At 43.2% G+C, this 351,039-nt stretch carries 307 protein-coding genes, 1 tRNA gene and 1 pseudogene; 146 read left to right on the top strand and 163 right to left on the bottom strand.

The window, feature by feature from the left end:
• The first annotated feature begins 336 nt into the window (after nt 1–336).
• On the top strand, nt 337–1,116 hold the full coding sequence (locus RM556_RS10650; protein WP_311374569.1) for a hypothetical protein: 780 nt from the start codon (nt 337–339) through the stop codon (nt 1,114–1,116).
• Nucleotides 1,117–1,188: 72 nt separating this feature from the next.
• Here the strand turns inward: RM556_RS10650 and RM556_RS10645 are convergent, their stop codons facing one another.
• The 23 genes from RM556_RS10645 to RM556_RS10535 all read right to left on the bottom strand — a co-directional run bounded on the left by RM556_RS10645 (nt 1,189) and on the right by RM556_RS10535 (nt 15,571).
• Nucleotides 1,189–1,602, bottom strand: a complete 414-nt coding sequence (locus RM556_RS10645) for a hypothetical protein (RefSeq protein WP_311361329.1) — start codon at nt 1,600–1,602, stop codon at nt 1,189–1,191.
• A gap of 148 nt (nt 1,603–1,750) precedes the next feature.
• Complete coding sequence (gene rplQ, locus RM556_RS10640) at nt 1,751–2,149, bottom strand: 50S ribosomal protein L17 (RefSeq protein WP_311361328.1); 399 nt, start codon at nt 2,147–2,149, stop codon at nt 1,751–1,753.
• A gap of 41 nt (nt 2,150–2,190) precedes the next feature.
• Complete coding sequence (locus tag RM556_RS10635; protein WP_311361366.1) at nt 2,191–3,180, bottom strand: DNA-directed RNA polymerase subunit alpha; 990 nt, start codon at nt 3,178–3,180, stop codon at nt 2,191–2,193.
• Nucleotides 3,181–3,200: 20 nt separating this feature from the next.
• Entirely contained in the window at nt 3,201–3,821 is a 621-nt protein-coding gene (gene rpsD, locus RM556_RS10630; RefSeq protein ID WP_311374568.1) for a 30S ribosomal protein S4, read from the bottom strand.
• Nucleotides 3,822–3,845: 24 nt separating this feature from the next.
• The gene (gene rpsK / locus RM556_RS10625; RefSeq protein WP_311361326.1) at nt 3,846–4,235 is read right to left on the bottom strand and encodes a 30S ribosomal protein S11; all 390 of its coding nucleotides are present in this window, start codon (nt 4,233–4,235) and stop codon (nt 3,846–3,848) included.
• 12 nt (nt 4,236–4,247) lie between these two features.
• Entirely contained in the window at nt 4,248–4,604 is a 357-nt protein-coding gene (rpsM, locus tag RM556_RS10620; RefSeq protein WP_195733731.1) for a 30S ribosomal protein S13, read from the bottom strand.
• 156 nt (nt 4,605–4,760) lie between these two features.
• Entirely contained in the window at nt 4,761–4,874 is a 114-nt protein-coding gene (rpmJ, locus tag RM556_RS10615) for a 50S ribosomal protein L36 (RefSeq protein WP_075607266.1), read from the bottom strand.
• Nucleotides 4,875–4,906: 32 nt separating this feature from the next.
• Nucleotides 4,907–6,217 carry a preprotein translocase subunit SecY gene (secY, locus tag RM556_RS10610; RefSeq protein ID WP_311374567.1) on the bottom strand — a complete coding sequence of 437 codons (1,311 nt, stop codon included), beginning with the start codon at nt 6,215–6,217 and terminating at the stop codon, nt 4,907–4,909.
• Between the two features lie 5 nt (nt 6,218–6,222).
• Nucleotides 6,223–6,657: a 50S ribosomal protein L15 gene (gene rplO / locus RM556_RS10605; protein WP_311361324.1), complete on the bottom strand. Its 435-nt coding sequence runs from the start codon at nt 6,655–6,657 to the stop codon at nt 6,223–6,225.
• 3 nt (nt 6,658–6,660) lie between these two features.
• On the bottom strand, nt 6,661–6,843 hold the full coding sequence (gene rpmD / locus RM556_RS10600) for a 50S ribosomal protein L30 (protein ID WP_014107681.1): 183 nt from the start codon (nt 6,841–6,843) through the stop codon (nt 6,661–6,663).
• A gap of 6 nt (nt 6,844–6,849) precedes the next feature.
• Nucleotides 6,850–7,353 carry a 30S ribosomal protein S5 gene (gene rpsE, locus RM556_RS10595; protein ID WP_110428000.1) on the bottom strand — a complete coding sequence of 168 codons (504 nt, stop codon included), beginning with the start codon at nt 7,351–7,353 and terminating at the stop codon, nt 6,850–6,852.
• Nucleotides 7,354–7,362: 9 nt separating this feature from the next.
• Nucleotides 7,363–7,716 (bottom strand): 50S ribosomal protein L18, encoded by a 354-nt coding sequence (gene rplR / locus RM556_RS10590; protein WP_311361323.1) that lies wholly within the window; start codon nt 7,714–7,716, stop codon nt 7,363–7,365.
• A gap of 12 nt (nt 7,717–7,728) precedes the next feature.
• Nucleotides 7,729–8,262, bottom strand: coding sequence for a 50S ribosomal protein L6 (rplF, locus tag RM556_RS10585; RefSeq protein WP_311361322.1), 534 nt, complete (start codon nt 8,260–8,262; stop codon nt 7,729–7,731).
• Nucleotides 8,263–8,275: 13 nt separating this feature from the next.
• Nucleotides 8,276–8,668 carry a 30S ribosomal protein S8 gene (rpsH, locus tag RM556_RS10580; protein ID WP_311361321.1) on the bottom strand — a complete coding sequence of 131 codons (393 nt, stop codon included), beginning with the start codon at nt 8,666–8,668 and terminating at the stop codon, nt 8,276–8,278.
• Nucleotides 8,669–8,680: 12 nt separating this feature from the next.
• Nucleotides 8,681–8,986: a 30S ribosomal protein S14 gene (gene rpsN / locus RM556_RS10575; RefSeq protein WP_311361320.1), complete on the bottom strand. Its 306-nt coding sequence runs from the start codon at nt 8,984–8,986 to the stop codon at nt 8,681–8,683.
• A 12-nt stretch (nt 8,987–8,998) separates the two neighbouring features.
• A complete protein-coding gene (rplE, locus tag RM556_RS10570; RefSeq protein WP_195733722.1) occupies nt 8,999–9,538 on the bottom strand; it encodes a 50S ribosomal protein L5 in 540 nt (179 codons plus the stop codon).
• Nucleotides 9,539–9,553: 15 nt separating this feature from the next.
• On the bottom strand, nt 9,554–9,868 hold the full coding sequence (gene rplX, locus RM556_RS10565) for a 50S ribosomal protein L24 (RefSeq protein WP_311361319.1): 315 nt from the start codon (nt 9,866–9,868) through the stop codon (nt 9,554–9,556).
• 12 nt (nt 9,869–9,880) lie between these two features.
• Nucleotides 9,881–10,249, bottom strand: a complete 369-nt coding sequence (gene rplN, locus RM556_RS10560) for a 50S ribosomal protein L14 (RefSeq protein ID WP_008846203.1) — start codon at nt 10,247–10,249, stop codon at nt 9,881–9,883.
• Nucleotides 10,250–10,516: 267 nt separating this feature from the next.
• Nucleotides 10,517–11,257, bottom strand: coding sequence for a 23S rRNA (guanosine(2251)-2'-O)-methyltransferase RlmB (gene rlmB / locus RM556_RS10555; protein WP_311361318.1), 741 nt, complete (start codon nt 11,255–11,257; stop codon nt 10,517–10,519).
• Between the two features lie 3 nt (nt 11,258–11,260).
• Complete coding sequence (gene rnr / locus RM556_RS10550; RefSeq protein ID WP_311374566.1) at nt 11,261–13,675, bottom strand: ribonuclease R; 2,415 nt, start codon at nt 13,673–13,675, stop codon at nt 11,261–11,263.
• Nucleotides 13,676–13,755: 80 nt separating this feature from the next.
• Nucleotides 13,756–14,412, bottom strand: coding sequence for a LiaF domain-containing protein (locus RM556_RS10545; protein ID WP_311361316.1), 657 nt, complete (start codon nt 14,410–14,412; stop codon nt 13,756–13,758).
• Between the two features lie 62 nt (nt 14,413–14,474).
• Nucleotides 14,475–14,675, bottom strand: a complete 201-nt coding sequence (locus tag RM556_RS10540) for a PLDc N-terminal domain-containing protein (protein ID WP_311361315.1) — start codon at nt 14,673–14,675, stop codon at nt 14,475–14,477.
• Nucleotides 14,676–14,989: 314 nt separating this feature from the next.
• On the bottom strand, nt 14,990–15,571 hold the full coding sequence (locus RM556_RS10535; protein ID WP_311361365.1) for a tetratricopeptide repeat protein: 582 nt from the start codon (nt 15,569–15,571) through the stop codon (nt 14,990–14,992).
• 492 nt (nt 15,572–16,063) lie between these two features.
• Between RM556_RS10535 and ubiD the strand changes: the two genes are divergently transcribed.
• The 4 genes from ubiD to RM556_RS10515 all read left to right on the top strand — a co-directional run bounded on the left by ubiD (nt 16,064) and on the right by RM556_RS10515 (nt 20,697).
• Entirely contained in the window at nt 16,064–17,536 is a 1,473-nt protein-coding gene (ubiD, locus tag RM556_RS10530) for a 4-hydroxy-3-polyprenylbenzoate decarboxylase (RefSeq protein WP_311361314.1), read from the top strand.
• A 92-nt stretch (nt 17,537–17,628) separates the two neighbouring features.
• Nucleotides 17,629–18,324, top strand: coding sequence for an NAD(P)H-flavin reductase (gene fre, locus RM556_RS10525; RefSeq protein WP_311361313.1), 696 nt, complete (start codon nt 17,629–17,631; stop codon nt 18,322–18,324).
• Nucleotides 18,325–18,442: 118 nt separating this feature from the next.
• On the top strand, nt 18,443–19,792 hold the full coding sequence (locus tag RM556_RS10520; RefSeq protein ID WP_311374573.1) for a M28 family metallopeptidase: 1,350 nt from the start codon (nt 18,443–18,445) through the stop codon (nt 19,790–19,792).
• Between the two features lie 56 nt (nt 19,793–19,848).
• Nucleotides 19,849–20,697 (top strand): transporter substrate-binding domain-containing protein, encoded by an 849-nt coding sequence (locus RM556_RS10515; protein WP_311361312.1) that lies wholly within the window; start codon nt 19,849–19,851, stop codon nt 20,695–20,697.
• Nucleotides 20,698–20,720: 23 nt separating this feature from the next.
• On the opposite strand, the gene RM556_RS10510 is transcribed toward RM556_RS10515, so the two are convergent.
• The 3 genes from RM556_RS10510 to alr all read right to left on the bottom strand — a co-directional run bounded on the left by RM556_RS10510 (nt 20,721) and on the right by alr (nt 23,951).
• Complete coding sequence (locus tag RM556_RS10510) at nt 20,721–21,890, bottom strand: acyl-CoA dehydrogenase (RefSeq protein WP_311361311.1); 1,170 nt, start codon at nt 21,888–21,890, stop codon at nt 20,721–20,723.
• 99 nt (nt 21,891–21,989) lie between these two features.
• The gene (locus tag RM556_RS10505; RefSeq protein ID WP_311374565.1) at nt 21,990–22,862 is read right to left on the bottom strand and encodes a BadF/BadG/BcrA/BcrD ATPase family protein; all 873 of its coding nucleotides are present in this window, start codon (nt 22,860–22,862) and stop codon (nt 21,990–21,992) included.
• Nucleotides 22,863–22,871: 9 nt separating this feature from the next.
• A complete protein-coding gene (alr, locus tag RM556_RS10500) occupies nt 22,872–23,951 on the bottom strand; it encodes an alanine racemase (RefSeq protein WP_311374564.1) in 1,080 nt (359 codons plus the stop codon).
• 311 nt (nt 23,952–24,262) lie between these two features.
• Here alr and RM556_RS10495 point away from each other — a divergent pair, with 311 nt between their 5' ends.
• The 5 genes from RM556_RS10495 (at nt 24,263) to RM556_RS10475 (ending at nt 32,886) form a co-directional block, all read left to right on the top strand.
• Entirely contained in the window at nt 24,263–25,861 is a 1,599-nt protein-coding gene (locus RM556_RS10495) for a sodium:solute symporter (RefSeq protein WP_311374563.1), read from the top strand.
• Between the two features lie 2 nt (nt 25,862–25,863).
• The gene (murQ, locus tag RM556_RS10490; protein WP_311374562.1) at nt 25,864–26,778 is read left to right on the top strand and encodes an N-acetylmuramic acid 6-phosphate etherase; all 915 of its coding nucleotides are present in this window, start codon (nt 25,864–25,866) and stop codon (nt 26,776–26,778) included.
• A 701-nt stretch (nt 26,779–27,479) separates the two neighbouring features.
• Nucleotides 27,480–28,856, top strand: coding sequence for a M14 family zinc carboxypeptidase (locus RM556_RS10485; protein ID WP_311374561.1), 1,377 nt, complete (start codon nt 27,480–27,482; stop codon nt 28,854–28,856).
• 133 nt (nt 28,857–28,989) lie between these two features.
• Complete coding sequence (gene pbp4b / locus RM556_RS10480; protein ID WP_311374560.1) at nt 28,990–31,488, top strand: penicillin binding protein PBP4B; 2,499 nt, start codon at nt 28,990–28,992, stop codon at nt 31,486–31,488.
• 24 nt (nt 31,489–31,512) lie between these two features.
• Entirely contained in the window at nt 31,513–32,886 is a 1,374-nt protein-coding gene (locus RM556_RS10475) for a Na+/H+ antiporter NhaC family protein (RefSeq protein ID WP_311374559.1), read from the top strand.
• Between the two features lie 44 nt (nt 32,887–32,930).
• On the opposite strand, the gene RM556_RS10470 is transcribed toward RM556_RS10475, so the two are convergent.
• The 5 genes from RM556_RS10470 to RM556_RS10450 form a co-directional block, all read right to left on the bottom strand.
• Nucleotides 32,931–33,362, bottom strand: a complete 432-nt coding sequence (locus RM556_RS10470) for a VOC family protein (protein WP_311361303.1) — start codon at nt 33,360–33,362, stop codon at nt 32,931–32,933.
• A 35-nt stretch (nt 33,363–33,397) separates the two neighbouring features.
• On the bottom strand, nt 33,398–34,801 hold the full coding sequence (locus RM556_RS10465; protein WP_311374558.1) for an aldehyde dehydrogenase family protein: 1,404 nt from the start codon (nt 34,799–34,801) through the stop codon (nt 33,398–33,400).
• A 135-nt stretch (nt 34,802–34,936) separates the two neighbouring features.
• Nucleotides 34,937–36,235, bottom strand: a complete 1,299-nt coding sequence (locus RM556_RS10460) for an adenylosuccinate synthase (protein WP_311361363.1) — start codon at nt 36,233–36,235, stop codon at nt 34,937–34,939.
• A 76-nt stretch (nt 36,236–36,311) separates the two neighbouring features.
• Nucleotides 36,312–36,506 carry a DUF2065 domain-containing protein gene (locus RM556_RS10455; protein WP_311374557.1) on the bottom strand — a complete coding sequence of 65 codons (195 nt, stop codon included), beginning with the start codon at nt 36,504–36,506 and terminating at the stop codon, nt 36,312–36,314.
• Nucleotides 36,506–37,366, bottom strand: coding sequence for a co-chaperone YbbN (locus RM556_RS10450; protein ID WP_311361300.1), 861 nt, complete (start codon nt 37,364–37,366; stop codon nt 36,506–36,508). The genes RM556_RS10455 and RM556_RS10450 overlap by 1 nt, the downstream gene beginning before the upstream one ends.
• Before the next feature lie 179 nt (nt 37,367–37,545).
• On the opposite strand from RM556_RS10450, the gene RM556_RS10445 reads away from it, so the two are divergent.
• A complete protein-coding gene (locus tag RM556_RS10445) occupies nt 37,546–37,857 on the top strand; it encodes a DUF962 domain-containing protein (RefSeq protein WP_311361299.1) in 312 nt (103 codons plus the stop codon).
• Nucleotides 37,832–39,469: a bifunctional metallophosphatase/5'-nucleotidase gene (locus RM556_RS10440; protein WP_311374556.1), complete on the top strand. Its 1,638-nt coding sequence runs from the start codon at nt 37,832–37,834 to the stop codon at nt 39,467–39,469. Before RM556_RS10445 ends, RM556_RS10440 begins: the two co-directional genes overlap by 26 nt.
• Before the next feature lie 63 nt (nt 39,470–39,532).
• On the opposite strand, the gene RM556_RS10435 is transcribed toward RM556_RS10440, so the two are convergent.
• The 3 genes from RM556_RS10435 to RM556_RS10425 form a co-directional block, all read right to left on the bottom strand.
• Complete coding sequence (locus RM556_RS10435) at nt 39,533–40,618, bottom strand: PQQ-dependent sugar dehydrogenase (RefSeq protein ID WP_311361297.1); 1,086 nt, start codon at nt 40,616–40,618, stop codon at nt 39,533–39,535.
• Between the two features lie 78 nt (nt 40,619–40,696).
• Complete coding sequence (locus RM556_RS10430) at nt 40,697–41,164, bottom strand: Dps family protein (RefSeq protein ID WP_311361296.1); 468 nt, start codon at nt 41,162–41,164, stop codon at nt 40,697–40,699.
• A gap of 19 nt (nt 41,165–41,183) precedes the next feature.
• Nucleotides 41,184–41,654 (bottom strand): copper chaperone PCu(A)C, encoded by a 471-nt coding sequence (locus RM556_RS10425; RefSeq protein ID WP_311361295.1) that lies wholly within the window; start codon nt 41,652–41,654, stop codon nt 41,184–41,186.
• 181 nt (nt 41,655–41,835) lie between these two features.
• Between RM556_RS10425 and RM556_RS10420 the strand changes: the two genes are divergently transcribed.
• From RM556_RS10420 to RM556_RS10405, 4 genes are all read left to right on the top strand, one after another.
• Nucleotides 41,836–43,155: a mechanosensitive ion channel domain-containing protein gene (locus RM556_RS10420; protein ID WP_311374572.1), complete on the top strand. Its 1,320-nt coding sequence runs from the start codon at nt 41,836–41,838 to the stop codon at nt 43,153–43,155.
• Nucleotides 43,156–43,350: 195 nt separating this feature from the next.
• On the top strand, nt 43,351–44,292 hold the full coding sequence (locus RM556_RS10415; protein WP_311361294.1) for a paraslipin: 942 nt from the start codon (nt 43,351–43,353) through the stop codon (nt 44,290–44,292).
• 1 nt (nt 44,293) lies between these two features.
• Nucleotides 44,294–44,764 carry an NfeD family protein gene (locus tag RM556_RS10410; protein WP_311374555.1) on the top strand — a complete coding sequence of 157 codons (471 nt, stop codon included), beginning with the start codon at nt 44,294–44,296 and terminating at the stop codon, nt 44,762–44,764.
• Between the two features lie 203 nt (nt 44,765–44,967).
• Complete coding sequence (locus RM556_RS10405; RefSeq protein WP_311374554.1) at nt 44,968–45,585, top strand: hypothetical protein; 618 nt, start codon at nt 44,968–44,970, stop codon at nt 45,583–45,585.
• 79 nt (nt 45,586–45,664) lie between these two features.
• On the opposite strand, the gene RM556_RS10400 is transcribed toward RM556_RS10405, so the two are convergent.
• Nucleotides 45,665–47,224, bottom strand: a complete 1,560-nt coding sequence (locus RM556_RS10400; protein WP_311374553.1) for a leucyl aminopeptidase family protein — start codon at nt 47,222–47,224, stop codon at nt 45,665–45,667.
• A gap of 245 nt (nt 47,225–47,469) precedes the next feature.
• Here RM556_RS10400 and RM556_RS10395 point away from each other — a divergent pair, with 245 nt between their 5' ends.
• Nucleotides 47,470–49,938 carry a patatin-like phospholipase family protein gene (locus tag RM556_RS10395; RefSeq protein WP_311374552.1) on the top strand — a complete coding sequence of 823 codons (2,469 nt, stop codon included), beginning with the start codon at nt 47,470–47,472 and terminating at the stop codon, nt 49,936–49,938.
• 33 nt (nt 49,939–49,971) lie between these two features.
• On the opposite strand, the gene rhlP is transcribed toward RM556_RS10395, so the two are convergent.
• The 5 genes from rhlP to RM556_RS10370 form a co-directional block, all read right to left on the bottom strand.
• Nucleotides 49,972–50,826 carry a rhombotarget lipoprotein gene (gene rhlP, locus RM556_RS10390; protein WP_311361289.1) on the bottom strand — a complete coding sequence of 285 codons (855 nt, stop codon included), beginning with the start codon at nt 50,824–50,826 and terminating at the stop codon, nt 49,972–49,974.
• 185 nt (nt 50,827–51,011) lie between these two features.
• A tRNA-Thr gene (locus tag RM556_RS10385) sits at nt 51,012–51,087 on the bottom strand.
• A gap of 76 nt (nt 51,088–51,163) precedes the next feature.
• Nucleotides 51,164–52,309 (bottom strand): 5-(carboxyamino)imidazole ribonucleotide synthase, encoded by a 1,146-nt coding sequence (locus tag RM556_RS10380; protein WP_311361288.1) that lies wholly within the window; start codon nt 52,307–52,309, stop codon nt 51,164–51,166.
• Nucleotides 52,306–52,797 carry a 5-(carboxyamino)imidazole ribonucleotide mutase gene (purE, locus tag RM556_RS10375; RefSeq protein ID WP_311361287.1) on the bottom strand — a complete coding sequence of 164 codons (492 nt, stop codon included), beginning with the start codon at nt 52,795–52,797 and terminating at the stop codon, nt 52,306–52,308. The genes RM556_RS10380 and purE overlap by 4 nt, the downstream gene beginning before the upstream one ends.
• A gap of 119 nt (nt 52,798–52,916) precedes the next feature.
• A complete protein-coding gene (locus tag RM556_RS10370; RefSeq protein ID WP_409220080.1) occupies nt 52,917–54,134 on the bottom strand; it encodes a M20 family metallopeptidase in 1,218 nt (405 codons plus the stop codon).
• A 309-nt stretch (nt 54,135–54,443) separates the two neighbouring features.
• Here RM556_RS10370 and RM556_RS10365 point away from each other — a divergent pair, with 309 nt between their 5' ends.
• Entirely contained in the window at nt 54,444–55,280 is an 837-nt protein-coding gene (locus RM556_RS10365; protein ID WP_311361361.1) for a phytanoyl-CoA dioxygenase family protein, read from the top strand.
• Here RM556_RS10365 and RM556_RS10360 read toward each other — a convergent pair.
• The 4 genes from RM556_RS10360 to trxA form a co-directional block, all read right to left on the bottom strand.
• On the bottom strand, nt 55,271–55,807 hold the full coding sequence (locus tag RM556_RS10360) for a GNAT family N-acetyltransferase (RefSeq protein WP_311374550.1): 537 nt from the start codon (nt 55,805–55,807) through the stop codon (nt 55,271–55,273). The two genes, RM556_RS10365 and RM556_RS10360, sit on opposite strands and share 10 nt — an antisense overlap.
• A 22-nt stretch (nt 55,808–55,829) precedes the next feature.
• Nucleotides 55,830–56,756, bottom strand: a complete 927-nt coding sequence (locus RM556_RS10355; RefSeq protein ID WP_311361284.1) for a prenyltransferase — start codon at nt 56,754–56,756, stop codon at nt 55,830–55,832.
• 158 nt (nt 56,757–56,914) lie between these two features.
• Nucleotides 56,915–58,180, bottom strand: coding sequence for a transcription termination factor Rho (gene rho, locus RM556_RS10350; RefSeq protein ID WP_311361283.1), 1,266 nt, complete (start codon nt 58,178–58,180; stop codon nt 56,915–56,917).
• Between the two features lie 347 nt (nt 58,181–58,527).
• Nucleotides 58,528–58,854, bottom strand: a complete 327-nt coding sequence (trxA, locus tag RM556_RS10345; protein ID WP_311361282.1) for a thioredoxin TrxA — start codon at nt 58,852–58,854, stop codon at nt 58,528–58,530.
• Between the two features lie 99 nt (nt 58,855–58,953).
• On the opposite strand from trxA, the gene rhlB reads away from it, so the two are divergent.
• The 3 genes from rhlB to RM556_RS10330 are packed head-to-tail and all read left to right on the top strand — an operon-like array spanning nt 58,954 to nt 62,190.
• Nucleotides 58,954–60,258: an ATP-dependent RNA helicase RhlB gene (rhlB, locus tag RM556_RS10340; RefSeq protein WP_311374549.1), complete on the top strand. Its 1,305-nt coding sequence runs from the start codon at nt 58,954–58,956 to the stop codon at nt 60,256–60,258.
• Between the two features lie 12 nt (nt 60,259–60,270).
• Complete coding sequence (locus RM556_RS10335; protein ID WP_311374548.1) at nt 60,271–61,779, top strand: guanosine-5'-triphosphate,3'-diphosphate pyrophosphatase; 1,509 nt, start codon at nt 60,271–60,273, stop codon at nt 61,777–61,779.
• Nucleotides 61,780–61,797: 18 nt separating this feature from the next.
• Nucleotides 61,798–62,190 carry a hypothetical protein gene (locus RM556_RS10330; RefSeq protein WP_311361279.1) on the top strand — a complete coding sequence of 131 codons (393 nt, stop codon included), beginning with the start codon at nt 61,798–61,800 and terminating at the stop codon, nt 62,188–62,190.
• 12 nt (nt 62,191–62,202) lie between these two features.
• Here the strand turns inward: RM556_RS10330 and RM556_RS10325 are convergent, their stop codons facing one another.
• A complete protein-coding gene (locus RM556_RS10325; protein ID WP_311374547.1) occupies nt 62,203–63,186 on the bottom strand; it encodes a catalase family peroxidase in 984 nt (327 codons plus the stop codon).
• A gap of 159 nt (nt 63,187–63,345) precedes the next feature.
• Here RM556_RS10325 and RM556_RS10320 point away from each other — a divergent pair, with 159 nt between their 5' ends.
• Nucleotides 63,346–63,822, top strand: a complete 477-nt coding sequence (locus RM556_RS10320; RefSeq protein ID WP_311361277.1) for an LEA type 2 family protein — start codon at nt 63,346–63,348, stop codon at nt 63,820–63,822.
• A gap of 4 nt (nt 63,823–63,826) precedes the next feature.
• Here RM556_RS10320 and ubiB read toward each other — a convergent pair whose 3' ends face one another.
• The 7 genes from ubiB to prlC all read right to left on the bottom strand — a co-directional run bounded on the left by ubiB (nt 63,827) and on the right by prlC (nt 71,519).
• Complete coding sequence (gene ubiB / locus RM556_RS10315) at nt 63,827–65,458, bottom strand: ubiquinone biosynthesis regulatory protein kinase UbiB (RefSeq protein ID WP_311374546.1); 1,632 nt, start codon at nt 65,456–65,458, stop codon at nt 63,827–63,829.
• Between the two features lie 20 nt (nt 65,459–65,478).
• A complete protein-coding gene (locus RM556_RS10310; RefSeq protein ID WP_311374545.1) occupies nt 65,479–66,147 on the bottom strand; it encodes an SCP2 sterol-binding domain-containing protein in 669 nt (222 codons plus the stop codon).
• Nucleotides 66,148–66,165: 18 nt separating this feature from the next.
• Nucleotides 66,166–67,029: a bifunctional demethylmenaquinone methyltransferase/2-methoxy-6-polyprenyl-1,4-benzoquinol methylase UbiE gene (ubiE, locus tag RM556_RS10305; RefSeq protein ID WP_409220079.1), complete on the bottom strand. Its 864-nt coding sequence runs from the start codon at nt 67,027–67,029 to the stop codon at nt 66,166–66,168.
• A gap of 135 nt (nt 67,030–67,164) precedes the next feature.
• Nucleotides 67,165–68,010, bottom strand: a complete 846-nt coding sequence (locus RM556_RS10300) for a hypothetical protein (RefSeq protein ID WP_311374543.1) — start codon at nt 68,008–68,010, stop codon at nt 67,165–67,167.
• A 35-nt stretch (nt 68,011–68,045) separates the two neighbouring features.
• Nucleotides 68,046–68,714 carry an ATP-binding cassette domain-containing protein gene (locus tag RM556_RS10295; RefSeq protein ID WP_311374542.1) on the bottom strand — a complete coding sequence of 223 codons (669 nt, stop codon included), beginning with the start codon at nt 68,712–68,714 and terminating at the stop codon, nt 68,046–68,048.
• 49 nt (nt 68,715–68,763) lie between these two features.
• Nucleotides 68,764–69,492, bottom strand: a complete 729-nt coding sequence (locus tag RM556_RS10290; protein ID WP_311361271.1) for a DNA-3-methyladenine glycosylase I — start codon at nt 69,490–69,492, stop codon at nt 68,764–68,766.
• The gene (gene prlC / locus RM556_RS10285; protein ID WP_311374541.1) at nt 69,489–71,519 is read right to left on the bottom strand and encodes an oligopeptidase A; all 2,031 of its coding nucleotides are present in this window, start codon (nt 71,517–71,519) and stop codon (nt 69,489–69,491) included. The genes RM556_RS10290 and prlC overlap by 4 nt, the downstream gene beginning before the upstream one ends.
• A gap of 196 nt (nt 71,520–71,715) precedes the next feature.
• On the opposite strand from prlC, the gene gorA reads away from it, so the two are divergent.
• The 6 genes from gorA to RM556_RS10255 all read left to right on the top strand — a co-directional run bounded on the left by gorA (nt 71,716) and on the right by RM556_RS10255 (nt 82,657).
• Nucleotides 71,716–73,065: a glutathione-disulfide reductase gene (gene gorA, locus RM556_RS10280; RefSeq protein WP_311374540.1), complete on the top strand. Its 1,350-nt coding sequence runs from the start codon at nt 71,716–71,718 to the stop codon at nt 73,063–73,065.
• Nucleotides 73,066–73,138: 73 nt separating this feature from the next.
• Nucleotides 73,139–73,618, top strand: coding sequence for an acyl-CoA thioesterase (locus RM556_RS10275; RefSeq protein WP_311361268.1), 480 nt, complete (start codon nt 73,139–73,141; stop codon nt 73,616–73,618).
• Nucleotides 73,619–73,757: 139 nt separating this feature from the next.
• Nucleotides 73,758–74,840, top strand: coding sequence for an efflux RND transporter periplasmic adaptor subunit (locus RM556_RS10270; RefSeq protein WP_311361267.1), 1,083 nt, complete (start codon nt 73,758–73,760; stop codon nt 74,838–74,840).
• 37 nt (nt 74,841–74,877) lie between these two features.
• Complete coding sequence (locus tag RM556_RS10265) at nt 74,878–78,207, top strand: efflux RND transporter permease subunit (protein ID WP_311374539.1); 3,330 nt, start codon at nt 74,878–74,880, stop codon at nt 78,205–78,207.
• Nucleotides 78,204–81,320: an efflux RND transporter permease subunit gene (locus RM556_RS10260; RefSeq protein ID WP_311374538.1), complete on the top strand. Its 3,117-nt coding sequence runs from the start codon at nt 78,204–78,206 to the stop codon at nt 81,318–81,320. Before RM556_RS10265 ends, RM556_RS10260 begins: the two co-directional genes overlap by 4 nt.
• A gap of 128 nt (nt 81,321–81,448) precedes the next feature.
• Nucleotides 81,449–82,657 (top strand): DUF418 domain-containing protein, encoded by a 1,209-nt coding sequence (locus RM556_RS10255; protein ID WP_311374537.1) that lies wholly within the window; start codon nt 81,449–81,451, stop codon nt 82,655–82,657.
• A 21-nt stretch (nt 82,658–82,678) separates the two neighbouring features.
• Here RM556_RS10255 and RM556_RS10250 read toward each other — a convergent pair whose 3' ends face one another.
• Nucleotides 82,679–83,305, bottom strand: coding sequence for a hypothetical protein (locus tag RM556_RS10250; protein ID WP_311361263.1), 627 nt, complete (start codon nt 83,303–83,305; stop codon nt 82,679–82,681).
• A gap of 159 nt (nt 83,306–83,464) precedes the next feature.
• Nucleotides 83,465–84,031 (bottom strand): DUF6942 family protein, encoded by a 567-nt coding sequence (locus RM556_RS10245; protein ID WP_311374536.1) that lies wholly within the window; start codon nt 84,029–84,031, stop codon nt 83,465–83,467.
• Nucleotides 84,032–84,141: 110 nt separating this feature from the next.
• Between RM556_RS10245 and RM556_RS10240 the strand changes: the two genes are divergently transcribed.
• The gene (locus RM556_RS10240) at nt 84,142–84,684 is read left to right on the top strand and encodes a YaeQ family protein (RefSeq protein ID WP_311361261.1); all 543 of its coding nucleotides are present in this window, start codon (nt 84,142–84,144) and stop codon (nt 84,682–84,684) included.
• Between the two features lie 21 nt (nt 84,685–84,705).
• Here the strand turns inward: RM556_RS10240 and RM556_RS10235 are convergent, their stop codons facing one another.
• From RM556_RS10235 to RM556_RS10225, 3 genes are all read right to left on the bottom strand, one after another.
• The gene (locus RM556_RS10235; protein ID WP_311374535.1) at nt 84,706–85,764 is read right to left on the bottom strand and encodes a 2-dehydropantoate 2-reductase; all 1,059 of its coding nucleotides are present in this window, start codon (nt 85,762–85,764) and stop codon (nt 84,706–84,708) included.
• Nucleotides 85,765–85,821: 57 nt separating this feature from the next.
• A complete protein-coding gene (locus tag RM556_RS10230; RefSeq protein ID WP_311374534.1) occupies nt 85,822–86,934 on the bottom strand; it encodes a DUF2855 family protein in 1,113 nt (370 codons plus the stop codon).
• Between the two features lie 62 nt (nt 86,935–86,996).
• Entirely contained in the window at nt 86,997–88,445 is a 1,449-nt protein-coding gene (locus RM556_RS10225; protein WP_311374533.1) for an FAD/NAD(P)-binding protein, read from the bottom strand.
• A gap of 157 nt (nt 88,446–88,602) precedes the next feature.
• Between RM556_RS10225 and RM556_RS10220 the strand changes: the two genes are divergently transcribed.
• The 3 genes from RM556_RS10220 to zapE all read left to right on the top strand — a co-directional run bounded on the left by RM556_RS10220 (nt 88,603) and on the right by zapE (nt 91,083).
• Complete coding sequence (locus RM556_RS10220) at nt 88,603–89,244, top strand: TetR family transcriptional regulator (protein ID WP_311374532.1); 642 nt, start codon at nt 88,603–88,605, stop codon at nt 89,242–89,244.
• Nucleotides 89,245–89,350: 106 nt separating this feature from the next.
• On the top strand, nt 89,351–89,521 hold the full coding sequence (locus RM556_RS10215; RefSeq protein WP_311374531.1) for a hypothetical protein: 171 nt from the start codon (nt 89,351–89,353) through the stop codon (nt 89,519–89,521).
• A gap of 71 nt (nt 89,522–89,592) precedes the next feature.
• Entirely contained in the window at nt 89,593–91,083 is a 1,491-nt protein-coding gene (zapE, locus tag RM556_RS10210; protein ID WP_311374530.1) for a cell division protein ZapE, read from the top strand.
• Nucleotides 91,084–91,094: 11 nt separating this feature from the next.
• Here zapE and RM556_RS17350 read toward each other — a convergent pair.
• Both RM556_RS17350 and RM556_RS10205 read right to left on the bottom strand, forming a co-directional pair.
• Nucleotides 91,095–91,235: pseudogene (locus RM556_RS17350) on the bottom strand (integrase); the annotation flags it as partial.
• 210 nt (nt 91,236–91,445) lie between these two features.
• The gene (locus tag RM556_RS10205) at nt 91,446–92,060 is read right to left on the bottom strand and encodes a TetR/AcrR family transcriptional regulator (protein ID WP_311374529.1); all 615 of its coding nucleotides are present in this window, start codon (nt 92,058–92,060) and stop codon (nt 91,446–91,448) included.
• 154 nt (nt 92,061–92,214) lie between these two features.
• Here RM556_RS10205 and RM556_RS10200 point away from each other — a divergent pair, with 154 nt between their 5' ends.
• On the top strand, nt 92,215–93,282 hold the full coding sequence (locus tag RM556_RS10200) for an efflux RND transporter periplasmic adaptor subunit (protein WP_311361251.1): 1,068 nt from the start codon (nt 92,215–92,217) through the stop codon (nt 93,280–93,282).
• 5 nt (nt 93,283–93,287) lie between these two features.
• Nucleotides 93,288–96,326, top strand: a complete 3,039-nt coding sequence (locus RM556_RS10195; RefSeq protein ID WP_311374528.1) for an efflux RND transporter permease subunit — start codon at nt 93,288–93,290, stop codon at nt 96,324–96,326.
• Between the two features lie 168 nt (nt 96,327–96,494).
• Here the strand turns inward: RM556_RS10195 and RM556_RS10190 are convergent, their stop codons facing one another.
• The 5 genes from RM556_RS10190 to RM556_RS10170 all read right to left on the bottom strand — a co-directional run bounded on the left by RM556_RS10190 (nt 96,495) and on the right by RM556_RS10170 (nt 100,969).
• Entirely contained in the window at nt 96,495–97,073 is a 579-nt protein-coding gene (locus RM556_RS10190; RefSeq protein WP_311374527.1) for an ABC-type transport auxiliary lipoprotein family protein, read from the bottom strand.
• Nucleotides 97,073–98,734 (bottom strand): intermembrane transport protein PqiB, encoded by a 1,662-nt coding sequence (gene pqiB / locus RM556_RS10185; RefSeq protein ID WP_311374526.1) that lies wholly within the window; start codon nt 98,732–98,734, stop codon nt 97,073–97,075. Before pqiB ends, RM556_RS10190 begins: the two co-directional genes overlap by 1 nt.
• On the bottom strand, nt 98,734–99,363 hold the full coding sequence (locus tag RM556_RS10180) for a paraquat-inducible protein A (protein ID WP_311374525.1): 630 nt from the start codon (nt 99,361–99,363) through the stop codon (nt 98,734–98,736). Before RM556_RS10180 ends, pqiB begins: the two co-directional genes overlap by 1 nt.
• The gene (locus RM556_RS10175) at nt 99,353–99,964 is read right to left on the bottom strand and encodes a paraquat-inducible protein A (protein WP_311361246.1); all 612 of its coding nucleotides are present in this window, start codon (nt 99,962–99,964) and stop codon (nt 99,353–99,355) included. The genes RM556_RS10180 and RM556_RS10175 overlap by 11 nt, the downstream gene beginning before the upstream one ends.
• Before the next feature lie 105 nt (nt 99,965–100,069).
• On the bottom strand, nt 100,070–100,969 hold the full coding sequence (locus RM556_RS10170) for a putative porin (RefSeq protein WP_311361245.1): 900 nt from the start codon (nt 100,967–100,969) through the stop codon (nt 100,070–100,072).
• 180 nt (nt 100,970–101,149) lie between these two features.
• On the opposite strand from RM556_RS10170, the gene RM556_RS10165 reads away from it, so the two are divergent.
• Genes RM556_RS10165 through RM556_RS10155 form a run of 3 tightly spaced genes read left to right on the top strand, consistent with a single transcriptional unit; the run spans nt 101,150 to nt 102,802 of the window.
• Nucleotides 101,150–101,845: a rhomboid family intramembrane serine protease gene (locus RM556_RS10165; RefSeq protein ID WP_311361244.1), complete on the top strand. Its 696-nt coding sequence runs from the start codon at nt 101,150–101,152 to the stop codon at nt 101,843–101,845.
• Nucleotides 101,845–102,306, top strand: a complete 462-nt coding sequence (locus tag RM556_RS10160) for a thioesterase family protein (protein WP_311361243.1) — start codon at nt 101,845–101,847, stop codon at nt 102,304–102,306. Before RM556_RS10165 ends, RM556_RS10160 begins: the two co-directional genes overlap by 1 nt.
• A gap of 31 nt (nt 102,307–102,337) precedes the next feature.
• Complete coding sequence (locus RM556_RS10155) at nt 102,338–102,802, top strand: hypothetical protein (protein WP_311361242.1); 465 nt, start codon at nt 102,338–102,340, stop codon at nt 102,800–102,802.
• A 72-nt stretch (nt 102,803–102,874) separates the two neighbouring features.
• Here the strand turns inward: RM556_RS10155 and RM556_RS10150 are convergent, their stop codons facing one another.
• Nucleotides 102,875–103,558 (bottom strand): YafY family protein, encoded by a 684-nt coding sequence (locus RM556_RS10150; RefSeq protein WP_311374524.1) that lies wholly within the window; start codon nt 103,556–103,558, stop codon nt 102,875–102,877.
• A gap of 115 nt (nt 103,559–103,673) precedes the next feature.
• Here RM556_RS10150 and RM556_RS10145 point away from each other — a divergent pair, with 115 nt between their 5' ends.
• Nucleotides 103,674–104,066 (top strand): VOC family protein, encoded by a 393-nt coding sequence (locus tag RM556_RS10145; RefSeq protein ID WP_311361240.1) that lies wholly within the window; start codon nt 103,674–103,676, stop codon nt 104,064–104,066.
• A 305-nt stretch (nt 104,067–104,371) separates the two neighbouring features.
• On the opposite strand, the gene RM556_RS10140 is transcribed toward RM556_RS10145, so the two are convergent.
• The 3 genes from RM556_RS10140 to RM556_RS10130 form a co-directional block, all read right to left on the bottom strand.
• Entirely contained in the window at nt 104,372–104,797 is a 426-nt protein-coding gene (locus tag RM556_RS10140; protein WP_311374523.1) for a hypothetical protein, read from the bottom strand.
• Nucleotides 104,798–104,806: 9 nt separating this feature from the next.
• Entirely contained in the window at nt 104,807–105,307 is a 501-nt protein-coding gene (locus RM556_RS10135; protein ID WP_311374522.1) for a zf-TFIIB domain-containing protein, read from the bottom strand.
• 225 nt (nt 105,308–105,532) lie between these two features.
• Nucleotides 105,533–105,955: a hypothetical protein gene (locus tag RM556_RS10130; RefSeq protein ID WP_311374521.1), complete on the bottom strand. Its 423-nt coding sequence runs from the start codon at nt 105,953–105,955 to the stop codon at nt 105,533–105,535.
• 241 nt (nt 105,956–106,196) lie between these two features.
• On the opposite strand from RM556_RS10130, the gene RM556_RS10125 reads away from it, so the two are divergent.
• Together RM556_RS10125 and RM556_RS10120 are read left to right on the top strand one after the other, a co-directional pair.
• Entirely contained in the window at nt 106,197–106,910 is a 714-nt protein-coding gene (locus RM556_RS10125) for an SOS response-associated peptidase family protein (protein WP_311374520.1), read from the top strand.
• 183 nt (nt 106,911–107,093) lie between these two features.
• Complete coding sequence (locus RM556_RS10120) at nt 107,094–108,605, top strand: polysaccharide lyase family 7 protein (RefSeq protein WP_311374519.1); 1,512 nt, start codon at nt 107,094–107,096, stop codon at nt 108,603–108,605.
• 25 nt (nt 108,606–108,630) lie between these two features.
• Here RM556_RS10120 and RM556_RS10115 read toward each other — a convergent pair whose 3' ends face one another.
• Complete coding sequence (locus RM556_RS10115) at nt 108,631–109,302, bottom strand: nitroreductase (protein WP_311361234.1); 672 nt, start codon at nt 109,300–109,302, stop codon at nt 108,631–108,633.
• 213 nt (nt 109,303–109,515) lie between these two features.
• On the opposite strand from RM556_RS10115, the gene rlmF reads away from it, so the two are divergent.
• Nucleotides 109,516–110,439 carry a 23S rRNA (adenine(1618)-N(6))-methyltransferase RlmF gene (gene rlmF, locus RM556_RS10110; RefSeq protein ID WP_311374518.1) on the top strand — a complete coding sequence of 308 codons (924 nt, stop codon included), beginning with the start codon at nt 109,516–109,518 and terminating at the stop codon, nt 110,437–110,439.
• A gap of 36 nt (nt 110,440–110,475) precedes the next feature.
• On the top strand, nt 110,476–111,711 hold the full coding sequence (locus tag RM556_RS10105; RefSeq protein ID WP_311374517.1) for an RDD family protein: 1,236 nt from the start codon (nt 110,476–110,478) through the stop codon (nt 111,709–111,711).
• 7 nt (nt 111,712–111,718) lie between these two features.
• On the opposite strand, the gene RM556_RS10100 is transcribed toward RM556_RS10105, so the two are convergent.
• The gene (locus RM556_RS10100; RefSeq protein WP_311361231.1) at nt 111,719–112,882 is read right to left on the bottom strand and encodes a DNA-binding transcriptional regulator; all 1,164 of its coding nucleotides are present in this window, start codon (nt 112,880–112,882) and stop codon (nt 111,719–111,721) included.
• A gap of 277 nt (nt 112,883–113,159) precedes the next feature.
• Between RM556_RS10100 and xylB the strand changes: the two genes are divergently transcribed.
• The 3 genes from xylB to RM556_RS10085 all read left to right on the top strand — a co-directional run bounded on the left by xylB (nt 113,160) and on the right by RM556_RS10085 (nt 116,706).
• A complete protein-coding gene (gene xylB, locus RM556_RS10095; RefSeq protein ID WP_311374516.1) occupies nt 113,160–114,671 on the top strand; it encodes a xylulokinase in 1,512 nt (503 codons plus the stop codon).
• On the top strand, nt 114,668–116,002 hold the full coding sequence (gene xylA / locus RM556_RS10090) for a xylose isomerase (RefSeq protein ID WP_311374515.1): 1,335 nt from the start codon (nt 114,668–114,670) through the stop codon (nt 116,000–116,002). Before xylB ends, xylA begins: the two co-directional genes overlap by 4 nt.
• A gap of 101 nt (nt 116,003–116,103) precedes the next feature.
• Complete coding sequence (locus tag RM556_RS10085) at nt 116,104–116,706, top strand: LysE/ArgO family amino acid transporter (RefSeq protein ID WP_311361228.1); 603 nt, start codon at nt 116,104–116,106, stop codon at nt 116,704–116,706.
• 20 nt (nt 116,707–116,726) lie between these two features.
• On the opposite strand, the gene RM556_RS10080 is transcribed toward RM556_RS10085, so the two are convergent.
• The 5 genes from RM556_RS10080 to glnA form a co-directional block, all read right to left on the bottom strand.
• Nucleotides 116,727–117,344 (bottom strand): prepilin-type N-terminal cleavage/methylation domain-containing protein, encoded by a 618-nt coding sequence (locus RM556_RS10080; RefSeq protein WP_311374514.1) that lies wholly within the window; start codon nt 117,342–117,344, stop codon nt 116,727–116,729.
• A 174-nt stretch (nt 117,345–117,518) separates the two neighbouring features.
• The gene (glnG, locus tag RM556_RS10075; protein WP_311361226.1) at nt 117,519–118,928 is read right to left on the bottom strand and encodes a nitrogen regulation protein NR(I); all 1,410 of its coding nucleotides are present in this window, start codon (nt 118,926–118,928) and stop codon (nt 117,519–117,521) included.
• The gene (gene glnL, locus RM556_RS10070; protein WP_311361225.1) at nt 118,921–120,018 is read right to left on the bottom strand and encodes a nitrogen regulation protein NR(II); all 1,098 of its coding nucleotides are present in this window, start codon (nt 120,016–120,018) and stop codon (nt 118,921–118,923) included. Before glnL ends, glnG begins: the two co-directional genes overlap by 8 nt.
• Before the next feature lie 125 nt (nt 120,019–120,143).
• Complete coding sequence (locus RM556_RS10065) at nt 120,144–120,689, bottom strand: DUF4124 domain-containing protein (protein ID WP_311361224.1); 546 nt, start codon at nt 120,687–120,689, stop codon at nt 120,144–120,146.
• Between the two features lie 145 nt (nt 120,690–120,834).
• On the bottom strand, nt 120,835–122,244 hold the full coding sequence (glnA, locus tag RM556_RS10060) for a glutamate--ammonia ligase (protein WP_311361223.1): 1,410 nt from the start codon (nt 122,242–122,244) through the stop codon (nt 120,835–120,837).
• 156 nt (nt 122,245–122,400) lie between these two features.
• Between glnA and RM556_RS10055 the strand changes: the two genes are divergently transcribed.
• From RM556_RS10055 to RM556_RS10015, 9 genes are all read left to right on the top strand, one after another.
• The gene (locus tag RM556_RS10055) at nt 122,401–122,565 is read left to right on the top strand and encodes a hypothetical protein (RefSeq protein ID WP_311374513.1); all 165 of its coding nucleotides are present in this window, start codon (nt 122,401–122,403) and stop codon (nt 122,563–122,565) included.
• Between the two features lie 162 nt (nt 122,566–122,727).
• Nucleotides 122,728–123,360: a YceI family protein gene (locus tag RM556_RS10050; RefSeq protein ID WP_311374512.1), complete on the top strand. Its 633-nt coding sequence runs from the start codon at nt 122,728–122,730 to the stop codon at nt 123,358–123,360.
• Nucleotides 123,361–123,370: 10 nt separating this feature from the next.
• A complete protein-coding gene (locus RM556_RS10045) occupies nt 123,371–123,970 on the top strand; it encodes a cytochrome b (protein WP_311361220.1) in 600 nt (199 codons plus the stop codon).
• Nucleotides 123,963–124,523: a YceI family protein gene (locus tag RM556_RS10040; RefSeq protein WP_311374511.1), complete on the top strand. Its 561-nt coding sequence runs from the start codon at nt 123,963–123,965 to the stop codon at nt 124,521–124,523. Before RM556_RS10045 ends, RM556_RS10040 begins: the two co-directional genes overlap by 8 nt.
• A 152-nt stretch (nt 124,524–124,675) precedes the next feature.
• The gene (gene typA, locus RM556_RS10035; protein WP_311361218.1) at nt 124,676–126,505 is read left to right on the top strand and encodes a translational GTPase TypA; all 1,830 of its coding nucleotides are present in this window, start codon (nt 124,676–124,678) and stop codon (nt 126,503–126,505) included.
• 135 nt (nt 126,506–126,640) lie between these two features.
• Nucleotides 126,641–127,789: a beta-aspartyl-peptidase gene (gene iadA, locus RM556_RS10030; protein WP_311361217.1), complete on the top strand. Its 1,149-nt coding sequence runs from the start codon at nt 126,641–126,643 to the stop codon at nt 127,787–127,789.
• 5 nt (nt 127,790–127,794) lie between these two features.
• Nucleotides 127,795–128,613: a cyanophycinase gene (locus RM556_RS10025; RefSeq protein ID WP_311374510.1), complete on the top strand. Its 819-nt coding sequence runs from the start codon at nt 127,795–127,797 to the stop codon at nt 128,611–128,613.
• A 162-nt stretch (nt 128,614–128,775) separates the two neighbouring features.
• Nucleotides 128,776–131,595, top strand: a complete 2,820-nt coding sequence (gene cphA, locus RM556_RS10020) for a cyanophycin synthetase (RefSeq protein ID WP_311374509.1) — start codon at nt 128,776–128,778, stop codon at nt 131,593–131,595.
• Between the two features lie 41 nt (nt 131,596–131,636).
• Nucleotides 131,637–133,382 (top strand): Mur ligase family protein, encoded by a 1,746-nt coding sequence (locus RM556_RS10015; protein WP_311374508.1) that lies wholly within the window; start codon nt 131,637–131,639, stop codon nt 133,380–133,382.
• Here RM556_RS10015 and RM556_RS10010 read toward each other — a convergent pair.
• Together RM556_RS10010 and RM556_RS10005 are read right to left on the bottom strand one after the other, a co-directional pair.
• Complete coding sequence (locus RM556_RS10010; RefSeq protein WP_311374507.1) at nt 133,379–135,538, bottom strand: TonB-dependent receptor domain-containing protein; 2,160 nt, start codon at nt 135,536–135,538, stop codon at nt 133,379–133,381. The genes RM556_RS10015 and RM556_RS10010 overlap by 4 nt on opposite strands.
• Nucleotides 135,539–135,620: 82 nt before the next feature.
• Nucleotides 135,621–136,061: a hypothetical protein gene (locus RM556_RS10005; RefSeq protein ID WP_311361212.1), complete on the bottom strand. Its 441-nt coding sequence runs from the start codon at nt 136,059–136,061 to the stop codon at nt 135,621–135,623.
• Nucleotides 136,062–136,280: 219 nt separating this feature from the next.
• On the opposite strand from RM556_RS10005, the gene RM556_RS10000 reads away from it, so the two are divergent.
• The 3 genes from RM556_RS10000 (at nt 136,281) to RM556_RS09990 (ending at nt 141,940) form a co-directional block, all read left to right on the top strand.
• Nucleotides 136,281–137,372 carry an efflux RND transporter periplasmic adaptor subunit gene (locus RM556_RS10000; RefSeq protein ID WP_311374506.1) on the top strand — a complete coding sequence of 364 codons (1,092 nt, stop codon included), beginning with the start codon at nt 136,281–136,283 and terminating at the stop codon, nt 137,370–137,372.
• Entirely contained in the window at nt 137,369–140,494 is a 3,126-nt protein-coding gene (locus RM556_RS09995; RefSeq protein ID WP_311374505.1) for an efflux RND transporter permease subunit, read from the top strand. Before RM556_RS10000 ends, RM556_RS09995 begins: the two co-directional genes overlap by 4 nt.
• Nucleotides 140,495–140,812: 318 nt before the next feature.
• A complete protein-coding gene (locus RM556_RS09990; RefSeq protein WP_311374504.1) occupies nt 140,813–141,940 on the top strand; it encodes a PatB family C-S lyase in 1,128 nt (375 codons plus the stop codon).
• A 7-nt stretch (nt 141,941–141,947) separates the two neighbouring features.
• On the opposite strand, the gene RM556_RS09985 is transcribed toward RM556_RS09990, so the two are convergent.
• The 4 genes from RM556_RS09985 to RM556_RS09970 form a co-directional block, all read right to left on the bottom strand.
• Nucleotides 141,948–142,469, bottom strand: a complete 522-nt coding sequence (locus tag RM556_RS09985; RefSeq protein WP_311361208.1) for a DUF4920 domain-containing protein — start codon at nt 142,467–142,469, stop codon at nt 141,948–141,950.
• A 15-nt stretch (nt 142,470–142,484) separates the two neighbouring features.
• Nucleotides 142,485–143,696, bottom strand: coding sequence for a saccharopine dehydrogenase NADP-binding domain-containing protein (locus tag RM556_RS09980; protein ID WP_311374503.1), 1,212 nt, complete (start codon nt 143,694–143,696; stop codon nt 142,485–142,487).
• A 48-nt stretch (nt 143,697–143,744) separates the two neighbouring features.
• A complete protein-coding gene (locus RM556_RS09975; protein WP_311374502.1) occupies nt 143,745–145,292 on the bottom strand; it encodes an alpha/beta hydrolase-fold protein in 1,548 nt (515 codons plus the stop codon).
• Between the two features lie 130 nt (nt 145,293–145,422).
• Nucleotides 145,423–148,290 (bottom strand): pitrilysin family protein, encoded by a 2,868-nt coding sequence (locus tag RM556_RS09970; RefSeq protein ID WP_311374501.1) that lies wholly within the window; start codon nt 148,288–148,290, stop codon nt 145,423–145,425.
• A gap of 176 nt (nt 148,291–148,466) precedes the next feature.
• Between RM556_RS09970 and RM556_RS09965 the strand changes: the two genes are divergently transcribed.
• Complete coding sequence (locus tag RM556_RS09965) at nt 148,467–149,321, top strand: crotonase/enoyl-CoA hydratase family protein (protein ID WP_311361204.1); 855 nt, start codon at nt 148,467–148,469, stop codon at nt 149,319–149,321.
• On the opposite strand, the gene RM556_RS09960 is transcribed toward RM556_RS09965, so the two are convergent.
• The 5 genes from RM556_RS09960 to RM556_RS09940 form a co-directional block, all read right to left on the bottom strand.
• Nucleotides 149,318–150,730 (bottom strand): sugar porter family MFS transporter, encoded by a 1,413-nt coding sequence (locus tag RM556_RS09960; RefSeq protein WP_311374500.1) that lies wholly within the window; start codon nt 150,728–150,730, stop codon nt 149,318–149,320. The genes RM556_RS09965 and RM556_RS09960 overlap by 4 nt on opposite strands.
• 170 nt (nt 150,731–150,900) lie before the next feature.
• Nucleotides 150,901–151,398 (bottom strand): DUF255 domain-containing protein, encoded by a 498-nt coding sequence (locus tag RM556_RS09955; protein WP_311374499.1) that lies wholly within the window; start codon nt 151,396–151,398, stop codon nt 150,901–150,903.
• A 171-nt stretch (nt 151,399–151,569) separates the two neighbouring features.
• Nucleotides 151,570–154,101, bottom strand: coding sequence for a TonB-dependent receptor (locus tag RM556_RS09950; RefSeq protein ID WP_311374498.1), 2,532 nt, complete (start codon nt 154,099–154,101; stop codon nt 151,570–151,572).
• Between the two features lie 198 nt (nt 154,102–154,299).
• On the bottom strand, nt 154,300–155,232 hold the full coding sequence (locus RM556_RS09945) for a diguanylate cyclase (RefSeq protein ID WP_311374497.1): 933 nt from the start codon (nt 155,230–155,232) through the stop codon (nt 154,300–154,302).
• A gap of 194 nt (nt 155,233–155,426) precedes the next feature.
• Nucleotides 155,427–156,884 (bottom strand): PhoH family protein, encoded by a 1,458-nt coding sequence (locus RM556_RS09940; protein ID WP_311361200.1) that lies wholly within the window; start codon nt 156,882–156,884, stop codon nt 155,427–155,429.
• Nucleotides 156,885–157,158: 274 nt separating this feature from the next.
• Between RM556_RS09940 and rapA the strand changes: the two genes are divergently transcribed.
• The 4 genes from rapA to RM556_RS09920 all read left to right on the top strand — a co-directional run bounded on the left by rapA (nt 157,159) and on the right by RM556_RS09920 (nt 162,351).
• Entirely contained in the window at nt 157,159–159,984 is a 2,826-nt protein-coding gene (gene rapA, locus RM556_RS09935; RefSeq protein ID WP_311374496.1) for an RNA polymerase-associated protein RapA, read from the top strand.
• A 31-nt stretch (nt 159,985–160,015) separates the two neighbouring features.
• Nucleotides 160,016–160,684: a bifunctional tRNA pseudouridine(32) synthase/23S rRNA pseudouridine(746) synthase RluA gene (gene rluA, locus RM556_RS09930; protein ID WP_311374495.1), complete on the top strand. Its 669-nt coding sequence runs from the start codon at nt 160,016–160,018 to the stop codon at nt 160,682–160,684.
• Between the two features lie 172 nt (nt 160,685–160,856).
• Nucleotides 160,857–161,864 (top strand): DUF3530 family protein, encoded by a 1,008-nt coding sequence (locus RM556_RS09925; RefSeq protein ID WP_311374494.1) that lies wholly within the window; start codon nt 160,857–160,859, stop codon nt 161,862–161,864.
• Nucleotides 161,865–161,991: 127 nt separating this feature from the next.
• Nucleotides 161,992–162,351: a hypothetical protein gene (locus RM556_RS09920; RefSeq protein ID WP_311374493.1), complete on the top strand. Its 360-nt coding sequence runs from the start codon at nt 161,992–161,994 to the stop codon at nt 162,349–162,351.
• A gap of 42 nt (nt 162,352–162,393) precedes the next feature.
• Here the strand turns inward: RM556_RS09920 and RM556_RS09915 are convergent, their stop codons facing one another.
• The 7 genes from RM556_RS09915 to rppH form a co-directional block, all read right to left on the bottom strand.
• Nucleotides 162,394–163,365, bottom strand: coding sequence for a sensor domain-containing diguanylate cyclase (locus RM556_RS09915; protein WP_311361195.1), 972 nt, complete (start codon nt 163,363–163,365; stop codon nt 162,394–162,396).
• A gap of 1 nt (nt 163,366) precedes the next feature.
• Nucleotides 163,367–164,386 carry a response regulator gene (locus tag RM556_RS09910; RefSeq protein WP_311361194.1) on the bottom strand — a complete coding sequence of 340 codons (1,020 nt, stop codon included), beginning with the start codon at nt 164,384–164,386 and terminating at the stop codon, nt 163,367–163,369.
• Nucleotides 164,387–164,597: 211 nt separating this feature from the next.
• Nucleotides 164,598–165,449 (bottom strand): thymidylate synthase, encoded by an 852-nt coding sequence (locus RM556_RS09905; protein ID WP_311374492.1) that lies wholly within the window; start codon nt 165,447–165,449, stop codon nt 164,598–164,600.
• Nucleotides 165,449–166,258 carry a prolipoprotein diacylglyceryl transferase gene (gene lgt, locus RM556_RS09900; RefSeq protein ID WP_311361192.1) on the bottom strand — a complete coding sequence of 270 codons (810 nt, stop codon included), beginning with the start codon at nt 166,256–166,258 and terminating at the stop codon, nt 165,449–165,451. The genes RM556_RS09905 and lgt overlap by 1 nt, the downstream gene beginning before the upstream one ends.
• 3 nt (nt 166,259–166,261) lie before the next feature.
• Complete coding sequence (locus RM556_RS09895) at nt 166,262–167,068, bottom strand: sulfite exporter TauE/SafE family protein (RefSeq protein WP_311361191.1); 807 nt, start codon at nt 167,066–167,068, stop codon at nt 166,262–166,264.
• A 37-nt stretch (nt 167,069–167,105) separates the two neighbouring features.
• A complete protein-coding gene (gene ptsP / locus RM556_RS09890) occupies nt 167,106–169,394 on the bottom strand; it encodes a phosphoenolpyruvate--protein phosphotransferase (RefSeq protein WP_311361190.1) in 2,289 nt (762 codons plus the stop codon).
• 65 nt (nt 169,395–169,459) lie between these two features.
• On the bottom strand, nt 169,460–169,996 hold the full coding sequence (rppH, locus tag RM556_RS09885; RefSeq protein WP_311361189.1) for an RNA pyrophosphohydrolase: 537 nt from the start codon (nt 169,994–169,996) through the stop codon (nt 169,460–169,462).
• A gap of 106 nt (nt 169,997–170,102) precedes the next feature.
• Between rppH and mutH the strand changes: the two genes are divergently transcribed.
• Both mutH and RM556_RS09875 read left to right on the top strand, forming a co-directional pair.
• The gene (mutH, locus tag RM556_RS09880; protein ID WP_311361188.1) at nt 170,103–170,783 is read left to right on the top strand and encodes a DNA mismatch repair endonuclease MutH; all 681 of its coding nucleotides are present in this window, start codon (nt 170,103–170,105) and stop codon (nt 170,781–170,783) included.
• 112 nt (nt 170,784–170,895) lie between these two features.
• Complete coding sequence (locus RM556_RS09875) at nt 170,896–171,141, top strand: YfhL family 4Fe-4S dicluster ferredoxin (protein WP_311361187.1); 246 nt, start codon at nt 170,896–170,898, stop codon at nt 171,139–171,141.
• 6 nt (nt 171,142–171,147) lie between these two features.
• Here RM556_RS09875 and RM556_RS09870 read toward each other — a convergent pair whose 3' ends face one another.
• Together RM556_RS09870 and RM556_RS09865 are read right to left on the bottom strand one after the other, a co-directional pair.
• Nucleotides 171,148–172,794, bottom strand: a complete 1,647-nt coding sequence (locus RM556_RS09870; RefSeq protein ID WP_311361186.1) for an FMN-binding glutamate synthase family protein — start codon at nt 172,792–172,794, stop codon at nt 171,148–171,150.
• Nucleotides 172,795–173,002: 208 nt separating this feature from the next.
• On the bottom strand, nt 173,003–174,277 hold the full coding sequence (locus RM556_RS09865; RefSeq protein ID WP_349254655.1) for a sugar MFS transporter: 1,275 nt from the start codon (nt 174,275–174,277) through the stop codon (nt 173,003–173,005).
• Between the two features lie 348 nt (nt 174,278–174,625).
• Between RM556_RS09865 and RM556_RS09860 the strand changes: the two genes are divergently transcribed.
• Nucleotides 174,626–175,642, top strand: coding sequence for a LacI family DNA-binding transcriptional regulator (locus RM556_RS09860; protein WP_311361185.1), 1,017 nt, complete (start codon nt 174,626–174,628; stop codon nt 175,640–175,642).
• Between the two features lie 81 nt (nt 175,643–175,723).
• On the opposite strand, the gene RM556_RS09855 is transcribed toward RM556_RS09860, so the two are convergent.
• From RM556_RS09855 to RM556_RS09835, 5 genes are all read right to left on the bottom strand, one after another.
• The gene (locus tag RM556_RS09855; protein ID WP_311361184.1) at nt 175,724–176,668 is read right to left on the bottom strand and encodes an alpha/beta hydrolase; all 945 of its coding nucleotides are present in this window, start codon (nt 176,666–176,668) and stop codon (nt 175,724–175,726) included.
• A gap of 43 nt (nt 176,669–176,711) precedes the next feature.
• Nucleotides 176,712–177,878, bottom strand: a complete 1,167-nt coding sequence (locus RM556_RS09850) for a hydroxymethylglutaryl-CoA reductase (RefSeq protein WP_311361183.1) — start codon at nt 177,876–177,878, stop codon at nt 176,712–176,714.
• A gap of 532 nt (nt 177,879–178,410) precedes the next feature.
• Nucleotides 178,411–179,499: a glycoside hydrolase family 5 protein gene (locus RM556_RS09845; protein WP_311374491.1), complete on the bottom strand. Its 1,089-nt coding sequence runs from the start codon at nt 179,497–179,499 to the stop codon at nt 178,411–178,413.
• Between the two features lie 12 nt (nt 179,500–179,511).
• The gene (locus RM556_RS09840; RefSeq protein WP_311374490.1) at nt 179,512–181,968 is read right to left on the bottom strand and encodes a GH36-type glycosyl hydrolase domain-containing protein; all 2,457 of its coding nucleotides are present in this window, start codon (nt 181,966–181,968) and stop codon (nt 179,512–179,514) included.
• The gene (locus tag RM556_RS09835) at nt 181,965–183,827 is read right to left on the bottom strand and encodes a sodium:solute symporter family protein (protein WP_311374489.1); all 1,863 of its coding nucleotides are present in this window, start codon (nt 183,825–183,827) and stop codon (nt 181,965–181,967) included. The genes RM556_RS09840 and RM556_RS09835 overlap by 4 nt, the downstream gene beginning before the upstream one ends.
• A 708-nt stretch (nt 183,828–184,535) precedes the next feature.
• Here RM556_RS09835 and RM556_RS09830 point away from each other — a divergent pair.
• The 4 genes from RM556_RS09830 (at nt 184,536) to RM556_RS09815 (ending at nt 192,391) form a co-directional block, all read left to right on the top strand.
• Nucleotides 184,536–187,586: a TonB-dependent receptor gene (locus RM556_RS09830; protein ID WP_311374488.1), complete on the top strand. Its 3,051-nt coding sequence runs from the start codon at nt 184,536–184,538 to the stop codon at nt 187,584–187,586.
• 199 nt (nt 187,587–187,785) lie between these two features.
• The gene (locus RM556_RS09825; protein ID WP_409220078.1) at nt 187,786–189,285 is read left to right on the top strand and encodes a tryptophan halogenase family protein; all 1,500 of its coding nucleotides are present in this window, start codon (nt 187,786–187,788) and stop codon (nt 189,283–189,285) included.
• Nucleotides 189,282–190,856: a tryptophan 7-halogenase gene (locus tag RM556_RS09820; RefSeq protein WP_311361177.1), complete on the top strand. Its 1,575-nt coding sequence runs from the start codon at nt 189,282–189,284 to the stop codon at nt 190,854–190,856. The genes RM556_RS09825 and RM556_RS09820 overlap by 4 nt, the downstream gene beginning before the upstream one ends.
• Nucleotides 190,857–190,873: 17 nt before the next feature.
• A complete protein-coding gene (locus RM556_RS09815; protein WP_311361176.1) occupies nt 190,874–192,391 on the top strand; it encodes a tryptophan halogenase family protein in 1,518 nt (505 codons plus the stop codon).
• 8 nt (nt 192,392–192,399) lie between these two features.
• Here the strand turns inward: RM556_RS09815 and RM556_RS09810 are convergent, their stop codons facing one another.
• Nucleotides 192,400–193,089: a crotonase/enoyl-CoA hydratase family protein gene (locus RM556_RS09810; RefSeq protein WP_311361175.1), complete on the bottom strand. Its 690-nt coding sequence runs from the start codon at nt 193,087–193,089 to the stop codon at nt 192,400–192,402.
• 82 nt (nt 193,090–193,171) lie between these two features.
• Nucleotides 193,172–193,315: a hypothetical protein gene (locus RM556_RS09805; protein ID WP_311361174.1), complete on the bottom strand. Its 144-nt coding sequence runs from the start codon at nt 193,313–193,315 to the stop codon at nt 193,172–193,174.
• Between the two features lie 297 nt (nt 193,316–193,612).
• On the opposite strand from RM556_RS09805, the gene RM556_RS09800 reads away from it, so the two are divergent.
• On the top strand, nt 193,613–195,262 hold the full coding sequence (locus RM556_RS09800) for a hypothetical protein (protein ID WP_311361173.1): 1,650 nt from the start codon (nt 193,613–193,615) through the stop codon (nt 195,260–195,262).
• Nucleotides 195,263–195,359: 97 nt separating this feature from the next.
• Nucleotides 195,360–196,775: a hypothetical protein gene (locus RM556_RS09795; RefSeq protein ID WP_311374486.1), complete on the top strand. Its 1,416-nt coding sequence runs from the start codon at nt 195,360–195,362 to the stop codon at nt 196,773–196,775.
• A 12-nt stretch (nt 196,776–196,787) separates the two neighbouring features.
• Here RM556_RS09795 and RM556_RS09790 read toward each other — a convergent pair whose 3' ends face one another.
• Both RM556_RS09790 and metF read right to left on the bottom strand, forming a co-directional pair.
• Nucleotides 196,788–197,753 carry a virulence factor BrkB family protein gene (locus RM556_RS09790; RefSeq protein WP_409220077.1) on the bottom strand — a complete coding sequence of 322 codons (966 nt, stop codon included), beginning with the start codon at nt 197,751–197,753 and terminating at the stop codon, nt 196,788–196,790.
• Nucleotides 197,754–197,873: 120 nt separating this feature from the next.
• Nucleotides 197,874–198,764, bottom strand: a complete 891-nt coding sequence (metF, locus tag RM556_RS09785) for a methylenetetrahydrofolate reductase (protein ID WP_311374485.1) — start codon at nt 198,762–198,764, stop codon at nt 197,874–197,876.
• Nucleotides 198,765–198,903: 139 nt separating this feature from the next.
• On the opposite strand from metF, the gene metJ reads away from it, so the two are divergent.
• Nucleotides 198,904–199,224 carry a met regulon transcriptional regulator MetJ gene (gene metJ, locus RM556_RS09780; RefSeq protein ID WP_311361170.1) on the top strand — a complete coding sequence of 107 codons (321 nt, stop codon included), beginning with the start codon at nt 198,904–198,906 and terminating at the stop codon, nt 199,222–199,224.
• 7 nt (nt 199,225–199,231) lie between these two features.
• On the opposite strand, the gene RM556_RS09775 is transcribed toward metJ, so the two are convergent.
• The gene (locus RM556_RS09775; RefSeq protein WP_311374484.1) at nt 199,232–199,885 is read right to left on the bottom strand and encodes a DUF2959 domain-containing protein; all 654 of its coding nucleotides are present in this window, start codon (nt 199,883–199,885) and stop codon (nt 199,232–199,234) included.
• A 217-nt stretch (nt 199,886–200,102) separates the two neighbouring features.
• On the opposite strand from RM556_RS09775, the gene pip reads away from it, so the two are divergent.
• The 3 genes from pip to RM556_RS09760 are packed head-to-tail and all read left to right on the top strand — an operon-like array spanning nt 200,103 to nt 202,444.
• A complete protein-coding gene (pip, locus tag RM556_RS09770; RefSeq protein WP_311361168.1) occupies nt 200,103–201,068 on the top strand; it encodes a prolyl aminopeptidase in 966 nt (321 codons plus the stop codon).
• Nucleotides 201,065–201,502, top strand: a complete 438-nt coding sequence (gene dtd / locus RM556_RS09765) for a D-aminoacyl-tRNA deacylase (protein ID WP_311361167.1) — start codon at nt 201,065–201,067, stop codon at nt 201,500–201,502. The genes pip and dtd overlap by 4 nt, the downstream gene beginning before the upstream one ends.
• Nucleotides 201,503–201,541: 39 nt before the next feature.
• Nucleotides 201,542–202,444, top strand: coding sequence for a bifunctional GNAT family N-acetyltransferase/thioesterase (locus RM556_RS09760; RefSeq protein ID WP_311374483.1), 903 nt, complete (start codon nt 201,542–201,544; stop codon nt 202,442–202,444).
• Between the two features lie 30 nt (nt 202,445–202,474).
• Here RM556_RS09760 and RM556_RS09755 read toward each other — a convergent pair whose 3' ends face one another.
• From RM556_RS09755 to RM556_RS09745, 3 genes are all read right to left on the bottom strand, one after another.
• Nucleotides 202,475–203,068 carry a DUF4136 domain-containing protein gene (locus tag RM556_RS09755; RefSeq protein ID WP_311374482.1) on the bottom strand — a complete coding sequence of 198 codons (594 nt, stop codon included), beginning with the start codon at nt 203,066–203,068 and terminating at the stop codon, nt 202,475–202,477.
• A 107-nt stretch (nt 203,069–203,175) separates the two neighbouring features.
• The gene (locus RM556_RS09750) at nt 203,176–203,649 is read right to left on the bottom strand and encodes a MarR family transcriptional regulator (protein ID WP_311361164.1); all 474 of its coding nucleotides are present in this window, start codon (nt 203,647–203,649) and stop codon (nt 203,176–203,178) included.
• A 20-nt stretch (nt 203,650–203,669) separates the two neighbouring features.
• Nucleotides 203,670–205,634 carry a choline BCCT transporter BetT gene (locus RM556_RS09745; protein ID WP_311374481.1) on the bottom strand — a complete coding sequence of 655 codons (1,965 nt, stop codon included), beginning with the start codon at nt 205,632–205,634 and terminating at the stop codon, nt 203,670–203,672.
• Between the two features lie 272 nt (nt 205,635–205,906).
• Here RM556_RS09745 and RM556_RS09740 point away from each other — a divergent pair, with 272 nt between their 5' ends.
• Nucleotides 205,907–208,558 (top strand): TonB-dependent receptor, encoded by a 2,652-nt coding sequence (locus RM556_RS09740; protein ID WP_311361162.1) that lies wholly within the window; start codon nt 205,907–205,909, stop codon nt 208,556–208,558.
• A gap of 99 nt (nt 208,559–208,657) precedes the next feature.
• On the top strand, nt 208,658–210,646 hold the full coding sequence (locus RM556_RS09735) for a sulfotransferase (protein WP_311374480.1): 1,989 nt from the start codon (nt 208,658–208,660) through the stop codon (nt 210,644–210,646).
• 66 nt (nt 210,647–210,712) lie between these two features.
• Here RM556_RS09735 and rpoH read toward each other — a convergent pair whose 3' ends face one another.
• On the bottom strand, nt 210,713–211,564 hold the full coding sequence (gene rpoH / locus RM556_RS09730; protein WP_311361160.1) for an RNA polymerase sigma factor RpoH: 852 nt from the start codon (nt 211,562–211,564) through the stop codon (nt 210,713–210,715).
• A gap of 365 nt (nt 211,565–211,929) precedes the next feature.
• On the opposite strand from rpoH, the gene RM556_RS09725 reads away from it, so the two are divergent.
• Nucleotides 211,930–213,159, top strand: a complete 1,230-nt coding sequence (locus tag RM556_RS09725; protein ID WP_311361159.1) for an EAL domain-containing protein — start codon at nt 211,930–211,932, stop codon at nt 213,157–213,159.
• Between the two features lie 21 nt (nt 213,160–213,180).
• The gene (locus RM556_RS09720; protein WP_311361158.1) at nt 213,181–214,428 is read left to right on the top strand and encodes an HDOD domain-containing protein; all 1,248 of its coding nucleotides are present in this window, start codon (nt 213,181–213,183) and stop codon (nt 214,426–214,428) included.
• A gap of 91 nt (nt 214,429–214,519) precedes the next feature.
• Here the strand turns inward: RM556_RS09720 and ftsX are convergent, their stop codons facing one another.
• From ftsX to ftsY, 3 genes are read right to left on the bottom strand one after another with little or no spacing between them, the layout of a single operon-like run.
• Complete coding sequence (ftsX, locus tag RM556_RS09715) at nt 214,520–215,500, bottom strand: permease-like cell division protein FtsX (protein ID WP_311361157.1); 981 nt, start codon at nt 215,498–215,500, stop codon at nt 214,520–214,522.
• A complete protein-coding gene (gene ftsE, locus RM556_RS09710; RefSeq protein WP_311374479.1) occupies nt 215,497–216,189 on the bottom strand; it encodes a cell division ATP-binding protein FtsE in 693 nt (230 codons plus the stop codon). Before ftsE ends, ftsX begins: the two co-directional genes overlap by 4 nt.
• 42 nt (nt 216,190–216,231) lie before the next feature.
• Nucleotides 216,232–217,500: a signal recognition particle-docking protein FtsY gene (gene ftsY / locus RM556_RS09705; RefSeq protein ID WP_311361155.1), complete on the bottom strand. Its 1,269-nt coding sequence runs from the start codon at nt 217,498–217,500 to the stop codon at nt 216,232–216,234.
• Between the two features lie 82 nt (nt 217,501–217,582).
• Between ftsY and rsmD the strand changes: the two genes are divergently transcribed.
• Nucleotides 217,583–218,170 (top strand): 16S rRNA (guanine(966)-N(2))-methyltransferase RsmD, encoded by a 588-nt coding sequence (gene rsmD / locus RM556_RS09700; RefSeq protein WP_311374478.1) that lies wholly within the window; start codon nt 217,583–217,585, stop codon nt 218,168–218,170.
• Here rsmD and RM556_RS09695 read toward each other — a convergent pair.
• Nucleotides 218,167–218,739: a YjaG family protein gene (locus RM556_RS09695; RefSeq protein ID WP_311361153.1), complete on the bottom strand. Its 573-nt coding sequence runs from the start codon at nt 218,737–218,739 to the stop codon at nt 218,167–218,169. The two genes, rsmD and RM556_RS09695, sit on opposite strands and share 4 nt — an antisense overlap.
• Nucleotides 218,740–218,772: 33 nt before the next feature.
• Complete coding sequence (locus tag RM556_RS09690; RefSeq protein WP_311361358.1) at nt 218,773–219,378, bottom strand: YhgN family NAAT transporter; 606 nt, start codon at nt 219,376–219,378, stop codon at nt 218,773–218,775.
• Nucleotides 219,379–219,635: 257 nt separating this feature from the next.
• Here RM556_RS09690 and RM556_RS09685 point away from each other — a divergent pair, with 257 nt between their 5' ends.
• Nucleotides 219,636–219,818, top strand: a complete 183-nt coding sequence (locus tag RM556_RS09685) for a helix-turn-helix domain-containing protein (RefSeq protein ID WP_311361152.1) — start codon at nt 219,636–219,638, stop codon at nt 219,816–219,818.
• Between the two features lie 77 nt (nt 219,819–219,895).
• On the opposite strand, the gene pepB is transcribed toward RM556_RS09685, so the two are convergent.
• Entirely contained in the window at nt 219,896–221,176 is a 1,281-nt protein-coding gene (gene pepB / locus RM556_RS09680; protein ID WP_311374477.1) for an aminopeptidase PepB, read from the bottom strand.
• A gap of 134 nt (nt 221,177–221,310) precedes the next feature.
• Between pepB and sfsA the strand changes: the two genes are divergently transcribed.
• The 7 genes from sfsA (at nt 221,311) to panC (ending at nt 227,248) form a co-directional block, all read left to right on the top strand.
• Nucleotides 221,311–222,012, top strand: coding sequence for a DNA/RNA nuclease SfsA (gene sfsA / locus RM556_RS09675; RefSeq protein WP_311361357.1), 702 nt, complete (start codon nt 221,311–221,313; stop codon nt 222,010–222,012).
• Between the two features lie 189 nt (nt 222,013–222,201).
• On the top strand, nt 222,202–222,642 hold the full coding sequence (gene dksA, locus RM556_RS09670) for an RNA polymerase-binding protein DksA (RefSeq protein ID WP_311361150.1): 441 nt from the start codon (nt 222,202–222,204) through the stop codon (nt 222,640–222,642).
• Between the two features lie 82 nt (nt 222,643–222,724).
• Nucleotides 222,725–223,621, top strand: coding sequence for a tRNA glutamyl-Q(34) synthetase GluQRS (gene gluQRS / locus RM556_RS09665; protein WP_311374476.1), 897 nt, complete (start codon nt 222,725–222,727; stop codon nt 223,619–223,621).
• Between the two features lie 63 nt (nt 223,622–223,684).
• On the top strand, nt 223,685–225,079 hold the full coding sequence (pcnB, locus tag RM556_RS09660; protein ID WP_409220076.1) for a polynucleotide adenylyltransferase PcnB: 1,395 nt from the start codon (nt 223,685–223,687) through the stop codon (nt 225,077–225,079).
• A gap of 2 nt (nt 225,080–225,081) precedes the next feature.
• On the top strand, nt 225,082–225,594 hold the full coding sequence (gene folK / locus RM556_RS09655; RefSeq protein ID WP_311361148.1) for a 2-amino-4-hydroxy-6-hydroxymethyldihydropteridine diphosphokinase: 513 nt from the start codon (nt 225,082–225,084) through the stop codon (nt 225,592–225,594).
• A 5-nt stretch (nt 225,595–225,599) separates the two neighbouring features.
• Nucleotides 225,600–226,394, top strand: a complete 795-nt coding sequence (panB, locus tag RM556_RS09650; RefSeq protein ID WP_311374475.1) for a 3-methyl-2-oxobutanoate hydroxymethyltransferase — start codon at nt 225,600–225,602, stop codon at nt 226,392–226,394.
• A 5-nt stretch (nt 226,395–226,399) separates the two neighbouring features.
• A complete protein-coding gene (panC, locus tag RM556_RS09645; RefSeq protein ID WP_311374474.1) occupies nt 226,400–227,248 on the top strand; it encodes a pantoate--beta-alanine ligase in 849 nt (282 codons plus the stop codon).
• A 26-nt stretch (nt 227,249–227,274) separates the two neighbouring features.
• Here the strand turns inward: panC and hemB are convergent, their stop codons facing one another.
• From hemB to tatA, 8 genes are read right to left on the bottom strand one after another with little or no spacing between them, the layout of a single operon-like run.
• Nucleotides 227,275–228,273: a porphobilinogen synthase gene (hemB, locus tag RM556_RS09640; RefSeq protein WP_311361145.1), complete on the bottom strand. Its 999-nt coding sequence runs from the start codon at nt 228,271–228,273 to the stop codon at nt 227,275–227,277.
• A 21-nt stretch (nt 228,274–228,294) separates the two neighbouring features.
• On the bottom strand, nt 228,295–230,244 hold the full coding sequence (locus tag RM556_RS09635) for a diguanylate cyclase (protein WP_311374473.1): 1,950 nt from the start codon (nt 230,242–230,244) through the stop codon (nt 228,295–228,297).
• On the bottom strand, nt 230,244–232,136 hold the full coding sequence (locus RM556_RS09630; RefSeq protein ID WP_311374472.1) for a diguanylate cyclase: 1,893 nt from the start codon (nt 232,134–232,136) through the stop codon (nt 230,244–230,246). Before RM556_RS09630 ends, RM556_RS09635 begins: the two co-directional genes overlap by 1 nt.
• Before the next feature lie 6 nt (nt 232,137–232,142).
• Entirely contained in the window at nt 232,143–232,928 is a 786-nt protein-coding gene (locus tag RM556_RS09625; protein ID WP_311374471.1) for a TatD family hydrolase, read from the bottom strand.
• Nucleotides 232,928–233,419, bottom strand: coding sequence for a hypothetical protein (locus RM556_RS09620; protein ID WP_311374470.1), 492 nt, complete (start codon nt 233,417–233,419; stop codon nt 232,928–232,930). The genes RM556_RS09625 and RM556_RS09620 overlap by 1 nt, the downstream gene beginning before the upstream one ends.
• The gene (gene tatC / locus RM556_RS09615; RefSeq protein ID WP_311374469.1) at nt 233,416–234,171 is read right to left on the bottom strand and encodes a twin-arginine translocase subunit TatC; all 756 of its coding nucleotides are present in this window, start codon (nt 234,169–234,171) and stop codon (nt 233,416–233,418) included. The genes RM556_RS09620 and tatC overlap by 4 nt, the downstream gene beginning before the upstream one ends.
• Entirely contained in the window at nt 234,155–234,475 is a 321-nt protein-coding gene (tatB, locus tag RM556_RS09610) for a Sec-independent protein translocase protein TatB (protein ID WP_311361139.1), read from the bottom strand. Before tatB ends, tatC begins: the two co-directional genes overlap by 17 nt.
• Nucleotides 234,476–234,478: 3 nt before the next feature.
• Nucleotides 234,479–234,730 (bottom strand): twin-arginine translocase TatA/TatE family subunit, encoded by a 252-nt coding sequence (tatA, locus tag RM556_RS09605; protein WP_311361138.1) that lies wholly within the window; start codon nt 234,728–234,730, stop codon nt 234,479–234,481.
• Nucleotides 234,731–235,100: 370 nt separating this feature from the next.
• On the opposite strand from tatA, the gene RM556_RS09600 reads away from it, so the two are divergent.
• A complete protein-coding gene (locus RM556_RS09600; protein WP_311374468.1) occupies nt 235,101–236,054 on the top strand; it encodes a hypothetical protein in 954 nt (317 codons plus the stop codon).
• A 27-nt stretch (nt 236,055–236,081) separates the two neighbouring features.
• Here the strand turns inward: RM556_RS09600 and RM556_RS09595 are convergent, their stop codons facing one another.
• The 3 genes from RM556_RS09595 to RM556_RS09585 form a co-directional block, all read right to left on the bottom strand.
• Nucleotides 236,082–236,654, bottom strand: a complete 573-nt coding sequence (locus RM556_RS09595) for a glutathione S-transferase family protein (RefSeq protein WP_311374467.1) — start codon at nt 236,652–236,654, stop codon at nt 236,082–236,084.
• 22 nt (nt 236,655–236,676) lie between these two features.
• Nucleotides 236,677–237,021: an iron-sulfur cluster insertion protein ErpA gene (gene erpA, locus RM556_RS09590; RefSeq protein WP_311361135.1), complete on the bottom strand. Its 345-nt coding sequence runs from the start codon at nt 237,019–237,021 to the stop codon at nt 236,677–236,679.
• A 110-nt stretch (nt 237,022–237,131) separates the two neighbouring features.
• Nucleotides 237,132–237,842, bottom strand: coding sequence for a DUF6776 family protein (locus RM556_RS09585; RefSeq protein WP_311361134.1), 711 nt, complete (start codon nt 237,840–237,842; stop codon nt 237,132–237,134).
• Nucleotides 237,843–237,967: 125 nt separating this feature from the next.
• On the opposite strand from RM556_RS09585, the gene RM556_RS09580 reads away from it, so the two are divergent.
• Together RM556_RS09580 and hemJ are read left to right on the top strand one after the other, a co-directional pair.
• The gene (locus RM556_RS09580) at nt 237,968–239,674 is read left to right on the top strand and encodes a chloride channel protein (protein ID WP_311361133.1); all 1,707 of its coding nucleotides are present in this window, start codon (nt 237,968–237,970) and stop codon (nt 239,672–239,674) included.
• A 22-nt stretch (nt 239,675–239,696) separates the two neighbouring features.
• Entirely contained in the window at nt 239,697–240,125 is a 429-nt protein-coding gene (hemJ, locus tag RM556_RS09575) for a protoporphyrinogen oxidase HemJ (RefSeq protein ID WP_311361132.1), read from the top strand.
• A 27-nt stretch (nt 240,126–240,152) separates the two neighbouring features.
• Here hemJ and RM556_RS09570 read toward each other — a convergent pair whose 3' ends face one another.
• Nucleotides 240,153–240,797, bottom strand: a complete 645-nt coding sequence (locus tag RM556_RS09570) for a UPF0149 family protein (protein WP_311361131.1) — start codon at nt 240,795–240,797, stop codon at nt 240,153–240,155.
• 114 nt (nt 240,798–240,911) lie between these two features.
• Here RM556_RS09570 and RM556_RS09565 point away from each other — a divergent pair, with 114 nt between their 5' ends.
• Entirely contained in the window at nt 240,912–242,114 is a 1,203-nt protein-coding gene (locus tag RM556_RS09565) for an Nramp family divalent metal transporter (protein ID WP_311374466.1), read from the top strand.
• Here the strand turns inward: RM556_RS09565 and RM556_RS09560 are convergent.
• Nucleotides 242,107–243,279 (bottom strand): peptidoglycan DD-metalloendopeptidase family protein, encoded by a 1,173-nt coding sequence (locus RM556_RS09560; protein ID WP_311374465.1) that lies wholly within the window; start codon nt 243,277–243,279, stop codon nt 242,107–242,109. The two genes, RM556_RS09565 and RM556_RS09560, sit on opposite strands and share 8 nt — an antisense overlap.
• Before the next feature lie 108 nt (nt 243,280–243,387).
• Nucleotides 243,388–244,920, bottom strand: coding sequence for a 2,3-bisphosphoglycerate-independent phosphoglycerate mutase (gpmI, locus tag RM556_RS09555; protein ID WP_311361128.1), 1,533 nt, complete (start codon nt 244,918–244,920; stop codon nt 243,388–243,390).
• 278 nt (nt 244,921–245,198) lie between these two features.
• Here gpmI and RM556_RS09550 point away from each other — a divergent pair, with 278 nt between their 5' ends.
• The 5 genes from RM556_RS09550 (at nt 245,199) to RM556_RS09530 (ending at nt 248,092) form a co-directional block, all read left to right on the top strand.
• A complete protein-coding gene (locus RM556_RS09550; RefSeq protein ID WP_311361127.1) occupies nt 245,199–245,633 on the top strand; it encodes a rhodanese-like domain-containing protein in 435 nt (144 codons plus the stop codon).
• A gap of 10 nt (nt 245,634–245,643) precedes the next feature.
• Nucleotides 245,644–245,904 (top strand): glutaredoxin 3, encoded by a 261-nt coding sequence (gene grxC, locus RM556_RS09545; protein WP_311361126.1) that lies wholly within the window; start codon nt 245,644–245,646, stop codon nt 245,902–245,904.
• 137 nt (nt 245,905–246,041) lie between these two features.
• Nucleotides 246,042–246,542: a protein-export chaperone SecB gene (gene secB, locus RM556_RS09540; protein ID WP_311361125.1), complete on the top strand. Its 501-nt coding sequence runs from the start codon at nt 246,042–246,044 to the stop codon at nt 246,540–246,542.
• 8 nt (nt 246,543–246,550) lie between these two features.
• On the top strand, nt 246,551–247,561 hold the full coding sequence (gene gpsA / locus RM556_RS09535; protein ID WP_311374464.1) for an NAD(P)H-dependent glycerol-3-phosphate dehydrogenase: 1,011 nt from the start codon (nt 246,551–246,553) through the stop codon (nt 247,559–247,561).
• Nucleotides 247,562–247,633: 72 nt separating this feature from the next.
• A complete protein-coding gene (locus RM556_RS09530) occupies nt 247,634–248,092 on the top strand; it encodes a tRNA (cytidine(34)-2'-O)-methyltransferase (protein WP_311361123.1) in 459 nt (152 codons plus the stop codon).
• Nucleotides 248,093–248,157: 65 nt separating this feature from the next.
• Here the strand turns inward: RM556_RS09530 and RM556_RS09525 are convergent, their stop codons facing one another.
• The gene (locus tag RM556_RS09525) at nt 248,158–248,286 is read right to left on the bottom strand and encodes a hypothetical protein (protein WP_311374463.1); all 129 of its coding nucleotides are present in this window, start codon (nt 248,284–248,286) and stop codon (nt 248,158–248,160) included.
• Nucleotides 248,287–248,591: 305 nt separating this feature from the next.
• On the opposite strand from RM556_RS09525, the gene RM556_RS09520 reads away from it, so the two are divergent.
• On the top strand, nt 248,592–249,113 hold the full coding sequence (locus tag RM556_RS09520) for a hypothetical protein (RefSeq protein WP_311374462.1): 522 nt from the start codon (nt 248,592–248,594) through the stop codon (nt 249,111–249,113).
• A gap of 13 nt (nt 249,114–249,126) precedes the next feature.
• Here the strand turns inward: RM556_RS09520 and RM556_RS09515 are convergent, their stop codons facing one another.
• Genes RM556_RS09515 through RM556_RS09505 form a run of 3 tightly spaced genes read right to left on the bottom strand, consistent with a single transcriptional unit; the run spans nt 249,127 to nt 252,253 of the window.
• Nucleotides 249,127–250,125, bottom strand: coding sequence for an alpha/beta fold hydrolase (locus RM556_RS09515; protein WP_311374461.1), 999 nt, complete (start codon nt 250,123–250,125; stop codon nt 249,127–249,129).
• A 14-nt stretch (nt 250,126–250,139) separates the two neighbouring features.
• A complete protein-coding gene (locus RM556_RS09510) occupies nt 250,140–251,567 on the bottom strand; it encodes an ATP-binding protein (RefSeq protein ID WP_311374460.1) in 1,428 nt (475 codons plus the stop codon).
• Entirely contained in the window at nt 251,567–252,253 is a 687-nt protein-coding gene (locus RM556_RS09505) for a response regulator transcription factor (protein WP_311374459.1), read from the bottom strand. Before RM556_RS09505 ends, RM556_RS09510 begins: the two co-directional genes overlap by 1 nt.
• 199 nt (nt 252,254–252,452) lie before the next feature.
• Here RM556_RS09505 and RM556_RS09500 point away from each other — a divergent pair, with 199 nt between their 5' ends.
• Together RM556_RS09500 and RM556_RS09495 are read left to right on the top strand one after the other, a co-directional pair.
• Nucleotides 252,453–253,268, top strand: a complete 816-nt coding sequence (locus RM556_RS09500) for a Spy/CpxP family protein refolding chaperone (protein ID WP_311374458.1) — start codon at nt 252,453–252,455, stop codon at nt 253,266–253,268.
• Between the two features lie 460 nt (nt 253,269–253,728).
• Nucleotides 253,729–256,050, top strand: coding sequence for a diguanylate cyclase (locus tag RM556_RS09495; RefSeq protein ID WP_311374457.1), 2,322 nt, complete (start codon nt 253,729–253,731; stop codon nt 256,048–256,050).
• 48 nt (nt 256,051–256,098) lie between these two features.
• On the opposite strand, the gene RM556_RS09490 is transcribed toward RM556_RS09495, so the two are convergent.
• The 3 genes from RM556_RS09490 to RM556_RS09480 all read right to left on the bottom strand — a co-directional run bounded on the left by RM556_RS09490 (nt 256,099) and on the right by RM556_RS09480 (nt 258,732).
• Nucleotides 256,099–256,668 carry a DUF6436 domain-containing protein gene (locus tag RM556_RS09490; protein WP_311374456.1) on the bottom strand — a complete coding sequence of 190 codons (570 nt, stop codon included), beginning with the start codon at nt 256,666–256,668 and terminating at the stop codon, nt 256,099–256,101.
• 3 nt (nt 256,669–256,671) lie between these two features.
• Nucleotides 256,672–258,165 (bottom strand): methyl-accepting chemotaxis protein, encoded by a 1,494-nt coding sequence (locus tag RM556_RS09485; RefSeq protein ID WP_311374455.1) that lies wholly within the window; start codon nt 258,163–258,165, stop codon nt 256,672–256,674.
• 156 nt (nt 258,166–258,321) lie between these two features.
• Nucleotides 258,322–258,732 (bottom strand): methylglyoxal synthase, encoded by a 411-nt coding sequence (locus RM556_RS09480; RefSeq protein ID WP_311374454.1) that lies wholly within the window; start codon nt 258,730–258,732, stop codon nt 258,322–258,324.
• 410 nt (nt 258,733–259,142) lie between these two features.
• Here RM556_RS09480 and argC point away from each other — a divergent pair, with 410 nt between their 5' ends.
• From argC to RM556_RS09445, 7 genes are all read left to right on the top strand, one after another.
• Nucleotides 259,143–260,183: an N-acetyl-gamma-glutamyl-phosphate reductase gene (gene argC, locus RM556_RS09475; protein ID WP_311374453.1), complete on the top strand. Its 1,041-nt coding sequence runs from the start codon at nt 259,143–259,145 to the stop codon at nt 260,181–260,183.
• Nucleotides 260,174–261,001 carry an acetylglutamate kinase gene (argB, locus tag RM556_RS09470; RefSeq protein WP_311361112.1) on the top strand — a complete coding sequence of 276 codons (828 nt, stop codon included), beginning with the start codon at nt 260,174–260,176 and terminating at the stop codon, nt 260,999–261,001. The genes argC and argB overlap by 10 nt, the downstream gene beginning before the upstream one ends.
• Entirely contained in the window at nt 261,001–261,936 is a 936-nt protein-coding gene (locus tag RM556_RS09465; RefSeq protein ID WP_311361111.1) for an ornithine carbamoyltransferase, read from the top strand. The genes argB and RM556_RS09465 overlap by 1 nt, the downstream gene beginning before the upstream one ends.
• 67 nt (nt 261,937–262,003) lie before the next feature.
• On the top strand, nt 262,004–263,227 hold the full coding sequence (locus tag RM556_RS09460) for an argininosuccinate synthase (RefSeq protein ID WP_311361110.1): 1,224 nt from the start codon (nt 262,004–262,006) through the stop codon (nt 263,225–263,227).
• A gap of 12 nt (nt 263,228–263,239) precedes the next feature.
• Nucleotides 263,240–264,625 carry an argininosuccinate lyase gene (gene argH, locus RM556_RS09455; protein WP_311374452.1) on the top strand — a complete coding sequence of 462 codons (1,386 nt, stop codon included), beginning with the start codon at nt 263,240–263,242 and terminating at the stop codon, nt 264,623–264,625.
• 2 nt (nt 264,626–264,627) lie between these two features.
• Nucleotides 264,628–265,947, top strand: coding sequence for an amino-acid N-acetyltransferase (argA, locus tag RM556_RS09450; protein WP_311361108.1), 1,320 nt, complete (start codon nt 264,628–264,630; stop codon nt 265,945–265,947).
• Complete coding sequence (locus RM556_RS09445; RefSeq protein ID WP_311374451.1) at nt 265,948–266,529, top strand: sugar O-acetyltransferase; 582 nt, start codon at nt 265,948–265,950, stop codon at nt 266,527–266,529. It begins immediately after the preceding gene.
• A gap of 43 nt (nt 266,530–266,572) precedes the next feature.
• Here RM556_RS09445 and RM556_RS09440 read toward each other — a convergent pair whose 3' ends face one another.
• Together RM556_RS09440 and RM556_RS09435 are read right to left on the bottom strand one after the other, a co-directional pair.
• On the bottom strand, nt 266,573–268,270 hold the full coding sequence (locus RM556_RS09440; RefSeq protein ID WP_311374450.1) for an NAD-dependent malic enzyme: 1,698 nt from the start codon (nt 268,268–268,270) through the stop codon (nt 266,573–266,575).
• Between the two features lie 72 nt (nt 268,271–268,342).
• The gene (locus RM556_RS09435) at nt 268,343–271,033 is read right to left on the bottom strand and encodes a PBP1A family penicillin-binding protein (protein WP_311374449.1); all 2,691 of its coding nucleotides are present in this window, start codon (nt 271,031–271,033) and stop codon (nt 268,343–268,345) included.
• Nucleotides 271,034–271,171: 138 nt separating this feature from the next.
• Here RM556_RS09435 and pilM point away from each other — a divergent pair, with 138 nt between their 5' ends.
• The 10 genes from pilM to RM556_RS09385 all read left to right on the top strand — a co-directional run bounded on the left by pilM (nt 271,172) and on the right by RM556_RS09385 (nt 282,529).
• On the top strand, nt 271,172–272,236 hold the full coding sequence (pilM, locus tag RM556_RS09430; protein WP_311361104.1) for a type IV pilus assembly protein PilM: 1,065 nt from the start codon (nt 271,172–271,174) through the stop codon (nt 272,234–272,236).
• Nucleotides 272,224–272,823, top strand: coding sequence for a PilN domain-containing protein (locus tag RM556_RS09425; RefSeq protein WP_311361103.1), 600 nt, complete (start codon nt 272,224–272,226; stop codon nt 272,821–272,823). Before pilM ends, RM556_RS09425 begins: the two co-directional genes overlap by 13 nt.
• Nucleotides 272,823–273,446 carry a type 4a pilus biogenesis protein PilO gene (locus RM556_RS09420; RefSeq protein ID WP_311361102.1) on the top strand — a complete coding sequence of 208 codons (624 nt, stop codon included), beginning with the start codon at nt 272,823–272,825 and terminating at the stop codon, nt 273,444–273,446. Before RM556_RS09425 ends, RM556_RS09420 begins: the two co-directional genes overlap by 1 nt.
• Nucleotides 273,443–273,985 carry a pilus assembly protein PilP gene (locus tag RM556_RS09415; RefSeq protein WP_311361101.1) on the top strand — a complete coding sequence of 181 codons (543 nt, stop codon included), beginning with the start codon at nt 273,443–273,445 and terminating at the stop codon, nt 273,983–273,985. Before RM556_RS09420 ends, RM556_RS09415 begins: the two co-directional genes overlap by 4 nt.
• Complete coding sequence (locus RM556_RS09410) at nt 273,978–275,741, top strand: type IV pilus secretin PilQ family protein (protein ID WP_311361100.1); 1,764 nt, start codon at nt 273,978–273,980, stop codon at nt 275,739–275,741. Before RM556_RS09415 ends, RM556_RS09410 begins: the two co-directional genes overlap by 8 nt.
• Before the next feature lie 290 nt (nt 275,742–276,031).
• Entirely contained in the window at nt 276,032–276,547 is a 516-nt protein-coding gene (gene aroK, locus RM556_RS09405) for a shikimate kinase AroK (RefSeq protein ID WP_311361099.1), read from the top strand.
• Nucleotides 276,548–276,587: 40 nt separating this feature from the next.
• Nucleotides 276,588–277,661 carry a 3-dehydroquinate synthase gene (gene aroB, locus RM556_RS09400; protein WP_311361098.1) on the top strand — a complete coding sequence of 358 codons (1,074 nt, stop codon included), beginning with the start codon at nt 276,588–276,590 and terminating at the stop codon, nt 277,659–277,661.
• Between the two features lie 31 nt (nt 277,662–277,692).
• The gene (locus RM556_RS09395; RefSeq protein ID WP_311374448.1) at nt 277,693–279,135 is read left to right on the top strand and encodes a DamX-like protein; all 1,443 of its coding nucleotides are present in this window, start codon (nt 277,693–277,695) and stop codon (nt 279,133–279,135) included.
• A gap of 62 nt (nt 279,136–279,197) precedes the next feature.
• Complete coding sequence (locus tag RM556_RS09390; RefSeq protein WP_311361096.1) at nt 279,198–280,025, top strand: Dam family site-specific DNA-(adenine-N6)-methyltransferase; 828 nt, start codon at nt 279,198–279,200, stop codon at nt 280,023–280,025.
• A gap of 101 nt (nt 280,026–280,126) precedes the next feature.
• Entirely contained in the window at nt 280,127–282,529 is a 2,403-nt protein-coding gene (locus RM556_RS09385; RefSeq protein ID WP_311374447.1) for a bifunctional diguanylate cyclase/phosphodiesterase, read from the top strand.
• A 23-nt stretch (nt 282,530–282,552) separates the two neighbouring features.
• Here the strand turns inward: RM556_RS09385 and RM556_RS09380 are convergent, their stop codons facing one another.
• The 3 genes from RM556_RS09380 to RM556_RS09370 all read right to left on the bottom strand — a co-directional run bounded on the left by RM556_RS09380 (nt 282,553) and on the right by RM556_RS09370 (nt 283,968).
• Entirely contained in the window at nt 282,553–282,723 is a 171-nt protein-coding gene (locus tag RM556_RS09380) for a DUF2970 domain-containing protein (protein ID WP_311361355.1), read from the bottom strand.
• Nucleotides 282,724–282,816: 93 nt separating this feature from the next.
• Entirely contained in the window at nt 282,817–283,131 is a 315-nt protein-coding gene (locus tag RM556_RS09375) for a hypothetical protein (RefSeq protein ID WP_311361094.1), read from the bottom strand.
• Nucleotides 283,132–283,326: 195 nt separating this feature from the next.
• Nucleotides 283,327–283,968: a TorF family putative porin gene (locus tag RM556_RS09370; RefSeq protein ID WP_311361093.1), complete on the bottom strand. Its 642-nt coding sequence runs from the start codon at nt 283,966–283,968 to the stop codon at nt 283,327–283,329.
• A gap of 322 nt (nt 283,969–284,290) precedes the next feature.
• Between RM556_RS09370 and rpe the strand changes: the two genes are divergently transcribed.
• The 8 genes from rpe (at nt 284,291) to RM556_RS09330 (ending at nt 292,901) form a co-directional block, all read left to right on the top strand.
• Nucleotides 284,291–284,968 carry a ribulose-phosphate 3-epimerase gene (gene rpe / locus RM556_RS09365; RefSeq protein ID WP_311361092.1) on the top strand — a complete coding sequence of 226 codons (678 nt, stop codon included), beginning with the start codon at nt 284,291–284,293 and terminating at the stop codon, nt 284,966–284,968.
• Between the two features lie 64 nt (nt 284,969–285,032).
• Nucleotides 285,033–286,040: a tryptophan--tRNA ligase gene (trpS, locus tag RM556_RS09360; RefSeq protein ID WP_311361091.1), complete on the top strand. Its 1,008-nt coding sequence runs from the start codon at nt 285,033–285,035 to the stop codon at nt 286,038–286,040.
• A 14-nt stretch (nt 286,041–286,054) separates the two neighbouring features.
• Nucleotides 286,055–286,657: an aminodeoxychorismate/anthranilate synthase component II gene (locus RM556_RS09355; protein WP_311374446.1), complete on the top strand. Its 603-nt coding sequence runs from the start codon at nt 286,055–286,057 to the stop codon at nt 286,655–286,657.
• 25 nt (nt 286,658–286,682) lie between these two features.
• Nucleotides 286,683–287,897, top strand: a complete 1,215-nt coding sequence (locus tag RM556_RS09350) for an HDOD domain-containing protein (RefSeq protein WP_311361089.1) — start codon at nt 286,683–286,685, stop codon at nt 287,895–287,897.
• A gap of 413 nt (nt 287,898–288,310) precedes the next feature.
• Nucleotides 288,311–289,516, top strand: a complete 1,206-nt coding sequence (locus RM556_RS09345; protein ID WP_311374445.1) for an aspartate aminotransferase family protein — start codon at nt 288,311–288,313, stop codon at nt 289,514–289,516.
• Nucleotides 289,517–289,555: 39 nt separating this feature from the next.
• Nucleotides 289,556–290,590 carry an arginine N-succinyltransferase gene (gene astA / locus RM556_RS09340; RefSeq protein ID WP_311361087.1) on the top strand — a complete coding sequence of 345 codons (1,035 nt, stop codon included), beginning with the start codon at nt 289,556–289,558 and terminating at the stop codon, nt 290,588–290,590.
• A 9-nt stretch (nt 290,591–290,599) separates the two neighbouring features.
• Nucleotides 290,600–292,072, top strand: coding sequence for a succinylglutamate-semialdehyde dehydrogenase (gene astD / locus RM556_RS09335; RefSeq protein WP_311374444.1), 1,473 nt, complete (start codon nt 290,600–290,602; stop codon nt 292,070–292,072).
• Nucleotides 292,073–292,082: 10 nt separating this feature from the next.
• Nucleotides 292,083–292,901 (top strand): DUF1338 domain-containing protein, encoded by an 819-nt coding sequence (locus RM556_RS09330; protein WP_311374443.1) that lies wholly within the window; start codon nt 292,083–292,085, stop codon nt 292,899–292,901.
• Here the strand turns inward: RM556_RS09330 and RM556_RS09325 are convergent.
• The 3 genes from RM556_RS09325 to rimK are packed head-to-tail and all read right to left on the bottom strand — an operon-like array spanning nt 292,898 to nt 295,311.
• Entirely contained in the window at nt 292,898–293,320 is a 423-nt protein-coding gene (locus RM556_RS09325; protein WP_311361084.1) for an ATP-dependent zinc protease, read from the bottom strand. The two genes, RM556_RS09330 and RM556_RS09325, sit on opposite strands and share 4 nt — an antisense overlap.
• 45 nt (nt 293,321–293,365) lie before the next feature.
• Nucleotides 293,366–294,403, bottom strand: coding sequence for a succinylglutamate desuccinylase/aspartoacylase family protein (locus RM556_RS09320; RefSeq protein WP_311374442.1), 1,038 nt, complete (start codon nt 294,401–294,403; stop codon nt 293,366–293,368).
• Between the two features lie 2 nt (nt 294,404–294,405).
• A complete protein-coding gene (gene rimK / locus RM556_RS09315; RefSeq protein ID WP_311361082.1) occupies nt 294,406–295,311 on the bottom strand; it encodes a 30S ribosomal protein S6--L-glutamate ligase in 906 nt (301 codons plus the stop codon).
• A gap of 310 nt (nt 295,312–295,621) precedes the next feature.
• Between rimK and RM556_RS09310 the strand changes: the two genes are divergently transcribed.
• Nucleotides 295,622–296,290, top strand: a complete 669-nt coding sequence (locus tag RM556_RS09310; RefSeq protein WP_311374441.1) for a mechanosensitive ion channel domain-containing protein — start codon at nt 295,622–295,624, stop codon at nt 296,288–296,290.
• 3 nt (nt 296,291–296,293) lie between these two features.
• Here the strand turns inward: RM556_RS09310 and parC are convergent, their stop codons facing one another.
• On the bottom strand, nt 296,294–298,618 hold the full coding sequence (parC, locus tag RM556_RS09305; RefSeq protein ID WP_311361080.1) for a DNA topoisomerase IV subunit A: 2,325 nt from the start codon (nt 298,616–298,618) through the stop codon (nt 296,294–296,296).
• A 177-nt stretch (nt 298,619–298,795) separates the two neighbouring features.
• On the opposite strand from parC, the gene RM556_RS09300 reads away from it, so the two are divergent.
• Nucleotides 298,796–301,942 carry a response regulator gene (locus tag RM556_RS09300; protein ID WP_311374440.1) on the top strand — a complete coding sequence of 1,049 codons (3,147 nt, stop codon included), beginning with the start codon at nt 298,796–298,798 and terminating at the stop codon, nt 301,940–301,942.
• Between the two features lie 2 nt (nt 301,943–301,944).
• Nucleotides 301,945–303,885, top strand: coding sequence for a GGDEF domain-containing protein (locus RM556_RS09295; protein WP_311374439.1), 1,941 nt, complete (start codon nt 301,945–301,947; stop codon nt 303,883–303,885).
• A gap of 44 nt (nt 303,886–303,929) precedes the next feature.
• Here RM556_RS09295 and RM556_RS09290 read toward each other — a convergent pair whose 3' ends face one another.
• The 3 genes from RM556_RS09290 to RM556_RS09280 all read right to left on the bottom strand — a co-directional run bounded on the left by RM556_RS09290 (nt 303,930) and on the right by RM556_RS09280 (nt 309,158).
• A complete protein-coding gene (locus tag RM556_RS09290) occupies nt 303,930–304,640 on the bottom strand; it encodes a DUF2982 domain-containing protein (protein ID WP_311361077.1) in 711 nt (236 codons plus the stop codon).
• A 154-nt stretch (nt 304,641–304,794) separates the two neighbouring features.
• On the bottom strand, nt 304,795–307,938 hold the full coding sequence (locus RM556_RS09285) for an efflux RND transporter permease subunit (RefSeq protein ID WP_311374438.1): 3,144 nt from the start codon (nt 307,936–307,938) through the stop codon (nt 304,795–304,797).
• A gap of 2 nt (nt 307,939–307,940) precedes the next feature.
• Nucleotides 307,941–309,158, bottom strand: coding sequence for an efflux RND transporter periplasmic adaptor subunit (locus tag RM556_RS09280; protein ID WP_311361075.1), 1,218 nt, complete (start codon nt 309,156–309,158; stop codon nt 307,941–307,943).
• 160 nt (nt 309,159–309,318) lie between these two features.
• Between RM556_RS09280 and RM556_RS09275 the strand changes: the two genes are divergently transcribed.
• The 5 genes from RM556_RS09275 to RM556_RS09255 all read left to right on the top strand — a co-directional run bounded on the left by RM556_RS09275 (nt 309,319) and on the right by RM556_RS09255 (nt 313,794).
• The gene (locus tag RM556_RS09275; RefSeq protein WP_311361074.1) at nt 309,319–309,957 is read left to right on the top strand and encodes a TetR/AcrR family transcriptional regulator; all 639 of its coding nucleotides are present in this window, start codon (nt 309,319–309,321) and stop codon (nt 309,955–309,957) included.
• Between the two features lie 149 nt (nt 309,958–310,106).
• Entirely contained in the window at nt 310,107–311,123 is a 1,017-nt protein-coding gene (locus RM556_RS09270) for an aspartate carbamoyltransferase (RefSeq protein WP_311361073.1), read from the top strand.
• A gap of 1 nt (nt 311,124) precedes the next feature.
• Nucleotides 311,125–312,417 carry a glutamate-1-semialdehyde 2,1-aminomutase gene (hemL, locus tag RM556_RS09265; RefSeq protein WP_311361072.1) on the top strand — a complete coding sequence of 431 codons (1,293 nt, stop codon included), beginning with the start codon at nt 311,125–311,127 and terminating at the stop codon, nt 312,415–312,417.
• Between the two features lie 15 nt (nt 312,418–312,432).
• Nucleotides 312,433–313,473, top strand: a complete 1,041-nt coding sequence (locus RM556_RS09260) for an adenylate/guanylate cyclase domain-containing protein (protein WP_311361071.1) — start codon at nt 312,433–312,435, stop codon at nt 313,471–313,473.
• Between the two features lie 27 nt (nt 313,474–313,500).
• Nucleotides 313,501–313,794 (top strand): hypothetical protein, encoded by a 294-nt coding sequence (locus RM556_RS09255; protein WP_311374437.1) that lies wholly within the window; start codon nt 313,501–313,503, stop codon nt 313,792–313,794.
• A 45-nt stretch (nt 313,795–313,839) separates the two neighbouring features.
• On the opposite strand, the gene RM556_RS09250 is transcribed toward RM556_RS09255, so the two are convergent.
• Entirely contained in the window at nt 313,840–314,769 is a 930-nt protein-coding gene (locus RM556_RS09250; protein ID WP_311374436.1) for a DMT family transporter, read from the bottom strand.
• A gap of 198 nt (nt 314,770–314,967) precedes the next feature.
• Here RM556_RS09250 and RM556_RS09245 point away from each other — a divergent pair, with 198 nt between their 5' ends.
• Nucleotides 314,968–315,426 (top strand): hypothetical protein, encoded by a 459-nt coding sequence (locus RM556_RS09245; protein WP_311374435.1) that lies wholly within the window; start codon nt 314,968–314,970, stop codon nt 315,424–315,426.
• A gap of 17 nt (nt 315,427–315,443) precedes the next feature.
• Here the strand turns inward: RM556_RS09245 and htpX are convergent, their stop codons facing one another.
• From htpX to ggt, 5 genes are all read right to left on the bottom strand, one after another.
• Nucleotides 315,444–316,316: a protease HtpX gene (gene htpX / locus RM556_RS09240; protein WP_311361067.1), complete on the bottom strand. Its 873-nt coding sequence runs from the start codon at nt 316,314–316,316 to the stop codon at nt 315,444–315,446.
• A gap of 93 nt (nt 316,317–316,409) precedes the next feature.
• Nucleotides 316,410–317,783: an FtsX-like permease family protein gene (locus RM556_RS09235; protein WP_311361066.1), complete on the bottom strand. Its 1,374-nt coding sequence runs from the start codon at nt 317,781–317,783 to the stop codon at nt 316,410–316,412.
• Entirely contained in the window at nt 317,784–318,470 is a 687-nt protein-coding gene (locus tag RM556_RS09230) for an ATP-binding cassette domain-containing protein (protein WP_311361065.1), read from the bottom strand.
• Nucleotides 318,470–319,411 carry a Dyp-type peroxidase gene (locus tag RM556_RS09225; protein ID WP_311361064.1) on the bottom strand — a complete coding sequence of 314 codons (942 nt, stop codon included), beginning with the start codon at nt 319,409–319,411 and terminating at the stop codon, nt 318,470–318,472. Before RM556_RS09225 ends, RM556_RS09230 begins: the two co-directional genes overlap by 1 nt.
• A gap of 4 nt (nt 319,412–319,415) precedes the next feature.
• A complete protein-coding gene (ggt, locus tag RM556_RS09220) occupies nt 319,416–321,110 on the bottom strand; it encodes a gamma-glutamyltransferase (protein WP_311374434.1) in 1,695 nt (564 codons plus the stop codon).
• Between the two features lie 222 nt (nt 321,111–321,332).
• Here ggt and RM556_RS09215 point away from each other — a divergent pair, with 222 nt between their 5' ends.
• Together RM556_RS09215 and RM556_RS09210 are read left to right on the top strand one after the other, a co-directional pair.
• A complete protein-coding gene (locus RM556_RS09215) occupies nt 321,333–322,838 on the top strand; it encodes a 5'-nucleotidase C-terminal domain-containing protein (protein ID WP_311374433.1) in 1,506 nt (501 codons plus the stop codon).
• Nucleotides 322,835–324,475 carry a GGDEF domain-containing protein gene (locus RM556_RS09210; protein WP_311374432.1) on the top strand — a complete coding sequence of 547 codons (1,641 nt, stop codon included), beginning with the start codon at nt 322,835–322,837 and terminating at the stop codon, nt 324,473–324,475. Before RM556_RS09215 ends, RM556_RS09210 begins: the two co-directional genes overlap by 4 nt.
• Before the next feature lie 7 nt (nt 324,476–324,482).
• On the opposite strand, the gene RM556_RS09205 is transcribed toward RM556_RS09210, so the two are convergent.
• From RM556_RS09205 to mrcB, 5 genes are all read right to left on the bottom strand, one after another.
• Entirely contained in the window at nt 324,483–325,649 is a 1,167-nt protein-coding gene (locus RM556_RS09205; protein ID WP_311374431.1) for a histidinol-phosphate transaminase, read from the bottom strand.
• Between the two features lie 30 nt (nt 325,650–325,679).
• Nucleotides 325,680–326,498, bottom strand: coding sequence for a sulfite exporter TauE/SafE family protein (locus tag RM556_RS09200; protein WP_311374571.1), 819 nt, complete (start codon nt 326,496–326,498; stop codon nt 325,680–325,682).
• Nucleotides 326,499–326,816: 318 nt separating this feature from the next.
• On the bottom strand, nt 326,817–328,133 hold the full coding sequence (gene amt, locus RM556_RS09195) for an ammonium transporter (protein WP_311374430.1): 1,317 nt from the start codon (nt 328,131–328,133) through the stop codon (nt 326,817–326,819).
• A gap of 31 nt (nt 328,134–328,164) precedes the next feature.
• Entirely contained in the window at nt 328,165–328,503 is a 339-nt protein-coding gene (gene glnK, locus RM556_RS09190; RefSeq protein ID WP_101182143.1) for a P-II family nitrogen regulator, read from the bottom strand.
• A gap of 183 nt (nt 328,504–328,686) precedes the next feature.
• Complete coding sequence (mrcB, locus tag RM556_RS09185; RefSeq protein ID WP_311374429.1) at nt 328,687–331,017, bottom strand: penicillin-binding protein 1B; 2,331 nt, start codon at nt 331,015–331,017, stop codon at nt 328,687–328,689.
• Nucleotides 331,018–331,192: 175 nt separating this feature from the next.
• Between mrcB and RM556_RS09180 the strand changes: the two genes are divergently transcribed.
• The 7 genes from RM556_RS09180 (at nt 331,193) to RM556_RS09150 (ending at nt 338,033) form a co-directional block, all read left to right on the top strand.
• Nucleotides 331,193–331,426 (top strand): hypothetical protein, encoded by a 234-nt coding sequence (locus RM556_RS09180; RefSeq protein WP_311374428.1) that lies wholly within the window; start codon nt 331,193–331,195, stop codon nt 331,424–331,426.
• A gap of 59 nt (nt 331,427–331,485) precedes the next feature.
• Nucleotides 331,486–333,273: a class I poly(R)-hydroxyalkanoic acid synthase gene (locus RM556_RS09175; protein WP_311374427.1), complete on the top strand. Its 1,788-nt coding sequence runs from the start codon at nt 331,486–331,488 to the stop codon at nt 333,271–333,273.
• An 85-nt stretch (nt 333,274–333,358) separates the two neighbouring features.
• The gene (phaR, locus tag RM556_RS09170) at nt 333,359–333,826 is read left to right on the top strand and encodes a polyhydroxyalkanoate synthesis repressor PhaR (RefSeq protein ID WP_311361055.1); all 468 of its coding nucleotides are present in this window, start codon (nt 333,359–333,361) and stop codon (nt 333,824–333,826) included.
• A gap of 173 nt (nt 333,827–333,999) precedes the next feature.
• Nucleotides 334,000–334,740, top strand: a complete 741-nt coding sequence (gene phaP, locus RM556_RS09165) for a TIGR01841 family phasin (RefSeq protein ID WP_311374426.1) — start codon at nt 334,000–334,002, stop codon at nt 334,738–334,740.
• Between the two features lie 51 nt (nt 334,741–334,791).
• Nucleotides 334,792–335,142 carry a phasin family protein gene (locus RM556_RS09160; RefSeq protein WP_311361053.1) on the top strand — a complete coding sequence of 117 codons (351 nt, stop codon included), beginning with the start codon at nt 334,792–334,794 and terminating at the stop codon, nt 335,140–335,142.
• Nucleotides 335,143–335,340: 198 nt separating this feature from the next.
• Nucleotides 335,341–336,558: a polyhydroxyalkanoate depolymerase gene (locus RM556_RS09155; protein ID WP_311374425.1), complete on the top strand. Its 1,218-nt coding sequence runs from the start codon at nt 335,341–335,343 to the stop codon at nt 336,556–336,558.
• A 233-nt stretch (nt 336,559–336,791) separates the two neighbouring features.
• Nucleotides 336,792–338,033 carry a lytic murein transglycosylase gene (locus tag RM556_RS09150; protein ID WP_311374424.1) on the top strand — a complete coding sequence of 414 codons (1,242 nt, stop codon included), beginning with the start codon at nt 336,792–336,794 and terminating at the stop codon, nt 338,031–338,033.
• A 92-nt stretch (nt 338,034–338,125) separates the two neighbouring features.
• On the opposite strand, the gene phbB is transcribed toward RM556_RS09150, so the two are convergent.
• A complete protein-coding gene (gene phbB, locus RM556_RS09145) occupies nt 338,126–338,848 on the bottom strand; it encodes an acetoacetyl-CoA reductase (RefSeq protein ID WP_311361050.1) in 723 nt (240 codons plus the stop codon).
• A 330-nt stretch (nt 338,849–339,178) separates the two neighbouring features.
• On the opposite strand from phbB, the gene purU reads away from it, so the two are divergent.
• Together purU and RM556_RS09135 are read left to right on the top strand one after the other, a co-directional pair.
• Complete coding sequence (purU, locus tag RM556_RS09140) at nt 339,179–340,027, top strand: formyltetrahydrofolate deformylase (RefSeq protein ID WP_311361049.1); 849 nt, start codon at nt 339,179–339,181, stop codon at nt 340,025–340,027.
• Nucleotides 340,028–340,152: 125 nt separating this feature from the next.
• A complete protein-coding gene (locus tag RM556_RS09135; protein ID WP_311374423.1) occupies nt 340,153–342,318 on the top strand; it encodes a M3 family metallopeptidase in 2,166 nt (721 codons plus the stop codon).
• Nucleotides 342,319–342,454: 136 nt separating this feature from the next.
• On the opposite strand, the gene RM556_RS09130 is transcribed toward RM556_RS09135, so the two are convergent.
• The 3 genes from RM556_RS09130 to moaA all read right to left on the bottom strand — a co-directional run bounded on the left by RM556_RS09130 (nt 342,455) and on the right by moaA (nt 347,557).
• Nucleotides 342,455–343,765 carry a 3-deoxy-D-manno-octulosonic acid transferase gene (locus RM556_RS09130; RefSeq protein WP_311361047.1) on the bottom strand — a complete coding sequence of 437 codons (1,311 nt, stop codon included), beginning with the start codon at nt 343,763–343,765 and terminating at the stop codon, nt 342,455–342,457.
• Nucleotides 343,762–346,479, bottom strand: coding sequence for a PAS domain S-box protein (locus RM556_RS09125; protein WP_311374422.1), 2,718 nt, complete (start codon nt 346,477–346,479; stop codon nt 343,762–343,764). The genes RM556_RS09130 and RM556_RS09125 overlap by 4 nt, the downstream gene beginning before the upstream one ends.
• Before the next feature lie 103 nt (nt 346,480–346,582).
• Nucleotides 346,583–347,557 (bottom strand): GTP 3',8-cyclase MoaA, encoded by a 975-nt coding sequence (gene moaA, locus RM556_RS09120; protein ID WP_311374570.1) that lies wholly within the window; start codon nt 347,555–347,557, stop codon nt 346,583–346,585.
• A 244-nt stretch (nt 347,558–347,801) separates the two neighbouring features.
• Here moaA and RM556_RS09115 point away from each other — a divergent pair, with 244 nt between their 5' ends.
• Nucleotides 347,802–350,909 carry a sigma 54-interacting transcriptional regulator gene (locus RM556_RS09115; protein ID WP_311374421.1) on the top strand — a complete coding sequence of 1,036 codons (3,108 nt, stop codon included), beginning with the start codon at nt 347,802–347,804 and terminating at the stop codon, nt 350,907–350,909.
• The last annotated feature ends 130 nt before the right edge of the window (nt 350,910–351,039 follow it).

The raw sequence follows: 351,039 nt of genomic DNA, 5'->3' as shown, positions 1-351,039 counted from the left end.
TGTGCCGTCTCAAGCGGGATGCGTATACTACCTACATCCAATTTATTGTCAAGACTAAAAATCAATTTATTTTAGATTTTTGCTTAACTGTATTTTAAGCTCTTATACTTGCTGATAAACAGTAATGTAATAATGAACTTAACAGCGTTAAAGCAGTCTTAACTTGCTAGACGGGAACTTAATCCCCTAAAGCGACGCGCATTGTAGTCATTTATACGAATAGGTCAACCCTAATACGCATAAAAGTTGATATTTTTCACCAAAGGCGTACCTTAACATTCCTGTTACAAAATCTTGTTGTGCCGATAAGAGTAAAACGGAAGAGGATTTATAGAGATGAAATTAGCTGCAGTTACCCTTAGTACTTTGTTATTAGTTAGCGCTCCATGCCTTGCACAGGAGACCGAAGACAAAGAATCTTTTGCTCAGTCTAGTCATTTCTTAAAGCAACAAGTTAGAAGCAGTAACTCCGTTGGTCGAGCAATCCGAACCGTTTTGGCTCGATACCCGGAAAACACCTACGAATTAGTGAATATTGCTTTAGATACATATCCAGAGAAATATAGACAGATTGTGTCGGCAGCAGTTTCAACACAACCAGCGTATGTTGACGATGTTATAAAACTCGCTCTAGAGAAAAAGCTAGCACCGGCAACGGAGTTAGTCACCCTAGCTATCAATGCAGAACCTAGCTATGCAGAGTATGCAACTGAAGCTGCGTGTAAGTTCTCACCTGATCAATTTACTGAAATTGTCCGCACAGCGGTAAATATGGAACCTGACTCTGCTGACCAAATTGCGAAAACGCTGGCGAAGTCTTACCCAAATAAAACGATTGACGTATTAGTCACCACGATTCAAGAGGTACCCTTAGTCGGTAAGTATGTTGTTGATGCTCTTTTGGCGTTATTTCCTGAAGATTCGACTGAATCTGAGTCAATGATTATCATTTCAGTGGAACAATTAGCTAAACATCCCGAAGCTGTTGAAAGGTTGGTGCAACTTGCAGAACAAAGAGGTATAAACCAAGACTTGGTGAGTGCGAGCGCTAAAAGAGGCGGGTTAAGCGATGTACAAGCTAGTGTTCTTGTAGGTAAGTATTATAAAAACCAATAAGCCAACACTGCTTTCAAACCAAGAGTAAAACCAGCATGCTTCAAATAGCAAACTGGCACATGATCAATGGCACTATCGTTTTATAGTAATTTTACACTGTACAACGTCAACATTATCAGCAGTAATGTTCTCGTAAGTCCTACTTAGCACATCTAGCGAATACAAATTCAAAGACCTTCTTGTATCTTCAATGAGTTCAGACATACATGATTGCATTGCGTTTAATTCATTATCCATGTTTTCTAGCGGATATGTGTTGATAAAGGTATTTTCTTCTTTATCCATTTCAGACGCGACCACAACAGAAGTATCAGCAGGCTCTTTTTTAGCTTCCTGTTCCGACTCACTGTTATTTTTACTCTTTTTTATATCTTGATAGACTTCTTTACCAGCTTTAATTGTGTCTGATATTAGATTATCAGGGCTTTCTATCGTGACACATGAGGGCAGGCACAAACACGCTACAATACCAAAAATACTTTTCATCTCTAGCTTCCTTTTCACTTTAACGCCCTTCCCTTAAATTTCAATAGAACTAACAGAACCCGATAAGTATCCTATTTTAAAGAAATCTCTGGACATAAAAAAACCCAGCGCTAAAAGCTGGGTTTTTATTTACAAACCAAAGGCTTGTTTATTCTTCAACTGCTTCAGCTACTTCTTCAGCTTCAACAACTGGACGGTCAACTAATTCAACGAAAGCCATTGGAGCGTTGTCACCTGCACGGAAACCACACTTCAAAATACGGCTGTAGCCGCCTGGACGAGCGTCGTAACGCGGGCCCAATTCGTTAAACAATTTACCTACCACTTCTTTATCACCAGTTCTTGCCATTGCAAGACGACGGTTTGCAACGCTGTCTTGCTTAGCTAAAGTGATTAGCGGTTCTATTACTCGACGCAGTTCTTTCGCTTTTGGCAACGTAGTTTTAATAACTTCGTGTTTAACCAACGAACTAGCCATGTTTTTAAACATTGCTTGTCTGTGGCTGCTGTTACGATTTAACTGTCTACCACTCTTACGATGGCGCATAGCTATATCCTTCTTTACAAATCAGTTTATCTAAAACCTGATTAATCTTTTTCAGCGATTGACTCTGGTGGCCAGTTTTCTAGGCGCATACCTAGAGACAGTCCACGAGATGCCAGTACATCTTTAATTTCTGTAAGCGACTTCTTACCTAAGTTAGGCGTTTTCAGAAGTTCTACTTCAGTACGCTGTACCAGGTCACCAATATATTGGATAGCTTCCGCTTTCAAACAGTTTGCAGAACGAACAGTCAGTTCTAAGTCGTCCACAGGACGAAGTAGAATTGGATCAAATTCTGGTTTCTCTTCTTTCTCAACTGGCTCAGAGATGTCACGTAATTCTACGAAAGCATCTAACTGCTCGGCTAAGATAGTAGCAGAACGACGAATGGCTTCTTCCGGATCTAGTGTTCCGTTAGTTTCCATATCGATGATTAACTTATCTAAATCTGTGCGTTGTTCAACACGAGCAGACTCAACAGAATAAGCAATACGCTCTACAGGGCTGTATGAAGCATCAACTAATAAACGACCAATTGGACGATCATCATCTTCAGAGGAACGACGAGTTGAAGCTGGAACATAACCTCGGCCCATTTCTACTTTAATGCGCATGCTTAATTCAGCTTCGCCAGTTAAAGTACAAATTACATGCTCTGGATTTACGATCTCAACGTCACCATCGTGCTGGATATCGCCGGCAACAACAGGGCCAGCACCAGACTTAACTAGTGTAAGCGTTGCTTCGGTTTTACCTTCAAGACGAACTGCTAGTCCTTTAAGGTTAAGCAAAATTTCGATTACGTCTTCTTGAACACCTTCTTTAGTGCTGTACTCATGTAATACACCATCGATTTCCACTTCAGTCACTGCACAACCTGGCATAGACGAAAGTAAGATACGGCGTAATGCATTACCTAGAGTATGGCCGAAGCCTCGCTCTAAAGGCTCAAGTGTTACTTTTGCACGAGTAGGTGAAACATTTTCAATTTCAACTAATCTTGGCTTTAGGAATTCGGTCACTGAACCCACAATGTATCCTCTTTAGTTAATCTTTACTTAGAGTAAAGTTCGACAATCAACTGTTCGTTAATGTCCGCAGACAAATCCGTTCTTTCTGGAACACGTTTAAAAACGCCTTCCATTTTCGTGTTGTCAACTTCCAACCAAGTTGGTTTCTCGCGTTGGTCTGCTAATTCTAGTGCAGAAACAATACGAGCCTGTTTTTTCGCCTTTTCACGAACAGCAACCACATCTTCAGCTTTTACGTTGAAAGATGGAATGTTCACTACTTTACCGTTCACTACGATAGCTTTGTGGCTAACTAGTTGGCGAGCTTCAGCACGAGTGCTTGCAAAACCCATACGGTAAACAACGTTATCTAAACGCTGTTCTAGAAGCTGCAACAAGTTTTCACCTGTGTTGCCTTTAAGGCGCGCTGCTTCTTTATAGTAGTTTCTAAACTGTTTTTCTAATACACCGTACATACGACGTACTTTTTGCTTTTCACGCAATTGAACGCCGTAATCAGACAAACGACCGCGACGGGCGCCGTGCTGACCTGGTGCTGTATCAATCTTACACTTGCTTTCAATTGCTCTTACGCCGCTCTTAAGGAACAAATCAGTTCCTTCACGACGACTTAGTTTGAGTTTTGGACCCAAATATCTAGCCATGATCTTTCTCCAACTGTCCGTCGATTAAACGCGACGTTTTTTCGGTGGACGACAACCGTTGTGAGGTATAGGTGTCACATCGGTAATATTTGTGATCTTGTAACCCGTTGCATTTAATGCACGGATTGCAGATTCACGACCTGGACCTGGGCCTTTAACGAACACTTCAATGTTCTTCAAGCCGTATTCCTGAGCAGCAACGCCAGCTCTTTCAGCAGCAACCTGTGCAGCAAAAGGAGTTGACTTACGTGAGCCACGGAAACCAGATCCACCAGAAGTTGCCCAAGATAGAGCGTTACCCTGACGGTCAGTGATAGTCACAATTGTGTTGTTGAAAGAAGCATGGATATGAGCCATACCATCAGCAACTTGACGTTTTACGCGCTTGCGGGCGCGAGTAGGAGCTTTAGCCATTGTAACCCTCGCTTACTTTTTAATAGGTTTACGAGGACCTTTACGGGTGCGCGCATTTGTTTTAGTGCGTTGACCACGTAGAGGTAAGCTACGACGGTGGCGAATACCACGGAAGCAACCTAGGTCCATCAAACGTTTAATACTCATTGATACTTCACGGCGAAGGTCACCTTCAACTGTGAATTTTGCAACTTCGTCACGAAGTTTATCAATAGTCGCCTCATCAAGATCTTTGATCTTGGTTGATTCTGATACACCAGCACCTGCGCAGATTACTTTCGCTCTCGTTGCGCCGATACCGAAGATCGCTTGGATAGCGATGACGGCATGTTTGTGATCAGGAATGTTAATGCCAGCGATACGGGCCATTAACAGCACTCCTCTAAATTATTGTTGCTAGCCTAAAAAGCCCGATAGGATACTTACCCAGCAACTAAATTGCAAATAAAGGTTTTAAGGCTCGGGCGCTAGTACAGCAACCCGATATTAAAAACCAACTGTTACTCTTATTTCTAAGAGTAGTGATTAACCTTGCCTTTGCTTATGCTTAGGCTCTACACAGATCACTCTAACAACGCCGTTACGTTTAATGATCTTGCAGTTACGGCAAATCTTTTTAACGGATGCACGAACTTTCATTACATCACTCCGTAATTGGCTAACTTAAAGGACTAGCCTTTAAGATTAGCTTTTTTAAGAACATCCCCGTATTGATGTGACATCAAATGGGTCTGCACCTGCGCCATAAAGTCCATTACCACAACACATATAATGAGTAGTGATGTACCACCGAAGTAAAACGGAACGTTAAACCACAATAGTAAGAACTCAGGCACCAAACAAACAAAAGTAATATAGAGAGCACCGGCTAGTGTTAAACGAGTCATCACCTTATCGATATAACGAGAGGTTTGCTCGCCTGGACGAATGCCAGGAACAAAAGCGCCAGATTTCTTCAAATTATCAGCTGTTTCGCGAGGATTAAAAACTAATGCTGTATAGAAGAAGCAGAAGAAAATAATCGTTGCAGCATAAAGCATTACATATAAAGGATTACCCGGAGACAACGCCAATGAGATGTCAGTCAAGAAAGAGAAAGACTCATTCTGGCCAACCATACCCGCTAACGTGCTCGGGAAAAGTATAATACTAGACGCAAAGATTGGTGGAATAACACCAGCCATGTTTACCTTAAGCGGTAAATGTGAACTTTGCGCTGCAAATACTTTACGTCCCTGCTGGCGCTTAGCGTAGTTTACAACGATGCGACGTTGCGCACGCTCTACGAAAACAACCAGATAGGTAAGTGCAATAATGATGGCACCGATAACACACAAGAACAGAAGGTTTATTTCACCCAACCTTGCTTGCTCTGCAGTTTGACCAATCGCTGTTGGTAAACCCGCTACGATACCAGCGAAAATAAGTATCGAAATACCATTTCCAATGCCGCGTTCTGTAATTTGCTCACCTAACCACATCAAAAACATGGTGCCGGTAACCAAACTCACGATAGCTGTAAAATAGAAACCTAGGCCAGGGTTAATCACTAAACCTTGCACTAAGTTTGGCAAACCAGTAGCAATACCCACTGACTGGAATATCGCTAATATTAAGGTTAGATACCTTGTATATTGACTAATCTTACGTCTACCCGCTTCACCTTCTTTTTTAAGCTCCATCAATGGAGGGTACATATGCGAAAGCAATTGCACAATAATAGAAGCTGTAATGTAAGGCATAATCCCTAAAGCAAGTACAGAAGCGCGCTCAAGAGCACCACCGGAGAACATATTCATCATTTCTACGATAGTGCCTTTCTGTTGCTCAAATAACTGAGCTAACACGTTTGCATCAATACCAGGGATAGGCACATACGAACCTAGCCTAAACACGATAATTGCTCCAAGAACAAACAACAAGCGAGACTTAAGTTCACTTAGTCCGCCACCTGCTCCTGAATTTAGTCCTGGTTTTGCCATTTAGCTTATTCCTCTACTTTACCGCCAGCCGCGTTAATCGCTTCAAGTGCGCCTTTGCTCACTCGGATCCCGCTTAAGGTAACAGCACGATTAATTTCGCCACTCTTCATCACTTTAACGAACATGATCTCTTTCTTGATGAGACCTGCTGCTTTTAAAGTATCAACAGTAACGATATCGCCTTCTACCTTAGCAATTTCACTAAGTGTAACTTGGTCAGACACAAACGATTTACGTGACGTAAAACCGAATTTCGGCAAACGGCGTTGAATAGGCATTTGACCGCCCTCAAAACCAGGTTTAACAGACCCGCCAGAGCGAGACTTTTGACCTTTATGACCACGACCACCAGTTTTGCCTAAGCCAGAACCGATACCGCGACCAACACGTTTACCTGAATGTTTAGCTCCTTCGGCAGGAGCAAGAGTATTAAGTCTCATAGATTACTCCTCAACTATCTCAACCATGTATTGAACACGGTTGATCATGCCACGAACTGACGGAGTATCTTCCAACTCACGTACTTGTCCGATTTTACGTAAACCTAAACCAACCAAAGTGGCTTTGTGCTTAGGAAGACGCCCGATAGAGCTTTTAGTTTGCTTTACTTTAATCATCTTAGACATGTTCGATTACCCCAAAATATCTTTGACTGACAAACCACGTTTTGCAGCAATCTTCTCTGGCGAATTCATTTCCACTAGAGCGTTGACTGTTGCGCGAACAACGTTAATTGGGTTTGTAGAACCGTAGCATTTTGAAAGTACGTTCTGAACACCAGCCACTTCAAGTACTGCACGCATCGCACCACCGGCAATAATACCGGTACCTTCAGATGCAGGCTGCATGTAAACTTTAGAGCCTGAATGACGACCTTTAATTGGGTGTTGTAATGTATTGCCGTTAAGGTCTACGTCGACTAAGTTACGACGTGCCTTTTCCATTGCTTTTTGGATAGCAGCAGGTACTTCACGTGCCTTACCGTAACCAAAACCAACGCGGCCATTGCCATCACCAACCACTGTCAAAGCTGTGAAACTAAAGATGCGACCACCTTTAACAACTTTTGATACGCGGTTTACGGCGATTAGCTTTTCTAACAAGTCACCCTGTTGTTGAACTTCTACTTTAGCCATTTTAAACTCCTAGAACTGAAGACCCGCTTCACGAGCGGCATCAGCCAGTGCTTTCACACGACCATGATATTTAAATCCACTTCTATCGAAGGCAACTTGCTTAATGCCTTTATCGATAGCACGTTCTGCGATCGCTTTACCTACTGCCGCTGCTGCCTCTGCGTTGCCTGTAGCTTTTAAAGAACCCTTAAGATCTTTTTCTACAGTAGAAGCTGCTGCCAATACTTCAGAACCACTTGGCGCGATTAACTGAGCATAGATGTGGCGAGGTGTACGGTTAATAACCAAGCGATGTGCACCTAACTCACTGATTTTCTTACGGGCGCGAGTGGCGCGACGTAAGCGAGCTGATTTCTTATCCATCGTATTACCTACCTACTTTTTCTTAGCTTCTTTACGACGCACAGTTTCATCTGCGTAACGAACACCCTTACCTTTATAAGGCTCTGGTGGACGATAGGCGCGGATGTTAGCTGCAACCTGACCTACAACCTGCTTATCGGTGCCTTTAACAACGATTTCAGTCTGTGTAGGGGTTTCTACGCTGATGCCTTGTGGCATTTCGTAGACGACAGGGTGTGAAAAGCCCAACGTAAGGTTAAGTTTGCTACCTTGTGCTTGTGCACGGTAACCAACACCATTAAGTTGAAGTTTCTTCTCAAAACCATCAGTAACACCAACTACCATCTGATCTAACAATGCGCGAGCGGTACCAGCTTGAGCCCAGTTGTTAGCGAAACCTTCACGAGGAAGTGCTTTTAACTGGCTCTCTTCTTGTACTACTTCAACAGCGTCGTTAAATACGCGAGTTAATGTACCTTTACTACCTTTTACTGTGACTTCTTGGCCGGCGATTTTAATTTCAACGCCAGATTTGATGTCGACAGGTGCTTTTGCTATACGTGACATAATTCTTCCCCTGTTACGCTACATAACCGATGATCTCACCACCCATGCCTGCATTACGCGCAGCACGGTCAGTCATCACACCTTTTGAGGTAGACACGATAGCAATCCCAAGTCCACCCATCACTTTTGGTAACTCATCTTTTTTCTTATAGATGCGTAAACCAGGACGGCTAACTCGTTCGATTGTATCAATTACTTTTTTACCTTCGAAATACTTCAAAGTAACTGTTAAAACAGGCTTAACACCTTCAGTTACCGAAGAACCTTCGATATAACCTTCAGCTTCTAGTACTTTTGCAATAGCAACACGTACTTTAGAAGAAGGCATAGAAACCGCAACTTTAGAAGCCAATTGGCCGTTACGAATTCGAGTAAACATATCTGCGATTGGATCTTGCATGCTCATAGTCTGCTCTCCTTACCAGCTAGCTTTTTTAAGGCCAGGGACTTCACCACGCATTGCAGCTTCACGAAGCTTAATACGAGAAAGACCAAATTTGCGAAGGAAACCATGTGGACGACCCGTTATACGACAGCGGTTGTGCTGACGTGACGGTGACGAATCACGTGGAAGTTTTTGCAGCTTAAGAACAGCATCCCAACGCTCTTCTTCAGAAGCGTTAACGTCACTGATCACCGCTTTAAGCGCTGAACGTTTCGCTGAATACTGTTTTACCAGCTTGGCACGTTTTGCTTCGCGTGCCTTCATTGATTCTTTTGCCATAACCCTTACACCCTATTTTCTAAACGGGAAGCTAAACGCACTCAAAAGAGCATGTGCTTCGTCGTTAGTATCTGCACTGGTAGTGATAGTGATATCCATACCGCGTACTTTATCCACTTTATCGAAATCGATTTCAGGGAAGATGATTTGTTCACGAACACCCATGCTGTAGTTGCCTCGACCGTCAAAAGATTTCGGGTTAAGACCACGGAAGTCACGGATACGAGGAATAGTAATTGAGATTAATCTCTCAAGGAATTCCCACATACGTTCGCCACGTAGGGTTACTTTACAGCCAATCGGATAACCTTCACGGATTTTAAAACCCGCAACAGATTTTCTAGCAACAGTAACAATAGGTTTTTGACCGGCAATCGCTGCCATATCAGCTTGCGCTGCTTCAAGAACTTTCTTGTCCGCTACTGCTTCACCTAAACCCATGTTTAAGGTGATTTTTTCAATCCGAGGGACTTGCATGACGCTTTTGTACCCGAACTGCTTTGCAAGTTCAGCTACTACTGTTTCTTTATAGAAATCATGCAGTTTCGCCATCGTACTCTCCAATAATTATACTAAGTCGCCGTTAGACTTAAAGAAACGAACTTTCTTCTCGTCTTCAACACGGAAACCAACGCGATCAGCTTTACCCGTTGCTGGGTTAACTAACGCTACATTAGACACATGAATGGTTGCTTCTTTCTCAATAATACCGCCAGGCTGCTCAATCTGTGGATTGGCTTTCTGGTGTTTCTTGATGATGTTCACACCTTCAACTACTAAACGGTCTTCAGACGCAAGTACTTTCAAGACTTTGCCTTGTTTTCCTTTGTCTTTACCCGCTAATACGACTACTTCATCATCACGACGAATTTTTCTAGCCATTATCGTGACTCCTTAAAGTACTTCTGGGGCCAATGAGATGATCTTCATGAATGAATCTCCACGAAGTTCTCTTGTGACCGGGCCAAAAATACGCGTACCAATTGGTTGCTTGTTTGCATTAAGCAAAACAGCTGCGTTGTTGTCGAAACGAATGGTTGAACCATCAGCGCGACGAACGCCTTTTCTAGTACGCACCACCACTGCATTCAGAACATCACCTTTCTTAACTTTACCGCGAGGAATTGCTTCCTTGACAGTAACTTTGATGATGTCACCGATATGTGCATAACGGCGATGCGAGCCACCAAGAACCTTAATACACTGAACCCTGCGAGCTCCCGAGTTATCGGCAACGTCCAGGTTAGTTTGCATTTGGATCATGTTTAGTGCTCCGCTGTTAAATATTATGACTCTCACGAGCCTCTAAGCTGCTATTTCGTCCTTGATTTCAAAGGAAATTTCAGAAAAAATAGACCACACCCCTACAAAAAGGGCGCGAAACTATAACAGAAAATAAGCATAAACGGTAGTTTAATTTTCAATTGAATTGAGTTTATTTACTTATATTTCGCGGCGTCCTCTGCTGCATGCATAAGTATATGGAGACCTTGAATAAAAACTCAAGTAGAGGGGGGGTTAGCAACGAGTCTATTCGCCTCGCTGCCTAACAATTTCATACAAACAAACACCGGTTGCCACCGATACATTGAGGCTAGATACAGAACCCGCCATAGGCAGTTTGATTAACTCGTCACAATTTTCTCTGGTTAAGCGGCGCATGCCCTTTCCTTCAGCGCCCATTACTAAGGCAGTTGGCCCCGTTAGCTTGCACTGGTATATAGATTGTTCAGCTTCACCTGCTGTCCCAACTACCCATACACCCGCATCTTGCAAACTTTTAATTGTTCTAGATAGGTTTGTGACCTGAATCAGAGGAATCACTTCCGCAGCTCCGCACGCAACCTTGCGCACGGTTGGAGAAAGCGCTGCGCTCTTATCTTTCGGCACAATCACCGCATGTACACCAGCAGCATCGGCTGTACGTAAACAAGCGCCTAAATTATGTGGGTCAGTAACACCGTCGAGCAATAGCAAAAATGGAGAGCTCTGATTCAACAGAATGGCGTCCAAGTCATGTTCGTCTAAGACTTTACCTGGCTTCGCACGTGCGATCACGCCCTGATGTTGCTCACCGCCAGCCTTATCATCTAGTGTCTTACGCTGGCAAAACTGAATACTGATCCCATGTCGACGACCTTGGTTAATGATATGTGTTAAGCGTTCATCATCTCGGCCTTTAAGCACAAACATTTCAATAATGCGCTCGGGCTCCCTATCAATCACGGCTGTCATGGCATGCAAACCATATATTAATTCTTGCTGTGCCATTACTTATCTCCGTTGTTTGTTCTTAGACGCTTTACCGCCTTTGGTCCTTGGACCTGATTTTTTACGCCCAGTGCGTTTTGGCTTTTTCGTTGATGGTGCTTTGGTATTCGCATCACCAGTGCTAGGTGTTTGAGTTTTATCTTTTGAGGCAGTTTCGTTCATGCTTGACTTAGCGCTGCCTTTTTTCGCACCGCCTTTAGAACGACTCCGCTTTCTTGGTGGTTTTACTGAAGCTCTCGCTTTCGTCGTGCCCTCAATCAACAAGTCAATTTTTCTCTCATCGAGATTGACACCTGCGACTTTGATTTTCACTTCATCGCCGAGATGGTAGACCATTCCTGAGCCTTCGCCGACTAAACACTGCTTTTGTTCATCAAAGTGGTAATAGTCACTTGGTAGCGACGTAATATGCACTAGGCCATCTATCTGAAATTCAGTAATACGCACGAACAATCCGAAGTTGGTAACGGAAGCTACTACACCTTCAAAAGCATCGCCAACATGGTCTTGCATAAACTCGCATTTAAGCCAGTCTGAAACATCACGTGTAGCATCGTCTGCTCTTCTTTCTGCCATGGAGCATTGCTCACCGAGCTGCTCAACCTCATCGACCGAATAGGCTTTACCACCCGTTTTAGACTTGCGGCCATTCTGCTTGTCGACAATTGCTTTTATCGCACGATGCACAACTAAGTCAGGATAGCGACGAATGGGCGATGTAAAGTGCGCATAGGCTTCAAGCGCCAAACCGAAATGACCCACATTGTCTGGCGCGTAAACAGCTTGCTTCATGGACCGAAGTAGCATGGTTTGGATTAATTCTTTATCTGGTCGATGCTGAATCTTCTTCATTACCGCAGTGAAATCTGCTGGTGATGGTGTTTCATTGACCGTAAATGGTATCCCAACTTCGGCCAAGTAGGTTTTAAATGTCGTTAAACGATCTTCGTCAGGTTTATCATGGATACGAAATAAAGCTTCAGCCTGATTTTTCTCGATGAACTGCGCAGCGCAAACATTCGCCATGATCATACACTCTTCAATCAGCATATGTGCTTCATTGCGTTCTATTGCAATAATATGGGAAATTTTGCGCTCAGCGTTGAACACGAATTTACTCTCGATCGTTTCAAATTCTATAGCACCACGCCCCTGACGAGCAGTCTTTAAGGACTTAAACAAACTGTAAAGATCGTTCAGGTAGGGTACATGCTGCTTGTAGCGTTCATTTAAGGTTTCATCACCTTGTAAAATGCCCCACACTTTGTTGTAAGTTAAGCGAGCATGCGAACGCATTACTGCTTCGTAGAATTGGTAATCGCTCAGTTTACCCTGCTTCGTAATAGTCATTTCACAGACCATACATAGGCGATCTACATCAGGATTTAGCGAGCAAAGACCATTTGAAAGTACTTCAGGCAGCATCGGAATGACCTTCTCAGGAAAATACACCGAAGTGGCTCTATTCTGTGCTTCACCATCTAGCGCAGTCCCTATTTTGACGTAGGAACTCACATCAGCAATGGCTACCCACAACTGCCAGCCACCATCTTCATTTGGCTGACAATAAACAGCGTCATCGAAATCGCGAGCGTCCTCGCCGTCAATAGTCACTAAAGGAAGTTGACGAAGATCAATACGACCTTGTTTTGCTTCTTCTGGCACTTCTGGCGTTAAGCTAGCAATTTGTTTGGTGACCGCTTTCGGCCAATTATGTGGAATATCGAAATTTCTCAGTGCCATTTCGATTTCCATGCCAGGCGCCATATGTTCGCCGAGTACTTCTATCACTTTACCAATGGCATTCACTTTGCGTCGTGGTCGTTGAGTAATTTCGACAATCACGACGTGGCCTTGTCTGGCGCTATTGCGAGCCTCTGGCGGTATGACAATTTCATGGCTAATGCGGTTATCATCAGGAATAACTATCGACACACCTTGTTCCATAAAGAAACGGCCAACGATAGGTTCTTTACGGGGCTCTATGACGCGATTAGGTCTGAACTCTATACGTCCACGGCGATCAACCCCGCTTTCTGTGCCCTCAACGATATCGTCATGCAGCAAGGTTTGCATTTGTGCGGCATGGATAAATAGATCTTTTTCAGTATCGGAGTGTTTCAAAAAACCAAAGCCATCACGATGGCCGATTACACGCCCACGGATTAACTCTGCGGCTTGTTGCACTTCGTATTTTTTGTCTCGGGTAAACTTAACCTGCCCTTCTCGCTCCATGGCGCGTAGGCGTCTTTGAACACCAATACGGCTGTCTTCGTCGCTTGCATTTACAAGCTGACAAATGTCTAGGAAGCTAAGGGGACTTTTTGATGAGGAAAGTATTTCTAGTAGGTATTCGCGGCTTGCAACCGGATTTTCGTATTTTTCTTTTTCTCTTGAGTAATGCGGATCTTCTGTCATTCATTCTTTTCTTTATTAAATTCGACGATAGTATACCAACGTTTTATGAACAAGTCTGTGACAAAATTATGAACAGGCGATTATCTGATTGAATCGCCTGTGAACATTGCTTTCATTTCGTTGGCGAATGCCATCAATTTCTCTTTAATTTTAGTTTTCACTTTAATTTCTAAGCTGCTCAGTATCATAACACCCTCTATCGTAATCGTAGGTGCTTGACGAGATGCTATTGATGGTGCTGCATTTTCGGAGCTACCAAGAACACAAACGGCTTTTGAAACCACATTCACGTTTTCTGGCACGTATATATTATCACCACCAAGCACGCTAAAAATTTTCACTACTGTATTCGGTGACGAAAATCGTGCATCAGTGAAATCTATTTTTGCACCACCAAGAAAAGTATAGACTCTTATTTCTTTTGGCGCAGTCCACTGACCAGTGCGGTCTGAACTTCCCAGCACATTGACTAAGGTTTCTGTATCTTCAGTGGGTTCATTCGCATAATTGACGCTGAAATGCTCTTCTTTCTGTTTTTGTAAGTCTGGATCGGGGCGCCCGTCGAGATCAGCAATTTGGTCCATCATTTGCTGATTCGTGGTTGCACTAATCACATTGTCTAACCTACGTTCAAAGGCTTCGTTTGAAATAATTGCATGACTGTAGTTATGTACCAATATATCGATAACTTCCTCTTTCACTTGCTCGATTGGTCTGTCTTCTAATATGACTGGCATTATCACTGTCCTCTAAGTTTATCTAGTAATACTGTTTTGAATTTCACAAGCGTGAAGTTAATTTAGGCTCGTGATCTGTTATCTTTAAGTGGTGCAAGGAGCAGATAAAATATAAAGGCGAACCAAGAAACAAATATCATCGCTAGGATCCAAGCGACTTTTTCACCACCACTTGTCCGTGAAGACACACAAATAGCAATTACGGGAATTGCCCAAAATATAACAAACAAGATAAAACCAAAAAATCCGAAAATCAATTCCATTACGTTCTCCTAAGTTAGAAAAGAGTTACTGGGCAAAAACACCTTAGACCAAATGACTCTTTTGCTTTATAAAGTAGGAGTAGCAACTAGAGTGCCACAAAATATCCCTTTAAAAATCATAAGCTTATAATTTATCGACGGGTTTGAGAATTAAATAAATGGTCAAAACGACAAAGAGTTAGTCGTTTTTACGAATTTGTTGGAAGTTAGAGATCGTGGCTATTCAATTTTATAAGCGGCATCACAAACGGAATGCTGAAACCATACTATTTCAGCGGCCTGTAATTTTGCATTAAGGTTTTTAATTGCGTGTACTAGTTAATCAGGGGCTTTCTTGCATTCCTCACAGCTCTTGGATGCATTAAAGACTCTAATTCACCCATGTACATCGCTATCCGTTGATGCGTGCGAGAATCGTCAGTTATTGCATTATACAGCCAATGATATAAGTCTTCGAAATCATAAGGACTACCGTATCCATCAATAAATAGCTCCGCAAGTTGAAGCTGGGCTCGTAGGTTGCCCAGCGCAGATGCTTCCCGTAAGTAAATCACAGCCCGTTTTTTGTCTTCTTGTACCAATTTTCCACTCGCATGATATCGCCCTAGCTGTTCTAGCGCTGCCGCTAAGCCCTGGGAGGCGGCTTCTCGCATATAATAAATACCGCGCTCAGGTTCTGCATCAACACAAACTCCCCAGGCCAACATGTCGCCCCAGAGAAATTGATAAGCTGGCACCATGAGTACTTCCGCTCTCGCCTCAATATCCTGAACTAGTTGGCAACGATCAGCGACAACTCTCTCCAAATGTTCATTATCGTTAATGAGTTTAATGAGTTCATCTTGACTATAAATTTGCACTGCTTCTAATTGCTGAGAATACGCTTTGGATGGCATCAGGCTGCATGCAAAAAGGGCTAGCGTAATTGCTTGGAGAGTATTTATTATTTTTTGCACTAATTTGCCTCGAATCTTGTTGCTAGTGATATAAGATTGCTATCGGCTAAAATAACAAAAAGTGAAAAATAATTTCATCATTAGGATTCATAAAACCGTATCAAAGCAAACTCTAATCAAGAGGATTTATTAACATGCTAGTGCCCTGAACGTCTTGCACTGGACAAGATATTTTTACTAGCGACTGGGGATCTTTGCTACACTTAAGGCTTCTAAGTAGTGTGGCTTGTTTGCGTAACTCATTTTTTTCCTGTCAGCTGTGATTTCCGCTGCATTTAATAGCCAAAGAAGTGAACGTTCATTCCCTGTTTTACGTAAGCTTGCTTACAATAAAAAAGTAATGAATAGTTGCCAGCGCAAACGCGACTCGATATCGAAAGAGATATGTAAGAAACCATTATTAAACTACAGTAGTTACAAACCGGAGAGTAAATGAAATACAAGGACCTCAGAGACTTTATCGCTCAACTTGAAAAAATGGGTGAATTAAAAAGAGTTTCAATGGAGATAGATACCGAGCTAGAGATGACGGAAATAGCAGACCGCACACTCAGAGCCGGCGGTCCCGCTATCTTATTCGAGAACCCAAAAGGTTCAAGTGTTCCAGTATTAGCTAACCTATTTGGTACTCCCAAGCGCGTCGCGCTCGGCATGGGTCAAGAATCAGTAGAAGCATTACGAGAGGTTGGTAAACTTCTGGCGTTTCTTAAAGAGCCGGATCCACCTAAAGGGTTAAAAGACCTGTGGAGCAAAATACCCGTGTTTAAGCAGGTGCTTAACATGCCCGCTAAAGAAGTTAAAAAAGCACCTTGCCAACAAAACATCATCAGCGGAGATGATGTCGATCTCGGCATGCTGCCAATACAACGGTGTTGGCCGGGTGACGCGGCTCCACTCATTACTTGGGGGCTGTCCGTCACCAGAGGCCCGCACAAAAAACGTCAGAACTTGGGCATATATCGCCAGCAAGTAATTGCCAAGAATAAGGTCATCATGCGTTGGTTATCGCATCGAGGTGGCGCTTTAGACTTTAAGGAATGGTGTCAGGAAAACCCGGGCGAAAACTATCCTGTCTCTGTGGCTTTAGGTGCTGATCCGGCAACCATTCTAGGCGCGGTGACGCCGGTACCAGACACCCTGTCCGAATATGCATTTGCAGGTTTGCTAAGAGGTGATAAAACCGAAGTTGTTAAAAGCATTTCTAACGATTTACAAGTGCCAGCAAGTGCGGAGATCGTATTAGAAGGTTACATTGCGCCCGGTGAAACGGCTCCAGAGGGGCCTTATGGTGATCACACCGGTTACTACAATGAAGTTGATGAGTTTCCCGTGTTCACGGTGACTCATATTACCCATCGTGATAATCCAATTTATCACAGCACTTACACTGGCAGACCGCCGGATGAACCGGCTATTCTTGGAGTTGCACTAAACGAAGTGTTTGTTCCTATTTTACAAAAGCAGTTTCCTGAAATTGTTGATTTCTATCTACCACCAGAAGGCTGTTCGTATCGAATGGCGATTGTCACCATGAAGAAACAATACCCAGGTCATGCTAAGCGAGTCATGATGGGGGTTTGGTCTTTCCTGCGCCAGTTCATGTACACAAAGTTCGTCATTGTCTGTGACGATGATGTTAACGCACGTGATTGGAATGATGTCATCTGGGCGATCACAACTAGGATGGATCCAGCCAGAGACACAACATTGGTAGAAAATACCCCGATTGACTATTTAGATTTCGCATCACCTGTATCAGGTTTAGGTTCAAAAATGGGAATGGATGCAACGAATAAGCTGCCGGGCGAAACCGATAGAGAGTGGGGTGAGCCAATTGTGATGGACGAAACTGTCAAACAAAAAGTCGATAGTATTTGGGACGAATTAAATCTGTTCGACAAATAAACTCCCGCTCAGGGCTTTTTTTAAGTCATAATGGGCAAATAACTATATAAGGCTCAATGCAGAGGGCCAACTAAAGCACGAAAAGGATATACATGAACGTAGTAAACTGCACAGTAGAGAGTATAGAAGCACTTACCTCAATTGTGTACAAAGTCATACTTAAGCCGGAAAACCCCATTGAATTTAAAGCTGGCCAATATTGTCAGGTGGTCATGGGCGAAAAAGACAAACGACCGTTTTCGATTGCCAATGCGCCACAAGACAGTAGCATCATTGAACTGCATATTGGTGCTGAGCCGAGCAATGCATATGCCTACGAAGTGCTTGAAAAGTGCCGTAATCTGGGTGAATTAAACGTTGAGGTTGCCCATGGTGACGCCTACCTTCGTGAGTCCACGTTACCGGCTATTGTGGTTGCCGGCGGAACTGGATATTCCTACGCTAAGTCGATAGTACTGGATTGTTTAGCTACTCAACCCGATCGTGAACTCGTATTGTACTGGGGTGCAAAGAACCCAGACGACCTTTATGAATCAAAAGAATTGAGTGCTTTAGCAGTAACACATCAAAATTTCAGCTTTAAACCTGTGGTAGAAAATCCAGACGAGAGCTGGCAAGAGCATGTCGGTTGGGTGCATAAAGCAGTATTAAACGATGTGCATAACTTTGCAGATTATCAAGTCTATACAGCAGGTCGCTTCGAAATGTCGGCAACAATTCGTGATGAATTTAGCGCCGCGGGCCTGTTAACTAATAATCTGTTCGGCGATGCATTTGCGTTTATTTAAATAAAAAATAAGAAAGGAGATTTCTGTGCAAACAATCAAAACAAGACAGCAAGGCAACAAGCGCTTACTGCAATTACTGCTTGGAGTTTTCGCATTCAGTGTGAGTGTGAGCACAGGAATGGTGAATGCACAGAGCCAAGAGAGCTCCTCAAGGTCCCAAGGCTTAAGCTACACCGATCAAGCACTACTCCATGAGATTGGGCGTTCTGCTTCTGCTCAACGCATCGAACAAGATATCCAAACCTTGGTCAGTTTTGGTACCAGACACACCTTATCTGAAACAGAATCTGAAACACGAGGCATTGGTGCGGCTAGACGCTGGATAAAAGAAGAGTTCGAAAAGATATCGGCTGATTGCGGTGGTTGTTTAGAGGTATTCTTTCAAAGTAGAGTCATTTCTGGCGAGCGCCGAATACCTAATGCAACAGAAGTAGTAAGCGTTATTGCGATTCAAAAAGGCATGAGTGACCCTAGTCGATACGTTCTAATGAGCGGCGATATCGATTCACGAGTCAGTGACGTGATGGACGCAACTTCAGACTCACCTGGCGCCAACGACAATGCATCGGGTGTGGCAGGAACACTCGAAGCGGCACGTCTACTCAGCAGGCATAAGTTCCACGGAAGTATCGTATATGCGGCATTATCTGGGGAAGAGCAAGGCTTATTCGGTGGACAGATTCTAGCTGAATACGCACAAGAGAAAAATTGGCGTTTAAAAGCTGTGTTGAATAACGACATGATCGGTAATATTGAAGGTATAAACGGCGTCATAAATAATACGACCGCTCGAATCTTCGCAGAAGGCACTCGCCAGACCGAAACGGCTGATGAGGCGCGCCTTAGACGGTTTACTGGTGGAGAAGTTGATAGCCCAAGCCGCAATCTAGCCAGATATATTGATTTAATGGCAGACCGTTATATCGAGAACTTAGACACAATGGTGATATACCGTTTAGACCGCTTTCGTCGCGGGGGCCATCATCGCCCATTCAACGATTTAGGTTACCCTGGTGTACGGATCATGGAAACCAATGAACACTATCAACGTCAGCATCAAGACTTACGTACAGAGAATGGTATTAAATATGGTGATACCATCGATGGCGTGAATTTTGATTACGCGGCCAAATTGACGGCGCTAAACGCGGTATCATTGGCAGGTATGGCGAATGCACCAACACCACCCGCTGAAGTCAGCATAGCCGGTGCGGTGCAACCTTCTACAACCTTAAGCTGGGCTGCTGCTGATCCTGAACAGAATCCACAACTTATGGGCTATAAGATCTATTGGCGTTTAACCGATGCCCCTCAGTGGCAATTTAGTAAGTACGTAGGAAACGTAACTACTGCAACACTAGAGAATGTTGTCATTGATAATTATTTCTTTGGTGTCGCCAGTGTAAGCAAAGATGGTTTTGAGAGCCCCGTGGTTTATCCAGGCGCAGCGGGCGCCTTTGGAGAATAAATCCAAAATGGGGCAATTAAGCGTATTGATAGTAACTTTGGTTTTTAGGTAAGAAAATGACCTTTCAGTATCCTGTAAATGTTCAACGTATCTCTTTGCTAGCAAAACTAAAATTAGCCGCTTGTGTAAAGTTAATTTGTGCCTGTTTTTTGCTGCTAAACGTTCAACTTAATGTGGCTAACGCCAATACCGTAAGTTTGGTTGGCAACAAAGTCGCCACCTACATTGACGAGCACGAGCTACCGGCCAGACAAATGGACTTAGTGAGAGCTGCATTAGCCAACCTACCGGAAGCACTCAAATTGACGGCAACGACTCAAGCTTGGAAAGGAAGCGGTTTGAAATCGGGCAAATTTATAGGATATTACGACCACTATTCACTCAACGATGTGAAAGACGACTATGTATATTCGGCGCCGTATATGAAAGTCAATTTGCATATCGTATCAAGGTACCAACGCGCTGAGAATATTATTCGTTTAGAGCAAATGTACCGTGAACGAGTCGGTATCGAAAACCGCTTCGCAAACACCGATGTATTGCGCGCTGAAAGAGACGTCAGCTGGGCAAGAGCGCCATCATTTTTCGATGTTATCAAACAATTAGCTGAAGATAGAGTTGATTTTCTACTTGTCGACAAGCGAATGATTGATGAAATGAACATCCTGCTCGCGAGTGTGGGTGAAAAACCCGTCTATATTTCGAAGCAAGCAATTGTGCAAGTCGATGTGTCCCTAGCGATACAAAAGGCAAATGCTGAGGCTAACAAGATCATATCAACGTTCGAAACAGGTATCAGTTCTCTTCGTAGCAATGGTGAATACGATAAACTGATGCAAACCAATTTGCAGCGCGACAGTTTACTGGACGATAGAATTTACACCGATATGTTGCGCAAGTGGTAACGTTAACGGCCTACCACCACTCACTAGAAAAACGCCTGTAGGCCAGTCTGTGCGCGGCCTAGAATTAAACCATGTACATCATATGTACCTTCGTAGGTATTAACGGTTTCTAGGTTTATCATGTGGCGAATCACATGGAATTCGTCACTAATGCCATTGCCTCCATGCATGTCTCTCGCATGCCGGGCTATATCTAATGCCTTCCCGCAGTTATTTCTTTTTACCATAGATATCATTGCTGGATCGAAGCGTTTACTATCTATCAACCTCCCGACCTGCAATGACGCTTGTAAGCCTAAGGAGATCTCGGTTTGCATATTGGCCAATTTGGTTTGAAAAAGCTGCGTTTGCGCTAAAGGTTTACCAAATTGTTTACGATCTAAACCGTACTGCCTTGCTGCATGCCAACAAAATTCAGCGGCACCTAAAACACCCCAGGAAATACCATATCTCGCCATGTTTAAACAGCTAAAGGGGCCTTTTAAACCCGATACTTTTGGCAATAGTTGAGATTCGGTGACAAATACATTATCCATCACAATCTCACCGGTAATTGACGCTTTTAGCGATTGCTTCCCTTCAATTTTTGGAGCACTTAGGCCTTCCATGCCCTTTTCTAAAATGAAGCCATAAATTTTACCGTCTTCTTGTTTCTTGGCCCACACAACAAATACATCTGCGATCGGTGAATTTGTAATCCACATCTTGTTGCCGCTTAGCAAATAACCGCCATCGACTGTCTTTGCTACACTTAACATACTCGCTGGATCCGAGCCAGCATCTGGTTCGGTTAGACCAAAACACCCTATCCATTCTCCACTTGCTAGCTTGGGCAAATACTTCTGTTTTTGTTGCTCACTACCAAAGGTATTAATGGGATGCATGACTAGCGAGCTTTGCACACTCATCGCGCTACGATAGCCGCTATCAACTCTTTCTATTTCGCGAGCAACTAAGCCATAGGAAACATAGTTAATGCCTGCACAACCATAACCTTCAATCGTTGAGCCAAGCAGACCAGCCTGCCCCATTCGACGCATAATTGTTGGATCAAAGGATTCATGTCGGTTAGCCATTAAAATACCAGGCATGAGTTCCGCTTGGGCGAACTCCCTTGCGCTAGTTTGGACTAGTTTTTCTTCTTCGCTGAGCTGGCTATCCAGCAATAGTAGATCGTCCCAATGGCTAAGCATGATGTATTTCTCTTAATCGTGAAAACAGTATTGCTATCATACTCGTTTGTCTTTGGCATGGTAAAGCTGGCGGGTTAAAATTTTTAATAGACAAGCAGACTACTTGTTTAACATCAACTTGGCATACAAAAATGCACCATATTCTGGGCTATGCTGTGGGCTGGCGATACATACTCCGAGAGCTGCTTCCAAGCCACCTTTGTACATGTCACTTAACCCGCCGAGCATGTATAAAGGCGCTTTAGTGTGTAATCCATTGCCAACAATCACATCTCGCAAATAATCGAGTCCGGCAGTAATCAAATCTTGCGCACTTTTGTTGCCTTCCTCTGCCAAACGCTGCACGACAGGTAGCAAAGCCGCATAATCAGCTGCAGGTCTACGTGTCCAATGCTCCACGATTTGTTTTGGTTTAGTACATGAGAGTGCCGTTAAGATCGCATCACTAAATGCTTTGTCATTATGTAAACCATCGAAATATCGAAGCGTTGATTTTATTGCTGACAGACCAATATAAGCACCACTTGCTTCATCGCCCAGAAACAAGCCATGTCCACCATACTGCTTTACTTGTTGGTTCTCAAAGGAAGCAAGCGATGAGCCCGTACCAACGATTACTAGTGAGCAATCACTACCAACATTTGCACCTATACATGCCGCATGTAAATCACTTATCAATGAGAACGAAGCGTAAGGATGAGATAATTCACCAAAGGACTGCTGCACACCTTCTACTTGAGCTCCTGCACTACCGACACAAATGTGCAGATCTGCTGTTTGAATATTTTTGTCTGTCAGCGCTAATACTCGATTAATTGACAGACGAATATTTGCAATAGCTGAATCAAAATCACTAAACACATTTGCTGGCCCGCTCATACTATTGCCGAGCTCGTTGCCTTCACTGTTGTATAGGCATGCGCGGCAATGAGTCCCTCCCGCGTCGATACCCACATAAAATTCTTCGTTCATATAATTCTTTTAGTCATATTTACGCGGCACGCGCGCCGACACCCTTGTCATTAACTCATATCCGATAGTGCCAATCTTTGCTGCCACCTCATTTATTGGTAAGTTTTCACCCCAAAGCTCCACTTCAGTACCAATATCAATATCATCTAACCCACTTACATCGAATGTAAGCATATCCATTGAAACGCGCCCGACTAAGAAAGCCTTTTTCCCGTTGAACAAAGCAGGAGTGCCTATAGGCGCATGGCGCGGATAGCCGTCAGCGTAGCCGATAGCAACTGTGGCAATAGTAGATGGTTTACTCGCTGTCCAAGTTGCACCATATCCCACTGACTCTCCAGCTGCGAGATCACGCAAAGCAATGACCTCACTTTTTAAGGTCATAACGGGTTTTAAATCTGGTGACACCTGCTCTTTTTCGAAAGGTGAACTGCCATATAACGAAATCCCCATACGGTTATACACCGCTGCTGCCGACGGCAGACAGATATTTGCCGCCGAATTCGCAATTGATAGGTTTTGATGTTTGTCTTGCATTGATAATAAAAAAGCGTTCACAACGTCTTGAGCATTCTCACACTCAGGCTCATCGGCCCGCGCAAGGTGAGTCGCAATGACCGCATCTTCAGTAAAAACATAGGGATAACTTTCAGCTAGATGATCATATTCACTGGGGTCCAGTCCGAGGCGGTGCATGCCCGTATCAAATTTCACCCAATGTTGGTTAGCTTTTATCTCTCTGTTTTCAATGCGTTTATTTATCCAATTTATTTGCCTCTCTAAATGTAGCATCCAAACTACATTGAGCACAGAGCTTAACTCACATTCTTGTTCTTGATGGGGCCCTTGTAGCACTAGAATAGGTGTCGTGATACCGGCTTCTCGAAGTTCATACACCTCATCTAAGAAAGCAACTGCGAACAAATCAACTTCACTCTGTAGACAACGCGCAACTTCAATAGCACCATTGCCATATGCATTTGCTTTAATTACCACCACTTGCTTACTCGCAGGAGCAAGCTCACTCATTGATGTAAAGTTGTATCGAAGTGCGTCTAGGTTGATTCGCGCGTGGGTGTATCTCGCCAACAATATTTTCCTCTAGTGTAGCCATAGTATTCTGTCCAACTCTACCGCCTAAAAAAGCGATGAACAGAGTAGAGACTGGATAAAAAACGACTCAAAATCATCATACTAGCTTATTCTACATCAATGAACGCAAAGGTAGTACACATTGTATTGCTGATTGCCACCTCAGTTTCCGAGGACAACTTGTGTTTGAACACAATAAATGGGTTAATAAGAAAAATGTGTCAATCAACTCTATGTTGAATATCACATTACGAGCATGCTGATGATTAAAGCAAAAATAATAATAAAAAGGCTGTAATAACAAAATTATGATTGATCAATTCTCTGCTATCGATTGGTTCGTATTTGCCACGTATGGACTCGTTCTGCTTGTTAGCGGTTGGTTCTACAATCGCAAGGCTGCAACTTCAACGGACTATTTCCTGGGTGGAAATACGATGCCTATGTGGGTAGTCGCGATTTCAGTTCTTGCAACATCTCAAAGCGCAGCCACTTTCTTAGGTGGGCCAGACCAAGGCTACCGGGGTGACTTAAGCTACTTAGCTACAAATATCGCGGGTTTTATCGCAGCATTTTTCGTGGCAACAGTTCTATTGCCAAGATTTTATCAGTTTAAGGTGTACACCGTATATGAATTGCTGGCGCAACGTTTTGGTGATAATGCAAAGTACCAAGCCGGTATGGTTTATCTTGTAGGCCGATTATTTGCGAGTGGTGCCCGCTTGTATATGGCGGCAATTGCCATTGCTATGATTTTATTCGGTGATATTGAAACGACCAGCGTATTGTTTTCTATTGGCCTAATCGCTGTGATTGGCCTTCTTTACACCGCTTATGGCGGTATCAGAACGGTCATTTATAGTGATGTGATTCAATGCATTGTTTATGTGGGCGCAGCGCTATTAGTACTCATTTATCTTCTATATAGTATTCCTGCAGACCTGACTAGCATTATTCATGCTTTGGAAAACCCAAGTGACGGCTCCCAATCCAAACTGACACTGATTGATTTTTCATTGGACTTTTCGCCCAGTGGCGTTTTCGGTTTTTGGTCGATAATCACCGGTTTTGTGTTACTTAATATAGCTGCATTTGGCATGGACCAAGATGTAACCCAACGTATGCTTACCTGCAAAAACGCAAAGGAGGCAACCAAAGCACTGACTTCGTCAATTATCATCGGCATTCCTATCGTACTGGTTTTCGTTATTATTGGCATGTTGTTATATGTCTATTATCAACGCCCAGACCTGATGAGTCAGGCCGTTTCCAACGGTGATGTGCCAACTCCCACTTTTGTGGGTCAAACAGTGACTATCTTCATGTACTACGTGCTCACTGATCTCCCAAATGGTATCAAAGCGATTGTGACTATTGGGATAGTTGCTGCAGCATTATCGACTCTGAATTCAGGCTTAAACTCTATGTCCTCTGTGGCTGTTCAAGATATATATCGTGGACTGATGGAGAATAGAGGCAAGCGTCTTAGTGAGCAACACATAGTAAAAGCTGGCAGAATCAGTATGGTTATTGTTGCCTTGTGCTTAAGCGGGATGGCGGCACTTTGTTATTACTGGCAGCAACATACAGACATGCCTTTACTCGCCTTTGCTCTGAGTGTAATGGTTTTTTCGTATAGTGGATTGCTTGGCGTGTATTTCACTGCCTTATTTAGCCGCAGAGGCTCACCAACATCCATTCTATTTTCATTGATTGTTGGTTTTAGTATCCCAGTTTTATTGCAACCCGGCGTGATGTCACTTTACCTTGATGAACAATATCAATTTAGCCTTGGGTTTTCTTGGCAACTAGTCATTGCGACTTTCATCGCGACATGTGTATGTCTACTAGGAAAAAGCAATGCAATGACGTCTGGCTCTATCAGTATTGAAAAAGAGAGAAGTTAAGCATGGACAAAACAGACAAAATCCGACAGGAAATCCAATCAATACCTTCTGAAACACGTCTGCGTGAAAGTATGGATATTGATAGCATGTCCACCATCGATGCGTTAAAAGTCATAAATGCTCAGGACAAAACGGTTCCATATGCTATTTCCAATTCATTAGATGACATAGCGGAAGCGGTTGATGCTAGCGCGCATGCCTTGTCTCAAGGAGGAAGGCTAATCTACATAGGTGCAGGTACAAGTGGGCGCTTAGGAATTCTTGATGCCGTTGAATGTCGACCCACGTTCAGTGTGCCTGATGACCTAGTTGTTGGCATTATTGCTGGCGGAGAGAAGGCATTAATTCATGCCGTCGAGGGTGCTGAAGATGATGCACTTAGCGGCAAACGAGATCTTATTAATATATCACTGAGCTCAAAAGACATCGTCATCGGTTTAGCCGCGAGTGGACGTACTCCCTATGTGTTAGGTGCTATAGAATATGCAAATTCGCTCTCCTGCGCCACAGCTTGTATTGTGTGCAACCCAGATGCCCCACTACTTAAGTTAGCTAATATTGGTATTGTTGCCAATGTTGGGCCTGAGGTACTAACGGGCTCAACGCGAATGAAGTCCGGCACGGCTCAGAAGCTTATCCTTAATATGATTAGCACGACAACGATGATAAAACTGGGTAAAACGTACTCAAATTTAATGGTCGATGTGAATGCCACGAACGAGAAACTTCTTGCCAGAGCAGTGCATATAGTTATGCAAGCGACTACCTGTTCAGCAGAGAAAGCCAAGGCCACACTGGCTGAATCTAACAATAACGCTAAACTCGCCATACTGATGATCTTAACTAATAGCGATGTAACTACATCCAAAGCAATGCTCGATAAGCATTCTGGATATCTAAATAAAGCGCTAAATTAGTTACTTTGACATTACAAATCGCCTTTACCACATCGTGTTCTTTTTAAATCAGGAATAAGCGGGATTTTAGAAGGCATAGCGGGTTCAAAATGTTGGGGATTACAATATCTAGGTCATAGTTTTTAGGCTAATTTCGAAACTAAAGAGCACTTATTTAATAGCATGATTAAGTTATAGATCTAGATCGAATATTTTTTCGCACCTTATATCTGACGCAAATTTGCGACAATCACGACACAAAAGGTCACGTCATGATCATTTGATTTAACCGTTCTACACATTCAACAACCAAGAAAAAACGCAACATTGATATTTGGTACTTGCAGCTCAAATATTTACATCAATTTTTCGTCTCGTACCCCACCTTCACAGTCAAGGAAAACCACCAAAAGTCCTAATATTTAAACAGTGCGTAATTAAAAAACTAGCCACTCAACCCTAACAAGACTCTTATGAAAACTGAAAAAATATAACTACAAACCTACATTTAATTACCACTTGAACAGGTAACTGTCACATTAAGATGAGCGCATTTTTTGGTATTAGGTTTGAGATACTAAACTGTTCACTATCAAATCGAGGTATTCTTGGGCATACCTATGTAGCCCCTATCTTGAATTCGTATTCAACTTTCAATAGTTGATTTTTTGAACAGTTTAGGACTATATTCAAAGTCCACATCGGGAAGTAAAGGAATGACGATGAAGTCCAATACAGCGAGTTTGTTTCAGGTATTGAATGAGTATCGAGTTAAAAATATCGATCACCTTCAACTAAAACTAGAACATATCCACAATGAGATAGAACGCTTGCGCGATCATGCTGAAGTGAAGCATCGGATAATTGGTACATCTTTTTTGAAGCAAGATCTTCACTGTTTCACACTCGGTCATGGACCAATAGTCATCACTATGTGGTCCCAAATGCATGGCGATGAATCTAGTGCAAGCGCTGCAGTATTGGACTTTATTAATGTTTTATTGAGCTCCAAACAAGCTTCCGAAACAAAATTGCATTCGTCTTCCGTGCTATTCCAAAATTGGGAAGACAAATTCACCATACATATTGCTCCTATGCTGAATCCTGATGGCGCAAAATTCAGCAAGAGATATAACGCGCAAGGTTTAGATATTAATCGAGATGCATTAGCCCTGCAGACACCTGAAGGGAATGTACTGAATGCCTTGATTGAAGAAACAAAACCGCAATACGCATTCAACTTACATGACCAAGACCCTTATTATCGCTGTGGAGCGCAGGCAAAGCCAGTTACCATAGCCTTCTTGGCACCAGCGTATAATCCTCAAAAAGAACTCAATCATGCCCGCCAAAACGCTATGACTCTGATAGCTGAAATATCAAAGTCATTGCAAGAAGAGCTCAATGGGCAAATCGCAAAGTATGATGACACATTTTCTGAACGTTCATTCGGGGACCAAATCGCAGCCAAAGGAATTAGCACGATTTTAATCGAATCCGGCTATTTCGTAGCTGATGAAACGAGACAAGTTGCCCGCTCCGCCAACCTTGTCGCTTTAGTGCGAAGCCTTTCAATACTTGCTGAACAATCTGCTCTGTTTGATGATAAAGGAGAGTACAGTGAACCACGTGTGTATGCTGATTTGCCTTTAAATATTGAAAACAAATGGTGTGATTTGTTGATTAAAAACCTTCATTTTAAAGAGCAGCATTACTCTGCAGATGTCGCTATACGGAAACCAGCGCGCTATTCAAATGAGTGGATAATCTATGACCTTGGTGATTTACGTGATTTTGCCGGTGAAATTGAATTTGATGCTGAACAATATGTGTATGAGGCTGGACAATCGTTTTTAGTAGACGACAAACTCGTCCTCGATGAAGAAAGCTACTTAACCATTCTGCGTGATGGTTATACACATTTTGTGGGTGAAGCGAGTTTAATAAACAACGTCTGCGGGCTACCCATCGTCAATAACCCTAAAATTTGGCATGACGATTTCAAACTTTCGAGAGGTACTGTCGCTGCGGGCTTCCTAGTCAGGAATGGCATACGGGAGTTTGCGATCATAAATGGGAGACTATTGAAACTGAGTTGAATTTGCCTTTATTATTAATTTGGCAGTTTATTCAGGTTGTTATATTCCGAGAGCCTTGTTAAATTTACGGAAAGCTGTAGCCGCTTTTCTCAGTGGGCTATTTAACCTTATTTCGGTTTTTTTGGATTCATCTATGCCAGATTGGAAGCGGCACCTAAACATTGGTCTTGTGTTAAGTTCGTTCTTACTCGTGAGCTGCGCCAGTGTATCTACAATCGAACAAATGCCATCAAAAAATCATAGCTTCAGAATAAAATCTTTAGTGATGCATTTTACTGCGGTAAATTATCAAGAATCCGTCGAGGCACTTGTTGACGAAGGCAATGTAAGCTCTCATTACCTTATTCCCAGCCTAGAAGACCCTACGTACCCACAAAAAGAACTTAAGGTTTTTCAACTGGTTAAGGAAAGCGATCGCGCTTGGCATGCTGGAGTTAGTTATTGGCAAGGGCGCTCAGGTTTGAACGATCATAGCATTGGAATTGAGATTGTTAATCAACCTGAATGCCAAGAAGATATTCCATTCGACGCTTCATTGGCCGCAGTTCCACCTCAAATAGAGGGTGCGGAAAAGAATCGCGATTTGTGTATATTCCCTGATTTTGAAGAAGCACAAATCAAAAAGTTAATCGCTTTGACAAAAGACATCTTGGCTCGTAATCCTGATATTGAACCTACAGCGGTTATTGGCCACTCTGATATTGCGCCGTCTCGCAAAAATGACCCCGGCCCAAAATTTCCATGGTTTCGACTTTATCAAGAAGGCATAGGTGCTTGGTACGATACGGAGACTCTCAACCAGCACTGGCTGGCGTTTAATCAAACACCTCCGAGTTTAGCCTTGGTGCAGCGGGCGCTAAGTGATTATGGTTATGGACTCATAGCAACCGGTCGGCTAGACCAACAGAGTATCGATACCTTATCTGCATTTCAGATGCATTTTTTGCCATGGCAAGTGACTGGCCAGTTGGACAACCAAACCGCGGCAGCAGTATTCGCCTTAGTTGAGAAGTATTTTCCTGACAAATTTCAAGATCTAAATCGTTTGTACCAATCTGAAGTACTCGCAGATCAAATTAAGCAACAGCAAGTTTTTGTTAACACTCAGCAATCACAAATCTCTCAAGACTTCAGAAATCAAAGCACAGACAAATTACCCAAGGTAACTAATCGGGCGAGATTTAAGGCATATAAAGGACGTGGTGAGCTATTAATTGAAACAGATGATGCTAGCTCAGCGGAGATTTATATTAATGAGCAACGATTAAGCTTAGACAACTTTGAGGCAGGTAATATCAATAGAGTGTCACTACACAAGCGCACAATCGACGGTCTGAACACTTTGCGAGTTGAAAATATACAACCTGCTGATGCAAGTATCCGTATCAGCATTCCATACCCAACACTTGCTTATGAAATTGCGCCCTACAAAGAGGATTTTGCAGAACTAGATAAGTTTATACGCAAGGGTATCAATGCAGGCTTTCCTGGCTTAAGTATCGCCGTTGTTCATAAAGGGAAGATTATAAAACGCACCAGTTATGGACATGCACGCAAGTATGATAATCGAGGTCAGTTACTAGAGGATTTTGAGCCTTTAACTAGCGACCATTTGTTTGATTTGGCATCAAATACGAAAACTTTTGCCACCAGCTTGGCCATTATGCACTTGGTCAATCGGGGAGACTTAGAGCTTGATAGACCAATCAATCACTACATTCCTGAATTCAGTGGTAACGGGCGTGAGGTTATATTGGTCAGGGATTTGTTGTCGCACAGCAGTGGATATGCGCCTGAATTGAAGTTTTATCGTCCCGATAATGTATGGGGGGAATACTTTTATTCTCAGAATAAAATAAAGACACAACGATTGCTGCTCACAGCACTCCCTTTTGACTCAGTTTATAGCGGTTCACAGACATACAGTGACAGTAACTTTATGATACTTGGCACATTGATAGAGCGCTTAACGAATATGCCATTGGACCAGTTTATGCGAGAAAGCATTTACCAGCCACTTGGCTTAGAAAACACGCTATTTACACCACTTAAGCACGGATTTGAAGCAAACCAATTTGCAGCCACGGAAATTCAAGGCAATACTCGAGCTGGCAATGTCGAGTTTCCAAACATCAGAGAATACGTATTACAAGGTGAGGTGCATGATGAAAAAGCATTTTACTCTATGCAAGGCGTCTCAGGTCATGCAGGCTTATTCTCGAGTATCGATGACTTATCAGTTTTAAGCCAAGTACTTCTCAATGGTGGTGGCTATGGCAATGTAAAACTATTCAATCATGCCATATTAGACCGTTTCACTAGTCCCTCTGGTAAACAGGATACCATTGGTCTGGCTTGGCAATTAGCGAGAGATAAGGAAAGAGAATGGCATTTTGGTCCCTATGCGAGTCAAAGTGCGTTTGGACATACCGGTTGGACTGGCACAGCCACCGTGATTGATCCTGAGCATGACTTAGCCGTTATTATCCTTACAAATTTACGCCACTCTCCTGTTATCTCAATAGAAGATAAGTTTGAGTTTGAGGCGGAATCATCTGAACTCGCCCGTTATGGCAATATTGTGAGCTTAGTTTATGAAACGTTGATTAAGCTCGAAACCGAAAAACAATAAGAAAAATACAATAGGAAACAATCTATGGATTGGCTAACCGTACTTCCGCCGCTTATCGCAATTGCAGTAGTTTTGTGGAAAAAAGAAGTGATATTAGCCTTACTCTTGGCTGTACTGTCGTCTGAATTACTGTTGGCTATGTCCAATGAAAGTGCGTGGTTACTTACACCCATTAATACGATAGAGCGAATTGTGAGTACTGCAGGCAGCGGCTCTACAACGCGGATTCTAATATTCAGTCTCTTAGTGGGCGCATTATTGGCTTTTATCCGCGACTCTGGCGGTGTCAAAGCCACGGTTAACAGACTCATTGGAAGTGGATTGATCAACTCTAGAAAGCGAGTTGGTGGCGTCACCATGTTTACTGGCATGGCGATATTTATCGAATCAAATTTGAGTGTCCTTACCGCAGGAATTTTTGCTCGTGGTTTGTTTGATAAATACAAAATGAGCCGAGCAAGACTGGCTTATATTATCGATTCAACTTGCGCGCCTATCTGTATCCTTATCCTGCTAAATGGTTGGGGCGCATATGTATTAGCCCTAATCAGCGCCTATGACCTAAACGAAACACCAATAGCCGTGTTATGGGGTACTCTTCCCTACAATGTTTATGCATGGCTTACCTTGCTAGTGGTCGCTTATACCATTTTCGCAGATAAAGTACACGGACCTATGAAGGAGGCTGAAATTAAGCTTGAATCGACAGATACCAAGCTCAATTCTAGTGAAGCGACAAAGTCACGTTTTATGTTAGTACCGCTAATAGTAATGATTGTAGGTATGTTTGGTTTTATGCTGCTAACAGGTGAAGGAGACATTACTAAAGGCAGCGGCAGTAAATCTGTTTTATACGCTACATTTTTAGCATGTATCGTCGCCTATCTTCAGTTATTGTGGCATAAACGATTCACGCATCAGCAGTCGCTTAAAATAGGGTTTAATGGTATGGGGGAGCTATTACCTCTAGTCACCATTGTCTTACTCTCCATCGCTCTGGGCAGCAGCCTGAAAGAGCTAGGTACGGGTGTTTTCGTTTCTGGTGTTGTTGGCGAACACCTCCCCTTAATTTTAGTCGTACCTATGCTGTTTTTAACTGGCGCTTTCATGTCGTTCACCACAGGCACATCATGGGGTACTTTCGCTATCTTAATTCCAATAGGCATGCCGTTGGTAGCTAGTTTAGGCTTACCGCCATCACTCGTTTTGGCAGCCATTTTGGGGGGTGGTATATTTGGAGACCATTGCTCTCCCATTTCAGATACCACTGCCGTTTCATCTTTAGCGGCTGGCTGCGACTTACTAACACACGTTAAAACGCAAATGCCATATGCGCTTTTCGTGGGCGGTTTAACTATCATTGCTTACTTATTGTTAAGCGTGCAGGTACTTTTCTGAGGGTGAATCAGCACTTGTAGCTACATAACAACCAAGGAATATTGTTATGTAGCGAATACTTGGGATTGATCTGCAAAACCCTTAAATTCGAGAGCGTTCCCCGCAGGGTCAAGCAAAAAGAAAGTGCCCTGTTCACCGGTCTTTCCCTTGAAGCGAATATAAGGCTCAATAATAAAAGCTTGTTGCTCTTCAATTAAACGGTCTGCAAGCAACTGCCATTCAGGCATATCTAAAATAACACCGAAGTGAGGTACTGGAACGTTCTTATCGTCGACAGAATTTGGCTTGGGTCTTGAAGGCATCTCAGCGACTAGGTGAGTCACTAGCTGATGCCCAAAAAAATTCCAATCGATCCACTGCTCGCTACTTCGACCTTTCTGACAAGATAAAAGCTTGCCATAAAAAGCTTCTGCTTCAGCAAGATCAGTCACTGGAATGGCGAGATGAAATGCTGGCATCGTGTTTCTTTCTGACATTATTGTGGATCCTCTTTGCTAATTTTACCGTCTACCTATGACAACTTCTTAAGTAACATCAATTTTAGTTTACTGAACGGCGCGTACCGAATAGCAGCATCAAACTTGAAGCTCCTTTTCATCACGGCCTTTTGATGACTGAATGTGTCGAATCCCGATTTACCATGATAATTGCCCATACCACTAGTACCGACACCGCCAAACGGCAATTCATGGTTGACTAAGAATATATTCGTGTCGTTGATGCAAATTGAACCTGCACTGATTTCTTCAACAACCATGCTTTCAAATTCTTTATTTGAGGTAAACGCGTAACACGCTAAGGGTTTTGGGCGCGCTCGCACAAAGTCAATCATACTTTGCTTTGACTTGAACGTTAAAATTGGGAGGATGGGACCAAATATTTCTTCTTGCATAATCAGGTCATCAAGTTTTGGTTGCACAACAACAGTTGGCTCTATGAAACGCTCGTCAACATCGTGTTTGCCACCATGAATGATATTCAGACCTTCTAGGTAGTTAATCAAACGAGCGCAATGCCTTTGATTAATAACACGACCATAATCCTTATTACTTTGTGGTTCTTTGGAGTACTGTTTCTTGATTTCAGCAATTAACTTTTGTGTAAAGTCTGCCAAATACTTTTCTTCTATGAGCACATAATCAGGCGCAACACAGGTTTGCCCAACATTCATCCATTTGCCCCAAACGATGCGGCGAACTGTTATATCTAAGTTTGTCTCACCGTCGACGATACACGGGCTTTTGCCACCTAGCTCTAATGTAACGGGAGCTAGATGCTTAGCAGCAGCGGTCATCACAATGCGTCCAACATGCTCACCGCCGGTATAGAAATATTTATCAAAAGGCATCGCCAATAACTCTGTAGTTTCATCTTTACCGCCCTCTTGCACTCTTATTGCTGCATTATCGAGATAAAGAGGGATAAGCTTGGCTAGAAGTTCAGAGCTAGCAGGCGCTAGTTCGGAAGGCTTTATTACTGCGCAGTTGCCAGCGGCGATCGCTGCGATTAGCGGTGTTAGTACAAGTTGAACGGGATAATTCCAAGCACCAATAATCAGAGCCACACCTAATGGCTCACTTTGGATCATGCTCTTACCTGGCCACGCAACCAAAGGCGTGCCTACTTTATTAGGTTTCATCCACGACTTGAGGCGTTTTATATTGTCATCTACATCAGTAATAGAATACCCAATTTCGGTCAACCAAGCTTCGGATTCACTTTTCGCTAGGTCTTGATTCAACGCTTTAGCAATGTCTTTGCTTTTCTCTTCTAGTAAGCGCTTTAAAGCCTGCAACTGCTCTATGCGCCACTTATATGTTTTTGTTCGCCCAGTGGAAAAAGTACGCTTTAATTCGTCAATACTCATTACTGCGTGGTTGGTACTTTCTGGTAAATCTAAGGTTGCGTCAGGCATTCCATTACTCATTAATTATGCGAATACTGACATCCTAGCAAAGGCGTACCATAAGGCAAATAGTAGGGGAAACAAAAAGCCGACGGATTCTCGCGAAAACGTCGGCTTTTCTTAACACTTAAGTTATTTTATTGCTTATTCCGCGTAAGGGTTACGAAGCACCATTGTATCTGCGCGGTCAGGTCCTGTAGATATAATATCGATAGGAACACCGGTCAACTCTTCCAAACGCTTGATATAATTCTTAGCAGCCTGTGGTAAGTCATCGTAGACAGTCACGCCATAAGTATTGTCAGTCCAACCAGGCATTTCTTCATAAACTGGTGTAACTAAATCATACCCTTCAGCAGCTAGTGGTGGAATAGTGCTCACCTTACCCGCTTTATCTTCATAGCCAACGCAAATGCTCAAGGTTTTCAAACCGTCAAGAACATCAAGCTTAGTTAGGCAAAAGCCTGTAATTGAGTTTAATTGTACCGCGCGACGCATTGCTACCGCATCAAACCAACCTGTACGGCGTTTACGGCCTGTAGTTGCGCCAAACTCATGGCCTTTAACCCCAAGGTGTTGGCCTACTTCGCAGTCTAACTCAGTAGGGAAAGGACCAGAACCTACACGTGTTGTATAAGCTTTGACGATACCCAATACATAATCAATATTAAGCGGGCCAAAACCAGCACCAGTTGCAACACCACCAACAGTAGTATTAGAGGAAGTTACGTAGGGATATGTGCCATGGTCAATATCTAGCAATGTGCCCTGCGCCCCTTCAAACATGATGGATTGCTTGTTCTTGCGAGCAGTTTCAAGCAGGTCTGTTACATCAACAACCATCGACTTCAATAAGTCAGCAACAGATAAGGCTTGTTGTAATACTTCATCATAGTCAACGGCTACTTCTTTGTAGTATTCGGTGAGCATGAAGTTGTGGTAGCTAAGGACTTCTTTCAGTTTTACTGCGAAATCTTCCGGATTGAATAAGTCACCAACGCGCAAACCTCGACGAGAAACTTTATCTTCATAAGCTGGACCAATACCGCGGCCGGTAGTGCCAATTGCTTTGTTACCACGAGCTTTCTCGCGAGCAACGTCCAACGCTATGTGGAAAGGTAAAATAAGCGGGCACGCTTCACTGATAACAAGACGCTCCTTAACAGGAACACCTTTCTCTTCCAGCATCGCCATTTCTTTTAACAAAGCTTCAGGGCTCAGCACTACGCCATTGCCGATAACGCACTTTACGTTTTCACGCAGTACGCCAGAGGGGATGAGATGAAGAACGGTTTTTTCGCCGTCTATAACGAGAGTATGCCCCGCATTGTGACCACCTTGATAGCGAACCACAAAAGAAGCTTGTTCAGTTAGAAGATCAACGACCTTACCCTTTCCTTCGTCACCCCATTGGGTTCCGAGTACAACAACATTTTTAGCCATGGAAGATTTTTGCATCAGAAAATTAGGCCGCGATTTTAGCAAAATTCAGAGCAAAAAATCACCCCATATTTTGTTTTTATATGCGGTTTATTAAGAAATATGCGCTAACGGCACCAATTACAACCATTACACCGCCGATTCTACGTAATGATTCAGAGGGTTGCAGCGCCATCTGCATTAAAAATTGCTTCCATTTATCGGGAATGAGTAAAGGCATCAAACCCTCGATAATGAAAACAATACAAATGGCGAGTAGAAATGCTTCGCCCATTAATACAATAAGCTATAGATTTTACGGCGATATTGAGACTTCAAGGCATCCCCATCTGGCAGCGCATTAATAATGTCTAAGGTGAATTTTTTAGCTTCACCAAAATTCAGATCTTTTTGAAGCACGCTCAATAGTAGTGCTAGCGCTTCGTCGTTTTTATGTGCTTGATGCAACTGAACAGACAACTTTACCTTAATCTCCAAATTCTCAGGGTCGGCTTCCAGCGCAGCTTGCAATTCTTTTATTTCGGGTGATTCAGACGCTTGCTCAGCTAATTCAACCTTCCCAACGATTGCGTGATAACGGGCATCTTGGTCTACCATTGTCACCGCTTCTAATAGCTTCTTGGCAAGCGCCGGCTGACCCACTTCTACATAGCAATCGGCCATCGTTAAGCGAATATCAATACGCTCATTATTCGCCTCAAAGGCTTGTTTAGCAAACGTGAAGGCCTCATGGTAATTACCAAGCTCAATGCATGCTAACGCTGACTGCAAGAAACCATCTTCAGGTTTGGGTAGGTGCTTTTCAATAACTTCCCTAACCTGCGCTTCAGTTTGTGGGCCGGCAAAACCATCCAAGGGTTGGCCGTCTTTGACTAAAATGACAGTCGGTAAACCACGTACTCCAAATTGGCCTGCGATTTCTTGTTGTTCGTCACAGTTCACTCTAGCAAACAGCAAATTGTCGTTGTACTCACTCGCTATACTTTGAAGAATCGGTGTTAATTCACCACAGGGTTCGCTCCACGGAGCCCAAAACTGAACCATAATTGTCTTCAATTTCGACTCTTCCAAAATAATTTGCTGGAAGTTTTCTAAGGTGATGTCTACATGGTTTGTATTTGGCTCGGGTAGCATTTATTTCATCTCGTTCATATATGTTTGGAATGATGTGAGCTTTGGATTATCCGCTCATGGAATAAAATATATTGGGCTGTTACACGCAATTACAAGCTCTGGCCCAATAATAATAGATAGGATTGTAGTCCATAAAATTTATGATAACATCATACTCCAGCTACTCGCGAGGCAAGTCCATGGAAAAAAAATACACCAGTTTTAGTGAGTTTTATCCTTACTACCTATCAGAACATGAAAACACTACCTGCCGGCTACTACATTTTATAGGTAGTTGGTTAGTACTTGCTGTTATCGCGTATGTTATCCTTACTGGCGCTTTAGTGTTCCTGTGGCTAATTCCCCTTATCGGTTATGGCTTTGCTTGGGTCGGCCACTTTTTCTATGAACATAATAAGCCAGCGACCTTCAAGTACCCCTTTTACAGCCTAATGGGCGATTGGGTAATGTTTAAGGATATTCTCATTGGTAAAATCTCTATCCGGGCTTAGTCGCCCAAAGGTAAGTAAACGTGCAGTTCAAAACCTCGGGTTTGCCATCGCTTGCCTAAGCTTAAGTGCATGCTGCGCTTTACCTACATCATCTTCAGTAAACAACCTGCACAATACTGACCAAGACATAGTTAAGGTTAAGGTCTTAGGAATTAATGACTTTCACGGCCAAGTTTTACCCAAAGGCCAAGATGGAGGTATGCAGAAGTTGGCGCTGCACCTACTCAAGGCCATTGAAATAGGTAACCAGCCAACATTTGTACTCCATGCAGGCGATCATGTCGGAGCAAGCCCAGCAGAATCGGCATTGCTGCAAGACGAGCCTTCCATTGCCTTTTTAAATTACCTACAAGACTACTGCAAGCTAAGTCATACACCTTCATGTGAAATAATTGGTACCGCGGGAAATCACGAGTTTGATGAAGGGAGCGCTGAAATGCTTCGTTTACTGCAAGGTGGAAACCATAATAAAGGCCCTTTTATGCAGAATAAATGGCCAGGCGCAAACTACAAAACCCTGAGTGCGAATGTAATAGACCTTGAGTCAAAATCCACCTTGCTACCTCCCTATGTTATCCATAATATCGCCGGTATCGATATTGGTTTTATAGGTTTGACACTCGATTCAACACCTGAACTTCTCATTCCTGGCTCAGTAGACGATTTACGTTTTGAAAACCAAGCTGAGGTTGCCCAACACTATGTTAAAGCCCTACAAGAGAAAGGGATAGAAAGCATCTTCATCATTATTCATGATGGTACGACTGAAGAGTATTATGAAGGTCAAACTCGCTCGAACAATCAGATCCCAGAGACGAGTCCTTTTATGGGGTTTCTCAAAAGCCTACCGGATGCCGTTGATCTTGTTATTACCGGGCATTCGCATCGTTTTACTAACGCCTATGTGAGTAATACTAACGGGCATACTTTCCTTGTCACTCAAGCATTCTCGAGCGGACGTGCTTATGCCGATATCGATGTAGCAATTAGTCGCAAAAGCAATGATGTCGTCTCCACTTCTGCTAATGTGCTTCTCACCAATAGCGAAAACTCGTATGCATTGAGCGAATCAGCGCGTCAGACATTAAAGCAGATTGACAGCATTGCTGAACAGGCTACTGCTTTTGCAAAGCAGTACACTCAGAGAGTCGTAAACACTTACGAGGCAAAAACCAACGATATATCACTGGGCGAATTTATTGCGAATAGCCATCAGTATGTATTGAAAACCGATATGGCTGTGATGAATAACGGTGGTGTTAGAGCGCAGCTAGAGCCAGGAGCAATTACTTGGGGTCAACTTTTCGCTGTTCAGCCATTTGGGAACCAGATCCTTGTGCGAAAATTTTCGGGTGAACAACTAATGGAAACAATCACCACAAGACACCATTGGAGTAGTGATGTTTCTATTGGTACAGAGCAGATACTATGGCGGGGAAAAGCCCTTGACAGAAATGCAAGCTATACTGTTGCAGGCAATGCCTACATTATGAATAGCGAACTATTTTCAGAAGGCGAATTGATCAGTATCGAGGGCTTAGATATTGACGCGACAGAGCACTACATGCGCGCTCTTCCTACCCCTTTCAACTTGAGTGACACCCCCGAATAAATGGCGTTCGTATTATTCTTGGGGGTATTCACATTACTCCTGGGACAGCTGTAGCCTAAGAGACTACTTCTTCGTTAAACGAAGCACCTTTCCGTTGGTGCTGTCAGTCAGAACGTATAAGCTCCCATCTGGCGCTTGTTTAACGTCGCGGATACGTTCATTCAAGTCTTTCAGCAATGGTTCTTGGCTCGTCACCTTGTCGCCATCTAACACGATACGGTTTAAGTAGCGGAACTTTAAAGAACCTACAAATAGATTTCCTTTCCATTCGGGAAATACATCACCAGTGTAAAAGTCCATACCACTAGGTGCAATTGACGGATCCCAGTAAGTCAATGGCTGACGCATACCAGGCATCTCAGTTTTATCGGTAATAATCGAGCCGTTATAATTCACACCGTAAGTAATGGTTGGCCAACCGTAATTGTCCCCTTTACTTAGTATGTTTATTTCATCACCGCCTTTAGGGCCATGCTCGTGAGTCCACACAGAGCCATTTGAGGGATTTACCGTCATACCCTGAACATTGCGATGTCCGTAGCTATATACTTCGGGGGCTTGACCTCCAAAAAATGGATTGTCGCTCGGTACTGAACCATCATCTTTCACTCTCACCACAACACCAAAATGGTTGTTTGGATTTTGAGATTCTTCTTTTTTAGAACCACGGTCGCCCAGTGAAACAAACAAGTTTTTATCCGCATCAAAAACAAGTCTGCAACCGAAGTGATGAGCGCTATCTATTTTTGGCTCAGCTACAAAAATTTCTTTCACTTCAGTTAAGGTGTTCCCGACAAGCTTGCCACGATGCACTTCGCTTCCGCGTACATTGCCATCAGCTACAGATAAGCAAACATAAACTAACTGATTATTGTCAAAATCTGGGTGCAAGGCCACACCTAACATACCGCCTTGACCAACTACAGCAGCTTCAGGTAAACCAGTGATTGGCTCGCTAAGTTCACCCGAAGCAGTCAGCATTCTTAAACCACCTGCCCTCTCAGTAACCAAAGCATCACCGTTTTTCATAAAGGTGATCCCCCACGGGTTTTTTAAGCCCGTGGCCACTTCTTCAACGTTTATTTCCGTTGCAACCGCACTCATGGCGAATGAAAAACCCAAAGCACTTATCATTAGTTGTTTTAACATACCGAATTCCATTATTGTTTCAGTTATTTTATGCTTACTCTTACGGGATAGTAGGCGATTTGTATCATGTCGCTGATGCTATAGGGTTGCGCGCAACATCCATGCTGTTTTTTCATGAATTCGCATACGGTCGCCTATCAAAGATGCACTTGATTCATCTTCTGCTTCTTGAGCGATTTTCAAGGCCTCTCGGCTAGTTCTCACGACAGTCTCATGCGCTTGCATTAAAATAGAAACCATCTCTTTCGCTTCAGGGACGCCATCCACCTCTTTAACACTGCTAAGTTCAGCAAAAGCGCGGTATGTGCCTGGTGCAACGCACCCGAGAGTACGAATACGCTCTGCAATTTCATCGACCGCTGCGGCTAGTTCAGTGTAGTGCTCTTCAAACATGAGATGTAACTCTCGAAATTGCGGACCCGTCACGTTCCAATGAAAGTTATGCGTTTGTAAATATAGCGTGTATGAATCTGCCAGCAAACGGCTCAGCGAGGCAGCAATCTGCTCTCTGTTGTCTTTACTAATACCAATATCTATTTGACTCATGATTTCTCCATATTTTTGTTTAACGAGCGTCTTTAATCTCAACCGACACTCTCATTATTTTATTATTCTCAAACACTAAGGTGAGAACAAAAGTATCGGAAGCACGCAAAGGCTCTTTGAGCCCCATTAACATTATATGCTTGCCACCCGGCTGAAATTCAAGGTTTGTGCCCGCAGGAATTTTAATACCTGACTCTAATTCACGCATTTGCATCATCTCATCTTCCATCACAGTTTCATGCAATTGCGCTTCTGCAGCAACCGAGCTATCAACTCTCACTGACAATAATGTAATATCGGATTGGCTGGCGTTATCAATTCTCAAATAAACGGCGCCTGTTTTCGCCAAGGCGAATGTTGCTCGAGCCCAGACATTTTCAATACTTACCTTTCCCTTTGCCTTTTTGTGCTCGTGGGCATTGGCGAATTGCGGAACCGCAAATAAAGAGAAAATCAAGGTAATGAAAAACAATTTTTGACTAATGCGCATATGCCGCTCCTACCATCAATTTAATATTGCTGAGCTAAAAACCGGCTCAACTTCCATGCAAAAACTTTACGAAGTGTTAGTGTAGTGAATAACACAATGATTTGGCAATAAATCATGTATTCAATACTGAATAAATAAAGTAGATTACGCTAAAACGAACAATGAGAATAATAAACTTGTGATGAACATCGAAAACATTAATAAAACATTGGAAGAATGGTCTAATCATGCGACCGCTGCAATGCAAGATACAGCAACGTATATTCAAGTTGGTGCTGTGTTTGGCATCTATTTGTTTTCGTTTTGGTTGATTGGTTTTGTCCGCGCCAAAATTCCTGCACTTGCAACTCGACCTCAAGAATCGGCTCATCCAATAAACAAGCTGATATACAAACTCGGTACTATTATGGCGCCATTGTTGGCTCTGTTGCTAGTAAAGGTATTAGATGAAGTTGCCATAGCTTTAGTACTTCCTCACTGGCTAATTCAAACAACCTTAGCGATTGCAATACTGATATTTTTTCATTCCGTGATACGGGAATTCGTTTTACACCCCTTGCCCGCACGACTGTTTCGTTGGATTGGTCTGCCTTTGCTATTTTTGCATATCGTAGGGCTACTCAGCGGCTTTGTGGAAATACTCACTAGTATTTCTATGAGTGTTGGTAACGTGAATATTTCCGCCTATGGCATATTTAGAGTATTGATATTTGGTGCGTTTTTGTTTTGGTTGGGCCGCGTTTCCAACTCATTTGGCAAAGCTGTTATCAAGAAGCAAGCCTCACTGGATGTTCCTACTAAAGAAATCTTCTCTAAATTATTCGAAGTCGTCTTGTTCTGTATCATTGTCTTACTACTACTGAATGTCATGGGAATTAACCTGACTACCTTGGCAGTATTCGGCGGCGCTCTTGGTGTCGGCATTGGTTTGGGCTTGCAATCGATTGCGTCGAACTTCATTTCAGGCATCATTATTTTACTCGATCGCTCACTCACCATAGGTGATTACGTTGAATTAGAAACCGGACAAACAGGCTTTGTTCGCGAATTTCGAATGCGATACACCGTATTGGAAACCTATGATGGCAAAGATATCTTAGTCCCGAACGAAACATTCATTTCGAACCTGTTAATTAACTGGTCGCACAAAGATCCCAAGCAGCGCTATCGAGTAGATTTCTCCGTACCTTATGCTACAAATATTCGGGAAATGGTTGAATTCATTAAAGTGGCTGTTGCTGAGCACCCGAAAGTATTGAGTGGAGATGACTTACCATTTGAAGAACAACCAGATTGTGAAATTGATAGTTTTGGTGACTCTGGCGTCAATATGTTTGTTGAGTTTTGGATGGAAGGTATTGACGACGGAAAAAATCGTGTAGGCGGAGACTTACTTTTAACCATCTTTGAAACCTTGAAAGAAAATGGTATTGAAATTCCATTCCCTCAAAGAGAAGTACGCATTTTAAACCCTGAAAGTACCGGTTTACATAAGTCATAATAGGGTGAAACACGGCGGTAATTGAGGAGCCTATTTTATTAGCTCGCCGCCTATATCTCCCATCAAGCCTGACTATCACAATTGAGAAGGTAGATTTAGCAAGGACGAAAGCTAGTGCAAATCAAAACCTTTTATGCTATTATTCACTATTGTTATACCAAAAAGTAATATAAATACAACATAAGGAAGTCGTATATGGAAATGTTATTTGATTATATTTTGACTGTTGAAGTCGCGATCATTGTCCTCGTTTTGGTGCTGTTAAAAAGCAGTATTAAGTTTGTTCCCCAAAACCGTGCCTATGTCATAGAGCGTTTCGGTAAGTTTCAATCAACCAAAGAAGCTGGTTTGAACTTTATTATGCCATTTATCGATCGTGTATCTGCTGACCGCTCTCTAAAAGAACAAGCCGTAGATGTGCAAGAGCAAAGCGCAATCACAAAAGACAATATTTCACTCATGGTAGACGGCGTTTTATATTTCCGTGTGATGGATCCATACAAAGCCACTTATGGCGTAGAAGACTACGTATTTGCTGTTACTCAGTTAGCGCAAACTACGATGCGTTCTGAGCTAGGTAAAATGGAACTGGATAAAACTTTTGAAGAACGTGATGTCTTGAATTTAAATATCGTAACAGCAATAAACCAAGCATCTGGACCTTGGGGAATACAGGTCATGCGTTATGAAATTAAAGACATTATTCCACCAGGTTCAATAATGGAAGCGATGGAAGCTCAGATGAAAGCAGAGCGAGTTAAACGTGCTCAAATCCTAGAATCTGAAGGTGATAGACAAGCTGCCATCAACCGTGCGGAAGGTGAAAAAGCCTCAGTAGTACTCGCGGCGGAAGCTGAAAAGTCTGAGCAAATTTTAAGAGCGCAAGGTGAAGCATCTGCGATAGTAGCTGTTGCAGAAGCCCAGGCCGAAGCTCTGAATAAGGTCGGTGAGGCAGCGAATACAGAAGCGGGCCAAAAAGCGATACAGCTCGACCTGGCAACCAAAGCAATTGAAGCTAAGCAAGCCATTGCAAAAGAATCTAGCGTCGTGTTGCTACCCGATTCTGGTACAGAAGCTGCCTCTATCGTCGCTCAAGCTACCAGCATCATTAGCAGCTTAACTGGTAAAGGGGCTTAATATGGAATGGTTTGCTAACAACTTAATTGAATCGATTCTGATCATTGGTGTGGTGCTATTAATCATTGAAATTGTTGTCTTGGGTTTTAGCACGTTTTTCTTATTCTTTACGGGCTTAGCGGCCATAATGACAGCCTTAATCATATGGTTAGGCTTAATTCCTGAAACGTTCTTATCTACATTGATTTCAGTTTCAGCTTTCACTTTGGTCTTCGCATTGGCACTTTGGAAGAAACTCTCCGCACTTCAGAATAAAACCGATACCAAACGGGCTAAATCTGACTTGATAGGTCATTCTTTTGTGCTCCCTGCAGATATTGTAGTCGCGCTGCCGTTGGCTGAAAAGCCGAGTTATCAATACTCTGGCATAAACTGGCAATTGAACGCACTGGAAGACTTGAACAAAGGTACTATGGTCGAAGTTATCCAAGCGGATGTCGGAAGCTTGTTAGTTAAAGCGAAAGTGCCGTAAAACAAGTGACATATCGGTAACACTGTAAAAGGGCTCTGTTGAGCCTTTTTATTGTCGACTTATACGAGAAATATATATTCTCGAGTGTCAAAGAAATTTACAACACAATTAGAAAAAAACATATTACCATTTAAAATCAACACCTTATGAAATGGCATAATTCTAGCTTATTGGTGTTTTTAACTCATTAAGTAGTACCTTCGATGAAAAATTTTATCAAAGTGTTTGTGATTACAAGCGGACTGTTATTAACGGGTCTTTCTCAAGCTGCAATTATTACCTTCAATGATCGCGCTGCCTTTGAAACCTATGTAGGTGCATCAACAACCGATGACTTAAATACGAATTTAAGTGGTTCCGGTCTTGATCTGAGCAACGCTGATTATTCTTGGACGATGAGCGATTATGCTTGTACTGACAGTGCAGGTTGCAATTTGTATGGTTCCGGCAACCCATTCGTTAGTGGTAGTAATGATTGGGTGTGGACCTACGGCTCTGGGAGCTTTAATTTCAATTTTAACGTTACGGCTTTCGGACTCGACTATGCCAACCCGTTTAACACAACGGATGGCTCTGTTGGTTTAAATGGGTTTAACAGTGGAACAAACACCAATGGCTCTTTTTTTGGTATTGCTACTGACGACAATACGTTTTTGGGTTCATCAATAAGTTATACTCAATTTACCCAATTTCAGGCATTCGATAATGTTATTTATTCTTCCAATCCAAATGGACAATTTGAAGTAGCATCTGCGCCGGGTGTACTAGGCTTGTTCGGTATTTCACTGCTTGTAATATGCAGACTGAGAAAAGCAAAATAAACAATTCGATACATTATTAACGTATCATATAGCAAAAAAAGGGACTCAAACGAGTCCCTTTTTTATGCTTCTCACTTTTTTACTTTACCTGCTCTCTCACCAACTGGTCCATAAACCTCACGCCCCAACCTTGGCTCCCTTTTGGCGCGACATCTATATCTGAATCCAGCCAATCAACGCCAGCGATATCCAAGTGCACCCAAGGTAGGTCTTCATCTATAAAGGTCCCGACGACTGCTGCACCAATACTCGCGCCTGGGTTACCTGCTCCTGAGTTTTTAATATCAGCAATGGGGGATTTAATTTGCTCGAAATGATTTGGGTGTAAAGGTAGCGGCCAAACATGCTCACCAGAACGCTCACCCACTCCCATCATTTGAGTCGAGAGTTCAAAGTCTCTGGTAATAAGAGCTGCATACTCATCGCTAAGGGCGCGAGCGGCAGAGCCTGTTAACGTTGCAATATTCAGCAGCATTCTGGGCTTGAACTCGACCTGTGCGTAATGCACGGCATCCGCAAGGATGAGTCGTCCTTCTGCATCGGTGCTCATTATTTCAATACTGACACCTTTCATGGTTTCAAGCACGTCGCCCGGACGAATAGCATCTTGGCTAGGCATGTTCTCGGCTAACGGCATCAAACCCACAAGGTTAATCGCTTCGCCGCGCTGCGCTGCAGCATAAAGCGTACCTGCTACCGCTGCGGCACCAGACAAATCAGATTTCATTGCCCACATACCCGTATTTTGTTTTAAACTGATACCACCCGTATCAAAGGTAATCCCCTTACCGACTAACGCTATTGGCTGGTCTTTTTTGTCTGCGCCTGTATATTGAATGACAAGAAGACGAGGATCGTTAATCGATCCTTTGCCTACGCCCTCTAGCGCACCCATTCCAAGTTTTTGGATATCTCGCATATCAAGCACTTCTATTTTTACATTTCGAAGTCCTTTGAACTTTGCTTTCACTACATCTACAAAGGCCTGTGGGTACATATTCTTACCGGGCTCAGTTGCTAGATCTCTTGCTAAATGAACACCCTTAGCAACATGAGTAAGGTCATCAACAAACACTTTTCGCGCTTGTTGGGCGTCTTCAGTCACCAAGGTAATGTCAGACACACCTTCACTTTTGTCGGATAAGTATCGGTCAAAACTATAGTCTCTTAGCTGATAACCATAAGCTAAATGTGCGCTAGGTGTATCCACCGTTGCACCTAAGCCATCAAGATGAATTGTCGCATTTACTTTCTTACTTGTTGATTTAAGGGCTGCAGCTATCTTGCCCCCTAAATTCTGCAGATCCGGGCCATCCAAAAGACCATCGGGATCCTGAGTTCCTACGATTAATAAGGACTCAATGTCACCTACCATCTGCAGGTGCAAGGTATTTCCTTTTTCACTGGTAAAATCATTAAGCGCTAAAAGTTTGGTGACTCTCCCATCGGTCGATTCATCGAGCTGAGCCAACACGCCTGTTAATTTATCGGTATCTTCTAACAACACAATTTGTGTTGATTTTTGAGTGCTAGCTTGCGTTGTAAAAGAAAAACTGGCATCAGCTACGCTACTTACACTGAACGACATCAAGGATAATGCTGCTATACCCGTTGAGAGTGGTCTAAACTTGGCTTTCATATACATTCCTTTTCTATTTAATTGTGTAGAGTGTATGAGCAAACGGAGCGAATAAAAATACTGTTTATATTTCGATATATATCGATTTTTTCGATGTGTGCGTAGCATATCTAATCCACTTGATACGATCATCTTTTATTGTTTATAATTTGAGCAGCGGTTTTATGTGAGTTGTCTTAAAACTATTCGCTTTTTACAGATGACTCAAATCCGAAACTGAGTCTTCTCTTACACAAGGACGGCTCATGACAACTCTTAAACTTGGTTTTGCAATGGGAGGTGGCGTTTCTCTCGGTACCTTCAATGCTGGCGCATTATCACAAACAATTAAACTCGCAATATTGTATGGGCAAGACCGCAAGGGTGCCCTCTACGACAAGGTCGAAATTGACGTATTTTCTGGTGCGAGTGCTGGCTCAATTTCTTTGGCAATTATGCTTAGAGCCCTATCATCTAGCACTAAAGAGCAACTGCAGCAGGCAGATCGCGCCCTCAAGGATGAATTTGGTGAGGATTATACTAACCTTCCTAGCTCTACTAACAAAAAGGCAGCACTCCAAGCGGTCCAAGTAATGCAAACAATGCAAGAACAAGTTTGGGTCGAAAAAGTGAGCATGGACGCCCTACTTGACCCCATTTCAAACGAAGTTGATAACCCCCACTCCTTAAAATTTTCTGCGGGACTATTGAATAGAGCCGCATTAGAAAATATCGCCAGCGAATTACTTAAAAACACCTCCAGTATCGGCACACAGCAAAACCAAGAGGTACTTGCTGAACGAGTCTTGTTTGCCAGCTCACTCTCCAATTTAACCCCAATATTACAAGATGCTAGGCAAGAGTTCGACGCCTCGTCAGGCAGCCAGTATGTACTGGCTGACGGTATGACATCTGTCACCCACCGAGAAACTAGAATTTTTGATTTATATTTTGGAGACCAAAGCGATACTGACTATATTAACGATAAAACAAAGTACCCAGAACGGTGGACACGTTATCATCTGGGTGATCCCAAGAATAATGTTATTGGGGACATGCGTGGTGATAAAAAAGATGTATGGAAACGAATTATATCTACAGCAATAGCCTCTGGTGCATTTCCTATGGCTTTTGAACCCGTTGTACTCGAGCGTTATCAATTCGAATATGGTCCTTTGTGGCCAAAAGAGTTAGCCAATGAAGACCAATTTGACTTTACTTATATTGATGGCGGTGTGTTTAATAACGAACCAATCCGTGATGCCTTTAAGTTAGCGTCTTTTATTGATGCTCATGATGAGAGACTTGATACTGAGCGATGCATTATTTTTGTCGACCCGGCGGTAACAGACATTAAAACCAGCTTTATGGTACCCGTTCAAAAACGGTTTACTCTTACAACTCCTATCTTAGGAGACAACATCATTGGCAATATCGATGGTATCGACCTAGAAGCTAAAGCCTCTTTAGATCGACTCCTCAGTCATATTGCTACCATCGGTAATGCGATATTCATGCAAGCACGCGCGATTGAAGGTGACAAAGTCTTTGCCGTACGCAAACAGATGGAACTCAGAGATAAGATCCGTCAGAGTTTTGCCGAGCAAGCTAGCGACACTGATGTTTCAGTCTCTCTCCTATCGCTGATTTGCCAACAGCTTGATGCTGTTATGCAGAAAGATCTAAAGAATATCCTCTTACCACCAAGCGCGCTCAGTCTTTCAGCAGAAGCAAAGCGTGTGTACAGAGAGGTTCTAGCAACTTCTGAATCGCTTCCTCAGGCACTTCTGCACCCAATACTCCAGATTTCATATGCCAATATCGACAGTGACCTTGAAAAGTTACTCGACGGTGAAGTTCCCACTAGCGCCTCTTACGCTTGGTTCCTGCTGTTAAATTTCATTCAAATTGATCAAAGCATGCGATTGAGCGGAAAGTCTGATACCACTCGTTTCATTGCAATTGGTCCATTTGAGGAGCCCTCGGCACCCACTTTAAAGCAAGCCAAAAAGATCGCGCTACCGGGTGACAAGCTCATCGCTTTTGGGGGCTTTATGTATGAACGTACTCGCGCAGTCGACCTAGGAATTGGTAAGTTTTGCGCCACGAAAGCGCTTCTGGCTGCAGAGCTTATCAGCGCCGATGTGACCATTCCAGATTGTCCGAAACTTAATGCCGATGAAGAAGATGAATATCAACGAATGCTCGACAAGGGGATTAAGGCCGTCTTGAGCAGAGTGGTTGATATGGTAAGGGCTAGCAATATTCCGATCGTCAGTAATATTCCCAAGGGCGCTATAAAATGGTTGTTGGGTAAAGTCACTCAATCTGAGTCACTGGCCAATACCTACGAACTTAGAATCGAGCTACCTGAAGGAGTAAATAACCTTGAATTTGACGGGCGAGGTAAAATTCCGGGTTTAAGTGACAAAGACATCAAGCCTGTCAAACTGAATGGTAAGCTCTTCTTAATCACCTTTGCGGATTTTGATGAAACGACATCATTGTGGAATGGTCCCCACATATCGAAGCAACAGCAAATACACATAGACCAAAACGGCTTCATTGATAAAACCTATGCATCAATTAGTACGCCTGATGCTGCACTCCTCGACGAATTAGCATTGAGTGGATATAGCGTGCTCACGACAAAGTTAAAGAAACAGCGTGGGAGAACGCAAAAACTGGAGTGGCATGTTGCAAAACAGTTGACGGCGCTTTCAGACATGCTCTAGTGAGCATGTCTGTTTATGTGAAAAGTGACTATACTAGCGAATATTCTGACGTCTTCTGTAAAACGAAATAGCAAGCAAAACAAAGACTGCTGATATGGTTGTTGACCCACCACTGTAGCCCTCACGATACTCAAGCTGCACTTCTTCTGGGTTGTTCTTGATGCGTTCTTTGAACATTTTTAATTGGTCATCAAGATTCACAATCATTTCATCCGCAGCCTCATTAAAACTTTGAAGGCTATCTGCACGCAGTTCCTCATTTAAGTTAATAGGTGTCGATCTTCCTTTTACTTGACTGATGCCTGGCGCTCTAAAAAGCATCTTCTTACTGGCTATATCAAACACAACAGTATCGATCAGCGTATTAGTATCATTTTTCGAACCAGAAATGGTGTAAGCACCCACTATCGTTAAATAAGACAATGAAAGTGCACCATCATCAGTAAATTGCATCTGATCGTAAGATACGAGTGCTATCACATCGACATCATACATGGTGCCAATTTGAGACAAGTTGGTAAAGCCTCCACCTGGTGTTAAATAGGTAGTCGGAATCACCTCAATCTTCTCAACAAATTCCAATGCTCTGAAGTTATCAGCGACACGGTTCAAGATGCTCGTTTTGGTAGACTCTGGGAACTTAATAGAGTCCATGGGACCACTCCACAAATTTGCTCCGCGCTGATAACTTTGTGTGGCTGGTACAAAGGCAATACCTACTTTCAACGGTACTTTTAATCTTGGCATCGTTGGCTCAGGATGAAGCTCAACATCTTTCGGATATAAGTAGTCCATCACACTACTTTTATTATGAATTTGTTGTGTCGCGCAACCTGATAAAAACAATAATGCCGCGCAAGTGATTATTACAAAACGTTTGATGTTCACGAAAAAATCCTGTCAAAATAGATACTAGAGTGGGCAGAGTACGACCAAACGCTACGTTCAGCAAGCGCTTATATTGAAGTAGCGACATCTTTTACCGAAGGTATTATTATTTGATACTAAACCTGAGAAGCTATAGAAAAGTAATAGATCGATATGCCAGGTTTGTATTGAAAAAAGGGGGGAAGTGGTGCCGACTACCGGAGTCGAACTGGTGACCTACTGATTACAAGTCAGTTGCTCTACCAACTGAGCTAAGTCGGCACACTAGTGTTGCTCGAGCACTTACTCGAGCGACGCGTATTTTAGGGAATCACTAGCTTTTGTCAAGCAATCCTCTTTACTTAGTGTAATTTTTTAATCTATTTGCTTCAGCTTCAAGTTCTGGGAAGTGTTCGACCGGTAAGAACGCTAAAAGTTGAGCTAGCTTATTCCCTAAGTGACTGTGGGAGTCTGCCACAACATTGATATGCCCCATCTTACGCTTCGTTCTAACTTCTTTGCCATACCAGTGCAAGTGCGCACCCGCTATACCGATAAGGTCTCGGCTAAATGCTGTACAACCAATAATGTTAACCATTGCGCTAACACCGCGCACATCTACAGCACCTAAAGGCAAGCCTAAAACAGCACGGATATGCTGCTCAAACTGACTGGTATCACATCCTTGTTGCGTCCAATGGCCGGAGTTATGCACTCTTGGTGCAATCTCATTAACTAAGAGTTCTTCGCCACATTGGAATAATTCAACAGCCAGTACACCTACGTAATCCATTGCTGTTGCTAGCTTCTCGAATATTTCATTCGCTTGGCTTTGCAGCGAATCACTCAAGTCTGTGATTGGGGCAACACTCACATGCAACTGGCCTTCAAAGTGTAAGTTTTCAGCTAAGCTGAAACACGATACGTTACCTTCACTATCTCTCGCACCGACAAGTGATATCTCGCGGTCAAATTGCATCATTCTTTCAGCAATCAATGGAACTTTTACTAAGTCTAGTTTTGCAAATTCTGATTTCAATTTTTCCAGCTGATCAGCAGACTGCATTCGCCATTGGCCATAGCCGTCGTAGCCATCTCGGCTTGCTTTAAATATAACGCGCTCGCCTAAACTGGCTATCACATTATCGAGGTCAGTCACATCAGTGATAATCAAATAGGGGCAGTTCGGGATTTCATGTTTGCTTAACAATGCTTTTTCACGAACGCGATCAGCCCCAGCTAAAATAGAAGCGACGTTAGGAAATAGTTTCCCGCTTTTATCGGCATCTAATAGCAAATGTTCTGGAACATGCTCAAACTCGACAGTAATGGCGTTGGCATCTTCAATGGCATTTTGTAGTGACACACCTGTCGGCTCTTTCGACACGGGGTGCACAACAGTCTCGTTTGAGACATCAACAGCACTGACGATCACGCCTAATGGTGCTGCGGCCAAATACATCATCTGGGCTAACTGGCCAGAACCATAAACTAAGACTCTCAATCGTCTAATTCCAAAGTTTGGTTGCTCATCACCGTATCTGTTTGTTTCTGTCTAAACGTAATAATGGCGTCACGAACAGCAGGTTCTTGCAGTGCTATCACTTGCGCAGCTAGCAAGCCAGCGTTAGCAGCACCTGCTTCACCGATTGCCAAGGTGCCTACTGCAACCCCTTTTGGCATTTGGACAATAGAGAGCAAGGAGTCTAATCCGTTCAATTGACTTGAACGCACCGGACATCCGAAAACGGGTAAGTGAGTATGTGCGGCGATCATACCTGGAAGGTGAGCAGCACCACCGGCACCAGCAATAATGACTTGGACACCTTGGTCTGCTGCGGTTTCAGCAAATTCTACCAATAGGTTTGGAGTACGGTGAGCAGATACGACCTTCGCTTCGAAAGAAACACCCAACGTTTTAAGCATAATTGCTGCTTTTTGCATCGTTGGCCAATCAGATGTTGAACCCATTACAATTGCAACTTGTGCCATTTTATTTACCACTTTAAGTTAGCTTGGAACGCAAAGGGCCAATGCGACTTTTCTGCGACCATTAAAAAAGCACGATATTATACGCAATATCGTGCTTTTTTATAGCGAAAATTGCTGAATTATTTTGCGCTCTTCATATAATCCAGCGTCATGTTTGTTAAAAGCTTCACGCCTAACTTCATGCCACTATCATCCACAACAAACTCTGGTGTGTGGTGAGCCGGTGAGTCTTCTTCCGACACATCTAGTGGTTTCCCACCAACCCAAAGATACACACCCGGAACTTCCTGTTGGAAGAATGAAAAATCTTCTGCACCCGTAACCGCTTTAGAGTTAATTACATTCTCTTGTCCAGCGGTCCGTACCAACGTTGGTAAAACCTGATCCATCAAAGCATGATCATTGAATGTAATGGGATAGCTATAATCTAAAGGTAATGTCACTTCGGCTTCAGCACGCATGCTATCTGCAATACCTTTTACTTTGCGTGGGATAGCTTCATACATATGTTCTCTCGCTGCTTTATTTAGCGTGCGAATAGTTCCCACCATTGTGACTTCATTCGGAATGATATTTGAACGGTTACCACCATGGATTGAACCAATGGTGACAACAGCTGCATCGTCGATTACTTTGATTTCTCGGCTGACAACCGTTTGTAGCGCCATAATAATTTGAGCGGATGTTGTGATTGGATCAACACTCTTCCACGGATATGCGCCATGGGCTTGCTTACCTTTTACCACAATTTTAAAAGGGTCAACCGCGGCCATAATACCACCATGGCGATATCTGACCTTACCGACATCTGTATTGGCACTAATATGCAAACCAAAAATTACGTCAACATCTGGATTTTTTAAGACGCCTTCTTCAACCATCACTTCAGCGCCGCCTCTTTCACCAGAAGGTGCGCCCTCTTCAGCAGGCTGAAAAATGAACTTCACTTTACCAGTGAGCTCTCCTTTCATATCCGTTAAAATCTTCGCAGCCCCCATCAGCATAGCCATGTGAGTATCATGTCCACATGCGTGCATAACCGGTACTTCATTACCATCGAGCATACCGACGGCTGTTGATTTATAAGGCAGGTCATTTTGTTCGGGCACAGGTAGGCCATCCATATCTGCGCGTAGCGCCACTGTAGGGCCGGGCTTACCAGAATCCAATACAGCCACAACACCGGTGATTGCAACGCCTGTTGTCACCTCTAAGCCCAGACCTCTAAGGTACTTCTCTATGTACTTAGCGGTTTCAAACTCACGGTTAGATAATTCAGGGTTTTGATGTAAGTGGTGACGCCACTTAATCACTTCAGGTTCGATTTTATCTGCCATCGCAGCCACAGCGTCATGCTCATGAGCACTTGCAACACCGGATAGTGCAGTCAAAGATATTGCAGTAAATAAAGGTAGTAAGCGTTTCATATTAAAGTTTCACCTGTTGTTATTATAGTCGGCTTGTTTTTATTATTATAAGAGTAACGTGCTTCTATAATGCAATTTTGCGCAGAAAAGTGCCAGTTCAATTTCTGCCTCATATTCTTCCGTTACACTCCAATTGAAGGAATGAATGACTAAAAGCACTTGCCTACCCCTAAATTTTTGATGCAAACTGTCAGTAGTGTTTACTTAATTTCGTCACTCATGCTCTCTACCAAACAGAAAAAACAGTTTCAAAAACAAGGCTACTTGGTACTGCCTAAACTATTTGATCGAGCGCAGATTGCTGAGCTTAAAGAGGCCGCCCTGAGAATTGTGGATCAATTTGATGCCGAATCAACACGCGCTGTATTTTCTACTGAGACTGAATCGAACACCAATAGAGACGATTACTTTCTGAGTTCTGACAACAAGATTAGGTGTTTTTTTGAAGAAGATGCCTTTACTCAGAGTGGTCAACTTGCCCAAGCAAAAGCATTGAGTATCAACAAAATTGGCCATGCACTTCATGTCCTTAATCCCGTTTTCAAGGAATTCAGTCAGCAAAAGCTTATCGCAAAAATAGCGGAAGATGCGGGTGTGAGTTCACCTGAAATACGACAAACAATGTATATTTTTAAGCAACCTAAGATTGGTGGTGTTATCCGTTGGCATCAGGACGCCACATACTTCTTCACCTCACCACAGTCTGTTGTCACCTTTTGGTTTGCAATTGAAGATTCAACACTCGAAAACGGCTGCCTGCAAGTCGATAAACAGGGCGCAAACTTTCCTTTAAAAGAGCAATTCAAGCGCTACGCTGACGACAATACAGCATTAGTTGAGTTAGAGAATATCCAATGGCCTGGCCAAGAAAGAGCATTACCTTTAGAAGTAAAAGCAGGGTCATTGGTGATTTTTAATGGCGTACTACCACATTTTAGTGAAGCGAACCGTTCAAGTCAGTCGCGACACGCCTTTACGCTCCACATTACCTCTGCTGACGCAAAATACCATGAGCATAACTGGTTGAGAGCTAGCCCTGTTCGGATCTACTCTTGAAGTAAAAGGCGGTACCGTAACACTAATGTCTTTTTCTCAACATCCAAGTCACTATCAAGTTCCACTTCCGAGTCGAGTACTCCACCACAGCTAATAATCATGGCTTTTGAAGCTACGTTATTTGAATAGCAATGAATATGCACTTCTCTCATATTTCGCAAAAGCGCTTGCTGAAGGGTAAGCTCAAGGAGTTTCTTACTGAACCCTTTTCTGCGGCACGATGGTCGAATGCCCAGGCCAATATGACCACCGACAAAGGCAATATCATCATTTAAGAAATGCCTTAAATTACTGACCCCAATAATTGATGCACCTTGAACTAACCACCAAGTGGAGCTTGGCACATAGCCTTCTGGTAGTTGGACACCTTGTTCAAAATCATCATTTCGCTGCAACATAGCCTCAAAATCGCTATGATCAAAGTCTAAGGGAAATGGGTAACGCTCTTCTTCGCCAAGCTCTTTGATATAGCTTAAATAGCTTGCTTTGAAAACTGATTGAGGAGATACCAACTTAAGGTTTGTCACACATCATCCCTGCATTTTGAGTTTAGGAAAAAATCAACGTAAGTGACAATATCACCGGTGTGCTTATCGTGACGAGTACATTTTTTCCCATCAGAGGCAGTAAGGTAGCCATTTCGGGGTCGGTTTTTATCTTTTGTAATTGAAAGCTGATCACCAAACTCAAGACAATGGGAAATAGCGCTAACAAACTCAGATACGGCAAAAACGCCAACATCACCGCCGCAAACAAACAAACTAAGCTCAATAAAGCCATAGTGGTGTGTGCATTAATTGCCTTGCTAAGACCATACTGAATAGCAATATGGTTCCGCCCGTGCTGTTTGTCAGCCTGAATATCGGGTATTTGGTTTAACAGCAGGAGATTGTTTGTCTGGAAAAAGATAATCAGACTGACAAACAAAACATCTAAGCGGAATGTTTCACTCAGCACAAAGTAGCTACCATTTATTATCAACACACCGAAGGCAAAGCCGGGGGCAATTAGGCAAATAAAGGGGAAACGGTTTATCCACTTTGTGTACGAAATAATGATCAATACCCCAACTACACCAATGCTAAGCAGCTCAGGACCGACTTGAGTGACCAAATACAAACCAATTCCAATGCAGATACATAAGTTGATAATTGCCAATATCAACACTGTATCTTTGGCTTTAGGTTCATTCGGTAGGCCGCCACTTCCACCACTAAAAGACGTGCGTTTGGTTTTCAAATCCAAACCAGAAACAAAGTCAGTATATTCATTGAACATGTTCACGGCGATATGAGCGCAGAGCGCACCTGCAGTAATCAAAACCATTAATAGGTAAGACCTTGGCTCGTGATGATAATTAGCCAATGCAAAAGGCACAAGTAAGCAGGCTGGCGTCAATACTAAAAAGGGCAAACGCATAGTGGCGAAAACCGCTGTGGAGAATGATTGAGTTTGCGCTTTGCCGACGTGGTTCATATTTTTTCTTATTGTTGTTTTTGATGATATGTTTTGGCTAAATGCTAGCAATAATTGCAAAGCACAAGCCACTTTAGAAGCATAACTCAGGAAGAAAAAAGCAGCAAAAAAAAACCGCTGAGCTAATGCCAGCGGTTTTGTTATCTTTCGGCTGCTAATTAGCCTTTTTGACGTTTCATTGAATCAAAGAATTCGTCATTTGTTTTGGTCATTGATAAGCGACCAATAAGGAATTCCATTGCGTCAATCTCAGACATTTCGTGTACGATTTTACGCAAAATCCACATTTTCTGAAGCTCATCTTGCGTCGTTAATAGCTCTTCACGACGCGTGCCTGAGCGGTTGAAGTCGATCGCTGGGAATACCCGTTTTTCAGCAATCTTACGATTCAGGTGCAGTTCCATATTACCAGTACCTTTAAACTCTTCGTAGATAACCTCATCCATCTTAGAGCCAGTATCGATAAGGGCAGTTGCTATAATCGTTAAACTTCCGCCTTCTTCTACGTTACGCGCCGCACCAAAGAAGCGTTTTGGTTTATGCAATGCATTAGCATCAACACCACCCGTTAACACTTTACCTGATGAAGGGATTACAGTGTTGTAGGCACGAGCTAAACGAGTGATTGAATCAAGTAGAATCACGACGTCTTTCTTATGCTCTACAAGACGCTTGGCTTTTTCGATAACCATCTCTGCAACTTGTACGTGACGACTTGCTGGTTCATCGAAGGTTGACGCAATAACTTCACCGCGCACCAAGCGTTGCATTTCAGTGACTTCTTCTGGACGTTCATCAATCAACAATACCATCAACTGACACTCAGGATGATTTGCTGATATTGACTGCGCGATATTTTGAAGTAGTAGGGTTTTACCCGCTTTTGGTGGAGCAACGATCAAACCACGCTGACCACGACCAATTGGTGATGCCAGATCGAGCACACGTGCTGTAATATCTTCGGAACTGCCATTTCCACGCTCAAGTCTGAAACGTTCATTAGCATGCAATGGTGTTAAGTTTTCAAAGAGGATTTTATTACGGGAGTTTTCTGGCTTGTCGAAGTTAACTTCGCGAATTTTTAATAGGGCAAAATATCGTTCACTGTCTTTGGGAGGTCTTATTTTCCCAGCGATAGTGTCGCCTGTTCGCAGATTAAAGCGTCGAATCTGACTTGGCGATACGTAGATATCGTCCGGGCCAGCTAGGTAAGAGCTATCACCCGAACGTAAAAAGCCAAAACCATCTTGAAGAATTTCGAGAACGCCGTCTCCAAAAATATCTTCACCGCCTTTGGCGTGAGCTTTTAAAATTGAAAAGATAATGTCTTGTTTTCTAGCACGGGCCAGGTTTTCCAAACCCATGTCTTCAGCTAGCTTCACAAGTTCGCTAATAGGTTTGTTTTTTAATTCGGTCAAATTCATATTGGTGGGTCTTTATGTTTAGGCTCAGCGCAGGCGCACATTTATAACGTGGTATTACGGCTTCGCCCTGTCAAAAGTAGTCTCTGGTTAATTTTTTCGTTTTGAAGTTTGATTTTAACTATTCCCACAACACAACAGCATTGAACATTATCAGGCTGCTTGTCGCAAAGTACCAAGATATTTATCACTAGGCGCATTACAGGAAGTTTAAAAAGGTTCGCTCGGATGAGCACAGAACAAAGTTAGCACTTATTACGCTTATCGTCCAGTTTTACAAAAAAATAACTTTTAAAAAAAAGGCTACCTATATGGGTAACCTTTATCATTATTCATCGGCAGAATGCTAATTAGATGTTTTCGTTCAAAAACTCTTCTAATTGAGTTTTAGATAGCGCGCCTACCTTTGTTGCGGCCACAGCACCATCTTTAAACAACAATAGTGTTGGGATGCCACGGATACCATATTTTGGCGGAGTTTCATTATTTTCATCGACATTAAGCTTGCCAACTGTTAACTTGCCATCAAACTCGTCTGCAATCTCTGATAGGATTGGAGCGATCATTTTACAAGGACCGCACCATTCGGCCCAGAAATCAACTAATACAGGACCGCTAGCATTGATAACATCGGCCTCAAATTTTTCGTCACTCAACGAGATAATTTTGTCGCTCATTCTTTTCTCCAGATTTGGTCATTCGCTGAGATTCTTCAGCACTGCCATATAGTGTTAATAGAAATCGTTTTTAATGCAAGCAATGATAAGCTATAAGCTATGCCACAAACACATTTAACAGATACGTCATTTTCCGATCTTCCGATCCATCCGCTTGTTATTAAGGCGCTCGAGGAAGCTAACTTCAACCACTGTACGCCAATTCAATCAATGGCATTACCCCAATTATTGGACGGTAATGACATTGCAGGACAAGCGCAAACAGGCACAGGTAAAACAATTGCTTTCTTGGTGGCGACTTTTCACCACCTGTTAAATAATCCAAAACCTGACAACGAACCAAATAAACCAAGCCCTAGAGCCATTATTATGGCTCCAACGCGTGAGCTTGCCGTTCAGATTTATAACGATGCGGAATTACTGAGTAAACACACAGAATTGTCGCTAGGTTTGATATATGGGGGCGAAGGATATGAAAGTCAACGGGATAAATTAACAAAAGGTGTCGATATCGTTATAGGCACCACAGGCCGTATCATTGACTATTATAAGCAAGACATTTTCTCGCTAAAAAATATCCAAGTAGCGGTCTTAGATGAAGCAGATCGTATGTTCGATTTAGGCTTTATAAAAGATATTCGCTATTTATTTAGAAGGATGCCTGAACCAACTTTACGCCTAAGTATGCTTTTTTCTGCAACCTTGAGCTTTAGAGTTCAAGAACTTGCCTATGAGCACATGAATAATCCAACTCACGTACAAATTGAGCCTTCGAAGAAGACAGCAACGCGTGTCTCAGAAGAGTTGTTTTATCCTTCAGATAAAGATAAGCCGCTGTTATTACTCACGCTGCTTGAAGATGAATGGCCAGATAAAGCCATCGTTTTCGCTAATACTAAGTTTGGTTGTGAAACTGTTTCCGCATGGTTACAAGCCGACAATCATCGTGTTGGCATGCTGAGTGGCGATGTTCCTCAAAAGAAACGCTTGAGCATCTTAGAAGATTTTACAAGTGGTGCTATTGATATTTTGGTCGCTACCGATGTTGCTGCTCGCGGTTTACATATCGACAAAGTCACTCATGTCTTCAACTATGACTTGCCTGACGATGCAGAAGATTATGTCCATCGAATCGGCAGAACTGGTCGTGCAGGTGAAAGTGGTATTGCTATCAGCTTTGCTTGTGAGAAATACGCCTTGAATCTACCTGCGATCGAAATGTATATTGAGCATCAGATACCCGTGACTGACTACAATCCAAACGAATTATTGGAAGACGTCGAGCCACCAAAGTTTCATCGCAAGCCAAGAGGCAGAAATGATAATCGCTCAGGTAATCGTGGAGGTCGTTCTGGCGGTCAACGCTCGAGTGGACCAAGAAGGAATCATCAAGGAAGAAAGTAGAGGTAATAGACTTTGATTCAAGAAGTACCAAATACCGTTATTCAGGATGAATATTATGCTGCCGTAGATTTAGGCTCTAACAGCTTTCACATGGTGATTGTTAGGGTGCTAAGCGGTAGCGTACAAATAGTCAGTAAGAATAAACGCAAAGTCAGGCTCGCTGCTGGTTTAGATGATGAATTACAGTTATCAGAAGACAGCATTCAACGCGGCCTAGATTGTTTAAAAACCTTTCGTGAACAGCTTGAAGATATTCCCCCGTCAAATATAAAGATCGTCGCAACAGCCACGCTAAGAATTGCAAGTAATGCTGCACAATTCATTACTCGGGCTGAAAAAGTCTTAAATCATAAGATCAGCGTGATCAGCGGCGAAGAAGAAGCGCGGCAGATATATTTAGGCGTCGCCTACACATCAGCAAACCAAGGCAATACCTTGGTCGTTGATATTGGCGGTGCCAGCACAGAAGTGATTGTTGGCAGAGATATGCAACCCCTTCACTTAACGAGTGTGGATATGGGCTGTGTAACCTTCATGGAGCGTTATTTTCCGGGTGGCGTTTTAAGTGAAAACAACTTCGACAAAGCCTTAGCCGAAGCTGAAGCACTAGTATCTTTACATGCACCTACCTTTAAATGCTTTGATTGGCAGCAATGCTTGGGTGCGTCAGGCACGCCGCAAGCGATTGTAGAAATATTATTAAAACGCGGCATTAATGATGCCATTCGACTTGAGTATTTGTTTAAGCTTCGAGACGAAGTTATTGCAAGTAAACATATAGACAGTCTTAGCATTAATGGCTTAGCTGAGAGCCGACGAGTTATTTTTCCAAGCGGTTTAGCTATTCTGATAGCGCTGTTTAAACAACTTCGCTTGAACAATATGCAAATTTCTGGCGGCGCGCTTCGTGAAGGTATTATTTACGGCATGCTAGATAACTACCAACGTGCAGACCGCCGTTCGCAAGGTATTAATCAATTGGTTTCTCGTTTTCATATTGATACTGCACAAAGCGATCGAGTGAAAAAAGTTGCTATCAGTTTATGTCGTCAAATGTGTGAACAGAGTAATTTTTGCGACTTTGATACTGAAGCGCTGATATCCAGTGCCGCCGCATTGCACGAATTAGGCTTGCATGTTGGATATAAGAAATTCCATGAACACGGCGCCTACATATTGACCCATGTAGAGCTCACCGGATTTACAACGCTGCAAAGGATGTTTATCCGCGACTTAGTGGGTATGCATCGTCAAGAAATTGATTTGAGTGTTTTTGATAATTATCAGGATGACTTTAAAGAAATGCTTATCAATGCTCTGCGCATCGTTCGTATATCTGTCATTTTATGCACTCGTCGCCGAGATGATACGATCCCAGCTCCGACGCTAGCAGTAAAAGGCAGTCAATGGACGCTGTCATTTGGCGACGGTGTACTTCTAGCCCACCCCTTGGTGCATGCTGAACTGATTCACGAAACATGGCTACAACATAAAGCGGGCTGGAAGCTAATCTGCCAATAGGCTGATTAGTCTTTATCTATGATAGATACTTCACCTAAAAAACTTGAGTCAGCAGATATCCTGACTTTGTTTGCCTTCCGTTATATCTTGGATGAACCCCACCCCGTCATCAATCTTGAACAAGATCTACAAGACTTGAACACCTGGCCTGAAAGGTTAGAAGACAGTTATCGAGCTGAGTGGACGAGTTATATTAAGAAGCGCTTACATACTATAAAAGCAAAGCCAGAAAAGGAACAATCTGTTTTTTGGCGGAAGCATACCGAATTAATGTCGAATCGTAATAATGATCAACGTTTTGCCGAATTTGCCAATCAGATATTGCATATTCAGTCGTTGGCAAGCACAGATAATATCACTGTGCTGCCAACACCGCTGAAACGATATTTACAAAGGCTCTTGCAGCTCTAGCCCTTTTTTCGCCTACTGATTACTTAATCGCTTACCGAATGATACCGCATAGGCAGGAGATCGCATGCGCAAGATTGGGTCATCGCTTGATTTGAATCCTGCAGATAAAATGTTTGGATCAAAATTAATATTCTTGCATACATCTGAACCAGCACTAGACACTGTTAACTTACCCAATGTCACTTGATGACGATCTGCCGGCCACTGTTGTGATGGGTCTACATCGGTATCTTCAGCTTCACCTATATTTGCCACTATAGAAAAACTCACTTCACCATCGGCCAATTGCTTGGCAAAAGTATCAGCTAAAAACGCTTCCGGCATCTTCTCTGCTTCATCCTTCTCTAGCGTTTTCACACCTAGCGTCGGCACAATTTCCCAGCGGTATTTTGTACGAACTTTATCTGCATTATCATAATAGAATGTATGTAGACCAAAGAATTGCGTATTTGCATAGGATGCAGGTGTTTTTGCTGTTTTATTCCACATCACGTTTGCTTGAACACTTGGATTATTCTTTACAAATTCCATAGTTTTTGCAGGGTTAGACTTGCCGTTTTCATCCGGCAGTAATGTAGACAGGAAACCAAAAAATGTTTCTGGGTCTTTACCCGCGAAAACTGGGAAGTTATTACCTGTAAAATAATGTAGTCGACCGTCAGGTAGTTTTATTTGCACGCCCAAACCTCGTGTACCTGGTGCTCTTTCATCACTGGCTGGATTCGCACCACCAAGAGAAAAGCGCATGGTAACTGGCAACTGGCCACTATTGAGCAAAGCCGCACCAGCAAACTCATCGTTAGCTACAGGAGTAAATGTACCGGTTGCGCACATGCCCTTTGCGTGTGCTTTTCGAAAACCCGGATGCTTACCCCCAAGCTTCTCAAATATCTCCACTAAGTCAGTGGCTTGCACTGGTTTATCTTGAGCCTGAAGCGGCATTGCCCCAAGCGTAACTGCGAAAGTTGTGCATACTGCAAGTGTTTTAGTTTTCATAAGCGTCCTTTGATTTTATCAATTTTTACTTTGTCATAAGTTTACGTGTGATTTAACAATAGGGTACAAAATGATTTTAAGGAAGCAAATTGCGCACAAACAAAGCATAAGTTACTATCAACGCCCATTTGCAGTCATATAGAGAAAGGAATCAATTTAATGTTCACAACAAAAAGGAGTTTTGCGGTACTGTTGGCAATTTTGTTCCTCTCAAGCTGTGCAACGCTTAATCCGAACATCGACGAGCCTGTCGTCACAGTGACATCATTTAAAGTACTGCCAATCACTGGTACCAATTTACGTTTCCAAATTGGTTTAAACGTAAGTAATCCGAATAACTTTGACATTGTCGTGAATGGTTTATCTTATAACGCGAGTGTTGAGGGTTATGATGTTTTTTCTGGGGTTACTAACCAAGTACCTACATTGAAAGCTTACGACAGCGATGACATTGTTATCGAAGCGCAAGCGGGCTTGTTCAATGGCGTGAGATTAGCCACTGATATTCTGCAAAAAAGAAAAACTGACCTAAATTATGTATTGGAAGCAAAAATGGATGTCGCTGGCATTCTCTTTCCAATTTATATCACTAAGGAAGGACTGTTAAGCCTGCCAAATATCAACAACAATCGATAAGCATTTATTTAGACAGTTTGCGCCATGACATTAGCCAGCAACAGGTACCAATCACGCCTATCGATATACTCCACCAAGCCGGCTTTTCAAACAAATACATCAGCACAGCGATAACCGAGAACGCTGCTGCTAAATGACTATAGAAGCGTGCTTTCTGGGTGCTTTTCAAGGCTTCGATTTGCAATTCGTGGTGCTTTTGCTGCTCTATTGGAATGCGTTTTAACTGCCTCATTCCGTCATACAATAGATCTGGCATTTCGGGCAACTTCTCAGTCCAGAAAGGTAAATTTTCTTTTACTTTCATAAACATCGCCTTAGGTCCTACTTGCTCCTTCATCCAATTTTCTAAGAAAGGTTTTGCTGTTTGCCAAAGATCTAATTGCGGATACAGTTGACGGCCCAAGCCTTCTACGTACAACAAGGTTTTTTGCAGGAGCACAAGTTGCGGCTGGACCACCATATTGAAGCGTCTTGCTGTATTGAACAGTTGCAACAGCACATTGCCAAAGCTAATGTCTTCGAGCGGCTTTTGGAATATTGGCTCGCACACTGTTCGAATCGCCATTTCAAAGTCGGCGATATTAGTATCTGCCGGTACCCATCCCGAATCGGCATGTAGCTCGGCTACTTTACGATAATCACGATTAAAAAACGCGATGAAGTTTTCTGCTAAATAACGCTTATCTTCTTTGTTTAGGGTACCAACAATGCCGTAATCAATGCCAATATATAGCGGATTTTCAGGATGCTCGCGACTCACGAAAATGTTACCTGGGTGCATGTCTGCATGAAAGAAACTGTCTCTGAAAACTTGTGTGAAAAACACTTCCACACCCCGCTCAGCGAGTAATTTCATGTTTGTATTCTGAGCGCGAAGACTATCAACATCCGATACTGGAATACCAAATACACGTTCCATGACTATGACATTTTTACGACAATGATCACTATAAAAATGAGGAACATACAAAGCTTCCGAGCCCTCAAACGCGCGCTTAATTTGAATACCGTTGGCGGCCTCTCTTAGTAAATCGAGTTCATCTAGTATTGTACGTTTATACTCTCGAACGACCTCAATTGGGCGTAAACGTTTGCCATCTGGTAGCCAGCGCTGCAGTACACCTGCGATGCTCTCTAATAAGTCAACATCTGCTTCGATGGTCTGTTTAATACCAGGGCGAAGCACCTTCACAACGACTTGTTTATTGTCGCTTTTCAAGGTGGCGGTATGTACTTGTGCAATAGAGGCAGACGCAAGTGGTTTGCTTTCAAAATCAGTGAACAAAACCGACAGGCTAGGTATCGCCAGTGCTTCAATGATCGTTTTTTCGGCAAGTGCTGAGTCAAAAGGAGGCACGCTATCTTGCAGCATGCTTAGCTCAGTTGCGATATCGTGTGTCAGTAAATCTCGACGGGTCGACAGCATTTGTCCAAATTTGATATAGACCGGGCCTAAGGTTTCTAGTGCCAATCGCAGGCGACGGCCTTCTGATTCACTTTTATGTTTATTCGGTAGCCAGAATAAGCATCTACGAGCAAAGCGCATATACCAAGGTCGAAAACGACTTGGGATCAGCTCGTCTAGGCCGTGCTCCAATAAAACCTTACCAATGTGATAAAACCGACCGATTCGCACTGAGATTCTTTTCCTTCTGACTAGTTCTGCTTTGAGCGTGTTATAAGTATTTGCTTTTCCAAACGTTGCAGGCGAGCCTCTGCACGGGCAACACCATCTCGCAGCTCAGAAACTTCCTGAATAAAGTTTTCAACCATAATGGGACGAATAGCAAGGCGCTTTTCATCTAGTAGCGCATCACTTAACGCGTTCATTGCTAATTTATGGTTGTGCTTAATAAAGTGACCTAATGAGTTTGCTGTTTGAACAGCATGGTAGGCAGCAAGGTCGCCGAGATGCTGAGACAAAATTTCTTCAATATCGATATTAATGCCGTTAAACAATGCGCTAAGATTTTGTGCGATTTGAAGGTTGCCATCAAAATCGAGTTTTTCTTCTCGAATCAAACGCGTGATATTGCTAGTGTCTTTCAGCTCGTTAACGATGAACAGTGACAATGAAATTCGACATTGTTCATTAGTCAGTTTCTCGTTTTTTTGATCACCTTCAGCTTGTTTTGACTGGGCGACTGAAGAAGAAACACTGACCCCTTTTTTCCCGTCATTATCATAAAAATGAAAAATCAGCGGGAATGGCAGTTCGTGCAGTTGTATGGTGCACTCTTTGCCGATCAATGGCTGAAGCAGTAATCCGCTTTCATCATCGAACGAAAGTAGTTTGTTGATGCCAAACTCAATGGCGCTTGTCACTAGCTGTGCTTGATACATCTAAAATTTAAAGCCACGATGTAAGGCTACGATGCCGCCTGTAAGGTTGGTGTAGCTGGTTTGTTCAAAACCGACTTCTTTCATCATATTTTCAAGCGTTTCTTGGTCGGGGTGCATGCGAATGGATTCGGCCAGATACTGATAACTTTCACTGTCATTGGCAACTAGTTTTCCCATCTTAGGCAAAAGGTGAAATGAATAAGTGTCGTATATTTTACTTAATGCTTCACTTGTTGGTTTTGAGAACTCAAGGACCAACAAACGCCCACCAGGTTTAAGCACTCGAAAAATAGATGCCAACGCATTCGATTTTTCGGTGACGTTACGCAAACCAAAGGCCATCGTAACAAGGTCGAAGTGATTGTCTGGAAAAGGTAGTGCCTCAGCATTCGCTTGAACATAATTTAAGTTCGACAAAATGCCCATGTTAGTGAGCTTCTCTTTTCCCACCATCAACATAGAATGATTGATATCGGCCAGGGTCACCTGCCCTGTTTCACCCACAATGCGACTAAACTTCGCAGCAAGATCGCCAGTTCCACCGGCTAAATCTAAGACCTTTTGACCTGGTCGAATACCACTACTGTCGATAGTGTAACGTTTCCATAAACGATGGATACCAAGGGACATCAGGTCATTCATCACATCATACTTTGCTGCAACAGAATGAAAAACATCAGCAACCATGGATTCTTTTTGCTGCTTATCGACCTGCTTGAACCCAAAATGCGTTTGCTCGCCCTCGCTGCTGCTAGCTATTTCACTTGGCTTGTCAGCTTCTGCACTTATTTGATCGAGCTGATCAAGCAAGTTATCGCTGCTTTCTGCGCTCGAAGCGCCTGTATCTTTATCGTTAACGACCATGGTATCTGCAATCTTTTTAGAAAGTGAAAATTCTGAATTTTGTATCGCTTTAGTGTAGCTAAAAACGCGCATAAATACACGTAGTAAGTCGTTGATTAATCAGCTGACATCGTAAACTATTGATGGTCTCTTAGCTTATGCGGAAGTTGCTACAACAATAATAAGAAGGTTGATGACTGCCAATGCTATGCTGAATATCTTCGCTTTTAAATATAAAGATGCCAGAACTGCAGGCCCTAAGGTGAGCCAAAACATTTCGGTCCGCTGAATATTCGATAGAATAAGTTTGAACGTTTGCCGAACGAAGAAGAGATTCAGCAATAATAACGCCAGACCAATTCCGATTGAATATTCCCAAGCAATACGACTATTCGCCAATTTAAACAACAGAGCATAGGTGCCAAAAACCAGCAGTAATCGTAACCATCCACCAGAGCTCATTAACAATAAAACAATTTTAATTCTTACAAAGCGGATTTTCTGAGCGAACATAAATACATAAGCACTTAGCGTCTCTTGAAACCGGTTCTGATTGCCTAGATAAGTTCGATAACGCCAGTAAAACATAGCGATAAATATGCTATACGCGAGAACAACAAAGAGCGCAGATTTCAGGTCAACGTCAATGCGATAAAACGCTGCAAGTATCATAAAGTGGAAGATCAATGAGCGTTGTATAAGGGCTTTCAGGTGCGCTAAAAAAGCGGCTTTCTGATTCATATTTAAATGTAAAAACTGAAGTTCGCTGCTCTGCCAGTAAATAAAATAGAACTGCACTAGGATCAAACTGAAGGCCGCAATAATTGCACTCAAGCCCAAGTGGACCCAAAAACCCTCAGCAGTGACAAACAGATATCCAAGTAGGGGAGCAAAAAACAACATAGCAGCCCCCGCTATCGGACCCATAAAAAACATAAAGCCGATAAAAAAACGGTACAACTGGCGATTATTCTGAATAAAGCGTTTTGTCTTTCGCGTCATTAACGCGTTAAAGCTAGGAATTTTGGTGGCGCTAATCATGAAGGCGATGAGGTGTTGTTTGCATCGAGATGAACCACCTGCAAACCTTCAAGCAATTGGTGATGGTCGACAATGATCTTGAAGCGAGAATCTTCTGAAACAACCTTTTTGACCACCGATTTACTCTGCTCATCTAAGTTAGCAAAGGGTTCATCCAGCAGTAAGACATCACTTTGCTGCGCAATGGCACAGATAAGCAAAAGCTTTTTAAGTGAGCCTGAAGAAAGTTCATCAATACGTCGATTAAGAAATGCTTCAAAGCCAAGCGCAGCGACTAACTCGCCTTGCTTTTGCGTATTGAAGTTTTGATAGCGCAGCAGTAAATCGAAAACTTCGTTGGCGGTAAAGACATCGGGGGGTAGCACGGATTCGCTGGCAAGCGCGACACGCGGCGCCTGTTTTAGAGTCCAATTTAATGAGCCTGAATTTGCTTGCTCTAAACCCGCTATAATTCGTAAGAGAGTAGATTTACCACTTCCATTTCTACCTACTAACAGATTATTTTGAGCTTCAAAAACTACGTTTAGTTGACGAAATACAAGTGTATTTTGATAGGATTTAGTTAAGGCAACACAGGTTAATTGCAAGTGCTGATTTGTTTCTTGCTGATCGTGTTCTTGCTGATCGTGTTCTTGCTGATTAACTTCTTTATTCCCGCGTTTCACCGATACTAAATCCTTTTAAGCAAATAAGTTACGATTGACGTTCTATTTGCTAATTTGCCATACCTACATAATTATCGCCACAACTGTACGACACAATTTGACTGAGCTCTTGAAATGATAATCCACTTTCCTGTTGCCAAGTCAAAAAGGTGTCTTGGATGGTTTTCAGGCTGCGCTTTGAGCGCACAGATCCGGTAATTAAGCCGTGTTCAACAAAATAGGCTTCAACGTCTCGGCTGAGTAAAAACGTATCGATACCAAGCATTCGCAGCGCATAAGGTCCTGTATTGCCGCCTAATCGTGCGCCGTTTTTCTTCAAAAACTCCCACAAGCCCACAACATCATCCTTCGGCCAACTAGCCACGAATTTTGCAAAACTTCCGTGCTGACGACGCACATCATCTATCATTAAGGCATTTTCACGTATCGTTTTCACCTTATTGAAATTGCGGATAATAGCTGGATTCGAGGCTTTCTGTTCCAGCATTTCATCTGGCATCAATAATATTTTGTCTATATCGAAGCCAAAAAATACCTCTTCAAAGTCAGGCCATTTCTGTCTCACAACCCGCCAAACAAAACCAGATTGGAAGACCTTTTTGGTAAACTCGGCCAAAAAACGATCATCTGAAATTGAAAGGATCTCTTTATCTGATGCGGGCTTTGAAATCAGTTCCTGTACCATCGCTTCACTGACTTTGCGTTTACAGACCCGGTCGTACAGACTTGCAAACGCTTCCGCTGATACCGAAATATCGCTGTGTTTTGCCTTACTCATGCAGCAATACCTGAATGGCGCAGCAGAGCATCGACCTTTGGTTCACGGCCGCGAAATGCAACGAATAATTCCATGGGTTCTTTGCTACCACCCATTTCCAGTATATTCGATAAGAAATCATTCCCCGTTTGCTGGTTGAAAATCCCCTCTTCTTCAAAACGACCAAATGCATCAGCAGAGAGCACTTCCGCCCATTTGTAGCTGTAATATCCAGCCGCGTATCCGCCCGCAAAAATATGACCAAAACTATTCTGGAACTTATTGAATGAAGGTGGAATAACGACAGCAACTTCCCGTCTTACATCGTCTAGTACTTGCTGTACTGACTTATTTGGCTCCTTGCCTTGGTGCAAACGGAAATCAAACAGACTGAATTCAAGCTGACGTACCATTTGCATTGCTGATTGATAATTCTTCGCCGCTAACATTTTATCAAGTAGGTCATTGGGTAAGGCGTCCCCGGTCTCATAGTGTCCTGAGATAAAACTCAAAGCTTCTGGCTGCCAACACCAATTCTCTAAGAATTGACTAGGAAGCTCAACTGCATCCCAAGCCACGCCATTGATTCCGGAAACACCACCAGCTTCAATTTGGGTTAGCATATGGTGGATACCGTGACCAAACTCGTGGAATAAAGTAACGACTTCGTCATGAGTGAAGAGAGCGGGTTTACCATCAACAGGACCATTAAAATTACATGTGAGATAAGCTACGGGTAGTTGCAACGAACCATCTGGCAAACGTCTGCGCACACGACACTCATCCATCCATGCGCCGCCACGCTTTTTCTCACGAGCATACAAGTCTAAATAGAATGAACCACGCAAGGTATTATTCACATCGTAGATTTCGTAAAAGCTAACGTCTTTGTGCCACACATCGACGTCTTCTACAGCTTCAATGCGCATGTTATACAAACGAGAAACAACTTCAAATAAGCCCTTCACCACTCTACCTTCAGGAAAGTACGGACGTAACTCCTCATCCGATATTGAATACTTTTCTTGTTTGAGTTTTTCTCCGTAATAGGTGTAATCCCATGGCTTTAGGTCAGACTTTTGATAGTTAGTACTAGCAAACTCAACGATTTCCTGTAACTCACTTTGTGCCTGTGGCTTTGATTTAGCTGCGAGGTCTTCTAAAAAGTCGGTCACTTGCTGAGTCGACTCTGCCATTTTTGTTGCCAATGACAGTTCAGCATAATTTTCAAAACCTAAGATAGCCGCGAGTTCTTGCTTCAATCGTAATATTTCATCAATTGTGGCTGCGTTATCGAACTCCCCTGCATTGGGTCCTTGGTCTGATGCTTTGGTGCTGTATGCTTTGTACATTTCTTCACGTAACGCTTCATTATCCGCATACAACATGACGGGTAAGTAGCTCGGAATATCGAGGGTAAACAACCAGCCTTGTTGCTCTTTGCCTACTGCAGCCTGCTTTGCCGCTGCCTTTGCTGAATCTGGTAGGCCTGCAAGTTGTGTCTCATCTTCAACCAATTTGGTCCAAGCCATTGTCGCATCCATGACATTATTACCAAAACGAGAAGACAGCTCAGATAGCTTACTTTTGATCTCAGCATATCGTTTTTTCTTATCATCTGGCAAAGCAACGCCTGACAGCGTGAAATCACGAATCGCATTATTGACAACCTTTTGTTGAGCCTCATTCAAGCCGGAAAATTCGTCACTTTGCTTTAGCTTCTGATATAAGGCAAACAAGCCCTGATGTTGGCCAACCCAAGTGCCGTATTCCGATAAAAAAGGCAAACAAGCATCATGCGCTTCACGCAAAGCATCACTACTAACGACCGAATTCATATGACCAATAGGCGACCACATTTTACTTAGAACGTCGTCGCTATGTTCAATTCTCTCGACCACTTCAGCATATGTTGCTATGCCAGCAGCCACAACTTCATCGATAACAAGCTTGCAATCGGCAATCGCTTTTTTAATGTCTGGTACGATATCTTGCGTTTGAATTTCTGAAAATTTTGGCAGGTGATCAACCTGAGAAAGTGCGGTCATGTGGTAGTCTCTTTATTATTTATTCAGCCACAAAATACGTGGCAAACTTTATCTATTATAGGTGGGTATAAGTAAGAAGATCACAATGCTTAATCAAAGTTTTTTGAAGGAAAACTTGATAATTACGGTCCAGTAGGCATATTTATACTAATTCAGTTCTACGTAAGAACTCATTTATCCGAATTTTAGGAGTACTATGAAACACTTTGACTACATTTGCATCGGCGGCGGCAGTGGCGGGATCGCATCAGCAAACAGAGCATCTCGCTACGGCAAAAAAGCGGCTATTATTGAAGCAAAAGACATTGGCGGCACTTGTGTGAATGTAGGGTGTGTCCCCAAAAAAGCAATGTGGTTTGGGGCTCAAGTAGCAGAAGCAATTCATAAATACAGTCCAGATTATGGCTTTGACGTTACCGTAAATAGCTTTAGCTGGGAAAAGTTAGTAGAAAGTCGAAGTGCATATATTGATCGAATTCATCAATCATACGATCGCGTGCTAGGCAACAACGGCGTCAGCCTCATTAAGGGATTTGCCAAATTCATTGACAACAAAACGATTGATGTAGATGGCGAGATATACACCGCTGACCACATCACCATTGCGACTGGCGGACGCCCAATCAAACCACCCATTCCCGGTGCAGATTTAGGTATTAATTCAGACGAGTTCTTCGATCTTGCAAGTCAGCCCAAAAGGGTTGTGGTAGTGGGAGCTGGTTACATTGGCGTTGAGTTAGCTGGCGTCATGCATTCATTGGGTTCTGAGACACACCTACTGGTACGTCGCGAGAAACCATTGCGTAACTTTGATGATATGCTGTCTGATACATTGGTTGAAATTATGGCGGAAGACGGTCCGAAACTCCACCCTCATACCGAAGTAACATCAATAGAGAAGCAAGACGATGGCTCTCTGAAAGTGAATCTAAACACTGGCTGGCATATCGATTGTGATGCCCTCGTATGGGCGATCGGCCGTGAACCTGCTAACGATAAAATAGATATTCAAAACACCAATGTCGAACTAGACCAGCGTGGCTATATTAAAGTAGACAAGTTTCAAAATACCACCGCTGACGGCATTTACGCGGTCGGCGATAACATAGGAAAGGTCGACTTAACACCAGTAGCAGTAAAAGCTGGCCGCTTATTAAGTGAACGCCTATTCAATTTTAAAACTGACGCACACATGGACTATGACCTAATACCAACTGTGGTATTTAGTCACCCAGCAATCGGCACCATGGGATTGACTGAAAAAGAAGCCATCGAAAAATACGGTGCAGGCAATATTAAGGTCTACAATTCAAGTTTTGCGGCAATGTACACGGCAGTCACTTCGCATCGTCAAGCCACGAAGATGAAGTTAGTTTGTGCGGGTAATGACGAAAAAGTAGTTGGCTTACATGGTATCGGTTTTGGTATGGATGAAATCCTTCAAGGCTTTGGCGTAGCGATTAAAATGGGTGCCACGAAAGCTGATTTTGACGCTTGTGTGGCAATTCACCCAACCAGTGGCGAAGAGTTTGTGACCTTAACCTAAGCGTTAAGGTCTATAGCCATTTTAAGCCTAAAAAGTCAGCAACAAAAAAATGCGTACAGGGGTACAAGCTAGCATGAGCAAAAGTAACCAAACCGAGTTCCGTTTTTTAGCAGAGCCTACTGACGTAAATTTTGGTGGAAAGGTCCACGGTGGAATGGTCATGAAGTGGATTGATCAAGCGTCCTACGCATGCGCCGCCCAGTGGAGTAAACGCTACTGCGTTACAGTATCGGCGAATGCTATACGTTTTATTCGCCCCATTTTAGTAGGGCAAATGGTGAGTGTTGATGCTCGAATAGTCCATACTGGCAAAACCAGCATGCACATCTATGTCGTTGTGCGTGCAAGCGATCCGAAGCAAGAAAAAGTGTCGGTAACTAACCGTTGCTTTATCACTTTCATGGCTGTCGATGAGGCTGGTTTTCCCGTTGAAGTGCCACATTATGAGCCCGTGAGTGAAGAAGACAAACGACTGGCAGAAGTTGCTATTCATGCAAAGGATTTTGCTAAAAAGCTTGATCAAGACTTCGAAGAAAAACTAGGTTGGAAATAGAAAAACAACGTGAAATAAGCACTATGGTTATGCTTAAAATAAAAGAATTCATATCTCGTTACAATTCAAGATAGCGCATAAATATAACTGTTTGAGCTTTAAGGGTAAAATGTAGAAAAATCATACCCGACGGACCGTTATGCGCTTCAATAAAAAATTCACTTTGATAACTCTGATTGCTCTAAGCACTTTAATCACTGGGTGCTCTGGCGAGCAAGCCGAAAAAGAACAAGACAAAAATAAAGAAGAGCCTATCTATCGCGTTCCGGTTGAAGCAACGAAAGTTAAAATCGGCGCTATTTCAAACACCTACAATACAACGGCTGTTCTTGAAGCAAGAGCAGAGAGTAAAGTGACCAACAAAGTCTCTGGCATGATTGAAAAAATCTTAGTTGAAGAAGGTATGTTGGTGAACAAAGGCGATGTATTAGCAGAAATCGATTCTGAAAACTATTTGCTGGAGCTAGAGCGTGCAACTATTGATTTAGAGTCAGCGATTGCTGAATTTAATCGCAGTAAACCAGTAAATGGACGTCAATTAGTGGCTGCGAAAGACTTTGAAAAACTGGAATTTGCAGTAAAAAGTCGACGCAATCAACAGAAAGTTGCTCAAATACAGGTCCGCGATACGAAAGTAAGAGCACCAATTTCTGGCATCATTGCTGAACGCATGGTGAAAGAAGGCAACATGACAGCAAACCCTGGTGGCGTTATGTTTAGCATCGTTGCACTTGAGACCCTTCAAGGCGTGGTATACCTCCCGGAATCTGAAATTAATAACATTCATATTGGCCAGCAGGCTTTTCTACAATTCCCTTCAACACAACAAGCCATTCCGGCGTCAATCGCTTTAATATCGCCAATTATCGACACCGATTCTGGTACATTTAAAGTCACTTTAAATGTAGAAAACAATGACTATACGCTCAAACCAGGCATGTTTGCCCGCGTATCCTTAACATTGGATAAACGAGAGAATGCGCAGCTTGTTCCACTAAAAGCAATACTGGTAACCGACACAGAAACAAGCTTATTCGTTGTTGAAGACAATAAAGCGAAGAAGCTGACTGTTGAGACCGGTTATGAAGAAAATGGTTTTGTGGAGTTACTCAGTCCTATAGATCCAGACACGCCAATAATTACTGTAGGCCAGCAAAGCCTTAAAGTGGGTACAGAAGTAAAAGTAGTTGGCCAAGCCGATTCATCAAATAAACTTAACTAAGTGTTCACGCTTTTTGTCACTCTAAAGGATTATGTAAATGAGTATTGTTAGTACGGTTGTAAAGCGACCAGTAACCGTAGCAATGTTTACGCTCGCGGTGATGCTGTTTGGTATGGTTGGTTTTTCTCGCTTAGCAGTGTCGTTATTACCGGATTTATCTTATCCCACTCTCACCGTTCGTACAGAGAACCCAGGGGCGGCACCAGCAGAAATAGAGCAACTGATTAGTAAACCCATTGAAGAATCTGTTGGTGTAGTAAAAGGTATTCGGAAGGTTCATTCAATCTCAAAAGCCGGGCAATCAGACGTCGTCATAGAGTTTGAATGGGGTACCGCGATGAACTTCGCAACCCAAAATGTCCGAGAGAAATTGGATATCATCGCTTTACCGCTTGATGTACAAAAACCAGTGATTTTGCGCTTTAACCCATCTTTAGATCCGATTATTCGACTAGGCTTATCCACCACCAACACTGATCCACGTGCATTGAAGAATGTCAGAACTTTTGCTGAGCAAGAAATTAAGCGTCAAATAGAAACAATTTCGGGCGTTGCAGCAGCTCAACTTGGCGGAGGCTTGCAGCAAGAAATCCAAGTTGTGTTTGACCAGAACAAAGCATCTCAACGTGGAATAACCGCACAAAGTATCGTTTCCAGAATTCAAAGCGAAAATATTAATATGTCGGCCGGTCGAGTATACGATGGCCAGCAAGAATACTTGGTTCGTACGCTCAATCAATTTGTTTCACTAGAGCAGCTAGGCAACATGATAGTCAAACAAGCCGATGGCAAAACTATTTATTTGAAAGATATTGCGCAAGTTGTTGATGGCGAAAAAGAACGCAGTGACATCACACGCGTCAATAACAATGAAGCGATTGAGCTCGCTATTTACAAAGAAGGCGACGCTAATACAGTGGGTGTTGCTAAAGCGGTTAACGATAAACTGAGTGAGCTTGAAGAAAGCTTGCCCGAAGGGCTCTCGTTTACAGTGATTTATGACCAGTCCGAGTTCATTGTCAACGCAGTTGATGAAGTAAAAAGCGCAGCTATCGTTGGCGGTGTGTTAGCCATGCTAGTGCTATACCTATTTTTAGGGAATTTCTTTAATACTGTCATTATTTCGCTCGCAATACCCGTGTCCATCGTAGCCACTTTTAACTTGATGTTCGCCAATGATATCAGCCTCAATATTATGTCATTAGGTGGGATTGCTTTGGCTGTCGGCTTACTCGTAGACAATGCTATTGTAGTGCTTGAGAATATCGCTCGTTATAGAGAAAAAGGGGCGAGTGTTATTGAGGCCGCAGTGAAAGGGACTGATGAAGTATCAGGTGCAGTCACAGCTTCAACATTAACGACACTTGCGGTTTTCTTTCCTTTAGCATTTGTGACAGGGTTTGCTGGGCAATTATTTAGTGACCAAGCGATGACCGTTACTTTTGCTTTATTAGCGTCACTGGTTGTGGCCTTAACACTTATTCCAATGCTTGCTTCTCGCCAATTTGGAAGCGATAACAAAGGGGCTGAGCTTACGCAATCGGATAGCCCGCAAGATGCAAATTCAAATGCTGATGAACAGATCACCAGTAAGGTTTCGCAAAAGCCTAAGGGCCTGTTTAGAAGAATATTCGGTCTACTCGGAAAGGTGATTAGCTTTCCATTTAAAGTTGTTTTCAGTCACCTACCACTGCTCATCACCAAACTCCTCATGTTAATTGCGCACCTTTTTGCGAAAATCGCGTCACTCGTTTTCGTTCCAGCACACAAAGCCTTTTCTGCTGTTTTTGAAAGGTTCGCGGGCGTTTATGCCGTCCTCTTAAAAAAGAGTTTGAACCAACGCTTTGTTGTTATAGGTATTAGTGTGGCCTTTGCTGTTGTCGTCATGAGTTTACTGCCAAAAATACCTGTCGAATTAGTACCTGAAGTTGAAAAGTCTGAATTTACTATCGAGCTCACTCTCACCCAAGGCACACCAATAACGGTAACCGATGCACGGCTTTCTGAACTCGCGGCAAAGGTAGCTGACGACGAAAGAGTTAAGCATTCGTACTCCTTGGCTGGTAGTGGCAGTTTAATGATGAGTTCTGCAAGCAAGGGCGGCGAAAACTGGGGACAATTGTTGATTGCAGTGCACAACCCGAAAGACTTAGAAGCTGTTAAAGATATGGTGCGTGAAAGCGTTATTCAAATGGCTGATGTCAGTGCAGAAATCAATCAAACAGACATGTTTACCACAGAAAGACCCTTGCAAATCGTGCTTGCAGGTTTTGACCTTGAAGAACTTAAACTTTATAGCGACCGCTTATTACAAATAATGTCAGCAGATGAGCAGTTCATTGATCTCAACAACAGCTTAAGAGCCGGTCAACCTGAATTGAAAATTGAATTCGACAATGAACGACTCGCTAGCTTAGAGCTTCGAGGCTCTGACATTGCCAACCAATTAGTCACGAAAGTAGCTGGCTCGGTAGCTAGCAAGTACAACCTGCAAGACAGGCAAGTCGATATTCTAGTAAGAGCAGACGAGAGTGCTCGAAATTCAGCGCAAGCAATCAGACAGCTTACGGTTAACTCTGACCAAGACAAATCACTTCCCTTGTCGTCTGTCGCTGATATTATTGAAAGCGTTGGCCCTAATGAAATAAATCGCATTGACCAAAGTCGTGTCGCGATCGTGTCATCTTCTCTGGCTTATGGTGATCTAGCACAAGCGGCGGAAAAAGCGCAGCGCATCATCGACACGCTCTATTTGCCGTCAAGCATCAAGGCAACCGTTGCGGGTCAAAATGAAGAAATGGAAAGTTCCTTTTCATCCTTAATGATGGCACTTGGTTTAGCTGTCTTTTTAGTTTATTTAGTGATGGCATCGCAATTTGAGTCACTTCTCAATCCTTTCATCATTTTATTCTCCATTCCATTGGCTGTACTGGGCTCAGTATTGGGTCTGTACCTAAGCTCTACAAATATCAGTGTTATCGTGCTCATCGGCGTCATCATGCTAACCGGCATTGTGGTTAACAATGCGATTGTATTGGTTGATCGCATTAACCAACTAAGGCATTTAGGACATTCAAAGATAGATGCTGTTATCGCAGCGAGTAGCTCGCGTTTTCGACCTATTATTATGACCTCCATGACCACTATTTTGGGTTTAACCCCCCTAGCCTTTAGCAGCGGCGAAGGCGCAGAACTCAGAGCACCACTCGCCATCACCGTAATGAGTGGTTTGTTGATTGCAACTTTACTCACACTTATTGTGATACCTGTCTTGTATAGCGTTTTCGATAGAAAACGTTATGAAACTGAAGAAGAAATTGCTAATGAGGGTGAAGACGAGAATAATCTTGAGGAGGCAAAGCTATGAAAAATGATAGCGGCGACACTCACAGCAACTCGCCGAAACAAAGCGCAAAGCGCATTAAGCAATCACTATTCAGCTTACCTGCAACGGTATGGCTTACCGCGCTAGCTATAAAGCGCCCGGTTACCACAGGTATGGTGATTTTATCACTCTTCATGACCGGCTTAATTTCGAGCAAATTGTTACCACAAGAGAGTTGGCCTGCACTAAACATCCCTGTTGCTTTTATTAACGTACCTTACAGCGGAGCTTCACCAGATGAAGTTGAAAGGCTCATCACCCGACCTATTGAAGAAGCCGTAGCAACTCTGGGTGGGATCACGGAATTACGCTCAACGAGCCGCGCCAATGGTGCCTCAATCCAGGTTATCATGGAATTAGACGCCGACTTAGATAGCCGCATTATGGATGTACGCGAAAAGGTTGATATGGTGCGCAACCTTCTTCCAGACGACGTGCAAAGAGTGTACGTACAAAAATTCTCCACACAAGACTTACCTGTTGTTAGCCTTGTTTTGTCGGGCGACAAAAATCTTTCTCAGTCCTATGATTTTTTAAATCGAACCCTAAAACAACCGATAGAGCGCATCGAAGGTGTCGGCCAAGTCGAGATGCGCGGCGTTATCCAGCCCTTCATTGAAATTCAACTCGATAGCACCGCGTTGTCAATGAACCGCGTTAATCAGAGGCAGCTCCTGAGTGATTTGCGGGCTAGCAACTTTTTAGTTAAGTCGGGCTCAATTCTAAATGGTGAACGTAAATTTCGCATATCGCCAAGTGGCGAATATAAAAGCATTAACGATATTCGAGACTTTCAGGTTAAATCGGGTGTAAAACTACGCGACGTTGCTACAGTCAACCTTGTTACTCCACCACGCAATAGCGAAATCAGAACCGACCGTAAGAAATCGATTGGTGTAGAGATTTTCAAAGAATCTGATGCCAATGTTATAGATGTAACAGACAACATTGTCGGCCTTGTTGAGCTACTGCGCGAAGATGATGACTTTAGTGATATTCGTATAGACATAGAAGGCAACTCAGGCCAGGAGATTCAGGAATCACTAGGTGACCTCTTAAAGGCCGGAGGGCTAGGGATTTTACTGTCATTTGTTGTGTTGTATTTCTTCCTAAGAAATTTACAGATAACACTCGTTGTTGTTGCCTCCGTACCCATCTCATTGAGCTTTGCACTAGCTGGGATGTACTTTTTAGGCTACAGCTTAAACATGCTATCACTCGCAGGCTTATTCATTGCTGTGGGCTTGCTGATTGATAACTCAGTGGTTATTTGCGAAAGCATACTGCAGCAGAAAGATAAGTCTCTGGGCGCTGTGGAAAAGGTATTGAAAGGCGTAGATAACGTGAGTATCGCGATTATCTGCGGCACTCTTACCACAACCATCGTATTCATGCCTCTGCTAATGGGCGAAAAGAACTTTATTACTATTTTGATTGAGCAAGTTGCGGCAGCTATTTGTTTACCCCTATTCGCTTCACTACTCATTTCAAAAACAGTTATCCCTCTTATGCTTAGCCGAGTGAAAGCAAACGCAATGTCGAATGTTGTGACGCAAGGACGTTTAGATAAGTGGTATCGGCCAAGCCTAGAGAAAATATTACGTCGCCCAAAAACAACCGGTATGGTTATTTTCTTATTAATCTTAAGTGGCTTGTTTACCAAACAATTGGTGGATTCAAATGGTGAACAAGGCCGAGGCGAGACAGAGATAATTGTGGTCTACCATATTCAAGGTCAGCAAAGACTAGGCGACGTTAGCGCCTTAGTAGATGAGATGGAGACGTTTTTGTATAGCAAGCAAGAAGAGTTCGAATTTACTCAAGTAAATAGTCGAATATTTCCTGGCTTTGCAATGTCCAGAGTCAAACTCGTCGAGGGCTACACAACACCTTACAACGATTTAAAAGAAAAAATCAGAGAAGGCTTTCCTGAAACGCCCATCGCCAAGCCATCGTTTGAGTGGTCGAGTCAAAAAGAAAAATCAATCAAAGTATCGCTTAATGGAAACTCAACAGAGCGTTTAAAAGAATTAAGCGAAGGCGTTATTCTTCAACTCAGTAATGTCGAAGGTTTTGACCAGGTGGGCGTTGATGAAACAAACCAAGATATGGAATTGGTACTACGCATAGACCGAGAAAAAGTGTCTCGCTTGGGCCTAAATACTCAAGATATTGCAATGCAAATATCAACAGCCTTAAGGGGGAGTAATTTAAGATCGTTCCGCGATCCCACCATAGGCGAAGTGGATATTCGAGTTGTTTACCACCCCGAACAGGCCGTACCTATTGAGCGTATTAAAGACCTGCCTATTATACAGGGCGAAGGGCGAGTCATTACCTTGCAGCAGATAGTGAGTTTTGAAACACAGCCGATTATGCAACAAATACAACGTGTTGGCCGTCGCACTACTTTGGAAATATCGATTAACTTGGCTGAGCTAAGTCGAGCGGAGGCGGTCAAAGAAATTAGAAAAGTGATGAGCGGTATTGCGCTTCCTCCTGGCTATGATTGGCAGTTAGGACGTCAATTTGCTCAAGATGAAGAAGCTGCTGCAGACATGGTGATTAACATGGCGCTGGCACTGGCCTTAATTTTTATCGTCATGGCTGCACTATTTGAGTCTTTATTAATGCCTATCGCCATATTATCTTCGATTGGCCTAGCGTTTATCGGCGTGTTTTGGACCTTTGCCGCTCTTGGTTTAGGGCTAGGAGATACTGGCCGCATTGGAATGCTTATTCTAATGGGCATTGTAGTGAATAATGGGATCGTGCTTATCGACCAAATAAATAAGTTGAAAGCGAATGCCGAAAGCTTAATCCAACCTATTGTAGACGCTTGTGTGAGCCGGATACGCCCAATATTTATGACCGTTGCTACCACTGTTATTGGCATGGTACCGCTCACGTTTGCGTCAAGCGATAATCAAACCTACACCATGGCAGTCGCGATTATTGGTGGCCTATTGTTCTCTACTTTAACAAGCCTATTCTTAGTACCATTCTGCTATTTAATGCTAGTGAAGCTAGGTGATCGCTCAAGCAGGCGTTTTGCTAAAGCCAAAGCGTTTGCTAACAGAATACTACCGATATAAGGTAGCAAGATAGATTTTGTGCCGCCATCGACAAAATAAGATAAAAGTAAGTACGCGATTGTCTGATTTTTTGAAAGGGTACGCGCCAAACAGTACACATTAATGGAATACAATAGACGGATTTTTTTATGCGCTATGACAGCCTCGATATTCTGCGCGGCCTTGCTCTTTTGGGCCTGCCTTTATTAAATATTGCGTCTTTTGCAATGCCCTTTGCAGCCTATCTAAATCCATATGCGTATGATGGTGACCAGCCCTTAAATCATATCGTGTTTAGTATTCTGCAAGTTACCGCAAATCAGAAATTTTATGGCATATTTAGTATTCTGTTTGGTGCGTCGATTGTGCTGCTCGCTACAAAATATAACGATAATGAATCACCCGCATGGTTCATGGTAAGGCGCTTAGTTTGGTTGTTCGTTTTTGGCGCTTTGCATATGTACTTTCTCTGGGAAGGGGACATCCTAACAACCTACGCTGTCATTGGCATTTTGATTTTCTGGTTACGTAACTACTCTACTCTAACACTCAGTATTATATGGATTTTATTGATATCGCTAAGCTGCTGGCTCGGATATCAGCCTGATGCACATTTTATAGACTTCAGTGATCCTCAATACGCATCGGTTCAGTACTTCTATCTTCCTTCCCAAGAGCAAATTACGACCTTTTTGGAGGGCGTAAGAGGCGGCTATTTATCAGTGATGAGTGAAACCAGTTGGAAAGAAACCTCGGAAACGTTCACAGCCGGAGACGATATCCTAGTAGCTTTTGCTATGGCAGGCCTATTCAAAATATGTTCACTCATGCTGCTAGGGATGATTTTATTTAAGACAGGTGTTTTGCAAATACAAAAGAGTCTCAAGTTTTACATCGTAATGGCCACAGTTGGCATTACTTTAGGGTATAGCCTCTCCATCTATGCTCTTTCCTATCTTTACAGTTCAAGTTTCGCGGCCAGCGACTTCTTTTTTCAGGGTGATATGTTGTTACTCATTTCAAGCTATGCAACAACGCTGGGCTATATTGGTTTGATTTGTATGTTGATAAAACTGCAGTTTTGTCAGAAAGCATTTACTTTATTGAGTTATGCCGGTCGTTTAGCCTTTACTAATTACATTATGCAATCAGCGATTTGTGCACTGATCTTTTATGGTTATGCCGGAGGCTTAGTAGGGTATATGAATCGATTTGAACTAGTGCTTTACGCAATATCTATTGGTGCACTGCAACTGGCCTTTTCGGCTTGGTGGATAAAGCGCTTCTATCAAGGCCCGCTTGAATGGCTGTGGCGTAGCTTATGCACGTGTAAATTCCAAGCATTTAAACGCACATAATTCAAATTGAGAGCTTTTATATTATTGCTTCTTTAGCTTTTGTCTTAGACTGGTGAAACCAAACAGCAACGCAATAAATAACATTATTGAAAAACCACTTGGAGAGCTAGCTTCTTTAACATCACTTGTAAATGCGAAAAATGAGGCATGTGAAAGATCTTGAGCTTTTCCTTTATTATTAACTCCAGCACCATCAGTAGTGAAATCAAAGCTAGAAACACCAGAAGAATTAGCTTCAAAGAAGAACAAACTAAAAGAGTCAGACGCTTTCAATGAAACTGCGAAAATACCGTTCACTGGCGCATCAAAGGCTAATGTTCCAGATACACTCTCAGGGTTTGATGTGAAAATTCCATAACCTGGTCCATCACTTTTATTAGCACCATCATGAGACCAAACGCCATTCAGTGAGTATGCTGTAGAGAAATCATCTAAATAACCCATGACTGCCGAAAGAAGATTTGAATCGTTCCCACTAAATGCACCTGTACACCCTAAATATTGACCGTCATCGACACTCGTGATTGAACTATCATTGCACGTCAAGCTTAGGTTGCCTTGCGTAACAATTAGGCTTGCTTTCAGATGCGAGCTCATGAGTAAAATTATACTAGCGATAATTAACTTTAATGGTGTCGAACGAGTCATAAAATTTCCTTTTTTATACTACTTTAAACTTAAGTTTGTAGGATGCGATCTTTAGATCATCTATCACAAATAATAGCAAAAAGTGCGCCAAATTTAATATCCCGAAAAATCAGATATTTAAAACCAAGCCAATTTAATATGTATAAATAGCTGACAATATTACATGCTATGAGTAGTGATTCTATCTTGCACTTCCTTAATCAATCCGACCAATCTCACAATCTTTATATTTGATAGCTGACGGTAATCAAAATAAGGACAAACAATGATCCCTCGCTCGTTGTTAATTGCAAATTCTTCATCTAGCCACACGAGTTGGTCCCCCAAATTCAGGGTTTTCGCATAAGTTCTGCCCATAACGATGTGAATAGAAGATGAGTCGAGCTGAGTTTGTTGGTCATTTTTAGCACTTATTTGCGCTGGCGGTCGAAAATGCAAACTCGTTGAACTACCCACTTGCAGTAGTTTTTTGTCACGATATTCTTGCCAAGAATCGAATGTCTTAGCTCCTAAAGTAGGTAACGCCGCTGCATATACTAGCTTGGCGTAAACATTGAAAACTTTGCGCCATCCATTACCACAAGCCTGTCCACAAGCATAAATATCACCTTCTTCCAGAGGATGCATACTTTGCCCTTTTGCGCCAAAATCGAATGTAGGTATATTCGCTATATAAACATTCAGCAGGGCTTTGGTATCGCCCAAGCCGGCAAGATTTTTGGCCATTAGTGTCACGGTTCTCTCATTAGTTGTGTTGAGTTGTGTATATTTAGGTATCATACACGCCCTTGCGCTGCGGCGTCAGCCACTTATTCGCTAACCGGAGTTTATCCCTTATGGCCTTAAAGCCAACCATCTACAAGTTCAAAATTGCCTTGTCTGATTTCAATAATGACCACTATGATTCTTTGCAATTGACGGTCGCACAACATCCTTCAGAAACCCTTGAGCGAATGATGGCTAGGCTAATGGCCTTTTGTATTCATGCGGCGGATGACAAAGATAAACTCATGGCGTTCACAAAGGGCTTAAGCTCGGTTGATGAACCTGATATCTGGTTGAAAGGCTTAGACGATCAATTACATCTATGGCTTGATGTGGGTGAGCCAAGCTTCGAGCGCATGAAAAAAGCCTGTAGACTCGCTAAAAAAACCGTAGTTTATACCTTTAATTCAAAATCTGATGTCTGGTGGAAACAAACTCAAGCACAACTTTCAACCCTACCGATTTCGGTTTTTCAATTCGACTGGGATGAAATTAAGGCCCTAAGCGGTTTGGCTAGCCGCACAATGGATATCACGCTCACCATTACTGGCCAGTCGATCTATGCTGTTGTCGAAGATGAGCAGTTGGAGCTAAATTGGGTCAACCTACAATGAGTTAGTGTGCAGACCACAAAGCTAATCGTTGGTCTGCATAATTTCTTCGGGGCTGAGCATGGGCGAGCCTTTCGAATCTTCTTCAGCCTTTTTAATTAAACCAACAATCCGTGAGTTTACCGGTACCGGTACCCCCTGCTTTTTAGCAAGTGCAACAATTTCACCGTTCAAATAATCGATTTCTGTTTTTCGGCCCAAGGTTAAATCCTCATACATTGAAGAACGTGCTTCTGGGTCAATCTTTAGCGTTGCACTCGCCACCATATTAAACAGAAAGTTAGGCAAAGACATAATAAATGGCATGTATTTAGGGATAACTTTGCCAGTGCGTGCAGGCTCAATTCCCGCCGCTTGCATGGCATCTAAGGCCTCTCGGAGAACAAGCGCCATCACTTTTCGATAAGCTGGATTGCCCAACTGTTCCAGCAAAGGCACACCAGATAGTGCATTGACCGAATTATTGAGGTTTATCAGTAACTTTCCCCACTGCACGTTAGTAATATCATCATACACTGTGGCGGGTAACGCCGCTTTATCAAATAAAGAGACTAATTCTTTACTCACTTTATCCGGGTCTTCAATGGCTAAATTACCTTCTGTACCGCAGTGAAAATGGCCCTTCCCTTTAGAAAGAACGTTGAAAGGCACCATGCCACGTAGCACTGTGAATGTAGGTAGGTACTGTTCCAACAATACGCCATTTCGAACGCCGTTTTGAAAACTAACAACAATAGCTTTTGGGTTCGCGTGCTTGAATATCAGTTGCGCGGCACTTTGAGTGTCACCACTTTTTACGCACAATAGAACCACATCGGCATTGTGCATGACTGAGTTCGAAGTAGTAAATTTTACTTCTTTGGCAGGAATAAGTAAGTCACGACCTTTGTAGTCGCTTGCTCGGAGGCCGTTTTCTGATATTTGTGCTTGAATGCGTTCTCTGCCAATCAAGGTAACGTTAGCACCCTGACCTATTAAGCACGCACCCAAATAGCACCCGATACTACCTGCGCCCAACACCACAATTTTCAGCTTTTCGCCAGTGCTCGAAGCAAGCACATCTTCTTGACTAGTTTCTTCCAAAGTCATTCTCTGTGTGAGGCACTACTGCCCAATAAACCCTAGCGCTAGAGTAATGACTTACAGATGAATAATCAATCCAAGTTCTGGAGAAACCTTACCATTGCAGACATCATCAAAAACATCGCTCATCGCCTTCAAACCTTGCAAGTCAGTCACTTTTAACCACTTGGTGCTCTGTGCAATTGAGTGTTTTAAATAGGCAGCACTTTGCTTTTCAAATCCATCCATACCGCTTTCTTTAATAATTTTCTGTAAGGTACTTGGCGCGAAGAACATTTCACTTCTCAGGGCTATGAAGTGAGGCCCTGGGTTCATGTCCTCCCAATGTGTAGCACCAACATTTGAACAAAACTTCATATTATCGCCCAGATGCTTGTGCAGTTCGCTTAACAAAGTGCCATTGCCAGACATATCAACGATAAGCGACGGAATACTTGCATCGATACTGTCTAACTCATCATAAGCAAGTGTTTTATCGTAAACAGCCAAGTTATCAACCATCTCTTTGTTTTTCAGTGAGGTTAAACCAATCTGTTTAGGCGCTTTAGGATCATTATTGATGCCATAAGCTAAACCTGTACTCGTTTTGCTTGAGGCGCTAGTAATCACAACTTGTTGAGCACCAAACCAGTCATGGCTAGTGAAATAGTGATGTAAAGCAAACGCGGTGACATGCAGCGGGTAAAGCAACATCCGATAGGCTTCACCTGATTTTTGATAATTAGGCTCCGACATCACTTTTCGATAAATATTATAACCCACTGGCAAGGCCGCACGGTGCTCACTAGCATCAATCCAACTAGACTCACTCACACCGCTCGGGTGCATAATCAAGTGACTCGATGGTGGAAAATAACCAAATAAACGCTCACCTTCAGGAACCTCTGGGTTATTTGATTTAACGACATCAGCAAACCCCCATACAGGTAGTATACCCCAATGCTCATTAGCTTCATTATGACCCACTTCATCAGGCCCTAGTTGTGGCGGAAAGAACTGCCAGTATCCGAGCTTATCGCCAACGACAGCATAGGTGATGTTGTTGGCAGTAAGGGCGAAGCTGTCTACCTTTACCAAAACTTCACCATCTTTTAATGGCTTTTCATGTGTATGGCTTTGTACAAGGCGAACTTTGTTGTAGTTCTTGCGGCTAATTTGTAATTCCATCATTCGGGTAATCCTTAGCTTGTTGTTCTTTTGTGTTTTCTGTCGATCAATGAATTGCTAATGATTTAGCTTATTTCTGCTAAGTAAGCTTGCAACTTCGCCATTGCCGGTTGAGCATTCTCTTTTAAGCGTTTTAATATCATTCTCTTTTCAATTTCATCTTCTTTGACATTGCGAACCAACTGACTAAAGCCATCTAAACGATTATTCAACAACCACTCTCGCAGCTCTGGATCCTGGCCCCAAATATGTTGGTTCAGCATAAACGCAGCCGTTAGCCTTAGCCAATCAAGATCGGTATTTGGCAATGGCACGACATTGCAGATTTTATTTTTAATCTGGTCGTTAGGATAATTCGCTTCTACATGTGCAATGAACGCAGCACTGAAAACAGGTTGATAGGAGCGCACTGTTTGCGGGGTAATTAAGCCATCTTCAAAGATTGGTTTCATTGTTAAATTTGATATTGCACTGGCTGAGCAATCGACATGAATGTGGCGTGTACTTGTGGGTATTTCACCTTCTTGCAGTACGATTTTGTCAAGTTCTATAGATGTCACCCTACCCATACGAACAACGTTTGTCACTCGTCGCAATTGCTCTAGCTCCATCTTACTGACCGTTGCACCATGGAACATTTTTGGCCAAACGTTCGTATCCAAACGCATAAACACACCGGCTCTTTCAAGGCGTTCAAACATATCATTTATCGAGGTAGATTCTGCAATCGCTTCCATCTGACTAGCTTGGGCACCTATCGAACTGCCAAAAAACTCCTCTGTTGGCTGAGTATTTTCTCGGTCAAGTAGCCAAGCATCTCGAGGCATAATCCAAGTAATGCGATCTGGATCGACATGCTTTTCGAGTAAAAATAAGACGGCATCGATGCCAGTTTTTCCGCCACCGACAATGACATAGGCACTTGGCGCTGAAGTCACCTTGGGCAAGTCATTCAAAGGCATAAATTGCACGCCCGATGCAAGGTCAAAATTCGGCGTGTGGGTGGATGGCACGGTCGTTTTAAGGTAAGTACAGTCGACCGTTTTCTTGTTTGGCTTTGCTTTGTAACGTTGTCCAGTTAAGGTGTTTTCGAATTCACCATTACCTTGATAGTCACACATTGGGAAATACTGGACTCGACCTGTTGGTAAAAATTGTTCACGCATGACGTCATCGAAGTAGGCACTCACTTCCGCACCTGTTGCCAATTCATTCAGACCTTTATTCCAACCTACTTGGTCTTTATAACCTTTACTCAACTCACGAGAGCTCACACCATAGAATGCAGACGGTTGATGCAAAGTCACAAAAGGATAGGCCACGTTCCAGTGACCGCCCGGTTTATGGTGTTTGTCTACAATGATGATATTAGCATCGGTTTCAGTCAGCAGCGTATCAGCAAATGCCATTCCTACCGCACCGCTACCGACGATTAAATAGTCCGTTTCAAGTTCTGTTGCGTTTTCATTTGTACTTTGTATTGCACTTGTTTTTGCACCCTGCACGCTTTGCATCTATTCCATACTCTGTGAATTTAAGCTCTTGGCAGTTAAACATAACACTGTTATATTTGTCAACGAAATGTAAACAACCCTATTAGCCATACACTGTGGCCAAAAGTCAGAGGTGCAAATTTCTGTGGTAAAAAATCTCGTTGTAAAAAAGAACGTAGTGGAAAGTACAACTACATGTGACCAAAATGAACCTTCAATAAAGACTAAGGGCGTTAGAGAGCAAGCTAAACGTCGGATATTAAATGCCGCTTCAACTCTATTCGCTGAAGGAGGCGTGGCTGCGCTAAGTGTTCGCGCTATTGCAGAACAAGCCAAGGTTTCAACGATTGGTATTTATAGCCACTTTAAAGGCAAGCAAGGTATTCTCGACGCGCTATATATTGAGGGTTATGAAATGGTGTATAACACCATGGAGTTTGATAAAAGTGACTTAGGGCCGAAACAGATTTTACTAAAAGGTATCGCGGGCTATTTGCAAATTGCACAAGATTACGAAGGGCATTATCGCCTTATTTTTGGTGAAAACGACAATCAATATAAACCTTCTGAAGAGGCAAAAGCGAGTGCTCATAGAGCATACAAACGCTTGGTTCAACATACGTCAATTATACTACCGGAAAATGCCGATTGGATAGAAAGGCAACAAACAGCATTAGAGCTTTGGGCCTTTGTGCATGGTTACGTTAGCCTCAAACATCACGTCACAGGTCCACTCATATCAGCTAAACAATGGTACGACATGGCGAATGATGGCATTTCAACTCACATCGATGCACTACTGAAGAAGTATCAGAGGTAAGTTGACAAAAAATATCCAAAACCGGCCGTTCAACCAGTCGTAAATTAGTACTCTCTTTATCACACTAGCGCATGCTAGCCCACAGTGAATTCAAGGAAGAGTGCGTGTGCTGGCAAAGCAACCAAGGGAAACATACAAGCGCCATCGACCAGAAACAACGCGACTCTATCAATTGGTTGAACGTTACTACTCAGAGTTTACCGATAACTTAGCTGAACAAAGCCAATATCTGCCCAAACATGTTGTCGACTTGAGTTTCTTATACAAATCAGTTTGATACCCATACAGAAATCTAACGTACCATATCATCACGTTAATAAACTCATCAGCTCCATGATGAAAACGATAATGATAAAGAAGATGATGATAAAGGCAATGATAGCACAACGTCACGTCGCTCGGCGGTGCTTCTCGAAAGGCCCCGTGGCTGCGGCTTATGAACTCAAGGTGGACGCGGGAGAGGCGCGACGAGATGAAGCGCAAGTCGCTCTGGCGGCAAAATTCGATGCCCTGCACGAGTCTCTTGCCTCGCTTCCACCAGTGCCCGTGTGTACGTACGATCCGACAAAGAGCAGCTGTTCACTATTACTGTTGCTGGCGCGCTCTCTAGCATCCGCCCAGTCCTTTCTCCGAAAGAAGTTCCATTTGTGGCTTTTTGGTCCACCACCGCGAGGCATGTACATTCATGGACCGGTAGGGGTAGGCAAAAGCTTTCTAATGGATCTATTTTACGCGTCGGTTACTGTTCCTGATGATGATTCCTGCTGTAATAATGACAGCCACAAACACGCAAAAATTACCAAACGCCGTGTCCACTTTCATGAATTCATGCTAGACGTCCATCATCGAATCTTTGTCTACAAACAGAAGCACCCACGAGGTGATGCGATTCCCGTCGTTGCGCAACAATTGGCACAAGAAGCACAACTCCTCTGTTTCGATGAATTTCAAGTGACAGAAATCGCCGATGCCATGATTTTGAAACGACTGTTTTCACTATTAATATCGGATTGGAATGTCGTGATGGTGGCCACCTCGAATCGAGCCCCCGATGCCTTGTATGAGAGAGGCATTAACCGCTCCCTCTTTTTGCCATTCATCGACCTATTGAGACAGACGTCCGACGTTATTTCCATGGAGGATTCCCAGAACGATTATCGACTCGAAAATCGAGCAGATGGCCAATCCTATTTTTGGTCAAACAAAGGAGTTCACGGCGATAATAATATTAATCACAACTTACAGGCTAAGTTGGAAAAAATATTTGGTGGCGCTGTATCTGGCATTGCATCCGGAACTGAGGGCGAGAGCATTCCTGTCCTCTTTGGTCGCACCGTCCAGGTCGCCCGATTGAATGACCGATGCGCCTGGTTTGACTTTTCCGATTTGTGCTACCAACCGCTCGGGGCAGCCGATTATATTTCCCTCTGCCGCCGATTTCCGGTCATCATCATGGAATGCGTTCCTCAACTGGACGCCAATCACCTCAACGAAGCGCGACGCTTCGTTACCCTCATTGACGCATGTTATGAATCTCGCACCCGCTTGGTGCTGACGGCACAAGTCCCGCTCGACGAATTGTTTGTCGATTTTGAAGCGCAAGTCGAAAGCAGTGACGGAGATGAAGAATTGATTGTCAATGATAAGGGGGGAAACTCGAGTTCCTTTGCGACGACCATGATTCGCACCAAAGAGGGAAAATATTATGAGTGGTCGGCGACGGGTCTAATTGGCGTGTCACTGGCACAATTATCGGCCGCAAATGACCTCGCCTTTTCCTTTCGGCGAGCCGCGTCCCGGTTGGTAGAAATGGGTGGAAAGGAATGGGGGCGGCAATGACGAGAAATATATACCGTACTTTCTAATTTGGAATGACCAAGGAACAACTGACAAGCCCTAATGTTTTTAGTCTATTTGTAGATCAAAGAGGGTTTGGTTCGCCGCATTGTATGAGTGCCATAGTGCGTCCCTTCTAATCCAATTGAATTTATCTACCCATCGACAATACGGCTATATTGCCTCTCGAGTCTGCTCAGTAATTTCAAACTGAACTGGCCTACCAATTTTTTGTTGAATCCGCTTTTAGAATAGAGAGCGGCTCGCGACTGAATATTCATTCCTAGCGCAATATCTCTCACACGCAAGGTCTGATGTTAAAATTGAAAGTTAGCACGACTACCGCAATCACATTGTTGATGCACTTAAGTAATGGCATAACGGCTCATAAACATTTGTAGCGTTTGCTCTTTGGCATGTTGGCGAACTTGATATGATGGTGCATCATCATTGCACAGCACGGTTGGCCAAAAAAGTGTCCCCTTTAGCAAACTGCCAATTTGCTCTGCGGCATAATCAACGTCGTCAATAGCGAACTTACCATCAGCTATGGCGGCCTTTAGCCAACGATGCAGAGTGGTTTCCTGCGCTCTCATGCGATCCATCTGATCTTTCATCTTGGCAGGAGAATAAAAGAAATGCCCCATTGCTAAGCGTGCGAGTGTAACAAAATCATGGTCGCACATCATGTTTGTCTCGGCTTCAATTAGCAAAGCCAACTGGCTTTCAATCGATTGATTTGGCGTATATTCGACCGATGCTCGCAACATGAACTGCTCCCACATTTCATGCAACAAACTTAATACTAGCGTTTCTTTGCTATCAAAATAGTTATACACCGTTCGCTTTGACACATTTGCTGTTTCAGCTAATTGGTCCATGCTAGTTGCCTGAACGCCTTGTTCTTTAAAGGTCTTCAGTGCTGCATTGAGTATGTCTTCGCGCTTCTGCTGGCTACGCGACTTCTTTACTTCGCTCATGTACTTCCTCCGATTACGTTTAATTTTACACTGATCAGTTTACTTTACAATTTTTTTGATTATACTACACCGTATAGTTTACATTTTGGTGTTCCGTAAATTTGACACTGAATATCATTGTTATTAAAAAAGCTACTTTAAAAGAGATATCAACGTGCACAAAAACGTCTTCATTCGCACCAGTCTGCTGCTAGCAACCGCACTTTTCATTTCTGCCTGCAGCGACAGTAATTCCGAATCCACTAATGATGAAATCACGCCTGTATTGGTAAAAATGACGCCAGTACAAGCATTGAAAAATGAGCAACATTTTGAGTTTCCTGCAGAAGTTTCTGCGGTAAAAACCGTCGACATGCGTTTTGAGGTATCAGGAAGATTAATTGAAGAAAACCTTCGAGCTGGGAACGAAGTAAATAAAGGTGATGTGCTTGCTAAACTCGATCCAGAACCATTTCAAAGGAGAGTGAAGGAGCAGGAGACAAGGTTTACTCAAGCCGATCGAGAATTAAAGAGAGTTCGCCAGTTAATAGAGAAGCAACTTGTTCCCCAATCTGCTTTAGACGATGCGCAAACCGCGTTTGAACTTGCTGAGATTGCGGTCAATAACGCCAAGCAAGATCTTGCCTATACTCAAATTTCAGCGCCATTTAAAGGGCAAATTGCACAACGTATCGTAGACAACAATAGTTACGTACAAGCGGGTGAAGTGATTGCGAGCATACAAGACCGCTCACAGGTGTACTTTAATATTCACGTTCCCGAGCGTTTATTCACGTTGTATGCGAGCCGTGACGGAGCAAAAGTGGAAGGCTCGATTTTAGCCCGACCAACTGACTGGGTAGATCTTTCCTATGTTGAGCATAGTGCTCAGCCAGATCCAGTGACTCAAACTTATAAAGTGGTCTTTAGCAAGTCAGCCGACCCTAGCAACCTAATCACGCCAGGTGCGCGAGCAAAAGTAAAAGTCCACTTAGATCAAGAAGGCAGCACTGATCAACTTATCATTCCCTACACTGCCTTACTGGCTGAACAAGATGACTTTTTCGTGTGGCGCTATAATCAAGAAACAAAGCAAGTCAACAAAGTAGCGGTCTCTGTTGTGAGTGTACGTGGCGACTACGCCGGCATTGAAGGTGAACTATCCGAGGGAGAAAAGGTTGTGTCCGCTGGTGTCAGTAAAATGCGTGAAGGCTTGCGCGTCGCAGAATACGTGGCGGAGTAAGCTTCATGGATATCGCAAAGTACGCTTTACGCTTCCCTGTTAATATCTGGCTGATTGTCGTTATTTGCTTGCTCGGTGGGCTTATTGCATTAAGCAATATTGGGCGACTAGAAGACCCCAGTTTCACTATCAAGCAAGTAAAAGTGATTACCTCTTTTCCAGGTGCAAGCGCAAAACAAGTCGAAGATGAAGTTACCGAATTACTCGAAACGACTATCCAACAAATGCCGCAACTATATCGCTTGAGTTCAGTATCCAGTCCGGGTACGTCAGATATCACAGTAGAGGTGCAGCCAAACTTTGATGGTGGTGAACTGCCACAAATATGGGATGAATTGCGCAAACGCCTGCGAGACGTTCAGGGCCAATTGCCACCAGGAGCACAAGACCCGGTTGTTTTTGATGACTTTGGTGAGGTGTTTGGACTTTATTACGCATTGACTGCCCCTGACTTTAGCGCCACTGAATTGCGGCACTTTGCTAAACAAATTCGCCGCGAGCTGTTGATGATTGACGGTGTTGCAAAAGTGCAAGTGAGTGGTGTGCGAGAAGAGCAAATTACCGTTTATATCGATACAAACCGCTTAGCGAGCTTGGGCTTGAGCTTTCCACAAATATCTCAATTGTTAACGGAAAACATCCGACCGTTTAACGGCGGTAGAGTACAATTAAATGGCAAAAAATTACGAGTGCTTGTGGATCAACCCTCCAGCCAGATCGAGGCTATTGAAAACCTGAGTCTTGTATTGGCAGGGACATCGCAGTCAATCAAGGTAAAAGATATCGCGACCTTAGCAGTTGAGCCAGCCGATATTCAAACAAACTATCTGCGTCACCAAGGTAATGAGGCAATCACCTTGGCTGTCTCTGCGCAAGACGGCGTTAATATCGTTGATGTCGGCCAACGAGTCAGACAGAAAATTGAGCTTATCCTCAGTAAGTTGCCGACAGGTATCGAGCTAGATGCGATTTATGATCAAGCAAAAATTGTTGATGAGTCGGTCGATGGATTCATTTTGAACTTAGTCATGTCAGTGGTTGTTGTGGTCCTAACTCTCTGGCTATTTATGGGTTGGCGTTCAGCACTCGTCGTAGGCACTACGCTAGTGGTCACGGTAATGGGAACCGTACTGATCATGTGGCTAATGGATTTAAGATTGCAGCGTATATCACTAGGCGCAATGGTCATTGCAATGGGTATGTTAGTTGACAATGCGATAGTGGTAGCCGAAGGCATGATGATGCAAATGAAGCAAGGCGCAAAACCACAACCTGCAGCAAGCTTTATTGTTAAAAGAACACAATGGCCTTTGCTTGGTGCAACCGTCATTGGCATAGCGGCATTTTCAGGTATTGGATTGTCGGATGACGCCACCGGCGAATTCTTATATTCACTTTTCGCCGTAGTGTTGATATCACTTATGCTCAGTTGGGTAATGGCAATTACCTTGGTACCGACGCTTGGCAAATTGGTTTTCAAAACAACACCTACGTCAGATCAGAACCAAAATGGCTTTCGTTTTCAAGACGGTTTCATATCAATATTGAGAGGCTTTTTACGTCATCGTTGGCTAACGCTTTTCGGATTGTTATGCATCACTCTCGTTGCATTTATGAGTTTTGGCTTTGTGAAACAAGGCTTTTTTCCGCCATCCAATGCACCTTTGTTTTATATCCACTATTGGGGACAACAAAACGAAGATATTCGCAGCACTGAAAGCATCATGAAAAAAGTGGAACAGGAAGTGCTTTCTGAGCAAGGAGTGAAATCAATCACTAGTTTTATTGGCCGTGGTGCAGATAGATTTACCCTCACCTATGCGCCAGAGCCTGCCAATGAGAGCTACGCCATGATGCTGGTTCGGGCCAACGATAAAGATGAGATTGATACTATCATTGCTGATATGAAAGCTGCCCTTCCACAAGTGAGTCCTGACGCCAGTTTTTATTTTCAGCGCGTACAATTTGGCCCGGGCAGTGGCGCAAAAATCGGCATACGTTTCTCAGGCAATAACGGAGATGTACTCCGAGAACTCGCCAACAATGCAGTTGAAATCCTAGAAGCTGATGGTCAAATTCAAGAGGTTCGTCATAACTGGCGTGAGTTGGGTTTGAGTTTGAATACCCAATTTGATGACATTAACGCAGGTATTGCGGGCGTGAGTCGCGCTGATTTTCGTGACACCATCGAATACGCAACCACAGGTTTACAGCTTGGTAAGCTATACGATGAAGATTACGCTTACCCTATTCGTGCTAAAATGGCGAATGCTCAGCAGGACCCATTAGATGCGATTCGTAACAGCCAAGTTTGGAGCTCTCAACAAAGCCGATATGTCCCATTTCGACAAGTATCTAAAGGCATTGAGTTAGAATCCGAAGAAGTACAAATCCATCGTCGCGACCGTGTCCCAACCATCACTATTTGGGCTGAGCCAGGCAGTGATGAGACCGCTGCAGACGCCTTAGCAAGAATATGGCAGCCCATTCAAGACATGCAATTACCCGATGGTTATAAGCTAGAGTGGGGCGGCGAGTATGAAAGTTCGGCAGACGCCCAACAAGCGCTAGGTAAAGGCTTACCGGCAGGATTTTTAGTCATGTTCATCATATCGGTACTGCTATTTGGCAGAGCCAGACAGCCCCTCATTATCTGGGCCATTGTACCTATGGCAACTGTCGGTGTTGTTTCAGGTTTATTGTTAACTGACATGCCATTTGGCTTTATGTCGCTGCTCGGCTTTTTAAGTTTATTTGGCATGTTAATCAAGAATGCCATCGTTTTACTGGAAGAAATTGACTTACAAATCGAAGAAGATAAGCCCATTAAGGATGCCATTCTTGAGGCCTCAGCAAGTCGATTGCGACCTGTTACATTGGCGGCCATTACGACCATATTAGGCATGGCTCCTCTGTTGTCTGATGCATTCTTCGCAGACATGTCTGTGACTATCATGGGTGGTTTGGCTTTTGCTACAGTATTAACGCTCATTGCTGTTCCTGTGATGTATAGTTTGCTGTATCGAGTATCATTCAGAAAATAGCTCCGATGTTACGATCTTATTTCGACTTCAAAAAATAGTATTTGGGAGTGAATATTTAGGTTAGGAGCGCTACTGAATCGCGACGTGAGCATATCGACCGACCGCTTTCTGCACCTAGCAGACCACCGCCTGCGCGGTGGTGAGGGGCAAGAAACAGCCTAAGCTACACTATTCCACTATTACGTTTGATATCTCATGACTGAGCTTTTTCGACAGGGCTCTCATTTTCTTCACTGCTCCTGCATACCCATCCTTTTCGAGTATGTCGGTGTAATGAAAGCGAAAAACGCGAGTGGCCGTATGCTCGTTGCGTTTACTGACCCGAAATGATCCGCTAAGCAATACTTCACCGTTTCGATCAGGATAGAAATGCTCGATAGTGACTTTCACCTTCGTACATTTCCTGCAGAAATCTAGCCATTCAGTCTCCGCCATTGATGCATTCAAATCGTTGAGCAGAGCTCGCTGCATAGCTTCGCCTAAACCATCTGCCCAACTATGGTAGTTAGCCTTAATCAACTGATTATCACCCTCTTTCATGACCAACTGATTCGTTTTTAGATAGTCTGGCAAACTCACAATATCAAGCATGACACTCGTTTTTGCTTCCTTATTGAGCTGTGCAACTGGATTTGCATCAAACAAATAATAGGTAGTATCTGGCGCTTGCACTGTGGTACCGCAGGCGCTCAATCCTGTAGTAATGCTCATCAATAACAATAGTTTATAAAGCGTAAAGTTAAGCATTATTCCTTATCCTTTTTCGGCGCCACCGGTTCTTCATCGGGTTTTGCTGCTTGACCAAAGACGAGAGAATTGGGTTGGTTGGTCACCTCTTTTACAAGTGGTTTCAGTTCGTCGAGGGTGGCTTCTACCTTTAACATGACTTGTTCAACCGAGCGGTAAACCTGCGAATCGGGTTGCAAACCGCTTAATGTAGACTGTAATTCTTGCATCGTTTGTTCAAGCGCATCGAGAGTCTGATTGCTACGCTTTAAAGATAAACGCGTGGTAACCATCGTTTCATCTGTACTATCAATCAGTTCATTTAAATTGGCTATGGTTTCATTAAGAGGGAGTTGCTCTAATTCGCCCATAATATTGTCTAATTTTTTGCTTAGACTTGCGAACCCGCCTGAAGCTGCAGGAATGACCGAATACTCTCCGAAACGAGTGACTTCAGTGATTTGCTCACCGCCCGGCTGCAAAGTTACCTTTAGGCTTCCTGTAAGTAAATTCGCATTTTCGATAGTTGCGGTTAAACCTTCCCGGATCCAATCATCGACCATACCCTGAAAGATATCATTCGAAATATACCCATTTTTCATTAAGCGTTCCGGCTCTAAGTTAACCACCACCGGAATACGTTCTTCTTTACCCACGCCAGCAATATCGATAATTTCCCAATATTCCATATAGGGTTCAGCGACAGTTCCAATACGAATGCCACGATACTCCACAGGCGCACCTTTGTGTAAACCACCGACACTATCTTCGACTAAAATGACGTATTGAATATATTGATATTCTCGTTGTTCATCGATACTTTCTTGCGAATCATAGACAACAAATTCGTGGTTCTGCGGAACACCCACGCCGGGTTGAGCACCATCAACTAAGCCAAACTCAACGCCTCCAGACACTAAGGCATCAAGAGACGCCATATTGACGCTAATACCTTGCGTTGATGTTTTGACTGATAGACCACTGACGTTCCAGAAAGAAGTATTTTCAGTCACCAAATTATGAAAGGGTGCCTGAATGAATATGTCGTAGTGGGCCTCTTGTTCTAGGTCGTCGTATTGGGCTGATTCTACCGCACCCACTTCAAAACCTTTATGCATAACAGGATTACCCACTTTCAACGGCTTGTTACCCCGAGAAATCAATCTCACATGAATACCATCTGCGTTTAAGGAAGTAACAGGTGGGTTCTCAAGACCCGTAAAGGCAAACTGCTCAATATTCGAGTTACCCGGGCTGACTTCGATGTAAGCCCCCGACAGCAGCGTACCTATACCAGTGATGCCTGTGGCACCTATTCTAGGTCTTACAACCCAAAACTCGCTATCTTCAACCAGAAAAGAACTCATGTCTTTTTCTACTTCTATATCGACAAGTATCGTACTTTTATCATTGCTGAAGCTGATCTTATCAACTAAGCCAATGTCTACATTACGGTTTTTTAGGACAGTCTTTTTTGCTTCTAGCCCTTCTGCAGTATCAAATTCAACTTGGATCATTATTCCACGATTACGCCAGTCGTTATAAACCATACCGATACCAATGAGTAAGGCGATAATGGGTAAAATCCAAATTTTTGAAAACCTAGACTTGTGTACAACTAAAGGCTCTTGCGCTTGTATTGGCGCTTGGCTGCTTGGCGTTTCAGCTTCGTTGCTTGTCATTATTCTTCCGTTTTATCCCATAAAAGTCGTGTATCAAACTGATGTGCACTGATCATCGTCAGTATCACCACGCTAGCAAATGACGTTGCTGCTGCGCCCACATGAATCGACATTAAACCACCGAGTTGAATCAAGGCAACTAAGATCGCGACCACGAAGACATCAACCATCGACCACTTTCCAATAAACTCAGTCACTCGATACATTTTAGTTAATTCTAGCTGTTGAATTGGTTTATTGCGCATGGCGCTAAAACAAAGCCAAGCAATTGCTGCCATCTTCCCGATAGGCACAATAACACTTGCAATAAAAATCACCGCGGCAATAAAGTATGACTCACTTTCTAAAAATAGAATAATGCCGCCAATGATAGTGCTTTTTGTTTCATCGCCCAGTAGGTCAGTTACCATAATAGGGTACATATTCGCCGGGATATATAGAATTGCTGCGGTAATCAATAAGCTCAGAGAAATCTGCACACTGTTCTTAGCTCTGGGTGATAAAGACGTGCCACAACGCTTGCAATGTTGAGTGCCTATGGGTGCTAACTGCTGACACACCAAACAATTCAACAAACCCTGGGCTGCTGCGGAATCTTTTTGGTAGGGACTTGAATGGCTACTTGGCATCTTCTATCCAACGCCAAAGGCGGTGATTATCCACAATGAATACAATATGAGTAAATAAAGGAGCAAACAGTACATAGGCCCAAAACGCCGCTTCCAAAGTGATGTCAGCCATTGAAATGACTTTTATGAGCGCGACTAAGACGCCAATCAAAAAAACCTCTGCCATTGACCAAGGTAAAATATAGGCTATCACTTTTCCAAGCCAAACGATGGGCACTAGGCGCAAGGCGAAGCGAGAAGATAAAATGATATAACTCACGGACAACAGGTACAATATTGGCAACAACAAAATAAAAACAAATACCAAGACCGAAATCAGCCAATATCCCTGAGAGTATAATTCTGTTGATGTTTGTAATAGACCGATGGTGCGTTGCTGCCCACTAGTGGCAAAAGAAATGAAGGCGAAACTACAGGCAATCAGCATCAAAATTAACGCTGTTATACACAAAGCTAACACGTAGTGGCGGGCATTGTTATGCCCCACCGCAATAACATGATGACATCGAGGACAGACGACATTGCTACGATGCGAGATTTGCTCAGGCATCGTAATCAACAAATCACATTCTAAGCATGCATGTTGATGTTCATCTATCATGTTCGTGCACACTCCCTGTTATTGTAGTTATTCATTCTACAATGAAACCATGAGCGAGTGCACTCACTTGATGAAACTACGCGGGCATGCCCATTGAGGGCTTACTTAATATTGATAAACGTAGTTAATTTGCCAGATGTCATTTTCGAATGAGAACTGACTAAATCCCGAGTCGACATTTCTGCGTTCATTGCTAGAGTAACTGACTTGCAGCGATGAGCGTGTATTGAAGAAATGCTTAGCAAAAATACTATATGAATCAGTATCTCCGATCACATTCACATCAGCACCAACACTTGTAAACTGATTGAAGTAGTATGCGCCGCCTAGATCGAGAGTTTCATCTGAGAAAAAGTCATCGTCAAAAACACTCAGGTTTGCGTTCAGAACAAGATATCGTCCACCTGCTAGTGAGCCAAAATATTTGGTTCGAAACTGTTGCACAATCAAATCTTCATCCGTGTTGTACGAGAAGCCAACATAATCTTTACCATCAAGTTGCAGTACATAGTCGGCCGCAAAGTTGAACACTGACTCATCAGAATCAACTAAACCACTTATTCCATCACCACTTGTATTGGAAATAGATAACTTAAAGTCCTTTGTGAGGAAATAGCCAAACCCTACTGTCAGAAATTCAGTGTCACTATCTGATTCGTATACCGTATCCCCGAAAACAACCCAGTCATTAACTAAGTATTCGCCACCTATTGAATACTGACGGTTTCCACCAGTGCCGAAAAGACCGGCACTGACAAAGCTTTGTTGGTTAATATAATCAAATTCATTGAGCGGGCCTAAGGTTGGTCGAGCATCTAAGTAATATGTGCCGTTTAGACTCCATGCCTCGCGCGTGTCTGATGTTGTTTGTCCATCTTGCGTAAACGAACTTTTATTTGATAATACGCTCGCACCGATAAAGGTTTGGTAATCTTCAGCGTACGCCTGTTGAGTAAAAAATAAAGCGGCCGTAGTGGCAGCAAAACAAAGAGTTCTAGTTAACATTTTAGTCCTTTAAGAAAATTATGTTGAATCAATATCGATTCATTGTTGTTACCTGAAAAATGGAACATTGCGATAATTAATTGGCTGTTTCGCAATAGCGATAAGGGTAAAAGATATTAGCTGAATGAAGTCTGAATAAACATGCATTGCTATTTCATCACATGCCCATAAATAATACAGATGAACACGTCATCACTTAAAAACAGTATATTGATCACCGCTTTTGCCGTTGGCTTTATCTGGTGCTTTAAATCTTTCGAACTCAACTTCAAGGTCGACCTAAGTTGGCTCGGTGTCTATCCCTTAACGCTGCATGGCTTGATTGGGGTCATCACTGCGCCCCTGATACACGGCTCACTAGAACACATTTTCAACAATACGTTGCCCATGCTAGTACTTGGCTCATTTCTCATCTACGGTTACCCGAAAACACGTTGGCGGGTGTTAATAACAGTATGGTTACTATCTGGTATTGGTGTGTGGTTGTTTGGACGCGAAAGCTATCATATTGGGGCTAGCGGTTTAACTCACGGTGTATTTTTTTATTTGTTTGTGGTGAGTATATTCCGCAGAGATAAGCGTTCCGTAGTGATTATGATGGTCGCTTTTTTCATGTATGGTGGAATGATTATGAGCATATTCCCTCGCCAAGAGGGGATTTCGTTTGAATACCACTTATTCGGTGCTTTGGCTGGTGTTCTCTGTGCTTGTTTATGGCATTCGCTAGATCCAAAACCGACAGTCAAAGCTTATCATTGGGAAGCAGAGCCCGAATCGGAAGATCCTGTGATAGGTGACCAGTGGCGTATTGATGGGCAAACTGAGGAAAATGACGATAGTATACAAACAGTCCCGAACGAAAAGGAAAGACATTAATGACCAAAGCTGAACCTAAGACCTTTGAATTGCTACTCAGAGTCCGTTATGCCGAATGTGACGCCCAAGAAGTTGTATTCAATGCGAGATATGCTGACTATGCAGATTTAGCAGCAACTGAATTCATGCGAGCCTTAATAGGCGGGTATCAAGCATTAACAAACCAAGGCTTAGATAACCAGGTAGTCAATCTCAATATATCGTGGCAAAGCCCAGCTAGATTCGATGACATATTGTGCTTATCGGTGCATGTTAGCAAGGTTGGCAATACGTCGTTTACGATGCAAATTGACATGCAAAATTGGCAAACTAAACAAGCCGTGGCATCGGCAGAGATTGTCTATGTGATGGTCGATTCGCTTACATTTGAAAAGAAACCAGTGCCCAATGAATTTAAAGCAACCTTATTGAAAGGGGCTGCAGGAAGAACCATGAACCTAGCCGGCGTTGAGCTTTCATAATGAAAAGCAAGATAGAACGTGAGTTGAATACTTGAGTAAAATCATCATTGAACATAAATCCTTTATCTTGGGTGACGAACTCATCATTGACGATAGAAAAAAAAGGCGCTTTAGTATCGGCGGCCATGAAGGTGAGTTTGAAATATCTGTCGACAAAAGACCGATTTATGAGGGTTCTCGCTTTTTGAACAATCTTCGTTTCAAGGGAGGCAGAGTCGAAGCTAAATGGACGAATAGCGATACCTGGGTTTTCGAAACAAACTCAAGCAACACTTTGAGTCTAAGTGAGCCGTCCAAACGAATGAAGGCAAAAATACAGTCGGTCATGAAAAATGGAAAAATTATCGGCAGGTTTATCCATTCGAATAAGTGGCTCGTTTGCAAAACGAAATATGTTTTACATTGCGTCGAAGAAAGCGCGTTTGACGAGTTCTTGTTTGTATTTAACTTCTACCTCAACGAAAAATCTCGAAACCATAGTGTATCTTCTGGATAGCGCCAGCTGAAGCGCTAATCAGATACCCTTCTATGACCCTGTGGAACACAAATGTAAGCGGTTCTTTTTAACTTAATCATGCTCAACTTGTGCTAAATACGCTTTGAGGTTTTTATCTCTTTTGTTAGGAAAACTCTGCTTCAATGTTTCAAACCCAGAAATACGATCAAGTCGAAAGTTGCGAAATGTTTGTCGCAGTTCACACCATCCCGCAAGCAACCAAACAGGACTGAATGAAACAAGAGCTAGCGGCCAAATAGTGCGTTGAGTAGTGCGGTCTTGTAAATCCAAATAGTTGAATTGAATTTTATGTTTGCGGCGAATACATTCTCTTACTTCAGTAAAACTGACTTCCCAAGGTATTTTATAATGGCTTGGCTCCGAAAATGTGCTTATTTGATGAAGTTCATGCAACAAGAGAGGAGGTAAGGTTGCTTGTATTTTTTTAAACGCACTTTGAGCTTTGTTAGCGAACGCTTGATCCGTCCAGTTGCTCACCATTCCAATGCCAAGCGCAATAGCCTCAATTTCATCAGCATCAAACATAATGGGAGGAAGGTGATAGTGTTTATCAATAACATAACCCACACCTGCTTCACCATTAATTGGCACACCAGTATCGATTAAACTCTGAATATCGCGATAAATAGTTCTTGGCGATACTTCAAACGTTTTCGCCAATGTTTCCGCCGTTACCGCTTGATGCATTCTTCGTAAATAGTGAACGATGTCGTTCAACCTCTCAGCTCTAATCATTCCAAAATCTCAACAGTGTTCATCCTTAAGTATAGTGAAAGACTACTGACAAAAGCTGTCAGTAGCAATCAGCTAAGATACAGTGGCTTTAAACAATCACATACTGGAGAACATAATGATTGGCTATGTCACACTTGGTACAAACGACCTAACAAAATCTAGCGAATTCTATGATGCACTGTTAGGCACAATAGGTGCAAAACGATTCATGGAGGAGCCGAATTACTTTATTGCTTGGGCAAAAAATCCTGATGAACCCTCAATTGCTGTATCTGTGCCGTTTGATAAAAAAACAGCGACAGTAGGCAATGGGTCTATGGTTGCCGTCGCTTTGGATTCTCCAGCCCAAATAGATGCTTTCTATGCGAAAGCATTGGAATTAGGCGGCAGTTGTGAAGGCAAGCCAGGGTTCAGGCCGGAAGGAGCAACCTCGGGCTTTTACGCTGGGTACTTCAGAGATTTGGATGGTAATAAGCTTAATGCATTCTGCATGGTTGCTGGTGACTAATTTAGTCAGTCATTGAGTTTCGCATCTTGAGTCATGGCTGTTAGCTGGTGAAAAAACCCAAATACCCACCAGCCATCACAGCCAGACCAATTGCTATACATAGAAGTAAAGATATCACCTCGCCGTTTTTTGAGGTGTGTCCCCTGCCCAGCTTCACAAATAGACCCCCGAAGAAGGGTGCGGTAAACATGGCTGTGCCCAAAGTAGCGTGATGACTTACCCTAATAGTTAGCTGAGGCTGTTCAACTTTCAATCACTTTTATTTAAACTGGGTATACCGCAAGATACACAATAGAGATAAAGCGTTAATGAGCAGGGTCCGCAGATGCATTCCTACAACGCTCTGCATCAATTCTCATGTTAACAAAGTTTCCATCCTCTCTATCCCATGCTGACATATTAAACACTACCACCTTCCCATTGTTCAGCTCTTTTTGTAAAACGGGCTGCGAGCAAACATAAGCTAAAATTTCTGGTTTGTAGCTATCCGCTCGATTGGGCAAACCGCTTGATTCAAACTTGATTTCAGCGTTTGGTGTTGAATTCGAAAAATACACGGTGCGAGTAGTTACGCCCTCTAAATCGAAGAGTTGTTCACTGAATTCTTCATTGACCTTTTCATTGTTTTCGACACTTTTAAAATAGCCGAATACCAGTGTAAAAATTGTGATTGCTATGTACGCGGCAAACTTAACTAATTGATTATTTTGCTTCGTATCATTTGCTTTCATTTACCTTCCTTAGATTGACATCGCAATGTATGAAGTAAGCTCCATAAAATTATCGATCCTGTCAGACCGACTGCCAAAATCGTGTAAGTGAGGAAGTCCATTGATCTCTGCTCGTCTATGTTCATCTAGCAGCTCAGCGCGAAGGCGCGCTTTATCAGTTTCATTGAGCATTAAAGACTGCAGTTTACTTAGCTCTCCAGTATCTAGCCAAATTCCACCACAGCTAGGACACTCATCTATTTCAACGACCTGTAAAGGACTATAAAACCGCCTTAACATGACCGTATCTTTGCATTCAGGGCATCTAACTCTTTGGTCAACATTAAGTGTTACATCATGAAACTGGCTAAGGTGCTTCGATAGTGCATTTCCTCTAGCATCTTTAGGGCATTCGAATAGGTGTAGTGTTTGATTTGTTAGAAAAACGCCACCACAATTTTCGCTCACATAGACAGGCACTTTACCAACATTAATTTTTTTCAATGGCGTGTCTGTTCTTGGGCATTGCATAGACGTCACTCCTTCTCTTTTAAAGCCAACACTTTCTTACTAAGCCCTCAAAGAAAACGGTTAGTTGAGCCTCGCAAGTTACTCACTCAATAATAACAACAATATCAGTGTCTATATCAGCAATTTGCCTAATGCAATGATGACAAAAATAACAGAGCTTGCGACAAATATGGCGCATCACCCTTATTACTTTACTTTCCATTGTTGGCAAACAAATCGTATTTCTTACTGAATTTTATACGTACGATGACAAGCATTACAAGTTGACATAATAGCGACCACTTCCTTTTGGATAAATACTTTATCATCGCTTTCTGTTTTTAACTTTTTCCAGTGACCGTTCATTTGCTTGGCCATTTGCTTGAAACCAAGTGGCATTTTTTCATGTAGGCCATCTGGGTGATTTTCTCTCGTATATTCAAAGAGTAAGCCTACTAAATCATCAGTTTTTTGCGGTGAATCCTCAACCATTGCCTGCTGAATTCCGGCAAGTGTTTCTAGCATTCTACGCATCCTTTCGAGAACAAAATCCTTCTCTTGTGCAGTTAAATTGATAGCGGCTCTAGCATCGCTTGACTCGGAATTATCGCCGCTTGCGAATGAAGCAATACTGACTAGCATTATTCCAACAATTATTATTTTTTTCATTTCATTCCTCACTTATTTAGATTAATTTTTGTATTTTTAGAATAAGAAATGAATTAACAGCAAGTTTAGGACCATGAAAAGAATAAACGAAAATATAGTGCCAAAACTGTTCACTAGAAACTAACTCGCTTATCTCGTATCTTATGTTTGTTTGAATACAGTTGTTGCGATTTCTTTATAGATCACAAGTTGTTACTTACGGACTATACTCTTAGACATTCATAAATAAGGAAAACTGAGCATGTGCGGATATGTTGAAATTAATGGTGAACGCGCTGCCCCAGTGATGCAGCAGCCTGAATTTTCCGAGTACTTGCCCTTTATACCTACTGAAGAAACCCGCGTTTTTTATCCCGCATTTGGGCAAAACCCCAATCGTACTATCGATATGGTTCTGCGTGACAAAGATGCAGCCGGCCAATTAAAGAAAGTGTCGGCTACTTGGTGGTATGACTGCTTTGACACCAGCGAGGGTTTGATGGTGGGCAATCGCACAACGTTTAATGCTCGAAATTTACAAAGTCCCTTCTGGAAGCACTCACTCGCTCATCAACGCGGCGTCGTTTTCGCTACAGGCATTGGTGAATCAAAATTAGTGGGGAAAACGAAACATCAATACTACATGCAAAGTGATGAGGTTTTTGCACTGAGCGCTTTATATCGAAGGTTTGATAAGAATCGTTATAGCTGCGCGATTATTACACGAGATGCTCATCCAAAAATGACGCCTTTTCACGACAAGGCCTTTCCACTGTTTTTACCGATGTCGCCCAAATTTTTAGATATTTGGCTAGATCCCACCATCCAAAGCCACCCTAAAATAGATTTTCTACTGAATAACCCGAGCTTGTTCCCCACCTTACATGTTCAAAGAGTCAAAACCTACAAGGACAAGGTTGCAATGAAATCATCTCCTCCTGTCACCTTAATTTCAGACCTCATAGATAACGAGTAGTTATTCTCTTTACATAATTAAAACAATTATTTTTCAATTCTATTGACATAAATTACATTTAACCTTAAGTTCAACCAAATGACGATATTTGATCTACCAATACACCAAAATTGTATTACCAATAAATAAAACCAATTTAATATTATTGATCAAAAAGCTCACTCTCAGAACTAAGGATTATCTGTGAAACGATTACTTTTCCCCCTCGCTTGTTTGGCCATTCTCAATGGCTGTGGTGGCGGTTCCCAAGCCGACAACGCGGTTCTTCCAACACCTGTTGTTCCGCCACCCGTTGATGGCGTTGCTGACCCAATTTATCCGCCCGACTTATCTAAAACAAGCTGCTCAGGTCTCGACTTCTTGCAACTCATTAGCGTAGATAGCGACGCAAGCTCAAGCAGTGAATTTGCGGCCAGCAAAGCAATTGATGGCGACTTAGCTGATGAAAGCCGCTGGGAAACCACAACAGATGCCGCAAGCATTACCATCGAATTAGGCTATCGTCATTTAGTGAAAGAAATAGGTACTGCATGGCTCAATGGTGATCAAACGACTTATAGCTTCGATATTTCAGTGTCAGAAGATGGCGAGGCATATACTAGTATTTTGAGTAATGAAACGACATCACAAGTGACAGATTCTTTTGAACGTTTTGATATCACCGATACCGTCGCTCGCTTTGTTAGGATTACTAGTAATAATACAACAACCTCTCTGTTAGAAGCTGCCGTTTTCGGTTGTCCCTTAGATGTCGATGTAGCACCTTTACAGGAGCAAACTGTTGATATTAGCCAGTATAATTTAGATCCGAATGCACCTCCTGGCGAAAATTTCGATTTACTGACCTGGGCACTTGATACTCCGAGAACAGATCCTGATGATGGTTTCTCTCAAAGAGCCAGCGAGCGCGAACTCGACAACGGCTTTGAAGATGACGACCATTTCTATACAGGCGAAGATGGCGGTATGGTGTTCCGTTCCACGATTTTTGGTGCTAAGACCTCAGCGAATACCAGCTTTACACGTTCAGAGCTAAGAGAAATGCTCCGTCGTGGCAATACCGGCATTAGTACTCAGGGTGTGAACCAGAATAATTGGATTTTAGGGTATCAACCCGACCCGCAACGCACTGTTGGAGGGCGTGGTGGTGTTCTTAAAGGTACTTTGAAAATTGATCACGTAACAACTGATGGAAGTACATCTCATACGGGAAGAGTGATATTTGGACAAATTCACGCAGATGATGACGAGCCTATTCGTCTGTACTATAAGAAGTTCCCGAACAATGACCGTGGATACATCTACTTTGCACATGAATACCGAGGCGGAGACGATATTTGGTTAATGGTGTTAGGGCCTCGTTACACTAACAATAGCAATCAACCGATTTTCCTAAACAACCCTGAACAAGGGATTGCACTGGGTGAAATTTTCTCTTATGAAATTAAACAAGAAGGCCCACGTATCGATGTTCTGATCCGTCGTGGTGACTTAAACGGTCCTATCATTGCCCACCAATTTGTTGATATGCAACAAGAAAACAGTGGCTATGATGTTATCGAAGAATGGAATTATTTTAAGGCTGGCGCCTATTCACAAAACAATACGGGTGATAGTGGCGACGCTAATGGCGTCGGCTCTGACTTTGATTTAATTACCTATTACTTTTTGAGTAACGAACACGGTCCGCAATAAGTTACAAGTAAGCTATCACGGCGAATCAAAAGCCGTGGTAGCTTACAAAATCTTTATTGTCGGCACGCGTTGAGCGAACCTCATTGGCAGCAAAGTTTTCGTCTGGATAACCCAAAGCAATACAAATCATGATCGCTTCTGAGTCAGGTATATTGGCATATTTGTGAACGACGTCAGACTGCATGATCCCTTGCCCATTAATAACGCAGCCTAGACCAATATCCCACGCAGCAAGCACGATACCATAAGCTAGCGAGCCTAGACTAAACTGAGTAATCCCTGCTGGCTCAAGCGACTTATCATAAGTCAATACTAAGGAAACTGGTGCATCGAACTGGCGAAAGCCACGCATCATCCAATCCATGCGCTTTTCTTTGTCTTCCCTTTTTATTCCCATCACGTCGAACAACTGGATCGCAACATCTATTTGGCGCTGACGATGAATACCTTCATAGTCTTCTTTGTAAGGAAAATCACGCACATGAGGTTTTCCTGCCAAGGTATCCTTGGTGTTGCCATCTCTAATTTGATCAAGAACGTCACCCGTTACAGCATGAATTTTCCATGTTTGGGTATTATATGAGGAAGGCGCCCACTTTGCGGCATTGATAATTTGATCAACCGTTTCTTTGGAAACGGGTTTTTGACTAAATCCTCTCACGCTTTTTCGTGATGCTGCAAATTCTGCAAAATTCATAAGTACTCGTATGCTTGTAAAAAGTAAAACCAGATTAATGCAAACACTTGCAAAGAGACCAATCAAAACTATTTATGCCTGCATAGTTTATTTGATAATAGTTTCTTCCACGCAGCTTCCACTCTGGATATACAAGCAGCTAAAGGCTATAGTTCGTATTAAGACAAACACGGGCTATCCACCCAGCTTGAATATGAGCATCTGAAAGTAATTATGCATCCGCGCAATCCCCATAAAACTGGTTATGACTTCGAGCAATTGGCAAAGGCTTATTCACCTTTAAGTGTGCATTTAGCTCCAAAACCAGATGGTAAAATGACGATCGATTTTGCCCAACCTGCTGCAGTAAAAAGCCTCAATGCAGCTCTATTAAGCCATTATTATCAAGTGCACTTTTGGGATATTCCAGACGGCTACCTTTGTCCTGCTGTGCCAGGGCGAGCTGACTATATTCATGGTATTGCCGATTTGTTAGCGGCAACTTTACAGGAACCAGAAAACAATAAAACGCTGCCTTCTGGTAAAAATATTAGAGGACTTGATATCGGTACTGGGGCGAACCTTATTTATCCTATTATTGGTAGCCAAAGCTATGGCTGGCAAATGATGGGTACTGATGTTCACGAGCCTTCGTATCAAAGTGCAAAGGTAATTGCCAAATCGAATAAAAACCTAAGTAAACTGGTAAAAGTGAAGCTGCAAAAGGCAGGAAGTATTCTGAACGGGATAATACAAAGCGATGAATATTACACCTTCACAATGTGTAACCCGCCCTTTCATGAATCTGCCTCAGCAGCCATGTCTGGTAGCCGAAAGAAAAATAAAAACCTTGCTCGACATGCTCATAAGCGTCGAGGTGGTGAATCCAGTGCGAGTAATAGAGATAACTTAAACTTTGGTGGCCAGCACAATGAGCTATGGTGTGAAGGTGGCGAGTTTGCTTTCGTTAAACAAATGCTTAAGGAAAGCCAAGCATTCGCGGGCCAAGTTGAGTGGTTTACTTCCCTTCTTTCCAAAAAGGACTCTGTTTATGGCTTGGAAAAATTTGCAAAACAATTGGGCGTGAGTGATTGGCGTGTCATCAACATGAGCCAAGGCGCAAAAGCCAGCCGATTTATTGCTTGGCGTTTTCAATAAATACTTTTAAGCTTAGAGTCGACAAAGGAAGGGACTATGGCATCTTCAAAAAAAAATAATAAAACGAACGAAGAAAACCCACAACAGTCATTCGATCTCGATGCACCCGTGGAAGAGACGGTTGAGCCTAAAGCCGAGCCAGAAGTAGAGGTAGAAGTAGACGCTACGCTTAATCGCGATAGTGAACTATCGGAGCCTGTCGCTATTGACTATGAGCCAATCCCAGACAAAGACAATAAACAAGAAAACAATGATACTTCGCCAAGTTTAGATGACGAACTGACAAAAGAAGAAACACGCGAAATTGTTACACCATACGCATTTACCGTCGCTCCCGACTTATTAGGTCAACCGCTGGCAACACCCACCCGCAGAGGCGTTGCGATCCTTATCGATTTATTTCTAATTAGTGTGCTTACCGGACTCAGTTCATTAGTCTTCGCCGGTTTTGTTGCCATGACTTTCTTCAAGGCTGGCGATCGTTTAAAGCAGCAAAAGAGATTCAACAAGATGAGACTTGCCTTACGAGGCACTGCCGCTTTTCTTATTTTCACTATCGTATTTGTCATTATTGGCGACATGGGTGATGAGAGTAAAGTAAGCACGTCAGTTAGTGCCGAAGAACAGGAAGCAGAGAAAAAGCAAAATATGCAAAGTTTACTCGACCTTGCGGCCTTCCTGGTAGATATTAAATGCGACAATGGCGATAGTGAGTGCCAACTTAATTATGCTGAGGGTTTAGCGATAGCGGCCGCGGCTATGGAGGCTCCAGTAGAGGACATTAAAGCCACAACGGCTGATTTAGTCTCACAAAAAGAATGGAGTGAGGAAACAAAGTCCCTATTTATAAGGCAGTTTGAAGCCACCTTAGAAGAGGAAAAGAATGCTTATAAAGACGATGTGCTGGAAATTACTCAAGCCCAAGAAATAGAACCTAAAAAGGATAATGCCGTCTACAGTATTATCGAATGGACTAAAGGATTGATGTCTGATTTAGGCATTGGTTTAGGATGGGCTGCGCTGTACTTCAGTGTTTTCACTGCCTGGTGGCGCGGACAAACCTTAGGTAAGAAAATCGTGGGTATTGAGGTTGTGAAACTTGACGGTAACTATCCTAATTTGTGGGAAAGCTTTGGTCGATATGGCGGTTACGGCGCTGGATTTGCGACGGGTTTACTGGGCTTTCTACAAGTTTATTGGGACCCAAACCGTCAAGCCATCCAGGACAAAATTTCGGAAACCTTGGTGTTACGCTTAGGTCGAAAAAACTAGTTCCGTCTTATAACTTATCTCGATATTCTTTTGGTGTTTCACCAAAATGCTTTTTGAATACCGCATACATGTATTGTAAGGACGGATAACCTGCCGCTTTTGCAATTTCTTGCGTCGACATATCCTTATTTTCTAGCAGGGCACATGCTGTGTTGAGTTTTTCTTGGTGAAGCTCAAAGTGAATGCTATGACCACGTTCTTGACGAAAACGACTTTCTAAATTGGATCGTGAAATACCGACAAAAGCTAAGACTTGATCGACCTTAATCCCCCTACACGCATTCTGCCGAATATAATGCATTGCTTGGATCACGAAAGGGTCCTGTAAGGCTTTGAAGTCAGTGCTCTGGCGCTGCACAACACCCACCGGCGGAACAGTGACTATCTTGTGCTTTAAAGTAGGGTTCTCGATTCGACGGTGCAAGAGTTTTGCTGCTTGAAACCCCATATCAAAACAACCTTGTGTCACCGAACTCAGGCTAATGCGACTGAGATTCCGAGCGATATCATCATCATCAATACCGACAATCGATATTTGATCTGGAACGACTTTGCCAATATGGTCACACGCCTGTAAAAGATGACGAGCGCGAGCATCCGTCACTGAAATAATACCAACTGGATTAGGTAAGGTTTGCAACCATTCTGACAGACGGTTCATGCTGTACTGCCAAGTCTCAGGGCGAGTTGAGTGGCCACGATAAATTGCACATTCATATCCATCTGCTTGGCATAACTCAACAATTGCACGCTCTCGCTCGGTTGCCCAACGATGATTCACATCGAGAGGAAAACCGTAAAAGGCAAAACGCTCTAAACCTTTCGACTTTAAATGTTCATAGGCCAATTTAATCACTTGGTAATTATCTGTGGCAACATACGGTACATTCGGATAGTCGGCTTCATCGCGATATGAACCACCTACTCCTACAACAGGAATATTGACCCCTCGCAAGGCGTTTTGAATATTGGTATCGTCAAAATCCGCAATGATCCCTTTGCAAGCCCACGTATTGACATTGTCTAAACGCGCCAAGAAGTCTTCTTCAAGGTAAACATCCCAATTCACTTTAGAAGATTGCAAGTAATGCCCGACGCCCTCTATTACTTGGCGATCGTAAACTTTGTTCGCATTGAACAATAAGGTAATGCTATGACGAGTTGAAAACATTGGTACTTCCTATCTCCTTTTTTAGCTAATTCCTAATTTAGCTAATTCCAGCTTCAGCCATTTGTGACCATAACTCAAAGCAGAGAGTCTGTTTCGCGGTCATCTGGTAATTATGATTTTTAAACATGACCGATAGTAATATGAAAAAAAATAAATAACACGCCTCAAACAGATTACGAAAATTAATTATCAAATTTCGTAATTGCTAGTCATTAGGGGATCTTCAAAGATGTATTAAGGAAACAGCGTATCCAAAAATTAAAGGCGGTATTGAGCTATGTATATGGGAATCGACTTAGGCACTTCCGGTGTCAAAGTAATCATTACCAGTGAATGTGGAGATATTCTCGATTCCGCTTCAGCACCCGTTGCGATATCTAGACCACACGCCTTGTGGTCAGAACAAAACCCCCAAGACTGGTGGACGGCCACTAATAACGCAATACAAACACTCTCGTCCCGCATTGATTTACGCGATGTCAAAGCAATGGGTATCGCTGGACAAATGCATGGCGCGACACTCCTAGATGGCAACGATCAAATCATTCGCCCTGCTATTTTGTGGAATGACGGACGCTGTGAAGCCCAATGCAAAGATATTGAAGAAAGCGTTAGCACTAGCCGGGAAATTACCGGCAACATCATGATGCCAGGGTTCACTGCCCCAAAGCTTAGGTGGGTTCAACAAAACGAGCCCGAAAACTTCGCAAGGATTGCCAAAGTCCTGCTGCCCAAAGACTACTTGCGTTTTCTACTCAGTGGTAAATACATCTCCGACATGTCTGATGCCGCTGGCACATTATGGATGGATACCAGAAAAAGACAATGGGATACCACTCTACTGGCAGCGTGCGGGCTCACTACAGAACACATGCCTGAGCTGGTTGAAGGCAATCAAATTAGTGCTTACCTTGATAAAAGTATTGCCGAGCAATGGGGCATGCAAAGTATTCCGATTGTGGGTGGCGCAGGTGACAATGCAGCGGGTGCTGTTGGCGTAGGTTTGGTTCATGCTGGACAAGCAATGCTATCTCTTGGAACGTCTGGCGTGTACTTTGTCGTAACCGACGGGTTCCAAGCTAATCCAGATTCTGCGGTGCATAGCTTTTGTCATGCTCTTCCTCAGAAATGGCACTTGATGTCGGTATTGCTAAGTGCAGCAAGTTGCCTTCAATGGTATGCCGACAAGATTGCACAAAAACCTGTTTCTCAACTATTGTCCGAGTTGGATGTGGCATTGAAGAATGAATCTAGCGACTTATCGAACGACAGCATCAGGCGATCGCCTTTGATATTCCTGCCTTATTTAAGTGGCGAACGAACACCTCATAATGATGCATCAGCCACCGGCAGTTTTTTTGGTCTCACACATGACACATCACAAGCACACCTGACTTACGCTGTCTTAGAAGGTGTTAGTTTAGCTTTTGCTGATGCAGTAGATGCGCTTGAAGCGAGTTTTGTCAAAAATCAAGCTTTACCAGAAGAAGTGACACTGATTGGAGGCGGTGCAAAGAGCCGCCTATGGCGACAGTTGTTAGCTACCGTTTTAGATAAAAAGCTCTGTTTTAGAGAAGGTGGTGAAGTCGGTCCCTCTCTCGGCGCGGCCAGGCTCGCTCAATTAGCGGTAGATACAGAAAAAACTATCGACCAAATATGCCCGCAACCGGCACTCATCGAAGAATATCATCCTGATAGTACATTTTTGGATTGGTACAAACAAAAACGAACAACATTCAAAGCGCTATATACCGCGACTAAGCCATTAAATAATAAGGACAAGCAGTGACTACTCACAAGCCAAACTCATATTTCAAAGACATTGAAAAAATTAAATTTGAAGGTACGTCATCTGACAATCCTTTAGCCTTTCATCACTATAATCCAGACGAGCTAGTGCTGGGTAAATCAATGAAAGATCACTTGCGCTTCGCTGCTTGTTATTGGCATAACATGTGTTGGGATGGGGCTGATGTATTCGGACAAGGAACATTTGGTCGACCGTGGTTACAGCCCGGTGAACCAATGCAGCGCGCAATGGAAAAAGCCGATGCTGCTTTTGATTTCTTTCACAAACTGAGTATTCCTTATTATTGTTTTCATGATGTTGATGTGGCGCCAGAAGGTCACTCCATTAAAGAATACACAGAAAACTTCGCCCGCATGACCGACGTATTAGAAGCCAAACAAGAAGAAACAGGTTTAAAGCTTTTATGGGGCACAGCCAACTTATTCAGCAATCCTCGATATGCTGCTGGCGGCGCAACTAACCCTAACCCTGAGGTTTTCTCTTACGCTGCAACTCAAGTCATGCAAGCCATGAATGCAACGAAGCGTTTGGGTGGTGAAAACTATGTATTATGGGGTGGTCGTGAAGGCTACGAAACTATCCTCAACACCGACCTCCGTCAAGAACGCGAGCAATTAGGTCGTTTCATGCAGATGGTGGTGGAGCACAAGCACAAAATAGGGTTTACAGGTACCTTATTGATTGAGCCGAAACCCCAAGAACCAACTAAGCATCAGTATGACTATGACAGTGCCACGGTATATGGCTTTTTGAAGCAGTTTGGTATTGAAGAAGAGTTTAAGATGAATATCGAAGCTAATCATGCAACGCTTGCCGGACACTCTTTCCATCATGAAATTGCCACTGCGATTTCACTCGGTATTTTCGGTAGTATCGATGCGAACCGAGGCGATGCACAAAACGGTTGGGATACTGATCAATTCCCAACGGCTGTCGATGAGCTTAGTTTAGTGATGTATGAAATCCTTAAATCAGGGGGCTTCCAAACCGGTGGTTTGAATTTTGATTGTAAGCTTCGTCGTCAGAGTTCAAGCCCTGCAGATCTTTTCCATGGTCATATTGGTGGCATGGACCATATGGCACTCGCACTGAAGAAGGCAGCAGCCATTCTTCAAGACGATTTCCTTGCCGAAAAAGTCGCACAACGCTATGCAGGTTGGAGCTTACCTTTAGGACAATCCATCATGAGTGGAAAAGAATCATTGGCGTCACTCGCTAAACTAGCAAGCACTAATAACTTGAATCCACAGCATGTATCTGGCGAACAAGAATTGTTAGAAAATAAAGTGAATCGAATCTTATTTGGGTAAAGTAAAAACCTCGGTTAACTCAGCGTAAACAAACTCTACTTCAAAAAAACCGTATCCCTGCTATATTGCTGGCTACGGTTTTTTTTATACATGGACGTCACATGGATCTATCGGTTGCACTCGCTGGTTTTGCTTTAGGGATTTCTCTCATTCTAGCGATTGGCGCACAAAATGCGTTTGTATTGAAACAAGGTTTGAAGCGAGAGCATGTGTTTGCTGTTTGTTTCATTTGTGCATTATCTGACGCAGTCCTGATTTCTGCTGGGGTCGCCGGCTTTGGCGCCATCGTAAAGCAGTTTCCACTTATCGAGCAGATTTCTCGCTACGCTGGCGCTGCTTTTTTGCTGGTCTATGCGGCACTGAGTTTTAAATCGGCGCTGACCACTAACCATAAATTAGAAGCTAAAGGTAAAGCGGTCGGTAGTTTAGTAACAGCTTTATTAACTTGCCTGGCTTTTACTTGGTTAAACCCGCATGTGTATTTAGATACTGTGGTCTTGCTAGGATCGATTTCTACGCAGTATGAAGGTCAACAACTCGCCTTTGGAATGGGCGCTGTTATTGCGTCATTTGTGTTTTTCTTTTCACTCGGATACGGCGCTCGATTGCTCATCCCAGTATTCAAAAACCCCAACGCATGGAAGATATTAGAAGGCATCATCGGTTTAGTCATGTTGCTCTTGGCCATCAATCTATTGATTTAACACACTTTGCGCAATGTAACTTACGAATAGCAACCAGTAGTCACAGTTTCGACTTCTTTGTAATCAAGAAAACCACCGGCACCGAGTGCAAAAGCATAATAAGTAAAACACATATCGTTCAGGGTGTAGCCTTTCGGGAAGAAAAAAATACCGTAGCCACTTTTGCCGCTGATGATGGTGTTCATTCTTAAGTTATCAACAACGCAGAATTCTGAGCTTGTACATTCTGTATCGAGTTGGGTGGGACCGCGACCTACAAAGTTGAAATCACCCACGAGCAGTTGTTCAAATCCGTTAGCCCAAATCTCTCTAGGCACGCCTTGGTTATAAATCGTCAAGGTTAGTCCATCGAAATTGAACGATGTACCACTACCGCCACCAGCAGTAACGCGCGTCTGACCTTCAATATTTGCTTTGGCTTGAATATTTCGTACCGCGGTCGTTAAGCTGGCTTCCACCCCTTTCAAAGAAGCAACTTTGGCATCAGTGGCGAAATCAAAAAAACGAGGCACGGCAATAACAGACATTATTCCCATAATAACTAAGGTAACTATGAGTTCTATGAGGGTAAAACCCCTTTGTTTGTACCCTACTTTTGAACATAAAGAGGAATTTGCACTAGCGACTATTTGACTCATGAAACACTGTCCTTGCGAATAGAAGTAAAGGTCACAGCGACGTGGCACTGTATTACTCAGGAAAGTGTATAGGATGACGCATCGAAACTCGAGACAAGAGGCGTATACCCATCAATAACCGGGTATACGCCTTGCACAATTTTGGCATCACGGAGAGAAAAGTTGAAGCGACTTTTATAACTCCAAATCTAACTCTTTTAATTTGCGAGTGAGGGTATTTCTTCCCCACCCTAACTTCTTCGCCGCGTCCTGCTTGTGACCGTGTGTATATTTCAGGGCTCGTTCTAATAATATTTTCTCAAAGGTATGGACAGCGTCTCCCAAGATATTATCTTTACCTGAGCTTAACTGCTCATCAGCCCAATGCGACAATAGCGAAGTCCAATCATCAACTTGAGATTGTGAACTATGCTCCTCAGGCGTTGACATCAGCTCTGGTGGCAAATCGTTAGGATGGATCTCTTGTCCGCTTGCCATGACCGTTAACCAACGACAGGTATTCTCAAGCTGACGCACATTACCCGGCCAAGTTAACTGAGTGAGCGTTTTAGCAGCTTGCTTACTCAGCACTTTGCCTTCAACACCGAGTTCTTTTGAAGCCTTACCAAGGAAGTGTTCAGCCAACAAAGGAATATCTTCTCTCCGCTCGTTTAGCGATGGAATGTGAATTCTAATGACATTCAGACGGTGATATAAATCTTCCCTAAACTTACCCTCAGCGACACGCTTTTCGAGATTTTGATGAGTCGCTGCAATAATACGCACATCAACACTGACAGGATTATGTCCGCCGACTCGATAGAATTGACCATCGGCAAGTACTCGCAATAAGCGAGTTTGCACATCGATGGGCATATCACCTATTTCATCTAAAAAGAGCGTACCGCCATCTGCTTGCTCGAATCGCCCTTGCCTCGCGGCAGCTGCGCCCGTGAAAGCCCCTTTTTCATGTCCAAATAGTTCTGATTCGACTAAATCTGCGGGAATTGCAGCCATATTCAAAGCAACAAAGGTATTTGCAGCACGTGGGCTATGTTTATGCAAAGCGTGCGCGACAAGTTCTTTACCCGTGCCAGATTGACCATTAATCAACACACTAATGGACGAGCGGGATAAACGGCCCACTGCACGAAACACTTCTTGCATTGCTGGCGCTTCACCAATGATTTCTGCGCTCGGGTTTACCGGTGCAACTTGCTTTAATTTACTTTGTTCGTTGGCATGCTCAATAGCACGCTTGGTAAGGGTAACCGCTTCATCCACATCAAATGGCTTTGGCAGATATTCAAATGCGCCGCCTTGATAAGCATTAACTGCACTGTCTAAATCAGAATGCGCTGTCATGATAATGACCGGCATATCGGGGTAGTGCTGATGAATCTCTTGAAGTAATGTCATCCCATCCATTTGAGGCATTCTTACATCTGAAATCACAATCTGCGGAGCTTGCCCTGACTGGATCTGAAGTAATAAGTCTTCTGGGTTTTCAAAGCTCACACATGCAATATTGGCCGCTTGTAGCGCTTTTTGAAGCACCCAGCGAATTGAACTGTCGTCATCGACAATCCATACAGGTTCATTCATTGCTATTCGTCCTTTTTTCTATCGGTAAATAGAGCGTAAATTCGGTGTAGCCAGGATAACTTTCTACATCTATTTTGCCGTTATGATGATCGGTTAAGGTTTGCGCAATTGACAAACCTAATCCATTTCCGTTTTGTTTAGAGGTAACCATGGGATAAAAAACAGTGTCTTTTAGCTCTCTCGGAATACCCGGTCCATTGTCAATAATACTGATGAGGGCACACAGTCCATGCCGCTTACCTTTGATCACAGACTGCCTTTCAATTCTGGTTTTTAAAGTAATACACGCTTCAGGTGTCTCTGATGACATCAAGGCCTGCATGCTATTGCGTGCAATATTGAGTAGCGCTTGCTGTACCATGTCGGGATCCACATACATATCGGGAATAGAGACATCGTAATCACGAGCAAAAGCGATGTTATGACTAATATCCAATTCAATCACTGAGCGCACTTTTTCGATGATTTCATGGATATTTACCCATTTCAGCTGCGGTAATGAATTCGGTCCTAGCAACCTGTCGACAAGAGAGCGCAGGCGATCTGATTGGTCTACGATCATTTGCGTAAACTCTTTGTGATCAGGGTTAGTGAGTTCTTTCTCGAGAAGCTGCGCGGCTCCTCGAATGCCACCAAGCGGATTTTTAATTTCATGCGCTAAGCCTCGAACAAGCTCTCTGGCAGCTTGCTGCTGAGCATGTTGCTGAGTTTCTTGCGTAATTTTCTTTTGTTTATCAATTTGTCTTATTTCGAGCAACATTAAACGTTGATCATCAATATCAAAACAAGTCGCGGTGATATCAGTAAGAACACATCGGCCATCTTTGAAACACAGTTGTACTTCGGTTTCACTGAAATCTTCGCGGTTACGCAGCGCGTCTTCAAACGTTGCTCGCTCAATACCATCTTCAATAAAGAACTCATAAAACTTGCGATCATGAATTTGCTTTAAGCCCGTTTCGAGCAGGGCAAGAGCCGCATCATTAACATATAAGATATCAAAGTGTTCATCCATTATGATAACCACTGTTTTCAGCATATTGCGCAGCTGAATAGGTGACAAATTGAGAGCGGCTAAACGGTCGTCCATAAAATCCCCATGCTATGCACCATAATCGTGCAACGCACTATCATAATCGTTTTCCCCGTCTACGTCTGCACCCAAATGAATGCACTATAAATGTGAAGCTTGTCAGTGACGTAGCGCGGTAAAACCTAATTAACGTTATTTTGTGGCTTGATTAACACAGAAGGTTTGTGAATAAAAAAGCGTCTTACTTCAGACGATGCAATTACCTTGCCTGAAGTTGCGACGAAATTTATTTGATAGGAATATTCGCCTCTAGGTAAATCTTTAATCAAGAAGCTACCTGAGCTAGAGCGGAGTTTTTTATCATGTAAAGACAGTTCATAGTGCCCCGCGGCGCGCGGAGACAAGTCAGCAGAGATACTCACGTTACCCGTTGTATTGCGAATAGTCGCTTCAGGGCTTGGTGCTAGAATACTTAAATTGTATTGAACCTGAGGCTTCTGCGTGATGACCTTATTCGTCTTTGTTTTTACAGTGGGGTTTTGCACAACTGTCGTAGTGTTCGAAGCAAAATCGACTTCAATGGCACCTGGACTTGGTGTGTCAGAATAAGTAATTGTCCCATCTTCATTAATCGTCTTATAAATCTTACCTGCAAGGGCTGGGGTCGCTAGCACAAGCGTGCCAACGAGCATGGATATAAGTGATTTTGAAACAATACTTTTCTTCATATTATTAGTGTAGCGTCTTCCGCGCAAAAAAAAAGCCTGTATAAACAGGCTTTAGTATAAAAATTTATATTTAGTGGGTGCTCTTATCAACGCACCTTGCCTCTATCATAGATATATCGGCTATTTACACTAAATAATGAAGTCCTTAAACGCTGTAGTACATTTCGAACTCAACTGGGTGAGTTGTCATGTTCAGTTTCTCAACTTCTTCAGCTTTAAGTGCAATGTAAGCATCGATCATATCGTCGCTCATTACGCCGCCAGCAGTTAAGAATTCGCGATCAGCATCAAGTGCAGCTAGTGCTTCTTCAAGTGAACTTGCTACTTGAGGAATTTGTGCCGCTTCTTCAGCTGGTAGGTCATATAGATCTTTATCCATAGAGTCACCAGGGTGAATTTTGTTTTTGATCCCGTCAAGGCCAGCCATCAACATAGCAGTAAATGCTAAGTAAGGGTTTGCAGTTGGGTCAGGGAAACGTACTTCGATTCGACGCGCTTTATCGCTTGTTACGAAAGGAATACGGATAGAAGCAGAACGGTTACGCGCTGAGTAAGCTAGCATAACTGGAGCTTCGAAGCCCGGGACCAAACGCTTGTAAGAGTTTGTCGATGCATTTGCGAAAGCGTTGATTGCTTTAGCATGCTTAATGATACCGCCAATGTAGAACAAGGCTTCTTCAGACAAACCAGCATACTTATCACCCGCGAAGATGTTTTTGCCATCTTTACCGATTGATTGGTGGCAGTGCATGCCTGAACCATTATCACCCACTAGTGGCTTCGGCATAAATGTCGCTGTTTGACCGTATGCATCTGCAACGTTATGAACAACGTACTTATAAATTTGGATTTCGTCAGCTTTCTTAACCATCGTGTTGAATTGGCAAGCGATTTCGTTTTGGCCTGCGGTTGCAACTTCGTGGTGATGCGCTTCAACAACTAAGCCCATTTCTTCCATTACCAAGCACATTGCTGTACGAGTATCGTGAGCTGAATCGACTGGAGCTACTGGGAAGTAACCACCTTTAACGCCTGGACGGTGGCCTTTGTTTCCGCCTTCAAACTCAGCACCTGAGTTCCAAGAAGCTTCTTCTGCATCAATCTTATAGAAAGAGCCAGACATATCAGTATGGAAACGAACATCGTCAAACAAGAAGAACTCTGGCTCTGGGCCAAACAACACAGTGTCACCGATGCCAGTAGACTTCAAATACTCTTCAGCACGCTTTGCAACTGAACGTGGATCACGGTCATAACCTTGCATCGTTGAAGGCTCTAAGATGTCACAAGTGATGTTGACTTGTGGCTCTTCTGAGAATGGGTCAAGTACTGCGGTAGACGCGTCTGGCATTAATACCATGTCAGATTCGTTAATGCCTTTCCAGCCAGCAATTGAAGAACCGTCGAACATTTTGCCTTCTTCAAAGAAGTCTTCGTCGATTTGGTGAGTAGGGATTGATACGTGCTGCTCTTTTCCCTTGGTGTCTGTGAAGCGCAAATCAACAAATTTCGCTTCGCTTTCTTTAATTAGTTCTAATGCCGACTCAATTGACATAATGTCCTCCAATGTGTGAATGTCCTTGTACTATCAAAGCACAAATCTTAAAACGCTTTCGTAGATACCTTAGTTAAAACGGTTCGCTCGTGTAAGGAACTTGTTTACAGAATAATAATCGTACAAAACAGCGGTTAATGACTATAAGCGATAATCATGCCACTTAGCAATCAAATAAATAGGCCTGAAAACACTGACCTGCATACGATCGTTACTGATTTAGCATCCTCAGCACTGCACTATCATGGCGCACCATTGGATCATGTTGGTGCAGCCAATTCTGTAGATTGTGTATTAGCCACAAAAGTCAGACGACTGTGACAAATACAAAAAATCATAGGTCTATTCACGGCATCTTAACGTATGTGATTTATCTATGTTATGACAGTATCATGAATATATGATAGGAAGTCATAAACTATTATCATGTAGAAGCGTTGTTTTTTTGTGTGACACTTCTTATAAAAATTAAAAGGTAATAATATGAAATTTATAAAAATCGCCACGCTCGCCATTAGCTTGAGTTTAGTCGGATGTATCTCATGGGTTTTCGCAAAAAGCCCGTTCAACGACATGCCAGAAGGAAACTACGCCGTTGATCTAACGCATGCTTCAATTGTTTGGAAGGTGTCTCACCTTGGTTTATCTGACTACGTTGCTCGTTTTGCTGACTTCGATGCCAATATCGATTTTGACCCCAGTGATATTAGCAAATCAAAAGTGACAGCAACAATAAACCCGATGTCTATTCAAACGGCCTACCCTAAGGCTGACGAAAAAGACTTCGACAAAGTACTAGCAACAGAAAAAGGCTGGTTCAATGCAGGTGAATTCGCGTCTATAACGTTTTCTTCAAGTTCAATCAAAATGACCAATGATACCAGCGCAATAATGACGGGAGAGCTGAGCTTTTTAGGAGTGGTAAAACCTGTCGAGTTAGACGTTACGTTTAACGGTGCAATGCTGCGCCAGCCATTCAGTGGAAAGCCAACCATGGGATTTTCAGCAAGTACGGTGATAAAACGTTCAGAATGGGGAATGAGTAAATACGTACCGAGTATTGGCGATGACGTTGAGGTGATGATTGAAGGTGAGTTTGTTAAATCAGACGACTAGGATAACAGCAATGCCATCAGCACCTAAAAACCGCTACCATAGCCTAAGCATTATGTTGCACTGGAGCATCGCCTTGGGCTTACTTTTCATGTTCGCCAGCGGTTTATATATGGTTTATGCCGATATCAGCAAAGCTGATCAGTATAAACTATTTCAAATACACAAGGCCGCAGGCGTTATTATGCTATGGGCCATTTTGCTGCGTGTTGGCGTTAAAATCTTTATCAAAGCGCCTGCAGAGCCAACAGAATTTAATCAGAATGATATACAGAAAGCCAAACTCGGCCATATTGGTCTATATTGTGTATTAGTTGTCATGCCGCTATCGGGATGGGTGATGGTGTCAGCGAGCCCTTTCGGTCTACCTACCTTTGTATTTGTTGATTGGATAAAGTGGCCTCATATCCCAGGTATTGCTCGCAATAAAACAGTGGAAACCGTGGCTAACTATACACATTGGATAAATGCTATTGTGATGAGTGTACTGGTTGTCGGGCATATTGCCGCTGTCATTTGGCACAAGCGTCGGCATCGCGTGAATTTACTGAGCAGAATGTGGTGGACTGCAAATACAGAAGCTAAAAAGCAAGGAAAAAATAGCAATGAATAAACTTAGACTCACCTTCAACAATGCCAAAATCGGACTCATTTGGGCAGTGGCTTTAGTATTTCTAAGTCTACAGGTAAATGCTGATGAGCCACTTAACGTAGATAACAGCAATAGCACTGTGAGATTCGCTGGTGAACATGCCGGAATGAAATTTGAGGGTATTTTCGAAAAATGGTCAGCCAAGTTAGTCTTACCGCCAAATGACGCCCCATCAATAAAAGCGGACTTCGATTTGCGCTCAGCAAAAACCGGCGACTCAACTTATGACAATACCCTACCAGAGGGTGATTGGTTTGATGTTGAGAACCACCCCAAAGGAAAATTTGTCAGTACGAAGATTGAGAAAAAAGGCGATAATTATGAGGTGAGTGGTGACCTGAGCCTACGAGGCCTTACCCACCCTGTATCTTTTGTGCTCATTAGCAAAGGTGATAAACTTGAAGCAAGTTTCGACATTGACAGACTCAAGTACAAAATTGGCATGGACTCAGACCCAGACGCTGAGTGGGTGAGCCAAATAATTAAAATGAATATGCTACTTAACGTAAACTAGCAGCCTATTTCTCTGCACTTTATGAACAATTTGTGATTTTTACGCCGAAAACGATAAAGTTATTCGCTAATTGAACAATAACTCTGTACAATCCGCGCCCAACAATCCTAGGGTGATTTTTCCCTGCGTATTATATTTTTTGAGAGTAAAACATGTCTTCATCCATTGCAAATTTGCGCAACATAGCAATCATAGCGCACGTCGACCACGGTAAAACAACCCTAGTTGACAAACTTCTTCAACAATCAGGCACATTGGAAAGCCGCGGCGAAGCCGAAGAACGTGTAATGGATTCGAACGATATCGAAAAAGAACGTGGTATTACGATCTTAGCCAAAAACACAGCTATCAACTGGAACGAGTACAGAATCAATATCGTTGATACTCCTGGGCACGCCGATTTCGGAGGTGAAGTTGAGCGTGTTATGTCAATGGCTGACTCAGTATTGCTTTTGGTTGATGCACAAGAAGGGCCAATGCCACAAACGCGTTTCGTGACGCAAAAAGCATTTGCTCAAGGCCTTAAGCCAATCGTTGTTGTTAACAAAATTGATAAGCCAGGCGCTCGTCCAGACTGGGTAATTGACCAAGTTTTCGATCTGTTCGATAACTTAGGTGCTACCGACGACCAATTAGACTTCAATGTCGTTTACGCTTCAGCGCTTAACGGCTGGGCATCTTTGGATGCAGACACGCCAAGCGATGACATGACACCATTGTTCCAAGCTATTGTTGACCAAGTTGCTGCACCAGACGCTGATCCAAATGGCGGTTTCCAAATGCAGATTTCTCAGCTTGACTATAACTCTTACGTTGGTGTTATCGGTGTCGGCCGCATCACGCGTGGTACTGTTAAAGTGAATCAACAAGTCACTATCGTTAACGCTGCTGGTGAAAAGCGTAATGGAAAAGTAGGTAAAGTATTAGGGTATCTTGGTCTTGACCGTCATGACGTTGATTCTGCAGCAGCAGGTGACATCATCGCGATAACAGGTTTAGGTGAGCTTAAGATTTCTGACACCATTTGTGATGTCAACGAAGTTGAAGCACTTCCTCCATTGTCAGTTGATGAACCAACAGTCACCATGACTTTCCAAGTCAACACCTCTCCTTTCGCAGGTAAAGAAGGCAAGTATGTTACTTCACGTAACATCCTAGAGCGTCTTCAAAACGAATTGGTTCATAACGTAGCTTTGCGTGTTGAAGAAATGGAAGATCCGGACAAGTTCCGCGTTTCAGGTCGTGGCGAACTTCACTTAGGTATTCTTATCGAGAACATGCGCCGTGAAGGATACGAATTGGCAGTATCTCGCCCAGAAGTTATCTTAAAAGAAGAGAATGGCCAATTGATGGAACCATACGAAACCCTAACGGTTGACGTAGAAGAGCCACATCAAGGCGCTATGATGGAACAGCTTGGTTTGCGTAAAGCAGAAATGACCAACATGTCTCCAGATGGTAAAGGCCGTGTAAGAATCGACTTTATTATCCCAAGTCGCGGTTTGATTGGCTTCCAAACAGACTTCATGACCATGACGTCTGGGTCTGGATTGTTGTATCATACATTTGATCATTACGGTCCGCACAAAGGTGGCAATATTGGTCAACGTAAGAACGGTGTATTGATTGCTAACGCAACAGGTAAAGCACTAACTAACGCATTATTTAACCTGCAAGAACGTGGTCGCTTGTTTATTGGCCATGGTATTGAAGTTTACGAAGGTATGGTGATTGGTATTCACAGTCGTGACAACGACCTTACTGTTAACGCGCTTAAAGGTAAGCAACTAACTAACGTTCGTGCATCTGGCACCGATGAAGCACAAACCTTAGTTCCACCAATCATTTACACACTTGAGCAAGCGCTTGAATTCATCGATGATGACGAACTTGTTGAAGTAACACCGCAGTCAGTTCGTATTCGTAAGAAGCTATTGACTGAAAACGAACGTAAGCGTGCTAGTCGTCCCAAGAAAGACTAAGGCTGACTTCACCTCAAAAAAAAGACCTTAGACGGTCTTTTTTTTTGCTCTATCTAAAACAATGATGTGTTTTTATTGTTATAAACAGTAGAATGCGACCAACCAGCTAATCACAATAAACAGAGCCAATATACAGTGATCACTATCATCAAAAATGCCAATGTCTATTCGCCTTCGTCCCTAGGTTTACAACATATTGTGATCGCTGAAAACAAGATTGTTTATATGGGTGACACGCTACCTGAGCTGAATATAGAACATGAAGTACTTGATGCTAATGGCTGTGAGTTATTACCTGGGTTTGTGGATGGTCATACTCATATCACCGGTGGCGGTGGTGAAGCAGGTTTTTCAACTCGCGTTCCACCGGTACCTTTGAGCAAATTTACGCGCGCTGGAGTGACGACAGCGGTGGGTTTACTCGGCACAGACGATACAACCCGCAGCACTGAATCGTTAGTAGCCCAAGTGTATGCGTTGCGTGAAGAAGGCTTTTCAGCCTACTGTTACACTGGCGGTTATCATTTACCACCGACGACACTAACAGGTTCGGTGAAAACCGATATTGTGTTTATTGAACCTGTTATTGGTGTTGGTGAGCTGGCAATCAGCGACCATCGTTCTAGCCAACCCACTTTAAATGAATTATTGAAAATTGCTTCCGAAGCCCACGTCGCACGCTTGATGACAGGAAAAGCCGGAATGTTGCACTTGCACCTTGGTGATGGGAAACGTGGCCTAGAACTCATTCGACAAGCATTGGACACAGCTGAAATACCCGCAAGAACTTACAACCCGACACATATTAATCGCCAACGCTTTCTATTTGAAGAAGCGTGTGAGCTTGCAAAAAGAGGATGTTGGGTTGATGTTACTGCGTTTGAGACTGGCAAGGTGGGATTTGAGCCAGGTGAAGCCTTACTCCGATACATGCAGCAAGATTTACCCCAAGATAAATTGACGATTAGTTCGGATGGCGGTGGTTGCTTACCTGATTTTAATTGTGATGGCAGTTTACGCAAAATGGACTTTGCCGATTCACAGTCAATGACGGACATTTTTTACGAGCTGATAGACGACGGCCAAAAGATAGAGGACTTTCTGCCTTTCTTTACTTTGAACGTTGCAAAATTAATGAACTTCCATCAAAAAGGACGAATTGAAGTAGGCGCAGATGCCGACCTCATCATTCTAAACAAACAAAAACGTATCGAACACGTCATGGCAATGGGCCGCTGGCATGTTAGAGACAACCAACAAACCCTTAAAGGTACATTCGAGTAAATATTATGCCCTCTCCTACTATAGAAGGCACCAAAAGGGGATTCGTTATTCCTATTGGTGGTGCTGAAGAAAAACTAGACAACCCAGAAATTCTTGCGAAGTTCGTTGAGCTATCTGGCGGAAAAGATGCTGTGATAACAATTATACCCACGGCTTCACAACTGGATGATACGGGTCCTCGCTATCAAAAGATTTTTGAAGAGATTGGCGTGAAGAAAACCTATTCTTTGCCAATTACTGAGCGCAGTGATGCACAGAAAGAAGAGTATGTTTCTATCTTAGAAAAGAGCACCGGTATTTTCGTCACTGGCGGAAATCAACTAAGGCTTTCTACCATTTTGGGGGGCACTCCAATTGCGAAGTGTATTCGTCAATTGAATGCAAAAGGTGTTAACTACGCAGGTACTTCTGCAGGTGCCGCTATTGTCTCTCAGCACATGATCACCGGTGGAAGCACAGGCATTGTTCCTACTGAGGATGGCGTAAACTTGGCCCCAGGAATGGGCTTAATCAACACGATTGTTGTTGACCAACACTTTAATGAACGTAACCGTTTAGCCCGTCTATTATCTGCTGTTAGCTATAATCCCTTCTTAGTTGGAGTTGGACTCGATGAAGATACTGCTGCATTCATTGACCACAACAATGTTTTCACCGTAGTCGGCAGCGGTGCAATTACTGTCGTAGATCCCAGTGACATAGAGTATTCATCTATGGCAGAAGCTCGCACTGGTGATGCTCTCACCTTACTCAATTTAAAGGTTCACATTCTTGCTTCTGGTGGACGCTTCGATATAAGCGAGCGAAAGGCTTACGTAAGCTAGTAGCCAGCACTTTTATGGTGCAATCCCTTGGTAGATAAAGAAAAAACTCTAAAAGGTAGCGTAAGCTACCTTTTTTATGTAGTTTAGATTGATAAAAATAAAATCAAATGCTTCTTCATCAAAAAACGCAGCGGCATCAGAAGAGTAAAGGGAATCGTCACAGTGAAAATTTTAAACAAGAGTGTTTTTGTCGGACCAAATGTCTATGCTAACTTCCCTGTTATCTGCTACCAGATTGACCTAGGTGAGCTCGAAAAGTGGCCATCCGTTAAGCTAGGAACAGACTTTATTGAAGGTTTGGTAAAAGCGCTTCCGAGTTTGCAACAACATGGCTGCTCTTATGGTGAGGAAGGTGGTTTTTTACGCCGCTTGAGAGAAGATGAGGGAACGTGGATCGGCCACATTTGGGAACACGTCGCCATCGAGTTGCAGAATCTCGCGGGGTCACACGTAACCTTTGGTCGCACTCGCAGCTTGGAAAAGCCCGGCTGTTATTACGTTGTCTATCAATATCAACAGCGTGACGTGGGCCTTGAAGCTGGCACACTTGGTTTAAAGCTGTTGACACATTTGATGCCAAAGAATGTACAAGAAGCAATTGGGGCAGATATTGAAGAAGACTTCAATTTTGCAGATGAGCTCACTGATTTCATTAAAATGGCGCAACGTAAAGAGTTTGGGCCAAGCACTGCTTCGCTGGTTGCTGCCGCAGAACAAAGAGACATACCTTGGCTGCGTTTGAACAACTACAGTCTTGTACAGTTCGGACATGGAAAATACCAGCAACGTATTCAGGCGACTATCACTAGCGAAACAAAACATATCGCAGTGGAAATATCATGTGATAAAGAAGATACGCACAACCTCCTCAACGACTTGGGTTTACCTGTACCGCAACAGTTGATGATTTATAGCGATCGTCAGGCTATTAGAGCAGCAAAGCGCATTGGTTATCCCGTTGTACTAAAACCCCTCAATGCAAATCACGGTCGTGGCGTAAGTATCAATTTGACCACCGATGAACAGGTTGAATTGGCGTTCGCTGAAGCGCAAAAGCATGGCACGAGTCGCGCAGTTTTAGTGGAAAGCTATTTAACAGGCTATGACCACCGCATGCTGGTTGTAAACAATGAACTGGTTGCTGTCGCGAAGCGGGTGCCCGGTCATGTTGTTGGGAATGGTAAGGATAGCATTGAAAAACTCATAGAAATCGTCAACCTAGATCCTCGCCGCGGTGTTGGGCACGAAAAAGTGCTCACTCGTTTAGAGCTCGATACCCAAGCTGAAAGGCTGATGGAAGAAGGCGGTGTGAACAAAGACACAGTCTTAGAAGATGGGCAGGTATTCTTTTTACGCTCAACGGCTAACTTATCGACTGGCGGCACTGCTATCGATGTCACCGACATTGTGCACCCGGATAACAGAGACATGGCCATTCGAGCTATTCGCGCCATTGGCTTAGATATTGGTGGCGTTGACTTCCTCACTGACGATATTAGCCGTTCCTATAAAGAAATAGGCGGCGGTATTTGTGAATGTAATGCTGCTCCAGGTTTTAGGATGCACGTTGCACCCAGTGAAGGTCAACCTAGAGACGTGGCTGGTAAAGTCATGGACATGTTATTCCCTGCAGGCACAGATTCGCGTATCCCCGTGGCAGGTATCACTGGAACAAATGGTAAAACGACAACTTCACGCATGCTAGCAAGCATTATGAAAAGCGCTGGCTTTACCACAGGCATGACTTCAACCGATGGTGTCTATATCGATGGACATCTAACGGTGAAAGGCGATATGACTGGCCCCACTTCAGCACAAATAGTCTTGCGCGACCCTAGCGTTGATTTCGCTATTATGGAAACCGCTCGAGGTGGCATTGTAAAGCGAGGCTTGGGTTATAGCACATGTAATGTCGGTGCTTGTCTAAATATTTCCGCAGATCACCTTGGTCAACGCGGTGTTAATACACTTGAACAATTGGCGCAGATTAAACGTGTTGTTGTAGAGGTTGCGCAAGATTGTGTCGTGCTAAATGCAGATGACATTCACTGCTTGCAAATGGCCGAGTTCTGCCAAGCCAAACAGATTTGTTATGTCACGGTGGACTCTGGTCATGGCTTAGTTCGTGAACATATCCGTCAAGGCGGCATGGCCGTTGTGCTAGAAAAAGGTATAAACGGTGACATGATCACTATTTATGACAAAGGCGCCCATATTCCGCTACTTTGGACGCATTTAATCCCAGCGACGATAGAAGGCAAAGCAATGCACAATGTGCAGAACGCCATGTTTGCTACAGCAATGGCCTACAGTTTTGATACTTCTCTTGAAGATATTCGCCAAGGTTTACGTATTTTCAACACGTCTTTTTATCAAGCACCGGGTCGCTTAAATATTTTCGATGAGCATCCATTTAAAGTTATTCTAGATTACGCTCATAATCCTGCGGCAATCAAAACGATTACCGATTTAGCCGCCAGACTAGAAGTAAAAGGAAAGCGCCGCATTGTAATGGCAATGCCAGGTGATAGAAGAGACGAAGACATTATTGACGCGGCAAATAGTATCGCCTCTACTTTTGATACTTTTGTGTGTAAAGCAGATGATGATCGTCGAGGTCGTGGTCACGATGAAGTGCCTGAGTTGATTAAACGTACCTTGATGGCCGCAGGCGTTGACGAAGATTCAATCGAAGTGATTCCTAGTGAAGAAGAGGGTGTAGAAGCAGCCCTAAATAGTTGCCACCCTGGCGATTTATTGATTGTATTGGGCGACAACATTACGCGCTGTTGGAAACAGATAGTCCACTTCAATAACGCGACAGAGGTGCCTGAAGAAGGCAGTTCCGCTCCTTCTCAAGACTACCCAGAAAAGCTTTTCGCTCCGGTGGAAAATAAATTTGAGCTGCAGGAAGGCCAGCGCATTGTGCAAGACGATCGAGGTGTCCATATTGTTGTAGAGCGCGACGAGGAATCAGACTAGCTTTCAAGCCAAGTCTGATGAAAGTCTGAGATAGATTGAATATGAAATTAGAACTGGACGAAGTACGACGCCTCACTGGGCCAAACTTACTGTCAGATCACTCTGGTGCAATCATTGATGTTTTTTTTGAAGGTATTGCACCTGAGGCTGTCCTAAAGTGTTGGCAACAACATGTACAAATTTGCCAATTAGCTGTGAATTGGAAACAGCCCACCTTTTACCGTTTCTATACCGGTGGGGCAAGCATGTCTATCGCTGCACCAATGGACCAATTGTATAGTGCATGTGACTTGATTGAATTAGCTTGGGATCGGTGTGTAGACCAACTTCTTGGGCATTCTGTAGATAAGCCCATCAACATAAAATTTAGCCAACGTTTGAGTGCGTTAAAAGACACCATCAAAGAGGAAAGAAATCCAGCATTACTCAGCCTTTTGCAGCAAGCGAGGGCGCACAATGTGCTTTGTTTACCCGATGATGATGAAGTGAGTTTAGGCACTGGACCAAGCGCTGTGACTTGGCCGATAGACAAGCTACCTGCACTTAAACCCTTTGGTTTAGTTTCCAATAGCCACTTAAGCAAAGCATCTGAAAATGACATTGACTGGTCTGCATTTTCGCAAATTCCATTGGCGTTAGTCACCGGTACCAACGGTAAATCGACCAGCGTTCGTTTGGCTGCGGAGATTGCAAAATGTGCCAAGATTAATGCTGGTGTGACTTCCACTGACTTTATTAAAGTCGGCGACATACTTATCGACGAAGGGGATTACTCTGGACCGGGTGGTGCAAGAATGCTCCTGCGCGACAATAGAACAGAAATGGCTTTTCTGGAGGTCGCCCGAGGCGGCTTACTGCGCAGAGGTTTACCCGTTCCCCAAGCTGATGCGGCACTGGTTACTAACGTTGCAGGGGATCATCTTGGTCAATATGGCATAAATACGGTAGATGAAATAGCCCAAGTAAAACTCATGGTCGCAAAAGCAATTGATAGCAATGCAGTTCTCGTACTGAATGCTGATGATAAGTTAATTGTTGAACATTCAGCGCACCTTAGCGCACCAATTTGTTGGTTTAGTACAAACAAAGACAACCCAAAGATTAGGGAAGCGCTAGACAAACAGATGCCCTGCGTATACGTGGATAATAATGAATTTGTGTACCACTTCTCAGAAGCATCAAACATAGCTAACATCAATCAAGTGCCTATGACAATGGAGGGTACAGCGAACTACAACATCCAAAATGCGCTAGGCGTTATTGGTTTATGTAAGGCATTGCATATTCCTGACGAGGCAATAAGCCAAGGTTTGAAGCAATTCGGTTTACGTCCTGAAGACAACCCTGGGCGGGGAAATCGCTACCTAGTAAATGATATACAAGTCGTCGTAGATTTTGCCCACAACGCACATAGTATGGAGGCTATCATAGAAATGGCCGCTCAAACGAAGGCGAACAATAAACATGTTATGTTCAGCCATGCTGGCGACCGCTCTGATCAGGAGATTATTGAAGTCGCGAATATCGTGAAAAAGCTTGAACCTAGCAACTATGTGCTTGCTGAAATAGACAAGTATTTACGAGGTCGAGCACCCAATGAAATATCTGAGCTAGTGCAAACACATTTGCTATCGCGAGGTGTACCTGCTGCCAGTATCACCGTTTCCCCCGATCCACTCACCGGCTGCAAGCACATTATGAAGCGCGCTCAAGCCGGTGATTTGGTTTTGCTGTTTGTTCTCAATGATCGTGAAAAAGTACAAACTTACATCTCGACGCTGGGTTAAAACACAACGTCGAGGTGGACACCAATATTACGGCCAATTTCGGGTACCTTCTCACCTAGTGAAATATCTGCATTGGCTACACGATTAACGCCACCTAAGTGTTGGGCATACGATTTATCCGCAAGATTTTCAATCACAAAGCTCAGATTCATCGCCGCATTTAGCTCATAATCAAGGATGAAATTGAACACGCCATAACCGGCTGTAGGGCTTTCATTTTGTAAGCTCGACACTTCATCTTGCTTGGCCGCTGCCACAAGCGTTAGGGCTGCATCGATTCTGTCATACTGCCAATTCACGGTGATATTTCCGCTTAAAGGAGCCACACGATATAAAGGTAACTTTTCGCTATTAATGGCTTCAGTCAGTTTACCATTTACCCATTGCGCACTGCTTGTAATTTGCCAATGCTTGTCAATCTCGTAAGAGGCATAAACGTCTAAACCATGTAGTTGCGCACCTAAGTTATTCCATTGCAAAGCTTGCTGAGCGCCCATCATCGTTGTAATCATATTCGCCGGCGAACTTTCAGAAGGCGTACCAATAATATAATCATCGATTTTTTGATAGAAAACATTACCCATCACACTAAACCCAGCTTTTTGATACTGAATACCCACATCTGCTTTCTTGGCTGATTCTTTCTTCAAGTTAAGATTACCGATATAGTTTCTACCATCAGCTAAGCCTGCTGAAACCTCCAAAGGAAACCACGAGTAAATTTCACTGTAAGTGGGGGCTCTTTCTTTTTGACCCAGTGAAAATGTAATATCAGCACGCTCAGTCAGCGGCATTTGGGTTTTTAATACAATATCGACTAACTGATAGTCTACTTCTCTATTTGCATTATTGAAGCCCATGACAAGGGCCGCTACATTTGGATTCATCATGGCCATGCTTGAACCGACTTCATCTGCATTGAGCGTCACTTCACTCGCACGTAAACCAATTTGCCATGGTTTATCGATCTTATCTGTAGAGTTAAAACTACCGTCATACTCGAGGTAAGCACTCAATAAATCGCGTTCAATGTCATTAAAGTTGTGAATGAAAAACATCGCATTATTTGGGTTTGTGATCCGTGAGCTATGCTTTTGCTGATAGTAGCTCGCGCCAATACGCCACCCCCCTTCACTTCTTAAGGTTTGCCCATTTTGCCCAAATTGAACAAAATCAATGTCAAAGCCCAGTGCTTCACTGTCGACTGTATTCAAGCGGTGCATCGCTGGCATAGGCGCAGAACGTAACTCGTAGTTATTCATGTCGTGCTCATTCTGATTGCCATACAGTTTTAACTTCGCTTGCCAGTCGTTAGAGAATTCACGATCAACCGCCAATTTATACCAAAGTGAGTCGACATAGATAATGTCCATCGCTAAGGCTGGTGTGCCCGACTCGTCTGTGTTCCTATACCCTACAAGCGCATTTATTGCTGTGTCATCAGTAAAGTAACCCGCACCTAGTTTTAAGCCAGTTCTATCATAAAAGGTGGATGGCACTTCATCACCATTGCCACTTTCATAGTTGCCTGCCTTTTGCAGCTGACCTTGTACCGATATGTATGCATTGTCCGTAGCGGAAAACACCTCAGCATTCACATTTTTTGAATCATTATTACCGAAGTATGTGGCTGTTAACGCAGCAGTAGACTCCCATTTGTCTCGGGTATTAAGATCAGGTTTATTGTTACGGATGACTAAAGCGCCACCCAGGCTCTCTGCTCCCACCGATACTGGTGCGACACCTTGATATAGAATGACCTCTTGTTGTGTGCCAAGCACGTGAGATAAAGGGCTATCCATTGCATTAGGTCCAGCACCTGCAATATCAATATCGTCAATTTTGACCTTCACTCTATCACCGTAGAGTCCGCGATATTGCACAATACCACTCACTAAGCCATTGCCATTGACGGATACACCAGGCAATTGACTTAGTTGCGCACGCAAATCGGGGGAGCTGCTATCTTCAAAGTCGATTTGTGACTCCAGTAGGCCACTGTTAATTTGGCCAAGCACTTCAATTCTTTCAATATTCGACTCTTCGGCAACAGCACTTGATGCTGCGCTGCCCAATGCAAGACAGACCGCGAGTGAAATAGCGGCAAGGATTTTTGGGGCCATCATGCGGCCATTACTTTGTATGTGATTCAACATCTTTATTCTCTAAGCCTTTTCTCAAAGTGTATTTGAGACAATGTTCATAAGTTCACAGTACTACAGGCACTGTGACGCTCAACTATTTGGGGAACGAATTAGCGAAAAGAATTGGGGGAGCTCTGGCTAAATTGAGAGTCTGTGTGCTTGTAGTAGAAAAACTGACAAGAGTGTAAAAAAGCGGCGTATGTCCTGCGACGTTAACACTTACGGATTGAGTATTTTCTAGGGAATTCGGCTGGTCGGCAAGTTGCGCCAGTACACAAGACACTTCATGCAAATTTTCTGGCGTAGCTGCAGGTGCCTCAACTTCAAGGACTTCTCCGCTAGCGAAATAAACGTAGGCGGAAATCCACTTGACACTTTTACCTGTGCAAATAGCCAACACATCATCACTCGCAAATGACTGCATAGCCGACATGGCGGTTGAGCTAGACGCTAATCCGAGTCCTTGATTGAATGCCAAACTGATAAGGAGTAAAAACCTTAACATTAATGACGAGTTTGAGGTGTGTTTTTGCATTGCTCTATTGAACAGAATAGTTGGAACAAAAACAAGGATTTTTCTTTCAATGAAACACTCGTCTGATTTGTGTCAATGCAAAGGGCAGTTTCAAGCAATTTACAAGCGTAAAGTAAATGTAAAGATATGATCTACCTCGAGACCTTTCGCGTAAACTTGCCATTACAAGCAGAGATGTGCACCTACCTTGTGCCGAACAAAAAACTGAGAAAATATATAATGACATTGCAAATTTTTAAGCGAGAAAAGCTGTTTCACTTCGCAAGCATCGCCATACTATTTATTGCTTCACTGAATGTTCACGCCCAATCATGGGGAGGCAGAGATGATGCAAAAACCAAAGTCATTGTCGCACCGCTCAAGTATCAAGCCCAAGAACTCAACTTGGAAGCTGTCGGAACAGCTGAAGCAAGAAAGTCAGTTATTCTTTTCCCAGCCGTGAGTGAACGCGTCACCTTAGTCGATTTTGAACCTGGTCAATTTGTCGAGAAAGATAAAGTACTACTAACACTTTACAATGAGCGCGAAAAAGTCGCCTTACAACGCGCGAAAATACAATTAAAAGACACTCAACGCGAATATCAACGATTGGTCGAGAGCCGCAAAAAAGGAGCAGCATCACAAAGCCAGGTTGATGTGGCTCAAACCGCCATGGCCTTGGCAGAAGTGGCAGTTAAAGAAGCGGATGTTGCGCTGAGTGAGCGTATTGTGAAAGCGCCTTTCTCTGGCATTTTAGGGTTCACTGATGTTGAAGTGGGTGACCGAATTTCTCAACTAACTCAAATCACCACCATTGATGACCGAAACGAGTTGTATATTAACTTCTCAGCGCCAGAAGTTGCTGTAGATATACTCAATAATGACGCGAAAGTATTTCTAACGCCTTGGCAAGATCGAGAGGTGAAAATTGAAGCGTCGATTGCACAAGTAGATTCACGAATAAGCGAGCAGGATCGCACAATACGAGTCAGAGCATTGTTGAACAATGAAAACGATAAGTATCGCCCTGGCATGAGCTTTCGCGTCACACTTTCCATTTTAGGACAAGAATATGTTGCTGTTCCTGAAGCCTCATTGCTCTGGTCTGCGACAGGTGCGTATGTTTGGCAAATGGTAGAGGGCAAAGCAGCAAGAGTTGATGTTCAAATTCAGCAACGATTACTCGGCACAATACTGGTCCAAGGGCCATTTACGGCAGGTGCGCCGCTGGTTGTAGAGGGCGTACAACGCCTACGCGGTGGTCAAGCTCTCGAAGCGATGACGAGCAATGCCAGCCGCGCGAATAGAAACGAGCAGGAGAAGGCATCATGAAGCTGCCCTCATCCTTACAAGTGAACGATTTACCGTCACTTTCAATTCGTCGCCCAGTATTGGTGATGGTACTTAACCTACTCATTATTTTAGCCGGCTTTGCAGCAATTAATGATCTAGAAATAAGAGAATTACCGGATGTAGATAGACCTATCGTTTCGGTAACAGCAAGCTATCCTGGTGGCTCACCAGAGACAGTCGATAGCGAAGTGACTAGCCGACTAGAAGGGGCTGTGGCCCGAGTGAGCGGGGTGAAATCGATAAGAGCTTCAAGTGAAGAAGGCTCTGCTCGTGTCCGTGTTGAATTTCGCCCTGGCATTAACCTTGAAGACGCAGCCAACGAAACAAGAGAATCTGTCAGTCGTGTCCAAAGGCGCTTACCCGCAGAAGTTGAAAACCTAGCCATTATTAAAGCAGACAACGATGCACAAGCCGTTGTAAGTTTAGCGATCAGTAGTGACTCTCTCGACATGGAAACTCTAACAGAACGCGTTGAAGTTGACCTTGCTCCAATGTTTCTGAGTATCCCCGGTGTCGCTGACGTTTCATTGAATGGTCAGCGTCAACGCGTTATGCGGGTTGCTGTTGACCCACTACGATTAACTAGCTTCAACCTTTCTATGACCGACGTCGCGGCAGCGTTGCGTTTAGCGCCATTTGATGTACCGGCAGGTAGTGTCAAATCGCAAGACCAAGAATTAATCGTGCGCGCCGATGCCACATCCGTAAATACACAAGATATAGAGCAAATTGTGATCAACGGCGATACGCGCATAGCAGATGTTGCCAATGTATATTTTGGGCCCGCTGATGCCAATAGTTTGGTTCGCTTAGATGGCAAACCCGTCGTTGGCTTAGGTATTGTTCGTCAAGCCCGCTCAAATACCATTGAGATTTCTGATGAAGTACTGGCAATGGTGGCTAGTTTAGACAAGCGCTTTACTGACATGAATATTGTTGTCACCTCTGATGATGCAGAGTTTATACGAGGTTCAGTAGACGAAGTCATTGTTTCTCTTAGTCTGACTATCCTACTCGTCGTTGCCACTTTATGGTTGTTCTTAGGCACATTCAGAGCGACGTTAGTGCCGGCTTTATCTATCCCAGTGTCTTTGGTTGGTGCTTTGGTTATCATGTGGGTGCTAGGATTCTCGATTAATATTCTAACGCTACTGGCCTTAGTTTTAGGTACCGGCCTAATTGTTGACGATGCTATCGTTGTTTCAGAAAACATTCAACGTAGACGTTCACAAGGCTTAGGTGCGAGAGCCGCTGCCGTATTAGGGACACGTGAAGTTTTCTTCGCTGTCGTTGCCACCACAGCAGTCTTAGCAGCTGTATTTATTCCTATCGCATTTTTACCATCAACTGCAGGACGATTGTTCAGAGAGTTCGGTGGTGTCCTTGCCGGTGCTGTTATCATCTCATCGTTTGTCGCGCTGAGTTTAGTACCTGCATTAACGGCAAAACTGCCCATCAAATCATCTTCCAGTGGTTTCTTTGACCGAACCCTAGGGGCTTTTGGCAGACAAGTACTGAATGGATATATGGTCATACTCAGACGAAGCCTTCAATTATCATGGCTAACCGTGCTGATTTCGCTTATGGCCGCTGGTGGTGCGTTTCTTCTCTATGAGAAAATTGAAAATCAATTACTACCCTCTGAGGACCGTGGATCAATTCGTGTATTCGCAAGGGGCCCAGATGGCGTTGGCTTAAACTACATGAATCGCCAAGCTGAGAAGATGGAAGAAATCTTATTGCCTTATGTAGAAGACTCAAATGTGGATTCTATCTATACCGTAGTAGGTCGTTGGGATCCGAACGTTGTGTTTATCACTGTGCCGCTAGAGCATTGGGACGATAGAGACAAGACACAACAAGAAATCATTAATGAAATGCGCCCCCAACTACAGGGTATTCCTGGTGCTCCTGCTAATGCCTTCGGTTCAAACAGCTTAAACCTGCGTGGCCAAGGGGGCGGTCTTGAGTTAGCGCTTACTGGCGATACATATGAGAGAATATATGAGTCAGCTCTTGAGTTTACTAAGCTAGTAGAGCAACAACTGCCTGAACTCGGCAGGCCTCGAATTGGCTATCAGCCTACCCAGCCACAATTGCGTGTAAACATCGACAGACGTCGCGCAGAAGAACTGGGTGTGCCATTTAACGACATATCCACCACATTGCGGGCAGCGATCAACGGCGATGACATTGCCGACCTAAACATCGGTGATCAAGCTGTGCCTTTAATACTGCAATCAAGCAACCGTGTCACAACCAATCCATCTGAGTTGACTAACTTGTATGTGAAGTCTAACAACGGACGCCTCGTACCACTTTCTAGTTTGGCATACATCAGTGAAGAAGGTGTTGCGGCTGAATTGGAGCGTCATGCGCAGCGTCGTGCAATAGAGATTGAATTGGAACTACCAGACTCGTTAACGATGGCAGAAGCCGTCAGTAAGCTGCGAGACATTGGCAATGAAAACTTACCTGATGGCATCGGCTTGATTTTCTTGGGCGAAGCATTGACGTTTGAAGAAACATCTAACGAAGTCGCGATGACTTACTTGTTTGCATTCATCATTGTCTTACTGGTCCTAGCTGCACAGTTTGAAAGCCTTAATAGTGCGATCATTGTTATGATTACCGTTCCCTTCGGCATTGCCGCTGCGATATTTGCACTCTATCTTACCGGCACTTCAATCAATATCTATTCTCAGATAGGTTTAGTAATGCTCATAGGGCTGATTGCCAAGAATGCCATTTTACTCGTTGAATTTGCTGACCAACTGCGTGACCGTGGGATGCAAGTGAATGATGCCATCGTTGAAGCCGCTTCGGTAAGACTTCGTCCGATTATGATGACCTTGATGTCAACCATACTGGGTGGCCTGCCTTTGATTTTGTCAACCGGTGCTGGTGCGGAAGCTCGTAACTCCATCGGTTGGGTAGTTTTCGGTGGGTTGGGTATCGCCGTCATCTTTACTTTGTTTCTCACACCGGTGCTATACAAGCTGATTGCTCGTTTCACTAAGCCACGCGCTGATGAAAGTAAACGTTTGGAAGGTGAATTAGAAGATGCCGAAGACTTAGAACTCAATAGCAGCAAAGGATAAGCCAACACTCCCAACTTGCGTCATTCCTGCAACATTTACGTCATTCCTAAGCGCTTATGTCATTCCTGCGAAGGCAGGAATCTAGGTCCCCGCCTGCGCGGGGATGACGGAATGCGCGGGGATGACGGAATGCGCAGGGATGATAACCTACGCGGGGATGACGGAATGCGCGGGGATGACAACCTACGCGGGGATGACAACCTACGCGGGGATGACGACCTGCGCGGGGAGGAGTGCAGTTACGATTAGCTCTTTGGTTCTTTGTTAAACTGCTTTAAACTTGAGGATTGAGATTAATAGCAGCCAAAAGGAAACCAAATGAATTTCAGTGATAAGCCAGATAGAAGTGCAACAAAAGCCTATAAATGGGAAAAATACAAAGGCACTGATATCTTACCTATGTGGATTGCTGATAGTGAATTTAGGTGTGCCCCTCCAATCATCGAAGCGTTGCATAAAAGAGTCGACGATGGATTATTTGGTTATACACTCCCAGCTCACGATACTGATGCCCTAGAAGCTATTGTCCAGTGGTGCAAGAAACGATACAACTGGACTATTGAAGCTGATTGGATCGTCTGGACACCAGGTGTTGTTCCCGCTTTTAATGTTGCTATCAAAGCAAATTGTAAGGCTGGTGATACTGTGATTGTACAAAGCCCTAACTACCCTCCACTACTCGCCGCACCAGCAATTAATGGCATGAAAAGAGCCACCGTGCCGACTGTTGAGCTTAATGGGCGTTGGACCTTGGATTTCGATGCTCTCGAAGAAGCGGCAGCTGCACCCAATGCGAGTTTGTTCATTATGTGTAACCCGATGAACCCAGTTGGCTCAGTGATGACCAAAACAGAACTGGATCGTGTTGCCCAAATATGTGAAAAACACAATGTGACGCTGTGCTCTGATGAAATCCACTGCGACTTGGTTTTAGATGATGTACCGCATCTACCAGCTGGCGCACACAGCAAGCTACATGACAAATCAATGACCTTAATGGCTGCAAGCAAAACCTTTAATGTCGCCGGTTTAGGAACTTCATTTGCCATTATTCCAAATGCAGACTTACGCGCAAAGTTCGTGCGCTCTACTCGCGGGATTGTTCCATGGGTCACCGTCACTGGCCTAACTGCGACAAACGCTGCGTTTCGTTATTGCGATGACTGGCATAAAGCCGAGTTGGCTTATTTGAAAGAAAATCGTGATTATCTTGTTGAAGAAATCAACAAAATCTCAGGTTTAACAGCAATTGCACCGGAAGCCACTTTTTTATTGTGGGTAGATGCCTCCGGTTTACAGGTTGACGACACTCAAGCTTGGGCTGAAAGCAAGGGTATTGGCCCCTCTCCAGGCCGAGACTTCGGCGCGCCATCATTTTTCCGCATTAACTTCGGTTGTTCCAGAACTTATTTAGAAGAAGCAATCAATCTGTTAAAACAAGCCTAGCTGAAAACTATGCTTTGGGGATTCTTATCCCTGAAGCAACAATTTCATATACTTCACCGGCTTTAACAATATCAGAGTCTAATTGTAGGTCTGCACGGTAATGCGCTGCCTGTTCCTCACTGAGCTCTTTTTTAACTAGCTCTCCTGCAAGTGTTACGGTGCGCCCAGCGGTGTCACTAGGGATGAAAAAACCATAGTCTTTAAATGATACGCGCATGATGGTATCGCCGTCTTGTGCAATAAAGAAACAGCCTTTCTTTTGACACACTTTCGCAATTTTAGTCTCGACTATAAAGGGCTTTTCAGCATGCTTGCTGGGTTGTTTCGACAAGCTTCCTAAATCGACTTTCTGTAGGGTTTCATCAATAATTGAACCAAAGGTTTCGCTAGTATCAGTCACAGCAACCGGCTCTGATAAACGCACTGTTTCAGCATAAGAACTGGCTGAAAACAGACATCCCAATAATAAAATACTAGCCACAGTAGTCATTGGCTTGCGCCAAAAGGTATTTACATTCTTAACGTTCATTATCTTTTCCCTGAATTAGTCAATCAACTCAACGCTTACGCCAGCATGCTCAGCTAAGCGGTCTATAAGCTTGTCTCCCAAAGCTGATGCTGGCGTCCAAAATCCACCTTTCAGTTCTGGCACATCTTTACTTAAACATAGCACAGATTGAGCTAGCATTTTAGCAGTAGAGCCGTAACCTGGGTCACGATCACCGTAAACCTTTACGCAGCGCTTTTCGCCCTCTGAAGTCTTTGCATAAAAACGCATGTCAAACATGCCATTCAATTGTTCTTCTGGACTAGGACCTTCGCCGGGTTTGGGCAGAAATTTATTCGCTAGAAGGTTTCTGATTGGCGAGATACTCGCTCCCAACATGAAAGCACCTAAGCCTAGCGTAAATGTCCACGCTTGAAAGCCTGACTTTGCTGTCATTGCTTCATCGTAAAGAAAGCTTTCGCCGTACTGGTTGCCTAATAAGGCGTTACTGCGATGCACAATCCTTTCGTTAATCGACGCCATGACAAACGGCATGGTCCATACTTTCAGATCGGCATCGTATTCTGCTTTTTTATGGTTCTTTTGCCTTTGCTTGAAATCATGACTACTAGGGCAAAGCACGTATGGGTTTACTAGGATCTTGCGTAAACTCGGATCCTCTTTCGCCTCTTTAATCACGTTCAGCATGCTGGCGATTGTGCCACCCGAGGCTGCGCCTTTAATTCTGCGTACGCGCATTTTAATCTGCTGCGCCGGAGCACCCGTTGCTGCAATCATGGTTTGCTGTAATTTAAACACGCCCAAATCAGATGGAATAGAATCAAAGCCTGTACAATGAACAATGCGAGCGCCAGACGACTTTGCATCGCTTTCATATTTATCTAGCATTGCCTTTATCCACTGTGGTTCACCAGTCAGATCACAATAATCGGTGCCAGATTTTGCACAAACGCTGACCAAGGTCTCACCGTAGAGAGCATAGGGTCCAACCGTACTCACCACAGCATTGGTTCTATGACACATGTCTTTAAGCGCGCTCTCGTCATCAGCATCCGCGACAAAGTGTTGAACATTTTCAAGATTTAGGCGCTTTTTTAAATCGATTAACTTTGCTTCGCTTCTTCCAGCTATCGCCCAAGAGAAACTTTCACCAGTATAAGTAGCTAAATATTCTGCCATAATCTGGCCAACGAAAGAGCTCGCACCATAGAGGATGAAGTCGAAATTTGATGGTTCTTTTGTGCTCATTTGTTTGCCTTATTGTTTAGTATTGCACTGTAAGGTGGAAAACTGTCTCTACTTAGTTTGGTACATTTCTGGTACACGGTCGTGCATTTGCGACAAGGTTTTTTGTAGCATTGGTATGGCTCTATAATCGCAGTGGCCAGCGCCGTCAACCCAAGTAAATTTTGCGTCTGAAATAGGTTGGGTTTGATTCGACAACATTTCTTCATAAAGCTTCATTGCGTTGTTGAGGTAGAAATTGTCCATATCCCCCATCCAAATATGTAGCTTGCCCGCAACTTTAGGCCCCAAGCTTGACCAATTATCTTCAGTATATTTGCGTAAATCATAGCGTGACCATGCCTGCGCAACCTCTTTATTTATTTCGCCTGTTATTGGGTCCCATAAGACCGAAGGTTGTCCATTGTCTAAGCGAGGCCCATAGACGGCGTTCCAACCACCCCATTGACCACCACTGTATGCAAACGAATCATTCCGTCCCATCGTATTTTCCATCATGATTTCACGTTGAATACTGAAAATAATTTCACCGTCTTTCGCTCTAAATGAAGGGCGCTCAACGCCATGCTCGTTAATGAAAGCATTTTCGTCTTTGTAAATATCAACGAGTTGGAAATATCTAAAATCAACACCGTCAGCGCTAAATGACCATGCGCCATTAAACATATCAGGGTAAAATAATTGTAAAGCTAAGCTCACCCAACCACCTGTTGAGCAGCCAGTGGTAAAGCGTGTTTCACCTGAGTCTACTAATCGGAATTGCTTGGTTAAATAAGGCAGGAGTTCGGTCCATGTCGCTTCGCCATAAGGCCCATTATTCGCAGAATCAATTTGGTAACTATCGCCCAAGGGTGCTTCACCGTCTAAGAACACAAGTACCATATTCGGGGCTTCATCTCCAAACCAATAAGTTTGAAAATCTTTATTGTTGAAGGTACGCTCAGCACGGTCATAACGACCGTGATAGCCACCTATGCTAAATACAACTGGAAATACTTTATCGGGCTGCGAGTAATAATCCTTGGGCAAAATCACACCGGCTCTTAAATGCATATCATGTTGCCAAAACTCAGTTAGCAGCTCGCTTGGCATTTTGACAAATTTGAGATGTTCTTGCTCGGCGGGTAATGTTTCCGGTGGTAGTTTCTTGCTTAAGTTGAAAGAAAGCACTTTGGAGTCAAGGAAATCAAGCTCTACTTTTTGCACCTCACTGTAATAGTTTCCAGGTGAATTGATGCGTGAGTCGAAAGTATCCGTATCGTAGATTACTTGCACGAACCAGTTTCCTGGAGGTAAGTCTTGAGGTGAACGGTACGGAAAGCCTGCGTCATTGAAATTGACTTGCATTGCTTCACCTGTTGGGACTTTTTCCAGATCTTTGGAGAACAAAGGCTCAATGTTCCTTGTTGGCCATGCGCTGTAGTTTCTTGGCTCCCTGTCGGCAGACTTTGAAAAAACAAGGTGAAGCCGTCCTTTTGAATCAATCGTTTGCGGACTTTCTATTTCAACATTGAGGTTATTGGCAAAAGCAGTGTGACTGAATGAGCTTAGAAAAAAGGTAAAAAGGCTTGCCGTAAGATAGCGGTTTGAAATATTCATATATCAACCTTTTGATAGGTAAATAAAGGGGCCAAAAGGCCATTATTGGGGAAACCTACCCCAAGTTTCTGAAACGCCAACTTGGGGTAAGCTTTTATTGTTGTATATCTGAGTCGATTTAGTTTGCGCCTTATTGCCCGGCACCAAGCACTGAATCGCTCGAGCTATCGTCTGAACCGATAAGATTACCGTCAGAATCGAGTAGTATTGGTTCACCGTAACCCAGACCGTTCATTCTATCGAGCTGTGAGGCTGCATCACCTACAACTAAATAAATCATTTCTTGTTCATCAAGGAATGTCTCAATCGCGTTATGCAAATCAATTAACTTGGCGTTGATAACAAAATTTTGCTCTTGTTCAATATAATTTTTTGGCTTGTCGAAACGGCTTATTGTTTCAAGCATACTGAGTAAACTATTCAAGGTTTCAAAACGGCGAGAGTTACTCTTAATTGTCATGTTTCTCGCTACGCCAAGATCCTCTTCGGTAAAGGTTGCCCGATAATTACCAATCAAATCTTTAAACACTTCTAAAGACTCCAAGGTGACATTGCTTCTGACTTGAGAAGAGGCAATAAAGGGACTTTGGTAGCCTGTCGCTGGCACATAAGAATATGCACCATAAGTGTAGCCTTTCTCAATTCTTAGGGTTTGTGCAAGTCGGGCACTAATACCACCACCTAGTCTCATATTGGCAAATTCAATTGGATAAAAATACTTATCATTCGCTGACACAACTGTTTTACCAATATAGATGACGCTTTGCTTTGCATTCGGCAAATCAATGAAATAAAGCTTAGGCTTTTCGACATTTTTAATTGATGGTTGTTCAGGAATAGTCACCTGGTCACCATCCCATGCGGACAATTGTAACAAAGCCTTTTCAACCTCAGCCTGCTTCACATCACCAACAACATGAAATGCTGCATTTTTGGGTGTCATGTTGGCAGTGTAGTAACGCTTGAGATCTTCCAGAGATATGTCAGAGACCGTGCTTTGGGTACCTCCTGTTGGAGAACCAGCTAAATGGTCTGCACCATAAAGTTGTTTCATAAAAGCTTGCGATGCAATGGCATTTGGATTGCCTTGTGCCTGTTTAATGCTAGTTAAACGGCGAGCCTTTAAGCGCTCGAACTCGCTGGGATCCCAGCGAGGCTGAAGAAGGATTTCGTTCACTAAAGCCAAAGTGGCCTCAAAGTTTTTCGCTAATGTATTCCCGCGGATGCTAACACTTTCTTTGCCCGCAGAAACACGAATAGAAGCACCCAACAACCCAATTGCCTCTTCTAGCTGCTGAGGCGTCTTGTTGGCAGTTCCTTCATTCATTAACTGCGCCATTAGGAACGCTGTTCCAAGTTTGTCTTTCGTGTCAAGCGCTTGTCCACCAGAAACAGTAATACTGAAATTAACGACTGGCAATTCGGTTTGCTCAATGCCAAGCACTCGCATGCCATTAGTAGAAGCAGACTCCCAGACGTTTGGAATACTTAATGCTGGTAGGTCAGTCAGAGGCGGCTCACTGCGGTCATGCTTAGTGGGTGTTTTTTCAAAACTAAGCAATTCGTTCTCAACAAACTTTTGTTCTGCGTTGCGCTTAATTTCTTCCTCGACGACATTCGCTTTGCTTGAGCCCGCAAGCACTAACGCTTCATCATTTTTAGGCACAAAACTCGTAATAATCGCCGGTTTGTTATGGACATACTTTTTGAACACACGCATTACATCTTGTCGGGATACGGCTTTGATGTTTTTAATATCCTGCTTAATGAAGTCAGGTGAACCCGCATACTCATTGTAAATACCCAATTGAAGGGCTTTATCCAAGATGCTCTCAATAGCGTAATAGAATGAGGTTTCTGTTTGCGCTTTAATCTTAGCTAATTGCTCGTCAGTAAAACCTTCTGTTGCGAATTTATCCAATGAAGTGTTAATTGCAGCGTACACGTCATCTAGCTTCACGCCGGCATTCGCTCTAACGCGAATGGTGAAGGTACCCGCAATTTCTTCTGCTCGGTGGTAAGAAGACACGCCGGGCGCCAATTTTTCTTTTTCTACAATTGTCTTATACAAGGCTGCATTTTTACCACTAGACAGCAAGGTGCCTAAAGCGTCTAGAGCGTAGGCCTCCTCGTGGTATTGTTCTACCGTTGGAAAGGTCAGACGAATTTCAGGCAGCTTCGCAAAGTTATCAACATGAAATAGCTTTTTACTTTCTTCAAGCTCGACAGCCCAAGGTTCAATCGGCTCAACCTCTGGACCTGCCGCAATTTCACCAAACCAGAGTTCAACTTTCTTTTTAGTTTCTTCAATATCTATATCACCCGCAATCACAAGCGTCGCATTGCTAGGTACATAGTAGGTATCATAAAACTCTCGAACATCTTCCAAGGTTGCAGACTGCAAATCGTCTAAATCACCAATCACGGTCCAGTTGTAAGGGTGGTCTTTCGGGTAGAGGTTTTTCTTAATAACATGTGAAGTATGACCATAAGCACGGTTATCGACACGCTGACGTTTTTCGTTTTTAACAACCTGTTTTTCACGCTCAAGGGTACCAACATCCACTGTGTTGATCATGTATCCTAGGCGGTCACTGTCTATCCATAAGAGCTTATCAAAAGCGTCCTTTGGTACCACTTCGTAGTATATGGTGCCATCACTCCAAGTACCGCCATTTCGGGTTCCTCCAAGTTCAGGGATCATTTTGCGATTAGCGCCTTTGGGCACATTTTCAGAATCATTGAATGACATATGCTCAAAGAAATGTGCAAAGCCGGTGCGGCCCGGCTTCTCGCGATTAGAGCCGACGTGCACAATCGTTGCCATTGCAACGATAGGATCTGACTTATCTTGATGCAGAATAACATTCAGGCCATTTTTCAATTGGTATTGTTCATACTCAACGTTAAAACCATCATCGTCCTTGTTGCCAGTACAACTGGCAGTCAATGCACCAAATAAGGCGACTGTGCAGATCATTCCAAAAATTTTTGTCATGTTGATTTTCTTATTATTTACATAGTGCTAGATTAGCAAGAGTAGGCCCAAGTGCATAGTTTCTGAGCCAAAATAATTCGTAATTATTCGTAGTTATTTGTAATCAAAATACAGTTTGTTCAAAAACCAATGAGTATTTGTGCTTGAATGAAGATAAGAAAAAAAGGATGAATATCATGAGCTCAACCATATCAGGCAATACAGAGAAGTTTGCAGAATATAAGACATTGAAAGTGACCATCGAGCAAAGCATTGCACATATTGAACTTTGCCGCCCAGCTGAGCTCAACAGTATGACGACTGAGTTTTGGTCAGAACTCCCCGACGCTGTGCGCACGATTGATGAATATGTGCTGGCGCGCGTTATCGTTATTTCTGCGCAAGGAAAACACTTCAGTGCAGGTATGGATTTATCAGTCTTCGCTAATATGGGTAAAGACTTTCAGGGCGAACCAGCGAGACGAGCCGAAAAAGCTCGCCGGATGATCCTAAAACTACAAGATGCTTTTAACGCTCTCGAAGAAGTCAGAATGCCAGTATTAGCAGCTTTGCAAGGCGGTGTTATTGGCGGTGCAGTCGATATGGTCAGTGCTTGCGACAGCAGATACTGTACTGAGGATGCCTTTTTCTGCATTAAAGAAACAGAAATTGGTATGACCGCTGATGTCGGAACCCTGCAACGTTTGCCGCATCTAATGCCACAGGGTCTGGTGAGAGAATTAGTATATACCGGACGTAAAATGGGCAGCCAAGAATCGAAAAATTGCGGCTTGGTAAATCATGTATACCCTGACCAAGAAACCATGCTAAGCGAAGTCATGAAGATCGCACAAACCATCGCAAGCCATTCGCCAATGGCCATAGCAGGTTGTAAAGAAATGCTAAACTACACCCGCGATCATGATGTTGCTAATAGCTTAAACTACATAGCGACTTGGCAAAGCGGTATGCTACAAATGCCAGACGTTATGGAAGCGATGGGCGCCGCGCAAGAAAAGCGTGCCCCCATTTTTAAAGACCTGCTACCTTAACCTTGCATATCCTCTAACGCTCGACCTTTGGTTTCTTGCACGAAGCGCACGACAAAGAAGATAGAAATAAATGCGCATAATGCATAGAAACCATAGGCACCGGCCAAACCAATACTTGCCAACATAATGGGGAACATCATCGTTATAGCAAAATTTGATCCCCATTGTGATAAGCCTGCAACGGCTAAACCAGAGCCTCGAATTTGATTCGGGAACATTTCTCCGAGCATCACCCACATAACCGGTCCCCAACTTAAATTGAAGAAAAATACATAGGCATTCGCTGCTATTAGCGCCACAGTGCCCAAGTCGCCCATTACGAGTGATTTTGTCGCTGGGTCGTAATCTGAATTGGCAAATGCCACAACCATCGTTAGTAAAGTCACAGCCATACCCACTGAACCTATCGTCAGTAAAGGTTTCCGACCCACTTTATCAATGACTTTTAGGGTTATCAGACAAGCCGCAATACTCACACTTGCGCCAATGATATTGATTAACAAGGCGTCAGATTCTGAAAACCCCACTGCTTGCCACAACACCGCGCCATAATAGAAAACAACATTGATACCAACAAGTTGCTGAAAAGTCGCTAATCCAATCCCGACCCAAACAATAGGGCGTACTTTTCCTTTTACTTTGTCGATGAGATCGCTCAGGCGAGGCTTTTGATCTTGAGTCTCCAATGATAACAAAATTTCTTTTTCTAGCGGTTCAACTGCTTCTTTTCCATATAATCTGGCAAGTACTTGTCGTGCCTTGTCTGTTTGTTGACTCATCACCAAAAAGCGTGGGCTTTCTGGAATGAAAAACAACACAAAAAAGAAAATAATCGCGGGGACTAATTCAATCCAGAACATCCAGCGCCAAGCCTCGTAATCCATCCACAGTATTTCGGTAGATAAGCCAGCTTGCTTGGCTAATAGATAATTACTAATAAACGCCGACGTTAAGCCCGCGATAATAGCAAATTGCTGAATGGAAGTGAGTCGGCCACGAAGTCTCGCTGGGGCTATTTCACTAATGTAAGCAGGTGCCATGACGGAAGCGGCACCAACAGCTAATCCACCCAAAATACGATAACAGATAAATTCAATAGAACTGCCAGCAATACCCGAACCCCAAGCGCTAATGATGAAAAATACTGAGGCAACAAGCAGTAAAGCTTTGCGGCCGAATTTGTCGGCTAGCGTACCGGCAAAAAATGCGCCTACAGCACAACCCAAGAGCATGCTGGCGATATTAAAGCCACCAGCAAGATCATCTGTTTGAAAGCTTTTTTCTAAACCGTCGAAAGTACCGTTGATAACGCCGCTATCGAAACCAAATAAAAAACCTCCAATAGTGGCTACACAACTTATCACCACAATGAACAACATGTTCTCATTTTGCTGAAGACTACTACTCATACCTATCCTTTTGTTCTGTCAATCGAGACGCTGGATCTCGGATTGCACTCAAATGTTATCGATATGTTAACACCTTGCTGGTAGCTGTCTAAATTTAATTTATCCATTTAAAAACAAAACTAGTGCGATATGAAATTTCGTAAATCAAGGTCAGCTTATTAAGACAGCCCTCACGCTTCGTCACTTTTCAACACTAAGCCAAAAATCTTTCGTAAGGTTTCAGCTGATTGGAAGCCATAAAATACGGAATACTGATTATTCTGAATGACAACGAAACCAGGCGAGCCATTAAGTTCTAGTGGGTCTCCTTGGTCATCTGCCAAGTCAGCTAGGGTATTGGGAAAAATGCCAAGTGTACTCATCCGCACTGGGATGAAATCTTCATTGAGTGTGTTAATAATATTGGCTTCTACAAACACTTCTTTTTTCATTTTTTTGCAGGCCGAGCAGAACATCATTTCGCCGAAGACAAAAATCGGCTTATCAGAATCGAGTTGCCTTGCATCTTCATAATCAAGCCAATTAATTTCTTGGCTAGCTTGAGCTGGTAACACAGTAAAAATAGCAGCTAAAAAGATTGCGGAGATGGCCTTTTTGGCCTGAAAAAAAGCGTACTTTGACCTTGAATTAATGCGTAATGAATTGGCATGTGAATGTGAAAAAAACATATATGTACTCAGTTGGATTAGGGGACATGTCACAAGACCGTGAGAAAAGTATTTTTCATTCATGGACTAGGCGATTAATCATGACACCAGATACAGTCGAGTAGAGACAAAAAAGCTCACTTTACAGTGAGCTTTCTAAGTCTAAGCAAGCGATTGCATAAAGCAATTGGATTAGAATGCAGCGCTAACACCCATAATGAAAGAGCGACCTTGAACAGGAGTTAAATCTTTCAAGAAAGAGGTATGCACTCGCGCTTCTTCATCTGTTAGGTTACTGCCTTTCAAGAATACCGTCACATCAATATCACGCACTGTTGTCACATAATTCACATTGAGGTCAACCAACGTATAACCGTCGGTACTAGACTCAAACTCCGCAACACGGTCTTGTTCGAAGTAGTGGTTTACTGAAAGCTCGGCTTGCCAGTCATTTGTTGCATAATTGGCACTAGCGCCTAAGCGTGTCGGAGGTGTACGTGGTAGATATTTTCCGTCTTCAGCATTCGCTAGTTTTGTTCTAATCATATCCCCTTGTGCTTGGAAGCTAAGTGACGGCGTTGCTTGCCAGTTCACCTGAGCTTCAAAACCATAAAGGTCAACATCAACCGCATTGAAAACAAACACCGGTAACTCATCTTCATGAGCGTGCTCCTCTTCGTCATGCATTTCATCCATGCCATCTTCTTCGTGTTCTTCGTGCTCTTCACCAGACACAAAACCCGTGTCTGCAGCAAAATAGTAATCATCAACTTGATTATAAAAAGCATTCAATACAAAACCGAAGTCACCACTGAACTTACGAAGCGAAATATCGATATTATTCGACTTTTCAATTTCGAGCTCATTTTCGTTGAAGGCAATGTCCCCCTCATCATCTACAGTGAAAAAAGCGCCCAGTTCGTATGTACTGGTTCCGATATGAGGACCAAAGGAATATAGCTCGGGGCTCGATGGTGCACGTTGTGCGTGAACGAATGATACACCTAGATTATAACCATCAGTGAAATCCCAAACCGCACCTGCAGACAAGCTGATAGGTGTAAAGGTTTCCTTATCACTCCCCGGGTTAGATTCGGCTAATTCGTTATGCTCGTCATGCTCGTCATGCTCATCATCATGAGCTGCATCATGTTCTTCTTCGTCGTGCTCTTCTAGCAGTTCAATATCACCAATTTGGATCATCGGTACGTCTATCTCAACACGCTCAATTCGCGCACCAAATTGGAATAACACATCACCGAAGTGCTGCTCTTCAATAATACCGATACCGAAGCTGTCTGTTTTTGAAGGTGGTGTAAATGCCTCTTCACCAATCGCTTCAAAATCACTCGACTTATAATGTAGGCTTAATCCGCCACGCCAGCCCATGAAAGGTTGATGAATAATTTCAACACGAGTTTCTTGAGAATCGTTAGCGAAAACGGTGCCAATTTCACCGTTCTCGATTTCAGCATGGGTGTAATCGGTGTATGCAAAGCTGGTGTTTACCGCACTAATCAACGCAGAGTCAATTTGATGCTTACTCATAATTTGATAGCGATTCTGTTGTAAATCACCACGCACAACTTCTTCCATTTCTTCTAGCTCATTGTGCTCTTCACCTTCTTCATGCTCATCTTCATGTTCATCATGGGCATGACCCGGAATTCCATATAGACTCGACATGTGTTCAATAGAAATACCAACGAAACCATTGTCCATCAGGTAGCTTGTACCAAATGTTAGACCTTTGCTGCGGCTAGCTGAATTTTCGACGATGCCTTCTACATCACTGTGATGCTCATCTTCATTCTCGTCGTGCTCTTCGCCTTCATGTTCATCATCATGTGCTTTTTCATTTTCTGCATAACCAGGGATACGATAGTCATCTGAATCCCGGTAATAACCCTGTACATTGAAAGCAAAATTTCCAGAACCACCTTTCAGTGAACCAGAGAAACTTTCTTCACTGTTATTCGTGTTTCTTTCAACTAAGGCTTCACCTTCAAAATCATTGTTATCCGGAATACGTTGATCAACAACATTGACAACACCACCAATCGCCCCACTACCGTAGAACAAGGTTGCTGGACCACGTAAAATTTCTATTTGTGTCGCTGTGGATGCATCCGTAGCGACGATATGATCGGGGCCAACACGAGACGCATCGCCTGAATCGAGTCCATTTTGGGTAATAAGTACTCTTGGGCCATCTAAACCACGAATAATAGGAGAGCTGGCAACACCGCCATAAAACGTAGAGTGCACACCCACTTCATTTTTGAGCGTGTCACCTAGGGTGGAAGCTTGCTTTTGACGCAAGTCTTGACCTGCTATAACACTGACAGGTGCGGCGGATTCGATGGTTGATGCATGGAACGCACTGGCCGTCACATCAAAGATTTCAATACTGGAGTTTTCAACATTAATTTCAACATCAAATAAACCGGTCTCAGGTAAAACAAACTCGGTACTGCTGTGAATATGCTTGGCGCTTGCAACATGCACTTCTACCTTACCAGGCTTTACATCATTGAAGGTAAAAGTACCGTCTTTTCCGATAGTCGTACTTTTATTTGTACCCATGATTTGAACCTTACCTGTTGTTAGCACTTGACCGTTCTGGTCTTTCACAATTCCGGTAATGGTTTTGGCATATAAATTTGGTGACATTGTAGCGAGTGCAGCAAGTACAGATACAGAAATTAAAGCAGAAGATTTCATCTTACTATCCATGAAGTTGAAGTTATAAACTAAGTCATAGAGTAAAATGTTATACTGTAACAATGCCTATGTAAAGTTATATCATAACAAAAAGACATTGGAAGTTAATTTTAGTTTACGCACGTTCCTAGGCCGACACGGGGCCCCACAATAGGTATGTTGACGTGTTAGGAAAAAGCGATAGTAGTTTTTGGTCAGTTACTCTTTAGTGACTGTTGGTCTAAAGTCAGTGCTCACAATTGTATTGCGACCTGATGCTTTAGCTTCATACAAACACTCATCTGCCGTATTTAACAACATATCATGATCAAATTTAACACCATCTGCTGGACTAGTCGTTACACCAATACTTACCGTAACGACTTGATGTATTAAAGACTTCTCATGAGGAATTGCAAGCATTTCAATTTGTTCACGCACTTTTTCAGCGACTAAAACACCCTCGGTCTCATTTGAGTCAGTTAGTAAGATGATAAACTCTTCACCACCATAGCGAGCCACTAAGTCGAGAGGCCTGGCCGCACCGGCTTCGAGCTCGTGTGCGACTTCTCGCAACACCAAATCGCCCTTCGCGTGACCGTAATGATCGTTATATTGTTTAAAATAATCTATATCAATCAAAAGCAAACATATGCTTCGTTTATTTCGTTGGGCGTATTTACATGCATCTTCGTATTTTTTATCGAAGTGCCGACGATTAGAGATCCCCGTTAAACCATCGACCCACGCCATTTTTTCAAGCGCCCTGGTTTTAACAACCAAGTCTATTTGATTCCGCACGCGGACTTGTAATAAAGGCACTACAAATGGCTTTCGAAAGTAGTCTACTGCACCAAGCTCTAAGCCTTTTAACTCATCTTCAGTGCGATTTTGGGAGGTAACAAAAATAATGGGAATGTGCTTCGTTTCAATATCGTTTTTCAAGGCCTTACATACTTCATGCCCACTGATATCGGGCAAGACTATGTCTAACAATATCAAGTCGGGTTTCGTTCGCCTTGCTACACGAAGGGCTTCCTCGCCACTTATCGCTGCAAGAATATGGTAGTCTTTAGAAAGCGCATTATTGATAATCTGAATATTCATGGCTTCGTCATCAACAACAAGGATAGTCGCTTTTTCTTCTATCATTTAGGGCCCAAGTGGTAGTGCTTTACACTCAACCATCGCTAACGGCCTACCCTAGCAAAAGCTTAAGTTTCATATAAAGTCGCAAATATATTTCAAAACATTGGTTATATTAACACCAAATAATGAACTTACAATCAGCTAAGCTCATCGTACTATCGACATAATTTCAATAAACTCCAGTAAATTAGGCGAGCTTACAGTTCCTTTTCTGCAAACTCAGCTAAACGACTGCGTACCACGCCATCTAAATTAAAGGTGGCGCTACCAGAAAAATTCTTAAACTTCTCGACAATGTAGGTAAGCCCTGAAGTCACCGCACTGAGGTAATTACTATCAATCTGGGCCAAGTTACCACCGCAAATAAGTTTAGTTCCCTCACCACAGCGCGTAATGATAGTTTTTAGTTGAGAAGCAGTCAGGTTTTGCGATTCGTCCAATATAACAATGGCGTTTTGGATACTACGACCACGCATGAAGTTAACCGATTTAAACTGAATATTCGCTTTTTCCATGATGTAACTCATTGAGCCTTTCGTGTTCTCATCATTTTTATGTAGGACCTCAAGCGAATCGGTAATTGCTGCTAACCACGGTGCCATTTTCTCTTCCTCGGTACCCGGGAGGAAACCTATCGATTCGGCGATTTCTGGTGTTGAGCGAGTCACAATGATTTTGTCATACATGTTTTTTTCGATCACCATTTCCAGCGCTGCAGCAAGTGCTAACAAGGTTTTTCCGCTACCGGCTGGGCCAGTTAAAACACAGAGGTCGATATGTGGGTCTAATAAGGCATGCAGAGCCATCGCTTGACCAATGTTTTTTGGCGATATGCCCCATGCTCGGCGTGACATCAAACGCTCATAGCCTAAATCTAATACCTCGAGCGTATCGTTATTTATAGACTCAACAATACCAGCGAATTGTTTGGTATCGTCAATTAAAAATTCGTTTATATATGCCTCTGGTAATACACGTTTATCGATAGTGTGGATAGTATCGCGCCCTTCAGTGAAGCTTTCGACACTCGTGACTTGCTCCCAAAAGCTCCCTTCAAATTGGTGATAGCCTTTTGATAAATATTTAATATCGGTAACTAATTGGTCGGTACGATAATCTTCTACTAGCCCCATACCGGCGCCTTTGGCTTTCAGTCGCATATTGATATCTTTAGTCACTAAGACGACTTGCCGAGGTGCTAACTTCTTTTGTAAGTGAAGTGCAACATTAATAATGCGATTATCATTCTCATTGCTGGTAAATACCTGTTGGTTAACTGGCATAGTAAGATCAGCGAATATAGAAAGAGAGCCTGTTGGTGCAGTTTCACCGGCACCTAGGCCATGCATACTCACGCCATCTAGCATTTGCTCTGGCGTGGCATCGTGTAATAAGTCTTCCATAGCACGTATTGAGACTCGAGCATCTCTCGCCACATCCTTTTTACTGTCTTTTATATAGTCGAGTTCCTCAAGCACCGTCATTGGCACGACCACATCATTCTCTTTAAATGACATGAATGCGAGCGGTTCATGAAGGAGAATATTGGTATCGAGGATATACAGCTTAGTATTGGAAAGGTTGACGATAGTAGCATCCGGGCGTTCGCTTGGTGCAGAAGTTCCTTCGCTTTTTGCTTGTTTGCTTTCAGGCATCCGTGACTCCAGTCGTACAGAGTAAACGAATTTGTTGTGTTTACTCTGAGGTGAGAAAACAACACTTCTGCGCGTTAAGTAGATGCCAATGGGCACTTGATGCTGCAAAAATCACATCGCTTTGCGTCAGAAAGTATTGACGACATTTCTACCTTAAATGAGTTTGCTATAATTATCACTTACTTTTTTCAGCTTATTTAGCTTGAGTGCTGACACTGGCCTTAAGGATCAGTACAATGCGCTCCCGTTTTCAGTTTCAACTTGGATTTTTACTATGAGTGCAGCACTAGAATTTACCGTCGGTCAACGTTGGTTGAGCAATACCGAAGCCGATTTAGGTTTAGGCGTTGTGATGGCGGCAGATAACCGAACGATAAATTTGCTGTTTCCTGCTGTCCAAGAAGATCGAACCTACGCGATAGCGCACGCACCGATAACACGGCTTATTCTGAGTGAAGGTGAAAAAGCCTTACACGCTGACGGTTGGGAATTGAAGATTGAAAATGTCGCTATTCAAGACGGTCTCTATATATATTCAGGTGTGCGCACAGACACTGAGGAAAAAGCATCGATAATCGAAGTATCCCTAGACCACAATGTCAAACTCAATCAACCTGAAAAGCGCCTTTTCAGTGGCCAATTTGACAGCCCTAAATGGTTTGATATTCGCCATGAGTGTTTGCAGAAACAATACGATCACGCAACGTCTGGTGCTGTAGGGCTAGTCGGCGCAAGAGTAGAGCTTATTCCACACCAATTACACATAGCCAATGAAGTCGGTAGCCGTTTTGCGCCACGCGTACTGCTGGCTGACGAAGTAGGTTTGGGTAAGACCATTGAAGCTGGCTTGGTTCTCCACCAGCAAATACTAACAGGCAAAGTAAAACGTGCACTCATTGTCGTACCGTCTAGTTTAGTGCATCAATGGTTAGTAGAGATGCTGAGACGTGTCCATTTATCATTTTCTGTGTTCGATGAAGAACGATTGGATGCGATGAGTGAAAGTGATGAAAATCCATTCGACCAAGAACAGCTTGTTCTATGTAGTATTGATTTTATTAAACAAGAAAAAGTACTCAAAGAGGCCACGGCGGTAGATTGGGATATCTTAATTGTCGATGAGGCCCATCATTTGCAATGGTCAAAAGAGCATGTTTCGGAAGAATATGCAGCAATTGAAAAACTCTGTCATATCAGCAAAGGTGTTTTGTTATTAACAGCAACACCAGATCAATTAGGTCATGAAAGCCATTTCGCAAGGCTACGCCTACTAGATCCTGCGCGTTTCCATGATTATCAGTCCTTTTTAGAAGAAGAGTCGCATTATGGTGAACTGGCAAGTGCAGTCTCTCCTCTCATAGATAATTTGCACATGGAACAGAGTCATTTAGATGCTTTGAATGCTGCAGCCCCAGGCGAAACCATTACTGATGAAATGTTAGCTAGCGGTGAAGAGCGACAAGCCCTACTTCGTCGCTTAATTGACCAACATGGCACAGGCCGTTTGCTGTTTAGAAATAGTCGCGTCAGTATCCAGGGATTTCCAGAGCGTATCGCACTTCCTGCTCCTCTAAAGCTTCCTAAAGAGTATGCAGTGTCGATGTCACTTGAAGAAGACATTGAGTTAAGCCTGCACCCCGAGCGAGCACCATTAGTTAACGATAACTGGACTAAGTATGACCCTCGAGTCACTTGGCTAGTCGACTTACTTGAAGAATGCAAAGGCGAAAAAGTATTGGTCATCTGTGCTTACGCCTCTACTGCGCTGCAAATGGCTGAATACCTACGTCAGAAAACCGCAATACGCCATAGCGTATTCCATGAAGGAATGAGTATTGTAGAACGCGATAAAGCTGCCCATTTCTTTGCTACTGACGAACAAGGTGCGCAAGTATTATTGTGCAGTGAAATAGGCAGTGAAGGCCGTAATTTCCAGTTTTCTCGCCACTTGGTCTTATTTGATTTGCCAATGGTGCCTGATTTACTTGAGCAACGTATTGGTCGTCTGGACCGCATTGGCCAAAAATACGATATCAACATTCACGTCCCTTACTTCGAGAATACCGCGCAGCACGTTTTATTCGACTGGTATCAAGATGGTTTAGGCGCATTTGAAAGTACGTGCCCTGTAGGTAGTGATGTATACAAACAAGTAAGCACCGACTTACTTGCTTCATTAAAAGACCCTGAAGATACTGAACTGAAACTAGATATTATTCATCAGACTCATGAACTTACTGTAGATTTGAAACGGAAAATCGAACAAGGCCGTGATAAATTGCTTGAATTGAACGCCTCTGGCTTTGGCCAAATTGATGATTTACTTGATCGAATCGTTGCGGCAGAAAATCCGGTAGGTTTAATGAAGTTCATGAGTCGCTTGTTCGATACGCTAGGAGTGACTCAGGAAGATAAAGATGACCACAGTTTCATTTTGCGTCCAACTGAACAACTTGTTCACCAAATACCCGGTTTGACTGAAGACGGGTTGGAAGTAACTTATCAACGCAATACTGCTACTAAATTTGAGCAACTAGGCTTTCTAAGCTGGGACAGTGACATTGTTAGGCATTGCCTAGATTCGGTGACAACCGATGTACTTGGCAAGAGCAGTATTGCCTTTGCTAAAGATCCCGAGCTGCCAACGGGTACCTTTTGGATAGAAACCACGTCTGTGCTGAGCGCCAGCGCAGCTGCTGATTTGCAGCTATATCGTTTTTTACCCCCAACGCCGGTAAGAATCTGTGTAGATGCTAAAAATAATGAAGTCGATATTGAGTTTGAGCAACTCTTCAAAGTCAAACGTAAAATGGCTTTACAATTGCTTCAGGCCCTAGCTGACCCAATTTCTGCAGGGATCGAACAGAGTTTGAAGTTGAGCCATCAAGCGCTCGCTGAAAAGCAGGCAGCCGCTCTACAAGGTATGCAGGAGGAGTTAGATGGTGAAGTGGGACGTTTACGTTCACTACAGAAATCAAACCCGTCCATCCGTGATGAAGAAATTGAATTTGTAGAAGAACAAAGACGTCAGCTAAGCGACATTATCGAAAAAGCGGAACCTTATTTAGATAGTTTGCGCGTTGTTGTGAACAACCCGTAACTCATGAACACAGAAGAGCAACGATAATCCAATGGCGCTATTGAGTTACGAGCCACCGACAAATCCCTATCTAAAGATACTGTATCAAGATGAGGATATTCTGGTGTGCGATAAACCTAGCGGGCTATTGACTGTGCCAGGCAAAGCGCCCGAACATAGAGATTCGCTTCAAACCCGTGTTCAACGAGTGTTTCCTAGCGCAACGATAGTCCATCGTCTCGACATGGCAACGTCAGGTATACTCATTTTGGCACTCAATAAGCCAGCCCACGTGCATATTTCGAGACAATTCGAAAATAGGCTCACTTCTAAGCGCTATTTCGCGAGAGTGTTTGGTCATCTTGAGCAGGAACATGGCAGCATAGATTTACCGTTAATTTGTGACTGGCCAAATCGGCCTAAACAAATGGTTGATCACGAACGTGGAAAACCCTCGCAAACACACTATCAAGTGGTAAGCCGTGATGCTTACTCCACTCTAGTTGAGCTAACACCGATCACCGGTCGTTCTCACCAGTTACGCGTGCACATGCTAGCATTAGGCCACCCTATATTGGGTGATAGGCTGTATGCTCATGAAGCTGCTTTGGCGAAGAGCCAACGGCTCTGCCTACATGCACAAATGCACCAATTCGCCCACCCCTCTAGCGAACAGGTAATGTGTTTTGAGAGTGATCACGACTTTTTCGCAGAGCCATAAGGGAACCACAAGAAAACCATCAACGCGAGCTTCACGTTCCTCCATCCCAGCATCGCAGGCAATGGCCAAATACCTATATTCACAGTGTACTGAAGCATTATCACTCAGCTTTTAAGTTTCCAAGCTTGTTGGTCGATAAAGGTAATTAGTCTCTTACAAATTTAGATAACTAGTGAAAGCCAATTACCTTTTATCGATACTCATCGTTTTTATTGTCATCGCCCTGGGTTCGACCTCTGTCGGGGCGCAAACGCTTAGCTTCAATAATTTACTCACGAAAGATATCGAACAAGGCCTACACCAAGATGAGTACGAATTGATAGAAGTTGGTGACAATCGTTTACCTATCTTTATTCAACGCTCCGAATTGCCAATAAACAAAGGGCTTATTTTTATTCTGTCAGATGCCGATGTTCCGTTGGGCAAAAGTAACTCTCTGCATCAACTAGCAGGTATTTTACCAAAAGCTGGCTGGACAACGGTGCTACTTCCCTCATTAGGGCTTCAACTGGGCCCAAACATTGCCTTTCCAATCACCGAAGATGCTGACACAGTGGAAGATACAAGCTCACCCGAAAACCCAGAGGAAAATCCAGAGGAAAACCGAGAAGAAGAAAACCAAGAAGATGAAAATGATGCGGTAGTAAGTGAAGAGAACACTCAGAATGTGCAAGAGGAAGAACCTCAAGAAGTCGCTAAGATAACGAATAGGCGAACCCTTCAAAACAGTATTTCTGAAGCACAATTAGTTATCTATGCAACCGAGGTTGAAGCATATTTACAGTCAGGATTTGAGCATATGTCTACCACGATGGGTCATCGCATCGTGCTAACTCAAGGCATTTCAGCTGCGACGATTGTGAAGCTTGTTGCTGATGGAAACCCATCATTTCAGGAGGTCGATGCGTTAATTGTGCATAGTCCATATTGGCCAATTCGAGAGCTAAACAAGCGAGTCCCCAGTATTGTTGCACAAACAGAGATTCCCGTTTTAGATTTGTTCAGTGAATGGGATAACGCTTGGAGCAAGCAAACGCGCAGAAACCGCCAAGTTGCAGTCAATACCGAACTAAAGGAAGTGTATCGTCAGGTTGAGATTGTTGGTCAAGAACTGGATGCTAGCCAAGCAGATTACATTGCTAAGACGATTAAAGGTTGGACTACGTATTTAGGTTGGTAATGGTTCTTTCGATTTTTTGCTACTGATTAAAACCTCAATTATAACAGATAGATAGCCAAACTAGAGTGTCACTCCAAAGTAAGTTTCAAAACACTACCTATACTAACGGTATGTATTCATCTGAGATGTGCAAAACACCGCATCCTTAACTGAGTTATTTATATTGTTAGTACAACAGTTTATTGACCATAAAGCCGAGCAGTTAGCGTTTTATATGCGCTCTTATTGGCAAAATGAGCTTCCATATCAAGAGCTCGAATGCTTCCTATGGGATACATTTGAAGAATGGTCACAACTCAACAATCAAAGCATGCAACCCTATAGTCACAAAGAACGTGTGTTTTGGCATGTGCTCCACCAAACCCACTTTTGGGAAGAGCCTATCATCAAGCATGATATCTATGTTAAAACACAGCTTTCTACATGCGTAATGTATTTAGAGGGAAATGGTTTATGTCCTATCGACGTGATAGGTATGCGCCCTTAATTCAAGCATCAGTCACAAGTTAGATTTACAAACGGGTCTATCCTAGGTAGGTTTCACTTCTGACGCTAAGACAACCTGATTTCTACCGCCTTCCTTCGCCTGATACAAGGCTTTATCAGCATCTTCTAACCATTGACTTGCTTGAGTATATTTCGGCGAAAACTGGGCGATACCAACACTAATAGTATACTTAATATTAATATCTTCATAAGCCACGGCATCTAGGCTAACTAATTTGCGTAATCGCTCAGCCACAATCTTGGCTTTTCGTTCAGTTGTGTCAGGTAACACGATAGAGAACTCTTCACCACCATAACGGCCTGTAATATCGGTTTCTCTGGTGGCCAATTTGACTAGATTTGCCAAGCGCTGGATCACTAGATCACCTGCGTGATGACCATAAGTATCGTTTACCTTTTTAAAGTGATCAATATCTAACATAATTGCACAAATATCTGGCTTATTACGCACTGCCATTTTGAATTCGCGCTCATAACGCTCTTGCCAATAGCGACGATTGAATAAACCTGTTAAACCATCGACACGACTCACTTCTTGTAAGCGCTGGTTCAAGCCTTCAATATTCTTCTTAGCAACGGCTTGATCGGTCACGTCGTAAACTAACACACATATGCGGTCAGTTTTGCCGCTTGTCGATGCAAGCGGAAAAATCGTCACGTTTTGATACATTACGTCAGACGTGGATGTAATTGGGCGGCTTGTACCAAACTTGAAAACGTATGGGCGTTGCTCCCATATGATAAATGCGGGTGTTCCCATTGAAAAAACTGGCTCACACTTACGTTTAAACCACTGCTCATCGACCTCTGGGAAGAATTTGAATACGTTTTTACCGGCAATTTGACTAGGGCGCACGTCACTGTGGTTCTCCATGAACTGGTTCCACACTTCAACGTTATAGTCTTTATCCAAAACGATGATGCCCACTTCAATGGAACTTAATAGGTCATGTTGCCAGTGCATGTTCGCCATTTCAGAAGCGATATTACTCATGTTAGCCTACCTTTTGGAAAACGAGTCGATTGAATACTTTGTCTACATCTTGATCTGGAATTAATAGCAAAAGTTCAAAATTCAAATTGTGTTTGGAAATCGCATAAGCTATTTCTATCGCGAGCACTTTGTCCCAACGTGAAACATGATTATTCATCAGTTCATACAGGTCGCAATGTAGCCCAAGAATAATCGGAGAATTATGGGTGAATTTTACGTTTAATTGGGCTGATAGCGCATTTAGACAAGCACCGATAAGAATATTCGAAACATCCATTAAGGCTTCAACTTCAGCACCTTCATGGTTTTCATCATTGGTGGCGCCAAGTAAATTAGCCATATTTTCAACATTACTGTCGTTGAACAATATGATAGCTTCGCCACTGATCCCTGTGCTAATGAACCCTTTTGATACTGCCGACATCTGCGAGTTTTGGTTAACTTCATCGAGTGCCATATGCAACTCGTTAGTATGCAATAAACTGACATTTGGAATAGGTAGCTCAATAAATTCATTCAGGACTTTCGCTAAGTTTTCACCAGCTTGTCCCATTGCGACATTGGCCAGTTCGCGAAAGGCATCTAACTTCTCGTCTTCGTCTGCTGTGTCAGATAATTGCGTTGTTTGTTCACGATGAGATGCGCTGGTATCACCATTGTAGATACCATATTTTGCTAATATGGTAGTAAGTTTTTCGTTGTCGATGGGTTTGCGAATAAAGTCGATCGCTCCCATCGCCAACATACGATTCCTGGCTTCTTCTTGCACATCTCCAGATACCACAATGACTAAAGTAGGCAGGTCTTGCTTACGAATAATTTCCATTGTTTGATAGCCATCAAGCACTGGCATGTTCAAATCAAGGAAAAGAATATCGCCTTTACCTTCTTTGATCATATCAATCGCTTCTTGCCCGTGCTCTGCAAACGATATATCAATATCCCAGCCGTCGGGAAGTGAGCGCGCCATTGCCTTTCGAGCAAAGCCGGAATCGTCACAAATTAACACAGATACTGTCATTCAGTAGCCTTCTGTAGGTATCACATCACATTAGATAAGGAGATATCAGCCTCTCATGCTAGCTTCGTGGGAAAAGTCAGCAAACAAAGACGCGTTGTTGATTAAGATATCGGTCGTTTAGAGCACAAACTTTATTACAATTCGGCTTAATAATCAAAACTCTCATTAAGCTATGTATAAAATCCCATAAGCAAAATCGCGATTACCTTACTTACACTGAAAATGGGTATGCAATTGCTTCATGATGCTCATATCCTTCGAGCACGAAATCATCAGTTGTTACCCAAGTTTCAAGGTCTTTTAATGACCTGATGTCTGGGTTTAGGCTCAAACTTGGGTTAGCAAAGGGCTGTCTTTTTAATTGTACGTCGCGCATGAGTTCAAACTGATTTTCGTAAATATGCGCATTCACAATTTTATGATAAGCCTTTTTGGGGTTCTTACCTGTGATCTGTGCGATAAGCGCAAGAAACACATAAACCTGAATTTGATTGAAGTTTAGCCCTAATGGGACATCACAAGAACGTTGATAACTCGTCAGGTACAAATCATCGTTTAGCAAAGAAAATGTATGTGTGTGCATGCAAGGACGCAAACAACCTAAATCAAATTCACCCGGATTATAGAAAGTAATGATTTCACCTCGGTCATCAATTCCCTGAGATAGATTATCAACAACTTTAGCGAGTTGGTCTAAATGGCTACCATCCGGTTTTTGCCAGCGACGACCCTGTACGCCATAAACGCGGCCCATATCATCTTCGCCTTGCCGATTAGGGTTTGATAGCCAAGCTTGGTTTTCATTCGCATTTGCATTCCACGTATTACAGCCAATAGAACGAAACTCTGCAGCGCTTTGATAGCCTCTTAAGTAACCTAGTAACTCTGCGATCGCTGCTTTGTAGTAACTTTTTCTTGTAGTGACCAAGGGGAATGACTTATTCTCAACGTCATATTCCAATTCAGCGTTAATCACTGTTAAGCATTTCTGACCGGTACGCTCGTTACTCAACCAAGTGCCTTCATCCACGATGCGTTGGCACAACTTTTCATACTGACTCATTACGCTTTCTCACCCTTTTTTACAGCATAAGCAATTAGACCTAGACCACCAACAATCATAGGGATACACAGTAGTTGACCTTGCGAAAGACCGAAAGAATATAAGCCTAAATGTGCATCCGGTTCACGGAAGTACTCTACGAAGAAACGGAAACTACCGTAACCCACTAGAAACAAACCACCTACTGAACCCACTGGGCGCGGTTTAGCGGAATACAACCACAAAATAACAAAGAGAAGAACACCTTCAAGTGCAAACTCATATAATTGAGATGCATGGCGAGGATATTCTCCGGCATTCGGAAAAACAAAAGCCCACGGTACGTCAGTTGTGCGTCCCCACAACTCGCCATTAATAAAATTACCAATGCGGCCGGCCCCTAAACCGATAGGCACTAGAGGCGCGATGAAGTCGCCAACACGAAGAAATGACCACTGACGCTTTCTTGAATACAAATACGCGGCAAAAATGACGCCTAAGCAGCCACCGTGAAAGGACATCCCGCCTTCCCAAATCTTAAATAAATACAGTGGATTATCAAGAAATACGCTGAAGTTGTAGAACAATACATAGCCAACCCGGCCACCGAGTACTACGCCCATAAACCCCCAAAACAGGAGGTCGCTGAGTTGATCTTTGCTCCAGTCTGTACGTGACAGTCTGCGATTGGCTAACCAAAAAGCGGCGACAAAGCCAACAAGATACATCAAACCATACCAACGTAGGGCAAGAGGCCCTAATTGAATAATCACTTCATCAATTTGGGGAAACGTTAAATGAGGGGGGATATTTGAAGCTGGCGTTGTCATGTATTACTCAATTCCTATAATCATTCTAATGCTGACTAAGACCAAGAAAGCGGCAAACACTTTCTTTAATTTGGCAACGTCTAGCTTTTGCCCTAGTTTAGCACCAATTGGCGCTGTTAGGATAGACGTAGCAATGATGCCTAAGGTGGCTGGTAAGTAAACGTACCCCAACGAAAATTCGGGTAAGTAAGGCTTCTCCCAGCCGGTATAAATGAAGTTCAGCGTGCCAAACACAGCAATGATGATACCACTGAACGCCGCACAGCCGATGGCTTTACGAATATTGACTTGAAACCAAACAAGCACAGGCACTATTAATGCGCCTCCACCAATTCCCATCAGCGCCGCAATGAAGCCACTTCCGATGCCAATACCACCCAAGCCTTTATTGCCAATAGTATTTTTAGAGGCCTTGCGTCCACCAAATACCATTTGTAAAGCAATCACAATGACTAAAACAGCAAATATTCGTTGCAATAATACACCAGAGATATGACTTGCAAAGTGCGCCCCTAAGGTCGCACCAATCGCGATCCCAAAACCACAGTAAGTGATAATGCGCCGATCTAAATTGCCCAGTTTATAATGACTGCGAGCAGAGGACATGCCCGTCATAATGACGGTTGAAAGCGAGGTGGCAATTGCAATAGGCATGCTATCTTCTACACCGAGACCTAAGAAGAAGTGTAATAAAAACACCAAGGCAGGCACAATGACTAAACCACCGCCTATACCTAATAAGCCTGCCAAGATCCCTACTACCGAACCGAGAACAGCACACAACATCAATATTTCGAGATTTGGGTCCATTTATTTTCCACAACTAAGCCCTGTTGGGCATCACTAATTACGAACCAGCTCGAACTAGGCCTCCCAAGCCCTTGGATTCAAGATATTCATCTACTATTTCTTTTACATTTTCAGGGCCGCAACAGCCGAGAATATCCGCTAGAAGATTTTCTAATTCAGCTACCGAAACATTCCGAATGACCCAATTTATTTTTCGTAAGCTATGCGCATTCATACTCAGTTTTCGATAGCCCATTGCCATTAATATTAATGCGCCGGTTGGCTCACCGGCTAGTTCCCCACACACTGTGATGGGTGTTCCACTTACTTCTGCACTCTTCATTATATGATTTAAGGCAAGTAAAACTGACGGGTGGTAACTAGAATACAAAGAAGAAACACGGCTATTATTTCGGTCTACCGCCAATAAATATTGCGTAAGGTCATTTGTACCGACAGAGAAAAAGTCGACCTTCTCGGCAATTTGTTCCAACTGAAAAATCACAGCAGGCACTTCAAGCATGACGCCAATGGCTGGTTTGAAAAGCTCTTGATTAGCCTGCACAGCCTCTTCTTTCACTTCATGAAAGGCTTGCTTAATGAGTCGTTTGGCATCATCAATTTCATTTAAGGTGGAAATCATGGGCAACAAAATATGCAGATTGTGCAAGCCGATACTCGCCCGCAACATCGCTCTCACTTGCACCAAAAAAATATCAGGATGATCTAAGGTTAACCTAATACCACGCCAGCCAAGAAATGGGTTCTCTTCGTTAATAGGGAAATAGGATAAGGGCTTATCACCACCCACGTCCAAGGTACGCATGGTCATCTCTTTTTCAGGATGCGCATTTAACATCGCGCGATACAGCTCATATTGTTCTTGTTCAGAGGGGAAACGTTCTCGCAACATAAACGGGATTTCAGTGCGGTATAAACCAACACCCGCTCCCTCTTTGTTATTATCCATTTCCAAATCAGCAGACAAACCAGCATTCACCAACAAGGTCATATCGCAGCCATCTTGGGTGGTAGAAGGCGCTTCAGCTTGGCTGGCGATCTTTTGAGACAGTGTTTCTTCTTCAGCAATGAGTTGTAAAAATTCTTCACGAGCCAGCGCCTCGGGTGACACAACAACTTGCCCTGAATAGCCATCCACAAACAATTCTTTATGATTGAGGAAGTTCAAAGGCACTTGGCCTAAACCCATTACCGCTGGTACGCCCATCGCTCTCGCCAGTATGGCCGCATGAGAGTTATTTGAACCCTGTATAGACACAATGGCTTTCAATTGTTTGGCTGGAAATTCGGCGAGCATCGGCGCACTGACTTCTTTCGCCACAAGAATAGCTGACTCAGGCATTTTCGCCGGGTCTTTTAGTGGTGATGAATTTGCGTCCATAATGTTGTGTAATATTCGATTCGACAAGTCGACGATATCCACGGCACGCTCTTGCATGTAGGGATCTTCCATGCTCGCGAACTTTGTAGCATAAGCTTCTACAACCAGTTTTAAGGAAGAGGCAGCGTCCCAATTTTCGCGTATTTTTTGTTCGACTTCTCGACCCAAACTGTTGGCATCCAAGAGCTGGTGATAAAGCTGAAAAATTGCTTTCACATCTTCGGGTAAGGTGCTGCCCAAGTTATCGGAAAGAGACGCAACCTGCCCTCGCGTTATTTCTACTGCTTTTCGATACGCTTCTACCTGCCCTGCTTGGTCGCTAGTTTTACGAAGCACGAGCTGACTTAACTCATGCTTCATATTTAACACAACCGCATTACCAATCGCGAGACCTGGAGAACCCGGTACACCGTTAATACTTTTCTGATCGTTGGCTGAATTGTCAATGCTCACATCGAGCACACCCAACATTTCAGCGTTAGCAATTTCCAATCCGATCTGTGTGGCGAGTGTGACTAAGAAAGCCTCTTCGTCTTCACTAAAACGTCGAATCGACTTCTGCTGCATAGAAATCACACCCAGCACTTTACGCTGGTGAATTATAGGTGTGCCAATAAAAGCGAATAAACTGTCTTCGTTGACTTCTGGGAAATGTTTGAAGCGAGGATGTAATGGCGCATTTTCAATATTAAGAGGTTCTTCACGCTGACCGACTAAGCCAATCAAACCTTCACTGAAACCAATTTTGACTTTATTTACCGCCGAGCGTTCGAGGCCGTCGGTTGCTTTGAGTACATGCACTTGATTTTTGTAGTCAGCCAGATAGATAGCGCAAGAGTCCACTTTCATGGTCTCTTTCACTAAGGTGGCTAAACGCGCTAACGCAGGCTCAAGCCCCGGTATCTGGTTAACTTCTTGAACAATTCTTTTCAGAGTTGTTAGCATGCATTAAGCTCCATTGCAGTTAACGAAACAAATAATGCAAGCATTCAGCTTTCCCAGAGCCCGACTTATGCTTGCGGTCGTGAACGACGACGTTTGTTTTTTCGGTGATTATTATTCGTTGGTTTTTGAGCGGGTAAGACCAAAGGTGAAAATTCTTTCATGACCTTACGGTATACATCACGTTTAAAAGAAACCACATTTCGAATTGGATACCAGTAACTCACCCAGCGCCAATCATCAAATTCTGGATGGCCTGACTGCAACAGGTTAACGTCTTTTTCCTCACACTTTAAGGTGAGCAAAAACCATTTCTGTTTCTGACCAATACATACAGGGCTTGAGCCCTTTCTTACAAGGCGTTTCGGCAATTTGTAACGAAGCCAGTTGCGAGATACGCCAACTATGCTTACGTCTTTTTCAAGTAGACCCACTTCTTCGTGGAGTTCCCTATACATTGCCTGTTCGGCAGTTTCCCCTTGGTCAATCCCGCCTTGTGGGAATTGCCATGAATGCTGGCCATAACGTCGAGCCCAGAAGACTTGACCTAGCTTGTTACATATAATTATGCCAACATTCGCGCGGAATCCTTCGGCATCAATCACTTAGATTACCCAGCGCTTTTATTCTTTCATATAACTTCATTCTTCCATAAACTATGCATTAAGCAAAGCGCTAGTTTTAATTATTACAAGGAAACTCTCTAAACCCATGCATTCATCTTCGCCTCCTAGTTCACCACCCGCTTCCCTTAATGAGCTAATGAGCAGAGCAAATGCGCTTTCAGGTCTGAGTTTAGGTGACTTAGCCGACGCCGCAAATATTGTCACACCGCAGAACTTTAGAACACAAAAAGGCTGGACAGGACAGCTAATAGAACTCTGGTTAGGAGCAAGCGCCGGTTCGAAGCCGGAACAAGACTTTCCAGAACTGGGGGTAGAACTAAAAACGCTCCCCTTGTCCTACACTAACCTCCCCTTAGAAACCACGTATGTGTGCTATGCGCCTTTGACTCACAATACCGGTGTTACTTGGCAAAATTCTAACGTGCGCAACAAACTCCAAAAGGTACTTTGGCTGCCTGTACAGGGTGAACGTGAGATTCCTCCCGCTCAGCGTCTCATCGGTTCGCCCATATTGTGGCAGCCTAGTATTGAGGAAGAAACACTCTTGCGGACAGATTGGGAAGAATTAATGGATATGATTAGCTTAGGTCAAGTAGAGCGCATAGATGCGACCGTTGGCAGCGTGCTGCAATTGCGACCTAAAGCAGCGAATGGCTCCGCTCTCACTGAAGCTATCGGCGAAGACGGTCAAGCTATCCAAACTCGCCCTCGCGGCTTCTATCTTCGCAAGAACTTCACTCAGGGCATTCTACAGAGCGCTTTCTAGCAGTAAAAAAGACAAATTATTGAGCTTGATCAAGCACCCTGCTTGTGTCACTTGCGCTTATACTTAGCAATGCTATTTTGTAGCCAAGGTCTACTACATTGAGAGAAACGACATGGCTTTATATATTACTGAAGAATGCATTAACTGCGATTTATGCCCCGAAGAGTGTCCAAACGATGCAATTGCAATGGGTGCCGAAATTTATGAAATCGATGCAGATAAATGCACCGAATGCGTTGGTCATTATGATGAACCTAGCTGCGCTGCGGTTTGCCCGATAGAATGCATCGAAGTGAATCCGCAACGCAAAGAAACGGTTGACCAATTAGCTGAGAAGTTTGAGCGTCTACAAGCCTAAACGGGCTTACGACGCCTCATTCTCGCACAATGATTTCGTTTCTTGATTGATGCTAGTTAAGGTGCGTTTAGGCGCAAAGCTGTTCGCATCAGCTTCCTCAATATCAATCGCGTAATTATCAGGAATACAGTCTTTTAAAAACCCACCCACAACCATATGTGGAAAGATTTCATCATAGCGTTTCACTTCTTGTTGATTCACTCTCCTAAAAATATGCGTTCGATTTAGGTCACTCGGCGACTTCAAGCCTGCTGACGATATGATGTCTACCGTGGCATGGATAGTCTTTTTATGAAACTGGAATACACGAACCGCTTTATTCTCAGGCACCAAACCTTTGTGTAAGCTGGGATCCTGTGTCGCTACACCGGTTGGGCATTCATTGGTATTGCATGAAAGAGATTGCACGCAACCGAGGGCAAGCATCATGCCGCGTGCGCTATTACAAACGTCTGCGCCCAAGGCTAAATTTTTAACCAAGTGGAAGCCCGAAATAATTTTACCTGAAGCAATAATTTTTACGTCTTCACGAACGCCGTAACCGGTTAAACAGTCATCAACAAACGCCAACGCTTCTCTTAGAGGGGAGCCAATTGAATTGGAATACTCTAGTGGTGCAGCACCGGTGCCGCCTTCGCCGCCATCCACAGTCACAAAATCAGGCGTAACATTGAGTTCTACCATGGCTTTACAAATAGCGACAAACTCACTTCGACGACCTAAAGCCAATTTAATCCCTATCGGTTTGCCGCCGCTGAGCTCACGTAAAGTATCGACAAATTGAATCAACTGCATCGGCGTTTGAAAAGCGCTGTGAATGGATGGTGAATCAACTTGAGTGCCAACTCTTACGCCACGTATATCGGCGATCTCTTGTGTGTTCTTACTCGCTGGTAGAATACCACCATGACCAGGCTTCGCCCCTTGAGAGAGTTTGATTTCTATCATTTTTATATTTTGATGACGTGCTTGTTTTTCGAATTTCTCAGGGCAAAAACCACCCTCGTCATTGCGACAGCCGAAATAACCTGTTCCTATTTGCCATACGACATCAGCGTTGTGTTCTAAGTGATAAGGACTGACACCGCCTTCACCAGTATTGTGATAAAAACCTCCCAGCTTGGCGCCTTTATTCAAAGCCAATAAAGCGGGTTTACTTAGCGAACCAAAACTCATCGCAGATATATTTAGAATACTGGCGGAATAGGGTTGTTTGCAGTGTTTACTGCCGATTGTGATGCGAGGGGCCTTATTTATTTCACTAATATTAAAGGCAGATAATGAATGTCCAATCCACTCATATCCAGTCTTATAAGTGTCTACTTGCGTACCAAAAGGAATGGTATCGCGACTATTTTTCGCTCGCTGATACACTATATTTCTAAACATTCTAGAGATGGGCGCGCCACCGGTATCAGTTTCAAGAATATATTGCTGAACAAAAGGACGCACATCCTCAATCATCCAACGTGCGCGGCCAATCAATGGAAAGTTTCGTAAAATAGCATGTTTGGTTTGCTGACTATCATAGATGGCAATCGCTAATAAGGACCCAGTGAGTAACAACACCCAGAGGAAATTCAAAGACAGCAAGCCAAGAGCGAGCACCAATAAATTTATCGAAATTAATATTTTGAAGATCTTGTTACGCATACATTTCCTTGTGAATAAGGTCTATGACATTTGCTTCTCACGAAATAAAAAGGTCCGTTACTTCAGCTAATGGGCACTTGTCTTTATTAGAAAGGGATAGCTCTCATTTACGTTCAGCTTAAACAAAAAAACGCCTTTATCAAAGAATAAAGACGTATTAGCAAGCTTACCTCGGGATTAAAAGAGGTATTGGCAGGAAAAAATAGTACTAAGACTCTTTTGGCTTGTAGCCCTTGAAGCCATAATATGCGATATAAACGTAGCAAAAAATAGGCACAATGAACGACAATTGAATACCGATAGTGTCAGCTACTATTCCTTGTAGGGGTGGAATCAATGCGCCACCCACAATGGCGACACAGAGGAAACCCGAACCACGACTGCTCAAAGCGCCAAGTTTATGAATCGCCAAACTAAAAATAGTTGGGAACATGATGGAGTTAAAGAAACCCACACCCAAGATTGACCACATGGCCAGTTTTCCATCCGCAACAATCGCAATGACTATTAGCACAATGACCATTAAAGCATTGAAAGTGAGCACTTTGTTTGCTGCCACCTTCAACATAAGATAAGCACCAATGAAACGACCAATCATCGCACCGCCCCAATAGTAAGTAACGTAGGCAGCACCCACTTTTTCTGTCATGCCGGCAATGTTAGGCTCTTTGAAAAAATTGACGAGCAAGCTTCCTATCGCCACTTCACCACCCACATACATAAATATTGCAAGTACACCCAATACAAGGTGTCGATGTTTGAAAACGGAGTCATTGTCTGCAATGCTAGTTTCTTCATCTTGTTTTAAATTTGGTAGTTTAATAAACGCAAAGATGATCGCTAAAGAAAATAATACCGTGGCTAACAAATAATACGGAAACTTAACGGATGAGGCTTGATCCAGATAGTATTGATTTAGTTGCTCTGGCGCTAAGGCTGCAAGCTGTTCAGCGCTCAACACAGCCACTGACAGTATAAAAACGGAACCAAAAGCGGGAGCTAATGTGGTGCCTAAACTGTTAAATGCTTGGGTTAAGGTTAATCGACTTGAGGCTGTTTTCTCTGGCCCCAAGTGAGAAACAAATGGGTTGGCCGAGACCTGCAATATGGTGATCCCCGAAGCCAACACGAATAAAGCTAAGAGAAACACCCAATACTGATGCACGTCAGCGGCCATAGCAAAACCAACACAACCCAGAGATGCGATAATCAAACCAATCACTAGGCCCTTTTGATAACCTGTTTTTTTCACCATCATGCCGGCAGGATAGGACACTAAAGCGTAAGCACCAAAGAACGCTGAGTTAACCGCCATCGCTTTAAAATAGGTAAGATCAAATAAGGCTTTTAAGTGCGGAATCAAGATGTCATTTAGACTAGTAATAAACCCCCACATAAAAAAGAGAATCGTTAATATTGCTAGTGGTAGTCGATAACTAGGTTGCTGACCTAATTCACCTGCTGTGTTGTTAGTTGTGTCCATTACTTTCCTCTACATGCAATGTGCAAAGTTGCACGGTGCTGTTACATCACTCTTATTATAATTTCATCCATCACATTGATTTTAATGGCTTTTACAGCTCAACTTAAGTGGCAACGAATAAAAATGTAAACGTTTTCATTAAAATAACCCATACTTGTTAATAAATGCAAATAAATTGATCATTTTTTTCACATTTTCTGGCGCAATATCAGCCATACAGTGCTATTCTATGAAGCATAGCAATTTAACTCATGTAAACGATTGCAAATAATTTGCTGTTTTCACCCGTTTCATGAAATAAAAACAAGAGATTTCAAAAGTAAATCCATAGCTAAAAGAGAGATCGCTGTGTCAAAAGTCGGAATCAAAGATATCGCTGCTCGTTCTGGAGTCTCGTCTGCTACCGTCAGTCGTACCCTAAGAAATCCAGAATTAGTAAGTAAGGATACTCGCACCCGCGTGCTCAAAGCTGTCAAGGAAACGGGTTATAAACCGAATCGATTCGGCGCTAGCTTGCGCACCCAAAAAAGCGGGAATGTGGTGGTGGTTATGCCCGACATCACCAATCAAGTGAATGCTGGTATTATTCGTGCCATCGAGAGCGAAGCGCATAAAGCAGGTTATTCCGTTTTACTTGGAGATACACAAAATCAAGAGGAGCGCGAACAACACTACGCCGACATGGTCTCCTCGGGTCAAGCCGATGGTATTTTGATCTTTACTCCCAACCTCCCTTTTACTTTGCAAGAAAATAAACCCGTCACAGAGCAGTTACCGCCTTTAGTAAACTCATGTGAAGAGATCGATAATGAAGATATTTACAAGGTGCTTATCGACAATAAAGCGGGTGGTCGAGCAGCCGTTCAACACCTTCTTGATTTAGGCCATACCTGTATTGCTGCTGTTATGGGACCGAAAGATACGCCGAGCACATTAGAAAGACTCGCTGGTTACAAGCAAGCGTTGACTGAAGCCAATATTGAAATCAATAAAAACTTGATAATTCGTGGCGACTACCGCACCGTTTCTGGTATTGAAGCAATGGAGAAACTGCTTAGATTAAGGCATCGTCCTACAGCCGTTTTTTGCTTCAGTGACGATATGGCGATTGGCGCCATGAATGCTTTGCGCGAATATGATTACCGCATTCCAGAGGATATCTCTGTGATTGGCTTTGATGATATTTCGTATGCTGAACTAATGTACCCTAAGCTCACAACAATCCGTCAGCCCCTCGAAGATATTGGTAGAAATTGCATGCAACTATTGGTTGAGCAATTGAAAGGAAATCGGCCAGAACAAAAAGTGATTAAGCTTCCCTTTGAGTTAGTTGTGCGTCAAAGCACTGGGCCCGTGCCACGCTAAAGATAGAAGTTAAGCGCTCCTGTCATTGCTGCGAAGGCAGCAATCTAGGTTCACTCCTACGAGGGAATGACGAGTAGATTTTCAATCCAAAAAGCTCAGCACTGCGTCAACCGTGGCTTGCGGATCTTCTTCATGGGGTACATGCCCTAGCCCATCAAACACAATCAACTGACTGCCTAGTATCTCTTGATTAAAGCGCTCTCCCTGTTTCAATGGGATAAGCTTGTCCTTGGCTCCCCACAAAATAAGTGTCGGAACCTTTATGTCTGGAATACTGGCCGCTAAAGCCCCTGGCTTTGTTTGTTTGAATCGCTCACTAAGTGCACTTCTATTGCCCTCTCGTAATGACAGCTGATAATAACGCTCGACCAACTCTTGGCTCACGAGATCAGGATTACCATAAACATTCTTTACGCTATTTTCGACTAATGCCTTAGGGATGAAATCTTTTAGTAACACACTGGCGATTGGGTGTTGAGAAATCTTAAAGGCAATTGGCACCGACTCTGACTCATAAGGATAACCACTCGCGTCCACCAGCACCAACTGATGAACACGCGAAGGATGCAGGACGGCTGTTGACCACGCAATATATCCGCCCAAAGAGTTACCCGCTAAAATCGCGTTATCTACACCTAAATGATCCATGACTGTCACGACAAATTCAGCATATCGTTCAATCGTATAATTGTTGTTTGGCTCAGGTCCTGTTAAGCCAAAAGCGGGCAAATCAAAACGAATAACGCGCCTATCCTGAGAAAGCACTTGTGCCCACCCATCCCATGTGTGCAGTGATGCGCTGGTACCATGAATCAATATAATTGGGGCTTTGTCATTTCGAGGCCCTTCATCGCGCAAATGCACTAGCATGCCTGCCAGCTCAATGAATGTAGATGGCGGCTGAGCCCAGCGCTCAGTCAAGTCTGCAAGAGGCCGATCTGGCTCTTTATGCAGATAAACATAAATCCCAAAGCCACAAACTAGGACTATTAAGAAAAGCAAAACACCTTTTAGAGCACGCCACATTGGTCTATTCCTTGTTCATCCAGTTAAAATTTGACATTCTGCCCTAGCGGTTTCTACCTAAACTATCATGGCTACTGACCCAATCGCCCGCAAGCACTGCACTCATCAGCGATAACTCACCGGCTAGCACGGTAGCACCAATTATTTCGGCTAACTTTCTAACCTTACCTTCGCCAGCGCAACCCAGTAATTTTAAACATTCTTGTTGGGTAGGTAAGGCAGTGCCGCCGCCATAAGTCGCGACGATTAATGAGGGGATTGTTATCGATAGATAGTAGTTTCCTTGGTCATCGATATCAGCATAGGTTACTGCCGCTGAAGACTCTGCAACATTAGCCACATCTTGCCCCGTTGCGATGAACGTTGCAGTAATACCATTGGCAGAATGGGCGCCAGTATTTACCGAGCCCGCCATAAAGTTTCCAACCTGCGTAATTGCCCTAGCTTTGTACAATGTCATAGCCGACACACCCATGATTTCTTGAATAAGCTCACTGGGCAGAACGGCTTCAGCAATAACTCTCTTGCCGCGTGTGTTCAGCGTATTGAGTTGCGAATGTTTTTTGTCCGTGTCCATTGCACCCGACAGCATGTAGCGGTCAATTCCGGCATACTGCTTTTTTATCCATTCACAGGCAACATAAGTGGCTTTTCCTACCATATTTTGACCCGCCGCATCACCCGTAGTGAAGTTAAAACGCAAATACCGCATTCGTCCCGCAGCGTATTGTTCAATATTTCGAAGCTTGCCAGATTTTGTCGTCGATTCAGCAACACTTTTTATTGCTTCAACGTTTTCCTCTATCCATACACCGAAGTCTCGTGCTTCTCGTGCATCGTTAAAAATAAAGACTGGCGCTCGCTGCATCGCATCATCGACGACAGTGACCTTTGCGCCACCAGCAGCGCGCAATAAACGCATTCCTCTATTATAACTAGCAACAAGAGTGCCCTCACTTGTTGCCATTGGCACGAAAAACTCTCCCTGTGCATGCTCGCCGTTGACAAACAAGGGACCAGCTAAGCCTATTGGTACTTGCGCAACACCAATAAAGTTTTCGATATTGCCGGCTGTACATTGGGGATCGAAAGAATATTGCCCTATGTGTTCGGTCGACGTACCTGTTTTTTCAAACAAGTAGTCTCGACGCGCTTTCGCCATGTCTGCGGTATAGTCGTTGTCACTGTCTCTTGGGATACGGTTATTCATGAGGGGAAACTCTACTTTTAGCGTGATTCGACGATGTTGTACACGCTAGCCAAAACACGGAATTTACAAATTACACACATACTATTAACAAGATGATGTTAAGTCTATGTATGAACTATTTGTTTTATTTATAGATAGTCTATTCTGCTGACCTTGGTTTCGGGAGGGAAACATCGTGTATTTTAAGACTTCACTGCTGCATCAACCGTCATTGCTGCGAAGACAGCAATCTAGGTTCCCTCCTGCGAGGGAATGACGAGTGGGTTCCCCTCCCCTGTCATTGCTGCGAAGGCAGCAATCTAGGTTCCCTCCTACGAGGGAATGACGAGTAGGTTCCTCCCCCTGTCATTGCTGCGAAGGCAGCAATCTAGGTTCCCTCCTGCGAGGGAATGACGAGTGGGTTCCCCTCCCCTGTCATTGCTGCGAAGGCAGCAATCTAGGTTCCCTCCTACGAGGGAATGACGAGTAGTTCCCTCCTGCGAGGGAATGACGAGCAGGGTTCCCTCCTGCGAGGGAATGACGAGTGGGTTTGCTACTGCGATTGCAATACCTTTTTGAAAAATTCGCCTTGTTCAGTAGGAGTAAAGTCCCAGTCATGAATCATCGTAGGTGACCATTCCGGGTCAAATACCCATGCTACCCAGGAGATATTGCGTTGGTCCATGAACTCAATGATCATGGGCCCATAACTACCATCATTAATGACTGGAATATGGGCGCCTACACCATCCTTTCTTACCCAGCCCAACTCAGTGGCAATAATCGGATATGTCGCCGCAACCTTACCCCACGCGTCATTCCACAGCCTAAAAAAGTTTTCTTTGTTGGCTACACTGGGGCTTTCCTTCTGCGGATATGGATGCGAAGCATAAGCAACTCCGGGGCGTGCAATAGGATTATCAAGTACTGGTCTTAAGTCATAGGCCCAATTGAAACCTGCAACCAATGGAATGACATTGCGATCATGTGCAAAAATCACATCAATCACTTTTTCATTGAAGGCTTTCCATTCCATCCAATCTGCTTTACCTGCTTTGCCACCAATATCGGTCGGTTCGTTAAAAATTTCATAAACGGCAACGGTCGGAATATTGGTGTAACGCTTAGCAATGGTTTGCCAAAATTGCATCGTTTCCTGCTCTGTCGTGACATACATCGGATGCTGAAACAGGCCGTCGGGTAGGTAACCGATTGAGTGCCAATCTATGATCAAATAAATATCGTATGCATTCGCCCACACTACTGCTTGGTCAATTAGTTGTAGGTACTCACTTTCACCTGTAGCTCTCCATCCTATTGGGTGTATAGGTAAACGAATGACGTTTACTCCCCAATCTTTAAGCTCTTTAAACAGTGACTTCTTCCATTGAGATTGATGCACTAGTTTGTCGGGTGAAGCGATATTCATTCCTTTAAACAAAAAAGCATCGCCCTTGTCATCCACTAGTTTATTTCCTTTGACCTTAATGAAGGATTGAGGTTTTAGCTGGCTGGCGTCAAAACCAGCTGGATAAGGAATATTCCACCAATCTTTCTGACCGGCAGAGACGTTTCCCGCCATCAATAAAAAAGCGAAGGTAATAGTGAAAAAGCGTTTACTAGACTCTTTTATATTCTTCATTTTTTATTTCCTCTATGCTTTTTCCAAGGTCAATTCAACTTTATGCGAAGCATTGAATCGCTCAAAGTTAATCGTGTTACCAATTTGCACTTCACCGTCCACAGTTAGTTTGTAAATACCTGTAGACAATCCTTTTGGATTGCTCAGGGTAATATCATACTGAGCCCCACGATACTCTCGATGAATCTTCACCTCTGACCATGATTTCGGTAAACACGGCGATAAAGATAAGCCATCATAGTCCGGCTGAATACCCAAAATATAATGTGAGGCTGCATAATAACACCATGCAGCAGTACCGGTTAACCAAGAGTTCTTTGCTTGCCCTGGCGTTGCCGCATCTCGCCCAGCAACCATTTGACTGTAAACATATGGCTCGCTCTTACGCAGATCTTGTATGTCTTGCAAAAACGACGGCGTTATACGTGTAAAATAGTCGTAACTTTTATCACCATTGCCCAACATCGCTTCAGCAATCACAATCCAAGGATTATTGTGACAGAAGATCCCCGCGTTTTCTTTGTAGCCAGGTGGATACGAGCTAATTTCACCTAAGTATTTATCATATTCTGAATAAGCTGGCTGTTGCAGCATCACGCCATGCTCTGTTGCCAAGTGCATCTCTACTGAACGCAATGCTTTCGCAGCCCTCCCATCGTCCAAGCCAATTCCCGCCATCACACAGAAACCTTGGGACTCTATAAATATTTTACCTTCCTCATTCTCATGGCTCCCCACTTTATCTCCTAAGGCATTGTATGCTCTTAGGAACCAGTCGCCATCCCAACCATGTTCATTCACTGCTTGAATCATAGCGTCAACATGCAACTGGCAATCAGTTGCTAAGTCATCTTTATTTAGCTGCTTACACAGGGCAATAAACTCTTGCCCGTAAGCGACAAATTGACCAGCTATCATGAGTGACTCAGCGATATCGGATTTACCACGTTGCGTCGTTTGAAAAGACTCATTTGGGTCAGTAGAAAAGCAATTTAGATTAAGACAATCGTTCCAATCAGCACGCCCTATCAAAGGCAGCTTGTGTGGCCCTAAATTATTGACGACATGATCAAATGCTCGTTTTAGATGCTCAAAATGTGGGGCTTTCGTTGTATCGTCATTGTCAAAAGGAACTTGCTCATCAAGGATGCTAAAGTCGCCCGTTTCTTTAATGTAGTTACATGTCGAGAATACCATCCACATGGGATCATCATTGAAGTTGCCACCAATAGCGCTGTTGCCTTTTTTCGTTAGAGGTTGATATTGGTGATAAGCCGAACCATCCGCTTTTTGTGTCGCAGATAAGTCTAAAATCCTCTCTCTAACCTTTTCAGGCACCATATGTGCAAAGCCGATAGTGTCTTGATTAGAATCTCTAAAACCCATTCCTCGACCAATGCCTGACTCATAAAAGGAGGCACTACGGGACAGATTAAAAGTGACCATGTTCTGGTATTGATTCCAGATATTTAAAGCCCTGTTGAAACGGTCATCAGGCGTTGAAACATGGCACTTGTTTAGCAAGGTATGCCAATAGGTATGTAGCTCATCCAGTGCAGAATTCACTTTTTCAGTAGTATCAAACTTGGCTATCAATGCCTGCGCTGGCTGTTTATTAATAATCCCCTTTGATTCCCACTTCTCCGCTGGTGCAACTTCGACATAACCGAGAACAAACATCAGTTCACGTGTTTCACCCGGAGCCAGCTTCATATTGATGTGGTGGCTAGCAATAGGTGACCACCCATGCGCTACCGAGTTTGTAGACTGCCCATTGGTAACCGCTAAGGGTTTGTGCACACCGCGATAAGGCCCTAAAAATGATTCACGATCAGTATCGTAGCCAGTGATTGACTGGTTGACGTGGAAGAATGAATAGTGGTTTCGACGTTCACGGTACTCTGTCTTATGAAACAAAGTGCTCCCTTCAACCTCAACTTCGCCTGTAGATAGGTTACGCTGAAAATTCGCGCCATCATCCTCAGCATTCCACAAACACCACTCAAGATAAGAGAACAAGCTTAACTCCTTGCTTGAAGTCCCTTCATTAGTGACCGTCAATTTATGTACTTCTGCCGTTTCACCTAAAGGCACAAAGCAAGTAAGCTCGGAACTAATGCTACCTTTTCTCGATAGAAAGCGACTGTAGCCCATGCCATGGCGGCATTCAAAGCTATCTAATTCAGTTTCAACTGGACGGCCTGAGGCAGACCACATGTCGTCATCCGTTTTTAAGTAATAGTACCGACCACCTGTATCGACTGGCACATTATTGTAACGATAGCGCGTTAAACGGCGAAACTTCGGATCGCGATAGAAGCAATACCCACCCGCAGTATTGGAAATCAAACCATGAAAGCCATCATTGCCTAAGTAGTTGATCCACGGTGTGGGTGTAAAAGGACTAGTGATAACGTATTCATAGTTGGCATCGTCAAAGTGCCCATAGCTTTTGTTTTTTATACTCATAATGCATCAGTTCTTAGTTTATCGTACCAGTTCTTCTTCAAAACTAAGGCACTAATCAACAGGATAGCCATTGTCGTCGCCATCGATTGCCATTCTTTAATGACAATGAATATAGGCAGTGCGACTAAGCATGTTTGCGTTATTACACCTACAACGATGTTTTGCATATCTCGTTTAAAGTGCGGGTTGGGTTTGAAATTTGGATCGTCTCTTAAGACATCAGCTTTTACCGGCCCCCAGAAGCCCCAAGGATTGACCGTTCTGTAAAAGCGTTTGAGTACCTCTCTATCATCCTCTTGCGTGTACAAACTGGTGACCACACAAATTATGCCAGAAGTAATTAAAATTAATGGGAATACGGTTAGCGGTACGATATCACCAGCAACATCTGGGAAAAGACTTTTGAAAATGGGCGGGAACAATAAGGCACCAACAATGCCTGACAACATACCGTAGAAATAGCCCTGTCCATTTAGACGCCACCAATACCATTTCAAGACATTAGAAATAACGTAGCCACCCCAAAGACCGGATACTAACCACTGCAAAACGCTATTGATACTTTGCACATACAAGCCAATGACGGTGCTGATAAGAACAACAGATACCGACACAATATAGCTAGCTCTTATTAAGGTTTTATTTGAAGCGCTAGGATTGATATAGCGTAGATAAATGTCATTCACTAGATAAGCCGGTGCAGCATTCACAGTCGAGGCGAACGTCGACATAAAAGCAGCGATGAGCCCAGCCAGTAGAATTCCCATAATGCCAACCGGGGCGAATTCTAAAATAGCGCTGGGCAGAATATTCTCAAAATCGAGTTTGCCACCAGAAATCAGGTCAAGCTGATCGTAAAACACAATGGCTAATACAGTGAACCCGGCAATCATGAAGTAGCGAATTGGCATCAATACTATAGATACAAAACCACTCATTAAGGCGCCTTCACGAGGAGACTTTGTCGCTAAGATCTTCTGCATGTCATAGTTCGGTGCGGGTCCGGCAGCGCTCACCAGTACGCCCTTGAAAACCATCATCATGACGAAGATGCTGAACAACGAGTAGCCATCTGACAGGATTTTGTCGTTAACTTCGTCGATCTTGCCTGACCAATCGACATCAAGCGTCCAACCAAAGAATGGATTGGCCCACCCCTCTGGTACCGCAGCTTGTAACATTTCTGGCGTAATTTGCACCATGGCAATAATGCCAATAGCGAGTGCTGCGAAGGTCATGATGGTGAACTGCAAAACATCGGCCCACACAATACTCATCATGCCACCTAACATGACATATAAAGTCGCAATCGAGGTGAATAGAATGCCGTAGAAATAAGGCACATTCTGGGCGGCTAGTTCAAATGGTAAGAAAGGAGAAACGGATTCCCATGGAACAAATATTTCGATAAATTTACCAATACCTACAAACCCATAAGCAAGAAAGCCGAGTACCCCAATGATCGCGAAAAGCACCACGACTAAATGAGCTAACTTGCCGCCCTGTCCATCGCCAAAGCGTGTTCTCATCCATTCCGCACCAGTTAATACGTTAGAGCGACGCAGCCATAAAGACAAATAGACCATCAAAAAGACTTGGTTAAATACTGGCCACAACCACGGGATCCAAATGCTTTTCATACCGTAGACGAAACAAAGTGTGACTAACCACATCGTCCCAGATATATCAAACATGCCACTGGCATTGGATAAGCCCAACATATACCAAGGAAGTTTCTTACCCCCTTGGTAATAGGCCTGCATGTCCTTTGAAGCCCGCTTTTTCAAAACAAAACCAATTGCGACAATCGCAATGAGGTAAGCTAGAACGATAGAGATATCAATAATCGAAATTTTCATTCATTTTCACTACTTTCACAGAAAACTATAGTCATTCGCCAATTGTGATGATTCGATATTGACGACAAGCTGGCGGATCAATGAACAAAAAACGGATAAAATATTAATTACCTAGCTACAGGTTTACTCGCAAGCCTATTGTTTTTTATTCTTTTTTTCGTATCCAGCTTATGTTTTTTCATTAATAAGTTAAATTAACATTAGTAATGCTGAGCAAACGATAAATGATTATGTAATCGTTTACAATTCAAAAATAACAATTTGTTTACTTTTACATCACTAAATAGGATTTATTTTCTCTATTAGTTTCAAGCACTTCGAATATCGACATTATTATCAACGCCATATATCACATGACTTGAGAATGAAATAAGCAAACTGTAAACCGGAGTATACAACACTTAAACAGCAAAAAGAAAGCGCTTACATAACTCATTAACAAACTGTTGACAATTTCACAAAACGACATTATGTTACGAACATGTTGGAATTTTTAACATGTGTTTACAGTCGTTTTCTCCAACATAACAAACAGATTGCGCTTTTTTTTAGATGCAAATGAAAACGATTACATGACATTTCGAGCAATAATTTCAAGTTTGGACACACAACTGATTAGATTTGAATGGTTTGAAGTGAAAACCGATAATAAGTCGTGATGGTAGAAGATGACCATCAAAACGCGACCAAAAGACTAGGATTAGACTGATGTCAAAGAGCAATAAGAAACACAACAAGGGTTTAAATACATTATTTAAATACTCCCTACTCGCCTCCGCCGTTATAGGCGTAACGTCTGCTCCGGTATATGCTCAAGAGAAAGCGACCGAAGACGAAGACGATGTAGTAGAAGTTATCGATGTACGTGGCGTGCGTGGAAACTTAATAAAAGCACAGGATATGCGTCGTGAAGGTGAGACTTTACTCGATGCCTTGTCTGCTTCTGATATCGGTGTACTTCCTGACCGCAGTGTCTTGGAAGCGATATCTCGTGTACCGGGTGTATCCATTGGTCGCTTCGCCGCGCCAAATGACCCAGACCACTTTGGTACAGAAGGCAGTGGCCTAGTTGTTCGTGGTTTGACACAAGTGCGCAGCGAATTTAACGGTCGTGACACGTTTACGGCAAACTCTGGTCGGTCCTTAAGTTTTGAAGATGTACCACCAGAACTTATTGGTTCAGTAGAAGTATTCAAGAACCAAACGGCAGATATGGTTGAAGGCGGTATCGCAGGTACCGTTAATTTAAACACGAAAAAGCCATTCGATTCTGGCGAGAGAATCATTGCGTTTTCAGCAGATGCTACCTATGCAGACTTTATAGAAGAAACAACACCGTCCTTCTCTTTCTTATATAGCGACGTATTTGAATCCGACGCGGGACGTTTTGGTTTGTTGTTGAATGCTTCAACGTCTGAGTTAAAAGCACAATCAGATGCCACACAAGTTGGTCAATTCACGGAGCAAAATGCGCAAGTCGATGGGCAAACTGTATTCGTACCTAGGTCTGGTCGTTTTGCTAGAAAGCAAGATGACAGAGAGCGCCAAGGTTTTGCTGCAGTGCTTCAATATGAAAACACAGAAAGAACATTAGAAGTCACCGCAGAGTTTATTCGCTCTGACGCAAACCTTGCATGGACTGAAAACGCGGTTGAATTCGGCGATGATGACCGTATCGGTGATTTGGTGCCTGCAGAAGGCACACAGTATGAATTTGATGACCAAGGTTACTTCCAGAATGGCGTCATTAGCTCAACAGCGGGTTGGCGTGGTCCAGACGAATACGCTGATAGAGCACCAGGAGGAGTTTTCGGTAACTTACACTCTATGGTTTCAAGGGCACGTGAAGACGATAGTTCAGTTCAAGATATCAGCTTTAACGTCAAGTATACGCCAAATGATACTTGGGCCTTCAATTTTGATGTTCAACGCGTTGATGCCGATACGCAAATTCAAGATTTTCAAGTTCAAGGTGGTACACGAGCCGCGGTTTCTCTTGACCTAACACAAGGCAGCACACCTAGAATTGGCTTATTTAATCCTGCCTACACTGCAGATAATCCAGGTCCAGATGGGGACCACTTCACAAACCCAAATAGAACGTTTTGGCGCTCGGCGATGGACCATGTTTCAGATAATGAAGGTCAATCGACAGCATACCGCTTTGATGCTAAATACACCTTAGATAGTGGCTTCATTACTGCCATTACGACCGGCGTACGTTATTCAGATCGTGACCAAACTACGCGTGAGTCTACATATAATTGGGGTAACCTTTCTACACCATGGGCTGGTGGCGGTATTACTTGGTTTGATGATCCTGCAACCCAAAGCTTGCCCACTGACTTAGTGAGTTTTGATAACTTTGGTAAAGGCGGCGTGCTAGATATAGAAGGCGGCAATACGATTTTGTTCCCTGGTATCGAGTTAGCGAAGAACTACAGAGATGCAGTCAATCCTGACAGTCCATTCAATATTTTAGCGGCGCAAGCGCTACCCGGCGGGTGGGCTCCATTAAGTGCACGAGGTAATGTTATCCCGGGTACAGATTTCACGCCTGGCGAAATAAACGAAACCAGCGAAACATCGACTGCACTTTACGCAAAAGCAAATTTTGATGGCGAATTAGGCGATATGGATTACCAAGGTAACTTTGGTTTACGTTATGTAAAACTAGAAAACGATACTTTTGGTTCGGTTATCTATCCAGACAACCTAATAGATGGTCCAGAAGATTTAGATAACTTCCTTCCTGCAGATCAAGCCGCTTTTGGTAATGATACGAGTGTTCCTAGTACCGTAAGTGACGACTACACTAATGTCTTACCTAGCTTTAATATTAAGCTTAATTTAAACGAAGACATGTTGATGCGTGTGGGCATTTCAGAAGCGATTGCCTTGCCGCAGCTAGGCTTGCTGAGAAACTATGTCAACATTCAGGGCGTGGATCGCACGACCGTAACAGAGCCAGATCCGAATGGCGGTGAGCCGATTCCAGTGCTATCAACAATTGGTCGTTATATTGCGAACTCTGGTAATCCGAACTTGAAGCCAATGGAGTCGTATAACTTTGATGTTACCTTCGAGTGGTACTTTGCTGAAGCGGGTTCACTAACAACCTCACTATTCTACAAAGACCTTAAGAACTACTTCATTAATGATGCGCGTCCTAGAGAGTTTACTAACAATGGTTCCACACAAACAGTACTTGTTTCTGGCGCATATAATGGTGACGAAGGCAAAATTCAAGGATTTGAAGTTGCGTACCAGCAGTTTTTTGATTTCCTACCAGAAGGCTTTGATGGTTTAGGTGCACAGTTCAACTACACTTACGTAGATGAAGAGGGCTCGCCGAACGCGAACTTATCTCCAGATGCGCCGGGAGATGCAGCTCAAAACGTTCAAGCGTTTGAAAACTTGCCTTTAGAGGGCTTATCCAAGCACACGATGAACATTACAGCCTTATACGAGAAAGATAAAATTAACGCTCGTTTGGCGTATAACTGGCGTTCTGAGTACTTGTTAACCACGAGGGACGTTATCACTGCCTTACCTATTTTTAGTGAAGGCGCAGGTTACCTTGATGCATCTATTTTCTATCAAGCAACCGATAACATTCAAGTGGGCTTCCAAGCGACTAATATCACCGATACAGAAAGCGTAACTCAGATGCAGGTAACGCCTGAAGGTGACCGTCGTACAAGAGGGGTGTTCGTTAACGATAGCCGTTACAGCTTCATTGTGAGAGGTAACTTCTAAAATTTGTGTCCCAGATAGAATAGTAATTTCTATCATTGTAATTTGCCGGCACCTTAATGTGCCGGCAATTACTTTTTTAAATAGTCGTAGTCTGTTATAAAAACATCAGATCTTATTTTTGAGTGTTATTCCTTTGTCCAATACTGCAACACATCCAATTAAAAACATCGTCATCCTAGGCGGAGGCACTGCCGGATGGATGACAGCTGCAGCTTTATCAAAACTACTAATTCCTCACTATACCGTTACGCTTATTGAATCTGAACAAATAGGCACTGTGGGCGTGGGTGAAGCGACATTACCGCACTTACGTTTTTTCAATCAGCGTTTGGGTATCAATGAGCAAGAGTTTATGCGCGAAACTGGTGCTACCTACAAAGTGGGTATAGAGTTCGCTAACTGGGGCCAACAAGGTCAAGCTTATATTCACCCTTTTGGAGACTATGGACACAAAATTCAGAACATTGGTTTTCACCACTTTTGGTTAAAAGAATACTTGTCAGGCCGAGCTCATAGTATCGACGACTATTCTCTGCCCGTTGTTGCCAGCTTGGCTGAAAAGTTTCAGTTCCCCAGCCAAGACTTTAATCATGTCAGTTCTACATTTTCTTATGCTTACCATATTGACGCTGGCCGCTACGCTCGGTTTTTACGAAAGTTCTCCGAAAATCTGGGCGCTAAGCGTATAGAAGGAAAAATCATCGATGTCGTTCAACGCGCTAGCGACGGCAGTATCACCAGCCTAATCTGTGAGAACGGACAACGTATTGAAGGCGAATTGTTCATTGACTGCTCAGGCTTTAGAGGCCGTTTAATTGAGCAAGTTTTGCATGCAGGATACGAGGACTGGTCGCACTGGCTTCCCTGCAATCGAGCCGTCGCCGTTGCTTGTGAGCAAAACTCCGCACCTTTACCGTATACGAAAGCCATTGCCAGAGACGCAGGTTGGCAATGGCGTATTCCCTTACAACATCGTTTAGGTAACGGTCACGTATACTGCGATAGTTTTGTAAACCAAGATCAAGCCCTCGATACTTTGCTACAGAATTTAAGCGGCAAACCAATCACAGAGCCAAATCATTTACGTTTCGTTACTGGCAAACGCAAAAAAGCGTGGTCACACAACTGCGTGTCGATTGGCCTATCGAGTGGATTCTTAGAGCCATTAGAATCCACAAGCATATTCTTGATTCAAGCTAACATAATGAAGTTGCTCGAACTCATGCCAAGGTCTTCTCAAATGGCAGCGAACCGAGATGAGTTCAATCGCACATTCGACAATGAAATGGATCGTATTAGAGACTTTCTGATTCTTCATTATCATGCTACCCATCGCGAGGATACTGAATTTTGGCGGTACTGCAAACACATGTCGATACCGCACAGTCTGGAACAAAAAATGGCTTTGTTTAAAGAAACTGGGGTAATCGAAACCTATCAGCACGGCCTTTTCTTAGAGCCAAGTTGGGTAGCTGTTTATTTGGGTCAAAAGTATTTTCCGAAACGCTACGACCCAAGAGTAGATAATGTGCCCGAGAACACGGTGAGCCAATTACTCGAAACCATTCGAAACGAAGTGAGTGACTACAGCGACTCAATGCAAAGCCACGAAAATGCAATACAACAACTACTGCAGCAAACGTCAACTAGAGTCGAAACTCAAGGTAATAACCTCTATGGCAATAGGCGAGCTGTATGAGTTTACAAAATATCGCCATCGTCACCGACACTCATACCGCTCTCAACGGACTGATCACCGCCCTCACTTTACAAGATAAGCTCGCGAGTTTGGACTGTGCTTTGAGCGTTTATATTGAGCAAGCTCCAGAGTCAAAATCAGAGTACAAAAACCAACATTATTGGTACCTAGTTGAACAAGATCTCATTCGCATTTTCAAGACACTTGGGCTATCAGAAGACGCGCTAGTAAAGCATTGTGACGGTAATATTCACTTTGGCGAGATGCACAAGACAGTTCAAGCAGACAAAGTTAATTTGACGCAAAAATTCAATAGCCGGGCCCCCTTAGGCGTCAGCATATCTGGTGTTGAGTTTCATCATTTACTAGTCCAAAGCCAACAAAAAGAACAGACTATTGATGAGAGCCTAGTGAGTTATTCATTAGTTGGTCAATTGTATGCCCAAAATCGTTTTATGCCACCTAGTCATGACAAACGCAGCATTGCCTCCAGTGTTGAGTACGGTATTGTAGTCAATGCTAAGAAGCTTCAAGAGCAGTTGACTTACCTCTGCGATAAACTGGGAATTAGCACGCACCAATCAACGGATCTGAAACTAATAAAACAAAGCGAAGTCACCCCCACATATAGCGAACAAGCGCTCGGCAAAGTTAACTTTATAGCGCTTGGTAGCGATGGCTCAGCCGAGCACTTTCCCGTGGATTTCGTATTCGACACTCGCTTTAACATGGCCGACTCGACAAAGGATAAGCTTAGTCAACTGACTTGGACGGGTGAGATTGAATGCAAAATCAAAGGTCAGGAAAGCGACGGATGTCAGCATGATATTATTAAGCTTAACAATGGCCTAGCTCAATTAATACAAGTTAATAAGCAACTCACGATTGAGCTTACCTTACGCGGCACAGAGCAAAAGATAAAAGACGCTAGCCTGGCCGAAATTAATACATATTTAGCCAACACTTACTCACTCAACACAGAGAGTATGAGGTGGCAAAGCACGACTAAAACCCAAAATATGCAATGCGAGAGACTTTGGAGCACCAACACCATTGATTTAGCGAGCGTGACAGCTACCCTCAATTATTTACCGATGCGCCGCACAGCAATTAGTGACATCATTGACTTATGGTTGCAGTTTTATCCGGCAAAATTTGAGGAAGCTAGCGAAACCTATCCAATTTTGAGCGCTACGTTTAACCAACTCGCCCTGAAATATCAGCGAAATTTAGGTGATTTTGAAAGCTTGTTGTTACTCCCCCATGCTGAGAATACCTCGAAAGGCGATGGCGAATATTCAAAATGCTACTCTCCAAGCTTATTGGCAAGAATCAATCTATTTGAACATACCGGTACAGACTACCTAACTGAGCAAGACTGCATTGCTCCACATGCTTGGCGAAACTTAGCATTAGCAATGTCATATTGGCCTAAAAACTACGACCCGGTTACGAATAATATTCCGAATGTCCCGAATATCATCAGCAATATGGTGCAACAAATTAAAGCAGCGTCGAAGCAGGCCCCGAGTCTCAGTCAATTTCTCAGCAGCGTCGCTAAAGCAAGTTAATTAGGATAATAATAAAAATGAATTCATCACAAAACAACATTCAAAATGTCGTTATTCTAGGCGGAGGTTCGGCAGGCTGGATGACAGCCGCAGCGCTATCAAAAGTCTTTAACAGCGATAAATGTAATATCACCTTAATTGAATCCGAATCTGTCGGAACGGTTTCTGTGGGTGAAGCCACCATTCCGCAAATATCCCTATTTAATACCTTGCTTGGCATAGACGAAAATAAGTTTGTAAAATTTACTAAAGGTACATTCAAGTTAGGTATCGAATTCGCTAATTGGAAAAAGAAAGGCCATTCCTACATGCACCCCTTTGGTACATATGGTACCAACATGGATGCCATCCAATTCCATCACTATTGGTTAAAAATGTATTTACAAGACAAGGCCCCAGACTTGTCGGCCTATTCATTGCTTTGCAATGCAGCTTACAAAGGTAAATTTAATCGCTCTCAAGCGATTAAAAACAGTCCACTTTCCAATATTGCCTATGCCTTTCATTTTGACGCTACCTTATACGCTAAGTATCTGCGAAGCTTCTCTGAAGAACGCGGAGTGACACGCATTGAAGGCAAAGTAAAGGATGTGTTTACGCGCAGTAGTAATGGTTTTATAGACTCCTTGTTGCTTGAAGATGGTCAACGCATTGAGGGGGATTTATTCATTGATTGCTCTGGCTTTAAAGGCTTGTTAATTGAACAAACCCTAAAGACTGGCTTCGAAGATTGGAGTGAATGGCTTCCGTGTGATCGCGCAGTTGCTATGCAATGCATGCCAAAGGACGAAGTCAAACCCTACACTAAGTCGACCGCGCAAGATGCCGGTTGGACATGGCGGATCCCATTACAACATAGAATTGGCAACGGTTACGTTTACCCCAGTCAATATGTTAGCGATGAAGAAGCACTAGAAACACTGCGCGGGCAAATGGAAAGCGAGCCCATTACTGAACCCAACTTTCTGCGTTGGCAAACAGGTCGTCGTAACAAAATGTGGAATAAAAATGTTGTCGCCATTGGCTTATCCGCCGGCTTTATTGAGCCATTAGAATCCACAGGCTTGCATTTAATACAAACAGCAATTTCGCGTCTTATGGGCTTTTTCCCGCACAGAGGCTTTAACCAAATTGATATTGACCACTTTAATGAACAGTCAAAATTGGAAATGGAACAAATACGCGACTTTATTATCTTGCACTACAAACTCACTGAGCGCGAAGATACGCCGTTTTGGGAGTATTGTAAAAACATGCCAGTGCCGAAAAATCTGGAAGACAAAATGGCCCTATATGAATCAAATGGGCGCATTTTCCGCTACGAAACAGAACTATTCGATGAAACATCATGGTTGGCGGTGATGCATGGACAGGGGTTGAGGCCAGAAGGCTATCACCCGATTGTAGATAACCTGCCAGAGGAAGAAGTATCTCGGCGCCTGCAGCACATACAATCGGTGATAGATAAATCGGTTGATACCTTACCGACACAAGATGAATTTATCGCTAAATTCTGTGCGGCAACACCCGACTAATTTACTTACTATAAACTGGCGTGCTTGTCTTTTTCGATAGACTCATCGAGCACGCTCAATAGGTCTGCACGCGCTTTTAACTTAGTATTTACGTGGGCTTTCATATTTAGTTTTGTTAATGACTGCGCAACAAAATTTACCGTAGCTTCAAACTCACTAGCTGGCACAACTTTATCTAAGAAGCCTGCCGTAACGGCATCTTCCGGCCCAACCATTTCAGCCAAATTAACGCTTCGATTAAAATAAACAGGCGCTAAACGACCTCTTGCGATTTCAATACCTGCATGGTGCATACTCATGCCGATTGCCACTTCGTTCAAACCAATTTTAAAATCGCCTTGTACGCCAATTCTATAGTCAACTGATAAGAGCAGAAATGCGCCTTTTGCTACTGCATGTCCTGGACAGGCTGCAACAACTGGAAAAGGAAAGGACAGAAGGCGTCGAGATAAGGTAGACCCCTTCTCAACCAAAGCCATTGCTTTGGCCATACTTTCTTTCATGACTTTAAGATCGTAACCACCAGACAACATGCCAGCTTGTCCAGTTAATACAACGACCGCTTTCGCAGCTTCAGCTTGGTCTAGCGCAGCATTTAGCTCATCAATCACTTGATGAGATATGGCGTTCACTTTGCCATTTTGAATACGAATGGTAGCGACATTATTCTCAATGCTGCAATTTACAACTTCACTCACGGCTTTCTCCTAAGACAATTTTCTTAGGTATATTGAAAACCTTTAGTCACTAAAAAGCGAGTCTTTTTTAGAAGTGCGCAGTCTATCCACCTGCTGGTGTCGTTCCCCCAGATGCAGGACTGGCTGGCACTTGGTTTGGCGTTGCTGGTGTTTCAGTGTTTTCTGATTGCTCTTCAGCCGGCGCTTCGCCTCGGCTTCTGTCGTTTACGTGGTCTTCTTTTGACATGAGAATTCTCCAAATAATTAAGTTTTGTTTGTGCAATAAACAGGTAAATGCGCTAACGCGACTACTCTGATCTAAGTGCAATTCCCCATAGTTAAAGCCACACTGTGGTGATAAGTCTGCAATGTATACTTCTCGCTAAGCGTTCTCACTTGTACTATATTTGTACAGACAATACAAACAACTATTTTACATTGAGGCTGCAAACCCGGAATGACCGACATAGGAAGCAAGCCCCCGATAGGGAAATCAATAAGACTATTTGCGAACACTTTTTACTATGTATCCTTGGCAATTATAGTGTTGTTTATATTCATAGGCGCAATTGGTACTGCCAGCTTAAATAAAAAAGAAAATGCAGGCATCCAACAGTACGGTGCCTCTATTTTCAAATATCCCTTCATTAATCGTTATGCATTGTTTTCTCATGAAGGCTCGAGTTTGTACCAGCAGGGTTTCGACCATAGCCGCTTGTTTAAGATAAATGCTTGCGATGTTTCTCAATTTAATAGCGTTAAAGCGCTATTTTCCTGCGCCAAAATAGCAGAAACAAAAAATTCAGAACAAGGTGGTTCTAAAGTAGAAAGTGCACAAACCTTAAGCTTATCGCTAGAGCGATATGATCAGCTTAAAACGTATACTGTCGCGAAGTTACCTGCAATAAAACAAGGTGAATCAAACGACAAGACGGTCAAACAGAACGATAAAAAAGGTATGCAGCATAATGTGCCTTATATTTTACTCGATACTTTTCTACTTGGCGTATGTTTAGCGCTTTCCTTACTCTTATTCAATAAAGCACGCCACTTCCTATCGGGCTATCTTATTAGCCTAACGCTATTACTTGCTGCTGGTGAAAGTAAGTTTTTTTATATTGGTTCCAATGCCATTGATGCAGGTCTATTTGAAACATTACGCATCAGTATTGCTTTACTCATAGGCCCTATTGGACTTTATTGTTTTCCTCAAGCGGATCATCAAGATGTTTGGCGTAAGCCTCAATTTTATGGCGTCATGTTCTGCGCGTTACTTATGTTGGTCAGTTTTCAATTAATCAATGTTGACTGGTATCCGAAGGCTTTTACTGTTTATCTAGCGAGTATCTCGCTATCGCTGTTTGTGCTTGTACTGCACTTTATATTTAAGTTTCGAAAAGTACTCAACACAAAAGAACGTAAGCAAGTACTTACAATGGTGTATTGCCTTAGTATTGGATTATTACTCTACTTCCCTCTGATGACTTGGGGAGGAAAATACGGGGTATTGGCCGGTCGTTATATTATCGTGCTGAGTATTGGTTTGGGTATTTTCTTTGCTTTAATGCGTTACGGCCTTTGGCAGGTCAATTCCTTGATTTCCAAGTCTGCTACCTTGAGCTTGCTTTCGATCCTCGCATTTTCAGCTTGGGCGGGTTTAGACCAAGGCATGCAGGTGTTACTGAATCAGACCCTTGGTTTGAGTAATAAAACCTTTTCAGCATTTGTTGCCGCTGCGATAAGTTCATTATTCGCGATTCCAGCCTATCAATATATCTCCAAGTCCTGCGATGCCTTTTTTAACAAAGATCTGCACATGCTTAAGCGCTTTCTTTCCAAAGATATTTTGGTACTTGCTGAAACGCAAAAACTGCAGGTCTTCGTCACTCAATTGGGTACGCGTTTGTTGGAACTCAGCGGCGCCCACAAAATAGAACTGAGCTTTATTGATCACAATCGTTTATCGGAACCTGTCAGCTTCAACAGCAGTAAAGAAGACAAAACTGCAGATTACTTTACCAAAGATGAAGTGTTCGAATATGAACTCACTGGACTTTTATCTTTGGCATTTACACTGCATTTTATTGATAGGCGCATTAACAATGAAATTAAACATGAATTAAATGAAGGAACTGACGAAATTGCTCGTGCGTTAGCATCTTGTACACGTTGGAATCACCTAGAGGCCTTGTAGTCAGGCTCAAATTTAAATTCAGTGACCTTCTTACCAAAAGCTGTTAGCTTGAATAAAAAATAAGCAGTATTGAAAATAACAATAATAGGAACATCCTGTGTCTACTAATACTGAAATCAATCAAACAACGAGCAATCCCTCCATAAAACTAGTCACCGTGCATGGCACGGGAGCTGGTGATGTTACCAGCTCTGGCGATAAATGGTGGCAGTTAGGCAGCGTTTTCATGGGTAAACTACAACAAGGTCTAGAGCTCGAACCAGATCAAGTCGACATTGTCCCTTTTCAATGGGAAGACGGTCCGAATAGCGAAGAAAAGCGGCGTGCAGCAGGATGCTCGTTGGCGAAGCTATTGCTTAGTTACGACGCTGCACAACAAGACTACTATTTAGTTGGGCATAGCCACGGTGGCTCCGTCATATACAATGCACTCTTAAAATCAGTCGCTGATAATACTCCTTTCGAGAGGCTTAAGCTTTGGTGTACTGTTGGTACTCCTTTCCTAGATTACCGCCCCAATACCTTTCTATTTCAGCGTTTACGCAGTTTGGGTTTAACTATTTGTACCACTGGCATTGTCTTATTCATACTCGGTTTATGGATTGCTGCAATCGGCTTCTTCGGTGACCAACTTGATGAGACAGTACTTGATATGGGGTATGCAATGATGTTGTATGGCCTGATCAATTATGGGGCTTTATGGCTGTATGAGCATCGTAAAAAAAGTTGGTTCACACTGAAGCAAAAGAGGCAAACCGAGGAGCAATACGGTGAAAGATGGTGCGGCCTCTGGCACAAAGAAGACGAGGCAATCAGCGCACTGAGTAACATCCGACAAATCAATGCACCAATCGTACCGAATAACTTTCTAGCCCCCATTGTGTCCAGCTTACAGTTTGTCGCGGTGATTTTTGTGGGTCTCTACTTCGCCATAGATATTGCGTTTCATGATAGTAAAGAAATACTCGGAATTGCCCACTTTTTCTTGGAAGACATGGAAGAGGAAGGCTTTGGTGTTGGCTTTTTCACTTGGATGATGTTGGTCATGATTCTGGCTTTCTGCATTCCGATTATTTGGATATTCACCAAAATACTCAGCTTTCTTGCAGGCATTGTTGGGCGACCTTTGTCATCTTTGCTGAACAATATCGTTTGGACGTCAATTAAACAGCGAGCATGGGGAGATGATCTATTGAAAGAAGACGTGTATGCGGTAGGTTCACACCCCCCTTTATTCAAACATCAATGTGACTTTTTAAGCGAAAACATCGCCGCCCCCCTGCGCAAGCATAGCGAAAAGAATGCCATTAAGACCTTACATAAGGTCAGAGTCGTGTTGGGCATGTCGGAACAAGCGGGAGGAAGCCCCGATATTCGCTGCGAACTGAGCGAAAGCCTAAACTGGCAGGAACTGATACACACCTCATATTTCGATGTGCCTGAGTTTATAGATTTACTGACGAGTAGTTTGCGGGATAGTGGCTTGAGTAATAAGAATCCAAACAAGGACTAAGGCGTTGAGCACTTAGTCCTTTGGCTTATCTTCGTCACTTGCCTTTGATACCTTTGCCTCTTTCGGTTTTTCGAGGGCTTTTCTCTCATTTTGCGCTTCTTCTTCAGCTTCATCTCTTGCATCACAAGTCACAGTGATGCTGTAAGTAAATACGGCGCCCAGCAGTACCACAATCCAGCTCAGATAGACCCAAACAAACAATATTGGCACAACCGCAAGCGCACCATAAATCACTTGATAGGATGGGAAACTAGTTACGTAAGCGGCAAAGCCTTTCTTCGAAAGCTCAAACAACACAGTTGCCAGAATTGCACCACATAATGCATATTTTGCGCGTACTGGACGATTAGGCACAATCATGTACAAAATCAAGAATGCACCGATTGCAGCGAAGCTTGGTACTAATTTTAGGAAAAAGGTACCTAAACCTGGGGTATATTCTTCCGCAAACGCCGCCAACCCAGCTAGATATGAGCTTACAACAATACTCGAGCCAATTAACAATGGGCCTAAGGTAATAACCATCCAATATATTGCGAAGGTATAAATTAGCGGGCGTTGGACTTGCGTGCGCCAGATGTGATTAAAGGTTTTATCAATATTCGAAATGAGTAAAAGCGCCACCACCAAAAGTGAAATAATACTCACAGCACCCATGCTAGAGGCGTTAGACACAAAATCACCCATGTAATCTTGCACCACATCACCGGCAGTGGGCACAAAGTTATTAAAAATGAAGTTCTCTAGTTGTTCACGCACATCTTCAAATGCAGGGAAAGCTGACATGATCATAAAGAAGACCATAATGACAGGCACTAATGAAAGCAAAGAAACGTAGGCTAAATGCCCTGCTGAAACGGTGATACGCTCACTACGGATATGGTCAACAAACGCTTTGCCAATATTAATTAGCAAAGGTTGATAGTAACTTACTTTTTTATTTACGTAGTCAGGTAGATTCAAGGTAGCGCAACTCAATGATGACAATGGACGTTAGACCTGCAGTTTACAGTGTTCCATCGCAAACTTAAACTACAGGTGTACCGTAAACTTCAAGGGCTAAGGCCCCACTCAAGCCTAATCAGGAAATAACACTGCCTATTTCGAATGGCTACGCAATCCTAGCATATGACATATTGCGTAACTGAGTTCACTGCGATTCAGAGTATAAAAGTGAAAGTGCTTCACCCCTTCTTTAGCTAACACCTTGACCATATCCATGGCTATGTTGGCACCAAGTAGGTTACGAGTTGCTTGATCGTCATCATCTAAACCTTCATACATTTTATGCAACCAATTTGGTACATGCACATTTGTAAAACCAGCAAAGCGCTGAAGAGTTTGATAGTTGGTCACGGGCAGAATACCGGGTACGATATCCAAGTCGATACCAGCAGCCGCGGCGCGGTCCCGAAAACGCAAGAACACACTGGTGTCGAAAAAGAATTGGGTGATTGCTTCATTCGCACCCGCTTCAGCTTTGCGTTTTAGATTCAATAGATCAAATTGAGCATTAGGTGCTTCTGGATGCTTTTCTGGATAAGCCGCGACCGAAATATCAAAATCTGCCACGTCCTTTAAAAGCGCGACTAAGTCTGAAGCGTACATATCAGTTTTATCCACACCTTGAGGTAAGTCTCCGCGCAGGGCAACGATGCGCTTGATGCCTGAGTCCCAGTAGTCCTTTGCAATTTGCTTTAACTCGCTAGGTGAGGCATCAACACATGTAAGGTGTGGTGCTGTTGGCACGCCTGTTTCGTTGTTAATACGCTTAACAACAGAATGAGTGCGATCACGTTCACCGCTATTCGCCCCATAGGTTACTGACATATATTTGGGTTTAAGAGGTGCTAATCGCTCAACAGATTTCCAAAGGGTGCTTTCCATTGCCGCAGAATTTGGCGGAAAAAACTCAAAAGACACCTCGATATCTCTCAATTCAGATAGAGATTGATTCAGTGCATCAATACCCTGTGCGTAGGAAACCATGTTACTTGCTCACTTATAGACGTTTAGACGTCTAAATTACGTTTTATACACCTAGACGTCAAGAAGTTTACACTTCTAGATTGATATTTTTTCTATTCCAGTTAGAATTTTCATATAACTAAAACCATTAAGGATTCACATGGCAGAGTGGAACGGTAAATATATACATCCCTACGCAGAACACGGAAAGAAGAACGAACAGGTAAAAAAAGTGACCGTATCGATTCCTATCAACGTGCTGCAAGTACTTACCGATGAGCGCACGCGCCGTCAAGTAAACAACCTTCGTCATGCAACCAACTCCGAATTGCTATGCGAAGCTTTCTTGCATGCGTTTACTGGGCAACCTTTACCCGACGACGCTGATCTAAAAAAGGACAATCCTCACCGTATTCCTGCTTCTGCCCGTGAAATCATGGAAAAAATGGGGCTCGATATCGATGCTGCTGAAGCTGAATAAGCGACGGTTAGCCTTTTATACCCGCAATAAATTCGTCAGATTGTTTAATTGCTGTATTCATTTCAGCAATTAAGCTTGTCACATCTTGCTTAATATTATTAAACTCGCCTTGCAATGCACCAATCGCGTTTGCATTCAGGTTGTGTTTTAAGGCTAAGACATTGTCTTGCAGCGCAATTAATACGGGATCCATGCTTTTTTCTACCTTACGCATGGAGCGCAGTAATGAATCGTATTTTCGTTTTGTTTCATTGAGTTTACGTTTGCTGTCACGCTTCAAGGTCGCACTGTTAATTAAATCTATTTCGTCTTCCCACTCTTCAAACAAAGCAGTGGCTACATCTTCAACTTTAATAATTCTCGCGGTGACCGCAGCTGCGCTGTCTTTGCTTGCACCCAATTGATCACTTAAATTTTTGTAGACGCTTTCTAACTCACCGCCATCGAAGTTAATTAACGCGCTAAACTCTTCTAAGGCTGAGGAAAACTGTTCCTGAGCTTCTTTTTGTGAATCTTGAGCGTCTTCCACTCTATCTACTAATAAATCTCGCTTTTCTACACCTAGCTTTTCCCACATGCCATAGTAAGCATTGTCTACTACCGACTGGCAAGCGCTTAAGCTTAATACCAAAACAAACATCATTGTAAGTATACGAAACATAATTCTTCCTTTCTGATTAAGACTGAAAATATAATTTTATTACCTTATCAATGCCTTAGGTATGTTCATCCTTACTTTTTCCCAAAATACCGTCAGCAATGATCTGCTAAGCAAAATAATGAGTTATAATACCACAAATCAAATGTTACATTTGTAAATAGCTTGTATCTGTCGCGTAAACGACACTTGTATTAGTTTAACAATAGTATTGAGTAGTATGAACGGACTCTTCCATACAAATAGCGCATATCAAACAGGCTTTATGTCTGTTTCTCATGGGCACGAGATATACGTTGAACAAAGCGGCAACCCCGACGGTATACCTCTCGTTTACCTTCACGGCGGACCAGGCGCCGGCTTAGGTCGCAATTACCAATGGCCTTTTGATCCTATCAAATATCGTATTATCGGCATTGATCAGCGGGGCTGCGGGCGTTCAACTCCCTTTGGCGATACACAACACAATACCACGCAGCTATTACTCGACGATGTTGAATTTGTAAGAGAGTCTTTAGGCATTCAGAAGTGGGTGGTATTTGGCGGTTCATGGGGTTCAACACTTGCCTTAATGTACGGCATTATGCATCCGGAAAATTGTCTCTCTTTAGTATTACGCGGTGTATTTTTAGCTCGAGAAGAAGATTTTGATTGGTTCCTTAGACCGAACGGTTGTGCAGCGCAAATCTACCCAGAAGCATATAAAAACTTTTCATCTCATATAAAAGACTTATCTTCATCAAGCGCGGTGTGTGAACAATTTATCGAGCTGTTTAAACACTCGGATAAAAGCGTGAGCTTTCCTGCACTCAAGTCTTGGTACGATTGGGAAGGTTATATCTCACGGCTAGTCGCCCCCAGTGTAATGGCCAGTGACCTTAGTGCGGATGCCCAAGTGAAAAGCCTCGCTCTGCTAGAGTGTCATTACCTTTTGAACAAGTGCTTTATTGATGAGAACTTCATCCTCAACAATATCGATGCATTGAAAGGAACACCTTGTCATATCGTGCATGGTAGATATGACATGGTCTGCAAATTAGAGGCTGCGTACTCTGTTCAGCAAGCCTTACCTTTGTCCACATTGAAAATTGTCAACAATGCCGGACACAGTATGTCTGAAATCGGCATTGCTAACGAACTCACACGGATTATGAATAACATGTTTGAGTTGGGTGCGATCCGTTGAAAGGACTGATTCAACGAGTAACACAGGCATCAGTGACAGTCGGCAGTGAAGTCGTTGGCTCGATTGACACTGGTCTACTGCTATTTTTAGGCGTAGAACAAGGCGATTCAAGCGAGCAAATTCAAAAAATGGCTCGTAAAGTACACAACTATCGTATATTTCCTGACGAAAACGGTAAAATGAATCGAAGCCTCATTGATGTTCATGGCCAGCTATTAGTGGTTTCTCAATTCACTCTAGTCGCAGATACCTTAAAAGGTAACCGCCCCGGATTTTCACGCGGAGCAAGCCCCCAGCAGGGAGAGCTAATCTACCAAGCGTTTATTGAACACGTTAATGCTCAATACAAAATATGTGAAACCGGGCGATTTGGCGCAGACATGCAGGTCGCTCTAGTAAACGATGGACCAGTTACTTTTCATTTATCATGCTAATATAGTGTGTTGCACACATGGACGCAAAGAGGATTAGCAGTGTTTACCATCGCCACACCAAAAACCGAAAAAGAATTAGAAGATTATTTCCACTTTCGATGGCAATGGTTGCGAGAGCCATGGGGTTATCCTATTGGTTCCGAAAAAGACGAGTATGAAACTGTCAGTGAGCACCGTGTCATCTTAAACCCTTCAGGTGAGATCGTTGCTTGTGGAAGAATACATCTAAATACTTCAGAAGAAGCACAAATACGCCATATTGCAGTGGATAAACGATATCGTCGCAAAGGCGTCGGTCAAATCATATTGTCTGCCTTAGAATCCGTTGCTAGGGACTTAGGTGCCGAAAGAGCTGTAACCAATTCACGAGAAACATCCATGTCATTTTTCTCGGCCTGTGGTTTCCAAATCGAAAAAGAAGCGCCAAACGAACTCGGCAAACTTAAACGCACGCACATGTTCAAGCTGCTTGTTGATAACAATGTGCTGGTTCTGCATCCCAAGTGGTGCCAAGAGCTTCAGAGCACCTGGCACGAACAAATCCCGATCACTGAACATATGGGCATTAAGCTATACCAATACACTGAAAGAACAATTGAAACGCGTGCATCGCTGAACAAAAACATCAATCTGCACGGTTCCATGTTTGCCGGCAGTATCTTTTCTCAAGCCACACTTACAGGTTGGGGTATGATATTTTTACAGCTTAAACAAAAAGGTTTGGTTGGTGAAATTGTCTTAGGCGATGGTAATATACATTATCACAAGCCAATAACGATGAAGCCAAGAGCAGTATGCAATATTGAATCGGTAAAGGCTCGCTTTGACCTATTAACAGCGGGTAAGAAATGCCCAATCGATTTGAAAGTTGAATTGCATGACGGTGACACAGCGGTCGCTGAATTTACCGGTAAATATTGGGTACTACCGCCACAAGATTAAACCCCGTGGCGAAGCACCCATGATAGTGGATTAACTCGCCTTAGGAAACTCTGTTAACAAGACTTGAACTGACTTTGAAAGACCCTCAGGGTCAAGTATAGCACTTGCCTCATCATGCTCTTTCAGCTTTCTCTTTGCCGAGCCATACCACACAGCTTCACGCTTTTCTCGATCAAAAACATCAATCGCAATGCCGGCATGCAACACGGTGACTTTCGTCACTTCACCAACATCTCCGTCTTGATAGTTACTCATCCAACGCGCATTCTCTGAGAAATAATTAGGAAATTTCTCAAACTCTGTTTTCTCATTTGCGCCTACAGAGAACAAGACGACAAGATCAGCGTTTGTTCTCTCTTCGGTGAAGCGATAGCCTTTGGTCTCAAGCTCTTTTTTGATGCTTTCCATTACCTTGGCACTCATTTGTGGACTAGGCTGGAAATCGCCATTGATAAACATTGGGTCATCTTTAACCCAAGAAAACGTAGTATAGTTCTGCACAGCTTGCTTCGATTCCGTATTCACCATAAGCGCGGGCTCGACAGCACAAGCCGCCAAAGCCGTTACGGTACCGAGTGTTAAAAGTGTTTTAGTGATTAAGTTTTTCGTTGTGTTCACGTTCATATCAATCCTTAATATGTTGCCCTAAAACTGAAAAAAGGAAGTAAGAGCTGTTACTTCCTCATCGACTATAGCAGTGCTTTTTAAACTGTACAAATATTACACAGGAATTATTTTTCGATAATACTACCGATTTCGAGTACGGGCGATGCATCGACATCTTGCGCTCCCATCATCGTGGCAATACGCTGAAGCGTAGCAACCATTTGACTTTGCTCCCATTCTTCCATGCTATTAAAACTATTTGTAAAGTGCTCTTGGAAAGGCAATGGTGCGGTTTCAAGGGCTTTCTCACCTTCCTGAGTTAAAAATACACCGACTTTACGTTTGTCTTCTGTACTGCGTATCCTTTCCACTAAATTACGGGCTTCCATTCTGTCTAACACACTCGTCACTGTGGCAGAACTGAGATTAATGTCATCGGCAATTTCGCGGACCATTACCCCTTTTTGTTTACCCACTTTTTGTAATATGAGCAGTTGAGGGCCAGTCAGGCCAACTTCTTTGCTCAACTGTCGAGAGCGAATATCAATCGCTCTGATGATTTTTCTTAGCGCGACTAGCAACTCTTCATCTTTTTTCATAATAAACCTTTCACAGGCGCTTAACGCATTAGGTGGAGAAAATACAAGTGTTTGTGATATTGGTCAACAACATCGTTAATGAGTGCTGTTTTCGACCATCCCATCACGCAATAGTCTTGCCCACCCTCACCTAAGTGCACTTCTGCGCGATAATATTCGCTGTCGATTTCGGTGTCGCCCTCATCATCATTCGCAAACTCAGGTTGCAGATGACGCTTAGGACGAATTTCGTAGCTGAAACCCTGCGCTTCGCCTTGTTCCACATAAAAGCGTATGCCTTGTTCTGTTTGTTCGACTTCAGCGGCAATATCCAACGCTTTCAATTCCTCCTTCACTGATTCAAAGGATGGAAGCCCGACTTCGGTAATAAACTTCGATACACGTTGCTTGCTCGGAAAGTCAACAATGCTTTTCAATCGTTCCTTCCAACTCTCCTGATTACCGCTACTTTGCATCAGTGACGGAGCAATGAGCAAACTGTCGCGCTTGTAAGCTTCTATGCGAAGGGCTTTCACTAGGCCTAGCATCGCGATTAGGAGCACAACTGCAAAAGGTAAAGCACTGGCAATTGTCATGGTTTGAAGTGCGCTTATTCCATCCGAAAGCAACAACACCGCGGCAATAATGCCTACCCCAGCAGTCCAGTAAACACGCTGCCAAAGTGGTGTATTGTTATTTCCATGACTACATAACATATCGATGACCATTGCACCGGAATCACAGGACGTAACAAAAAAGACAACGATCATAAGGACCGCGATTACAGATAAAACACTAGACCAAGGGAACTGTTCTAAGAATAAAAATAAGGCAACCGGCGTATTGTCGTTCGCTAAAGTGCCAAGCATTTCATTGCCTTGGTTTAACACCATATCGATAGCGCTGTTACCAAATATCGTCATCCAGATTAATGTAAACACGGTAGGCACAAGCATTACGCCCAGAATAAACTCTCTGATTGTACGTCCACGAGAAATACGTGCTATGAACAAGCCAACGAACGGCGCCCAAGCTAACCACCACCCCCAATAGAAAATGGTCCAGCCACCGATCCAATCTGTTTTTTGGTAGGCAAACAAATTGAAAGTATTGCGTACGATGTCAGATAAATATGCACCGGTATTCTGCATCATTGCCTTTAGTAGAAAGACAGTTGGACCTAATATTAATATGAGAAAGAGTAAGCCAACCGCGAGCATCATGTTCAATTCAGAAAGGCGCTTGATGCCTTTATCAAGACCACTACCCACCGAGAGAATAGCAATAAAGGTAATGCCGCAAATGAGCATAACTTGCATGCTAGAGGTAGCTGAGAAGCCAAATAAATATTCGAGTCCTGCACTGATCTGCAACACACCTAAACCAAGCGAAGTAGCGACACCAAATAAAGTACCGATAACCGCGAAGATATCCACGGCGTTGCCTCGCCAGCCGTAAATCTTATCACCGATTAGCGGATACAGTGCTGAACGTAAAGTTAAAGGGAGCTCGTGTCTAAAACTAAAGTAAGCAAGGATAAGCGCAACGATGGCATAGATAGCCCAAGCATGAAGGCCCCAGTGAAAAAAGGTGGTTTTCATTGCTTCCTTTGCCGCCTCAATAGAGCCTGTCTCGACAGTCGGTGGCGACAAGTAGTGCATTAATGGTTCCGCAACACCATAAAACATCAAGCCTATGCCCATACCCGCAGCGAATAGCATAGATAGCCAACTGACATAGGAGTAATCGGGTGTAGCATGGTCGGGCCCTAGTTTTATATCGCTGTAACGGGACAGCCCGAGATAAAGCGTGAATATGAGAATAATCGCAACAACAAAGACATAGAACCAACTGCCGTTTTCTACAATCGTTGCTTGTAAGGCAGCGAAAAACTCTGCAGAGATTTCAGGAAGCACTAAGGTAAATGCTAGCAGGCCAATAACTAATACCGACGCGGGATAGAAGACCGCGCTATTCAACTTGCCTTTAACTACATCTTTATTCACTCATTACCCCTTTATTTCTATGAACGCCTAGCATATTACATTGCGTTGAATTAGACACTCTTATTCTACAGAAAGCTGTTACTTAGTGCACTATCAAAAAGCCGGAATAGGCCTCGAGCCAGCATACAAGGTTAAATTTGCCTATTTAATGTGGTACGATGTGGTTGAAATACATTCATGCCTAATAAATAGCACACTAATAATTAAGGTGAACTTATTAGGCATGAAGTGCATAAAAACCACAGTCAACGGAAATCAAGTAGGGGACACCATTGAAAATTAACAAGCTAAGCTACGCTATTATCACGGCATTAAGTGCATCATCGCTAGCAATGGCGCAAGATGCGACTGAAGTAAAAGAAGGCCCAAAGATCGAGACAATTGAAGTCACAGCAACAAAACGAACTGAATCTATTCAAGACGTACCTGTGACAGTAAGTGCACTCAGTGGACAAGCGCTCGAGAATCTTGGGGTGGATAACTTCCAAGACTATGTCGAATTTTTACCTAACGTTGTATTCCAAGGCACAGGTCCTGGCCAAAACGAAATTTATATTCGTGGTGCTGCAACCTCTCAAACGAACATTGCCGTTTCGACTGTGCAAGCCTTACAACCGTCTGTCGCTTTTTACTTAGACGAGCAGCCAGTATCAATGCAAGGTCGAAACCTTGATATTTATGCTGCTGACGTTGCTCGAGTGGAAGTGTTACCTGGGCCTCAAGGTACCTTATTTGGTGCTAGCTCTCAGTCTGGTACCGTGCGCATGATCACAAACAAGCCAAACTTCAATGGCTTTTCTGGTGGCGTAGACCTTGGCGCAAGCTTCACTAAAGATGGTGAAATGAGCAATTCAGTAGAAGCCTTCATGAACTTCACTTTACGTGATGATTTAGCGGTACGTGTTACTGCATATAATGACAATCAAGGCGGTTGGATCGATAACATCCGAAACGAGCCAGGCGAAGGCGGCTACATTGGCAGCGCTATTGTTATTGACCGTATTTCTGGTGGCGTTCTTCCAGATGCATCTCAAGCGTCTGTCGTATCACCGAATAACGATGCACTTGTTGAGAAAGATTCAAATGATGCTATTTACTCAGGTGTACGTGTTGGCGTAGCGCATGAAATTAATGCTGACTGGGACTTACTTGTCCAGCATACACAACAACAACTTGATACAGAGGGCGTATTCGCATATGACCCTAACCTTGAAGGTACGCAGTCTGTAAACCGTTTCCAAGCGGACAAAAACAGCGATACTTTCGGACTAACAACTTGGACACTAAGCGGCCGTTTAGCCGAGCTTGAAGTGGTTTATACCGGCGGGTTCTTAGACCGTGACATCGCATCAACTGTCGATTACACCGGTTACACTAACGGTGGTTTATTTGCTGCATACTACGTGTGTAACCACTACACCGCAGCAACACCAGCAGACGTTGAGTGTTTAGACCCAACTAAATTCTATAAAGAAGATACGGATACTTCTCGCGTTACTCACGAATTCAGAGTTAACACAGATGCATCTAAAGACTGGCGCATCACAGCTGGTGTGTTTTATGACTCACAAGAGCTAAGCACCGTTGGCCAGTTCAAAATTGCCAATACTGAACTTTTCCCTAACCTAGCCAGAACAACAGTCGGTCAGGAAGGTATCAATAGTGACGGTGGTCCATTCAATTCTGAAGTTAGCTTCGTAAACGATGTCACTCATGGAATCGACCAAATTGCTTTATTCGGTCAAGCAGAATATGACATTACAGATACCGTAACGGTCAGCCTTGGCGCGCGTTGGTACGAAATTGAAGACGAATATAAGGGCTCTACCTCAACGGTTGACGTCACTCGTCGAATTCGTGCATTTGGTTCCTTAGACCCAGCTGAGTTAGCCGCTGTAGGCGAAGATCCAGCTGCTATAGATGCCGCGATCGCCAGTGGTCAACTTGATGTATCGCTATTGGATGATGATGGCGTGCTTACCGTAGATGATGTCATTTACAAAGCATCCATTGATTGGAAACCGAATGACGATTTACTCGTGTTTGCAACTTACAGTGAAGGTTTCAGACCACCGGTAACAAACCGTGTTGGTGGTGGCTTAGCGACAAACCAATCAGGCGCGTTTGATGGCTTCAGAATCCCAGTCTATTCAACAACGGATACTCTGAAAAACTACGAAATTGGTATGAAAGGTGACTTCTTAGACGGCATCCTGCGTGTAAACGCAACGGCATATATGTCTGAAATAACGGACCTTCAGACTTCACGTTTCGACCCGACAAACATCAGCTTCTTGGTATTTACCGATAATGTCGGTGATGCCGAAATACAAGGTATCGATGGTGACATTACGTGGTTAGCAACCGATAACTTGGTTATCGATGCCTCTTTCAGTATTTTAGATACAGAACTGACTCGTATCAATGCGGAACTAGATGGCATTGCACCACCTGTTGGCGCAGCACTACCTTACTCAGCTGATTTCTCTGGTAACTTACGTGCGCGTTACTTCTACGAAATGGACAATGGCTTGACTGGCTTTGTTAATGGCTCACTGGTTTATACGGGTGACCGTTTGGCGGGCATGTCGATGGACGCTTATGTATTAGAAGACACTACCCGCTTAGTTTATGGTGTTGGCAGTGGCTTGAGCATCGAAAATGAAGCACCAGTATACGACGGCGTCGGTTATACCGATACCAACGGCAACTTGTTTGCTGGCGGACGTTACATCCAAGATGGTTACACACTAGCAAACGTTGCTTTCGGTGTGACTAATGATGAATGGAAGGCTGAAATCTACATCGACAACCTGTTTGATGAGCGCGCTGTATTGCACATCGATAATCAGCAGTTTACGCCAAAAGTAGTGACTAACCGTCCTCGCACCATTGGTTTCAGACTGTCTTACGACTTCTATTAAAAGTAGAAAGTAAGCACAGTAGCAAGACCCTAAGAAAGCCCCAAGTTGGGGCTTTTTTATGTTAAATTATCGAATAAAATAAGTATTATTGAAGAACCTATGTCTCAAAGCCCACCAAGTGCCCATCTAATTGCAGAAAAACTAAAAGCGATACAAACCCTTGTACAACAAGGCGTGTTCTCAAAAGTAGAAGCTGAAGTTAATGCTCTATTAGCCTTAGATATCGACACAGATAGCCGCACAATGGCGCATTACTTACTCGCGGTCAGCCTACGTTTGCAACAAGCACATACAAAAGCTATCGAGACATTGCACCAACTACTCGTCATTAATGCAGAACATGCACGAGCTCATCAAGAGCTCGCTTATAACTATCGAGCAATGGGTGAACAACAGCAGGCAAGTGTCCATTTTTACAAGGCCACTAAACTTAACCCAGCCTTATTGTCTGCGTGGCAGGCCTTGTTACCCGTGTATCAAGAGAATGGACAATCAGAAGCATTGCGCCTTTGCCAACAGCAAATAGGTAAACTAAGCCGTTTACCCAAACCAATTTTGGCTGCAAGCGATCTACTTTATGACGGGAAAGTGTTGGAGGCAGATGCCTTATGCCGACAATTCTTACAAACCAATAAGCACTCACTTGATGCTTTATTATTACTGGCTGAAATTGCCCTGCGCTTGAAAGCGATACCAGAAGCTGAATTCGTACTAGAGACTTGCTGCGAATTAGCACCGGATAACTTAGAAGCCAAATACGAGCTATTTAAGATTTATAGTAAACTTGGCAAGTTTTCGAAAGCGCTCGAACTCACAGAAGCTTTATGCAGCAAAGACACAGAGAATGTTTTCTATCAAGTAGCTAAAGCGACTGCATTAGTTGGTGTAGGTCAATTAAAAGAGGCTATCAATGTGTACCTCGCACTGATAGAACGCGGACGCGCTGAAGCCAATGTTTATCTTTTGTTGGGCCACGCATACAAAACTCAGGGTGACATTGCCCTATCTATTTCTGCTTATCAAAACGCTTATCAACAACAGCGCTTTTGTGGCGACGCTTATTGGAGTTTAGCCAACACCAAAACCTATCGCTTTGCCGAAGACGAAGTTGCTTCGATGCTGGCAGGTACACACGATCCAGAACTCGCTGTAAAGGAGAAAGTTCACTTACATTTTGCTTTGGGTAAATATTATGAAGATGAAGAGCAGTTCGACAAGTCTTTCTTTCATTATGAACAAGGAAACGCATTACAAAGTAGCACCTTGTCATATTCCAGTGAGAAGCATACTCAGTTTGTCCAAACCCAGATAAACACCTTCACCCCAGATTTAGTTGAGCAGCGGCACGAGATAGGCTGCAGCGATGGTGCACCGATCTTCATTGTCGGCATGCCCCGTGCTGGCTCTACGCTATTGGAACAGATACTGGCTTCGCATTCTCAAGTCGATGGCACGATGGAACTACACGAAATATTGGGTTTAGCCGCAACCCTGAGTAAAAAGCAAGGAAACAAGCCAAGCTATCCACTGAATTTGAAGCAGATCCCAAACGATCTATTTGCGAAATTTGGTCAAAAATTTATAGAAGAAACCAAAGTCTACCGTCAGGGCGCGGCTTACTTTATTGATAAAATGCCAAACAACTATATGCATATTGGTCTAATAAAGATGATATTGCCAAATGCAAAGATAATTGACGCTCGCAGAGAACCCATGGCTTGCTGCTTTAGTGGCTTTAAGCAATTGTTTGGCGAAGGACAGGAATTTTCCTACTCACTTGATGACATTGGTCAGTATTATCAAAACTACGAACGTTTAATGGCTCATTGGGACGCCTTATTTCCCGATGAAATTTTATTAGTGCGACATGAAGAAGTCGTGGCCGATACTGAAAACCAAGTGCGTCGTATTCTCGATTTCTGCGGTTTACCGTTTGAGCAAGCATGTCTCGACTTCCATAAAAACAAGCGCGCGGTGAAAACGCCCAGCGCTCAGCAAGTTCGACAGCCAATCTACACCTCAGGACTGGAACAATGGAGACACTTCGAACCCTACTTAGGTAGCTTGAAAGCCCGCTTTTCGAAATAAAAAAACGCCGATATTACTATCGGCGTTTTGGTGTAGCTTATATTTTGTTGTCGATGATAAAGCGCTTTACGCCATAGCAGCTTGCAGCTTTTTCATCGCGTTCTTTTCGATTTGGCGAACACGCTCCGCTGACACATCGTACTCATCTGCCAAATCTTGCAAAGTCATTTTGTCGTCAGCTAACCAACGAGTTTCGATGATATGCTGACTACGTGCATCCAATGTTTTAATAGCAGAATACAGTTTGGTTGACGCTGTTTTGTCATGATCTGTGTTAATAACTTCCATTTCAACGTCTGTTGATTTGTCTTCTAAGTATTGCGCCGGCGCAAAAGCAGTTGAGTCATCATCATCGTTAGTCAGGTCGAAGGCTGCATCTTGGCTGCTCATACGAGCCTCCATCTGCAATACTTCCTTTGTGCTTACACCTAACTCATCAGCCACTTTTTGCACTTCGTCATGAGTAAACCAACCCAAGCGTTTTTTCGCTTTGCGTAGGTTAAAGAATAATTTTCTTTGCGCTTTTGTTGTTGCGACTTTCACGATACGCCAGTTTTTCAATACGAATTCGTGAATTTCAGCTTTGATCCAATGCACTGCAAATGAAACCAGACGCACGCCCACATTTGGGTCGAATCTTTTCACTGCTTTCATCAAGCCGATATTACCCTCTTGAATAAGGTCTGCTTGTGGCAAGCCGTAACCAGCATATGATTTCGCGACATGAACAACAAAACGCAGGTGAGACATAACAAGCTTACGCGCAGCTTCAAGGTCACCTTCATCAAATAAACGTGTTGCTAACGACTTCTCTTCGTCAGCAGTTAGCATATTAATACCGCTCACCGCCTGAATGTAGCTTTCGATACTGCCACTTTGCGGGACGCTTAACGCCAATGATTGCATTTTTGTACTCATTATTACCTCGTTACTTCATTCTTAGTGTGAACATATCCTCGTGAACATACGCTTTCGGTATTTCGTCCACACAAGAGCAATTGTGATGCCTTTGCTGCGTTTTACAGCCGATACATTTATAGTCCATCTATATAATAGACACTCAATTAGAACGGAAGTTCGATTAAAACATTTCAGTAAATATAAGGCTTCTTGCTCAGAACTCAAGCCCTAAGACCCTTTATTTTCCGATTTTCTCTAGATTTTTTTTATTTAGATGAAAACACTATTGTATTATATGGTAAATTCCAAAAACGATCATATTTTTATGTAAAAAATTTGATTAATATCATTTATCACAAAGTTTATAATTTGAGCACTTTTGAATGTTTGCATATGTAGCACGACAAGCCATTTATAACGTCGAAAAACGTGTATTTGCGTACGAATTACTGTTCAGGGATGGCGACAGTAATTGTTTTCCAGACATGTCTCCAGATGAAGCTACGAGTAACATGATTGCGACCAGTCACTTATCGATTGGTATTGAAGATATTACCTTTAATAAACCCGCTTTTATCAATTTCCACCGCGATACTCTTTTGTATCGTTTCCCATCAACACTTGACCCTCTGAGTGTGGTGATTGAAATCGTTGAAACTGTAGAGGTCAACGATGAGTTAGTGCAAGCATGTAAACATATTCGTAATTTAGGCTATCAATTGGCATTAGACGACTATGACTTTGGTTCGCGATGGGATGTATTTTTGCCTTTCGTTGATTACATCAAAGTTGAAGTAGAGGAAATTGAGAAGCAAGGCCCTGCTGCCGTTGCCAAAATTCAACAATTGAACAGTCATGGCATCAAAATAATTGCTGAAAAAGTAGAAACCCACGAACAGTTTGAACGCTTCAAAGATATGGGTGTGAAACTTTTCCAAGGTTATTTCCTAGCACGTCCTGAAATGATCAGACATCGCGACCTTAACGCCTCTTTGCACTCGGTAACAGAATTAGTAAGCTTAAGTAACTCACCCAATTTTGACGTGAAAGAAGTGACTAAAGTAATAGAGCGAGATGTGGGCTTAGCATACAAACTAATGCGCTTTGTAAACAATCCTCTGATCAACAAGCGCCAAAAGATTGAATCCTTGCAGCATGCCCTGAACTACATGGGTCACATTGAAATTAAAAAGTTTATCGCGCTTCTGGCCTTAGCTAATCTACGCGGTGAGAAACCTGGAGAGTTGCTCATCCAGTCATTGGTTAGAGCGCGCTTCTGCTCACTGATGTCAGTTGAATTAGAACTACCAGAAAATCCACCGAGTAGCTTTATATTGGGCCTCTTTTCCATGTTGGATGCGTTATTGGATCAACCGATGGAATCCTTAGTACAGAAACTGCCCGTCGGTGCTGAACTTCAAGATGCGCTTTGTCATAAAAACAAAGACTCTAACATGGGCCTCCAACTAAGAGCTTGCTACGCGTTCGAAGAGGCAAACTGGGATGAGATAGATTATATCGCAGCTGAATTTGAGCTAACCGGCGAGCGCTTGTATACACTGTATTACGAGGCAATGCATTGGGCACAAAATATGAGCACATCGCTAATTTAAACGACAAACAAGGAACGTAGTATGTTTGCATTCATCGCCAGACAACCCATTTTAGATAAGGAGCAGGACCTATTCGCTTATGAACTCCTGTTTCGCGATGGTGCAAGCGGTGCTTACCCTCTTCATGAACCGAAGAAGGCTGAGCTGATTACCGAGCGTTTTTCAACGCTGGGGATAGATGATATTTCTGGTAATCAAAAAGCATTCATCAACTTCTTACCTGAAACTATTATCAATCGCTTTCCAGAAGAACTGTCTGCCGACAATGTGGTTGTTGAGTTAACTCAAAATCCAGCGATAAATACTAGCTTGATGAATGCTTGTGAACATCTAAAGCAACAAGGCTACAAATTAGCCTTGAGTGACGATAAACTCGAATCGACGATCCTCACGCCTTATCCTTACATTGATATCGTGAAGGTCGACATCACCAAAATTAAGCCTGAATGGTTAGAGCAACATATACCAACCCTTGCGGCTTCAGGGATTCAGCTAGTTGCTGAGCAAGTTGCTTCCTTAGATCAATTTGCAATGTGTCGTGATCTTGGTTTTGACTACTTTCAAGGCTATTTTTTCACTCAACCTGATACAAAATCTGCTAAGGCATTGCCTGCATCTAAACTCACCATGCTTGAGCTGATGTCACAAAGCGCGCAGCCCGAATTCGACTTAGAATCCGTCGCGAGTATTATTGAACGTGACGCTGCTTTATCTTATCTGTTATTGCGTTTTATCAATAATCCAATGGTAAACAAACGTTTAAAAATAACATCTCTACGCCATGCATTAACGTACTTGGGCGAAGTCGAGGTGAAGAAATTCATCGCACTACTATCTCTTGCAAGCTTGAACGACTCTAAGCCACTCGAGCTTTTACAAGTCTCCTTAGTGAGAGCGAAGTTCTGTGAGCTGTTCGAAGAAAAGAAAAACGGTAAAGATAAGTCCATGTCAGCCTTCATTGTTGGCTTGTTCTCTCTTCTGGATACCATCCTAGACTCTGAAATGCCGGTAATCTTAGAAAAACTGCCAGTATCGAAAGGTATAAAACAAGCATTGCTGGGTGAAGCGTGTACTTTTACCGACTATCTCAGCACAGCAAAAGCCTTTGAAAGCGGCTTGTGGGGGATCGTCATCTCTCAATCAGAAAGCTTGGATATCTCTCAAAAAGATTTGCATGAAATATTCAATAGAGCGATTAAATGGAGCAACGAAATGCGACAAGCGCTGTCTGATTTCTTCCCCAGAGCGACGCCCAACGGCAAGCAATAAGGCCATCAATCACTATCTGATAGATTTCAAGGTAGATACAGCTTATATACCTTGTAAATACCGATTGCTTTGCTGTGCCTTGCAGGACTATCTACCTAGGCTCTATATCTTTCACATGCCGTTGAACAGACAATATTGAACCTGCTAAACCTAATCCCACCGACATCATTAGCATGATTAACAGTGTACTCAAATCCATTGCGGTAATATTAAAATCGACCTGATACTTTTCCATAAAAGCATCCATACTGAAATCAACCCAAAGTAGAATAAACAGTACCGTGACCCAAGCCATGATCCCGCCGAGTAAGCCAAACCAAAAACCCGTATAAAGGAATGGTCGTTGAATAAACGCATCGGTAGCACCAACAAGCTTCATCACTACAATTTCATCTTTTTTGTTCAGAATATTTAAACGAATGGTGTTACCAATAATCAATACAACCGCGAAAAAGAGGAGCACGGCAAGTAGGGTGACTAAATCCTTGGCTATGTTGATTAGCGCATACAGACGCTCTAGCCATTCAATATCTAACTTCCCTATTTCGACTTCTCGTTCTTTGCGCAGTTTATCTAGCAAAATACCCGCCGCTGTGGGGCTAGCATGCTTACTGGTCGGCACCACTAATACAACCGCAGGTAAAGGGTTCTCTTCCAGGTAATTTAGTGCATCACCAAAGCCAGAGAGTAGCTGAAATTCTTCCAAGGCCTTATCTGCTGGGATATAGGCTACCTCAGATATTTCAGGCCACAGGCGCAATCGTTTAAGCAACTGTTGTGCATCTGCATTCGACACCCCCTTTTCCAAAAACAAGGATATTTCAGATGCTTGCTGCCATTGCTCACTGATTTGTTCGGTGTTTTTCACAATGACGTATAAGGTACTCGGCAGTGTTATACTGAAACCCAAGACACCAATCGTCATCAAAGAAGCAAAAGGTGATCGCCATAGCTCACCTAAGCTATTAACAGCTTGTCTAGCATGATCCGTAAAGAACATAAAAATTGACTGAAAAAAGCCGACTCTTACGGATTCTGCGCCTTGTGCGCGGCCTTTGAATAATAAGCTCATCGATAGATCCCCTCATCTGAGGAATCTGTTAAGCCATCTGTGATCATTTGTCCATTTTTTAGTGTGAGTGTGCGATATTTCATTCGCGCAATCAGGCCAAGGTCATGGGTTGCTATAAAAACCGATACTCCGGCTTGGTTGAAGTCTTCAAACAAGCGAATAATTTCCATAGACAATTTAGGATCTAAATTACCCGTTGGCTCATCTGCGAGCAACAGTGGCGGTCGATTCACAATCGCTCGAGCTATGCCTACGCGTTGTTGCTCACCACCAGAAAGCGTAATAGGTAAATTGCGGGCTTTGTCACGTAGACCCACCATTTCGAGGGCAGCATCGACGCGCTTGGCAATGTTTTTACGCGTGTGCCCTTCAATGACTAATGGCAAGGAAACGTTGTCATAGACGCTCTTGTCCATTAGTAGCTGATGACTTTGAAAGATCATGCCGATGTCACGGCGAATGTAGGCTATTTGCTTGCGTTTGATTGAACCTAAGTCATGGCCGTTAATCAGCACGCGCCCAACGGTTGGACGCTCCATGATACTGATCAGTTTCAGGAGCGTACTTTTCCCCGCGCCAGAATGGCCCGTTAAAAAGGCCATTTCGCCCTGTTCGACATGGAAATCTACCTTGCGAAGCGCTTGCTGGCCTCCTGGGTAGGTTTTGCTTACCTGCTCAAACTTGATCAACCTTACATCCTTTTCATTCTGATCGACTACATCGGTTCTAGCTTAATCCACTGTTGCTTCTGTGGCTACATCTTGGCTGAATAAAGCATCAACAAACTGCTGAGCTTCAAACGGTTTCAAATCGTCTATGCCTTCACCAATGCCGATATAACGGATTGGGATACCAAATTGGTCCGCTAATGAGAAAATAATACCACCTTTTGCTGTACCGTCTAACTTTGTTAGATTAATACCAGTGATACCTACAGCGTCATTAAAGATTTTAGTCTGGCTTACCGCGTTTTGGCCTGTACTGGCATCCAGCGTGAGCATGATCTCATGAGGTGCGTTCGGGTTGATTTTTTTCATCACCCTGACCACTTTTTTCAACTCTTCGATTAAGTTATCTTTGTTTTGTAAGCGACCGGCCGTATCTGCAATCAGCACGTCAGCTCCTTTAGCCTTGGCTGACGCCAAAGCATCAAATATGACAGAAGCGCTATCAGACCCGGTTTGCTGAGCAACAACGGGGATATCATTACGTTCACCCCATACCTGCAACTGCTCAACAGCTGCAGCTCTAAAGGTGTCACCCGCAGCTAGCATGACTTTTTTGCCTTGGTTTTGGAACTGCTTAGCAAGCTTACCAATTGTGGTCGTCTTGCCCACACCATTAACACCCACCATCAAAATAACAAAAGGCTCTTTCTCACCATTTTCATTTATATTATTGTCGAGATTGAGAGGGCTGGAGACCGGCTCCAATAAATCACGCATTTGCTGCTTAAGCAGATCGTACAAGGCTTCGCCGTCTTTCAACTGAGACAGTTTTGCGCTTTCAGTTAGCTTATTGATGATTTTACTTGTGGTCGTCATTCCCACATCAGCAATCAATAACTGTGTTTCTAACTCTTCGTATAGCTCGTCGTCAATTTTCTTGCCAGCAAACAAAGAGATAAAACCGGTTCCAATGCTCTCCTTGGTGCGCGACAAGCTGTCTCTTAAACGGCTGAAAAAACCTTTCGATGCTGGTTTTTCTTGTGTAGCTTCTGACTTTGTAGGCTCTTGCGCTGGTTCTGTTTCACTCGCAGCAGGGAGATGAGGATCTACAGGATTGAGTGTTTCAGACTCAACAAGCTCGGTGTTGTCTACAGGCTCAACATTGCTGTCTTCTAATTCTGTATTCTGTGCAGGCCTGAAGCTAGTATCTTCAAGTGTCTCAGCCGCGTCGGTATCAGTTGTGATAGCCTTATCTTCAATGGCCTCGCTTTCAGTCGATTTCGAGTCACTTTTTGATTGGTCTTTCTTAAACCAGTTAAACAAATTTGCCATGTTGTTCAAAAAATCCTTAACAGCAGATTGGTAGATTCAGATATAATCCCGTAATCCCCCAATACTAACACTTTCAGGCCACATGACGCGAGTAAGAAAAAAGGTAAATTCCAATACAGGTAATATTCGAATCATCGGTGGCGAACACCGCGGTCGAAAACTACCTGTATTGAACCTAGAGGGCTTGCGCCCTACTACGGATAGAATGAAAGAAACCGTGTTCAATTGGTTAATGCTCGACGTAAGAAATGCGAAGTGTATTGACTGTTTTGCGGGTGCTGGCTCATTAGGGTTTGAAGCATTGTCACGTGGGGCAAGTCATGTGCAATTTATTGAGTTAGATAAACCTGCTGCACAGCAATTATCAAAGAATGCTTCTCTGCTGCGTATTGACGCTGAAAGTGCGACAGTTCAGCAGGGTAATGCATTGCAGGTACTAGAAACACTCAAGGAAGCTGCTGATTTGATATTCATCGACCCGCCGTTTCACAAAGGCCTAGTGCAAAGCTGTGTGGATATGATTCAATCGAAAGGCTTAGTCAAAGCAGGTAGCAAAATATACATCGAACGAGAAAATAACAGTCAGTCACTGCACGTTCCCGACAATTGGCAGCAAATTAAACACAAATCGACTCAACAAGTGAGTGCTGAATTATACCAAGTCGTTTAGATAGCAATGCCAATGTTTGACATTCCCTGAGCTTTCATCTCGGCACGCAATTGTTTGAAGTCAAGTGCGCGGTTGTTACACATGGCCAACACTTCTAATTGGGTTTCAATCTCGAACTGCATCAGCGGATCGGCTTTGACCTCTTGATTACTTAAATCGGTTTCAGAAAGCGCCAGTAAATAAGCTTCGACGCCGCCTTGGCTCAGCTTGGCGACCATCACAGCACCATTCGGCTCTTCATCACTTATCAATTGAAGTGTGGCAGCTGCTGCCATACAGAAATCAAGTGCAGGGTAGACGCCAAAATTATCGAAGTTTTCCACATCTGGCGTAATTTCTTCTAGCTTTTCCAACTGCACTGCGATGTTGATTTTTGCTTTGGGTGCAGTCAACCATTCCCAAACTAAATTCACCACCTTTTCAGCAAATTCAGCATCGCCAAACTCTGCAAGTTCACAAAACAATTGATAGTTCGGTAACATTCTTTGCAGCATGGCTGCAGAAAAACCAACAGCTGGCTTCTTCGATAAATCTCGCACTTGTTGGAAAGTACTTAGCTTTTCGCTCATATTCGCTTCTCTAATTTTTGTTTAATTGTCGCGTTAAATAGCAGCACTTAGCTGCGACTGAAAATATACACCGATGCCGTTTAGTAGCATTTGAATTGCAATCATGACGAGTATCATTCCCATGAGTCTTTCAACGGCATTTAAGCCTTTTTCACCCAACAAGCGATGAAAGGTTGAAGACATCGATAAAATAATAGCGCTGATCAGCCAAGCCGCAAACAAAGCAATACTCCACTCTGTCATTTTGTTCGGCTCTTGATTTGCTAGCAGAATCAGCGCAGCCATCGTAGAAGGTCCCGCTATCATAGGAATAGCTAGTGGCACGATAAATGGCTCTTCACCAGCAGGCATGCCCATGATGCCGCCCGGTTTAGGGAATATCATTTTTATGGCAATAATGAACAAAATAATACCGCCAGCAATACTCACGGTCTCTTGCTCTATTTTTAAAAAGTCGAGCAGGGCTTGCCCACTATGCAAAAATACCATCAGGATGATGAGTGCGAAAATGAGCTCTCGAATAATCACTATTCGGCGTCTTTTCGGGTCGATCGTTTTTAATACCGACATATAAATCGGTAAGTTACCCAATGGATCCATGATCAGGAATAACATCGTGGCCGCTGAGAGTATTTCGATCACACCTTTGCTCCTTGAAAAAAAGCGCAATTATGCGCTATTTGGGCCGAGATTGGCAGTAAAAAGCAATAATTTATACCTTGGAATTTATCTACACACCTATAAGAAAGGTTTTTCCCGAGCAGTTTCACCACAAACTGTTATGATGAATTTATTAAGATATTCGTCGCAACTGTCGTTAACCTTTCAAGCAAGGGTTTAGCTTTGTAGCAGCAGCGAGTCCGAACTGAAGTTTCAATAATACAATTGGAGGAAACATGGCATTAATGACGGTAAGTGAAGTCGCAGAGTTTTTAGCGGTACAAGAAGTGAGAGTGGAACGCTTGGAAAGAGAAAGTTTGTTACTTTCTAAAGATAAAGATGATGCTGGCAATCCATTGTTTGATCGAACCGATGTCGAAAAATACAAAGAACTAGCAGAGCGTTTAGGCGGAATCTAAGTTTCCTTCGCCCCTGCTAGTCCCCCTTCCATCTATGCGCTCTATGCCAAAAAGCATATGCGCACCTGAGTGAATGGCTATTTTAGTAACTGAGCTGCAATCGTTCTAATACCAATAGCACTTGCACCATTTGGCATAATTTCAGTCCCATTACGATTGTAAGCCGCGGCTAAATCTATGTGTACCCAACCTTTGCCATCGTCGGCAACAAAGCGTGATAAGAAACCCGCTGCATTTGAAGCACCACCAGCACCACCACCTTTCATCGGTCTACTGTTTGCCGTTTCCGCGAAAGGAGACGGGCATTGCTCTTGGTGCCATGGCATAAGAGGCAGTGGCCAATGAGGTTCATTCATTTCCACAGCACTTGCTAGCACTTCCTGTTGGAACGCTGTGTCTAAACTGAATACTGCATTAAACTCTTTACCAACAGCCATAATTGCCGCGCCAGTTAAGGTTGCTGCATCTATAATTTTTTTCGCTCCCGACTCAGTGGCGGCCATCAAACCATCTGCGAGCACGAGTCTGCCCTCTGCGTCCGTATTGACAATTTCTACCGTCACACCATTTTTATACGTGATCACATCCCCTAATTTATATGCATGATCACTAATCAAATTTTCGGCGCAACATAAAAATAGTTTGGTGCGTTTTTCCAATCCTTTCATAATTGCTAAGCCAAGTGCCCCAGTGACGGTAGCAGCACCACCCATATCGCACTTCATGTCCAACATTCCTTCACTTGACTTTATGCTATAGCCACCACTATCGAACGTAATTCCTTTTCCAACTAAAGCAAATTCAACATCTGCGTTTGCGTCACCCGTTGGATTGAAATCTAATTCAAGCAAAACAGGTGGTCGGCAACTACCACGCCCAACCTCGTAAATGCCTTGCCAACCAGCTGCAATCAATTCTTCGCCTTTGATCATTTTCGTACTCACGAAGTCAGGTGCAATTGATTCGATCCAAGATGCAGCAGCAACAGCCAACACTTCTGGACTTAAGTCCTCTGGAGTTTCATTCACCAACTTTCGAGTGAATTGCAAGGCTTCAAAACGAATAGCAAGGTCAATGGCATTTTCATCGTCTGCCCATTGAATATCGCCGCGGAAGCCCGCACCACAAAAACTCATTACAAATGCCCATTGCTGCTCAGAATCCCACTGGCCAACAAAAGCCAGGTTTTTTACTCCTAGACCGGCCACTTTACGAGCAGATTTTTGAATATCACGTAAGTGCAATGCTTCGGAGGGTAAATGCAGGACAGCCCCCTTTTCGTTAAAAGAAAGCTTGGTTTGTTCGCCCCAAATTGCATCGGCGCTTTGCGTACTCAGTGATACCTGAAAATTTGACATTATATCTCCAACAAGGTTTGATGATAGCGGTCTCTCATCGACCGATTTGCTTTATATCGCTTATATGGTGATGAGTGTAACAAATATAAAGCGTCGCCCAAAAAATTAAGAAAAATAAAAAGAATAATAAGTTGATTACATTCACAAGTTCATTAATTGAAGCCACTTTGCTTAAGCGTTATAAGCGTTTCTTAGCCGACGTCGTATTGCCCAATGGTGATTCCCTCACCGTACATTGCCCAAACACTGGCGCCATGACAGGCTGCGCTGAGCCAGGTTGGCGAGTTTACTTAAGCCAGTCGGACAATCCAAAACGCAAATATGCGCACACATGGGAGCTTGCTAAGAATCATCGCCAAGAATGGATTGGCATCAATACCAATAACGCAAATAAGGTGGTCAAAGCAGCACTTCAGAACCGACATATTATTGAACTCGCCGAATACAACTCGATTCACCCTGAATATAAAGTGGGTGATAGCCGGATTGATTTTTTCTTGCAGGGTGACGGCATGCCTGATTGCTATGTCGAAGTAAAGTCAGTCAGCTTATGCAGTGAAGGTGGAATGGGCTTTTTCCCCGATGCTGTCACAAAAAGGGGTACCAAACACGCAAATGAATTAGCAGAATTAGCCAGGCAAGGTCACAAGGCTGTGCTATTGTTTTGTGTGCAGCATAGCGGGATTAATTCGGTGCAAATTGCACAGCATATTGACCCCAAATATGCTGAAGCGGTGAGAAAAGCACAAGAAGCAGGCGTTTTATTATTATCGTATAAATGTAATTTTTCTATTGAAAATATGAGCTTAGCCGACGCACTACCAATTGTTGATTAAAAAAAGATTGATTTTTGTGTAAAAATCACCATATTACCGTCCTCAGTTTGAAAAGTGGACTACACAATTTTTAGAATTTGGTGCTACTAATAGCATTAAATGATTGATAAGACATTTCGTTGCAATGTGATTTGCCAGCACTGTTTAGGCAAAAGGATACAAAATGTCGAAGTTTAGGAGAAATGGCAGATGCCAACAGGAAAATCATTAGGGTTACTTGCGTTAGCTGATGTTCAGCCATACCAAGAAAAACCAGACGAAGAATACATGAACGACGAGCAAATGAATCATTTTAGATTGATTCTGAAAGCTTGGCGTAACCAACTTAGGCAAGAAGTCGACCGTACTGTACACCACATGCAAGATGAAGCTGCAAACTTCCCTGATCCAGTAGATAGAGCGGCTCAAGAAGAAGAATTTAGCTTAGAGCTACGTGCCCGTGACAGAGAACGTAAGCTTATCAAAAAAATCGAGAAAACCTTGAAGCGCATTGAAGAAGATGATTTCGGCTTCTGCGATTCATGCGGTATCGAAATTGGTATTCGCCGGTTAGAAGCTCGACCTACTGCCGATATGTGCATAGACTGCAAAACCATGGCTGAAATTAAAGAGAAGCAATTACAAGGTTAAATCCTGTGGTTGTTTGTTCGTATATGATTAACCGCAATGGCTTTGCTATTGCGGTTTTTTATTGTCTAACATGAGCACTTGCATGCAACAAGCACTTCCTTACATTGGTCGATTCGCTCCCTCCCCCAGCGGTCCGCTGCATCTGGGATCTTTGAGCTGTGCTTTAGTCAGCTATTTGCATGCGAAACAGGCTGGCGGTAAATGGCTTGTGCGAATGGAGGACGTAGATACAACTCGTGTCATGCCTAATGCAGACTCCACCATTCTACATCAACTTGAAGCCCATGGCTTACATTGGGATAACTCAGTGGTATATCAAACACAGCGGCAAGAAGCATATCAAGCGGCACTCTCAAGCCTGCAAGCTAAACAATTAGTCTACGCCTGTGATTGCACGCGCCAAACAATAAAAACCAAGGGTCGCTACTACACGTCTTATTGTCAGCATAGAAACCTAAGCGATACTGGCAATGCGCTGCGCCTTATCATTAAAAACAATCAAGCAAGCTTTGATGACTTGTTGTTAGGCCGAGTGACAGTTGAACCCGAGTTTTGTAATGAAGACCTGGTGTTAAAAAGAAAAGATGGTCTATTTGCTTATAATTTAGCAGTTGTCGTAGACGACATTTATCAAGGTGTGACTCACGTTGTGCGCGGTGCCGACTTGATAGATACCACGCCCCAACAAAACTATCTTTACGGACTGCTGCAATCTGCGCCCCCGCAATATTTACACTTTCCAGTATTAAGTAGAGCGCCAGGCAAAAAGCTCAGTAAACAAAACCATGCGAAGGCTGTGAGTACAGAAAACACTTATCAAACACTTTCGGTAGCGCTTACTTATATTGGGCTAGCGAGAGAAAAACAGTTAGCGACACAAGACCCAAGTGAATTGTTGCAGTGGGCAATTACTCATTGGTCGCCGAAATTACTGTCAAAACAAAGAGAAATTCTGATTTCTGACGTAAATGAAGTATAATCGCGAAAAATCAATAAAGACGCTCAACACAAAGTTGAAGCATCGATAATAGGCAAAGGTGGCATGTCAAGCACCCCAATAGCACCAACACAAACTAACTCTCCGGCGATCGACCCGGTGGTTATCCCGAAAGGGCAACATCCAGTGACATTTTCTGACATTAGCGAAAACGCACTGTCAGTGTTACGTCGCTTGAATAGCAAAGGCTACGACGCTTATTTAGTCGGCGGCTGCATTCGCGACAAACTCATGGGTAAAACGCCGAAAGACTTCGACATTGCTACAAACGCAACCCCTGAACAAATTAAAGCCTGCTTTCGTAATTGTCGACTTATCGGCAGACGCTTTCGCTTAGCCCATATCGTGTTCGGTAAAGATATTATAGAAGTCGCCACTTTTCGTGGGCATCATGGTGACGTGTCAGAGAACGATGAAGAGAATAAAGTACAGGTAAAGAGCCGTCGCGGAAAAGACGTGGAAGACGTTTTGGCAAAGCAAGATCAACAAGGCCAACTGCTTCGTGACAATGTATTTGGCACCATTGATGAAGATGCTGAACGCAGAGACTTTACCTTTAATGCGATGTACTTTAGCGCAAAAGATCAGAGCATTATCGACTTTGCCCATGGTATCGAGTCTATTCAGAACAAAAAAATAGAACTCATTGGCGATCCTGCTACGCGTTTTCGTGAAGACCCGGTTCGTATGATCAGAGCTATCCGGTTTTCAGCGAAATTAGGTATGAGTATTTCTGATGAACTTGGTGCTCAGTTCAAAGAACTTGGCCATTTATTGGCTAATATACCGCCAGCGCGCTTATTTGAAGAAGTGCTTAAACTATTCATTTCAGGAAGTGGTGTAAAAACCTTTCAACTACTGCACAAATACGGTTTATTTACTCATTTATTTCCTCAGTTCGCTCCCATGTTGGTTGATGACACCTGTCGAGAGATGCAACTCGTTATGCGTGTACTGAAGAACACTGACGAACGCATCAACAACGAACAACGTGTCACGCCGGCATTTTTGTATGCCGCATTTTTGTGGTACCCCGTTGAAGAGCGCGCACAAATTGTTATGAATGAGGCAGGTATAAGCTATCATGACGCTTTCAATATTGCGGTGGGTGAAGTGCTTCATCGCCAAATTCAGCGCATCATGATCCCTAAACGCTTCAGTATCGCTATTCGCGAAATCTGGCAGTTGCAAACACGACTACCGAAACGTTTTGGGCGACGCGCTTTCCAGACATTGAGTCATCCTCGCTTTCGTGCCGCTTATGATTTCTTACTTATACGAGGTGAAATTGAAGGTGGCGACTTAATGGAGCTAGGTGAATGGTGGACAGAATTTCAAGAGCTTGAACCTGAAGGCAGAAAAGTCATGTTGAATAAATTGCGCAAAGAATCTGGGCCAAGTAAGAAGCGCCGTTTCCCTCGCAAGAAGAAGAGCGATTAGGCATGCTCTCAGATATTGCATATATTGGGTTAGGCAGCAATCTAGGCGACCCAGTCGAACAGTTAAAACGCGCATTAGTCAGTATTGAATCGCATGCACACATGGTCTTAAATGCCAGTTCACATTTTTATGCTAGCTCACCAATGGGACCGCAGGATCAACCTGACTATGTCAACGCCGTTTGTAGAGTTAAAACATCGCTTCAACCACAAGAATTATTGGCATCTCTGCAAGAAATTGAGAATCGGCAAGGTCGTTTGCGTGAAGGGGATCGTTGGGGTCCGCGCACATTAGATCTCGATATATTGTTGTACAATGACCTAGCACTCGAGACTAAACAACTGACTGTGCCGCATTACGGTATGAAAGATAGAGAGTTTGTCCTTGTACCATTGTTTGAGATTGCGCCCGATTTGATCATGCAAGATGGAAAATCACTTGCCTCATGGGTTGGCAAGTGTTCTTTAGATGGTCTATATAGAATTGAAGAAAAATCTGAGAAAAACCGAGAGTAAACTGGATGAAAAGAGTCACCACTTCTACCTTGCTAACAATGAAGCAAAAGAATGAAAAAATTGCTGCACTTACGGCTTATGATGCCAGTTTCGCGAAGATGTTTGATGAACAGTTTGTTGATGTTCTCTTGATTGGCGATTCATTGGGTATGGTCCTTAAAGGAGACGACGATACCTTGTCAGTCAGCATAGATGATATTGCTTATCATACAAGGTGCGTGCGCAAAGGCACAATAAGGTCATTTGTCGTTGCCGATATGCCGTTCATGAGTTATTCGACGGTTGAGAATACCTATGACAATGCAGCCAAGTTAATGGCTGCGGGTGCAAGCATGGTTAAAATGGAAGGTGGTATGTGGTTGTTACCCGCTATCCAAGGCTTAGTCGAACGTGGCATTCCTGTTTGTGGTCACCTTGGTTTAACACCTCAGTCTGTGCATGTTTTTGGTGGATTTAAGGTACAAGGGCGTGAGAATGAACAAGCGCAGAAAATACTTAACGACGCTATGGAATTAGAAAAAGCAGGCATCCAACTCTTAGTGCTAGAGTGTGTACCCACTTCTGTTGCTAGGCTTATTACAGAAGCTCTCAGCATTCCAGTGATCGGTATCGGTGCCGGTTCTGGCACTGATGGGCAAATTCTAGTGATGCACGATATGTTTGGTATCAGCGCGAACTACATGCCGAAATTCAGTAAAAATTATTTAGAGGATACTGCGGACATGCGAAGCGCTGTCAGCGCCTATATTGAAGATGTGAAAGCAGGTCGCTTTCCGGGTCCTGAGCATTCCTTCGAGTAATTAACATGCAAATAGTCAGTGATATAAAACAACTTCGTGAGCTTCGTAGAGAATGGCAATCGGGAAAAGAGCAGATTGCCTTTGTCCCTACCATGGGTAACCTCCACGATGGTCATCTAAAGCTAGTCAAAGAAGCTAAAAAACACGCTTCAAAAGTCGTCGTTTCGATCTTCGTCAACCCTCTGCAGTTTGGTCCAGATGAAGACTTAGACGCTTATCCACGCACAATGGAGCAGGATAAAGCCTCTTTACAAGCCTTAGGTGTTGATATCTTGTTTATGCCGAAAGTAGACGATATATACAGTCGAGGTTTAGAGCAGCAAACCTTTGTCGAAGTGCCTGGTTTGTCCTATATGATTTGTGGTGCAAGTCGTCCTGGCCATTTCAGGGGCGTCGCCACTATCGTGTGTAAACTATTCAACATGGTTCAACCGAACATGGCCTTTTTTGGGCAGAAAGATTTTCAGCAATTGCAGGTCATCAAAGCGATGGTCACTGACCTATCGATGAACTTAACCATCCATGGTGTGCCCACCGAACGAGAGCCTGATGGTCTAGCAATGAGCTCACGTAACAACTACTTGAATAATGAGCAGCGCGAAATAGCGCCTGGCTTATATCAGCTGATTTCAAGCATGGCGCAACAAATAAAAGAGGGACGACGTGACTTTTCTGTCATGATATCTGAAAACAAACTCAAGCTGGCTACACTTGGGTTTAAACCCGATTATATTGATGTGCGTTCAGCATCGAGCCTTTTACAGCCTAGCCATGAAGACACTGAATTAGTCATTCTAGGAGCGGGCTTTTTGGGTAAAACCCGCATTATCGACAATATCCAGGTAAGTATCTAAAACGACGCTGGCTAAGCGCGACGAGCTTAGCCTTGTTGTTTTAATAGCTTCGCAGCTTCTTTTGCAAAGTAGGTCAAAATACCATCTGCGCCAGCTCGTTTAAATGCGAGCAAGGACTCCATAATAACGTCGTCCTTTTTTAACCAGCCATTTGCAAAAGCGGCTTGGTGCATAGCGTATTCACCGCTAACTTGATATGCAAATGTTGGTACACCAAACTCTTCCTTGCAGCGCAAAACGATATCTAAATACGGCATACCCGGTTTAACCATCACCATATCAGCACCTTCATTGATATCTAATTCAATTTCTCTTAAGGCTTCATCAGAATTTGCAGGGTCCATTTGGTAATTCTTTTTGTTTCCACCTTTGATATTACCAGCACTGCCAACAGCGTCTCTAAACGGCCCATAATAGCTAGATGCATATTTTGCCGAGTAAGCCATGATTGCGGTATTTTTAAAGCCTTGTAGCTCCAATGCCTCGCGAATTGCCCATATACGACCATCCATCATATCTGAAGGTGCGACAATATCAGCACCCGCCTCTGCATGCGATAAAGCTTGCTTCACCAATACATCAGTCGTTTCGTCATTCATCACATAAGCGTTCTCGTCTAGCAAGCCATCTTGTCCGTGGATCGTGAAAGGATCGAGAGCAACATCAGTAATCAGGGTAATATCGTCAAATTCTGCTTTTAAGGCTTTGACAGCGCGTTGCGCTAGACCAAAGGGATTAAACGCTTCGCTCGCACATTCTGTTTTTTTCTCTGCGGGTGTCACAGGGAAGAGGGCGAATACATGCAAGCCGAGCTTGACTAGTTCTGCCACTTCTTGCACTAGCTTATCAATACTATAGCGATAAACGTCTGGCATGGACTCCACAGGCTCAACCTGGCCTTCCCCCTCAAGCACAAACATTGGATAGATCAAATCATCAACTGATAAGCGGCTTTCGCTTACCAGCTTCCGAATAGATGAGGTATAACGTAATCGACGTGGGCGAGAAAGTGGAAATTGTGACATGAAGTTCCCTATTGGTTAGGATTAATAATCTTGGGCGACAATTTGATTACGCCCTGATTCTTTAGCTTGATACAAGAGCTTATCGGCAAAGGCATGCAAGAGCTCATATTCTTCATCTGATGCAATGACTCTACAAGTTACGCCAGCGCTTACTGTCAGCTTTATTTGCTTCTGCTCACATTGTAACGGTGAGTTTTCGGTTGTCGAGCGAATATTTTCGGCTAAAACGCTAGCACCTTTAATATCAGTATTCGGTAAAATCAGCACAAATTCTTCACCACCGTAACGGCAGATTAAATCACTAGGACGCTTCACACAGCGCTTCAAGATCTCAGCAAAATGCACCAAGGCCTCGTCACCACATTGGTGACCAAAGGTGTCATTGACCAATTTGAAATGATCAAGGTCGAGCATGACAATCGCCAGTGGTGTTTTTTCTCGGCGACTTCGTCGCGCCTCTGCCGCGATTCGTTTGTCATACATACGACGATTCGCGACGTTGGTTAGCGAGTCGATAGAGTTCTTGCGCTCAAGTTCATGGTTTGCCTCATTAAGCTCGCGAATAGCAATTTCTAACTCATAGGTTCTTTCATCAATCGCATATTCCAGCTTCTCTTTACTTTCTAACTGCAAACGGAGTAAGCCCTTTTTGGCCTCTATCGCTTTTTGTTTTTGCTGTTGAGCAACTCGATGTGCAGCCCTAGCTTCTTTTCTCTGTTGACTAAATAGCATTGCCAAACCCAAAGCCATAAACAAGGTTTCAATAACCGCGCTCGACATCAGCAAATAGCTAGGATCCAAGTTGAGGCTTATCCAATTGAGTGAGTCTGCTATACCAAGCAATGCACTAAATATGAGAGAGCACCAAGCCGCACTCAAATACAATGCAACGGGGTTGCCTTTAATAGCCACATAGATATTAGAAAAAAGAACTAAACACATCGCCATCAAAATTAAGAGTGTGATGGTTTCAGCTATCAAGGAATATGGCAGTAAAAAGGTGAATACCAGATAGATAACGATTACGATGCGCACGGCATTGAAAAAGCGATGAATATTGGGATGTTCGTGCTTCAAGCGCAAGACTTTGGCTGTAAAAGACGTGCTAAAGAAAATCATGGTCGCAGAGAAGAATAAAATTGCTTGCTGTTGCCATCCTTCAGCATTTGGCCAAATAAAGCGATAACTCAATCCTTGGCTGGTAGCTAGCATCAAGGAAAGACTCACAATATAACCAGTGTATAACAAGGTAATAGGATTACGAGACGTGATGAACAAAAATAAGTTAATCAGTGTTATCGCAACCATGAAACCATAAAACACACCGATAAATACCCGATGTGAGCCAATATATTGTATATATTCTTCATTGCTCCATAGTTTAATCGGTACCTTCAATGAACCTTGGGTTTGGACTCGTATGAATAAGCGCAGTGGCGTCTTCGATTTTGGTATTGGAAAAACGAGCTGATCGTGTAGCACTTCACGTTCTGCAAATGAGAGCTTATCTCCGGAACGATATACAGCGGCAGCACACTCTTCTTTGGTGCAAGTGTCGGGCAAGAAATACAAATCGACATAATCTAGGTTGGCAAATGAAATCTCTATTAAGTGCTGGTCGTTAGCCGTTTCTGGCAAGGCGACTTTAAACCAATGCGGTTTGCTCGAAAGAGAGAAGTTTGAGGAATCGATGTTTATCCAAGACTGACTTGGTAAATCGACAATCGAAGCAATATTATCATTGTCATTCGTGACCACATGCACTTGGCTCTGCGAATTTAAAAGCGCTTGTTCGCCCTGTCCAGAAGTCGACAGCACAAACCAAAAAATACCCACCCCCAAAAGGGCTATCAAGCCAGCAACCCAGGCACCACCATATTTAGACGTTTGACGGTCGTCATTATCATGATCAACTGTCGCCTTTTCTAGCTGTTCATCTTCGTCTTGGTTACCAGGCTGTTGCTCGATCATCAGAAATTGCCCGCCTTAATACAGTTTCGACCACTCTCTTTTGCTTGATAGAGCAGTTTGTCTGCATAAACCAATATTTTATTACTATCGTCTTGTGAACCAATGACTTTCGAACACAAGCCTATACTTACAGTGAAACTAATAGTGTGTCCTTGGCTACTGACTTTTAGGTTTTCGACCGCTACACGACATTGCTCTAAAAAGTCTTTAGCGCCGTCTAAGTTAGTATTGGGCAATAACACTACAAATTCTTCGCCGCCAATACGAGCGACAAGATCACCCGGGCGTTTCAATTGTTCTTGCAGGACTTGCGCAAAAGCGACTAAACAATCGTCTCCAACTTGGTGCCCATATGTATCATTGACCTGTTTAAAGTGGTCTATATCTAGCACAGCCAAAGATATCACTTGTCGCTCTCTTCTACTCCGTGCTGTTTCAGATTTCAGTGTTTGCTCAAAGAAGTAACGATTAGTTAGGCCCGTCAAGGCGTCTGTCTCACTCAAGCCTTTAAGTTCAGTATTGATTGTCGATAACTGCTCTAAGGCATCTTCAAACTCTTGTGTTCGAGCTTGTACCTCTTTTTCAAGTTCTTCTTTTGCTCTCTGTTCCAAACGATACGCTTCGTCTTGTACCTCCATTGTGCGCTTTTCATTTTCTGCAGCTTCCATGTGCGCCCTTCTTGCGTCCACACGCTGTGCGCTATAATTCATCGCTAAGGCCAATGCTAGCAATAAGGTTTCAGTGGTTGCCCCAATCATAAGTAAGTAGCTTGAATCGATAGGCAATACCACCCAGTGAAAATTATCCGCGCTAGCAAGGATGCCTGAAAGTAGTAATACTCCCCATGCCGCGCTGAAATAGCGCGCAATAACACTTCCACGAAACGCTAAACTCATACTCACTAACAAAATAATCGGGATCGCAAATAAGAAAAGTAAGAGTAATAACTTAATCATAAAGCTATAGGGTACAACAAACGAAGCTATCGTAGCTCCTATGTAAAATACAGTAAGAAATTGAAAAATCCGCGCGTATGTCCCGCCGTTTTCTTTCAAATTGAGAATTTTAGAGGAAAACACCAGTATAAAACTCATCGTCATATAAGCGAATATGATCGTAGATCGTTCTTGTAACCAAGGGCTATTTGGCCAGAGAAAGCGGAAGCCTAAACCGTGAACGGATGCTATTAACAAAGCGAATGCAAATACATAGCCTGCATAAGCAAGGTACACCTGATTGCGAGTAGTCACAAAAACGAACAGATTGATCAGGCCCATTGCAAACATGTAACCAAAAAATAAGCCCATGAACATTCGATGCGAAGCGGTATACGCCACATATTCTTGTGCAGTCCAAATTTTTAATGGTGACTTTACAGGTCCATTGGAACGTACTCTTAACATCAATTGCAAATTCTCGTCCAGCTTTGGAATCGGCACCAAAAACCTGTCATGAATAACGGGGCGTTGCAAGAATGGAAGCGTATCTCCGAGATCGTACTTCTCAATCAAAGTATGGTTATCGTCTTCAATAGCGTTCACCCAAATGATAATAGAATCAAGCATGGCATAGTCTATTTCCAAATAGCTGCCATGCGATGCACGCGGTAAATCTACCTTCATCCATTGATGTGCATTGGTTAAACCAAAGTTCAGCTCGGTAATATCAGTCCATTCGTCGGCATCTAGACTAGCGATATCATGAAGTTGTAAGGTACGGCTCTGATCCTCGAAGTGATAAATAGTGCTATCGATTGAGTGACTATCAATATCTTTTCCAAGGCTGACAACCATATATAGCATCAAACCCGTGAACACCACGATCAGCGCCGCAAGCCATATTACGTTTGATGACTGAGCTGAATTTGTTATCGCCTTTCCACTGTTTGTCATAATCGATTAGCACTTTATTCGAAAAGCGCTTAAGGCGTTTTGATAGCTCTGTCTTGCAATAGTTTCAAGCGATTGCTGGGTCAACTCTGCCACTTTTTCACCAACATGAGGAAGGCAACATGGCTCATTATTTTTCATTCTTGGACGCACATTTTTTGGAAATAAATACGGTGCATCAGTCTCCAATAATAAGCGCTGTAGCGGAATTGCTTTAACAGCGTCCTGCAAGTCTGCGCCACGTTTATCATCGCAAACCCAGCCTGTTATGCCGATATAACAACCCAACTCAAGATAGGCGTCGAGTTGTGCTCGCGTACCTGTAAAGCAGTGCACAATAGCACTGGGTATATCAGGCAAGTAACGTTTCAACAAGGCGATTTGAGGTTCAAACGCATCACGTTCATGCAAATAAACAGTTTGATGGTTTTCAGCAGCAATTTTCAATTGCGCTTCAAAAACGGCTAATTGGTTTTCTGGGGTCGAAAAGTTACGATTAAAATCCAATCCGCACTCGCCAATCGCCACCATAGATTTATCGGCGCAGAATTGTTTGAGTTTGAGTAAACCTTGCTCGCTGGCATGGTCGGCTTGGTGGGGATGAACGCCTGCCGTGTAATACACTGAACAAGGGCTAACCGTATTTTCAACAAAGCTTTGTGCTTTGCTAGACTCTTTAAGATCACTACTGATAACGCAGACTTTATTCACTGCTTTGTCTGCAGCGCGTTGCAGCACTTCGATTGGTTCAAATCGTTTGTCTAGTAAATTGACACCGATATCGAACCATTCCATTACTTTATTCTCTTAACTCTAACCCGACCTCTGATGTTTTCTTTAGCCAGGTAGTAGGCACTAAAAGAACCCTCAGTAACAACCGCAGTATCCCCAGCTTTAATTCTGAGTTTGGTTGATTTTTTATTTTCCCAAACCTGCCCATTAGTAAAATAAAAGATCTGCCGTTTTCGTGCGTTAAGCTCAACTTTCTCAACTATTAGACGTATTTCATCGACTTTGTCTTCATTTTGTTCTTTTAAATGCCTTGCTCCAAACTCATCCACCGCCGACTTTTCGAGGGGTGAGGGCACATGTTCGCCATTGTTTTTGTCGGCTTTTGCGAAGGCCTTATCAAAACAAGATAGTCGTTTTTTATCGTCCGATATTTTGGTGCATTGAGAAGCTGCCGTGGCATTGACATAAGCAGCCTGACTGTCATCAGCGTAAGCGAGGGTTGTTAAACCAGAAGTAAGACTAAGTATGGCTAAAAGGAGGTAGGGGTTGTTCATGATTGTTTGTCTTCCATTTCGTCTTCTGCATCCGGTACTTTGTGGCGAGTATACCAACTTCCGACAACCACGCCTACTTCAAACAAAAACCACATCGGAATGGCTAAGAGTACTTGTGAAATGACATCTGGAGGTGTTAGTAACATGCCAACAACAAATGCTGCCACAATCACATGGGCTCTTTTCTTTCTGAGATTGTCAGGTGTCGTCATACCGGTCCAACACATCAATATGATGGCGACAGGGATTTCAAAAGCCACACCAAAGGCGAAGAAAATCTTTAATACAAAACTTAAATATTCAGATATGTCTGGAGAAATAAGCACATCTTCTGGTGCTACTGCATTAAAAAATGCGAACGCGAGCGGAAAGACGACAAAATAGGCAAAGGCCATTCCACTGTAGAATAGTAAGGTGCTTGAAAACAACAAAGGCGCAACCAGCTTTTTCTCATTGCGATATAGGCCCGGCGCAACAAAACCCCATATTTGATAAAGAATGTAGGGGATGGCGATAAAGAACGACAACACCATAGTTAACTTGAAAGGGGCAAAAAACGGTGAAGCAACACTCGTCGCAATCATTGATGCACCATCAGGAATCGTAGCGACTAAGGGTGCAGCTAGAATTGTATAGAGGTCTTGCGCCCAATAGGCCAAGCCCATGAATATCACTAGTACCGACATTAAGGCTTTTAAAACTCGGCTTCTCAACTCAATGAGATGCGAAATGAGACTACTCGGCTGGGTCATCTGTTTTCTTTTTCTTGTAAGGTTCTTGCACCGATAAGGCTGCTTGCTTTAACTCTTCAACGCTTTGTTTCACTTCAGGGCTGACATTATCAATACCCATCTTTTCAGCTTTTTTCAAATTCTCATGTAGTTCATGAACACGCAACTGCTCCTCGACTTCCGTTTTGAAACCAGAAGCCATGCTTTTCATGCTGCGTATTGTTTTCACCGTAGAGCGTATCGCGCCAGGTAAGCGCTCTGGCCCTAATATCACCAAGGCTACCACGCCGATAATGCACAATTCCCAAAAGCTGATGTCGAACATGGCCTACTCTTTTGTTGTGCTTTTTGTTTCTGAAGGCTCTACGCGCTTATCTGAATCAGATTTATCTTCTACGGTTTCAAAGTCAGCATCACCCTCTTTTTTGTCTTTTTCAGCGGCCTCATCATCGCTCAATGCTTTTTTAAAGCCCTTCAACGCAGATCCTAAATCGCCGCCAACATTACGTAGTTTCTTTGTTCCGAACAATAGGATAACTATCAATAGTACGATGAGTACATTCCAGATATTAAAACCCATTTGTAAATCTCCATTGTTAAATATTTGTTTTTTTTGCTACCGTAAAGGAGCTTTAAAAAAGCCAGTTGTATCAATAACAAAACAAGTTTGATTATTGCATTATACGTTGGTTTTGATAAAGATCACTGGCTTTCACGAACTAGTTTTTATACCTAGGCAAAACTTAGGATAATAGAAGCGCTCTTGTTCAATACAGAAGTGATTCAAAAAAGGACTGAAAGCACTTGTAAACGTATGTACAAAGGAATGTACCTAAGTTGTGATCGGCAAGTTTGTTTCGATGTAAAATGACAGCTTGGCTGGACTAAAACGGGCAGTTTAAGGAAATCTCTATGGCAGACGCAAGTTGCTCTACAAATAAGAGCCCTACATGACTTACATTCGCGTCACTATCTTCTTGCTTTCGATAATCCTCTCGCTTCACCTTGTCGCGCAAGAGAAGACCAACCCATCAGACTCGAACCCCAACTACTGTGGAGGACAGATTTGGTTTGATGATTGGTATTGTCATTTTAACTACGGTATCGAAAGTTCCGTAGTGGAAGTGAATTCGTGGTTCGTACATGAAAACACTACCACGCAAGCTCCCACAAGAGCATCTGGTAAGCTACGATTTGGTATTGAGCCCAGAAGTGGTGACTTATCGCAGCTTGATTTCCGCTTTAAAATTCGTGTCAAACTGCCAGCCCTTGAAGACAGAGTTGAACTCTTACTCTCTGATGATGAAGATGATGTTAACCAACAAGCAGTAAAAGCGGCCAGAAGTGAACAACTAGGAAGCAATGACAGAGCCACCTTAGCCATACAATTTAAAGATAAACCTGATTCAAAAGTGAGTTACCGGCTTGGTCTCGGTCGCGGTTCTCAGGTATATACTAGAGCACGGTATAAAGATGAATTTTCGGTAAATATAAATAGTAAGTTCTCCTATTTCGCAGAAGTTAACTACTATTCAGATGACCAATTTGGTGTTGAATTTGAAGGTGCATTGAGTCGAAATATCGATAACAAACACGCAATCGAATTTGAAAACACTTTCCGCTACCGCGACAAATCTGAAGATTTATTTTGGCGTCATCAATTCAAGTATCTGTATCTTAGGGACGGTAAAACAAGCTACCTTTTCACCGCCATGATCGACGGTCTGAATAAACCAAGCTATCGCAAAGAGCAAATGCTAGTCAGCTTAAGATACAAAAGGAATGTACTAAGACCTTGGCTATTTGTTGAACTTGAACCCTTTATCTTGTGGCTTAGAGAGGAAGACTTTCGAACCTCCTATGGCATTGCACTGCGAGCCGAAGTTCACTTTCCAGATTATTAAAGGTAGTTCAGGCGCAGAGCACCTTTTCTATAAACGAGGGTCGCTTGCTTTTGCTTCTTCTAGAGTCGCATGCTCTGCATGGAATGCGACCAAAGCGGGTAATTTAGAGAAGTCGTAACGAGCACGAAACTCAACCCAATCTAATAAACAGAATAAACTCAGAGAGGCATAGTTCCACTCATCAAACTTGCCCTGCTCTGCCGCTTTGTTCAATTCCCCAAATATCACGTCGAAGCGTTCGCGCTGAAGTCTGAAATAGAGCTTATCAGCACTCGTGTCGATGTCTGAACGCGAGAGTAAAAATATCTGAACCAAAGAGTCATTTGCTGAATCAATAAGGGTAAGTAAGTTTTCTTGCTCCCATGATAAAGAAGGTAGGCTTGCTTTTTGGCTTAGATAGCGAAAGATAACCCCTGAATCGAGGACGATCGTGTCACCATCCTCCAGCATTGGGATTTTTAAGCTTGGATTTTTTTCAACTAATTTGGCACGATCTGCACTATTGAAGATATCGACTTTTTCAAAATCATATTGGAAATCCTTCATCCACATAAGCAAACGACGTACGTAAGGAGATGTCGTTGAACCGATAAGTTTCATAATCGTACCTAAAATTGTGTAATTAAATACTAAAGCTTGCGCCGCATCCACAGGTAGTGGTCGCGTTCGGGTTATTCACGAAAAAACGGGAACCTTCTAAGCCTTCGGTGTAATCAACTATGCCGCCCACTAAATACTGCAGACTCATTGGGTCGATCACTAAGGTGACGCTTTCTTTTTCAATCGTCATATCGCCGTCATTCACCTTTTCATCGAAGGTAAAACCATACTGAAAGCCAGAACAACCGCCCCCCGTTACATATACGCGCAGTTTCAATTCAGGGTTTTCCTCTTCCTGTATCAAGGTAAGCACTTTTTTTGCTGCTGCTTCTGAAAACTCAATCGGCAATGCCGTTTCAACTGACATAATATTCCTCTAAATCTTTTGCGGCTATCGCTTGTTTGCGACGCCACTTTTCTAGCGCAAATTATCTAATACCTGAGTAATTTAATCAAGTATTCAATTGGGCGATTCGTCTATTCTTCAACGCTTAGCGCATCTGCCCAGACTACCTCAGTTGAATACGAGCCTCGACGCTTTTTGTATTTATAGACATCGGTTTTAATTTCAAGGCTTTCCGCCTGAAAACCATCGGGTAGGGTCACTCTCGCCTCAAGTACCTGAAAGTAACGAAACGAATAGTTGAGTTTGCTCTCTTTATCGTCCAATAATGTGACTAAATCATATGTCTGGGGTAGGCCGTTTAAACTGCCTCGCAGTTGAATTTTTAAGGTGCCTTTAATGACTGACTTAATATTTTCACGCTGTAACATCATGATATTGATTGCATAGTTTCTATCACTTAGTGTGGGTAACACCTCGACACTCTCTACAACAAAACCATCTTGCGTTAACTCTGGCGCCATGACTTTTTGATAAAAACTGATCTGTTCTTTCAGTTCTTTCTCGCGCAACAAGCTCTCTTTTCTATTCAACTGAGCCTGCTCATTTGCAATACTTGCTACTTCTAACTCTACTTTTTTCACATTAAGCTGCGAACTTAAATCTTGATTTTCTAAGCGCAAATTATCCAAGCTACTTTCTAGCACCTTGATTTCTTCCGTCAGCAAGTTATTGCGCTTATCAGCGTATTCATAGCCAGCATACAATGCCAGCGCGATCACGATCAGAATTGAGCCATAAAACCGGATAAAACCAAGCTCTTGCTTTAGATCTTTAAAATTCAAATTTTTCTCCAAAACAAAAGGTCATTTAGATAATTATCAAGGTCTTAACTTAAGGGAAGATAGCAAGACACGGCGTTAACCGTTATGATAGTCGTATTTACAACTAGTATAAACCCTCAAATCACATGTTTCTGCAAGCATTGAGACGAGAACTCTCATATCCAAGGACGTCAATCCAGCTTTGTCTTTTAGGCATCGTTGCAGGGGTATGCGCTGCGAGTCTCATCATTGTTTTTCGGCTGAGTTTTGAATACATCCAACTTTTACTGCTTGGCGGTGTTGCCGAATATGACAACATTGATCCACTTTACTTAGCGTTCCTGCCAGCGGCCGCAATTTTATGTGTACTTGTGATAGCCAAACTAACTGGTTTTAAGCATTACAGAATGGGTATTCCATTCGTTATACATCGTATCAAAACCCGCTATGGTCATATGCCAATCAGAACTACGATTAACCAGTTTTTCGGCGGGGTTTTCTCACTAGCCGGTGGATTTGTCGTCGGGAAAGAAGGACCGACAGTACACCTTGCTGCAGCCGGTAGTCACTTTCTCGGTCAATACTTTAGATTACCTTTCAATAGTTTACGTATTTTGACTGGTTGTGGGATTGCAGCAGGAATCGCTGCGGCATTCAACACACCTTTCGCGGCCGTTATTTTCGTCATGGAAGTCGTACTTCGTCAGTATCGTGTTCATATATTTGTTCCAGTGATGCTGTCAGCCGCGTGCGGTTCCATTTTAACTCGTCTCGTTTTTGGTAATGAAAATGAACTCACCTTTTTGAGCTTTCAAAACCTAGAACCGATCTTACTCCTCTATTTAGTGTTTTTCGGGTTTTGTTCCGGCTTGTTGGCCGCGCTGTTTAACAAGCAATTGATGCTAGTAATGACGACCTTTCGTAGAGTGAATATGGTCATGCGGCTGCTTCTCGCTGCGACAATTACCGGTGCTGTTGCTTACTTCATGCCGCAAGCCTTGGGGGCTGAATTTATTGCCATCGAAAAACTCTTTTTATCGGAACCTAGTCTCACTTTTCTACTCAGTTTGTTTGTACTGAAGTTTATTTTGGCAACAACAGCAATTGGCCTAGGTGTGCCAGGCGGGATCATTGGCGCCGTTATGATAATTGGCATGCTCGCTGGTGTTATTTTACTGCAACCGCTGCTGCTATTAGGTACTGAATCTACTGTTACGCCCACTTTCGCTTTGCTTGGTCTAGCTGGTATGCTCGCCGCAGTGCTCCACGCACCAATGGCTGCATTGTCAGCCGTCATGGAACTTTCAGCAAGCTCGCAAGTTATCTTGCCTGCGATTATTGTTATTGTCGTTGCCTATGTCACAAGTAAACAGCTCTGCAATAACCGGTCTATCTTCATACAACAACTCGACTTTCAACAGTTACCTTACACCACATCTTCTATCCGTGACGTATTGCAGGAAACTGGCGTTATGGCGATTATGCAAACAGAAATGAAACACTTTGTGGATGCACCCAAGAAGGCCTTATATCAATACTTGCAGACCCACCCGCATGATATTGTTTTACAGGAAAAGGTCTTTGAGCTCGATCGACAGTATTTTATCGTCTCACTCGATGTCAGTTTACAAGAGGATACCTTGCCATTAACTATTCATGAAATGGAGGGTTTGAGTGATCAATCAACCATGGCCGAAGTGTATGAAACTTTGCATAAACAACGGCAAGGCGCAGTTTATATTTATCAAGAGCTGGATTATGATGCCCACGTGTATGAGCATGGTAAACCGAAGGTCATCGGGGTGATCACTTGGAACATGCTACATACGTACTTGTTACGTCAACAACACTAAATCGTTTAGAAAGGGCAATAGTATGACAATCTTGTGGCTGAAAGCTTTTCATGTATTTTTTATGATCGCGTGGATGGCGGGTATCTTTTACTTGCCACGTTTGTTTGTTTATCATGCCGAAAGTACGAATCAGGAAACGAAAGATCAGTTTAAAATCATGGAGCGTCGCTTATGGTTTTTTGTCACTCCTTTCGCGCTGCTAACCCTGATTCTTGGTGTCATTATTATGTATTTGTACGGTAGCGCTTGGTTGAAAGTATCGGCTTGGTTGCATGCAAAACTAGCTATCGTTGCACTTTTCTATGCTTATCACATGTACTTGTATCGACTCGTGAAGGTATTCGCCGCTGACAAAAATACGCATAGCCCTCGCTTCTACCGCTTCCTGAATGAAGTCCCCGTTCTTGCGCTTCTAGCAATCGTGATATTAGCGATCCTCAAGCCATTTTAGGCGGTTTTAGGGGATGATGAGCGCAAGTTATGGCTCTTTCTGTACAAAAGTCTCAAATTGGTTAGGTAGAAATGCCGCTAATTCCCCAGAAACCTCGACATAAGTATTCAAGGCGTTTGGCAGCGCCTTTGCGATGCTTGGCAACTTACTTTCGAAGTCTTCTTGTCCACGCTTTTTTGCTTGTTCGATAGCAAGTGCGATATCCGCAAAAGTAGTGAACATCCCCAAACTATGCTTCAGTTTTTTTGCTAAAGCTGGGGCATTCTCAGGACTTTTCTTATGCATGATTGACCAAGCATTCTGCCACACCTTTTCAGTATTTGAATGAGCAGTGAGCAAACCACTCAACCATTGACTCAGCGGTGAATCATTATCAATTTGCTGTGAATATTCAGCATCTTCTTCGAAAACCGCATAACTTGGCATTGTCACTTCGTTGTTCGTCATCATTGCCAAACAATACTTAAAGTAAGCAAATAACGCATCCGTGATCTCATCCGCCTGCTGCGCATCTTGCATTTGACCATGATGCTTTATCGTCCATGTTAACCAAGCATCTGGCATTGGGATTTCGGGGGCAACACCAGCGCCAAACAACACACCTTCAACGTAGTAACGAGAGTGCAACAATGCTGCGTTTTCCGGTTTTTCATAAATACTGAGTAAATTCATATCAAGAAATGGCTTGGGCTTGCTAATAAAATCAATGCAGTAGATGATAGAGTTAAACTTGCATAAAACACAACAATAACAAGAAAATAAAACAATCGTTGTAAGGGAAATGACATGAAATCAGGCATGACAGGCTTAATTATCGCTGCTGCTTTTATCGGCCCGGGCACAGTGACTACCGCATCGATAGCGGGTGCAAACATGGGTTACGGCCTTGTATGGGCATTATTATTTTCTATTTTCGCTACCTGCGTTTTGCAAGAAATGGCTTCACGTTTAGGCTTAGTAACCGGTCAGGGTTTGTCCGAAGCCATAGTGCAAACGATGGATAATCCGGCTTTGCGCTGGTTTAGCATTGTTTTGGTTGTATGTGCTATCGGTGTTGGCAATGCGGCTTATGAGGGTGGAAACTTAACCGGCGCTGCATTGGGTTTATCCAATGTTATGCCTGGCAGTCTGACACTTTGGTCCTTAATACTGGGCTCGCTCGCATTAATCACATTGATAAGCAATCGCTATGCTCTGGTAGAGAAGTTACTCATCGCTTTAGTCGCATTAATGAGTGTTGTTTTTATCGCGATTATGTTCATTGCGGGAATAGATTTTGCTGCTTTGAAGGAGGGTTTACAACACTTAGGCTTTTCAAATGTCACACTCATGCTTGCCATTATTGGTACCACAATCGTGCCATACAACTTATTCTTACATGCAGGCTTAAGTGCCAAACAAAAAAGTGATGATGCTATAAGCGATGAGACCCTTTCCACGCACCTTCCCTCTCATCGAAAACAGTTGTTTACCTCCATCGGCGTTGGTGGTTTAGTGACTTTTGCAATCATGTCGAGTGCGGTGAGCGCCTTTTACATCACTTCCATTACCTTATCTGGAAATAATATTGCATCGCAATTGCAGCCTGTATTAGGCGATTATGCAAACTTGTTCTTTGCTATTGGCTTATTCTCAGCAGGTTTAACTAGCGCGATTACTGCTCCTTTAGCTGCAGCTTATGCTATTTGTGGTTTATTCGGATGGCAACAATCCCTCGCCGGCAATGCTTACAAAAGCATTTGTATTGTTATTTTATTGATAGGCGTTGTAGTTGCAAGCTTAGGCTTAAAACCCTTGGCAATCATCGTTGTGGCTCAAGCCTCCAACGCTTTGTTACTCCCTGTGTCGGTTGGTTTTTTGTTGTATGTGATGAACAATAAAAAGGTCATGCATAACTATACCAATAGCATCTTAAGCAATGTACTTGCAGGCGGTATTTTATTGTTGATTATGATACTAGGTGGGACCAAACTCGCCGCGCTTATTTAAGCCAAGAGCTTGGATTAAGGGCTTTACCTTTTAAACGGATTTCAAAATACAAACCTGGCGTTGATTGGCCCCCGCTGCTACCGACAAGACCAATCGATTCACCTTCGAGTACCGTGTCCCCGGCTTGTTTTAATAGTGCTTGGTTACGGCCATATACAGTCATGTATCCATAGCCATGATCGACAATCGTGACTAAGCCAAAACCTTTTAACCAGTCGGCATATAAGACTTTGCCGTCTTGCACCGCTCTTACCGGCGAGCCTTCTGCACTGTTAATGACAATGCCTTTCCAGCGGACTTGTCCTTGTCGCCGCTTACCGAACAACTTCATTACTTTCCCAGCAGCCGGTTTCAATAACTTACCTTTAAAATTAGCGAGGCCACTAAGCGTAATGCTTTGTTCTTGAGTTTGTGTTTGTTCCTCTCGACGCTTCAAAGCGTCAATTTCGGCTTGCTCAATTGCATTCATCAATGAGCGTTCTTCCTGCTGCAGTTGAGCTACGCGAGCAGTATCCGATTTTATTTGGCGATCAAGTGCCTGTAGCTTTTTATGTCTAGCTGATTGTTGTTCACGCAGTTGAGAGCTTTGCGAACGTTGAGTGACCAATAATCCTTCTAGCATTTGTTCTTGCTCAACAAGCTGCTTATCGAGCGCTTCAAGCTCTACCACGAGGGCCTTGAACTTACCAATTTCCTGTTGCCTTGCACTGTTTAAATATTGGTAATAGGTAATTACCCGCTCGAATCGACCGGCATCATCTTGATTGAAAAACATTTTGGCAAAATCGTAATCACCCGCCATGAATGCTGATTTCAATTGCCCCGCAAGTTGTTTTTGCTGAACTTTTATTACACTTTCCACCTGCTTTTTTTCGCTTTCCGTTTTTATTTTATCGGCGCGGGTCTTGGTAAGGGTTTGATCAGTTTGATTGAGTTGAGTTGCGGTTTGCGCTATTTCTAGCTCTGCTAGTTTTAACTCTTGTTGCAGACGCTCAGATGACTCTAGCTTTTTTTCTAGTTGCGCTTGGGTTTGCTTAATTTGTTGCTGGATAGACTCTAAGTCGCTTTGTCGCGAATGGCCGTTGAACGCCAAAAACAGTGAGAAAAAGCACACAAGCAAGCTTGAAAGCCTGCGCGGAAACGCGATTTGTGCAGTTGATCTCATATTTTGGTCAATCCATAACAAACTGTTGTTGAAAAGTTTACAGACAACAAAGTTTGTCTGCTAGTGCTCAGCCGAAACTGAGCACCCAACACAAGTGTTCTAAACCACTTATGAACTCAGTTTCATAATAGTTTCGCCGGTCATCTCTGGCGGCTGCTCCATGCCCATTAAATGTAACATAGTTGGTGCAACATCACTAAGTGTTCCGCCACTTCTAGCTTGTGCATCGCGACCGAAGTAAATGAAAGGAACGGGCTCACTGGTATGTGCTGTATGCGATACACCTGTATCAGGGTTCACCATTTGCTCGGCATTACCATGGTCGGCGGTGATTAAACATTCGCCACCCACTTCTTTCAAGGCCTCCACAACTCTTCCAATACAATGATCTACGGCTTCACACGCTTTTATAGCCGCTTCCAGCTTTCCTGTGTGCCCCACCATATCTCCGTTAGGGTAGTTACAGATAATGGCGTCGAACTTACCCGATTTAATTGCAGCAACTAATTCATCCGTGAGTTTTTCAGAGTTCATTTCTGGTTGTAAATCATAGGTAGCAACATCAGGTGACGGAATGAGAATACGTTGTTCACCTTCATATTCGTCTTCCTTGCCACCAGAATAGAAAAACGTCACGTGGGCAAACTTCTCGGTTTCAGAGATCCTAAGCTGTGTTTTTTGATTCTTTGCTAACCACTCCCCCATCACATTGACTAATGTTTCAGGTGGGTAAGCACAAGGCACATCTAAATTGGATTCGTATTCAGTTAACATCATAAATGACGTTTGCGGTACCTTGCTGCGTTCGAAACCACTAAAATCTTTATCAACCATAGCGTGCGACATAGCACGAGCACGGTCTGCTCTAAAGTTCATGAATAATATCGCATCACCATCTTCAACACCGGGGTAGTCGCCTATTTTGGACGCTTTCACAAACTCGTCATTTTCATCACGAGCGTAGGCAGCTTCGAGCGCTTCAACGCCACTTTCATAGTGCTTGTCTGCTTTGGCAGAAACAATCACGTCGTAGGCTTGTTGTACGCGATCCCAACGACTATCTCGATCCATGGCGTAATAGCGCCCCACTAAACTAGCGACTTGGCCAACACCGATTTCTTCAAATAATGATTGCGCTGCTTCAATGGAAGGTTTCGCACTTCGTGGGGCGGTGTCGCGTCCATCGGTAAAACCGTGCAAATAAATACGTTTTGCTCCCTTTTCAGCCGCGAGCTTAATTGCCGCAAATAAATGTTCCTCGTGGGAATGCACACCACCAGGAGAGAGCAAGCCCATGATGTGTACCGCTTTATCTGCAGAAACGGCAGCGTTAATAGCTTCAACGATCACTTCGTTCTCAGCGAAACTACCATCCGATATAGCTTTGGTTATTTTGGTAAAATCTTGATACACCACTCGGCCTGCACCAAGATTCACATGTCCTACTTCAGAATTACCCATTTGACCATCTGGTAAGCCAACATCAAGGCCTGACCCAGAGATCAGTGTGCTGGGCTTGGTGGCGAAAAGATCGTCTAGTACCGGCGTATTTGCCAATGCGATGGCATTGTTTGTGGTTTCTTCTCTGTAACCCCAACCATCGAGTATGATAAGCGCTAACGGTTTTTTACCTTCTTGCATGATGACCCTTTTAGTAACACGAAATTAATGAATACGACTTACTAGAAAAATACCAGTAAATGCTTACCCAATAAACAATTTATCGTTATTTTTCGCGACAAAGCCGGGATTCTTTTTTCATATCATAGAATTTTGTTTGCTAAAAACCGTTCCTATAGCTGCACTTAGATGATTCATATGCAAAAGAATCGTGTAACAGACCCCAGAAATGCTGGTTTATACGGTTTTTTTCTATATACTTTGCGAGTTTGAAATAGCATTAGGATGACAACAGTTTTATGGACCAGTTAATTGAATTTGCGACCAGCTCTACGTTAATAAAGTTATTATCAGCAGCTTGGCTAGCGCTTATCGTGCTTATTATTTATTCATATGTGGGCGGTGCTTTATCTCCGATTAAGCTACTTTCTACTCACGAAGCGACGTTATTGATGAACAAAGAAGACGCTGTCGTATTGGATATAAGAGCAGCTAATGAATTCAAAGCAGGCCATATCTTAGGGTCTCGCCAACTGAAAGCTGAAGAACTCAAAGAAGGAAATTTCGCAAAGCTTGAAAAGTCTAAGGACAAGCCCATTATAGTAGTATGCGCAATGGGCGTGTCAGCGAAAAAGACAGCAGCACAAATGCTGAAAGCAGGCTTTGAAAAAGTCACCGTATTAAAAGGCGGAATGGGTGCATGGCAAGCGGCCAGCCTACCCGTCTCAAAATAAGAGAGTATTCATGCAAAAAGTAGAACTATATACAAAAGGCTATTGCCCATATTGTAAGCGAGCTAAAGCTTTATTAAGCCAGAAAGGCGTTGAGTTTAGCGACGTAGAGATAGATAAAGACCCAGAGCGTCGTCCAGAAATGATCGAACGTGCAAACGGACGAACAACGGTCCCACAAATATTTATAGGTGACACCCACGTAGGCGGGTGCGACGATTTATTTGCATTGGAATCTGCTGGCAAACTAGATAGCTTGTTAAAAGGCGCATAATTTATCTAGAATTGTGCCGCACACTTAGTACAATGCACAACAAATGAAAAAGGTTGCAGTATCCGCAACCTTTTTCTTGTTAATTCAATTTGTAAGTATTACAAAAACATTCATTAGAGTATCGATAGGAACCATTCATGGCTGAAGAAAATACAACACCTGCTGGCGCAGCAGAGCAACAAGTACCGCAATTTAACGTTCAACGCATTTACACAAGAGATATCTCTTTTGAAACGCCAAACAGCCCATCGATTTTCCAGAAAGAATGGAAGCCTGAAGTTAAATTAGACATCGACACTCGCACCAACGAACTAGAAGCCAACTTGTATGAAGTGATTTTATCGGTCACTGTTACAGCAACTATTGGCGAAGAAACCGCTTTCTTGTGTGAAGTACAACAAGCAGGTATTTTTGCTATCGGCGAAATGCCAGACCAGAACAAAGCTCACACACTGGGTTCTTTCTGCCCTAACATGTTGTTCCCGTACGCGCGTGAAGCTGTATCAAACTTAGTTAATCGTGGCACATTCCCACCGCTTAACTTAGCACCAGTTAACTTCGACGCAATTTTTGCTGCATATATGCAAAAGCGTGCTGAGCAAGACGGCCAAGCGGCCCCTCAACAACTCGATTCATAAAACACATCATGCGCGCATCACGTGAAGCATCTGTTGCAGTACTTGGGGCTGGCTCCTACGGTACTGCGCTGGCTTTTGTGTTAGCGCGCAACGCTGTACCTACCCTTCTGTGGGGGCGAAGTGAGAAACATATCGCACAAATGCAGCAATCCCGCAGCAACGAAAAATACCTGCCCTCAGCGGTATTCCCAGCTGACTTAGACTTAACAGCGGATCTATACGAAGCGGTTAGCAGCGCGTTCGATATTTTGGTCGTCGTACCTAGCCATGCATTTAGAGAAACGTTAGAGACTATCCAACCCTTTTTAAATGATCACCATCGAGTGATATGGGCAACCAAAGGCTTAGAGCCCGGCACTGGACGAATTCTTCAAGATGTCGCCCGAGAAGTGCTAGGAGATAAAATTCCGTTAGCCGTTGTTTCTGGGCCCACATTCGCCAAAGAGATGGTGGCAGGTTTACCCACCGCAATAACACTTTCTAGTGCAGATGCTGAGCTTGGTGAGTCATTTTCCCAAAAACTGCATTGCTCAAAGGGATTTCGTGTTTACAAGAACGATGATCTTATTGGTGTGCAACTCGGCGGGGCTGTTAAAAATGTGATTGCTATTGGTGCTGGCCTTGCAGATGGACTGGGATTTGGAGCAAATGCAAGAACAGCGCTAATTACCCGAGGTCTTGCCGAGATGACACGTCTGGGTTTAGCCATTGGGGCCAAACAGGAAACCTTCATGGGCATGGCAGGCTTAGGCGATTTAGTCCTAACCTGTACTGACAATCAAAGTCGAAACCGTCGCTTTGGCCTTGCTTTAGGACAAGGTTTGACTGTAGAAGATGCCATTGAAAGCATCGGCCAGGTTGTAGAAGGTTATCGGAATACCGACGAAGTTCGCTTACTGTCTGCCAAACACGATATTGAAATGCCCATCTGTGAGCAAATATATCAAGTACTCTATCAAGGTAAATCAGCAAAAGACGCTGCTGTTGCGCTATTGAGTCGTGAACAAACTCAAGAATAGTCGAGTCGCAAGGCGACATAGTGCCGAATCAAATCATTAATCATTAGATAAGCCTTCTGAGAAAACGAAATTATGTTCCATATTGCATTGTACGAACCTCAAATAGCCCCAAATACTGGCAATGCCATTCGCCTTTGTTCGAACAACGGCTGTCATTTGCATTTAATTGAGCCTTTGGGTTTTAGCATGGAGGAAAAACAGTTACGCAGAGCATCCTTAGATTATCGCGACCTTGCTAATGTCACGATCCATAAAAATTACTCTGTATTCTTAGAGGCAATGGGCGAGAGACGAATATTTGCGTTAACGACAAAAGGCTCACGCCCTCATGACGAACCAAGCTATCAAGCAGGCGATGTATTGCTATTCGGTTCAGAAACTTCTGGGCTTCCAGACGAAATCCGCAATGGTTTTAGCCCTGACCAACGTATACGCATCCCAATGCTAGCCGATGCTAGAAGCTTGAACTTGTCTAATTCAATCGCAATCGTCAGTTATGAAGCATGGCGACAAACCGGCTTTGCGATGTAAAATAACGGCGGTGCCTGTTTATTCAAAAGCAAACAAACAGTTGGCCTATTAGTGAAAGAGAGTGCTTATTGTTGAAAGATAAGTACGCCGATGTATACCAAGTAAGGTAACAAGGCAAGTCCAACTAAGGCGCCCACGTTTGCAAACAAGTACCACCAATTAAAAGTATCATTTGTATCTGTTGTTGCGTGCATCAGTTTTCTCCATATTCGTAGCAATCATGTGCTTGCGTCACAAGTACTGCATTTTTTCGTCTCTACAATCACATATTGCAATGCTCATGCCAGAACAAGAATTAGTCATACCCCCATGATTTAAAGCGTTATTTTATTTTAAACAAGGTGGATTCAATCCCTTTTCGCCATATTTGGCAAAGCTCAAGTCAAGTTTGTCAGCTTTGTTCTACGCTATTCAGCTTTGCTCTACGCTATTCAGATTGAGTTCAGTAAAACAAGCTTATGCTACGCTCCATCAAATTCATTTTTAGATTAATCAGACAATGAAAACCAAACTCACTACTGCCTTACTTTGCATCTCCATGATGCTTCTTTCTTCACAAAGCAGCGCAAACGACAGAGTTACTATGTTCGTGAAAAAAGAAATCAACGATACTGATACGATTTCTGCGATTGGCTTTTCAGGTATCCTGAGCGATCGTTACAGCAATATAAAATCTGAAATTATCACATCGTTAAACGCCGCAACTGTGCTAGATAACTCGGGTTATTACCAAGACTATCTGGGCTTAGATCTTGGGGTACGATTAGGTTATTACGATGATGTTTTTCTTTATATAGAGGGAGGATTTGACGTTTTTGAAAGCGCATTTAAAGATGATGATGAGTTCGACAACTATTACAACGATCGTGATAATTTGGATGGTTACGCTGCGCTAGGCGGGGGTATTCAATCGGGTAACTTGAGAGTTGAAGGTTACGTGAAAGCAAGGCAGATTGATGCTGAATACTGGACCGCTAACAAAACCTTGTTTTACGGTATGCAGTTCACATTCGCCTTTTAGTTTTGTGGCTGAACTAACGTGCCAGATAGTCTAATAGCTTTTCTAGTGCTGGCTTGCGAAACTTATCTTTCTCAAAGAATAACTCATGCATCGCCTCTGGAATGCATACGGACTCGCAATTAGGCATGTCAGCGACTACCTGCTCAATGTCCTTATTCGCGACTACTGTGTCTGCGCCAGAGTATAATATCTTGCAAGGCGTTGTTAATTTATGAGCATGTGCTCTTATTTCTGCCATTCCCTGAAGAGAAGCATGTAGCCACTCAAAGGTCACCCCGCCGAGCTGTAGCCTTGGCATATCTGCATATAGCTCGCGGAAAATCCGATACCGAACTTCACTGCTCATTAGACGATTCTTATAAAATGCACTAGGAGCGTAATCAGTTTGACCGAAAAAATAAGACGCTTTTTTACGAACTAAACGATTATATCTTACACCTATGTAGACCAAGGCGTGAGCGGCCCAGGGTGGCAACGGTGGCGTGATCCCAAACATTGGCGAACATAATACTGCCTTCGCAAAAAACTGAGGGCGCCTTTTTAGGAGCAAAGCGCCAATTGCACTCCCCATGGAATGGCAAACTAAAAACAGAGGTAAGCCCACGACGGGTGTTGCGTCTTCGCTTGCTGCTGCGCCGCTCAACTTTGGCAGCAGAACATCGTCGATCATGCTCTCAAAATCATCAACATACATCTCAAATGAGTCAATATAACCAAAGTGTGGATTTTGACATTCTCGCGACGACTGCCCTTGTCCTCGATGGTCATGGATAAAAATACTGTAACCTTCATGATACAAGTCATAGATCAGTTCACTGTATTTCAAAGCACTTTCAACACGCCCCGAAGATATGACTAGAATACCTCTTGCTTGTGGGTGCTGAACAAAGCGATAGTGAATTTCACAACCATCCTTTAGCGTCCAAAAGCGGGCTTCGCAATTTTCATCGAACCAAGGCTTTATTGTCTGGTAATACTTCTCTGGCAACTCGGATTCTTGGGTCAAAGGCATTTCAATTGCAGTACTTATTCAACTATTGGGATTTGTATTATTACTGATAAACCACCGAAAGGCGATTCCTTCGCAGAGATTGTTCCGTGATGTGCTTCAACTGCGGCTTTCGCTATCGACAAACCCAGTCCTGCGCCTTTATTGTTCTCAGAAACTTGGTTTTCACCTCTGAAGAAGGGGTCAAATACTTGGTTAATTTGCTCTGCTTTCATACCCTGACCATCGTCACTAATGGTAATTCTCAACGATGAGGTGGTATTTTTCTCTGAAACGACTTGGATCTCGCAGTGCACAGTTTTCTCAGCGAATCGTAAACCGTTACGTATGATGTTTTCAATTGCACTTACGATCAAGTTTGCATCGAACTGGCCGCTAAGTGTTGGAATTTGGTTCACAACAAGCTCTTTACCATTCGCTTCAGCTTCGAACTTTCCATCATTAAAAACACCGCTCAATAGATGAGTTAAGGAATGTGTTGCTAAGTGAATAGTTCTTTCTGTCGCGTTCAATTTTGCAATGGTCAAGACTTGGCCAATCAGCTTATCCATTTTATCGATGTCAGTCTGAATGCGATGGAGTTGCTTGGCCTTATTTTCCTGTTCGATACTACGACTTTTTTCGTCAACTTCTTGATCTTCTAAGAGCGCTGTTGCCAATTGTAGTCGCGTAAGTGGCGTTCTAAGCTCATGGGATACGTTGGCCATCAATTGTTTTTGGTTCTCGACCACAGACTGAAGTTGAGATGCCATACTATTAAAATCATCCGCCAGTTGACCAATTTCGTCATGTCGGCTCTCTAGTCCTGCTATTCGGGATGACAGCTCGCCATCCGCTAAACGCTTGCTTGCTTTGCGCAGTGCGCTAATAGGTTTAGTCATACTCAGCACTAGGGCAAAGCAAAACAAGGTACTCAAAACAATAGCTAAGGATAAACCAGCAATTGCTGCACGAGAGCGGGACATTCCAGAGCGTTCCTCTCTTTTCAGTAATCTACCGACGAAAATTTGGTAGTTTTTATCATTATGAGTTATTGGATAAGGCCCTACGAATTGCATGTTGTTTAATTTAATCAGCACAGGGTACTCAGCATCAATAAAGCCTTTGAGTTCGGCAATGTTTCCGGCAAGCGGAGCTGGAAAATTAAATCGGACATCTTTGTCTGCACGATTAATTGCCACAATTTGAGTATTACCGCGTCGATCGCCAGCTCGGCGTAGAGACTGACTGAACCGTCCTCCCCTATCTAATAACCGTGCTAATTTCTCCACTACTAACGTGCCGGAGTCAATTTGACCCGCTTCGGCGGCACTCACTTCAACCACGTTGCTAAGCTGTTTAGTAATGAAGAACGCACTTAAGAGTATGACCAACAAGGCGAACCAAAACCATAGGAATACTCGCCCAAAAAGAGAGTTAAATGGATTCAGCTTTTCAAATTTCACTAGCTTTCCGCCTTAAATATATAACCAGCACCACGTACTGTTTTAATCACACCTTCAATATCAAACGCATTTAGCTTCTTACGTACATTACTGACATGCATATCTAAACTACGGTCAAATGCACTCAAACGACGCCCTAGCACATCGACGCTTAACTTATCTTTACCCACAATATGGCCTGCATGCTTCATTAAGACTACCAACAATTGAAATTCAGTACTGGTAAAATCAACTTCTTGCTCCGATACCATCGCTCGTTGGCTGGCTTCTTCGATTCGGATGCCATGCAAATCTAAGTTATGTATTTGGTTAAACGTGCTTAAATCGTCAACGCGCCGAGTCATGGCTTTCATTCGCGCAATCAGTTCTCGATGATTAAAGGGTTTCGCCAGATAATCATCCGCGCCAAGCTCCAAACCAAGAATACGATCGTAATCTTCACCTTTCGCTGTGAGCATAATCACAGGCACAGTTGAGAATGTGCGAACTAATTTCAAGACTTCAAATCCGTCCATCACAGGCATCATGACATCTAACAATGTTAGATCGAATTTTTCGTTTCTCAATCGCTCAATTGCAACAACAGGCGAGTTTTCAACTTCTACTAAGAAGTTATTTTGCTGCAAATACTCCGCAAGCACCTGCGTTAGTTCTGCATCATCATCAATTAATAAGATTTTATACATTTACGTTACCCATTAAGACTGCAACACGCTCTCATATATATGCTAACAAGCTTTATAGTAAGTGAAATACCTAAAGCAGCATGTAACCTTTACACAAGCTTTACACTAACTTGGCGTTTCTTTGCATTGACTCCGCTATCATTTACTCACTTAATCAATTTACCAACAAGTTTTAAATGACCTTAAAGAGGAAAGCATTATGAAAAAATTACTTATCAGTGCAACTATTACCGCTCTATTAGCCACTTCGGCAATGAGTTTTGCAAAGGGTCCACGTGAGGGAGGCGAGCTTTCTAAACGTATGATGGCTGAGCTCAATTTAACACCTGAGCAAAAATCTGACCTTCGCCAAATTAAGAAAGAGGCTCATCAAGACAGTGGTATTTACCGTGCAGAGATGTCGGCATACAAAGATGAAATGCGTACGCTTATGCAGATGGAAACATGGGATGAGACAGCGGTTAGAGCCTTAATCGAAGAAAGAATGGATGGTGGGCTTCCACTAAAGCTGATTGGCGCAAAAGCAAAGAGTCAAAGCTATAACGTAATGACAAGTGAACAAAAAACCATGCTTGCCGAAAAGCGTGCCCAGAAACTTGCCAAACGAACGACAAAGATGGCTAAGTCAGATGGCGATAGAGGCGCTAAAAGACTTGATAAAATGGCTAAGCGTCTTGATCTTTCAGAGCAACAAAAACTCGCTATTGGTGAAATATTTGCAGAAAATCAAGCACGTCGTGCCGCTAACAAAGCCGACATGAAAGCTAAGGGTGAGACGCTTCGTAGCATTATACAAGCCCCCGTATTTGACGAAGATGCCTGGCTTGCATTCCATGCTGAAAACAAAGAAGCTCACCTCGAAAAAGCCTTGCTTAAAGCTAAATCACAGTTCGATATTTTGAGCTTATTGAATGATGAGCAGAAACAAAAGTTTGCTAAAATGATGAAGAAAGCAAAACACAAAAAAGGTGAGAAAAGAGGTGGTAAGCGCAGAGACAAGTCTCGCCAATCTTAAACTCATTTAGCAAAGATTATTACCAGTCATCCTCGAGCAATCGAGGATCTCATGGCGCAGTCCAAAAATGATTTCTCTGCATAATGCAAGGTATTATGTAGAGTAAAGTACGCATTTTTAGTGCACATACGTAAATAACACGCTCTTTTTACGTATGTATTTTTTTGCATAATAAACCATTCAAAATTTCTTGATAATTTCCGACCAAGCTTCAACTCGATGTAAGCCTATAAAAAATATAAGTTTATTAAGTACACCTCAGGCCGTGCTTACGTATGATAATTTATAATCCTACACCACAATGTACATTGTGGGCATAAAAGAAGTACCTTTTTATCGTGGGTTATAGTATTTTTTAGAGAGACGTGAACGAAGCTTTGAACGGACTCCTTTGTTTTATTGCGACATCGGGGGACGAGCAAAGTCTCCAAAAGCTTATTGACTTTTAAGTGATGAGACTATGGCGAAACTAAAGCACGATAATCAGTTTACAAAAATTAATAAAATATTGACTAAAAATGACAATTACAGCCCGATGGTTCAGAGGGCATTAGACGACGTTGTGGTTAATGTTCAAGCAAAGATAGACATTTATCAAGTGTCGATAGGGATGGTCGAGAGCAAAGAAGTAAAAATTGTAAGCAATATTGGAGGTTGCAACGAGTCCGCTGATTTAAGTAAACAGCTTTGTGCAAAAACGATAGAATTAAATGACGTTTTAAACATAGACAAAATCAGTTCATATGATCTCAAATTGGACGTAGATACGCAGAATGAGACTTTAAAAAAACTGGGTTTTATAGGCGTGCCAATAAGAAGAAATGAAAAAGCCGTTGGCGCGCTATTTCTTCTCTGTGATAGCTCAAATAATATTAACGATGAGCAGCTTGAATATCTACAAGCTAAAGCTGATGCAATCACTATCGCATTAACCGCAGGCAACTTTTCCAAGCAGTTCATGATTGAACATAATTTACTATCCCAAGGTCCGATAAGTAGCTTGATTGTCGATTCAAAGCCAGGCTGGCCAATAATCTTTGTTTCTGCTAACTGTTATTCCCTACTCGGTGCTGATTCTAAGGCGGATAGACAATACTTTCGCCTAGATGATTTTATTCACCCCGATCATAAAACAACATTTAAACGCAGCTTGAATTTCCATCGAACAACTGAAATCCAAGATCTTGAAACCGAATACGACGTGGTACTTGCGAATGGAGAACGAAAAAGTATTCGACAGGTTAGCTTCGGTGAGTACTCAAATACAGGAGCGCTGCTTTATGTTCGCCTATACCTTATTGACCAAACGAATCAAAAAGAACTAGAAGTTCGATTACGAAAAGTAAAAGAAAGATCCTCGTTAATCATTGAAACATTAGATTTAGCCACTTGGGATTTGGACCCAATATCTAACTTTACTCAAGTTAATCATCGTTGGTACCAGATGATAGGACTCAATTTTGAAGACCAAGAACCCGCCAAGAATGTTTGGGATCGGCGTATTCATCCACTTGACAAAAAACGAGTGACGGAAGAGTTGGAGGAGTTGAAGGTAGGAAAACGAGACGTTCTTAATCAAATATATAGAATTAGGCATGAATCAGGCAATTGGATTTGGGTTGAAGGCTTTGGCAAAACAGTTGAATACAATGCAGAGGGTAAGCCTTCGAGGATCATCGGGACTCAGCGAGATGTTACGGAGCAGCACCAAGCCAAGATAATTCGCCAGAAACAAGATTCTCTTGTTGCGCTTATGAGTAAAGCGCAAGAGATATTTCTTGAAGAAAGTGATTTGCGGGCCGCATGTTCGTCTATTTTTGAATCTTTATTAGATTTAGCTGAGAGCGAATTCGGTTTTATTGGTGAGCGTATTACTAACGAGAAAGGTGAAGTGGCCCTGAAAATACAAGCTATCTCAGATATTAGCTGGGATACCCAGAGTAAGGAGCTATATTCAAGGTATGTAAACGATGGTTTGGTTTTTGAAAATTTAGACAACCTTTTTGGACGAGTCATCACTACCGAAAATGAAGTGATATCAAATGATGTAGCCAAAGATGCGCACTCATCAGGCACACCTAAGGGACACCCTGATATGGATTGTTTCTTAGGTTTGCCAATCAAATTCGATGGTGTTGTGTACGGCATGATTGGACTCGCCAATAGAGTTGTCGGTTATGACCGTGAACTCATCGACTTCCTTAAACCATTATTAGCAAACTTAGGCCTGCTAATGCGGGTTAGGGGTATTGAAGCCGCCCGTGTAAATGCTGAGCGTGAATTACAATCTTTGGCTACTACCGACGAGTTGACTCAACTACCAAATAGGCGTGTTTTCACAACACAAATAGAGAGCGCACATCAGCTATTTAAACGCTACGGTGAAAACTTCTGTGTTGCTATTCTTGATATTGATTACTTTAAGTCAGTTAACGATTCGTTTGGCCATGATGCTGGAGATGAGGTCCTAAAGCTTTTTTCTAATATATTATTAGACGGGAAAAGAGCTAGCGATATGATTGTGCGATATGGAGGCGAAGAGTTTGCGTTACTCGCACCGAAAAGTTCAATTGAAGAAGCAACTATTGCATGTGAACGAATTAGAAGTGACATTGAAAAAAGCGACTTTAGTCAGTTCACACAAGATAGACAGATAACGGTTAGTATTGGTTTAACACAAAATGTAGCAGAGGATGAGTCTGTTGACGAAATAATAAAACGTGCTGACTCCGCACTTTACAAAGCAAAAGAAAGCGGCAGAAATAGAGTTGAAACCTTATAGAAGGTACTATCGTCGGTTTCAATAATCTTAATGTAAAGAGGATTAAGCCTAGTCTGGCCACCTTAAGGGTTTAGACACTTCACAATAACAACCTTCTGCTTCGCTTTGAATATACGCTTTTTCAGATGGATTCTCTTGTGCAAAATATGCATCGATTTTTTCATCGACCAGTCCTGAGTTTTCAAAACAACCAAAGCCGCTCGAGTATGGTCCAAAGTAGACTAAATCTCCTTGTTGATTCGTCACAATGACAGCGGGTGTTGAAGGTATAAATTGTTGAAGGTTCGGATGCTCTCGGATGTCCAGTTGCTGGTAGCCTACATCATTGCTCTGTGCCCATAAATTTAGGCTATTACGGTGAGACTCGCTCAAGCGCTCGCAAAAACAATCCCCTTGGAAAACATGATATATTTGGCCTATGTTCGCGCGGTTTATTTCTGACAATGGTAAGAGTTCAGTAAATTCATCCTCGAACGATAAAGACATGATCGCTTCAGATAACTGCAATTTTGGGTCAAATTCAGTGAACTTATTTGTGCCCACCCAATTCACTGCAAACAAGGCCGCAGCAAACCAAATGAGCGCGATAACGATATAAACCCAACGAGCTAGAAGCATTATCTATACTTTAAAGTGTTTTAGTTGCTCACTTAACTCGCCGGCAAGTATATATAAATCATTCACCTCATCCTTCAAACTTTGAACCTGCAGCTTTTCATCACTAAACATTTGGTATAACTCTTCAGCGGACAAGCTAATTGACTCAGACGTTTGGGCCTGCTCGGTTGCAGCACCTGCTACCGTCGTAACATTGTCACTCACCTCATTAATGCCCTTAAGTACAGACGCCATATTGCCAGAGGCCTCGGTAGATGATTCAACTGCTCTTTCCACCATAAGCACACAATCGTCCATATTGGTAACAGAGTGATTTGCACTTTCAGTTAGCTGGCTGGTAATCAATTCTATCTCTTCGGCACTTTCTTTCGATTTGATAGCTAAGTTACGTACCTCATCTGCGACCACAGCGAAGCCTCTGCCATGTTCACCCGCACGGGCCGATTCTATTGCAGCATTAAGCGCCAGCAGGTTCGTCTGCTCGGCTACGGATTTAATTGACTGCATCACGTCGGAAATGTTGGTGCATTTAGCACTCAAATCGCCTATGGCTTGAGACGTTGTTTGTAGCGTTGATTTTAACTGTGCAATATTGCTACCAGACTCATCAATAGACCGACGTGTTTCGCCTGTATTTTCTCTTGCTTGTTCTGCTATTTGATTAGCACTTTGAGATAAGCTAGCAACATCACCGATGCTCGCCGTGATATTTTGCATTGCCGTCGATATCGTGCTGACCTGGTTGTTCTGCTCATCAACAGAGTTGTCGAGGTCATCCGATGAACGTTTGACTTTTTCAACAACTTGGTTGAGTTTGACGCCGACGGCATTTACCTTATCAATAAGCGCTTTGAAGCCCATTATCATGCTATTAAAATCACTTAACATCGGATGCTCAACTACATTGGAGCTGTGTAAATTGAACTGACCCGAGTCGGTAGTTATGCGAAGTACCGATTTACGCAGTATGTCTGAGGCAATCGCTTCATTATGACTGCGATGTGCCATAACCCCCATGACCACGCCTTCTGCAACAGCAAACAATGCGTGGATGACGAGAATGTAAAAGAAAACGCGGTTCGCCTCGAAGATAAAGACACCACCACCTTGGCTTTGGATAATGAAAAACAAAATATGGTGAACGGCAACCGTCAATGTACTGGAAACAACCACCTTCCAATCACGGAAGAAAATCAGAAATGCAAGGACAACGAACACTTCGAAGTGCATTTCAGTCATGCCATACGCTTGCTGAATATGTAGCGCAGTCATAAGCTGTGTTGCTATTCCGATGACGTGCCTACTCAGCGCCGAATGGGCTTGTGTGATGCTAAGAAATATAGGGAGCGCAATGATCGGAATACCAATCAGAAATGGTGTGAGCAGATCATCAGTAATAAATCCAATTAAGACAGCAATGGCAAATTGGACGACCAATATCCATCTAAATATCTTGTGTGCCTGAAGTGTCCACGTATAGTGTTTTTCTGCGTTCATAATTCGCTTTTCCAATACATAAGAGTGTGCCTTGCTATCATCAAGTTTACTCAAATTTCAAGTAAGTGGCGATGTCAGCAAAAGCTCGCTTTTTTATGGGGTCTGTAACAGGTTATCGACAGAATCGCATATTGGTTGATAATTTCTACCACTTTTTTAGTATTGAGGTAACTCAGGCTTAAAATCCGGGTCGTGAAATAGCGGTGAACTGATTATCATATCAGCCGTTGCCAAATTACATGCTACTGGTACATTCCATACAGAACAAAGTCTAAGCAAGGCTTTAACGTCTGGATCATGTGGAGCTGGATTCATGGGGTCCCAAAAGAACACCAGTACGTCCAGCGCCTGCTCTGCAATCAAGGCACCAATTTGTTGATCCCCACCTAAGGGCCCACTTTTAAAACACCGAACATGTAAACCCACTTCTTTTGTCAGTAATCCTCCTGTTGTGCCCGTAGCAACGAGATCGAGGTTCTCTAGGTGCATTTTGTGCTTTTTCGCCCATGCAATTAAATCAGGCTTTTTATGGTCATGTGCTACTAATGCTATTGTTTTATTTGGCATTTTTGATCTTACCTTGTTGGTCTAATGACAAGCATGCTTCTACTTTCAGCATAATATAATTGTGACGACGACGATAGAAAAATTCGCTCAGCTTGCAAAAAAGATTAATTATACATTTTTATTGAATATTTATTCACAATGATTTACTCTACACAAAGTTAAGTTATTCTGGCGATGAACTATGTTTCATCCTTACCAATCGAGTTTACAAAGTGACTGTGATTAATATTAAATTTTTATTAAAACCAATAAAATTAATTAACCCTCCCTCGTATTGTGATGCAATACGCGGTCGACGATATTAGTGCTAATGTAAGACGCCCTCGTCGACGTTCGTCTCTTACTTCCAATGCTATATAAATATGGGTTGGAAGTGAGGGAATTTTTTCTCCATATTTTAAGACTCAATTATGTTATCAAGCTGTGTTATCGGTGCTAGTGGTTATACCGGCGCTGAACTTATTAAAATTATTCATCAGCATCCAGAGTTTGACTTGGCTGCTTGTTTTGTCTCACAAGGCAGCAGCGACGCCAACAAACTTATCGGTGAGGTGCATGCGGTTTTGGGTGGCCAAGGTCTAGGGTCTAAAGATCGTTTGCAGATGCAGGAACTTGCCCCCGCACGTTTAAGTGAACTCGCCAATACCTACGATGCTATTTTTTTAGCCACGCCACATGAAGCAAGTCATGACTGGGCTGCCGCCTTGTTAAAAGGTAGCGCCAAAATATTCGACCTTTCTGGCGCATTTCGCTTACCCGACGCAGCGGTATTCGCCAAGTACTATGGGTTCCAACATGAACACCCTGAAGTGCAAAAAAAGGCGGTTTACGGTCTTGCTGAATGGTATGAAAACGAAATTAAACAAGCAAAACTCATTGCTGTCCCTGGTTGTTATCCAACCGCCTCTCTTTTGGCATTAAAACCACTCAGTGACGCAAATTTAGTAAAACCGGGACATCGTCCGGTGATCAATGCGACCTCAGGTGTCAGTGGTGCGGGTAAAAAACCGAGTGCAACGACTAGCTTTTATGAAGTGAGTTTACAGGCCTATGGCGTGCTGGGCCACAGACACACACCTGAAATAGATAATTATGCACAAACTCAAGTTATCTTCACGCCTCATCTAGGGCAGTTTAAGCGAGGTATTCTAGCCACTGTCACGGTCGCATTAAAAGAGGGTATCTCTGCAACTCAAGTGGCGCAGGCTTATGAAAAGCAATATGCCGACAAGGCACTCATTCGGCTCCGTAATTCATGGCCAAAAGTAGATGACGTTGCAAACACACCATTCTGTGATATTTGCTGGAAGTTCGACGAAGATAGTGGTTACTTAGTCGTCTCTTCAGCGATAGATAACTTATTGAAAGGCGCTGCCTCTCAAGCTGTGCAATGTGCAAACCTAGCCTTTGACTTCCCTTCCCAGACTGGACTCATTAGCTCATGGACATAAATTCAACCAACATCGTACTTAAAGTCGGTGGTAATTTCTTTGAAGATACCCTGGCCCAAAGCTCTTTTTTCAAGGCGGTTTCTGAACTCAAAAAACAGGGATACAACATCGCTATCGTGCATGGCGGAGGCTCACAACTGCAAACCCAGTTGACGGCCTTAGGTTTTGAATCCAAAAAACACAATGGCTTACGTATTTCACCAGACGAACAAATGCCCGCAGTAGCAGGTGTTTTAGCAGGCACGCTCAACAAGCAATTGGTTTGCATGGCAATGCAGCATGGGCTGTCCGGTGTAGGTATCGCCTTGTGTGACGGTAATTTAGCTCATTGCACGGAAGTAGATAGCACGCTGGGTGCCGTTGGTTATCCACATCCTAAAAGTGCAAAACTCTTACACCAACTAATGCATGCCAATCTAACGCCTATTATTTGCTCTATCGGTAGCAATAATGAAGGACGTTTGTTTAATGTGAATGCGGATCAAGCTGCCACCTGCGTCGCTTCTTTACTTTATGCCGACTTGTTTTTGCTATCCGATGTAGCAGGCGTTTTAGATGCACAAAAAAATCGTATCACACAACTCAATCATCAAACGATTAGCGAACTTACTGCTAACGGAGTCATTGCTGACGGTATGGTAGTAAAAGTGAAAGCGGCACAAGAAGCTGCAAATACCTTACATAAGCCCGTCACCATTGGTAGTTGGTCTGAAGTGAGCAAGTTGCTAGCAGACCTAAAGGAAGCCCAAGGTCAAAACGCAGAATGCGGCCTAAATACTGGTACACAGATCTTACCCGCAAAGGGAGTTAATGAATAATGAAGGACAATACCATGCAAGATTTATTGAGTTTTAGCGATTGGTCACCGCAATCTATGCAAAACCTGCTCGCACTAGCACTTGATTTAAAACAATATCCTGAGAAATATGGAAAGCCACTCGCTGGTAAGTCGGTTGTTGCGATTTTTGAAAAACCGTCGTTACGAACGCGTGTGAGTTTTGATATCGGCGTGAACAAATTAGGCGGTCATTTAGTGTATGTAGATAGCCAAGGCTCCCCTTTAAAAGATCGAGAAGATCCAGTAGACGTCGGTGCAAATTTAGCATGTTGGGCAGATGCTATCGTTTCTCGCGTATACGAGCATCAAACCTTAGTCGATTTGGCGAAAGGGGCAAATATACCAGTCATCAACGCCCTGTGCGATTTATACCATCCATGTCAGGCACTTGCCGACTATCTTGGGATGCACGAAAAACTCGGTGAGTTAAAAGGCAAAACCATGGCGTATATCGGTGATGGCAACAATGTGACTCATTCACTATTGATTGTAGGCGCTTTGTTAGGTGTCAATCAAACTGTCATTACTCCAAAAGGCTTCGAAATATCATCTAAAATCGCCAAACATGCTGCTAAATTGGCCTATGAGAATGGTGTTGATTTAACTATTGCCAATTCCATTGAAGAATTAGGACAGGCCGATATTTTGTATACCGATACGTGGCTTTCAATGGGCGATGATACACCTTTGTCAGAAATAAAAGAAAAGTTTGCTCCGTTCCAAGTAAATGAACGTTTAATGAAAAAAGCCGGCGCAAGCTATGTAATGCACTGCCAACCAGCCCACCGAGATCTTGAAATTACCGGCTCTTTGATGGACAGTGAGCAATCATTACTTATGTTACAAGCAGAAAACAGAATGCATGCGCAAAATGCGATACTCGCTAGCTTGATCGGCGGTGTCACCCTAGCGTAATGTTGAACGCATAAATTATAGAATAAAGTAAGTTGAGCCTATTTAGGGTTCGTATTGAGGAAGAGAAATGGCTTTAAGCAACAACAAAAATCAAATAAAGAAAGTGGTACTTGCATATTCAGGTGGCTTAGACACTTCTGCAATTATGCCTTGGCTAAAAGAAAACTATGATTGTGAAGTCGTTGCATTTGCTGCTGATGTTGGTCAAGGCGATGAAGAGCTAGAAGGGCTTCATGACAAAGCAATCGCCTCTGGTGCAAGTGAATGTCATATTGTCGACTTGAAAGAAGAGTTTGTGCGTGACTTTATCTATCCGACCATAATGACGGGTGCGGTATATGAAGGTGAATATTTGCTGGGTACATCTATGGCTCGCCCTGTGATAGCCAAAGCACAAGTGGAAGTTGCCAGAAAAGTGGGAGCAGACGCGCTCAGCCACGGTTGTACAGGTAAGGGGAACGATCAAGTCCGTTTCGAGGGGGCCTTTGCTGCACTTGCGCCTGACCTGCAAGTTATCGCGCCATGGCGTGAGTGGGACATGGTATCGCGTGAAGACTTACTCGATTACCTCGCCAGTAGAAATATTGCGACAACCGCATCTGCAACCAAAATTTATAGCCGCGATGCGAATGCTTGGCATATCTCACACGAAGGTGGCGAATTAGAGGACCCATGGTGTGAACCCACTAAACAAGTGTGGACAATGACCACGGATCCGGAAGATGCACCAAATAAACCAGAAAGGGTTTCTTTGAGCTTCTCAGAGGGTCGTTTGACTCATGTTAATGGCAAGGCCTTATCGCCTTATCAAGCTTTAGTTGAATTGAACACCCTTGCTGCACCTCATGGCGTTGGTCGAATTGACATTGTTGAAAATCGCCTAGTAGGCATGAAATCTCGTGGCTGCTATGAAACACCGGGCGGCACGGTGATGATGAAAGCATATAAAGCGCTTGAAAGCCTAGTGCTTGATAAATCAGCACTAAAATACCGCGAACAAATTGGTCTGGAATTCGCGCATGTGATGTATGACGGACGCTGGTTTACTGCATTAAATGATTCATTGCTCGCGGGCGCTGAAAGCTTTGCCAAACTCGTCACCGGTGAGATCGTCATTAAACTATACAAAGGACAAGCAACGGTTGTACAAAGACAGTCGCCTAACAGCTTATATTCTGAAGACTTTGCGACTTTCGGCGCGGACGATGTATATGACCAAAGTCATGCTGAAGGCTTCATTCGTTTGTTTAGCCTCTCTAGCAGAATCAAAGCACTCAAACAACAAGGGTAAAGGACAAACATAATGGCATTATGGGGTGGTCGCTTCCAAGCTGGAAGCAGTGATATGTTCAAACAAGTGAATGATTCTTTACCGTTTGATTACGTTATGGCGGTGGAAGATATTTGGGGTTCAATTATTTGGTCTCGTGCGCTCAAAGAAGCTGGTGTATTAAGCGATAGTGAGCAACAACAACTTGAAGATTCGCTTAATGCATTAAAACAGAAAGCTGAAAATGGCGAATTAGACTTTGCTAACTCTCCTGAAGAAGACATTCATAGTTTTGTAGAGGCCGCGCTAACTGCTGAGTTGGGCGATATCGGTAGAAAACTACATACTGGTCGTAGCCGAAATGACCAGGTAGCGACCGACTTTAGATTGTGGTGTCGTTCACATTTAAGCTCGTTGAAAACCGATTGTTTACAGGTAATCCGCGCTCTACTTAAAGTAGCTGCTCGTCATGAAAATGCGATCATTCCTGGCTATACACATTTGCAACGCGCTCAGCCCGTTTATTTTGCACATTGGTGTTTAGCCTATGTTGAAATGCTAAAACGTGATGTGAGTCGAATTGAAGACCTACAAAAGCGTCTTAATCAATGTCCTTTGGGTTCCGGTGCGCTAGCTGGCACCACGTTCGCAGTAGATCGTCACTCAATCGCAGCACAATTAGGATTTGATTCGCCCTGTTTAAACAGCTTAGACGCAGTCTCAGATCGTGATTTTGTGTTGGAATTGTTGTTCAATGCCAGCACAAGCATGATGCACCTTTCACGTATGGCAGAAGATCTTATTTTCTATAACAGTGGAGAAGCAGGCTTCTTACAACTTGGCGATTCAGTTACGTCAGGTTCTTCTTTAATGCCGCAGAAAAAGAATCCTGATGCTCTAGAGCTCATGCGTGGTAAATGTGGCCGTGTATTTGGTAATTTACAAGCATTGCTGGTCACCATGAAAGGCCTACCTTTGGCATATAACAAAGACATGCAAGAAGATAAAGAAGGCGCTATTGATAGCGTTAACCAATGGCATATTTGTTTGTGTATTGCAGTGGAAGTATTAGATAGCCTCTCGTTAAATGAAGAACGTTGCAGACAAGCCGCGCAACAAGGCTACGCAAACGCCACTGAACTTGCTGACTATCTGGTCGCAAAAGGGATCCCATTTAGAACAGCGCACGACATTTCTGGGCAAGCCGTGGTGCTCGCCCTCAGTGAAAAGAAAGCGCTAGAAGATCTTAGTTTGGAACAGTTAAGACAAGTTCACGAGCAAATCGACGAAGATGTCTACCCAATGCTAGAACTTGAGTCTGTCTTGAACAAGCGTAATGTGCTCGGCGGCACCAACAAGGAGCTCGTCACTCAAGCACTTTATGTTGAACTAGAACGCCTCGATCAATTGGATGACTAGGTATGGCCTTATCTGATTCTGAAAGCGTTCGTCTATTTAGAAGCTCTGCCCCCTATATCAATGCGCATCGAGGCAAAACCTTTGTGATCATGTTCGGTGGTGAAGCCATTGAGTCTGAGAACTTTGCGAAGATCATTCAGGATATCGCCTTGTTGAATAGCTTGGGCGTAAAATTGGTAATCGTACATGGCGCTCGTCCGCAAATTGAGAAGCGTCTGGCCATTCATAATAAGGCCTCTCGCTTCAAAGACGGAATTCGGGTAACAGACAAAGAGACCTTAGAATGTGTTAAAGATGCTGCTGGCAGCTTACGAAGCCAAATAGAAGCTCTGCTCACAATGGGTTTACCTAATTCACCCATGCACGGATCTCAAATAAGAGTTTGCTCAGGCAATTTAGTGGTAGCCAAGCCATACGGTGTGCAAGATGGCGTTGATTTTGAAAACACTGGCGTCGTGCGCAGAATTGATGTTCAAGGCCTGAATGATCACTTAGACGATGGTTCTATCGTGCTTCTCTCGCCCATGGGTTACTCTCCTACCGGTGAAGTATTTAATCTCTCGCACGAAGACGTTGCCACCAAGGCTGCAATTGCCCTAAAAGCAGACAAAATCATTACCTTTTCTGAATCAGACGGTATTTTTAATAAAAGCGGCAAGCTTCTGAGAACCACCGAACTCAACACAATGAAAAAGGAAGTCGCCCTAGGCAACATTGTTGCAGAAGATACCTGCCTAACAGCGATGTTGGCTTCGGTTGAAGCCGGTGTTCAACGGGCGCATTGTGTGAATTACAAGACCGATGGCGTGCTGCTAAAGGAACTTTTCACTCGCGATGGCGCGGGTTCACTGGTACTACAAAATCATTATGAGCAACTTAGAACGGCGACGATCGACGACGTTGGCGGGATTTTAAAGCTAATAAAGCCATTAGAAGAGAGCGGTGCCTTAGTTAAGCGCTCTCGCGAACGCTTAGAACAGGAAATTGATAAGTTCACGATAATCGTACGAGACGGAATGATCATCGCATGTGCTGCACTTTATTTATATCCTGAAGATGCTTGCGGGGAATTAGCGTGTGTTGCCACACATCATGATTATCGTGGTGCCAATCGGGGTGAAAGACTACTGGACGAAATCCGTAAAAAGGCCATACTGAGTGGCTTACAAAAAGTGTTTGTGTTAACAACAGTCACAGGCCATTGGTTCCTTGAGCAAGGCTTTGAGGAAAAACACATCGAAGACTTACCCGCTGGGAAAAAAGAAATGTACAACTTCACACGTAACAGCAAAGTGTTCATGCTGTCATTGTTTCCAAACTAAATGACAAGCTTAAGCGAAAAAGAAAAGATGTTGCAGGGTATGGAGTATTTCCCTAGCGACAAAGCGTTATTTGCAGACCGAGAAAGCGCAAAAGCCCTCTGTCATGAATTTAACCTCTTTGATATTACTGACAGAAAAGGCAGCCGTGCGCTAATTAAACGACTGGTCGGTAGATATGCTGGGGCGTGGATAGAGCCACCATTTTATTGTGATTACGGCTATAACATCAAATTGGGTAAGAACTTCTATGCCAATCACGGATTAGTCATCTTAGATGGCGCCAAAGTGAGCTTTGGCGATGACGTCATGATTGCGCCTGGCGTACTCATTTCAACAGCGACTCATCCACTGGATCCCATCAAGCGAACAAAGGGTTTGGAGACAGCCAATCCGATTACTGTTGGTAACAAGGTATGGATAGGGATGGGGGCTAAGATTCTAGACGGTGTGACTATTGGCGATAACGCGGTCATTGCGGCCGGTGCAGTGGTCAATAAGGACGTCGCGGCCAATACGGTCGTTGCTGGTGTCCCCGCCTCCGTTATAAAAACCATAGACGAAACGCATAAAAAAAGCGACTAGGCCCTAGTCGCTTCACTCTTTATTCAAACCAAGAACACACTGCTTAAATACTTACACGTTTGTAAGGGCGGTATTCGGCTTTCCAGAAGTTATTTTCAATACGTTGTTCAAGAAGCTCATCAGGGATAGTCAATGCTAACTCTTGATCCATAGCCACCTTGGCGACAGCAAAAGCTATCTTTCGACTCAGTCTTCCGATTTCAGTCAATGGCGGTAGCAACTCTCCATTCGGATCGGTCACCATCGGCGACGCATCGGCAAGTGCATTGCTCGCTGCCATTAACATTTCATCACTAATGATACGCGCCTTGGAAGCAATGACACCCAAACCAATACCAGGAAAGATATAAGAATTATTACATTGTGCTATCGGGAATATTCTGTCTTTATAAGCCACCGGCTTAAATGGACTGCCCGTTGCAATGACTACGTTCCCATCAGTCCATTCAATCACTTGCTCTGGACGTGCTTCAACTTGTCGAGATGGGTTACTCAATGGAAAAATAATCGGCTTCTCACAAGATTGCGCCATCGCTGTAATGACTTGCTCAGTAAACAAACCGGGTTGTCCAGACACACCAATGAGAATATCGGGTTTCGCGCAATGAACAACATCTAGTAGCGACGCGTACTCACCACTATAACTCCAGTCACTTAAGGCATCTTTGGGCTGCTGCAAGGCGGCTTGGAAATCACGCAGCCCTTCCATACCTTCGGTTAATAGACCAAAGCGGTCAATCATGAAAACATGTCTACGCGCTTGAGCATCGGACAGACCCTCAAAGACCATCTGCTGGACCAACATTTCTGCAATACCACAGCCTGCCGAGCCAGAACCGACAAAGACTACATTCATATCGGATAGCTTAGCGTTTCGAACGCGACACGCAGCGAGTATAGTGCCCAATGTCACCGCCGCGGTTCCCTGAATGTCATCATTGAAACAACACACATTTGAACGATACTTTTGAAGTAAAGGCATCGCATTCGGCTGAGCGAAATCTTCAAACTGGATCATGACTTCTGGCCAACGTCTTTGCACAGCAGATATAAACATATCTAAAAACTCATCGTACTGTTCTTGGCTGATACGCTCGTGCCTAGCCCCCATATACATTGGGTCATTCAGTAGTTTCTGATTGTTCGTTCCGACGTCTAGCATGACAGGTAAGGTATAGGCTGGGCTGATACCACCGCAAGCGGTATACAAAGATAGCTTCCCGATAGGAATACCCATTCCGCCAATTCCTTGGTCACCCAAGCCCAGAATGCGCTCGCCATCGGTCACGACGATGACTTTAACTTTGCGCTTTGTAGCATTGCGCAAAATGTCGTCCATTAAGTGACGCTCTTCATAACTAATGAATAAGCCGCGCGACGAACGATAAATATCAGAGAAACTTTCACATGCATCGCCTACCGTTGGGGTATAGATGATCGGCATCATTTCGTCGATGTGGGCCTGCAACAGACGATAGAACAAGGTTTCGTTGTTATCTTGGATAGCACGTAAGTAAATGTGCTTATTCAGTGGGTTTTCGAAGCCTTTGTATTGCTTGTACGCCCGTGATACTTGTTCTTCTATCGTTTCGTAGCGTGGAGGAAGCAAACCCAATAAATTAAAGCTTTTACGTTCTTTTTCAGTAAACGCACTCCCTTTGTTTAGAAGTGGCGTTTCTAATAGAGAGGGACCCGCATGCGGGATATATAGATGATTGTGCTGACTTTGATTGTCGCTCATTCGTTAATTCTCTTATCTGCCGTGTGTTTAATAGTAATTGTTGTACGAAGTCAAAAAACAACCGTCGATGACTTAAAATATCTCTTCAATTTCAGGTTGTTTCTTCTTCTCTTCGTCTATTGGTAATGATAACTCATCATCCACCACATAAGTGGTAGGCTCAGTTCCCGCCCTGAAATACTCGAACATCGAAGTATGGTCATTACGACGGGTAAGCTTGCCTGTTTTGCGGTCGATCCTAACACGCACAATACCATCTGGGATCTGTTTAATGACTTCGTCCTTATCTTCCAAGACTGCTTGCATAAAACGTATCCATGCAGGCTGTGCGCCTTTTGCTCCGTCTTCAACCCCTATCATGGCGTTACCAATCCAGTTAAATTTTTCAGGATTCTTATTGATCAGATTTTGGTTGCGAGAAGTTCTACCTAATTGACGCGAAGCATCATCAAAGCCAACCCAGGAAGTGGCTACTAAATTACCCGCAAAACCACTAAACCAGGTATCTTTCGAGTCATTCGTTGTACCTGTTTTACCGCCAATGTCCTCTCGTTGTAGCAAGTTTCTAGCACGCCAACCTGTTCCCAACCAATAGGTTTTATTATTCCAGTTACCATTTGCACGCACCGCACTGCGCATCATTTCGGTGACCAAAAAAGCCGTTTGTGCGCTAATCACTCGCTCCGCTGAGCGTTTTTCTTGCGTTGGATCACCCTTTGTATCGCCAAACTGGTTAAACTCAGCGGCCAATTGCGCTTCAATATCTTCTTCACTGAGCTCGACGTTCTCTTGTATGCTTTCATCGCTTATGCACGGTTCGCAGGCATGAACCGGGTTAGCCTGCCATATCACTTCATCTAAATCATTTTCAATGCGATCAATAAAATAAGGACGAACAGCAAATCCGCCGTTTGCTAGCGTCGCAATGCCTGTGACAACCTCTAGCGGTGTGTGTGAACCCGAGCCGAGTGACAGCGTTTCGTCTCGAGGGATGTCGTCTTTGTCGAAACCAAATCGGGTTAAATAGTCTACTGTTTGGTCTAAGCCGACTCCTCGTAACAAACGCACAGAGACAACGTTTTTAGACATGCCTAACGCGACACGCATACGAATCGGTCCATCATATATGGCTGGCGAATTTTGTGGACGCCAAGCAACACCCGAACTCGCATCCCATTGATTTATAGGAGCATCGTTAATAATACTGGCAATATTGTAGCCATTATCGATAGCGGCTGAGTAAACAAAAGGTTTGATGTTTGAACCCACCTGACGCTTCGCTTGTGTCGCGCGATTGAACTGACTGTGATAGAAACTATAACCCCCAACCACGGCCTGTACAGCGCCATTTTCTGGATTCAATGCGACTAAGGCACCACTCGCATCTGGGAATTGTCCGAGTTGCCACACGTCATCTTGAGCTCGCTTTCGGATATATATCAGCATACCTTCTTGCAGGATATCTGAAGCCAGTTCGGGGTCTTCTCCTTGCGCTTGATCGCTAATATACGGTCGAGCCCAATCTAAACCGTCCCACGTCAATTCAATACGTTCACCCTCAGCTATGATGACGCTTGCTGAGCGTTCTTGCACGGCTAGCACAACCGCTGGCACGAGAGGTGCAATTTCTTCCACGCTATCAAGATACGCTGTGATTTTTTCTTCTGACCACGCGTCTGGATTAAATAGTGGCGAGTCCTCGAGCAAGGCATCTTGGCTGCTCTCTGTGTTCGCCAGAGGTGGGGTTTCAGTACTTACCGGTTCGACTTCAAGTGGCGGTAAGGCAGGCCATAACTGAGCTAAAGGACCTCGGTAACCGTGCCTTTCGTCATAGTCATGTAGGTTTTGTATTACCGCTTCTTGTGCTGCCTTCTGGATTGCATATGGCGCTGTCGCGTACACATTAAAACCGCTAGTTTCAGCAATTTCCTTACCGTAAATTTCAACCATTTCATTGTAGATAAGATCAGCAAGATAAGGTGCATCTAAAGCCAATTCAGCACCATGTTTCTTAGCACTTACAGGGGCTTGCGCAGCTTCATCAAACTGTTGACGTGTAATATAGCCTTCATCTAGCATGCGCAACAACACAATGCGACGACGCTCCTTCGAACGCTCAGGACGACTTATAGGATTCAAGGTTGACGGGGCTTGTGGCAGACCCGCAAGGGTTGCAATTTGTGCAAGATTCAGCTCGTTAAGGTTTTTACCATAATAGACTTGCGCAGCTGCACCAAAGCCAAATGCCCGATGACCTAGTTCAACCTTATTTAGATATAATTCAAGAATTTGCTCTTTGCTTAACTCTTGTTCCATGTGTAAGGCAATAAATAATTCACGTATTTTTCGGCTGAACTTTTTCTCGCGTGTTAAAAAGAATCCGCGAGCCATCTGCATGGTTAAGGTGCTTGCTCCCTGCCCTCTTTCCCCCGTTACAACCAAGTTGATAAAAGCCCTCACAACCCCGATTGGATCCACGCCGATATGATCATAAAAACGGCTATCTTCCGTGGCGATCAAGGCCTGTACCAAGGTCTCGGGGACATCATCAAGGGAAACAGGTATTCTTCTTTTCACGCCATATTGGGAGATTAACTTGCCATCAGCTGTGAAGATTCGCATAGGTGTTTGTAGCTTTACCTCACGCAAAACTTCGACACTAGGAAGTTCCGGTTTGAGATAAAAATACATACCTATGATGCTAATGACACCTAGAAAAGCGCAGATAATGGTCAGTAATATAAGTCTCTTGATTAACTTCACGGTATTGTTTTCACATTTATTAATTGGGCCAAAACACTCAATTTTTATACCTAGGTGTCGTTAACAGAACCATACAGTTTAAAAATTTCAGTATTATTTGTACCTATGATACTAGAACTACGACAGAGCTACTATTGAATGAAATCGCTTTTTAAGAAAAAAGCCCAAAGTATTATCGGGTTAGACATCGGAACAAAATATATCAAGGCGGTATGCCTAGATGTTAACGGTTCTGTAACTAAAGTAAATGCTTTCGCTTGCGAACCAATCGTAGGGTCCGCCTTTAATGAGCGAGAAATCAAGGATTTCGATGCAGTAAGCAAAGCACTTAAGAAAATCAAGCTTAATTTGAAGACAAAAAACAAGAATGTCGCGATAGCCGTTGCTGGCGCATCAGTCTTAAGTAAGGTTGTCTTTATGGATCCAAACCAAACTGACTTCGAATTAGAGAGTCAAATTGAAATTGAAGCAGATAGCTTAATTCCATACCCGTTGGAAGAAGTATACCTTGATTTCGAAGAGTTAGGTGAAAGTAAGTTGCACAGCGGCAAAGTAGAAGTGTTGCTAAGCGCTGCTCACAAAGACATGGTCGATAGCCGTATCACCTTAGTTCGCGAAGCACCTTATGAGCCAGTCGTGATGGATATCGAAGGTTACGCCCTTGGTAACTCTTTAGTTAACTTCGCTACACATCGCAAAGATCGCCCTACTTGCTGCATTAATGTTGGTGCAAGTTTGTTGCAGGTTTGTTTTGTGGAAGATGGCGAAGTTATATATAGCAAAGAGCATAACTTCGGCATGAATAAATTTGTTCAAGATTTGGCTGTGATTCATTCCTTGGATATTCAAGAAGTTGAGAGCCAAATATCCGATGGAACTGCACCAGAGTCTTGGTTCCGTGACACTTTACCGATGTTTTTATCTGCGCTTCAGCAACAAATTCAGCGCGCATTACAAATGTATGCATCAACTACTCACAAAGCACAACCTGAAAAAGTATTATTAGCAGGGGGTGCAGGTGTCTTGCCTTCTGTAGTTGAGGAATTGACAAAAGACCTTGGTATTGAAGTAGAAGCCTTTAATCCGTTTTCCAACTTAACGATGGGTGACAGTGTTGATGCAGAAAGGCTCAACAAATATGCACCTCAGTTAGCGATTGCGATGGGTTTAGCAAGTAGGAGTTATTCGCAATGGCACATGTAAACTTATTACCTTGGCGTGAAGCTCAACGTCAGCGCCACAAAAAACAATACATTGGCTCTTTAGTCGTGATCTCTATCATTGTATTGGCTATTTTTTGGATGTTGAGTGAAGTAATTCAGCAACAAATCAGAAACCAAAACTCAAGAAACAACTATTTAACACAACAAATCGAAGTGTTAGATCGCCAAATTGAGCGCATCAAAGATATTCGAGATACCAAAAGTGAGATTGCACAGCGCATGGCGCTTATTGAGCAACTTCAGGTGAGCAAAAATGTATCACCTATCGTGTTCGACGAGTTAGCGCGCATCGTTCCTGCTGGCGTTTCTTTTGAGAAGCTATCACGCAACGGCAATGTCATTGAAATCATTGGTATCAGTGAGTCAAACAACCGTTTGTCTTCATTTATGAGAAACCTAGAACAATCAGAAGTATTCACCAGCGGTGTCTTATCTTCAATCACAGCTGACGTAAGCACCACAAATGCAGTCAGCGATTTTAAACTCACATTTTCTATTACTCCTAAGGTCGCTCCGGTTGAGGTGGTTGAAACGGATGAGAAGTCGAAGAAGAAGGGGAATCGATAATGGCTTTTGATTTTTCTAAACTAAAGGAAATCAACGAGTTAGATTTCGAACAAGTGGCTATTTGGCCAAAAGAAATCAAGACTGTTGTAGCTATCTTCTGTGTCATTGTTGTCGGTGCTATTTGCTACTACGCAATCATCAGCAGCAAGTTGCCTATGTTGGATGCAGCAAAGATGAAAGAGGAAGAGTTGCGTGGCACCTTCGAATCTAAATATCGTATTGCGGTCAATCTATCTGCATATGAAGAACAGTTAGTGAGAATTCAAGAAGACTTTTCTTCAATGTTGAAAACCTTACCAACTAGCAACGAAACACCAGGGCTTCTTGACGACATTACTTACGTAGGTACTGATGCGGGACTTTCTTTTAAAGTACTGAATTGGCAAAAAGAAAATCCTAAAGAGTTTTACACTGAATTGCCGATACAGTTAGAAGTAGCAGGCACCTATCATGAGTTTGGTATGTTTACATCGAATGTTGCAAATCTACCTCGTATAGTGACTTTGCATGACTTCGACATTACGTCCAAAAACGGTCAATTAAGTCTGAAAATGCAAGCCAGAACTTACCGAGCACAAGCTTCGCAAGCCGATTCTGGCAAGAAAAAAGGGGGTGACAAATGAAAAAATCACTCGTGCTTTTATTGTCTGCAAGCTTAGCTGCGTGTAGTGCACAAATCGAAGATTTAGTGGCTTACACCGATAGTGTGAAAGCTAATACAAACGTGAGCATTGAAGAGTACCCAGAGTTTGTTCAGCTGGAGCCGGTTGATTACGGCGCAGTTGATTTACGAAGCCCTTTTCAACGCCTACTGCAAAGAAACGAATCGGCACAAACAGTTGAAGTGCAAACCGCAAACTGTGCCCAGCCGAATCGTCAACGCCCTAAGCAGAAGCTAGAAGCTTACGGTATTGATGCACTTCAAATGACTGGTGTCTTTACGATTAACGGTCAAAAGTGGGTTCTAATCAAAGCCAATGATGGCAGTTTACATAAGGCGAAAAAAGGCCAATACCTTGGTTTGTTTTTCGGCAAAATTATTAACATAACGGATAAAGAAGTGGTTATTGAAGAAATGTTACCTGACGGTGCTGGTTGTTGGAAAACGAAAACAGCAACATTAACCATGTCATCAATAACTGGGGAAAATGATAATGTCTGATAAATATATTTTCAACAAGAGACTAAACAGCAACAAACCAAGTTGGTTATTGGTTCTAGCGCTTGTTTTAGCCATTGTCAGCTTGGGTGCTGTAGCTCAAGAGCCTGCTAAATTAGTCGATTTAGTTGACCCTGACGGAGAAACGCAGGTAGCGAACACTGCGACTTTATCCAAGATTGATTTCAATCGTTCAGCTACCACAGGTAATGTGATTATCGGGTTTGATGGCAACTCACCTTCAGTGAACGTGGTTGAAGCAAAAGGAAAAGTCACTTTGACTATGAAAGGTACAGCGCTTGCTGAAGACCAATATGTTGAAGTTGATGTAAGCCAATTCGGCACAGCAGTGAGTAGCATTGAAACTTTCCAAGAAGAAGATACAGCGAAAGTTGAAATCAAGTACTCTGGTGTTGTAAAAGTGAAGAAAATGGAAGATGGCAACGATGTTGTTATTGCTATCACCCCACTTAGCAAAGAAGAAGTTGCTCAGGCTAAAGAAACTGTATACGAAGGTAAGCCGATTTCTTTAGACTTCCAAGATGTTCCAGTACGTCAAGTGCTACAAATCATCGCTCAAGTAAATGGCTTTAACTTGGTAACGACAGATACTGTCAACGGCAATGTGACCATCAGCTTGTCTGGCGTTCCGTGGGACCAAGCACTTGATATGATCTTAAAGATTCGCGGTTTGGACAAACGATTAGAAGGTAACATCTTGTTAATTGCGCCAACTGAAGAGTTAACAGCGAGAGAGACGCAGCAGCTTCAATCAAAGCAACAAGTTCAGAACTTGGCGGAACTCAAGTCTGCAAATGTAGAAATCAACTATGCAAAAGCGGATGAAATCGCAGTTATTTTGAAGTCGACTGACGGTGGTATTCTGTCACAACGCGGCAACGTTACTGTAGATACAAGAACAAATACCTTGCTGATTCGTGATACACAAGAAAGCATAGATGAAGCCCGTCGCGTTATAGAAGCGCTAGATATTCCAGTGAAGCAAGTGTTAATAGAGTCTCGTATGGTGACTGTTCGTGACAATGTTGATGAACAGCTAGGTGTGCGCTGGGGATTCACTGGTGCGGGTGGCAGCAACACGTCTACATCAGGTTCAATTGTTGGTGCTGATACTGCTGGCCAGGGTATTGTTCCTGATATCGGTGACCGTTTGAACGTGAACCTTCCGGTATCAAGTGCTGCGGGTGCTATTGGCTTCCAGATCGCTGACCTTATTGATGGCAACATCTTGGACTTAGAATTGAGTGCACTTGAATCTGAAAATAAAGGTGAAATTATTGCTAGCCCACGTATAACAGTGGCTAACCAGCAAGAAGCCTACATCGAGCAGGGTACAGAAATTCCGTTCGTCCAAGCAACATCAAGTGGTGCAACGTCGGTAACCTTCAAAAAAGCAGTGCTTAGCTTGAAAGTAACGCCACATATCACTCCAGACAACCGAATTATTCTTAATTTAGTTGTGACGCAAGATACTCGAGGTGATACTGTATCGACATCAACGGGTCCTGCCGTTGCAATCGACACGCAAGAAATTAGTACGCAAGTGCTAGTAGAAAATGGTGCAACGATTGTATTAGGTGGTATTTTCCAACAAGTGAGTACTAACGACGTATCAAAAGTACCTCTACTTGGTGACTTACCATTCGTAGGTAACTTGTTTAAGTCGACCACTGCGATTGAACAAAAGCGTGAATTGCTCATCTTCGTAACACCTAAAATTATTGAAGAATCATTCTAATTTGCAGGTGTAAATTAAGCGCTGAAATATTGTGAGAAAAGAGTGACCATACTGTGGTCGCTCTTTTCGTTTTTTAATCCACACTATTTTACATTTCTTATTCATAAGAAAGCTTGCATAACAGGTGGTAACATTGAGATAATCGATTTATAGATTTTCCAGTGAGGAAATTATCCGTTCGCATTGACGAAAAAAATAGATACTCTCGTCAGTGTGGTAGTTCAAGTTGGCACATTCAGTTTCACCATTGCCAACTTCAATCATATACTAAGAATGTGAATTAATCAGACATGGCTGAAAAACGTAACATATTTCTTGTGGGCCCAATGGGTGCCGGCAAGAGTACTATTGGTAGACATCTCGCAGACGAACTTCACCTCGACTTTTTCGATTCAGACCAAGAAATTGAACGACGCACCGGCGCAGACATTGCGTGGATTTTTGATTTAGAAGGTGAAGACGGTTTTAGGAAACGAGAAGAAGATATTATTAATGACCTCACCGACAAGCAGGGTATTGTGCTTGCAACAGGTGGCGGCTCTATCGTTTCAAAAACAGTCAGAAATCGTTTATCTGCCCGAGGGATCGTAGTGTACCTACAAACTACGATAGATAAACAAGTCGCCAGAACGCAGCGTGATAAGCGTCGCCCACTGCTTCAAAACAACGATCCAGAACAGGTTTTAAGAGATCTAGCAGACGAAAGAAATCCGCTTTACACTGAAGTCGCTGATTACGTTGTTGAAACCGATGATCAGAGCGCACGCGCAGTGGCCAACCAGATAATTGGCAAAATTGGTTTGTAAACCCTCTCACGCAATTAAAAATAAGGAAGGAAGCCTCGTTATGCCCACATTAAACCTTGATCTGGGAGAGCGTAGCTACCCTATCTACATTGAAACCGGACTGTTTACGCAGCCCGGTTTTTTGCTGTCAGCGATCAGTGGAAAGCATTGCGCTGTCGTCACTAACGAAACCGTCGCTTCGCTGTACCTTGATACCGTGAAAAAACCGCTTCTTGATGCCGATATCAAATGTATCGATATTATTCTGCCTGATGGTGAGCAATACAAAACACTCGCGTATTTCGAAAAAGTGCTCAGTGCTTTACTTGAAAATGGTGCAGCACGGGACACCACCCTAATTGCATTAGGTGGCGGTGTGATCGGCGACATGGGTGGATTTGCTGCAGCATGCTATCAACGCGGTATCCCATTCGTGCAAGTACCTACAACACTACTTTCACAGGTAGACTCATCTGTAGGCGGCAAAACAGCGGTCAACCATCCCCTTGGTAAAAATATGATAGGGGCGTTCTACCAGCCTAAAGCGGTGTTTATCGATACTAACTCCTTGGTTACTTTACCTGAGAGGGAGTTTTCTGCTGGTATGGCGGAAGTCATCAAATACGGCATTATGTACGATGCCGCGTTTTTTGTTTGGTTGGAACAGAATGTCGCTTTGCTCAGAAATCGCGATGCAGATGCCTTGAGACACGCTATTACCTGCTGCTGCAAAATTAAAGCTGAAGTTGTGAATCTAGATGAAAAAGAGCATGGCGTGCGAGCTTTGCTAAACTTAGGGCATACTTTTGGTCACGCCATAGAAGCAGAAAAAGGCTATGGGAATTGGTTACATGGTGAAGCGGTCGCTGCTGGTATGGTTCAAGCAGCACAATTAGCTCGAATGCGTCAGTGGATATCGCATGAAGATCTGACACGTATTAGTACATTGATTTCTCGATTCGACTTACCCGTTAGCGGTCCGCTTGAAATGACTGCCGAAACCTACATTAAGCACATGAAGCACGACAAAAAAGTGTTATCTGGTACTATGCGGTTTATTGTACCCAATGCGATTGGTCACGCTTTAGTGGTTGATGATGTTAGCAGCGAAGAGCTACAAGCCTTACTCGGATAAGCACTTGCACCCAACAAGGAGATGAAGATAGTTGTCTGAGCTTCAAGATAGGTTGAAACACCTGGTGAATTATTCATCGCAGCTCATTTTTGTGAGCGGGGATACTATTGCTCAGCAACAGCGTTCACTGGAGGATTTCCTTTCCCTACAGCAAGAAAACACAGAAATTTCCTACTTTACTGCAGAACTTTCGATGGAATCTGCCGACCTGCGCCGTATTATTTGCAGACAATTATTAGGCCAAAAAGTAGGGAGTTTTGTTCGTCCGCTTAAAGAGTTACTCAAAGGACTTGTCGACCAACCTGGTCCTTTTCTTTTGTGTATCAAACAATCCCAAATGCTACCAAATGACTTTTTACAAGAGTTATGGGAATGGGTCATAGAAAGTAAGGCTGTATCATCAGACCATCATGTAAACGTCATTTTATTTGGCGAAACTGCATGGGCAGAGAAAGCGAAAAAGTGGCTTCCTAAGAAAAACAGCTCTCGCCCAGTGCTACTCAGTTCAGAGTCTATAGATACCACCACGTTTGATAAAAACGCATTGGAAGGCTTAATGGCTGAAAGTAAGCGGCCACTATCATTACGATTTATGGATGATGAAGACCCTGTTCCCTTGGTAACAAAGAAATGGTTTATCAGTTCCGTCTTAGCGTTATTGCTGCTTGTATTTATTGGTATTATGGCCTGGCAATATCCACAACAGATCAAACATCTCCTAAAAACCGGAGAGCTACCAAGAGAAGAGTCAATTGTCGCTGATGAACTCGCAGAAATAAACCAAGTATTAGATCAAAAGCTTCGGCTTGATGAGACTGAGGCCGAACCAGCAATGCCGCAGACGAAAGTTGAAACCGAGGCGCTAATACCCGAGGACCCAATTGATACGGAAACCCCGATTGAGTTGGTGACCTCTTGGCAAGACGCGAAAGAAGCGAGTGAAGAGAAAGTCGCTGATTTAAAACAAAAAATTGACGAAGAAAACCGCCAACAGGCAGAACAAGCTAAGGCAACTGAATCGCAGCAGCCAGATCAATCCGTTGCTGAAGAAGGCGATTTTGCGGTGCCTGATATCATCAGCGTAGAGCAACTCGATCAACAACTTGGTGACTCTTTGCTCGATGCTGAAGACAAAATAGACGACACCGATACACCAGAACAAGGACCAAACTACGAGTTTGATGAGTCAATGTTATTGTCGTTAGAAGAACCCGGCGTTCTGTTGCAATTATCGGGCATCCAAAACCGCAGTGTTTTAAATGAATTTATCACTGACAATAACTTGGAAAATAAAGTTTGGGTCTACCAAACAACACGCTATGGCGGAGCATGGCATGTGGTTGTATTGAATCAACGATTTGATTCCTTAAATGACGCTCGTGCCGCGGTTTCGGGTTTATCACAAAACATCCAGGATACTGAGCCGTTTGCAAAGGACCTCAGCCAAATCAAACTAGAAATAATTCAACGGTAAGCCTTGAATTCTGATAATGTAGCGACCAATGTTGCTTAGATAAAATATGCTGAATAGTCGCTGTGCAGAAAAATATAAAAAATAGAGCCTTTTTAAAATGGGCCGGCGGAAAGTACACTCTCCTTGATAAAATACTGCCACATCTTCCATCTTCATCGATGTACATCGAGCCATTCTTTGGTGCGGGCTCAGTTGCGCTTAATGCCGATTATGATAAGTATCAACTGAACGACATTAACACCGATTTGGTTAATCTTTACCGCATAGTGCAAACCGAGCCAGAGCGCTTCTTACTTGCTCTAACTCCCCTTTTCACACCTGAAACTAATAATGCTGACTTTTATTATCAAAAACGTAAAGAGTTTAACCTCGAGCGCGATTTGTTCAGCCGCGCCATCCTCTTCGTCTATTTGAATCGACATGGATACAATGGTTTATGTCGCTATAATAGTAGCGGTGGCTTTAACGTGCCTTTCGGACGATACGTAAAACCCAAACTTCCGGTTAAAGAGATACAACATTTCGCTAAACGATTCGAAAACGCAGAATTTACTAATCATGACTATCGCAAAGTGATCAGCGAGGCGCCAAAGCATGCGGTCGTCTATTGTGATCCGCCCTATATCCCAATCAGCAAAACGGCGTCATTCACGCAATATGCTAGTGCAGGGTTTAGTTTGGAAGATCAAAGAGAGCTCGCCTTAACTGCTCAGAAGTACGTTCAGGAAAAACAACTTACCGTGGTTATCAGTAACCACGATACCTCACTCTCTCGTGAATTCTATCAAGGCGCTAAAATTAAGAGTTTTCAAGCTAAGCGCTTTATCAGTCAAAATGCACTAACGAGAAAGCCTGTAAAAGAGCTCATTGCCATATTTGCACCCAAATAAAAGGCATAGCTCATCAAATTGTAGTTTCAGCTTCAACCCCTTCCGCTTTTGCCGTACACTTAGCGCTCACTCAGTATATAAAATCATCAGACAAGACCAACATGATACGAATTCGCGGCCTACTGTCGAAAACACTTTTACTCGTAACTATTGTCGCGATCGTTTCTTTAGCTGCCTCTTATGGCTTCGTAACCGCCCAACAAAGTAAGCGATTTGAAGCGCAAATTGAGGAAGTACAGTACGGGCATCTTAGAGTTTCTCATCTGCTCTTTGAGCAACAGTTAGAAGAACTCAGACTGCATGCTGAAGAGCTGATAAACCTGAGTACGCTCAGTCGTAAAACACCTGAAGAAGGTAAACTCTATTTCCAAGAAATTTGGAGCCGCTTGCAAACGAGCTACTCGCTTTCTTCTTTGTCCCTCAGCGATGGTGATACTCGATATCAATTTGGCAGTTTCCCAAGCAAATACATTGAAAGCATGCAAAAGGAAACGATACGCACAGGAAACGCGCAATCAGCTATTGTTTGTCATCTTGAGTGTGAATTATCTACCTCAGTACCCATCACATTTAACCGCAGTACTTGGACACTCACATTAATTGCTGATTTGGCACAATCGGTCGAGTTTCTCAATTTGATAACTGGTAGTAACGTAGGGATCTTAGCTCCTTCTGAAGCGCCTGTTACCAGCGAAACTTCGTTTAAACGTTATATTACCGAAATTATCACCGGCGCAGGTGAGCTGGAACCTCTGTTAAATACAGAACTCAGCGAGTCACAGTTTGAACAATTAGAAAATAGTGGTTTGAGGCTAAACGTTAATAATAGCGAATACTTTGTCTGGTTTGAGCAAATAGATAGTATCGCCTATCCATTTAATGTCATGTTTATCCGTGAAATTAGCGACCTTATAAATCAACAAACAGCTCAAAAGCAACAAGTCATATTGATTTTTGTCACCGTGACCTTGGGGATACTATTAACGCTAATAACCTTTTCTATTATTCCTATTTCTCAGATCAATAAACTTCGACGTGCAATTTCCTTGATCGCAAGCAAAGAGTACAACACCGCTAGATATCGTTTAGGTCAAAGAAAGGACCGCCGCTTCAACGATGAGCTATATGATCTGGAAGATGAGTTTCGCAATGCTATTGATATGCTAGAGAGCTATGAGCATGAATTAGATGTGTCCCAGAAACGCTTGGTTAGACAAGCCACTATCGACAGCACCACAGGCTTATACACGCGTAATGTGTTGGTTGACGACTTACAAGTTATCGGCAAGAAAAATACAGCTCACAATGTGGCTATTTTCTTCTTAGATCTTGATGGCTTCAAACCAGTAAATGATAACTTAGGCCATGAAGCTGGCGACATCATGCTGAAAAAGATTGGTTATCGTTTGAAAGGAGTATCGAATAAATTCATTAAGGTCTACCGGATTGGGGGTGATGAGTTTGTTATCTGCTACACTAATTATGATGCTAAGGATGCATTGCTTGAAATGGCTGAATCGGTTGTCCAACTATTCGCCGCACCATTTCATATTTATGAGACCAATATCACTATTAGCGCGAGTATTGGTATTGCTACTCAAGACGCAAGCTCAATTGATGCTGATAAGTTGCTTCGCTATGGTGATATCGCGATGTATCAAGCAAAAGAAGAAGGTAAAAATCGCTTTAAGTTCTTCGATGAATCGATGGAAGAAAAAGCACAATTACGCTTTACGATCAAAAATGACTTCGCTAACTCTCTTGCCGAAAATCAATTATTTTTAGTCTATCAACCAATAGTTGATAGCAGCTCTCGCAAAGTGACGAAGCTTGAGGCTCTCTGTCGATGGCAACACCCAGAACTAGGATTCATTCCTCCACCTACCTTCATAGATGTATTAGAAGAAAGCGAAAACATGAACAGGCTGTTTGAATGGATCGTGCAATCAGTTATTAGAGAAGTTGCTTTCTTAGATGAGATACAACGAGATGATATTATTATTTCTGTAAATTTAAGCTCATCTCAACTGGTGAATGACCGCGCAATTGAATTTTTGAAAGAAGAGTTAGAAAGATGCCGAATCAATCCAAATCGTATTGAGCTGGAAATAACCGAGACCACTTTAATCACCAATTTTCAACAAGCAAAGTTTTGGATTGAGTACGCTACTGACCTTGGCTTTAGAGTAGCCATCGACGATTTTGGTGCAGGCTATTCATCCTTATCCTATCTTACAGCGTTTAATTACAACACGGTGAAGTTAGACCGCTCTTTGTTAGACAAAATAGATGTCGATGAACGTCAACAAAGGATTGTAGGATCGCTAACACAAATGATACATAGTTTGTCTGTACCGATTGTTGCTGAGGGCGCTGAAACAGAAGCACAATTTGAAGAATTGCGTAAATTGGGTTGCGACTATATTCAAGGCTATCTTATCTCTAAACCCATTAAACACGACGACTTAGTGATTTTTTTACAGAATGAATCCGATAGGGCCTAAAATTGGGTAGGCATAAATTATGTTTACGTTAAAAAGTTCACTAGTACAATTAATGAGACCACAAACAAAACAACTATCACAATACCTGTGATGATATAGGGCAAGGCTGAACGTTCAGCAAAATCATTTTCATAATTTTGTTGCGACTGTACGCCTAACATACTAGCCAATACGCTCTTAATAACACCAAACATCTTTTTCAATATCCATCTCCTAAACCCAAGCAACAGCGGTTTGCCAAGCAATGTGTGCAAAACATAGTGACTGTCTTAAGAGTAGCGCAGAAATTAAGAGCGTGAAAGCAGCTCAAGTAAATCAAGGTAATGAAGTTGAGTCGAATCCGATCGATTCATTAGCCAAGCGACCCAACTGAGTTGTTTTTCAATTGTAGTACACTCAATGAAATTACTTGTAATCGCGCTTGTGGAGATTTCAGAAGTATTACCGTTCGGAAGCTCTTGTGCCGTGTATTCATGCATTAAACATGGCACTTTGGCTGAGTGGGCGTGAGTCATTGACAAATAAAAGCAAAACACGATACCGAGCACGGCAGCAATGCTTTTTACTTTTGCTATTTTGTCAAATTGACGAGGTTGACTCATGTTCTTCCCTAGCTGACCGGCGTAAAACCATCATTGAAGTTAATGATGAGAGTAATAGACCGATGCTATCGGTTAATATTTGCACTAAGTATAGCGCAAAAATTTGACTCTACAATATTAAAATTTTGTCATAAAAAAACTCCCGTATGCAAATTAACACACGAGAGCTTTTATTCAGCTAAGTCAGTCTTTAGCTTATAGCTCGAATGACTTGCTGATAGAAAAGTATAGTGACTCGCTGTCATCTAAGTCTGATCCGCTGATCACAAGACCAACACCAACATCGAATCCACCAATTTCAGTGCCATATGCGATTTCGCCATACTCACCTTCAGCATCTTGACCGTAAGATCCGATAGTCGCAGACCAACCACCGCTTTCAAGGCCAAGTGTAATTAGAGAGTAATCACCTTCTGTTGCGTCTTCATTACCAACGACACCGTCCCATTTACCTTGAACGTAACCAACAGAGAACAAACCAAAACCAGCTCCTAGACCAATTTCGTTGTATGCGCTATCGAAGTCGCCTGTGTACTGATAAGTGGTAAAGTTGGCATCTAAAGTAATGCCGCTTTCAAGCTCAACACCGTAACCTGCATAAAGGTCGACTTCCAAACCGTCTTCAACTTCCGCAGTCCACGCACCAGCGTAAAAACCAGTTGAACCAGCATAATCAATACCAGCACTTGTTGATGCTGATTCTGTTTGTTGAATACCACGGAAGTGATAATCAGACACAACACCAATATTTGCCGACCATTCCGCCATTGCAGAATGACTCGCCAAGGTGCTTGCTAAAAGTGTAGCTGCCAAAGCAGTGCGTTTAAATGTTCTCATGTGAGTTCTCCATAAAGTTTTTATATTTTTTCGCGATTTTATAATCGTCTTATTATGAATAGGTGAAGTAGCTGCCATTACTCATTTAACAGCAAAACTGATGCCGAAATAAAAAAACCAGCCTAAAAACTCATAAGAACATGATTTAATTACACTTTAGTAGATTTAATAATATGTATTCAAAAATAATATCGGCGGCAAAAAAGGAAAGGTGAGGAATTTTGCCCCAATTTGATGCAAGCTCACCATTAATGGGCAGTAACATGGCTTTTGTCCACTCGAAAAGTTAGGTAAACTACGTATTTTACAGGGAACTCACTCAATGCACGCACCACTCATCGCGCCATCTATACTATCCGCTGATTTTGCTCGCCTCGGCGAGGAAGTTGAAAATGTGCTTTTAGCTGGTGCAGATGTTATCCATTTCGATGTTATGGATAATCATTACGTGCCCAACCTCAGTTTCGGCCCGATGATTTGCCAAGCATTACGAAACCATGGAATAAGCGCAGACATTGATGTGCACTTGATGGTGCAACCAGTAGATAGCATGATAGAGGCCTTTGCTAAAGCTGGGGCCAGCATGATTAGCTTTCACCCCGAAGCAAGCTTGCATCTTGATCGTAGTATTCAATTGATAAAAGATGCCGGTTGCAAAGCCGGTCTCGCCTTAAACCCGGGAACGCCGCTGCATGTACTTGATTGTGTGTTAGACAAGCTCGACTATGTGCTACTAATGTCAGTTAACCCAGGTTTCGGTGGGCAATCATTTATAGACTCGACTCTGGCGAAAATTCAACAACTCAAGCAACGTATTGACCAGGCTGGTCTGAATACTAGAATCGAAGTCGATGGCGGCATAAAAACAGACAATATTGGCGATGTGCGAGCAGCAGGTGCAGACATGTTTGTAGCTGGGTCTGCCATTTTTAATTCCGATGACTACGCTGGTACTATCAGCAAAATGAAAAACGCAATGAAACAAGCGACAAGCGACTAACATGCGCATTCACACACTTTTGTAAATTAAGTAATAACCTCTACTATCAGGAAAGAAAGAAAACATGAGTTCATCCAAACCAATCGTTTTAAGTGGTTGCCAACCATCTGGCCAACTAACCATGGGAAATTACATGGGAGCATTACGCCAGTGGGTTGATATGCAAGATGACCATGACTGTCTATATATGATCGTAGATTTACACGCGATTACTGTTAGACAAGAGCCGACTGCATTAAAAGAAGCATGTTTAGATGGCCTAGCACTTTACTTAGCGTGTGGTATCGACCCAAATAAAAGCAGTATTTTCATGCAATCGCACGTTCCTGAGCACGCGCAACTCAGTTGGGTACTGAATTGTTACACCCAAATGGGCGAGTTGAATCGCATGACTCAGTTCAAAGATAAATCACAGAAGAATGCATCAAATATTAACGTGGGTCTTTACAGTTATCCTGTATTGCAGGCTGCAGATATTCTTGTGTATCAAGCCAACAGAGTGCCGGTCGGTGAAGATCAAAAACAACATTTAGAACTGACAAGAGACATCGCAACACGATTTAACAATTTATACGGTGACGTTTTTACTATTCCGGACCCCTTCATTCCAGAATCAGGTGCCAGAGTAATGAGTCTGCAAGACCCGATGAAGAAAATGTCTAAGTCAGATGACAACCCGAATAACGTCATTGGATTACTAGAAGATCCAAAGAAACTGACTAAAAAGATTAAAAGAGCAGTGACTGACAGTGATGAAAAAGCACGAATTTATTACGACGTACAAGAAAAACCGGGCGTTTCAAACCTCCTTTCCTTACTATCTTGCACTACCGGTGAGAGTGTCGAATCCTTAGTACCTAAATACGAAGGATTGATGTATGGCCACTTGAAAGGTGATGTCGCAGAGGCTGTAGTGTCTATGCTCGCGCCAATTCAAGAGAACTATGCCCGTATTAGATCTGATCATAACTACCTATCAGAAGTGATGACAAAAAGTGCTGAAAACGCTCGTGCAAAAGCGGCCGTTACATTAGCTAAGGCTTATGCTGCTGTCGGTTTTGTCACCCCTTAAGGATACTGTATTCAGTGAGTAATAATGAGAGTCTTCTACCATCGGTATTGATTATTGATAATTATGACTCCTTTACTTTCAACCTAGCTCGTTATTTTGAGGAGTTAGGTGCGAATGTTAGGGTGATTAAGAACGACGACTTGACCTTAGCAGAAATTAAGCAACTCGCCTTCTCTCATTTGGTTATTTCACCGGGCCCCTGCACCCCAAATGAGTCAGGGGTGTGTTTAGATGCGATTGCTTATTTTGCAGGTAGAAAACCATTACTTGGTGTGTGCTTAGGTCATCAAGCCATCGGACAGGTGTTTGGGGCAAAAGTGATACGCGCAAAAAATATCAAACACGGCAAAACTTCTAGCATACAAATAGTGCAAGATAGTGTTATATTTAAAGGGCTTGAGTCTCCATTTGTTGCTACGCGCTATCATTCATTGATTTTGGAGCACGCGAGTTTGCCAGAGATGTTTGAAATAACTGCAGTTTGTAAAGAAAGTGACGATATAGAGATAATGGGAATTGAACATAAAACACTGCCAGTATACGGCGTTCAGTTTCATCCTGAATCTCTACTAACAACTGCGGGCCATCAAATTTTGAATAACTTTCTGAAACAATAGCTAGAATACGGATGTACAAATAGACATGAAGTTAAGCGTATCTCAACTTGCTGCAACGATGAACAATCGTTTTGAGCACCTCCTCGTCAGTATTGATGAGGCTGTCATCTTGTCTGGTCAAAAAACTGAAAAACAACGTACATACGAAGATTCTGAGCAAGCTGAAGCACGCAGAGAACTGCTTTTTGTCGAAGAAGTCGCGATTAAAAACCGCGAAGAAATGAATCAAAAAAAGAACCTGTTTCTACAACAAGTCGAAGCCGAATTTCATGTTAGCTTAATCAATGATTTAGCGAAAAGTATCCGAGATACCGATTATGTCTTAAAGAAAGTCCTTGGGCTTGACCCTCTCATCGGTAAATTACTTGATGTCTTATATACCGAATCGTGTTCTATATCCCGTCTTGAAGCGATAATTATTCAATTAGATTGGTTAGAACAAGGTTTGATTAAATTCGTCAAGCAACCTAAATATAGACGTGTTGATACACGCGGTAAACCCATCATCATTGAAACACTCAGACAAGCGCTTAGTTTTATCGGGATTGAGAGCTTACGCACACTGCTCCCAGCGTTGATATCAAAACGTGGGTTACCAGCCCGCTCAGAAATGTTCCCAGAACTCGCTAATCATATGTGGGAATACACCTTAGGTTCTGCCAAAGCATGTCGAGCAATTGCCGAAAAGGAAGGTTCAAAGTGGTATTTGGGTTACAACATGGGCATGTTCAGTACAATGGGGCGAAATGCTATAGCAAAGATGTACTTAAAAGCCTTCGATGGCAAACTCCGAGAAAAGGTCATTGAAGCACGTAAGAAGAATAACCCAGTACAAGCGAAGGCCTTAGCAACCCTATTGCCGTCACATAAATACCTCATTACCCTATGGACTAAATACGCCGACCAACTCACTAGTGATTTAGTCGGGCAATTTAAATGCCGTTGGTTAATGATCGGCATTGGTTTTGAAGATTACACTCGCATACAAGAAATTAGCTATCAGTATGTAAAATCAAAGAATCTTCACCCGCTGACAGATCTTCTTTTCCGCTGCCAAGGCTATATGCAGTTCAAAATGATGAAGGCTAATGGCCTCATGTCAAAACAAACTTCGATGCTATATTTACGAAATTTTGGCATTGTGTCTGACGACGTCGTGTTGTTGATGAAAACCAATTTAACAGGCCTTGAAATCAATATTCCGGAACATCACACGCCGCCAAAAGCCTTAACAGAATAAAAACAGCACCTTTATTCATCTTTAACAAGCTCACTTCTCTAGATTGTTAAGAATTATTTTTGAATGCTTATGCCCAGTCTTCTTTTCGAAAAGTAAAACAATAGTCTGAAATTACTGGATAAGTAAGGAAGCTTGTCAATGTCGACAAACCCTCGCGTGTGTACTCTATCATCAAGCAGCCCTTCAACTGATACTTCGATTGGTCACGACATAACACCAAATTGATGCTGTCCTTTGCACATCAAATAAATATGCAATAAAACTGCAAATGCTTGCATACCCCCTATTTTTACTGGCCTCAAAGCAAATTTCTTGCTTACTTTGTGACTATATTCTGGCATACTACTCGGCCAATTCGCTAGTGAGACAAGGTCAACATTAGCGCACAGAATCAACGCAAAGAGGTGTTTTGTATGCAAGTAACTCGCGCAACGTTTAATGATGTAATGGTACCGAACTATAACCCAGCAGAGATGGTGCCCGTTCGAGGCGAAGGTTCTCGAGTATGGGATCAAGAAGGGAAAGAATACATCGACTTTGCAGGAGGAATTGCAGTCAACGTTTTGGGTCATTGTCATCCTGAACTGGTTGAGGTCTTGCAAGAGCAAGGCGCTAAGCTGTGGCATTTAAGTAACGTTTTTACAAATGAACCAGCAATGCGTTTAGCCAAAAAGTTATGTGACGCAACCTTTGCAGACAAAGTATATTTTGCAAACTCTGGTGCTGAAGCCAATGAAGCAGCACTTAAACTCGCTCGCAGATACGCAATCGATCACCATAGCGAAGCAAAAGACCAAATTATTTCGTTTAAGCAGGGCTTCCACGGTCGCACCTTCTTTACCGTGACGGTAGGTGGTCAACCTGCTTACTCCGATGGCTTTGGCCCTAAGCCCGGTGCAGTAGAACATTGTGAGTTCAATAACTTAGAAATGCTGGCCGAAATGATGTCAGAACGCACTTGCGCTGTCATGATGGAGCCACTTCAAGGCGAAGGCGGCATCATCGTACCAGACCCTGCATTCGTAAGAGGTGTTCGTGAGTTATGCGACAAGCACAACGCACTGCTAATTTTTGATGAAGTCCAGTCTGGCGTAGGCCGAACGGGTCACTTATACGCATATATGGGCGTGAATGTTGTTCCTGACATCCTTACTACTGCGAAATCTCTAGGTGGCGGCTTCCCAATTGGCGCAATGCTTACCACAAACGATATCGCTAACAGCTTGAAGCCGGGTACTCATGGCAGTACCTATGGCGGTAACCCGCTGGCTTGTGCTGTTGCCGAAAGAGCGCTTGACGTAGTGAACCAACCAGAAGTATTAGAAGGTGTTCTTAAAAAAGAAGCGCTTTATCGCGAAATTCTTGGGAAAATCAACGACAAGTATCACGTATTCAGTGAAGTTAGAGGCCAAGGTATGCTATTGGGTTGCGCACTGAATGAAGAGTATGCGGGCCGCGCGCGCGACTTTATGGTTGCAGCTAATAGTGAAGGCCTTATGTGCCTTGTTGCTGGCATGAACGTGATTCGTTTTGCACCTTCATTGGTTATTCCTGATGAAGACATTGTTGAAGGCTTAGCTCGGTTTGAACGAGCCGTAGCTGCAGTTGTAGCGGGTTAATCGCGCAACTATACACAGTCTTTTGAGAAGGATACTTCGATGAAAATCATCCGCCCTATCAAAGCCGACGACTATCAAGCTCTGTACGAGATTGCAGAGGAGTCGGGTATTGGCTTTACATCATTGCCGGTGAATGAAGAGTTACTCAAACGAAAAATCAGTCGAGCGATAGATGCTATCGCATCGACACCAACCGTCCCTGGGCCAGAAAGCTATTTGTTCGTAATGGAAGATACGGAAACCGGCCAAGTCGTCGGTACTTCAGGTATCGAGGCAACTGTCGGTTTGGAAGACGCCTTCTATCATTACCATGTGAGCAAGGTAGTGCATGCATCAAGAGAGTTAAATGTGCATAACACCGTGGAAATACTGCACTTTTGCAATGACTATACTGGTGTCAGTGAAATTTGTACCTTATTTCTACGAGAGAATGCACGACAGGGCCTAAATGGCAGATTTTTATCCAAAATGCGCTTTTTATTCATGGCTGAGCATCATGAGCGTTTTGCTGAAATCGTGATTGCTGAAATGCGTGGTATTAGTGATGAAAAAGGTCGCTCACCTTTTTGGGCATGGTTAGAAGAACACTTCTTCTCATTAGACTTCCCAACAGCTGATTATCTTACAGGCATTGGCAAGAAAGGCTTTATAGCAGAATTAATGCCGAAGTATCCCATCTACGTCAACCTACTCAGTAAAGCGGCGCAAGATAGTATCGGCAAGGTACATGACAAAACTAAACCCGCTTTACGTTTATTAGAACAAGAAGGCTTTAAATGTAGAGGCTACGTCGACATTTTTGATGCAGGCCCTACTGTTGAGGCCGACGTTAATCAAGTCGCCACAGTGCAAGCAAGTCGCAAAGCAACGATTGTCATCAACGATAACTTAGCCCAAACCGATGGTGAAACCTGTTTCGCCATTAATACCTCGGTTAAAGACTTTCGCGCATGTATAGCAGAAGTTGCCTATGTTGACGCCAATAAAGTTGCAATAGAAAGACTGACCGCCTCCGCACTAGGCATCAAAGATGGCGATTCAATTCGATTTTCACCCGCAAATACTAAGCATTAGGAGTGATACATGACAGACACGACACATTACATTGATGGTAAATGGATAGCCGGCCTTGGCCACACTATCGATTCAGTTGATCCTGCCAAAAACCAGGTTATCTGGTCTGCTAAAGCAGCCTCCGAAGCACAGGTCAACGACGCTGTTGCTGCTGCCAGAACTGCCTTCCCTAGCTGGTCTTTGAAAACAGTAGAAGAACGCCTTAGTATTATCAAAAAGTTTGCTGAATTACTGGCAGAAAATAAGCAGAGCTTGGCTAAGATCATCGCCAAAGAAACAGGTAAACCAGAGTGGGAAACAGCCACTGAAGCCGCAGCTATGATGGGCAAAATCGCGATTTCTGAGAAGGCCTACCATGAGCGTACCGGTACCGTCGAAAACGCAATGCCCGTTGGGCAGGCGATAATTAGACATAAACCACATGGTGTTGTCGCTGTGTTTGGACCGTATAACTTTCCCGGTCATTTACCTAATGGGCACATCGTACCTGCTTTAATTGCAGGAAACACAGTAGTTTTCAAACCAAGTGATCTGACCCCAATGGTCGCTGAGTTTACCGTGCAACTATGGGAAAAAGCGGGACTGCCAGCAGGTGTTTTAAACCTTGTTCAAGGCCAAATTGAGACAGGTAAAGCCTTAGCAAGCCATCAAAACATTGACGGCCTGTTTTTCACTGGTAGCTCACGCACGGGTAAAATTTTACACGAACAATTTGCAGGCCACCCGGGCAAGATCCTAGCATTAGAAATGGGCGGAAATAACCCACTGATCGTTAAGGGAGTAGCTGATATAGACGCCGCTGTGCATGATATCGTGCAATCAGCATTCGTTACTAGTGGACAGCGTTGTACCTGTGCTCGCCGTTTATTCATAGAAAGTAACGAACAAGGCGACAAGATCTTAGCGCGCCTTTTAGAAGTAACAAAGGCAATAAAAGTCGGCCATTACGATGCTGAAGAACAGCCATTTATGGGTGCTATGATCAGTGCAGCAGCGGCTGCAGGAATGGCAAGTGCGCAACAAGACTTACTCAATTTAGGCGCAAAAAGTCTATTAAAATTAGAACATACAGATACAGACACAGGCTTTGTTACACCAGGTATTATTGATGTAACTGATATAGTGACTGAAATGCCAGATGAAGAGCACTTCGGTCCTTTACTTAAAGTGGTTCGTTATACTGACTTTGATACTGCGATTGAACAGGCCAATAACACAAGCTTTGGTTTATCTGCAGGCTTATTGGGAGATAGTAAGGAAGATTATGATTACTTTCTTGCCAGAATTCGTGCTGGTATTGTTAACTGGAATAGACCGATAACCGGTGCAAGCAGCGCAGCGCCATTTGGTGGTATAGGTGAAAGTGGCAACCATAGAGCTAGTGCTTACTACGCTGCCGACTATTGCGCTTACCCAGTCGCTTCAGTTGAACTTGATGTAGTTACGTTACCCTCTTCATTAAGTCCTGGTTTAACATTCTAAGGAAATAGTCATGCATAATAGTATCGACGCTTTGTTTGCTGGCTTATGGGCAGACTACATAAAAATTACACCGTCAGCGGATAAAATCCATCAGCTCTTGGGTAACGCTACTGGTCAGACAGATATTGTAAATGACCACATTGCACTGCGCACCTTTAACACTGAGAAAGTAAACTTGGAAAAGCTGGCAGCGCACTTTCTTAGCTTAGGTTATGAGCAAAAAGGTGATTATGACTTCGCAAGTAAGAAACTGACCGCGATGCACTTTGAGCATGCGGACCTGACGAACCCTAAAGTATTTATTAGTGAGCTTCGTGTTGAAGAGCTTAGCGATACTGCGCAGGCCATTATTCATAAGCTTGTTGACCAAATAGATCCAATGGTAACTACACAAGATGACTTTCTGTATTCAGGCACTCACTGGCAGGTTTCTCAAGCAGATTACAAGACCTTGCTTGCAGAATCCGAGTATGCAGCGTGGATGGCAGCATGGGGATATCGCGCAAATCATTTCACCGTCAGTGTGAATCATCTTAACAGTATTGATGAGCTAAGTGACGTGAATAGTAAGCTGAAAGATGCGGGTTTCAGATTGAACACTTCTGGTGGTGAGATTAAAGGTGGAGAAGACGTATGCCTCGCACAGTCTTCTACAATGGCGGATTCCGCCGATGTGACTTTTAGTGATGGTGTGCTATCTATACCAAGTTGCTTCTATGAATTTGCTCAGCGTTATAAATTAAGCAACGGTGAATATTATCAAGGTTTTGTAGCAGCTTCTGCTGATAAAATCTTCGAAAGCACCAATACAAATGTTAGCGCCAGTTAGAGTAAATACTCTAACTCTGGGTCGACAGTGAATCTACCTGACATTGCTTCTCGGCCCAGTAACATCAAGTAAGTCATTTCTGAGCGGTCGGTTAGGGTCAATTGAATTGTCCAACGCTGCTCAGCCATCACTATTTCAGTTTCAATAACATAGCGCTTCTGCTTAGTTGCAGTGGAGCTTTTCACCTTGCGCTTTCCAGCAACCTTGCTTTTACAACGAGTCAGCCTTTTTACGTCATGGATATCTGGGTGTAAATCAAAACTTATCCATAATGCATCATCTTCTTCAAACTCTTCAATATTATCCACATGCAAGGATGATGTTGCCGCGCCAGTATCTACTCGCACATGCAGCCCTTGGATTTTCAAATCAGGTAAATCGCACTGCTCCAAGCAGCCCACCATCACTTTGTTTTTCATGTATCACTCTCGTTATCTAAGGCAAGAACAGCGTCATACTGCTGCCTAACTGTTCATTCCTGCGGCATAATCTGGAACTACCAAATTGTCCTGTAGCATCTCAACATGCTCAGCCACTTCGTCAGGCTTACTGAAGTATGCAATATGATAAATTGCTTCCCCTTCCTGCGCCAACGGGATGTTTTGTTTGCCGATCACTACCCCAGTACTTGGTGAGAACATGGTGCCAAGCTGCTCACCAAAGGGGTTGGAGATTATCGCTAATACATCTCCTTTTTCAACGTGATCCCCTAATTGTGCTTTGTGCATAACAAAACCACTTTCATTTGCTCTCACCCATCCGCTCTGTCTAGCAACGAATGGACGAATAGTGTGGCCTCGCGCTTTGACGCCATTCAACATTCCAATGTTTCTCATCACCTTGATAATACCTTTAACACCGGCTCGGATGGAGAACTCATCATAACGCAGTGCTTGACCGGCCTCATACAAAAGCACTTTCGCGCCTTCATCTGCGGCAGCTTGTCGCAACGAACCATCTCGGATGTCCGCATTAAGAAGCACCGGTACACCGAATGCTTCGGCCATCTCAAGCGTTTTTGGGTCATCCAAATTTGCTCTTATCTGGGGTAGATTGGAACGGTGAATAGCACCAGTGTGAAGGTCGATGCCAAAATCACACTTACTCACGATTTCATCCAAGAACAATCGTGCAATCCGTCCTGCTAAAGAGCCTTTTTTACTACCCGGAAAACAACGGTTAAGGTCTCTTCTATCTGGTAAGTATCGACTTTGATTTAATACGCCGTACACGTTCACCATTGGGATCGCAATGAGAGTGCCTCTAAGGTTCTTAATGCCTCTGCTTTTAATTAAACGGCTAACAATTTCAATACCATTAAGCTCATCGCCGTGAATAGCTGCACTCACAAATAATGTCGGCCCCGGTCGTTTTCCATGCTGAACAAACACAGGAATACCCATGTTTGTGTCGGTGTACAGTGGCGGCATTTCTAACTGCAGACGCCTTTGCTCGCCAGCTTTAATTTTTTCTCCGCCAATGACGAAGTCTTCGCGTTTCATTATCAGCCTTTACCTTTCGTTTTAGTCTTGTTTGGCGTCGCCGTTTTCGCAATAAAATCGATTATCATGCCTGCCACATCTTTGCCGGTTGCTTTTTCAATACCTTCAAGCCCAGGTGAGGAGTTTACTTCCATCACCATAGGTCCATTTTTGGAACGCAAAATATCCACACCAGCCATGTTTAGTCCCATGGTTTTTGCGGCATCAACAGCGGTTTTTCGCTCAGCCGGAGAAAGGCGTACTAAACTTGCAGAGCCACCTCTGTGCAAGTTAGATCTGAATTCACCCGGCGCACCTTGGCGTTTCATTGCAGCGATAACTTTACCCCCTACAACTAAGCAACGAATATCAGCGCCACCCGCTTCCTCAATATATTCTTGGACCAGAATTGACGCTTTTAAGCCCATGAACGCTTCGATAATAGATTCAGCCGCCTTTGCAGTGTCAGCTAGTACCACACCGATACCCTGTGTACCTTCCAGCAATTTAATCACCACCGGCGCACCACCCACATTCTTAATCAGATCGTCAATTTTGTCTGGATGATTAGCGAAACCGGTGCGTGGCATACCAATACCCTTGCGAGACAATAACTGCAAGGAACGCAACTTGTCTCGAGAGCGACTTATCGCCACAGATTCATTGATAGAATAAGTGCCCATCATCTCAAACTGACGCACGACTGAAGTGCCATAAAACGTCACTGAGGCACCTATTCTTGGAATAACAGCATCAAAGCGAGGAAGTGCCTTACCTTTGTAACGCACCGATGGCCTTGCACTGGTTACATCCATATAGCAATGCATAGTGTCAATCACGGACACATCATGCCCTCGCTGCTGTCCTGCTTCCAGCAGACGCTTGGTTGAATATAGATTCGGGTTTCTCGACAACACTGCAATTTTCATAATGGTCCTTGACTCAGTTAATGATTGGCAAGTGATAATAGTGGCGACTATATATCCTGTTTTTTAATGTTTGGATACATTTATTTTTATCGCCACACAATTTAATTCACTGCATGATGATACCAACGAAAATCCTAATAAGTAGCTAAGCTAAGTAGGAACGAGAGTAATGGTGTAAACTTGATGATGCTATGATAACTTAGCGCGACTTACATAAAGTTCAGGTTAATATAAACGCACAGTAACACCGTTTGGCTTTACTTTTAACCTAATTCTGTATTCCTAACATCGAAACCATGAGAACGAATTGATGCAAGAAATATCATTCCTAAGTACCTTTAACAATTGGATTAGCCAATATTACGTGAGCATTCTGTGGTCTGCTGCTGTGGTTACGCTGCACCTCGTTATTGTTAAATGGACACTACCGAAAATTAAGAGTGGAGTGAAGATTAGTCGCCTCAGCCAAGAGAGCGCAAAGAAGGCTTTTAACATCGTCCGTATCATTGTAGGTACGATCACTCTTGCTTGCCTATTTATCGTCTGGGGTATTGATTTTTCTGGCTTGTTACTGATTTCAACGTCATTGATTACTGTGACTGGCGTCGCATTATTTGCTAACTGGTCGTTGCTGAGTAACATCACAGCGTACTTTATTCTCTTGTTTCAGCCATCATATAGTCGAGGTAATTTTGTCCGTATATTTGAGGGTGACAACTTTGTTGAAGGCACCATCATAGAGGTTAACCTGTTCAATATTCGCTTATTAACCGATGATAACGAAACGATCACCTACCCCAACAATCTGATTTTAACGCGCATCACAATGCTCAATCCCCAAAAGAAAATGCAAGGGTTTGGCAAAATCGGGCCAGTGAGTGTGGGAGTAGATGGTGAGGTGAGCCAAGGCGCATCGCATCAAAGTAATGCGCCTCAAAGTCATACAAATGAAAGTAATGAAGGTTTGCCTAGAGGCTAAGCTTTATTCTGTGCTTGGTGCTTCACCGCTACTATCAGGTAACTCAGCATCAACATCACTCGCGTTTTTCGCTTTAGGTAGTTCAATCTCAATTGAATCGACCCGTTGCAGTCCACGAGGGAGTTTATTGCCTCTACGACCACGCTCACCTTGATAATGAGTCAAGTCGTTTGCAGTTAAGGTCATGCCTCGCTTGCCAGCAAACACCTTCACATCGGCATTCTCAGGCACTACCGTGAGGACCGTTAGATACTCCTCTCGCGTTTTTGCTTTAGCAGATGGGATGTTCATTAACTTATTCCCCTTACCTTTACCAAGTACAGGTAAATCTCGTAATGGGAATAAAAGCATGCGGCCTTCGTTAGAAATACATAAACACCAATCTGTTTTCACATCTGTGACTGGCTGTGGACGAATCACCTTGGCTGCAGTAGGCAGAGAAACAAATGCTTTACCTGCTTTCGCTTTACTGACCATGTCTGAGAACTTACCAACAAAACCATAGCCAGCATCTGAGCCAATGAGGTATTGTTGGGTGTCCGCCCCCATCACCACATGCTCAACGGTTTCACCGCCGACAATACTAAAGCGCCCAGTGAGTGGCTCGCCTTGGCTTCTCGCTGAAGGTAAACCGTGCGCGTCACAAGAGAAAGCGCGACCCGATGAATCGATAAAGGCGACTAACTGAGTACTTCGCCCCTTCGCACTGCACAGGTATTTATCACCTGACTTATAACTCAGTCCTTCAACATCAATGTCGTGGCCTTTGGCGCAACGTGCCCAACCTTTCTCAGATACAACGACTGTGACAGGCTCGGACGGCACTAATTCTTTTTCCGAAATGGCTTTAGCTTCTGCGCGTTCAACGATAGGACTGCGACGCTCGTCGCCATAGGTTTCGGCGTCGGCAATAATTTCTTTCTTAATTAAGGTTTTTAAACGTCTGTCAGAGCTAAGCAGCAACTGTAAGCTATCTCGCTCTTTCGCCAATTCGTCTTGTTCGCCTTTGATTTTAAACTCTTCCAGCTTAGCGAGGTGACGTAACTTCAACTCTAGAATAGCTTCTGCCTGAGTATCTGAAAGGCCAAAGCGTTCCATTAAAACGGGTTTAGGTTTATCTTCAGTTCGAATGATGTGAATGACTTCGTCTATGTTTAAGAACGCAATCAACAAACCTTCAAGAATGTGTAATCTCGCCAATACTTTATCAAGTCTAAATTGTAAGCGACGAGTAACCGTATCTTTTCGGAAAACTAACCATTCATTGAGGATTGAACGCAGATCTTTTACCTGAGGGCGACCATCTAGGCCAATCATATTGATATTAACCCGGTAACTCTTTTCTAAATCGGTGGTGGCAAACAAGTGTTGCATTAATTGTGCAACATCAACACGATTTGAACGTGGTGTCACCACTAGGCGGGTTGGATTTTCATGATCTGATTCGTCACGTAAATCACTGACCATAGGCAGCTTTTTAGCTTGCATTTGACCCGCTATTTGCTCTAGTACCTTACCACCAGAGGCTTGATGAGGTAGCGCAGTAATAATTACATCACCGTTCTCCTCATGATAAACAGCTCGCATCTTTATTGAACCACGACCTGTCTCATATATTTTTTGTATATCTGATTTCGGTGTAATAATTTCAGCATCAGTTGGGTAATCAGGACCCTGAACGATTTCTAAGAGCTCGCTTAATTCAGTTTTCGAATTGTCGAGCAATGAACAACAAGCATTCGCTAATTCTCGTACATTGTGCGGTGGGATATCGGTCGCCATACCGACTGCGATACCGGTAACGCCATTTAAAAGAATGTGTGGTAAGCGCGCCGGCAGTACTTTCGGTTCTTGTAGTGTGCCATCAAAATTAGGATTCCAATCGACGGTGCCTTGCCCAAGCTCTGTCAGTAAGACTTCGCTGAACTTACTTAACCTGGCTTCGGTATAACGCATAGCAGCAAATGACTTAGGATCATCTGGCGCACCCCAGTTGCCCTGACCATCGACTAATGGGTAGCGATAAGAGAACGGTTGCGCCATCAATACCATGGCCTCATAACAAGCTGAGTCACCATGTGGATGGAACTTACCTAACACATCACCGACTGTTCTTGCAGACTTTTTATATTTAGCATTATTACTCAAACCTAAGTCAGACATCGCATAAATGATGCGTCGTTGAACCGGTTTCAGACCGTCGCCGATATGTGGTAATGCTCTATCCATGATGACATACATGGAATAATTCAGGTAAGCATCTTCGGTAAATCGGCTTAAGGGTAGCTGCTCGATGCCGTCGTGGGAGATCGTTATTTCGTTACTCATGATTGACTATTTAATTATTCTTATTGGGTGCACAACACTAGACATGAGAACAAGCTGCTCTTCGAGAAAACGCTTTGCTGTAAACGTATTGGAGAATAAACAAGCTGTACTTATGTCTCTACAAAACCTATATTAGCACCATGTTATATTATTTTCGCTCTCAGCATAACAAATCTTGTGTCTAAACTAACAATACTTCGCCTGACAAGCTGGTTTTTCCTGCTCACCTTTGCATTTTCTGTAAAAGCAAATGAGCCGATCTTGCTAGAAGATCAACAAACTGAACAAGAAATCTCGTCCTCTCTTGCTGTTTACATGCAAAGTAATCGCTCGTTAAGCTTCGACGAATTTAAGAGTAGTCGCACAAACCTCCCCTACCAAAGCTATCATATTCCAAATTTTGGCTTTAACCCAGAGGGTGCTTGGTTATTTGGGACAATACAAAATAAGTCCAGTAATACTGAATGGGTAATGTCGGTGGCATTTTCTCAATTAGATCAAGTCGATTTATATCTGCTTAAGAACAATGAACTTGTATACCAAAAGAGTGGAGGTCGCAGCCAAAGTAAACATTACTATCGCACTCCTACCTTTAAACTCTCATTGCAGTCTGAAGGTAAGTACGATGTGTATATGTTTGTGAAATCTGAGCGCATCCCTCTAGTGGTGCCCATTCACTTACAAGCCGAACAGGCTTTTCAGGGCTCAGTCTTGCTAGACTATCTGATTTGGGGCGCTTTTTACGGTGCATTATTCCTAGTCGGTCTATATTGCATTGCAGTGCTGGTTGATAAAAAAGAGCTCAGTGCACTCGTCCTTTTTGGTTTAGTCGGTTTGGTGTTTCTTTGGCAAATGGTCTGGAGTGGTCATTCACAGCTCCTCCCTCCAGAATTGCACGCTATCAAAATTTTTCACAATCTGGACATTTTGCTGCCTTTAATTTGTATCTTTGCAAACCTATTTACGCTTTTATTTTTACCTCGCTCTCAGTTCTCACAAACAAAGTATCACTTGGTGAAATTTTTGTTCATTCCCTTAGTATTCACTTTTTTCGGCGTTCTGTTTTCTTGGTTTAGCGATGTTATTCAAGCGCTGGCCATACGAGGGATGGGATTTGCAACCTTGTTCGTCAACATCGCATTGTCGTTCCAAATGATGAATGAGAAATTTAGGCCGGCAAAAACGGTCCTAATTGGTTGGTTATGCTTAGCTTTAGGTTCGGTCTTTAGTAGTTTATTTATTGCCGGAAAACTACCAGTAAACTTGGTGACTACTTATACCTTCCAAATATCCTTAATCGCCCTCACCTTGTGTTTTGTGCTCGCATTAATCATCAAGATTAGATTCAAGTTAGAAGTTGAAGTGAAGCAGGCCTCTTCTGATGCAGAAAATAATTTCTTATTAATTGAAGAGCAGAATGTGCATTTAGACCTTGCTCGCCGAGAGGCAATCAAAGCAAGTGAAGTGAAAAGCCAGTTTTTAGCAAATATGTCGCATGAAATACGCACCCCGCTGAATGCAATAATTGGCTTCAGCCAAGAGCTGCAAGACAAATCCAATGAAGCGGAACGAGATGAACATGTGCGCATCATTAATAGCGCCGCATCCGATCTACTCACCATCGTTAACGACATTCTTGACTTCTCTAAGATGGAAGCGGGCAAATTGAACTTAATCCAAAAAGCCTTCTCACCGCGCGATGCTCTTGAGGATATCGCTAGCCTCATGGCAAAATCATCTCACTTAAAACAGCTCGAATTTATTTTCGATATTGGTCCATTACCTGCGGTGTTGATTGGTGACAGCTTTAAGATCAAACAACTGCTGAGTAATCTCTTGAGCAACGCGCTTAAATTTACCAATTTTGGGGAGATTGCACTGCGAGCTCGTTTTTTCAAGTTCGGTAATGATGAATGTATGTTGTCTTTGGAGGTAGAGGATAGCGGCATAGGGATTAGTGAAGAAGATAAGAAGAAACTGTTTAAACCATTCAACCAAATTGACGATGATTTAAATCGTTCGTTTCAAGGGACAGGCTTGGGTTTAGTCATTTGCCAAGAACTGGCCTTTCTAATGAAGGGGAGTATTGAAGTAGAGAGCGTTTACTCAAAGGGTAGCCGGTTTACTATCAACCTACCGTTTAAGCTCTTAAATAATCAGCTAACACCTAGTAACCAAAGTCGATTTGAAGGGAAGCGCGCCGGTGTCTACGATCCAAACCCAGTCACACGAAAGATTACCACACGCCTTTTAAAGGGCATTGGCTTTGATACCTACACCTATGATTCATTGAAGGTCTTTGAAAAAACCACCATACCCTATGACTATGTTTTCTGTACACTTCCTTTATACCGGGTGAGTGAGCGCACCAGCGTTATTAATCGGATCAGAAAAATCGCCACCAGAAAAACGGTATTCTTATACTCCGGCCCTCCTCCTGAAAGACATCAATTAGGCCGCAGCGTGAATCAACCTGTCGTCCTCAGAGCACCTCTGACACTGAAGAGTCTGAATGACCTTGATTCTGCACCAATCGAATTGCAAGACAAGAGCAGTAAATCGCAATTACGTCATTTGCCCGCTGCTAGAGTGCTCGCCACTGATGATATGGAACTTAATCTGAAGTTGCTAGATACGTGGCTAAAAGACTCTCCCGTCACCTTAGAAACGGCAACATCAGGTGCTCAGGCAGTGGAGATGTGTACCAAGAATGAATATGACCTTATTTTCATGGATATACAAATGCCAAACATGGATGGCTTAGAAGCAACACAGCACATCAGAAAGACAGCCTTGAATTTGGGTACCCCCATCGTTGCCATTACAGCGCATGCATTTCCCGAAGAAAAGGAACGCTTCTTAGCTTCTGGAATGGACGATTATTTACCGAAGCCTGTCAATTTAGAAGGCCTTATAGATACTATCAAGAACTGGTGTCAAGGTTGTGATATTGCAGAACCACTTGCGAATGCAATCAACTGGCCCTTAGCCGTAAGAAAGGCAAATGGCAATGAAGAGGGTGCACATGAATTTTTACAAGGCTTTGTTGCCATGCTACCAAACGCAATTGACGAAATCGAAACTCACTGGCAGCACCAAGACTTCAATAAACTAGAGGCATGCATACATAAACTGCATGGTGCGAGTGCATATACCGGTGCCAGTACTTTTCAAAAGTTATGTTTTGATACAGAGAGTAATCTGAAACGAAACCAAACTCAGCACATAAAGAAACTGATATCTTCGATATTACTCGAAGCTGATGCAATCATCGAGCAATGGAGAACAATGCAACAAACACCAACTAATATTATACGGTCCTAAGGATGTTGATATTGTCTGCTTATCACTTCAGGCCCACCTGCCGTGTCATTTTGTTCCTATCGCTTTCTTTACTCATATCGGTAAGCCAAGCTGCTGACTACGGCTCAGCGTTACAGGGTAAACAAAGCCAAGCCATCAAAGAACATCGCTTAGGTTCTCCAAGGGTAATTCACTCTTGGTCAGAACAATCCTCGCACTTACGCAGCACACTCAAGTCTGAACCTGAAGCTAGCCTAAAAAGGATCATTGCTGCAGAGTCGGAATTTTTAAGCCCCGAGAGTCAGGCGGAATACCAATTATTGCTTGCCGAAGCTTATGCCAACTTAGTGATGTTTAATAAAACGCTGGAACATGTCGAACAAGGACTGGCTTTGGTATCCAAGTACCCCCAACCCTGGCTCACTCAGTACTTTAATTTATACAAAGCAGAGGCTTTTGACCAACTCGGCGAAACGCAAAAAGGCACTGAGCTAACACAGGAAGCGATAGAATGGGCGGACCAAAGGAAAGATTACGAATTGCTGTTTAAAGCTCATATCATTAGAGGAATCCAACATTTAACGCTTGGCCAAAATGAGTCAGCCATGGCTAACTTTCAAGTTGCCAGAGAGTTGAGCGAAACACACTCCTTAGAAACCGAAGCGGCCGCAATGGATTATTACAAGGGCTTCGTCTATGAATACACTCGTCAAGATGAGTTAGCCTTAAATGAATACACCAAACTGCGCGATGCATTTAGTGGCACACAGAACAAAGTCATGGAAGTCAAAGCCATCTATGGAATGGGACGTTCGTCAAAAAACATAGGTAAACTTGAAGAAGGTGCAGCACTTTTACATTTAGCTGCCGCCAAGGCTGAAGAAATTGGTTTTTGGCAATACAGTGCTTATGCCAACAAAGAGTTATCTGGCTATTATTTGCAAAAGCAACAAGCGGATGAAGCAATCGTAGTGCTAGAGAAGGCAAGAGAACTATTCTTGCAATCGGGAAACCCATACATGCTAATGGACGTGAACTTTACGCTTGGAAGAGTTGGTTTACAAAAACAAGATCTTGAGATGGCAGACAAGTACCTTCGTTTAGCGCAAAGCTATGTGAAGGGTGATTCGATGGTTCCTCATCAATTGTCGCTCGATTACGCCAAAATGGAGCTCTTACGCTTACAAGGAAATACCGAGGGAGCATTAATCGCTTTGAAGAAACTGTATGGTGATTATCGTCGATTTACACGCAAACAGAATATCGAAAAACTCCACGAATTGACCACGCTATATGAACTGAAAGAAAAAGAAGCCTTAAACAAAGTATTGCAGAAACAGACTGAAACCCAAGAGATACTTATTCAGCAAAGACAACAAATATATGTGTATGCCTCAATCGCAGGCCTCGTTCTCGTCTTATCTTTATTGCTGCTTTACCTAAACAGCAAAAGACATAGGCGTAAGCTTCAAAAACTCTACAACACCGACTCATTAACCAACGTTTCTTCACGCTCATACACATTGAAACGGCTCGAAGAAGAAGTGAGCCGCGCGAAAAGACATCGTTATGAAGTATCCCTTGCCGCTATCGATATCGATTTTTTCAAGCATATTAATGATCAATTTGGCCATGGTGTCGGAGACAAAGTATTAACTGAATTTGGACAAATCTGTCTACAGCACTTTCGAGTGAGTGATATTGTAGGCCGAATGGGTGGAGAAGAATTTCTGGTGTGCTTACCTCACACTAGCAAAGTGGAAGCAGAGAAAGCATTCCGGAGCTTTATTAATATACTTGGCGAAAACCCTGTCATTAATAAATTAAAGGGAAACCCTCTAACAGTCTCCATTGGTTTAGTTCAAATAGAACTCGCCCTGCCTCTAAATGACAATTTAGTCCGCGCTGATAAAGCGCTTTACGAAGCCAAAGACAATGGTCGAAATCAAATCATTGTTGGATAACAAAAAACTAGCAAAGCCGCGACTAGCTTGCTAAGAAAAGCCATTTAATCTTGAGTAAGCTCTGACATTCGCTGACTCTGGACCGCGCTTTCCTGACACTCTTTTAATAAGCGGATAAAAGCTTGAGGCTCACGATCGATTTCGTTAGTAGAAATGAAAATATCAAAGCCCAATTGTCTATTCAGTTTTTGCATGCGATTACCAAACATAGCTGTTACGCCTCTAACCACCTCGCCACTGCTTCGGGTAAACTTTTCATCCTCAATCATATCATCGCCATAACAATTACCTGTGGCACAGTTAGGATCTCGATTTTGTACTGTTAAAGGTCGTTGTTCCATAAGTAAGTATGTGATCAAACGTGGCGATATTTCATCAAGAAAAACGTCACTGTCACGCAGCCTGAAACCAATCATTTCGAGATCAATTTGATCGATACCTTTGGTAACACGAGGCACGTCTATGCGCTGGATATTTTCCCATGACAAGCGCCATTTGCCTCGACGATGATGATAAATAATATGTTCACGAGTTAATTGCAGGCTAAAGGCTGGTTCTTTGATCTTAAACCAGCCTATGATTAAACCGACGATACCACCACTAATAATAAAGATAGCAGGAAGGAAAAAAATCTTTGGCAGCAACATCAAAGCTAATGACCCAGCGCCAATGAGTGAAAAGCCAACAAGCAAGGAAGTCATCGCATTGTGCGACGACGCTGCTTTTATAAAAATACTATCATCAGTTCCAGACATACAAATAAAACACCAACATCAAAATTCCCCATATCACTATTAAACGGGAACGGCGGCAAAAAGCACAATCCGTATGCCACCATTTTAATACTTTTTGTGTAAAGGTCATTGTTTGTTTTGGCACAAGTGTCTCTAAAATGCTTTTTTACTGTGTTTAAACTTGCACTGCCGACGTGTCTTTTAGCGCTTTTTTCTTCAACTTACGCTCTCTCACTCTGCACAACAACGCAACTAGGGTTGGGGTAAAGAATAGCGACAAGAGCACAGAAAAGCCAACGCCACCGGCTAAAACCACGGCAAGTGGTGGCCAAAAAGATCCTTCTGAGAACAAAAGAAGTGGAATTAGCCCACCGACGGTGGTAAACGTCGTAGATAGAATGTGACGGCTGCAACTCATGGTTTCATCAACTATGGCTGCGGTATCACCTGATTTCGCTTGTGGGTTTGCATTAATTGCAGCAATAACAACAATTGAGCCATTGATTGCCACACCAATTAAACCCGCGCTCCCCAGTAAAGGGTTGAAACCAACCGGTAAGCCAGACAACCATAAGCTGAACATACCTAGGCCCACGGACAAGATTGCGACAGCGCCAATCACCCCAGCGAAGCGAACACTGCCGAACGTGAGGATAAGTGTCGTAATCATTAACACGAGTAACACCGGCGCATAGGTCGCTAATTGTCCCAGAGCTTGTTGCTGTTCATCGGCGTCACCTGCCATTTTGATCCGATATCCTTTCGGCAATACTAACTCCCCACTTTCCAAGATGTCACGCAACTGATTGCTTGCATCTATCGCGGGAATGCCTGGTAATAAAAAGGCCTGAATTTTATTCACTCTGACCCCATTAATTCGCGTGATACCACTGATGCTAGGCAAGAGTGTAATCTCGCCTAAGGCGGCCACACCAACACTGGCTTGGTTTTGTGCAAGCAAAGTATTCATCAATGGCAATGCATCCAATTCTTGTGTACTAGCGCGTTGTTGATCCGACACGCGGACTCGAATAGGAAGTTCTTCTGTACCTTGCAGAACAGAGCCTCCTACCGTGCCTGTTAAGGAGGTTTGTAACTGTTGAGCAATGTCGTTTAGCGATAAGTGAGAAATAAACGATTCATTTTCAGACACATCAAAGTGCAGTTCAGACTCTCCTGTCGTAATTGATGCCGTAGATTGTGTGATGCCCGGCACCTTGGTCATCGCCAAACGTACCTTTTCACCCAAGGCGTTCAGTGTATCTACGTCGGGACCAAAAATATCTACTTCAATCGGCGCGGCAATAGGGGGACCTTGTCCAAAAGCTCTGACTACCACTTTCGCCTGAGGAAACTTATCTTGCAGTTCAAACTGCAGTTGAGTAATCATACTGGCAGCCGCACTCACGCTATCTACAGTTATTACCGCATTTGCAAACTCCGGCGAATTGTCTCGCGTCATCACCTGATTATAATAGACCGAAGGCGCGGATCCACCGACCAACCACGTCACCTGTTCAACCCGCTCCTTGTCACGAATATAACTATCCATTTCATAGGTCAGACTCTTCGTTCTTTCAATCGATGAGCCTGAGGGCAGCCAAACATACATCTCAAATTGATCTCTATCTGCACTCGGAAAGAACACATTCGCTAGTTGTTGTGACAACACAAAGCCCGACAAACAAAATACAGTGACTGAAGGAAGGACAATGAGTGGCTTTTTGATTGACTTGGCTAAGAGCTTTGAAAACTCGGAAGATACGCTTGGCAGTTGCAATCCACGTAAATACCAAGCGTGCTCTACTCCGGAATCTCTTGGCAGGAAGCGTGCAGCTAAAGCAGCAATAACTGTTAGAGAAATGGCTAAAGAGCCCAATAGTGCCATCACCACACTAATCGCAATCGGACTAATAAAGTCGCCAATGTTACCGTTCAAAAGAAATATCGGCATAAAACCAAGAACGGTGGTCAGCGTCGACGCAAGCAGCGGAGCAAACAGATGTCTCACACTCTTTTCAAGCGCTTGCAGCCGTGTTTTGTCTTGATCTAGTAGATTTAATCGAATTTCATCGGTGATTACAATCGCATTATCAATAAGTAAACCGATTGCGATGATAATACCGAAAATAGACATTTGATGAATTTGCTGATTGAAAAAGCTAAGGGAGAAAATCGCAAAAGCAGCACACAATGGAAGTGCTAAACCAACAATCCAGCTCGCTTTAGCTCCCATGAACAATAGAATGACTAACATCACCACCAAAGAACCAAGCAAGAGGTTTTCAGTCAATTCGGTCAATCTCGCTTCGGTGTAGGTGTTTTGTTCAAACACCATATCCGCTTGCACTGTACCCGCAAACTCTTCGTTAAACTCATCAACCCTCTGCTTGATAGCAGTAGTCCATTTATCTACCCTAACAGTCGTTTGCATTCGAGCGGCAACGAAAATCGTTCGCTTTCCATCAACAATGGCAATTTCACTTTCAGGTGTTTGCCAACCCTGCTCAATACTCGCGACATCTGCCAAGCGCAAATAACTGCTATCTGACGCTTGCAGAGGAATATTTGAGATAATATCAAGGCTTTCAAGTGGCTCAGCAACCTGAATTCGGATGCTCTTTTGTGATGTTCTTAAAACCCCAGCTGGCAATTTGGGATCGGCTGAGCGGATGCGCTGACTCACTTGTTCAATACTTAAACCCGCTGCGGCAAGGGCTTGTGGGTCGAGTGTTACTGTAATTTCTTCGTTGGGCTCGCCGTAAACTCTGACTAATTCTGTTCCCACCACATTTCTCATTCGGTCAACAAGCTCAGATGCTAAGCGGCCACTAACCGATAAAGGGGTTGTTTCGGGAATATCGGCATTCATAGAGACTAAAAGTGTAAAAGCAGTCGCTCCGCGCTTGTCTTCCAAAATTGGCTTGTTTACGCCTGCGGGAAATCGGGTAGACGCATTCTCGATGCTGTCTCTTATCTTCGAGAATATTTGCTGATTATTGCTATTATCAACCGTATCTTGGAGCTCTATTTGCAGAAACGAAAAGCCCGATTTTGAGGTCGATTTTATTTCTTTTATTTCAAACAGCTCACGAAGCTCGTCTTCCAAAACATCGCTCACCAAGGCCTCTACTCTTTCTGCTGATGCGCCTGGGTATGAAGTAAGTACTAACACATTACGTAGATCGATACGCGGATCTTCTAGGCGAGGGAGGTTTTGTACTGCAGACAAGCCAGCCACTAGAATAATGATAATACTTAGTACCAGCAAATGGCCTCGACGGAAAAACGTGGTATACCAGGGTGAAGAAGTATTCATCACTATCGACCCGTTACCGTTTTCACGCTGACATTGTTTACCGCTTGATTTGGGGTAAATCGTTGCAAGCCCGACACGATTAATTTATCGCCCTGCTCTATCGCACCAGACACAAATGCACGATCTTGTTCCATGTATTCAACCTGCACACTTCTTGGTTGCACAATCTGCTTTCCATCAACTTCGCTTACAATAAACAAAGTCCATAAGCCTCGTACACCATTTGCCAGTGCTGCAACAGGAACCCACGCACCAGTGTGTTGGACATCAACATCAACTGAAAGTGACACGATATCGCCCGGCATAATATATGTTTGTTCCAAGTCTACTGACTCTATGGCAAATACAGCGTCAATGGCTCGCGTAGCTCGATTTCGTTGCTTAGCGATGGAGCTTAGTCGCGAATTCAATACTTGGCCATTAAAGTTCAAAGGGTAAACCTCACCTATCTTTAAGGCCAAAGGTGAATTTGTTGGCAAGCCAATGCGTGCTTCGAGTCGTTGTTGGGAAAGGATTGAAAACACACCTTGGCCGCTGCTAACCACCGTACCAGGGTCTAAAATTTGACTCACCACTTGACCATCAAATGGTGCCTTCAGCGTTGACTTTTCAATTTCAACGGCCAGTCTTTCTTGCCTTGCTATCACCTCATTTACCGCCGCATTTGCGGCATCTAAGTTAGCTTCGGCTTCGTCTAAACGCTGTGAAGACTCTAATTTAGACTTTACTAATTCTGCAATTCTATTGTTAGAAAGTTTAGCAAGGTTCGCATCTGCTTGAGCTCGCGTCAATGCGGCCTCTAGCTCCTGTTGTTGCGCTAACAATCTTTGTAAATCTAAGCCAGCTAAAGCCTGACCTTTGGCAACTGAATCGCCTTCTTTCACATACAGTTCGTTAATGACACCTGATAACTCAAACCCGATCGTTGCTTGTGTTGCTGATTCGATTAAGCCATATACTTTACGTTGTTTACTGTAAGCGTTCTGAAGCATTATCTCCTGAACTTCAACACTGGCATTCTGCATCACCATCGACTCTGCTTCTGAAAATGCATTAGCGGTTTTTTCACCAGAAAAGAGAAGTAAGATAGCTAACAATGAAAAACTACCGACGCTCAGTAAGATCAGATGTTGGCGTCCGCTGCGACTGTTGGCGTTTTCTGCACTCTTCTCGCTTTTAGCACTTTCCGCGCCAGAAGCCTGTTTAGCTGTAGAACTCATAATGTATACATTCCAAAGATGAAAGAAGCGATGCCATAAGAATGAACTGTTAACGGCAAGAGCGTGCAATGCTAAACCATAAATACTAGACCGTCTAGTATGATTACTATTTTTATGCTAAATTGGTTTACTACGCACAATAGAAAAAACGAAAGAATGTATGTCTGAACAGATCGAAGTAAAACCCAAAGCCGTTGGTAGGCCTAAAAGTAATCAAAAGCGTAAGCAAATTCTGTATACCGCCAGCGAATTATTTTTGCAGCAGGGTTATGATCGAACCTCTATGGACGCGGTTGCTAAGGCGAGTGAGGTTTCTAAACAAACTGTATATTCTCACTTCAAAAACAAAGATATTTTATATACTGCAGTCATCGAAACGAAATGCGAAGAATATCGGATTGAAGAAGCGAGTATTTGTGTCGAAAAACAAGCCATTGAAGATATTCTTCAGAACATTGCGCTGAACTTTATCCAATTATTGAATGATAAACGAGTCATTGCTATGTACTCGGTAGTGATCGGCGAATCAAAATATAATAAGCATGTTGCCGAGTTATTTTATGATGCTGGTCCATTACACAGTGTTAATTTGGTGTCACAGTTACTGATGAAACACCCTAGCACGCAACTGAGTAATGCAGATGCCAAAGATGCCGCAATCGACTTCTTTAATTTGTTAAAAGGCGATTATCACATGCGCAGCATGTTAGGTTTAAGCTATGAACAAGACGAGGCTGCACTGCTCGAGTACGCAAGAAAGGTCGTCAAGAAAACCGCCCGATTATTAACGCTTTATTAGTCCCGTTCGCGGCACCAAGTTCTGGAATATGATCTTGAGCAATATAGTTGACAGTTTTCTGATGTTTTTGTCGAAATATCAGGATTTAAGGCTCACTTTTTTGGTAAACTCAGCCCCACTTCAAGATTGGGGACAAGGTAGCAATATCAGTGACAGCGTTTACAGGTAATCATGTGCTTGGTGTAGGTCAATTTGACCGCGCACAAATCGAGAAAGTTTTTCACGTTGCCGACAGTATGACTCCCTATGCGATGCGTCAAAAAAGGACGCAAGTATTAGATGGTGCCATTTTGGGCAATCTGTTTTTTGAACCTAGTACGCGAACACGCGTCAGCTTTGGTACAGCATTCAACCTGCTTGGTGGCGAAGTTCGAGAAACCACAGGCATGAGTAACTCAGCTTTAGCCAAAGGTGAGTCACTTTATGATACTGCACGAGTGCTCAGCGGTTATTCAGATATTATTGCCATGCGTCATCCTGTTGCAGGCTCGGTTGCCGAATTTGCCGAAGGTAGTCGTGTCCCAGTAATCAATGGTGGCGATGGGGCTAACGAGCACCCGACGCAGGCTTTACTCGATTTATATACTATCGAGAAGGAACGTAAGTCGCATGGTGAAGGTATCGATGGTCTACACATTGCCATGATAGGCGATTTGAAATTTGGCCGTACTGTGCATTCACTCTCTAAGTTACTCTGCTTATATCAAAATATTCACTTTACTTTGATCTCGCCGAAAGAGTTGAGCATGCCTAGTTATATTTGCGATATGATCACGAATGCGGGCCACAAACTGACGATTACAGATCAGTTTGAAGGCAGCAATAAAACTGACATTTGTTATCAAACTCGTATACAGGAAGAACGCTTTCCATCTCAGGACGAAGCGAATAAATATCGTGGCAAATTCCGCCTGAACCAACAAATTTACACAAAACACTTTCAATCTAAAACCGTCATTATGCACCCGCTTCCTCGTGATTCTCGTGCTGAGGCGAATGAATTAGATAACGACCTCAATTTAAACCCTAATCTCGCTATTTTCCGCCAAACCGACAATGGAGTGCTAGTGCGTATGGCGTTGTTTGCGCTAACGCTAGGTGTAGAAGATAAAGTGAGCGACTTCGACAGACCTGTTCACTGGTATAGTAATAAAGGCCAAAATTAATATGACAACACAATCCGAAAAACTGTTTGCCAGAGCGCAAATTACGATCCCTGGTGGCGTTAACTCGCCTGTACGCGCGTTTAAAGCTGTGGGTGGAACACCTCGCTTTATCACCAAAGCAGATGGCCCCTATATGTGGGATGTTGATGGGAATCGTTACATTGATTACATTTGTTCATGGGGCCCAATGGTATTAGGCCACAATAACGAAAAAATCCGTAAAGCGGTCATTGAAGCATCTGAATTCGGTTTGAGCTATGGCGCACCAACAGAAGCTGAGATCACAATGGCTGAGTTAGTCAGCAAGCTGGTACCTTCGATGGAAATGGTACGCATGGTGAACTCGGGCACTGAAGCAACAATGAGCGCAATACGCTTAGCTCGTGGATATACCAGTAAGAATAAAATCCTCAAATTCGAGGGTTGTTATCATGGCCATGCAGACTCACTGCTAGTAAAAGCGGGTTCTGGTGCATTAACACTGGGCGTTCCTAGCTCTCCAGGTGTGCCCGATGACTTTGCAAAGCATACCTTAACGGTAGACTTCAACGATCTCTCGTCAGTACAGCAAGCCTTTGACGAACATGGCGACGACATCGCTTGTATCATTGTTGAGCCAGTTGCTGGCAACATGAATTGTATTCCGCCCGTTGAAGGCTTTTTGGAAGGTTTGCGAGACATCTGCGACAACTACGGTGCGGTCCTCATTTTTGATGAAGTCATGACTGGTTTCCGAGTTTCTTTAGGCGGTGCACAGGCGCATTACAAGGTTATACCTGACTTAACGTGCTTAGGAAAAGTGATCGGTGGTGGCATGCCAGTCGGTGCTTTTGGTGGTAAGAAAAAAATTCTGACTCACGTTGCGCCAACAGGTCCAATTTACCAAGCCGGTACATTATCTGGAAACCCAATCGCAATGGCGGCGGGGCTTTCAGCACTGACTCAATTAGCCGAACCAGGTTTTTACGATAGCATTTTTGAGAATACTCGTATTTTAGCTGAAGGTATTCGAGATACAGCACACCAGAATAATATACCTATGAGCATAAATGTAGCTGGTAGTATGTTTGGAATATTCTTCACCGAAGAACCGAAAGTGACGAACTACAAGCAAGCCATTAGTTGCAATACAGAGCAGTTTAACCAGTTCTACCATGCCATGCTAAATGAAGGTGTTTATTTGGCACCAGCTTCTTATGAGGCGGGCTTTGTCTCGAAAATGCACACCTTAGATGTCGTTAATGCCACCATTGAAGCTGCTGACAGAGCATTCAAGCAAATCACTGCGAAATAAAAGGACTTAATAGACGTGTTGTATTGGGTCATCGGATTAACAACTTATGCGCTAGTGAGCACAGTTTTATGGGTGTTTTACTCCTATAAAGCCAAGCGTACTAAGCATAAGTTGCAACAATATTCCGATAACGAGAAACAGTCGTATCAGCAAAAAGCTGACCAAGCAATGCACCTCAATCATACCTTTCAAAAATTTGTACCAAGACAGTTTGTAGAGCATATTGCTAAGCAAGGAGCCTCTCTGGAGCTCGGACATGCCGACGAAGATAATGTTGCGATTATGTTTTGTGACATTCGAGGCTTTACTGGGCTATCAGAGAAAATGAAACCGCAAGAGCTCATGAATTTTCTCAATTCTTACTTTTTGCGGATGAATGCACCCATTCATGACAACAAAGGCTTCATCGATAAGTTTATCGGCGATGCTATTATGGCCTTGTTCGATAATCCGGAAGGTTCCGATTCAGATAAAGCACAAGACTCCATACGTGCGGCTATTGGACTGCGCCGCGCTTTGTTTCTCTACAACCAACACCGTGAGAGAAGTGGTTATAGTGCCGTGAATATCGGCATAGGTATCCACTTTGGTCCCGTCATCATTGGTACAGTAGGTTCTGACGATAGAATGGATACAACGGTTATTGGCGACAGTGTGAATATTGCACAACGTTTAGAAACCCTGGCGCCCATTTACGATGTTGATATAATTGTGTCAGACCAATTGGTTGCCACTACCGATTATGCTTTTGCATCAAGAACAATCGATTGGGTGAGAGTTAAAGGCCGCACAGAACCTCTGAAGTTAGTTGAAATACTCGAACACCTAGAAGATGATTTACAACAAGAACGGCTCGACCGCGCAGTCGCAATCAATTTGGGCCTAGAGTTACGCATTGAAGGCAAGTTACGTGAAGCTCTCGAAGTCTTTAAAGAGGCTCGAAAACTGTCTCCAAACGATCCCATCGTTAAGCATCATATTAAATGGACAGAGCATTTGATATTGCATGGCATTCCAGAGAACTGGGATGGTACGCTACAAATTGGTAGTGAATAGCTCACTCTAAAAGCTGAACGTTCATTAATGCAGTCTTTGGATCTGAGCTATTACAATGTTCAAGTGGAATGGGAAGACCCTAGCCTACAAAACTTTATCGATTATGTCGCTTATATGAACTCATCAAAAGGTAATGAAGGTATCACGTTGACCCATTGCCGTTTAAATTGGCGTGGTGCGGTATTTACCTACTTATATAAAGTCACGCAACTAAACGAAGATGAAGCGAAGGCAAAGAAAGACATGTTGGCAATATGGCAACCCAACGAGACTTGGCAAGACTACATCGATGAGGTTACCGAATTCTACCAATCCAAATAAGCGGCGATAGATTCGCCGTATAGTTTAGTAGCAGAGTGGAGTGACTTAAGCCTCCTTAACTTGCTTTTCACCCTCATTTTTTCTCATCATGATGCCCACAGCAACAATGATGAGCGTCAAGCCTGCGGCATGGTAAAGGGTAAACGCTTCCCCCAACCAAAAGACAGCAAAAACGGAAGTCATTGCTGGGCCGCATGTACCCACTATACTCGTTCGCTCAGGTCCAATTTTATGAATCGCTTCTGCGACTAATAAAGAGGGAATTACCGTACAGAAAAATGCCAAACTGGCTACCGCAATATAGCCCTCGTTTGATACAGACAGACTGCTGATATCTTGGCTTATCGAAAAATACACAAAGATAAAAATACTGGCCGCAAGCATCGCGACACTAGTAAACATCTGGCTACCTACTTTGGTCATAAGCGGTTTGCTCCAAAGCACATAAATAGCAAAGGCTATAGCACTCATAAACACTAAGCTGGTACCCAGAGCAACCTCTGCTCCTAGCGTGCTAAGGTCATGTCCAAATATCAGCAGAATTCCGCTATAAGACATACCAAGAAGTAGCCAAATATTTTTAGGAAGCTTGGTTTTAAAGAAAAAGAAAGACATCAATACAACAATCGTCGGGAAGCAAAACAGGACGACACGCTCAAGTTGGGCCGTGATGTATTGCAAGCCTAGTAAGTCCAGGTAACTTGCAACAAAATAGCCGAGCACGCCTAATGCACCAATTGGGATGACATTAGAGAGATAAATGTGTCGCTTGGGTTTATTACGCAGCCAGAGAAAGAGTATTAGGCCAGCGTAAAAAGGCAGCGCCATTAGCATTCGAAGTACAATCACTTGTTCACTTGAAAGCCCTAAGTCATAGGCGTACTTAATTACGATAGGCTTAAGTGAAAACAGCAATGTGCCAGCAAGAGCAAGCAATATTCCTGCAATGAGAGAGGGTTTAGCACTAGCATCCAATGTGTCATTACGCCTTATGATTATGCCTCGCGCACACGACCGCGCAAGGTTAAAGGCGCGTAGTTTATCATCTAAAGCAATACAGTTCTGTTGCAGCCAACAAAAATATTAAATTGAGTGCAGTTATGTTATTTTCCCTGTGCTGTCGATAAAGGATCGAACAGTGCATTTTCAACACTACTATAAATGGATTTAACGATGCCTTTACTCATTAAAAGACCTCTTCCTCCCGCTCATAAAAAAATTCTCACTGCTTGGGTCATTACGCTTGTCGGCTATATTGCCTTAACCTTTTTTACTCGACTTTCTTTTGATTGGCTAAGCTTGTCGACTATTTCAAACGCTTTCTTGATTTTATTGATTTGGACTGAATTTAAGCAACAAGATATGGCTACAAAAGTCGACGACGCGGTAGCGTATTTGCAGGTAAGCAATGGGAAAATAGTGCTTGGAGAAAAGCACTTACAAATTGAAAAAGTAAACAAATTAGTACTCGATATCCAAGATGATATTGCCTATTGCTCATTACCGTTTAACCAAGCAAAGCCGGGGGTCGTGCTGAGTTTTTGTTTTCCAAAAGAGCAGCTCGACGCCTTAAAACAGCATATTCAAAGCGCCTTACCTAAGGTCAAAATCATTGAAGAACACTCGGACTGAGCGCGTTAGTCAGCCACCTAACGCGCGTTCTTCAGTGCCTGAATACGTTCGTCTAAAGGCGGATGGCTCGCAAATATTTTCGACACTTTACCTGCATTAATAGCAAATGCGGCCATTTCCTCTGGGATCGCTTCTTCTGCGTTCCCACGTTTTAGTTTCTCAAGCGCCGCAATCATATTTTCTCGTCCAGCTAGTTTCGCACCACCAGCATCCGCTTTGAATTCGCGATAGCGCGAAAACCACATAGTGATTGCTGTAGCTAAGATGCCCAGGACTATCTGCATAACGAACGACACGATATAAAATGCGGGCCCATGTCCGCGCTCTACTTTAAAAACGGCACGGTCCACAATAAAACCGATCACACGAGACAGAAACACAACAAAGGTATTCACAACGCCCTGAATAAGAGTCAAAGTAACCATGTCTCCGTTGGCAACATGACTGACTTCGTGAGCTAACACAGCTTCAACCTCGTCCTTACTCATTGAATGCAGCAAGCCAGTACTCACGGCAACCAAGGCATTATTTTTGTTCCAACCAGTGGCAAACGCATTAGGTGATGGATGATTAAAAATACCGACTTCTGGCATGCCTATTTTCGCTTCTTGAGCTTGTTTCTTCACCGTATCGACAAGCCAACGCTCCGTTGGATTAGAAGCTTGTGCAATAATATGCACCCCCATGCTCCGCTTCGCCATCCATTTCGAAATAAGCAAAGAAATGATAGAGCCACTAAAGCCAATCACTGCAGAGTACACTAGTAATGCTTGGAGGTTGAGGTCTACGCCATTGCTAGCAAGAACACCTTCCAAACCGAGTAGACTAAAAACAAGACTTAACAACACCATTATTGCGATGTTGGTACCTAAAAATAGCAAAATTCTCATTGCGAAAACCTGTTTACCTGTTATACATCACAATATGATTACGAATACGACAAATAACAATGTTCAAGATAAAAAATATTTTCGAATTGAGGTTTATACCAGTCGAGCACTTTTGTAAGCACTGAAGCTAGGGACGAGTGCAATCAGAAAGGTTGATAACATAATAACACCAAGCATCACTGCGGTGTGTGCCGAGAAAATATCGACACTCAAGGCCATTCCATATTCTGCGAGCATAAAGTCTCTGCTGAGCCAAATACCAGAAACGATAAGGGCTAAGCCGCTGACACAAGCAAAGGCGGCAATGGTCAGTGCTTCTAGTTCAATTAACCAGAAAACAAAACTAGGTTTGGCTCCCATGACTCTTAGTACTGCAATTTCCTGCTTCCGTTCTCTTAGGGTTGCCAATAACATAGTGCAAAGACCCAAGAGGCTAGCAATGAGCACTGCGGCTGAAATTACGCGGAGCACATTTTCGACTGCGCCGACTAGCCTCCACAACTCAGCTAAAGCAACACCAGGGATAATGGCGGATAACGCTTCATTATTATATTGGTTAACTTGCCTTTGAACTTGCAACACAGCAATGCGAGACTGCAAACCCAACATAAACGCTGAAATTTGACTAGGTTCAAGCGCTAACTCTGCATGTTCATGATGAACGAGTGGCGAATCTGCCTGTTTTTGCTCATGCTCATGATGGCCATGCTCTTGCTCGTGATGGTCGTGGTCATGCTCATGCTGGTCGTGCTCACTTCCTTCGTGAGTCTGCGATTCAACTACTTTATCTGAAGCAGGCTTCTTCAAACTTGAACGACTTAGCGAGCGCTGAGGGGTTTGGTGTACAGCTTCTACCGCGCTTAAGCCTATATGAATGGCTTGGTCTACAGGAGTACCTGTCGGCTTTAATATCCCCGTCACCTTAAATGGATGTGCATCGTGGTGACTAAAACTAACGCTACCAACACCATGAGAAATAATGACCTCATCACCTAATTGATAGCCTAGTTTGTTTGCTACATCGGCACCTAGGACTAAATCAAAGGTGCCAGCAAAACGTTGACCATTGGCGAACGCCAAACTGCTTTTATCACCAAAGCGATAATGTTCAAAATAGGCGTTGGTTGTACCAATCACAGCAAACCCTTTATGTGAATCACCTAATGAGAGCGGAATTGACCACTTTACTTGTGGTTTTTCGATGATCTCTTGGTAACTTTCCCAACTCACTGCATTTGCGTTCGCCCCGACCCTAAATACAGAGCTAAGAAGAAGGTTGATAGGCCCTGTTCGGCCACCTACAATCAAATCGACACCAGATACAGTGCGATAAAAGCTTTGCTTTGCTTCATTGCGAATATGTTCAATGGAAATCAACAAGCAGACACTCACTACCAGAGCAAAAAAGGTAAGTAACACGCTCACTTTGCGATTCAAGAGGCTTTGTTTAGCGACTCTAAATCTCATTTACTTCGCCGCCTCATTCAAGTCTGGTAAAGATTGAACCCGGTCAAAGTATGTGGACAAGCGCTTATCATGGCTAACAAATATGAGACTCGCCTTGCAAGAATGAACAGTCTCTAACAGTACATCCATAAAAGCACTTGTCGCATCCTCATCTAGTGCAGAAGTTGGCTCATCAACAATCATCAAACGGGGAGTGTTTATGAGTGCGCGAGCGATTGCTATTCGCTGTTGCTGGCCTACGCTCAGAGCATCGGCGCGTTGATGTAATAAATCGAGTGGGAGTTGTAGCTTGAGTAGCAGTTCTGACGCGTGTTCCTCAATACCAACACTGTTGTCGTCCATATTTTTTGAAAAATAGCACGCCAATTTAATGTTATCGATAACCGATAAATAAGGTACAAGGTTAAACTGCTGTAGCACCACACCAATATGTTGTGCGCGATAACTGTCTCGCTCGCTAGGTTTTAAACTAGAAATAAGCGTTTCGTCGATTGTTATGCTTCCCTCATTAGGAACTAATAAGCCTGACATCAAACTCAATAATGTACTCTTGCCACAGCCTGATGGTCCATATAAGAATACACGTTCTTGCGTTTTCACTTGCCAGTTTTCTATTGCTAAAACAGGCTTTCCAGCATCATAAGCAAAACGAAGTTTATCTATTTGGATAGCAAGAGGGGCGCTCATCAAAAAGGTACCTTACCATCTTCGTATTCTTTTGCAGCACGCTTGATAAATTGAATAGAAGGAGCGAAAAACGCGGCGCCTGTTTCTGCATTTGAATAATCTAAGAGTCGGTCGTAGTGCCCTAGTTCATCACCAAATACGCGGCTATGCAGCATTTCTCGGAATGACTTACTATTGTTGGCACAACTCACAAAAAACAAGCCCTGCATCAGCATATCACCGTAGGGCATACTTTGCTTCAATAAGCTAGGGTATTCACCTTGAGGACCGGTCAGTTTCGTCCTAAACGTATGAGAAGACCGCCCGGTATCGACCAATGGTAGATTGTGTTCTTTGGTTTTCCCCATAATAGCTTCTTGACGACGTAAGGCTAAGGCATTCCAACGCGTCATATCGTGACGATAACGCTGAATGTGAAGATAACTACCACCTTTGAACTCGGGATCACTATCACCCACAATGGCAATATCAAATTTCTTCATTCCTCGCGGATTGTCTTCATTCACCATGAAGCCGGTAAGGTCTCGTCCATCTAGATAGCGAAACGCGCTCACTTGCTCAACCAACTCTACGTGCACTCTTAAAAGGTCGAGTACTTCAATACCAATGGCATGACAGATGTCTAAACGGTCAGCGCGGATTTGAATATATAGGTCACATTGCAGTACAGGTGCGCAACGGTCTTCACTCTGCATATCGGGAAATGCATTGAGTTCTTGGGGACGACTAATTGGATAGAGCTCTGACCAAAAGCTGGCACCGACACCGATTACGCCAGACACCATTGCCTCATAATGCTCGTCATCGAAATGCTCAAACAGATCGAGCAAGCGCGAAAGCTTCTCACGAATGGCTGGAAAGTCATCATCAACCACATTAAACAACAGGTATTGGGCGTGCAGATTTGGCTCTGCACAAATCCCTTTTTGCGGTTGACTCATTTACTTAGTATCCTGCGGCTTGACCATCTTTTCTCGTTTCCGATGCACCATAGTACACTTTATTTTTATCGTCTAGCATAATAGCCTGATAGCCACCGAACGCACCGGAGACATCTTTAATGGTGTGTCCCATCTTCAACAGCTCACGTCTCGTCTTATGCGAAAAACCAGACTCTAAGCTAACAAAGCCGCCATCTACCATGACATCTCCCTCAGGAGAGCTGGAACCTGTATGCAGAATACGAGGTGCATCGCCCGCTTCTTGCAAATTCATACCAAAATCAATCATATTGATAATAATTTGAGCGTGCATTTGTGGTTGCGTACCGCCACCCATCACACCGAAACTCATCAGAGGTTTGTTATTTCTAGTGACGAATGCAGGAATGATGGTATGAAACGGACGCTTGCCTGGCTCCAAACTGTTAAAGTGGTCCTTGTCTAAAGAAAACATTTCACCCCGGTTCTGCAGAACAAAGCCTAAATCGGTGGGTATCATACCCGAGCCCATGCCTCGGTAATTACTTTGGATCAAAGATACCATGTTGCCTTTGCTGTCAGCGACTGTTAGGTAAATCGTGTCACCGTCATGTTTGCCAGCATCAACACGCTTTGCCGCAGTGTTTGCATCAATCAGCTTTTGACGCTCAGCTGCGTAATCTTTTGAGATTAACCAGTCTACTGGGATCTCATTAAAATCGGGATCAGCATAAAATTTAGCTCGGTCTTCAAACGCTAACTTTTTCGCTTCAACAAAGGTGTGAACAAACTCAGCACTATCACGTCCCATGCTTTCCAAATCATAGAGTTCAAGTAAATTGAGAATCTGTAGAGCAGCAATACCTTGTCCATTTGGTGGTAACTCCCACACATCGTAACCACGATAATTGGTCGAGACAGGCTCTATCCATTCCGACGTATGGGTAGCAAGATCTTGATAGCTCAACAAACCGCCCTGATTCTGCATAAAACCACCAATCGTGCGCGCGATATCACCTTTATAGAAGGCATCGCGCCCGCCTGTTGCTATTTTTTCGTAAGTAGCTGCTAGGTTGGGATTTCTAAAAATTTGGCCTTTCTTTGGCGTTTTACCATTGATAGTGAAGGTTTCTTCAAATCCAGGGTACTGGCCAATACGCTTCTGATTCATTTCAAAGTAGTAGGCAATTAACTCTGAAACAGGAAACCCGTCTCGCGCATATCGAATAGATGGAGCAAGCAGTTCTTGCATCGACTTAGAACCGAAGCGCCCATGTAGCTGATACCAACCATCCACTGCACCCGGCACAGAAACGGGTAAAGGGCCAAACGCGGGAATACGATCTAAGCCTTGCTGTTTAAAGTAATCGATAGTTAAGCCTTTTGGCGAACGGCCTGATGCATTTAATCCGTATAGCTTTTGTGATTCTGCATCCCAAACTATTGCAAATAAATCACCACCGATACCGCATCCAGTCGGTTCTACCAAACCAAGCATTGCGTTTGCTGCGATAGCAGCATCGACAGCGTTTCCGCCAGCTTTAAGTACATCAATGGCAACTTGCGTGGCCAAAGGTTGGCTAGTGGCTGCCATTCCGTTTTGCGCAATGACTTCTGAGCGGGAAGCAAAAGGTTCGCCAGTCACTCTATCGTAGGCACCGACAGAGCAAACCATACTGGTCATCAGGACGATAGCGGAAAATTTTAGAACTTTTATCATGCTGTACTCTTATTTTTCTAGTTATTTGAACACTTTAATACAGTGTACCCGCGTTTTAGACCACTGCCAAAAATATCCACAATTATTAAACGTTTTAGCATTCAAAACATAAAAGTGACTTAAAACTAAAGCATAATTGCAACAATCGTCGATTGTGTTTACTCTATAGCCATGAAAGCACCTCTCATATTTACTAAAAATATCCAAAAAAAGTCTAGTTATATGAACTTAAAAACGATTGCTAGCCTGCTGTTATTATTCAGTTTTTCACGCTTTTGCTTTCCTCAGTCAGACACCTTAACCATCTTATTCGCTGCAGACATGCCCATTATTGGGCAAAATGAATCGGGAAGTTATGCCCAGCTAGCCACCGCGGTTAAACAATATCGCGCCGCACAAGCCGATACCTTATTCCTTTTCGGCGGAAATAGTTTAGGTCCCAGCCCAATGTCGTCATTTGATAGCGGTTCGCATATAGTCGATTTGCTCAATAGTATTGAACCCGACGCAATGGGCGTTACTAAAAGAGAATATAGTTACTTTGAAGAACAGCTATCGCTGCGCTCCTTCGAAGCTGTTTTTCCAATGGTCGCTAGCAACATTTTCGATCCACTTCAAAACTCGATGCAAAACGGACTCATGAAGTCAGTCACCATAGAACGCGCTGGAATAAAAATTGGCATCATGGCGGTGGTCGATCCCTTGGCTAAGCAACAATATTTGCTAAACAGAGTGGTTGTTGAAGATATTTCAACAAGCGTTACTCAAGAAGCTGAAATATTGCGACGTGCCGGGGCTGAGTTAATTATCGTGATGCATGGAAGTTTGTTTCCCGAACTCGATGACTTGCTGGAACGTAAGGTTGTTGATATTACCCTATCAAAAGATCATTTCGCGCCAGAGCGCGAGATAGAAAAGTCGAAAAATATCGATAACAAAATACTGATTACTGAAGCTGGAGATTTTGCCTTACTTCAGATTTCAAAACAGAGTGACGAATCAATTGATATTCAATGGCAGCGACAAACCTTGAGTCGCTTTGCACTGGATCCAGACATTGCTAGCCTAGAATTAGATTATGTTCAGCGTTTAGACCGACTCATGAATCTTCCAATTGCTACCGTGAAAAAGGGATTCAATACCTTTCGTAATGCCACCAGAAGTTCAGAGAATGAATTTGCTAATATGATCACTGACGCAATGTTGGACTACACCGATGCAGACATTGCGATTATAAATAGCGGTGGCATTAGAGGTGATACTGTATATGCTCCATCTCATGTTTTTACACGAAAGAACTTAGTCAGCGAACTCCCTTTTAGAGCGGGGATCGTCACAGTACAAATATTGGGTCAGGATCTACTAGAAGCCTTAGAACTGAGTGTTTCTGAATTTGACTACAATAAAGGAAGGTTCCCTCAATTGAGCGGTGCAGAGATGATTTTCGATAGCTCAAGACCTGCTAACAGTCGAATGCTTAGCATCAAGATTCAAGGAGAAGAGATCCAAGCAGACAAATTATATACCCTCGCTACCACTGACTATCTGTATAACGGAGGCGACGGATACACTGAATTTGCTAATGGTCAGCTTATTGAAAACTCACAGAATGAGCGGATTATCTTGTCAGACCTAGTGTTGTATTCAATTTTACAAACAAAGGTGATCAGTGTTGAGAAGCAGAACCGTATAGTCAACGCGGCTAAGCTAAAAGGTGCTGAACAGTGATATCAGCTAAAAAACACAATAAATCTCAGAAACGCTTTTCATTAAACAAAGTGTTCACAAGTGCTTTCAGTGTTTTGTTCCTCATTTTCTTGTCTCTAACGATCTCGGTTTACTATCAATTAAATACCTTTAGAGCAGCCTTAGAATCCTCACTACTTGATTCAATACCGACAATCATATCGTTCGATAGTATTGCGAATCGCAGTGAAAGGTTAGTTTTCTATACTGAAAAGCTATCTACCGCAGATAGCCACCCCGCCTTGCGGATTGCGAATAAAAAAATACAGAGCGAGCTCAATCAGATCGAAGAACAATTGCGCGCTGCAAAGCTCGATGAGGTAGTGTTAAAAGAATATGAAGCAATCAAATTTGAACTAGATGAACTTGACGACTTAGTGACACTTCGTTTGGAAACAAATCAAAAAGCCAGTGATGTTGAGCGTAAATTGTATGCCTTATTTGACGAGGCAAAAGCATTGTCGGCCACGATATCAAAGGCAACTCGCACATCTTCGTCATCGTGGTTTGAAGAATTCTCCCAACTGACCATCATGTCGGCCAACCTAATGAGTGCTGATAAACTCAATCAAATTCGCAAATCTAGTCAGAAAATCAGAAACAAGTATGCTTACATTCAAACGATACAACCTGCGTATCTTGGAGAGAGATTGTCTACATTGAATGCAGACTTTCAAGACATCGTTCTTGGCGAACAGGGTTTAATAAACCTCCGTGTAAAGCAGCTTCGAATAAAAGGACGAACCACTGGTAGGGGGAATTTTACAGAAAAGCTAGTGAGTGATTTTGCTCGAGCATTGAACTTTAAAAGTGCGGTCATCAATAAAAAAATTCTAGCAAATGCCCAAAATGAAAAAGAAACTATCGACTTGCAAATTCGTCTATTAGGCTTCTTTGTGTTTATCTGTATTGTATTGTTTGGTTTTATTGCGTGGCAATTAAGACAGCGAGTCATCGTCCGCTTAATAGGCCTCAACAACTATGTATCTCAGTTTGATAGAAAATTTTTAAACACCAAATTAAAAGATGAAATCAGCGATATTGCACTTACCTTCGACAGTTATGTCGACACCATTGAGCAGCAAAAGAAAGAGCTTTCTCAGTTGGCCATGCAAGACGGCTTAACCAAAATAGCCAACCGTCGTGCGTTCGATAAACTATTCCTAAACACTTTCGATTTAGCAAAACGAAACAAACAAGCACTGTCAATTCTCCTCATCGATGTTGATTTTTTTAAGCTGTATAACGATGAATATGGCCATATCAAAGGTGACGAAGCCCTCATAGCCGTCGCCACTACGCTCAAACAAAGTCTCAAAAGAGAAGTCGATTTAATAGCGCGTTATGGCGGCGAAGAATTTGTCTGTCTGTTGCCCAACTGTGATCATGAGGGTGCTTGTAAGGTTGCTGAGGACCTTAGGTTAGCAATAGAAACGCTTAAAGAACCACATAAAAGTAGCAGTGTTGCAGAGCACATTACTATCAGTATTGGTGGTGCGACTATCTGCAATACCGAAGTGAGCTCGATTAGCCCTCAGTTTATGCTTAAAGAAGCAGATATCGCCTTATATCGAGTTAAGAGCAAAGGACGCAATGCCGTTCAAGTTTCTCGTTTATAAGTGACTATTATGTTGAACGAAGTGTTTCCTCTAGTGCTCTTGGCAATGCATCGACATATTTTTGGACATCTTCCAGCAAGCCCATACTAACCCTAGACCAGTTTTTGTAGTCTTGATATATCCCGCGTATTAGCACATTTTGTTGTGCCATTCTTTCACGAAAGATATCAGCATTGCCTTGACCCAAGTCGACAAATACAAAACTGGTTTGTGAAGGTAAAGCATATAGTCCATTTGCTTTGACAGCATCGTTTACCATCTCTCGGCCTTCAATAATTTTTGACTTAGACATTTTCAGGAACGCTTCGTCATTATAGCTTGCAATTGCCGCCGCGAGGCCAGCTTGATTCATTGCATAGCCTCCTAGTCCAAATCGAGTAATTTGCTCTACCAACGCTTCAGGCGCCATCATATAACCCACTCGCATACCCGCCAAACCATATAGTTTTGAAAATGTTTTAGCGATAACCACGTTGTAGCCTTCTCTGACCAACGACACCATTGAGTTTTCAGCTGGCATATCCGTCACTTCATTATATGCTTCATCTACTAATACCAAGGTCTTCTTCGAAGCTTTTATACAAAACTCTCTAAGCTTCCTTGCATCAGTAAGCATGCCCGTAGGGTTATTTGGATTCGTTACTTGAACCATTGCTACATCGTCGTCAATTGCAGCATATAAGGCATCTAGATCAATGCTAAGATCACTTGTTTTAGCAATACGTTTTATCTTGTCTCCACCGGCCCTCTCCGGCGCTCTAGCTGTCGTATCCCAGAACAAATCTGGACCTAATATCTTGCCAGTTTGAGATGCCGCGATAGCCGCATACGTCAATACACCGCTAGATCCGGAGCTGAGAGAAATATTTTTAGGGCTAAGGCTATTCTTTTCCGCAATCATAGAAACAAGGTAACGATATGGCTCGCTCGCATAATAAGCTCCTTTCGCACTCGCCAAAGCCATTTGTTCTAGAGCCGCTTTACTGGGACCATATGGATTCTCATTTGAATCAAGTTTAGCAATACCAAGCTTTGGTCCATAATGTAAGCCTAACTTTTCGCTATTCGTGGACAGTGCATAAACATTGCTGCTGGCACAGGCGCCCGCAATTAACGCCGTTGCCGTTGCTACCGAACCTCTTAAAAACAAACGTCTACTTATACTATCATTCATTCCTTCACCTTTTTTATTGAGTAAGTTAGTTCAAATAACTTTGTAAAACATAGAAAGAGCAACCACTACCAAATACAAGCCAAACAAGCGTTTCAAATGAAACTCGTTCAGGCTATGTGCCAGCTGAGCGCCAAGTGGTGCGGTTACAATAGAAGCCAAACTAATCGAAATAAGGGCTGGTATATTGACGTAGCCGAGTGTGCCATAGGGTAGGTTTTCTGAGCCCTGCCCCATGAATAAAAATCCGAGCGCTCCTGGCAGGCCAATGATAAAGCCCACTCCCGCTGCAGTTGCGATAGATTGATGGACTTGTCTGCCACATATCGTCATTGTCATCACGGTTATAGTGCCACCACCGATCCCCAGCAACGCAGAGAATCCTCCCAAAAAAGTGACTAGGCCTGCCCGAATAAACCCTGTTGGCATGGATAAAGAGGCAGACCGGAAAACAAACATGTGTGGAAATAGGAAATAAATCGAATAAAGTAAAACGCCACTGGCAAATACAAAGACCAAAACCTCACTTGTTGTAGATGACGCTATCACTAGACCAAAAATAACGCCCACGATGAGCCATCCTGTCCATGCCTTTAAAACGTCGAAGTCAACTGCGCCTTTGCGTTTATGCGCTTGCACCGAGCGCGCACTGGAGATGACAATTGATGCTAAAGATGTACCCACCGCAACCCGCATAATGTCTACACTAGATTCAGAAAAAAGCGGAAAAACAGCTAGCAGCACTGGTACCACAACAAATCCACCGCCATTACCAAATAAACCTGACGTGATTCCTGCTATGGCGCCAGCCAGTAAGAGGGTCGCTACAAATAAAACGATATCTATTTCCATCACACGTTAAACCGTTATCGCTATTTATGTAGAATAAGGTAACAAAAGCAGAATTAGTGCCAGAATAATTATGTATATTAATCATGCAGATACAAATTTTCATGTTTATGAAATGCACTGAACTGGGTAGGGCTTGCTGATTTTTTGTGCAAAACAAAAAACCCCAGTCTACTCAGTAAGCTGGGGTTTTGCGTTAATGTGACATTAACTATTGGTATGTATTTGTTTTTATTTTCACACCAATGGGTGCATCCTTACTACGTCCATGTGTTTCCCTGATAAGAGTTGGCGATCCTTAGCCAACTCCTTTTAGCTGTCTTATGAACGACCGCTGGTGAAATCTGGATAGGCTTCCAAACCACACTCGCTGATATCAACACCGTCGTATTCTTCTTCTTCGCTTACACGGATGCCCATGATAGCTTTCAGAGCTAACCAAACGACTAGGCTAGTAAAGAATACCCAAACAAAGATAGTGAGTGCGCCAACCAATTGCCCAACAAACGTGGCACCACCGGTTTCACCAGCGACAACATCAACAGTAAGTGGGTTAGTAATCGGAACTAGCAATAGACCAAGTAAACCGACAGTACCATGCACAGAGATAGCACCGACTGGATCATCAATTTTAAGCTTATCAAGCGCAAGGATACTTCCTACTACCAACGCACCACCTAAAGCACCGAATAAGGTTGCTTGTAAAGCAGTTGGTGTTGAAGGTTCAGCAGTAATGGCCACCAGACCAGCCAATGCACCGTTTAGCGCCATGGTTAAGTCAGCTTTACCAAACAATATACGAGCTAACAATAGTGCAGCAACTAAGCCACCTGCAGCCGCCATGTTCGTATTCATGAACACGACTGCAACAGAGTTTGCGCTATCAACACTAGCGGTCGCAAGCACAGAGCCACCATTAAAACCAAACCAACCCATCCATAGGATGAATGTACCTAAGGTTGCTAATGGTAAGTTAGCACCTGGAATCGCATTGGCTTTGCCATCTTTTCCATATTTACCTTTACGAGCTCCAAGTACCAAAACACCCGCCAAAGCTGCTGCCGCGCCGGCCATATGAACAATACCTGAACCTGCAAAATCTGAGAATCTAAATGCTGGCATCCAATCTGCGGCAGCATCTTCTGGTACAGGAGCACCAAGATTAAACATACCAAAAACATCAGCCCCACCCCAAGTCCAAGAACCAGACATTGGATAGATTACTGCGGTAAGCACAACTGCAAACGCTAAGAAAGCCCAAAGCTTCATACGCTCAGCAACGGCACCCGATACAATAGACATTGCTGTTGCAACGAAAACAACCTGGAAGAAGAAATCAGCTGAAGGCGCGTAACCTGCAGGCTCTTCTGCGCCAGTTACACCATCGCCAGTGATATCTTTAAGGAAGAAACTAAAATCGTCACCGCCGTACATGATGCTATAACCACAAATCATGTACATGATGCACGATATTGCATATAGCGACACGTTCTTGGTTAAAATTTCTGTGGTGTTTTTAGCGCGTACAAGACCCGCTTCTAACATAGTAAAACCTGCAGCCATCCACATAACAAGTGCGCCGCAGATTAAGAAATAAAAGGTATCTAGTGCATACCCAAGTTCGAATGTGATTTCCATTTTTGTACTCCGATTATCTAACTGCGCTACTTTATAGTGCGTCTGCGTCTGCTTCACCAGTACGAATACGTACTGCTTGCTCTAAGTCATAGACGAATACTTTTCCGTCACCAATTTTGCCAGTTTTCGCTGCACCAACGATTGCCTCAACTAGGCGCTCTACTTGGTCGTCATTCACAGCAATCTCAAGTTTCACTTTCGGAAGAAAATCAACTTGGTATTCTGCGCCACGATATAGCTCGGTGTGACCTTTTTGGCGACCAAAACCTTTTACTTCAGTTACGGTCAAACCGTCGATGCCAATCTCTGAGATGGCTTCACGAACATCATCAAGCTTAAAAGGCTTAATGATTGCGGTGACTAGTTTCATGATGTGCTCCTGCTTTTTTCATTAGTAATACCTGCAATTAAGATTTGCTATTCAAGAGCAATGCCAACAAATAAAAGTTATATTTTTCAAACAGATGATGAGATGAGAGACATATTTAGATACAAAAAACGCACCCTTATGGTGCATTTTTAAATTATCGCCCCAGTAAGGAGCAATGTGGTTTTATTCTCCGAACAAACGGTCCCAGAGGCTTCGTTTTTTCTCTTTGACTTTCGCCGGCGCTTGCTTGCCATTGCAGGGCATGGAGTGTGAAGGTAAAGCACTCAAAATAGCCGGCACACTTATAATCTCGCCGCAACCTGGTGCTGAGAGTTCACCCGTACTTGCGTCAAAATGCGCAATACCTAAGCCTTGCGGGAATCTTCTCGATAGATTTTTAGGTGATTGTCGATGCTGAAACGCAATGTAGATTTGCATTGCACCGCTGGCTCCAGACAAATTCACCGGCGAGTTTTCGTCAGCACCCATCCAAACGCTACTGACGAGATTGCGATCAAATCCTGCAAACCAGCTATCTCGATAATCATTTGTTGTGCCAGTCTTGCCCGCCATGTTGACTGTAGGAAAGTTTTGTCGAATGGCTTTTCCGGTGCCTTCTAAAGTCACTTTGTGCAAAGCATAGTTAATGAGGTAAGTAGCTGACTCGTCAATGCGATTTTCACTGTCTACATCACGTAAATACAACAACGCGTTTTCGTTAGACGTGACTGCTGTTAGGCTGTGTAACTCATTGAAAACACCATTGTTCGCAATAGTTTGATACATTTGATTGACCTGTAAAGGTGATAGGTCAATAGCGCCTAGCGTCAAAGCGGGCACTAATTCAATGTCCTTCTCTACACCTAAACGATTGATCGTGTAAGCTACTTCATCCAAGCCTAATGCCATGCCTAAGCGAACCGTGGGCACGTTATACGACTTACTTAAGGCTTCAATCAACGCAACTTGTCCTCGAAATTGCTTATCGGCATTCAGGGGCTCCCAATACTTTCCACCTGTGCTTCGCATCTTAACAGGCGTGTCCTCTAACATAGTTGCTAAGTTGTAGTTGCTTGAGTCTTCTAAGGCCGTTAAATATACCGCGGGTTTAACCAATGAACCGATGGGGCGATAAGCGTTCAAAGCCCGATTGAAGCCGCTGAAGCTAGTATTCTTGCCTCCCACAATTGCTCTTATCTCACCCGAGCGTATATCGGACACCACCATCGCGGCTTCCAATTCTGTTTGCTTTCGCTGTTCGCTGATCTCTTTAACTTTTTCTTGCAAGGCTGCTTCTGCGCGACGCTGGGCATTGATATCAAGCGTCGTATAAACCTTAACACCGGATAATCTTTCTGAAGGCCGATTCACCACTTGGTAAAGTTCGTCTCTCACCTTATCCATAAAAGCTGGATGCTTGCCACTAGCTAAACTCTTGCTGCTATTGATATTTAGCGGTGTAGATACGTAACCTTCATAATCACTTCTATCTATTTCATTTGCCTCAAACAATAGACGAAGAACCAAGTTACGGCGCTCAAGTGCGCGTTCTCTATATTTATTTGGTGCGTAATAAGAAGGACCTTTAACTAAGCCTACCAGCGTGGCAATTTCCGGCACGGATAACTCTGGCAAAGGTTTGTCAAAATAGAAATGGCTAGCTAGGCCAAATCCATGCACTGCAACAGCCCCATTCTGACCCAAAAACACTTCATTTATATATGCGTTTAGAATCTGTTCTTTGCTATATCGAAAGTCGATGACCAAGGCCATGACTGCTTCTTTCGCTTTGCGCACATAAGACCGCTCTCGTGTGAGGAAGAAGTTTTTTGCTAACTGCTGCGTTAAAGTGCTACCGCCCTGTACCGTGCGTCCAGCAGTGATATTGGCAAAAAAAGCGCGCAAGATAGAAGTAGGCGCAATACCATGATGCTCGTAGAAATCTCGGTCTTCCACAATGACCAGTGCCTGCTGCAGGAGCGGTGGTATATCATCAGCACCAACTAACATTCGATCCTCATCAAGACCCTTTACAAGACGAGACACCAGCCACGGCTCTAAACGTGTCATAGCAACCTGACGATTACGGCCATTCGAATCACCATCAGACATAAATTGGATCGTCGAAATACGACTTCCTTCCCATACTATGCGAATATCTCTTTCAGGCTCAAAGCCTTGAGGATAGTGAAAAGAACGGCGCTTAATACGCAACTGATCAGCATGCACATGATATTCGCCAGTGGATTTTGCTGTAGCCACTTTGCGATAGCCTAAAAGTCGTAACTCATCCATTACCTCAGCTTTGCTGATTTCGAGTTTTTCCTGCAGCACTAAAGGGCGAGCGAATATTTGTGCAGGCACTTGCCATTTATTTCCATCAAACCGGTGCTTCACCTGCGCATCGATGTAGACAAAATAGGCAGCGAGTGCAGCAAAAGAAACAATAAATAGTTTCCAGAAGTGCCGCTTCAGCCATCTAAATGGGAGTAAGGGTATCTCTTTGATCTTCAATGAACTTAACTTCTCTTAGTGATTTGGCGCAAAGACTCGTAATGATTAACTTGTTATTTTTGTTGAGTCCGCTGTATTTTAGCCTAATACCATGGTCGAAAACTATAGACTTTATTAGGGCAGCGGCATAGGCTAAAAGTTCGCCAGTAAACTGATTTGTCTAAATGAGGTGTTTATGAAAGTGAAGATCGAGCTAGATTTGAGCCCAGCAGAGGCGCGTGAAATATTCGGACTCCCCGACTTTAGCAAGTTACATGCAGACATTACCGAGGATATGGCCAAACAATGTGCCCAAGATCCTCAGAAAGCCTTTGAAACTTTCATCAAACCGTCATTGGAAAGTGGCATAACAGGCTTCAGCGCTTATCAAAAAATGATGGAGTCATTCTTGGCCTCGAATAACAAATAACGATTTAAGTACAATAAAAGATAAAGCGCTAACACTCACTCGGCAAATGGAGAACACAGATGGGAACGGATGAAAAAGAAGTACTCGCCTATATCGAAAAGTACGCAGCTGTCTTCAATACCATGGCGCAAGAAGTGCTTGCCCGCTCAGCCCAAAATGCTGAGGGTGGTTCTGTTGATATGCAAAGTTTATTCGACCCACAAAAACTGGGTGCTCTGTTAAATGGCGATATTAAAGTTGATTCAAACAAGCTTATCCAACAGCAAATGCACTACATGCAAAAACAAGCTGAGTTATGGCAGGAAGCTTCAAAGGCGATGATGGGTGAAGCCTTACAAACCAAAGTAGCAGAACAATCGAAAGACAAACGCTTTGCGCATGGCGATTGGAACGAAAACCCTGTATTCCACTATATAAAGGAATCTTACTTAGCGAATTCAGATTTGCTCAGCAGCATGATTGACGCTATTGAATTTGCTGATGAAAAAGCCGAGAAACAAGCCAAGTTCTTTACTCGTCAGTACGTGAACTCCCTTTCCCCCACAAACTTTGTACTAACGAATCCTGAAGTGTGTGAAGAAGTATTAAAGAGCAAAGGACAAAACTTAGTAAAAGGGATGCAAAACTTCTTGGAGGACTTGGAGAAAAGTCCACTAGAAGCTTTTAAAATGCGTCAAACTGACAGTAGTGGTTTTGTATTGGGCGAGAACTTAGCGAATACACCTGGAAAAATTGTATATCAAAATGAATTAATGCAACTCATTCATTACGCTCCTCTGCACAAACAACATCATCAGACCCCAATGCTGATCACCCCACCCTTTATCAACAAATATTATGTGCTCGATTTGGACGAGAAGAAGTCGATGGTGCGGGGATTATTGGATGCGGGCTATTCTGTATTTATGATTTCATGGGTAAACCCTGAAGCCGAACTAGCAGATAACGACTTTGTTGATTACATGCGCAAAGGGCCTATCGCTGCAATTGAACAGATCAAAACGATTACCAAACAAAAGAAAGTGAATTTAACGGGCTTTTGTGTGGGTGGCACTCTCTCTGCCATGACAGTTGCCTATCTGAGAGGGCTGAAGGATGAATCAGTTAATTCCCTGACATTTTTAACCACGCTGTTGGACTTCAGTGAACCTGGCGAAGTTGCTAATTATTTCTCAGAAGACATGCTACCGATGATTGAACAGAACGCAGATATTAAAGGCGTCTTCGATGGTCGAATTATCGGTATGAGCTTCAGCTTACTTCGTGAGAACAGCTTGTTCTGGTCGTTCTTCATCGACAATTATTTGAAAGGAAAAGATCCTGCTCCTTTCGACATTCTGCATTGGAATAGTGACTCAACAAACATCCCCGCAGCATGTTTCAAGCAATACTTACGCACGACTTACTGGGAAAACAAACTCAAGGACCCAGGTGCTATGGTTATTGACGGCGTAAGTATCGACCTAGGTAATATCGATGTACCATGCTATTTCCTCTCTACTATTGCTGACCATATTGTACTTTGGAAAGGGGCATATGAAGGAACTAAACTTGTTTCAGGTGACAGTCGCTTTGTCTTAGCTGGTTCTGGACACTTGGCCGGTGTTATCAATCCAACCAAAGGTGGCAAGTATCCACATTGGATCAATGAGGATTTACCTGAGAGCCCTGACGAATGGTTCGAAGGCGCCACAGAGCACGCTGGCTCATGGTGGCCTGACTGGCATTCGTGGTTGTCTCCACTTTCAGGCAAAAAGCTCACTGCACCAATACCTGGACAGCACAAGGATTACCCTGCATTAATGGATGCACCAGGCACATATGTGATGAAACGTTTGGGCGAATAGTCCAAACCTCCGCATTGATTCAATTTCAAAACATGCTTTTTATCGGAAACTAAGCTAACCTTAGAGGTACGCTCTATTTAGCGTATTGATACTCCCCATCTTTCATCGAGTCGAGGTTACATTGGTCGTTATAAAAAAATATCCAAATAGGCGTTTATACGATAGTTCACAAAGCAAATACGTGAACTTAGATTTTATCAAAGTATTAATTAATGACCGTGTTGAATTTAAAATTGTCGATTCTAAAACCGATGCAGACCTAACCAAGTCGGTCTTGCTTCAAATAATCAGCGAATCTGAAACCAATGAACAGCAGTCATTGCTAACTGATGTTTTATTGAAACAACTTATCCGCTTCTACGATAGCGACATGGAAGTATTCGTTCGACAGTACCTAGAACAAAGTATTGTGCAGTTTATTGAGCAGCAAGATAAAGTCCAAGGTTTGATGAAAAATATGGTCGATAACAGCCCGATCGGGATGTTTTCAAAAATAATGGAACAAAATATGTCAGCTTGGAACATGAACCCTCAAAACAAAAAAGACAGTTAAATCAGCTGTTTAATTTAAGCTCCTCAGTCCAATCCTAATTTAGATCAAGAAAATGTTGCACCGCAACAAAATAATCCTTGATCTTCTTCTCAAATTGACTAATATTTGAACATACGAAATGTTGCAGCGCAGCAATTAGTGATAAATATTCGAAATCAGATTGAGGAAAAGTCATGTTTGGTCAATTTACAGAACAAATGAAAAAGTCGTCACAACCCGCTAGCGATTTATTTGCAGCTAATGTGAAAGCACTTGAAGCCGTTTCTCAGCAACAAACTCAATTTTTGTCAGGTGTTTTAGATGACAGTGTAAAGCTGTTACAAACGATGTCTCAACAAACTGAAGTAAAGGGTCTACTCGCTGCTCAATCAGTGTATGCCGAATCAGTAAGAGAACGCTTAACAAGTACGTCAAAAACTACCTATGGCACGATGAATACTGTGTCGCAGCAATTTGCTGATGCCCTGAAAACAGGTTTAGAAAGCGCAGGCGAAGCAAGCAAAGCTGCCGTAGCAAAAATGCAAGCAGCGCCGGTAACGGCAGCGACGCCATCAAAGGTAACACCGACTAAAAAAGCAACTACGTCAAAAGCAAAACCGGCCACAAAAAAAACAGCACCTGCTAAAAATAACGCTCAGATGAAATCTGCACCAGTAAAAGCAGACACAGTTAAGACGACGCCAGCGAAGGCCGCGCCCGCTGTAAAACCAGCAAAAGCCGCAGCGAAGAAAGGGCCAGCAAAAACGGTAACAAAAACAACGGCACCAAAGGCTGCTGTCAAACCAGCACCGAAGCCTGTTGCCACCTTAAGCGCAGATGAAGTTAAAGCAACGCCGAAAACAAAAGCGGCGCCTGTAAAGAGTAGTAAAGTTGACGCAAAAACCACCGCGACGACAACAAAATCGACTAAATAAGTTAGTCAGCGACCAAGTAATTAGTTTTTTAAATTAAATCGGAGATACATCATGTTAGAACAAATGAATGAACAACTTAAAGAGTCGATGAAGCCAGTAACTGAACTAGCAACATTGAACATGTCTACACTTCAAGCATTAGCAGAAAAGCAAAATGCTCTTTTCTCTACACTATTGAGTGGTGGCGTTTCTTTCGCTGAAACAGCGAGCCAGCAAAAAGACGTAATGAGCCTTGCTGAAACTCAAAAAGCTTACTTAGAGTCTTTACAAGAAACCGTAACAGACGCTGCAAAGGAAACTTACACTATCGTTTCTGGCGCACAAGCAAAAGCAGGCGAAATGATGAAAGGGATCAGCGAAGAGCTGAGCTCAAAAATGACAGCTGCCGCTGCTGCAAAATAAAGTAAAGCGTTATATCTTTGTTGCTATCGAGCAGAAAGAAAACCTTTAACAAAGCTCCAATCGCAAGGATACAGAGGATCTTAGTGGTTGGAGTTTTTTTATCCCTCAGAATTACTTTTTATACTCACAGCAAAATAGAAGAACTTATAATATCGTGGGTGATTATACAAAGTGCTATTCTGAAGCAGAGGAAATTAAATGAATTATCAAGCGTATGACTATTTGGCCCGTGGTGGTCAACTAATGAGTGAAGGCTTTGGCTTAATGAATGACATTGTCTCTCACCCAAGCAATCCTTTTTCATATACTTGGACTGGCCGCATTGCCAGCGCTACTCTAGAGACAGCAATCAGAGTGACTCAGCGCTATGACAAACTCGGATTTAACATAGATTCTGTCGACGTAGACGGTAAAACAATTAGCGTCAATGAAGAAGTCGTTATGAACCTACCCTTTTGCAACTTGATTCATTTCAATCGCAGTGGTCAGGTTGCAAAAGACAAAGTGCTATTAGTCGCGCCTCTTTCAGGGCATCACGCCACACTGCTTAAAGGAACGGTTGAAGCTTTGCTGCCTGAACATGAAGTGTATATTACTGATTGGCTAGATGCTCGTGAAGTACCTCTAGAAGCGGGCCCTTTCTCCTTCGACTGCTATGTAAGCTACCTTATCGAGTTCCTAAACCATTTAGGTGATAACTCGCACATGATTGCTATCTGCCAACCGACGGTGCAAGCATTAATCGCCACTGCAGTGATGGCTGAAGAAAAAAATCCAAATACGCCCAAATCCTTAACATTGATGGCAGGGCCAATTGACACGACAAAGAATCCAACACGAGTGAATGAGTTTTCACATGAGCGCCCAATGACATGGTTCAAAAATGTTGCCATTATGAAAGTGCCAGTAGGCTATCCTGGTGAGGGCCGTCAAGTGTATCCGGGCTTTATGCAACTCGGCGGCTTTATTTCGATGAACAAACAAACACACATGAAAAAGCATCAAATGTATTTTCAAAACCTGTTGTTTGGCGAAAAAGAAGACGCAGATCGTTTTAGAGCGTTTTATGATGAATACATGGCAGTTCTCGATATGCCTGCAGAGTTTTACCTAGAAACGATTGAACGCGTATTCAAGAACAATGAATTAGCAAATAATACAATTACCTATGCAGGTAAGCCCGTCAACTTTGGTGCGATTAGAGATACAGCACTACTGACAGTGGAAGGCGCTGACGACGATATATGCGGTATCGGCCAAACTGAAGCGGCACAAGATTTATGCACTAATGTACCAAAAGACAAGCGCAAACATCATTTACAACCCGGAGCAGGGCACTACGGTATTTTTAGTGGTTCTATGTATCGAAAAAACATTCGTCCCCTCGTCACTGAATTTATCGATAAATACTCCTAGGCTCACGCGAAATACGAGTAAAGGAATAGGAATTTACTTTGCTCATTAACAATAAAAGTTCGTAAAAGCAGTGCATTACCAAATAGGGTGATGCACTTTTTTGTTTTTTGATGGTCACAAAAGGTAATTACTGATAATTTATTGTCATTGGTAGTTATCACATAAACAAGCTGAAACCCGATTCGAGAACCAATATTTCCTCATACAAATCATAATCACAGTGGACCAAAGGAATGACGAAAAACATCAATAAATCTCTTCAGTACTACCTTTCTGTCTTCATCGTCGCCAATGCAATCAGCCTGTCTAGTTTTGGCGCAACGGCACAAACTATCGTCGATGAGAACGCAGAAGCGATAGACTTCGAACAATGCAAAGAAACACTGGCCATCACTGCAGAAGAAAAAGGGGTCAGTGTTAATTTAATCCAAACTGAAATCCCTAGACTTAAACACATTCCAAAAGTACTTGAATACGATCGAAATCAGCCTGAGTTTGTGCAGACGTTTCCGAGTTACTATAGCAAGCGTGTAAACGACTGGCGCATTGATAAAGGCAAAGCCGCACTCAAAGAACACGATGAATTTCTAAAAGAGTTGACGCGTCGATTCGGCATTCCAGGTCATTATTTGTTAGCCTTTTGGGGATTGGAAACAAATTTTGGCAATTACAAAGGTAAGATGTCTACACTAGACTCCCTGGCAACACTCGCCTGTGATCCTCGCAGAAGCGAATACTTTACCGGTGAGTTGATATTGGCATTGAAACTGATGGAACGCGAATCACTCAATAAAGAACAGATGATCGGTTCATGGGCAGGTGCAATGGGCCATACTCAGTTCATGCCGACTGCGTATATGAAATATGCCATCGATGGCGATGATGATGGAAAAATCGACCTTTGGAACAGTGAAAAAGACGCCCTAGCATCAGCCGCAAACTTCCTCGCTAACTTAGGTTGGAAGCCTGGCCTGCGCTGGGGAAGAGAGGTCACACTTCCAGAAGCATTTGATTATTCAACGCTAGGAAGCGATAAGAAAGAAATCTCACATTGGACCGCAATGGCACTGACTAAAACAAATGGCCAGAGCTTAGGGGAATCATCGATACCCTCAAAACTCATCATTCCCGCTGGCCATCAGGGTCCTGCATTTTTGGTATATCATAACTTCGATGTCATTCTGCGATGGAATAATTCTGAATTCTACGGCATTGCAGTGGGTCAATTGGCAAACCGTATTTTGGGTAACGATGAACTGAGTAAAGCACTCCCTGACTTACCTAGCTACAGCGTTTCACAAATGGCAAATATGCAACGAAAATTGAACGCGCTGGGGATTGATGTCGGCGGGGCTGACGGCATTATTGGTCCTGCGACACGCTCAGGTATCAGTCAGTTCCAAGCTAAACACGGTTTGGTTGCCGATGGTTTCCCATCGAAGGAAACCTACACTGCTATCATGAACACCCAATAGACTTTATCAGCACTTGGTTATATGTGCATAGAAAAGAGGCCATAAATGGCCTATCTTCGGTTCAGATGGGTCTCTATCCAAGCCAAGTAGGCTTAGTACATGTGTTGACCACCATTGATAGACAAGGTTGAGCCTGTAATAAAACCGGATTCGTCATCAACTAAAAAAGCCACGCTGTTAGCAATATCTTCAGGTTTACCTAGACGCCCAACTGGGATTGTCTTTATGATTTTAGCTAACACGTCCTCAGGCACCGCTCGCACCATATCAGTGTCGACATAACCAGGTGCAATCGCATTCACGGTAATGCCTTTACCAGCGCCCTCAAGGGCTAGTGCTTTGGTAAAGCCGTGAATACCCGATTTAGCAGCAGCGTAGTTCACTTGACCATACTGACCCGCTTGGCCGTTTACCGATCCTACGTTTATGATGCGACCAAATTGACGCTCTCTCATTCCGTCAATCACCGCTCGGCAAGTATTAAAACAAGATGCTAAGTTAGTTTGAATAACAGCATCCCATTGTTCAAAACTCATTCTGTGCATTGTCCCGTCGCGCGTAATCCCTGCATTATTCACTAGAATATCGATATGCCCGTAATCATTTTCGATTTTTTCAATAGCGGCTGCCGTTGCTGTAAAATCTGACACGTCGAATTTTACTGCGGGAATGCCGGTGCGCTCGCTAAATTCAGCCGCCTTCACGTCATTTCCGCCATAGTTCGCAATAACTTTGTATCCTTTATTGGCTAATGTTGTACAAATTGCTTCGCCTATACCACGAGTCCCGCCTGTTACTAATGCTACTCTAGTCATATCCATTTCCTGTTTTGTTATTGCTAGCTATGTTTCCGAGACCTTTCTAGGCCGACTTCGACAAGGCAGGTGAATCCACCTCCCTTTTCATGCACACCATAATAGATGAGATGATTGTTTATAATACATACAATACATGACAAAAATGAGACTTTGGTCTATCCAGTTTTAAAACAGTAAAATAGCTTGATGTAGATCATCAACTTAAGGCGCAATCGGCATATTCCATTCACTTTGTGCATAGTTTTAAAAATACCTGTTCATGGGCGCTTTAGCGGCGTTATACTCGGTGGTATAAGGTGAATGATTGTTTGAAAAAAAGGAGTAAATGTGCAAAACACTTACCGTTTGGTGATTGATTGTCCTGACCAAACTGGACTCGTCGCAGCAGTATCACAATTTCTCACTGACCATGGTGCGAATATTCTCGAGGCCAACCATCATACAGATTTGCAGTTACAACGCTTTTTTATGCGCCATGAGATTGAAGCTGATTCGGTTCAACTCAGCCACAAAGCGTTTGTCGACGCTTTTAGCAAAATAGCGCAAGCGTACGATATGCGTTGGACCCTTAATAATTCAGACACTAAAGCGAAAGTTGCTTTGCTAGCGAGCAAAGAGTCCCATTGTTTAATCGACGTACTGCATCGCTGGCATACTGGTGAGTTGCAGTGTGACATCCCCTGTATTATTGCTAACCATGAAAAGATGCGCGAATATGCCGATTGGTACAAAGTCCCCTTTCATTATATTGATTTTAGCGATAAAAAAGTGGCGTTCGCTGAAATCGAAAGACTGCTCGACCATTATCAAATTGACCTAACCGTACTCGCGCGTTTTATGCAGATAGTTCCCGATTATTTATGTCAGAAGCTAGCCGGTAAAGCGATTAATATTCATCATAGTTTCTTACCTTCATTTGCTGGCGCCAAGCCTTATCAACAAGCCTACGAGAGAGGTGTAAAGCTGATCGGAGCGACATGCCACTACGTAACTACAGACTTAGATGAAGGCCCAATCATTGAACAAGAAGTACTGCGAATTAGTCATAGCGATAGTTCCTTAGATATGGTGAGAAAAGGGAAACGTTGTGAAGTTAACGCATTAGCCAATGGCATCCGTTATCACCTGCAAGATCGCGTCATCATTCATCAAAACAAAACTGTTGTTTTTGCATAACAATCGCCTCAACTAGCATGGCCTGAATACTTGCGTTACAAACGCGGTATGCCTACTATTGAGGCGACAAATGAAAATAGAGCATCAGATTCTATCCATCTCAAATAAGTAAAAAGGAAAACGACATGAAAAAAGTGCTACTAAGCCTATCAGCAATAGCGATGGCTTTATCACTTGCCGGCTGCTCAGAACAACCTACAGAGCAAGCCAAACCCGAAATCATCGAACAACAAAGTATTGAGAACGTACTTTTAGAACAATTTGCTGGCCCTTATGGTGGCGTACCCGCTTTTGAAAGCATGTCTCTGGCCGATTTGAAACCTGCTCTAGAGAAAGGCATGGAATTGAATCTCGCTGAAATTGATGCGATCGCGAACAACCCTGAGCCACCCACTTTCGAAAACACGATTGTCGCTATGGAGCGAGCAGGCGACGAGCTTGGCCGAGTGTTCACGTACTGGGGCATATGGAGTTCGAACATATCCTCACCTGAGTTCAGAGAGATACAAAAAGAAATGGTGCCGGTCATCAGCGCATTTTCTTCGAAAATCACCCAAAACGAAAAGTTATTTGAACGCGTAAAAGCGGTTTACGAAAGCGACGAGTTAAAAGCACTCGGTACTGAAGAACAACGAGTGACTTGGTTAACTTATAATGGTTTTGCCAGAAACGGGGCAACCTTGAACGCGGAAGACAAAAAGCGGTACGCCGAGATAAACCAAGAGCTTGCGTCATTGCAAACACAATTTTCAAGTAACATTCTTGCCGATGAAGAAAACTACGTTCTATATTTGAATGAAGACCAATTGGCTGGGCTTCCAGAATCATTCGTAAAAGCTTCAGCAGGTATGGCTGAGAGCCGCGGTGAAGTAGGTAAATACGCGATTACCAATACACGCTCATCGATGGACCCCTTCTTAACTTACTCTGAGAATCGAGAGTTAAGAGAAAAAGTATGGCGCACCTATTACAGTCGTGGAGACAACGGTGATCAGTTTGACAACAATGAGTTAATCAAACAAATCTTAGCGCTACGCCACGAACGAATTAAGTTACTAGGCTATGATAACTATGCGCAATGGCGTCTGGAAGACCGCATGGCTAAAACACCAGAACGCGCAATGGCCTTAATGGAAAAAGTCTGGCCTGCAGCTATCGCACGTGTCGAAGAAGAAGTTGCAGATATGCAAGCTATCGCTGACGCGGAAGGTGCTGATATTACCATCGAGCCTTGGGATTATCGCTTCTACGCTGAAAAAGTGAGAAAAGACAAATACTCACTCGACTCTGACGAAGTGAAACAATACTTGCAACTAGACAAACTGCGCGAAGCGATGTTTTATGTTGCCGGCCGCCTATTCAACTTTGAGTTTACGCCAGTGGCTGAGGGTAAAGTACCTGTATTTCATCCAGACGTGAAAGTATGGGAAGTGAAAGACAAAACAAGCGGTAATTTAGTTGGATTGTGGTACCTAGACCCATTTGCAAGACAAGGTAAACGCTCGGGTGCATGGGCAACGACCTATCGTAGCTACACTACCTTCGACGGAGAGAAAACCGTACTGTCTTCGAACAATTCAAACTTCGTGAAAGGTGCGGATGGTGAACCAACACTGATCTCTTGGGATGACGCAGAGACGTATTTCCATGAATTTGGTCATGCCTTACATTTCTTATCTGCCGACGTGAAGTACCCCACTTCGCACTCTGGTGTGCGTGACTACACTGAATTCCAATCACAATTGTTAGAGCGTTGGTTGACCACAGATGAAGTCATCAATACATACCTAGTGCACTACAAAACGGGTGAGCCGATTCCTCAGGAATTAGTTGCTAAAATTAAGAACGCCTCAACCTTCAATGAAGGCTTTAAAACGACAGAGTACATGTCTTCTGCCATTATGGATTTGCTGTATCACACAACCGATCCAGCTAAGATTGAGCCTGATAGTTTTGAGCGTGAACAATTAACCCGTTTAGGTATGCCAGAAGAAGTTGTTATGCGTCACAGAACAACTCATTTCGGTCATATCTTTTCAAGTGAAGGCTATGCGTCAGCTTATTATGGGTATATGTGGGCAGAAGTATTAACATCGGATGCTGCAGAAGCCTTCGCAGAAGCACCAGGCGGCTTTTACGATGAAGAAGTTGGTGCACGTTTAGTTAAGTACTTATTCTCTGTCAGAAACGCAATGGACCCAGCTGAAGCCTATCGTATGTTTAGAGGGCGAGACGCGAAGGTTGAAGCTCTGATGCGAGATCGTGGATTTCCTGTGACGTCCGAAGAATAGCCATCAGGCTCATCGTGCGATAGTCACCGAGCGATAGTCTCATCCAGCGAAAATAGAAGGCCATATAATCTAACATGATATGGCCTTTTTTATGTTTCGAGAGCGCTTATCGGCAGAAAAAACTGCGCCGTTTTTATCAAGGGTAAACCTGCTGAATAAACGCTAAGGTATTTTTCACTGCCCCGGCATTCTTTGTAACAATCTCTTGGCAAGCCGAGCCAGCAGCCTTTCTAGCCTCGTTATCTGTCAACCATGCACTTAAAATACTGGTCATCTCATCAGGTGTATTAATCAACGCCAAACCTCCTGAGGAGGCTAAGGTTTCGCAAATAACTGGGTTATTAAAAATGCTTGGCCCCATCACACTTGGGACACCATATACTGATGGTTCAAGAGCGTTATGCCCCCCCTTGTTTACAAAACTTCCACCCACGAAGGCAAATGTAGAGAAACTGTAAAATGCATTCAACATACCCATCGTATCGACCAGGACAATATCGGGCATGTTGCTAAGTTCCCCCATCAACTCTAGCTCAGATACGCGCACTGTAGTAAAGCCAGTTGCTAAACATAGCTGGGCGACTTTATCAAAACGATGTGGGTGCCTTGGCACGACCACCAAGACTATCGACGCATCTTGTTCACGCAAGCGCTTAAAGTTATCAATACAGATTAGTTCTTCCGAGTCATGCGTGCTGCCGGCAATAAAAATGGCTTGTTTTTGATAATTTAGTTTGGTCTTTAATTGTTGCGCAAGCTCAGTATCTCGCTGGTCGATAAGCAAATCGAACTTCATATTATTGCTAATTTTTAGATTTGATTTATACACACCTAGTGCTAAAAAGTTATCAAAGTCTTGCTGCCCTTGTGCACAAATCAGAGTGAACTTGCGCAAGCAGGGACGAAATAATTTCGCAAGCATCTCATAATTTTTTAAAGAATGAGAGGACATTCGAGCATTCACTAGCACAGCTGGAACCTGGCGCTTATAGCACTGATGCAGCATATTTGGCCATATTTCCACTTCAGTAACAATGACTAAACTGGGCGCTAGTTTATGGAAGAAAAGCCATACGAAAATAGGAATATCAAAAGCTAAATATACATGCTGTACACGGTCTTTAAAAATGGCTCTAGCTTGTTTAGCCCCTGTTGTCGAGGTAGTCGATATTGTAATAACTTTATCCGGATACGCTTTCTCTATTTGCGCAACCAGTTGCTTTGCGGCATTCACTTCGCCCATAGACACGCAGTGTATCAAGATGCCATTCTGTTTGGGCTTTCCGATGAAACCAAAGCGCTCTCTATTTTTATTAGCTTGCCCCTCCGTTTTCTCGCGCTTTAAAACAAGCTTGAGTAAAGCTAAGGGAAGTAAGAGCAACAACAGCAGGTTATACAACCAGCGCCATATCGTGTGATGCCATTGTGGTTTATATGCTTGAGTCATAAATTTCGAATAAGTGCAGAGATAAGTTGCTCTTGGGTAAAAGGCTTAACCAAGTAATCATCCATCCCAATTTTTAAACAGGCTTCTAAATCCTCAGCCATGCCATGAGCGGTAGCAGCAATAATCCGCTGTTGTGCAATACTTGGCTTATCTGACGAACGAATCAACTTAGTCGCTTCAAAACCATCCATAATAGGCATTTGACAGTCCATGATCACGAAATCGTATGCGCCATTTTGTTCGATTAGTCTGATTGCTTCAGCTCCGTCACCCGCAATATCAAGCTCAATGTTTAAATATGAAAGCATCTCAGTAAATACGACCTGATTGATTTGATTATCTTCAGCAATCAGTAGGCGTTTATTCTCTAAAGCATTGAGACGCTGGCTCTTTTGCTCAGCCTGATGGGACATAACAAATTTCAATAAAGTCTCAAGATTCTTCAAAAGTGTCGTTGGATCATCAAAAAATACTTTCTCTGTCGCATAAGAAAGTACATTTTCTTCAAACTGACATTCGCTGTCCGCATCTGGCCAGAAAATTCTCATTTTCATTCTACCTAGGCGCATAACACTTTTGGCAAACAAAGTAATATCGATATTTTCATGCTCGTCGGGCATGATAATGATGTTAAACCAGCGTTGGCTCAATTTCAGTTCAGCCAACGCTTTAGACATTGAATTAACCACTTTCACATCCAGTGCGTTATTTACTTTTACGTTCTGCCATTGGCTAATCACATCATCTTGGCAGCTAATAATGATACTGGGTGCCAAGTGCGATTGCTTATTAATACTTTTAGTCTGTTCTACAGCTTCGAATGGTAGAGTAAACCAAAATGTAGAGCCTCTTCCTTCTTGGCTCTCAACACCAAGTTCTCCATTCATCACGTTCACCAATTGACGGCAGATACTTAGGCCTAAACCCGTGCCGCCATAGGCTCTTGTAATAGAACTATCTGCTTGTTCAAACTCAGCAAATACATTTTCAAGGTTTTCTTTACTGATACCAATACCTGTATCAACAATTTTCACCAGTAGTGTAGAAGCGTCTTGCAATGAGAATGCAAGGTGAATACTGCCGTGATGCGTGAATTTCACGGCGTTTGTGCATAGATTATTAATAATCTGCGCCAAGCGATGATCATCTGCATGGATTAAACCAGGTAAGTCCGAGGCAAAGTCTACTGTAAAGTCTAGCCCTTTTTTGGTCGCAGCATGGACATGCCATTGAGCGCATTCAGTCATTCTCTCACGCAAGTCAAAGTCGCGCGCTAATAGCTCTAATTTGCCCGCTTCTAACTTACTAAAGTCAAGCAACTCATTTATCAGATGCAAAAGCGACTCTGCACTGCGCTTAACAATGTTCGCGTATTCAGTTTGTTTATTATTTAACCCCGACGCCAATAGCAAATCATTCATCCCCAGCACCCCATTGATAGGTGTGCGAATTTCGTGACTCATGTTTGCTAAAAATAAACTTTTGGCTTGATTCGCTGCTTCGCTGGCAGCCACGGCATTTTTTAAATCCGAGATATCTTGAAATGCACCCTTTAACCTAACTGGAACGCCGTCTTGATATTCAACATAACCAACTGCTCTCACCCAGATTCGATTATTTTTCGCCGTGATGAATGGCAATTCCAAGTCCCATTCCCCCCCGTTTTCAATGGTATCTTGAATCGCCTTATTGATGATGGGGCGAGCTTCTGGGGCATAATAGTTGATTGCGTTAGCAACATCTATTTCGGTTCCTGGTTCAATTTCATGGATTGCGTAAACTTGATCAGACCAATGCAACTTGTTGTCGGCTATATTTAGTTCCCAGGTCCCTAGTCTTGCTATTCTCGCTGTAGACTCAAGATTTTCACTTTGCCTAAGAGCCTCTTCAATCAGTTTTTGATGGGCATCCACATCATTAATGTGCACGACGAAACCAAGAAATTCCTCATCGACATAACTAGGATATACATTCACATTAACCCACAGCAATGTTTCATCGTGTTTAATAAGTTGGAACTTACCCGAATATACTAAATGGCGCTCAAAAGACTGATTGAGAAGCACTTGCTCTTCGCTTGGCGTTGTATCTGCAAGACAAAATAGAGGATGTTTACCTATTACATCTTCAGCAGTGTAGCCAAGCATTTTGATTAAAGCAGAATTAACCCAACTGATCGATAAGTCAGGCTCTACTAACATCGTAATATTTTGTGAGTTATGCACCATAGCAAGTAAACGCTGATTCTCAGCTTGGCTGAGTAAAGCTTGCTTTTGGGAGTCTCTTAATGACTCTTGAACCTGTTGGAGTGTGTTCGCTTCTGTGATGGTGACAACCACGGATTGCTCATTGTCGTTGTCACTTTCGAGCAGCGTTAAACCAATACTAATATTAATTTCGTGCCCTTTTTTGTGAAGACCTGGGAAGGAACTGCCCATGCCCATACTTCGGTTTTCAGCTTGTTGTAAAAAACGTTCGAAGTACACGTGATGCCCAGCCCGCTTGCGCTCTGGCATCAAGAATTCAATAGATTGACCAATCAACTCTTCAGGAAGGTAGCCGAACAAATTAAAGATAGGCTCAGAGGCGAACAATATGTGGCCTTTTGAATTCACTTCTAAAATAGCACTAGCACTAGCGTTAAGCAGCTTCTCGGCTTGGGCCTCAGCTGGAGTAGAAGAAGTTTGCGATGTATTGGACCGCTCGTTAGTCAATGTGAAAGCATGCCTGAAAGAAAAAATTCGATGTATAGACTACCTGTGATTCGAAATGTTGGCTAGTCTTGAATGTAATTGACCTAAGGTCGAGGCAAGAAAATTAGCCACCAAGCATTGCAAGATGCTGTGTCGCCCCGGTATAACCTTCGTCCAGATAATGTGTCGCCTCTTTTTGTCCCATTAAGGATTGAATTTCTTGCATCAGAATCGTCGGATCGCCCGCTTTCAAACTTTCAGCGATCTTTGGTCTCAAATCCAAACCTTTTTCGGCAAATAAACATAGGTGTAACTTCCCTAGTGAAGAAATCCTCAAACGGTTACAATCAGCACAAAAGTCTTTGCTGTATGGCATAATTAGTCCAATTCGTCCTTGGTAATCATTATGGCGGTAGACCTTTGCTGGACCAGCCCATTGCGCTTTCGTTTTGCGCTGCCATTGCATATCTTGCAACTGCTTCTCAATGTCTGCACCACTGAGATGCTCGCTATCAAAATAAGCTTGGTTGTCACCGGTCTGCATGAGTTCGATAAAACGCAGCGTGACATTGTGATGTTTAACAAAAGCCAAAAACTCAGGAACTTGGCTTTGACTTAATGAGCGTAGAAGCACTGCATTTAATTTCACTTGTAAACCCATATCAATCGCTTTACTCACACCATTGAGAATACTCTGCAATCGACCATCTCCGGTGATTTGCATGAATTGTCTTGGGTCCACGCTATCAACACTGACGTTGAGTGAAGTTAGACCCGCCTCGACCCACGCGTCCAAATCTCGCTCAAGTTTGAAGCCATTGGTCGTGATAGCAACTTGCTCAATGCCGGGAACGGCTGCAGTTTGCCTGATTATCTGTATAAGGTCTTTGCGTAACGAGGGTTCGCCCCCAGTAATGCGTACTTTTTTAGTCCCCATTTTCGCGAAAGATTCAACGATAAGGCGTAATTCATCTACACTTAAAAACGCTCTCGGCGACTCACATTGATACCCGTCAGGCAGACAATACTGACATTTAAAATTACATACATCAGTAATCGACAGCCGCAAATACTCAAATCGTCGACCAAATCTATCCATGAGTTGCGCACCCTCGCTTGCAGGAGAATTCTCTGGCAAGTGCACAATTGGAATTTGATTGTTTAAGGTATCCATATCACCCTTTTTTTAGATATAGGTATTAAACGCATAGTTTTTTGCAGCTTAAAAGTATGTTTATATACTTAAATGACAGTTCATGTTTTCGATGCGATCACGCTACCATATTGTATCTGGAAAACCCAATACTGATATAAAATAACTCATAATTTGAGTGGAGAACGCGTTGCAAGAAACCAAAGTATTTCTAAGCCAACTAGAAGCCATCATGCTTCACTCTGGGTGTGATGAAATATCAGCAGTTAGTGAGCACTTGCAAACAATTAATAATCAAAAATTATCGAGACTCCCCTCACGTTCACAAAGCAATACGGTTTCCTTACACGATTTGCCAGAAGATGCATTTCAAGTCAGCAGCGAAGAGTTTAATTTTTACACTGACAACAAGCATCATGTTTGGATTAAAGCGAAGGTGACAAGCCAAAACGTAGCCAATCAAAAAAACGAAGAAAGTGATTCCAGACAAATAATCAAGAAGCATTCTGATTCAAAAAGTTATTATATTGTCTGCTATTTTCAAAACCGCATTCCCGGTTGGATGCTAAACCTCAAACATAGCGCATCGAAAATCAGAGTAACGGATCAACAGCAAACATTCCTGCAACAACTCAGGTCTTGTAACCTGGTACTGCAGTTGTTGGATGAACATCAGAGCATTAATTCCGACCCATTAACAAAACTCGACGCACGAGGCTTACTCCTACAAAAAGTGAATCATATTGCTGATGAGCACTCTGTGGCCCTATGTTTAGTGCACTGTCGGGAATTTCAACAAATCAATAAAAAGCAAGGTGCACATGTCGGCGACCAAGTTATTTTCGAACTAGCCGATGCCATTCAAGCATGTACCCGAAATGATGATGGAATCAGTCGCCTGGGCGGCGCCTTGTTTGCAGTGGCATCCGCGACGAATGGTGTGAAAGAAGCAGAAGTGTTGGGCAATAAACTGCAACAGTATTTGCAGCAACAGGCTTATTTGATAGAAAATTCTAGTAATGGCATGCCCGTGAAACTCAGCTTCCACGTGGGTGTTGCTGTAGTTGAATATGACGAACCAAACAATAGCGACATAGATAAAGCAACGGTACTTATGAATCGTGCTGAACAAGCACTGCAAGCATCACAGGCCCAAGAGGAGCCTGCGGTGACGACGTGGGATATTAGCAAGTTTAGTATGAATGAAGAACAGTTCAATTACTTAGGTGGTATTTTCACCGGCGATACCATGACTAACTACCGCAATATGCTTTTGCTATGGGATATTTCATCAATCATCGCCGATGAGTTCGAATTTACCAAGCTATTGCACAACGTAGTACAAAGGCTAGCCAATACCTTTGATTTTAATTCAGCTGGCTTGTGGCGAGCACAATCAGATGTGACTACGCTTCCATCTTTATGCTTTGAAGTGAGTGATAATGCACAAGTCCTGCAAGTAGAACCCGATTTAGCTTTTCAGAATAAAATAATTGAACAACAAGTTTCATTAGCCATTGATTCCAAAGGTCAGCAAGAGCTAATTACAGAAGATACAGCTTATTGGGTATTGCCTCTTGAAGTGAATACCGATGATTGCTTTTATATCGTGGGTGAAGCATCTCGTTTCATCCTTACTCACGATACAAAAGTACTTATCCAAGGCTTTGTAAGGCAAATTGGAAAAGCTTTGCGCAGAAGTCAGTTAGAAGAAGAGTTAAATAGACGCTTAGAGAATCAAAACGCAATGCTCGAGAATGAGCTGAATGAGTTAAAAGGTGGATTGTCATCTAGTGCCTTGGTTTACAAGTCGCCAGTGATGCAAACTGTTATGAAGCAGACTCAGCGGGCCGCGGCAACCGATACGACGGTATTAATTACGGGTGAAAGCGGAACAGGCAAAGAAAGGCTTATCAACGCAATTCATACCTTGGGTCCTAGAAGCAAGAAACCTTTGATCATCGTCGATTGCGGTTCTATCCCCGAAACGCTTATCGAATCAGAGCTGTTCGGTTATGTGAAAGGAGCATTTACCGGCGCTCAGAAAGGCGCAAACGGTAAAGTGAAAGAAGCCGATGGTGGTATTTTAGTACTTGATGAAATAGGCGAGCTCCCATTACAAATGCAGCCTAAATTATTGCGTTTTGTTCAAGAAAAACACTACACACCGGTTGGTGGCACCAAAGTTATCGATGTTGACGTGAAAATTGTGGCAGTTACAAACCGCGACCTGTCACTAGAAGTAGAGCGCGGTACCTTCCGCAAAGATTTATATTATCGCTTAAATGTGGTGACTTTGAATAACCCCGCTCTGAGAGAGCGTGGCGATGACCTTTCTCTTCTTGCTCAGCATTTCTTGAATAAGTTTTCAAAGCAGTTTGAAACGGAGAAAAAATACCTAGCGCCTGAAACGCTTCAATCGATGCAACGATATCCTTGGCCAGGCAACATTCGAGAATTAGAAAATAAGTTAATGCAGGCAACGTTGCTATCAGAGAATGCAGAGATCACATTAGACGAACTCAATCTGGAACTTGAAGCGAGTGAATATGATTCAGCCCACGGCGCTCAAAGCGACATTACTGATCTGACTGACTCACAGGCAATGTCATATCGTGAACTCTCAGAGGTACACGAAAATGAACAAAGTATTGATGTTCTGGCTCAGCATACTAGCCAAGCAATTGACCAAGGTACTGAACAACTAGGAAATATGTCTGACACTGAAAAGCGAGATAACGCTTCACGTGTGCCAAGACAGCCTCAAGATGATACTCGACAACGAGACTCACAGGTAGTTGATTTGAAACCAAGTCTGGGCGTTTTGAACCAACAAAAAGAAATAGAAACCTTATTGACTAGTCTATTTAACGCATCTTTGCACTTTTTGAACGAAATTAGAAATCAAGCAGCATTTATTCATTTATCTATCGGTAACTGCGTCGAAGATGAGCTCTTAGTCCTGACATACCAAGCTTGTAATGGCAATATGAGGGATGTATCTACGCGCCTACAATTGCCAACAAGCACCGCACGTAGGAGAGTCAACAAGATACTGTTGAACTTGCAATCTCAAAATATAGAAAAGCCAGTGAGTTGGAATGAAGTCAAGACGTGTTTACAGCCTATTGCTGACGCGAAAGTGTGTATCCCCGATTGTTTTGACAGAATCAAACAGGTTTTACTGGAGGCAATCTTGAAAAGTGAGCCTGACAATATGTCGATGGCCGCTGCCCTGCTTGGTGTCAGCGAACCCACATTCTACAAGCTAAAGAAACAAATCAGTCAACTGGCCTAGCTTAGAATCAAGGTAAGTACATACCCATCCACTATACTCCAAACTTGTCATTCCTGCGTCGTATACGTCATTCCTGCGTCGTATACGTCATTCCTGCGAAGGCAGGAATCTAGTTCCCCGCCTTCGCGGG

The organism is Alteromonas sp. W364, from assembly GCF_031846205.1.
Classification (GTDB): domain Bacteria; phylum Pseudomonadota; class Gammaproteobacteria; order Enterobacterales; family Alteromonadaceae; genus Glaciecola; species Glaciecola blandensis.
The sequence above is the reverse complement of the archived record's forward strand: the minus strand, read 5'-3'. Positions and strand labels throughout refer to the sequence as shown.

Bases quoted from the DNA above. Each gene is read 5' to 3' on its own strand.
- RM556_RS10300 (WP_311374543.1), bottom strand. From the start codon at position 68,010: ATGACGCGAAAGACAAAACGCTTTATTCAGAATAATCGCCAGTTGTAC.
- RM556_RS10290 (WP_311361271.1), bottom strand. From the start codon at position 69,492: ATGAGTAAGGCAAAACACAGCGATATTTCGGTATCAGCGGAAGCGTTT.
- RM556_RS10085 (WP_311361228.1), top strand. From the start codon at position 116,104: ATGGATCTATCGGTTGCACTCGCTGGTTTTGCTTTAGGGATTTCTCTC.
- RM556_RS09130 (WP_311361047.1), bottom strand. From the start codon at position 343,765: ATGACTCAAGCATATAAACCACAATGGCATCACACGATATGGCGCTGG.
- RM556_RS10370 (WP_409220080.1), bottom strand. From the start codon at position 54,134: ATGGCAGATAAAATCGAACCTGAAGTGATTAAGTGGCGTCACCACTTA.
- erpA (WP_311361135.1), bottom strand. From the start codon at position 237,021: ATGTCAGTTGAAACGGCATTGCCGATTGAGTTTTCAGAAGCAGCAGCA.
- rimK (WP_311361082.1), bottom strand. From the start codon at position 295,311: ATGAAAATTGCAGTGTTGTCGAGAAACCCGAATCTATATTCAACCAAG.
- htpX (WP_311361067.1), bottom strand. From the start codon at position 316,316: ATGAGAATTTTGCTATTTTTAGGTACCAACATCGCAATAATGGTGTTG.
- RM556_RS10415 (WP_311361294.1), top strand. From the start codon at position 43,351: ATGGAAATGTTATTTGATTATATTTTGACTGTTGAAGTCGCGATCATT.
- RM556_RS09310 (WP_311374441.1), top strand. From the start codon at position 295,622: ATGCAAGAAATATCATTCCTAAGTACCTTTAACAATTGGATTAGCCAA.
- metF (WP_311374485.1), bottom strand. From the start codon at position 198,764: ATGGTTTCCTACGCACAGGGTATTGATGCACTGAATCAATCTCTATCT.
- phaP (WP_311374426.1), top strand. From the start codon at position 334,000: ATGTTTGGTCAATTTACAGAACAAATGAAAAAGTCGTCACAACCCGCT.
- RM556_RS09525 (WP_311374463.1), bottom strand. From the start codon at position 248,286: ATGCACGCAACAACAGATACAAATGATACTTTTAATTGGTGGTACTTG.
- metJ (WP_311361170.1), top strand. From the start codon at position 198,904: ATGGCAGAGTGGAACGGTAAATATATACATCCCTACGCAGAACACGGA.
- pcnB (WP_409220076.1), top strand. From the start codon at position 223,685: ATGTCAAGCACCCCAATAGCACCAACACAAACTAACTCTCCGGCGATC.
- hemJ (WP_311361132.1), top strand. From the start codon at position 239,697: ATGACAATCTTGTGGCTGAAAGCTTTTCATGTATTTTTTATGATCGCG.
- RM556_RS09485 (WP_311374455.1), bottom strand. From the start codon at position 258,165: ATGAACGCAGAAAAACACTATACGTGGACACTTCAGGCACACAAGATA.
- RM556_RS10495 (WP_311374563.1), top strand. From the start codon at position 24,263: ATGATTGATCAATTCTCTGCTATCGATTGGTTCGTATTTGCCACGTAT.
- RM556_RS10645 (WP_311361329.1), bottom strand. From the start codon at position 1,602: ATGAAAAGTATTTTTGGTATTGTAGCGTGTTTGTGCCTGCCCTCATGT.
- murQ (WP_311374562.1), top strand. From the start codon at position 25,864: ATGGACAAAACAGACAAAATCCGACAGGAAATCCAATCAATACCTTCT.
- RM556_RS09835 (WP_311374489.1), bottom strand. From the start codon at position 183,827: ATGAAAATTTCGATTATTGATATCTCTATCGTTCTAGCTTACCTCATT.
- RM556_RS10475 (WP_311374559.1), top strand. From the start codon at position 31,513: ATGGATTGGCTAACCGTACTTCCGCCGCTTATCGCAATTGCAGTAGTT.
- ptsP (WP_311361190.1), bottom strand. From the start codon at position 169,394: ATGCTAACAACTCTGAAAAGAATTGTTCAAGAAGTTAACCAGATACCG.
- rplQ (WP_311361328.1), bottom strand. From the start codon at position 2,149: ATGCGCCATCGTAAGAGTGGTAGACAGTTAAATCGTAACAGCAGCCAC.
- rpmJ (WP_075607266.1), bottom strand. From the start codon at position 4,874: ATGAAAGTTCGTGCATCCGTTAAAAAGATTTGCCGTAACTGCAAGATC.
- RM556_RS09375 (WP_311361094.1), bottom strand. From the start codon at position 283,131: ATGAGTCAACCTCGTCAATTTGACAAAATAGCAAAAGTAAAAAGCATT.
- aroB (WP_311361098.1), top strand. From the start codon at position 276,588: ATGCCCACATTAAACCTTGATCTGGGAGAGCGTAGCTACCCTATCTAC.
- RM556_RS09275 (WP_311361074.1), top strand. From the start codon at position 309,319: ATGTCTGAACAGATCGAAGTAAAACCCAAAGCCGTTGGTAGGCCTAAA.
- RM556_RS10165 (WP_311361244.1), top strand. From the start codon at position 101,150: ATGAACACGTCATCACTTAAAAACAGTATATTGATCACCGCTTTTGCC.
- RM556_RS09775 (WP_311374484.1), bottom strand. From the start codon at position 199,885: ATGTTTCGTATACTTACAATGATGTTTGTTTTGGTATTAAGCTTAAGC.
- RM556_RS09425 (WP_311361103.1), top strand. From the start codon at position 272,224: ATGGCACATGTAAACTTATTACCTTGGCGTGAAGCTCAACGTCAGCGC.
- RM556_RS10140 (WP_311374523.1), bottom strand. From the start codon at position 104,797: ATGAAAGCAAATGATACGAAGCAAAATAATCAATTAGTTAAGTTTGCC.
- RM556_RS10520 (WP_311374573.1), top strand. From the start codon at position 18,443: ATGGTGAATGCACAGAGCCAAGAGAGCTCCTCAAGGTCCCAAGGCTTA.
- RM556_RS10540 (WP_311361315.1), bottom strand. From the start codon at position 14,675: ATGGAATTGATTTTCGGATTTTTTGGTTTTATCTTGTTTGTTATATTT.
- RM556_RS10410 (WP_311374555.1), top strand. From the start codon at position 44,294: ATGGAATGGTTTGCTAACAACTTAATTGAATCGATTCTGATCATTGGT.
- RM556_RS10365 (WP_311361361.1), top strand. From the start codon at position 54,444: ATGCTCTCTACCAAACAGAAAAAACAGTTTCAAAAACAAGGCTACTTG.
- RM556_RS10450 (WP_311361300.1), bottom strand. From the start codon at position 37,366: ATGCTACCCGAGCCAAATACAAACCATGTAGACATCACCTTAGAAAAC.
- argA (WP_311361108.1), top strand. From the start codon at position 264,628: ATGGCCTTATCTGATTCTGAAAGCGTTCGTCTATTTAGAAGCTCTGCC.
- mutH (WP_311361188.1), top strand. From the start codon at position 170,103: ATGCATTCATCTTCGCCTCCTAGTTCACCACCCGCTTCCCTTAATGAG.
- astA (WP_311361087.1), top strand. From the start codon at position 289,556: ATGAAAATCATCCGCCCTATCAAAGCCGACGACTATCAAGCTCTGTAC.
- RM556_RS10405 (WP_311374554.1), top strand. From the start codon at position 44,968: ATGAAAAATTTTATCAAAGTGTTTGTGATTACAAGCGGACTGTTATTA.
- rplR (WP_311361323.1), bottom strand. From the start codon at position 7,716: ATGGATAAGAAATCAGCTCGCTTACGTCGCGCCACTCGCGCCCGTAAG.
- RM556_RS09350 (WP_311361089.1), top strand. From the start codon at position 286,683: ATGAAGTTAAGCGTATCTCAACTTGCTGCAACGATGAACAATCGTTTT.
- RM556_RS09845 (WP_311374491.1), bottom strand. From the start codon at position 179,499: ATGAAGAATATAAAAGAGTCTAGTAAACGCTTTTTCACTATTACCTTC.
- RM556_RS09155 (WP_311374425.1), top strand. From the start codon at position 335,341: ATGAATTATCAAGCGTATGACTATTTGGCCCGTGGTGGTCAACTAATG.
- pepB (WP_311374477.1), bottom strand. From the start codon at position 221,176: ATGTCAAATTTTCAGGTATCACTGAGTACGCAAAGCGCCGATGCAATT.
- rpsE (WP_110428000.1), bottom strand. From the start codon at position 7,353: ATGGCTAAAGTAGAAGTTCAACAACAGGGTGACTTGTTAGAAAAGCTA.
- RM556_RS10430 (WP_311361296.1), bottom strand. From the start codon at position 41,164: ATGAGTCAAATAGATATTGGTATTAGTAAAGACAACAGAGAGCAGATT.
- ftsX (WP_311361157.1), bottom strand. From the start codon at position 215,500: ATGAGCTTATTATTCAAAGGCCGCGCACAAGGCGCAGAATCCGTAAGA.
- RM556_RS09200 (WP_311374571.1), bottom strand. From the start codon at position 326,498: ATGGAAATAGATATCGTTTTATTTGTAGCGACCCTCTTACTGGCTGGC.
- purE (WP_311361287.1), bottom strand. From the start codon at position 52,797: ATGGCACAAGTTGCAATTGTAATGGGTTCAACATCTGATTGGCCAACG.
- rapA (WP_311374496.1), top strand. From the start codon at position 157,159: ATGAGTGCAGCACTAGAATTTACCGTCGGTCAACGTTGGTTGAGCAAT.
- RM556_RS09440 (WP_311374450.1), bottom strand. From the start codon at position 268,270: ATGAGCGACAATCAAAGTCAGCACAATCATCTATATATCCCGCATGCG.
- folK (WP_311361148.1), top strand. From the start codon at position 225,082: ATGCTCTCAGATATTGCATATATTGGGTTAGGCAGCAATCTAGGCGAC.
- phbB (WP_311361050.1), bottom strand. From the start codon at position 338,848: ATGACTAGAGTAGCATTAGTAACAGGCGGGACTCGTGGTATAGGCGAA.
- RM556_RS10320 (WP_311361277.1), top strand. From the start codon at position 63,346: ATGTTCACAACAAAAAGGAGTTTTGCGGTACTGTTGGCAATTTTGTTC.
- RM556_RS09325 (WP_311361084.1), bottom strand. From the start codon at position 293,320: ATGAAAAACAAAGTGATGGTGGGCTGCTTGGAGCAGTGCGATTTACCT.
- RM556_RS09600 (WP_311374468.1), top strand. From the start codon at position 235,101: ATGACTTACATTCGCGTCACTATCTTCTTGCTTTCGATAATCCTCTCG.
- RM556_RS10225 (WP_311374533.1), bottom strand. From the start codon at position 88,445: ATGCAAAGCGTGCAGGGTGCAAAAACAAGTGCAATACAAAGTACAAAT.
- RM556_RS10325 (WP_311374547.1), bottom strand. From the start codon at position 63,186: ATGAAAACTAAAACACTTGCAGTATGCACAACTTTCGCAGTTACGCTT.
- RM556_RS09530 (WP_311361123.1), top strand. From the start codon at position 247,634: ATGTTCCATATTGCATTGTACGAACCTCAAATAGCCCCAAATACTGGC.
- rpsH (WP_311361321.1), bottom strand. From the start codon at position 8,668: ATGAGCATGCAAGATCCAATCGCAGATATGTTTACTCGAATTCGTAAC.
- RM556_RS10460 (WP_311361363.1), bottom strand. From the start codon at position 36,235: ATGGCTAAAAATGTTGTTGTACTCGGAACCCAATGGGGTGACGAAGGA.
- RM556_RS09460 (WP_311361110.1), top strand. From the start codon at position 262,004: ATGGCTTTAAGCAACAACAAAAATCAAATAAAGAAAGTGGTACTTGCA.
- secY (WP_311374567.1), bottom strand. From the start codon at position 6,217: ATGGCAAAACCAGGACTAAATTCAGGAGCAGGTGGCGGACTAAGTGAA.
- RM556_RS10100 (WP_311361231.1), bottom strand. From the start codon at position 112,882: ATGTTTTCAACTCGTCATAGCATTACCTTATTGTTCAATGCGAACAAA.
- RM556_RS09215 (WP_311374433.1), top strand. From the start codon at position 321,333: ATGAACTTAAAAACGATTGCTAGCCTGCTGTTATTATTCAGTTTTTCA.
- RM556_RS10420 (WP_311374572.1), top strand. From the start codon at position 41,836: ATGAACATCGAAAACATTAATAAAACATTGGAAGAATGGTCTAATCAT.
- RM556_RS09550 (WP_311361127.1), top strand. From the start codon at position 245,199: ATGGACCAGTTAATTGAATTTGCGACCAGCTCTACGTTAATAAAGTTA.
- argB (WP_311361112.1), top strand. From the start codon at position 260,174: ATGGACATAAATTCAACCAACATCGTACTTAAAGTCGGTGGTAATTTC.
- RM556_RS10505 (WP_311374565.1), bottom strand. From the start codon at position 22,862: ATGAACGAAGAATTTTATGTGGGTATCGACGCGGGAGGGACTCATTGC.
- RM556_RS10040 (WP_311374511.1), top strand. From the start codon at position 123,963: ATGAATAAACTTAGACTCACCTTCAACAATGCCAAAATCGGACTCATT.
- RM556_RS09230 (WP_311361065.1), bottom strand. From the start codon at position 318,470: ATGAGCGCCCCTCTTGCTATCCAAATAGATAAACTTCGTTTTGCTTAT.
- RM556_RS09995 (WP_311374505.1), top strand. From the start codon at position 137,369: ATGAAGCTGCCCTCATCCTTACAAGTGAACGATTTACCGTCACTTTCA.
- RM556_RS10170 (WP_311361245.1), bottom strand. From the start codon at position 100,969: ATGTTAACTAGAACTCTTTGTTTTGCTGCCACTACGGCCGCTTTATTT.
- RM556_RS10115 (WP_311361234.1), bottom strand. From the start codon at position 109,302: ATGAATTTTGCAGAATTTGCAGCATCACGAAAAAGCGTGAGAGGATTT.
- rplN (WP_008846203.1), bottom strand. From the start codon at position 10,249: ATGATCCAAATGCAAACTAACCTGGACGTTGCCGATAACTCGGGAGCT.
- RM556_RS10105 (WP_311374517.1), top strand. From the start codon at position 110,476: ATGGCATCTTCAAAAAAAAATAATAAAACGAACGAAGAAAACCCACAA.
- RM556_RS09970 (WP_311374501.1), bottom strand. From the start codon at position 148,290: ATGACAAAAATTTTTGGAATGATCTGCACAGTCGCCTTATTTGGTGCA.
- RM556_RS09865 (WP_349254655.1), bottom strand. From the start codon at position 174,277: ATGGACACAACTAACAACACAGCAGGTGAATTAGGTCAGCAACCTAGT.
- RM556_RS09975 (WP_311374502.1), bottom strand. From the start codon at position 145,292: ATGAATATTTCAAACCGCTATCTTACGGCAAGCCTTTTTACCTTTTTT.
- RM556_RS09225 (WP_311361064.1), bottom strand. From the start codon at position 319,411: ATGAGTCAACCGCAAAAAGGGATTTGTGCAGAGCCAAATCTGCACGCC.
- RM556_RS09420 (WP_311361102.1), top strand. From the start codon at position 272,823: ATGGCTTTTGATTTTTCTAAACTAAAGGAAATCAACGAGTTAGATTTC.
- RM556_RS09560 (WP_311374465.1), bottom strand. From the start codon at position 243,279: ATGAGATCAACTGCACAAATCGCGTTTCCGCGCAGGCTTTCAAGCTTG.
- RM556_RS10400 (WP_311374553.1), bottom strand. From the start codon at position 47,224: ATGAAAGCCAAGTTTAGACCACTCTCAACGGGTATAGCAGCATTATCC.
- RM556_RS09720 (WP_311361158.1), top strand. From the start codon at position 213,181: ATGTTTGCATTCATCGCCAGACAACCCATTTTAGATAAGGAGCAGGAC.
- RM556_RS10445 (WP_311361299.1), top strand. From the start codon at position 37,546: ATGGAAAAAAAATACACCAGTTTTAGTGAGTTTTATCCTTACTACCTA.
- RM556_RS10535 (WP_311361365.1), bottom strand. From the start codon at position 15,571: ATGCCATCCAAAGCGTATTCTCAGCAATTAGAAGCAGTGCAAATTTAT.
- parC (WP_311361080.1), bottom strand. From the start codon at position 298,618: ATGAGTAACGAAATAACGATCTCCCACGACGGCATCGAGCAGCTACCC.
- RM556_RS09445 (WP_311374451.1), top strand. From the start codon at position 265,948: ATGACAAGCTTAAGCGAAAAAGAAAAGATGTTGCAGGGTATGGAGTAT.
- rpoH (WP_311361160.1), bottom strand. From the start codon at position 211,564: ATGAGTACAAAAATGCAATCATTGGCGTTAAGCGTCCCGCAAAGTGGC.
- RM556_RS09870 (WP_311361186.1), bottom strand. From the start codon at position 172,794: ATGCGTAACAAGATCTTCAAAATATTAATTTCGATAAATTTATTGGTG.
- rplF (WP_311361322.1), bottom strand. From the start codon at position 8,262: ATGTCACGTATAGCAAAAGCACCTGTCGACATCAAATCTGGCGTTGAA.
- gluQRS (WP_311374476.1), top strand. From the start codon at position 222,725: ATGCAACAAGCACTTCCTTACATTGGTCGATTCGCTCCCTCCCCCAGC.
- RM556_RS10010 (WP_311374507.1), bottom strand. From the start codon at position 135,538: ATGTTGAATCACATACAAAGTAATGGCCGCATGATGGCCCCAAAAATC.
- RM556_RS09235 (WP_311361066.1), bottom strand. From the start codon at position 317,783: ATGAGATTTAGAGTCGCTAAACAAAGCCTCTTGAATCGCAAAGTGAGC.
- RM556_RS09570 (WP_311361131.1), bottom strand. From the start codon at position 240,797: ATGAATTTACTCAGTATTTATGAAAAACCGGAAAACGCAGCATTGTTG.
- RM556_RS10260 (WP_311374538.1), top strand. From the start codon at position 78,204: ATGAAAAATGATAGCGGCGACACTCACAGCAACTCGCCGAAACAAAGC.
- rluA (WP_311374495.1), top strand. From the start codon at position 160,016: ATGGCGCTATTGAGTTACGAGCCACCGACAAATCCCTATCTAAAGATA.
- RM556_RS09385 (WP_311374447.1), top strand. From the start codon at position 280,127: ATGATACGAATTCGCGGCCTACTGTCGAAAACACTTTTACTCGTAACT.
- RM556_RS09565 (WP_311374466.1), top strand. From the start codon at position 240,912: ATGAAATCAGGCATGACAGGCTTAATTATCGCTGCTGCTTTTATCGGC.
- rlmF (WP_311374518.1), top strand. From the start codon at position 109,516: ATGCATCCGCGCAATCCCCATAAAACTGGTTATGACTTCGAGCAATTG.
- RM556_RS09160 (WP_311361053.1), top strand. From the start codon at position 334,792: ATGTTAGAACAAATGAATGAACAACTTAAAGAGTCGATGAAGCCAGTA.
- RM556_RS09150 (WP_311374424.1), top strand. From the start codon at position 336,792: ATGACGAAAAACATCAATAAATCTCTTCAGTACTACCTTTCTGTCTTC.
- ftsY (WP_311361155.1), bottom strand. From the start codon at position 217,500: ATGGCAAATTTGTTTAACTGGTTTAAGAAAGACCAATCAAAAAGTGAC.
- rpsN (WP_311361320.1), bottom strand. From the start codon at position 8,986: ATGGCAAAAGAATCAATGAAGGCACGCGAAGCAAAACGTGCCAAGCTG.
- RM556_RS09290 (WP_311361077.1), bottom strand. From the start codon at position 304,640: ATGTCTGGAACTGATGATAGTATTTTTATAAAAGCAGCGTCGTCGCAC.
- argC (WP_311374453.1), top strand. From the start codon at position 259,143: ATGTTATCAAGCTGTGTTATCGGTGCTAGTGGTTATACCGGCGCTGAA.
- secB (WP_311361125.1), top strand. From the start codon at position 246,042: ATGGCTGAAGAAAATACAACACCTGCTGGCGCAGCAGAGCAACAAGTA.
- RM556_RS09205 (WP_311374431.1), bottom strand. From the start codon at position 325,649: ATGAATGATAGTATAAGTAGACGTTTGTTTTTAAGAGGTTCGGTAGCA.
- rpsM (WP_195733731.1), bottom strand. From the start codon at position 4,604: ATGGCCCGTATCGCTGGCATTAACATTCCTGATCACAAACATGCCGTC.
- RM556_RS10000 (WP_311374506.1), top strand. From the start codon at position 136,281: ATGACATTGCAAATTTTTAAGCGAGAAAAGCTGTTTCACTTCGCAAGC.
- ubiD (WP_311361314.1), top strand. From the start codon at position 16,064: ATGAAATACAAGGACCTCAGAGACTTTATCGCTCAACTTGAAAAAATG.
- RM556_RS10150 (WP_311374524.1), bottom strand. From the start codon at position 103,558: ATGATTAGAGCTGAGAGGTTGAACGACATCGTTCACTATTTACGAAGA.
- hemB (WP_311361145.1), bottom strand. From the start codon at position 228,273: ATGTCACAATTTCCACTTTCTCGCCCACGTCGATTACGTTATACCTCA.
- xylB (WP_311374516.1), top strand. From the start codon at position 113,160: ATGTATATGGGAATCGACTTAGGCACTTCCGGTGTCAAAGTAATCATT.
- RM556_RS09725 (WP_311361159.1), top strand. From the start codon at position 211,930: ATGTTTGCATATGTAGCACGACAAGCCATTTATAACGTCGAAAAACGT.
- trpS (WP_311361091.1), top strand. From the start codon at position 285,033: ATGAGTTCATCCAAACCAATCGTTTTAAGTGGTTGCCAACCATCTGGC.
- RM556_RS09380 (WP_311361355.1), bottom strand. From the start codon at position 282,723: ATGTTTGGTGTTATTAAGAGCGTATTGGCTAGTATGTTAGGCGTACAG.
- RM556_RS10205 (WP_311374529.1), bottom strand. From the start codon at position 92,060: ATGAGCGAAGTAAAGAAGTCGCGTAGCCAGCAGAAGCGCGAAGACATA.
- RM556_RS09940 (WP_311361200.1), bottom strand. From the start codon at position 156,884: ATGCCTGAAAGCAAACAAGCAAAAAGCGAAGGAACTTCTGCACCAAGC.
- RM556_RS09625 (WP_311374471.1), bottom strand. From the start codon at position 232,928: ATGGAATGGTTCGATATCGGTGTCAATTTACTAGACAAACGATTTGAA.
- rpe (WP_311361092.1), top strand. From the start codon at position 284,291: ATGCACGCACCACTCATCGCGCCATCTATACTATCCGCTGATTTTGCT.
- RM556_RS09520 (WP_311374462.1), top strand. From the start codon at position 248,592: ATGAAAACCAAACTCACTACTGCCTTACTTTGCATCTCCATGATGCTT.
- RM556_RS09985 (WP_311361208.1), bottom strand. From the start codon at position 142,469: ATGAACGTTAAGAATGTAAATACCTTTTGGCGCAAGCCAATGACTACT.
- RM556_RS10510 (WP_311361311.1), bottom strand. From the start codon at position 21,890: ATGCTTAGCCATTGGGACGATCTACTATTGCTGGATAGCCAGCTCAGC.
- RM556_RS10515 (WP_311361312.1), top strand. From the start codon at position 19,849: ATGACCTTTCAGTATCCTGTAAATGTTCAACGTATCTCTTTGCTAGCA.
- RM556_RS09285 (WP_311374438.1), bottom strand. From the start codon at position 307,938: ATGAATACTTCTTCACCCTGGTATACCACGTTTTTCCGTCGAGGCCAT.
- RM556_RS10025 (WP_311374510.1), top strand. From the start codon at position 127,795: ATGCCCTCTCCTACTATAGAAGGCACCAAAAGGGGATTCGTTATTCCT.
- RM556_RS09620 (WP_311374470.1), bottom strand. From the start codon at position 233,419: ATGAACAACCCCTACCTCCTTTTAGCCATACTTAGTCTTACTTCTGGT.
- RM556_RS09630 (WP_311374472.1), bottom strand. From the start codon at position 232,136: ATGACAAACAGTGGAAAGGCGATAACAAATTCAGCTCAGTCATCAAAC.
- RM556_RS09980 (WP_311374503.1), bottom strand. From the start codon at position 143,696: ATGAGCACAAAAGAACCATCAAATTTCGACTTCATCCTCTATGGTGCG.
- panB (WP_311374475.1), top strand. From the start codon at position 225,600: ATGAAAAGAGTCACCACTTCTACCTTGCTAACAATGAAGCAAAAGAAT.
- lgt (WP_311361192.1), bottom strand. From the start codon at position 166,258: ATGACAACGCCAGCTTCAAATATCCCCCCTCATTTAACGTTTCCCCAA.
- pip (WP_311361168.1), top strand. From the start codon at position 200,103: ATGAACGGACTCTTCCATACAAATAGCGCATATCAAACAGGCTTTATG.
- RM556_RS09515 (WP_311374461.1), bottom strand. From the start codon at position 250,125: ATGCCTTTGACCCAAGAATCCGAGTTGCCAGAGAAGTATTACCAGACA.
- RM556_RS10055 (WP_311374513.1), top strand. From the start codon at position 122,401: ATGCCACTTAGCAATCAAATAAATAGGCCTGAAAACACTGACCTGCAT.
- RM556_RS10195 (WP_311374528.1), top strand. From the start codon at position 93,288: ATGGATATCGCAAAGTACGCTTTACGCTTCCCTGTTAATATCTGGCTG.
- argH (WP_311374452.1), top strand. From the start codon at position 263,240: ATGGCATTATGGGGTGGTCGCTTCCAAGCTGGAAGCAGTGATATGTTC.
- RM556_RS09495 (WP_311374457.1), top strand. From the start codon at position 253,729: ATGGCGAAACTAAAGCACGATAATCAGTTTACAAAAATTAATAAAATA.
- glnL (WP_311361225.1), bottom strand. From the start codon at position 120,018: ATGGACGACCGTTTAGCCGCTCTCAATTTGTCACCTATTCAGCTGCGC.
- RM556_RS10330 (WP_311361279.1), top strand. From the start codon at position 61,798: ATGATAGATACTTCACCTAAAAAACTTGAGTCAGCAGATATCCTGACT.
- RM556_RS10015 (WP_311374508.1), top strand. From the start codon at position 131,637: ATGAAATTAGAACTGGACGAAGTACGACGCCTCACTGGGCCAAACTTA.
- RM556_RS10395 (WP_311374552.1), top strand. From the start codon at position 47,470: ATGACAACTCTTAAACTTGGTTTTGCAATGGGAGGTGGCGTTTCTCTC.
- panC (WP_311374474.1), top strand. From the start codon at position 226,400: ATGCAAATAGTCAGTGATATAAAACAACTTCGTGAGCTTCGTAGAGAA.
- RM556_RS10005 (WP_311361212.1), bottom strand. From the start codon at position 136,061: ATGCAAAAACACACCTCAAACTCGTCATTAATGTTAAGGTTTTTACTC.
- RM556_RS09815 (WP_311361176.1), top strand. From the start codon at position 190,874: ATGAATTCATCACAAAACAACATTCAAAATGTCGTTATTCTAGGCGGA.
- glnK (WP_101182143.1), bottom strand. From the start codon at position 328,503: ATGAAACTAGTCACCGCAATCATTAAGCCTTTTAAGCTTGATGATGTT.
- RM556_RS09960 (WP_311374500.1), bottom strand. From the start codon at position 150,730: ATGAGTAGTAGTCTTCAGCAAAATGAGAACATGTTGTTCATTGTGGTG.
- RM556_RS09875 (WP_311361187.1), top strand. From the start codon at position 170,896: ATGGCTTTATATATTACTGAAGAATGCATTAACTGCGATTTATGCCCC.
- rhlB (WP_311374549.1), top strand. From the start codon at position 58,954: ATGCCACAAACACATTTAACAGATACGTCATTTTCCGATCTTCCGATC.
- RM556_RS09320 (WP_311374442.1), bottom strand. From the start codon at position 294,403: ATGAAACGCGAAGACTTCGTCATTGGCGGAGAAAAAATTAAAGCTGGC.
- RM556_RS09410 (WP_311361100.1), top strand. From the start codon at position 273,978: ATGTCTGATAAATATATTTTCAACAAGAGACTAAACAGCAACAAACCA.
- RM556_RS09755 (WP_311374482.1), bottom strand. From the start codon at position 203,068: ATGAACGTGAACACAACGAAAAACTTAATCACTAAAACACTTTTAACA.
- RM556_RS10270 (WP_311361267.1), top strand. From the start codon at position 73,758: ATGCGCTTCAATAAAAAATTCACTTTGATAACTCTGATTGCTCTAAGC.
- typA (WP_311361218.1), top strand. From the start codon at position 124,676: ATGTCTTCATCCATTGCAAATTTGCGCAACATAGCAATCATAGCGCAC.
- RM556_RS10065 (WP_311361224.1), bottom strand. From the start codon at position 120,689: ATGAAGAAAAGTATTGTTTCAAAATCACTTATATCCATGCTCGTTGGC.
- RM556_RS09950 (WP_311374498.1), bottom strand. From the start codon at position 154,101: ATGAAATCTTCTGCTTTAATTTCTGTATCTGTACTTGCTGCACTCGCT.
- RM556_RS09580 (WP_311361133.1), top strand. From the start codon at position 237,968: ATGTTTCTGCAAGCATTGAGACGAGAACTCTCATATCCAAGGACGTCA.
- RM556_RS09955 (WP_311374499.1), bottom strand. From the start codon at position 151,398: ATGTTTTTTTCACATTCACATGCCAATTCATTACGCATTAATTCAAGG.
- RM556_RS09895 (WP_311361191.1), bottom strand. From the start codon at position 167,068: ATGGACCCAAATCTCGAAATATTGATGTTGTGTGCTGTTCTCGGTTCG.
- RM556_RS09135 (WP_311374423.1), top strand. From the start codon at position 340,153: ATGAAAAAAGTGCTACTAAGCCTATCAGCAATAGCGATGGCTTTATCA.
- rpsK (WP_311361326.1), bottom strand. From the start codon at position 4,235: ATGGCTAAAGCTCCTACTCGCGCCCGCAAGCGCGTAAAACGTCAAGTT.
- glnG (WP_311361226.1), bottom strand. From the start codon at position 118,928: ATGAATGAACCTGTATGGATTGTCGATGACGACAGTTCAATTCGCTGG.
- RM556_RS10230 (WP_311374534.1), bottom strand. From the start codon at position 86,934: ATGATGGAATTACAAATTAGCCGCAAGAACTACAACAAAGTTCGCCTT.
- RM556_RS10435 (WP_311361297.1), bottom strand. From the start codon at position 40,618: ATGTTAAAACAACTAATGATAAGTGCTTTGGGTTTTTCATTCGCCATG.
- rsmD (WP_311374478.1), top strand. From the start codon at position 217,583: ATGACGCGAGTAAGAAAAAAGGTAAATTCCAATACAGGTAATATTCGA.
- gorA (WP_311374540.1), top strand. From the start codon at position 71,716: ATGAAACACTTTGACTACATTTGCATCGGCGGCGGCAGTGGCGGGATC.
- fre (WP_311361313.1), top strand. From the start codon at position 17,629: ATGAACGTAGTAAACTGCACAGTAGAGAGTATAGAAGCACTTACCTCA.
- RM556_RS09505 (WP_311374459.1), bottom strand. From the start codon at position 252,253: ATGTATAAAATCTTATTAATTGATGATGATGCAGAACTAACGCAGGTG.
- RM556_RS09735 (WP_311374480.1), top strand. From the start codon at position 208,658: ATGTCTCAAAGCCCACCAAGTGCCCATCTAATTGCAGAAAAACTAAAA.
- RM556_RS10425 (WP_311361295.1), bottom strand. From the start codon at position 41,654: ATGCGCATTAGTCAAAAATTGTTTTTCATTACCTTGATTTTCTCTTTA.
- grxC (WP_311361126.1), top strand. From the start codon at position 245,644: ATGCAAAAAGTAGAACTATATACAAAAGGCTATTGCCCATATTGTAAG.
- tatC (WP_311374469.1), bottom strand. From the start codon at position 234,171: ATGACCCAGCCGAGTAGTCTCATTTCGCATCTCATTGAGTTGAGAAGC.
- pqiB (WP_311374526.1), bottom strand. From the start codon at position 98,734: ATGACAAGCAACGAAGCTGAAACGCCAAGCAGCCAAGCGCCAATACAA.
- astD (WP_311374444.1), top strand. From the start codon at position 290,600: ATGACAGACACGACACATTACATTGATGGTAAATGGATAGCCGGCCTT.
- RM556_RS09855 (WP_311361184.1), bottom strand. From the start codon at position 176,668: ATGTGGCGTGCTCTAAAAGGTGTTTTGCTTTTCTTAATAGTCCTAGTT.
- RM556_RS09825 (WP_409220078.1), top strand. From the start codon at position 187,786: ATGACAGCTGCAGCTTTATCAAAACTACTAATTCCTCACTATACCGTT.
- RM556_RS09595 (WP_311374467.1), bottom strand. From the start codon at position 236,654: ATGAAACTTATCGGTTCAACGACATCTCCTTACGTACGTCGTTTGCTT.
- RM556_RS10255 (WP_311374537.1), top strand. From the start codon at position 81,449: ATGCGCTATGACAGCCTCGATATTCTGCGCGGCCTTGCTCTTTTGGGC.
- RM556_RS09965 (WP_311361204.1), top strand. From the start codon at position 148,467: ATGAGCTCAACCATATCAGGCAATACAGAGAAGTTTGCAGAATATAAG.
- zapE (WP_311374530.1), top strand. From the start codon at position 89,593: ATGATAAAGAAGATGATGATAAAGGCAATGATAGCACAACGTCACGTC.
- RM556_RS10275 (WP_311361268.1), top strand. From the start codon at position 73,139: ATGAGCAAAAGTAACCAAACCGAGTTCCGTTTTTTAGCAGAGCCTACT.
- rpsD (WP_311374568.1), bottom strand. From the start codon at position 3,821: ATGGCTAGATATTTGGGTCCAAAACTCAAACTAAGTCGTCGTGAAGGA.
- RM556_RS10265 (WP_311374539.1), top strand. From the start codon at position 74,878: ATGAGTATTGTTAGTACGGTTGTAAAGCGACCAGTAACCGTAGCAATG.
- RM556_RS10245 (WP_311374536.1), bottom strand. From the start codon at position 84,031: ATGGCCAAAAATCTTGCCGGCTTGGGCGATACCAAAGCCCTGCTGAAT.
- RM556_RS10125 (WP_311374520.1), top strand. From the start codon at position 106,197: ATGTGCGGATATGTTGAAATTAATGGTGAACGCGCTGCCCCAGTGATG.
- RM556_RS09990 (WP_311374504.1), top strand. From the start codon at position 140,813: ATGAATTTCAGTGATAAGCCAGATAGAAGTGCAACAAAAGCCTATAAA.
- prlC (WP_311374541.1), bottom strand. From the start codon at position 71,519: ATGACCGCACTTTCTCAGGTTGATCACCTGCCAAAATTTTCAGAAATT.
- RM556_RS09345 (WP_311374445.1), top strand. From the start codon at position 288,311: ATGCAAGTAACTCGCGCAACGTTTAATGATGTAATGGTACCGAACTAT.
- RM556_RS10470 (WP_311361303.1), bottom strand. From the start codon at position 33,362: ATGTCAGAAAGAAACACGATGCCAGCATTTCATCTCGCCATTCCAGTG.
- RM556_RS09245 (WP_311374435.1), top strand. From the start codon at position 314,968: ATGCCTTTACTCATTAAAAGACCTCTTCCTCCCGCTCATAAAAAAATT.
- RM556_RS09330 (WP_311374443.1), top strand. From the start codon at position 292,083: ATGCATAATAGTATCGACGCTTTGTTTGCTGGCTTATGGGCAGACTAC.
- RM556_RS09695 (WP_311361153.1), bottom strand. From the start codon at position 218,739: ATGAGCGAAAAGCTAAGTACTTTCCAACAAGTGCGAGATTTATCGAAG.
- RM556_RS10465 (WP_311374558.1), bottom strand. From the start codon at position 34,801: ATGCCTGACGCAACCTTAGATTTACCAGAAAGTACCAACCACGCAGTA.
- rnr (WP_311374566.1), bottom strand. From the start codon at position 13,675: ATGACAGAAGATCCGCATTACTCAAGAGAAAAAGAAAAATACGAAAAT.
- RM556_RS10160 (WP_311361243.1), top strand. From the start codon at position 101,845: ATGACCAAAGCTGAACCTAAGACCTTTGAATTGCTACTCAGAGTCCGT.
- moaA (WP_311374570.1), bottom strand. From the start codon at position 347,557: ATGGATAGATTTGGTCGACGATTTGAGTATTTGCGGCTGTCGATTACT.
- RM556_RS09180 (WP_311374428.1), top strand. From the start codon at position 331,193: ATGAAAGTGAAGATCGAGCTAGATTTGAGCCCAGCAGAGGCGCGTGAA.
- RM556_RS09685 (WP_311361152.1), top strand. From the start codon at position 219,636: ATGGCATTAATGACGGTAAGTGAAGTCGCAGAGTTTTTAGCGGTACAA.
- RM556_RS10135 (WP_311374522.1), bottom strand. From the start codon at position 105,307: ATGCAATGCCCAAGAACAGACACGCCATTGAAAAAAATTAATGTTGGT.
- RM556_RS10485 (WP_311374561.1), top strand. From the start codon at position 27,480: ATGAAGTCCAATACAGCGAGTTTGTTTCAGGTATTGAATGAGTATCGA.
- RM556_RS09415 (WP_311361101.1), top strand. From the start codon at position 273,443: ATGAAAAAATCACTCGTGCTTTTATTGTCTGCAAGCTTAGCTGCGTGT.
- RM556_RS09905 (WP_311374492.1), bottom strand. From the start codon at position 165,449: ATGAGTCAGTATGAAAAGTTGTGCCAACGCATCGTGGATGAAGGCACT.
- RM556_RS10240 (WP_311361261.1), top strand. From the start codon at position 84,142: ATGGCCTTAAAGCCAACCATCTACAAGTTCAAAATTGCCTTGTCTGAT.
- ggt (WP_311374434.1), bottom strand. From the start codon at position 321,110: ATGATAAAAGTTCTAAAATTTTCCGCTATCGTCCTGATGACCAGTATG.
- RM556_RS09830 (WP_311374488.1), top strand. From the start codon at position 184,536: ATGTCAAAGAGCAATAAGAAACACAACAAGGGTTTAAATACATTATTT.
- RM556_RS09945 (WP_311374497.1), bottom strand. From the start codon at position 155,232: ATGATAGAAGAAAAAGCGACTATCCTTGTTGTTGATGACGAAGCCATG.
- gpmI (WP_311361128.1), bottom strand. From the start codon at position 244,920: ATGCAAGAAGGTAAAAAACCGTTAGCGCTTATCATACTCGATGGTTGG.
- RM556_RS09910 (WP_311361194.1), bottom strand. From the start codon at position 164,386: ATGACAGTATCTGTGTTAATTTGTGACGATTCCGGCTTTGCTCGAAAG.
- RM556_RS10190 (WP_311374527.1), bottom strand. From the start codon at position 97,073: ATGCTTAACTTTACGCTTTATAAACTATTGTTATTGATGAGCATTACT.
- glnA (WP_311361223.1), bottom strand. From the start codon at position 122,244: ATGTCAATTGAGTCGGCATTAGAACTAATTAAAGAAAGCGAAGCGAAA.
- tatB (WP_311361139.1), bottom strand. From the start codon at position 234,475: ATGTTCGACATCAGCTTTTGGGAATTGTGCATTATCGGCGTGGTAGCC.
- aroK (WP_311361099.1), top strand. From the start codon at position 276,032: ATGGCTGAAAAACGTAACATATTTCTTGTGGGCCCAATGGGTGCCGGC.
- RM556_RS09840 (WP_311374490.1), bottom strand. From the start codon at position 181,968: ATGAGTATAAAAAACAAAAGCTATGGGCACTTTGACGATGCCAACTAT.
- tatA (WP_311361138.1), bottom strand. From the start codon at position 234,730: ATGGGTTTTAATATCTGGAATGTACTCATCGTACTATTGATAGTTATC.
- hemL (WP_311361072.1), top strand. From the start codon at position 311,125: ATGACAACACAATCCGAAAAACTGTTTGCCAGAGCGCAAATTACGATC.
- RM556_RS10045 (WP_311361220.1), top strand. From the start codon at position 123,371: ATGCCATCAGCACCTAAAAACCGCTACCATAGCCTAAGCATTATGTTG.
- trxA (WP_311361282.1), bottom strand. From the start codon at position 58,854: ATGAGCGACAAAATTATCTCGTTGAGTGACGAAAAATTTGAGGCCGAT.
- RM556_RS10080 (WP_311374514.1), bottom strand. From the start codon at position 117,344: ATGAGTCAAATAGTCGCTAGTGCAAATTCCTCTTTATGTTCAAAAGTA.
- RM556_RS09175 (WP_311374427.1), top strand. From the start codon at position 331,486: ATGGGAACGGATGAAAAAGAAGTACTCGCCTATATCGAAAAGTACGCA.
- pbp4b (WP_311374560.1), top strand. From the start codon at position 28,990: ATGCCAGATTGGAAGCGGCACCTAAACATTGGTCTTGTGTTAAGTTCG.
- RM556_RS09850 (WP_311361183.1), bottom strand. From the start codon at position 177,878: ATGAATAACCGTATCCCAAGAGACAGTGACAACGACTATACCGCAGAC.
- RM556_RS09805 (WP_311361174.1), bottom strand. From the start codon at position 193,315: ATGTCAAAAGAAGACCACGTAAACGACAGAAGCCGAGGCGAAGCGCCG.
- RM556_RS09295 (WP_311374439.1), top strand. From the start codon at position 301,945: ATGTTGATATTGTCTGCTTATCACTTCAGGCCCACCTGCCGTGTCATT.
- RM556_RS09915 (WP_311361195.1), bottom strand. From the start codon at position 163,365: ATGAGTAATATCGCTTCTGAAATGGCGAACATGCACTGGCAACATGAC.
- RM556_RS10180 (WP_311374525.1), bottom strand. From the start codon at position 99,363: ATGCCAAGTAGCCATTCAAGTCCCTACCAAAAAGATTCCGCAGCAGCC.
- RM556_RS09255 (WP_311374437.1), top strand. From the start codon at position 313,501: ATGCAGTCTTTGGATCTGAGCTATTACAATGTTCAAGTGGAATGGGAA.
- RM556_RS09500 (WP_311374458.1), top strand. From the start codon at position 252,453: ATGAAAAAATTACTTATCAGTGCAACTATTACCGCTCTATTAGCCACT.
- RM556_RS10650 (WP_311374569.1), top strand. From the start codon at position 337: ATGAAATTAGCTGCAGTTACCCTTAGTACTTTGTTATTAGTTAGCGCT.
- gpsA (WP_311374464.1), top strand. From the start codon at position 246,551: ATGCGCGCATCACGTGAAGCATCTGTTGCAGTACTTGGGGCTGGCTCC.
- RM556_RS09480 (WP_311374454.1), bottom strand. From the start codon at position 258,732: ATGCCAAATAAAACAATAGCATTAGTAGCACATGACCATAAAAAGCCT.
- RM556_RS09370 (WP_311361093.1), bottom strand. From the start codon at position 283,968: ATGAGAACATTTAAACGCACTGCTTTGGCAGCTACACTTTTAGCAAGC.
- RM556_RS09820 (WP_311361177.1), top strand. From the start codon at position 189,282: ATGAGTTTACAAAATATCGCCATCGTCACCGACACTCATACCGCTCTC.
- pilM (WP_311361104.1), top strand. From the start codon at position 271,172: ATGAAATCGCTTTTTAAGAAAAAAGCCCAAAGTATTATCGGGTTAGAC.
- amt (WP_311374430.1), bottom strand. From the start codon at position 328,133: ATGGAAATCACATTCGAACTTGGGTATGCACTAGATACCTTTTATTTC.
- dksA (WP_311361150.1), top strand. From the start codon at position 222,202: ATGCCAACAGGAAAATCATTAGGGTTACTTGCGTTAGCTGATGTTCAG.
- RM556_RS10455 (WP_311374557.1), bottom strand. From the start codon at position 36,506: ATGGGCGAAGCATTTCTACTCGCCATTTGTATTGTTTTCATTATCGAG.
- RM556_RS09490 (WP_311374456.1), bottom strand. From the start codon at position 256,668: ATGCTTCTAGCTCGTTGGGTTTATATCGTTATCGCGCTCATTTGGTTT.
- RM556_RS09465 (WP_311361111.1), top strand. From the start codon at position 261,001: ATGAAGGACAATACCATGCAAGATTTATTGAGTTTTAGCGATTGGTCA.
- RM556_RS09280 (WP_311361075.1), bottom strand. From the start codon at position 309,158: ATGAGTTCTACAGCTAAACAGGCTTCTGGCGCGGAAAGTGCTAAAAGC.
- rlmB (WP_311361318.1), bottom strand. From the start codon at position 11,257: ATGGCACAGCAAGAATTAATATATGGTTTGCATGCCATGACAGCCGTG.
- RM556_RS10050 (WP_311374512.1), top strand. From the start codon at position 122,728: ATGAAATTTATAAAAATCGCCACGCTCGCCATTAGCTTGAGTTTAGTC.
- rpmD (WP_014107681.1), bottom strand. From the start codon at position 6,843: ATGTCTAAGATGATTAAAGTAAAGCAAACTAAAAGCTCTATCGGGCGT.
- RM556_RS10545 (WP_311361316.1), bottom strand. From the start codon at position 14,412: ATGCCAGTCATATTAGAAGACAGACCAATCGAGCAAGTGAAAGAGGAA.
- RM556_RS10130 (WP_311374521.1), bottom strand. From the start codon at position 105,955: ATGAAAAAAATAATAATTGTTGGAATAATGCTAGTCAGTATTGCTTCA.
- RM556_RS09635 (WP_311374473.1), bottom strand. From the start codon at position 230,244: ATGATCGAGCAACAGCCTGGTAACCAAGACGAAGATGAACAGCTAGAA.
- rho (WP_311361283.1), bottom strand. From the start codon at position 58,180: ATGAATTTGACCGAATTAAAAAACAAACCTATTAGCGAACTTGTGAAG.
- RM556_RS10145 (WP_311361240.1), top strand. From the start codon at position 103,674: ATGATTGGCTATGTCACACTTGGTACAAACGACCTAACAAAATCTAGC.
- rplE (WP_195733722.1), bottom strand. From the start codon at position 9,538: ATGGCGAAACTGCATGATTTCTATAAAGAAACAGTAGTAGCTGAACTT.
- ubiE (WP_409220079.1), bottom strand. From the start codon at position 67,029: ATGGTCGTTAACGATAAAGATACAGGCGCTTCGAGCGCAGAAAGCAGC.
- RM556_RS10175 (WP_311361246.1), bottom strand. From the start codon at position 99,964: ATGATAGATGAACATCAACATGCATGCTTAGAATGTGATTTGTTGATT.
- rplX (WP_311361319.1), bottom strand. From the start codon at position 9,868: ATGGCTAGAAAAATTCGTCGTGATGATGAAGTAGTCGTATTAGCGGGT.
- rplO (WP_311361324.1), bottom strand. From the start codon at position 6,657: ATGAGACTTAATACTCTTGCTCCTGCCGAAGGAGCTAAACATTCAGGT.
- RM556_RS10250 (WP_311361263.1), bottom strand. From the start codon at position 83,305: ATGACTCGTTCGACACCATTAAAGTTAATTATCGCTAGTATAATTTTA.
- RM556_RS09750 (WP_311361164.1), bottom strand. From the start codon at position 203,649: ATGAAAAAAGATGAAGAGTTGCTAGTCGCGCTAAGAAAAATCATCAGA.
- RM556_RS10355 (WP_311361284.1), bottom strand. From the start codon at position 56,756: ATGAACCACGTCGGCAAAGCGCAAACTCAATCATTCTCCACAGCGGTT.